This is a genomic window from Bradyrhizobium sp. CCBAU 51753 (genome assembly GCF_015291565.1).
Lineage (GTDB): Bacteria > Pseudomonadota > Alphaproteobacteria > Rhizobiales > Xanthobacteraceae > Bradyrhizobium > Bradyrhizobium ivorense.
This window is the reverse complement of sequence record NZ_CP030037.1, coordinates 4,278,297-4,732,360: the sequence shown is the minus strand read 5'-3', so window position 1 is coordinate 4,732,360 and position 454,064 is coordinate 4,278,297. Positions and strand designations below refer to the sequence as shown.

At 65.0% G+C, this 454,064-nt stretch carries 440 protein-coding genes, 2 tRNA genes and 3 pseudogenes (2 of these 445 cut by a window edge); 193 read left to right on the top strand and 252 right to left on the bottom strand.

The window, feature by feature from the left end; genetic code table 11:
* A protein-coding gene (locus XH93_RS21425) for an alpha-2-macroglobulin (RefSeq protein WP_194469056.1) crosses the window boundary here: on the bottom strand, nt 1–455 show its start. The gene continues 4,798 nt to the left of window position 1, outside the view; the window shows 455 of its 5,253 coding nt (coding positions 1–455); the start codon lies at nt 453–455; its stop codon lies off the left edge, out of view.
* Between the two features lie 300 nt (nt 456–755).
* Here XH93_RS21425 and XH93_RS21420 point away from each other — a divergent pair.
* Nucleotides 756–832, top strand: a tRNA-Arg gene (locus XH93_RS21420).
* Between the two features lie 2 nt (nt 833–834).
* Here the strand turns inward: XH93_RS21420 and XH93_RS21415 are convergent.
* The 3 genes from XH93_RS21415 to XH93_RS21405 form a co-directional block, all read right to left on the bottom strand.
* A complete protein-coding gene (locus XH93_RS21415) occupies nt 835–1,932 on the bottom strand; it encodes a tyrosine-type recombinase/integrase (RefSeq protein WP_194469055.1) in 1,098 nt (365 codons plus the stop codon).
* 704 nt (nt 1,933–2,636) lie between these two features.
* A complete protein-coding gene (locus XH93_RS21410) occupies nt 2,637–4,064 on the bottom strand; it encodes an ISNCY family transposase (RefSeq protein WP_194469054.1) in 1,428 nt (475 codons plus the stop codon).
* The gene (locus XH93_RS21405; protein ID WP_194469053.1) at nt 4,061–4,420 is read right to left on the bottom strand and encodes a DUF6788 family protein; all 360 of its coding nucleotides are present in this window, start codon (nt 4,418–4,420) and stop codon (nt 4,061–4,063) included. Before XH93_RS21405 ends, XH93_RS21410 begins: the two co-directional genes overlap by 4 nt.
* A gap of 196 nt (nt 4,421–4,616) precedes the next feature.
* On the opposite strand from XH93_RS21405, the gene XH93_RS21400 reads away from it, so the two are divergent.
* Together XH93_RS21400 and XH93_RS21395 are read left to right on the top strand one after the other, a co-directional pair.
* Nucleotides 4,617–5,171, top strand: a complete 555-nt coding sequence (locus tag XH93_RS21400; protein ID WP_194469052.1) for a hypothetical protein — start codon at nt 4,617–4,619, stop codon at nt 5,169–5,171.
* Between the two features lie 177 nt (nt 5,172–5,348).
* Nucleotides 5,349–6,815, top strand: a complete 1,467-nt coding sequence (locus XH93_RS21395) for a hypothetical protein (protein ID WP_194469051.1) — start codon at nt 5,349–5,351, stop codon at nt 6,813–6,815.
* A gap of 450 nt (nt 6,816–7,265) precedes the next feature.
* On the opposite strand, the gene XH93_RS21390 is transcribed toward XH93_RS21395, so the two are convergent.
* Entirely contained in the window at nt 7,266–8,027 is a 762-nt protein-coding gene (locus XH93_RS21390; protein ID WP_194469050.1) for a hypothetical protein, read from the bottom strand.
* A 167-nt stretch (nt 8,028–8,194) separates the two neighbouring features.
* Between XH93_RS21390 and XH93_RS21385 the strand changes: the two genes are divergently transcribed.
* Both XH93_RS21385 and XH93_RS21380 read left to right on the top strand, forming a co-directional pair.
* Entirely contained in the window at nt 8,195–8,497 is a 303-nt protein-coding gene (locus tag XH93_RS21385; protein WP_194469049.1) for a hypothetical protein, read from the top strand.
* The gene (locus tag XH93_RS21380; RefSeq protein ID WP_194469048.1) at nt 8,494–9,312 is read left to right on the top strand and encodes a hypothetical protein; all 819 of its coding nucleotides are present in this window, start codon (nt 8,494–8,496) and stop codon (nt 9,310–9,312) included. Before XH93_RS21385 ends, XH93_RS21380 begins: the two co-directional genes overlap by 4 nt.
* A 220-nt stretch (nt 9,313–9,532) precedes the next feature.
* On the opposite strand, the gene XH93_RS21375 is transcribed toward XH93_RS21380, so the two are convergent.
* On the bottom strand, nt 9,533–10,150 hold the full coding sequence (locus tag XH93_RS21375) for a recombinase family protein (RefSeq protein ID WP_194469047.1): 618 nt from the start codon (nt 10,148–10,150) through the stop codon (nt 9,533–9,535).
* Nucleotides 10,151–10,513: 363 nt separating this feature from the next.
* On the opposite strand from XH93_RS21375, the gene XH93_RS21370 reads away from it, so the two are divergent.
* The 3 genes from XH93_RS21370 to XH93_RS21360 all read left to right on the top strand — a co-directional run bounded on the left by XH93_RS21370 (nt 10,514) and on the right by XH93_RS21360 (nt 17,648).
* Entirely contained in the window at nt 10,514–12,613 is a 2,100-nt protein-coding gene (locus XH93_RS21370; protein ID WP_194469046.1) for an ATP-dependent helicase, read from the top strand.
* A gap of 43 nt (nt 12,614–12,656) precedes the next feature.
* A complete protein-coding gene (locus tag XH93_RS21365; protein ID WP_194469045.1) occupies nt 12,657–13,250 on the top strand; it encodes a hypothetical protein in 594 nt (197 codons plus the stop codon).
* Between the two features lie 174 nt (nt 13,251–13,424).
* Nucleotides 13,425–17,648, top strand: coding sequence for a HEAT repeat domain-containing protein (locus tag XH93_RS21360; RefSeq protein WP_194469044.1), 4,224 nt, complete (start codon nt 13,425–13,427; stop codon nt 17,646–17,648).
* 156 nt (nt 17,649–17,804) lie between these two features.
* Here the strand turns inward: XH93_RS21360 and XH93_RS42395 are convergent, their stop codons facing one another.
* On the bottom strand, nt 17,805–18,971 hold the full coding sequence (locus XH93_RS42395) for an HNH endonuclease signature motif containing protein (RefSeq protein ID WP_246799261.1): 1,167 nt from the start codon (nt 18,969–18,971) through the stop codon (nt 17,805–17,807).
* A 474-nt stretch (nt 18,972–19,445) separates the two neighbouring features.
* Between XH93_RS42395 and XH93_RS21350 the strand changes: the two genes are divergently transcribed.
* From XH93_RS21350 to XH93_RS21325, 6 genes are all read left to right on the top strand, one after another.
* A complete protein-coding gene (locus tag XH93_RS21350; RefSeq protein ID WP_194469043.1) occupies nt 19,446–19,967 on the top strand; it encodes a hypothetical protein in 522 nt (173 codons plus the stop codon).
* A gap of 178 nt (nt 19,968–20,145) precedes the next feature.
* Nucleotides 20,146–20,418: a hypothetical protein gene (locus XH93_RS21345; RefSeq protein WP_194469042.1), complete on the top strand. Its 273-nt coding sequence runs from the start codon at nt 20,146–20,148 to the stop codon at nt 20,416–20,418.
* 38 nt (nt 20,419–20,456) lie between these two features.
* Nucleotides 20,457–21,275 (top strand): hypothetical protein, encoded by an 819-nt coding sequence (locus XH93_RS21340; RefSeq protein WP_194469041.1) that lies wholly within the window; start codon nt 20,457–20,459, stop codon nt 21,273–21,275.
* Between the two features lie 41 nt (nt 21,276–21,316).
* Nucleotides 21,317–21,520 carry a hypothetical protein gene (locus XH93_RS21335; protein ID WP_194469040.1) on the top strand — a complete coding sequence of 68 codons (204 nt, stop codon included), beginning with the start codon at nt 21,317–21,319 and terminating at the stop codon, nt 21,518–21,520.
* A gap of 14 nt (nt 21,521–21,534) precedes the next feature.
* Complete coding sequence (locus XH93_RS21330; protein WP_246799260.1) at nt 21,535–22,113, top strand: SOS response-associated peptidase; 579 nt, start codon at nt 21,535–21,537, stop codon at nt 22,111–22,113.
* Between the two features lie 174 nt (nt 22,114–22,287).
* Complete coding sequence (locus XH93_RS21325; RefSeq protein ID WP_194469039.1) at nt 22,288–22,494, top strand: hypothetical protein; 207 nt, start codon at nt 22,288–22,290, stop codon at nt 22,492–22,494.
* Here the strand turns inward: XH93_RS21325 and XH93_RS21320 are convergent.
* Nucleotides 22,491–23,324, bottom strand: coding sequence for a WYL domain-containing protein (locus tag XH93_RS21320; RefSeq protein WP_194469038.1), 834 nt, complete (start codon nt 23,322–23,324; stop codon nt 22,491–22,493). The genes XH93_RS21325 and XH93_RS21320 overlap by 4 nt on opposite strands.
* A 175-nt stretch (nt 23,325–23,499) precedes the next feature.
* Between XH93_RS21320 and XH93_RS21315 the strand changes: the two genes are divergently transcribed.
* The 3 genes from XH93_RS21315 to XH93_RS21305 all read left to right on the top strand — a co-directional run bounded on the left by XH93_RS21315 (nt 23,500) and on the right by XH93_RS21305 (nt 25,742).
* Nucleotides 23,500–23,982, top strand: coding sequence for a hypothetical protein (locus XH93_RS21315; RefSeq protein ID WP_194469037.1), 483 nt, complete (start codon nt 23,500–23,502; stop codon nt 23,980–23,982).
* A gap of 18 nt (nt 23,983–24,000) precedes the next feature.
* On the top strand, nt 24,001–24,954 hold the full coding sequence (locus XH93_RS21310) for a hypothetical protein (RefSeq protein ID WP_194469036.1): 954 nt from the start codon (nt 24,001–24,003) through the stop codon (nt 24,952–24,954).
* Nucleotides 24,955–25,529: 575 nt separating this feature from the next.
* Nucleotides 25,530–25,742, top strand: a complete 213-nt coding sequence (locus tag XH93_RS21305) for a hypothetical protein (protein WP_194469035.1) — start codon at nt 25,530–25,532, stop codon at nt 25,740–25,742.
* A 619-nt stretch (nt 25,743–26,361) separates the two neighbouring features.
* Here XH93_RS21305 and XH93_RS43110 read toward each other — a convergent pair.
* Nucleotides 26,362–26,697: a DUF5681 domain-containing protein gene (locus XH93_RS43110; RefSeq protein ID WP_371814763.1), complete on the bottom strand. Its 336-nt coding sequence runs from the start codon at nt 26,695–26,697 to the stop codon at nt 26,362–26,364.
* Nucleotides 26,698–26,809: 112 nt separating this feature from the next.
* Here XH93_RS43110 and XH93_RS21300 point away from each other — a divergent pair, with 112 nt between their 5' ends.
* Nucleotides 26,810–27,100, top strand: coding sequence for a hypothetical protein (locus XH93_RS21300; protein WP_194469034.1), 291 nt, complete (start codon nt 26,810–26,812; stop codon nt 27,098–27,100).
* 657 nt (nt 27,101–27,757) lie between these two features.
* Here the strand turns inward: XH93_RS21300 and XH93_RS21295 are convergent.
* The gene (locus XH93_RS21295) at nt 27,758–27,901 is read right to left on the bottom strand and encodes a hypothetical protein (RefSeq protein ID WP_194469033.1); all 144 of its coding nucleotides are present in this window, start codon (nt 27,899–27,901) and stop codon (nt 27,758–27,760) included.
* 911 nt (nt 27,902–28,812) lie between these two features.
* Here XH93_RS21295 and XH93_RS21290 point away from each other — a divergent pair.
* Nucleotides 28,813–29,922: an acyltransferase gene (locus XH93_RS21290; protein WP_246799259.1), complete on the top strand. Its 1,110-nt coding sequence runs from the start codon at nt 28,813–28,815 to the stop codon at nt 29,920–29,922.
* A 409-nt stretch (nt 29,923–30,331) separates the two neighbouring features.
* Nucleotides 30,332–30,994, top strand: a complete 663-nt coding sequence (locus XH93_RS21285) for a GDSL-type esterase/lipase family protein (protein ID WP_194469032.1) — start codon at nt 30,332–30,334, stop codon at nt 30,992–30,994.
* 1 nt (nt 30,995) lies between these two features.
* Here the strand turns inward: XH93_RS21285 and XH93_RS21280 are convergent, their stop codons facing one another.
* The 4 genes from XH93_RS21280 to XH93_RS21265 all read right to left on the bottom strand — a co-directional run bounded on the left by XH93_RS21280 (nt 30,996) and on the right by XH93_RS21265 (nt 32,390).
* On the bottom strand, nt 30,996–31,226 hold the full coding sequence (locus XH93_RS21280) for a hypothetical protein (RefSeq protein WP_194469031.1): 231 nt from the start codon (nt 31,224–31,226) through the stop codon (nt 30,996–30,998).
* A gap of 89 nt (nt 31,227–31,315) precedes the next feature.
* Nucleotides 31,316–31,489 (bottom strand): hypothetical protein, encoded by a 174-nt coding sequence (locus tag XH93_RS21275; RefSeq protein ID WP_194469030.1) that lies wholly within the window; start codon nt 31,487–31,489, stop codon nt 31,316–31,318.
* A gap of 51 nt (nt 31,490–31,540) precedes the next feature.
* Nucleotides 31,541–31,861 (bottom strand): hypothetical protein, encoded by a 321-nt coding sequence (locus tag XH93_RS21270; protein ID WP_194469029.1) that lies wholly within the window; start codon nt 31,859–31,861, stop codon nt 31,541–31,543.
* A gap of 79 nt (nt 31,862–31,940) precedes the next feature.
* Nucleotides 31,941–32,390, bottom strand: a complete 450-nt coding sequence (locus tag XH93_RS21265) for an Hsp20 family protein (RefSeq protein WP_194469028.1) — start codon at nt 32,388–32,390, stop codon at nt 31,941–31,943.
* Between the two features lie 665 nt (nt 32,391–33,055).
* On the opposite strand from XH93_RS21265, the gene XH93_RS21255 reads away from it, so the two are divergent.
* Nucleotides 33,056–33,919, top strand: coding sequence for an FkbM family methyltransferase (locus XH93_RS21255; protein ID WP_194469027.1), 864 nt, complete (start codon nt 33,056–33,058; stop codon nt 33,917–33,919).
* Nucleotides 33,920–33,986: 67 nt separating this feature from the next.
* Here XH93_RS21255 and XH93_RS21250 read toward each other — a convergent pair whose 3' ends face one another.
* Nucleotides 33,987–34,133, bottom strand: a complete 147-nt coding sequence (locus XH93_RS21250; protein WP_172626929.1) for a hypothetical protein — start codon at nt 34,131–34,133, stop codon at nt 33,987–33,989.
* A gap of 431 nt (nt 34,134–34,564) precedes the next feature.
* Nucleotides 34,565–34,822 carry a hypothetical protein gene (locus tag XH93_RS21245; protein ID WP_194469026.1) on the bottom strand — a complete coding sequence of 86 codons (258 nt, stop codon included), beginning with the start codon at nt 34,820–34,822 and terminating at the stop codon, nt 34,565–34,567.
* Nucleotides 34,823–34,864: 42 nt separating this feature from the next.
* Here XH93_RS21245 and XH93_RS21240 point away from each other — a divergent pair, with 42 nt between their 5' ends.
* On the top strand, nt 34,865–35,161 hold the full coding sequence (locus tag XH93_RS21240) for a hypothetical protein (protein ID WP_194469025.1): 297 nt from the start codon (nt 34,865–34,867) through the stop codon (nt 35,159–35,161).
* Between the two features lie 26 nt (nt 35,162–35,187).
* Here XH93_RS21240 and XH93_RS42775 read toward each other — a convergent pair whose 3' ends face one another.
* Entirely contained in the window at nt 35,188–35,313 is a 126-nt protein-coding gene (locus XH93_RS42775) for a hypothetical protein (protein WP_256436471.1), read from the bottom strand.
* A 212-nt stretch (nt 35,314–35,525) separates the two neighbouring features.
* On the opposite strand from XH93_RS42775, the gene XH93_RS21230 reads away from it, so the two are divergent.
* Nucleotides 35,526–35,903, top strand: a complete 378-nt coding sequence (locus tag XH93_RS21230) for an SH3 domain-containing protein (RefSeq protein ID WP_194469024.1) — start codon at nt 35,526–35,528, stop codon at nt 35,901–35,903.
* A gap of 594 nt (nt 35,904–36,497) precedes the next feature.
* Here the strand turns inward: XH93_RS21230 and XH93_RS21225 are convergent.
* From XH93_RS21225 to XH93_RS21215, 3 genes are all read right to left on the bottom strand, one after another.
* Nucleotides 36,498–36,743, bottom strand: a complete 246-nt coding sequence (locus tag XH93_RS21225) for a hypothetical protein (protein WP_139483760.1) — start codon at nt 36,741–36,743, stop codon at nt 36,498–36,500.
* 544 nt (nt 36,744–37,287) lie between these two features.
* Nucleotides 37,288–37,527 carry a YdeI/OmpD-associated family protein gene (locus XH93_RS21220; RefSeq protein ID WP_371814761.1) on the bottom strand — a complete coding sequence of 80 codons (240 nt, stop codon included), beginning with the start codon at nt 37,525–37,527 and terminating at the stop codon, nt 37,288–37,290.
* Entirely contained in the window at nt 37,527–37,907 is a 381-nt protein-coding gene (locus XH93_RS21215) for a cupin domain-containing protein (RefSeq protein ID WP_210340392.1), read from the bottom strand. Before XH93_RS21215 ends, XH93_RS21220 begins: the two co-directional genes overlap by 1 nt.
* 225 nt (nt 37,908–38,132) lie before the next feature.
* Between XH93_RS21215 and XH93_RS21210 the strand changes: the two genes are divergently transcribed.
* Both XH93_RS21210 and XH93_RS21205 read left to right on the top strand, forming a co-directional pair.
* Complete coding sequence (locus XH93_RS21210; RefSeq protein WP_139483764.1) at nt 38,133–38,441, top strand: hypothetical protein; 309 nt, start codon at nt 38,133–38,135, stop codon at nt 38,439–38,441.
* 92 nt (nt 38,442–38,533) lie between these two features.
* Complete coding sequence (locus XH93_RS21205; protein WP_194469023.1) at nt 38,534–39,415, top strand: GyrI-like domain-containing protein; 882 nt, start codon at nt 38,534–38,536, stop codon at nt 39,413–39,415.
* Nucleotides 39,416–39,459: 44 nt separating this feature from the next.
* On the opposite strand, the gene XH93_RS21200 is transcribed toward XH93_RS21205, so the two are convergent.
* The 3 genes from XH93_RS21200 to XH93_RS21190 form a co-directional block, all read right to left on the bottom strand.
* The gene (locus XH93_RS21200; protein WP_194469022.1) at nt 39,460–40,095 is read right to left on the bottom strand and encodes a 2-dehydro-3-deoxy-6-phosphogalactonate aldolase; all 636 of its coding nucleotides are present in this window, start codon (nt 40,093–40,095) and stop codon (nt 39,460–39,462) included.
* Nucleotides 40,096–40,106: 11 nt separating this feature from the next.
* Nucleotides 40,107–41,021, bottom strand: coding sequence for a 2-dehydro-3-deoxygalactonokinase (locus tag XH93_RS21195; protein WP_194469021.1), 915 nt, complete (start codon nt 41,019–41,021; stop codon nt 40,107–40,109).
* A gap of 302 nt (nt 41,022–41,323) precedes the next feature.
* Nucleotides 41,324–41,539: a hypothetical protein gene (locus XH93_RS21190; protein ID WP_139483768.1), complete on the bottom strand. Its 216-nt coding sequence runs from the start codon at nt 41,537–41,539 to the stop codon at nt 41,324–41,326.
* Between the two features lie 195 nt (nt 41,540–41,734).
* Here XH93_RS21190 and XH93_RS21185 point away from each other — a divergent pair, with 195 nt between their 5' ends.
* Both XH93_RS21185 and XH93_RS43105 read left to right on the top strand, forming a co-directional pair.
* Complete coding sequence (locus XH93_RS21185) at nt 41,735–41,911, top strand: hypothetical protein (RefSeq protein ID WP_172626931.1); 177 nt, start codon at nt 41,735–41,737, stop codon at nt 41,909–41,911.
* 113 nt (nt 41,912–42,024) lie between these two features.
* A protein-coding gene (locus XH93_RS43105; protein WP_139860511.1) for an IS5 family transposase occupies nt 42,025–42,788 on the top strand; the annotation gives its coding sequence in 2 pieces (ribosomal slippage) (nt 42,025–42,360 and nt 42,363–42,788; 762 coding nt in all).
* Nucleotides 42,789–42,801: 13 nt separating this feature from the next.
* Here XH93_RS43105 and XH93_RS21175 read toward each other — a convergent pair.
* Both XH93_RS21175 and XH93_RS21170 read right to left on the bottom strand, forming a co-directional pair.
* Nucleotides 42,802–43,053 carry a hypothetical protein gene (locus tag XH93_RS21175; RefSeq protein ID WP_194469020.1) on the bottom strand — a complete coding sequence of 84 codons (252 nt, stop codon included), beginning with the start codon at nt 43,051–43,053 and terminating at the stop codon, nt 42,802–42,804.
* A 134-nt stretch (nt 43,054–43,187) separates the two neighbouring features.
* Nucleotides 43,188–43,397 (bottom strand): hypothetical protein, encoded by a 210-nt coding sequence (locus XH93_RS21170; RefSeq protein ID WP_229176827.1) that lies wholly within the window; start codon nt 43,395–43,397, stop codon nt 43,188–43,190.
* Between the two features lie 142 nt (nt 43,398–43,539).
* Between XH93_RS21170 and XH93_RS21165 the strand changes: the two genes are divergently transcribed.
* Both XH93_RS21165 and XH93_RS21160 read left to right on the top strand, forming a co-directional pair.
* Nucleotides 43,540–43,797 (top strand): hypothetical protein, encoded by a 258-nt coding sequence (locus XH93_RS21165; RefSeq protein ID WP_246799724.1) that lies wholly within the window; start codon nt 43,540–43,542, stop codon nt 43,795–43,797.
* A gap of 189 nt (nt 43,798–43,986) precedes the next feature.
* A complete protein-coding gene (locus tag XH93_RS21160; protein WP_139483770.1) occupies nt 43,987–44,343 on the top strand; it encodes a DUF6481 family protein in 357 nt (118 codons plus the stop codon).
* A 58-nt stretch (nt 44,344–44,401) separates the two neighbouring features.
* Here the strand turns inward: XH93_RS21160 and XH93_RS21155 are convergent, their stop codons facing one another.
* The gene (locus XH93_RS21155; protein WP_194469019.1) at nt 44,402–44,632 is read right to left on the bottom strand and encodes a pentapeptide MXKDX repeat protein; all 231 of its coding nucleotides are present in this window, start codon (nt 44,630–44,632) and stop codon (nt 44,402–44,404) included.
* A gap of 307 nt (nt 44,633–44,939) precedes the next feature.
* Between XH93_RS21155 and dctP the strand changes: the two genes are divergently transcribed.
* Genes dctP through XH93_RS21140 form a run of 3 tightly spaced genes read left to right on the top strand, consistent with a single transcriptional unit; the run spans nt 44,940 to nt 47,868 of the window.
* The gene (gene dctP, locus XH93_RS21150) at nt 44,940–45,962 is read left to right on the top strand and encodes a TRAP transporter substrate-binding protein DctP (protein ID WP_194469018.1); all 1,023 of its coding nucleotides are present in this window, start codon (nt 44,940–44,942) and stop codon (nt 45,960–45,962) included.
* Entirely contained in the window at nt 45,959–46,513 is a 555-nt protein-coding gene (locus tag XH93_RS21145; RefSeq protein ID WP_194469017.1) for a TRAP transporter small permease, read from the top strand. The genes dctP and XH93_RS21145 overlap by 4 nt, the downstream gene beginning before the upstream one ends.
* Entirely contained in the window at nt 46,510–47,868 is a 1,359-nt protein-coding gene (locus tag XH93_RS21140) for a TRAP transporter large permease (protein ID WP_194469016.1), read from the top strand. Before XH93_RS21145 ends, XH93_RS21140 begins: the two co-directional genes overlap by 4 nt.
* 2 nt (nt 47,869–47,870) lie before the next feature.
* Here the strand turns inward: XH93_RS21140 and XH93_RS21135 are convergent, their stop codons facing one another.
* Entirely contained in the window at nt 47,871–48,008 is a 138-nt protein-coding gene (locus XH93_RS21135; protein WP_172626932.1) for a hypothetical protein, read from the bottom strand.
* Between the two features lie 111 nt (nt 48,009–48,119).
* On the opposite strand from XH93_RS21135, the gene XH93_RS21130 reads away from it, so the two are divergent.
* A complete protein-coding gene (locus XH93_RS21130; protein ID WP_172626933.1) occupies nt 48,120–48,290 on the top strand; it encodes a hypothetical protein in 171 nt (56 codons plus the stop codon).
* Here XH93_RS21130 and XH93_RS21125 read toward each other — a convergent pair.
* Nucleotides 48,281–49,129: an SMP-30/gluconolactonase/LRE family protein gene (locus XH93_RS21125; protein WP_194469015.1), complete on the bottom strand. Its 849-nt coding sequence runs from the start codon at nt 49,127–49,129 to the stop codon at nt 48,281–48,283. The genes XH93_RS21130 and XH93_RS21125 overlap by 10 nt on opposite strands.
* 273 nt (nt 49,130–49,402) lie before the next feature.
* Between XH93_RS21125 and XH93_RS21120 the strand changes: the two genes are divergently transcribed.
* Nucleotides 49,403–51,604, top strand: coding sequence for a lytic transglycosylase domain-containing protein (locus XH93_RS21120; protein ID WP_194469014.1), 2,202 nt, complete (start codon nt 49,403–49,405; stop codon nt 51,602–51,604).
* Nucleotides 51,605–51,809: 205 nt separating this feature from the next.
* Here XH93_RS21120 and XH93_RS21115 read toward each other — a convergent pair whose 3' ends face one another.
* The 12 genes from XH93_RS21115 to XH93_RS21060 all read right to left on the bottom strand — a co-directional run bounded on the left by XH93_RS21115 (nt 51,810) and on the right by XH93_RS21060 (nt 62,616).
* Nucleotides 51,810–52,895 (bottom strand): IS4 family transposase, encoded by a 1,086-nt coding sequence (locus tag XH93_RS21115; RefSeq protein WP_194469013.1) that lies wholly within the window; start codon nt 52,893–52,895, stop codon nt 51,810–51,812.
* Nucleotides 52,896–52,994: 99 nt separating this feature from the next.
* Nucleotides 52,995–53,963 carry a tripartite tricarboxylate transporter substrate binding protein BugD gene (locus XH93_RS21110; RefSeq protein ID WP_194469012.1) on the bottom strand — a complete coding sequence of 323 codons (969 nt, stop codon included), beginning with the start codon at nt 53,961–53,963 and terminating at the stop codon, nt 52,995–52,997.
* 127 nt (nt 53,964–54,090) lie between these two features.
* The gene (locus XH93_RS21105; RefSeq protein WP_139483778.1) at nt 54,091–55,332 is read right to left on the bottom strand and encodes a threonine synthase; all 1,242 of its coding nucleotides are present in this window, start codon (nt 55,330–55,332) and stop codon (nt 54,091–54,093) included.
* 193 nt (nt 55,333–55,525) lie between these two features.
* A complete protein-coding gene (gene lpdA / locus XH93_RS21100) occupies nt 55,526–56,947 on the bottom strand; it encodes a dihydrolipoyl dehydrogenase (RefSeq protein WP_194469011.1) in 1,422 nt (473 codons plus the stop codon).
* A gap of 17 nt (nt 56,948–56,964) precedes the next feature.
* Nucleotides 56,965–57,207 carry a hypothetical protein gene (locus XH93_RS21095; protein WP_194469010.1) on the bottom strand — a complete coding sequence of 81 codons (243 nt, stop codon included), beginning with the start codon at nt 57,205–57,207 and terminating at the stop codon, nt 56,965–56,967.
* Nucleotides 57,207–57,383, bottom strand: a complete 177-nt coding sequence (locus tag XH93_RS21090; protein ID WP_194469009.1) for a hypothetical protein — start codon at nt 57,381–57,383, stop codon at nt 57,207–57,209. The genes XH93_RS21095 and XH93_RS21090 overlap by 1 nt, the downstream gene beginning before the upstream one ends.
* Before the next feature lie 12 nt (nt 57,384–57,395).
* Nucleotides 57,396–58,754: a pyruvate dehydrogenase complex dihydrolipoamide acetyltransferase gene (locus XH93_RS21085; protein ID WP_194469008.1), complete on the bottom strand. Its 1,359-nt coding sequence runs from the start codon at nt 58,752–58,754 to the stop codon at nt 57,396–57,398.
* 2 nt (nt 58,755–58,756) lie between these two features.
* Entirely contained in the window at nt 58,757–59,062 is a 306-nt protein-coding gene (locus XH93_RS21080) for a DUF5076 domain-containing protein (RefSeq protein ID WP_139483782.1), read from the bottom strand.
* 5 nt (nt 59,063–59,067) lie between these two features.
* Nucleotides 59,068–60,468 carry a pyruvate dehydrogenase complex E1 component subunit beta gene (locus XH93_RS21075; RefSeq protein WP_194469007.1) on the bottom strand — a complete coding sequence of 467 codons (1,401 nt, stop codon included), beginning with the start codon at nt 60,466–60,468 and terminating at the stop codon, nt 59,068–59,070.
* Between the two features lie 44 nt (nt 60,469–60,512).
* Nucleotides 60,513–61,532, bottom strand: coding sequence for a pyruvate dehydrogenase (acetyl-transferring) E1 component subunit alpha (gene pdhA, locus XH93_RS21070; protein WP_194469006.1), 1,020 nt, complete (start codon nt 61,530–61,532; stop codon nt 60,513–60,515).
* A 159-nt stretch (nt 61,533–61,691) separates the two neighbouring features.
* The gene (locus XH93_RS21065; RefSeq protein ID WP_139483785.1) at nt 61,692–62,009 is read right to left on the bottom strand and encodes a septum formation initiator family protein; all 318 of its coding nucleotides are present in this window, start codon (nt 62,007–62,009) and stop codon (nt 61,692–61,694) included.
* Between the two features lie 55 nt (nt 62,010–62,064).
* Nucleotides 62,065–62,616: an NADPH-dependent FMN reductase gene (locus XH93_RS21060; protein ID WP_194469005.1), complete on the bottom strand. Its 552-nt coding sequence runs from the start codon at nt 62,614–62,616 to the stop codon at nt 62,065–62,067.
* A 76-nt stretch (nt 62,617–62,692) separates the two neighbouring features.
* Between XH93_RS21060 and XH93_RS42770 the strand changes: the two genes are divergently transcribed.
* Both XH93_RS42770 and XH93_RS21055 read left to right on the top strand, forming a co-directional pair.
* Complete coding sequence (locus tag XH93_RS42770) at nt 62,693–62,815, top strand: hypothetical protein (RefSeq protein WP_256436469.1); 123 nt, start codon at nt 62,693–62,695, stop codon at nt 62,813–62,815.
* 79 nt (nt 62,816–62,894) lie between these two features.
* Complete coding sequence (locus tag XH93_RS21055) at nt 62,895–64,004, top strand: D-alanine--D-alanine ligase family protein (RefSeq protein ID WP_194469004.1); 1,110 nt, start codon at nt 62,895–62,897, stop codon at nt 64,002–64,004.
* Between the two features lie 168 nt (nt 64,005–64,172).
* On the opposite strand, the gene XH93_RS21050 is transcribed toward XH93_RS21055, so the two are convergent.
* On the bottom strand, nt 64,173–65,312 hold the full coding sequence (locus XH93_RS21050; RefSeq protein WP_194469003.1) for a zinc-binding dehydrogenase: 1,140 nt from the start codon (nt 65,310–65,312) through the stop codon (nt 64,173–64,175).
* Between the two features lie 45 nt (nt 65,313–65,357).
* The gene (eno, locus tag XH93_RS21045; protein WP_194469002.1) at nt 65,358–66,641 is read right to left on the bottom strand and encodes a phosphopyruvate hydratase; all 1,284 of its coding nucleotides are present in this window, start codon (nt 66,639–66,641) and stop codon (nt 65,358–65,360) included.
* A 122-nt stretch (nt 66,642–66,763) separates the two neighbouring features.
* On the opposite strand from eno, the gene queF reads away from it, so the two are divergent.
* Nucleotides 66,764–67,240, top strand: coding sequence for a preQ(1) synthase (gene queF, locus XH93_RS21040; RefSeq protein WP_194469001.1), 477 nt, complete (start codon nt 66,764–66,766; stop codon nt 67,238–67,240).
* 40 nt (nt 67,241–67,280) lie between these two features.
* Here the strand turns inward: queF and XH93_RS21035 are convergent, their stop codons facing one another.
* The 5 genes from XH93_RS21035 to kdsA form a co-directional block, all read right to left on the bottom strand.
* A complete protein-coding gene (locus tag XH93_RS21035; RefSeq protein ID WP_194469000.1) occupies nt 67,281–69,032 on the bottom strand; it encodes a SulP family inorganic anion transporter in 1,752 nt (583 codons plus the stop codon).
* Between the two features lie 212 nt (nt 69,033–69,244).
* On the bottom strand, nt 69,245–69,685 hold the full coding sequence (locus tag XH93_RS21030; RefSeq protein WP_194468999.1) for a VOC family protein: 441 nt from the start codon (nt 69,683–69,685) through the stop codon (nt 69,245–69,247).
* 117 nt (nt 69,686–69,802) lie between these two features.
* Nucleotides 69,803–70,063 carry a hypothetical protein gene (locus tag XH93_RS21025; RefSeq protein WP_194475543.1) on the bottom strand — a complete coding sequence of 87 codons (261 nt, stop codon included), beginning with the start codon at nt 70,061–70,063 and terminating at the stop codon, nt 69,803–69,805.
* A 107-nt stretch (nt 70,064–70,170) separates the two neighbouring features.
* Nucleotides 70,171–71,379: an MFS transporter gene (locus tag XH93_RS21020; RefSeq protein WP_194468998.1), complete on the bottom strand. Its 1,209-nt coding sequence runs from the start codon at nt 71,377–71,379 to the stop codon at nt 70,171–70,173.
* A 16-nt stretch (nt 71,380–71,395) separates the two neighbouring features.
* Nucleotides 71,396–72,253, bottom strand: coding sequence for a 3-deoxy-8-phosphooctulonate synthase (gene kdsA, locus XH93_RS21015; RefSeq protein WP_194468997.1), 858 nt, complete (start codon nt 72,251–72,253; stop codon nt 71,396–71,398).
* Nucleotides 72,254–72,417: 164 nt separating this feature from the next.
* Here kdsA and XH93_RS21010 point away from each other — a divergent pair, with 164 nt between their 5' ends.
* Nucleotides 72,418–72,756, top strand: a complete 339-nt coding sequence (locus XH93_RS21010; RefSeq protein WP_194468996.1) for a PAAR domain-containing protein — start codon at nt 72,418–72,420, stop codon at nt 72,754–72,756.
* Nucleotides 72,757–72,892: 136 nt separating this feature from the next.
* On the opposite strand, the gene XH93_RS21005 is transcribed toward XH93_RS21010, so the two are convergent.
* Complete coding sequence (locus tag XH93_RS21005; RefSeq protein ID WP_018271819.1) at nt 72,893–73,219, bottom strand: NIPSNAP family protein; 327 nt, start codon at nt 73,217–73,219, stop codon at nt 72,893–72,895.
* Nucleotides 73,220–73,399: 180 nt separating this feature from the next.
* Here XH93_RS21005 and XH93_RS21000 point away from each other — a divergent pair, with 180 nt between their 5' ends.
* The 3 genes from XH93_RS21000 (at nt 73,400) to XH93_RS20990 (ending at nt 76,244) form a co-directional block, all read left to right on the top strand.
* Nucleotides 73,400–74,074: a response regulator transcription factor gene (locus XH93_RS21000; protein ID WP_194468995.1), complete on the top strand. Its 675-nt coding sequence runs from the start codon at nt 73,400–73,402 to the stop codon at nt 74,072–74,074.
* Between the two features lie 19 nt (nt 74,075–74,093).
* Complete coding sequence (locus tag XH93_RS20995; RefSeq protein WP_194468994.1) at nt 74,094–75,473, top strand: HAMP domain-containing sensor histidine kinase; 1,380 nt, start codon at nt 74,094–74,096, stop codon at nt 75,471–75,473.
* A gap of 102 nt (nt 75,474–75,575) precedes the next feature.
* Nucleotides 75,576–76,244, top strand: coding sequence for a class I SAM-dependent methyltransferase (locus XH93_RS20990; protein WP_194468993.1), 669 nt, complete (start codon nt 75,576–75,578; stop codon nt 76,242–76,244).
* Nucleotides 76,245–76,252: 8 nt separating this feature from the next.
* Here the strand turns inward: XH93_RS20990 and XH93_RS20985 are convergent, their stop codons facing one another.
* Both XH93_RS20985 and secG read right to left on the bottom strand, forming a co-directional pair.
* Nucleotides 76,253–77,884 (bottom strand): CTP synthase, encoded by a 1,632-nt coding sequence (locus tag XH93_RS20985; RefSeq protein WP_139483800.1) that lies wholly within the window; start codon nt 77,882–77,884, stop codon nt 76,253–76,255.
* 167 nt (nt 77,885–78,051) lie between these two features.
* Nucleotides 78,052–78,444: a preprotein translocase subunit SecG gene (secG, locus tag XH93_RS20980; RefSeq protein ID WP_194468992.1), complete on the bottom strand. Its 393-nt coding sequence runs from the start codon at nt 78,442–78,444 to the stop codon at nt 78,052–78,054.
* Nucleotides 78,445–78,649: 205 nt separating this feature from the next.
* On the opposite strand from secG, the gene XH93_RS20975 reads away from it, so the two are divergent.
* Nucleotides 78,650–79,216, top strand: a complete 567-nt coding sequence (locus XH93_RS20975) for an XRE family transcriptional regulator (protein ID WP_194468991.1) — start codon at nt 78,650–78,652, stop codon at nt 79,214–79,216.
* Between the two features lie 3 nt (nt 79,217–79,219).
* On the top strand, nt 79,220–79,750 hold the full coding sequence (locus XH93_RS20970; RefSeq protein ID WP_194468990.1) for a GNAT family N-acetyltransferase: 531 nt from the start codon (nt 79,220–79,222) through the stop codon (nt 79,748–79,750).
* Between the two features lie 114 nt (nt 79,751–79,864).
* Here the strand turns inward: XH93_RS20970 and tpiA are convergent, their stop codons facing one another.
* Nucleotides 79,865–80,617 (bottom strand): triose-phosphate isomerase, encoded by a 753-nt coding sequence (gene tpiA, locus XH93_RS20965; protein ID WP_194468989.1) that lies wholly within the window; start codon nt 80,615–80,617, stop codon nt 79,865–79,867.
* A 218-nt stretch (nt 80,618–80,835) separates the two neighbouring features.
* Between tpiA and XH93_RS20960 the strand changes: the two genes are divergently transcribed.
* The 5 genes from XH93_RS20960 (at nt 80,836) to XH93_RS20940 (ending at nt 88,158) form a co-directional block, all read left to right on the top strand.
* Complete coding sequence (locus tag XH93_RS20960; RefSeq protein WP_194468988.1) at nt 80,836–82,737, top strand: peptidylprolyl isomerase; 1,902 nt, start codon at nt 80,836–80,838, stop codon at nt 82,735–82,737.
* Between the two features lie 115 nt (nt 82,738–82,852).
* Nucleotides 82,853–83,866 carry an anthranilate phosphoribosyltransferase gene (gene trpD, locus XH93_RS20955; RefSeq protein ID WP_194468987.1) on the top strand — a complete coding sequence of 338 codons (1,014 nt, stop codon included), beginning with the start codon at nt 82,853–82,855 and terminating at the stop codon, nt 83,864–83,866.
* A 57-nt stretch (nt 83,867–83,923) separates the two neighbouring features.
* Nucleotides 83,924–84,745: an indole-3-glycerol phosphate synthase TrpC gene (trpC, locus tag XH93_RS20950; RefSeq protein WP_194468986.1), complete on the top strand. Its 822-nt coding sequence runs from the start codon at nt 83,924–83,926 to the stop codon at nt 84,743–84,745.
* A gap of 4 nt (nt 84,746–84,749) precedes the next feature.
* On the top strand, nt 84,750–85,256 hold the full coding sequence (moaC, locus tag XH93_RS20945) for a cyclic pyranopterin monophosphate synthase MoaC (RefSeq protein ID WP_194468985.1): 507 nt from the start codon (nt 84,750–84,752) through the stop codon (nt 85,254–85,256).
* Nucleotides 85,257–85,422: 166 nt separating this feature from the next.
* Nucleotides 85,423–88,158 (top strand): EAL domain-containing protein, encoded by a 2,736-nt coding sequence (locus tag XH93_RS20940; protein ID WP_194468984.1) that lies wholly within the window; start codon nt 85,423–85,425, stop codon nt 88,156–88,158.
* Between the two features lie 169 nt (nt 88,159–88,327).
* Here the strand turns inward: XH93_RS20940 and XH93_RS20935 are convergent, their stop codons facing one another.
* From XH93_RS20935 to XH93_RS20915, 5 genes are all read right to left on the bottom strand, one after another.
* Nucleotides 88,328–89,692 carry a S41 family peptidase gene (locus XH93_RS20935; protein WP_194468983.1) on the bottom strand — a complete coding sequence of 455 codons (1,365 nt, stop codon included), beginning with the start codon at nt 89,690–89,692 and terminating at the stop codon, nt 88,328–88,330.
* A gap of 125 nt (nt 89,693–89,817) precedes the next feature.
* Entirely contained in the window at nt 89,818–91,002 is a 1,185-nt protein-coding gene (locus tag XH93_RS20930) for an NADH:flavin oxidoreductase/NADH oxidase (protein ID WP_194468982.1), read from the bottom strand.
* Between the two features lie 482 nt (nt 91,003–91,484).
* Nucleotides 91,485–92,501 (bottom strand): ABC transporter substrate-binding protein, encoded by a 1,017-nt coding sequence (locus XH93_RS20925; RefSeq protein WP_246799257.1) that lies wholly within the window; start codon nt 92,499–92,501, stop codon nt 91,485–91,487.
* A gap of 177 nt (nt 92,502–92,678) precedes the next feature.
* A complete protein-coding gene (locus XH93_RS20920) occupies nt 92,679–92,909 on the bottom strand; it encodes a transcriptional regulator (protein WP_194468981.1) in 231 nt (76 codons plus the stop codon).
* Between the two features lie 97 nt (nt 92,910–93,006).
* Entirely contained in the window at nt 93,007–93,219 is a 213-nt protein-coding gene (locus XH93_RS20915; protein WP_139483815.1) for a cold-shock protein, read from the bottom strand.
* A 263-nt stretch (nt 93,220–93,482) separates the two neighbouring features.
* On the opposite strand from XH93_RS20915, the gene XH93_RS20910 reads away from it, so the two are divergent.
* Nucleotides 93,483–93,719, top strand: a complete 237-nt coding sequence (locus XH93_RS20910) for a hypothetical protein (RefSeq protein WP_194468980.1) — start codon at nt 93,483–93,485, stop codon at nt 93,717–93,719.
* Between the two features lie 40 nt (nt 93,720–93,759).
* Here XH93_RS20910 and XH93_RS20905 read toward each other — a convergent pair whose 3' ends face one another.
* From XH93_RS20905 to XH93_RS20890, 4 genes are all read right to left on the bottom strand, one after another.
* Nucleotides 93,760–94,683 (bottom strand): amino acid ABC transporter substrate-binding protein, encoded by a 924-nt coding sequence (locus tag XH93_RS20905; RefSeq protein WP_194468979.1) that lies wholly within the window; start codon nt 94,681–94,683, stop codon nt 93,760–93,762.
* Nucleotides 94,684–94,807: 124 nt separating this feature from the next.
* Nucleotides 94,808–95,986, bottom strand: coding sequence for an MFS transporter (locus tag XH93_RS20900; protein WP_194468978.1), 1,179 nt, complete (start codon nt 95,984–95,986; stop codon nt 94,808–94,810).
* Nucleotides 95,987–96,013: 27 nt separating this feature from the next.
* A complete protein-coding gene (locus XH93_RS20895) occupies nt 96,014–97,198 on the bottom strand; it encodes an MFS transporter (protein ID WP_194468977.1) in 1,185 nt (394 codons plus the stop codon).
* A gap of 142 nt (nt 97,199–97,340) precedes the next feature.
* Nucleotides 97,341–97,658: a helix-turn-helix transcriptional regulator gene (locus tag XH93_RS20890; RefSeq protein WP_194468976.1), complete on the bottom strand. Its 318-nt coding sequence runs from the start codon at nt 97,656–97,658 to the stop codon at nt 97,341–97,343.
* Nucleotides 97,659–97,862: 204 nt separating this feature from the next.
* Here XH93_RS20890 and XH93_RS20885 point away from each other — a divergent pair, with 204 nt between their 5' ends.
* From XH93_RS20885 to XH93_RS20865, 5 genes are all read left to right on the top strand, one after another.
* Nucleotides 97,863–98,501, top strand: a complete 639-nt coding sequence (locus tag XH93_RS20885; RefSeq protein WP_194475255.1) for an HAD family phosphatase — start codon at nt 97,863–97,865, stop codon at nt 98,499–98,501.
* A gap of 12 nt (nt 98,502–98,513) precedes the next feature.
* Complete coding sequence (gene glp / locus XH93_RS20880) at nt 98,514–99,725, top strand: gephyrin-like molybdotransferase Glp (RefSeq protein WP_194468975.1); 1,212 nt, start codon at nt 98,514–98,516, stop codon at nt 99,723–99,725.
* A gap of 207 nt (nt 99,726–99,932) precedes the next feature.
* Nucleotides 99,933–100,637: a transcriptional repressor LexA gene (gene lexA, locus XH93_RS20875; RefSeq protein WP_139483821.1), complete on the top strand. Its 705-nt coding sequence runs from the start codon at nt 99,933–99,935 to the stop codon at nt 100,635–100,637.
* Between the two features lie 328 nt (nt 100,638–100,965).
* Nucleotides 100,966–101,394: a hypothetical protein gene (locus tag XH93_RS20870; RefSeq protein ID WP_139483822.1), complete on the top strand. Its 429-nt coding sequence runs from the start codon at nt 100,966–100,968 to the stop codon at nt 101,392–101,394.
* Between the two features lie 186 nt (nt 101,395–101,580).
* On the top strand, nt 101,581–101,808 hold the full coding sequence (locus XH93_RS20865) for a hypothetical protein (RefSeq protein WP_139483823.1): 228 nt from the start codon (nt 101,581–101,583) through the stop codon (nt 101,806–101,808).
* Here the strand turns inward: XH93_RS20865 and XH93_RS20860 are convergent.
* Nucleotides 101,805–104,090, bottom strand: a complete 2,286-nt coding sequence (locus tag XH93_RS20860; RefSeq protein WP_194468974.1) for a ComEC/Rec2 family competence protein — start codon at nt 104,088–104,090, stop codon at nt 101,805–101,807. The two genes, XH93_RS20865 and XH93_RS20860, sit on opposite strands and share 4 nt — an antisense overlap.
* A 420-nt stretch (nt 104,091–104,510) precedes the next feature.
* On the opposite strand from XH93_RS20860, the gene XH93_RS20855 reads away from it, so the two are divergent.
* Nucleotides 104,511–105,839: an MFS transporter gene (locus XH93_RS20855; RefSeq protein WP_194468973.1), complete on the top strand. Its 1,329-nt coding sequence runs from the start codon at nt 104,511–104,513 to the stop codon at nt 105,837–105,839.
* A gap of 227 nt (nt 105,840–106,066) precedes the next feature.
* Here XH93_RS20855 and XH93_RS20850 read toward each other — a convergent pair whose 3' ends face one another.
* Nucleotides 106,067–106,429: an SPW repeat protein gene (locus XH93_RS20850; RefSeq protein WP_194468972.1), complete on the bottom strand. Its 363-nt coding sequence runs from the start codon at nt 106,427–106,429 to the stop codon at nt 106,067–106,069.
* A gap of 250 nt (nt 106,430–106,679) precedes the next feature.
* Here XH93_RS20850 and XH93_RS20845 point away from each other — a divergent pair, with 250 nt between their 5' ends.
* Together XH93_RS20845 and glnA are read left to right on the top strand one after the other, a co-directional pair.
* Nucleotides 106,680–106,862, top strand: coding sequence for a hypothetical protein (locus XH93_RS20845; protein ID WP_139483827.1), 183 nt, complete (start codon nt 106,680–106,682; stop codon nt 106,860–106,862).
* 116 nt (nt 106,863–106,978) lie between these two features.
* Nucleotides 106,979–108,409 carry a type I glutamate--ammonia ligase gene (gene glnA, locus XH93_RS20840; protein ID WP_194468971.1) on the top strand — a complete coding sequence of 477 codons (1,431 nt, stop codon included), beginning with the start codon at nt 106,979–106,981 and terminating at the stop codon, nt 108,407–108,409.
* On the opposite strand, the gene XH93_RS20835 is transcribed toward glnA, so the two are convergent.
* The 3 genes from XH93_RS20835 to XH93_RS20825 all read right to left on the bottom strand — a co-directional run bounded on the left by XH93_RS20835 (nt 108,406) and on the right by XH93_RS20825 (nt 111,165).
* Nucleotides 108,406–108,786 carry a nuclear transport factor 2 family protein gene (locus tag XH93_RS20835; RefSeq protein WP_194468970.1) on the bottom strand — a complete coding sequence of 127 codons (381 nt, stop codon included), beginning with the start codon at nt 108,784–108,786 and terminating at the stop codon, nt 108,406–108,408. The two genes, glnA and XH93_RS20835, sit on opposite strands and share 4 nt — an antisense overlap.
* 35 nt (nt 108,787–108,821) lie before the next feature.
* Nucleotides 108,822–110,504: a glutamine--tRNA ligase/YqeY domain fusion protein gene (locus XH93_RS20830; RefSeq protein WP_194468969.1), complete on the bottom strand. Its 1,683-nt coding sequence runs from the start codon at nt 110,502–110,504 to the stop codon at nt 108,822–108,824.
* Nucleotides 110,505–110,577: 73 nt separating this feature from the next.
* Nucleotides 110,578–111,165 carry an NAD(P)H-dependent oxidoreductase gene (locus XH93_RS20825; protein ID WP_194468968.1) on the bottom strand — a complete coding sequence of 196 codons (588 nt, stop codon included), beginning with the start codon at nt 111,163–111,165 and terminating at the stop codon, nt 110,578–110,580.
* A 67-nt stretch (nt 111,166–111,232) separates the two neighbouring features.
* Between XH93_RS20825 and gltX the strand changes: the two genes are divergently transcribed.
* Together gltX and gltA are read left to right on the top strand one after the other, a co-directional pair.
* Nucleotides 111,233–112,657 carry a glutamate--tRNA ligase gene (gltX, locus tag XH93_RS20820; RefSeq protein WP_194468967.1) on the top strand — a complete coding sequence of 475 codons (1,425 nt, stop codon included), beginning with the start codon at nt 111,233–111,235 and terminating at the stop codon, nt 112,655–112,657.
* Nucleotides 112,658–112,816: 159 nt separating this feature from the next.
* Nucleotides 112,817–114,118: a citrate synthase gene (gene gltA / locus XH93_RS20815; protein WP_139483832.1), complete on the top strand. Its 1,302-nt coding sequence runs from the start codon at nt 112,817–112,819 to the stop codon at nt 114,116–114,118.
* Nucleotides 114,119–114,151: 33 nt separating this feature from the next.
* Here gltA and XH93_RS20810 read toward each other — a convergent pair whose 3' ends face one another.
* The 5 genes from XH93_RS20810 to lpxA form a co-directional block, all read right to left on the bottom strand.
* Nucleotides 114,152–114,514: a helix-turn-helix transcriptional regulator gene (locus tag XH93_RS20810; protein WP_246799256.1), complete on the bottom strand. Its 363-nt coding sequence runs from the start codon at nt 114,512–114,514 to the stop codon at nt 114,152–114,154.
* Between the two features lie 68 nt (nt 114,515–114,582).
* Nucleotides 114,583–115,239 (bottom strand): SRPBCC family protein, encoded by a 657-nt coding sequence (locus XH93_RS20805; protein ID WP_194468966.1) that lies wholly within the window; start codon nt 115,237–115,239, stop codon nt 114,583–114,585.
* A gap of 297 nt (nt 115,240–115,536) precedes the next feature.
* Nucleotides 115,537–116,715, bottom strand: a complete 1,179-nt coding sequence (lpxB, locus tag XH93_RS20800; protein WP_194468965.1) for a lipid-A-disaccharide synthase — start codon at nt 116,713–116,715, stop codon at nt 115,537–115,539.
* A complete protein-coding gene (locus XH93_RS20795) occupies nt 116,715–117,572 on the bottom strand; it encodes an LpxI family protein (RefSeq protein ID WP_194475253.1) in 858 nt (285 codons plus the stop codon). Before XH93_RS20795 ends, lpxB begins: the two co-directional genes overlap by 1 nt.
* A gap of 19 nt (nt 117,573–117,591) precedes the next feature.
* Entirely contained in the window at nt 117,592–118,386 is a 795-nt protein-coding gene (lpxA, locus tag XH93_RS20790) for an acyl-ACP--UDP-N-acetylglucosamine O-acyltransferase (RefSeq protein ID WP_194468964.1), read from the bottom strand.
* Between the two features lie 149 nt (nt 118,387–118,535).
* Between lpxA and XH93_RS20785 the strand changes: the two genes are divergently transcribed.
* The gene (locus tag XH93_RS20785) at nt 118,536–118,859 is read left to right on the top strand and encodes a KTSC domain-containing protein (protein ID WP_139483838.1); all 324 of its coding nucleotides are present in this window, start codon (nt 118,536–118,538) and stop codon (nt 118,857–118,859) included.
* 57 nt (nt 118,860–118,916) lie between these two features.
* Here the strand turns inward: XH93_RS20785 and fabZ are convergent, their stop codons facing one another.
* From fabZ to XH93_RS20720, 13 genes are all read right to left on the bottom strand, one after another.
* Nucleotides 118,917–119,375, bottom strand: a complete 459-nt coding sequence (fabZ, locus tag XH93_RS20780) for a 3-hydroxyacyl-ACP dehydratase FabZ (RefSeq protein ID WP_139483839.1) — start codon at nt 119,373–119,375, stop codon at nt 118,917–118,919.
* Nucleotides 119,375–120,436 carry a UDP-3-O-(3-hydroxymyristoyl)glucosamine N-acyltransferase gene (lpxD, locus tag XH93_RS20775; RefSeq protein WP_194468963.1) on the bottom strand — a complete coding sequence of 354 codons (1,062 nt, stop codon included), beginning with the start codon at nt 120,434–120,436 and terminating at the stop codon, nt 119,375–119,377. Before lpxD ends, fabZ begins: the two co-directional genes overlap by 1 nt.
* Before the next feature lie 32 nt (nt 120,437–120,468).
* Nucleotides 120,469–123,009: an outer membrane protein assembly factor BamA gene (bamA, locus tag XH93_RS20770; protein ID WP_139483841.1), complete on the bottom strand. Its 2,541-nt coding sequence runs from the start codon at nt 123,007–123,009 to the stop codon at nt 120,469–120,471.
* A gap of 175 nt (nt 123,010–123,184) precedes the next feature.
* Nucleotides 123,185–124,336 carry an RIP metalloprotease RseP gene (gene rseP / locus XH93_RS20765; protein WP_139483842.1) on the bottom strand — a complete coding sequence of 384 codons (1,152 nt, stop codon included), beginning with the start codon at nt 124,334–124,336 and terminating at the stop codon, nt 123,185–123,187.
* Between the two features lie 43 nt (nt 124,337–124,379).
* The gene (gene dxr / locus XH93_RS20760) at nt 124,380–125,603 is read right to left on the bottom strand and encodes a 1-deoxy-D-xylulose-5-phosphate reductoisomerase (protein ID WP_194468962.1); all 1,224 of its coding nucleotides are present in this window, start codon (nt 125,601–125,603) and stop codon (nt 124,380–124,382) included.
* A gap of 4 nt (nt 125,604–125,607) precedes the next feature.
* On the bottom strand, nt 125,608–126,498 hold the full coding sequence (locus XH93_RS20755; RefSeq protein ID WP_194468961.1) for a phosphatidate cytidylyltransferase: 891 nt from the start codon (nt 126,496–126,498) through the stop codon (nt 125,608–125,610).
* Entirely contained in the window at nt 126,495–127,253 is a 759-nt protein-coding gene (locus XH93_RS20750) for an isoprenyl transferase (protein ID WP_139483844.1), read from the bottom strand. Before XH93_RS20750 ends, XH93_RS20755 begins: the two co-directional genes overlap by 4 nt.
* A 70-nt stretch (nt 127,254–127,323) precedes the next feature.
* Nucleotides 127,324–127,887, bottom strand: coding sequence for a ribosome recycling factor (frr, locus tag XH93_RS20745; RefSeq protein ID WP_194468960.1), 564 nt, complete (start codon nt 127,885–127,887; stop codon nt 127,324–127,326).
* 51 nt (nt 127,888–127,938) lie between these two features.
* Entirely contained in the window at nt 127,939–128,655 is a 717-nt protein-coding gene (pyrH, locus tag XH93_RS20740) for a UMP kinase (RefSeq protein WP_194468959.1), read from the bottom strand.
* Between the two features lie 71 nt (nt 128,656–128,726).
* Nucleotides 128,727–129,650: a translation elongation factor Ts gene (gene tsf, locus XH93_RS20735; protein ID WP_194468958.1), complete on the bottom strand. Its 924-nt coding sequence runs from the start codon at nt 129,648–129,650 to the stop codon at nt 128,727–128,729.
* 127 nt (nt 129,651–129,777) lie between these two features.
* Complete coding sequence (locus tag XH93_RS20730; protein ID WP_139483848.1) at nt 129,778–130,770, bottom strand: 30S ribosomal protein S2; 993 nt, start codon at nt 130,768–130,770, stop codon at nt 129,778–129,780.
* A 211-nt stretch (nt 130,771–130,981) separates the two neighbouring features.
* Nucleotides 130,982–134,512: a DNA polymerase III subunit alpha gene (dnaE, locus tag XH93_RS20725; protein WP_194468957.1), complete on the bottom strand. Its 3,531-nt coding sequence runs from the start codon at nt 134,510–134,512 to the stop codon at nt 130,982–130,984.
* A 482-nt stretch (nt 134,513–134,994) separates the two neighbouring features.
* Nucleotides 134,995–135,741 carry an outer membrane protein gene (locus XH93_RS20720; RefSeq protein ID WP_139483850.1) on the bottom strand — a complete coding sequence of 249 codons (747 nt, stop codon included), beginning with the start codon at nt 135,739–135,741 and terminating at the stop codon, nt 134,995–134,997.
* Between the two features lie 290 nt (nt 135,742–136,031).
* Between XH93_RS20720 and XH93_RS20715 the strand changes: the two genes are divergently transcribed.
* On the top strand, nt 136,032–136,340 hold the full coding sequence (locus XH93_RS20715; protein ID WP_172626938.1) for a DUF3551 domain-containing protein: 309 nt from the start codon (nt 136,032–136,034) through the stop codon (nt 136,338–136,340).
* Between the two features lie 73 nt (nt 136,341–136,413).
* Nucleotides 136,414–136,680, top strand: coding sequence for a DUF3551 domain-containing protein (locus XH93_RS20710; protein ID WP_139862537.1), 267 nt, complete (start codon nt 136,414–136,416; stop codon nt 136,678–136,680).
* 55 nt (nt 136,681–136,735) lie between these two features.
* Here XH93_RS20710 and XH93_RS20705 read toward each other — a convergent pair whose 3' ends face one another.
* From XH93_RS20705 to XH93_RS20660, 10 genes are all read right to left on the bottom strand, one after another.
* On the bottom strand, nt 136,736–137,437 hold the full coding sequence (locus XH93_RS20705; RefSeq protein ID WP_139483852.1) for an ABC transporter ATP-binding protein: 702 nt from the start codon (nt 137,435–137,437) through the stop codon (nt 136,736–136,738).
* Nucleotides 137,438–137,446: 9 nt separating this feature from the next.
* A complete protein-coding gene (locus XH93_RS20700; protein WP_139483853.1) occupies nt 137,447–138,727 on the bottom strand; it encodes a lipoprotein-releasing ABC transporter permease subunit in 1,281 nt (426 codons plus the stop codon).
* Between the two features lie 72 nt (nt 138,728–138,799).
* Nucleotides 138,800–140,119, bottom strand: coding sequence for a proline--tRNA ligase (gene proS / locus XH93_RS20695; RefSeq protein WP_194468955.1), 1,320 nt, complete (start codon nt 140,117–140,119; stop codon nt 138,800–138,802).
* A 167-nt stretch (nt 140,120–140,286) separates the two neighbouring features.
* Nucleotides 140,287–141,849 carry a copper resistance CopC/CopD family protein gene (locus XH93_RS20690; RefSeq protein ID WP_194468954.1) on the bottom strand — a complete coding sequence of 521 codons (1,563 nt, stop codon included), beginning with the start codon at nt 141,847–141,849 and terminating at the stop codon, nt 140,287–140,289.
* Between the two features lie 4 nt (nt 141,850–141,853).
* Nucleotides 141,854–142,381 (bottom strand): YcnI family protein, encoded by a 528-nt coding sequence (locus tag XH93_RS20685; RefSeq protein ID WP_194468953.1) that lies wholly within the window; start codon nt 142,379–142,381, stop codon nt 141,854–141,856.
* A gap of 8 nt (nt 142,382–142,389) precedes the next feature.
* Nucleotides 142,390–142,884: a copper chaperone PCu(A)C gene (locus XH93_RS20680; protein ID WP_194468952.1), complete on the bottom strand. Its 495-nt coding sequence runs from the start codon at nt 142,882–142,884 to the stop codon at nt 142,390–142,392.
* Nucleotides 142,885–142,912: 28 nt separating this feature from the next.
* Nucleotides 142,913–143,407, bottom strand: coding sequence for a TlpA disulfide reductase family protein (locus XH93_RS20675; RefSeq protein WP_194468951.1), 495 nt, complete (start codon nt 143,405–143,407; stop codon nt 142,913–142,915).
* Nucleotides 143,404–144,630, bottom strand: a complete 1,227-nt coding sequence (locus XH93_RS20670; RefSeq protein WP_194468950.1) for a sialidase family protein — start codon at nt 144,628–144,630, stop codon at nt 143,404–143,406. The genes XH93_RS20675 and XH93_RS20670 overlap by 4 nt, the downstream gene beginning before the upstream one ends.
* Nucleotides 144,631–144,641: 11 nt before the next feature.
* Nucleotides 144,642–147,056, bottom strand: a complete 2,415-nt coding sequence (locus XH93_RS20665) for a TonB-dependent receptor (protein WP_194468949.1) — start codon at nt 147,054–147,056, stop codon at nt 144,642–144,644.
* Nucleotides 147,057–147,142: 86 nt separating this feature from the next.
* Nucleotides 147,143–147,514, bottom strand: coding sequence for a DUF2946 family protein (locus XH93_RS20660; RefSeq protein WP_194468948.1), 372 nt, complete (start codon nt 147,512–147,514; stop codon nt 147,143–147,145).
* A gap of 458 nt (nt 147,515–147,972) precedes the next feature.
* Between XH93_RS20660 and XH93_RS20655 the strand changes: the two genes are divergently transcribed.
* The 4 genes from XH93_RS20655 to XH93_RS20640 all read left to right on the top strand — a co-directional run bounded on the left by XH93_RS20655 (nt 147,973) and on the right by XH93_RS20640 (nt 152,154).
* Complete coding sequence (locus XH93_RS20655) at nt 147,973–148,398, top strand: globin (RefSeq protein ID WP_139483880.1); 426 nt, start codon at nt 147,973–147,975, stop codon at nt 148,396–148,398.
* Between the two features lie 99 nt (nt 148,399–148,497).
* Nucleotides 148,498–149,505, top strand: coding sequence for a sugar ABC transporter substrate-binding protein (locus XH93_RS20650; RefSeq protein WP_371815118.1), 1,008 nt, complete (start codon nt 148,498–148,500; stop codon nt 149,503–149,505).
* 9 nt (nt 149,506–149,514) lie between these two features.
* A complete protein-coding gene (locus XH93_RS20645) occupies nt 149,515–151,017 on the top strand; it encodes a sugar ABC transporter ATP-binding protein (RefSeq protein ID WP_194468947.1) in 1,503 nt (500 codons plus the stop codon).
* Nucleotides 151,018–151,119: 102 nt separating this feature from the next.
* On the top strand, nt 151,120–152,154 hold the full coding sequence (locus XH93_RS20640; protein WP_194468946.1) for an ABC transporter permease: 1,035 nt from the start codon (nt 151,120–151,122) through the stop codon (nt 152,152–152,154).
* A gap of 377 nt (nt 152,155–152,531) precedes the next feature.
* Here the strand turns inward: XH93_RS20640 and mtnK are convergent, their stop codons facing one another.
* From mtnK to XH93_RS20525, 23 genes are all read right to left on the bottom strand, one after another.
* Nucleotides 152,532–153,809, bottom strand: coding sequence for an S-methyl-5-thioribose kinase (gene mtnK, locus XH93_RS20635; RefSeq protein ID WP_246799255.1), 1,278 nt, complete (start codon nt 153,807–153,809; stop codon nt 152,532–152,534).
* 130 nt (nt 153,810–153,939) lie between these two features.
* Nucleotides 153,940–154,287: a hypothetical protein gene (locus tag XH93_RS20630; RefSeq protein ID WP_194468944.1), complete on the bottom strand. Its 348-nt coding sequence runs from the start codon at nt 154,285–154,287 to the stop codon at nt 153,940–153,942.
* Nucleotides 154,288–154,576: 289 nt separating this feature from the next.
* Nucleotides 154,577–154,855 (bottom strand): DUF1467 family protein, encoded by a 279-nt coding sequence (locus XH93_RS20625; protein ID WP_139483886.1) that lies wholly within the window; start codon nt 154,853–154,855, stop codon nt 154,577–154,579.
* Between the two features lie 5 nt (nt 154,856–154,860).
* Entirely contained in the window at nt 154,861–155,265 is a 405-nt protein-coding gene (mce, locus tag XH93_RS20620) for a methylmalonyl-CoA epimerase (protein WP_139862514.1), read from the bottom strand.
* A gap of 161 nt (nt 155,266–155,426) precedes the next feature.
* On the bottom strand, nt 155,427–157,097 hold the full coding sequence (locus XH93_RS20615) for a ribonuclease J (protein WP_194468943.1): 1,671 nt from the start codon (nt 157,095–157,097) through the stop codon (nt 155,427–155,429).
* A complete protein-coding gene (locus XH93_RS20610) occupies nt 157,097–157,903 on the bottom strand; it encodes a biotin--[acetyl-CoA-carboxylase] ligase (protein ID WP_194468942.1) in 807 nt (268 codons plus the stop codon). Before XH93_RS20610 ends, XH93_RS20615 begins: the two co-directional genes overlap by 1 nt.
* 52 nt (nt 157,904–157,955) lie before the next feature.
* Complete coding sequence (gene nuoN / locus XH93_RS20605) at nt 157,956–159,392, bottom strand: NADH-quinone oxidoreductase subunit NuoN (RefSeq protein ID WP_194468941.1); 1,437 nt, start codon at nt 159,390–159,392, stop codon at nt 157,956–157,958.
* A gap of 11 nt (nt 159,393–159,403) precedes the next feature.
* Nucleotides 159,404–160,915 (bottom strand): NADH-quinone oxidoreductase subunit M, encoded by a 1,512-nt coding sequence (locus XH93_RS20600; RefSeq protein WP_194468940.1) that lies wholly within the window; start codon nt 160,913–160,915, stop codon nt 159,404–159,406.
* Between the two features lie 4 nt (nt 160,916–160,919).
* Nucleotides 160,920–163,001 carry an NADH-quinone oxidoreductase subunit L gene (gene nuoL / locus XH93_RS20595; protein ID WP_194468939.1) on the bottom strand — a complete coding sequence of 694 codons (2,082 nt, stop codon included), beginning with the start codon at nt 162,999–163,001 and terminating at the stop codon, nt 160,920–160,922.
* Between the two features lie 7 nt (nt 163,002–163,008).
* Complete coding sequence (nuoK, locus tag XH93_RS20590; protein ID WP_027537255.1) at nt 163,009–163,317, bottom strand: NADH-quinone oxidoreductase subunit NuoK; 309 nt, start codon at nt 163,315–163,317, stop codon at nt 163,009–163,011.
* On the bottom strand, nt 163,314–163,952 hold the full coding sequence (locus XH93_RS20585; RefSeq protein WP_139862509.1) for an NADH-quinone oxidoreductase subunit J: 639 nt from the start codon (nt 163,950–163,952) through the stop codon (nt 163,314–163,316). The genes nuoK and XH93_RS20585 overlap by 4 nt, the downstream gene beginning before the upstream one ends.
* A 9-nt stretch (nt 163,953–163,961) precedes the next feature.
* Complete coding sequence (gene nuoI / locus XH93_RS20580; protein WP_139483894.1) at nt 163,962–164,456, bottom strand: NADH-quinone oxidoreductase subunit NuoI; 495 nt, start codon at nt 164,454–164,456, stop codon at nt 163,962–163,964.
* Nucleotides 164,457–164,463: 7 nt separating this feature from the next.
* A complete protein-coding gene (gene nuoH / locus XH93_RS20575; protein WP_139483895.1) occupies nt 164,464–165,534 on the bottom strand; it encodes an NADH-quinone oxidoreductase subunit NuoH in 1,071 nt (356 codons plus the stop codon).
* Between the two features lie 10 nt (nt 165,535–165,544).
* On the bottom strand, nt 165,545–167,620 hold the full coding sequence (gene nuoG / locus XH93_RS20570) for an NADH-quinone oxidoreductase subunit NuoG (protein ID WP_194468938.1): 2,076 nt from the start codon (nt 167,618–167,620) through the stop codon (nt 165,545–165,547).
* 7 nt (nt 167,621–167,627) lie between these two features.
* Nucleotides 167,628–168,116 carry a hypothetical protein gene (locus XH93_RS20565; RefSeq protein ID WP_139483897.1) on the bottom strand — a complete coding sequence of 163 codons (489 nt, stop codon included), beginning with the start codon at nt 168,114–168,116 and terminating at the stop codon, nt 167,628–167,630.
* An 8-nt stretch (nt 168,117–168,124) separates the two neighbouring features.
* Nucleotides 168,125–169,447: an NADH-quinone oxidoreductase subunit NuoF gene (gene nuoF, locus XH93_RS20560; RefSeq protein WP_194468937.1), complete on the bottom strand. Its 1,323-nt coding sequence runs from the start codon at nt 169,445–169,447 to the stop codon at nt 168,125–168,127.
* A 19-nt stretch (nt 169,448–169,466) separates the two neighbouring features.
* Nucleotides 169,467–169,673 carry a hypothetical protein gene (locus tag XH93_RS20555; protein WP_194468936.1) on the bottom strand — a complete coding sequence of 69 codons (207 nt, stop codon included), beginning with the start codon at nt 169,671–169,673 and terminating at the stop codon, nt 169,467–169,469.
* Nucleotides 169,673–170,284 (bottom strand): NADH-quinone oxidoreductase subunit NuoE, encoded by a 612-nt coding sequence (gene nuoE / locus XH93_RS20550; protein WP_139483900.1) that lies wholly within the window; start codon nt 170,282–170,284, stop codon nt 169,673–169,675. Before nuoE ends, XH93_RS20555 begins: the two co-directional genes overlap by 1 nt.
* Nucleotides 170,285–170,324: 40 nt before the next feature.
* Nucleotides 170,325–171,521 carry an NADH-quinone oxidoreductase subunit D gene (locus XH93_RS20545; protein WP_139483901.1) on the bottom strand — a complete coding sequence of 399 codons (1,197 nt, stop codon included), beginning with the start codon at nt 171,519–171,521 and terminating at the stop codon, nt 170,325–170,327.
* Nucleotides 171,518–172,135: an NADH-quinone oxidoreductase subunit C gene (locus XH93_RS20540; protein WP_139862505.1), complete on the bottom strand. Its 618-nt coding sequence runs from the start codon at nt 172,133–172,135 to the stop codon at nt 171,518–171,520. The genes XH93_RS20545 and XH93_RS20540 overlap by 4 nt, the downstream gene beginning before the upstream one ends.
* Nucleotides 172,136–172,146: 11 nt before the next feature.
* Complete coding sequence (locus XH93_RS20535; RefSeq protein ID WP_139483903.1) at nt 172,147–172,737, bottom strand: NADH-quinone oxidoreductase subunit B family protein; 591 nt, start codon at nt 172,735–172,737, stop codon at nt 172,147–172,149.
* Nucleotides 172,728–173,093: an NADH-quinone oxidoreductase subunit A gene (locus XH93_RS20530; RefSeq protein ID WP_139483904.1), complete on the bottom strand. Its 366-nt coding sequence runs from the start codon at nt 173,091–173,093 to the stop codon at nt 172,728–172,730. Before XH93_RS20530 ends, XH93_RS20535 begins: the two co-directional genes overlap by 10 nt.
* Nucleotides 173,094–173,307: 214 nt before the next feature.
* Complete coding sequence (locus XH93_RS20525; protein WP_194474943.1) at nt 173,308–173,823, bottom strand: MarR family winged helix-turn-helix transcriptional regulator; 516 nt, start codon at nt 173,821–173,823, stop codon at nt 173,308–173,310.
* A 130-nt stretch (nt 173,824–173,953) separates the two neighbouring features.
* Between XH93_RS20525 and XH93_RS20520 the strand changes: the two genes are divergently transcribed.
* Complete coding sequence (locus XH93_RS20520; RefSeq protein WP_194474942.1) at nt 173,954–175,144, top strand: aromatic ring-hydroxylating dioxygenase subunit alpha; 1,191 nt, start codon at nt 173,954–173,956, stop codon at nt 175,142–175,144.
* A 44-nt stretch (nt 175,145–175,188) separates the two neighbouring features.
* Nucleotides 175,189–176,481 carry an MFS transporter gene (locus XH93_RS20515; protein ID WP_194474941.1) on the top strand — a complete coding sequence of 431 codons (1,293 nt, stop codon included), beginning with the start codon at nt 175,189–175,191 and terminating at the stop codon, nt 176,479–176,481.
* Between the two features lie 8 nt (nt 176,482–176,489).
* On the opposite strand, the gene XH93_RS20510 is transcribed toward XH93_RS20515, so the two are convergent.
* Nucleotides 176,490–177,308 (bottom strand): alpha/beta fold hydrolase, encoded by an 819-nt coding sequence (locus tag XH93_RS20510; protein WP_194474940.1) that lies wholly within the window; start codon nt 177,306–177,308, stop codon nt 176,490–176,492.
* 466 nt (nt 177,309–177,774) lie between these two features.
* Between XH93_RS20510 and XH93_RS20505 the strand changes: the two genes are divergently transcribed.
* From XH93_RS20505 to XH93_RS20490, 4 genes are all read left to right on the top strand, one after another.
* Nucleotides 177,775–177,978: a hypothetical protein gene (locus XH93_RS20505; protein WP_139483910.1), complete on the top strand. Its 204-nt coding sequence runs from the start codon at nt 177,775–177,777 to the stop codon at nt 177,976–177,978.
* A gap of 172 nt (nt 177,979–178,150) precedes the next feature.
* Nucleotides 178,151–178,351: a hypothetical protein gene (locus XH93_RS20500; RefSeq protein ID WP_139483911.1), complete on the top strand. Its 201-nt coding sequence runs from the start codon at nt 178,151–178,153 to the stop codon at nt 178,349–178,351.
* 11 nt (nt 178,352–178,362) lie between these two features.
* Entirely contained in the window at nt 178,363–178,557 is a 195-nt protein-coding gene (locus tag XH93_RS20495; RefSeq protein ID WP_194474939.1) for a hypothetical protein, read from the top strand.
* Nucleotides 178,558–178,709: 152 nt separating this feature from the next.
* Complete coding sequence (locus XH93_RS20490; protein WP_194474938.1) at nt 178,710–180,065, top strand: hypothetical protein; 1,356 nt, start codon at nt 178,710–178,712, stop codon at nt 180,063–180,065.
* A 25-nt stretch (nt 180,066–180,090) separates the two neighbouring features.
* Here XH93_RS20490 and XH93_RS20485 read toward each other — a convergent pair whose 3' ends face one another.
* Nucleotides 180,091–181,260, bottom strand: a complete 1,170-nt coding sequence (locus XH93_RS20485) for a glycosyltransferase family 87 protein (RefSeq protein WP_194474937.1) — start codon at nt 181,258–181,260, stop codon at nt 180,091–180,093.
* Nucleotides 181,261–181,357: 97 nt separating this feature from the next.
* Nucleotides 181,358–181,434, bottom strand: a tRNA-Asp gene (locus XH93_RS20480).
* A 329-nt stretch (nt 181,435–181,763) separates the two neighbouring features.
* On the opposite strand from XH93_RS20480, the gene XH93_RS20475 reads away from it, so the two are divergent.
* Together XH93_RS20475 and pepT are read left to right on the top strand one after the other, a co-directional pair.
* A complete protein-coding gene (locus XH93_RS20475) occupies nt 181,764–182,063 on the top strand; it encodes an HU family DNA-binding protein (RefSeq protein ID WP_016847738.1) in 300 nt (99 codons plus the stop codon).
* A gap of 163 nt (nt 182,064–182,226) precedes the next feature.
* On the top strand, nt 182,227–183,483 hold the full coding sequence (pepT, locus tag XH93_RS20470; protein WP_194474936.1) for a peptidase T: 1,257 nt from the start codon (nt 182,227–182,229) through the stop codon (nt 183,481–183,483).
* Between the two features lie 434 nt (nt 183,484–183,917).
* Here the strand turns inward: pepT and XH93_RS20465 are convergent, their stop codons facing one another.
* The 3 genes from XH93_RS20465 to XH93_RS20455 form a co-directional block, all read right to left on the bottom strand.
* Nucleotides 183,918–186,815 (bottom strand): winged helix-turn-helix domain-containing protein, encoded by a 2,898-nt coding sequence (locus XH93_RS20465; protein ID WP_194474935.1) that lies wholly within the window; start codon nt 186,813–186,815, stop codon nt 183,918–183,920.
* A gap of 217 nt (nt 186,816–187,032) precedes the next feature.
* Complete coding sequence (locus XH93_RS20460; RefSeq protein ID WP_194474934.1) at nt 187,033–188,040, bottom strand: aldo/keto reductase; 1,008 nt, start codon at nt 188,038–188,040, stop codon at nt 187,033–187,035.
* A gap of 55 nt (nt 188,041–188,095) precedes the next feature.
* Complete coding sequence (locus tag XH93_RS20455) at nt 188,096–188,857, bottom strand: alpha/beta fold hydrolase (protein ID WP_371815094.1); 762 nt, start codon at nt 188,855–188,857, stop codon at nt 188,096–188,098.
* A 338-nt stretch (nt 188,858–189,195) separates the two neighbouring features.
* Between XH93_RS20455 and XH93_RS20450 the strand changes: the two genes are divergently transcribed.
* From XH93_RS20450 to XH93_RS20435, 4 genes and pseudogenes are all read left to right on the top strand, one after another.
* Nucleotides 189,196–190,131, top strand: coding sequence for a helix-turn-helix domain-containing protein (locus XH93_RS20450; protein WP_194474933.1), 936 nt, complete (start codon nt 189,196–189,198; stop codon nt 190,129–190,131).
* Between the two features lie 101 nt (nt 190,132–190,232).
* A complete protein-coding gene (locus tag XH93_RS20445; RefSeq protein ID WP_194474932.1) occupies nt 190,233–190,904 on the top strand; it encodes a type 1 glutamine amidotransferase domain-containing protein in 672 nt (223 codons plus the stop codon).
* Nucleotides 190,905–190,973: 69 nt separating this feature from the next.
* The gene (locus XH93_RS20440) at nt 190,974–191,264 is read left to right on the top strand and encodes a putative quinol monooxygenase (RefSeq protein WP_194474931.1); all 291 of its coding nucleotides are present in this window, start codon (nt 190,974–190,976) and stop codon (nt 191,262–191,264) included.
* A gap of 7 nt (nt 191,265–191,271) precedes the next feature.
* Nucleotides 191,272–191,396 (top strand): annotated as a pseudogene (locus tag XH93_RS20435) (IS5/IS1182 family transposase); the annotation flags it as partial.
* Between the two features lie 37 nt (nt 191,397–191,433).
* Here XH93_RS20435 and XH93_RS20430 read toward each other — a convergent pair.
* The 7 genes from XH93_RS20430 to XH93_RS20400 all read right to left on the bottom strand — a co-directional run bounded on the left by XH93_RS20430 (nt 191,434) and on the right by XH93_RS20400 (nt 199,282).
* Entirely contained in the window at nt 191,434–192,252 is an 819-nt protein-coding gene (locus XH93_RS20430) for a glucose 1-dehydrogenase (protein ID WP_194474930.1), read from the bottom strand.
* 19 nt (nt 192,253–192,271) lie between these two features.
* The gene (gene recJ, locus XH93_RS20425; RefSeq protein ID WP_194474929.1) at nt 192,272–194,113 is read right to left on the bottom strand and encodes a single-stranded-DNA-specific exonuclease RecJ; all 1,842 of its coding nucleotides are present in this window, start codon (nt 194,111–194,113) and stop codon (nt 192,272–192,274) included.
* A 136-nt stretch (nt 194,114–194,249) separates the two neighbouring features.
* Nucleotides 194,250–194,969, bottom strand: coding sequence for a haloacid dehalogenase type II (locus XH93_RS20420; protein WP_194474928.1), 720 nt, complete (start codon nt 194,967–194,969; stop codon nt 194,250–194,252).
* A 145-nt stretch (nt 194,970–195,114) separates the two neighbouring features.
* Complete coding sequence (gene glpX, locus XH93_RS20415; RefSeq protein ID WP_139483924.1) at nt 195,115–196,113, bottom strand: class II fructose-bisphosphatase; 999 nt, start codon at nt 196,111–196,113, stop codon at nt 195,115–195,117.
* A 90-nt stretch (nt 196,114–196,203) separates the two neighbouring features.
* Nucleotides 196,204–197,523, bottom strand: coding sequence for a homoserine dehydrogenase (locus XH93_RS20410; protein ID WP_139483925.1), 1,320 nt, complete (start codon nt 197,521–197,523; stop codon nt 196,204–196,206).
* A gap of 22 nt (nt 197,524–197,545) precedes the next feature.
* Nucleotides 197,546–198,766 (bottom strand): LL-diaminopimelate aminotransferase, encoded by a 1,221-nt coding sequence (locus tag XH93_RS20405; protein ID WP_194474927.1) that lies wholly within the window; start codon nt 198,764–198,766, stop codon nt 197,546–197,548.
* A 213-nt stretch (nt 198,767–198,979) separates the two neighbouring features.
* The gene (locus tag XH93_RS20400) at nt 198,980–199,282 is read right to left on the bottom strand and encodes a hypothetical protein (protein ID WP_246799670.1); all 303 of its coding nucleotides are present in this window, start codon (nt 199,280–199,282) and stop codon (nt 198,980–198,982) included.
* A gap of 303 nt (nt 199,283–199,585) precedes the next feature.
* Here XH93_RS20400 and XH93_RS20395 point away from each other — a divergent pair, with 303 nt between their 5' ends.
* Entirely contained in the window at nt 199,586–201,394 is a 1,809-nt protein-coding gene (locus XH93_RS20395) for an alpha/beta hydrolase (protein WP_194474925.1), read from the top strand.
* 73 nt (nt 201,395–201,467) lie between these two features.
* Nucleotides 201,468–201,866 carry an MAPEG family protein gene (locus tag XH93_RS20390; RefSeq protein WP_194474924.1) on the top strand — a complete coding sequence of 133 codons (399 nt, stop codon included), beginning with the start codon at nt 201,468–201,470 and terminating at the stop codon, nt 201,864–201,866.
* Between the two features lie 41 nt (nt 201,867–201,907).
* Here the strand turns inward: XH93_RS20390 and XH93_RS20385 are convergent, their stop codons facing one another.
* The 6 genes from XH93_RS20385 to XH93_RS20360 all read right to left on the bottom strand — a co-directional run bounded on the left by XH93_RS20385 (nt 201,908) and on the right by XH93_RS20360 (nt 208,977).
* Nucleotides 201,908–202,501, bottom strand: a complete 594-nt coding sequence (locus XH93_RS20385; RefSeq protein WP_194474923.1) for a bifunctional 2-polyprenyl-6-hydroxyphenol methylase/3-demethylubiquinol 3-O-methyltransferase UbiG — start codon at nt 202,499–202,501, stop codon at nt 201,908–201,910.
* A gap of 13 nt (nt 202,502–202,514) precedes the next feature.
* A complete protein-coding gene (gene argC / locus XH93_RS20380; protein WP_194474922.1) occupies nt 202,515–203,492 on the bottom strand; it encodes an N-acetyl-gamma-glutamyl-phosphate reductase in 978 nt (325 codons plus the stop codon).
* On the bottom strand, nt 203,489–204,154 hold the full coding sequence (locus tag XH93_RS20375; protein WP_194474921.1) for an FMN-binding negative transcriptional regulator: 666 nt from the start codon (nt 204,152–204,154) through the stop codon (nt 203,489–203,491). The genes argC and XH93_RS20375 overlap by 4 nt, the downstream gene beginning before the upstream one ends.
* A gap of 308 nt (nt 204,155–204,462) precedes the next feature.
* The gene (locus XH93_RS20370) at nt 204,463–205,452 is read right to left on the bottom strand and encodes an MBL fold metallo-hydrolase (protein WP_194474920.1); all 990 of its coding nucleotides are present in this window, start codon (nt 205,450–205,452) and stop codon (nt 204,463–204,465) included.
* Between the two features lie 151 nt (nt 205,453–205,603).
* On the bottom strand, nt 205,604–208,309 hold the full coding sequence (locus tag XH93_RS20365) for a DUF3857 domain-containing protein (RefSeq protein ID WP_194474919.1): 2,706 nt from the start codon (nt 208,307–208,309) through the stop codon (nt 205,604–205,606).
* A gap of 137 nt (nt 208,310–208,446) precedes the next feature.
* On the bottom strand, nt 208,447–208,977 hold the full coding sequence (locus tag XH93_RS20360) for a DedA family protein (protein ID WP_139483935.1): 531 nt from the start codon (nt 208,975–208,977) through the stop codon (nt 208,447–208,449).
* 191 nt (nt 208,978–209,168) lie between these two features.
* Here XH93_RS20360 and XH93_RS20355 point away from each other — a divergent pair, with 191 nt between their 5' ends.
* From XH93_RS20355 to XH93_RS20340, 4 genes are all read left to right on the top strand, one after another.
* A complete protein-coding gene (locus XH93_RS20355) occupies nt 209,169–209,537 on the top strand; it encodes a hypothetical protein (protein ID WP_139483936.1) in 369 nt (122 codons plus the stop codon).
* Nucleotides 209,538–209,660: 123 nt separating this feature from the next.
* Nucleotides 209,661–211,721, top strand: coding sequence for a DNA topoisomerase IV subunit B (gene parE, locus XH93_RS20350; RefSeq protein WP_194474918.1), 2,061 nt, complete (start codon nt 209,661–209,663; stop codon nt 211,719–211,721).
* A 234-nt stretch (nt 211,722–211,955) separates the two neighbouring features.
* The gene (locus tag XH93_RS20345) at nt 211,956–212,747 is read left to right on the top strand and encodes an outer membrane protein (protein WP_194474917.1); all 792 of its coding nucleotides are present in this window, start codon (nt 211,956–211,958) and stop codon (nt 212,745–212,747) included.
* Nucleotides 212,748–213,043: 296 nt separating this feature from the next.
* Nucleotides 213,044–213,814, top strand: a complete 771-nt coding sequence (locus XH93_RS20340) for an SDR family NAD(P)-dependent oxidoreductase (RefSeq protein ID WP_194474916.1) — start codon at nt 213,044–213,046, stop codon at nt 213,812–213,814.
* An 82-nt stretch (nt 213,815–213,896) separates the two neighbouring features.
* Here the strand turns inward: XH93_RS20340 and XH93_RS20335 are convergent, their stop codons facing one another.
* The 3 genes from XH93_RS20335 to XH93_RS20325 form a co-directional block, all read right to left on the bottom strand.
* Complete coding sequence (locus tag XH93_RS20335; protein WP_194474915.1) at nt 213,897–214,673, bottom strand: outer membrane protein; 777 nt, start codon at nt 214,671–214,673, stop codon at nt 213,897–213,899.
* Between the two features lie 203 nt (nt 214,674–214,876).
* Nucleotides 214,877–216,121 (bottom strand): FAD-dependent oxidoreductase, encoded by a 1,245-nt coding sequence (locus XH93_RS20330; RefSeq protein WP_194474914.1) that lies wholly within the window; start codon nt 216,119–216,121, stop codon nt 214,877–214,879.
* A gap of 67 nt (nt 216,122–216,188) precedes the next feature.
* Nucleotides 216,189–217,697, bottom strand: coding sequence for a caspase family protein (locus XH93_RS20325; RefSeq protein WP_194474913.1), 1,509 nt, complete (start codon nt 217,695–217,697; stop codon nt 216,189–216,191).
* A gap of 218 nt (nt 217,698–217,915) precedes the next feature.
* On the opposite strand from XH93_RS20325, the gene XH93_RS20320 reads away from it, so the two are divergent.
* From XH93_RS20320 to XH93_RS20305, 4 genes are all read left to right on the top strand, one after another.
* A complete protein-coding gene (locus tag XH93_RS20320; RefSeq protein WP_194474912.1) occupies nt 217,916–218,872 on the top strand; it encodes a helix-turn-helix domain-containing protein in 957 nt (318 codons plus the stop codon).
* 141 nt (nt 218,873–219,013) lie between these two features.
* Nucleotides 219,014–219,697: a helix-turn-helix transcriptional regulator gene (locus XH93_RS20315; protein WP_371815093.1), complete on the top strand. Its 684-nt coding sequence runs from the start codon at nt 219,014–219,016 to the stop codon at nt 219,695–219,697.
* A 253-nt stretch (nt 219,698–219,950) separates the two neighbouring features.
* Nucleotides 219,951–221,423: a DEAD/DEAH box helicase gene (locus tag XH93_RS20310; protein ID WP_194474911.1), complete on the top strand. Its 1,473-nt coding sequence runs from the start codon at nt 219,951–219,953 to the stop codon at nt 221,421–221,423.
* A 255-nt stretch (nt 221,424–221,678) separates the two neighbouring features.
* The gene (locus XH93_RS20305; RefSeq protein WP_194474910.1) at nt 221,679–222,746 is read left to right on the top strand and encodes a GGDEF domain-containing protein; all 1,068 of its coding nucleotides are present in this window, start codon (nt 221,679–221,681) and stop codon (nt 222,744–222,746) included.
* 122 nt (nt 222,747–222,868) lie between these two features.
* Here the strand turns inward: XH93_RS20305 and XH93_RS20300 are convergent, their stop codons facing one another.
* The 8 genes from XH93_RS20300 to XH93_RS20265 form a co-directional block, all read right to left on the bottom strand.
* Complete coding sequence (locus XH93_RS20300) at nt 222,869–223,339, bottom strand: TfoX/Sxy family protein (protein ID WP_194474909.1); 471 nt, start codon at nt 223,337–223,339, stop codon at nt 222,869–222,871.
* 157 nt (nt 223,340–223,496) lie between these two features.
* Complete coding sequence (locus XH93_RS20295) at nt 223,497–223,910, bottom strand: iron-sulfur cluster assembly accessory protein (RefSeq protein WP_139483945.1); 414 nt, start codon at nt 223,908–223,910, stop codon at nt 223,497–223,499.
* A gap of 67 nt (nt 223,911–223,977) precedes the next feature.
* A complete protein-coding gene (locus tag XH93_RS20290) occupies nt 223,978–224,349 on the bottom strand; it encodes an SUF system Fe-S cluster assembly protein (protein ID WP_139483946.1) in 372 nt (123 codons plus the stop codon).
* The gene (locus XH93_RS20285) at nt 224,346–225,593 is read right to left on the bottom strand and encodes a cysteine desulfurase (RefSeq protein WP_194474908.1); all 1,248 of its coding nucleotides are present in this window, start codon (nt 225,591–225,593) and stop codon (nt 224,346–224,348) included. The genes XH93_RS20290 and XH93_RS20285 overlap by 4 nt, the downstream gene beginning before the upstream one ends.
* Nucleotides 225,590–226,912 carry a Fe-S cluster assembly protein SufD gene (sufD, locus tag XH93_RS20280; protein WP_194474907.1) on the bottom strand — a complete coding sequence of 441 codons (1,323 nt, stop codon included), beginning with the start codon at nt 226,910–226,912 and terminating at the stop codon, nt 225,590–225,592. Before sufD ends, XH93_RS20285 begins: the two co-directional genes overlap by 4 nt.
* Nucleotides 226,913–226,925: 13 nt before the next feature.
* Nucleotides 226,926–227,678, bottom strand: coding sequence for a Fe-S cluster assembly ATPase SufC (gene sufC, locus XH93_RS20275; RefSeq protein WP_139862256.1), 753 nt, complete (start codon nt 227,676–227,678; stop codon nt 226,926–226,928).
* A 60-nt stretch (nt 227,679–227,738) separates the two neighbouring features.
* Complete coding sequence (gene sufB / locus XH93_RS20270) at nt 227,739–229,235, bottom strand: Fe-S cluster assembly protein SufB (protein ID WP_139483950.1); 1,497 nt, start codon at nt 229,233–229,235, stop codon at nt 227,739–227,741.
* 96 nt (nt 229,236–229,331) lie between these two features.
* Nucleotides 229,332–230,489 carry a cysteine desulfurase family protein gene (locus XH93_RS20265; RefSeq protein ID WP_194474906.1) on the bottom strand — a complete coding sequence of 386 codons (1,158 nt, stop codon included), beginning with the start codon at nt 230,487–230,489 and terminating at the stop codon, nt 229,332–229,334.
* 330 nt (nt 230,490–230,819) lie between these two features.
* Between XH93_RS20265 and XH93_RS20260 the strand changes: the two genes are divergently transcribed.
* Complete coding sequence (locus XH93_RS20260) at nt 230,820–231,467, top strand: alpha/beta hydrolase (protein ID WP_139483952.1); 648 nt, start codon at nt 230,820–230,822, stop codon at nt 231,465–231,467.
* Nucleotides 231,468–231,578: 111 nt separating this feature from the next.
* Here the strand turns inward: XH93_RS20260 and XH93_RS20255 are convergent, their stop codons facing one another.
* From XH93_RS20255 to XH93_RS20245, 3 genes are all read right to left on the bottom strand, one after another.
* Nucleotides 231,579–231,908, bottom strand: a complete 330-nt coding sequence (locus XH93_RS20255; RefSeq protein ID WP_194474905.1) for a multidrug efflux SMR transporter — start codon at nt 231,906–231,908, stop codon at nt 231,579–231,581.
* A 6-nt stretch (nt 231,909–231,914) separates the two neighbouring features.
* Nucleotides 231,915–232,592, bottom strand: coding sequence for a glutathione S-transferase family protein (locus tag XH93_RS20250; RefSeq protein WP_194474904.1), 678 nt, complete (start codon nt 232,590–232,592; stop codon nt 231,915–231,917).
* A gap of 83 nt (nt 232,593–232,675) precedes the next feature.
* Nucleotides 232,676–233,779 (bottom strand): anhydro-N-acetylmuramic acid kinase, encoded by a 1,104-nt coding sequence (locus XH93_RS20245; RefSeq protein ID WP_194474903.1) that lies wholly within the window; start codon nt 233,777–233,779, stop codon nt 232,676–232,678.
* Nucleotides 233,780–233,931: 152 nt separating this feature from the next.
* On the opposite strand from XH93_RS20245, the gene tyrS reads away from it, so the two are divergent.
* From tyrS to XH93_RS42370, 5 genes and pseudogenes are all read left to right on the top strand, one after another.
* Nucleotides 233,932–235,185, top strand: coding sequence for a tyrosine--tRNA ligase (tyrS, locus tag XH93_RS20240; protein ID WP_194474902.1), 1,254 nt, complete (start codon nt 233,932–233,934; stop codon nt 235,183–235,185).
* Between the two features lie 110 nt (nt 235,186–235,295).
* On the top strand, nt 235,296–236,543 hold the full coding sequence (locus tag XH93_RS20235; protein WP_194474901.1) for an MFS transporter: 1,248 nt from the start codon (nt 235,296–235,298) through the stop codon (nt 236,541–236,543).
* A 764-nt stretch (nt 236,544–237,307) separates the two neighbouring features.
* A pseudogene (locus XH93_RS20230) lies at nt 237,308–238,126 on the top strand (adenylate/guanylate cyclase domain-containing protein); the annotation flags it as partial.
* Between the two features lie 136 nt (nt 238,127–238,262).
* On the top strand, nt 238,263–239,672 hold the full coding sequence (locus XH93_RS43100; RefSeq protein ID WP_194474899.1) for an invasion associated locus B family protein: 1,410 nt from the start codon (nt 238,263–238,265) through the stop codon (nt 239,670–239,672).
* Between the two features lie 191 nt (nt 239,673–239,863).
* Nucleotides 239,864–240,073: pseudogene (locus XH93_RS42370) on the top strand (MFS transporter); the annotation flags it as partial.
* Nucleotides 240,074–240,249: 176 nt separating this feature from the next.
* Here the strand turns inward: XH93_RS42370 and XH93_RS20220 are convergent.
* Nucleotides 240,250–241,074: a class I SAM-dependent methyltransferase gene (locus XH93_RS20220; RefSeq protein ID WP_194474898.1), complete on the bottom strand. Its 825-nt coding sequence runs from the start codon at nt 241,072–241,074 to the stop codon at nt 240,250–240,252.
* A 134-nt stretch (nt 241,075–241,208) separates the two neighbouring features.
* On the opposite strand from XH93_RS20220, the gene XH93_RS20215 reads away from it, so the two are divergent.
* Entirely contained in the window at nt 241,209–241,985 is a 777-nt protein-coding gene (locus XH93_RS20215; RefSeq protein ID WP_194474897.1) for a helix-turn-helix domain-containing protein, read from the top strand.
* A 339-nt stretch (nt 241,986–242,324) separates the two neighbouring features.
* Here the strand turns inward: XH93_RS20215 and XH93_RS20210 are convergent, their stop codons facing one another.
* Nucleotides 242,325–243,095: an SDR family NAD(P)-dependent oxidoreductase gene (locus XH93_RS20210; RefSeq protein WP_194474896.1), complete on the bottom strand. Its 771-nt coding sequence runs from the start codon at nt 243,093–243,095 to the stop codon at nt 242,325–242,327.
* Between the two features lie 508 nt (nt 243,096–243,603).
* Nucleotides 243,604–247,299: a DUF3971 domain-containing protein gene (locus tag XH93_RS20205; protein WP_194474895.1), complete on the bottom strand. Its 3,696-nt coding sequence runs from the start codon at nt 247,297–247,299 to the stop codon at nt 243,604–243,606.
* Nucleotides 247,300–247,527: 228 nt separating this feature from the next.
* On the opposite strand from XH93_RS20205, the gene bcp reads away from it, so the two are divergent.
* Entirely contained in the window at nt 247,528–248,238 is a 711-nt protein-coding gene (gene bcp, locus XH93_RS20200; RefSeq protein ID WP_194474894.1) for a thioredoxin-dependent thiol peroxidase, read from the top strand.
* A 99-nt stretch (nt 248,239–248,337) separates the two neighbouring features.
* Entirely contained in the window at nt 248,338–249,684 is a 1,347-nt protein-coding gene (locus XH93_RS20195; RefSeq protein WP_194474893.1) for a M23 family metallopeptidase, read from the top strand.
* A 68-nt stretch (nt 249,685–249,752) separates the two neighbouring features.
* Here XH93_RS20195 and XH93_RS42845 read toward each other — a convergent pair whose 3' ends face one another.
* Both XH93_RS42845 and XH93_RS20185 read right to left on the bottom strand, forming a co-directional pair.
* Complete coding sequence (locus XH93_RS42845; RefSeq protein WP_194474892.1) at nt 249,753–250,811, bottom strand: DUF5666 domain-containing protein; 1,059 nt, start codon at nt 250,809–250,811, stop codon at nt 249,753–249,755.
* Nucleotides 250,812–250,971: 160 nt separating this feature from the next.
* Nucleotides 250,972–251,847, bottom strand: a complete 876-nt coding sequence (locus XH93_RS20185; protein ID WP_194474891.1) for a DUF6502 family protein — start codon at nt 251,845–251,847, stop codon at nt 250,972–250,974.
* Nucleotides 251,848–252,012: 165 nt separating this feature from the next.
* On the opposite strand from XH93_RS20185, the gene XH93_RS20180 reads away from it, so the two are divergent.
* The 6 genes from XH93_RS20180 to XH93_RS20155 all read left to right on the top strand — a co-directional run bounded on the left by XH93_RS20180 (nt 252,013) and on the right by XH93_RS20155 (nt 258,361).
* Complete coding sequence (locus tag XH93_RS20180; protein WP_194474890.1) at nt 252,013–252,447, top strand: hypothetical protein; 435 nt, start codon at nt 252,013–252,015, stop codon at nt 252,445–252,447.
* 314 nt (nt 252,448–252,761) lie between these two features.
* Nucleotides 252,762–252,917, top strand: a complete 156-nt coding sequence (locus XH93_RS20175) for a hypothetical protein (RefSeq protein WP_194475559.1) — start codon at nt 252,762–252,764, stop codon at nt 252,915–252,917.
* 17 nt (nt 252,918–252,934) lie between these two features.
* Nucleotides 252,935–254,875: a glycosyltransferase gene (locus tag XH93_RS20170; protein ID WP_194474889.1), complete on the top strand. Its 1,941-nt coding sequence runs from the start codon at nt 252,935–252,937 to the stop codon at nt 254,873–254,875.
* 2 nt (nt 254,876–254,877) lie between these two features.
* Entirely contained in the window at nt 254,878–255,618 is a 741-nt protein-coding gene (locus XH93_RS20165) for an ABC transporter ATP-binding protein (protein ID WP_194474888.1), read from the top strand.
* Entirely contained in the window at nt 255,615–257,036 is a 1,422-nt protein-coding gene (locus XH93_RS20160; RefSeq protein WP_194474887.1) for a glycosyltransferase family 1 protein, read from the top strand. Before XH93_RS20165 ends, XH93_RS20160 begins: the two co-directional genes overlap by 4 nt.
* An 8-nt stretch (nt 257,037–257,044) precedes the next feature.
* Nucleotides 257,045–258,361 (top strand): O-antigen ligase, encoded by a 1,317-nt coding sequence (locus tag XH93_RS20155; RefSeq protein ID WP_194474886.1) that lies wholly within the window; start codon nt 257,045–257,047, stop codon nt 258,359–258,361.
* Nucleotides 258,362–258,591: 230 nt separating this feature from the next.
* Here the strand turns inward: XH93_RS20155 and XH93_RS20150 are convergent, their stop codons facing one another.
* Complete coding sequence (locus XH93_RS20150; RefSeq protein WP_371815117.1) at nt 258,592–259,815, bottom strand: ABC transporter substrate-binding protein; 1,224 nt, start codon at nt 259,813–259,815, stop codon at nt 258,592–258,594.
* Nucleotides 259,816–259,986: 171 nt separating this feature from the next.
* Between XH93_RS20150 and XH93_RS20145 the strand changes: the two genes are divergently transcribed.
* Nucleotides 259,987–262,140, top strand: a complete 2,154-nt coding sequence (locus tag XH93_RS20145; RefSeq protein ID WP_194474884.1) for a carbamoyltransferase C-terminal domain-containing protein — start codon at nt 259,987–259,989, stop codon at nt 262,138–262,140.
* Here the strand turns inward: XH93_RS20145 and XH93_RS20140 are convergent.
* The 5 genes from XH93_RS20140 to XH93_RS20120 form a co-directional block, all read right to left on the bottom strand.
* Nucleotides 262,100–263,035 carry a DMT family transporter gene (locus tag XH93_RS20140; protein WP_194474883.1) on the bottom strand — a complete coding sequence of 312 codons (936 nt, stop codon included), beginning with the start codon at nt 263,033–263,035 and terminating at the stop codon, nt 262,100–262,102. The genes XH93_RS20145 and XH93_RS20140 overlap by 41 nt on opposite strands.
* An 81-nt stretch (nt 263,036–263,116) precedes the next feature.
* On the bottom strand, nt 263,117–263,986 hold the full coding sequence (locus XH93_RS20135) for an NAD(P)-dependent oxidoreductase (protein ID WP_194474882.1): 870 nt from the start codon (nt 263,984–263,986) through the stop codon (nt 263,117–263,119).
* 3 nt (nt 263,987–263,989) lie between these two features.
* A protein-coding gene (gene prfB / locus XH93_RS20130; protein ID WP_194474881.1) for a peptide chain release factor 2 occupies nt 263,990–265,121 on the bottom strand; the annotation gives its coding sequence in 2 pieces (ribosomal slippage) (nt 263,990–265,051 and nt 265,053–265,121; 1,131 coding nt in all).
* A gap of 204 nt (nt 265,122–265,325) precedes the next feature.
* On the bottom strand, nt 265,326–267,821 hold the full coding sequence (locus tag XH93_RS20125; protein ID WP_194474880.1) for a penicillin-binding protein 1A: 2,496 nt from the start codon (nt 267,819–267,821) through the stop codon (nt 265,326–265,328).
* 251 nt (nt 267,822–268,072) lie between these two features.
* Nucleotides 268,073–269,365 carry an N-acetylmuramoyl-L-alanine amidase gene (locus XH93_RS20120; RefSeq protein ID WP_194474879.1) on the bottom strand — a complete coding sequence of 431 codons (1,293 nt, stop codon included), beginning with the start codon at nt 269,363–269,365 and terminating at the stop codon, nt 268,073–268,075.
* A 711-nt stretch (nt 269,366–270,076) separates the two neighbouring features.
* On the opposite strand from XH93_RS20120, the gene XH93_RS20115 reads away from it, so the two are divergent.
* Both XH93_RS20115 and XH93_RS20110 read left to right on the top strand, forming a co-directional pair.
* Nucleotides 270,077–273,241 (top strand): ribonuclease E/G, encoded by a 3,165-nt coding sequence (locus tag XH93_RS20115; RefSeq protein ID WP_194474878.1) that lies wholly within the window; start codon nt 270,077–270,079, stop codon nt 273,239–273,241.
* Nucleotides 273,242–273,326: 85 nt separating this feature from the next.
* The gene (locus tag XH93_RS20110) at nt 273,327–274,559 is read left to right on the top strand and encodes an FAD-binding oxidoreductase (protein ID WP_194474877.1); all 1,233 of its coding nucleotides are present in this window, start codon (nt 273,327–273,329) and stop codon (nt 274,557–274,559) included.
* A 56-nt stretch (nt 274,560–274,615) separates the two neighbouring features.
* Here the strand turns inward: XH93_RS20110 and XH93_RS20105 are convergent, their stop codons facing one another.
* The 3 genes from XH93_RS20105 to XH93_RS20095 all read right to left on the bottom strand — a co-directional run bounded on the left by XH93_RS20105 (nt 274,616) and on the right by XH93_RS20095 (nt 277,872).
* The gene (locus XH93_RS20105; protein WP_139483980.1) at nt 274,616–275,950 is read right to left on the bottom strand and encodes a dicarboxylate/amino acid:cation symporter; all 1,335 of its coding nucleotides are present in this window, start codon (nt 275,948–275,950) and stop codon (nt 274,616–274,618) included.
* Nucleotides 275,951–276,033: 83 nt separating this feature from the next.
* On the bottom strand, nt 276,034–276,591 hold the full coding sequence (locus tag XH93_RS20100; protein WP_194475245.1) for a biotin transporter BioY: 558 nt from the start codon (nt 276,589–276,591) through the stop codon (nt 276,034–276,036).
* 93 nt (nt 276,592–276,684) lie between these two features.
* Nucleotides 276,685–277,872, bottom strand: a complete 1,188-nt coding sequence (locus XH93_RS20095; protein ID WP_194474876.1) for a pyridoxal phosphate-dependent aminotransferase — start codon at nt 277,870–277,872, stop codon at nt 276,685–276,687.
* A gap of 210 nt (nt 277,873–278,082) precedes the next feature.
* Here XH93_RS20095 and XH93_RS20090 point away from each other — a divergent pair, with 210 nt between their 5' ends.
* The 11 genes from XH93_RS20090 to XH93_RS20040 all read left to right on the top strand — a co-directional run bounded on the left by XH93_RS20090 (nt 278,083) and on the right by XH93_RS20040 (nt 289,247).
* A complete protein-coding gene (locus XH93_RS20090) occupies nt 278,083–279,501 on the top strand; it encodes a M48 family metalloprotease (protein WP_194474875.1) in 1,419 nt (472 codons plus the stop codon).
* Between the two features lie 86 nt (nt 279,502–279,587).
* Nucleotides 279,588–280,355, top strand: coding sequence for a DsbA family protein (locus tag XH93_RS20085; RefSeq protein ID WP_139483983.1), 768 nt, complete (start codon nt 279,588–279,590; stop codon nt 280,353–280,355).
* A 134-nt stretch (nt 280,356–280,489) separates the two neighbouring features.
* Complete coding sequence (locus XH93_RS20080) at nt 280,490–281,425, top strand: hypothetical protein (protein WP_194474874.1); 936 nt, start codon at nt 280,490–280,492, stop codon at nt 281,423–281,425.
* A 124-nt stretch (nt 281,426–281,549) separates the two neighbouring features.
* Nucleotides 281,550–282,476 (top strand): DUF1236 domain-containing protein, encoded by a 927-nt coding sequence (locus XH93_RS20075; protein WP_194474873.1) that lies wholly within the window; start codon nt 281,550–281,552, stop codon nt 282,474–282,476.
* 343 nt (nt 282,477–282,819) lie between these two features.
* A complete protein-coding gene (aroQ, locus tag XH93_RS20070) occupies nt 282,820–283,305 on the top strand; it encodes a type II 3-dehydroquinate dehydratase (protein ID WP_194474872.1) in 486 nt (161 codons plus the stop codon).
* A gap of 53 nt (nt 283,306–283,358) precedes the next feature.
* A complete protein-coding gene (gene accB / locus XH93_RS20065; RefSeq protein WP_139483987.1) occupies nt 283,359–283,859 on the top strand; it encodes an acetyl-CoA carboxylase biotin carboxyl carrier protein in 501 nt (166 codons plus the stop codon).
* Between the two features lie 24 nt (nt 283,860–283,883).
* Nucleotides 283,884–285,242, top strand: a complete 1,359-nt coding sequence (gene accC, locus XH93_RS20060; protein ID WP_139483988.1) for an acetyl-CoA carboxylase biotin carboxylase subunit — start codon at nt 283,884–283,886, stop codon at nt 285,240–285,242.
* A gap of 109 nt (nt 285,243–285,351) precedes the next feature.
* Nucleotides 285,352–286,872, top strand: coding sequence for a CHASE3 domain-containing protein (locus XH93_RS20055; protein WP_246799722.1), 1,521 nt, complete (start codon nt 285,352–285,354; stop codon nt 286,870–286,872).
* A complete protein-coding gene (locus XH93_RS20050) occupies nt 286,869–287,309 on the top strand; it encodes a response regulator (RefSeq protein WP_139483990.1) in 441 nt (146 codons plus the stop codon). Before XH93_RS20055 ends, XH93_RS20050 begins: the two co-directional genes overlap by 4 nt.
* Nucleotides 287,306–288,397, top strand: a complete 1,092-nt coding sequence (locus XH93_RS20045) for a sensor histidine kinase (protein WP_194474870.1) — start codon at nt 287,306–287,308, stop codon at nt 288,395–288,397. The genes XH93_RS20050 and XH93_RS20045 overlap by 4 nt, the downstream gene beginning before the upstream one ends.
* Before the next feature lie 163 nt (nt 288,398–288,560).
* Entirely contained in the window at nt 288,561–289,247 is a 687-nt protein-coding gene (locus tag XH93_RS20040; RefSeq protein WP_194474869.1) for a hypothetical protein, read from the top strand.
* A gap of 22 nt (nt 289,248–289,269) precedes the next feature.
* On the opposite strand, the gene XH93_RS20035 is transcribed toward XH93_RS20040, so the two are convergent.
* The 7 genes from XH93_RS20035 to XH93_RS20005 all read right to left on the bottom strand — a co-directional run bounded on the left by XH93_RS20035 (nt 289,270) and on the right by XH93_RS20005 (nt 300,693).
* Nucleotides 289,270–289,596 (bottom strand): BA14K family protein, encoded by a 327-nt coding sequence (locus XH93_RS20035; RefSeq protein ID WP_246799669.1) that lies wholly within the window; start codon nt 289,594–289,596, stop codon nt 289,270–289,272.
* Nucleotides 289,597–289,607: 11 nt separating this feature from the next.
* Nucleotides 289,608–289,922, bottom strand: a complete 315-nt coding sequence (locus tag XH93_RS20030; RefSeq protein ID WP_139864200.1) for a hypothetical protein — start codon at nt 289,920–289,922, stop codon at nt 289,608–289,610.
* Nucleotides 289,923–289,930: 8 nt separating this feature from the next.
* A complete protein-coding gene (locus XH93_RS20025; RefSeq protein ID WP_194474867.1) occupies nt 289,931–291,382 on the bottom strand; it encodes an efflux transporter outer membrane subunit in 1,452 nt (483 codons plus the stop codon).
* 33 nt (nt 291,383–291,415) lie between these two features.
* Nucleotides 291,416–294,703 carry an efflux RND transporter permease subunit gene (locus XH93_RS20020; protein WP_194474866.1) on the bottom strand — a complete coding sequence of 1,096 codons (3,288 nt, stop codon included), beginning with the start codon at nt 294,701–294,703 and terminating at the stop codon, nt 291,416–291,418.
* A 3-nt stretch (nt 294,704–294,706) separates the two neighbouring features.
* Nucleotides 294,707–297,814, bottom strand: coding sequence for an MdtB/MuxB family multidrug efflux RND transporter permease subunit (locus XH93_RS20015; protein WP_194474865.1), 3,108 nt, complete (start codon nt 297,812–297,814; stop codon nt 294,707–294,709).
* A complete protein-coding gene (locus XH93_RS20010; protein WP_194474864.1) occupies nt 297,811–299,070 on the bottom strand; it encodes an MdtA/MuxA family multidrug efflux RND transporter periplasmic adaptor subunit in 1,260 nt (419 codons plus the stop codon). The genes XH93_RS20015 and XH93_RS20010 overlap by 4 nt, the downstream gene beginning before the upstream one ends.
* Nucleotides 299,071–299,247: 177 nt before the next feature.
* Nucleotides 299,248–300,693 (bottom strand): DASS family sodium-coupled anion symporter, encoded by a 1,446-nt coding sequence (locus XH93_RS20005; RefSeq protein ID WP_194474863.1) that lies wholly within the window; start codon nt 300,691–300,693, stop codon nt 299,248–299,250.
* 230 nt (nt 300,694–300,923) lie between these two features.
* On the opposite strand from XH93_RS20005, the gene aat reads away from it, so the two are divergent.
* The gene (gene aat / locus XH93_RS20000) at nt 300,924–301,604 is read left to right on the top strand and encodes a leucyl/phenylalanyl-tRNA--protein transferase (protein ID WP_194474862.1); all 681 of its coding nucleotides are present in this window, start codon (nt 300,924–300,926) and stop codon (nt 301,602–301,604) included.
* A 134-nt stretch (nt 301,605–301,738) separates the two neighbouring features.
* On the opposite strand, the gene XH93_RS19995 is transcribed toward aat, so the two are convergent.
* On the bottom strand, nt 301,739–302,752 hold the full coding sequence (locus XH93_RS19995) for a DUF2155 domain-containing protein (protein WP_194474861.1): 1,014 nt from the start codon (nt 302,750–302,752) through the stop codon (nt 301,739–301,741).
* A 238-nt stretch (nt 302,753–302,990) separates the two neighbouring features.
* Between XH93_RS19995 and XH93_RS19990 the strand changes: the two genes are divergently transcribed.
* The 3 genes from XH93_RS19990 to XH93_RS19980 all read left to right on the top strand — a co-directional run bounded on the left by XH93_RS19990 (nt 302,991) and on the right by XH93_RS19980 (nt 306,067).
* Nucleotides 302,991–303,770, top strand: a complete 780-nt coding sequence (locus XH93_RS19990) for an SDR family NAD(P)-dependent oxidoreductase (protein ID WP_194474860.1) — start codon at nt 302,991–302,993, stop codon at nt 303,768–303,770.
* A gap of 123 nt (nt 303,771–303,893) precedes the next feature.
* Nucleotides 303,894–304,835 carry an alpha/beta hydrolase gene (locus XH93_RS19985; protein WP_194474859.1) on the top strand — a complete coding sequence of 314 codons (942 nt, stop codon included), beginning with the start codon at nt 303,894–303,896 and terminating at the stop codon, nt 304,833–304,835.
* A gap of 2 nt (nt 304,836–304,837) precedes the next feature.
* Nucleotides 304,838–306,067: a sodium:proton antiporter gene (locus XH93_RS19980; protein WP_210340503.1), complete on the top strand. Its 1,230-nt coding sequence runs from the start codon at nt 304,838–304,840 to the stop codon at nt 306,065–306,067.
* Here the strand turns inward: XH93_RS19980 and XH93_RS19975 are convergent.
* Nucleotides 306,064–307,002: a GlxA family transcriptional regulator gene (locus XH93_RS19975; RefSeq protein WP_194474858.1), complete on the bottom strand. Its 939-nt coding sequence runs from the start codon at nt 307,000–307,002 to the stop codon at nt 306,064–306,066. The genes XH93_RS19980 and XH93_RS19975 overlap by 4 nt on opposite strands.
* 129 nt (nt 307,003–307,131) lie before the next feature.
* Here XH93_RS19975 and XH93_RS19970 point away from each other — a divergent pair, with 129 nt between their 5' ends.
* Nucleotides 307,132–307,818 (top strand): DJ-1/PfpI family protein, encoded by a 687-nt coding sequence (locus XH93_RS19970; protein ID WP_194474857.1) that lies wholly within the window; start codon nt 307,132–307,134, stop codon nt 307,816–307,818.
* A 376-nt stretch (nt 307,819–308,194) separates the two neighbouring features.
* Here XH93_RS19970 and XH93_RS19965 read toward each other — a convergent pair whose 3' ends face one another.
* Nucleotides 308,195–308,605: an NADH:ubiquinone oxidoreductase subunit NDUFA12 gene (locus XH93_RS19965; RefSeq protein ID WP_139484007.1), complete on the bottom strand. Its 411-nt coding sequence runs from the start codon at nt 308,603–308,605 to the stop codon at nt 308,195–308,197.
* Between the two features lie 267 nt (nt 308,606–308,872).
* Here XH93_RS19965 and XH93_RS19960 point away from each other — a divergent pair, with 267 nt between their 5' ends.
* On the top strand, nt 308,873–309,517 hold the full coding sequence (locus XH93_RS19960; RefSeq protein ID WP_194474856.1) for a BA14K family protein: 645 nt from the start codon (nt 308,873–308,875) through the stop codon (nt 309,515–309,517).
* A 46-nt stretch (nt 309,518–309,563) separates the two neighbouring features.
* On the opposite strand, the gene XH93_RS19955 is transcribed toward XH93_RS19960, so the two are convergent.
* Entirely contained in the window at nt 309,564–310,463 is a 900-nt protein-coding gene (locus XH93_RS19955; protein ID WP_194474855.1) for a DMT family transporter, read from the bottom strand.
* 178 nt (nt 310,464–310,641) lie between these two features.
* Between XH93_RS19955 and XH93_RS19950 the strand changes: the two genes are divergently transcribed.
* The gene (locus XH93_RS19950) at nt 310,642–311,046 is read left to right on the top strand and encodes a response regulator (protein ID WP_139484010.1); all 405 of its coding nucleotides are present in this window, start codon (nt 310,642–310,644) and stop codon (nt 311,044–311,046) included.
* Nucleotides 311,047–311,065: 19 nt separating this feature from the next.
* Nucleotides 311,066–313,306: a CHASE3 domain-containing protein gene (locus tag XH93_RS19945; protein WP_194474854.1), complete on the top strand. Its 2,241-nt coding sequence runs from the start codon at nt 311,066–311,068 to the stop codon at nt 313,304–313,306.
* A 407-nt stretch (nt 313,307–313,713) separates the two neighbouring features.
* On the opposite strand, the gene XH93_RS19940 is transcribed toward XH93_RS19945, so the two are convergent.
* A complete protein-coding gene (locus tag XH93_RS19940) occupies nt 313,714–314,607 on the bottom strand; it encodes a DMT family transporter (RefSeq protein WP_194474853.1) in 894 nt (297 codons plus the stop codon).
* Nucleotides 314,608–315,409: 802 nt separating this feature from the next.
* On the opposite strand from XH93_RS19940, the gene XH93_RS19935 reads away from it, so the two are divergent.
* Nucleotides 315,410–319,183, top strand: coding sequence for a vitamin B12-dependent ribonucleotide reductase (locus tag XH93_RS19935; protein ID WP_194474852.1), 3,774 nt, complete (start codon nt 315,410–315,412; stop codon nt 319,181–319,183).
* Nucleotides 319,184–319,508: 325 nt separating this feature from the next.
* The gene (locus tag XH93_RS19930) at nt 319,509–320,336 is read left to right on the top strand and encodes a hypothetical protein (protein WP_194474851.1); all 828 of its coding nucleotides are present in this window, start codon (nt 319,509–319,511) and stop codon (nt 320,334–320,336) included.
* A 150-nt stretch (nt 320,337–320,486) separates the two neighbouring features.
* Here XH93_RS19930 and XH93_RS19925 read toward each other — a convergent pair whose 3' ends face one another.
* The 3 genes from XH93_RS19925 to XH93_RS19915 all read right to left on the bottom strand — a co-directional run bounded on the left by XH93_RS19925 (nt 320,487) and on the right by XH93_RS19915 (nt 322,908).
* A complete protein-coding gene (locus tag XH93_RS19925; RefSeq protein WP_194474850.1) occupies nt 320,487–320,756 on the bottom strand; it encodes a DUF2312 domain-containing protein in 270 nt (89 codons plus the stop codon).
* Between the two features lie 336 nt (nt 320,757–321,092).
* Nucleotides 321,093–322,109, bottom strand: a complete 1,017-nt coding sequence (locus XH93_RS19920) for an acyl-CoA desaturase (protein ID WP_194474849.1) — start codon at nt 322,107–322,109, stop codon at nt 321,093–321,095.
* A gap of 211 nt (nt 322,110–322,320) precedes the next feature.
* Complete coding sequence (locus XH93_RS19915) at nt 322,321–322,908, bottom strand: exopolysaccharide biosynthesis protein (protein WP_194474848.1); 588 nt, start codon at nt 322,906–322,908, stop codon at nt 322,321–322,323.
* 70 nt (nt 322,909–322,978) lie between these two features.
* Between XH93_RS19915 and XH93_RS19910 the strand changes: the two genes are divergently transcribed.
* The gene (locus XH93_RS19910; RefSeq protein ID WP_194474847.1) at nt 322,979–323,509 is read left to right on the top strand and encodes a hypothetical protein; all 531 of its coding nucleotides are present in this window, start codon (nt 322,979–322,981) and stop codon (nt 323,507–323,509) included.
* A 15-nt stretch (nt 323,510–323,524) separates the two neighbouring features.
* Here the strand turns inward: XH93_RS19910 and XH93_RS19905 are convergent, their stop codons facing one another.
* Nucleotides 323,525–323,989, bottom strand: coding sequence for a DUF6314 family protein (locus tag XH93_RS19905; protein WP_246799721.1), 465 nt, complete (start codon nt 323,987–323,989; stop codon nt 323,525–323,527).
* A 238-nt stretch (nt 323,990–324,227) separates the two neighbouring features.
* Between XH93_RS19905 and XH93_RS19900 the strand changes: the two genes are divergently transcribed.
* Nucleotides 324,228–325,214 carry an LLM class flavin-dependent oxidoreductase gene (locus tag XH93_RS19900; protein ID WP_194474845.1) on the top strand — a complete coding sequence of 329 codons (987 nt, stop codon included), beginning with the start codon at nt 324,228–324,230 and terminating at the stop codon, nt 325,212–325,214.
* 140 nt (nt 325,215–325,354) lie between these two features.
* Here XH93_RS19900 and XH93_RS19895 read toward each other — a convergent pair whose 3' ends face one another.
* Nucleotides 325,355–326,545: an adenylate/guanylate cyclase domain-containing protein gene (locus tag XH93_RS19895; RefSeq protein WP_194474844.1), complete on the bottom strand. Its 1,191-nt coding sequence runs from the start codon at nt 326,543–326,545 to the stop codon at nt 325,355–325,357.
* 218 nt (nt 326,546–326,763) lie between these two features.
* Between XH93_RS19895 and XH93_RS19890 the strand changes: the two genes are divergently transcribed.
* On the top strand, nt 326,764–327,288 hold the full coding sequence (locus tag XH93_RS19890) for a MarR family winged helix-turn-helix transcriptional regulator (RefSeq protein WP_194474843.1): 525 nt from the start codon (nt 326,764–326,766) through the stop codon (nt 327,286–327,288).
* 102 nt (nt 327,289–327,390) lie between these two features.
* Here the strand turns inward: XH93_RS19890 and XH93_RS19885 are convergent, their stop codons facing one another.
* From XH93_RS19885 to XH93_RS19855, 7 genes are all read right to left on the bottom strand, one after another.
* Complete coding sequence (locus tag XH93_RS19885; RefSeq protein WP_194474842.1) at nt 327,391–328,674, bottom strand: cystathionine gamma-synthase family protein; 1,284 nt, start codon at nt 328,672–328,674, stop codon at nt 327,391–327,393.
* A gap of 88 nt (nt 328,675–328,762) precedes the next feature.
* Nucleotides 328,763–329,494 carry an ROK family protein gene (locus tag XH93_RS19880; RefSeq protein ID WP_194474841.1) on the bottom strand — a complete coding sequence of 244 codons (732 nt, stop codon included), beginning with the start codon at nt 329,492–329,494 and terminating at the stop codon, nt 328,763–328,765.
* 143 nt (nt 329,495–329,637) lie between these two features.
* Nucleotides 329,638–329,898, bottom strand: a complete 261-nt coding sequence (locus tag XH93_RS19875; RefSeq protein ID WP_139484027.1) for a PepSY domain-containing protein — start codon at nt 329,896–329,898, stop codon at nt 329,638–329,640.
* Between the two features lie 421 nt (nt 329,899–330,319).
* A complete protein-coding gene (locus XH93_RS19870; protein ID WP_194474840.1) occupies nt 330,320–330,571 on the bottom strand; it encodes a hypothetical protein in 252 nt (83 codons plus the stop codon).
* A 918-nt stretch (nt 330,572–331,489) separates the two neighbouring features.
* Nucleotides 331,490–332,530 (bottom strand): IS110 family transposase, encoded by a 1,041-nt coding sequence (locus XH93_RS19865; protein ID WP_139862237.1) that lies wholly within the window; start codon nt 332,528–332,530, stop codon nt 331,490–331,492.
* Nucleotides 332,531–332,912: 382 nt separating this feature from the next.
* Nucleotides 332,913–333,590, bottom strand: a complete 678-nt coding sequence (locus XH93_RS19860) for an FMN-binding negative transcriptional regulator (protein ID WP_194474839.1) — start codon at nt 333,588–333,590, stop codon at nt 332,913–332,915.
* 17 nt (nt 333,591–333,607) lie between these two features.
* Complete coding sequence (locus tag XH93_RS19855; protein ID WP_194474838.1) at nt 333,608–335,014, bottom strand: adenylate/guanylate cyclase domain-containing protein; 1,407 nt, start codon at nt 335,012–335,014, stop codon at nt 333,608–333,610.
* 334 nt (nt 335,015–335,348) lie between these two features.
* Between XH93_RS19855 and XH93_RS19850 the strand changes: the two genes are divergently transcribed.
* From XH93_RS19850 to XH93_RS19820, 7 genes are all read left to right on the top strand, one after another.
* Nucleotides 335,349–335,522: a hypothetical protein gene (locus tag XH93_RS19850; RefSeq protein WP_194474837.1), complete on the top strand. Its 174-nt coding sequence runs from the start codon at nt 335,349–335,351 to the stop codon at nt 335,520–335,522.
* A gap of 10 nt (nt 335,523–335,532) precedes the next feature.
* The gene (pdxY, locus tag XH93_RS19845) at nt 335,533–336,408 is read left to right on the top strand and encodes a pyridoxal kinase PdxY (RefSeq protein WP_194474836.1); all 876 of its coding nucleotides are present in this window, start codon (nt 335,533–335,535) and stop codon (nt 336,406–336,408) included.
* Nucleotides 336,408–337,034 carry a LysE family translocator gene (locus XH93_RS19840; RefSeq protein WP_194474835.1) on the top strand — a complete coding sequence of 209 codons (627 nt, stop codon included), beginning with the start codon at nt 336,408–336,410 and terminating at the stop codon, nt 337,032–337,034. The genes pdxY and XH93_RS19840 overlap by 1 nt, the downstream gene beginning before the upstream one ends.
* Nucleotides 337,035–337,040: 6 nt before the next feature.
* Nucleotides 337,041–337,385, top strand: a complete 345-nt coding sequence (locus XH93_RS19835; RefSeq protein ID WP_194474834.1) for a tRNA-binding protein — start codon at nt 337,041–337,043, stop codon at nt 337,383–337,385.
* Nucleotides 337,386–337,528: 143 nt separating this feature from the next.
* Entirely contained in the window at nt 337,529–337,759 is a 231-nt protein-coding gene (locus XH93_RS19830; RefSeq protein ID WP_194474833.1) for a hypothetical protein, read from the top strand.
* Between the two features lie 9 nt (nt 337,760–337,768).
* The gene (locus XH93_RS19825) at nt 337,769–337,942 is read left to right on the top strand and encodes a hypothetical protein (protein WP_194474832.1); all 174 of its coding nucleotides are present in this window, start codon (nt 337,769–337,771) and stop codon (nt 337,940–337,942) included.
* A 335-nt stretch (nt 337,943–338,277) separates the two neighbouring features.
* Nucleotides 338,278–338,514: a hypothetical protein gene (locus tag XH93_RS19820; protein WP_194474831.1), complete on the top strand. Its 237-nt coding sequence runs from the start codon at nt 338,278–338,280 to the stop codon at nt 338,512–338,514.
* Nucleotides 338,515–338,561: 47 nt separating this feature from the next.
* Here XH93_RS19820 and XH93_RS19815 read toward each other — a convergent pair whose 3' ends face one another.
* From XH93_RS19815 to XH93_RS19805, 3 genes are all read right to left on the bottom strand, one after another.
* Nucleotides 338,562–340,163: a hypothetical protein gene (locus XH93_RS19815; RefSeq protein WP_246799668.1), complete on the bottom strand. Its 1,602-nt coding sequence runs from the start codon at nt 340,161–340,163 to the stop codon at nt 338,562–338,564.
* 213 nt (nt 340,164–340,376) lie between these two features.
* Nucleotides 340,377–340,898, bottom strand: coding sequence for a DUF1993 family protein (locus XH93_RS19810; RefSeq protein ID WP_194474830.1), 522 nt, complete (start codon nt 340,896–340,898; stop codon nt 340,377–340,379).
* 158 nt (nt 340,899–341,056) lie between these two features.
* Nucleotides 341,057–341,242 (bottom strand): hypothetical protein, encoded by a 186-nt coding sequence (locus XH93_RS19805; protein WP_139484038.1) that lies wholly within the window; start codon nt 341,240–341,242, stop codon nt 341,057–341,059.
* A 189-nt stretch (nt 341,243–341,431) separates the two neighbouring features.
* On the opposite strand from XH93_RS19805, the gene XH93_RS19800 reads away from it, so the two are divergent.
* Nucleotides 341,432–342,160, top strand: a complete 729-nt coding sequence (locus XH93_RS19800; protein WP_194475240.1) for a class I SAM-dependent methyltransferase — start codon at nt 341,432–341,434, stop codon at nt 342,158–342,160.
* Between the two features lie 59 nt (nt 342,161–342,219).
* Here XH93_RS19800 and XH93_RS19795 read toward each other — a convergent pair whose 3' ends face one another.
* The 3 genes from XH93_RS19795 to XH93_RS19785 all read right to left on the bottom strand — a co-directional run bounded on the left by XH93_RS19795 (nt 342,220) and on the right by XH93_RS19785 (nt 345,189).
* The gene (locus XH93_RS19795; RefSeq protein WP_139484040.1) at nt 342,220–342,399 is read right to left on the bottom strand and encodes a hypothetical protein; all 180 of its coding nucleotides are present in this window, start codon (nt 342,397–342,399) and stop codon (nt 342,220–342,222) included.
* A 131-nt stretch (nt 342,400–342,530) separates the two neighbouring features.
* Nucleotides 342,531–344,096, bottom strand: coding sequence for a serine hydrolase (locus XH93_RS19790; protein WP_194474829.1), 1,566 nt, complete (start codon nt 344,094–344,096; stop codon nt 342,531–342,533).
* Between the two features lie 508 nt (nt 344,097–344,604).
* Nucleotides 344,605–345,189 (bottom strand): septal ring lytic transglycosylase RlpA family protein, encoded by a 585-nt coding sequence (locus XH93_RS19785; RefSeq protein ID WP_194474828.1) that lies wholly within the window; start codon nt 345,187–345,189, stop codon nt 344,605–344,607.
* 608 nt (nt 345,190–345,797) lie between these two features.
* Here XH93_RS19785 and XH93_RS19780 point away from each other — a divergent pair.
* A complete protein-coding gene (locus tag XH93_RS19780) occupies nt 345,798–346,781 on the top strand; it encodes a hypothetical protein (RefSeq protein ID WP_194474827.1) in 984 nt (327 codons plus the stop codon).
* Nucleotides 346,782–346,889: 108 nt separating this feature from the next.
* On the opposite strand, the gene XH93_RS19775 is transcribed toward XH93_RS19780, so the two are convergent.
* Entirely contained in the window at nt 346,890–347,456 is a 567-nt protein-coding gene (locus XH93_RS19775) for a L,D-transpeptidase (protein WP_172628202.1), read from the bottom strand.
* 237 nt (nt 347,457–347,693) lie between these two features.
* Here XH93_RS19775 and XH93_RS19770 point away from each other — a divergent pair, with 237 nt between their 5' ends.
* Entirely contained in the window at nt 347,694–348,074 is a 381-nt protein-coding gene (locus tag XH93_RS19770; protein ID WP_139484045.1) for a hypothetical protein, read from the top strand.
* Between the two features lie 3 nt (nt 348,075–348,077).
* Here XH93_RS19770 and XH93_RS19765 read toward each other — a convergent pair whose 3' ends face one another.
* A complete protein-coding gene (locus XH93_RS19765; protein WP_194474826.1) occupies nt 348,078–348,860 on the bottom strand; it encodes an SDR family NAD(P)-dependent oxidoreductase in 783 nt (260 codons plus the stop codon).
* Between the two features lie 32 nt (nt 348,861–348,892).
* Entirely contained in the window at nt 348,893–349,483 is a 591-nt protein-coding gene (locus XH93_RS19760) for an NADPH-dependent FMN reductase (protein WP_139484047.1), read from the bottom strand.
* Between the two features lie 194 nt (nt 349,484–349,677).
* On the opposite strand from XH93_RS19760, the gene XH93_RS19755 reads away from it, so the two are divergent.
* Nucleotides 349,678–349,926, top strand: coding sequence for a hypothetical protein (locus XH93_RS19755; RefSeq protein ID WP_139862198.1), 249 nt, complete (start codon nt 349,678–349,680; stop codon nt 349,924–349,926).
* 152 nt (nt 349,927–350,078) lie between these two features.
* Nucleotides 350,079–352,160 carry a methyl-accepting chemotaxis protein gene (locus tag XH93_RS19750; protein WP_194474825.1) on the top strand — a complete coding sequence of 694 codons (2,082 nt, stop codon included), beginning with the start codon at nt 350,079–350,081 and terminating at the stop codon, nt 352,158–352,160.
* A gap of 170 nt (nt 352,161–352,330) precedes the next feature.
* Here the strand turns inward: XH93_RS19750 and XH93_RS19745 are convergent, their stop codons facing one another.
* On the bottom strand, nt 352,331–353,494 hold the full coding sequence (locus XH93_RS19745) for an acyl-CoA dehydrogenase family protein (RefSeq protein WP_194474824.1): 1,164 nt from the start codon (nt 353,492–353,494) through the stop codon (nt 352,331–352,333).
* A 176-nt stretch (nt 353,495–353,670) separates the two neighbouring features.
* Nucleotides 353,671–354,348: a nitroreductase gene (locus XH93_RS19740; RefSeq protein ID WP_194474823.1), complete on the bottom strand. Its 678-nt coding sequence runs from the start codon at nt 354,346–354,348 to the stop codon at nt 353,671–353,673.
* Nucleotides 354,349–354,500: 152 nt separating this feature from the next.
* Between XH93_RS19740 and XH93_RS19735 the strand changes: the two genes are divergently transcribed.
* Complete coding sequence (locus XH93_RS19735; RefSeq protein WP_139484052.1) at nt 354,501–354,749, top strand: hypothetical protein; 249 nt, start codon at nt 354,501–354,503, stop codon at nt 354,747–354,749.
* Between the two features lie 101 nt (nt 354,750–354,850).
* Here XH93_RS19735 and XH93_RS19730 read toward each other — a convergent pair whose 3' ends face one another.
* Entirely contained in the window at nt 354,851–355,096 is a 246-nt protein-coding gene (locus tag XH93_RS19730; protein WP_172628203.1) for a PilZ domain-containing protein, read from the bottom strand.
* A gap of 85 nt (nt 355,097–355,181) precedes the next feature.
* The gene (locus XH93_RS19725) at nt 355,182–356,057 is read right to left on the bottom strand and encodes an MBL fold metallo-hydrolase (RefSeq protein WP_194474822.1); all 876 of its coding nucleotides are present in this window, start codon (nt 356,055–356,057) and stop codon (nt 355,182–355,184) included.
* A 184-nt stretch (nt 356,058–356,241) separates the two neighbouring features.
* On the opposite strand from XH93_RS19725, the gene XH93_RS19720 reads away from it, so the two are divergent.
* Both XH93_RS19720 and XH93_RS19715 read left to right on the top strand, forming a co-directional pair.
* Entirely contained in the window at nt 356,242–356,874 is a 633-nt protein-coding gene (locus tag XH93_RS19720; RefSeq protein WP_194474821.1) for a DapH/DapD/GlmU-related protein, read from the top strand.
* 119 nt (nt 356,875–356,993) lie between these two features.
* A complete protein-coding gene (locus XH93_RS19715; RefSeq protein ID WP_194475238.1) occupies nt 356,994–357,530 on the top strand; it encodes a transposase in 537 nt (178 codons plus the stop codon).
* Nucleotides 357,531–357,577: 47 nt separating this feature from the next.
* On the opposite strand, the gene XH93_RS19710 is transcribed toward XH93_RS19715, so the two are convergent.
* Nucleotides 357,578–359,200: an ABC-F family ATP-binding cassette domain-containing protein gene (locus XH93_RS19710; protein ID WP_194474820.1), complete on the bottom strand. Its 1,623-nt coding sequence runs from the start codon at nt 359,198–359,200 to the stop codon at nt 357,578–357,580.
* A gap of 162 nt (nt 359,201–359,362) precedes the next feature.
* Here XH93_RS19710 and XH93_RS19705 point away from each other — a divergent pair, with 162 nt between their 5' ends.
* The gene (locus XH93_RS19705; protein WP_194474819.1) at nt 359,363–359,806 is read left to right on the top strand and encodes a DMT family transporter; all 444 of its coding nucleotides are present in this window, start codon (nt 359,363–359,365) and stop codon (nt 359,804–359,806) included.
* Between the two features lie 15 nt (nt 359,807–359,821).
* Here XH93_RS19705 and XH93_RS19700 read toward each other — a convergent pair whose 3' ends face one another.
* The gene (locus XH93_RS19700; protein WP_194474818.1) at nt 359,822–360,529 is read right to left on the bottom strand and encodes a hypothetical protein; all 708 of its coding nucleotides are present in this window, start codon (nt 360,527–360,529) and stop codon (nt 359,822–359,824) included.
* 267 nt (nt 360,530–360,796) lie between these two features.
* On the opposite strand from XH93_RS19700, the gene XH93_RS19695 reads away from it, so the two are divergent.
* The 4 genes from XH93_RS19695 to XH93_RS19680 all read left to right on the top strand — a co-directional run bounded on the left by XH93_RS19695 (nt 360,797) and on the right by XH93_RS19680 (nt 365,966).
* Complete coding sequence (locus tag XH93_RS19695; RefSeq protein ID WP_194474817.1) at nt 360,797–361,888, top strand: hypothetical protein; 1,092 nt, start codon at nt 360,797–360,799, stop codon at nt 361,886–361,888.
* A gap of 129 nt (nt 361,889–362,017) precedes the next feature.
* On the top strand, nt 362,018–364,816 hold the full coding sequence (locus tag XH93_RS19690; RefSeq protein WP_194474816.1) for a xanthine dehydrogenase family protein molybdopterin-binding subunit: 2,799 nt from the start codon (nt 362,018–362,020) through the stop codon (nt 364,814–364,816).
* Nucleotides 364,813–365,337, top strand: coding sequence for a (2Fe-2S)-binding protein (locus tag XH93_RS19685; protein WP_139484062.1), 525 nt, complete (start codon nt 364,813–364,815; stop codon nt 365,335–365,337). Before XH93_RS19690 ends, XH93_RS19685 begins: the two co-directional genes overlap by 4 nt.
* Nucleotides 365,338–365,351: 14 nt before the next feature.
* A complete protein-coding gene (locus tag XH93_RS19680; RefSeq protein ID WP_246799719.1) occupies nt 365,352–365,966 on the top strand; it encodes an Isoquinoline 1-oxidoreductase subunit in 615 nt (204 codons plus the stop codon).
* Between the two features lie 437 nt (nt 365,967–366,403).
* Here the strand turns inward: XH93_RS19680 and XH93_RS19675 are convergent, their stop codons facing one another.
* The 6 genes from XH93_RS19675 to XH93_RS19650 all read right to left on the bottom strand — a co-directional run bounded on the left by XH93_RS19675 (nt 366,404) and on the right by XH93_RS19650 (nt 370,838).
* Nucleotides 366,404–366,553, bottom strand: coding sequence for a hypothetical protein (locus XH93_RS19675; RefSeq protein WP_016843021.1), 150 nt, complete (start codon nt 366,551–366,553; stop codon nt 366,404–366,406).
* Between the two features lie 62 nt (nt 366,554–366,615).
* The gene (locus XH93_RS19670) at nt 366,616–367,242 is read right to left on the bottom strand and encodes an antibiotic biosynthesis monooxygenase (RefSeq protein WP_194474814.1); all 627 of its coding nucleotides are present in this window, start codon (nt 367,240–367,242) and stop codon (nt 366,616–366,618) included.
* Between the two features lie 132 nt (nt 367,243–367,374).
* Nucleotides 367,375–368,193, bottom strand: a complete 819-nt coding sequence (locus XH93_RS19665; protein WP_194474813.1) for a tetratricopeptide repeat protein — start codon at nt 368,191–368,193, stop codon at nt 367,375–367,377.
* Between the two features lie 32 nt (nt 368,194–368,225).
* Nucleotides 368,226–368,912: a substrate-binding domain-containing protein gene (locus XH93_RS19660; protein WP_194474812.1), complete on the bottom strand. Its 687-nt coding sequence runs from the start codon at nt 368,910–368,912 to the stop codon at nt 368,226–368,228.
* Nucleotides 368,912–369,616: a hypothetical protein gene (locus XH93_RS19655; protein WP_194474811.1), complete on the bottom strand. Its 705-nt coding sequence runs from the start codon at nt 369,614–369,616 to the stop codon at nt 368,912–368,914. The genes XH93_RS19660 and XH93_RS19655 overlap by 1 nt, the downstream gene beginning before the upstream one ends.
* 187 nt (nt 369,617–369,803) lie before the next feature.
* Entirely contained in the window at nt 369,804–370,838 is a 1,035-nt protein-coding gene (locus XH93_RS19650) for a glutamine synthetase beta-grasp domain-containing protein (RefSeq protein WP_139862213.1), read from the bottom strand.
* A gap of 542 nt (nt 370,839–371,380) precedes the next feature.
* Between XH93_RS19650 and XH93_RS19645 the strand changes: the two genes are divergently transcribed.
* Nucleotides 371,381–371,581 carry a DUF2735 domain-containing protein gene (locus XH93_RS19645; RefSeq protein ID WP_194474810.1) on the top strand — a complete coding sequence of 67 codons (201 nt, stop codon included), beginning with the start codon at nt 371,381–371,383 and terminating at the stop codon, nt 371,579–371,581.
* A gap of 90 nt (nt 371,582–371,671) precedes the next feature.
* Here the strand turns inward: XH93_RS19645 and XH93_RS19640 are convergent, their stop codons facing one another.
* A complete protein-coding gene (locus tag XH93_RS19640) occupies nt 371,672–371,974 on the bottom strand; it encodes an MliC family protein (RefSeq protein WP_194474809.1) in 303 nt (100 codons plus the stop codon).
* A gap of 84 nt (nt 371,975–372,058) precedes the next feature.
* Between XH93_RS19640 and XH93_RS19635 the strand changes: the two genes are divergently transcribed.
* Nucleotides 372,059–372,802 (top strand): tyrosine-protein phosphatase, encoded by a 744-nt coding sequence (locus XH93_RS19635; RefSeq protein WP_194474808.1) that lies wholly within the window; start codon nt 372,059–372,061, stop codon nt 372,800–372,802.
* Between the two features lie 9 nt (nt 372,803–372,811).
* Here XH93_RS19635 and XH93_RS19630 read toward each other — a convergent pair whose 3' ends face one another.
* Nucleotides 372,812–373,015, bottom strand: a complete 204-nt coding sequence (locus XH93_RS19630) for a hypothetical protein (RefSeq protein ID WP_139484072.1) — start codon at nt 373,013–373,015, stop codon at nt 372,812–372,814.
* 136 nt (nt 373,016–373,151) lie between these two features.
* A complete protein-coding gene (locus tag XH93_RS19625; protein ID WP_194474807.1) occupies nt 373,152–373,871 on the bottom strand; it encodes an SGNH/GDSL hydrolase family protein in 720 nt (239 codons plus the stop codon).
* Nucleotides 373,872–374,000: 129 nt separating this feature from the next.
* Between XH93_RS19625 and fabG (XH93_RS19620) the strand changes: the two genes are divergently transcribed.
* Nucleotides 374,001–374,681 (top strand): 3-oxoacyl-ACP reductase FabG, encoded by a 681-nt coding sequence (gene fabG / locus XH93_RS19620; RefSeq protein WP_139862217.1) that lies wholly within the window; start codon nt 374,001–374,003, stop codon nt 374,679–374,681.
* A 15-nt stretch (nt 374,682–374,696) separates the two neighbouring features.
* Here fabG (XH93_RS19620) and XH93_RS19615 read toward each other — a convergent pair whose 3' ends face one another.
* The 6 genes from XH93_RS19615 to XH93_RS19590 all read right to left on the bottom strand — a co-directional run bounded on the left by XH93_RS19615 (nt 374,697) and on the right by XH93_RS19590 (nt 380,326).
* Entirely contained in the window at nt 374,697–375,467 is a 771-nt protein-coding gene (locus XH93_RS19615) for an SDR family NAD(P)-dependent oxidoreductase (protein ID WP_194474806.1), read from the bottom strand.
* 9 nt (nt 375,468–375,476) lie between these two features.
* Nucleotides 375,477–377,141 carry a thiamine pyrophosphate-binding protein gene (locus tag XH93_RS19610; RefSeq protein ID WP_194474805.1) on the bottom strand — a complete coding sequence of 555 codons (1,665 nt, stop codon included), beginning with the start codon at nt 377,139–377,141 and terminating at the stop codon, nt 375,477–375,479.
* A gap of 164 nt (nt 377,142–377,305) precedes the next feature.
* Nucleotides 377,306–378,181: an alpha/beta fold hydrolase gene (locus tag XH93_RS19605; RefSeq protein ID WP_194475236.1), complete on the bottom strand. Its 876-nt coding sequence runs from the start codon at nt 378,179–378,181 to the stop codon at nt 377,306–377,308.
* Between the two features lie 74 nt (nt 378,182–378,255).
* On the bottom strand, nt 378,256–378,711 hold the full coding sequence (locus tag XH93_RS19600) for a carboxymuconolactone decarboxylase family protein (RefSeq protein WP_194474804.1): 456 nt from the start codon (nt 378,709–378,711) through the stop codon (nt 378,256–378,258).
* Between the two features lie 121 nt (nt 378,712–378,832).
* Nucleotides 378,833–379,384, bottom strand: coding sequence for a YkgB family protein (locus XH93_RS19595; RefSeq protein WP_194474803.1), 552 nt, complete (start codon nt 379,382–379,384; stop codon nt 378,833–378,835).
* A 126-nt stretch (nt 379,385–379,510) separates the two neighbouring features.
* Nucleotides 379,511–380,326 carry an SDR family oxidoreductase gene (locus XH93_RS19590; protein WP_139862222.1) on the bottom strand — a complete coding sequence of 272 codons (816 nt, stop codon included), beginning with the start codon at nt 380,324–380,326 and terminating at the stop codon, nt 379,511–379,513.
* A 144-nt stretch (nt 380,327–380,470) separates the two neighbouring features.
* Between XH93_RS19590 and XH93_RS19585 the strand changes: the two genes are divergently transcribed.
* Nucleotides 380,471–381,370 carry a LysR family transcriptional regulator gene (locus XH93_RS19585; protein ID WP_371815091.1) on the top strand — a complete coding sequence of 300 codons (900 nt, stop codon included), beginning with the start codon at nt 380,471–380,473 and terminating at the stop codon, nt 381,368–381,370.
* On the opposite strand, the gene XH93_RS19580 is transcribed toward XH93_RS19585, so the two are convergent.
* Nucleotides 381,348–382,043 carry a hypothetical protein gene (locus tag XH93_RS19580; RefSeq protein WP_194474801.1) on the bottom strand — a complete coding sequence of 232 codons (696 nt, stop codon included), beginning with the start codon at nt 382,041–382,043 and terminating at the stop codon, nt 381,348–381,350. The two genes, XH93_RS19585 and XH93_RS19580, sit on opposite strands and share 23 nt — an antisense overlap.
* Before the next feature lie 7 nt (nt 382,044–382,050).
* A complete protein-coding gene (locus XH93_RS19575) occupies nt 382,051–382,395 on the bottom strand; it encodes a hypothetical protein (protein ID WP_139484081.1) in 345 nt (114 codons plus the stop codon).
* A 151-nt stretch (nt 382,396–382,546) separates the two neighbouring features.
* On the opposite strand from XH93_RS19575, the gene XH93_RS19570 reads away from it, so the two are divergent.
* The 3 genes from XH93_RS19570 to XH93_RS19560 all read left to right on the top strand — a co-directional run bounded on the left by XH93_RS19570 (nt 382,547) and on the right by XH93_RS19560 (nt 383,959).
* Entirely contained in the window at nt 382,547–383,233 is a 687-nt protein-coding gene (locus XH93_RS19570) for a DUF2161 domain-containing phosphodiesterase (RefSeq protein ID WP_194474800.1), read from the top strand.
* A gap of 26 nt (nt 383,234–383,259) precedes the next feature.
* Nucleotides 383,260–383,559 carry a putative quinol monooxygenase gene (locus tag XH93_RS19565; RefSeq protein ID WP_139484083.1) on the top strand — a complete coding sequence of 100 codons (300 nt, stop codon included), beginning with the start codon at nt 383,260–383,262 and terminating at the stop codon, nt 383,557–383,559.
* 91 nt (nt 383,560–383,650) lie between these two features.
* Complete coding sequence (locus tag XH93_RS19560) at nt 383,651–383,959, top strand: hypothetical protein (protein WP_139484084.1); 309 nt, start codon at nt 383,651–383,653, stop codon at nt 383,957–383,959.
* Between the two features lie 139 nt (nt 383,960–384,098).
* On the opposite strand, the gene XH93_RS19555 is transcribed toward XH93_RS19560, so the two are convergent.
* Together XH93_RS19555 and XH93_RS19550 are read right to left on the bottom strand one after the other, a co-directional pair.
* A complete protein-coding gene (locus XH93_RS19555) occupies nt 384,099–384,728 on the bottom strand; it encodes a GNAT family N-acetyltransferase (protein ID WP_194474799.1) in 630 nt (209 codons plus the stop codon).
* Between the two features lie 141 nt (nt 384,729–384,869).
* Nucleotides 384,870–385,268 carry a PaaI family thioesterase gene (locus tag XH93_RS19550; RefSeq protein ID WP_194474798.1) on the bottom strand — a complete coding sequence of 133 codons (399 nt, stop codon included), beginning with the start codon at nt 385,266–385,268 and terminating at the stop codon, nt 384,870–384,872.
* A gap of 183 nt (nt 385,269–385,451) precedes the next feature.
* Between XH93_RS19550 and XH93_RS19545 the strand changes: the two genes are divergently transcribed.
* Nucleotides 385,452–386,237: a cobalamin-binding protein gene (locus XH93_RS19545; RefSeq protein WP_194474797.1), complete on the top strand. Its 786-nt coding sequence runs from the start codon at nt 385,452–385,454 to the stop codon at nt 386,235–386,237.
* A gap of 22 nt (nt 386,238–386,259) precedes the next feature.
* Here the strand turns inward: XH93_RS19545 and kynU are convergent, their stop codons facing one another.
* The 5 genes from kynU to XH93_RS19520 all read right to left on the bottom strand — a co-directional run bounded on the left by kynU (nt 386,260) and on the right by XH93_RS19520 (nt 391,365).
* Nucleotides 386,260–387,474 (bottom strand): kynureninase, encoded by a 1,215-nt coding sequence (kynU, locus tag XH93_RS19540; RefSeq protein WP_194474796.1) that lies wholly within the window; start codon nt 387,472–387,474, stop codon nt 386,260–386,262.
* A gap of 10 nt (nt 387,475–387,484) precedes the next feature.
* On the bottom strand, nt 387,485–388,321 hold the full coding sequence (gene kynA / locus XH93_RS19535; RefSeq protein WP_194474795.1) for a tryptophan 2,3-dioxygenase: 837 nt from the start codon (nt 388,319–388,321) through the stop codon (nt 387,485–387,487).
* Nucleotides 388,322–388,350: 29 nt separating this feature from the next.
* A complete protein-coding gene (locus XH93_RS19530) occupies nt 388,351–389,160 on the bottom strand; it encodes an alpha/beta hydrolase (protein WP_194474794.1) in 810 nt (269 codons plus the stop codon).
* Nucleotides 389,161–389,307: 147 nt separating this feature from the next.
* A complete protein-coding gene (locus tag XH93_RS19525) occupies nt 389,308–390,585 on the bottom strand; it encodes an ArgE/DapE family deacylase (protein ID WP_194474793.1) in 1,278 nt (425 codons plus the stop codon).
* Between the two features lie 54 nt (nt 390,586–390,639).
* Nucleotides 390,640–391,365: a pyridoxamine 5'-phosphate oxidase family protein gene (locus XH93_RS19520; RefSeq protein WP_194474792.1), complete on the bottom strand. Its 726-nt coding sequence runs from the start codon at nt 391,363–391,365 to the stop codon at nt 390,640–390,642.
* A gap of 72 nt (nt 391,366–391,437) precedes the next feature.
* On the opposite strand from XH93_RS19520, the gene XH93_RS19515 reads away from it, so the two are divergent.
* Entirely contained in the window at nt 391,438–392,940 is a 1,503-nt protein-coding gene (locus tag XH93_RS19515) for a PLP-dependent aminotransferase family protein (RefSeq protein ID WP_194474791.1), read from the top strand.
* 41 nt (nt 392,941–392,981) lie between these two features.
* Nucleotides 392,982–393,233 (top strand): DUF6719 family protein, encoded by a 252-nt coding sequence (locus XH93_RS19510; protein ID WP_194474790.1) that lies wholly within the window; start codon nt 392,982–392,984, stop codon nt 393,231–393,233.
* 68 nt (nt 393,234–393,301) lie between these two features.
* Here XH93_RS19510 and XH93_RS19505 read toward each other — a convergent pair whose 3' ends face one another.
* Both XH93_RS19505 and XH93_RS19500 read right to left on the bottom strand, forming a co-directional pair.
* Entirely contained in the window at nt 393,302–393,697 is a 396-nt protein-coding gene (locus XH93_RS19505; protein ID WP_194474789.1) for a hypothetical protein, read from the bottom strand.
* A gap of 57 nt (nt 393,698–393,754) precedes the next feature.
* A complete protein-coding gene (locus tag XH93_RS19500) occupies nt 393,755–394,024 on the bottom strand; it encodes a hypothetical protein (RefSeq protein WP_194475558.1) in 270 nt (89 codons plus the stop codon).
* A gap of 268 nt (nt 394,025–394,292) precedes the next feature.
* Between XH93_RS19500 and XH93_RS19495 the strand changes: the two genes are divergently transcribed.
* On the top strand, nt 394,293–394,508 hold the full coding sequence (locus tag XH93_RS19495; RefSeq protein WP_229178279.1) for a hypothetical protein: 216 nt from the start codon (nt 394,293–394,295) through the stop codon (nt 394,506–394,508).
* A gap of 43 nt (nt 394,509–394,551) precedes the next feature.
* On the opposite strand, the gene XH93_RS19490 is transcribed toward XH93_RS19495, so the two are convergent.
* Nucleotides 394,552–395,049 carry a CreA family protein gene (locus XH93_RS19490; RefSeq protein ID WP_139862253.1) on the bottom strand — a complete coding sequence of 166 codons (498 nt, stop codon included), beginning with the start codon at nt 395,047–395,049 and terminating at the stop codon, nt 394,552–394,554.
* Between the two features lie 319 nt (nt 395,050–395,368).
* Here XH93_RS19490 and XH93_RS19485 point away from each other — a divergent pair, with 319 nt between their 5' ends.
* The 4 genes from XH93_RS19485 to XH93_RS19470 all read left to right on the top strand — a co-directional run bounded on the left by XH93_RS19485 (nt 395,369) and on the right by XH93_RS19470 (nt 399,640).
* A complete protein-coding gene (locus tag XH93_RS19485) occupies nt 395,369–396,967 on the top strand; it encodes a L,D-transpeptidase (protein ID WP_246799667.1) in 1,599 nt (532 codons plus the stop codon).
* A gap of 318 nt (nt 396,968–397,285) precedes the next feature.
* The gene (locus tag XH93_RS19480) at nt 397,286–397,852 is read left to right on the top strand and encodes a glutathione peroxidase (RefSeq protein WP_194474787.1); all 567 of its coding nucleotides are present in this window, start codon (nt 397,286–397,288) and stop codon (nt 397,850–397,852) included.
* Nucleotides 397,853–398,024: 172 nt separating this feature from the next.
* Entirely contained in the window at nt 398,025–399,065 is a 1,041-nt protein-coding gene (locus XH93_RS19475; RefSeq protein ID WP_194474786.1) for a polysaccharide deacetylase family protein, read from the top strand.
* A 14-nt stretch (nt 399,066–399,079) separates the two neighbouring features.
* Nucleotides 399,080–399,640 carry a dihydrofolate reductase gene (locus XH93_RS19470; RefSeq protein ID WP_194474785.1) on the top strand — a complete coding sequence of 187 codons (561 nt, stop codon included), beginning with the start codon at nt 399,080–399,082 and terminating at the stop codon, nt 399,638–399,640.
* On the opposite strand, the gene XH93_RS42360 is transcribed toward XH93_RS19470, so the two are convergent.
* From XH93_RS42360 to XH93_RS19455, 4 genes are all read right to left on the bottom strand, one after another.
* Nucleotides 399,612–400,136, bottom strand: a complete 525-nt coding sequence (locus tag XH93_RS42360; RefSeq protein WP_371815090.1) for a His/Gly/Thr/Pro-type tRNA ligase C-terminal domain-containing protein — start codon at nt 400,134–400,136, stop codon at nt 399,612–399,614. The two genes, XH93_RS19470 and XH93_RS42360, sit on opposite strands and share 29 nt — an antisense overlap.
* The gene (locus XH93_RS43095) at nt 400,019–400,753 is read right to left on the bottom strand and encodes an aminoacyl--tRNA ligase-related protein (protein WP_371815089.1); all 735 of its coding nucleotides are present in this window, start codon (nt 400,751–400,753) and stop codon (nt 400,019–400,021) included. Before XH93_RS43095 ends, XH93_RS42360 begins: the two co-directional genes overlap by 118 nt.
* Before the next feature lie 326 nt (nt 400,754–401,079).
* Nucleotides 401,080–401,532, bottom strand: coding sequence for a DoxX family protein (locus XH93_RS19460; RefSeq protein WP_194474784.1), 453 nt, complete (start codon nt 401,530–401,532; stop codon nt 401,080–401,082).
* Between the two features lie 100 nt (nt 401,533–401,632).
* Nucleotides 401,633–403,942: an NADP-dependent malic enzyme gene (locus XH93_RS19455; RefSeq protein ID WP_194474783.1), complete on the bottom strand. Its 2,310-nt coding sequence runs from the start codon at nt 403,940–403,942 to the stop codon at nt 401,633–401,635.
* Between the two features lie 231 nt (nt 403,943–404,173).
* Between XH93_RS19455 and XH93_RS19450 the strand changes: the two genes are divergently transcribed.
* Complete coding sequence (locus tag XH93_RS19450; RefSeq protein WP_194474782.1) at nt 404,174–406,153, top strand: hypothetical protein; 1,980 nt, start codon at nt 404,174–404,176, stop codon at nt 406,151–406,153.
* Nucleotides 406,154–406,355: 202 nt separating this feature from the next.
* Here the strand turns inward: XH93_RS19450 and aspS are convergent, their stop codons facing one another.
* The gene (gene aspS / locus XH93_RS19445) at nt 406,356–408,131 is read right to left on the bottom strand and encodes an aspartate--tRNA ligase (protein WP_194475234.1); all 1,776 of its coding nucleotides are present in this window, start codon (nt 408,129–408,131) and stop codon (nt 406,356–406,358) included.
* 188 nt (nt 408,132–408,319) lie between these two features.
* On the opposite strand from aspS, the gene XH93_RS19440 reads away from it, so the two are divergent.
* The 6 genes from XH93_RS19440 to XH93_RS19415 all read left to right on the top strand — a co-directional run bounded on the left by XH93_RS19440 (nt 408,320) and on the right by XH93_RS19415 (nt 415,246).
* Entirely contained in the window at nt 408,320–409,792 is a 1,473-nt protein-coding gene (locus XH93_RS19440; protein ID WP_194474781.1) for a YdiU family protein, read from the top strand.
* A gap of 266 nt (nt 409,793–410,058) precedes the next feature.
* Nucleotides 410,059–410,262 carry a hypothetical protein gene (locus XH93_RS19435; RefSeq protein WP_194475557.1) on the top strand — a complete coding sequence of 68 codons (204 nt, stop codon included), beginning with the start codon at nt 410,059–410,061 and terminating at the stop codon, nt 410,260–410,262.
* A 28-nt stretch (nt 410,263–410,290) separates the two neighbouring features.
* Nucleotides 410,291–410,785 (top strand): ferritin-like domain-containing protein, encoded by a 495-nt coding sequence (locus tag XH93_RS19430; RefSeq protein WP_194474780.1) that lies wholly within the window; start codon nt 410,291–410,293, stop codon nt 410,783–410,785.
* A gap of 471 nt (nt 410,786–411,256) precedes the next feature.
* Complete coding sequence (locus tag XH93_RS19425) at nt 411,257–412,429, top strand: acyltransferase (RefSeq protein WP_194474779.1); 1,173 nt, start codon at nt 411,257–411,259, stop codon at nt 412,427–412,429.
* Between the two features lie 1,132 nt (nt 412,430–413,561).
* Nucleotides 413,562–414,710 carry a ribonuclease D gene (gene rnd, locus XH93_RS19420; protein ID WP_194474778.1) on the top strand — a complete coding sequence of 383 codons (1,149 nt, stop codon included), beginning with the start codon at nt 413,562–413,564 and terminating at the stop codon, nt 414,708–414,710.
* A gap of 332 nt (nt 414,711–415,042) precedes the next feature.
* The gene (locus tag XH93_RS19415) at nt 415,043–415,246 is read left to right on the top strand and encodes a cold-shock protein (RefSeq protein WP_139482952.1); all 204 of its coding nucleotides are present in this window, start codon (nt 415,043–415,045) and stop codon (nt 415,244–415,246) included.
* Nucleotides 415,247–415,325: 79 nt separating this feature from the next.
* Here the strand turns inward: XH93_RS19415 and purN are convergent, their stop codons facing one another.
* Nucleotides 415,326–415,976 carry a phosphoribosylglycinamide formyltransferase gene (gene purN / locus XH93_RS19410; RefSeq protein WP_194474777.1) on the bottom strand — a complete coding sequence of 217 codons (651 nt, stop codon included), beginning with the start codon at nt 415,974–415,976 and terminating at the stop codon, nt 415,326–415,328.
* Complete coding sequence (gene purM, locus XH93_RS19405; RefSeq protein WP_194474776.1) at nt 415,973–417,058, bottom strand: phosphoribosylformylglycinamidine cyclo-ligase; 1,086 nt, start codon at nt 417,056–417,058, stop codon at nt 415,973–415,975. The genes purN and purM overlap by 4 nt, the downstream gene beginning before the upstream one ends.
* Before the next feature lie 160 nt (nt 417,059–417,218).
* Here purM and XH93_RS19400 point away from each other — a divergent pair, with 160 nt between their 5' ends.
* The 4 genes from XH93_RS19400 to ppx all read left to right on the top strand — a co-directional run bounded on the left by XH93_RS19400 (nt 417,219) and on the right by ppx (nt 422,348).
* Nucleotides 417,219–417,761 (top strand): CDP-alcohol phosphatidyltransferase family protein, encoded by a 543-nt coding sequence (locus XH93_RS19400; RefSeq protein WP_194474775.1) that lies wholly within the window; start codon nt 417,219–417,221, stop codon nt 417,759–417,761.
* A gap of 51 nt (nt 417,762–417,812) precedes the next feature.
* Complete coding sequence (locus XH93_RS19395) at nt 417,813–418,490, top strand: DnaA/Hda family protein (RefSeq protein WP_139482955.1); 678 nt, start codon at nt 417,813–417,815, stop codon at nt 418,488–418,490.
* A 132-nt stretch (nt 418,491–418,622) separates the two neighbouring features.
* Nucleotides 418,623–420,833 (top strand): RNA degradosome polyphosphate kinase, encoded by a 2,211-nt coding sequence (locus XH93_RS19390; protein ID WP_194474774.1) that lies wholly within the window; start codon nt 418,623–418,625, stop codon nt 420,831–420,833.
* A 12-nt stretch (nt 420,834–420,845) separates the two neighbouring features.
* The gene (gene ppx / locus XH93_RS19385; RefSeq protein WP_139482957.1) at nt 420,846–422,348 is read left to right on the top strand and encodes an exopolyphosphatase; all 1,503 of its coding nucleotides are present in this window, start codon (nt 420,846–420,848) and stop codon (nt 422,346–422,348) included.
* 14 nt (nt 422,349–422,362) lie between these two features.
* On the opposite strand, the gene XH93_RS19380 is transcribed toward ppx, so the two are convergent.
* Nucleotides 422,363–423,202: a TerC family protein gene (locus XH93_RS19380; protein WP_194474773.1), complete on the bottom strand. Its 840-nt coding sequence runs from the start codon at nt 423,200–423,202 to the stop codon at nt 422,363–422,365.
* 65 nt (nt 423,203–423,267) lie between these two features.
* Entirely contained in the window at nt 423,268–423,690 is a 423-nt protein-coding gene (gene ndk, locus XH93_RS19375) for a nucleoside-diphosphate kinase (RefSeq protein ID WP_139862178.1), read from the bottom strand.
* Between the two features lie 349 nt (nt 423,691–424,039).
* Here ndk and XH93_RS19370 point away from each other — a divergent pair, with 349 nt between their 5' ends.
* The 3 genes from XH93_RS19370 (at nt 424,040) to XH93_RS19360 (ending at nt 426,695) form a co-directional block, all read left to right on the top strand.
* Nucleotides 424,040–424,312, top strand: coding sequence for a sulfur globule protein precursor (locus XH93_RS19370; RefSeq protein WP_139482960.1), 273 nt, complete (start codon nt 424,040–424,042; stop codon nt 424,310–424,312).
* A 234-nt stretch (nt 424,313–424,546) separates the two neighbouring features.
* Nucleotides 424,547–424,720, top strand: coding sequence for a hypothetical protein (locus XH93_RS19365; RefSeq protein ID WP_172626884.1), 174 nt, complete (start codon nt 424,547–424,549; stop codon nt 424,718–424,720).
* Nucleotides 424,721–424,829: 109 nt separating this feature from the next.
* Nucleotides 424,830–426,695 carry an ABC-F family ATP-binding cassette domain-containing protein gene (locus XH93_RS19360; RefSeq protein WP_194474772.1) on the top strand — a complete coding sequence of 622 codons (1,866 nt, stop codon included), beginning with the start codon at nt 424,830–424,832 and terminating at the stop codon, nt 426,693–426,695.
* Between the two features lie 85 nt (nt 426,696–426,780).
* On the opposite strand, the gene XH93_RS19355 is transcribed toward XH93_RS19360, so the two are convergent.
* From XH93_RS19355 to XH93_RS19345, 3 genes are all read right to left on the bottom strand, one after another.
* Complete coding sequence (locus XH93_RS19355; protein WP_233286527.1) at nt 426,781–427,338, bottom strand: hypothetical protein; 558 nt, start codon at nt 427,336–427,338, stop codon at nt 426,781–426,783.
* A 103-nt stretch (nt 427,339–427,441) separates the two neighbouring features.
* A complete protein-coding gene (locus XH93_RS19350) occupies nt 427,442–427,894 on the bottom strand; it encodes a DNA polymerase III subunit chi (protein ID WP_139482962.1) in 453 nt (150 codons plus the stop codon).
* A gap of 15 nt (nt 427,895–427,909) precedes the next feature.
* Nucleotides 427,910–429,406, bottom strand: coding sequence for a leucyl aminopeptidase (locus XH93_RS19345; RefSeq protein ID WP_194474771.1), 1,497 nt, complete (start codon nt 429,404–429,406; stop codon nt 427,910–427,912).
* 349 nt (nt 429,407–429,755) lie between these two features.
* On the opposite strand from XH93_RS19345, the gene lptF reads away from it, so the two are divergent.
* The 10 genes from lptF (at nt 429,756) to XH93_RS19295 (ending at nt 441,850) form a co-directional block, all read left to right on the top strand.
* Complete coding sequence (gene lptF, locus XH93_RS19340; protein ID WP_139483070.1) at nt 429,756–430,922, top strand: LPS export ABC transporter permease LptF; 1,167 nt, start codon at nt 429,756–429,758, stop codon at nt 430,920–430,922.
* Complete coding sequence (gene lptG / locus XH93_RS19335; RefSeq protein ID WP_139482964.1) at nt 430,919–432,016, top strand: LPS export ABC transporter permease LptG; 1,098 nt, start codon at nt 430,919–430,921, stop codon at nt 432,014–432,016. The genes lptF and lptG overlap by 4 nt, the downstream gene beginning before the upstream one ends.
* A 77-nt stretch (nt 432,017–432,093) precedes the next feature.
* Nucleotides 432,094–434,511: an LPS-assembly protein LptD gene (locus tag XH93_RS19330; RefSeq protein ID WP_244622283.1), complete on the top strand. Its 2,418-nt coding sequence runs from the start codon at nt 432,094–432,096 to the stop codon at nt 434,509–434,511.
* A 61-nt stretch (nt 434,512–434,572) separates the two neighbouring features.
* A complete protein-coding gene (locus XH93_RS19325) occupies nt 434,573–435,520 on the top strand; it encodes a SurA N-terminal domain-containing protein (RefSeq protein WP_139861214.1) in 948 nt (315 codons plus the stop codon).
* A 17-nt stretch (nt 435,521–435,537) separates the two neighbouring features.
* Nucleotides 435,538–436,536, top strand: a complete 999-nt coding sequence (gene pdxA / locus XH93_RS19320; RefSeq protein ID WP_194474770.1) for a 4-hydroxythreonine-4-phosphate dehydrogenase PdxA — start codon at nt 435,538–435,540, stop codon at nt 436,534–436,536.
* Between the two features lie 93 nt (nt 436,537–436,629).
* A complete protein-coding gene (gene rsmA, locus XH93_RS19315) occupies nt 436,630–437,484 on the top strand; it encodes a 16S rRNA (adenine(1518)-N(6)/adenine(1519)-N(6))-dimethyltransferase RsmA (protein WP_194474769.1) in 855 nt (284 codons plus the stop codon).
* Between the two features lie 20 nt (nt 437,485–437,504).
* Complete coding sequence (locus XH93_RS19310) at nt 437,505–438,563, top strand: alcohol dehydrogenase (protein ID WP_194474768.1); 1,059 nt, start codon at nt 437,505–437,507, stop codon at nt 438,561–438,563.
* A gap of 135 nt (nt 438,564–438,698) precedes the next feature.
* Nucleotides 438,699–440,063 carry a caspase family protein gene (locus XH93_RS19305; RefSeq protein ID WP_194474767.1) on the top strand — a complete coding sequence of 455 codons (1,365 nt, stop codon included), beginning with the start codon at nt 438,699–438,701 and terminating at the stop codon, nt 440,061–440,063.
* Between the two features lie 34 nt (nt 440,064–440,097).
* Nucleotides 440,098–440,607 carry a hypothetical protein gene (locus tag XH93_RS19300; RefSeq protein ID WP_194474766.1) on the top strand — a complete coding sequence of 170 codons (510 nt, stop codon included), beginning with the start codon at nt 440,098–440,100 and terminating at the stop codon, nt 440,605–440,607.
* Nucleotides 440,608–440,764: 157 nt separating this feature from the next.
* Entirely contained in the window at nt 440,765–441,850 is a 1,086-nt protein-coding gene (locus XH93_RS19295; protein WP_194474765.1) for a hypothetical protein, read from the top strand.
* Between the two features lie 4 nt (nt 441,851–441,854).
* Here XH93_RS19295 and gmk read toward each other — a convergent pair whose 3' ends face one another.
* The 9 genes from gmk to XH93_RS19250 form a co-directional block, all read right to left on the bottom strand.
* Nucleotides 441,855–442,508, bottom strand: coding sequence for a guanylate kinase (gene gmk / locus XH93_RS19290; RefSeq protein ID WP_139482973.1), 654 nt, complete (start codon nt 442,506–442,508; stop codon nt 441,855–441,857).
* 7 nt (nt 442,509–442,515) lie between these two features.
* Nucleotides 442,516–443,403: a YicC/YloC family endoribonuclease gene (locus XH93_RS19285; RefSeq protein ID WP_139861222.1), complete on the bottom strand. Its 888-nt coding sequence runs from the start codon at nt 443,401–443,403 to the stop codon at nt 442,516–442,518.
* 165 nt (nt 443,404–443,568) lie between these two features.
* Nucleotides 443,569–444,828, bottom strand: a complete 1,260-nt coding sequence (gene mltG / locus XH93_RS19280; RefSeq protein ID WP_139482975.1) for an endolytic transglycosylase MltG — start codon at nt 444,826–444,828, stop codon at nt 443,569–443,571.
* A 126-nt stretch (nt 444,829–444,954) separates the two neighbouring features.
* Nucleotides 444,955–446,220: a beta-ketoacyl-ACP synthase II gene (gene fabF, locus XH93_RS19275; RefSeq protein ID WP_139482976.1), complete on the bottom strand. Its 1,266-nt coding sequence runs from the start codon at nt 446,218–446,220 to the stop codon at nt 444,955–444,957.
* A gap of 98 nt (nt 446,221–446,318) precedes the next feature.
* Nucleotides 446,319–446,558: an acyl carrier protein gene (locus XH93_RS19270; RefSeq protein WP_139482977.1), complete on the bottom strand. Its 240-nt coding sequence runs from the start codon at nt 446,556–446,558 to the stop codon at nt 446,319–446,321.
* 288 nt (nt 446,559–446,846) lie between these two features.
* Nucleotides 446,847–447,584, bottom strand: coding sequence for a 3-oxoacyl-[acyl-carrier-protein] reductase (gene fabG, locus XH93_RS19265; protein ID WP_139861224.1), 738 nt, complete (start codon nt 447,582–447,584; stop codon nt 446,847–446,849).
* 20 nt (nt 447,585–447,604) lie between these two features.
* A complete protein-coding gene (gene fabD / locus XH93_RS19260; protein WP_194474764.1) occupies nt 447,605–448,558 on the bottom strand; it encodes an ACP S-malonyltransferase in 954 nt (317 codons plus the stop codon).
* A 207-nt stretch (nt 448,559–448,765) separates the two neighbouring features.
* Nucleotides 448,766–449,791: a fatty acid desaturase family protein gene (locus tag XH93_RS19255; protein ID WP_194474763.1), complete on the bottom strand. Its 1,026-nt coding sequence runs from the start codon at nt 449,789–449,791 to the stop codon at nt 448,766–448,768.
* Nucleotides 449,788–450,498: a TetR/AcrR family transcriptional regulator C-terminal domain-containing protein gene (locus XH93_RS19250; RefSeq protein WP_194474762.1), complete on the bottom strand. Its 711-nt coding sequence runs from the start codon at nt 450,496–450,498 to the stop codon at nt 449,788–449,790. Before XH93_RS19250 ends, XH93_RS19255 begins: the two co-directional genes overlap by 4 nt.
* Before the next feature lie 331 nt (nt 450,499–450,829).
* Between XH93_RS19250 and rpsF the strand changes: the two genes are divergently transcribed.
* The 4 genes from rpsF to rplI all read left to right on the top strand — a co-directional run bounded on the left by rpsF (nt 450,830) and on the right by rplI (nt 453,302).
* Nucleotides 450,830–451,303, top strand: coding sequence for a 30S ribosomal protein S6 (rpsF, locus tag XH93_RS19245; RefSeq protein WP_139483071.1), 474 nt, complete (start codon nt 450,830–450,832; stop codon nt 451,301–451,303).
* Nucleotides 451,304–451,309: 6 nt separating this feature from the next.
* Nucleotides 451,310–451,549, top strand: a complete 240-nt coding sequence (gene rpsR, locus XH93_RS19240) for a 30S ribosomal protein S18 (RefSeq protein ID WP_016844287.1) — start codon at nt 451,310–451,312, stop codon at nt 451,547–451,549.
* 129 nt (nt 451,550–451,678) lie between these two features.
* The gene (locus XH93_RS19235) at nt 451,679–452,647 is read left to right on the top strand and encodes a hypothetical protein (RefSeq protein ID WP_194474761.1); all 969 of its coding nucleotides are present in this window, start codon (nt 451,679–451,681) and stop codon (nt 452,645–452,647) included.
* Between the two features lie 52 nt (nt 452,648–452,699).
* On the top strand, nt 452,700–453,302 hold the full coding sequence (gene rplI / locus XH93_RS19230; RefSeq protein WP_139482983.1) for a 50S ribosomal protein L9: 603 nt from the start codon (nt 452,700–452,702) through the stop codon (nt 453,300–453,302).
* A 38-nt stretch (nt 453,303–453,340) separates the two neighbouring features.
* On the opposite strand, the gene XH93_RS19225 is transcribed toward rplI, so the two are convergent.
* Both XH93_RS19225 and XH93_RS19220 read right to left on the bottom strand, forming a co-directional pair.
* Nucleotides 453,341–453,802: a PaaI family thioesterase gene (locus XH93_RS19225; protein ID WP_194474760.1), complete on the bottom strand. Its 462-nt coding sequence runs from the start codon at nt 453,800–453,802 to the stop codon at nt 453,341–453,343.
* Nucleotides 453,799–454,064: the 3' portion of a TetR/AcrR family transcriptional regulator gene (locus XH93_RS19220; protein WP_194474759.1), read on the bottom strand. It continues 334 nt past the right edge of the window; the window shows 266 of its 600 coding nt (coding positions 335–600); its start codon lies off the right edge, out of view; the stop codon is at nt 453,799–453,801. Before XH93_RS19220 ends, XH93_RS19225 begins: the two co-directional genes overlap by 4 nt.

The window sequence follows — 454,064 nt, the reverse complement described above, 5'->3', positions numbered from 1 at the left end:
CGCCACAGTTTGCGTTCGGACAATGCCTTGCCGAGCACGGCGAGCGCATCGGCCTCCTCGCCGGCGTTGCCGGCGCGCTGATAGGCGATGTAGGCCGCGGTCGAGGCGCGCTCCATCAGAAACGTCTGCTCGCTGGACGAGACCGTGCGGATCTGGAAGATGGTTTTTGCCAGCTTGAGCCAGTTGGCGCCGTCCTCCGGCGCCACCGCCGCGATCTGGCCGAGGATGCGCAGCCCGCCTCTCGCATCGTTCTTCGCCAAGGCCGCATCCGCGTCGGTGCGCAGGCTCGCCGCCGGCTTGTTGACGGCGCCGGCCTCGGTCTTGATCTGGGTCTCCAGCTTGATCGCCGAATCGGCCAGATCGTCGCGCTTGAAGGCCTTGTCTGCGGCCGTGGCGCTCACGATGCCAAGCGCCAGCGCGGCGCAAACTGCGGCGGCCCGAACCAAACCGATCATGATGGAGCTCCCAAGAGCGCCGCGGACCTCTGCCCGCGTGCGGCTAAAACATGCGCGAAAACGTGACGGAGTGAAGGCGTCGAGATGAACGGACGAATACGTCACAGCTTCCATTGCCGGCAATCCTTCGACCAGCGCTTACCCGCCGCCGCCACATCGCGCGGCCAGCCGGACAGACGCCAGGGGAACGCCCCTGCGGCACACCCCTGCACGCCTTTGTCGCCCGACCACAAATTCCGGTTCGGACCGACTTGGCGAAAAAGCGGATTTTTCATATTGACGGTGCTACAAGGCCGCCACGGTCCCGTAGCTCAACTGGATAGAGTAGCGGATTTCTACTCCGCGGGTTGCAGGTTCGAATCCTGCCGGGATCGCCACGTCATTTTCCTGCTCCAGTCTTCTCAATGAGTTGCGATTGATTTTGGCTCACCGGGTCGGAAGGTGAGCCAATGCCTGTTCCTGAAATGAGCCGGGCGGCGTCTCTCGCCATCTTCGTTCGGTTCGCCGCCCGGGTGTACCGTTGCGCCTGTGAAATGGACGCCCAACCAAACCAGCTCATGAGCTGGTGATCGGTGGCACCATTCTCAGCTAGATAGGCTGCTGCGGCTTTGCGGAGGCCATGCGACGTGCAACGCGCAGGTAAGCCAGCAGCCCGACAAAGGTCGCGGAAGTGGTTTCCGAAACCAGCCGCCGTAAATGGCTTACCCTGCGAAGTGATCAAAAAGGTGAGATGATTTTTGACTGGCATGGCGTCGATTGCGGCCTGAAGGCGCGGCATAACCTGCACATTAAAACGAATGTCGGTCTTTTGGCGTTCCATCGCAATCATGCCGTCTCGGACATGTTGAAGACCCATCCGGACAACGTCGCAGCGAGACTGACCAGCTTGCAAGAGCAACTCGTAGGCGAGACGCGCCCTTGTGCCGAGGGGGTAGTGCTTCTCGAACTGTTCGCATTCAGACCGCTCCCACGTATGGTGGCCGCCGGTCCGCGGCATCTTGGTCAACATCACTTCGCGAAGAGGATCACTTCTAATCATCTTCAGGGCGAGACAGTGTTCCACCCATCCGCGCAGCGCTTTTACAAGGTTGCGCTGCGCTGCCGGCGTCTTGCGATTGAAGATCTTTTGGAGCGCCACCGAATGCATGCCAGCGACCTGAAAGGCTCCGCACTCCTCGCGAAATCGTTCGAGAAGTGCGCGTCGGCTTGAGCGCGTGCTCTTGCTTAGCACCTTCCAGGATGCGCTTGAATAATAGGACACGATCGCTGCGTTGACGGTGCCCGGTTTAGTCCGACCAGCACCGAGTTGGTCGGCCTGGCGACCACCTTTCGCGGCCTCGTAGGCCGCCATGAACTCGGGCGAACCGGGGTAGCCCCGAAGACGAATCTTCGGCGCCCCGGGGCGCCGGAGATAAAAGACCGCTTTCCCATGGCGGTTGAGATAGCCGTGAACGTTGGGTGGCAGCCTCGACCTCATTTCACGAGATCCCAATCGTCGACCTCGACAGGATCGCTGCTGCGCCCCGCCTGCCCCGACCTGACAACAATCTTCACGCCATCGGGCGTGATGTCGATCCGCTCCACGTCAAGACCTGCCGCCCTAGTGGCCGCGACAGCCCTTACGATCTCGCTTTTTCGGAGTCTCTGGGGTCCGCGGGGCATCACACTGCCACCCCGAACAAAGTACAACCTCTACAACTACGCACCATCGCATCCTCCCCGCCCTTAGGGCGAAACCAGCCAACAAAGGACGGAGTTGCCCCCCGCACCCTGGGGCGAGCTGCGATAGCTCTCGGGGAGTTTAGGCCCCTATTTGGAGTAATTTGGGGTCTTTCCCGCCGAAATGCAATATTCGCTGTCAAAGGGGTGTCAGCGGGCTGAAAGAAACATCATTGGCGACGTCGACCTAGACGCGGGTCAGATCGGCGTCGGCCGTCTGCCGTGACCCTCGCCGCCCATTCCGTCCCTAGTCTAGTTTCTGTCGCGAAACGCCCGGCTTGAGTGGCGCAATCTAAGTTATGCCGATGGATTGGGCACAAAATGCCCGTGGCTGCAGGGATCGGCAAGCTCCGAAGGGAGATTTTCGGGCCCTGGTTTCGGTATTGAGCAGCGGGGTTTCAGATCAAGAGGCGTTGAGCCGCGAGTGGACCTGCGGCTTCGGCGAAGGGGGCACCATGAAGGTCAAGCCGCTTTTTGCCTGCGCGGCAATCGTGCCCCCAGCATTGCCGCAATCCTCATGAGATTGTTGGCGAGCACGGCAGCGCCGACCCACAATTCGAAGCGGTCGCATCCTTCGGCAAGACAGCGCTTCATGCCGCGGCCTCGGAACAGCACCGAGATGCGTCCCTCGATGCCGGCGCGAAAGCGCTGACCATTCTTGAAGACCGCGCTCTTCTCGTACGCTTCACGTCGTCCCGTCCTCTTGCCGCCACGCTGCGGAATGCAGACCACCTTGACGCCGGCGTGCTTGCACGAGGCAAGGTTCTGCTCGCTGAAGAAGCCACGATCCGAGCCGTACAGCTGCGGGGCACGGCCAAAGGCTTGCCTGTGGCGCTGGAGGGAAGATGCCACGTGAACCTCGTCGGGCGGATTGCCTTTCAGCACCTCGTATTGCGTGATCAGGCCCTCCGCGCTTTCGGCGAGGAAGACTTTATGGCCGAACTCGACCGGCGTGCGCACCTTGCCGCGTTTGATCAGGTCGGTATGGGGCTCGAAGATGGAATAAATCTTCTCGTCGGTAGCCACCTGCTCACCAAAGAGCAGACGACGACGTGCCTGATCGATGACACGATCTCCCAGCCCGCAAAAGTGCTCGATCTGCCTGCCCAGTTCCTCAATGGCTATGTCGGCGAACATGTCCTTGCCGCGCATCGCGCGGGTCCTCTCAAGCCCCGCGCGCGCGTTTCCTACGACCTCCTCGGCGATGTCGATGAGCACCCGGTACGTTCGGGTCTGCTGCTCGTGACGCTGCCTCGTCGTCATGCGCTGGATTTCGTACATCCGGCGCCGCGCCGCGCGCGTGCGGTCGCAAAAGCCCTTGATTCTTCGCAATTCCAGCGCTTTGGCCAGACGGCGGACCAAGCGTGTGACGACGCGGACCACATCCCATAGCAACGTGTTGTCGGTCGGATGATGAATGTCGGTCTGCACCACCGTAGTGTCGACCCGCAGCTTCGCGCCGTCCTCCAATCCGAGTTCGACCGCTGCCCGAACCACCAAATCGTTGACCGCTCTCAGCGTTTGCGGGGTCAGACGGATGAAGCCACGCTGAAAGGCGTCATGCTTCGGCACCGGCGCGCAGTAGAAGTCGGTGAACTGACGAAGCGTCAATCCATCTGCGATGCGTTCACGCAACTCGCGATAGTCCCAGTTCTTGAGCCGCATCAGAACCAGCGAGCGCAGAACCTGTGTCGCCGTCAATCCGTGACGACCGCTATCGGGCTGCTTCAGGCCACGCACCAGATCCCGCCGGACGCGCTCGACGACGTCCCGCTGGTCGTCGAGAAAGCCGGATATCGCCTCCAGCAGCGGCTCCAGGCGAATGCCCTGATCACATTGCCGCATCAGCTCCCAATCGGCAAAGCTGATCTGTCGCGACGTCGCTCTCACACCGCTCGGCTCTTCTTGCTTTTGGTTGCTTCGGCCCGTTCTCGCTTCAAGGCATTCACGTAGCGCGGCGCGGCCTGCTGCAGCAGCTCCTGCAGGGCGCGTCCGTTGTCCAGACTGCGCTGAACCTCCGGCACAAGCTCTTCCGGCACATAGACCGCAGCGCGACGCCCGTTTACGCGACCGTACAGCACATAACTTTGATGCTGCTCGCCAGACTGGCACGCTGGGCAATTCTTGCGGATGCACCGACTCCGGCGCAGGCTCAGCGAACCCAAAAACGCAGGCCAAAGAGTCGCCGATTCGCTTTGCAGCCAGCGCGCGACATCAGAAGGCGATTCCGAATCAACATGCTTCATATCAAGTATGTGATACCGTGCACATGTGCGCCGCAAGAAAAAACGTACTCGAAAATCGCGCGATAACCCTTATTTTAAAGGGCGAAATGTGTTTCGCGACAGAAACTAGTCTAGCAGGTCAAATGTCCCCCACGAGCCCAGGGGATCATGTGAATAGCCGGGATTGCGCTGCGATTTCACAACGTGCGAATCCCATATGCGTCACCCTACGGTCGATCCGAATCAATTGGCTTGGGAGACTTTTTTGGCGCCATCCCGTACGCTCAGAACGTTCCGCACGCTGCTGACGACATATCGCCTGGACACGCTTCAGAAGGCCTTTGCTCGCCTGGCACCGGCGGCGGTGACGGTGGTCATGTTCGCGGTGTTGTTCCCAACGGAGTTTGCCGATCATTGGGGCAAGGTTGCATCGGCGGCGATCGCTTGGCTGATCGTTGCGCCCATTATCTACGTTTGGGCATTTCGTACGCTCCCACAGGAGCCGAGGTCCGGATACGGGCTCAGCCCGCTCTACACAGTCGCTGGCCGGCAGCAATTCCGCGCCGAGCAGACCTCCATCAAGCGACAGAGCATGCAGCTCTTGTCGCAATCTGCGCAATTGGACGCCGAAATGGCGGGACTAGATCTCACGACGGTACAGGGCCAAAAGAAATTGAGGTTACTTTCACAGAAGAAAATGGAGGTCGACGAGGCGCTAGCGAAACTTAAACCAACCTTGCGCGATGGAATCGGATTCACGACTGATCGATAGCGGCGTACCCCACTATCGAACCAACCGCAGCTTCTTTGGCTTTGCCGGGCGAGACATCCGCCCGCTGGCGCGTCCCGCATTCGAAGTTCAAAAACCGTGAGCAGGCTACGTCGCGATAGAGCTAGGAAACGGCTGAGCGAAGTTCTGTCTCTCGCTCATGACGAGCTGTTCATTGTTATGGTCTGGGCCGTTGACGCCCTGCAATCAGGTCGCGTTGAGGAGGCGAGACCATTCCTCCGCAGCTTTCCTAAGGAAGCCGCTGTTGCCAAATTCGGCGACCGCCTCTTCGTCTACAAATGGGCACTGGAAACATTGGTCAACGAGCTGCTGATCACGCCGAAAAAGGCCGCACCGCAGCATGGTCCGCTCCGTATCCTCGACTGCACCAAGTTCGAGACCGTCGCAACATGTGTCAACATCCTTCGCGAACTCGAGGATGCAGAAGATGGGATGACGCTACAACGATTCAGCGTGCTCGATGTCATGCACAAAATTGGGCATCGGCAGTTCGAGTGGCAACGAGGCTTCTTCAGCTATGCTCAGACCTATCGGGCCCTGACCGTGTACGGTGGAAAGCTAGCAACAGAGCATTTCAAATCAACCAATGAACTCTCCCTCGCGGAATTCTTTATATGCGGGTTTGCGTTCTATGCTCTTTACCAAGAGAAACCCGGCTTGGATGCGCAAGTCGATCTCTCTGAGATCGGGATATCAAGTCGAACGCGCGACGCCGCCCTTACATTACTTTCGGCGCCCCTGCCCGAGATCCGCAAGCACGCAAGCTCTATCAGGCAGGCCATAGGTCGCTCGACAGCCTATCAGCAAAGCATTCTTCGCAAAATGCCCATGGTGATCGTCGAAGGAGTTGTTCGACGCGTTGTGCTGGCTCCATTACCAACGCTGATCTGGCAACGAATGACAGCTGGTCTGTACTACGACCTGGTGGGTGGCGGTCCGCGCATTTGGCGTGAGATCGGTGACAGGTTTGAGGCTTATTGCTTCGAGTTGGTACGCGCGCTGCTCCCCAACGCCAAACCGACTGGCAGCTTCAAATACAAACTCCAGAAGACCTTCGATTCGCCTGATCTATTTCTGCATGCCCCTGACGGCTCCGCGATGGTCGTCGGCGAATGCAAAGCCAAGAAGATGTCTATCGTCGCGAAATTCTCCGATAATCCGCTAGATGACGCTCGGAGCGCGTTCTCAGAGATCATCAAGGGAGCGGTGCAGCTATGGCGCTTCTTCTCCCATTGCCGCCGCAATCCGGCAATCAAGGCGCTTCACCCTGACGCAAGCGGCGTGGTCCTTACTCTGGATCCTTGGTTGGAGGTTTCTAATCACCTTGATCGCGTATTAACAGAGGCTCATAGATGGGCCGACTTCGATCGGGACATTCTTCAGGAAGACAGGCGACCGATCCTGTTTTGCTCGATTGACGATCTCGAAAACACGCTCGAAATCGCCACTGAGGCTTCGCTTTTTGAAGCAATTCGCGCGACATCAAGGCCAGAGTTTCGGGGGTGGCACCTGATCAACGTGCATCAGAAAGTCTCGAATGTGCAGCAGCGCAACCCTTATCCTTTCAGTAATCGAATTGGGGAGATTGTCCCAACCTGGCGGTTGTTTGATCTCGATGCGGTATAGCGGATGTTAGCGCTACGCCGCTACGATCGCTGGAGCGTGGCATCGCGCGCACGTGAGAATCAATCTTGCAACTGCCGTGACGATCTGCCGTGCTTCTCGGCTTGCGTCGTACCTTCACCGAAACCAATGAGGCCCAAATGCCACGTCGCCGCGAGCGTGTTTGCCTCCAAGATGGACTTTGTCTTGATCTCCCTTGGCTGGTGCGGAATCACTTTATTCATCTCACAGTCGGTTGCCGGGGGCGTACGATCAATTGGACTAGAGAAGCTTCGTGTCGAGGCTGAAGAGTGCGAGCTAATCAGTAAGCTCGCGACCATCCAATCAAGAAAGAGCTGTTCACCAAGCTGGCGGCGCATCACTGGACGCTGGCCGATGAGGTCGAGCGGGCGATAACGGCGTCGAAGTAGGAACCCTGAAGGCAAAGAAATTAACGACCCAGCGAAACGATTTTTAGTATCTGGTTATTACGTCCCAGCGGCTTCGATCCTTCTCTTCGTTTCGATATGCTTCGACCGACGGATATGAGCGATCGGCCCCAACCACCAAAACGGAATGGTTCGGAAGAACGGCGAGTCGCACACCGGCGGCATCGTAGATTGTCGTGCCGACCGGGAAAGCTTCAGAGTCATAAACCGATGGCATTGAAGGCACCGTGGCCTTTGCCCAGGGGACCGGCTTCGGCTGAATGAAATTTGTGTGAGCCGATACTATGACCCCGTCGGGCGGCTGCTGCGGTGAAAAGTATGCAGCCACCTGGCTCCATCGAACACTCATTGCGCCTGTGTTCGTTTCGGTAGTCACAAATTCATCGCCATCATGCACGTGCCGCCGTCTCAAGCCGTCCACGTACCAAATGGTCGGATGCGGGCTATGATTATTTTTGACCTGAGCAAAATCAAACAAAGTTCCGCTTTTAGCGACCGCCTCGGACTTTATTTGCGCGGCACGGAGCACTTCCGCTGCCTGCTTCTGAGACGCGCCTGAAAGCAATGCGCTCACGATCGAGAGGGCTGCGGCCTCTCCTAGCAGGGTCCAGCTAGGCGATCCCAGAACACCTACACCAAGCGATCCGCCCCCAAGACTCTTTGCGGCCTGAGCCCGGAGTTTTGCCACCTCCTGCACGCCTTCTTCGTCATAAAGCATGACCTTGAGCAGTGTGAATTTCTCCCCAGACGACATTAGAATGACTGGGTAATTGGTCTCGTTCGACATCGCTGTCCCGTCCCCCGAGAGTGTGAATAGTCCTAAGACTAGCAAGCTCTCAACCTTTAGGAGAGGTCCTCGAGTCGAATTTCGCTGGCCAGACACCGTAGAACCCCCGGCTTGCTCTCCACCATTGGTTGCGGAACATTCTCCTTTCCTCCTGCGGGGTAAGGAAAATGGAATTAATCTTCATATGGATGATCTTCGCAATCATCGTCGCCGTTGCGGCTAACTCCCGAGGTCGAAACGGCGCAGGCTGGTTCGCACTGGCGGTGATCATCTCGCCCTTATTAGCTTTCATTCTGCTGGTCGCGATGCCGGCGCGCACGAGCAACAGCGGCCCTACGTGGATGGAAAAGCATGAGGGAAAAGTCAGGACGTGTCCGTTCTGCGCCGAATACATTCAGCCGAAGGCCATTGTCTGCAAGCACTGCGGCCGCGATCTTTTGGCTAAGGACCCAGCTGTTAGTTCATCATGACGTATTGGACCCGAATAAGCTGCCTTCCGCTGGCAGTAGTGATCGGCTGCACCTCGACCAGTGCAAATGCCGAGGTCACCGGCCTCGTATGCAAGGTCAAATCGCCCCAAGAAGACAGCCCCAGGATCTTTGAAATCACGATCGATCCACAAGAACGCCGTGTTCTCGGATGCTTTCGTGCACCATCATCTCAAATAGTCACGCAGGATTTTTCGGAGATCAATATCGCTGCGGAGTGTCCCATATCGGAGGGCGGCAAGAGAGTGTTTCGGCTCACGCGAGCTACCGGAGCTATTACGGTCTCTGAAACCTTGACCCAACCGATTGTTTCCAAACGAAACTTAAGTGGCGAATGTCAGGTTGGTCAAATACCGCCATCGATTCCAGCAGAGGCTCCTCGTGGTAGGACCGAAGTACCGGAGAACGAACAGACGCGCATCCCCTCAACGCCCGCACCCTCATCAATCCCTCAATTCAATGCGCCGCCGCTCGATCCGCCCGCCCCTCGCGCGCTACAGAGATTAAGCGACGGACGCGTAGCAGACATAATCAACGAGCAATTTGGCCGAATCTGTCGGGCGAAAACTGAAGGATGGTTTTCAAAGACCCTTCGACTGGACTGGACTTCAGAAACCAAGATATTCCACGCGATGACAGTGCTTGCTGCGATAGGGGAATCGAAAGAGAAAATCTATGAAGCAGGCATTCGCTACTTGAAGTTTCCGAATGATGCTGGCGGGTATAATGTGATTGATTGGAAGACTGGCGATAAGTCTTCCACTAGTGAGAACGCGCCATACTACTTTCCGAAGTAGCCGCACGCCGACTAAGTCGAGAATGCTTGCCGGTCACCGCTAGACTTCGCCATGCTCGTCTTGCTATTCGTAAGCCAATGTCTAATTGCAGACGGCCGAATCCGCGACCGGGGTGAGAGACAACGATCTCAAAGCTGGCCTTGCCGACGAACTCGTCGCGCGCCCAAATTTGTTCGGCCGTCTTCTGCAATGCAGGGGCGTAAGGGATCGCCGACTACGGTCATACGACCGTCTGACGCTTCGCGATCTTCGCGATGGTTGCGCGGCTGCAGCCTGTCGCATGCTGGATTGTGGTCCAGGTCTGCTTGGCCTTCAACATGCTGGCGATAGCTGTGTTGCGCTCCGTGTCTTCCTGCCTGCCCTTATACCTGCCCTCGGCCTTTGCCTTGGCTTGTCCGTCTGCCTGGCGACGGCGGCGATCATCGTAATCCTTCCGCGCGACGGCCGCGAGCATGTCGAGCAACATGGCGTTGATCGCCTCGAACATACGGCCGGTGAACTCATCGATTGTGCTGGTTGCCATGGACCAGGACGTGGGTAGATCAAGCGCGACCACGCGCAAATGCCGTGCAGCCAGCTCGGCCTTTAGGCGTTGCCAGTCGGCTGAAGTCAGACGTGACAGGCGGTCGACCTGCTCGACTAGCAGGATGTCACCATGCTGAGCATCACCGAGCAGCTTGAACAGCTCCGGACGGGCGAGTTTGGCCCCGCTCTCATTCTCGATGTACCAGGCGGCCACGGTAAGTCCGCGCTCTGCCACGAAGGCCTTGAGCTGGCCGCGAGCACGCGTTGCATCCTGTTCGTCGGTGCTAGCGCGGAGATAGGCCCGTACAAACATGAGTGATCCCACCAGTTCATTTAGAATGGTTCACATCATAGCAGTTCATTTTGGATAGTCAAAGAAGGTCATTGAACCGGCATTGAGGCTGGTTTCATTAAAGCACACCCAAAATGCACCAATGCGCGGAGAACCGGATGGCGGATGGCCCGCCGAAGTTCCCCGCTTCGCCTGGTGCGAAGGCCCGGTCGACTGCAGCAACACCACGCCGACGACATCCAACCGTTTCCCGCGGGGGCCATCGCGGCCCTTCCGTCTCGCGTCCACTTGGTTTGATAGCCCTCGACACCTCGCGCAAGCGACAACGCGTAGTTGCCCCCAGCGGACCTTTCTCCTACGCTGCAGCATTGTTTGGGAGGCCTCATGGGGGCGGTGACCAGCATCCGGCCAACGCTGTCACTCGATGATGAGTTCGCCAATTTTAATATGCGCGAAGAGCTCGAGCGTGAGCTGGAGCAACGTTTGCGCGAAGTCGACGTGGACGCCAGGCCGGCGCTGAAAGCCTTTCAGCCAGCCGCCGATGATGATCAGCTCTCGCTGATCCATGCGCCACACCAGACGATCCGCCTGATCGCGCCCGCCGGATCGGGCAAGACTCAGACGATCATCAATCGCGTGCTGCACCTGGCCAAAAAGGGCACGCGGCCTGACCGCATCCTTTGTCTGACTTTCGACAACTCAGCCGCGCACGCGCTCAGGGAGAGAATCAGCGAGCAGCTCGCCGCTCTATCGACACCCCACCAGAATTTCCACATCAGCACATTGAACGCCTTCGGCTACAAGCTGCTCCGGGATCACTTCTCCGCAGAGCACAAACAGATCATCGAAGCGCGTCGCGACTGGCGGCTGATCAAGGAAATCAAGGAAATACTAGCGTCGACGGACGAAGGCCGGAAACGCCATGACGCCCTCCCCGCCTCACTGCGATTCCGGTTCTATAGTGAATTCTTCGGCCTACTCAAGAATGCGCTGTTCGATCCACGCGCCGCGTCGCCACAAAAATTCGCAGACTTCATGCTCTCGAGCAAGGCGGCTGAGGTCTTCTTTCAGCTAGGTTCCACATCCGACGCCAAGAAGCTTGTCATCCAAGCTGTATTCTGGCTGTTCAAGGAATACGAACTCCGTTTGCAGCGTGAGCGGCGCATGGATTTCGACGACCAGAAGCTCCGGGCCGTCAGATGCCTTGAGACGTCGGCTGATGTCCTGGCTCTCGTGCAGCGCCAATTCGACGAGATCATTGTCGACGAATTCCAGGACATCAATGAGCTGGATTTCGCTTTCGTTTCCCTGATCGCTCGACGCTCCAGGCTCGTTATCACGGGAGACGACGACCAAGCCATCTACGGCTTCCGCGGTTGCACGCCTCGTTACATCATCGAACTGGAGAAGCACCTTGGCCGAACGGTCGAGAGCTTCGAGCTCAAACGCAACTACCGCTGCCCCCGGAACATCGTAGACCATGCCACCCGCCTGATCCGGCATAACCAATGGCGGATTGAGAAGAAGCCGATCGCCGATCGAACGGACGACGCCTCGATCAAGGTCATTGCCTCCACGACGGCCACTGCAGAGGCAAAAATGATCGCCACAACGATCGACCGGGTTCGTCGACGCAACACGGATCTCAGGTACGCCGACTTTGCGGTCCTCTACCGCACCAATGCACAGAGCCTTCCGATCCAATTGCAGTTCATATTGCGCGACATCCCTTACAATGTGAGAGAACAAGACAACATCTTGCACAACAATGAGCTAGAGAAACTGCTTGGTATTCTGCGCGCAAAGCTTGCCTTGAACAAAGGGCAGCGACCAAGTGGCACGGACGTGGTCCAAAGCCTGAAGTCGTATTTTCAGTTCCTGGACGAGCGCGTCGTCGTCAGGCTCGAGCACGCCTTCGAGGATGCTTCTTCCTTCAGTGACGCGCTTTCCAGCAGGCCCGTTCTGGCGCTTCTGCCCAAACTCAGAGAAAGCCGCTTCGCGGCCGCCATGCAGGAGGTCGTCAAGGCTCCTTCCCTGTTTAAGACCCTTGATATCTTAGCGAGCGACTTCCGTGGTCTACGCGGAATGGTCGGTAGCCTGGAAGACGTCGTTGATAACGAAGTACCCCTTGGTGAAGTCTACGAGCTCGCAGCGAGCTTCCGGGGACGCGTCGACGCCTTCGTCGAGACAGTCGATAGCGCGCTCAAACGCGCAAAGGAGGCTAGGTCGGGCAAGGAAAAGGACGGCGTCGCGCTCGCGACTTATTTCAAGGCAAAGGGGCTCCAATGGCACACGGTCATTTTGACCAGCTGCAACGAGGGTCTCATCCCACACAAGCGTGCGCCCGTCGAAGACGAGCGACGACTGTTTTACGTTGCACTCACCCGAGCCTCGTCGAACCTCGTCGTCAGTTACCTCAAAACCTCCTGTAAGACCCGCGTCGTTCCCAGCACATTCCTCGGGCAGGCCGGCCTGCATGTCTAGTTCCTACAGCCGTCGTTGTCGCGGCTGCGACAGGTGGATCTCCATGCGGCAGATGCCGCATGGGCAATGGGTGGCCTTTGAAAACAACGAGCCGCACAGGTGCGATAGCTTAATGCCACCCCGGCAGCAGCCCTCGTCGCCGCTGCAACTCAAACCCGTTGAGCCGCTCGAATTCCCGGACATCAATATTCCCGAAGACCATGTGCGGCACCCTGCGCCGGTACCCGGGCCAGCGCCGCGACTGTCCCCGGTTCAACCCCGTCCCACCCAGCCAAAAGATGCGCCAAGCGCGCCATTACCGCCGGATAGGCCCAGCCGTTCGCCGCCTTCTCGCCAGCTGGCGCCCGCCCCCCGGCAACCTTTGCCTCAACGCGAGGCCCCGCCCGCTGAAGCCGTCGTCGCGTCCTCGCGCAAGCCTGCCGGGGCTCAATCGGTTGGAGTGCTTCAGGCCGCGGCGACGATAATGTTCACCGGGTATGTCTTCATCGGCGTCCTGCATTCGATCGCCTTCTCACTTTTCGTCAGCCGGGTGACCTGCGTGACGACTACCAAGACCATCATCTCCATCTTCTGCAATACCGGCTTGGGAATCTCTCATCTTGTCGCGGTGCTCGGCTGGCCGTTCTATTGGCTATAGATTCCTGTGAATACGCACATTTCGCCGACCTGAAAATTGAAGAACTAGTTGCCGCGAGACTATTCGACTTCTACGTGCAGTTTTAATTTGCGGGTGCTGAACCTCGATCAGAGTATCCATGCGGCTGACGAAGCAATGCTTGGATGCCAATTATGGGGCGCCAAGGGAAGATAGATGAACACCGACATTGACACAGGGGGAGCCAATTCCTCCTACAAGGGCTACGCCTATCAGAAGCTGGTGACTGTTTGGGTCGCCCTGGAACTGATGTTCGGCCCAAACGCCAGCGCCAGCGAAATCATCGTCGAGCCCGCTTCGCACGATGACGTCAAGGCCAAGCTGATCGTACCTGAGGAAGATGCCGACGGCGAGCTGAAGATCGAGGCTGGGCACGAGCTCCACGTTCAGATCAAATTCAAAGGTGCCGGCTACTGGAGCGCTCAGAACTTCGCTGACGTGGTGAACGACAGACCGAAAACGGGCAAGCGGGGTCCAGCGCCGCGGGCTCGCGCGAAATCCCTCCTGCTCAAGGACGCGAGCCGTCGCTACGTCCTCATCACCAACACCAGCGTCGACGACGTACTCGCTAAGGGCCGCATTAAGAACCCAGGAGATCAAGCCGATCCGTCATTCTTGCCGACCAATTTGAATCTCGACGCCAAGGGGGCAGCCGCTCTGAAAGGTCGGTTTGCCTTGATCGAGCAAATGACGCCGGACGAAACGCGTCGTCAGGTTGACAAACTTCTCACCGGTTTCTTGAATGTTCCGACGCAGAACCTCGATGCTTGCGTCGGGCGGGTTGAGCGGCTGGTCGAGGATCGCTTCCTAGAAGTGCCGGATCCGCTGCGGCGGTCTGATATCGAACGCATCGCCAAGAGCCTTGGGGGCTTGCCTCATTCCGATCCTCGGTTGGCTCACTATGTCGCGCCGGGGAACCGCGCCGAGGTTGATCGGCAGTTGCAGGAGAAAGGCGCGGTCCTGCTCATCGGCCCATCGGGATACGGCAAGTCCCTAACCGCCGAGAGCCTGGCTGACGCCCGGCGCCGAGCTGACCCGCCCTACAAGGTAGTGCGCGAGACTGACGGACTAAGCGAAATTGAAGACGCCTTCAAGTCGCCAGGGCGGGTGCTCTTCCATCTCGAGGACCCTTGGGGCCAGTCCGGCTTGAAGCGCGACGATGCGGCGCGGTGGACGAGCCTCCTGGGGAACTGGCTGCGGGACGCCTCCCCGGCGAAGCAATTTGTCATCACCTCACGAAGCGAGATCTACCGTGAAGCGCTCGGGGAAGCCCCGGCTCCGATTTGGACCGATCGTGCCGTTGTGATCGACGACAGCTCTTACTCGCCGGAAGCTCGCCGCGCTATCCTGCAAGGCAATCTCGAAGCCGCTGGTTCATGGCGCCAAGATCTCGCCCATCAGCACGAGGAGCGTCTTCTTCATGACCTTCGCAGCCCATTCGAAATTGACGGCTTCGCGCGCCAAGTCCGCGCGCTGGCTAAGCCGACCGATGCCCACCTCGACGCGTTGATTGAGCGAGCGCAGAACAATGGCCGACGGCACGTGGTGATGGACCACGTCAAGGGGTTCGGCGACGGCGGCGTACGGGGCGCGGCCGTGCTTTGGGCGCTGCTGCGCTCCTCGAGGCCGATGAAGCGCGACCGATTGATTGAGCTGCGGCGTGCAGTCGAGCGCGTGATCCCTGATTACGTGGCGTTGGACGATCTCGCTGATCATCTAGCACAAACACAGCTTCAGAGAGACGCGACGGACGCACTTCTCGCCCACAGCAAGGTAGCGGAAGCGCTTGAAACCCTGGCCCGTACCCACCCTCGAGCTGCGGAAAAAGCACTGAATGCGGCCGCCCTGGGCGCCTGCACACTCGCCGCGGACGACGCTAGCTGGATCGATGAACTCCAGCGTCTCTTCGACGGCGCGCAGCAACTCGTGGACAAAAACGTCGTCCTGCGAGACGAGGTCGTCGACACCCTCGACGGCTTCCTAATCGACGGGCTCCGGAGCTCGGTCGAGAATCCGAGGCGATTCCGGGTCGCTTGGCAGGCCGCTGAGTTACGGCTGAGCACTCGCTCGGCGATAGGCAAGCTCGTTCACGGGTTGGCCCGCGGCGCACCAAGGGAGACGGACGGGTTCGGCAGTATTTCATGGCTGGCGCCGCAAATGACCGAGGAGGACCGCGCTGCCGTGCTAGCGGCTGACGCGCGGTTTCAGACCGCCCACGGCTTCGTCGCACATATTCTCCCGCACACCCATGAGGACTACGACGCCGATGAACTGCTTCCCTGGCTCAAATCCTTTGGTGTGGACCTGACGGAGGCGTTCCTAGCGGGAGGGGCGGTCGTTTGCGAACTCGCCGAATTCGTGATGAGCGCCGACGCCATTTCGGAGGGGGCCCTGGCGTGGCCTGATCCGCCGTATGACAAGGTCTGGGAACAGATTGAGAAGATGGACGACGCCGTCAAGGCGGCGCTCGAACAATCAGCGGAGGAACGCCGCCAAGCTTGGCAAGGCGAGCTCGATTTTGCCGTTCAACTCGCGATCCAGGACCGCGCCGACGCTGAGGGCCCCTCCGTCGCGCACTACGCCAAGGGATACCTACGGGCCCGTCGCCGTCAGGAAGGATTCGAGTGGATCCCTGGTCATCCCAGGCCTGAGATGATCCTCTCGATCTGGGCAGAAGCCATGCGCTACAACGAGCCGGAAACGACAGAAGCCGAACTTGATGCCTTCTTCTTCTCTGCTGGTGACGACGATTGGCTGCAGGCCATCGGACTGCAGGTGATCGGCGAACGTCGGTTGGAGTTCGCTCGCCATCGCATCGAGGCGGCGCTGCGAAGCGGAGGCCCCAACTCTGTGGACGCCGCCGTCCGAGCTCTCAGATGGCTGGAGGGTGACGACTTCGGTCAGAGCGGTAAGGCCTCGGCGGAGTCGATCCTGCTCGCTCTAATCAAGGATCTGCCGCCAGCCCGCGCGGCGCGACTCGCTCCGTTCATCGTTAGCCATGAGTTCGGCCCGAAGAAAAGGGCTCTGGCTGGCCGCGTCGTGGTGGCTGCGGGAGCTGCAAAGGCGGCCGTCCAGCTCGCCCTCGCCGATAGCCTCAAGGCGAACGACGAAACGTTGATCAAGGTATTCCGTCAACTGCCAGCGGGTGAAGCCGATGCCTTGATCGTCGACGGCCCGCGACCTCTGGCCCGGCGTCTCCTCATGATCTCCGCCGCCGAAGGCTTGGATGTCGTTTCGACCGCCACCGCCTGGACCGCATATGACGACAAGCACGATGCCCAAGCGGCCGTCCGCGCACTCAGCTTTTTACAATGCGAAGGAGCAGACGATGTGATTGAGAAGGCGCTCAAACACGAGGACTACGAGGTCAGGCGCAGTGCAATCGAGGTCCTGGCACCGCGGGCCGAGGGACCGCGCAGATTGCGCTTACTGAACATCGCCAACGACCGAAGCGCACCCGTGCGTGCTGCTCTGGCGGAGGTTATTGGCGAGCACGAGTGGACCGATGGTCTCCCAACGCTGCTAACCCTGCTCGGCGACACCCGCAACTATGCCCGCCATCCCGAGCAGCAACGGAGGGAGGAGCCGGAGTACCACGTTGCGCGGGCTGCCGCCGATGCCCTGGGTAAGCTTGAGCCCCTACCCGCCGAAATTGTCGAGCGCATTATCGCCGTTCTAGATGGGCGCCCGACCGGACCAGTCGACGTGGAGGTCGACGCACGGCTCCTGGGACTGCTGAGGCGGCCTGACGACCTTCGGATCTGGGCGACGCTTGAGCGAGGCCTGGAAGACAACCATGTCGTCGGCGAGTCCAGTGAGAACCTCTATCCAATCCGCTACGCCGCGGCGTGGAGTATCGTCTACAGGCTTAGCACTCACCGGACCCAGGTTCAGCACGCCCCTTGGACCGCGCTCGCCAAGGCGGCAGAGCACGTTGACCCACAACTTGCGGCGCCAGCCCTGCTGGCCTTGGGCGACAAGCTTGCGGCCGAGGCTGATGGGTTGGCCTTGGATACCCTCCGCGGCGAGCACGCCACGCCGGCGAGGATAGCCCTCGCACTGGCGATGATCGACGATCCCGCTCAAGCCCGTTCACTCGCTGAGAAACACGATCTGCTTCCGGCAGGTCACCCGTTGTTCGACTCTGTCGACGATACTTCGGCCGGCTCGACCGCACGCAATCACTGGCCTCTCTCTCTTAGAGGGCGATCGTGGCTAGAGCAACTGCACGGCGGCAACGATGTTGAAGACGTCCTCCTGTGGCTGATGTCTAAGCGCACCGGGTTGGATCTCGCCCCGGAGGATCTCGATCCCGAGGTCTTACGGCGGCAAAAATCGATCCCGCTGACGACGACCGCAGAATTATTCGGTATGGAGTGACCACTAGCGCTTGCGCACCATCACGGGCTATCGGCCGGCTTCACCCTGCATCGATTGTGCCTAGGGTCCAACCTTTGGCGACAGCGTCTGCGTACGCCTTGCTAAACGCTGGTCGCAATCCCAACGACCAAATTCAATCCGTGCCGCGCTAGAGGATCAGGACCTCGGCGGCCCGCCTTGCGAAGTGCTCACTCCAGGCGTCGTGTCCATCGACTGCTCAACACCAGCGAGGTACCTTTCAAGTTCATCGTTCAGTTTTGCACCATCTTTTCCGTGATGAATTAATCGGTGACAAGTCGGACAAACCGCGCCTACAGACGAGGGGTGATCCGGCCCGCCATCGGCGACTCGCTTGGTATGGTGAGGCTCAAGATATGGACTGCCATCCTTCTTCAGAAATGGCGCTTCCCGTTTGCATGCTTCACAAACGCCACTGGCCCGCCTAAGCACGTATGTCTTTACCTTTAGGCTGCGGGCGTAGTAGGTGCGCGGCGATTCCTTCGAAGGCACTTTTGGTGAGGCTGCCGCAGCGAGCGCTAGAGCACGCAATTCAGCGAGCGGCTTCTCTTGAAGCTGTATCTCCTCCTCGCTTGTTTCCGGTAAGGGCTGAGCTTCGATGATCGGTACAAGCTCGAAGACGATTGCTTTCCGCAGATTCCCTTTTCGATCCGGAGCGTTAAGCGTTTCCCACCCCGCAAACGCGAAGCACCCAATATAGCGATAGCTGCCCTTCGACGTGGTCGCTTCAAACAACAAAAGATCTTGGCCACCACCCATGTGGTCACGGATCGCTCGATTGCCACGAACGAACATCATATCGCCAGTTTGCCCCTCGCCCGTGTACGCGAATGCGCCATCAGATCGCCAACCATCAGAGTAGCCAAACTGCTCACCGGAAGCTCCTGTGAACAAAAACACGAACGGGCATCCGCTGGGAGTTGCTATCCCGCCGCGCTCCTGACCGCCGAAAACCTGATGGATATCGCGCTGACGATGATAGAGCTTGCCGACCTCGAAGGGAATGCCAGCTGGTCGCGCGTTCTCAGGATCTGGGACACTGAAATTCAGATCTCGAAGCCGCTTGGCTACTGTTCTGTCTCCGCCGCTAAAATCGCCAGGCAAGAGCGCTTCAAAACCGTTGCCGAGCTTTCCGTGCGCAGCACCGGCGATCGCCTTGCTATCGTATTGCTTCCCATCATGCTCGAGGAAATAGCTCCGAGATCTTCGGAATCCGTACTTTTTCAAAAATGCATCGCGGCCCAACTCATCAAATTCACCGATAGCACTCAGAACCGAAGTTGGCGTTAAATCAGCAAGCGGCAAAGGTTCCCCCCAATCTAAGCATGTCGGCAGAGTTGCATTATTTGCCTCACCTGCCCAATTTGCAATCGGACTGGACGGCAGCGAGTAATCGAATGCGACAAGGACTGAGCAGCGTTGGCTGGGTCGACCGTGAGCTAGTGGACACCCGGCTCGAGTTGGTGCGGAGACCGGCCGCTTCCGCCGATGCCACGCTTACGCGCCCCCCGGATAGAGCCCCTCAAGCTGCTGGGCTATCTGGACGTCCTCGAGGCTCGGCTGGCTGTTACCGCCCCGAACTTGATTTCCCGCATCACCCTCGCCCGCTGCGCGACCTATTTCGCGGATGATGTTGGCGTTGGCTCAGGCCAACACCAACATCGACGGGCTTGGCAGAAGGGGCATCCGAAACTTGGGTAGCGGCAGCTCAGGCACCACCAATTTGCGCTCGCTTTCGCTTTGTGGTTGAGTTCTCGTGGCGACGAGCGGAGGAGCGCAATGAGTTGGCTGTCAGAGGCAGCGCACGATCAAACAAAAGCGGCTGTCTTTGCCGCAATCGTTGCCTTCATTATAGGCCTAAGCAGCTCCTTCGTTGCTTTGATCATCGGTTGGCGGCAAGGAACATCTGCCCGACTCTCGGCCCAGGCGGCAAAGTCTTCGGCGGAGGCCGCAATCCTAACCGCGAGATCCGCTGGCGATCGGGCCATTGCAACAATGCGGATTCAATGGGTGCACGACTTGCGCAAGGTGCTGTCCGAGTATCATTCGATACTTGTAAGCTTTAACACTTCAGACAACGCTGATTACCGGAAGATCGCGGAGGTGGGAACGCAGCTCGATCTAATGCTGAACTTGGATGAGGAAGAGCAACGCGAGCTGTGGGAAGTCGCAGAAGAGGTCTTCAAGACCAAGGACAAGGGCGAGCGCGTTGCGCTTGATCCTAAACTCATGGCAGCCGGGAGACGCGTCCTTAAAAAGGAATGGCGGCGCATTAAGTTGGAGCTGCGCGGGACAAATTGACTTTTGAGGCAGGGCTCCGCACCACGAGCGCAGCGTCGATCTGGCCACCCTTGCCCCCCGTTGCCACCACGTGCGTGCACGACCTCGCCGCCCGCTTGCGCCGCGTGAAATGCGGCAAGGCTGGCAAGTGGCCGGCCGCCGAGCTACTGCAGTTCGCGCCCCGCGAAAGGACGTTCCCGTGACCAGCCTGACGCGGCGCCGCGAAAGGGAGACCGCCCGGGAGAAATGGCACACCCTTCATGCCGGCGTCTGTGTCGGCTCGATCGGACTGCGCTCCGGCGGGCCGAACCATGCCGATCAGTGGGAATGGAAACGCGGCTTCTATCCCAGCTGCGATCCCGGCCAGGCGACCAGCGGCCCGGCCGGGACCTTCGAGGAAGCGCGCACCGGTTTTGAGGCTGCATGGCGTCAGCTGCTGCCGACCAGGACCAGAAGGGATCTGTTCGCCTAAAGTGCTCCGTCCTCACTAGATCGCTTGGTGATTCGGTCATGATGAACTTCAGCCCTTTTGCGAGTTCCCTTGAGCTACTCGAGAACGCAAAAGCCCGTATCGACGACCTTGATCGCGCCCTGGACGAATTCTCCAGGAGTGAGCCTTACTCCAATCACATCGAGGTGCACGCGCCATCCGGATATCAGTGCGCGAAAATCCGCCAGAACAAGCCTATCCCCCAAGCTGCTAAATTTGCCGCACGCGATGCTTTCCATGATCTCCGCGGTGCCCTCGACCACGCTGGATATGCCTGTACCTGTCGCAGCAACAAACCTGACAGAAAAGGCGGGTTCCCCTTTTCGAAAACGAAAGCGCATTTCTCCGCAGCCGCGACCAACACCGGTCGAGACCTGCCCACCGAGATTCGCGAGCTCATGAAAAGCTACCGAGGGTATGGTGACGAAGACGGAGACAAGCTTCTCTACGCCCTCAATGAGGTGCGCAACATCAATGACCATCGATTCCTGGCCCCATTCGGCGTTGTCTCGGGCTCGTCCCAGTCCTCCGTGAAGATACAAATCACTCCGGAGAAAATGGCGGCGCTGCAAAACGACGGCGGGCGAAAAGTCCTCCTCAACCCACAGTTCAACCCGCTTCCAATCATGGACCCTCAAACGAATGAGATGTTACTGGCCATTTGGGATGAGCGACTTCACGACACCCCTCAGTTCGAGGTTAACCTCCATGTAGGCCTTGGCGAGATTGGCGTACTGTGGAGGCACCACCCTCTCGTAGTCTTGCGGACGCTGGTGCCCAAGGTCGCGACCATACTCTCCGAAGTCGAGACAGAGGCCAGACGAATCGGCTTGTTCTAATTCAGGGAGGGCCCAGGAAGCGGTACAGGAGGAGACCGGCAATGGCGAAAAAATCTCGCCCAAAAAAGCGGATAAGTCGCGAGATCAGCACTCGCAAAGGCGTCAACATGCTGAAGGGGCAGCAATGGACATTGATCAGCCCACACTCCCTGGAATTCACGGCAACCCTGGTTGAAACCGTCAACGAGGGAAGAGTTCGACTCGCAATTTTCCGCGTTCCGAAGGGTTGGCAAAATTCCGACTGAGGCACAGTCCGCGAATGTGCAATCTCTATTCGATCACCACGAACCAGGCCGCCATCCTGAACCTGTTCAGGGTCGTCAACCGGTACGTCGGCAACCTCGCCCCCATGCCGGGCGTCTTTCCCAACTACCCCGCCCCGGTGGTCCGCAACGCCGGCGACGATCGGGAAATGATGATGATGCGCTGGGGCATGCCGCCTCTGCCACGTACCGGGGGGGCGCCGGTCACCAACATCCGCAACACCTCGTCGCCGCACTGGCGCGGCTGGCTGCAGCCGGAGAACCGCTGCCTGGTGCCATTCAACAGCTTCGCCGAGTACGCGCCGGAGCCCAACCCGGAGACGAAGAAAAAGGACGTCGTCTGGTTTGCCCTCGGTGACGATCGGCCGCTTACGGCCTTCGCCGGCATCTGGACCGAGTTCAAAGGCGATCGCGGCACGAAGTCAAAACCGGTGCCGGGGCCTCACCTGGTGTACGGCTTCCTCACGACCTCGCCGAACGCCGTCATCGAGCCGATCCATGAGAAGGCCATGCCGGTGATCCTACCCGTACTGCGCCAGTTATGGCTACTGCGTGGCAACTGCCAGCCAGCATGAATATACTTGCTACTAGCAGCGAGCCGACCGCTGTGCCGTTTTGAGCGTTGGGGGATTGGGCTGAAGCGACGAAAGCTAGTCCTTTGGGATATCAGTTTGGACCCCACCCGCTGGTGAGGATCGAAAAACCCTCTCCGCGCGTTGGTTATTGAGGTCTAAGTGCGGAGGTCACCAATGATCAGCCACCGAGAACGACGGGTTGGCACAGCTGCAGAACGCGAAGCCCACAGGGTATTCAAAGCGGTCAAGGCGAAGGAAGCTTTGACCGACTACGCCAAAGCACAAAAAGCGCTCCACGATAATCGAGAGCGCCTGAAGGCAGAACGGCTTGCGCGGGAAGGTGAAGCGGCCAAGCGCGCTAAGGCGGATGAGGCGGGCTAAGGATATTGGAGAGGTAAACCTGTCATCGACAGCGAAAACTCGTCCAGCATTTTGACTTCTGCCGGATGGATGTTGCCATCGGCCTCCATCACTCGTGCGCATGCAGACAATGTTTCTATAATCGCCGCCGGATCAGTTTGAGCCATGCGATCCAGAGCACGATCGATCAACTCCGCCGTTGGTCGAAGTCGCCGAATATAGAGCCTCAGACGGTCATCCTCTTTCTCGCCAAATTCTAATTTCGATCGAGCACAACAGCGGTTAACAAAATCAAGTATCGCGCCCACCTCGTCCGGAACGAGCTCTCCGTCAGCCAAACCAACGGCGGTCAGAAGTACACCGCCGTTCTCGCGGCACACGGTTCTTAATCGAGTCCACCTCGCCTGAAACTCATTAGCAGCCGCGCGCTCCGCATCCGACGGAGGCCAGATTATGCCAAATGTTTCGCATAGAAATTCGCTAGTTGGCTCGATCAGCACTCCGTCGAAATCCGTAACAGCATCAATGCGATCGACTCGGAAGTAGCGCGTCGCTTTGCGAAGGTGGCACCTTGCGACCAGAACCGGCACTCCAGAATCCGTGTGACGGATACTCCACACGCTAACGGCGCGAACGCTAAGGATTCCGTTTACATCTCTATAGTGCAGCACGAAAGATTGCCCTTCTGCGTGCTCGATCGTGCCCGGCGCCTTCTGAGGTGTGACATGAATTTCGTCACCATGGTCCGCGTCAGGGACCGTTAGATGAATGGCGGGCGCCACTGGCGGCGCGCCTGCGGCATTCGCTTTGGCATGAAAGAACGACCGTACCTCCGGCACAACTGTAAGCATCAGCAGCCCCCACTTGTTGAGTTAGCCTATTTTCGTGATGCTATCCTGCGTTGCATGTCGGACCAATGCCTGATCGCGCTTCTCCCTGCCCGTAGTTTTCCGGGGCATAAACTCCATCTGCTTCCCTGCCCGCCTAGGTTGCGGTACGCTGCGCCCTTTCTTAAAGGGATATTTCATGGACCGCTCTACAAAGGCGATCGTGGCGCTTGCCTACGTGGCCGGCGCTCTCTCCGCGGTGATTGCGCTTATGCTTTTTGTCGGACTAGCGCCGTTACACTCCAAGACAGGCACTCCCGGCGTGGCACTTTGGTCGAGCGGGCCAAAATGCGACGACCCGAGCACAATGCGAACCGTCAAAGAACTTGCTAACGACAAGCTCAACGCGGTCTCACCCTCCGCGCGCGATTTCCTATTGGGGAGTGGTGGCTCATCGGCAGACAAGGTGACCATCCAAAAAATGTGTCTGGCGCGAACCCCATTCATTCTCGACGCGGATTCGTTCCGCGAGCGCGGGACCATAGGCAAGGGCGTGAGCTGCGCTGCTGTGCTCTATGTCATGCTTGGTGGGAGCCGTACTTTCGAGTTCTCGTCCGAATCCTCCGTTGAGCCCACCAGCGACGGTAAGACGATCGTTACGGCGCGGTTCATGCCTAATTGATGCGCGAGGATTGCTCCATTGATTGACATCGATTCGTTGATCGCCCGGATCGAGCAATTGCTGGCTATCGGCACTCCCGAGAGCCTCACCTATGCTGCTTTGGAAAGCCGACTGGCCATCGAAAAAGTTTGCTATGAGCGCTTGCAATTTGCTCATGACTTCATTTCGCACGACGATATCAAGCAGTATCAACCGAGGCACGTTGTTAGAACGCTGATGAGTGAGGTGGATGAGCTGATCGGCTCATCATTCACATTATCGATGGGGCGGGAGCCGTCAAAAGCCGATCCCTCCAAAGTGCTGACCCAAGAAGATTTCAAAGATGTCGATTGGATCGAACTCGGCACGCAATCAGCATTGGACCCTCAGCGGCTCTCTTCTTTGTGGAACGCACTGTCCAAAGCAGCGCTGCACGCGCACGTTCCCGAGCATTCGAGTGACCCCATTCCCGACTATGGCGATCCCAGCACTATTCGCAAGAAAGTTACCGAGACACTCCAGGAGCTCCGGAGGATATCCACTCGAAGCCTACTCACATCCGGACTTGGCCCCACCGTTTCCTTCCTGTGTCCCTGCGGCAGAACGAACAAGCGGCGAAGAGACGTTCTAACGGCCGGCAAAGTACTTCACTGCGTCGGGCACGACTGCAAAGAGAGCTTCTCCGTCTCAATGGAAGGTGAAGACGTCATCTTCACCCGACGAGTTATTGACTCAAAGTGCGAATGCGGAAAACCAATAGCGTTCGCCGTCCACTATGCGGAGGATTTGAGGCGCAACCAATATATCGGACATCGATGTGAGAAATGCGGAAGGGAGATAAGGTTTGCATGGCGCTTCGGGAAGCTGGCGAGAATGGACGGGCACAAAGGCTGGCGCCAAGCGCTCGAGAGTGTTGCGGCAGCACTCAAATCGGCGGCTCGATCAGTGAGAGGACGTTTTTTCGGAGGGCCACGGACCTTGACCAAGCGCTAGCAATTTCCGCGCTGGAATTACGAGACCTAGCGGCTTCTCAGCGCGCGCGATCGGCGCGGTCATCGTTCGATGCGCCAGCGTCGATAACGAAATGGTCCGGCCGCCATTTCCCTCCCAGCAGCCCAGCAGCCTGGATTGCCGGCGGTCACGTTACCTGCAAGATCCAATGCCATGGCGGATGCGGTCGCACGGTCGATTTCAGGCTCGACGCCCTGCCCCAGGATCAGCCTTGGTCGCGTGTCGGTTGGCCCCTGGTGTGCACCGCGTGCGGAACCGCTGGCGCTGTGCACATCGTGCCGAATTGGCATGACATGAAGAGCCGTGCGGTGCCATTCACGAGCAACTGGAAATCCTGATTCCCCGCCGATGAAGTGCACCACAGATCGTCTCTATGCCAATCCGGAGAAAGCCGCCCGCAGGCTCATGGAGCATGCGAACACGTTCTGAGAATGAGTTCAGGGTACATCGGTGGCTAGTTGCTATCTGAGCAAGCAACGTCGCTTAGCGGTCACCACCGCGAGTTGCCCTCGTCCTGGCGATTCGCAAAGCTCGCCTCAAGAGCCTATCTTCTGGGCATGCTTAAGCGAAAGCCGATCGAGATCCCGCCGGAAGCCGCGCGGCAGTTCGTTGCCGACATGCAGGCCTATCACGCCGAACCCGACGACAACCGCCGCGACGAGATCGCAGTCCGTGCACGGCACATGCTGCTCGACTACATGCCCGATGGCACCAGGCTGCGCCTTACGGAGGTAACCGAGCTGTTCGATCGGCTGCGGAAGCTGTCGTGAGCGCCCGCTGTCTGCTATGCGACGGCACGCGTTGGGTCTGCGAGAACCATCCGGATCAGCTATCGACCGGACCACACGCCTGCACCTGCGGCGGTGCCGGCTCGCCCTGCCCGCGCTGTAACCGGCCTGGCCACGGCGAACCGCCGAAGATGCAGCCTGGCTTTGAGCCAGGCGAGTACTAGGCCGTCAGGCTCCGTGCGGGCCGCTGCCCATTCCGAACACAAAGCCAGCCCAAAAGCGACAGGACGGGTCCGGACCGCCTCGCCGCTTCCATGCGGCGCTTGCCTATCCTCACTGAAGGTCGCGGCCCGACCGGTAGGACCATTTGCGATCTCCTGATCAAGGGGCTAAGCGTCAGCGAGGCCGCGTGGAGCAGAGATTTCGTTGGAGGCTAGTGGGGGCGCAGGGGCCAAATCCGGCCTACGCGGCCTCCTAACTCATCCTGGATGGGTCCAAGCAACGGTCTGCCTCTGCTTTATTGAACGACGCAGTCGGGTCGGACCGTCTGTCATCGGATAATCAAGACGCGAGTTCCCATCATGAACACCTCCGCGATAATCGACACTGAAGACAGCTTGCCGCAAATCGAGCCGGCGCCAGCTTTCGTGACCTCGCTCGCTCAAGGCGCTTTGCAGTCCCGCAGGCTACTGTCAGGCCAATCCTCCTGCCAGCTGGGCCTTCCCCTCGACTGGTCCGCGATTTCCGCTAGAAGCATTTTGATCGGATCCATGCTGGGCAGCGGTTCGATATCTAGGCCAAGGCGCGGCTTCCCGTAGCCGCGGTCTAACAACTCGCGTATCGCGGCAATCCGAGCAGTCTCACTTTTGGCCTTGAGCGCCAACCGGGCTAATTCCGCCACCACTGCGGGTGCGTGCTGGCGCGCCAGATTTTGGACTTCCGCGACGACCTTAGGGCGGCCACCGGGATTACCGCTTTGACCTGGTTGGAACTTCATTGTCGCCTCTTCTGGGCCTGTTCTCAGATAGCAAGATGATTGCACTTTACTGGGTGACTACCAAAATAACGGGAGCAACGGGTTATACTCGCATGTCAGCAAGGGCTTTCTCATGAAAAACGTTAGTGGAGCGCAACATGTGTCGCCAGTCGAGGTCATGCTCGACGCAACTGCATACTTTCACAAGCTTGCGCGCAAAGCGCTTGACGGTGAAAAGCCCGACTTGAAAGCTGCGAAGCGATATATGATCAAGGCGAAAAAGGCTGGTAAAGGCGCCGCGCCCTACATTTCCGATCCCAAATTGAGAGAGCTGATCGTTGCCGACAAACCGATGTCAGAGAAAGTTTGGGCCAACTACCGCAGCGGTTCAAACTGGCCCCCATGCGTAACGAGGCGCGATTGAACAGTCGATGCGGCCGGAGATCCACGGCCAGCTGTACCGCATGCTGTATCAGTCGAGTGGCAACACCACTGCCCGCTCGGCCAGATGCCGGACCGTGACGCCGAACATACACCTCGCCCTCGATCAATGCCGGCTACCCGTGGCTGGAGATCCGCTGCTCACGCTGCCGGACGCCGCGCGCGGTCGATCTCGCCGCTCTGTCCCACTTCGCGACCATCCTTTGCGACGACACCAGCTGAATGTGCGAAAATCAAGCTGACCAGCCTTGGCAGTCCCAAACGCCTGCAACTGCTGCGGCGCGGGCACTCCCTGCCCACTGACCTCTGGAGGAGCTGCCCGACATCCGGCGAGATGGCTACAACCTAATACTGCGTGCGAGGATGCCTCAAGGCATGGTTCATCTTCCGTTGCCCTCCCCTCCCGGCGGAGGTGAACACGGTCTGGGGCCACGACTTCCAATCGCTTTGTCCGGGCGCCGCTATAGGCGGCCAGTCTGCCCACCCACAGGGGATCGGACCCTGCAACTACGGGGGTGTAAGTAGCCTCGGTATATCGAGCGCGTATCGTGATCTGCGCCCGGGGCCGGAATCTCTGGCATGCGCCTTCGCCTCGATCGTGCGTTCCGTCAGAGCAAGAGCCCGCGATGTTGCCGGTGTCCTATACGTCAGAACCGGCTTTCTGGCCCGAGATTGAGCGGTCGGGCGCGCTGCGATCTTCATCGATGGCGCTCATCAGCACCGGCAGCAGGGACAAGATCAGGGAGAAAACCCGCTGCACTACCGCACGGGTCGTCATGTTCATGGTGGCGGCGGAAACCTTCGTGCAGACCCGCCAACACGTGCACATGCCGACCAAGCGCGGAGGTTCGGTCAGCGCACAGGCGCCGAATTTGATCTGCCGGAGTTGCTGCCGCCGTCGAGGTCTTTGGGTGCCACACGATCGTCCCCACGTTCGCCGTCCCCGCGCCCCTCATGATCGCGGTGACTTGTGGCGGCGGTCGTGCTCGAATAGATTGATGTCGCTGCAGCCGCATCCTGAGACGTAAGCGCCCTCGCATTGCCCGTGCGGGGGCGCCGTCTTGTCGGTGGTCCAGGATCTTCTGGGAGGCCAGCGGATGGGTTTGAGGCGTCCGCGGCTAAAGGGGTGGCCCTACCGGAAAAACGCACCGGCGGACTGACCGCCGACGAGGAAAAGGCCTTCCAACGAGCGAAGCACGTCCTGGTTTCATCTACCGTTAGCCTGGCGGCCTTGCCGAGAAGGGCTCTAAGCGCCCAGTTCGCCTCACCCCTCCGCCACCCCACCAGCACCACGTCAGGGTGAAAGCCGGCGGTGATCAGCACCCGGGCGGCGTCTAGGAACGGTTGTCTGCTCAAGCAGAGAACTGTGCCGTCGGCCAGCTCGGCTCGGTAGCGGCCGTGATGGTTTACCGGGACCAGGTAGATGTTGATCTCCTGGCTCAGATCGTCCGGTGAGCCAGTATTGGAAATTCCACTTAGATCGCAATTGCGCTCTTTAGGCGGGTGAGCCAGTCTAAGTGATTGATCTAGGTCGGTGTGTCCGTTCTGCCGGGATCGCCACGCCTTGCGACGTTGCCGTAGCTCGCCGATAGCGACGATCCTTCGTAACGAGAATTCCGTCTTGGCTGATCGGTGGATGGCCGAAGCCTGGTTGTGGTGGTAGGCTCGCGCCATTTCAGGAATAGGCGCCCGACTTTGAATTTTCAGCATATTGAACCGCGCCCGAATCTTAGGGCGCTAACCGGATTGCGCGGCGTAGCAGCGCTCGTCGTCATGCTAGGGCATTTTAACCCCGCGCTGCCTTATCACCTTGAGCACTTTTTCCGCTGGCATACCGCAGCAGTTGATCTCTTCTTTTACCTGAGCGGATTCACGCTTTCATACGTCTACAGCGGTACGAGCTTTCGCTTCGCGCCTTATCTGACGGCAAGGGTGGCTCGTATCTACCCTCTATACTTTCTCACGCTGGTAGTTGTCGGGGCCGCATTCACCCTACCCTCCCAGGTCCTTCGCGCGACCTATCCCGCGCACTCGGCCCTTTCCGATTTTGTCCGGCAAGTGTTGATGGTGAACGACTGGCCGATCATAGGAACGGGCGTCCATTGGAATACGCAGGCGTGGTCGGTGTCGATCGAGTGGCTGTGCTATCTTCTTTTGTTCCCGCTCTTGCTGCGTCTGACGCCACCGCGATCCGAAAACGTCAAACTTCTGCTCTTTGCGGCGCTGACAGCCGTCTCTTATGTAACCCTGCTGTTTTCCGAGACCTGGCTCGTGAACCCGGTGACTAACGCCGTGAATGCCTGGCGGCCTTGGGGCAATGCGCTGCGGGGGACTTCAGCATTTACAGCCGGGTGGATCGCGTTCTGGAGCTTCGAACAGCGCGACCAATTGCACTCGCTCTGCACTCGATTCTCACCCGCCCTTTGGTTGTGCTTTGTGGCGGTGCTGACGCTTTCGTACACGGCCTACATAGAGCCGCAGATGGTGGTATTTCTGTTCCCGTTCATCGTACTGGCTGCCTCGGATTCAAACTCTGGACCTTCCCGCTTGCTCGGCGCACGGCCGCTGCACTTCCTCGGGCTGATCTCCTATTCGATCTACATGGTGCACTTCATCGTGGCTATAGCGTTTGCGCGCATCTTCGGGCGGTGGGCCGGCTGGTCCCTGTGGATCCACGCCGCGCTGATCGCGGCGACGTTTGCCGCCTCGGTCTGCAGCTACATCCTAATCGAGCGTCCGGCGCGCGACGCTCTACGAAAGTGGCGCATCGTCCCGCAAGCTAAGGGCCAGATGAATCCGGGCTAGGCCAATCCGTGGTGATCCGTCGACCCCTCTCCCGCCAAGTCGAGGGCCCGTAAAACCACGGCCCCACCTCCTGATTGAAACACAGATGGCTCGCGGTAGATTTGGTTTCATTGTTATCAGGTGCGATTCTCCAGCCTACTGCGGATGAGGCATCCCGCCGAATTGTCACGGGGACTATTTTTTGACGAAGGAACAACTTGCTCAAGACGCAGCAGATATTTTCCGACTGCTGCGAGCATTTCGCTCGATCAAGAATCGAGCAACGCGTCAGCGCCTTATCGAGACCGTAGAGGCAATGGCCGAGGGTCGGATGTCCGACGCGCCATTCGAGGGGACGGCCGGAAAGCCGCATGGCTAAGCGGGCCGGAAAATCGAGGCTTCGATTGAACTACGTTAGGGAGCTTGCGTGATGAGCCCAACCGGAATGGTCGAGCATCTAAGTGGAGCCACCAGCGGCGCTCAGGACTGGCCCAACCTTGGTCATTACCGGGACAGCAATGCCGCGATAACGGCGCCGCCGCGCGCGGTGTTCATCGGGGATTCCCTGACCGAGGCATGGCCTCAGGTCGATCCCGAGTTGTTCTCGAATGGGATTGTCGGGCGTGGCATCGGTGGGCAGACCTCGCCTCAGATACTGCTGCGTTTCATGGCGGATGTCGTCGCACTCGGGCCCAGGGTGGTTCACATTCTCTGCGGCTGCAACGACATCGCCGGCAATACCGGCCCGACGACCTTCGGCGACTATCAGAACAACGTGCTGGCGATGCTGACACTTGCGGATGCGCATGGCCTGCGGGTGATCCTCGGCAACTACGCCGATTACGACCAATTCGCATGGGCGCCGGAAGTCGATGCCAAACCCTGGATCCGGCGCATGAATAGCTGGATCGAGGATATTGCAAGAACGCGGGGGCACGTCTTTGCCGACTATCGAACCGCATTCGGAGCGATGGATGACGCCAAAAAGGCGGCCATCATGCCTGATGGCGTCCATCCCAACGTTGCAGGTTACGCCTTGATGCGGCCCGTCGCGCTCCGGGCACTGGACCAGGCCTTCGAAAAATCCCTGTAGCTCACCAGTCGGCGCGCAAGGAGTATTTTTGCTTCAGCCGCCGGGTCGTTGTTTCGACAGCCGATCGGATCTGCTCAAAGTCGGCACCGTCCCGTGCTATGACGGCCAGCGACCAATCACCGTGCGGTCGATCGACCTCAACAAGAGCGACGTGCTCACCTCCCGGGAAGCTCTGGATTTCCCGGAGAGCGATCAGCTCCAGATCCTTCGCGCAGATCATCGTTCTGAACACCGGATACCTCCCGGCCCGGCGCCGGCCGCGCTTCTCCTGACAAGGCGAGTGCAAGGCAGTGACCCTGCACTCGGTGGGCCGCCCGGCTCTCAAGCCGCCTGCTTTTCTTCGAATGTCAGGGCATCGAGGAGTCTCTTTTCCTCCTCGATCCTGCGTCGAAAGCGCTCTCGCTCTACGCCGGAAGTCGCAGTTTCGAGCAAGAACTGGTAGTGCCCGATGACCTTTTCGCTGCTTCGGATGAGAAATTCGCGAGTATCACCCATAGCGATGCTCCTCCGTGGCCGCGGCAGTCTGACTTCGTTCATGTCCGCCCCCTAAGCCGCCAAAGCTCGATCCGTGGTTTGCAATCGCTTCGGCGTGCCGCCGGGTGGGTGGCGCGGACCCTTGTCGTCGAGCCTGGAAAGTGCCCTGAGTATCTCGTCGACCTCGATCGGCAGCTTCAACCCGAGGGGTGTTCTGAAAGAAGGCTTCGATGTAACCGCGCAGGCATCAGATGCCCAGGAGGCCAGAAGCTCCCGCTTCTCCTCCTTGGTCAGCGAGCAATCCGCCAGCACATCGTCTGGACGCGCATATTTCCCGCAAGATCGCACGCCGAATTCGATGACATTGTCGATAGGGGCGGTCGTCGGCCGCATGATTGCCTCCATTTCTGGGACGAGTTGATGGGCGCCGCGCGAGCGCGCTCGCGCGGCTTCGACCTAGTGCTGGAACCGCTCAGGCGGCTTTGGCTTCGATCTGGGTTGCCGCCGTGCTCGCGCCGTTGATCGCAATGCGACGCGGCTTCATCGCCTCCGGAATTTCGCGCTGCAAGTCGATCACGAGGAGGCCGTTCTCAAAGCGAGCGCCCTTGACCTCGACGTGGTCGGCCAGCGTGAACTGGCGCTTGAAATTGCGGGTCGAGATGCCGCGATGCAGGAAGGTCTTGCCCTCCTTCTCGTTCTTGTGGCCTTCCAGTGTCAGCACGTTCTGCTCGGCGGAAAGGACAACCTCATCCGGCGTGAATCCGGCGAGCGCCACCGAGATCTGGAAACGGTTCTCATCGAGCCGTTCGATATTGTACGGGGGATAGCTTTCCTCGGCGGTCCGCTGGGCCTCGTCGAGAACGTCAAAAAGGCGGTCGAAACCGATGGTCGACCTCCACAGGGGAGTCCAATCATACCTCATAGCCAAATCCTCCTTAGAGCAAGATGGGTACGAGCTGGCGCCGGACACCTTCCGGCGCCCGCCTTCCAGGGCCCCGAAGGCGCCCTCACCGCGTGTGCGGCGACAACAAAATTTGTCAGATCGAAAAAAGTTTCAAGGGGCACAACATTTTTTTTCGGCTAATCGGGATGGTGAACCCTCCGGCCAACCGGGCGGGCCGTAGTTGCTCCATGCTGCACCACTACCCATCCTATCTGCATCGATCCGGATGACCGCAGGCTGCGGCCTGCGCCGGCGGACGGCTTTCGTCTCGAAGGCGAACTAGAAACCACGGCACTCTGCTTTGATCTCTCCTGCGCCGTCCGGCCAGCCGCGCTCGCCAGATCGACGGCGTGACCGATCCGCAGGGCTTGATGATGTGCCCGCTCCAGCACTCCTGGTGTTCCTGGGCGTAGCTGATCGCGGCAATCACGATCAAGGCGCCTGCGATAAGACCGGCGCCGATGTTTTGCACCACGGCTGCCACTCCTGGTGCGTTGCTTCACCCGGCTCTTACCTCCCTACTTTCAGCTATCCGGGCGCCCACGGGCTTGCTCTCCACCAACGGTTCCCACCTGCGCCTCACTTAGGCCTTGCCGCTGCGCCACTATCGCTTCGAACACGATCAGCGGTTGCGAGGGGCCACGATGGCAAGAGCAGAGCCGAGCGATATGTCGCTAGCTGCAAGGGCGCATTTAGCGGCAGAGCGAAAAGTGGGTGCGAACGACCTGATATACGATGTGGGCGTAAATGACGGAACCGACTCCGCCTATTATCTCTGGCGGGGATACCGGGTACTCGGCATAGAGGCGAGCCCGGTCCTGGCTGAAAAGCTGAGGGGGAAGTTCGAACCGGAAATCCGAGAAGGTCGTTACACTCTGCTGGAGGTCGGAGTGGCGGACGACGATGGCACAGCTGAATTCTGGATGTCAGACGTTACCGAGTGGTCGTCCTTCAACAAAAGCATACCGTCGCGCGACGGGACGCCTCATCGCGCCGTGCAAATAGCAACCCGAAGATTTTCCTCGATAGTCGAAGAGTTTGGCGTTCCGCTTTATTGCAAGGTGGATATTGAAGGTAATGACCGGTGTTGCGTGAGAGGTTTCACCAGCCATACCGCGCCTCCCTATCTGTCTATCGAAATGTCACACAAGGATGGCGGGATCGATCTCGATCTGCTCGACTCGCTGGGATATCGGCAGTTCAAGATCATCAGCCAGGTGACGCGCGCGCAGCCGGTTCCATCGTTGATGAGAATTGATGGCTTGCTCACTGGTTTTCCCAAGAAGGCGTTGAGGGCAGCGATCAAACGAACGTTGGGTGTACGGTCTTTCCAAGGCCGGAAATTTCCTTTGGGCGCGTCCGGTCCATTCGCCGAGGACACGCCCGGCCGGTGGCGCTCGGTCAGCGAAGTGAGACGGCTCTGGGCATTCCTGAAGGACATCGACGAACGCGCCGGCAAGAATCGCCTCGGCGAGTGGTTTGATTTTCACGCCAAGCGGTCGTCTTGACATCAGAGACCGGGCCGCCATTCCGTGCGGCGATGCCGCCCCTCCTCCCGCCGTTCGCCCAAGCCCGCTAGATCGACGGGGTGACCGATCCGCACGGCTTCAAGGTCTTGATGATGTGCCCGCTCCAGCACTCCTGGTGCTCCTGGGCGTAGCTGATCGCGGCAATCACGATCAGGGCGACGACGACTAGTCCGGCGACGATGTTCTGTACCATGGCTGCCACTCCCGGAACCTCACCGCGCTAAGGGTCGGATGATGGACAACGGGACCCGCAGCCGTCAATGCGCCACGTGGCCATCCTCGCGGCGTTTTCGCGGCCGGTCCGGCGCCGGCACAATTTCGGAATATTGGAAGAATACCCCTGACTTGCCCGACGTGTCAAGCGGCCGTATCGGCGCCGGCAGCCGCCGGCTACTTTGCATGGGGTTGTTTTCGCTGGTTTGACCCTGGCAGGGCGCCGACCGCCGCAATGTGCGCAGGCCTGCGCCCTGGGATGGCAACGGCTACCACGGATCGATCCACACGCCGAACGCAATGATTGCGAGAGCGACCGCAATGACGATCAGATCCGTCGTCAGCCAGTCAGGAATTCCACTTGATGGCTTTGCGCTCATGTCCGCGACTCCTTCTGTTCGCGTCCAAGCTCTAATCTGCAGCGGATCGGCCGCCGATGCGCGTGAAACAGCTCACATCAGCCTGGAAAAAGGTGAAGATGCAAAATTCCTCGCGCGCCACGCGCCCGCGTTGCGCCGCGCCATTGCCGCATCCTGCAAGATAGGCCTCGACATCACGACCACGGCAGCGCGCGCGAATGGCCGCCCGTGACGGATGCATCATCCGTTTCACGATTTGTGAAGATTGATCGACAATGGTTTTCCCCTCGTTGTTTTTTCTTTTCTCCACGGTGGGTGACGCCGACCGCCGCCGCGACCGGGCAGGACCGTCATGGAAGATTCCGTCCAGATCCGCTGCACCCGCTGCAAGAACGTGTTTCGCGATCGCGCCAAGCGCCTGCAGAGCGGTTATTCGCGCCAGTGCCCGAGCTGCGAGGTGGTGCTGTTCTTCGACGAGGACTCGCCCAATCCGCACATCAAGAAGGCGATGCGCGCGGCGCGGCGGCTGCGCAAGGAGATGCGCGAGATGGAGAGCATGCAGCCGGGCCGGGCCACCGCGGTGTCGCGCCGGTTCAGCGGCCGCTCGGCCTCCAGCGCCGAGGACGAGGGGGCGGACGACGAGGGCTGAGCGGGATGGCGCGCGGCCCGCGCCGACTAGCCGCCGCCGAGACCCTCCGTGGCCTTGTCGAGCCAGCGTTGCGTCGACTCGTCGCTCCAGCCCGGCACCGCGAAGCGGGCGCCCGGCCGGGGCTGGGGCGCCTCCGCGGGTGGACGGGTCACCACGGGCTCGCGCGCGCGGGGGTGGCGGCGCGGAGCCGCATCCGCCGGCACGCACAGCATGACCAGCAGACCAAGAGCCAGAACCGAGCGCATCGCGGGTGCTCCAAACGATCGATATTGCCGGCTGCATTCCATCACGGCGGATGTTGACGCCAATTTTGCCGCTGGTCCATGCTGATCCCGCCCTCTTCACCCGCCGGTGAGCCCGTCCGATGCCAACATTGCGTGATCTGGTGGTCTGCACCGCGGTGCTGCTCGCGAGCCCGCAGGCGGCGCTGGCGCAGGCCGGCAGTAGCGGCGGCAGCGTCGGCAATGACGAGAAATCGCTGTCAGGGACCCGCGAGACGCCCGATCGGGGCCGCGGCGAGAGCACGGCCAGCACCAACTGCGTCATCGCCGATCCGACATCGACTCCGTTGAACCTGCGCACGTCCCCGAACGGCACCATCGTCGGCACCGTCGCGAACGGAACCCGCGCGCGGATCCTCGATCAGGCAAGGGACCGCGGCGGCGAGCTGTGGGTCTATATCGCCGACGCCACCGCCCGCCCGCTGGGCTGGGTGATCCGGAAATTCATCGTCTGTCGATGACGCCGCGTGGCTGCACGCCACCGGTTTCGGGGGGCCACGAAACCATTTTCCGCGCGGCGCGAAGCCGGCCCGAAACAATCCGGGTCTAGGCTGTCACCATTGAACCAAAGGGGATTGGTCATGTGGGACGTCATCAACGCATTGTACCGAGACTATTGCCTGGCTCGCCTGCAGGAGATGCGCAAGCTCGAACTCACGATGTGATCCGGCGCAAGACCGACCGGCCACTTGCCGGCGCCGTCCTGGCAGCCCTGGCCATCGCAGCAATGATATCGGTGACCATCGGCCCGCCGCCAACGCACAAGAAGGTCGGCGACCATCAGTCGATCGCCCGGCACTAGGGCATGATCCGGAAACCTGCGAGGCGGCCCGTGTGATCACGGATTGTTCGAACTCGGGCGTCCGCGTTACAGACACAGCAATGCTGGGGATTTCAGGGCCCAGCGCGGAGGCAACGCCGCTCAGCCATCATACTCGGCCGCAGCGGCGTTGTGCTCTTTGGCGCGCCGGCGAAGCCATCGACGACCCATGATACCTCGCAATCCGTACCGTCAAAAAAGAGGGCCCCGATGCTGGGGCCCTTCCGGGTACGTCTCAACGGCGCGTACGGGTACTGCTGCCGGTGGTCTGATGACCTGGAGCATATTCGGATGCACCGGGCGCCGTTGATTTGGTCGCCTTATGCATCTTGTGACCCGGCGCATATTCAGACGCGCCGGGCGCGGTTGATTTCGTTGCGTTCTGCATCTGGTGCCCAGGCGTCTTGGTGGAAACACCCTGCGCGAACGCCGACGAGGCGAATACCAATGCCGTCGCCGCAATGAACGGTTTCAGATACATGCTGTCTACCTCCTGTGCGAGGATCAACAGCGCGTGCCCACCCCGGTTCCTAGCGTCACGACCAGGTCCTGCCTGCAGTCGCATCGTTTGCACAATCTGCGCCCGCTAGCCGCGTTTTTGCCCCTCGGAATTGAGTGCGAGGAACGTGACAACGCCCAAAAGCCCGGCCCAGACTAAAAAATGTTCAGCAATCATGCCTGCCCCTAATGATTGCTGTTGCACAGGCACAAATCGGGCCAAGCGGGGACGGAATTCAGGGAGATCGGCCGCGCCCGGGTTAGCCAAGGCGCTTGTTGGAGCCTCGGCTAGCCGCCTCCGACGCAGCAGGAGGCTTGATCGAGCCACTGCCGGGTCGATTCGTCGCTCCAGCCGGGGACCGCGAAGCGGGCCGGCGGCCTCACCTCGGCGGGCGGACGGGCGGCCCCGGGCTGGCGGGCGCGAGGATGGTGCGCCGGTGCGGCGTCCACCGTCGCCCCCAGAATCAGCAGCAGGCCAACTGCCAGGGCAGCACGCATCGCCCCTGCTCGCTTCGATCGATCGCCGGTCATGTCGTCGGTTTGCTCGGCGGATGCGCCATGCCCATGTAAACCCCACCTGCCCGCAATTCATCCAGCATCTGGTCGATGCGCTTGCGCTGCGTCGCCGGACGCACGCTGCGGGCGATCCAGTGCAGATAGTCGTTGCGCTGGTACGGCGGACGCGCCTTGAACGCCTGCATCAGGCCGGCCGCGTCGAGTTCGCGACGGATGCCGGCCGGCATCACCGCGCGCGGGCGTTTTGGCATCACGCCTTGCTTTCGCGCGGGGCGGCGACCTGGCCCTGCGGGCGCTCGGCCTCCGGCACCAGCCATTCGGTGATGAAGCGGTCGGAGGCGTGGATGTCGACCTGCAGCAGGCGGCCCGGTCCGGGATTTTCGAAGGTGTGCGCCGCATGCGGCGGGGCCACCAGCACCGACCCGGCGGAGGCCTCGATCTGTCTGCCCTCGATCTTGAAGCGGGCGCGGCCCTCGAGCAGGATGAAGGTCTCCGCATAGGGATGCCGGTGCAAGGCCGGCCCCGGCCCGGGCGGCATGTCGACGACGATCACCGACGTCTCGGCGCCGGTGGTGCGTCCCTCGATCTCGTTGGCGGCGCCGAGCGGCCAGGCCTTCAATGCATCGATCACTTCGCTCTCCCCGTGACGGCGGCGATCAAGCCCACCGCTTCGCAGCGTCAGTCTAGGACGTCCGCCGCGATCTAGAAATGGCCCGGCAACGAACCGGATGGTGCGTGGCCGGTCCCGCCGTCACCCAGCACAAGAATCTCGTCAGGAAGGACTGTGTAAAGAAACGACGATGTAAGCCTGTATGGCCGGCTTCGGCTGACGAGCGCCCCCGCCCGAGAGGACATCATGCGGAACCTGAACACCGTCCTGAGCAAGCTGAACGACCGCCTGCTGCGGCTGGAGGGCGAACTGTTCGTGCTGCGCTCGATCGCGCGGGCCTCGCTCACCGCCGGCGATGAGCAGGCGACCCGAACCCGCCAGCTGCTCGAAGGCGCCAAGCTTGCGCTGTCAGACGAAGCCGAGCGGCCGCTGGATGCCGCGACCGGAAAATACGTTGCGGCGGCCATCGCCATGGTCGACGAGCTGCTCGAGCATCCCCGCGAGGCGGCGCCACTGTTTCGGGTGATAGATGGCGGCAAACGCGGAGACGACTGATCTCATCGCGCACGCGGGACCAAAACCGCAAGATCGGTCGAGCGCATCGTGTCCGCCTGCGCTTAGCTGGTGCCGCCACGGAGGACAGGACGATGAAGGCGGCGCTGCAGGACTACCATGCCCGGATGCAGCGGGTGCTGGATCACATCGACCGGCATCTTGACGACGATCTGGACCTGGATGCGCTGAGCAGCATCGCAGCCTACTCGAAATATCATTTCCACCGGCAGTTCACCGCGACCTTCGGACTGTCGGTGCATCGCTATATCCAGCTCGCCCGCATGAAGCGCGCTTCATACCGGCTGGCTTACCGGGATGCCCAAAGCGTCACGGATGTCGCGATGGATGCCGGTTACGACGCACCGGACGCCTTCGCCCGCGCCTTTCGGCAACGGTTTGGGCAATCGCCTTCGTCGTTCCAAAAATCTCCCGACTGGGAGCCGTGGCTTGCGGCCTTCGGGCCTCTCGACAACGCGAGGAGCAAGCTCATGCAGAAGACCTTTACTGCTGACGACGTGACGATACGCGATGTGCCCCCGACAGCGGTGGCGATCATGGAGCATCGCGGCGACCCGGCAATGCTCGGCGCCACCATCCAGCGCTTCATCGCGTGGCGCAAGGCCGCCGGCCTGCACCCCAGGACAAATCCGACCTTCAATGTCTGGCGTTCCGAGCGGCGTCCGGCGTCGCCCGCCAACTATAGCGTGGACCTCTGCGTCGGGACCGACCAACCCATCGAAGCGCACGGCGAGCAGATCAAGGCCGGCGAGATCCCCGGCGGACGCTGTGCGGTGCTGCGCGTCGTCGGCAACACCGACAATCTGGAGCCCGCCGCGCTCTACCTCTATCGCGACTGGCTTCCGGCCAGCGGCGAGGAAGCCCGCGGCTTCCCGATCTATTGCCAGCGGCTGAGCTTCTTCCCGGAAGTGCCGGAGCATGAGGCGGTCGCCGAACTGTTCTTGCCGCTGAAGTAGCGCCGCCGCCTCTACCATCCGATTGCAGCAAACGGCAGGCCGCTCTAACCCGCGGCTTGCACCGCTTTGTCATACGCCTCGATCGTGACCTTGGCGCGGACAGCAATGTCCGCGGGCGTCATGCCCGGCTTGTAGAGACTGCTGCCGAGGCCAAAGGCGCGAATGCCGGCCTTCACATAGTCGGCAAAATTGGCGTCGGAGACGCCGCCGACCGCGGCGACCATCAAGTCCGGCGGCAGCACGGCGCGGATCGCGGTGATGCCGGCCGGCCCCAACACGCTCGCCGGAAAGAATTTTAGGCCCGACGCGCCGGCGCGGGCCGCCAGCAGCGCTTCCGTCGGCGAGAACACGCCGGGCAGCGTGATCATGGCGTGGTCCCTGGCGCGGGACAGCACCTCGACATCGACGTTCGGCGACACCAGCAGCCGGCCGCCGGCATCATGGAGACGATCGACCTCGGCCGCCGACAGCACGGTGCCGGCGCCGATCAGCACATCGGCCGGCGCGCGCTTCACCGCGATCTCGATCGAACGAAACGGATCCGGCGAGTTGAGCGGAATCTCGATCGCGGTCATGCCGGCCTCGATCAGCGCGCTCACGATGCCGGCTGCCTCGTCCGGCTTGACGCCGCGCAGAATAGCGACCAGCGGACGCGGCATCGGCGGGAACGGAATGCTCATGCGTTGGTCCCTCAGTGTTTCCAGATCGCCGCCGCGGCCCTGGACAGGCCGCGCCGGACGGCATCATCGGCATCGATGCAATGCAGCGGAATCGAAAGCGTCTCGAGCGCCAGCTGGTACAGCAACTGCAGCCGTCCCGATGCAATCAGCGTGATCGCGCTTCCCGGCACGTGGCCGGCCAGCCCCGCCGCCAGTTCGGCGCCGATCAACGTGCCCGAGATCGTCTCGCGTGCCGCCGCCGCGCTGCCGCCGAGCAGAAGCTGCCGCGATCGCACCCGAAACAGCAGATTGGCCGCGCGCGCCGGCGCGGCAAACGCAGCTGCGACGGCCGAGCCGAACGCGTCCCGATCAATCGCCTCCGCGGCACCGGCGATGGCGTGCGCCAAAATGGTGTCGCGCGCGATGGCGCTGAACAACTCGCCGGTCATGAAGGTCGCGAAGCGCTCGACGGTCCCTGCCCGCACATGCACCCATTTGGAATGGGTTCCCGGCATGCACACGATCGCGTCGTCACGCGCATCGGCGCCGAACGCACCGAGCAGCTGGGTCTCCTCGCCCCGCATCACGTCGGGATCACCGGCATCGCGCTGCGCGATCCCGGGCAGGATCTTGATGTCGCGCGCCTGCCCGCCGACCGCTACGGCGCCGTCGAGGATATCGGAGAGGCGCGCCGGCGTGTCGACATAACCGGCCTCGACCCAGCCCTGCCTTGCGCCGGCCATGCCGCAGACCACGACCGGGAGATCCGCCGCGACATCGAGCGCATCGAGATGCGATTGCAGCACCACGGCAAAGCCGCGCTGCGCAGCCACCATCATGCCCTCGTCGCTGCGGCGCTCGCCGAGCACGCGGCCTTCAGCGTCCATCAGCCAGAGCCGAAAGCTGCTGGTACCCCAGTCGACCGCAACATAGGCCGCGTCGCTCATTCCGTCGGTCCCATGCTGCAAGGTTTTGGTGCTGCGCCGATACCGCCACCCGGATGCGATAAAGCCGTTGCCGGCATCGTGCAAGGCGCAGGTCGTCTACACTGTCATCGCCCGGCTTGACCGGGCGATCCAGTACGCCGGGACCTCACGGCTCAATAATGACTGCCTCTGGAATACTGGATCACCCGCATGCGCGGGTGATGACACTGAACAAGCAGTTTGACGCGAGCGCATAGCAAAACCGCCCGAGCAACACCGTCGGGCCGGGCCTCTCGTCGCGTCCGGGATTTTGCGGGATCGGACTACCGCGCACCCTTCAGCGTACAGGAGGTCGTGCAGGTGGTGACGTTGCCGCGGTCACACTTGATGCAGGCGTTGACGCACTGCTCCATGACCTTCGGATTATACCGGCTGTATAAATTGGCCGTGCAGCTGTTGGTCGATCCCGTCACCTCCGGTTCGGACCAGCACCCGGTCAGGCAAAATGCTGCGGCACTCCAAATGGCGACCTTGCGCATAAGGCCTCCTGCCACGCTCAAACAAGGTAACCTTGATCGGTTAGGTTAAATTCCGGTTTCAATTGCGACCTCATCCGGAAGCAGTATTGCTTATCCACCGGACATTTCCCCAAGGTCCGGGCCCACACCGGCAAAGCCGTCAGGCGATTCTGCTTGGCGGCTTTGTTGGCGAAATGAAGCGAGGATAGCAGTACCATGGCCCGGAAGCCGCGCTGGTCGTTCAAGGAGGACCGTCGATTGATGGAGCTGGCGCGCGCCTCGAAGTCGCTGGAAGAGGTCGTCCGGGCCACCGGACGCTCGCCCGAGCGAATCAAGAAGATGGCGATGCGGCTCGGTCTGTCGATCAAGTCGCGCGGAGCCGGCAAGAAGTGATTTCGGCAGCGCCCGCCCCCGCGGCCCGAGTTCCCACCCGCTAGGTGGTGTGGACTCTAGGGATTCCCTTTTAGGGGCAAATCAGATTCAAGATTGCTTTTGGGGAGGCAGTCTTGGGTGTGATGGATCGGCTGGTGTTGAGCGACGCGGCGTGGGAGCGGATGGCGCCGCTGATCATAGGCCGGCCTGACCAGAAGGGCTCGACCGGCCGCGACAATCGGATGTTCGTGGAGGGTGTGCTTTGGATCGTGCGTACGGGCGCTCCCTGGCGTGATCTTCCGGAGGCGTTCGGGGACTGGAACAGCGTGTTCCGGCGCTTCAGTCGATGGAGCGCCAAAGGCGTCTGGTGCCGCATCTTCGAGGCGATGTCCGATGACCCCGACTTCGAATATTTGATCGTCGATTCCACCATCGTCCGAGCCCATCAGCATGCTGCCGGGGCCAAAAAAGGGGGTCTGAAGATCAGGCAATTGGCCGTTCGCGCGGCGGCCTGAGCACCAAGATACATATGGCCGTTCGCGGCTTGGGATGTCCCGTACGGTTCACGATCACCGCGGGTCAGAAGGGCGATGCACCGCAAGCTGCCGAATTGATCGAGGGATTGCCTGCCGAGGTGGTCATGGGCGACACGGCCTATGACGCCGATCACTTGCGCCAAGCCATCGCAGCCAAAGGGGCGCTCGCCGTCATCCCCAACAACCCGTCACGAGCGCTCAAGCATCCGCTCGACAAGTATCTCTATGCCCAGCGCCACCTCGTCGAATGCTGCTTCTCAAAGCTCAAGCAATTCCGCCGCGTCGCAACCCGCTTCGAAAAGACCGCCCGAAATTATCGGGCGGTCGTCACCCTCGCAGCCATCATTCTCTGGCTGCGGTAAGTGTCCACACCACCTAAAGTTCCGAAGCGCAATCCGGCTGTTTTGCCCGGACCGGGATCGCGATGGCCGCGGCCGCGGCCCCCGTGGTGCGGGTGCAGGTGGTCAGCACGAAGGCCACCCGGCTGCATTGCCACTCCGGCCCGAGCGCGGCGCTGGAGATCGGCTCGGGCGACGCCATCGCGAAGGATAGCAACGCCACCAAAACGGCACCCGCCGCCACTGCGGCCGCCAGCGCCACGCCCTTTCTGGACCACATGGTCATCATGGACTTGGTTCCCGTCGATCTCTGCGAAGATAGGAACAGCCCGCCTGGCCCTATGTGGCTGAAATCACAGTTCTGGCCAAATATTTCGGACTGGGCTTTGATGTGGGACCCATACTGCACTGCCGCAAGAAGCGTCAGCGCGCCGGCTCGATCACATTACAGTTGGTCCGGCCCGACATCAGGCAGTCCTGCATCTTGCTCGCCGCGGTCAGTTCGCGGGCAAGCCAGAGGCCGACGGCGAGCATGACCACCGCCACCAGCAGTCCGATCAACGCGCCGCGGCGGCTGCCGCCGTTTTCGGATTCGCCCATGCTCGCTACGATGTCCATCATGCTAGGCGACATCATGACCGCTTTGCACGCTGGCGTGCGATCAATTCTGCAACAGTCGCGCAACAAATCGCGCCGGCCGGTCACCAGCCGTTGCACGCCAAGGCAGCTTGCGAAAAACTGGCCAAGCAGCGGAGCGCGGATGCGGGGCGTGCCAATGGGCGAACCAGAAACGAGCTACGACCATCATCGTTACCGGCGGTTGCTCGCGGAGGCCACGGACGAGACCAGCCGGCTCCGGCTGATCGACCTCTTGATCAGGGAGAAGGCCCGCGACCGGCTGGAAGCGCAGCGCGCCTCGGACCGCCGCGCGATGACCGCCGAGACGGTTGCCAAGGTCCTGGGCACCAACGTGCCGGGCAGCAAACCCTTCACCATCAAGGTCCTGAGCAGCGGACGGCGCGAACTCATTTAGCGCAACTAGACGCCGAGGCGACACGCGGTGACCATTCGCTCACCAGCAGGCATTTGCTGTGCACTCATATCTCCCCTGCTTCGCAGCGCTCGCTCGACACTGGTAATTTTCCCGCCGTTCACTTATTGAAACGCCGAACTGAATCCCCATCCCATCAACACCCGAACAGAAAGCAGCAAGGCTTCCTCTATGAGTGGCTTCAAGGAACCGGGTTTTGCCGACCGCGCGAAGGCGGCCCAGCAGGCGCGGCAAAACCTTCTCAACAAGTTTCGCACCCAGCCGGGACCTGACGATCCGGCCGTGAAGGCGCGTGCCGAGGAGCGCGCGGCGATCGCCGAACGCCGCACCAAGGCCAAGGAAGCGCGTGAAGCCGAGAAGGCCGAGCAGAAGCGCCGCGAGGAAGAAGCCGCCGCGGCTGAGGCCGCCCGGATCGCACGCGAGAAGGAAGAGCAAGAGGCGCGCGAGGCTGCTCTGCTCGCCGAGCAGAAGGCCAAGCGCGACGCCCGTTACGCCGCGCGCAAGGAGCGCGGCAAGAAGAAGCGCTGAGCCATGCGGCAGGCCCGCCGTGACGACGGGCCTGCGGACGACATCGAAGCCGACGGCGTCAGTTCTTCTTCATGCCGTCGTCTTTCTTCATCATCGCGCCGCCGTCCTTCTTCATGGCGTCGTCCTTCTTCATCATGCCGTCGTCCTTCTTCATGTGATCCTTGGACATCGTGTCCTTCTTCATCGCGTCGTCCTTGCCCATCTTGTCCTGGGCGAACGCGGCGGGCGCGAGCGCGAGGCTGAGCGAGAGGAGCGCGGCGGAGAGGCCGATAGAGGTCTTGCTGGTCATGATGGTGGTCCTTGTGTGGTCGATTGCGAGAGCGACGACTGCCGCTCTTTGCTCGACGCACCGGCCGCATCCGTTGTTACCTCCAATGACAAATTCTTGAGCCCAGGCGGTGCCGCCGCCGGTGTTTGGAACATTGACGGAGGTCTCGCGCCAAGTGTGCGGCGCAGCATCGCCGGGGCTTGCCGCAGCCTGCCCACCCGCCCTATCAGGGCGCCTCGAACTATCAGACTAGAGAAGATTCAGGCCAAGACCGGCTAAACTCAAATCCAGCATCAGCCATCCAAGAAAACTCTGCAGGGGAGAAACCATGCTCACACGCCGCCACGTCCTCGCTTCGGCCCTCGCCGCCCCCGCCATCCTGCGGATGGGCACGGGCACCGCGCATGCCGCAACCACGCTGAAGATCTCGCACCAATTCCCCGGCGGCACCATCGACAAGGGCGACTTCCGCGACCGGCTGTGCCGGATGTTCGCGGCCGAGGTGGCCAAGCGTTCGGGCGGCGAGCTGGCCGCCGAGGTCTATCCGAACTCCTCGCTGATCAAGACCAACGCGCAGTTCTCGGCGATGCGCAAGGGCGCGCTCGACCTCAGCCTCTATCCGATGCCCTATGCCGGCGGTGAATTGCCGGAGACCAATATCGGCCTGATGCCGGGCCTCGTCACCACCTACGACCAGGGCCTGCGCTGGAAGAAGGAGCCGGTCGGCAAGGCGCTCACCGACTTCCTCGCCGACAAGGGCATCCTCCTGATCTCCTGGGTCTGGCAGGCCGGCGGCGTCGCCAGCCGCTCCAAGCCGATCGTGGCGCCTGAGGATGCCAAGGGCCTCAAGGTGCGCGGCGGCTCGCGCGAGATGGACATGGTGCTGCAGACCGCCGGCGCCGCGGTGCTGTCGGTGCCGTCCAACGAGCTCTACGCCGCGATGCAGACCGGCGCCTGCGATGCCGGCATCACCTCCTCCACCAGCCTGATCTCGTTCCGCCTCGAGGAGGTCGCGAAATCGCTGACCTCGGGCGCCGGCGCCTCCTATTGGTTCATGCTGGAGCCGCTGATGATGTCGAAGGCGATCTTCGACAAGCTGCCGAAGAACCAGCAGGACGTCATCGTGGCGGTCGGCGCCGAGCTGGAAGCGTTCGGCCGCAAGGGCGCGCAGGACGACGACGTCGAGGTCGCCAAGGTCTACGAGAAGGCCGGCGCCAAGGTCAGCGTGCTCGATGCCGCCACCGTCGGCAAGTGGCGCGACATTGCGCGCGATACCGCCTGGAAGGACTACAGTGCTAAGACGGCGACCGCAGCCAATCTGCTGAAGCTCGCAACCGACGTCGCCGCATGATGCATGGTCCGGTCACGGATCAAGATGACAGCACCAGCACTGCCATGGGCAACACGCCCCTGGCGGTGCTGCAGCGCGCGCTTGGCCTCTGCAACAACGTCATCGTGGTGTTCGCCTCGATCGCCCTGATCGCGGCCTGCATCATCCTGAGCTACAGCGTGCTCGGTCGCGCCCTGTTTCACAGCCCGAACTACTGGCAGGACGAGGCGGCGGTGTTCCTGCTGGTCGGCGCCACCTTCATGACCGCGGCCTATGTCCAGAGCCAGCGCGGTCATGTCAGCATCGAGGCGTTTGTCGGCCTGCTCTCGGAGCGGACGAACCGCATCCGGCTGTGGCTGGTCGACGTCGCGAGTTTTGCGTTCTGCGCGTTCTTCGCCTGGAAATCCTGGACGCTGGCGCATGAGGCCTATGTCGACGGCCAGGTCTCCAACTCGATGTGGTCGCCGCCGCTCGCAATTCCCTACGTGCTGATGGCGCTGGGCATGAGCCTGCTCTGCATCCAGCTCCTGCTTCAGATCATCCTTCCGCTGACCGGTGGCACGCGCCGATGACCGTATTTGGTATTGGCCTCTCCTACGGGCTCGCCACCCTGTTTGCGATGTTCTCGGGCATGCCGATCGCCTTTGCGCTCGGCGCCGTCGCGGTCGTCTTCATGGCGATCTACATGCCGGCGGCCTCGCTCGATACCGTGACGCAGAACGTCTACGAGGAAATGGCCTCGATCACGCTGCTGTCGATCCCGCTGTTCATCCTGAAGGGCGCGGCGATCGGCAAATCCCGCGCCGGCCAGGATCTCTATTCGGCGCTGCATGCCTGGCTGCATCGGGTGCCCGGCGGGCTCGGCGTCGCCAACGTGTTCGCCTGCGCGCTGTTTGCGGCGATGGCCGGCTCCTCGCCGGCGACCTGCTCGGCGATCGGCTCGGCCGGCATCCCCGAGATGCGCAAGCGCGGCTATTCCGGCGGCTTCGCGGCCGGCATCATCGCCGCCGGCGGCACCCTCGGCATCCTGCTGCCGCCCTCGATCACAATGATCCTGTTCGCGGTCGCCGCCGAGAAATCGCTGGGGCGGCTGTTCCTCGCCGGCATCGGCCCCGGCCTCTTGCTGGTGACACTGTTCGGCCTCTACGCGGTGTTCCGCTTCCGCAAGGAGTACGCCACCGCCAAGGCCGCCTATGAGGCGACCGGCAAGGACGCCGCGATCCTGCAGCGCGACGAGTTCACCATGGCCGAGCGCTTCAGCGCGCTGCCGCGCGTGGTTCCGTTCGTGCTGCTGCTCACCGGCGTGATGATTGCGCTCTATGGTGGCTACGCCACGCCGTCGGAGACCGCGGGCCTCGGCGGCCTGCTGGCGCTGGGGCTGATCGCGGTGATCTACAGCGTGTGGACGCCGAACGACCTGTCGCCCATCCTGAAATCGACCATCCGGGAGTCGACCATGCTGATGATGATCATCGGCATGTCGCTGCTCTATTCCTACGTGATGAGCTACCTGCACATCTCGCAGTCGGCGGCGGAGGCAATCGTCGCGATGCATCTGCCGCGCTGGGAGCTGCTGTTTGCGATCCTGGTGATGGTGATCGTGCTCGGCTTCTTCCTGCCGCCGGTCTCGATCATCCTGATGACCGCGCCGATCATCCTGCCGCCGCTGCGGGCGGCCAATTTCGACATCATCTGGTTCGGCGTCGTCATGACCATCGTGATGGAGATGGGCCTGATCCACCCGCCGGTGGGCCTGAACATCTTCGTCATCCGCAACGTCGCGCCCGATATCCCCCTCAGCGAGGTGATCTGGGGCACGCTGCCGTTCGTGCTGCTGATGATGCTGGCGGTGCTGCTGCTCTGCGTCTTTCCGGAGATTTCCACCGGGCTGCCGAACCTGGTGATGGGGCCGGACGGCGGCAGATAACTTCAGGCCGCCTCCCGCTCCCGTTCCGCGAGCGCCTTCTCGATCCGGCGAACGATCGCCGCGCTCGGGAGTCCCTCGCGCTGCAGTCGCCGCAGCTCATGCCACAGCCGGATGATCTCGCGGTCTTTTTGAACGTCCATGGCGAATCTCCCAGACTGCGCCAATGTGAACGAAACGGGAACTGACTGCAAGCCACAAGTTGAGCGCTGCGCCTTTTGGAACCGCGACCCGCACCTTGCGATTGCCTTGTGATGAAATTGGCCAAGGCAATTCGGAAGCAGGCGCAGACCGCCGAGCGGGTCGCAGCAGCGACCGCCGACGCGATGGTTGCAAACCAGATGCGCACGCTCGCCCAAGCTTTCAGGCGCCAGGCCGAAGTCATTCAAAACAAAAAGAAAAAGAAGAAACCCCCTCAGGGGTAGCCGTCGCCGGGCACATCGACCTCGACCACATCGATCCGCGACACCGACTTGCCCTTCCGCAACTCCTCATACGAGGTCGCCGCGCTGAGGCAGAACAGCGTGCTGCGGTCGGCGCCGCCGAGCGCGCAGGCCAGCGCGCGGCGGCCGGGCACCGCGATCCGCTGCCGCTCCACGCCATCGCGGCCGATCCGCACGAAGGCGCCTTCAGTGAACGACGCGACCCAGACCGCGCCGTCCCGGTCGAGGCAGATGCCGTCAGGGTCGCTCATGCCGCCGAGCCGTCCGCGCAGGTGCAGACCACCGTCCGGCGCCATCTCGTAGTCAGCCAGGCACGCGCCATCCATCTCGGCGACGACCAGCCGGCGGTGATCCGAGGATACGGCGATGCCGTTAGGGAAGCGCAGGCTGTCGGCGACGACACGGGCGCTGCCGTCAGGCAGGACGAGGATGATCCGTCCGACGGCACCGCGGCCCTCCGGCGGCGGCAGGTCGAAGCCGAGATCGCCGACATAGGCACGGCCCTGCCCGTCGATGATCATGTCGTCGATCGTGCCGGTCGCGATGTGTGAAAGGTCGGCGTAGAGCGAGAGTTTGCCGTCGGCGAAGCGCAGCAGCCGCTTGCTGAACATCGTCAGCACCACGATGTCGCCGTCAGGCAGCACGCCGAGACCGCACGGCGTGTCGTCGGTCACCGTGGCATGCTGCTGCAATTCGCCTGATAGACTGATGCTGAGCAGCGTCCGCGCCATGCAGTCGACGAACCACAGCCGCCCGCGATGCCAGCGCGGGCCCTCGAAATAGCGGCCGCCGCCGAGCACGGTCTTCAGGTCAGCCGTCATGACGTGATCGCATCCGCGGAGCCCCCGATTCTCTCTGCGACGAGAATAATGCGCCAAGACGACTGGTAAATGCGCCCGGAGCGCGATGATGGCGGCCCGGAACTTGGGGGTTCCGCCGAGTTCCACACGCCATGTGCCTTATTTTGCCGCCTTTTCCCTGTTGAGTTGCACCAAGCGTTAATTCTGAGAATCGAGGGTAGTGGTATTCTGCGGCGGTTGTGCCGCGTGTGACGCTCCGTTTGTGCCTGATGGTTTCGCAGGGGGGACCAGGGAATGAACCGTTGCCTACGTCCGTTGGCGTGCTTCGCCACCGCCGCTTCGCTTGCGCTGCTTCCAGTCAAGGCGCCCGCCAAGCCGCACCACCAACCACAAGCCAAGAGTTCGCACGCGGCGGACAAGAAGGCGCATGGCGCCAAGACGCGTGAGGCGACATCCGGCAAGCGCCGGCACGCCAAGCGCGGCGCCGAGAAACGCAAATCTGCAAAGGCCAAATCCGCCGCGTCCAAATCCGCCGAAGCGAAACCGGCGGTGGAGAAGCCGGCGGCCCCGCAACTGTCGGGCGATCTCGCTTTGATCAAGGATGCGATCGTTGCCGCGCGCCGGGGCAAGACCGGCGAGGCAACCGAAATTCAAGGCACGATCACCGATCCCGTCGGCCAAAAACTCGTCGAGTGGTACCTGCTGCGCCATTCCGAGTCGAACGCGCCGTTCAGCCGCTATGCGGCCTTCGTTGCCGCCAATCCCGGCTGGCCGAGCGTGACGCTGCTGCGCCGCCGCGCCGAAGCGCGGATGTGGCAGGAGCGCAGCAATGCCGCCACGGTGCACGGCTTCACGCTCGATCAGCCGCTGAGCGCCAAGGGCAAGTTCGCCCTCGCCCGCGTGCTGCTTGGCGAGGGCGACCGCGACGGCGCTACGCGGCTGGTGCGCGAGGCATGGCGGTCGGAGGATCTGTCCGATCGGACCGAGAGCGACGCCTATGACGCGTTCAAGGATCTCCTGACCCGCGACGACCATCGCGCGCGCATGGACAAGCGGATCGGCGCCAAGGACCTTGCCGGCGCAAGGCGTGCCGCGCAGCGGCTCGGCAGCGACGAGCTCGCGATCGTGAAGGCCTGCGGCGCCGCCCGCGGCAAATCGAGCAAGGCCGAAGACACGCTCAACGACGTGCCGGAGGATGCCCGGCGCGATCTCGGCTACACGCTGTGCCGCATGCAGTGGCTGCTGGCGCAGAACCGCATCGACGACGCGGCGCGCGTCGTGATCGCGGCCGCGCCGGAGACGATGGCGCAGCAGGACACCGACCAATGGTGGCGGGAGCGGCGGTCGCTGGCCCGCAAGCTGCTCGATCAGGGCAAGTTCCAGACCGCCTACGACGTGATCCGCCCCGCGGCGTTGCCGGACAACCCGTACTATCGCTCCGACCTGCACTTCATGTGCGGCTGGATCGCGCTGCGTTATCTCGACGACGCCAAGACCGCCGCGGCGCATTTCGCGCGGATCGACGAAGGCCAGACCAACCCGACCGTGCTGGCGCGCGCCGCCTATTGGCGCGGCCGCGTCGCCGAGGCGCTCGGCAACCGGGCGGTGATGCGCGCCGATTACGAAGCGGCCACGCGCTACCCGACGGCCTATTACGGCCAGCTCGCGTTGGCGAAGCTCGGGCGTGACGGCCTCGACCTGCGCGCCCCCTCGCCCGCCGCAAGCACCGAGAGCGCGGCGGCCGACGAGCGGGTGCGCGCCGCCGACATGCTGTATGCGATCGGCGAGCCCGACGTCGTGCTCTATTTCGTCGCCGACCTTGCCGAGGAAAGCACCGATGTCGGGATGCTCGAAGCGCTGGGCGAGCTCACCGGCCGCCGCAACGATGCCAAAGCCATGCTGCAGATCGGCAAGATCGCGCTCGGCCGCGGCTTTGCCCTCGACCACTACGCTTTCCCGACCATCGGCATTCCAAAACACACGCCGGTCGCGCCCGATATCGGGCGCAGCATGACCTATTCGGTGGCGCGCACCGAGAGCGCCTTCGATCAGCGCGACAAATCGGCAGCGAATGCCGTCGGCCTGATGCAGGTGACGCCGGAAGCCGGCCGCGACACCGCAAAACGCTTCAAGATCAGCTACGACTGGAGCCGGATGGTCTCCGATCCCGTCTACAACACCCAGATGGGCGCGGCCGAGCTGAGCGCGCTGCTGTCGGAGTATCGCGGCAACCACATCATGACCTTCGCCGGCTACAACGCCGGCCGCGGCCGGGTCCGCGACTGGGTCAAGGCCTACGGCGACCCGCGCGATCCCAATGTCGATCCGGTCGACTGGGTGGAGCGGATTCCGCTCTCGGAGACCCGCAACTACGTGCAGCGCGTGATCGAGAATCTCGCCGTCTATCAGGCGCGCTTCGACGACGCCGGCGCGGCGATGGCCAAGGCCGGCGGGCCCGCCGCGACACAGGAGACCAACGCGGCGCCGTCACAGTAAGATGGCGTCGTCCCGGCCTTCGCCCATAGGCGCTAAGATAGTTCGATCATGGCCTGATAGCGGCGCTTGCGTCTCGGAGGCTCGCGCAGATGTCGTTGGAGAGCGACGCTGGCTCTGCGCAGACGTGCGATCGTTGGCTGGGGAATGATGGCTTGGAGCAGTGAGGCGGTGAGCTGACGGAGCAGGCGCCATGCTGCAGGTCCGGTCAGGCGGCTTCGGCCAAGCGGGGAGAGTCCTCGAGTTCGTCGACAAGCGGCTCGAGCAGAAGAATGATCAGTAGATGAGCGAGGATATGGGGTCTGGCTGACCGCTCGTCGGTTCCTGGAGGTCCCTTCAAGCCGATCAGACTCTTCAGTCGCTTGAAGCCGAGTTCAATCCGCCATCGCAGCCGGTAAAGGGCAAGCACGTCAGCCGTTGAGAAGTCCTCGGGCTTGAGCGAGGTCACCAGGATCACCCAATCTGCGGCTTCAAGCGTTTGCCTGGAGAGTTGATGGCCTCCCTTCTGGGCCGTCCTGCGTGCCTTGCGCCGTGCAATTGCGGCCGCTTGGGCCGGCTTCTTGACGGCAACCAAACGGACAGCGAGCGGCGAGCCACCAGACTTGCGTTTTATCCAGATCGGCCGGTCGATCATGCCGCGTGCCGAGGCCTTGCGCAGTTCGACGACGAGATCGATCAGATTGCCTTTGCGATCCAGCCAGCGGGCGCTCTTCCAGCCCGAGCGGATCACGAAGTCCGCACCGGCCTCGACCAGATGCGCCATGCGCTCCGGTTGCAGATAGGCGCGGTCGGCAAGACGGATCTCGCCGGCAACCACCGGAATCCGGTCCAGTGTCTCGCCGTCGCGCTGATCAGTCAGCTCGAAGTGGCCAAAACGCTCTCGCGGAAGATCGAACGCACTGTGGATGCGCCACACCGCGTTCTTCTGCCTGCCGCCGGTTCCAGCCTTGGGCACCGTCGTGGCGTCAACGATGCGGATCAGTCGACCGCGGCTTGCCTTCGGCGCAGCGCTCGCAAGTGCCCGGCCTATCAGCTGCGCCAGCCAATCCCCACTCTGACGCAAGCGATACAACAGAGCCACATTGGAAATATCGACAAGGCCCACCGAGGTTGCCCATGCCGCCGTCAACCGCAGGCCTCTCGTGCCCAGACAATACGCAAGGATCAGCCGCAGCAAATCGACCGCATTGCTGATCTCGCGCGGACGCACAAACGCCTTCGTCTCGCGCGCGCCAACCTCCAACGCCTCGGCACCACCAAGCCGAGTCACAACATGCGCCCAGTCTTCGTTCAAAAGCGATTCGTGTCCCATCTCTCCTTGGAATCACACACGAATCTAACGTGCAAATCCTATTTTAGCGCCTATGGGCCTTCGCCGGGACGACGCGTGCCTTCAATCCACCTTCACATTGGCGGCCTTGATCATCGGCCACCATTTGGCGATCTCGGCCTTCTGCCAGCTACCCAGCGCTTCGGGTGTCAGCTGATCCTTAGGCGGCATCTGCAGGCCGAGATTTTCCAGCTGCTTCTGCACCGCCGGATCGTTCAGCGCCTCGACCGCCGCCGCATTGAGCTTGGCGATGATCTCCTTCGGCGTGCCCTTCGGCACCCAGAGGCCCGACCACAGCGTCATGTGGAAGCCCGGCAGGCCGGCCTCGTCGACGGTCGGGACGTCCTTGGCGTTCTCGACGCGCTTGGAGTCGGTGACGGCATAGGCGCGGATGTTGCCGGCGCGGACCTGGTTGATCGAGTTCGAGGTTTGGTCGACGATGATGTCGATCTGCCCCGCGACGAGATCGTTCAGCGCCGGACCGGTGCCGCGATACGGCACGTATTGCAGCTTGATGCCGGAGACGTTTTCAAAGTAGAGCCCGGCGATATGGCTGCCGCTGCCGGCGCCGGCGGTGCCCGCGGTCGGCGGCTGTGGTCGCGACTTCAGCCACTCCAGCAGCTCCTTGAGCGATTTCGCCGGCACGGCGTTCTTGCTGACGATGATCATGGGATTGCTCGGCAGCAGCACCACCGGCTCCAGATCGGTGACGAGGTCGTAGCCGAGCTTGTAGATCGCACCGTTCGCGACATGGGTGCCGAGATGGCCGAACGAGACGGTGTAGCCATCGGGCGCGGAGCGCACCGCGCGGCCGACGCCGATCGAACCGCCCGCGCCGGTGACGTTCTCGATCAGCAGCACCTCGCCGAGCGACTGCTTCATGCGCTCGCCGAGCACGCGCGCCATCGCATCCGACGGCCCACCGGCCGAGAACGGCACGATGACGGTGATCGGGTGCGTCGGATAGGATTGCGCCAAACCGGCCCCGGTGAACGCCAACATCGCCAGCACGGCCAGAACCAGTCTCCGCATCGCTCACTCCCTCAAAATGACCTCGTCTTTGCGAGGAGCGAAGCGACGAAGCAATCCATGCTTCAGCATATGCGGTGAGATGGATTGCTTCGCTTCGCTCGCAATGACGACCTACAAATGATCGCGCTTAAAACTGCGAGAAATCGATCGGCTTGTGCCGGTCCAGCGTCCGCGTCACCGGCGGCAGCGGGTATTTCAGGCCACTGGCGCAGTTGAACAACATGACGCGGTCGTTCTTGCTGACCCGGCCGTCGGCGAGGCTGTCCTTGTAGGCAGCGTACGTCGCTGCGCCCTCGGGACACAGCAAGAACCCCTCCTCGCGCGCGACTTCGTTGAGCGCGGCCGAAATCTTGTCGTCGTCGACCGCGATGGCAAAGCCCTTGCTCTCGCGCACCGCGCGCAGGATCAGGAAATCGCCGATCGCTTGCGGCACGCGGATGCCCGAGGCGATGGTGTGGGCGTCCTCCCAGCGTGCCGCGTGCTCGGTGCCGGCCTCGTAGGCACGCACCATTGGCGCGCAGCCGGAGGCCTGCACCGCGACCATGCGCGGGCGCTTGCTTCCGATGAAGCCGATCTTCTCGAGCTCGTCGAACGCCTTCCACATGCCGATCAGGCCGGTGCCGCCGCCGGTCGGATAGAAGATCACGTCGGGCACGTCCCAGCCGAGCTGCTCGGCGAGCTCGAGGCCCATCGTCTTCTTGCCTTCGATCCGGTACGGCTCCTTCAGGGTCGAAGTGTCGAACCAGCCGACCTTGGCCTTGCCCTCGCCGACGATCTTGCCGCAATCGTCGATATAGCCGTTGACGCGATAGACGGTGGCGCCCTGCAGCTCGATCTCGCTGACGTTCACCTCAGGCGTATCGGCCGGACAGAAGATCGTGGTCTTGATGCCGCAGGAGGTGGCGTAGGCGGCGAGCGCCGCACCCGCATTGCCGTTGGTCGGCATCGCCATGTGCTTGATGCCGAGCGCCTTGCCCATCGACACCGCCATCACGAGGCCGCGCGCCTTGAACGAGCCGGTCGGCAGCCGTCCCTCGTCCTTGACGATGATCTCGCCGCCGCCGAGCTTTGCGGACAGCTTTGGCAGCCGGATCAGCGGCGTCGCGACCTCGCCCAGGCTGACGATGTCCTGGCATTTGCGCACCGGCAGCAGCTCGCGGTAGCGCCACAGATCGGCGGGCCGCTCGGCGAGCGCGGCCTTGGTCAGCGCCTTCTTCACGCCGGCGAGGTCGTAGCGCACCAAGAGCGGCTTGCCGGCCTTGGAGAGGTTGTGCACCTGATCGGCCGGATAATGATCGCCCTCCATCGCGCATTCGAGATGGGTGACGAAGGTCGGGCGTTCGATGGTGAGGTTGTCGTTGTCTTTCACGGTTTCCGTCTTTCTTGTTTTTCAGTTCACCACTCCAAGACCCGTCACCCTGAGGTGGCCGCTCCTTCAGCGGCCCTCGAAGGGCGACGAGCCCGGCTGCTAGATCTCGGCCGTGCATCCTTCGAGGCTCGCTTCGCGAGCGCCTCAGGATGACGGGACGGCCATTGTTGCGCGGCCTTCCGCGCTGTGTCCGTCAAATATTCAGCACCCGGCCATACGCGTCGAGCACCGCTTCCTTCATCATTTCGGATAGTGTCGGATGCGGGAACACGGTGTGCATCAGCTCCTCTTCCGTGGTCTCCAGGTTCATCGCGACGACATAGCCCTGGATCAGTTCGGTCACCTCGGCGCCGATCATGTGCGCGCCGAGCAGTTGCCCGGTCTTCTTGTCGAAGACGACCTTGACCAGGCCCTGGTCCTCGCCCAGCGCGATCGCCTTGCCGTTGCCGACGAACGGGAAGCGGCCGACGCGGATCTCGCGGCCGCCCTCTTTCGCGTTGGCTTCGGTGAGCCCGACCGAGGCGACCTGCGGGTGGCAATAGGTGCAACCCGGGATCATCAGCTTGTCCATCGGATGCGGGTGCAGCCCCTTGATCGCCTCGATGCAGATCACGCCCTCATGCTCGGCCTTGTGCGCGAGCATCGGCGGGCCGGCGACATCACCGATCGCATAGATGCCGGGGACGTTGGTCTTGCCGAGGCCGTCGATCACGATGCAGCCGCGGTCGGTCTTCACGCCGAGCTTTTCCAGCCCGAGATTTTCGATGTTGCCGACCACGCCGACCGCCGAGATGACGCGCTCGAACTCCTTGGCCTGCGGCTGCCCCTTGCCATCGTCGATGGTCGCGACCACGCTGTCGGCCTTCTTCTCGAGTTTTGTCACTTTGGTCGAGGTGAGGATCTTGATCCCCATCTTCTCGAACCGCTTGCGCGCTAGCCCCGCGATCTCGGCATCCTCGACCGGGAGGATCTGCGGCAGCACCTCGACCACGGTGACGTCGGCGCCCATGGTGTGGAAGAACGAGGCGAACTCGATGCCGATCGCGCCGGAGCCGACCACCAGCAACGATTTCGGCATCCGGTCCGGCACCATCGCCTCAAAATAGGTCCAGACCAGCTTCTTGTCGGGCTCGAGCCCGGGCAGCACGCGCGGCCGCGCGCCGGTCGCGATGATGATGTGTTTGGCCTGGTACGCCCCCTCGCCGAGCGCGCCCTTCGGCGCCTCGACCGCCGACTTTTTCACCGTGATCTTGCCGGGCGCGTCGATGCTGGCATCGCCCCAGATCACCGTCACCTTGTTCTTCTTCATCAGGAAGCCGACGCCGTCGTTGAGCCGCTTCGAGACCCCGCGCGAGCGCTGCACCACGGCCTTCGGATCGAACGAGACGTTGTCCGCCGACAGCCCATAGTCCTTGGCGTGCTGCATGTAGTGATAGATCTCGGCCGAGCGCAGCAGCGCCTTGGTCGGGATGCAGCCCCAGTTCAGGCAGATGCCGCCGAGATAGGATTTTTCGACTATCGCGGTCTTGAAACCGAGCTGCGCGGCACGGATCGCCGTGACGTAGCCGCCGGGACCGGAGCCGATGATGATGACGTCGAAAGATGTGTCGGCCATGACGGCTCCCATTCAACTCAACTTGTGACACCGCGGGCGCGGCTTCTTGTGATCAACAACCTGACCAGCCATTCGAGGGCGATGACCAGGGCCATGATGACCGCGGCGATCAGCACGACGGCCTGGCCGATGCTCCGCGCCAGCTGTTCGCCGGCAAAGAACGCGGAGCGCAGAATGTCCAGCCCGACCGGATTGAGCGCGGCGGCGGCCGACAGCAGCAGCGAGATCCAGGGCCAGCGCGTGATCCGTCTGTCGGCCATTATCCATGTTCCGGCCAAAACACGCCGAGGATCACCGTCCAGATCAGCGCGAGCACGCCCGCGCCGATGATCATGATCCTGAACTGGATCGTGGATACGAGATCGCGATTGACCGCAATGACCGACGCGGCGGCGATGGCGGCGAGCAGGACGTACGGACCGTAGATCGCGTACATGACCGATGCCCGTCAGACCATCATCATCACGGGGTTTTCGATCAGCTGCTTGAAGGCGCCGATCAGCTCGGCGCCGAGCGCGCCGTCGATCGCGCGGTGATCGCACGACAACGTCACGCTCATCATCTGCGCGATCTCGATCTTGCCGCCGCGCACCACCGGCCGCTCCTCCGAGGTGCCGACCGCAAGGATCGTCGCATGCGGCGGGTTGATGACAGCGGTAAAGTGGTTGATGCCGTACATGCCGAGGTTCGACACCGCCGTGGTGCCGCCCTGGTACTCTTCCGGCTTCAGCTTGCGGCCGCGGGCGCGGGTGGCAAAATCCTTCATCTCGTTGGAGATCGTCGACAGCGTCTTGGTCTCGGCCTTGCGGATGATCGGAGTGATCAGGCCGCCCGGCATCGCCACCGCAACGCCGACGTCGGAATGCTTGTGCTTGACCATGCCGCCGTCGGTCCAGCTCACATTGCAGTTCGGGATCTTCTGCAGCGCAACCGCCATCGCCTTGATGACGAAATCGTTGACCGAGATCTTGTAGAGCGGCTTCTTCTCGTCCTTCGGCGCAGCGGCGTTGATCTCCTCGCGCGCGGCGAGCAGCTTGCCGATGTCGCAGTCGATGGTGAGGTAGAAATGCGGGACGCTCTGCACCGACGCCGTCAGGCGCTGTGCGATGGTCCGACGCATGCCGTCATGCGGCACGACTTCGTAGCTGCCGGGCTCGAACAGCGCCAAAATCTGCTTGTCCGACATCGACGGCGCGATGCTCGGCCCGGCGGCGGGCGCGGCCGCCGGCGCCTTCAGGCCCTTGCCGGATTTTGCCTCCTCGACGTCGCGCGCGATGACGCGGCCGTGCGGCCCGGTGCCGTTGATGCGGCCGAGATCGATCCCCGCATCCTTGGCGAGACGGCGCGCCAGCGGCGAGGAGAAGATGCGGCCGTGACCATTGGCCTGCGCGGCGGCGGGTGCTGCGGCAGGCTGCGGCGCCGGTGCGGGAGCCGGCTTGGCCTCCAGCGCGGGTGCGGGCGTCGGTGCAGCAGCGGCCGGCTTCGGCGCCTCGGCGGGCTTTGGCGCCTCGGCCGGCTTCGCGGCAGGCGCGCCACCGGCGCTGGCCGCCGCCTTGACGTCCTCGCCATCGCCGGCGAGCACCGCGATGATGTCGTTGACCGGCACATCCTGCGTGCCCTCGGGCACCAGGATCTTTGCGATCGTGCCCTCGTCGACCGCCTCGACTTCCATCGTCGCCTTGTCGGTCTCGATCTCCGCGATCACGTCGCCGGACTTGACTTTGTCGCCCTCCTTCTTGAGCCACTTGGCAAGGTTGCCCTTCTCCATCGTGGGCGACAGCGCGGGCATGAGAATGTTGATCGGCATTGTCAGTGACCTTGTTGCGACCGTGGCATGGTCTTGCCCATGTCGGTCGGCCGGGCGATTTCGGCTTCGAACATCTCGACGATGCGCGCGAGCGCTTCGTCCTCGGTGAATTCGCTCTCGCGGGCATAGGCGCGCGCGGCGTGGCGGGCGATGTCGACAAGCATCAGCCCCCACATGTCCGGCTCCTCGAACGCGCGCTGGAACGCGATCGACAGGCCGCCGTCGACCACGAATGCGCGCAGCACCTCGATGGCGTCCTCGCGGCCCATCACGTCGGGCGGCAGCGGCTGCTCCTTGGGACCGGCCATGGGGCTTACCGGTAGGACACGGCCTTGGCGGCCGCGACCACCTCGGCGACAGACGGCAGGGCGAGCTTCTCGAGATTGTGGGCATAGGGCATCGGCACGTCCTTGCCGGAGACGCGCGCGACCGGCGCATCGAGGTAGTCGAAGGCGTGCTCCATGATCCGTGCTGCGACCTCGGCGCCGACGCCGCTCTGCTGCCAGCCCTCTTCCACCGTGACCGCACGGCCGGTCTTCTTCACCGAGTTGACGACGGTCTCGGTGTCCATCGGGCGGATGGTGCGGAGGTCGACGACCTCGGCCTCGATGCCCTCCTTGGCAAGCTCTTCGGCGGCCTTCAGCGCATAGGACATGCCCATCGCCCAGGAGACGAGGGTGACGTCCTTGCCGGGGCGCGCGATCTTGGCCTTGCCGATCGGCACGATGAAGTCGGCGAGCTTCGGCACTTCGCCGGTGTGGCCGTACAGCACCTCGTTCTCGAGGAAGATCACCGGATTGGGATCGCGGATCGCAGCCTTGAGCAGGCCCTTGTAGTCGGCGGCCGAATACGGCGCGATCACCTTGAGGCCGGGGATCTGCGAGTACCAGGCGGCATAGTCCTGGCTGTGCTGCGCGGCGACGCGCGCGGCGGCGCCGTTCGGGCCGCGGAACACGATCGAGCAGCCCATCTGGCCGCCGGACATGTACAGCGTCTTGCCGGCGGAATTGATGATCTGGTCCATCGCCTGCATCGCGAAATTCCAGGTCATGAACTCGACGATCGGCTTCAGGCCCGCCATCGCCGCACCGATGCCGACGCCGGCAAAGCCGTGCTCGGTGATCGGGGTGTCGATCACGCGGCGCGCGCCGAATTCCTGCAGCAGGCCCTGGGTCACCTTGTAGGCGCCCTGATATTCGGCGACTTCCTCGCCCATGATGAAGACGTCGCCGTCGCGCCGCATCTCCTCGGCCATCGCATCGCGCAGCGCTTCACGGATAGTCTGCGTGACCATCTCGGTGCCTTCGGGCACTTCCGGATCGGAAGCCGCAACCGCTGCCGGAGCGGCCGGTGCCGCCGCAGGCTTGGGTGCCGGCGCCTCGGCCTTGGCTTCCGTCTTGGCTTCCGCCGGCGCGGCTTCGGCTTTCGGCGGCGGCACGGCGGGCGCCTTGGCGAGATCGGCGGCGCTTTCGCCGTCGGCAAGGATGGTGGCGATCGGCGTGTTCACCGCGACGTCGGCGGTGCCTTCCGGAATCAGGATCTTGCCGAGCGTGCCCTCGTCGGTCGCCTCGACTTCCATCGTCGCCTTGTCGGTCTCGATCTCGGCGATGACGTCACCGGACTTGATGGTCTCGCCTTCCTTTTTCAGCCATTTGGCGAGGTTGCCCTTCTCCATGGTGGGCGACAGCGCAGGCATCAGCACTTGAATGGGCATATCGGCTCCCGAAATCGGTCTTGAAAGTTCTTCTGCGCGGGGAATCAGCGGTAGACGTCGGTGTAGAGCTCGGACGGATCGGGCTCCGGATCGTGCTGCGCAAAGTCGGCAGCGGCGTTGACGATCTCGCGAACCTCGGCGTCGATCGCCTTCAGATCCTGCTCGCTGACCTTGGCCTCCAGCAGGCGGTTACGCACCTGCTCGATCGGATCCTGGTCGTGGCGGACCTTCTCGACCTCCTCACGGGTGCGATACTTCGCGGGATCGGACATCGAGTGGCCGCGATAGCGATAGGTCTGCATCTCCAGGATGATCGGGCCGTTGCCGCCGCGGCACCAGGCCACCGCCTCGTCGGCGGCGGCCTTCACGGCGCGCACATCCATGCCGTCGACCTGCCTGCCAGGAATGTTGAAGGAGGCGCCGCGTTTGGAGAAATCCTGCTGCGCCGAGGCGCGCGACACCGAGGTGCCCATGGCGTAGCGGTTGTTCTCGATGACGTAGATCACCGGCAGCTTCCACAGCTCCGCCATGTTGAAGCTTTCGTAGACCTGGCCCTGGTTGGCCGCGCCGTCGCCGAAATAGGTCACGCTGACGGAATCGTTACCGCGATAGCGGTTGGCAAAGCCAAGCCCGGTGCCGAGCGACACCTGCGCGCCGACGATGCCGTGACCGCCATAGAAGTGCTTCTCCAGGCTGAACATGTGCATGGAGCCGCCCTTGCCCTTGGAATAGCCGCCGCGGCGCCCGGTCAACTCGGCCATCACGCCCTTGGCCTCCATGCCGCAGGCCAGCATGTGGCCGTGGTCGCGGTAGCCGGTTATGACCTGGTCGCCGAGCTTCAGCGCCATCTGCATGCCGACGACGACCGCCTCCTGGCCGATATAGAGATGGCAGAAGCCGCCGATCGCACCCATGCCGTAGAGCTGGCCGGCCTTCTCCTCGAAGCGCCGGATCAACAGCATGTCGCGCAGCGCCTTGAGTTCCTGCTCCTGGCTCAGGTCGGGCGGAGATCCCGCCTTCTCCTGCCCTGCTTCTTTTGCGGCGGATTTCTTCGGTGCGGCCATGGCAATTCCGGGTGAGAGAGGTCGGAAAGCCCTCTCTAACCCAAGTCAAATCGCCTTGGAAGCAGTGCGTTCGCTGGATGGAATTTTGCTATGCCGCAGTGCAACGCGGCGCGACACTTTTGTGATAGCACGCGAGAATTTTTGAAATTTGCGAACGCGTCAATTCGCCTTGTTGATCCGGACGAGATCGCGCGGATTGACGTAGTCGAGCTGGAAGCGCGCACGCTCGTCGAGCATGTCGGGATCGACCCGATCGGACCGCAACAGCGACACCCGCTGCTCGCCCTCGGCGCGCTCCTTCTTCAGGCGCGCCAGCTCCGAGGTCAGCGCGATGATCTCCTGATCGAGCTCCTGCCGCGCGTTCAGGCCATACTTGCCGGTATAGGCATTGACCCCGAAATAGCTGACCATCAGCGCCGCTATCGTGTAGAGCGCAAGCCCGGTCAGGATCGATTTGAGTCGTGTGCGGGAGACCATGGCCGCCACCTTGCGGCGGCCATGTTAATGGACGCTTAAGAGCGCGCGGCCCTGCTTACCTGTTGTGCGCCTCGATGTGGGCCGCGAACGCCGTAATGTACTGCTGCAGCACGGTCTTCAGCGCTTCCTTGACCAGCGCGCCCTGCTCGTCAAAAGCGTCGCCGACGCCGTTCAGATAGATTTCCGGCTGCTGCAGGATGGGGCCCGAGATGCCGGGCAGGATGTTCTGCAGGTGCTTGGCCGCGCTGACGCCGCCGAGTGGACCCGGCGAGTTGGAAATGATGCCGGTCGGCTTGCCGTTGAACGAGCTCTTGCCATAGGGGCGCGAGCCGACGTCGATCGCATTCTTCAGCACGCCCGGGATCGAACGATTGTATTCGGGGGTCACGAACAGCACGCCGTTCGACTTCTGCAGCTTGTCGCGGAACGCGAGCCAGTCCGCCGGCGGCGCGGCCTCGAGATCCTGGTTGAAGAAGGAAATGCCCTGCAGCGTCGTGACGTCGAGTTTCAGCGTGTCCGGCGCGAGCTTGGCGAGCGCATTGGCGATCTTGAGCGAAAAGCTCTGCTTGCGGATGCTGCCGACGATGGTGACGATGTTATAGGCCATAGCAAATCCCCTCGGGTTGTGCGTGAAGCGAACGGTCCGCCTTCACCTACCGGTGCGGCGAGAAAGATGCAAGTGCATGGATTGTGCAATTCCGGAAACGCAGCGTTTTGGAAATTTGGCCGAACGCCGCCGCGATGCCGCCCCACAGACCGCCGATCTCATCACCGTATCGGGGCAAATTATCGACATGTTCGTTTAAACATATTGCAGGCGGATCGCGCGCATCATCCGGCCTATCCAGAGCAGCAAGCCAGAGAACTAACCCAGAGAACTAATCCATGGCAAAGCACAAGATGAGGGTTGCCATCCTGTTCGGCGGGAGGTCCGCCGAGCACGACGTCTCGCGGGCGTCCGCAGCCAACGTGCTGCGCGCCCTCGACCCGGACCGCTACGAGGCGACCGCGATCGGGATCACGCGCGATGGCCGCTGGATCGTCGTGCCTGCAGGAAACGGCGCCGGCACCGGCAGCGGCGCGCTGACCATTCCGGACGATGGACCGCGCCTCGCTTTGCTGCCGGGCGGACAAGGCCGCGCGCTGGCGCTCGAAGGTCATGGTGTTCAGGAATTGCCGGCATTCGACGTCGTCTTCCCGGTGCTGCACGGCCCGAACGGCGAGGACGGCACGGTGCAGGGCGCGCTCGAACTGTCCGACGTCGCCTATGTCGGCTCGCGCGTGATGGGATCGGCCGCCGCGATGGACAAGGATTTTGCAAAACGGCTGATGCGCGAGGCGGGATTGCCTGTTGTCCCCTGCGTCGTTGTGTCGGCCGCAGCTCCGATCACCTACGACGCCGCGGTCGGCGCCCTCGGATCGCAGGAGGTCTTCGTCAAGCCGGCCAACATGGGCTCGTCGGTCGGCGTCTCGAAGGCCCGGACCGCTGCCGAATTCGACGACTGCTGCCGGTCGGCGTTTCGCTTCGACAGCAAGATCCTGGTCGAGCTATGCATCGCGCCGATCCGCGAGGTCGAATGTTCGGTGCTCGAGGACGCCGAAGGCCGGGTCCGCGCCTCGGAGCTCGGCGAGATCGTCCCCTCGGACAAGCACGGCTTCTATTCGTATGATGCGAAATATCTCGATGCCGAGGGCGCTCTGCTTCGCGTGCCCGCCGACGTGAAGCCTGCGATCGCCGATCAGATCCGGGAGCTCGCCATCAGGACGTTCGCTGTGCTCGGCTGCGAAGGAATGGCGCGGATCGACTTCTTCCTGCACGGCGAACAGGCCTACATCAACGAGGCCAACACGCTGCCCGGCTTCACCAATATCAGCATGTATCCGCGGCTGTGGGAGGCCAGCGGCCTGCCACAGCCCGCGCTGATGGATGTCCTGATCGGCCACGCCATGGCGCGTCAGCAGCGCTTGAGGAAACTGGCGTTCGATCGCGACTAGTTTAGGCAGGGACGACACCGAACTTGCAGCTAGCTCGGTGTCATCACCCGCGCATGCGGGTGATCCAGTATTCCAGAGGCGGCAGTGCTTGAGCCGACAAGCCGCGGCGTACTGGATCGCCCGGTCCATGTGCGCAATTGCGCACAGGCCGGGCGATGACAGTTGCGGCTACATCGCCTTGTTCGGGTTGATCAAAAATTTCTCGCCGGTGGCGCGCTTGTTGTAGACCGCGATGTTGTCGGGCTGCAGCACTTCCTGCAGCGACACCACCTTGGTGTAGTGGCTGGCGAAGGTGGTCTTCAGCTCGGCGACCACGCGCTGGCGCAGCTTGTTGCCCGCCTCCGGGCCGATCTTCATCAGGAACGGGAACAGCAGCCAGCCGCCGACGCCCCAAGCCATGCCGAAGCCGCGCGGCAGCGTGATCTCGCGGGTGTCGAGGCTGCCGTAGACATAGACCTGCTTGTGTACGTTGGAGCCGTAGCGGCTGTAGGCTTTTGCGCTTCTGTTGATCGCGGTCTCCATCGCGACCAGAATCTGGCCGGCCAGCTTGCCGCCGCCGATCGCGTCGAAGGCGATGGTCGCGCCGGTCTCGACCAGCGCATTGGTGAGATCGTCCATGAAGGTCGGCGCGGTGGAATCGACCACGTGCTTGGCGCCGATCTTGTGCAGGATGTCGGCCTGCTCCTTGTTGCGCACGATATTGACGAGGCCGATGCCGTCCTTGAGGCAGATCTTGTTGAGCATCTGGCCGAGGTTCGAGGCTGCGGCCGTGTGCACCAGCGCCTTGTGGCCCTCGCGCCGCATCGTCTCGGTCATGCCGAGCGCGGTCAGCGGATTGACGAAGCAGGATGCGCCGTCGGCCGGCGTGGTGCCCTCGGGCAGCGGCAGGCATTCGCCGATCCGCAGCGTGCGGTATTGCGCATACATCGCGCCACCGATCATCGCGACGGTTTTGCCCATCAGCGCCTTGGCGGCATCGGACGAGCCGGTTCGGATCACGACGCCGGCGCCCTCATTGCCGACCGGCATCGACTCGTCGAGCCGCGCCGCCAGCCCGGCCAGCGCCGCCTCGGGCACCCGCGCGGTCACCACCGGCAATTCCCTGGTGCCGGAGACTTTTGCCGCCGACATGTCGGCCGGGCCGATCAACAGGCCGAGGTCGGACGGATTGATCGGCGTGGCCTCGACGCGGACCACGACCTCGTCGGGTCCGGGCTCGGGGGTCGGGACATTGACCAGCGATAGCTCCAGTTCGCCATTCTTCTTGAGCAGCGAACGCAATTGTAATCCGCTCTTGCCGTCGCTCATCCCGACCTCCCTGCTTTACATTATCGGTTCCGATCAGTTGGGGCGTTAGGCCAACGCCTTCAAGGCCGCCCTGCCCGCATACTTGGCCTGGGTGCCGAGCTGCTGCTCGATCCGCAGCAGCTGGTTGTACTTGGCGGTGCGGTCGGAGCGCGCCAGCGAGCCGGTCTTGATCTGCCCGCAATTGGTGGCGACCGCGAGGTCGGCGATGGTGGAATCCTCGGTCTCGCCGGAGCGGTGCGACATGACCGCGGTATAGCCGGCCTTGTAGGCCATCTCGATCGCCGCCAGCGTCTCGGTCAGCGTACCGATCTGGTTGACCTTGACTAGGATCGAGTTGCCGCGGCCGTGCTTGATGCCGTCGGCGAGCCGGGTGACGTTGGTGACGAACAGATCGTCGCCGACCAGCTGGCACTTCTTGCCGATCGCATCGGTCAGCTCCTTCCAGCCGTCCATGTCGTCCTCGGACATGCCGTCCTCGATGGTGACGATCGGATAGCGGCTGACCAGATCGGCGAGATACTTCACCTGCTCGGAGCGCGAGCGGGTCTTCTTCTCGCCACCATAGACGTAGGAGCCTTCCTTGAAGAACTCGGTCGAGGCGCAGTCGAGGCCGAGCATGACGTTGTCGCCCGCCTTGTAGCCGGCCTTGCCGATCGCGTTCATGATGAAGTCGAGCGCCGCGTCGGCGGTCGGCAGGTTCGGTGCAAAGCCGCCCTCGTCGCCGACATTGGTGTTGTGGCCGGCCTTCTTCAGCTCGCCGCGCAGGGTGTGGAAGATTTCCGAGCCGCAGCGCAGCGCCTCGGCGAAGCTGGTCGCGCCGACCGGGAGGATCATGAATTCCTGGAAGTCGATCGGGTTATCGGCATGCACGCCGCCATTGATGATGTTCATCATCGGCACCGGCAGCGTCCTCGCCGAGGTGCCGCCGACGTAACGATACAGCGGCATGTCGAAGGATTCGGCGGCGGCCTTGGCGCAGGCCAGCGAGACGCCGAGAATGGCGTTGGCGCCCAGCCGGCTCTTGTTCGGAGTGCCGTCGAGATCGATCATGATCTGGTCGATCGCGACCTGGTCCTCGACGCTGTGATCGCTGAGCGCCTCGAAGATCTCGCCGTTGACGGCGGCGACCGCCTTCTGCACGCCCTTGCCGAGATAGCGCGCCTTGTCGCCGTCGCGCAGTTCGACCGCCTCATGCGCGCCGGTGGAGGCGCCCGACGGCACCGCCGCGCGGCCGATCGACCCGTCTTCCAGCACCACATCGACCTCGACCGTGGGGTTGCCGCGGCTGTCAAGGATTTCGCGGCCGATGATGTCGATGATGGCAGTCATGAGAACCTCTTCTGGCAGTGGTCGGGTTAGATCGCGGTGCTTCTACCGCAATGCGTCGGGGCCGAAAAGGCCGGGTGACGGGCGCCGGATCATTCGCTATGAGGGCGCCACGGAGCACCTGAATGGCGAAAAAATCCAGCAAATCTATGCCCTCGGGCGACCTGCAACTCGGCCGTGCCGTGGAATGGCCCGACACCCCCGAGAAGGCAAAGCTCGACCGTGTCCCCAATCCGCAGGCTGGTACCGACTATCTGGTGCGCTTCACGGTGCCGGAATTCACCTCGATCTGCCCGGTGACAGGACAACCCGACTTCGCGCACCTGGTGATCGACTACGTGCCGGGCCGCTTTCTGCTGGAGTCCAAGTCGCTAAAGCTGTTCGCGGCGAGTTTCCGCAACCATGGCGCGTTCCATGAGGATTGCACGGTCATGATCGGCCGGCGGATCGCGGGCGAGATCAAGCCGAAATGGCTGCGCATCGGCGGCTACTGGTACCCGCGCGGCGGCATCCCGATCGACGTGTTCTTCCAGACCGGCCGGCTGCCGAAGGGCATCTGGGTTCCCGACCAGGGCGTCGCGCCCTATCGCGGGCGAGGCTAGAGACCCATAGACCCTCGCCACCGGCGGTTCGGATTGTGAGCTAGAGGCCAGACGCGGGATTTCGGTCCGCGACTGTGACCGGGGCCGGCCCGTCCTCATCTTCCCAGTCCTCCCACTCGACACCGTTGGTTTCGAGATAGCGGGCAACCGCGACGCCGATCGTCGGGAAGAAGTAGTGTTCTCCAAGCTGCGCGTACAAGCCAAATCGTTTGAGCTTGTCTTTCACCGGATCCTTGAGCTCGGCAAAACAAAACTCTATCCCCTGCGCGTGCAGTGTCTGGTCCAACTCAGCAACCACGTCGCAGGCGGTGACGTCGACGCTGGTCACCGGTTCTGCGGCGACCACTAGCCAACGTGCCGGAGTTGGCGACGTCGCGACGGCATCCAGGACACTCTCCTTGAAGAATTCGGCGTTGGCGAAGAACAGCGGCGCATCCCACCGAAACAGCACCAGGCCGGGGATCCGACGTGCATCCGGATATCGCTTGATATCGTGATAACCCTTGACGCCATGGGCGCGCCCCAACACGGCAGAGTGCGGGCGCCAGCCGTCCCACAGGAACTCGATGATGGCGAGTGCGATTGCGAGGCCAATTCCCGGGATCACCCCGAGTACCGCTACACCGACAAAGCAGACGATCGCAAGCCAGAATTCCCAGCGCTGAATGCGATAGATGCGCTTGAGGTCGGCAACTTCAATCAGGCCGATCGCCGCCGCGATGACGACGGCGGCCAATGCAGCGTTGGGCAGATGTTGCAGGAGGCTCGGTGCGACCAACAGCAGCAAGGCGATGGCAAGCGCGCCGACGACGCTGGTGAGCTGGGTGCGGGCGCCGGCGGCTTCGGCGACGGGTGTACGCGAACTGCTGCTGCTGATCGGAAAACCCTGGAAAAAGCCTGCGGCCAGATTGGCGGCACCAAGCCCGACCATCTCCTGGTTCGGATCGACCCGGGACCCCAATCGCGCGGCGTAGGCACGTGAAAGTACGCTCGTATCGGCAAACGAAACCAGTGCGACTGCGCAACCGCCGATCAGCACCGGGACGATGTCGTCGTAGCTGATCCATGGGACAACGAACGCTGGCAAACCTTGCGGAAGCGGACCCAGGACCTTGACGCCGTACAGCGTCCCGAGATCGAGCATCCCGACGGCGATGGTCGCTCCAACGACCGCGATCAGAATGCCCGGCAGCTTGCTGTTCTTGAGAACCAGGATCACGATCAACGTAGCGGCCCCAATTCCGAACGCGACCCAATTTATCTTTCCTGCGAGGATCGCGCCGCCGATCGCCCACAAGCTCCGCAGCGGCCCCTCGCTGTCGATGGAAAACCCGAAGAACTTGGGCAATTGGCTGATCAGCACCGTGAGCGCAATTCCGTTCATGTATCCGTAGCGGATCGGCTTGGAAAGCAGCTCGGTCACAAAACCGAGGCGCGCGACACCTGCGAGAATGCAGGCCGCCCCCGAGACAATCGCCATCATGCCGGCAAGCGTCACGGTGCGCGCGGGGTCGCCGTGAGCCAGCGGAGTAATGACTCCCAGCAGGATTGCTGCAAGCGCCGAGTCGGGACCCAGCACGAGAATACGGCTAGGGCCGAACACCGCGTAGGCCAGGAGCGGCACGATCGTTGCGTACAAGCCATAGATGCCAGGCAAGCCCGATGCCGTCGCGTAGGCAATTCCAACGGGGACCAGCATCGTCGCCAGGACGAGGCCCGCGAAGATATCGTGCGGAAGCCATGCTGCTTCGTAACGACGGAGTGTCTCTAGTCCGGGCAACCAGTGCTTCATTGTGGCCAATCCCGCTGGCACGTCACGCATCCGTCGCGCGGTTCGCTGCCCGCCTCTGCTGCGCCGCAGCAACCATCCTTGGTCGAAGGGCATCGAGTTGAGCAATCGCCGCGCAGCGATGCTTGATCAGGATCAAGGCTTGCGCACCAAGGGCTGGGCAGGTTGAAGGCTTGTCCGCCATGGCAGCCGCAAGACGCACTTGCGACAAGTGTTTAAGCGTCCCGCTGCACCAGTTCGAAGGTGATGCCTTCGGGCCCCTCGAACAGCCGGAGCTTTCTCGAGATGTAGTCCATCTCGTCGCTCAGCATGGTGACACCGCTGGCCACCAGGTGCGCGGTGGCCGCTTCAATGTCATCGACGCGGAACGCGAGGTGATTGAAGCCAAGCTTTCGCAGGTTAGTAGGATGCGCACCCGCATCGATCCCTTGCGGCGGGTCGAACTCGAGCAGCTGGATTTCGAAAGGAGACTCCGCTGCTTCGAGTGCGAGGGTGATGTGCTGCGCTTTCATGTTCGGCATGCCCATGTACTTCGCGGGAATGCCACCGTCGATGGTCGCGACGTGAGTTTTTCTGAAGCCAAGGAGCGCGAAGAATTCGATCGCCCGGCCTGCGTCCGCCACTGCGATCGTCACATGATCCGGACTGAGTATCATCTCGCCGCTCCCTCACCGCGCTCGGCCGCGCCGGCTAAACCGCTGGCGCCTCCCCCTTCGCGAGTGCAAGGTTACCAGCTCGCTCCCTGGAGCGGTAGGCGGGGCATCTGATGGATGTCAGCCGTCGCTGAGGTGGTTGGGCCCGTCGCCGCCGCTGGTCTTCGGCCTGGAGATCGGAGGAATGCAGCTGCCGAAGCGTGGATCGAGCGGATCGTAGCGCGACCTTGATCTTGCCACGACATACAGCACAGCCAGCGCGAGGGATCCGAGCAGCAGCAGGATCCACGCAGGTGGCCCGCTTGCGATCAAGGTGATCAAGAGCACTGTTGCTCCGACCAGCAGCAGCGCGACAGTGCCTGAAGACGTCCTTGAAGCCATGATCGGCTCCGCGCGATAGCTCGACGGCGGAACATTAGCTCTGAATTCGAGATGTTTGGAGCGGTCGGATGCGACACACCAGCGCAGCTACGCGCGTGCGGGATCGCTTAAGGCTCCACGTCCTGCCGTGCGTCGGCATCGGCCGGACGTCGCTGCTTCAAATATTTCGCGCAGACAAAGCCGAGCACGACCATCACGGCGGCGGCCGAGATCAGCGTCGGCGTCTTGCCGGCGTGCTGCAGGCCGAAACCGTAGGCGATCGGCCCGACGGTCTGGCCCATGAAAAAGAAGAAAGAATGCAGCGACAGCGCGGTGGCGCGGGCTTCGACCGAGAGCTCGCTGGCGAACACCTGCAGGCAGCCATGGATCATGTAGAAGCCGAGGCCCATCACCAAGAGGCCCGCCATCTGCAGCTTCCAGAGCGGCCCGAACGCGACGCCGACGAGCTGGATCGCGACCAGCGTCGCGCCCGCGATCATCATGCCGCGGACGCCGAGCCACGGCAGCAGACGGGCCACCGTCAGGGTGTAGAGCAAGCCGCCGATCGCAAAGCCGGCGATGACGATGCCGGCGATCGACAGCGAGGTCTCGCCGAGCTCGAACAGGAATGAGGCGATGAACGGAAACAGTCCGAGCACGCAACAGCCTTCGACGAACACCGCCGAATAACAGATCCGCGCATTCGGATTGGTGAAGATGGTGCGGTAGCCGTGGCGCAGCGCCTTCAGGCTGGTGCGCGGCGGACGGTTCAGCGCGGCACCACGAAAGCCCGCCGCGACCGCCAGCGCGACGATGATGACGAGCGCGCCGAGCACCGCGAGCACGCCGCGCCAGCCGAGCAGATCGCCGATCAGGCCGGACGCGGTTGCCCCGAGCAGATTGCCGGTCATCGAGCCGGCCAGCGTGCGCCCGATCGCCAGTTGCCGTTTCTCCGGGCCGACCAGATCGGAGGTCAGCGATAGCGCCACCGGAAACACGCCGCCGGAGCCGATGCCGGCGAGAATCCGGGTCACGAACAGCATCGGGAACGAGGTCGAGAGCGCGCCCAAAATATTGGCGAGGCCGAGCAGCGCGAGGCAGATCGTCATCAGCCGCGCCTTGCCGAACAGGTCCGCGGCGGCGCCGATTGCCGGCTGGACCGCTGCGAAGGTGAAGGCGAACACCGCGGCAAAGCTCGCCGCGGTCGCGATGCTGACGGAAAAATCCTCGGCGACATGCGGCAGCACCGGATCGAGCGCGCGCACCGACAGGCTCGCCGCGAACGTCGCCAGCGTGATGACATTGAGGGCCGGCGGCATGCCGCTCGTTGCGGTCATGTCCGGATCCGCCGCGTCAGGCCATCGTCTTGGCGAGCGAGTCGAAATCCATCAGCCGCTTGACCAGGGATTCGAAATCACGCAGCGGCACCATGTTAGGGCCGTCGGACGGCGCATGATCGGGATCGGGATGGGTCTCGATGAACACGCCGGCAACCCCGACCGCGACCGCGGCGCGTGCCAGCACCGGCACGAACTCGCGCTCGCCGCCGGACGAGGTGCCCTTGCCGCCCGGCTGCTGCACCGAATGGGTGGCGTCGAAGATCACGGGCGCGCCGGTGGTGCGCGCCAGGATCGGCAGCGCGCGCATGTCGGAGACCAGCGTGTTGTAGCCGAACGAGGCGCCGCGCTCGGTGACCAGCACATTGGCGTTGCCGGCGCCGGTGATTTTCGTCACCACATTCGCCATGTCCCAGGGCGCCAGGAACTGGCCCTTCTTGACGTTGACGACCTTGCCGGTCGCGGCCGCCGCCAGCAGCAAATCGGTCTGCCGGCACAGGAAGGCCGGAATCTGCAGCACGTCGACCGCCTGCGCGACTTCAGCGCACTGGCTCGCCTCATGCACGTCGGTCAGAACAGGCAGCCCGAGTGAGGAGCGGATCTCGGCAAAGATCGGCAGCGCCTGCGCAAGGCCGATGCCGCGTGCCGCCGAGGCGCTAGTGCGGTTGGCCTTGTCGAACGAGGTCTTGTAGACCAGCCCGACTTTGAGCCTTCCGGCGATGTCCTTGAGCGCCGAGGCCACCTCGAGCGCATGTGCGCGGCTCTCGAGTTGGCAGGGGCCGGCGATGATCTGGAGCGGCAAATGGTTGCCGAACTGCACCGATCTAACGGCGACGACGGGCGCTGTGGCCTGCGCGGAAACGTGACTGGTCAAAATGCTGCATCCTTTCGCCGGCGACCATGCAATCCGCTGCGTGATGGATCAAGCCATCCCACCGCTTGAGGGGGTTGCGCTGACGCCGTGGGCACCCCGTGCTATCACAATCCTGCCCTATCAGCCCCTATAGACTGACCGGGAACAGATGCAATGAGGCACCCATGCGCATCCCGCTTCTGATCGGAGTTTTGGCCGGCCTGTCCACACTGCCGGGCCTGGCCTACGGACAGGCGAGCAGCCAGCAGCCCGGCGTCGTCACCAGCGGCGCCACCGGCGTCATCGTCAACGGCAAGCCGGCCGCGCGCAGCGGCGACACCACCAGCAATGGCGGCCCGCTGATCGAGGGCGTGCCCAATGTCCTGATCAACGGCAAGCCGGCCGCCGTGATCGGCGACCGCACCCATTGCGGCGGCAAGACGACCTCGGGCAGCCACGGCGTCTTCATCAACGGCAAGCCGATGGTCCGTGAAGGCGACCAGACCTCGGGCTGCCCGCAATAGCTCCGTTACCCACCTCTCGTCATCGCGAGCACAGCGAAGCAATCCATCGTGCGGCATATGAGGAAGTATGGATTGCTTCGTCGCTATCGCTCCTCGCAATGACGGGGATAGAGCCTGAGCGCTCCCTGACGTCAGCTCACTTCACCGACGAGAACGCCGTCGGCACCAGGAGCTGGTTGACGATGTTGAGCACGATCTGGCCGTCCTCCTCGGTCTTGGCGCGTGCCGTGATCCATTCCGGGTCGGTCTGGAACGCGGTCCATTTCTTCTCGCGCTCGGCGAGCGATTCCCAGGCCAGCAGATAGGTCAGTTCCTGGTTGGATTCGCCGACCAGCGTCGTGAAGAAGCCGGCCTGCCTGATGCCGTGCTTGTCCCACAGCTTCAGCGTAATGGTCTCAAAACGCTTCAGCAGCGCCGGCAGCCGGCCCGGCAGGCAGCGGTAGACGCGGGTCTCGTAGATCATTGGCGGTCCTCCCATATCGTTGGCGCGGGCGGTTATAGCGAGCGGGTTCCCCCCTGTCTTGAGGGGTGACAACATGGCACCCCTGCCCGCCCCATCAGCGCCATTCTCGCAATGTTGCTGCAATGTTGATGGCGCTAGAACCGACCGTTTGAGGCCTGCGAGGACTGGATCGCGAACAACATGCGGATTTTGCTGGTGGAAGACGAGGTCGAAATGGCGGCGGCATTGTCACAGGCGCTCAAGGGCTACGACATGGTGGTCGACCATGTGCCGACCCTTGCCGAGGCCGAGGAGGCGATTTCCGCCGACGTGCATGCCGCGGTGCTGCTCGACCGCCAGCTGCCCGACGGCGACGGGCTGGCCCTGATCCCAAAGCTGCGGGCCCGGGCCGACGGCGTGCCGATCATCGTGCTGACCGCGCGCGGCGACCTCGCCGACCGCGTCATCGGCCTCGACAGCGGCGCCGACGACTATCTGGCAAAGCCCTTCGCGGTCGAGGAATTGCTGGCGCGGCTGCGCGCCGTGCTGCGCCGCCCCGCCGGGCTGCAGCTCGAAATCATCAAGGCCGGCCGCGTCGCGTTCGATTGCAGCCATCGCGAGGTCAGCGTCGACGGCCGGCCGCTCGACCTGCCGCGGCGCGAGCTCTTGGTGCTGGAGGCACTGCTGCGCCGCATGGGCCGCACCGTGTTGCGCGCGACGCTGGAGGAAGCGGTCTATACGTTCGATGACGAGATACAGTCGAACGCGCTCGACGCCCACGTCTCGCGTCTCAGACGCAAGCTCGCCGACAATGACGCCGGGATCGAGATCCACAGCATCCGCGGCGTCGGCTATCTCCTGAAGCAGGTATCATGAGCGAAGCGGTGCTTAGTTTATGAGCGAGATCGCCGACCATTATTGCCTGCGCACCAAGCTGAGTTGGCGGCTGGTGACGCTGCAGGCCGCGCTGCTGGCCGCCATCATCGCGCTGGTGGTCGGTGCGCTGTGGACCTGCGGCCTGCCGGTCATCAACCGCGACGAGGACCGCGTGATCGACGTCGTGCAATGGTCGCTCGGGCGCGAAGCCGACGGCAGACTGGTGCTGCGCCCGACGGCGGCGCTGAAGCAGCTGCGCGAGGAAGCCCCCGACCTCTGGTTCATCGTGCGCGACCGCCAGGGCAATACGCTGTCCGAAGGCAAGGTGCCCGACGAGTTCGCCAACCTCGGCAGTGCGCTCGACAATATCAGCCAGGCGCGGCTCGGCTGGCAGATGTTCGAGGACGATCCGCGCAAGCCGCCGGCGCGCATGAAGCGCGTCAACACCGACGCCGGCAACGTGCAGATCGTGACCGCCACGCAGGGCCGGATGCTCGGCGCCAAGGCGCTGTTCACGGCCTCGCTGACCTTCCTCGCCGTCACCGTGCCTGGCCTCTTGCTGATGGCCGCCGCGACCTTCGTGGCGACGCCGATGGTGATCAAGCGCGCCTTCGCGGGCCTTGCCACCACGGCCGACCAGGCGCGCCGGATCGATTTCCGCCAGCGTGGCAGCCGGCTGTCCGCAGATCATCTGCCGCTCGAAGTGGTGCCGATGGTCACCGCCATCAACGACGCGCTGAAGCGGCTCGACGACGGTTATTCGCGGCACCAACGCTTCGTCGCCGATGCCGCGCATGAATTGCGTACGCCGATCGCGATCCTCAACACGCGGCTGGAATCGCTGCCGCCGAGCCCCGAGAAGACGCATCTGCTCGAGGACGCAGCCCGCCTTGCGACGCTCGCCGAGCAGCTGCTCGACATCCAGCGCTTCGACCAGTGCCGCAACCCGTTCGTCCGCGTCGACCTCGTCGCGGTCGCGCGCGGCGTCGCCGCCGACCTCGCGCCGCTGGCGATCGCCGCGGGTTACGAATTGTCGCTGGAGACTGCGACCGAACATGTCGAGACGACGGGTGACCGCGCCGCGCTGGAGCGCGCGCTGACCAATCTGGTGCAGAACGCGATCCAGCATGGCGGCCGCCGCGGCACCATCACCATCCATGTCGGCGCTGCCGCGACCATCGACGTCACGGACGAAGGCGACGGCATTCCGCCGGAGGCGCGCGCGCAGATCTTCGATCCGTTCTACCGGCTGAAGCCGCTCGATCGCGGCGCCGGCCTCGGCCTCAACATGGTGCGCGAGATCGCAAGACTGCATGGCGGTCACGTCTCCGTGCTCGACGGGCCGAACGGCGGCGCGTGCTTCCGCCTGACGCTGCCGCCGGCGCCGATCGTGGCGTGACACCGCGCAACGTCGCGCAATGTTGCTGCAATCCAGCTCCCGCAAAACAGCTCACGCCCCGCATTGGAATCGGGGCGCGAACTCACCTTGCTGGGAAAGCAAATGGCACACGACTTCCTCTCGTTCTTCACGGCCTGGATGGCGGCGCCCGGCCGCGTCGGCGCGATCGCGCCCTCGGGCGCAGCGCTCGCCGAATTGATCACACGCGACATCACGGCTGCGACCGGCCCGATCCTCGAGCTCGGCCCGGGCACCGGCGCGTTCACCTATCAGCTGCTGAAGCGCGGCGTGCGCCAGCAGGATCTGACGCTGATCGAATACGGCTCGGATTTCATGCGGCTGCTGCAGCTGCGCTTTCCCGGCGCGCGCGTGCTGTGGATGGATGCGGCGCGGCTGGCCTCGGAGCAGCTCTACCGCGATGCGCCGGTCGGCGCCGTGATCAGCGGCCTGCCGCTGCTCAACATGTCGCCGCGCAAGGTGATCTCGATCGTCAGCGGCGCGTTCAGCTATCTGCGTCCCGGCGGCGCGTTCTATCAGTTCACCTACGGGATGCGCTGCCCGGTGCCGCGGCCGATCCTCGACCGGCTCGGCCTGCGCGCCACGCTGGTCGATCGCGCGCTGCTCAACGTGCCGCCCGCTGCGGTCTACAAGCTGACGCGACGGCCGCAATACAAGCTGATCACGCGCGATAGCGCGCCGGCGGACGATTCATCCGTCGCGCGCATTACCGGCGAACGCCGGGCCAGCGAGGATTGCACCGTGCCGGCGTGAGCGCCGGATCAGACCAGCCGGCTCTGCTTCGCCGCCGCCTCGATGAAGGATGCAAACAGCGGATGCGGCTCGAACGGCCGCGACTTCAGCTCGGGGTGGAACTGGACGCCGATGAACCAGGGATGGTCCTCGTACTCGACGATCTCCGGCAGCACGCCGTCGGGCGACATGCCGGAGAAGCGCAGGCCGTGCTGTTCGAGCCGGTCCTTGTAGGCGGTGTTGACCTCGTAGCGATGGCGGTGCCGCTCGGAAATCTCGGTCGCGCCGCCATAGACCTGCGAGACCCGGCTGCCGCGGTTGAGCGCCGCGGGATAGGCCCCGAGCCGCATGGTGCCGCCGAGGTCGCCGCTCTGCGAGCGCCGCTCGAGCTCGTTGCCGCGCAGCCACTCCGTCATCAGGCCGACCAAGGGCTCCTTGGTCGGGCCGAACTCGGTCGAGTTGGCGTCCTCGATGCCGACCAGATTGCGCGCCGCCTCGATCACGGCCATCTGCATGCCGAAGCAGATGCCGAAATACGGCACGTCGCGTTCGCGGGCGAACTGCGCCGCCTTGATCTTGCCCTCGGCGCCGCGCTGGCCGAAGCCGCCGGGCACCAAAATGCCGTTGACGTGCTCGAGGAACGGCGCCGGATCCTCGTTCTCGAACACCTCGCTCTCGATCCAGTCGAGATTGACCTTGACCTTGTTGGCGATGCCGCCGTGCGAGAGCGCCTCGATCAGCGACTTGTAGGCGTCCTTCATGCCGGTGTACTTGCCGACGATCGCGATCGTCACCGCGCCTTCCGGGTTGCGGACCCGCTCGTTGATCACGTTCCAGCTCTGCAGCGCCGGCGGAATCTTTGCGGTGATGCCGAACGCGGCCAGCACCTCGTCGTCGAGGCCGGCGGCGTGATAGGCCTCCGGCACAGCATAGATGTTGTCGACGTCGCGCGCCTCGATCACGGCGCTTTCGCGCACGTTGCAGAACAGGCCGAGCTTGCGCCGCTCTTCCTTGGGGATTTCGCGGTCGGTGCGGCACAGCAGGATGTCCGGCTGGATGCCGATCGAGCGCAGCTCCTTCACCGAGTGCTGGGTCGGTTTTGTCTTGAGTTCACCGGCACTTGGAATGTACGGCAAAAGTGTCAGGTGAATATAGACGGCGTGGTCCCGCGGCAGCTCGTTCTTGAGCTGGCGGATCGCCTCGAAAAACGGCAGGCCCTCGATGTCGCCGACCGTGCCGCCGATCTCGACCAGCACGAAATCGTACTCGTCGTTACCATCAAGCACGAATTCCTTGATCGCGTTGGTGACGTGCGGGACCACCTGGATGGTGGCGCCGAGATAGTCGCCGCGGCGCTCCTTGGAGATGATGTCCTGGTAGATCCGACCGGTGGTGATGTTGTCGGCCTTGGTGGCCGGCCGCCCGGTGAAGCGCTCATAATGACCGAGATCGAGATCGGTCTCCGCGCCGTCGTCGGTCACGAACACTTCGCCGTGCTGATACGGCGACATCGTTCCGGGATCGAGGTTGAGATAGGGGTCGAGCTTGCGGAGACGGACCTTGTACCCGCGAGCCTGCAGCAGGGCGCCGAGCGCCGCTGAAGCCAGACCCTTGCCGAGCGATGAGACCACGCCGCCGGTGATGAATATGTACCGCGCCATGGGACTTTACCTTTAATCCGCTTCCTGTGATTCGCAAAACGAATCGGCTCTCCGCGGCAAACTACCGACCGGGCTGTGGGTGACGTTAAATTTGAAGCGATTTCAGAGTATTAATGGGGGTTCTCGAAGCAGGATGCCAGCGCGGCATCCTGCATGGCCACCCTGCTTTATTGCGACCGTGGCGCCTGCGGACCGCTCGGTGCCTGCTGGCCCTGCTGCTCGTCGGCCTTCTTCAGCGAATCGAGGATGCCGCCGGAGGTCGGCGCGGTCATCGGCGTGCCGCCGGCCGGCTGCTGTTGCTGCGCCGGCGCGCCGGTCCCGATGATCGAGCTCGGCTTGCGGTCGTAGCCCGCATACCAGGACAGGAACAGGCTGGTGATGAAGAAGCCGACCGCCAGAATCGCCGTGGTCCGTGTCAGCAAATTGGCGGTGCCGCGGCTCGACATGAAGCCGGCGCCGCCGCCCATGCCGAGGCCGCCGCCTTCGGATTTCTGCAACAGCACCGCGCCGATCAGCACGGCGACGATCATGAGATGGATGATGATAACGACAGTCTGCATCGCAAGCCTTCCGTCACAAGCCGCCAAGCGGCCAGACAAACGGCGCTATCGGCTTTACGGGTTTTCGTGAAGTCGCGCCCTGTTACACGATTGCACCGGGCATTGTCACCCCCGAGATAGTCGCAGCGGCGACGTTCACAAGCGAGGCGAACCACGGCCCACAGAGGCCCTTGAACGCCGTCTGTATTTCCATAATAATAGACAAATGGATACTTTGGTAGACGATCTGAGCCAACGCCTGGCGCAGCGCATCCGGCTCGAGCGCGACGGCCGCGGCTGGTCGCTGGCCGATCTCGCCGAGCGCTCCGGCGTCTCCAAGGCCACGATCAGCAAGATCGAGCGCGCCGAGGTGAGCCCGACCGCGGTCGTACTGGTCCGGCTCGCGGGCGCCTTCGACCTGACGCTCGCCGGGCTGATGCTGCGCGCCGAGGGCCAGGGCGAGCGGCTGTCGCGCGCCGCCACGCAGCCGGTCTGGCGCGATCCGGAAAGCGGCTATCTGCGTCGCCAGGTGTTCAGCCGCCCCGACCATCCGGTCGAGCTGGTGCGGGTCGAGCTGCCGCCGAAGCAGGCGGTCACCCTGCCCGCCTCGTCCTACGCCCATATCCGCCAGCTGGTCTGGGTGCTGAGCGGCAGCCTCGTCATCACCGAAGGGGGCACGCGCTATCCCCTCGCCGCCGGCGATTGTCTCGGCTTCGGGCCGCCGGCCGAGACCACCTTTGCCAACGAGAGCAATGCCCCCTGCACCTACGTCGTGGCGCTGGCCCGGAGTTGATGCATGTCCTCCTTTGTCATCAAGCCGCTCGTCGACACGCCCGCAATTCGCGACGCGCTCGGCGAACTGCTGGTCGAGACCGTCGCCGCCGGCGGCTCGGTCAGCTTCATGCATCCGCTGCCACTGGATGATGCCCGCGCCTTCTGGCAGGACTCGCTTCGGGCCGCCGCGCAGGGCGAGCGCCTCGTGCTCGGCGCATTCGATGGCGACGCGTTGATCGGCACCGTCACGCTGCTATTAAAACTGCCGCCGAACCAGCCGCACCGGGCGGAAATCGCAAAAATGATGACGCGCGTCGCGCACCGCAAGCGCGGCGTGGCGACCGCACTGATGCAGGCCGCCGAGCAGCTAGCGGTCGCGCATGGCCGCACGCTGCTGGTGCTCGACACTGCCGAGGAGGACGGCGCCGCTCCGCTCTACGAACGGCTGGGCTTTCAGCTCACCGGCCTGATCCCCGATTACGCGCTGAAGCCGCATGGCGGCCTCACCGGCACCCTGATCTACTGGAAGCGGATCGGCGCGGCTGCGGCCTAGCTCCGCTGCAACCCCGTCGTTGCGCGAAGCGACGAAGCAATCCATCGCTCCGCACGTGCGGCGGCATGGATTGCTTCGCTTCGCTCGCAATGACGTGGGTGGAGCTGTGGCCGCTCAACACCCCGCCGCGATCGCCAAAAAGTCCGACGCCTTCAGGCTGGCGCCGCCGACCAGTGCGCCGTTGACGTTGGCGACCGCCATCAGTTCGGCGGCGTTCGACGGCTTGACCGAGCCGCCGTAGAGGATCCGCACCTTCTCACCCTCACCCTTGAAGCGATCGGTGAGTACACCGCGGATGAAGGCGTGAACTTCCTCGACATCCTTTGCGGTCGGCGTCAGGCCGGTGCCGATCGCCCAGACCGGCTCATAGGCCACCACGAGATTCGCCGACGTCGAGCCATCGGGCAGCGAGCCCTTGAGCTGGGTGCCGCAAATATCGAGCGTCTGGCCGGCATCGCGCTGCTCGCGCGTCTCGCCGATGCAGACGATTGCGGTCAGTCCCGCTCGCCAGGCGGCCTCGGCCTTCTGCCGGATCAAGGCATCGGTCTCGCCATGATCGGCGCGCCGCTCGGAATGGCCGACGATGATGGCGACCGCGCCAAGATCCCTGAACATCTCGGCCGAGAGGTCACCGGTATGGGCGCCCGATGCCTTGGGATGGCAATCCTGGGCGCCGACCGCGACCTTGCTGCCGCGCGCCTTGGCGGCGAACGGTCCGACCAGCGTCGCAGGCGGGCAAACCAAAAGATCGGCCTTGGCCGCCACGCTGCCGGCACCCGCCAGCATGGCCTCGAACTCGGCCATCGACGATGTCAGGCCGTTCATTTTCCAGTTACCGGCGATCAGCGGCCGGATGGTGTCGGTCATGTCAGAATTCCCCATCGATCAAGCGCGCCCACGGGCTACCAGACGCGGGCGACCACTTCCAGAGCGCGGCGTCGCGGCGATTCACCGCTTCAATCCGCCCACAGCCTTAAGGTTGCGGGGGGACATCAGCCACTTTATAAGCGTTTTCAATCCGGTGACGCCCTGCGGCCTTGCTTTGGGCACGACCCGGTTCCCCACCTGCAAAACAAGTTGGACCCATGCTTCGAGGAATGCGGAAAGCCTCATCAAACTGGCTCGGCAAGACGATTATGGCCGTTGTGATGGGCGTTTTGATCATCAGTTTCGGCATTTGGGGCATTGCGGACATTTTCAGGGGATTCGGCCAGTCGTCGCTCGCCAAGATCGGCCGGACCGAGATTTCGGCCGATCAGTTCCGCCAGATCTACAACGACCGCCTGCAGCAGATCGGCCGCCAGTTCGGCCGTCCGCTGACCCCGGACCAGGCCCGCGCCTTCGGCGTCGACCGCCAAGTGCTGCAGCAGACGCTGGCGGAAGCCGCAATGGATGAAGAGGCGCGCCGGATGGGCCTCAACCAGTCCGACGCCGAGGTGCTGCGTCAGATCTACAACGATCCGAACTTCAAGGGCCTCAACGGCCAGTTCGACCCGCAGCGTTTCCAGGCGGTGATCCGCAACGCCGGCTACACCGAAGGCCGCTACATCCAGGAGCAGCGCCGGGTCGGCCTGCGCCGGCAGATCGCGGGCACCATCTCGTCCGGGATCGAGCCGTCCAAGCCGCTGATCGAGGCGCTGACGCGCTTCCAGAACGAGCAGCGCTCGATCGACTACATCACGCTCGGCGCCGCGCAGGCCGGCACCATCGATCCGCCCTCGCCTGAGACGCTCGCCGCCTATTTCGAGGACCACAAGGTCCAGTTCCGCGCCCCCGAATACCGCAAGATCTCCTTCGTCGCGGTCACGCCGGAAGAAATCGGCAAATGGACCACCGTCTCCGACGAGGACGCCAAGAAGATTTTCGAGCAGCGCAAGGACCGGCTCAGCTCGCCGGAGAAGCGCGAAGTGTCGCAGATCGTGTTTCCGAACGCCGGCGAGGCGCAGGCCGCGCGCGCCCGCATCACGTCGGGCACCTCGTTCGACGACATCGCCAAGGAGCGCAACCTCAATCTTGCCGACGTCAATCTCGGCCTGGTGGCGAAGTCGGCGATCCTCGATCCCGCGGTCGGCGATGCCGCCTTCGAGCTGCCGTCCGGCGAGGTCAGCCAACCCGTGCAGGGCCGTTTCGGCGTGGCGCTGGTCAAGGTCGGCAAGGTCGAGCCCGGCGTGACGCCGAGCTATGAGAGCCTTGCGCAACAGGTGAAGACCGAAATCGCGACCGAGCGCGCCCGCAACAAGGTCGCCGAGCTGCGCGACAAGATGGAGGACGAGCGCGGCGGCGGCTCCAGCGTCGTCGAGTCGGCGCAGAAGCTCGGATTGACGCCGGTCACCATCGATGCGGTCGATCGCTCGGGCCGGCTGCCGAACGGTCAGCCCGCGGCCAATATTCCGCGCGGGCTCGACGTGGTGTCGCCGGCCTTCTCCAGCGACGTCGGCGTCGACAACGACCCGATCCAGTTCAATGGCGGCTGGGTCTGGTACGAGGTATCAGGCATCACCCCGTCGCGCGAGCGCCCGCTCGACGAGGTCCGCGACCAGGTCGAGGCGAAATGGCGCGAGGACCAGATCTCGGCCAAGCTGCGCACCAAGGCGACCGAGCTGGTGCAGAAGCTCGACGGCGGCGGCAAGCTCGCCGACGAGGCGGCCGCGCTCGGCGTCAAGGTCGAGACCGCCGCCAACTTCCGCCGCGACGCGACCCCGCCGGGCGTGCCGGCTGCGGCGATCACCGCGGCATTCCGCACGCCGAAGGATAGTGACGGACAGACGCCGGCGGCCGGCGGCAGCCAATGGGTGGTGTTCCGCGTCACCGACGTCACGCTGCCGCAGGTCGATTTTGCCTCCAACGAGGTCAAGCAGCTCCAGGAGGCGCTGCGGCGCTCGCTCAGCGACGAGCAGGTCGCGCAATACGTCACCAAGATCGAGTCCGACATCGGCGTGACTGTCAACCAGGCTGCCTTCGCGCAGGTGACAGGCGCAAATAATTGAGCATGATATCAGCGCAAACGCCTCGCGTTTGTCGCGAGGAGACCTCCTCTCCGCGCGGCCAACGCAATGGCATCGCGCGGAGATCAAGCTCCAGCAACAGACCCTGAGCCAGCGAATGGACGACCTGAAATCGATCATCGGAAAAGTAGCCACCGGCGCCACGCTGACGCGTGAGGAGGCGGCGTCCGCGTTCGACGCCATGATGTCGGGCGAAGCCACGCCGTCGCAGATGGGTGGCCTGTTGATGGCGCTCCGGGTGCGGGGCGAGACCGTCGACGAGATCACCGGCGCGGTTGCGGCGATGCGCGGCAAGATGCTGCGGGTCACCGCGCCCGCCGAGGCCGTGGACATCGTCGGCACCGGCGGCGACGGCTCCGGCTCGGTCAACGTCTCGACCTGCGCGGCCTTCATTGTCGCCGGCGCCGGCATCCCAGTCGCCAAGCACGGCAACCGCGCGCTGTCGTCGAAGTCCGGCTCGGCCGACGTGCTGGCCTCGCTCGGCGTCAGGATCGACCTGACGCCGGATCAGGTCGGACGCTGCGTCAAGGAGGCCGGCATCGGCTTCATGTTCGCGCCCGCGCATCATCCGGCGATGAAGAACGTCGGCCCGACCCGGGTCGAGCTCGCCACCCGCACCATCTTCAATTTGCTCGGGCCGCTGTCGAACCCGGCCGGCGTCAAGCGCCAGATGGTCGGTGTGTTCTCGCGGCAATGGGTGCAGCCGTTGGCGCAGGTGCTGAAAAATCTCGGCGCCGACAAGGTCTGGGTCGTGCACGGCTCCGACGGCCTCGACGAGATCACCCTCACCGGCCCGACCTTCGTCGCCAGCCTCGAGAACGGCGAGATCAGGACCTTTGAGGTGACGCCTGACGAAGCCGGCCTCGGCCTCGTCGGTGGCGAGGCGCTGAAGGGCGGCGACGCCGATGCCAACGCGATCGCGCTCTCGAGCGTGCTGAACGGCAAGCCGAGCGCCTATCGCGATGTCGCGCTGCTCAACGCGGCGGCGGCGCTGATCGTCGCCGGACGCGCCAAGGATTTGAAGGAAGGCGTCGCGATCGGCGCGCAGTCGCTCGACAGCGGCGCCGCCGCGGCGCGGCTGAAGCACCTGGTCGCGGTTTCCAACGGTTGAGCACGATTTGAAAAAGCGTGAACCGGTTTCGACACGATCATGCTCTAGAAGGGCGCCATGTCCGACATCCTGACCAAGATCGAGACCTACAAGCGCGAGGAGATCGCCGCCGCGAAGCGCGCGCATCCGCTCGCCGAGGTCGAGGCCCAGGCGAAAGCGGCCTCGCCTTCGCGCGGCTTCGTCCGCGCCCTCAAGGACAAGCATGCGCGTGGCGACTTTGCGCTGATCGCGGAGGTGAAGAAGGCCTCGCCCTCGAAGGGACTGATCCGCGCCGATTTCGATCCGCCCGTGCTCGCCAAGGCCTATGAGGCCGGCGGCGCGGCGTGCCTGTCGGTGCTGACCGATGCGCCCTCGTTCCAGGGCCATCTCGACTTCATGGTCGCAGCGCGCGCGGCGACCAATCTGCCGGTGCTGCGCAAGGACTTCATGTTCGACACCTACCAGGTGGCGGAAGCCCGCGCCCACGGCGCCGACTGCATCCTGATCATCATGGCCGCGCTCGACGATGCCGCCGCGAAGGATATCGAGGATGCCGCGCTCGGCTACGGCATGGACGTCCTGATCGAGATCCACGACCGCGCCGAGCTCGACCGGGCGTTGAAATTGCGGTCGCCGATGATCGGGGTCAACAACCGCAATCTGCGCACCTTCGAGACCACGCTCGCCACCAGCGAGGCGCTGGCGCCGCTGATCCCGTCGGACCGCCTGATGGTCGGCGAGAGCGGCATCTTCACGCCTGATGATCTCGCCCGGCTCGAACGCGTCGGAATGTCGACCTTCCTGGTCGGCGAAAGCCTGATGCGGCAGCAGGACGTCACCGCGGCGACGCGCGCGCTGCTGACACGGCCGAACGCGCCGCGCGCCACCGGCACGCGCTGACGCGATGGCGCGCAAGAAAACCACACCGTCCGGCGCCGCCCTCACCCATATCGACGCCAAAGGCGAGGCGCGGATGGTCGACGTCTCGGCCAAGCCGGCGACCGAGCGGACCGCGGTCGCCGAAGGCCGCGTCATCATGAGCAAGGCGACGCTGGCGCTGATCTCCTCCGGTCAGGCCAAGAAGGGCGACGTGCTGGCGACGGCGCGGATCGCCGGCATCATGGCCGCGAAGCGGACCTCGGAGCTGATCCCGCTCTGTCATCCGCTGGCGCTGAGCAAGGTCACCGTCGATATCGAAACCGACGCCAAGCTGCCGGGCTGCATCGTGCGGGCCACCGTCAAGGTGACCGGGCCGACCGGCGTCGAGATGGAGGCGCTGACCGCGGTGTCGGTCGCGTGCCTGACGATCTACGACATGATCAAGGCGGTCGAGCGCGGCGTGCGCATCGAGGGCATCCACCTGATCGAAAAGATCGGCGGCAAGTCCGGGCATTTTCGCGCCGGCGACTGATCGCGGCGCCTGCGCCGCCGGTTGAAGCCCCTGTTTCGCGATCGCCGGCAACCGTTCGTTAACCAGTCTCGCTAACCGCAGCTCCATCTCGATTGGATACGACTTTCGCGGGCCGGAAGTGCACGCAAGCTACTTCCGGGTGAAATGCTGGAAGCGATCGGATCCCATGAAGTCAGACGGCAGCGCCTCGTTCAACGTCAGCTCGGTGTTTCGCAGCGGACCGATCCGCTGGCTGATCCTCGGCGGCGCCGTGCTGATGGCCGCGATCGCGATCGGCGCGACGCTGATGGCCGGAAATTTTCGCGAGCGCGCGCTGCGCAACAGCGAGCGCGAGCTGGAAAACACCGTGCTGCTGCTGGCGCGGCATTTCGACCAGCAGCTTGAGGATTTCGAGGTGGTGCAGAGCGACCTGATCGCCTTCATGCGCATCAACGGGATCGCGACGGCCGAGAACTACCGGCACCGGATGGCGAGCGCCGACATCCATGCCATGCTCAAGTCCAAGATCGACGCGCTGTCCTATGTCGGCAGCCTGAACGTGTTCGACGCCGACGGCGCGCTGATCAACAGCTCGATGGCATGGCCGCTGCCGCAGGCGAACATTGCCGATCGGGACTATTTCCGCCTGTTCAAGTCGAGCACCTCGTCGCCGGACATGCTGGTCATCCCCCTGCACAGCCGCGTCACCGGCAACTGGACCACCGTGATCCTGCGCAAGGTGACCGGACCGAACGGCGAGTTCCTCGGCGTGGTCGGCCGCGGCATCGAGCCGGCCCATTTCGAGCGGTTCTTCGCCACCGTCGCGCTCGGCGAAGGTGCCGCGATCTCGATGCACCATCGCGACGGCACGCTGCTGGCGCGCTACCCGCATGTCGAGGAGCTGATCGGCAGGAACTTTCGCGCAGGCCCGCCTAGCCAGCTCAACGTGTTCGACCTGCCGCAAAGCACCTCGCGGCTGACCAGCCCGATCGACGGCGAGGACCGCCTGGTGTCGTCGCGGGCGCTGACCACCTTCCCGATCGTCGTGGTGGCGACGACGACCACGACGGCGGCGCTCGCGATCTGGCGCGAGCAGATCGGCATTCTGATCGCGGTGACCAGCGCTTCGGTGCTGGCGATCGCGATCCTGCTGACGCTCGTGGTGCGCAAGCTGCTGCAGCAGCACCGGGCCCAGCAGCAGCGCCTGACGCTGGAAAAGCTCCGGCTCGACACTGCCGTCAACAACATGACGCAGGGGCTGCTGCTGTTCGATGCCTCGCAGCGCCTGGTGATCTGCAACAAGCGCTATATCGAGCTGTACGGCCTGTCCGCCGACGTGATCCGGCCCGGCTGCAGCTTCCACGACGTCATCGCCCATCGCCACGCCACCGGCTCGTTCCGCGGCGACGTCGAGCGCTATGTCGGGCTGGTGCTGCGCGACGTCGGCACCCGCAACACCATGGTGATCTCGACGCCGGACGGACGCTCGATCCAGGTAGTCAACGAGCCGCTCGCCGACGGCGGCTGGCTCGCCACCCACGAAGACATCACCGAGCGCCGCCGCGCCGAGGAACGCATCACCCACCTCGCCCACTACGATGCGCTCACCGACCTGCCGAACCGCACCCTGTTCCGCGAGCAGATCAGGCGCGAGCTGCCGCATGTGACGCCGGCCAGCCAGCTCGCGGTGCTCTATATCGACATCGACGAGTTCAAGGGCGTCAACGATTCGCTCGGCCACATGGTCGGCGACGAGCTTTTGAAGTCGGTGGCCAAGACCTTGAACCGCGTGATCGGCGAAGGCGATTTCGTCGCCCGTCTCGGCGGCGACGAGTTCGCCATCGTGCAGACCGGGTTGAAGAGCCCGGCCGAGGTCACCGAGCTCGTCGCGCGGATCTATGAGGCGATCCGTGCGCCCTATCAGTGCCTCGGCCACCAGCTCACCACCGACGCCAGCATCGGCATCGCCTTGGCGCCGCAGCACGGCACCGATCTCGACACGATCCTGAAGAACGCCGACCTTGCGATGTATGCGGCGAAGTCGGCCGGCCGGCGCACCTCGCGCTTCTTCGAGCCGGCGATGGACGCCGACGCCCGCGCCCGCCGCGAGCTCGAGATGGAGCTGCGCCAGGCGATCGCCGCGGGCAGCGGGCTCGAAGTCTACTATCAGCCCTGCCTCGATCTGCGCAGCAACGAGATCAACGGCTGCGAGGCGCTGGTGCGCTGGCGCCATCCGCTGCGCGGCATGATCTCGCCGGCCGATTTCGTGCCGATCGCCGAGGAGACCGGCCTGATCAACCAGCTCGGCGAATGGGTGCTGCTGACAGCGTGCAGAGAAGCGGTGAATTGGCCCGACCAGGTCAAGCTCGCGGTCAACGTCTCGCCGGTCCAGTTCCGCAGCGGCACGCTGGCGCTGAAGGTGATCGCGGCGCTCGCGGCCTCGGGCCTGCCGGCGGGCCGGCTCGAGCTCGAGATCACCGAGGCGGTGCTGATCCGCGACGACGAGACCGCGCTGTCGGCGCTGCATCAGCTGCGCGCCATCGGCATCCGCATCGCACTCGACGATTTCGGCACCGGCTATTCGTCGCTGAGCTATCTGAAGCGTTTTCCGTTCGACAAGATCAAGATCGACCGCTGCTTCGTCACCGACATCGCCGATCCGCAGGGCTCGGCCGGCATCGTCGAGGCCGTCGTCAACATCGCCACCGAGCGCTGCATGACGACGACGGCGGAGGGCGTCGAGACCGCCCAGCAGCAGCAATTGCTGCGCGAGCTCGGCTGCTCCGAGATGCAGGGCTATCTGTTCAGCGCGCCGAAACCCGCCGCGCAGATCCGCGAGCTGCTCGCCGCGCACCGCCACGGCCCGCCCGCCGCCGGTCCAACCCGCATGCGCCGGCGCAAACCGTTCGCCGGCGCGGCGTGAGCTCGTGGGCTCCCTCGCCCCGTTCTTACGGGGAGAGGGTTGGGGTGAGGGGCTGCCTCCGCGCATACGGTGGGAGCTGGATTCGCGGAGAGTCCCCCTCACCCGGATTGCATCTGCGATGCAATCCGACCTCTCCCCGCAAGCGGGGCGAGGTGAAGCAGAAGCAGGCCTAGTTCGGCACCGGCCGCTTCTGCACGGTCTTGCTGTCGGCGTTCTTGGCGTCGGCGTTGACGGTGACGCCGCGCAGCTGTTTGAAGGCCGCGGCCAGTGCCTTGTCGTTCTTCTCGTCCGGCGGCACATAGGACTGCGAGCCGGCCGACAAGCCGGCCTGGTCGGGGCCTTCGCCCGCGAGATGCCCGGGCATCGAGATCTCGCCCTTGATCTCGGCGCGGGTCTTGAACTCGTCGGGCACGTCCTGCAGCACCTCGACGTCGGGCTTGATGCCGAGCGCCTGGATCGAATGGCCCGACGGCGTGAAGTAGCGCGCCGTGGTCAGCGCCAGCGCGCCGTTGCCGGGGCCGAGCGGAATGATCGTCTGCACCGAGCCCTTGCCGAACGAGCGGGTGCCGATCAGCGTCGCGCGCTTGTGGTCGTGCAGCGCGCCGGCGACGATCTCGGAGGCCGAGGCCGAGCCGCCGTTGATCAGGACGACCAGCGGCTTGCCCTTGGTCATGTCGCCGCCATGCGCGGTGAAGCGCTGGGTTTCCTCCGGCAGCCGGCCGCGGGTCGAGACCACCTCGCCGCGCTGCATCAAGGTCGAGGTCACCGACACCGCCTGGTCGAGCAGCCCGCCCGGATTGTTGCGCAGGTCGATGACGTAGCCCACGAGCTTGTCCTGCGGGATCTGCTTCTGGATGTCGGAGATCGCCTTGCGCAGCCCCTCGGTGGTCTGCTCGTTGAACGAGGAAATCCTGATGTAGCCGATGTCGCCGCCCTCGGCGTGATACTTCACCGGGCGGACGCGGATGATCTCTCTGACGATCGCCAGATCGATCGGCTTGTCGGCGTCCTTGCGGATGATCTTCAGCCGGATCGAGCTGTCCGGCGTGCCCTTCATCTTGTTGACGGCCTGGTCCAGCGTCATGCCCTGGATCTGCTCGTCGTCGATCGCGGTGATCACGTCGCCCGACATGATGCCGGCGCGCGAAGCCGGGGTGTCGTCGATCGGCGCCACCACCTTGATGAGGCCGTCCTCCATCGTGACCTCGATGCCGAGCCCGCCGAACTCGCCATGCGTGGTCTCCTGCATCTCCGCCCAGCCCTTCTCGTTCATGTAGCGGGAGTGCGGATCGAGCGAGGAGATCATGCCGTTGATCGCGCCCTCGACCAGCTTGGCGTCATCGGGCTTCTCGACATAGTCGGACTTGACCTTCTCAAACACCTCGCCGAACAGATTGAGCTGCGAATAGGTGTTGTCGGAGCGCGCGGCGGCCTTGGCGGCGTTGACGAGATGCGCACCCTGCGGCGAGGTCACGAGCAGGGTGAGGCACGCCCCCGCAACCGAGCCGAGGAAAAAGCCAACGTTCTTGCGCATCATCGATCCCTTTTCGCTATGGCCGGACATGTTTCGCAACAATCGGCCCCACCCCGACCGGGGCACCACACAATGGCTTTTTGGTCGCATCAAGGCCGCGCCGTCGCCGGTGCGTTACGGTCTTGTCACGATGCCTTTTCGTCTCCCGCAAGCCGTTCGGCCAATCCGTTCTGCCAGGTCGATGGCGCCGTCCCGAACCCGCGCTTGGCTCTGGTGCCCAGCCAATAGCCAAACTGCGGCGGCACGTTGCGGAACGGGCCGTCGACGCCGAGCTTGAGCGCGGCATCCATCGGCCAGTTCGGGTTATTGAGGATTTCGCGGCCGACGGCGATCAAATCTGCTTGTTTATCACGCAGGATTTGTTCGGCCTGGTCGCCATGGATGATCAGCCCGACCGCCATGGTCATGATATCGGCATGGAAGCGGACATATTCCGCCAGCGGCACCTGATAGTTGTACTTGATCTCCTTGCCGAGGATCGGCGCCAGCTCGGTGATGCCGCCCGAGGAGCAGTCGATCACGTCGACGCCCTTTTGCTTCAATATCTTGGCCAGCCGGACGCTCTGCTCCGGGCCCCAGCCGGCATGGTCCTCAACCGACAGCCGCACGAACAGCGGCTTGTGATCCGGCCAGTGCGCCCGCACCGCCTCCGTCACTTCGATCAGGAAGCGCATCCGGCCGGCTTCCGAGCCGCCATAGGCGTCGCTGCGCTGGTTGGAGCGCTCGGACAGGAACTCGTGCACCAGGTAGCCGTGGGCGCCGTGCAGTTCCAGCACCTCGAACCCGGCCGCATGCGCGCGCCGGGCCGCCTGCCCCCAGGCCGCGACGAGGTCCTTCACCTCTCTCGTTTCCAGCGCCCGTGGCACCGGCCAGCGCTCGCTATGGGCAATTGCGCTCGGTGCCACCGGCGTCCAGGCGTCCCAGTCCTCGATCTCGGGTGTCCGCTGCAGCGGCCGGTCGCCTTCCCATGGCCGGCTGGCGCGCGCCTTGCGGCCGGAATGGCCGAGCTGGATGCCGGGCACCGCGTTCTGCTGCTTGATGAAGCCGGCGAGGCGCTTCAAGGGTTCGATGAACTTGTCGTCCCAGATGCCGAGATCGCCGACCGTGCCGCAGCCACGCCGCTCCACCTTGGTCGATTCGACGATGACGAGCGCGGCGCCGCCGGCGGCGAACTTGCCGGCATTCATCAGGTGCCAGTCGGTCGGAAAGCCCTGCTCCGCCGAATACTGGTGCATCGGCGGCACCACGATGCGGTTCTTCAGCGTGACACCGCGGATCGACATCGGCGAAAACAGCAGCGTATCGGACATCGGGCTTCCTCGCGTCTTGGTCGCTACCCGGCGCGGGCCGGAGCGATCTTCTGTTGGCGCCAGACGATATACGCGCCGCGTCATGGCCGATAGAGCGGCAAGGCCGGAACTGACCCGCGAGCAGGTCAACGCGATCGCCATCGACTAACGGACAGAAGACAGATCAGCCAGCAGGCGTAGCCCGGATGAGCGCAGCGACATCCGGGGCCATTCCATCAACCGATCGTGCGCCATCAAGGCTAGTTTGGAGCGTTCGGCCGCCATGATCTCTCCCACCATATGAGATGAGAGAGAATTTCGTCGAAGGTACCCTCCAGTTCGGCGATGTGCGGCTTCGAGTTTACTACGAACACTCGCTCAGCTATCTCGCGCTGGCGAGAACGAGGCGAAGCTCCGTCAGGCCGCCGCCCGTATTCAGGAGTACGTCGCCGGCTGAAACGAACGACAGCACTCTCGATTTCGCGCGTGCGGCCTTCTTGCTTTTAGAGCGTCGCCAGCTTCGCCGCGCCCTTTGCGATCGCCTCGTTGAAGCTCGCATCCCAGAACTTTCCGACCTCGGTGCGGACGTCGAGCACGCCGAGCTTGAGGAAGGTATCGGCGACCCGCTGGTGCGTCTCCGGCACATCCGGCGTCACGCCGGCCAGCGCGTAGTCCTCGCTGCGATGGGCGAACTGGTCGAGAAGGTCCTCGACCGGCAGATGGGTGTCCGCCGCCACCGCGGCGGCGTAGACCGGGAAATTCCTGTTGGCGAACGCATAGGCGCGCTGGACGCGCAGCAGGAAGTCGGTCACGGCCGCATGGCGCAGCGGGTCGTCGACCGCCTTCGGGTTGGCGTAGATCGGAAAATTCCCGGAGAGATAGCCGACGCCGGTCTTGAGCACGCGCGCGCCCTGCTTTGCGATCGCGAGCCGGCCGTTGTAGCCGTAGATCGCCCAGGCATCGAGCTTGCCGGAGGCAAACGCCGAGTAGCCGTCCGACGGCGTCAGGTTGATGGCCTCGATGTCGGCGAACGACAGGCCCGCTTCCTCGAGCTGCCGGGCGAGGAAATAGTGCGCGGTGGTCGCGCGCACATACCCGACCCGCTTTCCCCTGAGGTCGGCGATCGAACGGATTGGCGCATCCTTCGCTGCCACGGTCACTTGTGTGTTGAGGTCTTCATGCGTGACGGCGATGAAGCGCACCTTGGCGTTCTGGCGCGCCGCGAACATCGCGGGGATCTCGCTGCCAGACCCGATGTCGAGCGCATCGCCGTTCAGCGCCTCGATATGGAGCACGCCATTGTTGAGCTCCTTCCAATCGATCCGGTACGGCGTTTTGTCCTCGCCGGCAGCCTGCAGCAGCGGCCGCCAGCCGCCCTTGTAATAGGCGACGCGCAGCGTCACGCCGCCGAGATCGGCCCCCGCTCCCGCCCCGGTCTCGGCGCGCGCTGCGCCCGCAAGCAGGCTTCCGGCGAGCACGCCGAGTGCAGACCGTCGTGAAATGGAAATTGGCGCGGTCACCGGCAGCGCTCCCGATCAGCAGTCACAACGCCGCAAGCTTTGCGGAAAAACCCGCCGATGTATATGAGACGCTATTTCGTTTTTGGCATCGCGCGCGAAAGGCCGTTCCAAGAGTCGCCGTCACGCGCGGCGATCCGTTTTCCGGAGCCGGAATCCGCCGACACCCGCAGCCTGCTATCACCCGATCGTCTTGCGCTTCTTCTTGAGCGCAACGGGGGCGTCCGCTTGGGCACCAGCCTCCGCCGCCTCCTTGGCCTCCCTTAAGGTGCGCAGCCGTGCCATGTTCTTGCGGACCGCCGCGGCCTGCCGGTCGACTTCGGCCATGGCTCGCGCGCCTTCCTCTGCGGCCAGACGTTGACGCTCGGCGCGAGCGACGCTGGTCGGCGAGAGCACCTTCTTCCCGTCCATCGCTGATCCTCGTCTGCACGAAACAAGGCTCGCTCGCTCAATCGCGTGATCGAGCGAGCCGCCAGCGTTCCGCTACGTCCGTGATGTAACGGAACCGTTACTCGGACAGCGAAAGATTGTCCGCGCTGTCTTTCCCGCTCTTGCGGTCGGTTCTGATCTCGTAGTTCACGCGCTGTCCCTCGGCGAGACCGCCGAAACCGGCCCGCTCGACTGCGCTGATATGAACGAACACATCCTTGCCGCCGTCGTTCGGCTGGATGAACCCATAGCCCTTTTGGCCGTTGAACCACTTCACTGTACCGGTCGCCATTTGTCTTTCTCCAAAAACACGTTCGCTCGACCATCCTCTGGCCGGATTCAACTGGTGCGATGTCTTTGGGAAGTAGCCCGCGGGCACATTCAAAAAGGCACGGCGGCTAATCGAACCGGGCCAGCATATGGGTGTTGGCACCGCGGCGCAAGTAAGCGAAGACTCACCGGCGGTGAGCACGGGATCGCTTGGTTCCCGGTTGTTTCGTCAGGACAGGAACGGCTTTGCAAGCCTTTCGTTGTACGTTGCCCCGCGAGGTCGGCATGATGCGCTACTTCTTCGACATCAGAGACGGAAAAGACCTCTACCCCGACGAAGAAGGATTGGACTTGCCGAACCAACTCGCGGCCGAGGTCGAAGCGACCGATGCTTTGGCTGCCCTGGCCCGCGATGCGGCGGACGAGAATAAACGGCGCGACGTGGCGATTGAGGTTCGCTCCGAGACCACGCCGCTGTTTCACGCCTCACTGGTGTTCCAGTCAGACCGAGCGAAGCAGTGAGACTGCCTCATTCTGTTGATTCCGGCAGCGATCGCTCGGCCTATTTGGCGACCTGATAGACGTCAGGATCGTAACTCGAATTCGGATTCTTGAATGCGTTGCGCAGCGCCGGCGACATCGGGACGTTGTAGTTGATGCCAACCGGCGGTGTCGGCTGCTCAAGCCACCTTTTGTACATCACCTCGATCTCCGGGCTCTTGTAGAGCTCGGCGGTGGCGCGGTCGGCCAGCGCCTTGAACGGCGCGTCCTCGCGCCGCAGCATGATCCCGAACGGCTCCGCCTTCGAGAACGCCTCCTCGCTGATCATGTAGAGCGCCGGCTGCTTCGAGCGCGCGATCGCCACCGCGAGCTGCACGTCGTCGAGCGCATAGGCCTGGGCGCGGTCGGTCTCCAGCATCAGGAACGCCTCGGCCTGGTCCTTGGCCGGCAAGACATTGACGCCGAGCTTGCGCTCGGTGTTGACCTTGATGAGCTGCGTCAGGTTGACCGACCCCGCCACCGCCGTGACCGACTTGCCCTTCAGGTCGTCGATCGTGTTGATGTTGGCCGACTTCTTGGCGGCGAATTTGGTCGCACTGAGAAAGTGCGTGTTGGTGAACGTCACCTGCTTCTGGCGATCGGCGCTGTTGGTGGTCGCCGAACAATGCAGGTCGATCGTGCCGTTGACCATTAGCGGAATCCGGTTCGACGAGGTCACCGGAAGATAGTCGACCGCGATGTCGGGTGTGCCGAGCTCCTTCTTCACGGCGTCGACGATTTTGAGGCAGATATCGAGCGCAAAGCCGATCGGCCGCTGCTGGTCGTCGAGATAGCTGAAGGGAACGGAGGCCTCCTGGTAGCCGAGCGTGATCTTCTTCGTCTCCTTGACCTTCTGCAACGTGCCCGAGAGCTCTTCGGCGGCCGCGGAACTGGCGGCAAGCGCGAGCGACAGCAGAGCGGACGAGAGGACGGCAGGCAAGCGCATCAACGGCTCCTGGGCGATGCAAGGTGTGGGATTTCGTGCCCACAGGGAGACGTGAGCCGAGACATGATCATTGCGGTGATAGCTCACGCCGCGATGTGGAGGTAGACGAGGATGTGTCTACCAGCTATCGCGCTTTGCTATGTGCCGTTGCGCCAGCCGAACGCCCATGCGGCAACAGCGCCAGCGCGATCAATGCAGACAGGCTGAGCCCGGCCGACACGACGACCACCGCCCTCCCCATCGGCTCAATCAGAAGCCCGAAAGCCAGCGGCGCAAGCGCCTGACATATCCGGGAGGGCGCGCCGAGCAATCCGAGGCGGTAGGCATAATTCTCGGACCCGAAGATGGCGAGTGGCAGCGTCCCGCGCGCGATGGTCAGGATGCCATTGCCCGCGCCGTGCAACAGCGCGAAAGCTGCCGCCGCTCCGCCGCCAAAAATGCCGATCACGCAGGCGCCGATCGGATGGGTGATGCAGGCGAGCCGCGTCGACAGCAGCGGATGGAATCTGCTGAGAAAGCCGGCCTCCAGGATGCGGGCGCCGACCTGAGCCGGCCCGATCATCATGCCGGCGAACACCGCCTGCGCCGGAGTCGCGCCGAAGGTTTCGACGATCCGCGGCAGATGCGCGGCCATCGCCGAGGTCACAGTCCAGGCGGCAGCGAACGCGAATGACAGCAACACCATGGTCCGGTCGATCGGAATGGCGGGCTTGGCGGCAGCGCCATCGGAAGCGGCCGCCGGCACGGTCCGCGGCAGCAGCAGGTTGAGCGGCAACCCGATGACGAGATGCGCGATCGCCCAGGCGTAGCAGGTCTCGCGCCAGCCGATGGTCGCAAGGCCGAGCGAACTCAAGGGCCAGCCGACCGTGCTGGCGAAGCCTGCGATCAGCGTGATCCCAGTGATCGAGGCACGCGCGTCGCTGCCATAGATACGGCCCAGCGCGCCGAACGCGGCGTCATAGAGCCCGAGGCCCATGCCGATGCCGAGCAGCAGCCAGGCCGCCGACATCGTCCACACCGAGCCGGAGGCGCCGAGCAGCGCCAAGCCTGCCGCGAGCACGACGTTCGAGGCGCAGAGCACCTGCCGGCCTCCGACGCGATCGATCTGGCGGCCGACGCGCGGGCCGATCAGCCCGGAGATCACCAGCGACGCAGAGAACGCCGCAAAGAACCAGTTGCTCGAAATCCCGATGTCGCGCGCGATCGGATCGGCGAGGATCGCGGGCAGATAGTAGCTCGACCCCCAGGCCAGCGTTTGCGCGGTGCCAAGCGCCGCGATGATGCCGAGCCGTGATCGATCCACCTGCATTCTCCCTCTATCCGAGTGTTCTTATTTCGCAGGAATTGCGCTTTTCGTCTCGCCCGCGCGCGACCAGAGAAGTGCGAGCGGGCCCATCGCGATTCCGGCCGCGAGGACAATGAAGACCAGCGTCCATCCGGCGGCGCTCTGCGGACCGCCGGCGACATCGAGCGCCACCCCCGTTCCCCAGGCGCCGGCGGCAGAAAGCCCGAAGCCCACGGTTGAATGAAGCGCGAGCGTCGCACCCCGATGTTCGCGGGTTGCCGCAGCCGACATGCCGGCGGTCAGCGCTCCGGAATCGGCGGGAACGGTCAGGCCGTAGGCCAATAGCAGCAACGCGACCACCCACGCCGGCGCAGCGACGTTCAAGCCGATCAGCACCGCCACCGAGGCAGATACGATCATCACCGCCGTGATGGCGCGGTGGCGACCGAACTTCAGCGCGGCCTCGTTGCCGAGGATGCTGGCAGGCATGGAAATGACAGCGAACACGACACTCACGACGACCGGGGACATCCAGGACGGCGCGCCCTGGTGCGCGGTCACGTAGGCCCAGAACCCCACCAGCCAGGTCCTGACGCCGTAGAGCTCGAAGCAATGAGCGCCATAGCCGAAGATGTAGCCGAGCGCCTCGCGGTTCGCGAGGACCGGTTTGAAATTCAAAAGCCGCCCGGGCTTGTGCTCCGGCCGACGCTCTTCCATCGCCAGGCACACGACGGCCATCACGGCAGGCCCAATGCCGGTGACCACAAAAGCTGCCCGCCACCCCCAATGGTCGGCGACGAGTTGCGCCACCAGAAAGGAAAGCCCGACGCCCAGCGAGAAGCTGGATGTGTAGAGCGTGACAGCCCGGGAGGTGTCTCCCGCCGGCAGCCGGTCTGTCAGAGCCTTCAGCCCTGGCATGTAGGCGCCGGCGAAGCCGAGACCCGCGAGCGACCAGATGACCACGCCCGACCAGAAGCCGACTGCGAACAGACCGAACGCGATCGTGGCAAGTCCGCTGACGATCGATCCGCAGAGAAGAACGAGGCGGGCATCGATCCGATCGGTCAGCGTCGTCAGCACCGGGACCGCCAGCATGTAGCCGAAGGCATAGCCGCTGGCGAGCAGCCCGCCTTCGGCCGCACTCATACCCCAGGCAGGCATGAGGTGCTGCGCGAGATTGGCCGACAGCGCGACATGCGGAAGCAGATTGCCGATCTGTCCGAGGCACATCGCCGCTATCAGCGAACGATGTTCGAGTGCGAAAGGGCGTGTCCTCATCCTGCCGCCGGGACTAGGAACACCCGCAGCCGGCCGACCGTGGTTACGCTCATTTTTCTGTCCTTCTGGAATCATTGAAGAAAGCGCTAAAAGATCAGGCGGCCGTCTTGGCTTCCTTGCATTCCGTTTCGTCGGCGCAGCACTCGGCAGCCAGAAAATTCACCAGGCCCTGCATTGTGTCGTACTGGGCGTGACAGATCAGCGTGGTGCCCTCGCGCACCTGCGAGATCAGCCCCACGGAGACCAGCGCCTTGACGTGGTGCGACAGCGTCGACGCCGGAATCCTGAGCCGGTCCTGCAAACGCCCGACCGGCATGCCGGCATGTCCGGCGCGGACCAGCGCCCGGTAGATCCTGAGCCTGGTCGGATTGCCGAGGGCCTCCAGGCGTGCTGCGGCGTCATCGATCTTCATGACGCGACCATGCTTTGCCGTCGACGCCGCGTCAATCGATATTTCTAGAATGTTCGAAATACGGGTGTTAGGAACGACAGCGAGCATGGGCTCACTCACACGCATCCCGCTCGCAAGCATGTGAGCCGTGCGATGGCCTCCCCGCTCCCGCAGCCGATCGAATCCATTGCCGCCTGCCCGCAATTTTCGTACACCGTCGGCGCAATGACCTCAGATCTCTCCCCCAATTCCGTCGACGTGCTGCTGTTCGATATCGGCCGCGTCGTGCTCGACATCAGCTTCGACAAGGTGATGGCGTGCTGGGCCGGCCACGCCGGCTGCGCGCCCGCCGACCTCGCCGGCCGCTTCATCGTCGACGACAGCTTCAAGCATCACGAGGTCGGCCGGATCGACGACGCCGCGTTCTTCGCCAATTTGCGCGACACCCTCGGCGTCGGCCTCACCGACGCCCAGTTCCTCGAGGGCTGGAACGCGATCTTCACCGGCGAGATGCCGGGCATCGCGCCGCTGCTCGCCGGCGCCGCCAAGCGGATGCCGTTGTACGCCTTCTCCAACACCAACCCGGCCCATGTCGCGCATTTCTCGGTCGCCTATGCCGATGTGCTCAGCCATTTCCGCGCCGTGTTCCTGTCCTCGGCGATCGGGCTGCGCAAACCCGACGCCGCGGCCTATGATCATGTGGTAAAAGCCATCGGCGTGCCGGCGTCGCGGATCCTGTTCTTCGACGATACGGCGGCCAATATCGAGGGCGCGCGGGCGCGCGGCCTTCATGCCGTCCACGTGACATCGACGGATGACGTGGCAAGGGCGCTGTCCGCGCTTGGGATCGAGAGCAAAATCTGAGGAGGTCCGCGCGTGGCCTTGATGCCGGTTGCCGATGCCCTGTCCGCGATTCTCGACGGCGCCGAGCCGCTGCCTGAGGAGATGGTCGGCCTCGATGCCGCCTATCACCGCACGCTGGCGCGCGACGTCGCGGCGCTGCGCACCCAGCCGCCGCAGGCGATGTCGGCGATGGACGGCTATGCGGTGCGCGCGGCCGATGCGGCCGACCTGTCGGCGCGGCTGAAGGTGATCGGCGAAGTCGCCGCCGGCCGGCCGTTCGAGCGCACGGTCAGCGCCGGCGAAGCGGTGCGGATCTTTACCGGCGGCGTGATCCCCGACGGCGCCGACGCTGTGATCATCCAGGAAGACACCAGGGCCGATGGCGACCACATCACCATCACCGAGACGGCGGTCACCGGGCGGCATATCCGTCCCCCCGGTGTCGACTTCCGCGAAGGCGACGTGCTGCTTGCGGCCGGCAGCCGCCTCTCGGACCGCGCGCTCTCGCTTGCCGCCGCCATGAACTATCCGGAACTCGCGGTGCGCCGCCGTCCCAGGGTCGCGGTGCTGGCAACCGGCGACGAGCTGGTGATGCCGGGTTCCAAGCCGGGTCCCGGCCAGATCGTCTATTCCAACGGCTATGCGCTGCGGGCGTTGGCCCGCGCCGAGGGTGCCGAGACGATCGATCTCGGGATCGCCGCCGACACCGTGGCCGCAACGACCCCAGGCATCCGCCGAGCGCGCGATGCCGGCGCCGACGTCCTGATCACCACCGGCGGCGCCTCGGTCGGCGACCACGACCTGGTCAAGCAGTCGCTGGAGGCCGAGGGCGTCACCATGGCGTTCTGGCGGATCGCGATGCGGCCCGGCAAGCCGATGATGCACGGACGGCTCGGCGCGATGCGGGTGATCGGCCTGCCCGGCAATCCGGTGTCGTCCTATGTCTGCGCCTTCCTGTTCCTGGTGCCGCTGATTCGGGCACTGAGCGGCCGCAAGGTGATTCATCACGTCCGCGCGCGCGCATTGCTCGGCCGCGATCTCGCCGCCAACGACCAGCGTGAGGATTACTTGCGCGCCCGCCTCGAGGCGCGCGCGGACGGCACGCTGATCGCAACGCCCGTGATGAAGCAGGACTCATCGCTGCTGGGGAATCTCGCTGCGGCGCAGGCACTTCTCGTTCGTCCGCCGTTCGCGCCCGCGGCCGCGAGCGGTGCCGAATGCGAGATCCTCACGATGCCGGAGTGAGCCTCGCGCGGCCGCCACTTCGCCGATTGCCTGTCACGTTCACCTGAAATTAAGTGGTTGCGGAACACATATCGAACATATAGTGTCCGTTCATGATTTGTTTCGAGTACTGGTGTCTACAATCGGGAGTTCATCGCGGAGCGCCGTGCTCCGGGTCTTCCGAAGTCTCGGAATCGAACGACGCTATCAACCGGGGGAATACTCGAGATGCTCACGCGCAAACAGTACGAACTTCTGCGTTTCATCAATGAACGTCTGAAAGAGGCCGGCGTGCCGCCCTCCTTCGACGAGATGAAGGATGCGCTCGACCTGCGCTCGAAATCCGGTATCCACCGCCTCATCACCGCGCTGGAGGAGCGCGGCTTCATCCGCCGCCTGCCGAACCGGGCGCGCGCGATCGAGGTGATCAAGCTGCCCGAACTGGCCGCCGGCGGCGGCAATGGCCGCCGCGGCTTCACCCCGAGCGTGATCGAGGGCGCGCTCGGCAAGCGCTCCTCGACGCCGCCGGTCGCCGAGGACGACGGCAACCGTCCGGTCGCCGTGCCGGTGATGGGCCGGATCGCGGCCGGTACGCCGATCGAGGCGCTGCAGACCCGCAGCCACACCATCAGCGTGCCGCCGGACATGCTCGGCGCCGGCGAGCACTACGCGCTCGAGGTGCGTGGCGACTCCATGGTCGACGCCGGCATCCTCGACGGCGACATGGCGCTGATCCAGCGCAACGACACCGCCAACACCGGCGACATCGTGGTGGCGCTGATCGACGAGGAGGAAGCCACTCTGAAGCGCTTCCGCCGCCGCGGTGCATCGATCGCGCTCGAGCCGGCCAACACCGCCTATGAAGTGCGCATCCTGCCGCCGAACCGGGTGCGCATCCAGGGCAAGTTGATCGGCCTGTACAGGAAATACTAGGCGCCGGCGGCACTTGATGATCGTCTGCGCGGAGATCATGCTCAAGCAAAACTATCGGGCGGGATGACGATTCGAAGAAAAGTCATCCCGATCGAGGAACGGAGCGACGCATCGGACCGTTGCTTGGCGGATAGCGCGACGTGTGACTTGCACCAGATGCGCCCAGATACCGCCGACGCGCTGTAGCGTGTTTGTGATTGAGGCCGTCCGTGACCAGTCGTACAATCGCCTCGAAACGAGAAAACACTCGTTCGCTATCGTCCACTCTGGTAGAGGCCCGCGCCTCAAGGAGAGGCACGGGTCGCTACCTCGACAGAGGAGCCTTCCGATGTGTGACTATAGCCTGCATGCGGTGCAATCGCGTCCCGCCGTCGTCGGAGAGACGCTGATCAGCACGACTTTCCGCGGCACGTCGACCCGCGGTTTTGCCTCGGAGAACGATCCCAACGTCGCGGTCTGCATGCTGCCCGGCACCGAGCTCGCCTTCGTCGAGAACGTCCGCTACGACAGCCGGTGGATCTGGACCAAGACGATCGGCTATCGGGTCGGCGTGTTCAACGAGGTCGAGCCCGACGTGCCGGATCGCCATCACGACGCGGTCGAATTCCCCGACGGCAGCCATGTGCTGGTGACCCAGCTCGTCGAAGGCCAGCGCGTCACGGTGCTGCAGCTGCCGGCGCTGCATCCGACCGTCGAGCACAAGCCCAAGGTCGCAGAGCGGCGGCCCTCCGCATTCGCATCGCTGTTTTTGGGTTGAGCGCATCGTCGCCGCAGGATGAGCTGTCCCGCGGCGGGTGACCAAAGCGATTTCGAGCGACCCCGGAGTTCCGTTCCGGGGCGCATCAGTGAGGTTGCGCTGGACGCCGGCTCGGTTGCGCTGGACGCCGGCTCGGTTGCGCTGGACGGCACCTTGGCGCATCATCCCGCGCGGAGGACGTGCGCGGTGGTCGACAAGGTCACATGGCAGCGAGCTGGACGCGTCACGGAACCGGGCCGCTACATGTTCCGGTTCGGCTGGCTGACCGTGACCGCCGATGACCTCAAGGTCTGGCAGCAGTTTCCCGAAGCCGTCTTCACCCTGGTCAAGAAGCCCGACGCCGGCCCCGATGCCGACGAATACCACCTCGGCCTGTTCGAGCTGCCGACCGCCCCCTCCTCCGACCACCACTAATCATCGGCCTGCAGATCGGCCTCGGCCGGCGTCGCATCGACGGCGGGGCGTGCTGCGCCGGCGGGCGGCCGCAGCGTCGTCTCGCTGTCGGCATCGCCTGGAACCGCCGGCGACCACGGCCGGTCGATGCTGCCGGGCTTGACCGCATCGATCGCAAAGCCGTCGCCGATCCGGCGCAGCGCCAGCGCGCCGTGCCGGCGCAGCCGCTCGGCATCGATCACCGACGCCGCGCAGCCCTGGGCGACCTGTCGCGCCGTCACGATCACCGCGGCCCGCTCGCAATCGTCGGCCAGCGCCTCCGGCCGGGTCGCCAGCGCGACAAAACCGCCGCCGCGGTGCCGGGTGACGCAGCCGGCCTCGTCGCAGGAGACGCCCTCGCCCAGCGACGCATCGCCCGCGGTCCGCGCGTCGGCATCCGCCGCCAGCCATTCCTTGACCACAAAGGCGTCCCGCGCGCTGTGCATCAGATGCAGCCGACCGTCGCCGCCGCGCACCGCGACGTTGCGGCCATCGGGGGAGATCAGAATGTCCGGCAGCGGCGCCCGCACCGCCCAAACCAAGGCCGCCACCAGCAACGCCGCGCCCGACCAGCGCAGCGGCGTGCGCAACAGCCCGAGCAGAATGATCCCGGCGCTCGCCGCGATCAGCGGGGCGGTGCCGAATGCCGCCATCCGGCCGACCGCGCCCGGCAGTGCGGCGACCCATTGCGTCACCACGATCATCCAGTCGATGCCAAATCCCATGATCGCCCAGAACACGCCGTCGAAGCCGAACGGCATCGCGGCGAGCCCAAGCAGCCCCGCCGGCATCACGATCGCGGAGACCACCGGCATCGCCGCGAGATTGGCGAGCAGCCCGTAGGGCGTCACCCGATGGAAATGGAACGCGGCATAGGGCGTGGTCGCGAGCCCCGCCACCAGCGAGGCCAGCACCAGCACCGCCAGCTCGCGCCCGCCCCACAGCGCAACGCGCGCCGTCACCGAATGGTCGGGCGATGCCAACAGGCTCGGCATCCCGATCTGCACCAGCGCCACCAGCCCGAGGGTTGCGGCAAACGACATCTGAAAGCTCGGATGCACCAGCGCCTCCGGCGCGATCGCGAGCACGATCAGCGCCGCCACCGCCAGCGTGCGGAACGTGATGGCGCGGCGGTCGACCATGACAGCGATCAGCACCACCGCCGTCATGAAGAACGAGCGCTGCGTCGCGACCTCCGCCCCCGACAGCGCGAGATAGAAAGCGGCGGCGAGCAGCGCGGCCGCAGCCGCCCATTTCTTGATCGGATGCGCCGCCGTCAGCGCCGGAAACAGCGCCAGCAGCGCCCGCACCGCAAAGAACACCACGCCGGCGACGACCGCCATGTGGTAGCCGGAGATCGACAGCACGTGGCCAAGCCCGGAGATGAACATCGCATCGTTGACCCGCGGCGACATCGCATCGCGCCGGCCGGTGAGCAATGCGGTCGCGATCGCGCGCTGGTCGCCGTCGAGCGTGGTGCGGATCCGCGCATCGATGGCGTCGCGCAGGCCCTGCATGAAGGCGGCGTAGCGCAGCGCGAAGCCACCGCTCGCCGGCGCCTCCCGGGTCTTGACCGCGCCCATCACGAAGCCGGAGGCGCCGATGCCCTGAAAATACAGGTCGCGGCCGAAATCATAGGAGCCCGGCCGCTGCGGCCCGAGCGGCGGCAACAGCCGCGCCTTCAATTCGACGAAGCTGCCGACCTCCGGCGCCGCGCCCTTCTTCACCGACAGCCGCACGCGCTCAAGTTTTGTGGTCTCCCGTGGGCTCTCCATCGTGGCGACGCGCAGCACGAAGCGGTCGGTCTTCTCCCTGATGTCGCGCGTTTCGACGAAGCCGGTCAGCGCCACCGAGAACATCGGCCGCGCCAGCACGCCGTGCGCGACGCGCGCCGTCTTCCAGGTCGCGGTGGCAAATCCCGCCGCGACCGCCGCCGTCATCACGACAACCGGAAACAGTTTTTGCCGCCGCAGCAGGACGGCGAGCACGCACAGCGCAATCGCAACGGCTGCCGCGGCGGGCAGCATCGGTTCGTGCTCGGCCGCGAAATAGAAGGCGATACCGGTGCCGAACGCCACCGGCACCCAGGGCAGCAACCGCCCGGCGCCCGCCTCCGCGCGCGCCCATTGCCGCAGCGTCTCGACCAGCGGCGGCCAGATGCTTGGACGGACCGGCGCGTAGCCGCCGGCCGGCGCGGCCGCGCGCGGCGGCCACGTCCCCGCGTAGCCGCGTTTGCCGCCCGGCGTCGTGCCCTGCTCCGCCATCTCTCGCCTTGCGATCCCTGCCGGGACGCCAAGCTACCGGAAGCTGTGACCTTGCCGCTAGCGGAACGGATCCAGAATACGAACCGGCAAGGCTCGATACCGGGACCGGCCCGCGCCGGCCCTACCTGCGGCCTGCGTCAAACCGATCGAGCCGAAAGTCTCATTAGGTACCGAATCCCATTGGGATTAGACTGTCCCGATGCCTCCACTCCCGATCAGACAGGGATGAGGCAGTAACGGCTCGCGGCACGTGAAGGCCGCTGGAGCTCTTCTCAGGTGGCCCACAACTCCGCCTGAGACCAGGCGTTACGGACGAACTCGCCAATCTCGCCTGTAACGCCGTGCACCACGCGCACGCCGCGAGCGGATCGATCGCTGAAAAACGCGAGGCGTAGTGTTTGCATTTGATAGGAGCAGCACATGGCTATTCAAGTACCAAGCGATTTTCGTCGCGTGATTGTTGCTGCGTCAGTGGGAAACATCATTGAATGGTACGATTTCTACATTTTCGGCAGCCTGGCCGCAGTGCTGTCGGTCAAGTTCTTTGAGCAATCCCACCCCGTCGCAGCCCTGCTGAGCACGATCGCGCTGTTCACTGCGGGATTCCTGATCCGTCCGCTGGGGGCTTTCCTGTTCGGATGGATGGGCGATCGGATCGGCCGCAAATATACATTCCTCATTACGCTGAGCGGAATGGGCCTGGGAACGGGCGCGATCGGACTGATCCCGACCTATCAGTCGATCGGCCTGACGGCCGCTTTCGTTCTGTTCGGCTTGCGGATGATCCAGGGTCTATGCCTGGGCGGCGAATATGGCGGCGCCATCACCTATGTCGCCGAGCATGTTCCGGACGACAGCCGCGGCTACTATACCGGCTGGCTCCAAACCTCGCCGACGCTCGGGATCGTGGTGTCGCTGGCCGTGATCGTCCTGACCCGGACCTGGGCGGGCAATCAGGCCTTCGACGAATGGGCATGGCGCGTTCCATTCCTGCTCTCGTTCCTGCTGGTGGCCATCGCCATCTACATCCGCCTCCAGCTTCAGGAGACGCCGATTTTCCAGGAGATCAAGGCGCGCGGACAGATGACCAGGAATCCCTGGCGGGAAGCTTTCCTCAGCGCCAACATCAAATACATCCTGATCGCCATCGTCGTCCTGATCGGACAGGGCGTGGTCTGGTACAGCGGTCAATTCTGGGCACTGTACTTCCTGCAGCAGGTCTCCAAGGTCGATGCGATCACCTCTGCCTACATCGTGGGAACCGCGCTGCTGATCGCAACGCCGAGCCTGATCTTCTTTGGCTGGCTGTCGGATCAGATCGGCCGTAAACCCGTGATCCTCGGCGGAATGCTGCTTGCCGCGATCACCTACTATCCGCTGTATCTGTGGCTCGGCACGGTCACGCAGCCGGGACACATCAACTATCCGGTCGCCATCCTCATCGTCTTCATCCTCGTCTGCTACGTCGGGATGGTGTACGGGCCGGTCGGTGCATTCCTGGCGGAGTTCTTCCCGGCCAGGATCAGGTACACCTCGGTCTCGGTGCCGTATCACATCGGCAACGGTTGGGGCGGCGGATTGGTGCCGTTCATCACATCAGCTGCCTTCGCAGCGACCGGCAGCATCGGCTACGCGCTGATCTATCCGATCGCCGTTCCCGCGGTGTGCTTCATCATCGCGCTCTTGATCATGCCGGAGACACGCGAGACCAAAATTTGGGAGCAGATCGAGGCGCGAACCGCGCCATGACGGAGTGACCTTGCTGCGGCACAGCTAACCCCGCAGCAAGGTTCATGATCGGCCTTCCAAGTGCGGGGCGAGGCTTCCGGATCGTCCCGCACTCGCCGTCGCTCGGGCGTGATTTCCTTGCAGAACCGGCATCCAACGCAGCCGGGGGGGAATGCAGCGCCAGGCAAATTCAACCGCTCCGGCCGCCAGTCGCTGGCGGTCAGGCCAACAACCCGGTTCGATTCCCCTCAGCCAGCTCGGTGATGCCAGCGATCGTGCCACCAGGTGGCGAAATCACGATCTGTCATCAGCTCCCAGCAAGCGAGCGCGATCACCACGATTCCGCCGAGCACGCTGCTCGTGGTGACCGGTCCCTGTTCGTAGCCGAACGTCCAGGGTGCCAACACCAGAGCCGCTCCCATCAGCATCTCGCCCCACTCCTCCAGATAGGACGGAATGATGAATGCCTCCAAGGCAAACAGCACGACGCCCAATCCGAGTGCGATGGAGATCCAGAGAGCTGCCCCGGAGAAGCCCAGTGCAAACGGCGACGCAATCAGCCAGACTCCCACCAACAGGCTGGCAGCATCCTGCCAGTGTTGAATGCGCATAATCCTCACCTCCCTCTTCCCCGGATATGGTGCGGCGGGAGCAAAAAGCATCTAGCCGGACCTGCGATCTGTTGCCGCTGCTGATCCGCGAGCCCACGTCCACCCGGGCGTCCACGCGACCCGGAAAGGGCTCTTGCAATCGCGCCGCAGCAAGATGCACACTGCGTGCGCTTGACCAGGTGTCAACGTCTGCGGTTCGCGGCCCGACCGGTGTTTACGGTTGCGCTCAGGACGAGAGGAGTATGACGCCATGCGAGAAATCGACATCCACAGCTATGCGCGGCAGTTGCTCGAGGCACATGGCGCCAAGGCCATTGCGGAAGCTGCCCAAAACGCCATCGAGCTTGAAGCAAAAGGCGAGGCCGAGCTGGCCAGAACCTGGCGGCATATCGAAGACGCCATGAAGCTGATGCGCGGGCCGCACCAAAGCTGAGGCTGCCCGCGAGCTGCGCAGAACTTGGAGCGGGATCAGTCTCAAGCCGCCCTATGGCGGCTTGAGAACGGCAGCACAATCTCAACGACGCGGCTCTCCATGACAGGAGCGAAGCCATGTTTCCGACGTGCGCAACAGCCGAAGATATCGTGAAGGCGATCAAGGACGAGAAAGTGCAGATGATCGATCTGCGTTTCATCGATCTGCCGGGGGTATGGCAACATTTTTCCGTCCCGCCGAGCGCGGCGAGCGTCGATGCTCTCGGAGAGGGAATTGGCTTCGACGGCTCATCGATCCGCGGCTTTCAGGAAATCCAGGAAAGCGACATGCTGGTCGTTCCGGATCCGACCACGGCCTTTCTCGACCCGTATTCCCCTGCATCCACGCTAGTGTTGATCTGCAACATCCGCGACCCCACGACCGGTCAATCCTATAGCCGTGATGCCCGCTACATCGCCCAGAAGGCCGAAACCCACCTGAAGGCCACGGGCCACGCCGATATCAGCTACTTCGGTCCGGAGGCGGAATTCTTCGTGTTCGACAGCGTGCGCTATGGACAGGGCATCAATTACGCTTTCCACGAAATCGATTCCAGTGAGGGCAGCTGGAACACCGGCTCGGAGGAAGCGCCCAATCTGGGACACAAGCCGCGCCCGAAAGAGGGATACTTTCCGGTGCCCCCGACGGACAGCATGCAGGCGCTCCGCACCGAAATGGTGTTGACCATGGAGCAACTGGGCATCCAGATCGAAGCCCATCACCATGAAGTCGCGACCGGTGGGCAGAACGAAATCGACATGCGCTTCACCACGCTCACGCGCATGGCGGACAATCTGATGATCTACAAATACGTGGTGAAGAACACCGCTCGCCGGAACGGCATGACCGCAACGTTCATGCCGAAACCGTTGTTCGAGGACAACGCGTCTGGAATGCATGTTCATCAGTCGCTGTGGAAAGGCGAGACCAACCTGTTCTACGACAGGGGCGACTATGCCGAACTGAGCCAGCTCGCCCGCCACTATATCGGCGGCCTGCTGACCCACGCCTGGGCGTTGTGCGGGCTTTGCGCCCCGACCACGAACTCCTATCGACGTCTGGTGCCGGGCTATGAGGCTCCGATCAACCTGGTCTATTCCCAGCGCAACCGGTCAGCCTGCTGCCGCATTCCGATGTATTCGCCGAACCCGAAGGCCAAGCGTGTCGAATTTCGCTCGCCGGATCCTTCCTGCAATCCCTATCTGGCTTTTGCCGCAATGCTGATGGCCGGTCTCGACGGCATCCGCAACAAGATCGACCCGGGTAGCCCGATCGACAAGAACCTCTACGACCTGCCGCCGGCCGAGGCGAAGGAGGTGAAGTCGACGCCGGGGTCACTGGACCAGGCGCTGGACGCGCTCGAACGCGATCACGCATTCCTGCTGCGCAACGATGTCTTCACCGCCGACGTGATCGAAACATGGCTCGACTACAAGCGGAAGAAGGAGGTCGATCCCATCAGATTGCGACCTCATCCCTACGAGTTCCATTTGTACTACGACATCTAGATCAGCGGCGTCTGCGAGGAGACGTGATGGCAGACGATCTTCCAGTCGCCGTCCTCGCGCGCGATCACCCACGTGATCTTGACGGTGAGCGTATCGCCGTCGAGGGAGAACGATGCGATGGCGGCCATGTTGAGAAGATCGGGGTTTACCCGTCCGGTGCTGACATTGCTGAACTGGACGCGCGGTGCGCGCCAGCGCGGCAGGCCGTTGAAATAGGCCTTCACGCCGTCGCGGCCGCGATAGAGGGTCGGGTTCGAGCCGAAGAAGAACGCGCTCCTCGAATAGAGCGCGGCGAGCGTCTCCGCATCGAGCTTGCTGAACGCAGCCGACCATCTGGCGATGATGGCGGAGGCGATCTCGTCGGTCTCGCTTGGCATCGATCGCCTCCGCTTCGAAACGCTTGCCGGACGGCCTAACCCTTGCCGCCGACTTCCTTGGCAAAGGTGTCGCGCAGGCCGATAGTGCGGTTGAACACCAGCCTGTCCGGCGTCGAGTCCGGATCGCGCACAAAGTAGCCCTGCCGCTCGAACTGCATCGCATCCGGCGAATTGCTCTCGGCAATCGCAGGCTCGACGCGCGCGTCCGTCAGCACCTCCAGCGACTGCGGATTGAGGTCGCCGGCGAAATTGCCTGCGTCCGGGCTCGGGTTGGCGAACAGCTGGTTGTAGATGCGGATCTCGGCCGGCTTGGACTGCGCCGCGGAAAGCCAGTGCATCGTCGCCTTCACCTTGCGGCCGTCGGGCGCGTTGCCGCCCTTGGTCGCGGGGTCATAGGTGCAGCGCAGCTCGACGATTTCGCCGGCGTCGTTCTTCACCACACTCGTGCACTTGACGAAGTAGGCATAGCGCAGCCGCACCTCGTTGCCCGGCGACAGGCGGAAGAACTTTTTCGGCGGGTTCTCCATGAAGTCGTCTTGCTCGATATAGAGCTCGCGGCCGAACGCGATCTTGCGGGTGCCGGCCTCCGGATTGTCCGGATGGTTGATCGCTTCGAGTTCCTCGACCTGGCCCTCCGGATAGTTCTCGATCACGACCTTGAGCGGCCGCAGCACCGCCATGCGGCGCAGCGCGGTGCGGTTCAGCTCCTCACGGATGCAGAATTCGAGCATGCCGACGTCGACCACGCTGTTGGCCTTGGCGACGCCGATGCGCCTGATGAATTCACGCACCGCCGCCGGCGGCACGCCGCGCCGCTTCAGCCCGGCGATGGTCGGCATCCGCGGGTCGTCCCAGCCCGAGACGTGGCCGTCGCGCACGAGCTGGGTCAGCACCCGCTTCGACAGCAGCGTGTAGGTCAGGTTGAGCCGCGCCATTTCATACTGGTGCGGCTTCGACGGCACCGGCAGCTTGTCGAGCAGCCACTCATAGAGCGGCCGGTGATCCTCGAACTCCAGCGTGCAGATCGAATGGGTGATGCCCTCGATCGCGTCCGACTGGCCGTGGGCATAGTCGTAGCTCGGATAGATCGACCATTTATCGCCGGTGCGCGGATGATGGGCGTGCAGGATGCGGTACAGCACGGGGTCGCGCAGATTGATGTTGCCGGACGCCATGTCGATCTTGGCGCGCAGCACGCGGGCACCGTTCGGAAACTCGCCGGCCTTCATGCGGCGGAACAAATCGAGGTTCTCCTCGACCGGGCGGTCGCGGAACGGCGAGTTCTTGCCCGGCTCGGTCAGGGTGCCGCGGGAGGTGCGGATCTCCTCCTGCGACTGGTCGTCGACATAGGCATGGCCGGCCTTGATCAGGCCCTCGGCCCAGTCATAGAGGCGCTCGAAATAGTCCGAGGCAAAAAAGAGATTCTTGCCCCAGTCGTAGCCGAGCCAGTGCACGTCGGCCTGGATGGAGTCGATATACTCCTGCTCCTCCTTGGTCGGATTGGTGTCGTCGAAGCGCAGATTGCACTGGCCGCCGAACTCCTGGGCGATGCCGAAGTTGAGCGCGATCGACTTGGCGTGGCCGATATGCAGGTAGCCGTTCGGCTCCGGCGGGAAGCGCGTCACGATCCGGCTGTGCTTGTGGGAGGAGAGATCGGCCTGGACGATGTCGCGGATGAAATCGCGCCCTGCCTCTGCCGTCGCCGTGTCAGTCGTCATCAAAGGGTTCCCATTGGATTGACCTGCCTTCTGCCAAATTCGCGCGGTCCGGCCAAGCCCTGCGCGGCGCCAATCATAGCGCGGAGACCCTCGCCCGTACCCGCTCGATGAACGCCGTCCGGGAGGCCGGCGTGGAGCGGTCCATGTCGTAATGGGCCATATAGAACGATTGGGCGCTCGCGCCACACATCGGCTTCAGGGCGCGGAACAGCACCTTGCGGCCGGGATCCTGCATCACGATCCGGGTCAGCCACCAGGGCGAGCCATAAGTCGTCACCACCCCGAACAGGCGGATGTTGGTCAGCAGCGGCCTGATGCGCCCGCCGGCCAGATCATGGGCAAACGCGGTTCCCGGCGCCCAGACCCGGTCGAAGTACCCCTTGAGCATCGCCGGCATGGAAAACCACCAGTGCGGAAAGCAGAAGATGATGCCGTCCGCCCGGCGGAGGTCGCCGATCAGGCGCGACACCGCCTCCTCCGCATAGGGGCCCTGAAAATAGCTCCGCCGCTCCGCCTCGGTCATGACCGGCGAGAACCGCTCGCGGTCGAGATCGGTCGCGATCACCTCATGCCGGCGCCGCAATGTCCCGACGATGGTCTGAAACAGCGTGTGGTTATAGCTGTCCTCGAGCGGATGGCTATGAACGACCTGGATAAGCATTGGCTAAGTCTCCCCCGGCTATGATACACGGTCGCCCGGCTCACTCATTGGGTACCCCATTCTCGAAATGACCTCGTCTTCGATCGTCACGCGCTTCGCTCCGTCGCCGACCGGCTTCCTCCATATCGGAGGCGGCCGCACCGCCCTGTTCAACTGGCTCTATGCCAAGAAGCACGGCGGCAAGATGCTGCTGCGGATCGAAGACACCGACCGCGAGCGCTCCACCAAGGAGGCGATCGACGCCATCCTGGACGGCTTGCGCTGGCTGGAGCTCGATTGGGACGGCGACGTGATCTACCAGTTCAGCCGCGCCGCCCGCCATCGCGAGGTCGCCGAGAGCCTGCTCGCCGCGGGCCGCGCCTATTACTGCTACGCGTCGCCGGAGGAGCTCACCGCGATGCGCGAGAAGGCGCGCGCCGAGGGCCGCACCCGCCTCTATGACGGCATGTGGCGCGACCGCGATCCGTCGACCGCGCCCGCCGGCATCAAGCCGACCATCCGCCTGAGGGCGCCGCAGACCGGCGAGACCGTGATCGAGGACCAGGTCCAGGGCCGCGTGGTCTGGCAGAACGAGAACCTCGACGACCTCGTCCTGCTGCGCGGCGACGGTACCCCGACCTACATGCTCGCGGTCGTGGTCGACGACCACGACATGGGTGTCACCCACATCATCCGCGGCGACGATCACCTGATCAACGCCGCGCGGCAGAAGCAGATCTACGACGCGCTGGAGTGGGAGCTGCCCAGCATGTCCCACATTCCGCTGATCCATGGTCCCGACGGCTCGAAACTGTCGAAGCGCCATGGCGCGCTCGGCGTCGACGCCTATCGCGCGCTGGGATACCTGCCGGCGGCGCTGCGCAACTATCTGGTCCGGCTCGGCTGGAGCCATGGCGATCAGGAGATCTTCTCGACCGAGGAGATGATCGCCGCGTTCGACCTCTCCGGCGTCGGCCGCTCGGCTGCACGGTTCGACTTCGCCAAGCTGGAGAACCTCAACGGCCACTATATCCGCCAGAGCGACGATCAATCCCTCGTGACCCAGTTCGAGAACGTGCTGGATTATGTTCCTGAATGCGCGGCCCTGAAGCCGAAGCTCAACGACACCACGCGGGCGCAATTGCTGCGCGCGATGCCGAGCCTGAAGGAGCGCGCCAAGACGCTGATCGAGCTGATCGCCGGCGCCTACTTCATCTTCGCCGACCGCCCGCTCGAGCTCGATCCAAAGGCGGCGGCGCTGCTGACGCCGGAAACCCGCGCGCTGATCGGCCGGCTGCGCACGGCGCTCGAAGCCGTCAACGACTGGACCGCGGAGACGACGGAGTCCGCGATGCGGAATTTCGCCGAGCAGAACAATTTGAAGCTCGGCGCCGTCGCCCAGCCGCTGCGGGTGGCGCTGACGGGCCGCACCACATCGCCGGGCATCTTCGACGTGCTGGCGGTCCTGGGACGCCAGGAGTGTCTTGCCCGTCTCGCCGATCAGGCGGCGTGATCCTGCATGGACCCTGCCAGGGTCCATCTTGCAGCGCACATGGCAATGAGCTACCCATCCTCGGACGCTTTCTCCACAAGCCGTCCCACCCCGCCACGGGTCGTCAATTAGCGACTGGGCAAGGGCGGTTTTCGCAACGATTTCATCGGGGATATCACGATGGACGCAAAATCCAGCAAGACAGCCACACTCACCATCGGCAACAAGACCTACGATTTCCCGATCCTCAGCGGCACGGTTGGGCCTGATGTCATCGACATCGCCAAGCTCTACGGCCAGGCCGGGGTGTTCACCTACGATCCCGGTTTCACCTCGACCGGCAGCTGCCAGTCCAAGATCACCTACATCGACGGCGACGCCGGCGTGCTCGAATACCGTGGCTACCCGATCGAGCAGCTCGCCGAGCAGGGCGACTTCCTCGAGACCTGCTACCTGCTGCTCTACGGGGAGCTTCCGACCCCGAAGCAGAAGCAGGACTTCGACTACACCGTCACGCACCACACCATGGTGCATGAGCAGATGGCCCGCTTCTTCCAGGGCTTCCGCCGCGACGCCCATCCGATGGCGATCATGGTTGCGGCCGTCGGCGCGCTCGCCGCGTTCTATCACGACTCCACCGACATCAATGACCCGAAGCAGCGGATGATCGCCTCGATCCGGATGATCGCGAAGATCCCGACGCTGGCGGCGATGGCCTACAAGTACACGGTCGGCCAGCCCTTCGTGTATCCGAAGAACTCGCTGTCGTTTGCCGAGAACTTCCTCAACATGTGCTTCGCGGTGCCCTGCGAGGAGTACAAGATCAATCCGGTGCTTGCCGACGCGCTGGACAAGATCCTGATCCTGCACGCCGACCACGAGCAGAACGCCTCGACCTCGACGGTGCGCATCGCCGGCTCCTCGGGCGCCAACCCGTTCGCCTGCATCGCGGCCGGCATCGCCTGCCTGTGGGGCCCGGCGCATGGCGGCGCCAACGAGGCCGCGCTCAACATGCTCTACGGCATCGGCAAGGTCGAAAACATTCCGGACTTCATCGCCAAGGTGAAGGACAAGAACAGCGAAGTCCGCCTGATGGGCTTCGGCCACCGCGTCTACAAGAACTACGACCCGCGCGCCAAGATCATGCAGAAGATGTGTCACGCGGTGCTCAAGGAGACCGGCCACGGCGACGATCCGATGCTCAAAGTGGCGCTGGAGCTCGAGAAGATCGCGCTCAACGACCCCTACTTCATCGACCGCAAGCTCTACCCGAACGTCGACTTCTATTCGGGCATCACGCTGAAGGCGATGGGCCTGCCGGTCTCGATGTTCACCGTGCTGTTCGCGGTCGCCCGCACCGTCGGCTGGATCAGCCAGTGGAGCGAGATGATCGAGGATCCGCAGCAGAAGATCGGCCGTCCGCGCCAGCTCTACACCGGCGTCGCCCGCCGCGACTACGTGCCGATCGACAAGCGCAAGTAAGCGGCACGCATCAAGCGATCCGGAACGGCGCCATCACTCCTGATGGCGCCGTTTTCGTTTGCCGCGGGCGACTTCGGTGGCGAGTGCATCCAGCTTCGGCAGCCAGAACGCCCGGAAGCGGTCGAGCCAGTCATCGACCTCGCGCAGCCGCTTGGGTTCCACCGCATAGATGCGGCGCGTGCCGTCGGCGCGCACCGAGGCAAACCCGGCGTCGCGCAGGATCCGCAGCTGCTGCGACACCGCCGACTGGGTGATGCCGAATTCGCGCTGCACGACGGTGACGATGTCGCCTGAACTGTGCTCGCCGGTCGCGAGCAGTTCCAGGATGCGGCGCCGGACCGGATCGCCGAGGATGTCGAAGGCGTGCACGGCCGCTAAAGCGCGATGAATCGTCATCGCCCTTTAGCTCCTCGTTTGAGCATGATCTCTTCGGAAAACCGCTTCACACTTTTCCGGATCATGCTTTAGCCTCCGTCCGGCTCCGGCTCGCCGCAATAGAACGCCGTGGTGTTCGCCGCTGCCCTGCGCGCCGCCGCCTCCTCCGTCCCCGCTGCAATCGAGGCGCGGCACCAGTCCGCGCTGCTGCGGCGGATGAAGTCCTTGCCGTCGTCGGAGGCGGGCCATGCCGTGGCGGTAGCGCGGTCGAATTCCTGGCCCGCGGGCGTGGCGAGATAGAGGGCGAGCCCGAGCAACGCGAGATCCCAGCCGACGCCGACCGCGCCGGGTCCGAAGCGATCCCAGAAGTCGCCCTCGACGATCGCCACATGCTCCAGTTCCAGGTGCGTGCCGCCGGCGCGATCCTCCGCCAGCGTCACGGTCACCCAGCTGACGGCGCCCATCGCCTCCCACGTCACGGCGAGCCGGCGCGGCGGCTCGCAGGTCGTGATCTCACCGCCGGCCTGGCCCTCGAACTTGTAGCGGCCGCCAAGCCTCAGCTCGCCGGAGATCGGCAGGAACCAGCGCGGAATCCGCTCCGGATTGGTCAGCGCATCCCAGAGATCGTCGATGTCGGTGTCATAGCGGCGGGTCGCAATCACCGCCCGCGCCGGCTTGCCGTCGCGTTCCCGGAACGCGACCTCGCGAATGACGGCGCCGACATAGGCAATGGGATCGATCTTCATCGGGTGGCTTCCATAATATTAGAGATAGCTAATATTAGTACCAGCTAATCATCCGTTGCAAGCGGAACCGCTGCGGCCGGATGCCGCTCGCGGCATGCCGCATCCAGCCAGCTGGTTGCGGGCGCGGGATGCACGGTTTTCGGAATAATGGAAGAATACGGCTGACTTGCCCGACGTGTCAAGGCTGCCGTCGAACGCCGCCTTTGTCGAGTGCCGGCGGCCGCCGGCTACCGCTGGGCTACTTTGCATGGGGTTGTTTTCGCCATATTGGCAACGCGCCCCTGCGACACGGGGAGTCTAGCCGGGTCGACCCGCCATCGTTGCCAGCACGATGTCGGCGGCGCGCACGCTCGGCGGCTGGTCGCCGGTCGACATCTTCGCATCCATCGTCGAAAACGCCACGAGCTGCCGCAGACGCTCGGGCGTGTCGGCGATCACCTCGCCGAGCGCCTGCGCGAGCTTGTCCGGCGTGCAGTCCTCCTGCAGGAACTCGGGAATGATGTCGGCGCCGATCACGAGATTGGCGAGGATCACCGACGACACCCGGATCGCGCGGCGCAGGATGAACGCCTCCGCGGCGCCGACCCGATAGGCCGTCACCATCGGAATGCCCGACAGCGCGAGCTCGAGCGTCACGGTGCCCGACTTCGCCAGCGCGGCACGCGCGATGCGGAACGCGGCGCGCTTCTCGGCGTCGCCGACCGCGATCCGCGGCACGATCGGCCACGACGCCACGCCCTCGCGCACCATCGCCTCGAGATGCGGCATGGTCGGCAGCACGAGCTCGAACTTCATGCGCTCGCCGAGCGCGCCGAGCGCTGCGCCGAACAATGCCAGATGATGCCGGATCTCACTGCGCCGGCTGCCCGGCAGCACCAGCAACACCGGCGGCGCGCCGTCGCGGCGCTGCCGTTCGTCAGGATTCGGCCGCAGCGAAGCGAGCTGCTCGATCAGGGGGTGGCCGACATAGCTGCACGGCGGCCCCTGCAGCTTCTGATATTCCTCGGGCTCGAACGGCAGCAGCGCCAGCACGTGATCGACATAGCGGCGCATCGCGCGCGCCCTGCCCGGCCGCCACGCCCAGACCGACGGCGACACGTAGTCGACGATCGGAATCTCCGGATTGCGCGCACGGACGCGGCGGGCGACGCGATGGGTGAAATCGGGGCTGTCGATGATCACCAGCATATCGGGCGCATCATCGAGCACGGCATCGGCGGTGCGGCGGATCAATCGCAGGATTTTCGGCAGTTGCTTCACCACCGCGGCAAAGCCCACGATCGACAGCTCCTCGATCGGAAACAGCGGGTCGATGCCCTCTTGCGTCATGGCGCGGCCGCCGACGCCGGAGAACTGAACGGCATCGCCGAGACGCTGGCGCAGCACCTTCATCAGCGCGGCGCCGAGCCGATCGCCGGACTCCTCCGTCGCGATGAGGAAGATCTTGCGGCCGGCGGTGGGGCTGCGCGCCGCCATCAGCTCTCGAGCCCGATGACAAAGAGGCCCTTTGCGTCGGCGGTCTCGATCAGCGCCTGCGGCTCGGCGGCAAGAGTGTTGCCGGCGATCACGGCGATGCCGGCGATCCCTGCCGCCGCCGCGCCTTCGACCGTCCGCGGGCCGATGGTCGGCAGATCGAAGCGCAGATCCTGGCGGCTCTTCGGCGCCTTCACCAGCACGCCTCTCCCGGCCTTGGCGCGGATCCGGCCCTCGGCGCGCAGCCGCGCCACCCGCGCCAGCAGCCCGTCGGTGCCCTCGATATCCTCGACCGCAACCACATGACCGTCGATCACGACGGCCGCCTGCCCGATGTCGAACGGACCGAGCGCGTCGAGCACGGCGCGGCCGCGCGCGATGTCGGCGAGCGCGTCGCCATCGGGGGCCGTGCGCGTGACCGCGCCTTCCGGCATCAGGAGATCGGGCGCGACGTCCTTGATCCCGACCATGCGAAAACCCTGCTGCTCCAGGATGCGGCCGACGCTCGACAGCAGATGATCGTCGCCGCCGCGGAACGCTCGCAGGACGTGGCCGAGCACGCGCAGCGTGCCCCAGTCGAGCCTGATCTCGGAGAGCGCCGGACGCACCAGGGTGCCGATGAAGATCAGGTCGCGGCAGCCTTCGTCGCGGAACAGCCGCGTCGCCCGCCCGAGCTGGCCGACCGAGATCCAGCGATGGCGAAACCGCTGCGCCCGCGCCGGATCACAGGCGCCGCGCAGCGCGAACAGCACCGGCGTGATGCCGCGCGCGGCCAGCGAGTCCGCGACCGCAAACGGCATGGCGCCGCCACCGGCGATGACGCCGACCGGTGAGGAAAGCGAGGGCGCCGCTGACGTCATGCTGGCGGCCATCCCCTGCTCAGTTGGTGTTGGCGGGAAGACAGAGCGCGCGGTGCTTGGCGCCGTCGATGAAGGCCAGAATATCCGCGATCGCGGGATCCTCGCCGGCCAGCGGCTGCACCGACGCCAGCCGCTCAGCAAAGACGCCGGGGCCGTGGAACAGCTTTTGATAGAACGCGCGCACCACAGCCAGCCGCTGCTTGGTGAACTGGCGGCGCCGCATGCCGATGATGTTGAGCCCTTCGAGCACGGCATACTGGCCGTTGGCGAGCCCGAACGGGATGATGTCGCCGCGCACGCCGCAGACGCCGCCGATCATGACCTGCGGGCCGACGCGGGTGAACTGGTGCACCGCCGACAGGCCGCCGATATAGACGAAGTCGCCGATCTCGCAATGGCCGCCGAGCGTCGCCGAGGTGGCGAAGATCACGTTGTTGCCGACCGTGCAGTCGTGGCCGACATGGCTGTTGTTCATGAAGAAGCCGCGATCGCCGACGCGGGTCAGCCCGCCACCCTTGACGGTGCCGATGTTCATCGTCACGCCCTCGCGGATCGTGCAGGCCTCGCCGATCTCGAGCCGGGTCGGCTCGCCGCGATAGCTCAGATCCTGCGGCGCGCCGCCGAGCGCGGCAAACGGCGAGATGACGCAGCCGGCGCCAACAGTGGTGTGGCCGCCGACCGTGACGTGTGCCAGGAGCTTGCAGTTCTCGCCGAGCACGACATTGGGGCCGATGATGCAGTACGGGCCGATCTCGGTGCCCGCTCCGATCACGGCGCCATCGGCAATGCGCGCAGTGGGATCGATCATGGTCATGGAATTGCGGTCCGGAATTCGTTAACGGCGCCAACGCGCTAGTTGAGGCGCCAGACTGTCGGTTGGGGCGGTCGTTAGCGCGACTTTGCCCGCCCTGTCCAGTGACGTATCATGACCGCCCATTGCAACGAAACGGGTCGCAACCGACCATGGTCCGGGCCGCCACGCTGATCCTCAGCCTGCTCTCTGCGCCTGTCGGCCCGGAGACGGTCGATCTCGGGCGCGGCGGCCGCGTCGATCTGTCGACCTTCGACTGTCGCGACATCAATCGCAGCTCGATCGTGCAGCGCGTCTGCTACGACGCCAGCCAGCGCGCGCTGCTGGTCACGGTCAGGGGCAGCTACCAGCACTATTGCAGCGTCCCGGTTGAGACCTTCGATGCGCTGATGAACGCGCCGTCGATGGGCATCTTCGTCAATCGCGTACTGCGGATCGCGGGCGCCGACGGCCGCTACGCCTGCCGCACGTCGTGAGCTCTTATTCGAGCATGATCTTTTCGGAAAACCGCTTCACACTTTTCCGGATCACGCTCAGTCCGTCAGCATGGCTCCGACATCGGCCTCGGCCACGACCTGGCCGTTGACCTTTGCATCGCCGTGAAACCACCACATCGTCTTGCGCCGGCCGAGCGAACGCATGTGGTATTCGATGGTGTCGCCGGGCATGACCGGCTTCCTGAACTTGCACTTGTCGATGGTGAGGAAATACACCGCGCGCGGCTTCTCGGTGCCCTCGACCGATTTGATGCCGATCACGCCGGCGGTCTGGGCCATCGCCTCGATCATCATCACGCCGGGATACACCGGGCGCTCCGGAAAATGTCCCTGGAACGGCGGCTCGTTGAAGGTGACGTTCTTGATGCCGATGCCGCTGTAGTCGGCGCGGATCTTGATGACCCGGTCGATCAGCAGCATCGGAAAGCGGTGCGGCAGCGTCTTCAGGATATCGTTGATATCCACGAGCTCGAACCTGACCGGCGACTCCTCCATCACTCCTCGTCCTTACCCTTCGCTTCGTTGTCGCGCACCAGGCGCTCCACGGCGATGATTTCCCTGAACCACTGCTTGGTCGGCTTGGCGAAGTGCCCGCCCCAGCGACCGTTCGGCGGGATGTCGTCCTTGACTGCGCTCATCGCGGTGACCTGGGCGCCGTCGCCGATGTTGAGGTGGTTGTTGATGCCCACCTTGGCACCGAGCGCGACATTGTCGCCGATCGTCAGGCTGCCCGCGAGCCCGATCTGGGCCGCGAGCAGGCAGTGCCTGCCGATGGTCACATTGTGGCCAATCTGGACCTGGTTGTCGACTTTGGTGCCTTCGCCGATCACGGTGTCGCGCAGCGAGCCGCGGTCGATGGTCGACCCGGCGCCGACCTCGACATTGTTCTGGATCAGCACCCGGCCGGTCTGCGGCACCTTCAGGTGGCCCGAAGGCCCGAAGAAGATGAAGCCGTAGCCGTCCTGGCCGATGTTGCAGCCGGGATGGATCAGCACGTTGTTGCCGATCAGGGCGAACTGGATGGTGGTCTTAGCGCCGACATTGCAGTCGCGGCCGATCTTGACGTCGGCCCCGATCACCGCGCCGGCGCCGATGATGGTGCCGGCGCCGATCTCGACCCTGGGCCCGATCACCACCAGCGGATCGACGATGACGCCGTCCTCCAGCCGCGCGGTGGGGTCGATGATCGCCGACGGCGCGATGCCCTCGGTATCGAACCAGGACTGCGGCCGCAGCGCGTCGGCATGCCATTCGCGGGCGAGCTGGACGAAGGCGTGGAACGGCTTGGTCGCCCGCAGCACCGCGGTGCCCTTGGGCACCTGCGCCTCGAAGCGCGGGCTGACCAGGCAGGCCCCGGCCCGAGTCGCGGCGAGCCGGTCGGCGTATTTGAGATTGTCGAAGAAGGCGAGCTGCATCGGGCCGGCTTCGTCGAGCGAAGCCAGTCCCCTGATCTGCTGCGCGCCCCTCGCGGGGTCGACCAGATGCGCCTTCGTCAGCGCGGCGATCTCAGCCAGCGTTGACGAAGGAGGCTTCTTGAAGAAGATCGGCTGCGCCATTCTTTCCGTCGCAGTCCGGCCGGCAACCGGTCTTAGAACGAAGTACCGCCGCCAAACCGGAACTCTTGTGTGCGGTCAAACTGGCCCTTGGTCAGCGGGATCGCATAGTCGAAGCGCAGCGGTCCGAACGGCGACTGCCAGATCAGGCCGACACCGACCGAGGTACGGACCACCTTGCTGTCGTCGAAGTTCAGCCCGAGGCAGGTGCCCGGCGTCGGCGGGTTGTTGGTCGGCCTGACGCAGCCCGGCACGTTGACTTCGCCGGTCGCCGCCCACGACGTCGGTCCCTGGTAGTCGTACAGACCACCGGCGTCCGCGTAGACCGCGCCCTTGAGGCCGACTTCCTTCGGCAGGAACCAGAACGGCATCTGCAGTTCCGCCGACACGCCCCAGTACTTGGTACCGCCGATCGCGTCCTGCGTGCTGTAGGGGTTGATGTCACGCGGACCGATGCCGTTCGGCGCGAAGCCGCGGACCAGGTTCGGGCCCATCTGGAAGTGATCCAGCATGCGCAGCTCGGTGCTGCCCAGCTTGTTCAGGATACCGCCCTGGGCGTGGATCACGCCGACGAGGTCGGAAACCAGCGGGGTGTAGTACTTCGCATCGATCGCGGTCTTGATGTAGCTGACGTCGCCGCCGACACCCGCGAAGTCCTGCCGGAAGTCGACCAAGAGGCCGTCGGTCGGGTTCTTGTTGTTGTCGAGGGTGTTGTAGTTCAGCGTATAGCCGAGCGCCGAGGTCAGCGTCTTGCCATTCGCCAGCTCCTTGCGCACCGGCAGCGAGGCTTCGCCGTCGAAGAAGCAGCCGAGACCGTTGGTCGAGGTCAGATCGATGCCGTTCAAATTCGCATAGGCCGGGCTCGGGAAGAACGCGGTATTGGGCGTTCCATCCGCGTTGAGCGGGATGTTGTTACAGTTCCTGAACGTCGCCGGCAGCGAAATTTCCTGCTGATAGATCGAGTAGCGCAGCTGCAGCGAGAGGTCTTCCCGCAGGCTGAAGCCGAGCCGCGGGCTGAAGCCGAGCGTCTTGGTGCCGTAGGAGATGTAGCTGTTGGACAGCTGCTGGCGCTGGTAGAGGTCGAGGCCGAGCGCGACGCGGTAGTCGAGCAGATAGGGCTCGACGAACGACAGCGAATAGCCGCGGGCGTACTGGCCGTAAGTCACCGACGCCTTGGCGAACAGGCCCCGCCCGAGCAGGTTGCGCTCGGAGACCGAGACTTCGGCCAGCGCGCCGTCGGTGGTCGAATAGCCGCCCGACACCGAGAAGTCGCCGGTCGACTTCTCCTCGAGATCGACGATCAGGATGACCCGGTCGCTCGAGGAGCCCGGCTCGGTGGTGATCTTGACGGTCTTGAAGAAGTCGAGGTTCTTCAGCCGGCGCTCGGCGCGGTCGACCAGCGCGCGGTTGTAGGCGTCGCCCTCGGAGATGTCGAACTCGCGGCGGATGACGTAATCGCGGGTGCGGGTGTTGCCCCGGACGTTGATGCGCTCGATGTAGGTGCGCGGGCCTTCGTCGATCGCGAAGGTGATCGACACCGTGTGATTCTCGAAATTGCGGTCGCCGCGCGGCCGCACCACCGCGAAGGCGTAGCCGCGGCGCGAGGCCTCGATCTGCATCTCTTCGACGGACTTCTCCAGCGCCTCGGCGTTGTAGAGCGAGCCGACATTGACGCGCGACCACGAGCGCAGCGCGTTCGGATCCAGCGTCGAGATCGACGACGTGAAGTTGACGGCGGCGACGCGGTACTGCTGGCCTTCCTCGATCTTGAAGGTGACCAGGAAGCCCTTCTTGTCCGGATCGTATTCGGTCAGCGCGGCCACGACCTGGACGTCGGCATAACCGTTCTTGAGGTAGAAGCGGCGAATCAGGTCGCGGTCGGCCTCGACGCGATCGGGATCGTAGACGTCGTTGCCGCCGAGGAAGCTCAGGATGTTCGATTCACGGGTCTTGATGACGTCGCGCAGGCGGGACGCCGAATAGGCGTTGTTGCCGATGAATTCGATCGAGCGGACACCAGTCTTCACGCCTTCATTGATCTCGAAGATCAGGTCGACGCGGTTGTTCGGCTGCTCGATGATCTGCGGATTGACCCGCACGTCGTAGCGGCCGGACCGGCGGTAGATTTCGGCGATTCGCAGCGCATCCGACTGCACCATTGGGCGCGAGAAGGTGCCGCGCGGCTTGGACTGGACCTCGGCCGTCAGCTGCTCGTCCTTGATCTTCTTGTTGCCCTCGAAGGCGACGCGGCCGATCACCGGGTTCTCGACCACGATCACGACCAGGCGCCCGCCGCGCGTTTCGATATGGACGTCCTGGAACAGGCCGGTCTCGATCAGCGCCTTCAGGCCGTCGTCGATCTGGGCCTGCCCGAGCCGACCGCCCGGACCGGGGCGGAAGTAGGAGCGGATGGTTTCGAGCTCGACACGCCGGTTGCCCTCGACGGTGATCGAATCGACGGTCTGGGCAAGCGCAGGCGCAGACACACTCACGGCCGCCAAGGTGGCAGCCACCGGCACGGCGAACATGACCAGGGCAGCGAACAAGCCCCCCCTCACTCGCATTCCAAACATCATGCGCAACGCGCCCTTATCCTTCCGATGCCGGATCGTTCCCCAACGCCCCGACAGATTCCCAACCTTATGCTCAGCTTGTAACCAAATTTGCCATGGGGGCAAACTTTCTACGGGAGCGTATTTCCAATTCGTTCCAAGACGTTGCCCATTAGCAACGTCACAAAAAAGCCGCGTTTCACGACCCAGCCAATTTGAGGATGTCGTTATAGGTTGCAAACACCATCAGCATCAGGACCAGACCAAGGCCGATTCGGAACCCGACCTCCTGCGTGCGCTCCGAGAGCGGGCGTCCGCGCAGCACTTCCGCCCCGTAAAACATGAGGTGCCCGCCATCCAGCAGCGGGATCGGGAACAGGTTCAGCAGGCCGATCGAGACCGACAGGATCGCGCAGAGGTTCACGACGAACTGGAACCCGGCGCTCGCCGCCTGGCCGGAGAGTTTCGCGATCCCCAGGACCCCGCTCACCTCGCCCGGATTGCCGGTTCCAACGAACAGCGACCCCAGGAACTTGAAGGTGCTGGAAATGATGTACCAGACCTGCTCAACGCCGATTCGGAGCGATTCCACAACGCCAACGGGCACACTGGTCGCCTCGCCGGTCTGGGCCTTGTGCTCGATCCCGAGCACGCCGATGCGATGCGCGTTGCCGAAGGGATCCTTGACCTCCTTGAGCGCCGGCGTGGCATTGAATGAAACGACCTCGCCGTCGCGCTTGACCCGGAATGCAAGCTTTGAACCTGCGCTCGATCCTACGACGCGCTGCATGTCGGCGAAGCTTTGAATCGGGCTGCCGTCGATTTCGAGGATGACGTCGCCCACCTTGAAGCCCGCCGCGGCGGCCGCACTGTCGGCGACAATGCCGTCGACCCGGGCGATCGTGCTGGGCTTGCCGTAATAGAGCGCCATGCCGGCAAAGATCAGCGCACCCAGGATGAAATTGGCGACCGGGCCGGCGACGACGATCGCGGCGCGCTTCCCGACGGTCTTGTGGTGGAAGCTGCCTTCGCGCTCCTCCGCCGTCATCGTTGCGAGCTTTTCCGTCGAAGGCGTCGACGCCTCTGAGTCATCGCCGAAGAACTTGACGTAGCCGCCGAGCGGAATCGCGGAGATCTTCCAGCGCGTGCCATGGCGGTCGTTGAAGCCCGCGAGCTCCGGCCCGAACCCGAGCGAGAAGGTCAGCACCTTCACCCCGGCCCAGCGCGCGACCAGGAAATGACCGAGCTCGTGGAAGAAGACGACAATCGTCAGGACGAATAAAAATGGGACAATGTAACCGACGAGCCCATGACTCAACGTACTGAAAGTATGAAGAAAAAATTCGGGCATCCGTGTTCCCTCGACAAGAGCCAAAGGCTCCGTCCCCAACCCTCTAGGTTGCCTTTAAGGCAATTTGAGGCAATAGGGCGGCAGCCTTATTTCGCGCAACATGGTCAACGGAAATCGCATCATCCGCCGAGACCAGCGGTGCCCGATTCCCGGTCCGGATCCAATCGTTCATCGTCGCTTCGACCAGGCGAGCGATCGCGCCGAACTTGATCTTGCCAGCGATAAACGCGGCGACCGCAACTTCGTTCGCGGCGTTGTAGACGGTGGTCGCGCCCTTCCCGGTCCGCAGCGCCTCATAGGCCAGCCGCAGCCCCGGGAAGCGCGCGAAATCCGGCGCCTCGAAGGTGAGCTGACCGATCTTGGCGAGATCGAGCCGCGCCGACGGGCCGACGATTCGGTCGGGCCAGCCGAGGCAATGCGCGATCGGGATCCGCATGTCGGGCGCGCCGAGCTGTGCCATCACCGAGCGGTCGGAGAATTCGACCATGCCGTGGATGATCGACTGCGGGTGCACCAGCACGTCGATCTCGTCCGGCGTCAATGCGAACAGATAGGACGCCTCGATCACCTCGAGGCCCTTGTTCATCATCGACGCGGAATCGATCGTGATCTTCTGGCCCATGCTCCAGTTCGGATGCTTCAGCGCCTGCTCCAGCGTCGCCTGCTCGATGTCGGCCGGAGCCCAGGTGCGGAACGGGCCGCCGGAAGCGGTGATGATCACGCGGACCAATTCGGCGCGGTCGCCTGAGGCCAGCGCCTGGAACAGCGCGTTATGCTCCGAATCCGCCGGCAGGATGCAGGCGCCGGCCTTGGCGGCGCGCTCCATGAAGAAATCGCCGGCGCAGACCAGGCACTCCTTGTTGGCGAGCGCGACCGACGCGCCGCGATCGACCGCGGCGAGCGCGGGCTTGAGCCCGGCGGCGCCGCTGACCGCCGCCATCACCCAGTCCGCAGGCCGCGCCGCGGCCTCGATGATGGCGCTCTCGCCCGCCCCGCACTCGGTGCGGGTGCCGGCCAGCGCATCCTTCAGCGCGGACAATTTCGTGGGGTCGGCGATCGCGGCAAACCGCGCGCCGAATTCCCTGGCGAGCTTGGCCAGCGCCTCGACATTGCCGTTCGCGGTCAGCGCCTCGACCCGGTAGCGATCCCGCGCGCCGCGCAGGAGATCCATGGTGCTGTCACCGATCGAGCCGGTGGCGCCCAGGACAGTTACCGACCGCACCGCGGATGCCGCGGCCTTGTTGTTACGCAATGGAACTGCGCTCATCACATCACCAAACCATAAGACCGCGCCCGACGCCATCGGCGCCGCCGCGAACGAAACCTAAAATCGCCGCAACAATCACGGCCGCGACAAACCCGTCCAGGCGGTCCAGGACCCCGCCATGGCCGGGAATGATATGACTCGAATCCTTCACCCCGAACCGCCGCTTCACGGCGGATTCGAAGAGGTCGCCGAGCTGCGACACCACCGACAGCACCGCGCCGAGCACCAATAGCGGCGCGGTGGAGCCGATCTCGAAGGCGGCAAAGCCGGCCGCCACCAGCAGGCTCGCCGCGAAGCCGCCGATCGCGCCGGCCCAGGTCTTCTTCGGGCTGATCCGCACCCAGAGCTTTGGTCCGCCGATGCTGCGACCGGCAAAATAGCCGCCGATGTCGGTGACCCACACCACCAGCAGCACGAACATCAGCGCGCCAAACCCCTTGGCCGTATCGAGGCGCACCAGCACCGACGCGACCTCGGCGGCCGCTGCATAGAGCAGTCCGACGGTCGCCCAGTTGCGCCGCTCGCCCGAGGTCAGCGCCACCGCGACCGCGCCGATCGCGAGCACGATCAGCGCCGCATCGATCCGGCCGGCGATCAGGCCGAGGCCGGCAAGCAGCAGCGCGGCAACGCCGGGGCCCACAACACGGAGCTCGCGGCCGACGTCCGTGACCATCAGCCATTCCACGAACAGTCCGATCGCGGCCAGCGTCACCAACAAGGTCCAGGCAATGCCGCCGACATAGGCCAGCATGATCGCGACCGGCGCCAGCACCAGGGCCGCGACAACGCGCATCACGAGATTGCGCGAGCCCTGGTCGCTCGCGGCTTCGGAAGCGTGTTTCGCAGGCTCCGGTGCGGCTTCCGCTGCCGCGCGCGCGGCTTCGCCCTCGCTCACGAGCCGGTTTTCGCAGCGAGGCCGCCGAAGCGGCGCTCGCGCCTGCCGTATTCCGCAATCGCGCTCTCCAGCGCCGCCTTGTCGAAATCGGGCCAGAGCACCGGCACGAACACCAGCTCGCTATAGGCGGCCTGCCACATCAGGAAATTCGATAGGCGCTGCTCGCCGCTGGTGCGGATGATCAGATCGGGATCGGGAATGTCGGGCGCATCGAGATATTGCCCGAGCGTGTCGGCGTCGATCGACGCGGCATCGCGCTTGCCTTCGGCGACCTCGCGCGCGAGCCGCCGCGCGGCAGCAGCGATTTCGGCGCGCGAGCCGTAGTTGAAGGCGACGACGAGGTTGAGCTTCACATTGCCCTTGGTCAGCTCCTCGGCCTCGTTGAGCAGCGCGCAGATGTCGGGGTCGAGCCCGTCGCGCTCACCGATCACACGCACCCGCACGCCATCGCGATGCAGGCTCGCCAGATCGTTGCGGATGAAGCGGCGGAGCAGACCGAACAGATCGCCGATCTCGGTCGCCGGCCGCGACCAGTTCTCCGAGCTGAACGAGAAAATCGTGAGGTAGTGCACGCCGAGTTCATGGGCCGCGCGCACCGTGCGGCGCAACGCCTCGACGCCGCGGCGATGGCCTTCGGCGCGCGGCAGGCCGCGCGCGGCGGCCCAGCGCCCGTTGCCGTCCATGATGATCGCCACGTGCAACGGACTGCCGGAGCGATCCGGTCCGTCGGTTGCAGGGGCTACGGCGTTCGACATGGCGTGTTCCCGTGGCGCTTTCACGCGGACAAGCCGGCGTGAAGAAAGCGCGTCAAAGCGAAAGGTCGCGTCAGACCGTCAGGATTTCCTTTTCCTTGGCGGCCAGCAGCTGGTCGATCTCATGGATCACCCCGTCGGTCGCCTTCTGCACCTCGTTGGACAGGCGCTCCTGATCGTCCTCGGAGATCTCGTGATTCTTTTCCATCTTCTTGATGATATCGAGGCCGTCGCGGCGCACGTGGCGGACCGCGACCTTGGCCTGCTCGGCGTATTTGTGCGCGACTTTGACCAGCTCCTTGCGGCGCTCCTGGTTGAGCTCGGGAATGCGCAGCCGCAGCACCTGGCCTTCCGTGGCCGGCGACAGGCCGAGATTGGAATCGACGATCGCCTTTTCCACGGCCTTGACCATCGACTTGTCCCAGACCTGAACGGACAGCAGACGCGGCTCGGGCACGCTGATGGTCGCAACCTGGTTGAGCGGCATGTGCGAGCCGTAGGCCTCGACCTGGACCGGCTCCAGCATGGAGGCCGCGGCGCGGCCGGTGCGCAGGCCACCAAGCTCGTGCTTGAGCGACTGCGTGGCGCCCTGCATCCGGCGCTTCACTTCGTTGATGTCAAAACCAGGTGCGGCCATGACGTTCTCCCTTTTCAAGAAACCGGTTGACGCGGCCCGTAGGTGCCAGCGTCAGCCGGCGACGACGGTGCCGTGTCCGGACCCGCGCAGAATCCCACCGATCGAACCGGGCTCCGCGATCGAAAACACGATGATAGGCAGCGACGTCTCGCGGGCAAGCGCGAAAGCGGTCGCATCCATGACCTTGTAGCCGCCCTCGATCGCCTGCGAATGGGTCAGGCGGTCGAAGCGCTTGGCCTTGGGGTCCTTCTTCGGGTCGGCGCTGTAGACGCCGTCGACGTTGGTGGCCTTCAGCACCGCCTGCGCGCCGATCTCGGCCGCGCGCAGCACCGCGGTGGTGTCGGTGGTGAAGAACGGATTGCCGGTTCCGCCGCCGAGCAGGACGATCCGTCCCTCGGCGAGATATTTGTGCGCTGCACTGCGGGTGAACAGCTCGGAAATCTCCGGCATCACGAATGCCGACAGCGTCCGCGCCGCGGTCCCCTTGCGCTCGATCGCCGCCTCCAGCGCCAGGCAGTTCATCATGGTGGCGAGCATACCCATGGTGTCGCCGGTCGGCCGGGACACGCCGCGCGCGGAGACCTCGACGCCGCGGACGATGTTGCCGCCGCCAATCACGACCGCGACCTCGATGCCGAGCTTTTGCGCCGCGATCAGGTCGTCGGCGATGCGATCAACGGTCGGCTGGTCGATCCCGAAGGCGTGGGAGCCGGCCAGATATTCGCCGGACAGCTTGATCACCACGCGACGATAGATCGGCTCAGCCATGATGCGATCGCTTTCTTATCCCGCGCAGGCAGGCTTCCGGCGCGTGCGCCGGAGGCCTCGATGTCAGCGGCTTACTTCTTGCCGCTGGCGGCCGCGACTTCGGCGGCGAAGTCGCTTTCCTGCTTCTCGATTCCCTCACCGAGAGCATAGTTCACAAAGCCGGCAATTTTGATCGGCGCGCCGACCTTACCCTCAGCTTCCTTCACGGCCTGGGCAACGGACTTGCCGCTGTCGTGGATAAAGGCCTGATCCAGGAGGCAGACTTCCTTGAAATAGGTCTTCAGGCCGGAATCGACGATCTTCTCGATGATGTTCTCCGGCCTGCCCTGCTGGCGGTATTTGTCGGCCAGCACGTCCTTCTCGCGCTTGACGGTCTCCGGATCGAGCCCGGTCGAGTCGAGCGCCAGCGGCTTCGCGGCGGCGACGTGCATGGCGAGCTGGCGGCCGAGGGTCGCGAGTTCGTCGGTCTTGCCGGCGGATTCCAGCGCCACGATCACACCGATCTTGCCGGCGCCGTCGATCACGGCGTTGTGGACATAGCTCGACACCACGCCCTTGCTCACCTCGAGCGAGGCGGCGCGGCGCAGCGTCATGTTCTCGCCGATGGTCGCAATGGCGTCCGAGATCGCGGTCTCGACGGTGACGTCGCCGACCTTGGCGGCCTTGATGGTCTCGATATCGGCGCCGTTGTGCAGCGCGACCTGGGCGATCATCTTGACCAGGCCCTGGAACTGCTCGTTGCGCGCGACGAAGTCGGTCTCAGAGTTGACCTCGACCAGCACGCCTTTGGTGCCGGAAGTCACCGCACCGATCAGGCCTTCAGCCGCGACGCGGCCGGACTTCTTGGCGGCCTTGGTGATACCCTTCTTGCGCAGCCAATCCTGCGCGGCCTGCATGTCGCCGTTGTTCTCGGTCAGCGCCGCCTTGCAATCCATCATGCCCGCGCCGGTCGACTCGCGGAGATCCTTGACCATCGCTGCTGTGATCGTCGCCATCGTTCAATGTCCTTCTTGCCTGTGATGAAGCCGCGGCGCCGGGTGGCGCCGCTTTCAGCAACAGGGAAACCGTTGTTCGTGGAACAGGAGCGGCGGCCGGGACAGGCCCGGCCACGCCGCGTAACGTTTATTCCGCTTCGGCGAGCGTCTTGGCCTGGGCGACCCAGGCGTCGGCACGGCTCGGCAGACCGACTTCTTCGCCGATCTTGTGCGCGGTGTCGTGGTCGAGCTCGGCAAGCTGCCAATAGTGGAAGATGCCGAGATCGTTGAGCTTCTTCTCGATCGCACCGGACACACCGGTGAGCTTCTTGAGGTTGTCGGCGGTGCCGCGGGGACCCGCGAGGCCCTGGAAGCCGGACGGCGCGGCCGCCGGCAGCTCTTCCTGTACCGGGTCCGCCGACGCGCCGACGTCGATGCCGGACTCACCCTGGGCGCGCGAGATGCCGTCGATGGCGGCGCGCGCCACGAGGTCGCAGTAGAGCGAGATCGCACGGCCGGCGTCGTCATTGCCCGGCACCACATAGGTGATGCCCTTCGGATCCGAGTTGGTGTCGACGATCGCGGCGACCGGAATGTTGAGGCGCTGGGCCTCCTGGATCGCGATGTCTTCCTTGTTGGTGTCGATCACGAAGATCATGTCGGGCAGACCGCCCATGTCCTTGATGCCGCCGAGCGAACGGTCGAGCTTGTCGCGCTCGCGCTGCAAGGTCAGCCGCTCCTTCTTGGTGTAGGAGTTGGCTTCGCCCGAGGCGAGCACCTCGTCGAGGTGACGCAGCCGCTTGATCGAGGCCGAGATCGTCTTCCAGTTGGTCAGCGTGCCGCCGAGCCAGCGCGAATTGACGAAGTACTGCGCCGAACGCTTGGCAGCCTCGGCGACGCCGTCCTGCGCCGAACGCTTGGTGCCGACGAACAGGATGCGGCCGCCCTTGGCGACGGTATCGCTGACCGCCTTCAGGGCGGTGTGCAGCATCGGCACGGTCTGCGCGAGGTCGATGATGTGAATGTTGTTGCGGGCGCCGAAGATGTAATCCTGCATCTTCGGGTTCCAGCGGTGGGCCTGGTGGCCAAAGTGAACGCCAGCTTCGAGGAGCTGACGCATGTTGAAATCGGGTAGCGCCATAGGTTTTGATTCTCCGGTTGGTTCCTCCGGAAACGTGTGAGCAAACGCGCCTTGACAGGCCCGGTTGCCACCGGACGGCCTTTGAGAGCCATGTTTCCGTGTGAGATGGCGCGCTGTATAGCGCGATTTGCGCCAGAAGCAAGGAAATACGGCCGGTTACGCCGGCCGGAAACGCCGGATTCCGGCCGAAACGGCCGGTTTCGGCCCGGCTTTACAGCGTCTGGACGTCGACGACCCCGGCCACGGCCTTGATCGCGCCGGCAATCTGCGGCGAGACCTTGTAGCGGCCGGGCAGCTTCATCTCCACCTCGGTCTCGAGGTCGAGCATCATCACCAGCGAGACGTCGCCGTCGGCCCCCGCGGGCGGCGGTGCAGGCGCGGCGGCCGGCTTGAGCACCGGCGGCTTTGGCGCACCGCCTGCGCCGGCGGCAGGCGCCGCGTCCGGCATATTGAGCCGGCGGGCGATCGAGTCGAGCGGCCTGGTGTCGCGCACGAAGATGCGCAGGCCCTTCTGGGTCTTGGCCGCGGCGTGATCGAGCGGCTCGGCGTGCAGCACCCTCGCCCGCACGTCCTCGCCCTGCAGCTCGGCGCCGAGCTGCAGCAGCACCGCGGCGCCCGGCTCGAGCACGTCGCGATATTGCGCGAGCCCTTCGGAGAACAGCACCGCCTCGAAATGGCCGGTCGGATCCGACAGGCCCATGATGCCCATCTTGTTGCCGGTCTTGGTGCGCCGCTCCATGCGCGACACCACGGTGGCCGCGACCTTGCCCGCGGTCGCGCCGGTTTTCACCGCGCGGGAGAACTCCGCCCAGGATTGCACGCGCAGCCGCTTCAGCGCGGTCGCGTAATCGTCGAGCGGATGACCCGACAAGAAGAAGCCGATCGCGTCATATTCGCGGCGCAGCCGGTCCGCGGGCAGCCACGGCTCGACCTGCGGCAGCATGATGCTGGGCGCGTCCGCCGCGCCGCCGAACATGTCGTTCTGCCCCGACGTCGCGGCCTCGTGGCTGCGCTGGCAGGCGGCGAGGATCGAATCCGCGCCGGCGAACACCCGCGCGCGATTCGGCTCGAGCGTGTCGAAGGCGCCGGCCGCAGCCAAGCTCTCAATGATGCGCTTGTTGATGGCGCGCGGGCTGACGCGCGAGGCGAAATCGGCGAGCGAGGTGAAGGCGCCCTTGTTGTTGCGCTCCGCGATGATCTGCTCGACGGCCTGGATGCCGACGCCCTTCAGCGCGGCGAGCGCGTAGTAGATCGTCTTGTCGCCGACCTCGAAGGTCGCGCCGGAGCGGTTGATGTTGGGCGCTTCGACCTTGATGCCGAGCCGCTGCGCCTCGGAGCGGAATTCGGAGAGCTTGTCGGTGTTGTTGAGTTCGAGCGTCATCGACGCCGCCAAGAACTCCACCGGGTAATGCGCCTTCATGTAGGCGGTGTGGTACGACACCAGCGCGTAGGCGGCGGCGTGGCTCTTGTTGAAGCCGTAGTCGGCGAATTTTGCCAAAAGCTCGAAGATGGTCTCGGCCTGGCCCTTCGTGACGCCGTTCTTGGTCGCGCCGGCGACGAAGACGTCGCGCTGCTTGTCCATCTCGGCGCGGATCTTCTTGCCCATCGCGCGGCGCAGCAGGTCGGCCTGACCGAGCGAATAGCCGGCCATCTGCTGCGCGATCTGCATCACCTGTTCCTGATAGATGATGACGCCGAAGGTTTCCTTGAGGATCGGCTCCAGGATCGGATGCAGATATTCCGGCTCCTCGTCGCCGTGCTTGCGCGCGCAATAGGTCGGAATGTTCGCCATCGGACCCGGGCGATACAGCGCCACCAGCGCGATGATGTCCTCGAAGCGGTCCGGCCGCATGTCGATCAGCGCGCGCCGCATGCCCTGGCTTTCGACCTGGAACACGCCGACCACATCGCCCCGCGCCAGCATCTGGTAACTCGGCGCGTCGTCGATCGGCAGCGTCGCGAGATCGACATGGATGTCGCGCTGCTTGAGCAGCTTGACCGCGACGTCGAGCACGGTCAGCGTCTTGAGGCCGAGGAAGTCGAATTTGACGAGGCCGGCGGGCTCGACCCATTTCATGTTGAACTGGGTGACCGGCATGTCGGATTTCGGATCGCGATACATCGGCACCAGCTCGCTCAGCGGCCGGTCGCCGATCACGATGCCGGCGGCGTGGGTCGAGGCGTGGCGGGTCAGGCCCTCCAGGCGCTGCGCGATGTCGAAGGCGCGCGCCACCACCGGATCCTCGTCGCGGAACGCCTGTAGCTTCGGCTCGCCCTCGATCGCCTGCGCCAGCGTCACGGGAGCCGCCGGATTTTGCGGCACCAGTTTTGTCAGCTTGTCGACCTGGCCGTAGGGCATCTGCAGCACGCGGCCGACGTCGCGCAGCACGCCGCGCGCCTGCAGCGTACCGAAGGTGATGATCTGCGCCACCTGGTCGCGGCCGTAGCGCTCCTGCACATACTGGATCACCTCGCCGCGGCGATCCTGGCAGAAGTCGATGTCGAAGTCCGGCATCGAGACGCGTTCCGGGTTGAGGAAGCGCTCGAACAGCAGCGCAAACCGCATCGGATCGAGGTCGGTGATGGTCAGCACCCACGCCACCAGCGAGCCGGCGCCGGAGCCGCGGCCCGGTCCGACCGGAATGCCCTGCGCCTTGGCCCATTTGATGAAGTCGGACACGATCAGGAAGTAGCCCGCATATTTCATGCGGGTGATGACGTCGAGCTCGAAGGCGAGCCGCTTGCTGTAGTCCTCCTCGGTCATGCCCGGCGACAGCCCGTGCACGCGCAGGCGGTTGGCAAGCCCCTCCTCGGCCTGACGCTTCAGCTCGGCGGCCTCGTCGGCGGCGGCGTCCACGCTCGATTCGGCGCCGACGGTGAAGAACGGCAGGATCGGCTTGCGCGTCTTCGGCCGGAACGAGCAGCGCTCGGCGATCTCGACCGTCGAGGCCAGCGCTTCCGGAATGTCGGCGAACAGCACCGCCATTTCGGCGCGGGTCTTGAAGCGGTGATCGGGCGTCAGCTGCTCGCGATTGGTCTCGGCGATCAGATGGCCGCCGGCGATGCAGAGCAGCGCGTCATGCGATTCATAGTCGTCGTTGGTCGCGAAATACGGCTCGTTGGTCGCGACCAGCGGCAGGCCCTTGGCGTAGGCGAGATCGATCAGGCCGGTCTCGGTGCGCCGTTCCTTGTCGACGCCGTGGCGCTGCAATTCGATGTAGAGACGGTCGCCAAACCGGCTGGCGAGACGCTCGCAGCGCGCGGCCGCCAGCTGCGCCTGATCGGCGCGCAGCGCCATCGCGATCGGCCCGTCGGGCCCGCCGGTCAGCGCGATCAGATCCTCTGCGTTGTCGGCGAGCCAGTCGAACTTGATGTGCGGGGTCTGGTTCACCGGCGTCTCCAGAAACGCCCGCGAGTTCAGCCGCATCAGGTTCTGGTAGCCGCGCTCGCGCGCCGCCAGCAGCACGATGCGCGTCGGCCCCGCCGCCAGAATGCTGCGCGACGTCGGATCGACGTCGCCGAAATCCACCGCGATCTCGCAGCCGACGATCGGCTGGATGCCATAACCGGCCATCTTGTCGGAGAATTCCAGCGCCCCGAACATGTTGTCGGTGTCGGTGAGCGCCAGCGCCGGCTGGCGGTCGGCCTTCGCAAGCTCTCCGAGCTTTGCGATCTTGATCGAGCCCTTCAGCAGCGAATAGGCCGAATGAACGTGAAGATGAACGAATCCGGCATTCGACATGGCTGCTCGAAGGTGTCTGCGTCAGGGATGAGCGAGCGCCGGGCCTCGGAGAATGACAGACCCGACTCGCCCTCGCATCGTGAGGCTTGAGCACTGTCGAGTCCACGCGGAACGCTGTGGATTGATCGCTTTAACCGCTTATCCCCGAAGCTCCACAAGGCGCACTATATCCCTGTTCCTGCTCACACATTCTCAGAATTGCGGGATCAGCTGAGCCCACACCGCGATCATCCCGACGAACAGCGTGATCGACGCCAGCGCCGCCGCTTCTTCCACGAAAACCTTCAGCATGTTTGCCTCCCGTGAACTGGAACGTATGCAGAACATTGTTCCTTTTTTGTTCTAGGAGTCAAGCGCGCCCGGCAAGGGTCTCTCTCGCGATCGCGACCGATGGTTAATCCGCGCGTCTCAGCCAACCCGCCAAAGAAAAAAGCCCCGGGCAGAGCCCGGGGCTTTCTGTGTCGCTTGAATTAAGCGAGCGATCAGTAGCGCGCCACGACCGGGCCGCCGAACTTGTAGTTCAGGCGGACGGTGACGAGGTCGACGTCCTGATTGATGCGGTCGCTGGCGACAAGCGCGCCGGCCGGCGAGGTGAAGTTGACGGTACGATCCTGCATGAACAGATGGTCGTACTCGACGCCAGCCGACCAGCCCGGAGCGAACGCCCATTCGAGACCAACACCGACGGTGCCACCCCAGTTGGTGTCATCGTTCGAGCTCGCAAACAGCGCGCCAGTGGCAGCCGAGTTGATGCGATGCTTGTCCGAGGTCACAGCAGCACCACCCTTGAAGTAGAGCAAGGTGGTGTTCCAGGCGTAACCGATCTGACCGGTGAACAGGCCGAACGCTTCAGTCTTCGACGTATTCACGAAGCCGGGGAACAGCAGGCTGTTGTTGCTGCCCTTGAAGTCAGCCCAGTTGCCCTGAGCTTCGAGGCCGAACACCCAGCCGCCGGACTGCCAGCGATAGCCGATCTGACCACCGACCGTGCCGCCGTCCGCATCGTGGCTGCCTTCGCCGCCCACCAGGAACGGCGCAACCGAGTTCCAGCTGCTGCGGCTGGAGCCCCAACCGCCGTTGACGCCGATGTAGAAGCCCGTCCAGTCATACACGGCGGCAACCATCGGCGGTGCCTTGGTGTAAGGGCGAGCCGCGAGATCGGCCGCGGAGGCCGGAGTGACCGCAGCGAGCGCGATCAGGCTGGCCGTGACAAGCAAAACCTTTTTCATTTTTCCCGTTCCAACTTTTTCTACTGGCCCCCAAGGCCGCGAGACATCGTCATAGCAGTCTCGATCCAAATTGCTGTAACTTCGCTGCAACAGGCACTCCCAAACGTGTCCGTTCAAATTGTAAGTTAATGCTATGTTACAGGCACTTCTTGCACATTTCGCCACATCGTCGCCGCACATTTTTCACAATTCAAATCCGCATGTGCAATTGCGCGTGAGACCGTGTTGACGGGAACCCGGTTGTCCGGTTTGGATCGTCGCGACAGAGTCTTCGCGGCAGGGAAATGAAAATGCGAACAATGCTTCTCGCTGCGGCGTCCGTGGTCACGCTCGCAACGCTTGGAACCGGACTTGGAACCGGCCCCGCGCATGCCGTCGGTGTGCGCTACCCGTTCTGCATTCAGGGCGACCGCTACGAGGGTCTCAGCAACTGCAGCTACGAGACGTATGAGCAGTGCCTGGCCACCGCTTCGGGAATTGGACAGAACTGCATCGCCAATCCCTACTATGCCGGCGACCGCGATCCCCGCTCCTATCTCAACGTTCCTCCGCGCGAGCGCCGCGACGACGGAAATTTCTTCAACCTGTTTTTCCGCTAAAGCGCGTTGAGATTGGGTTGAATCGTCATCGCGCTTGAGCGTTGCGGACGCCACGATCGACAGGAGATTTGTGATGCGCGGCCTGGTTCTGGCACTGTTGGCGCTGGGCGCTGTCGCATCCACGCCGGCGAGCGCGCAGAAGTACGATACGACCTCGCCGGTCTGCAAAACCAACTACCGCTTTGGCGGCGAGGACACCGACTGCAGCTATACCTCGCTGGCGCAGTGCAAGGCGGTATCGTCCGGCCTTGGCGCTATCTGCTTCGACAATCCCTATTACGCCGGAGCTGCCGCCGGTCGGCCGCGGGGCGCAGCCAGACGGCCCCGCCCAGCCTATTGAGGCGCTCCGGCCTTTCGTGAGGGCACGATCGTTTCGGAATGTTTCCGGATCATGCCTATTCCAGCTCGATGACCTGCCCGTCCGCCAGCGACACCCGGCGATCCATCCGCGCGGCGAGATCCATGTTGTGGGTTGCGATCAGCATCGCGACCCGGGTCGCCTTCACGAGTTGCATCAGCGCGTTGAAGACGTGGTCGGCCGTACCAGGATCGAGGTTGCCGGTCGGCTCGTCCGCGAGCAGCGCCCGCGGCGCGTTGGCCACCGCACGAGCGATCGCCACGCGCTGCTGCTCGCCGCCCGAGAGCTCGGCCGGACGATGGGTGACGCGGTCGCCGAGCCCGAGATAGGACAGGATCTCGGTCGAGCGCTTCACGGTCTCGGAGCGCTTCAGGCCGCGGATCATCTGCGGCAGCATGACGTTTTCGAGCGCCGAGAATTCCGGCAGCAGCCGGTGCGACTGGTAGACGAAGCCGATATCGGTGCGGCGAATCTGGGTGCGGTCCATGTCCGACAATTGCGAGGTCGGCGTGCCCGCGACATAGACCTCGCCGTCATCGGGGCTCTCCAGGAGGCCGGCGATGTGCAGCAGCGTCGATTTGCCCGATCCCGAAGGCGCCACCAGTGCCACCGATTGGCCCGGCCACAGCGCCAGCTTGGCGCCGTTGAGGACCGTCAGCGTGGCCTCGCCCTGCCTGTATTCCCGCTTGATATCATGAAGATAGATGACCGGTGCATCTTCCGCCGCCCCCTCCGCCATGTGCGCGCCTCACTCGTACCGGAGCGCGTCGACCGGATCGAGGCGCGCGGCGCGCCACGACGGGTAGAGCGTCGCGAGGAAAGACAGCGTCAGCGCCATGATCACGACCGCCAGCGTTTCGCCGAAATCGACTTCCGCCGGCAGCTTTGAGAGGAAATACAATTCCGGCGAGAACAGCTCGGTATTGGTGAGCCATGACAGGAACTGCCTGATCGATTCGATGTTCAGGCAGATCAGCATGCCGACGAAGAAGCCGGTCAGCGTGCCGACCACGCCGATCGAGGCGCCGGTTATCAGGAAGATCCGCATGATCGAGCCCTGCGAGGCCCCCATGGTGCGCAGGATCGCGATGTCCTGCCCTTTGTCCTTCACCAGCATGATCAGCCCGGAGACGATGTTGAGCGCCGCAACCAGCACGATCATGGTCAGGATCAGGAACATCACGTTGCGCTCGACCTGCAGCGCGTTGAAGAAGGTCGAGTTGCGTTGCCGCCAGTCGACCAGAAACACCGGCCGCCCGGCCGCTTCCGTCACCAGCTTGCGATAGGTGTCGATGCGGTCGGGGTTGGTGGTGAACACCTCGATCGAGGACACGTCGTTGTTGCGGTTGAAATAGGCCTGCGCCTCGGTCAGCGGCATGAACACGAAGGTCGAATCGTATTCCGACATGCCGATCTCGAACACCGCCGTGATCTTGTAGGGCTTGATCCGCGGCGTGGTGCCCATCGGCGTCACCGCTCCCTTCGGCGCCACCAACGTGATCATGTCGCCGGCATGCAGCGAGAGCTGGTCGGCAAGCCGGCGGCCGATCGCGACCCCCTGCCCCTCGTCAAATCCCTCGAGCGAGCCCTGCTTGATGTTCTTGGCGATCGAGGTGAGGTTGTTGAGGTCATCGGAGCGGATGCCGCGGATGAAGACGCCGGCCGCGTTGAACGGCGACGATCCGAGCCCCTGCCCGTCGACGACGGGCGCGGCGAGGCGGATGCCGGGGACCTGGCTGATGCGGTCGGCGACGTCCTTCCAGTCGGTGAGCGGCGACTCCAGCGGCTGCACCAGCAGATGGCCGTTGAGGCCGAGGATCTTGTCCAAGAGCTCCTTGCGAAAGCCGTTCATGACCGCCATCACCACGATCAGCGTGGCGACGCCGAGCATGATGCCCAGGAAGGAAAAGCCGGCGATGACCGAGATGAAGCCTTCCTTGCGACGCGCGCGCAGATAGCGTCCGGACAGCAGCCATTCGAATGGCGCAAACGGCGGGGTGCGGACTGGCTCGGTCATGGTCTCATCCATCTGTCGATAATCCCATGATTCGGGGCAAATGTGGCCGCATTACCCCGCGGATAACTGCGTAGTGGAATAATCTTAGCCCGCGAGCTTTGCGACCACGTCCGCCGGGCTCATGTTGTCGCGTGAGCCATCGCTGCGTCGCTTCACCTCGACCTTGCCGTCGGCAAGTCCCTTCGGCCCGACCAGAATCTGCCAGGGAATGCCGATCAGATCGGCCGCCGCGAATTTTGCGCCGGCGCGCTGATCGGTGTCGTCATAGAGCACGTCGACGCCCTTCGCGGTGAGGTCGCGGTAGAGCTGCTCGCAGGCGGCATCGACCGCGCTGTCGCCCTGCTTGAGGTTGAGAATCGCAACGCGGAACGGCGCGACGGCCTCGGGCCATTTGATGCCGGCGTCATCGTGACAGGCCTCGATGATCGCACCAACCAGGCGCGAGACGCCGACGCCGTAGGAGCCGCCGTGGATCGGCACGTCGACGCCGTCGGGACCGGCGACCAGCGCCTTCATGGTGTCGGAATATTTGGTGCCGAAGTAAAAGATCTGGCCGACCTCGATGCCGCGCGTGTTCAGACGCTTGGCCTCGGGCACTTCCTGCTCGAAGCGCGCCGCCTCGTGCACGTCTTCGGTCGCCGCATAGACCGAGGTCCATTGCTTGATGATCGGGGTCAGGTCGCCGTCATAGTCGACGTCCGCGCCCGGCACCGGCAGATCCAGCACGTCGCGATTGATGAAGACGCCGGACTCGCCGGTCTCGGCGAGCACGATGAATTCATGGCTGAGGTCGCCGCCGATCGGGCCGGTCTCGGCGCGCATCGGGATCGCCTTCAGGCCCATCCGCGCAAAGGTGCGCAGATAGGCGACGAACATCTTGTTGTAGGAGCGCCGCGCGCCGGCTTCGTCGAGGTCGAACGAATAGGCGTCCTTCATCAGGAATTCGCGGCCGCGCATCACGCCGAACCGCGGACGCTGCTCGTCGCGGAATTTCCACTGGATATGGTAGAGGTTGAGCGGCAGGTTCCGGTACGACTTGATGTAGGCGCGGAAGATCTCGGTGATCATTTCCTCGTTGGTCGGCCCGTACAGCAGTTCGCGCTTGTTGCGGTCGGCGATGCGCAGCATCTCCGGGCCATAGGCGTCGTAGCGGCCGCTTTCGCGCCAGAGATCGGCGAGTTGCAGCGTCGGCATCAGCAGCTCCAGCGCGCCGGCGCGGTCCTGCTCCTCGCGGACGATCTGCTCGATCTTCTTCAGCACCCGGAAGCCGAGCGGCAGCCATGCATAGATGCCGGCCGCCTCCTGCCGCATCATGCCCGCGCGCAGCATCAGCCGATGCGAGACGATCTCCGCCTCTTTCGGGTTCTCTTTCAGGATGGGCAGGAAAAACCGCGACAATCGCATGGGGTTACTCGGAGAATCAGAGGTGGCTCAGAGGAGCTGCAGTGAAACCGGATCGGGTGCGAAAACACAAGGCCGCTTCAGGTCAAAAACCCTTCAAATCAGGCGATTTTCGGCCATTTGAGCGTGTTGCGCTCCGCCTGGACGGCCCGGCACGCAAGCCGCAGCCATTAGCGGATATCGACGTCGTCTTCCAGTGTCACTTTCTTGAAGTCGCTCACCAGGGCGCCGATCTGCATGTGCCAGCGGCCCGGGAACGGCAGCGGCACCTTGTTCACATGCCAGTAGCCGTCGGGACCAAGCGTGGCGCTGCGTTCCATCGGCTCGATGCCGCGCTCCGGCAGGCTCAAGGTCAGCGCCGCCTCCTTGGTGGCAAACGGGCTGGCGTCGCCGTTCATCAGCTGCAGCACGAAGTCGTTCTGCCCGACCTTGCCGGGCGTGATCAGCACCTGGAACATTGCGGCATCGGTGTGAATGTGGACGGCGAGCGGAACATCTGATGACATCGCCAGCGCGCGCGGCGGCGGCGTGAAGCGCCATAGCGCCACCAGCGAGAGGATGGCGATCATCAGCACGAATTCGAGCGCGATCGAGCGCTGCAGCGGCCGTGTCCGGTGGAATTCGCGCGCGATCGCCGGTGTGAAGACCAGCCGGTTCAGCGCGGCGAACACCAGCAGCAGCGACACCAGCACAAGCTTCAGCAAGAGGATGTTGCCGTACCTGGTGCTGAGCAACGCGCCAAAACTTTCGAGCTGAACGATTGCGAGCACCAGGCCCGACACTGCGATCAGCGCGACGATCGGCACCGCGAGCGTCGAGAAATACCTGAGCACCCGGAGCAGCGAATCCTTGCGCTGCCAGGCCAGCACGGCCAGCGGCGCCAGCGCGCCCATCCAATAGGCCAGGCCGACGCCATGGATGAACAGCGCGGTCCGCGTCAGCCATTGCGGCGAGGCGGTGGCGGCATGGCCGCTGATCGCAAATGACAGCCCGACGCAGATCATTGCGATCGCGGTGCGCCGCCATGACGCGCCGATCGACGGGCTGCGCCAGGCAATCGCCGCGATCAGCATGGCGGCGATCGCGAGCAGCAAGGTGGGAAACAGGCTGGTATTGATGGCGGCGGCCCATGCCGCCCATGTCAGGATCCCCGTGAGCGGCAGGTTCAGAAGATCGACGCCCTGCAAGCCGAGCGAGGCGATCGCGCCGACCAGGCCGATCTTCAGCGCCCACATGATCAGGCGTTCACCGGCAGGCCCATGCGAGATCCAGGCCGCGAAGAACACGCCGCCGACGCCGGCGAGCAGGCCGAAATAGAGCGCGAGCCGCGCCAGCCAGATCAGCGCGTGCAGCACGCCGCCGCCGAACGGCGCTGCCGCGCCGGTGACGGTTCCGATCGAGAACAGCAGCGAGCCGGCGACGGGATGGCCGTCCTGCGACACCACGCGATAGCTGATCGCCTGGGTGCCCCTCGGCAGGTCGGACGGCAGCGACACCAGCACCGACTGATCGACGGCGCGGATCGCGACGTCGCGCGGCCGGCCTGCGGCATCGAGCAGGCTGACCGCGGTCGGAGCCACCGCCTCGTTGAAGCGCAGCACCAGCATCTTCGGCGCTTCCGCCAGCACGCTGCCGTCGGCCGGCTCGGCGGCGATCAGCAACGCATGCGCTTGCGCCGCGGTCGCAAGACACAGCGCCACCAGCAGCGCGGCGAGGCTTGCGGCCAGCCGCATCGCGCTACGGCTTCGGCAGCAGCCTGACGCCCGGCGCCGGCGTCTTGCTGCCATGACCGTGGCCACCGTCCTGCCCGGCCGAGGGGATGTCGATCCAGCGGCTGACGCCCTGCTCGCATTCCTGCACGACCGGAAAATACAGCACACTGTTCGGCTTCAGCGTATCGGTGAGGAAGGTCTGCATCACGAACTCGTCGTAGTTCTGGTCGGAGAGCTTGCCGCCGCTCCACGCCACCTCCGTCACCCCCTCGGAGATTTTCGCCCCGTGGTAGTCGTACTGGCTGGCGTATTTGCCGGTGACGGTATCGAGCGTCCAGCCGGCCTTCGGCATCGGCTTCACCCCGATCACGCCTTCCGGAATCTGCACGCGGACCTTGACGGTGGGTGATCCCGCGCAGCCATGCGGCACGGCGAACACGGCCTTGTAGTACGAGCCGACGGCCGCCTGCTTGGCCTCGAGCGTGATGTGCGCCACCGCCGGCGACGCGGCGAGCGCCGCGGCGGCAACGGCGAAGAGCGCATATGTCCGCATGATCAGCCTCACATCTTGTGACCGGAATGGCCGCCGCCGGGCGACTGCGCGCCGACCGACTGCACATCCAGCGACACCGTCACCTTGCCGGCCTTCTCGAACTGCAGCGTGACCGGCACCTTGTCGCCCTGCTTGAGCGGGTTCTTCAGGTCGAACATCATCAGATGAAAGCCGCCGGGCGCGAGTTTCAAGGTCTTGCCGGGCTCGATGGTCACGCCCTTGTCGAGCGGGCGCATCTTCATCACGCCGTTGTCCATCGCCATCTCGTGGATTTCCATCCGGCCGGCGACGTCGCCGGAGCCCGAGACCAGGCGATCGGGCGTCGTGCCCTTGTTCTCGATGGTGAGATAGCCGCCGCCGATCTTGGCGCCGCTCGGCGTGGCGCGCGCCCAGGCCTGGGTGATCAAGAGATCGCCGGCCTTGACGTCCTCGGCGCGCGCGGATGCGGACACGAGTGCGGTGGCGAGCGCGGTGAGCGCGAGGATGCGGGAGAACGTGTTCATGGCAACGGAGTCCTTTCCAGTTATCGTATCATCGTAGCGCAGCAGCCTGCGCCTCGGACCATTTGTTCAGATCGGCGATCTCCGCCGATCCTTCGATCGTCGTGACGGTTCCGTCGCGGGCGACCAGCATGGTGCGCGGGATATCGCCTTGCCATGCCGGATCGATCTCGAACCGCAGCCGCTCGGCAAAACCGTCGCCAAAGATCCAGTTTTCGGCCGACGCCAGCCCGGCACGATCCAGCATCGCTCGGGTCGCCTCCGGCAGGTTGGGCACCAGATCCGCGCTGATCGTCACGACGTCGATGCCGGGGTGATCCTTCATGAACCGGCCGAGCTCCGGTAGCTCGACCTTGCATGGTCCGCAGGTCACGCCCCAGAAATGCACCAGAGTCGGATGGCCGGCATGCGCGCGCAGCAGTTTTTGCCAGCTGCCGCGCTCGAACGGCTTTAGCATGCCCTGCTCCGCCGCTGCGGGCGACAGCACGACGAACAGCATCAGCGCAGCGAGCAAGTGACGTTTCATGGTTCGCCTCCGATCGCCTGGAAATGATAGCCGTCGGCCTTGGTCATCCAGGACAAATAAACCTGGTGGTTGTCAGACACGAGCAGCGGATGGTCGGAGCTGTCGGCGGTGTCGGCAATCACCGACGGCTTCGACCAGGTCGCGCCATCGTCGCGCGATGTCATCAGATTGACCGACGTCTTCTGCCCGTCGAACTCCTTCCAGACCATCGCGAGCCCCTGCGGTCCTGCGATGATCTGCGGCCGTGACGGGCTGCGGTTCGGTTGGCCGATCGGAAGCGGATCGGTGAAGGTTTTCCCGCCGTCGCGCGACTGCGCGTAGAACAATCCCTTGCGCGCCTTGCCGTTGGTGTACCAGGTCACATGGTAGGTGCCGGCAGCCGAGATGGTCAGGCTCGGGCCGTGATGCGGACAGGCCGCGATCTGCCAGTCGTCGCGGCTCACCCGGTGCACCTCGCCAGGCTTGGCGAGATCGCTGAACGTCACGATCGCATGATCGCGCACGCCGCCCTCAAATATGTTGCGGAACACGACCACGGGATGCCCTGCGCCGTCGAACGCAAGTCCGAGCCGACAGCATTCGCAGGTGTTGTCGGCGACCAGTTGCGCATCGGAATACGTCGCGCCGCCGTCCTTCGAGGTCGCAAAGAATAGTGCGGCGCCGTCGTATTTCTTGCCGCATTGCTGCGCCGGCAGGCGGTTGCGCTTGTCGAGCCAGGCCGCGAACACGGCGCCGGTGGGATCGAAGCCGATCGCCTCGAACCGCTGGCTTTCATTGCTCACGGTGATCGGTTTCGGCGGATCGAACGTGCGCCCGCCATCACTCGAGCGCGTGGTCAGCACCTGACCGTTGAAGGCCTGATCGCGGAAGATCGAGAACGCCAGCGCGATGCCGCCCTTGGCATCGATCGCAAGCTTCGGCCGTGCGTCCGGGCCCCAATCCAGATTGAGCCCTTTCTGGGTGACCTGCACCGGCTTGGAGAAGCTCTTGCCCTGATCCTTCGATCTCGCGACCGAAATCTGGCCGCCCGCCATCCAGGCGAGCCACAACGTTCCGTCCGGACCGAACGCGGGCGTGACCTTGGTCGCGCAGTGCAGATCGGCTTCCTCGCACGCCGCTTCGGAGGCGTGCTGATGGCTCATCTGCGCGGACGCCACGCCCGGCAACGCCGCGAGCATGATCGCCGTCAGCAAGGTCGAGGCCGCAAGTCTGCGATATCCCATCGATGCGGTCCTCATTTGAATGCGATCTTCATGCCGGCGACGAAGGCGCGCGGCGATCCGGCATAGATCGAGCCGGTGGTGTTGGCCAGTACGCTCGCAGGATTTTGAACGCCTGCCGCCGTGACCGAATTCGCGATGTTGTTCGCCGACGCCACGTAGGTGCGGTCGAACACGTTCCGCACCTCGAGGAACAGGTTCAGGCTCCGGAAATAATCGGAAACGAGATCGGTCTTGTAGTGCAGGTTGAGATTGACGAGCTCGTAGCCCGGCGCCTTCAGAAGGTTGGCGTTGTCCATGTAGAAGGAATCCTTCCACTGCACCTCGACGAATCCGCCGAGGCCCTGCAACGGACCCGACAGTTGGTCGTAGCCCAGCCGTGCGGTGAGCTCGTTCGGCGAGATGCCGGGGATCTTGTTGCCGGCGCGATTGAAGCTGAACACCGCGCCGTTGGTGATGTTCTCGGTGTACTCGGTGTAGACCTCGTCGAGATAGGTATAGGCGGCGGAGAACCGCCAGCCCGGCAGGAACTTCCAGTCGGCGGCCAGCTCGACGCCACGATGCTCCGACCGCGGCGCATTGAAGGTGTAGCTGATGCCCTGGATCGGCGTGGCCTGCGAAACCAGCTCGTCCTTGAAGAACTCGTAGAAGCCGGTGACGCTGACCTTGAGCGCATTGTTCGGCGTCCAGTCGGCGCCGATGTCGTAGCCGAGATTGGTTTGCGGCTGCAGGCCGGTGTTGTTGCCCGAGAGGCCGGTCGGCAGCACGAACAAGTTGCTGACCTGCGGGGTGCCGTAACCGGTCGCGACCCGGCCGCGCAATTGCCATTCGCCGTTGAGCCGGTAGAGCAGCGCAAGCTCGGGCGCGGTGTTCTGGAATTGCCGGTCCGCCGTGGTGATGGCCGTGGTCGTCGTCCCGGCCGCGCCCGTGTAGGTGTAGGCGGTGTTGCGGCCGCTCAGATTGGTGGTCTCCCAGCCGATGCCGGCAATCGCCGTCAGCGCGGGCGTGAGCTTCAACTCCTCGCGCGCACGAATGCCATAGTTCGTGGTGTCGCTGAACAAATTGCTCTGGAGCCGGCCCAGCGTCGCGTTGCCCCCCGGCATCACATTGCGGGTATCGCTCGACGCGGTCAGCGTGTTGTACCAGGCCCCCACGAACGTCGTGGAATCCATCCCGAGGATTTCGCCACGCTTGGTGACATCGCTCATGAAATTGTAGGACGGAAAATCGCCGATCGCGCTGGTCGATCCGGTCGGCTGGTTGATGTTGCGGTCGTCGAACACGAACTGATTGCGCCAGGTGGTCTGGTTGTCGAAATCGTGCTCCCAGCGCCCCCCGACGATGGTGCGGCGGTCGTCGCGTCCGAGGCCCGCCTGCAGCGCGGTCTCCTTGTCGGTCCCGGCGGCGGTGTTGAAGCCGTTGTTGAACAAGGTCACAGTGCCGCATCCCGGCGCCGCGGTCGCTCCCGTCGTGCAGCCGCGCTGGAACGGATTTAGGTAGAATTGATTCAGGGAGGCGCGGATCGGCAGCCGCGCTGTCAGGTCGTTGTTGATCAGTTTGACCGTGAAGCGGTCGTCCGGCGTCGCCTGCAGGGTGCCGAGGAAGTTGACGGTCTGGGTATTAAACCAGCTGTTGCCGAGATAGCCGTCACCGCGCGCATCGCTGGCGAACAGCGAGCCCTCGAAATTGCCGACTTTCTTGCCGGCGGCGAGATAGTTGTTGAGATAGCCAAAGCCGCCGCCGTCGACGCCGTACTCGATGCCGTCGATCGTGCCGCCCGGCCGGGTCCGGAAATTCAGCGCGCCGCCGGTCGCATAATTGCCGTACAGCGCCGATGACGGCCCGCGCACCACGTCGATCGCGCCATAGGCGTGCGGATCGATCAGGTCGCTGCGCGACAGGCCGTCGGGCTGGGTGACCGGGAAGCCGTCGTCGAAGATCACGAGGTTGCGGATGCCAAAACCGTTGCGGGCGTTGGAGCCGCGGATCGAGATACCGAAGTCGCGCGGGCCGTTGCCCTGCTTGATCGAGATGCCCGGGCTGTCGCGCAGCACGTCGGCGACCGAGAACGCGGGCCGGTTGTCGAACTGGCGGCGGTCGATGGTGGTCGCCGTTTGGCCGGCGGGTGCCCGGTTCAGGCTGTCGCGCGCGGCGCCTGCCGTCTCTGATGGCGTCGCGCCCCGCGCGGCGGCCGCCGTCGCCACGGTCGGCGCCGCTCGCGCCCGCGCCGGCCGACGGACGGACGCGGTCCGCGCGCGCGGCTTCGCTGCCGCCGGCTTGGCGCGCGCGGCCTGCGGCGCCTCGACGGTGACGGGCGGCAAGGCCGTGCTCTGGGCCTTCGCCCAAGATGGAATCATGGACGGGATCGCGCAAAGCGCGGCGCCCAGCAGCAACGCGCTTGCCCCGCCCGGCGGATGATAACGGAACATGGATGAATCCTGACACCGGCTCTTCGGCCGGTTTGCTCAAAGGCACTTGCCGGCGCACCAAAGTGACGCCGGCCGCGAGAACGTGGTCAGGAGAACGAAGGTGGCGCGCGGGCTTGCGCGGGAGAGCCGGCGCGTGAATGGGCGAGATCGCGTGCGAAATCGTGCCAGGCGACCTGGGTCGGCGCTCGGTCGACGGCGACATCGGCGATTTCGGGTGTATCAACCGGCGCACCGGTCTGCAGCACGCTACAGGCGGAGCAGCAGCCGTCATGGGCACGCTGCCCGGTCTGGTCGCCTTGCCCGGTTCCGGCGCCGCCATCGCCATGGCAGATCGTGGCCGCCGCGAGTGGGTCGGACGCGGCAAGGCTCGCCGCCCAGCAGGCCCCGATTGGCGCAAAAATTTGCACCAGCAAGGCAACCAGGACGATCGGCAAGAAATTCTTGAGCCGCCGGCGCATCGCAAAACCCATCCTGCGAGGAACTAATCACCGCCATCGCTGGAAGTCGAGACAAAGCAGCACGCGGTTTATTCCAGCAAGCGGAAATGACCGGGCGTGGCACGTGCGTCACAGCCACTCCAACAACCTGCCGTATCCCCTTACCCCGTCGCGCGTTTTCCTCCTGCTGCTGCAACCGTCAGTGGCGTCATGCCGATCATTTCGCAAACTGCTGGAAATTTGAACAATCGTTGCCGAAAATGGTGACAAGCCTGGAAAGATGGTCTACCAATCCGGGCTCAGGCCAGCCGCGAGGCGTGTCCTGGTGGTCCAAGTCTCGGGAGGAGCCCGACGCGCACAAGCAGCGTCACCCCAATAATCAAGATCAAATCTCATTTTTGGGGCAAATAGGGTCGACACAATTTTTGGAGCAGGGCTTTCAGCCCTGCTCTTTTTTTGTGTGATGATCGCAATCCGCCATGACGTCATCGCCGAATCCTATCGAACACAGTTTTGAACTCGCCGCCGCGCGCTGCGATGACCTGACGCCGCAGGTCTATCGGCGTCTGTTCCGCGAGCATCCCGAAGCACAGGCGATGTTTCGCAGCGAAGGCAGCGAATCGGTGAAAGGTTCGATGTTGTCGCTGACCATCGAGGCCATCATTGACTTCGCCGGCGAACGCCGCGGACATTTCCGCATGATCGAATGCGAGGTGTCGTCGCACGATGCATACGGCACGCCACGCGATTTGTTCGTCGCGTTCTTTGCCGTGATTGCCGACGAACTGCGCGAGATGCTCGGTGCGCAATGGTCCGACGAGATCGATGCTGCGTGGCACAAGCTGTTGCGCGACATCGATGCTGTCGTGCTGCAGCAGAAGCATCTTGCCGGTGAGACACCGTAGCGTCGCCGTTCCGATTGTGACACACTCCCATGATCCGCGGCGCGTGCAACTGACGCCGTCGGTCAAAAAATGAAGAGGGAGCAAACAACCATGCCAGGGATGGACAAATCGTCGACGACGAGGCGCGACCTTCTGCAAATCGCGGCAGCCGGCGGCGCCGCCGCAGCGATGTTCGGCGCCATGGGCCCGGCGCTCGCCGCCGAAATGGGCCGCTCGGAAAAGCCGCTCAAGGCCGCCTTCTCCAACGCCGGACTGCAGGCGACCTGGTGCGCGCAGGGCAAGCAGGCCGCCGAGTTCTGGGGCAAGCTGTTCAACGTCGAGGTCACCTGGTTCGACGGTCAGCTCGACGCCGTCAAGCAGCGCGCCGCGATCGACAACATGGCGTCGCAGAAGTGGGACTTCGTCGCGATCCAGGCGTTCGGCATCGGCACCCTCACCCAGCCGGTGCAAAAGATGATCGACGCCGGCACGCCGGTGATCGACATGGACACGCTGATCGCGCCGCTCGATCAGATCAACGTCCACTCGTTCCTCGCACCCGACAACGAGTTCATGGGCGCTTCGGTGACGCAGGCGCTGTGCAACGCGATGGGCGGCAAGGGCAAGATCATCATGACCCAGGGTGCGCTCGGCCACACCGGCGCGCAGGGCCGCGCCAAGGGTTTCAACAGCGTGGTAAAACAGTTCCCGAACATCGAGGTGCTGGATACCCAGCCCGCCGACTGGGACGTCTCCAAGACCGCCCGGCTCTGGGAAACCTATCTGACAAAATATCCGCAGATCGACGCGGCGTTCTTCCACAATGACGACATGGCGCTCGCCGCCTACAACATCATGAAGGCGCGCAACCGCACCAACATCCTGATCGGCGGCGTCGACGCCATGCCGCCGGCAATCCAGGCCGTCGCGGAAGGCCGCATGTTCGCAACCGTGCGCAATCCGTCCTGCCGCATCCATGGCGGTGCGATCGTCGCGGGCGTCGCCGCGGTGGCCGGCGGCGAGAAGAGCGGACAGGGCATCCCCAAGCACGTCATCACCGACGGTCCGGTCGTGACCAAGGCCAACGCGCCGGGCATGCAGTGGATGGAGGATCACTTCCTGATCTGAGCGGTCCTCATGCAGCAAGGACGCTCCCCGATCCTCGAATTGAAGGAGATCACGAAGGCCTTCGGCGGTGTCGAAGCTCTTCGTGGCGTCGACTTCGCGCTGCGCGCCGGCGAGATCCACGGTCTCGTCGGCGAGAACGGCGCGGGGAAAAGCACGCTGATGAAGATCATCGCCGGCGTGCACCCGGAATTCTCCGGCCGCTTCATGCTGGACGGCAAGGAAACCCGCTTCCGCTCGACCCGCGACGCCCATGCCGCCGGGATCGGCATGGTGCATCAGGAGCTCAGCGTCGCGCCTGATCTGTCGGTGGCCGAGAATGTGTTCCTCGGCAACCAGCCGACCAATCGCCTTGGCCTCGTGCAATGGCGGCGGATGGCGCGCGAGGCCGGCGAGCAGTTGTCCCGGTTTGGCATCGACGTCGACCCGACGACGCGGCTCGGCGACCTGCCGATCGGCCTGCAGCAGCTGATCGAGATCGCGCGAGTGCTGTTCTCCGGCGCCCGCATCATCATCCTGGACGAGCCGACCTCCGCGCTGTCCCCGCCGGAGGTCGAGCGCCTGTTCACGACGCTGCGCAGGCTGCGGGACGAGGGCACCAGCATCGTCTTCATCTCGCATTTCATCGAAGATATCCTGCGCGTCTCCGATGTGGTCACCGTGTTCCGCAACGGCCGCAAAGTCGCCGAGACCGCCTCCAGCGCCACCAGCAAGGGCGCGCTGATCGAGGCCATGATCGGCCGCGGCGGCGAGGCGCTGGAGCACAGCTACACCGACGACCTGATGTTGCCGGCGCCGAACGGCGGCGCGGTGGTGCTGAAGGCCGATCAGCTCTCGCTCGGCCGCAGCCTGCAGGACGTCTCGTTCGAGGCACGCGCCGGCGAGGTGCTCGGCGTCTACGGCTTCATGGGCTGCGGGCAGCTCGAGCTGTCGCGCATCCTGTTCGGCAAGCTGAAGCCCGACGGCGGCACGCTCGCGGTCGACGGCGCCGCGAAGACATTTCGCAGCACCGCGGCCGCGCGGCGCGCCGGCATCGCGCTGGTGCCCGAGAGCCGGCGCGCGATGCTGTTCCACCAGGAGCCGGTCTACAAGAACATCTCGATCAGCGTTCTGGAGCGGATCTCCGCCCTGCTGCTGAAGCCGATGACCGAGCGCGCGATTGCCAAACGCCAGGTCGAGCAGCTGCAGATCAGGCCGCCGGTGGTCGGGCTCGACCTCGGTATGCTCTCCGGCGGCAACCAGCAGAAGGTGGCGCTGGCGAAATGGCTGACCTATCCGCCGCGCCTGTTGGTGCTGTGCGAGCCGACCCGCGGCATGGACGTCGGGGCCAAGAACGACGTCATCAACATCGTCCGCGATCTCCGCGCCAGAGGGCTCGCGATCATCGTGCTGTCGACCGAGCCGGAGACGGTGCTGTCGCTGGCCGACCGGATCCTGGTGCTGAAGCGCGGCGCGGTGGTGCGTGAATTTGCCGGCGAGGCGGTCAGCAAGGACCGCCTGCTGGAGGCGGCTTAGAGCATGATCCGGAAAAGTGCGAAGCGGTTTTCCGAAGAGATCATGCGCAAACAAGCGAACAAGGCCCGATGACCTGCGCATCGGGCCTGATGGAGAGACGTAATGGCGAGCAGTGACAGCGCGACGAGGCCGGCGGAACATCAGCGGCCGCGCGGGCTGGCGCCGTTCCTGCGCTCGCAGATGCGCAACATCGCGCCGTTCCTGACGCTGATCCTGCTCAGCGGCTTCTTCGCGATCGCGAGCCCCTCCTTCGCGACGCTCGACAATGTCGGCAACATTTTGACCCAGGTGTCGGTCACCGGCATCATCGCCGTCGGCCTCACCTTCGTGATCCTGTGCGCCGAGATCGATCTTTCGATTGCCAGCATCGCCAACGTCACCGGCATCGCGGTGGCGTATTTCACGCTGCAGGAATCCTACGTTAACATCGCCAATGTCCCGATGCCGGGCTGGGCCGCGATCCTGCTGGCGCTGGCGCTGTGCGCCCTGCTCGGCCTCGTCAACGCGCTGGGGCTGACCGTGATCGGCATCCCCTCCTTCATCATGACGCTGGCGATGATGCAGATCGCCGCCGGCGTCTCCGCACTCCTGGTGCGCGGCCAGATCGCCTACAAGGTACCGCCGCTGATCACGACGCTCGGCTCCGGCTCGGTCAGTGGCATCCCCTGGATCGTGATCGTCGCCGCCGTGATGCTGCTCGGCGGCCATCTGGTGCTGACCTACACGCGGTTCGGCCGCTACGTCTACATGGTCGGCGGCAACCGCGAGGCCGCCGAATTTGCCGGCCTCAACGTCAAGCTGATCCTCGGCGCCGTGATGGTGATCTCGGCGGTGTGCTCCGGCATCGGCGGCATGCTCGGCGTCGCGCATTTCGGCAGCGCGCAGCAGAACGAGTTCGACACCTATCTCTTGGATTCCATTGCGGCCGTGGTGGTCGGCGGCACCAGCCTGTTCGGCGGCCGCGGCGGCATCGGCAACACCATCGTCGGCCTGTTCGTGCTCGGCGTGCTCAACAACGGCCTCGACCACGTCAACATCGACAGCTTTTTGAAAATCCTGATCCGCGGCCTGATCCTGCTCGCGGCGCTGATCATCAACGTCTACGCCCAACGGCTGCGCGAACAGGCGGCGGATTGAGCTGATCAAGGGGGCATTGTTGGACCCGTCATCCTGAGAAGGTGTGAAGCTTTGTCCTCACCCACCGCTGTCGTCGCCCGGCTTGACGGGCGATCCAGTACGCCGCGGCCTCTCGGTTCATTCACCACCGCCTCTGGAATACTGGATCACCCGCATGCGCGGGTGATGACACCGAGTAAGTTGAGCAAATTAACCCGTCATCCTGAGGTGCGAGCCTCTTCGGCGAGCCTCGAAGGATCGACGGCCACCAGCCGGGCCGATTCATCCTTCGAGGCTCGCCCAGCGGCGCAAGCGCGCCGCAAGGCTCGCACCTCAGGATGACGGAGCGGGTGGTTCACATGTCAAACGCCGCGCTTTGCCCCCTACGACTACGTTCCCTACCTCGCGAAGTGCGGCTGCCAGCGGCGCAGTTCGCGAGCGGCGTAGGTGACGGTGGCGATCGTGGTGAACGACGGGGCCTCCAGCATCAGGCTGCGCGCCAGCTTGAGGGCGCGCGCCTCGCAGATCGCGCGCTGCTTCTCGTCGGTGATCCACTCGAAGTCGATGTTGTGCGCGAGGCCGAGGATGCGGCGGATGGTCTTGGCGGCGGCGAAGCCGACCGTGTCCTGGAACAGGCGCGCCATGTAGGCCTGCCGCTCGGCCTCGAGCCGGGCAGCGCCCGCCTCGCCCGTGAACAACGACGCCGGATAGCCGTCGCCGCTTGCCTCACTGCGCCACAGCGCCAAAAATTTCCGGGCGAACTCGGTCCAGACGCCTTCGACCACGTCCAGCAGCCAGGCCTCGAATGCGGCCCGCTCGCCCGGCGTGCGTTCGTGCCCTGCGGAGGCCAGATAGGCCATCAGCAAATTGCCGATGACGGCGCCGATATCAAAACCCATCGGGCCGTAGAAGGCGAATTCGGGATCGATCACCCTGGTCTCGCTGTCGGTGACCATGATCGAGCCGGTGTGCAGGTCGCCGTGAATCAGCGCTTCCGGGCTCGCCATGAATTTCAGCTTCAGCCGCGAGATGGCAACATGCAGGTCGAGGTCATCGCGGAATGCAGCGGCGGTGGCGTCGAGATATGGCGCGGTCCAGCGGTTCTGCTCGGCGATCCGGTAGGGATCGGTGAAGATTAGGTCCTCGGTGATCTTGCAGAGCGCGTGGTTGCCGGCGAAGGCCGCGATGCCCTCTTTCCGCTCCGCCGCCGTCAGCGCGAGGTCGGAGGAGAAGAACAGCGTCCGCGCCAGGAAGGTCGAGATGTCATTGACGAAGCGCGGATAGCTGGTCGCGCCGATCAGTCCCTTGCGCATGATAATGTGCGGCTCGAGCAGCTGCATCGCAGTCAGCGCCAGCGGGCCGTCATGATGCAGCACCGCCGGCACCAGCTCCGGCGCCAATCGCGCCTGATGCACCAGCGCCATGTGCTCGTAATGGGCGCGCGACAGCGGCAGCGGCCAGCTCTCGCCGACCAGCCGCACATAGGGCAGCGCCTGCTTCACGGCTACGCCGCCGCTCCTGCCCTTGACGATGAAAACGAGGTTGAGATTGCCGTCGCCGACCTCGCTGATCGACCAGTCGGCGGGATCGCCGCCGAGCTGGGTGACGATGGCAGGATGCCCGGCGAGATAGTCCCGCAGATCGGCCTCCCGCAGGATCCGATATGGGCTCTTCATGCGACTCCTCCCCATGTTCCGTCGTCATTGCGAGCGAAGCGAAGCAACCCATCCGTCCGCGGAGGTGGTGAAATGGATTGCTTCGCTTCGCTCGCAATGACAGTTGGATGCCTCGGGGTGAGGTTGATCCTCACTCCCGTTCCAGGAAGTTCGAACCGATATCGGCCTTCTTCCTGATCGGATCATAGTCGCAATAGACGCTGTCGGCGAACAGCGTGTAGCTCGCGCTGACGGCGCTCTTGTCGACCTTGACCGAATGCAGTCCGATCACCGCGGTGCGCTGGCCGCCGTTCCACTTGAACGGCGTCGTGCTCTGCGCCCGTTCACAGGCCGCGACCGCGTCGGCAAACACCGAGCTCTCGACAAAAGCCTGCACGGTGCGCAGCCGCGTCAGCGTCTTCCAGGAGAAATAGAACGATCCGGCAAGGCCGGCGGCGAGCAGCACGAACAGAACGATCGCGATCCGCTGGAAATTCATTCCTCTCCCCCAAGACCAGTATCGAATTGTAAAGGTGCGCGAAGACTAGATCAAATGCCCCCGCGACGGAGAATGTGCTCCCTCGCCCCGTTCTTACAGGGAGAGGGTTGGGGTGAGGGGCCGCTTCCGCATATTCGGTGGCAGACAGACTCGCGGAGACTCCCCCTCACCCGGAACGCATCTGACGATACGTCACAGCCGAGGCTCTGCCTCGGCGTTCTTGAGAATGGCCGCCGAAGGCGGCCTATGCCTCTCCCGCAAGCGGGGCGAGGTGAAGCGGAGCTCGGTGCTAGAACGGCATCCCCATCAGTTTCGACAGCCGCTCGATCGAAAGATAGCCGGCGTAATAGGCCCACATCCCGATCGCGAAGATGATGGCCGAGATGATCGTGGTCCAGAGCAGCTTGCGGCCCATCCGCGCCAGCACGGGCGCGCCGGGGTCGGTGCCGGGCGCGCCGACGCCGTCCTCGTGCTGGCTGCGCACCCCGAACGGCAGCGTCAGGAACAGCGTGAGCCACCAAAGCACGAAGTAGATCGCGAGCCCGGTGGAGATCTGGTACGCGGTCATCGGCCTCAGGCCTGCTCGATCTCGACCAGCGCGCCCGAAAAATCCTTCGGATGGAAGAACAGCACCGGCTTGCCGTGGGCGCCGATCTTCGGCTGGCCGTCGCCGAGCACCCGCGCGCCGTCGGCGATCAGGCGGTCGCGCGCGGCGATGATGTCGGGCACATCGTAGCAGATGTGATGAATGCCGCCGTCGGCATTGCGCTCGACGAACTTTGCGATCGGCGAGGCCTCGCCGAGCGGCTCGATGAACTCGATCTTGGTGTTCGGCAGGGTCACGAACACGGTGATGACGCCATGCTCCGGCAGCGGCACGGCGTCGGAAATCTCGGCGTTGAACGCGGTGCCGTAGATCTTCGCGGCGCTCTTGGCATCCTTGACCGCGATCGCGACGTGATTGAGCCGGCCCAGCATGTTCCTCTCCCTTATTCGCTTCACCTCTCCCCGACGGGGAGAGGTCGATTTGCGCAGCAAATCGGGTGAGGGGCCGCAGCCCTATGAGAGACCGTAATCCCTCACCCGGCGCTTCGCGCCGATCTCTCCCAAGGGAGAGGTAAACCACCGTCGCCGCGGCGTCAGACCGTCAGCACATGCACGAAGCAGATCGGCTTCTTGCCCCAGTGCTCGTTGATCACCGCCCGCACCGCACGGCGCACCGATTCCGCCAGCGCGTCCGGATCGCGCCGCCGCGGCTTCGGCAGGCCCTCGATGGTCGATACCACCACATCGAACACGATGTCGTCGAGCAGCTCGCCCGCGGCATTGTTCTCCGGCATGCCGGCGAGATCAACCTCGGGATCGTCGGCCAGCTCGCCCTGCTCGGTCATGGCGACGGCGACGAAGGCGCAGCCGGCAAAGGCCATCCGCCGCCGCTCCACCACCGCGCGCGACTTGGAATCTTCCAGGATGGTTCCGTCCTTGTAGAGCCGGCCGGCCGGGACCTCGCCGATAATGCCGGGCTCGCCGGGGCCGAGCTTGACCAGGTCGCCGTTGCGGCAGGTCAGCACGTTCGGCACGCCGGCGTGGCGCGCCAGCCTGGCGTGCTCGGCGAGGTGCAGCGCCTCGCCGTGGACGGGGATCAAAAGCTGCGGCCGCACCCAGGAGATCATGTCGCGCAGCTCGTCGCGGCGCGGATGGCCGGAGACGTGCACCAGATGCTCGCGGTCGGTGATGATCTCCACGCCCTGCATCACCAGATTGTTGATGATGCTGCCGACCGCCTTCTCATTGCCGGGAATGGTGCGGGAGGAGAAGATCACGGTGTCGCCCTTGTTCAGGGTGACCTGCGGATGGTCGTCATTGGCGATCCGCGCCAGCGCCGCACGGGGTTCGCCCTGGCTGCCGGTACACAGCGCCAGGACCTTGTCGGCCGGGAAATGGCCGTAGACGTCGATGCTGCGGAACTTGTGCGAGCTGTCGAGATAGCCGCATTCGCGCGCCACCTGCACCACGCGCTCCATGGCGCGGCCGACCACGACGACCTCGCGATCGGCGGCGTTGGCGGCGTCCGCCACCGCCCTGACGCGGGCGACGTTGGACGCGAAGGTGGTAACGGCGACGCGGCCCTTGGCCGCCATCACCAGCTTCTTGATGGTGGCGGCCACCTCGGTCTCCGAGGGCGAACGGCCGTCGCGCACGGCATTGGTGGAATCGCCGATCAGCGCCAGCACGCCCTCGTCGCCGAGCTCGCGCAGCCGCCGCTCGTCGGTCGGCGGGCCGATGATCGGCGTCGGGTCGATCTTCCAGTCGCCGGTGTGCAAGACGGTGCCGACATCGGTCCTGATCGCCAGCGCATGGGATTCCGGAATCGAATGCGCCACCGGAATGAACTCGACATTGAACGGGCCGATGTCGACCCGGCCGCCGGACGGGATCACGGTGACCGGGATCTTTGGCGGATTGCGCTCGGCGGCGCATTTGGCCTCGAACAGCGCGGCGCTGAATTGGGTCGCGTAGATCTTGCAGCCGAGTTTCGGCCAGAGATCGATGATGGCACCGAAATGGTCCTCATGGGCGTGCGTCAGCACCAGGCCCATCAGATTGTTGCGCTCCTTCTCGAGGAAGCGGATGTCCGGCATGATCAGATCGATGCCGGGCAAATGCTCCTCGTCGCCGAAGGAGACGCCGAGATCGACCGCGAGGAACGAGCGCTGGTGGCGGTTGCCGAGCCCGTAGATCGACAGGTTCATGCCGATCTCGCCGACGCCGCCGAGCGGCGCGAAGGTCAGTTCGTCCGGCCGCGCCATCAGGTTGCCCTCGCCGAGGCTGCGTCGCCAAAATAGACCTCGCCGGCGGTGACCGGCATGCGGCGGCCGTCGGCGGCCCGCACGATCAGGCAGCCGGTGTCGTCGATGGTATCGAAGGTGCCTTCAAGCGTCGCGGTGCCGGTCCGGATCGCGACCTGCTCGCCGAGGCCGGCGGCGCGCGCCAGCCACAGCCTTCGGATCTCGGCAAAACCGCGGCCGTTGTCCCAGATGCCGCGGAAATCGACCCAGGCGTCCGACAGCGCGGCAAACAGCTCCTCGGCGGCGATCTGCACCCCCAGCGCCGACAGCGACACCGCGGGTGTCGGCGTGCCCTCGGGCGCGGCCACGACGTTGGTGCCGATGCCGACCACGACGGCGAGCCGGCCGGCGATGGCCTCGGCCTCCAGCAGGATGCCCGAGAGTTTCTTGCCGTTGGCCAGCACGTCGTTGGGCCATTTCAGGGCGTAGCGCGGCCCCTGCGGCCCGAGCCGCAGCGCCGCCTCGACGCTGACCTTTTGCAGCGCGGCTTCGAGCGCCAGCCCGGCGGCAAAGCCGAGCGTTGCCGCGACCGCGGGCTGGACGTCCATCACCTCGAGGATGCTGCAGGCGAGATTCCCGCGCGGCGCGATCCAGGCCCGCTGCCGCCGGCCGCGCCCCGCGGTCTGCTCCGCCGTCACGAACCAGATCGGGCCGCCCTCGCCGCCACGCGCGCGCAACATCGCCTCGACGTTGGTCGAGCCGAGCTGGTCGAAGGCGGCGAGCTTGCAGCCGGCCGATATGGCCCGGGGACCGAGCGCGAACGTCATGCTGGCATTCTGCGCATGATCTGCCCCGAAAGCCAGTGGTCTTGCCGTGGGGTCAGAACAGCGACTTCGCCGCCGCCGTGGCCACGCTGACCAGCGGGCCCGGATAGGCGAAGAAGAACACGTTGAAGATGCCGGCGACCGCCAGCACGGTGCGCAACTCGAGGCGCATCGGATCCAGCTTGCCGAGCGGTTGGTCGAAATACATCACCTTGACGATCGACAGATAGTAGAACGCGCCCACCACGCTGGTCAGCACGCCGATCACCGCGAGCGTGAACAGGTTGGCCTTGATCGCCGCGACGAACACGTACCACTTGGCGAAGAAGCCGGCGAGCGGCGGGATGCCTGCGAGCGAGAACAGGATCATCGCGAAGAAGAAGGCAAGCAGCGGGTTGGTGCGCGACAGGCCGGCGAAATCGCTGATCTGCTCCACCGCCTGGCCGTTGCGCTTCATCGCCAGGATGATGGCGAAGGAGCCGAGCGTCATCGCGACATAGATCGCGATGTAGATCAGCACGCCCTGGGCGCCCTCGACCGTGCCGGAGGCAAGGCCGACCAGCGCAAAGCCCATATGGCCGATCGAGGAGTAGGCCATCAGCCGCTTGATGTTGGTCTGGCCGATCGCCGCGAATGAGCCCAGCGCCATCGAGGCGATCGACACGAACACCAGGATCTGCTGCCACTCGGTGACGATGCCGGGGAATGCGGTCAGCGTCGCGCGGGTGAACACTGCGAGCGCGGCGACCTTCGGCGCCGAGGCGAAGAACGCGGTGACCGGGGTCGGCGCGCCTTCATAGACGTCGGGCGTCCACATGTGGAACGGCACCGCCGAGACCTTGAAGCAGAGGCCGGCGAGCAGGAACACCAGGCCGAACACGATGCCGACGCTGCCCTTGGTCGCCGCCGCGGCGATGCCGGCGAAGCTCACCGTGCCGGTGAAGCCGTAGATCAGCGAGGCGCCGTACAGCAGCATGCCGGACGACAGCGCACCGAGCACGAAATATTTCAGGCCGGCCTCGCTGGACTTGGCGTTGTCGCGCTGGCTCGCGGCGACGACGTAGAGCGCAAGGCTCATCAGCTCGAGGCCGAGATAGAGCGCGATCAGATCGCCGGCCGAGATCAGCACCATCATGCCGAGCGTCGACAGCAGCACCAGGATCGAGAACTCGAAGGTCCGTTGCGACGGAACGGAGAGGAACTCGGTCGCCAGGATCAAGGTCGCGGCCGAGCCGATCAGCGCCAGGATCTTCAGGAAGCGGGCGAAATCGTCGACGATGAAGCTGCCGCCGAAGGTGACGAGCTTGCCGCCCGGCAGCCACAGCTCGAGCACGCCGGTCAGCACCAACAGACACACCGCAAGCGCGGTGACGAGCCGCGTCGTGCCCTGCCCGCGATAGGCCCCGATCATCAACAGCACCATGGCGCCGACCGCGAGCACCAGCTCGGGCAGCACCGGCTGCAACTGATAACCTGCACTGGAAAAGCTCATGGACCCGGGCCTTATTGAACGACCAGCGCAGCGGCCTTCACGGCCGTCACGGCGGTATTGTAATTATTGACGAGCTGCTGCACCGAGGCCGCCGACATGTCGAGCACCGGCTTCGGATAGACGCCGAACAGGATGGTCAGCGCGATCAGCGGAAACAACGTCACGCATTCGCGCAAGGTGAGATCCTTCATGCTCGTCAGCGCCGGCTTGACCAGCGCCCCGAACACGATCTTGCGGTAGAGCCAGAGCGCGTAGCCCGCCGACAGGATCACGCCCGTGGTGGCGAGCACCACCGTCGGCAGCGACACCTTGAAGGTGCCGAGCAGCGTCATGAACTCGCCGATGAAGCCGGAGGTGCCCGGCAGGCCGACATTGGCCATGGTGAACACCATGAAGGTCAGCGCATAGAGCGGCATCCGGTTGACCAGGCCGCCATAGGCCGCGATCTCGCGGGTGTGCATGCGGTCGTAGACCACGCCGACGCAGAGGAACAGCGCGCCGGAGACGATGCCGTGCGAGATCATCTGGAACATGCCGCCGGCGACGCCCTGCGTCGTCACCGCGAAGATGCCCATGGTGACGAAGCCCATATGCGCGACCGAGGAGTACGCGATCAGCTTCTTCATGTCCTCCTGCATCAGCGCCACCAGCGAGGTGTAGATGATGGCGATGACCGAGAGCGTGAACACGAACGGCGCGAAGTCGTGCGAGGCCAGCGGGAACATCGGCAGCGAGAAGCGCAGGAAGCCGTAGCCGCCCATCTTCAGCAGGATCGCCGCCAGGATCACCGAGCCGGCGGTCGGCGCCTCGACGTGGGCGTCCGGCAGCCAGGTGTGCACCGGCCACATCGGCATCTTCACCGCGAACGAGGCGAAGAAGGCGAGCCAGGCCCAGGTCTGCAGGCCGCGCGGCACCGCGGTGTGCATCAACGTCGGGATGTCGGTGGTGCCGGCGTTCCAGTACAGCGCCATGATGGCAAGCAGCATCAGCACCGAGCCGAGCAGCGTGTAGAGGAAGAACTTGAACGAGGCATAGACCCGGCGCGGACCGCCCCAGACGCCGATGATCAGGAACATCGGGATCAGGCCGCCCTCGAAGAACAAATAGAACAGTACGAGGTCGAGCGCCGAGAAGGTGCCGACCATCAGCGTTTCCAGGATCAGGAACGCCATCATGTATTCGCTGACCCTGGTGGTGATCGCGTTCCAGCTCGCGATGATGCAGAGCGGCATGATCGCGGTGGTCAGGATGATCAGCGGCAGCGAGATGCCGTCGATGCCCATGTGGTAGGTGATGCCGGTGGCGAGCCAGGACGCCTTCTCGACGAACTGGAAGTCGGACTGTGCCGGATCGAACCGCGCGACCAGGATCAGGGAGATCACGAAGGTGATCAGCGTGGTCCACAGCGCGATCCAGCGCGCGGTGCGGTCAGCGGTCGCGTCGCCGCCCCTCGCGAGCAGATAGACCAGGATCGCGCCGACCGCCGGCAGAAAGGTCGTGACCGATAGGATTGGCCAGGTCATCGCTTTACTGGCCTCCCAAGCCGAACATGAACCAGGTGATCAATCCGGCGGCCCCGATCAGCATCGCGAAGGCGTAGTGATAGAGGTAGCCGGTCTGCAGTTTGACGACGTTGCGGGTGACGTCGAGCACGCGGGCCGAGACGCCGTCCGGCCCAAAACCGTCGATGACGAAGCCGTCGCCCTTCTTCCAGAGCTGGTAGCCGATCCACTTCGCAGGTCGCACGAAGATCAGCTCGTACAGCTCGTCGAAGTACCATTTGTTGAGCAGGAACTGGTACAGCATCGGCTGCTGTTGCGCGAGCTCGACCGGCAGGTAAGGCCTGGTGATGTAGAAGATGTAGGCGACGAACAGGCCAAGCAGCATCATCACGGTCGGCAGATAGCCAAGCAGCGCCGGCATATGCTCCATGTCCTCGAGGATGTGCGGGTTCATCGTCACGGAGTGGCGGAAGAACTCCTCGACGCCGTGCGGGGTGGCGAACACCTCCTTGAACAGGAAGCCGGCGGCGAACGAGCCCACGGCGAGCACGCCGATCGGGACCAGCATCCACAGCGGAGCCTCATGCGCCGCCTCGTAGTGCTTCTGGTCGTGCGGCTCGCCGCAGAAGGTCTTGAAGATCAGGCGCCACGAATAGAACGAGGTAAGGCCGGCGGCCATGACCGTCAGCAGATAGGCGTAGATCGCGAACGGGTTGTGCGCCGCATAGGCCGCCTCGATGATGGCGTCCTTCGAATAGAAGCCGGCGAACACCGGAAAACCGGTCAGCGCCAGGGTGCCGATGCACATCACGTAAAACGTGTACGGGATCCGGTGCCGGAGGCCGCCCATGTTGCGGATGTCCTGCTCGTGGTGCATCGCGTAGATCACCGAGCCGGAGCCCAGGAACAGCAGCGCCTTGAAGAAGGCGTGGGTGAACAGGTGGAACATGCCGACCGAATAGGCGCCCGCGCCCATCGCCACGAACATGTAGCCGAGTTGCGAGCAGGTCGAGTAAGCAACGATGCGCTTGATGTCGTTCTGGACGAGGCCGATGGTGGCGGCGAAGAACGCCGTGGTGGCGCCGAAGAACATCACGACGGCCTGCGCGGTCGGCGCCAGTTCGAACAGCGGCGACAGCCGCGCCACCATGAAGACGCCGGCGGTGACCATGGTCGCGGCGTGGATCAGCGCCGACACCGGGGTCGGGCCCTCCATCGCGTCCGGCAGCCAGGTGTGCAGCAGGAACTGCGCCGACTTGCCCATCGCGCCCATGAACAGGAAGATGCAGGTCAGGGTCAGGGCGTCGGCGTGCCAGCCGAAGAAGTCGATGGTCTTGCCGGTCAACCCGGGCGCGGCGTGGAAGATGGTCTCGAGGTCGACCGAGCCGACCAGCATGAAGACCGCGAAGATGCCGAGCAGGAAGCCGAAATCGCCGACCCGGTTGACCACGAAGGCCTTGATCGCCGCGGCGTTCGCCGACGGCTTCTGGTACCAGAAGCCGATCAGCAGATAGCTTGCGAGACCGACGCCCTCCCAGCCGAAGAACAGCTGCACGAGGTTGTCGGCGGTCACCAGCATCAGCATCGCGAAGGTGAACAGCGAGAGATAGCCGAAGAAGCGCGGCCGGTACGGGTCCTCGTCCATGTAGCCGATGGAGTAGAGGTGGACCAGCGCGGAGACCGTGTTGACCACGACCAGCATCACCGCGGTCAGCGTGTCGATCCGCAGCCCCCAGCTAACCTGCAGCTCGCCCGAGGTGATCCACGGCAGCAGCACGACGTGCCGCACCTCCTCGTGCAAATAGCCGACATTGACCAGGGCAAACCAGGACAGCGCCGCGGAAACGAACAATAGGCCGGTGGTGATCAGCTCGGCCGCCCGCGAGCCCGCGGCCGGCGGCTCGGCGACGTGGTGGTCGTCGTGGCCATGGTCGTCGTGCGCGTGATCGTCATGCGCCGCCGACGCATGAGCATGGGCGTCGCCATGCGCATCGTCGTGGTGATCGACGGTGTCGCCACTCGGGTTGCGCGCATGCGCGCCGACCAGCGAGATGATCCCCGCGAGGATGGCGCCCAGCAGAGGCAGGAATACGATTGCCTGGTACATCGGCGCGCTAGCCCTTCATCAGATTGACGTCTTCAACCGCGATCGAACCGCGGTTGCGGAAATACACCACCAGCACGGCAAGGCCGATCGCGGCCTCGGCGGCCGCCACAGTCAGCACCAAGAGCGCGAACACCTGGCCGACGATGTCGCCGAGGAAGGTCGAGAACGCCACCAGGTTGATGTTGACCGAGAGCAGGATCAGCTCGATCGACATCAGGATGACGATGATGTTCTTGCGGTTGAGGAAGATGCCGAGGATCCCGAGCGTGAACAGGATCGCGCCGACCGCCAGATAGTGCCCGAGCCCGATCGTCATTTCACCCACTCCGCCGCATCGGCGTCCGAAAGCCCCTGCCCCGACGCCACCTTGCGCAGCGCCATCGCCATGTCGGGCGTGCGCGCGTTCTGCACGTTGATGTTCTGGCGCTTGACGTTGGCCTTGTGGCGCAGCGTCAGCACGATGGCGCCGATCATCGCGACCAGCAGCACCATGCCGGCGAGCTGGAAGTAATGGATATACTTGGTGTACAGCACGAGGCCGAGCGCCTCGGTGTTGCTGACATTGGTCGGGATCGCCGCCGTGATCGTCTTGGTGACCTGTGGGTTGATCACCCAGGCGCCGACCACCAGCAGCAGCTCGAACATGAAGATGCCGCCGATCACGATGCCGATCGGCAGGTACTGGATGAAGCCCTCGCGCAGCTCGACGAAGTCGACGTCGAGCATCATGATCACGAACAGAAACAGCACCGCGACCGCGCCGACATAGACCACGATCAGCATCATCCCGAGGAACTCGGCGCCCATCAGGATAAACAGCCCGGCCGCGTTGACGAAGGCCAGGATCAGGAACAGCACGGAGTGCACGGGATTGCGCGAGACAATCACCATCACCGCCGAGGCCACGCAGACCGCGGCAAACAGATAGAAGAACAGCGCCGGAAGGATCATGCCCTCACCTCACCGGTACGGCGCGTCGAGCGCGATCGACTTCGCAATATCGCGCTCCCAGCGGTCGCCATTGGCGAGCAGCTTGGCCTTGTCATAATACAGTTCCTCGCGGGTCTCGGTCGCGAACTCGAAATTCGGCCCCTCGACGATGGCGTCGACCGGGCAGGCCTCCTGGCACAGGCCGCAATAGATGCACTTCACCATGTCGATGTCGTAGCGCACCGTGCGGCGGGTGCCGTCGTTGCGGCGCGGGCCGGCCTCGATGGTGATCGCCTGCGCCGGGCAGATCGCCTCGCACAGCTTGCAGGCGATGCAGCGCTCCTCGCCATTCGGATAACGGCGCAGCGCGTGCTCGCCGCGGAAGCGCGGTGAGATCGGGCCCTTCTCGAAGGGATAGTTCAGCGTCGGCTTCGGCTTGAAGAAATAGCGCATGGCGAGCATGAACGCCGAGACGAATTCCGAAAGCAGAAGCGAGCGGGCAGTTGCGTTGACGTTGACACTCATGACGGCCTCACTTCGGCGCGATGCCGGCGAACTGCAGCACGCCGGCCACAATCACCACCATTGCCAGCGACAGCGGCAGGAACACCTTCCAGCCGAGCCGCATCAGTTGATCGTAGCGGTAGCGCGGCACGATCGCCTTCGCCATCGCGAACATGAAGAACATGAAGAACAGCTTTAGCGCGAACCAGACGATGCCCGGGATCCAGGTGAACGGCGGCAGGTTCACCGGCGGCAGCCAGCCGCCGAGGAACAGCAGCGTCGCCAGCGCGCACATCGTGGTGATCGCGACATACTCGCCGAGCATGAACAAGAGATACGGGGTCGAGCCGTATTCGGTCATGAAGCCGGCGACCAGCTCGGATTCCGCTTCGACGAGGTCGAACGGCGGGCGGTTGGTCTCCGCCAGCGCCGAAACGTAGAACACCACGAACATCGGGAACAGCGGCCACACATACCAGTTCAGGATGGTGAGCTGCGGCAGGCCGATCAGGTGCGCAAGCCCGCGGCTGTTCTGCGCTTCCACCACCGCCGACAGGTTCAGCGAACCGGCGCACAGCAGCACGGTGATGATGACGAAGCCGATCGAGACCTCGTAGGACACCATCTGCGCCGCCGAGCGCAGCGCCGCCAGGAACGGATATTTCGAGTTCGACGACCAGCCGGCCATGATGATGCCGTAGATCGACAGCGACGAGATCGCAAAGATGTAGAGCACGCCGACATTGATGTCGGAGATCACCCAGCCGAGATCCATCGGGATCACGGCCCAGGCGGCCAGCGCCAGCACGCAGGAGACCAGCGGCGCCAGCAGGAACACGCCCTTGTTGGAGCCGTCGGGAATCACCGGCTCCTTGAGCACGAATTTCAACAGGTCGGCGAACGACTGCAGCAGTCCGAACGGGCCGACCACGTTGGGGCCGCGGCGGATCTGCACCGCCGCCCAGATCTTGCGGTCGGCAAGCAGGATGTAGGCGATCGCGATCAGCAGCACGACCAGCAGCAACAGGCTCTCCGCGACCATGATGATCAGCGGCCAGAGGAAGCCGGTCCAGAACGAGCTTGCGAAGAAATCAGCCATCAGGTCACGCTCACTCCGCTGCCGTCAGCAATTTGCCCGATGCCAGCCGCGAGCATTCCGCCATCACGGCTGAGGCCCGTGCGATCGGGTTGGTCAAATAGAAATCCTCGACGGTCGGCTTGAATGCCGCCTTGTCGACGGTGCCGCCCTTGCCCGCCAGCGCCTTGACGTCGTCGGCCTTGCCGGCCTCGATCTGGTCGAGCCGCATCAGGTGCGGAGTGGCCTTGAACAGCGCCTGGCGCAGCGCCTGCAGCGAGTCGAACGGCAGCTTCTTGCCGAGCACATCCGACAGCGCGCGGATGATCGCCCAATCCTCGCGGGCTTCGCCCGGCGGGAACGCGGCGCGGTTGGCGATCTGCGCCCGGCCTTCGGTGTTGACATAGATGCCGGACTTCTCGGTGTAGGCCGCGCCCGGCAGGATGACGTCGGCGCGATGCGCGCCGCGGTCGCCATGGGTGCCGATATAGACCACGAAGGTGCCGTCCGGCACCGTGACCTCGTCGGCGCCGAGCAGGAACAGCACGTCGAGCGTGCCGAAGGTGGTCATCTGCGCCGTGGTCAGGCCGCCGGCCGCCGGCGAGAAGCCGATATCGAGCGCGCCGGCGCGCGAAGCCGTATCCTGCAGCACGGCAAAGCCGTTCCAGCCGTCCTTGATCGCGCCGACGTCGAGCGCGAGCTTGGCGGCCTGCGCCAGCACCGCCGCGCCGTCATGCCGCGTATAGGCGCCGGCGCCGACCAGGATGATCGGGTTTTTGGCGTTCTTCAGCACGTCGGCGAAGGAATGCTTGCCGGCGGCGAGATCGGCCAGCGTCTCGGTGCCCGCGCCGAGATAGTCGTGCGGATAGGTGAACTCGGCCTTGCTGCCGATCAGGCCGACCTTGAGCCCGCCATGGCGCCAGCGCTTGCGGATCCGCGCGTTCAGCACCGCGGCTTCCTTGCGCGGATGCGAGCCGATCATCAGGAGCGCATCGGCCTGGTCGATGCCTGATATGGTCGGGTTGAAGATGTAGGAGCCGCGACCCGCCTTGGCGTCGAAGGCGTCGCCGCCCTGCACCGCCAGATTGACCGAGCCGAACTTCGCCAGCAGCTCCTTGAGCGCGTACATCTCCTCGACCGCCGCGAGATCGCCGGCGATGGCGCCGATCCGCTTGCCGTCGGTGCGGCCGGCCTTGGCGGCGATCGCGGCAAAAGCCTCTTGCCACGAGGTCGGGCGGAGCTGGCCGTTCTGGCGCACATAAGGCCGGTCGAGGCGCTGGGTGCGCAAGCCGTCGACGACGTGGCGGGTTTTGTCGGAAATCCACTCCTCGTTCACCGCTTCGTTGATGCGCGGCAGGATGCGCATCACCTCGCGGCCGCGGGTGTCGACGCGGATCGCCGATCCGACGCCGTCCATGACGTCGACCGACTGGGTCTTGCCGAGCTCCCAGGGCCGCGCCGCGAACGCGTAGGGCTTCGAGGTCAGCGCGCCGACCGGGCAGATGTCGACCAAATTGCCCTGCAGCTCAGAGCTCAGCGCCTGTTCCAGATAGGTCGTGATCTCCATGTCCTCGCCGCGTCCGGTCGCGCCCATTTCCGGCGCGCCGCAGACCTCGGCGGAGAAGCGGACGCAGCGCGTGCACTGGATGCAGCGGTTCATCGAGGTCTTGACCAGCGCGCCGAGATACTTGTCCTCGACCGCGCGCTTGTTCTCGGCGAAGCGGCTGGTGTCGACGCCGTAACCCATCGCCTGGTCCTGCAGGTCGCATTCGCCGCCCTGGTCGCAGATCGGGCAGTCCAGCGGATGGTTGATCAGCAAAAACTCCATCACGCCTTCGCGCGCCTTCTTGACCATCGGCGAACGGGTCGAAATCTCCGGCGGCTCGCCCTTCGGACCCGGGCGGCAGTCGCGCACGGCCCAGGCGCAGCTTGCGACCGGCTTCGGGCCGCCCTTCACTTCGACGAGGCACATCCGGCAATTGCCGGCGATCGACAGCCGCTCGTGATAGCAGAAGCGCGGAATCTCGGCGCCGGCCTCCTCGCACGCCTGCAGCAGCGTGTATTCCGGCGGCACATCGATCTCTTTGCCATCGATGATGATCTTGCTCATGTCTGTCTCAGGTCTTTCCGAGCTTGCAGTCGGGCGGTGCGACGCCGGCGGTTTTCAGTGAGGTCTTCACCCATTGCTGGGTCTCGGCGCCGTAGGTCGCGAGATACGCAGGCTGCGCCTGGTTCTTCTCGCAGAGGAACGCCAAATGCGGTTTCAGCTCGTAGTCACAGGATGCTTGCCATTCGCGCTTGTCCGCAAACGCGGCAAAGGTCTCCTCGCAGGCATAGAGGAAATACGAGACGAAGCTCTCATATTGCGACCGCTCTTCGCGGCTGCCGGCCTTGATGGCCTCGTAATCGGGCTGTGCGAATTTCGGGTTCTTGAAGGCGAGATCGGTGTAGCCGAGATACGCCGTGCGCGCCGCGGAGGCGCGGTTCGACCAACGGATCTCGTTGATCTGCAGCAGGACGGCGCCAAAGCCGAGCAGCGCCACGGTCGCGTGCGCCATCTGCGCCAGCGTCCCGTATCTCTGCCACCATGCGGCCTGTTGCGCCATCGCCGTCATTACTCCGCCGCCATGTGCATGGGATCGCGCACGCCCTGATCGTCGAGGTCGGCCTTGTGCGAATACTGGTCGATGCGTTCTTCAATCTCGTGACGGAAATGCGCGATCAGGCCCTGGATCGGCCAGGCCGCGGCATCGCCGAGCGCGCAGATGGTGTGACCCTCGACCTGCTTGGTGACCTCCAGCAGCATGTCGATCTCGCGCTTGTGGGCGCGGCCCTCGGCCATGCGGGTCAGCACCCGCCACATCCAGCCGGTGCCCTCGCGGCACGGCGTGCACTGACCGCAGCTCTCATGCTTGTAGAAATAGGAGATGCGGGCGATCGCCCGGATCAGGTCGGTCGACTTGTCCATCACGATGACGGCCGCGGTGCCGAGGCCGGAGCGCAGCTTGCTGAGCGAGTCGAAATCCATCGGCGTGTCGATGATCTGCTCGGCCGGCACCATGCGCACCGACGAGCCGCCGGGGATCACGGCCTTCAGATTGTCCCAGCCGCCGCGGATGCCACCGCAATGCTTCTCGATCAGCTCGCGGAACGGAATCCCCATCGCCTCTTCGACGTTGCAGGGCCGCTCGACATGGCCGGAGACGCAGAACAGCTTGGTGCCGACATTGTTCGGCCGGCCGATCGCGGCGAACCAGGCGGCGCCGCGGCGCAGGATGTCGGGCGCGACCGCGATCGACTCGACGTTGTTGACGGTGGTCGGGCAGCCGTAGAGGCCGACATTGGCCGGGAACGGTGGCTTCAGCCGCGGCTGGCCCTTCTTGCCCTCGAGGCTCTCGAGCAGCGCGGTCTCCTCGCCGCAGATATAGGCGCCGGCGCCGTGGGCGACGTAGAGGTCGAACGGCCAGCCGTTGACGTTGTCCTTGCCGATCAGCCGCGCGTCATAGGCCTGGTCGATCGCGGCCTGCAGGTGTTCGCGCTCGCGAATGAACTCGCCGCGGACATAGATGTAGCAGGCATGCGCGCCCATCGCGAAGCTCGCGAGCAGGCAGCCTTCGATCAGCAGATGCGGATCGTGCCGCATGATCTCGCGGTCCTTGCAGGTGCCGGGCTCGGACTCGTCGGCGTTGACGACGAGATAGCTCGGACGGCCGTCCTTGGACTCCTTGGGCATGAACGACCACTTCATGCCGGTCGGGAAACCCGCGCCGCCGCGGCCGCGCAGGCCGGACGCCTTCATCTCGTTGATGATCCAGTCGCGGCCCTTGTCGATGATCGCCTTGGTGCCATCCCAGGCGCCCCTGCGGCGCGCGCCCTCGAGGCCCCAGTCATGCAGGCCGTAGAGGTTCTTGAAGATGCGGTCCTTGTCGTCGAGCATGCTCAAAACTTTCCGAACATCACCGATTGGCTTGGGAATAAGCGAGCCCGGCGGCGCAGCCGCCGAACACGATGGCCCACAACAGGCTGGATTCCAGCGTGGCGCTCAGGCCGTAGCGCTGCAGCAGGAACATGAAGCCGGCCGCCAGCGCGGTGTGCAGGGCGACATTGCGCCAGTTCTTCATCGCAACGCCCGTCCCCGTCCCGCTGACCTGAAAGCCTTGCATCAGGTGACCTCCTTCAGCGTGGTCGGCCCGCCGGCGGGAGCCGAGAACTGACGGTCGACCTGCGGACCCGGCTTCGGCGGATTGCCGGCGGCAAAGCCGTCCAGCACCTTGCCAAAGCTTTCCTTGGTCAGATCCTCATAGGTGTCCTTCCAGATCAGCACCATCGGCGCGTTCACGCAGGCGCCCAGGCACTCGACCTCCTCCCAGGAGAAGTTGCCGTCCTTCGACAGCTGGAACGGATCGTGATGGATGCGATGCTGGCACACCTCGATCAGATCGGCGGCGCCGCGCAGCCGGCATGGCGTGGTGCCGCAGACCTGGACATGCGCCTTCTTGCCGACCGGCGAGAGCTGGAACATCGTATAGAAGGTCGCGATCTCCAGCATGCGGATATGCGGCATCTCGAGCAGGTCGGCGACCGCGCGGATCGCCGCCTCCGACACCCAACCCTCGTGCTGCTCCTGCACGCGCCACAAGATCGCGATCGCGGCCGAGGCCTGACGACCCGGCGGATACTTTGCGATCTCCTTCTTGGCCCAGGCGAGATTCTCGTCGGTGAACGTGAAGCTCGCGGGCTGCAATTCCTTCGGGGCAAGGCGGCGGACGGACATCGATCAAACTCTCAATTCAGCGGTGCGGATGCGGCCATCATCACCGGTCGACCTCGCCGAACACGATGTCCAGCGAGCCGAGGATGGCGGAAACGTCGGCCAGCAGATGGCCCTTGCAAATGTGATCCATCGCCTGCAGGTGAGCAAAACCCGGCGCGCGGATCTTGCACTTGTAGGGCTTGTTGGTGCCGTCGGCGACGAGATAGACGCCGAACTCGCCCTTCGGCGCCTCGACCGCGGCGTAGACCTCGCCGGCCGGCACGTGGACGCCTTCGGTGTAGAGCTTGAAGTGGTGGATCAGCGCTTCCATCGAGCGCTTCATCTCGCCGCGGCGCGGCGGCGCGATCTTGTTGTCCTCGACCACGACCGGGCCCTGCCCGTCCGGCGCTTTGAGCTTCTGAATGCACTGTTTCATGATGCGCACCGACTGGCGCATCTCTTCCATGCGGATCAGGTAGCGGTCGAAGCAGTCGCCGTTCTTGCCGATCGGGATGTCGAACTCCATTTCGGCGTAGCACTCATAGGGCTGCGACTTGCGCAGATCCCAGGCCGCGCCGGAGCCTCGCACCATCACGCCCGAAAAACCCCACTCCCAGGCTTCCTTCAGCGGCACCACGCCGATGTCGACGTTGCGCTGCTTGAAGATGCGGTTGCCGGTGAGCAGCGTGTCGAGGTCGTCGACCACCTTGAGGAACGGATCGCACCACGCCTCGATGTCGTCGATCAGCTTCGGCGGCAGGTCCTGGTGCACGCCACCGACGCGGAAGAACGCCGCGTGCATGCGCGAGCCGGAGGCGCGCTCGTAAAACACCATCAGCTTCTCGCGCTCTTCAAAGCCCCACAGCGGCGGGGTCAGCGCGCCGACGTCCATCGCCTGCGTCGTGACGTTGAGCAGATGCGAGAGGATGCGGCCGATCTCGCAATAGAGCACGCGGATCAGCTGGCCGCGGCGCGGCACCGTGATGCCGAGCAGTTTTTCGGCCGCGAGGCAGAACGCATGCTCCTGGTTCATCGGCGCGACGTAGTCGAGCCGGTCGAAATAGGGAATCGCCTGCAGATAGGTCTTGTGCTCGATCAGCTTTTCGGTGCCGCGATGCAAGAGACCGATGTGCGGATCGACACGCTCGACGACTTCACCGTCGAGCTCCAGCACTAGGCGCAGCACGCCGTGCGCCGCCGGATGCTGCGGCCCGAAATTGATGGTGAAGTTGCGAAGATTCTGCGGTTGCTCGTTCATGCCTTCGGCTCCGCCTTGGCCTTCTCGTCGCCGGGCAGCGGATAGTCAGCGCCTTCCCAGGGCGAGAGGAAATCGAACTTGCGGAATTCCTGGTTGAGCCGGACCGGCTCGTACAGCACCCGCTTCTCCTGGTCGTCGTAGCGGACCTCGACGAAGCCGGTGAGCGGAAAGTCCTTGCGCAGCGGATGGCCGTCGAAGCCGTAATCGGTCAAGAGCCGCCGCATGTCGGGATGGCCGATGAAGATCACGCCGTAGAGGTCGTAGGTCTCGCGCTCGAACCAGTCGGCGCCCGGGAACACGCCGATGATCGACGGCACCTGCGTGGTCTCATCGGCCTGCCCGCGCAGCCGGATCCGCGCGTTCAGCGTCGGCGACAGCAGATGGTAGACGACGTCGAAGCGCTTTTCGCGCGACGGATAATCCACCGCGGTGACGTCGGTGATGTTGACGAAACGGCAGTTCGGATCGTCACGCAAAAACGTAACGACCTCCACGATTCTGCCAATCTCGACATCGATAGTGAGCTGGTTGAACGCGACCGAGTGCGAGGTGGCCGCGCCCGGAAGCGCGCTCACGATCGTCTGCCCAAGGGCGTCGAGCTTGCCGTCGTCCATGACGTAAAACCTTAGCGTTCGATAGTGCCGATACGGCGGATCTTCTTCTGCAGCAGCAGGACGCCGTAGAGCAGAGCTTCCGCCGTGGGCGGGCAGCCCGGCACGTAGATGTCGATCGGCACGATGCGATCGCAGCCGCGCACCACCGAATAGGAATAGTGATAGTAGCCGCCGCCGTTGGCGCAGGAGCCCATCGAGATGACGTAGCGCGGCTCCGGCATCTGGTCGTAGACCTTGCGCAGCGCCGGCGCCATCTTGTTGGTCAGCGTGCCGGCAACGATCATCACGTCGGACTGCCGCGGCGAGGCGCGCGGCGCGAAGCCGAAGCGCTCGACGTCGTAACGCGGCATCGAGACCTGCATCATCTCGACCGCGCAGCAGGCAAGACCGAAGGTCATCCACATCAGCGAGCCGGTGCGGGCCCAGGTGATGAGGTCGTCGGCCGCGGCGACGAAGAAGCCCTTGTCGGACAGCTCGTGATTGACCTCGAGGAAAAACGGGTCATTGGCGCCGACCGGCTTGCCGGTCGACGGATCGAGAATGCCCTTCGGAGCTTGCGCGATCGCAGGCTGCGAGGTTGCGGCGGTGGGGCTCAATCCCATTCGAGCGCGCCTTTCTTCCATTCATACGCAAACCCGACCGTCAGCACGGCCAGGAACACCATCATCGACCAGAACCCGGTTGCGCCGAGCTTGCCGAACGCCACCGCCCACGGGAACAGGAACGCCACTTCGAGGTCGAAGATGATGAAGAGGATCGCCACCAGATAGAAGCGGACGTCGAACTTCATGCGGGCGTCATCAAAAGCGTTGAATCCGCATTCATAGGCGGACAGCTTTTCCGGATCCGGCTGCTGGAACGCGACCAGGAACGGCGCCACCAGGAGCGCCAGGCCGATCAGGCTGGCGACCCCGACAAAGACCACAAGTGGAAGATAATTCTGCAGGATGCCGGTCATCGGCGATGGCCTTCTTGCTGCGGTTTCGGACGTGCCGCAGATTCGTTGATTGGAATTATTCTGAGGCTTTAGCGCAGCGCAACAGAGGGCGCAAGACAAGCTATTTTGACGCTTTTACCGTCGTCTCCGCGGGCTCGCGGCCTTGTGAGGCGGATGCGCTTGCTTCACGGGGCAACGCCGCGCAGGCCATCCGGTGCCCTGCCCCGCCGCCATATCAGCCCAGCTCTTTCTCGTCGACGAGCATTTCCGCGGCGGTCGCGGTCAGCCGGTCAATATGTCCAAGCAGGACCTCAAGATCCTGGGGATCGAGCTGTTCCAGCAAACGCCGGTTGCGCTCCTGCGCGCCGGCCACAATTGCGTCGTGGGCGGCAAGGCCTGCCTTGGTCAGGGAGACCAGCGTTTCCCGGTTGTCGCGCGGGTTGATCGCCTTGGCGACCAGCTTGCGCGCCACGAGCTCGGCCAGTGCCCGGCTGATCTGGCCCTTGTCCATGCCGACGGCTTCCGCCAGCCGCACCACGCTCATCGGCGGTCGCCGGCCAAGCGAGGCCACCAGGCCGAACTCCACCGAGGACAGCCCGGCGAGCCGCTTGTAGCGCAGGATGGCGCCGCGCTTGAGCAGATTGGCCACCACCATCAGCCGCGACGACAGCATCGCGGTGATCGGCGCCAGCTCGGCGTCGACGGCGATCGCCGGCGGCAAAGCCTTCGCAGTCTTCAGCTTCTCGGTCATCGCTAACCTCTGCCAACAAAGCAGCCCGCTGCCAAGCTAAGCGAGATCGTTGACATTGTCATCGATCTATCGTTGACTTTATCAACGACAGACGATCGCTGGCAGCAGTCCGGCGGCGGGAGGAAACGACATGACCATTACCGAGCGGGACCGCGACCTCGGCACGGCCTACGCCATGAAGCCGGCCGCGAGGCGAACCGAGCTGACCTCGGTGGTTCGCGGCACGCCGATGGGCGAATTGCTCCGCCGCTACTGGCACCCGATCGGCCTCGCCGGCGACGCCACCGATATCCCCAGGAAAGTCCGTGCGCTGGCTGAGGACCTGATCCTGTTCCGCGACAAGCATAACCGGATCGGACTGCTGCATGCCCGGTGCTGCCACCGCGGCACGACCCTTTACTATGGCAAGGTCGAGGACGACGGCATCCGCTGCTGCTATCACGGCTGGAAATTCGACACCGAGGGCCGTTGCCTCGAGCAGCCCTGCGAGCCCGAGGGCGGCCTGTTCAAGGATAAGGTCCGGCAGCCCTGGTATCCGGTGCAGGAGCGCTACGGCCTGATCTTCGCCTACATGGGTCCGGCCGAGAAACAACCGGTGCTGCCGCGCTACGAGTGTCTGGAGACCATGGACGACGGCGAGTTCGTCGAGGCCGACGATTCCTCGATCGGCGGCGGGGGACCTGCCGTGATCCCCTGCAACTGGCTGCAGCATTTCGAGAACGTGGTCGATCCCTACCACGTGCCGGTGCTGCACGGCTCGTTCTCGGGGCCGCAGTTCACCACCATGATGGCCTCGATGCCCGAGGTGAAGTTCGAGATGACGCCGCGCGGCGTCGCGGTGCGCTCGATCCGCAACCAGGACGACGGCCGGGTGTTTTACCGCGTCACCGAAGCCGCCCTGCCCACGCTGCGCGTGGTGCCCAACCCGCGGGTCGCGCAATTCGCCCGCGTCGAATCGATCGGCTGGACCCTGCCGATCGACGACACCTCATTCCGGATCTACGTCGCCGGCCGCGTCAAGAATGCGGGCGACATCGGCCGCATGCGCTCGAAGTTCAACGGCAAGTTCTGGTGGGACATGACCGAGCGGGAGCACCAGCAATTCCCCGGCGACTACGAGGCGCAGGTCGGCCAGGGCCCGGTGACGGTTCATTCCGAGGAGCATTTTGGCCAGAGCGACCGCGGCATCCTGATGATCCGCCGCATGCTCACGGACCAGCTCGAGGCGCTGGCCGCCGGGCGCGACCCGATCGGGGTGTCGTTCGACGCCGCGGCCGAGCCGGTCAAATTCGAGGCGGGGAATTACATTCGCGAGGTCTGACGGCCCGCCTCACAAACAACAATAAAGACATCGGGGGGAATGCCATGGTCGATCTCGCACCGCAGGCAGCCGCGCCGGCCGAGGCCACAGCCCGGCCCTCGGCCCGGCGCTATTACGTGCTTGGGCTGCTCACCATCGTCTACGCCCTGAACTTCCTCGACCGCACGATCTTCAACGTGCTGATCGAGCCGATCAAGAAGGAGTTCGTGCTCAGCGACACCACGATGGGCCTGCTCGCCGGCTTCGGCTTCGTGCTGTTCTATTCGCTGCTCGGCATTCCCATTGCGCGAATGGCCGACCGCCTCAACCGCCGCAACATCGTTGCGATCGCCTTCGCGTTCTGGAGCGCCATGACCTATCTCTGCGGCCTCGCCACCAGCGTCACCACGCTGGCGCTGGCGCGGATCGGCGTCGGCATCGGGGAATCCGCCGGCACCCCGGCGTCGCAATCGATGATCGCCGATCTCTTCAGCAAGAACGAACGGCCGCGCGCGCTCGGCATCTACGCCATCGGCACCTATCTCGGCGTCTTCCTCGGCTATTTCATCGGCGGCTATGTCAACCAGCATTACGGCTGGCGCACCGCCTTCTTCACCGCCGGCCTGCCCGGCATCGCACTCGCCGCGGTGCTGTGGCTCACGATCTCCGAGCCGAAGCGCGGCGCGATGGCCGAGACTTTTAAGGCCGAGCCGATCGGGCCGACGCTGCGCTTCCTCGTCTCGCAGCCGAGTTTTGTGATCGTGCTGATCGGGTTCTGCCTGACGACCTACACCAACTACGCCACCGCGGTGTGGATCCCGCCGTTCCTGGCGCGCATCCATCACCTCACGAGCGCCGAGATCGGCACCTATGCCGGCACCTTCAAGGGCCTCGCCGGCATGGCCGGCACGCTGGTCGGCGGCCTCGTCGTGGCGCAGATCAGCCGCCGCGACGACCGCTGGAAATTATGGGCGCCGGCGATCATGTCCGGCCTCGCCGGCCCGGTGTTCGCGCTCTGCATGCTGACGCCGAGCTTTGCGCTGATGGTCGCAACCCTGGCGCTGACCTCGTTCATGGTCGGCTTCCATCTCGGCCCGATCTTCGCGATCGCCCAGACCGTGGCAAAGCCGAGCATGCGGGCGCTGGCCTCGGCGATCGTGCTGCTCACCGCGACCTGCTTCGGCCAGGGCGTCGGCCCGCTCGCCGTCGGTATCATCAACGACGCGCTGAAGGGCGCTTACGGCGTCGACGCGGTGCGCTACTCGCTGCTGTCGGCCGCGGTGACCACCACGCTCGGCGCCCTGCTCTTTGTCTGGGCCGCGCGCTGGATCCGCTCGGACATCGCGCGCGCGAGTTAGCCGCCGTCTCAGCTCGCCATGAACGCGAGCATGTCGGACAGCAGGCGCTCGCTGTGCGTCAGCGGCAACGCGTGCGGGGCACCGGCGTAGACGGTGAGCCTGCTGCCTTTGATCAGCTTGGCCGTTCTCGCACTGGTCAACGGCAACGGCGCGCTGGCATCGCTGTCGCCGTGCACGATCAAGGTCGGACGATCGATGCCGGCGGCCGCGGCGCGAAGATCGGCGTGCGCAATGGTCTTGCGGCACGCCAGCACCACCGGCAGCGGCACGCGCAGCATCATCTGCCGGATCCAGGCGCGCGTGATCTCCGGCGTCTCGGGCACGAAGAACGGCGGCTCGTTGGCCGTGATCCAGGCCGGAAAATCCCGCGCAATCGCGGCGAGGTCAGCCTCGATCATTGCCTTCGGGATCGCGTCCGGATTGTCGTCAGTCGCAACCAGACACGGTGTCGTCGGCGCCACCAGCACCAGCTGCGCAATCCGCTTCGATCCGTAACGCGCCAGATAGTTCACGGCCTCGGCGGTTCCCATCGAGAAGCCGACCAGGGTCACGTCGTGCAAATCGCGCTGCTCGAGCACATCGGCGACGTCGTCGGTCAGCGTATCCAGATCATAGCCATGCGACGGCATCTCGGATCGGCCGTGCCCGCGCCGGTCAGGCGCTATGCAGCGAAAGCCCCTGCCGTTGAGCGCTGCGATTTGGCCGCCCCAGGTGCTCGCATCGAACGTCCACGCCGATAGCAGCCGCACCGGGCGGCCGGCACCCCAGTCCTGCACGAACAGTTTTGTGCCATCCCTCGCGGTCGCGTAGAGCGGTCGGCCGTTCATCGCGTATCTCCCTTGCAGATCGATCGGCGCCGTCGCTGCCGATGAGCCGACCATCGCAAAGGGAGATCACCGGTGCGATTACGCGTCAGGTAACACGCCGATGTGCCTCGGCGGCCTCGGTGAGGCGGAACGTTGGCGGATAGGTTTCCCGCCTGTTGACGCCGAGCTTGAAATCGAACTCGGCCGCGGCAAGGACAGGTTTACCAAGCATTGCGGCGGCGACCGTCGCGGAGCCCGTTCCCAGCACACCCTGCGGGTCATGACCATTGTTTTCATTACTGTTTTTCTCCCAGACCCGGTTTGGGCCTGGGCCAGCTGGCGGGCCGCCGGCCGCGCCGGCGAGCCGCCCGCGAAACCAAACCGCCGGCGGGATGAAACCATTTCGGGGAACCCACGAAACGATCCGGAAACAGATGGGCCTTACGAATCCATGCAACAGACGGCGCGTAGACGCCCGGAGGCGATCATGAACCACTCGATCCATTCAGCGGACCGCTCGACCCACCTCAAGATTGTGGTCGTCGCGCTCGTGGCCGGCATCGCGGTTGCAGCTCTTGGCATTTCGGCCCGCAACAACGCGGACTTCACCCAGACCGCGCAGTCCACCCAGGTCATCAAGGCCGGCAAGCCGGTCGCGATCACCTCGTCGGGGACCTCGACCGTCCGCTAAACGTTTTCCAGGCATCGGCAGCAAGACGGCCGCCCCCTGGGCGGCCTTTCGCGTTTCGCCGGGCGCGACTCTTAACTGCCTCCTAATGCGGTCGCTCGATTGCGATCCACTCCGCGACCCCAGTCTTAAAAGTTGTTCCGTAAGGTTGGCGTCAACAGGGGCTCAGGCCACGATGAATTTGCAGCAGCAAACCATTTCATCCGGTTTCAAGATTGTCTGTACCGATTGCGGCGGCTTGTCGATCAAGGCGACCGATCCGGCGCATACGTCCGACGACACCATCATCGAATGCCGCCGTTGCAGCGCAGTCCGCGGCACGATGGCGGACCTGCATGTGCTGGCGCAGCGCAGCAGCGACCTGTTCGAATTCTAGGACGCCGGCCGATGCTGTCAGATCCGAAAGCAGCCCAGCTCAGCGACAGCGTGCCGATCGACACGATCTGGTCGATCCTCGATGCTGCCAACGAGCTCGGTGACGCGCACACGGTCGAAGCCTGCCGCCGCGCCATCGACGCCAACCTGCGCGGCGATGCCGCGGTGGAAGCCGACCTCGCAGCGATCGCCGCGTTCTTCGCCTGAACTTGTGCAACGATGCGCCGCGATCGCTGCGCGTCGCGCTTCAGTCAGAAACAAATCAACACAGAACGAGACCTAGCTTAACCTGGTTTAACTTGCCCGGTTCCGAGCTTTGCTGACTAGCTGTCACGCAGCTTTCGGAATCGGACCGGCCGATGAACCTGACGCAAGACGACCTGATGGTCGGAAGTTCAATTCTCGGATTTTTCGTCGTCAGCATCGTGTCGATGATCGCCTGCGGGCACGCGTTTCCCGCGATGCATTTCTGGCGCTCCGACCATTTCACCGCACAGGCCGTGCTCGGCACGGCGATCATGCTCGCCTTCATTCCGGCGTTTGTCGCAGGACGATTCAGCTTCGGCTACATGGTCGCCTTCGCGCTGCTGTCGGCGGTGTTCGGCTTCGTTTGGCTCAGCCATTTCAGCGCGTTCGACTATCCCCATGCCATCGCGCGCTGGGCCATGATCGCCGCGCTGGCCGCGGTGATCATCCCGCTCCTGTTCCAGGATATCCCGATCTGGCGACCCGAGCTGTCGGAAGCCGTGTTGCGCCGCATCGTGATGTTGCTGCTCGGGATGGCGTTCGCCGTGCTGATTGCCGACCTGTCCTATGGGGCCAGCCTTGGCGATCCCTACGGCGCAGCCCGCAACATCGTGACGCGACCGGCGCTGCTGAACTATCTGACCGGGATCATCATCGGAGCCGTGCTGCCGTATCTGTTCGCGCATTTTGCCACGCGCAGGCAGTCGATGGCCGCGGTCGGCGTGCTGCTGTTTGCGATCTGCTTCTATCCAGTCGTCAACAACAAGACCATTCTGCTGTTGCCGATCTGGCTGCCGTTCCTGTTCTGGCTGTTCGGCCGCTTCGACCCGCGGCTCGCGACCGTGCTGGCGTTTCTGGTGCCGATCATGATCGGTCTCGCCGCCTTCTTCGTCCTCCCGGACAAGAGCTACGTCGTATTCAGCGCCATCAACCTGCGCTTCATCGCGATCCCCTCGCTGGCGCTTGATCACTATGCCGACTTCTTCGCGCGCCGCGAGCTGACGCATTTCTGCCAGGTATCCGTCCTGCGACATCTGCACGGCTGCGGCTATGGCGAGCTCGGACCGACGCTTGCGGCGGTCTATCGCGACGGCAATTTCAACGCCTCCTTCCTTGCCACCGAAGGCATCGCCTCGGTCGGTCTTGCCTTCGCACCGGTTGCAGCGTTCGTCTGCGGCCTGGTTCTGTCGGTCGGCTCGATCGCCTCGCGCCATCTGTCGCCGCGCTTCGTCGCGGTCTCGTCCGGCATCGCGGTCCAGGCGATCCTGAACGTGCCGCTGACGACCAGCATGCTGTCGAACGGAGTGGCCGTGCTGTTCCTGCTGTGGTGGCTGACGCCCGAATGGCGTCCGGAGTTTTCCCACAGTCCCGAACCGATCGCCCGGCCGATCAGTGCTGTTGGTCTTGCGCCATCCTGGACGTCGCAGACGGCGCAGCAGAGTTCTCAGGGAACCCGGATCGGAGCTTGAGTCGACAGAGCTTGGGCTTCAGTGGTCACCGGCTGGCGTTGTGAGTTAGCACCGGCCGACGGTGAAGCACGAGCACAATCAGCGCGACCGTCAGCAGCGGCGCGGGCCTGCTCACCGGAATGAGAACGGGCGGGCTGACCAATGGCACCAGCCAGACCAACAGCGCCAATGTCCAGCACCACAGCGGCGGGCGCGGCGCATCCAACACCGTCAGCCAAAGGACTGCGGCTAGCATGAGCAGTTCTTGATCGTAGGGTCCGGAATGCGGCGCCGCGAGCAGCGTCGCGGCGAGAAAGACCGCCATCCTCTCTCTCACGCCCAGCTGTGACCGGAACGCGATCACAACGGAGGCCGCAGCAAACAAGGCTGCGAGCAGCTGGAGCCCGGACGCCAGGCCCTGCGGCGCGCCAAGCAGCATCGCGCAGGTGTAGACACTGTTGCCCCAAATCCTGCCGACCTCGATCCATTTGGTGTTGGAGCCGGTCAGATTCTCGACCATGAGGGGAAACCAGCGCAGCCAGAGCTCCCATCCGAATATCGCCCCGCTCGCCGCCGCCAGGGCCAACGCGGACAGGCCGGCGGCCCAGAAGGCGCGCCATTGCCCGGCGGCGATCAGGGCCAGCGGCACCAGAATGCAGAACTGCGGCTTGAAGGTCAGCAATCCGAGGATCAATCCCCCCAGCACGGGACGAGACTTGAGCAGGCGCAGACCGCCGACAACCAACGCGGCCACCAGAAAGACCGCTTGGCCATCGATCACATTGATGAAGGCCGCAGGACAGAGCAGAACGATCGCAAGCAGGACTTCGGATGTCGCCCGGTCATCCGCTCTGAACCGCAGCGCGACGGCCAGCAGGCCGGCGGTCGCGAGCTGGAACGCAACATAGGAGGCAAAGAAGCCCAGCGGGGCAAATGGCAGCAACAGCAGAAGGAAGCTCGGCGGATAGGCCCATGGCCGCAGGTCGAGTGGCTTGGAGAGCCAACCGGCAAAAGCCGTGTTGAGGAAATCGGTGAAGCGCTCGGCGTCGAAAATCAGCGATGCGTGGCCATCCAGCACCGAGCGGATGGCACCGTAGAACACCATCCAGTCGGTGCCGAGGGTATTGTAGTTGACCCCGATCTTGCCGGGATAGGGAATGGTCGTGAGCAGAACCGTCAGCGCATAGATCGACGTGATCAGTCCGCCGACCAGCACGCCCCTCGGCGGACGCAACACTGTCTGCCTGGCGTCGGAGTGCCCATCCCTTATGACACTTCTCAAAGCTGGAACTTGGGCTAAGCCGTTGAAAATATGGCGCGAGAGACGGGACTCGAACCCGCGGCCTCCGCCGTGACAGGGCGGCGCTCTAACCAACTGAGCTACTCCCGCGGATGCCGATCATCGGATTGATCCGCGCAGGACCGACGGCATAATGGTCCTCATCTCGTTAGTCAAGGACGTTGCGGAAGTCCGCACGGGACAGGCGTTTTTGCGCCGGCGATGCAAGTTGCGCCCAATTTTCGGGCAAAACAGCGGTGTCGGCAAAGCCCCGAATCAAATAAGGCCTGATACGTCTTGGTTTCCTGAACCGGCCTAGGCGCTGACCCTGTTCATAACTGGTGGTTTCAGGACTCTTGCAGACGGATTTTGCTGACGCGAACGGGTTTGCCATTCGCGCGAAAACACCAATCCAGCCATTCAGCAACGAGGAGGGACACATGGCGAAGAAAGCAGCGACCCCGGCGACGATCACGCTGAAGCATCTGGCGGCGGCCATCGCCGAAGAGCAGGAGCTGTCCAAGAAGCAGGCCGAGGCGATCCTGACCGACATGGTCACGCGGATCACCAAGCACCTGAAGAAGGGCGAGCGGATCAGGATCGTCGGCCTCGGCATCCTCCAGGTCCGCAAGCGCGCCGCCCGCATGGGCCGCAATCCGGCGACCGGCGAGCAGATCCACATCAAGGCCAGCAAGAAGGTCGCCTTCCGGGCCGCCAAGGAGCTGAAGGAAGCCGTCTAGGCCTCCCTGCAGATCCCGTTAAACAAAGCGTCATTCCGGCTCGCGACGCGGCCCCGGAATGGCGCTTTTCTGTTAGAGAGCCGGTATATTCCTGGCTTCGACACGTTTGACGCGAACCGCCTTCGCTCGAAAACGTTACCCCCTCATCCTTTGCGCGGTTTTCATGCTGGCACCGGCTCTCGACTTCAAGCACACCGTCACCGAGCGCTTCCTGCGCTACGTCGTGATCGACACCCAGTCCGATCCCGATTCGCCGACCTGCCCCTCGACCGAGAAGCAGAAGAATCTCGGCCGCCAGCTGGTCGCCGAGTTGCAGGCGATGGGACTGGTGGACGCCCATCTCGACGAGCACGGCTATGTCTACGCCACGATCCCGGCCAACACCGACAAGACGGTGCCGGTGATCTGCTTCTGCTCGCACATGGACACCTCGCCCGACTGCACCGGCAAGGACGTCAGGCCGCAGATCGTGAAAAACTACCGCGGCGGCGACATCGTGCTGCCGGCCGATTCCACCCAGGTGATCCGCGCCGCCGAGCATGCGGCGTTGGCCGAGCAGATCGGCAACGACATCATCACCACCGACGGCACCACCCTGCTCGGCGCCGACAACAAGGCCGGCCTCGCCGAGATCATGGATGCCGCGCATTTCCTCGTCAGCAACCCGCAGGTCAAGCACGGCACCATCAAGATCCTGTTCACGCCGGACGAGGAGATCGGCCGCGGCGTCGACAAGGTCGACATCAAAAAGCTCGGCGCCGACTTCGGCTACACCATGGACGGTGAAAGCGCCGGCCATATCGAGGACGAGACCTTCTCCGCCGACGGCGCCAGCATCATGATCGAGGGCGTCGCCACCCATCCGGGCTTTGCCAAGGGCAAGATGGAGCACGCGATCAAGATCGCGGCCGCGATCGTCGACCGCCTGCCGAAGGACACCTGCTCGCCCGAGACCACCGAGGGCAAGGAGGGCTTTCTGCATCCGGTCGCGATCTCGGGCGCGCTGGAGAAGGCGCGGATCGACTTCATCGTGCGCGACTTCACCGAGGCCGGCCTGAAGCAGAAGGAGGCGCTGCTCGAGGCCATCGTGAAGGACGTCATGACGGCCTATCCGCGCTCGAGCTATCGCATGGAGGTCAAGCAGCAATACCGCAACATGAAAGAGGTGATCGACCGCCATCCGGAGGTCGTCGCCAACGCGATCGAGGCGATCAAGCGCGCCGGCCTGACCCCGGTGAAGACCTCAATCCGCGGCGGCACCGACGGCTCGCGGCTGTCGTTCATGGGACTGCCCTGCCCCAACATTTTCGCCGGCGAGCACGCCTTCCATTCCCGGCTCGAATGGGTCAGCCGCCAGGACATGGAGAAGGCGGTGCAGACCATCGTCCACCTGGCCATGATTTGGGAAGAACGGGCCTAGGTCGCGACGAAGTCAGGTTGGAACCGGGGCTGACCGCCACACGCGCTCGCCGTCGCAGGGCGCACCGCCAAACCAGCGAAAACAACCCCATGCAAAGTAGCCGTTCGGGCAAAACAGCGGTATTATTCTACTATTCCGAACCCAGGCTCGCCCCGCTTCCCGCAACCGGGAGCGGCGAAGCAAGTCTGCGGTCCGACTAGGCCGTGTATCCATAAACCCAGCGGCGTGATGCAACGAACGCAATGTCCGCTTTGCCCTATAGCGGCTGAGTTCGTGCGGCGGCGCAATATGTCGCGATGCCATGAGCGGAAGTATCCGCGAGAGCAGCGGATGCCGGAGGCACTTGCCGCCCTCCAGAAGTCCGAGATCGAAAAATGGTGGCCGTGATCCTTCTGAAGAATAGCTTGCCAATTGCATCAACTTCATTCCGGGGGTCATTTTTTTAAGAGTCCCACACCACTTGTCCTGTCCGCTATCTGAGTCAACAATCGAGAGGCACGAACAAGGTCTTGCGTACCAAACCCTTCGGTAAATTCATCAAGAATCGGAGCAAGCAATCGAACCGCTTTTATCTCGCGGTCTGTCGCCGCCCATTGAACGGCGAGGTCGGTGGCGATCCGAAGCGCGAAGGTCAACGCGCCGATGGCGCGAGCTTCAGCCAGCGCCTGTTGTAACAGCTTTTCGGCATGCATCGTTTCGCCGGCGTGGACAAGGATCGATGCATCGACCCGCTGAAGTTCCGAGCGGCACCAGCGCTCGCCCTGTCGTTCATGATGGTCGATCGCTCGCGTGATGGCATCACGCGCTTCCGCGATCCGCCCTTGCCGCAGATAAGCGCGAGCGAGGAAAGCCAGATAGCTGCCGATCCGCATCAGGAAGCGGCATTCGATCAGTTCGTCAATCGCGGCTCGAACATCCTCCACCGCGCGCGGATCGCCACGCAAGTCGCGCAGGCAGGCGGAGAAATAGCGCTCGACCGGAACCCAGCGCGAGATGCGCTCGCGTTCCAGGTTGCGACGCAGCCGTTCTGTGAAGATCTCAAGCGCGCCAAGATCGCCGGTTTCGAGCGAGATAGGAAGTGCGGCGAGCCCGAGTGCGTTCGACTGCGACACCCAATGGCCCCCGCGGTCCGCAGCATCAACGGCATCGCGCGCCAGCCTGGTGGCGTAGTCGGCTTGCCCCTGCATCCACGCTACAAAGGGCAGGTTGAAGCGGACGGTGATGAAGCGGTAGACCTCGTTCGCGTCCTTGCGCGAACGGCCCTCCGCCAGCGAATGGGTTGCCGCGAGCCGATCGAGAACCGGGCGGCTCTTGCTTAATTCGCCTGCGAAGGCGCGGGCCCAGGCCAGGGCCCTGTCGGCTTCGGATGTCGCCGTCAAATCGCGGTCCCGGTCGGCCAGCGAGGTGGCCTCCTCAAGATAGGTTATGGCACGCGCGACTTCGCCGATCTGCAGCAGGTAGAACGCAAAACCCACCAGCGCGCGCTGCTGATAGTCGATGCTGCCGGCGCGCCTTGCGAAGGCGATCGCATCAAGCCAGGCGACCTCGTTCTCATTCGAAATCTTGCGGGCGTAGAACAGGCTCCATCCGAGGGCACAGGCGAGCTTTGCCTTCGACAGATCGTCGCACCCGACGCTCTTGGCCAAGGCGAGTGCGCCCTCTAGCCGCGCCTGCGCCTCCGATAAGATGGAGGTTTCCGACCACAGGGTGATCGCCGCAACCGCAAGCCTGATGCCGAGGATGGCATCGCCCTGCTCGCCGAACGACCATGACAGCGCGGTTCTCAGATCGGCTATGCGGCCGAGGTAGCGCTCGGTCCAATCAGCCGGCTCGCGCCAGTTCCACTCCTCCTCGGACTGCTCGAACAGCGCAAGCATGCGCTCCGCATGGCGGCGCAGCGCCCGGCCGCATGCCGGATCGCCCTCACGCCGCTCGGCGGCATAGCGGCGGGTGCTGTCGAGCAGCCGGTAGCGCAGGCTCGCGCCCCGGACCTGCGCGCTCAACAGTGATTTGGCGACGAGGCTGCCGAGTCCGGTCACGACGTCCACTGGCGTGAGCCCTGCCGCTTCCGCGACGAAGACCGCATCCTCGATCTCGAACCCGTCGCTGAACACGGACAGCAGGGCGAACAGCCTGGCTTCCTTCTGCGGCAGCAGCCGGAAGCTCCACTCAATCGTCGCCATCAGGGTCTCATGGCGCGGCGGCGCGCCGTCGGTCCTGGCAGCCCTAAAACCGAGCTTCTGATCGAGGATGACCAACAACTCCCGCGGAGTGAACCTGCCGATCTGAGCCGCAGCCAATTCGATGGCCAGTGGAAGTCCGTCCAGCGAATGGCAGACCGCGGCGATGGCTTCGCAATCATCGTCGACGAACTCGTAGTCCGACCATTCGGCGGCGCGGCGGACGAACAACTCCACCGCCGGGAACCTGACAGCCTGATCAACCGACAGCCCCTGGCCAGATCTCGGAGAAGCTAGAGCGCCAAGCCGCACGACATGCTCAGTGGTGGTGCCGAGCGGCTCGCGACTGGTCGCAAGCAGCCGGGATGGCGATGTGTCCGTCATGAACTTGCTGGCAAAGATTGTGGCGGCGGGCAGCACATGCTCGCAATTGTCGAGGACGAGCAGCATCTGCCGCGGCCTTAGAAAGTCGAGGACAGCAGCCAGACCAATGTCCGTATTGCCTCTGATACCGAGTGCAGTCACCAGCGCCGCGCCGAACAGAGTAGGATCGGAGATCGTAGCGAGATCGACGAAGCAGACGCCGTCGCGATACCTTGACGCAAATCCCTGGGCGACGGCCACGGCTACGGTCGTCTTACCGATCCCTCCTGCTCCGGCCAGGGTCACGTGCCTGTCCCCAGCGAGCAGATCGGCGATTTCGGCGATGTCGGCTTCGCGGCCGACGATGCCGCGCGGCAATGGCGGGTGCGAAAGGGGGAGCGGATCGGCCGGCGTAGGCTCCTCCTCGATCTCGCCTATGCCGACCCGGACATCGGCGATGAATTTGTACCCGCGCCGCGCCACGGTGGCGATGTAGATGGGCTCGATCTGGGTGTCTCCCAGCGAGCGCCGCAAGCTCCACATATTGACCTTAAGATTGCTGTCGTGGACGAACGTGCCCGGCCAGGCTGCCGCCATCAGCTCGTTCTTGCTGACTAGCTCGCCACGGCGCTGCACCAGCAGCCGCAAGAGCTCAAACGCGCGTCCGCCCAGTTTGACGGGACGCTCGTCGAGAAGGAGCAACTGACGGCCGGGCACCAGTCGAAACGGGCCGAAGCTGAATGTCAGCTCCTGTCGAGGTGCGCCCCGTTGCCGTGCAGCAGTCCGCATTTAGCATTGCCAATCGATCGAGGAGATCGCCTGGTATTATCATGCGCTGCAAACTTGTTGAAGTGAGCCATCTTGAAATTACATGACTACCGCGCAAAACGGCTCGTGTAGGGGCTTCTGACCAATTTTTAGGCTTGTCGAGACCCGCCATGCACACAACCTCGACGCTGTCATCGGCGAGTTTCGGAAGCTTGGCGAACTATTCTTTCACATGCACTCAGCCGGGGAGCGGAGCCGCGGGGTTGACGAGCGCCTCCGAACGGAGCTCGCGCCAGAAATCGGCGGGAATGACTTCCTCGAGCGCCGCGCGATCCTCAGCGATGCGGCCTGGACGGCTCGCTCCGGGAATGACGGCAGCCACCACCGGGTTTGCCAGCGCGAACTGCAGGCCTGCCGCCTTCATGCTGATGCCGTAGCGGTCGGCGATCGCCTTGATCCGCGCCACCTTGTTGAGGATTTCCGCAGGCGCCGGAGCATATTCGAAGTTCGGACCGCCGACGAGTGCGCCGGAGCTGTAGGGTCCGCCGACGACGATCGCGAGCTCATGCTCCGCAACCATCGGGATCACCTGCTGAAGCGCCCTTGCATGATCGAGCAGCGTGTAGCGGCCCGCGAGCAGGAAGCCGTCGGGGCGCGGCTCTTCGAGCGCGAGCAGCAGTTCGATCGGCTCGACCCGGTTGACGCCGAGGCCCCATGCCTTGATCACGCCTTCGTCGCGCAACTGGTCGAGCGCCGTGAACGCGCCCTTGCGTGCGCTTTCGAAGACCGAAAGCCATTCGTCGCCGTAGAAGTCCTGCGCCACGTCATGCACGAAGGCGATGTCAATATGGGAGATAGCGAGCCGCTTCAGACTGTCCTCGATCGAGCGCAGCGTCGCGTCCCGGGAATAGTCGTTCACAATCTTGTTCGGACGCCCGTATTTGAACACGCCCCCTTTTTCGCCGAGGTCACGGGCGCCGACATCTTCGATCTCGTCCAGGATCAATCTTCCGACCTTGGTGCTGACGACATAGTCGCTTCGCGGCCGGTCGGCGAGCGCGGCGCCCATGCGGATCTCGGCAAGACCCGCGCCATAGAAGGGCGCGGTGTCGAAGTAGCGGATGCCGTCGTCCCAGGCCGCATTCACCGTTGCGAGCGCTTCTTGCTCCGGGATGTCGCGAAACATGTTGCCGAGCGGCGCCGCGCCGAACCCCAATCTTCCCGGCAGAATATCCTTGAGGGCCATATTGCGAGTCCTTGTGTGCGACAGACAAGTCCGTCCGTGCGCGGTGCCGCCGGTCTCACTCGGTCGCGGATGTATCCGCGCTTCTGATGAAGGCCGCGACTTCGCGCGGATGCGACAGCATTACCGCGTGGCTGCTTTTGATCTCAGTCACCTTCGCGCCCGAGCGCTTGGCCATGGTGCGCAGTAAGCTCGGGGGGATAATGTGATCCTCCATCGTCACCATGTAATAGGTCGGCTTCGTCTTCCAGGCCACGCGCTCGACCTTGGTCTGCACCGCCTGCAATCCAAACGGCAATTGCGCCGCAGCCATGAAGCGGGTCGTGGCCGGGTCGACACCGGCGGCGAAGGAGGTCGGGAATTTATCGCGCTCGACGAAGAGATAATTGCCTTCAGTGACCAAGGGACCCTTGTGCTCGCCGGGCGGCACGGGTGCTTCCGACAGCGTGCTGACCGACTCCCCGACATCGGGAGCATATGCCGCGAGATAGACCAGGCTGCGAACTTTCGGATTGTCGCCGGCCTCGGTGATGACCATTCCACCATAGGAATGCCCGACGAGGATCACCGGATGCCGCGCCTTGGCGATCACGCGTTCGGTCTCCGCGACATCGTCACGAAGCGAGATTGTCGGCTGCTGCACGACGAGCACTTCATAGCCTGCACCCGAGAGAATGTCGTAGGTGTCCTTCCAGCCCGAGCCATCGACGAAGGCGCCATGGACGAGGACGATGGATACGGTCTTCTCGGCCGCGACGGCGGTGGCGCCTTGGGCTGTTGCAATCGACATCGCAGCAAGCGCGGTGATAAGCGGCTTCATACCTGGCTCCAATCATTTGATACGGCGGCATTGCCGTTGATGGGCCCACCACTAGCTCACGCCGGCACTGCGGTATTTCCTATTCCTGCGCGATGACCGACGCATCTTGCTCATCGCGGCGAGATCAGTTCTCCAAGTCATCGAATGCATGATCCCAAGTCTTTGGCTCGCCTGGCTTTTACCTCTTTTAACCGCGCCGCCTATGGACTTCGCCATCGCCGCTTGTGAGTAATTCGCGATCGGCGTGGCAGCGGCCGGGGCTGCAACTCACCACCGGATGGAATGATCGCTCGCTCGCGATACGGGGCCGGGATTCGCCGCAACCAGCGGAGGTCGTCATGGTGCTCGTGACGCATGGAGATCAGAAATATCAGAACAGCGAAAAGCTGGCCGCGGCCAACGACTGGCCGGGCTTGAGCATCGAGCATCGCAAGTTCGAGGCAGGGCGCCAGGCAACACCCGTTCCGATCTGTACCGAGCTCGTCATGCTGCTATCGGGCGGCGGGATGGTGTGCCGCGCCGGCAATGGCGAAGTCCAGAAGAGCCTCGCACGCCCGGGCATGAGCTACCTCGTCCCGGTGGGGACGCAGGAGAGTCATCTCGAGCTTTCGGACCGGATGGAATGTCTTCATCTCTACCTCCCGCCAGCGTTGCTGGACCAGAGCGCGCTCGCGGACTTCAATATCGATCCGGCAAAGATCGAGATCGCCTACGCCCACGGTCTGACGGACCAGGTGCTCTTCCACATCTGCTCGCCGCTTCGGGATCTGCTTCATCGTCCCCGCCAGTCGACTGACGCGCTGTTCGTGGAGGGAATTCAAGTGGCGCTCGCAGCGCATCTTCTGGGCAATTATACGATCGACCGCTGGCGCGCGCCCGACAGGTTGCCGTCGCTCGATCCACGGCGCCTGCAGCGCGTACTGGACTATATCGAGGCTTCTCTGGGAGACGAAATCAGACTCGAGGATCTGGCGGCTCAGGCCTGCCTCAGCCCCTACCATTTTTCCCGGCTGTTTCGCGAGGCAACCGGATTGTCACCGCACCGTTACGTGATCGATCGCCGCATACAGGCTGCGCGGCACGAACTAGCGCGCAACCGTCTGTCCTTGGTCGAAATTGCCCTGGAGTTCGGTTTTGGCTCGCAAGCGAACTTCACGCGCGTCTTCCGGAAGGCCGCAAGCCTCACTCCGGGGCAGTATCGCGAATTGTGCTGCGGCCAGGTCGAGGTGAATGCCGATCGTTACGATCCGGGGTACCGCAGGGATTGCTCATGATCCCGCAGGATTCGGAAATACGGTTCTTGGCTGCCCGGGTAGTGTCGTAGCGACGACAGATTTAGCGCTCGTCCTTTATGGACTCCTCTAGGAAACGCACCATGACTCAACATGTCCTGTTTATCGTCAGCAACGCAGCGGTGATCGGTCCGCAAAATCGTAAGACGGGCTTTTTCTTCGCTGAGGTCGCGCATCCGTTCGATGTTCTTGACAAGGCAGGCATCGCTGTTGAGTTCGCTTCTTTAAGAGGTGGATGGACGCCGTATGATGCTTACGACGAGAAAGATCCTGCGGAGAAAGCCTTCCTTGAAAGCAAGGCGTTTCGCCGCCTCAATCGCAGCCGCAAACTTGCCGAGGTGGATGCTGCCGATTTTGATGCCATTTTCGTGCCTGGCGGCCTTGGGCCTATGGTCGATATCCAGCGTAACCCTATCGTTCAGAATGCAGTCGTGCGTGCCTGGAGTACGGGCAAGTTTGTGACTGCAGTTTGTCATGGTCCGTGTGCGCTTCTCGGGGTGGACCTGGGCGATGGCAAGCCGTTCGTGCAGGGCAAGAAGCTGACTTCGTTCTCGAAGAAGGAAGAATATGACTACGCGCGCGAAGACGTTCCCTACGAACTGGAAGATGCGCTGCGGGCAGAGGGCGCCGAATATACGTCCGTAGCAAACTGGCAACCTCACGTCGTCGTCGATGGACGCCTCATCACTGGGCAGAATCCGGCCTCAGCTGGGCTCCTGGCAAAAGAGCTGCTGGCAGCAATGAGAAAATTGTAAGATAGGCAGCCGAACATCGCTTGGCTGAAGTAAGCCAGCCGTCACTCTGAAAAGTTTTGGTCGATCGCGATGCCGTCGAAGATTACTGCTCTTCTGGTTGCTCACCCGGGCAAAAGCGATGAGCTGAGAGAACTTCTGGTCGGCCTTGCGCCGCATTGCAGGGCAGAGCCCGGTAATCTGCGTTGGGACGTTTGGCGCGACAATTCGATCGATCATCGTTACGTCATTGATGAGCTCTACCGAGATGTGACTGCGGTCGATGCACATCGCGCCTCGCAACATTACCAAGCCTACTTGGCCAGGGTTCCCGAACTGGCCGAACGTACGGCAGTAGTCGCGGAACCCGTAGACGTGAAATGATCGATGTCGCAACCGGGTCGAGCGGTTCTTCAACAGGATCAAATATGTCGTCGGGTGGCGACGCGCTACGACAGGCTCGCCGCCAACTATCTTGCCGTCGTTCAACTCGCGTCGATTAGGCCATGGCTGCGTCTTAATGAGTCCGCAGTCCGACTAATTCAGCCTTGTCTCATCGCGCCGGCGGCGTCCGCACCACGCCGCCCGCATTCATGCCGCCGTCGATCACGAGCTCGGTGCCGGTCACGTAGCGCGAGGCGTCCGAGGCGAGATAGAGCACGCCTTGGGCGATCTCGATCGCCTGGCCGGCGCGGCCGAGCGGCGTTGCGAATCTGGCGCGCTCCTCGGGGTCGATCGGCGCGTTCTGGCCGGCGCCGGTAGCCGCGGTCGGGATCTTGCCCCAGATCGGCGTGTCGATGATGCCGGGATGCACAGAGTTGACGCGGATGCCGTCGCCGATCTGCGCGCATTCCATCGCGATCGATTTTGCAAACAGCCGCACCGCGCCCTTGGTTGCGCTGTAGCCGGCGAGGTTCGCCGCGCCGCGCAGGCCGGCCAGCGAGGACATCATGATGATCGAGCCGCCGCCATGCTTGCGCATCAGCGGCAGCGAATGTTTCACCGACAGGAACACGCCGTCGAGATTGATCGCGGTCTGCCGGCGCCAGTCCGCCAGCGTCATGTCGACGATCGAGGGCGCGCCGACGCCGATGCCGGCGTTGGAGACCATTATGTCGAGCCGGCCGTAGCGCTTGCCGACCTCGCCGACCACCTCGACCCAGCGCTCCTCGCTGGTGACGTCCTGCGGCAAGAAGATCACCTTGCCCCCGGCCTTGGCGAGCCGCGCTGCGAGTTCGGGTCCGTTCAGTTCGTCGATATCGGTCGCGACGACGGTCGCGCCTTCCTGTGTCAGCAATTCCACGATGGCCGCGCCGATCCCCGAGGCGCCGCCGGTCACCAGCGCGACCTTGCCTTCAACCTGTCCTGCCATGTCCACTCCCGCTCGTTTCTTATCGGATCACCGCCGGGCCCTGATCCGGGACCGCGACGTCGTGGACACGGAATTGCACACGTTCGGTGCCTTGCCAACGGTCGACTGCGAGCGAGCCGGCCACATGCAATTGCTGACCGCGATTTTGCGTCAAGGCGCTGCCGAGCTTTTGTCCCACCGCACGGAATGCGATCCCGTTGACGATGGAGCCGTCGCCTGACTTGAAGCGCAGCCGCAAATGCGCCTGCCCGACCTCGTCGGCATAGACCAGTTGATGCGACGGCAGCGCGATCACCGGCTCCGGATTGGCGCTGCCGAACGGACCTGCGCGATTGAGGATCGCGGCAAATTCCGGCGTCACCGCACGCGCGGTCACCGCACCGTCGATGAACAGCTCGTTCTCGTGGCGCGAGTTGGCGACATCTGCGGCGAGCGCGCTCTCCATATAGGCGCGGAATTCGGCGAGCTTCTCCTTGCGTAGCGTCACGCCGGCGGCCATGGCGTGGCCGCCGCCTTTCATCAGCAAGCCGTCGTGCACCGCCTGCCGCACCGCCCGGCCGAGATCGACGCCGCCGATCGAGCGGCCCGATCCGGTGCCGATGCCGCCGGGCTCGAGGGCGATCGCAAACGCCGGCCGCGCGAATTTCTCCTTCAGCCGCGCGGCGACCAGCCCGACCACGCCGGGATGCCAGCCCTCGGCGGCGGTGACGATCACCGCGCCCTTGTCCTCGAGCCCGAGCGAGGCCAGCGCCTCGGCTTCGGCCTGTGCCTCGGCCGCCTGCTCGATCACGCGGCGCTCGGTGTTGAGGCGGTCGAGCTCGGCTGCGATCCGCGCCGCCTCCGAGACGTCGCCCTCGAGCAGCAGCCGCACGCCGAGATCAGCGCGGCCGATACGGCCGCCGGCATTGATGCGCGGCCCCAGCATGAAGCCGAGATGCCAGGCCTCCGGCGGGCCATTGAGCCGCGCCACATCCATCAGCGCGGTGTGCCCGACATGGTCGCGGCGGCGCATCGCGATCAGCCCTTTGGCCACGAAGGCGCGGTTGAGCCCGATCAGCGGCGCGACGTCGGCGACGGTGCCGAGCGCAACGTGATGCAGCATGCCGAGCAGGTCCGGCTCCGGCATCTCGGCGGTCCAGAAGCCGCGCTGGCGCAGGTCGCGATTGACGGCCACCAATGTCACCAGCACGAGGCCGACGGCGGCGAGATGGCCGAGCCCCGACAGATCGTCGGGCCGGTTCGGATTGACCAGCGCGTCGACCACGGGCAGTTCGTCGCCGGTCTGGTGATGATCGATCACGACCACCGACATGCCGAGCCGCTTCGCTTCTGCCAAAGGCTCGATGCTGGTGGTGCCGCAATCGACGGTGACGAGCAGCGTCGCGCCCTTCGCCGCGAGTGCGCGGACCGCCTCGGTGTTCGGGCCGTAGCCCTCGAACAGGCGGTCGGGAATGTGGATCAACGGATCGAGCCCGCAGTGCCGCAAATGCCAGGCGAGCAGCGCCGCCGAGGTTGCGCCGTCGACGTCATAGTCGCCGAAGATCGCGACCTTCTCGCCGCGCACCGCGGCGTCCGCGATGCGTTTGGCGGCAGCCTCCATTTCGGTGACCGTATGCGGATCCGGCATCAGCTTGCGGATGGTCGGATCGAGGAAGTCGGCGACCGCGTCGATCTCGACGTCGCGCCCGGCGAGCACCCGCGCCAGCATTTCCGGCAGATTGTGGCGCTGGACGATCGCGAGCGCCCGCGCCGCCCCGCGCGCATCCAGCCGGTCGCGCCAGAGTTTTCCGGTCAGCGACCGCGTCACGCCGAGGAACGCCTGGGGCGCCTCGACGGGCAATGCGGATGCGTGCAGCGTCATGATTCCTTCCACAGCATGATCCGGAAAAGTGTGAAGCGGATTTCCGAGAAGATCATGCTCAAACGAAAAGCCAAGGCGGTGACGAGTCATCGCCCTGGGAAGGAATCGTAACGCTTCGATGAATCGCAGGCCAGCGCTAGCAGCCCATCCGGTCGGCTATTTCCCCGAAATCCTTGGCCACGATGTCCCACTGCCCGGTGGCCTCGAAATCGTATTTCTGCAGCGGACCGTATTCCTGCGGGCGCGCCACGAAGGCGGTCTTCAGGCCGTGCTTCTGCGCGTGCTTGAGATCGTAATTGTGCGCGGCGACCATCATCACCTGCTCCGGCGGCAGGCAGAGCAGCTTTGCCGCGCCGAGATAGGTTTCCGGGTCGGGCTTGTAATGCTCGAACAATTCCGCCGACATCACGAGGTCCCACGGCAGTCCTGCGAACTTCGCCATGTTGGTGAGCAGCGCGACGTTGCCGTTCGACAGCGGCGAGATGATGTACTTTGTCTTCAGCCGGGTCAGGCCGGCGACGCTGTCCGGCCAGCCATGCAGGCGGTGCCAGCCGGTGGTCAGATGCTGCAGATCGGCCTCGGTGAGGCCCTTGATGTCGAACTGTGCGACCAGCTTCTCCAGCGAGCGGCGGTGCAGCACGTCGAGGATGACATAGCCGTTCTGCGGGTTCTTGCGCACCTCGTCCATCGAGGCGGCATAGACCGCGCGCCAGCCGTCGACCAGCGCGGTCCAGTCGGCCTTGATGCCGCGCGTCTCGCCCCATTTCGAGAAATCGTTGATCAGGCTGGTGCGCCAGTCGACCACCGTTCCGAACACGTCGAACACCAGCGCCTTGACTGCGGAAAGATCGGACATGCTCGGACTCCCTTTTTTGTTGTTGGTTGCTTCCGTCATTCCGGGGCGCTCGAGAGCGCGAACCCGGAATCTCGAGGTTCCCCGATGCCGCAATTGCGCATCTGTGGTTCGATGCTGTCGCATCGCCCCGGAACGACGTAGGGCCTCAATCCAGATAAAACTTGTCGAGCTGCCGGTGCTCCGCCTTGATGTAGCGCACGGTGCCGGTGACCGAGCGCATCACCACGGTCTCGGTCTCGATCACGTCCTTTTTGAACTTCACGCCCGACAGCAGCGAGCCGGTGGTGACGCCGGTGGCGGCGAACAGGCAGTCGCCCTTGGCCATGTCCTCGATGCCGTAGATCATCTTCGGATCGGTGACGCCCATCTTGTGCGCGCGCTCGCGCTTCTCCTCGCTGTCGAGGATCAGCCGGCACTGCATCTGGCCGCCGATGCAGCGCAGCGCCACCGCGGCCAGCACGCCCTCGGGCGCGCCGCCGGTGCCGATATACATGTCGACGCCGGTCTCATCGGGCTTGGCGCAGTGAATGACGCCGGCGACGTCGCCGTCGGTGATCAGTTGCACGGCTGCTCCGGTCGAGCGCACGCTGTTGATGATGTCGGCGTGGCGCGGACGGTCGAGCACCAGCACGTTGATCGCGGTGGGGTCGACGCCCTTCGCCTTGGCGAGGCGGCGGACGTTGTCGGCGGGCGGCGCATCGAGCTCGATCACGTTCTTGTCGAAGCCCGGACCGATCGCGATCTTCTGCATGTAGACGTCGGGCGCGTGCAGCAGCGTGCCGCCATCGGCCATCGCCATGGTGGCGATCGAGCCCGGCATGTTCTTGGCGCACAGCGTGGTGCCTTCGAGCGGATCGACGGCGATGTCGACCTTGGGACCGGCATTGAGCCCGACCTTCTCGCCGATGAACAGCATCGGCGCCTCGTCGCGCTCGCCCTCGCCGATCACGATGGTGCCTTCGATCGGCAGGCGATTGAGCTCGCGGCGCATCGCGTCGACCGCGGCCTTGTCGGCCGCCTTCTCCTGGCCATGGCCGCGCAGCCGCGCGGCCGACACCGCCGCACGCTCCGTCACCCGCACGATTTCGAGCGTCAGGATGCGCTCGAGCAACATCTGGGGCGGAACGGAAATATGGGTCGACATCGGCGTACTCCTTAGGCCTCTAGGCGCGGGCGAACTTGCCCGCCTCAATCGTCTTCACGCGAACCGGTACCCACTTCGCTCGAAAACGCGCTAGTTCTTCTCGATCCGGATCACCTGCGGCCGGCCGCTGATGACCTTGTCACGCTGCACTGCAGCCAGCGCGCGATGCACGGCATCCTCACTGGTCGCATAGGTAATCAGAATGACCGGGACCGGTGAAGGTTTTTTGGCCGAACCGTTCACATCAACGCCATCCGGATGCCGCTGCACAATCGATTCCAGGGATATCTTCTGTTCCGCCAGCCGGGTGGCGATTGTTGCAGCAGTGCCTGCCAGATCGCGCGCCATCAGGCGAATATAATAGCCACCTTCGTGGCGTTCCATCGGCGCTTTGGTGGTATCGCCCAGCCGCTCCACCGGACGGCCGAACGGCCTGGCGCGGATGCCGCGCGCGACGTCGGCGATGTCGGCGACCACGGCGGAGGCCGTCGCGCCGCCGCCGGCGCCGGGACCGACCAGCGTGATCGGCGGCATGCCCTCGCCGTCGATCGTCACGGCATTGGTAACGCCCATCACCTGCGCGATCGAGGATGATTTCGGCACCATGGTCGGGTGCACGCGCTGCTCAATGCCCTTTGCAGTGCGTACGGCGACGCCGAGCAGCTTGACGCGGTAGCCAAGCTCGGCGGCGGCCTTGAGGTCTTCCGGCGTGATCGAGGAGATGCCCTCGACATAGACCGCGCTCTCCGCAACCTTGGTTCCGAAGGCGAGGCTCGCCAGGATCGCGAGTTTTTGCGCGGTGTCGTAGCCGTCGACGTCGAACGACGGATCGGCCTCGGCATAGCCGAGGCGCTGGGCGTCCTTCAGACATTCCTCGAACGAGATGCCCTCCTGCTCCATCCGGGTCAGGATGTAGTTGCAGGTGCCGTTGAGGATGCCATAGACGCGGTTGACGCTGGTGCCGGCGAGGCCCTCGCGCAGCGTCTTGATGACCGGGATCGCGGCGCCGACCGCGGCCTCGAAATTCAGCGCGCCGCCATGCTTCTCGGCGGCGGCGGCGAGACGCAGGCCGTGCTTGGCGATCAGCGCCTTGTTGGCGGTGACGACGGACTTGCCGGACTTCAGCGCGGCCTCGATGGCGGAGAGCGCGGGATCGCCGGCGCCGCCCATCAGTTCGACGAAGCAATCGACGTCGGGATCCTCGGCCAGCGCCTGCGGGCTCTTCGCCCATTCGATGCCGCGCAGATCGACGCCGCGCTTCTTGGCCTTGGAGCGCGCGGTGACGGCGACGACGCGCACGCCGCGGCCGGAGCGCTCGGACAGCAGGCGCTGCTGCGTTTCGATCAGGCGGACGACGTCGGCACCGACGGTGCCGAGCCCCGCTATGCCCACTCTGAGGGGTGCGACCATGATAATTGGGAACCTGGAAGGATTAGCGTCGGTTGGCGAGAGGAATCACGTTGTGCAACGTTTCGATGCCGCTTTCAAGGAAGCGGCGCACGCCGCGCGCGGCCTGCCGGATCCGTTGCTCGTTCTCCACCATCGCGATGCGGACATAGCCTTCGCCATGCTCGCCGAAGGCAACGCCGGGCGACACCACGACGCCGGACTTCTCCACCATCAGGGTTGCGAACTCCATGCTGCCGACCGCCTCGAACGCCTTGGGCAGCGGCGCCCAGGCGAACATCGAGGCTTGCGGCGGCGGAATGTCCCAGCCGGCGCGGCCGAATGACTCGACCAGCGCGTCGCGGCGCTTGCGGTAGGTGTCGCGCATCTCGCGGATGCAGTCGTCGGGCCCGTTCAGCGCGGCGGTCGCCGCCACCTGTACCGGCGTGAAGGCGCCGTAATCGAGATAGGATTTCACCCGCGCCAGCGCCGCGATGATCCGCTCATTGCCGACCGCAAAGCCCATCCGCCAGCCGGCCATCGAGAACGTCTTCGACATCGAGGTGAACTCGACGGTGACGTCGATCGCCCCGTTCACCTGCAGCACCGACGGCGGTGGATTGTTCTCGTCGAAATAGACCTCGGCATAGGCGAGGTCCGACAGGATGAAGATCTCGTGCTTCTTCGCGAAGGCGACGAGGTCCTTGTAGAAATCGAGGTCCGCGACATAGGCGGTCGGGTTCGACGGATAGCAGACGATCAGCGCGATCGGCTTCGGGATCGAATGGACGATCGCCCGCTCGACCGCCTCGAAGAATTGCGGCGTCGGCTCCGACGGCACCGAGCGGATCACGCCGCCCGCCATCAGGAAGCCGAAAGCGTGGATCGGGTAGCTGGGGTTGGGACACAGCACGACGTCGCCCGGCGCGGTGATCGCCTGCGCGACGTTGGCAAAGCCCTCCTTGGAGCCGAGGGTCGCGACCACCTGGGTGTCCGGGTTGAGCTTCACCCCGAAGCGGCGGGCGTAATAGCCGGCCTGGGCCTTGCGCAGGCCGTTGATGCCGCGCGAGGCCGAGTAGCGGTCGGTGCGCGGCTTGCCGAGGGTCTCCTTGAGCTTCTCGATCACATGCGGCGGGGTCGGCAGGTCCGGGTTGCCCATGCCCATGTCGATGATGTCGGCCCCGGCGTTGCGCGCGGCCGCCTTGGCCTGGTTGACCTTCTCAAAGACGTAAGGCGGCAGACGGCGAATGCGGTAGAAATCTTCCATGGGACCCTTGCTCCGACAACCGGCATGCCAGAATCGACCACCCCGTCGGGTTGCCGAAGCCGGAACAGGCCTCATCCGGAAATCGCACTAGATCAATGACTTAGGGCGAATTCAGGCGCGCAATCTGGGGCGACGGCCGGATCTGCGGTTGAATTGAAGTTCTTTTACCACGGACGCTCCGTAGCGCCAGCGCAGATCGGCCCCGTCCGGCGGCTACTTCCCGGCCGCGGCGTTCGCCGCAGCCACGTCGCCCGCCGCAGCCGCGTTCTGGGCCGCCGCCGTCGCCTGGCGCTCCCGCGCCGCCTTGAGCTCGGCTTCCATCTTGGCCTGATCCGCCGGCTTCATGGTCTGCTCGCTGCGGTCGGGCGGCAAGTCATGGACCGGCAGGTAGCCGCTCGAATCCCTGGCCCGCGCCGGCGCATCGGCCGGCACGGTGTAGTCCGCGATCATGCTCGAACAGCCGCCCAGCGCCGCAATCGACGCAAACAGCACTGCGGCCGCGAGGCCCCTTTTCATTCGATCGATCGGCATGTGCCGAAATGTCCCCAACAAGCTAGCGCGCAGGTCGCACGTTGCCGACACGGGTCGCACTGGTACGAGCCTTGCAGCCTCCGCTGCGTCAATTCTCGCCTTGACCGTTCAAACCATTGTCGCCCGAAACGGTTAAAGCGGGAACAGGAAATGCGAGCCGTAAGGCTTCAATATGTCAGAACGAAGATTTTTATCGCGGTGCAACAGAAGGAAACATTGGAATTTGACTGATTATCGTTACCGCACCGCGCGATGACGCCCACCAAACGACGCGATATTGTCCATCAGATGAGCAACGTGACTACCGAACCCGAGACCGCCCCCAAATTCAACGCCGAAGCCTTTGCCATGAACATCGCGCGCGCGATGGAGAGCAGCGGCCAGGCCCTTGCCGCCTACCTCAAGCCGCGCCAGAGCGGCGAGCTGCGCGACAAGACCCCGAACGAGCTCGGCGAGGTCATCAAGACCTTCAGCGTGGTTGCAGAGTACTGGCTGTCCGACAAGGAGCGCGCCTCCGAGCTGCAGATGAAGCTCGGTAAGGACTACCTCGATTTGTGGGGCGCGGCAGCACGCCGCATGGCCGGCGAAGCCGACGCCAAGCCCACGATCGAGCCGGCACCGCGCGACAAGCGGTTCCAGGATCCGGAGTGGAAGTCGAATCAGTTCTTCGATTTCATCCTGCAGCTCTACCTGCTGACCTCGAAATGGGCGCAGGAACTGGTCCGCAACGCCGACGGGCTCGATCCGCACACCCGCAAGAAGGCCGAGTTCTACGTCCAGCAGATCACCAACGCGCTGGCGCCGTCGAATTTCATCCTGACCAATCCGGAGGTGCTGCGCGCCACCGTCGACAGCAACGGCGACAATCTGGTGCGCGGCATGAAGATGCTGGCCGAGGATATCGAGGCCGGCCACGGCACGCTGCGGATCCGCCAGTCCGACCCGACCAACCTCGAGGTCGGCGTCAACATGGCGACGACGCCGGGCAAGGTGATCTTCCAGAACGATCTGATGCAGCTGATCCAGTACTCGCCGGCAACCGAGACCGTGCTGCGCACGCCGCTCTTGATCGTGCCGCCGTGGATCAACAAGTTCTACATCCTCGATCTGCGGCCCGAGAAATCCTTCATCAAATGGTGCGTCGACCAGGGCATCACGGTGTTCGTGATCTCCTGGGTCAATCCGGACAAGGAGCTCGGCAAGAAGACCTGGGCCGACTACATGACCGAAGGCCCGCTCACCGCGATGGACGTGATCGAAAAGGCCACCGGCGAGATGAAGGTGCATACCGCCGGCTACTGCGTCGGCGGCACCCTGCTCGCCTCGACGCTGGCCTATCTCGCGGAGAAGCGCCGCCAGCGCGTGACCTCGGCGACGTTCTTTGCCGCGCAGGTCGACTTCACCCATGCCGGCGACCTCCTGGTGTTCGTCGACGAGGACCAGATCTCGGCGCTGGAACGCGACATGTACGAATCCGGCGTGCTCGACGGCGGCAAGATGGCGATGGCCTTCAACATGCTGCGCTCGAACGACCTGATCTGGTCCTATGTCGTGAACAACTATCTGAAGGGCCAGTCGCCGTCCGCGTTCGACCTGCTGCACTGGAATTCGGACGCCACGCGGATGCCGGCGTCCAACCATTCCTACTATTTGCGCAACTGCTATTTGGAGAACCGGCTGTCGACCGGCACCATGGTGCTCGACAACACGCTGCTCGATCTGTCGAAGGTCAAGGTCCCGATCTACAACCTCGCGGCCCGCGAGGACCACATCGCGCCGGCGGAATCGGTGCTGTACGGCTCGCAATTCTTCGGCGGTCCTGTCAGATACGTGCTGGCGGGCTCCGGCCACATCGCCGGCGTGGTCAATCCGCCGGCGTCGAACAAGTATCAGTACTGGACCAACGACAACATCAAGGACGTCAAGCTCGCGGACTGGCTGAAGGGCGCCGAGGAGCACAAGGGCTCGTGGTGGCCCGACTGGCGCGAATGGCTGGCGAGCCACGATCCGGAGACGGTGCCGGCGCGCGATGTCGGCTCGGTCGCGACGCCGCCGCTGGAGGACGCTCCGGGCAGCTATGTCCGCGTCCGCGCGTAGCGAAAGGCCTCCCGCTCAGCTATAAACAGGCCATCCCGGCGGTCGGGAATCGAAATCATTTGAGGGGGATACGATGACGCGCGAACTGTTCTGGCTGTCGCTGACGGTAATCCTGACCGGGCTGCTGTGGATCCCCTACATCATCAACCGCTGTCAGGTGCGCGGCCTCTCCGGCGCCATGGCCAACCCCTCGCGCAACGACAAGCCGCATGCCGAATGGGCCAACCGGCTGATGTTCGCGCACGACAACGCGGTCGAGAATCTCGTGATCTTCGCGCCGCTGGTGCTGATCCTCAACGCCGCCGACTATTCGACCAAATGGACCGTGCTCGCCTGCGCAGTCTATTTCTGGGCCCGTGTCGCGCATCTGATCGTCTATACGCTCGGCCTGCCGGTGTTCCGCACGCTGGCGTTCACGATCGGCTTCCTCGCCCAGGCCGTGCTGGCGCTCGCGATCTTCAAGGTGCTCTGAGCCTCCCATTGCGCCGGTTGCGGCAAGGGCCCGACCGGCGGCTATCTCTCCCCCTTGCGCACGACGATATGCAGCATCGTCGCCGGTGCCTCGTCAAAGCTCTTGATCTCGCTGGTGTCGGCGGAGACCTGCGTCCAGGCTCCTGACGCGGCGTAGGTCGAGGCGAGCCAGTCCGGCGAGGGATAATTGTAGTAGCGGCCGATGCTGTCGCGGCCGTCGTCGTGGCCGATCTTGTAGCTCGCGTAGAACAGCCCGCCCGGCTTCAGCGCGCGGTGGATGCGGCCGAGAATGCCGGCGAGTTCGTCGCGCGGCACGTGCAGCAGGCAGGCGCTGGCCCAGACGCCGTCATAGGCCTCTTGGTCCTCGAGCTCGTCGAACCGCATCGCTTCAACGGGATGATTGATGCGACGCGATGCGACCTCCGCCATCTCGGGCGAGCCGTCGGTCGCGCGCAGCGCAAAACCGTCGGCAAGCATCACCGCGGCATGGTTGCCGGCGCCGCAGCCGAGTTCGAGGATCGCGCCGCCGGCCGGCAGCAAGGCCAGAAAGCCCTTGAGCCGGGTGGACGGGGCTTTCGCCCACCCGGCATAGGCCTCGGCATTGCGCCGGTAGAATTGCAGCGTGTCCTCGTCCACGATGCGCGCGGCGTCAGGCGTCGGCCAGCCCGAGCATCAGCCGCATGTTCTGCACGGCCGCGCCCGAGGCGCCCTTGCCCAGATTGTCGAGCCGGGCCACCAGCACCGCCTGATGGTGCTTGTCGCTGGCAAAGACATAGAGCTCGAGCTGGTTGGTCTCGTTGAGCGCCTCCGGCTCGAGCTTGCCGCCCTTGCTTGGCTCGTTCAGCGGCATCGCCGTGACGTACTTGCTGCCGGCGTAGCGCTTCGCCAGCGCCGCCTGCAGGTCCGCGCCGCTTGGCTTGCCCGGCAGCGTGTCGAGCTGCAGCGGCACCGAGACCAGCATGCCCTGCCGGTAGTTGCCGACCGACGGGATGAAGATCGGCCGCCGCGTCAGCCGCGAATAGAGCTGCAGCTCCGGCACGTGCTTGTGCTCGAAGCCGAGACCGTAGAGCTCGAAGGCCGGCGCCGAGCCGTCCTCGAAACTCGCGATCATCGACTTGCCGCCGCCCGAATAGCCGCTCACCGCGTTCAGCGTGACCGGATAGTCCGGCGGCAGCAGCCCGGCGTCGACCAGCGGCCGCAGCAGCGCGATGCCGCCGGTCGGATAGCAGCCCGGGTTGGAAACCTTCGCCGCGGTCCGAATCTTGTCGGCCTGGTCGGGCGCGAGCTCGGCGAAGCCGTAGGCCCAGTCGGGTGCGACCCGATAGGCGGTCGAGGCGTCGAGCACTTTTGGTGCTGCGTTGCCCATGGTGTCGATCAGCGCCACGGTCTCCTTCGCGGCCGCGTCGGGCAGGCAGAGGATGACGAGATCGACCTCCTCCATCAGCGCCCGCTTTGCGCCGGCATCCTTCCGCTTGTCCTCGGCGATGTGCTTGACCTCGACATTATCGAGCAGGCGCAGCCGCTCCTGAATGCCGAGCCCGGTGGTGCCGGACGCACCATCGACGAACACGGTCGCCTTGGTCGCAGCGTTTTTGGTCTTCGGCTGGTTGGTGTCGGTGAGGGTCATGGCACGCTCCTTTCGAGTTCGTTCGCTTGGTTTGCAAAGACGTCCGGCCGCGCCTGCCGCATCAGCTGCGCGATCGCTTGCGCGCCGGCATCGGCCTGCGCGGCAAGGTTGCCCGCGACCGCGGCAAAGTCGGTCTCGGATTTGTGCTGGTTCAGCTTGAAGCTGCCCTCCACCTCTTCCACCGTCATCTCGAAGCCGACGATGGCCTTCTTCATGGCATCGAGCCGCGCGGCTGTCATCTTGGCGGCCGTCCACGGCCTCTTCGGCACCAGCCGGCTCTCGAACTTGGCGCTCAGCGCCTCGATCTGAGCGGCGAGTTCCTCACCCGACAGGGTCCGCACCGGCCCGGTCAGATGCACGGCCTGATAGAGCCAGGTCGGCACCTGGTCGGGCGACACGTACCAGTCCGCCGACACATAGGCATCGGCACCGGTGACGGCCAGCAGCCAGGGGCCGGCGTCGGCCAGCTTTACCAGCGGATTGTGACGGGCGACATGAAACAGCGCCTGCGGCGTGCCGTCGGCGGCATAGGTCAGGTAGAACGGCAGCGCGGAGGCGATCGGCCGCGCGCCGTCCCACGCGCAGGCAAGGCCGAAGCCGCGCGCTTCCGCGAAGCCGAGGCTTGCGGCGCGGTCAGGCTTGAATACCGGTGGCGTATACATGGTCGAAACTCCTGCATGACGTAGGAGCCGCCAGATCGTACCGCGTGTCTTTTTTCAGGAGAGCGCCGCGGGACAAGATCCGGCGGCAGAGGCGATGATCGTTAAACGCGAACGACCGCCCGTACCGCAGAGGTACGGCGGCGGCGAGCGATGATGATGGTCGCGGCGTTGATCATGGGCGCGGCTATAAGGCCGCGCCCGCTCCACGTCAAGATGCTGTCTCGTCATTCCGGGGCGATGCGCCAGCATCGAACCCGGAATCTCGAGATTCCGGGTTCGTCCTTCGGGCGCCCCGGAATGACGGGCGGCTAGATGGTCGGATTCCACGCCGCCGGGACGACGCGGTAGCCGTCGCCGTCCTTGACGATGTTGCCGACGCCCGGGAACGGATAGTGGAAGCCCTGCACCTGCAGCTTCTCGGCGACCAGCATGTCGTAGACGCGGCGACGGGTCTTTTCCGCCACGCCCGCGTCCTGGTCGAAGAAGGCGTGCCAGCCGGGATTGGCGGCGAACAGGTTCGGATGGTTGGTGACGTCGGACTGGATGAAGACCTTCGCCGAGCCTGACGCCAGCACATAGGAGGTGTGGCCCGGGGTGTGGCCGACGGTCTCGACCGAGGTCAGGCCCGGCGCGATTTCCTTGCCCCATTCATAGGGTGTGACCTTCTTCTTCAGGCCGGCCTCGAAGATGTTGCGGTTGTTCTTGAACAGGCCCTGCATGCGGCCGGCCGGCGCGCGGCTCATCTCGCCGTCGTCCATCCAGAACTTCCATTCGGTGGCCGGCACCAGCACCTCGGCATTCGGGAAGGCCGGCGTGCCCTCGGCGGTCAGCAGGCCGTTCACGTGGTCGCCGTGGAAATGCGAGATCACGACCATGTCGACAGCCTTGGGATCGAAGCCGGCGGCGACGAAATTCTCCGCGAACAGGCCGTTGGCGCCCTTGCTGTTGACCTTCGACGTCGCGCCGTTGCCGGTGTCGATCACGACCAGCTTGCCGCCGGTGTTGAGCACGAGCGGCGCGAAATAGATCGTCATCATGTCAGGCGGCATGAAAGCCTTTTCCAGTGCCGCGTTGACATCCTCGCGCTTCGCATTGGTGATAAAGGAGTCTTCCAGCTTGAAGACGTTCTTGCCGTCGGAGACCACGGTGACCTGGATGTCACCGACCTTGTAGCGATAGAAGCTCGGCGCCTGCTTGTCGGCGATCGGCGCCGCCGCCTTGGCAGAAACGGACGGCAACAATGGCGCAGCGGCGAGGCCGGCCGCGCCGGCGAGAGCGTGACGACGTGTCAATTCCATGTCATGTCCTTCCAGTGAGCGGTAATGGCGCGTGGTGATGTCAGCGCCTGTTGGGCGAGATCTTGGCAGGGTTCGATGGTTCCGCGATGACAGCGACGCAGCCCGCTGTCATCCCGCGTAACCCCTGCATCGTAGTCTTATTCCAAGCCCCCTACACGATCCGCCGCATCCTTTCGATGGCCTGGGCGACGATATCGCGACAGTACCCGATACCTTGTTCGATATAGCGGACCGCAACGCCAAGGAGCGTGTCCCCGCCGGTCAAACCGTCGAGATGGGTGCGGGCCAGCATGCTGCCGCCCTGGACCGCCTTGCGATACCATTTGATCGCTTCTTGGTGATCCTGGGGAACGCCGGTGCCGCTCTCATACGCCCAGCCGAGATTGTACTGGGCATTGGGTTCATTCTGATCGGCCGCCTGGCGAAGCAAGAGGATGGCTTTCGCGGTATCCTGCGGAACGCCCTGGCCGTTGATGTAAAGCAACGCGAGATTGCCCCGCGCCCAGGCAATGCCCTGGTCGGCCGCCTTCGTGTACCAACGCACCGCCTGCTCATAATCTCGCGCCACGCCGCGACCGTCCCGGTACATCGTTGCCAGCCGAGCCATGCTGTCGGTGTTGTTGTGGTTGGCTGCCTTGGCGTACCACTCGGCCGCGAGCTTTTCGTCGTGAGCGATGCCTTGTCCGCTCTCGTACAGGACCCCCACCTGAGACTGGCTGTAGGAGTCGTCCTGCTCGGCCGCCATCAGAAACCAGCGCAGCGCCTCGCCGAGGTTGCGCTCGACGCCACGACCGCTTTCATACATGTGTCCCACATAGGATTGCGCCTTGGCGTCTCCGCCCTCGGCAAGCGGTTTGAAACGCGTCATGGCAAGCTTGTACTGCTTGGCCGCAAACGCCTTGACGCCTTCGTCAAAGCCGGCACGAACCTCCGTGACGCTGGCAGGCGCCTGAGGCGCCAGGCCGATCGGCCCGTATTTGAATTCCGTAAACCTGTCCAAGGCGATCTTGATCGCCGTGGCGAACTCCGCCGGACAGACCGCCGCGTCGAGGATCAGGCGGACGACGGCATTGGAGCGGACGATCCGGCCATCGAGTTCGGCGGCAGCGCTCACTTCGATGCGGCCATTGGCAACGCCATACGCCGTCGTGCCGCTGAAGCTTTTGCTATAGGCGACCGGCGCCGGCTTCTCCTTGAGATTGGTGCCCTCCGGAAGCGTGAGCGAGCTGGTCTCGCGGTACTCCAGCGAGCGGCAAAGGAATGGCCGATCGGTCGCACCGCCAATGCTCAACAGCTGCAGCGAGGGCCGCAAATCGGTCAGGGGCAGCATCCTGACCCGCGTCCATTCGCCGAGTTCGACAGGCTTGCTGATCTGAAATGTGGCCGTAATGGCGTAGCTGTCGGACAGCTCGCGCGGGTTCGGAAAACTGTAATCGCCGGTGCCGCTCAGCTGGGCCTGTTCGATCAGCCGCCTGGCCGTCGCTGCGCGATCCACTCCTTCGAGGCCTTGTGCGACCGAGCGGCCCAGCAGCGCGCCGACACCGGTGCCCGACAGGATCGAGCGGGCTTGCCGCGTACCGTCCTTTGCCAGCGTGTAGTCGGTATCCGCCGCCAGCGAGAAGCGGTCCGGCTTCGGCACCGGGATGCGGACCACCGTGCCCTTGTCGATGTTGAGCGCCGGCTTGCCGCCGAGGCCAAGCGGCAACGCGCCGAAGCCCAGCAGCGAGACGGTCGGGTCGAGATACTGGTCGATCGCCGGCACGTAAACGATGGCGTGGTTGAAATTCGGAGTGGCGACCTCCGTGAGTGTGAATTGCGCGCCGGCGTTCACCGCGACCAGATTGGCCTCGATTCCCTGAGCCGCCAGCAGCGCCTTGAGAACCGTCGCATGCGCCTTGCAGTCGCCGTAGCGGGCGGCGAGCACGGCCGATGCCGGCTGCGAGGTCCAGCCGCCGTCCTCGAAACCGATCCCGACGTAGCGGATATTCCGAGCCACCCAGTTGTGGATTCGCTCAACCTTGCCGTTGATGTCGGCGGCATCGCCGACGATTTCGGTCGACAGCGTTCGCAGCCGCGCATCGGGCACCGCCATGGGCGCATTGCGGGCATTCAGCATCGTTGCAAAGGCGGCATAATCGGCGAACGTGCTGACCTCGAAACGCCTGGCGTCGTCGAACGAGTCAGCATCGATCTGGCGCGGCTTCGGCGTTTCCTGCCTGAAACCGACGTGGTGGATGACCCGGTCGCCCAATCTCTGTTCGCTGTGCTCGACGTCTCTGAGCGCGACGTGCAGCGGCCTGGAGGCCGGCCCGTCGATCGTGAGCTCCATCAACTCGGGCGGCTGGTCCGCCGGTTGGGCCCAGTATTGCGCGAACTCGCCGGGAAATCTGGCGGTCTTCGCTTTGTAGACCAGACGCCCCCTGATCCTGTCGCCGGCGGCAACATGCGGATACGCGATGATCCTGTGCCGCAGCTCATCGAAGTAGGGTGAGGACAGGTCCGTGGATGCCGGCTGATCGCGGATCGCGCGCTCGTCGACTGCAATCTCGCTGCCGTCCGCCTTCAAGGTCGCAAGATCGCTGGCGGATAGTTCGCTGAAGTAACTGTTGTAGGGGATGGTCTGCTGCGCAATGCTCTGGGCACCCTTCTCATCGAGCGCCCGGATCTCAAACTCAACCACCGTTGTGCTCAGGCCCTGTTCGTCGAACGTGACGTTGTAGCGGGCGACTGTCCGCCGCCAACCCGGATCGACCCAGGTCGGGCCCTGCTCCGCATTCGTCGGACCGGCAGCATTGGCACCGGTAAGGTTCAGTGAGATCAGCAATAGCAGCAGAGCTGAAACGATACGCGCTGTCATGTCGCCGAAAACCCCGCAGCCACTGTCACGACGGCTGCTGAGCTAACACCGGGACATTACTGCCGCGTCGCGGAGATAGAACGAATTTTAATTTCCCTCACAGGGTGTGAGAACAGAAAATTGGGTGGGGCCCGCCGTCACACCGCCCGCCACATCCATTCGGCGGCATGGGCGATGATGTCGCCGAACAGCAGCAGCGCGGCCGACCAGACCAGCGCGGAGACGAAATTGGCGATCTGGAATTGCCAGTACGCCATCTCGAAGATGCCGGCGGCGAGCGGCACCGAGGCGCGCAGCGGACCGAAGAAGCGGCCGATGAAGATGCTGGGCACGCCCCATTTCCTGACGAATTCCTCGCCGCGCGGCAGCAACTCAGGGTAGCGCGACAGCGGCCACATCTGCGCGACATGCTCCTTGTAGCGATAGCCGAACCAGTAGGAGACCCAGTCGCCGAGCGCAGCCCCGATGCCGCCGGCGATCCACACCGGCCAGAAGCTGATGCCGCTGACCCCGATGAGTGCGCCGATCGCGATCAGCGCCCCCCAAGCCGGCACCAGCAATGAGATGAAGGCGAGCGATTCGGCGAACGCCAGCAGCATGACGATTGGAGCGGCCCAGACCTGGTGGTGGCGCACGAACTCGGCCAGGGCGCGCGCAAAATCTTCCATCTCGTCGAGTGCCTTCCCGCTCCGTTGAACGTCCGTGAATGAACCTTTCTAGCGGCCTTCCGCCTAAGAAGAGGTAAGCCAGCCCTCCGCGTGACATCAAGTCACAAAGGCGGGGGATCGCACGTGATTTCCCGAAAGACCGCCTCGGTTCAGGCTGGCTGGCATCTCCCCCACAAGAAAAGGAAATACGGATGATCGGATCACTGATGATGTGCGTCAGCGTCGTCGTCTTGCTGTTCGGAATGCTCGCGGGCATCGCCATGGGTATCCAGCACGACTTCACGCTCGGGCCCGCACACGCGCATCTCAACCTCGTCGGCGGCGTACTGCTGTTCCTGTTCGGCCTCTACTACCGCATGGTGCCGGCGGCCGGCACCATGCTGCTGGCGAAGATCCAGGGCTGGCTGCACATCGTGGGCGGCATCCTGTTTCCCGCCGGCGTGGCGGTGGTGCTGCTGAAGGGCCCCTCGCTCGAGGCCGCCCCGATCGCCGGATCGCTGCTGGTGGTTCTCGCCATGATCCTGTTTGCGATTGTTGTCTTCCGCACCTCGCGGGCGTAAGCGGACTTACTATCTGTGGGGTCGGCCCGGCGCTGCCCTCGGCCGTCCCCATTTTCAGCCCATCCGTGGCATAGTCAGAAGCAACCGATTCGCGGCGCGGTTTCGCGCCATACTTGAAGAAACATGTCCAAGCCTCAGAAATCAAACACTAAAACGAAGTCAGCCGACGATCTGTTCGGAGCCCCGGAGTCGAAGGGTCGCGCGCCGTTGAAGGTCGCCGCCCGGTCCGGCGGCAGTGCCGAGGACGGCTATACGGCGGCTGACATCGAGGTGCTGGAGGGGCTGGAGCCGGTCCGCAAGCGGCCCGGAATGTATATCGGCGGCACCGACGAGAAGGCGCTGCACCATCTGTTCGCCGAGGTGATCGACAACTCGATGGACGAGGCGCTGGCCGGCCACGCCACCTTCATCGAGGTGGAGCTGACCGCCGACGGCTTCCTCACCGTCACCGACAATGGCCGCGGCATTCCGGTCGATCCGCACCCGAAATTCCCGAAGAAGTCGGCGCTCGAAGTCATCATGTGCATGCTGCACTCCGGCGGCAAGTTCGGCTCCAAGGCCTACGAGACCTCGGGCGGTCTGCACGGCGTCGGCGTCTCCGTGGTCAACGCCCTCTCCTCACGGCTCGAGGTCGAGGTCGCGCGCAGCCAGAAACTCTACCGCATGACCTTCGAGCGCGGCATTCCCAAGGGCAAGCTCGAGGAGCTCGGCAAGATCAACAACCGCCGCGGCACACGCACCCGCTTCAAGCCGGACACCGACATCTTCGGTGCCAAGGCCGCCTTCAAGCCGCAGCGCCTGTTCAAGATGACGCGCTCGAAGGCCTATCTATTCGGCGGCGTCGAGATCCGCTGGCGCTGCGATCAGGAGCTGCTCAAGGGCGTCGAGGATGTGCCGCCGGAGGCGACCTTCCATTTCCCCGGCGGCCTGAAGGATTATCTGACGGCGGCGATCCACGCCGACACGCTGGTGCATCAGGATATCTTCTCCGGCAAGTCCGGCCGCAGCGGCTCGCACGGCGCCTGCGAATGGGCGGTGGCCTGGACCGCCGATGCCGACGGCTTCCTGTCGTCCTACACCAACACGGTGCCGACGCCCGACGGCGGCACCCATGAATCGGGCCTGCGCAGCGCGCTGCTGCGCGGTTTGAAGGACCATGCCGAGCGCGCCGGGCAAGGCAAGCGCGCGGCCTCGATCACCTCGGAAGACGTGATGGTCGGCGCCGCCGTGATGCTCTCGGTGTTCGTGCGCGAACCTGAATTCCAGGGGCAGACCAAGGACCGCCTCGCCACCGCCGAAGCGCAGCGCATCGTCGAACAGGCGATGAAGGACCCGTTCGATCACTGGCTGTCGGGCAATCCGAACCAGGCCAACCGCCTGCTGGATTTCGTGATCGATCGCGCCGAGGAGCGGCTGCGCCGCCGCCAGGAAAAGGAGACCGCGCGCAAGTCCGCCGGCAAGAAGCTGCGCCTCCCCGGCAAGTTGACCGACTGCTCCAACGCCGGCACGGAAGGGTCGGAGCTCTTCATCGTCGAGGGCGACTCGGCCGGTGGCACGGCCAAGCAGGCGCGTAACCGCGAGACCCAGGCCATCCTGCCGTTGCGCGGCAAGATCCTCAACGTCGCGTCCGCCGGCAAGGACAAGCTCACCGCCAATGCACAGATCGCCGACCTGGTTCTGGCGCTCGGTTGCGGTACGCTGACGCATTACCGCGAAGAGGATCTGCGCTATTCGCGCATCATCATCATGACCGACGCCGACGTCGACGGCGCGCATATCGCTTCGCTGCTGATCACCTTCTTCTACCGGCAGATGCAGCCGCTGATCGATCAGGGCCATCTCTATCTGGCGGTGCCGCCGCTCTACAAGCTGACCCACGGCACCAAGACGGTGTACGCCCGCGACGACATCCACAAGGAAGAGCTGATCAAGGCCGAGTTCCACGCCAACGCCAAGGTCGAGATCGGCCGCTTCAAGGGCCTCGGTGAAATGAACCCGACGCAGCTCAAGGAGACCACCATGGATCCGGCCACGCGCACCTTGCTGCGCGTGAAACTCTTGACCGAAGACCGCGAGGGCACCGCCGATTCCGTGGAGCGGCTGATGGGCACCAAGGCGGAAGCGCGATTTGCCTTCATCTCCGACAAGGCGGAATTCGCCAGCGACGACCTGCTGGACGTCTGAACAGGCCCGTAGCCGATTGATTTCGAAGGCTTTTCCGGCCGCCTCCGATCGGGGGCGGCCGTTTTCATTCGCCTTTTCGGAGCACCCCGCCGACTTCGTTTTCGGCTGGTTGTGTCTCACCCGCAACAGCATTTCCGGCGGAACTGCGTATAGTCCGACCATGAGTTTCGGGAATCGGTGCCAGCGCGCCCCCGTCAAGCGACCCGATCGAACGCTAAAGTCGAGGATTTGGATATGAAGAAGTTTCTGCTCGCTCTGACCGCGGTTGCTGCGATGACGGCATCGGCGTCGGCGGCTGACCTCGCCGCCCGCCCCTACACCAAGGCTCCGGCCCCGCTCCCGGTGGCGCCGAGCTGGACCGGCTTCTACATCTTCGGCGGTGGCGGCGGCGGCATCTGGGACGCTGACACCCACACCCAGACGACCATCGGCGGCCTGCCGCTCGTCGGCATCAATCAGCGCCAGGGCGGCGATGGCTGGTTCGGCACCGTGGGCGCCGGTTACGACTGGCAGGTCTCCCCGACCTGGGTGTTCGGCGTGTTCGCTGACGGCCAGTTCGGCAGCCTGAAGGGCACCATTCAGGATCAGGCCATCTTCGTCGCGGGCAACATCAAGAACGACTACTCTTGGGCCGCCGGCGCACGCCTCGGCTATCTGGTTGCGCCGAACGTGCTGTCCTACGTCAACGCCGGCTACACCAACTCGCACTGGAAGGGCACCGGCCTGTTCAGCACGATCAGCGGTCTGGACGCTGGCCTGCACACCAACGATTTCGACCGTGGCGGCTGGTTCGTCGGCGGCGGCGTCGAGAACAACCTAAACATCTTCGGCATCACCGCGCCGGGCTGGTTCATGAAGACCGAGTACCGTGCCGCCTACTACGACCGGAAGAACATCTCCGAGCTGATCAACGGCACCAACGTCTCGAACGGCACCGACATCTCCTTCAAGCCCTTCGTGCAGACCATCAGCACGTCGCTGGTCTACCGCTTCAACTGGAGCGGCCCGGTTGTCGCCAAGTACTGAGCAAAGTACTGATCTCTGCTGATATCGCAGACCAAAGCCCCGGGCATCGCCCGGGGCTTTTTCGTTGGGGCTAACGGCCGGAGATTGCCGCCTTGAGCAGCCCGTAGGCGCGGCCTGGCTGCCGGCGCATTTTTCCGGTCCTCCATGCGCGATTCCGGCCTTGCCGATCGCGGCGGCATCGTATCCGATCAGGAGGTACGGGCGCTCCCTGGAACGGTTTCCGGTGGCCCGCGCCGGCGCGCGAGGCTCACGCGTCCAGGCTCGCGCGCCCTTCCCTCACACAGCGGACAACAACAATGAAAAACCAACTGTTTGATCTCTCCGGCAAGGTCGCTGTCGTCACCGGCGGCAATGGCGGCATCGGGCTCGGCATGGCCCAGGGCATGGCGGATGCCGGCGCCGCGATTGCGGTGGTCGGCCGCAACGAGGCGAAATCGAAAACAGCGGTCGACGATCTGCGGCAGCGCGGCGTCAAGGCGATCGCGGTGGCAACCGACGTGACCGATTCGTCGGCGGTGACGGCCATGGTCGAGCGCGTCGCCAATGAGCTCGGGCGGATCGACATCCTCGTCAACAATGCCGGCATGAGCATCCGCAAGCCGCCGCATGAGCTCGAGCTCGACGAGTGGAGCAAGGTGATCGACACCAACCTGACCAGCGCCTTCATGTGCTCGAAGGCGGCCTATCCGGCGCTGAAGGCCTCCGGCCGCGGCAAGATCATCAATATCGGTTCGATGATGTCGATCTTCGGCGCCAGCTTTGCCGCCGCCTATGCCGCGAGCAAGGGCGGCATCGTGCAGTACACCCGCGCCTGCGCCAACGCCTGGGCGCCCGACAACATCCAGGTCAACGCCATCCTGCCCGGCTGGATCGACACCGACCTGACGCGCGGCGCGCGCCAGCAGGTTTCAGGCCTGCACGATCGCGTGCTGGCGCGCACGCCGGCCGGACGCTGGGGTGCGATCGACGATTTCGCGGGGATCGCCGTGTTCCTGGCCTCGCCGGCCTCCGACTTCGTCACCGGCACCGCGATTCCGGTCGACGGCGGCTACTCGGTGATGGTCTGAACTCTCCGAAGAGATCGTGCGCAAACAAGAAAGCCCCGGCGCATTGCCGGGGCTTTCGCAACTCTGTGGGTGCGAACGAGACTCAGTAGCGCGCGATCGCCGGCGCGTCGAACTTGTAGTTCAGCCGAACCACCGCCCACTGGATGTCGCGCGGCTTGGCGTCGAACGTATAGGTGCCGCCCGAGGTGCCCGCGAGCTGATAGGTCGCGCGCTCGAAGGCGGCGTAGTTGTACTCGACGCCGACGGTCCAGTTGCGGGTGATGCCGTATTCCCAGCCGCCGCCGACGGTCCAGCCGCTGGCCCAATGGGTCTGGCTGCCCGAACCGGTTGCCGGGTTGGCGACGTTGTCGACCACCGACAGGCGGTTGTTCACGCCGGCATAGCCGCCCTTGAAGTACAGCAGGTTGTTGTTGATCGCGAGGCCGGCGCGGCCGACGATGGTCGCCATGAAGTTGGCGCGCCAGCTGAACTGATCATCGAGACCGCCGAACACCGCGTTGTTGAGCCGGCCGGAATTATCGAGGCCGGAGAACGTGCCCTCGACACCGAACACGAAATTATTGGCTTGCCAGTTGTAGCCGATCTGGCCGCCGCCCATGAAGCCCGAGCCGCGCTGACGGAAGCCCTGGCCCGGCGTGAGATCGCCGAACGCCGTGGTGTTGGCGCTGTTGACCCACTGCTCGTTGGTCCAGGCGCCGCCGAGATGGCCGCCGATGTAGAAGCCGGACCAGTTGTAGACCGACTCAACGTAAGCCGGCGCCTTGGTGTAGGGACGCGCGCCGAGGTCGGCCGCGGATGCGACGCTGACGCCGAGGGCGGTCGTGACAGTCAGCGCGGCAATGAATTTGGTACGAAACATGGTGGCACCCCAGGTTGTCTGATGGGCGTTGTCTGATGGGCGCCAGCTTTCCCAGAGAGACCCTTACCAAAAGAAAACCCGAGCGCCGGGCGACGCCGAATCCGCGCGCGGCGGATTCGAATCCTGCTGCGCTGTTGCAACCGCGCAACTTTTCATGGTTAATTTAAGCCGCTGTTATCCTTGACGAATTCCTACTCGCCCGATCAGCTTCGGGCCGGCGAATGGACGTGCTCGGGCCGCACGCCGAGGCCGAGCGCGCGCGCCGTGAGCCCCTGCAGCCACGGGACCGCGGTGATGAGCCGCAACGCCAACGGCATCGGCTGATCGCCCGGCTTGAGCGCGGCGGTGATGATGTTGTTCTGCGCGACCACCTGGATGCGCTGGGTCGCCCGCACCGGAAATTCACGCCGCCGCCGGACCGCATCGAGCTCATCCTCCGACGGGCAACCATCGGCAAGCTTCGCCGCCAGGATGTTGGCGGTCGCCACCGCGTCCTGCACCGCCAGATTGACGCCGACGCCGCCGATCGGCGACATCGCATGCGCGGCATCGCCGATGCAAAGCAGGCCCGGACGGGTCCAGCGCGTCAGGCGGTTGATCGCCACCGTGAGCAGCTTGAAGTCGTCAAAGCTCTTCACGTCGGCCATGCCCGCATTCAGGATCGGCGCAAGCTGCAGAATGTCGTTGATCAACGCCGGCAATCCCCTCGCCTTCACCGCTTCATACTGTCCCTTGGGGATCACATAGGCGCATTGCCAATAGTCGCCGCGATCGAACGTCACCATCATCTTGCCGCGCTCGACGCGGGCGAACAGGTTCTCGGTCTCGTCCGGCCGCCGCGGGACGCGAAACCACAGCACGTCCATCGGCACGCCGATATCCTCCACCACGAGGCCGGCGCGCTCGCGCACGTTGGAATGACGGCCGTCGCAGGCAACGGTCAGGTCAGCCGCGATCTCGATCGGGCCGTCGGGCGTCGTTGCACGGACACCGGCGATGGCGTCGCCGCGCCGGAGCAGATCGGTGGCTTCGGTGTTCATCAGCACCTTCAGCGACGCAAAGCGCTTGCCGCTCTCGCGCAGGAAATTGAGGAAGTCCCACTGCGGCATCATCGCGATGAATGGATATTTCACGTTGAGGCGGCTGAGATCGGCGACCCGTACCGATTGGCCGCCGAAGATGCCGTCCATCTTCTGGATCCGCTGGTGCGGCAGCTTCAGGAAGCCGTCGATCAATCCGAGCTCGTCCATCACCTGCAGGGTCGAGGGATGCACGGTGTCGCCGCGAAAATCACGGAAGAAATCGGCGTGCTTCTCGAGCACCACCACGTCGACCCCGGCGCGCCCGAGCAGGTAGCCGAGCATCATGCCGGCCGGTCCGCCGCCGACCACGCAGCAGCGCCTCTTCATCGTCCGCGCATCCGGTTGTTGCAGATCGCCAGCATTCATGGCGTCATCCCTCCGCTCGACCTCACGTCCGCATTGTAACGCGGATCGAACAGGAACGCTGCAAGGGCTAGCGCCTGAAGGTCTTGATCTCCGACACGCTGCCGTCGCGATAGGTCAGCTCCACCGAGACCGACTTGGTCTGCGGCGCGAGCTTCAGATAGGGCTGCGCGTCGGACGGAATAGCGCTCGGGTCGCGCGAATTGCAGGCCGGCATCTTCAGGACCTTGTCCGGCACCGCGCTGTCGATGCCGATCCGCACCTCGCGGATCGCGCAGCGGTACGACATCAGATGCGTGTAGTAGACCAGCAGGCCGTTGAACTCGCGGAACGACAGCCAGCTCGTCGCGGTCATGTCGAGGATCTTGCGCTGGTCGCGGATCAGCGCGGCGTCGGGATCGAACCTGATCGGAAACGGCCCCTGCATCTCGCCCAGCGTATCGACATAGCGCAGCTGGATGGTGCCGGCGGGCGCATCGGCCGGCAGCTCGATCGACGGATTGGGCATCCGCTTGCGGGTGCGCGGATCGAGCGTGTCGATGAAGCCGGTCTCGCGGAAATCGCCGGCATCGCCCATCCGCCAGGAAATCCCGAGCGTCGGGTCGGCGATCGAGAACACCACGGTCCAGCCGCCATTGTGCCGCGAGAAGCTCGCGATCGGCGCGTTGACGGAATCCTCCTTCGGCAGCTTCGGCACCGACACCGGCGGCAGCGCCGCGACCTGCTGCGGCGGCGCCGAAGGCTTTGTCGCATCCTTCACAGCGTCGGCGAGCTCCTTCACCGCGCCGTTGAGGAAGACGTCGTCGACCATCTGGTCGAAATACACCGGGATCTGCTTGTGCTTGACGGTCTCGGCCGCCTCGCTGACCAGGCGCCGCGTGCGCTGCGCGACCTGCACCAGGTTTTCGCCGGGCTGCAGCAATTCCCTGGCGAAGGTCCGCGTGAACACCGAATTGGGATTGGTGTCGTCGTTCGACAGACGGTCGAGCGCGGTCTGCCGCGGTCCCGCCGAAAACACCGAGAAAACGCCTTCCGGCAGCTGCGTCATCGGCGCGAGCCCGCCGCCGCCCGCCACCGCGCGGGTGCCGGCGCGTTCGAACGGGTTGTTGCGGCAGGCGTCGAACACCAGGATCGAGGTGCGCGCCTTCTTGTTCTGCAGCCGCTCGACGATGCGGTCGGCCAGCACCGAGGCGTCGCGCACCAGTTCCTCCTGCCCTTCGGTCGCGGCCGGCACGTCGGTCGGCAGCAGGAAGTTCTGGCCCATGATCTCGAAGCCGTGGCCGGCATAGAAGAAGAACGCGGTGTCGCCGGGCTCAACCGTGCGGTCGAACGCCAGCAGCGTTTCGGAGAACGCCTGGCGGTTCAGGTTCTCGGCCACCATCACGGAAAAACCGAGCTGTTTCAGCGTGTCGCCCATGGTACGGGCGTCGTTGACCGCCTTCTGCAGCTTCGGCACGTTCCGGTAATCATTGTTGCCGATGACCAGCGCAACGCGCCTGGCGGCGTGCGCCGGCACCGCAAAGGCCAACAGGGCCGCCGCGACGAGTGTTGCCGATAGTCCCGAAAGCCAGCTCTTCATCCTCGTTCCCGCATGCACGGCGCGCCGGCGACCCGCGACCGCCGCATAATAGTCGGACGAGCCGTTTGCCCGGTTCAAGCCCCGACGGTGATACCGGCGCATCGTTCTGACCGGCGATCATCCGCCAAAATGAGCAGGCCGCGCAGCCGCCGGTCACGTTCCCTTTTCGCATCTGCATGATAGATTCTGCGTCTCCGCGAGTCCAAGGGCTGCCTCCCGTGTACACATGGTCTACCGAACAAATCGATCCGCGCGATCGCTTTGACTATTGGCGTGAAGTGCGCGCCAAGGGATTGTTCGGCGTCACCGCGGAGCTCGAGCCCGAGCATCGGCAGGATTTCTTCGGCAGGTTCTCGCTGCGCAAGCTCGGCAATGCCGGGCTCGTCGAGCTGCGCGCCTCGCCCTACCGCGTCGAGCGGCGCGACGGCGACATCGCCGATGCGCGCAGCGACAGTCTTTGCATCTACCAGCAGCTGGGCGGCGGCGGCTGGTTCAGCGGCGGCCGGCTCGAAGACTTTGCGGTGCGCGACGGCATGTTCGCGACCAGCTATGCCGACCTGCCGTACCGGACGGTGCCGCTCCGCGACGACGGCTTCAACTTGCGCATCATCAAGGTCCCGGTCGCCGACATCCCCCTGCCGCGCCGCGCCACGCTCGACGAGCTCGTCCCCAAGCCGGTGCAGGATCAGGCCGCGCTGCGGCCGCTGCTGGAATCCTGCTTCCACGACCTCGTCGAAGGCGGCGATGCCGCGGCTGCGGATACCGCGCCGCTGGTGCAGGCGCTGGCCCATATCGCGCTGATCGAGCGCGGCGTGCTCCGCTCGGCCAGCCGGCTCGGGCAACAGGCACTGCGAACCGGCCGCCTGTCGCTGGCGCGCCGCCTGATCGCGCGGCAGCTCGCGCAGCCGACGCTGTCACCGACCCTGGTTGCCTACACGCTCGGCATCTCGGTTCGTCATCTGCATGTGCTGTTCGAGGACGCGGAGATGAGCTTCTCGGAGACGCTGACGCGGCTTCGGCTCGACCGCAGCCGCCGCCTGCTGCGCGAGCGGCCGGACTGGACCATCGCCGACGTCGCCTTTGCCTGCGGCTTCGAGAGCCTTGCGACGTTCTACCGGCTGTTCAACGCGGCCGAGCAGATGACGCCGGGCGACTACCGGGCTCGATCCGCCTGAAGCCGGCAAAGCGCCGGCACCTGCCGAATTGATCAGCGTGCGCGCAATGAGAAGACGCCCCGCGACCGCTGCGCCAAGACTACGCCGGCGACGTGCAGGGCGAGATCATGGCGGTGATTGGCGGCAGGCGGGGAATGAGGCGTGACGCGCCGTGCGATGCGCAGCGCGCCGAACCTGGCAACGGCATGGTGCGCCATGCGTGCTGATGCTGGACCGCCACCTACCGCTGCCGGCTCAGCCGCGGCCCAGGTTCGTTTCGATCAGCGCCTCGACCAGAGCTGGCGCGGATGGGCGCCGTTGAAGGAGGCCTGCGCGGCCGATCTCAAGGACGCGATGGAAGCCGACGATGCGGCGAGGATTCCGCCGCTGGTCAGGGCCGTGGCCGACTTCACGCTGATCGAACGCGGCGCGATCGGCCCGGGCAGCCGGCGCGCGCAGCGGACGCTGCGGATCGCCCGGCTCAGCCTGGCGCGCCGCCTGATCGCGCGGCACCTGTCGAAATCATCGCTGTCGCCGACCTTCGTGGCCGACCTGCTCGGCGTCTCGGTGCGCTACCTGCACGTGCTGTTCGAAACCACCGGCACGAGCTTCTCGCAGACCGTGGCCATCAGGCGCATGCAGGAGAGCCGCCGGCTGCTCCGCGAGACGCCGCCGCGGCCGATCGCCGAGATCGCCCATGCGTGCGGGTTCGGCAGCCTTGCGACGTTCTACCGGATCTTCAACGCCTGCGAAGGCCTGACGCCCGGCGAGTTCAGGGCTCGCGCCAGCGGCGCCGACGCCTCGTCCTCCGCCACCGAGGCCGCGGGCCATTTGACCGTAAAATGACGGAAAAGCCGCCCATTTAGGCGAAAACATTAAGCTTTTTCGGCCATCGGACCGGTTCCCCGATTGACTTTGCCGGTTTGGCCCCTATGTTGCGGGGCAACGCGGCCTCGGATCGAAGCACGATTCGTCAGGTTTGCCGCCCGTCAGCGTCCTTTAGCAGCCCCCGAGCTTTTTTGAGAAGCGAGCCGTTTCGGGGCCGAACGCGACAGCCTTTTACTTTCGATTCCGAACGGCGGTATCGACCAGAGGCTCAATGTCCTTTTCCAATCTCGGCCTGTCCGACAAGGTCCTCGCCGCAGTCGCGGCCACCGGCTACACCCAGCCCACTCCCATCCAGGAACAGGCAATCCCGCACGTCCTTGCCCGCCGCGACGTCCTCGGCATTGCCCAGACCGGCACCGGCAAGACCGCTGCCTTCGTTCTCCCGATGCTCACCATCCTCGAAAAGGGCCGCGCCCGGGCACGCATGCCGCGCACCCTGATCCTCGAGCCGACCCGCGAGCTCGCCGCCCAGGTCAAAGAGAATTTTGACAAATACGGCGCCGGCCAGAAGCTCAATGTCGCGCTCCTGATCGGCGGCGTCTCGTTCGGCGACCAGGACTCCAAGCTGACCCGCGGCGTCGACGTCCTGATCGCAACCCCCGGCCGCCTGCTCGACCATACCGAACGCGGCGGACTGCTGCTCACCGGCGTCGAGCTCTTGGTGATCGACGAAGCCGACCGCATGCTCGACATGGGCTTCATCCCCGACATCGAACGCATCTGCAAGCTCGTCCCGTTCACGCGGCAGACCCTGTTCTTCACCGCGACGATGCCGCCGGAAATCAGCCGCATCACCGAGCAGTTCCTGCACAACCCGGCCAAGATCGAGGTCTCCAGGCCCGCCACCACGGCGGTGACCGTGACCCAGTCGCAGGTGCCCGCCGGCCGCGAGGCGCACGAGAAGCGCGAAATCCTGCGCCGCCTGCTGCGCGAGGCCAAGGACCTCAACAACGCGATTATCTTCTGCAATCGCAAGCGTGAAGTCGCAGTGCTTCACAAATCGCTGCAGAAGCACGGCTTCAGCGTCGGCGCCCTCCACGGCGACATGGATCAGAGCGCGCGCATGGCCGCGCTGGATCAATTCCGCAAGGGTGAGCTGCCGCTGCTGGTCGCCTCCGACGTCGCTGCGCGCGGCCTCGACATTCCCGCCGTCAGCCACGTCTTCAATTTCGACGTGCCGCATCATCCCGACGATTACGTCCATCGCATCGGCCGCACCGGCCGCGCCGGGCGCACCGGCACTGCGATCTCCATCGTCACCCCGCTCGACAACAAGTCGATGGCCGCGATCGAAAAGCTGATCGGCCAGCAGATCCCGCGCGCCGAGGGCGACTACACCGTGCACAGCGACGCCTCCGACGAGGCAGACGCGCCGCGCCGCTCGCGCGGCCGCGATGGATCACGCGAGGGCGGCCGTGGCGGCCGCAAGCCGCGCCGCGAGCGCGAGCCGCGCCACGACAGGGAGCCGCGCCAGGAGCGGACGCAAGAGCGGGCTCAGGAGCGTGAGCCGCGCCAGGAGCGCGAACCGCGTCACCGCCGCAATGGACCGCCGCAGGAGCCGTCGCACGTGCCGTCGATCGGCCGCGCCGAGCCGCGGCGGCAACAGCGCGAGGCGGACCACGAGCCCGCCGATCATTCGCATCTGCCGGCCTTCCTGCTGCGCCCGGTGCGCGCACGCGCATAAGCCCCGGCCGGCTTCAAGCGGACGCGCACGGCGAGCTGTGTTGCTGCTGTCTTGCGACGGATGCGCGCGGTGCTGCGTGTTTGAAGCAAATGCGCGCAGAATTCGACGGGATCCGGCACGCTGCGGCGACCGCGGCCGGCTCCCGTAGTTCTACTGTTTACCTCGCCTTCACTCTCGTCCCGTACCCTCGCCCCAATAGTTTAGTTATTGCTGCCGGGCGATGACCCGGCGTTGCTGCGCATTGGGGACGTGACAGTGGTCAAACTGCTGGACGAGCACGAACGTACATTGGCCTTTGCCGACGTCGCACTTGGTCAGATCCGCTCGCTTCGCCAGACCGCCGTGCCGCGCAACTACGAAATCTGGTACGTCTACGCGACCGGCTACAACGCTCCGCTCAACAAGGTCATCAACGAGACGCTGGCGCGCAGCGGCAAGCTCAGCGAATCCGATCTCGAGCAGATCTACGAGACCTATCTTTCGCACATCAAGACCTCGGACAGAATCGACAAGGTCGGCGCCCGCGTCATCGGCGAGATCGACGATGTCATGAAGCTGATCACCGACGCGCTCGGCGTGTCGGCGACCTATGATGCGAGCCTGATCGGCGCCCGCGACAAGCTGGCGACCGCCACCTCGCGCGACCAGATCAAGGCGATCGTCGAGAGCCTGGTGAAATCGACCCGCGAGATGCGCGACACCAACATGGCGCTGGAGAACCGGCTGGCGCTGTCGAAATCCGAGATCAGCGACCTGCAGCACAGCCTGGAAGCGATCCGCGCCGAGAGCCTGACCGATCCGCTGACCGGACTCGGCAACCGCAAATATTTCGATCGCTCGATCGACATGGCGGTGCAGACCGCGCTCGCCAGTAACGAGCCGCTGTCGCTGCTGATGTTCGACATCGATCACTTCAAGTCGTTCAACGACTCCTACGGCCATCTCACCGGCGACCAGGTGCTGCGGCTGGTGGCGCAGTCGCTGAAGCAGACCATCAAGGGCCAGGACATCACCGCCCGCTACGGCGGCGAGGAGTTTGCGGTGGTGCTACCCAACACCGCGCTGCGCCAGGCGCTGACCGTTGCCGACCACATCCGTCGCGCCGTGATGGCCAAGGAATTGAAGAAGAAGTCGACCGGCGAGATCCTCGGCCGCGTCACCATCTCGGTCGGCGTCTCGATGCTGAAACCCACCGACGACACCGATTCGCTGATCGAGCGCGCCGATGCCTGCCTCTACGCCGCCAAGCGCGCCGGCCGCAACCGCGTGATCTGCGAGGCCGACCCCGAATACAGCAGCGAGACGCAGACCCGCGTGGCGTGATCCGTTCGCCACTCTCCGCCGTCATTGCGAGCGAAGCGAAGCAATCCATAGTCCCGCATGTGCGGAGCTATGGATTGCTTCGTAGCTACGCTCCTCGCAATGACGTGGATGTAGTCGGACGCTCAGGATGAGGATCTTTTCCTCGGCGCGCGCTTCTTTTTAGCCGCAGGTTTCCTCGCAGCCGCCTTCTTCACGGCCACCTTCTTGCCCACTGTCTTCTTGCTCGCAGCCTTCTTCGCAGGCGTCTTCGCCTTCGCCTTTCGCGGCCGCTTGCGCAGCGCGGCGCGTTGCGCAGCTGCGAGCGCCGAACGGGCCCACGTTGCAAGCTCCTCGGTATCGTCGAACAGCCGCGCCGGCAGTTGCCAGTACGAGTTGACCAGCACGGTCTTCGAACGGGTCTGATACTGGAAGGGTTTTGAACCCTCCGCCTCGAATTGCGGAATGGTCTCTTCGTCGGCGCGGAAGTAGAGCCCGGCCCGCAGCGCCAGCGCGAAATTGGTGCCGTCAGCGGAGATGCCGTAGCCGGAAAACATCCGGCGCAAGGTCACTGGGCCGAAGTCGGCAAACAGGTCTGTCAGGAATTCGCGGTCCATGTCCCGTCGCCCCCATGCACTGCCCTATCCACGTCATTGCGAGCGAAGCGAAGCAATCCATCGATCCGCATATGCGGTCCCATGGATTGCTTCGCTTCGCTCGCAATGACGGGGGAAGCTTGGACGCTCCCCCTCGATATGCCGCTTGTGGTGACCGCTAAACCGTCGCCGGCTTGAGCTGCACCGACTCGCCGCAGCCGCAGGCGGAGACCTGATTCGGATTGTTGAACACGAACTGGGCCTGCATCTTGTCGGCCACATAGTCCATCTCGGTGCCGAGCAGGAACAGCACGGCCTTCGGATCGACCAGGATCTTGACGCCCTTGTCCTCGACCACTTCGTCGGTCGGGCGGATCTCGTGGGCGTATTCGACGGTGTAGGACTGCCCGGCGCAGCCGCCGTTCTTGATGCCGACGCGCAGGCCGACGATCTCCGAATCGGCGCGGTTGGTCAGCTCAGTGATGCGCTCCGCCGCGGCATCGGTCAGCTTCATGACCTGCGGGCGCGGCCGCTTCGGCTTGGCGGGCGCAGCCTTCTCTGGATTTGATGCAGCGTGTGTCATGTCACTCATGTGGTCAGTCCCAGCGGCAAATCAATTGCCGATCTTTGCTAGAGCCTAAGCCGTGTTCCCTAACGCATCACCACATATTCAGGACGAGGCGCGCCTCGTCCGACATGCGATCCGGCGACCAGGCCGGATCCCACACCAGATTGACGTTGACGACACCGACGCCGGGCACGCTCGCCACCGCGTTCTCGACCATGGTCGGCAGCTCGCCGGCGGCCGGGCAGTTCGGGGTGGTCAGCGTCATCAGGATATCGACCGCGCGATCGTCCTTGAGGTCGACCTTGTAGATCAGGCCGAGCTCATAGATGTCGGCGGGGATTTCCGGGTCGAACACCGTCTTCAGCGCCGCGACGATCTCGCCGCTCAGACGCTCGGTTTCCTCCGCCGGCAGCGCCGAGGTGGTTTCCATGGTGGCCGGTTTGACTTCGACAGTATCCGTCATGCGAACAATTCCCGCGCCTTGAGCAGCGCCTGCGCCAGATGGTCGACTTCTTCCCGCGTATTATACATCCCGAACGAGGCGCGGCAGGTGGCCGTGACGTTGAACCGCTCTAAAAGCGGCATCACGCAATGGGTGCCGGCGCGCACCGCGATGCCCTGGCGGTCGATCACGGTCGCGACGTCGTGGGCGTGCGCGCCCTTCAGCTCGAACGAAATGATCGGGCCCTTGTTGCGCGCTGTGCCGATCAGCCGCAGCGAGTTGATCTCGCGCAACCGCTCCTGGGCGTAGGTGACGAGCTCGTGCTCATGCGCAGCGATGCGTTCCTTGCCGATCGAGGTGACGTAATCGATCGCGGCGCCGAGCCCGATCGCCTCGACGATCGGTGGCGTGCCGGCCTCGAACTTGTGCGGCGGATCGCCATAGGTAACCCAGTCCTTGGCGACCTCGCGGATCATCTCGCCGCCGCCGTTGAACGGCCGCATCGCCACCAGGTGCTCATGCTTGGCATAGAGCGCGCCGATGCCGGTCGGCCCGTAAACCTTGTGCCCGGTAAAGGCATAGAAATCGCAATCGAGGTCCTGCACGTCGACCGGCAGATGCACCGCGCCCTGCGCACCGTCGACCAGCACCGGAATGCCGCGGGCATGGGCGATCCGGATGACCTCCTTGACCGGCACCATGGTGCCGAGCGCGTTGGACATCTGCGTAATCGCGACGATCTTGGTGCGCGGCGACAGGAGCTTTTCGAACTCCTCGATCAGGAAGTTGCCCTCGTCGTCGACCGGCGCCCATTTCAGCACGGCGCCCTGTCGTTCGCGCAGGAAGTGCCACGGCACGATGTTGGAGTGGTGCTCCATGATCGAGAGCACGATCTCGTCGCCCTCGCCGATGTTCACGCCGCCCCAGGACGAAGCCACGAGGTTGATCGCCTCGGTGACGTTACGGGTGAAGACGATCTCTTCGCTGCGGCGCGCGTTGATGAAGTTCGCGACCTTGCCGCGGGCGCCCTCATAGGCCTCGGTCGCGGCATTGGCGAGGTAATGCAGGCCGCGATGCACGTTGGCGTATTCGCGCTTGTAGGCCTCGGTCATGCGGTCGAGCACCGCATTCGGCTTCTGCGCCGAGGCGGCGTTGTCGAGATAGACCAGCGGCTTGCCGTAGACCTGCATGGCGAGCGCCGGAAAATCCTGCCGCACGCGGGCGACGTCGTAGGCGCCGTTCATGACTGCCGGATGCGTGCTCATGCCCTCGCCTCCAGCCAGCGCTGCGCGGCCGCGATCGCGACCTCGCGCAGAGCGTCACTTGCAATGGTTTCGATCGCCTCGCCGACGAAGGCCTGGATCAGCAGCGCCTGGGCTTCCTTCTCCGGCAGGCCGCGGGCGCGCATGTAGAACAACAGGCTCTGGTCGAGCGCGCCGGTGGTCGCGCCATGGCCGCAGGTGACGTCGTCGGCAAAAATCTCGAGCTCCGGCTTGTTGTCGGCCTCGGCCTCGTCGGACAGCAGCAGCGCCCGGGTCATCATCTTGGCATCGGTCTTCTGCGCGTCCGGACGAACGATGATGCGGCCCTGGAACACCGAATGCGCGCGGTCGTCGACGACGGCGCGGAACAGCTCGCGGCTGGCGCAGTTCGGCACCGCGTGGTCCATGAACAGCGTGGTGTCGGCGTGCTGCTTGCCGTTGATCAGATTGACGCCGTTGGTCTCGACCTTGGAGCCCTCGCCGGCGCAGGCCACCGCCAGCTGGTAGCGGCTGACATGACCGCCCGACGTCATCGCGAAGGTATTGAAATGTGCGTGGGCGCCGAGCGAGACGGTCGCCGAGGAAATGTTGAAGGCGTCCACGGCGTCTTCGACGAACCTGACATGATCGAGCCGCGCGTTGTCGCCGATCGAGACAACGATCCCGTCATGCGCCTGGTAGGCCTTGGCGCCCTCGGCGGCGAGATAGCTCTCGACCAGCGTCGCGCCGGTATCGCGGCCGAGCCGCAGCAACGAACGGGTGAAGATCGCGGCCGGCGCCGTGCCCGACGCGACATGGACGATGTGCAGCGGCTGCGACAGCACCGTGCCGTCGGCGAGCTCGATGACGACGCCGTCGGTCGCCATCGCGCCGTTCAGCGCGACCATCGGATTGGAATTGTCGGAGGCAAAGGCCTGCGCGGCCAGCGCGCCGTCGCCTGTCTCCAGCACCTCGCGCAGCGCGCGGATGCCGAGCCCCTTTTCGAGCTTGCCGAGATCGGACAGCTCAGGCGAGAACGCGCCATCGACCAGCACCAGGCGGCGCACGCCCTTGATCGCGCGCAGCTTTGCCGCGGCGGCGGCGCGCTTCAGCGCGGCGGCGTCCGGCAGCGGCGCCAGCGGCAGCACCTCGCGCATCAGCGCGCGCAGATCGGTGTATTTCCAGTCCTCGATCCGGCGATGCGGCAGGCCTGATCGTTCATAGGCCTCGAACGCCTGGCGGCGCTGGTCGGCGATCTGGCCCTTGCCCGGCAGACGGTCGCACACCACGGCGAATGCATCGCCCAGCGCGCGCCCGGTCTCGGTCTTTGCAACTACGTTCATCTCAAACCACCTGTCAGGCAGCGTCCTCGAATTGCGCGTAGCCGGACTCTTCCAGCTCCAGCGCCAGTTCCTTGCCGCCGCTCTTCACGACGCGGCCCTTCGACATCACGTGCACCACGTCGGGCACGATGTAGTTGAGCAGCCGCTGATAGTGCGTGATCACGACCATCGCGCGCTCCGGCGAGCGCAGCGCGTTGACGCCGTCGGCGGCGATCCTGAGCGCGTCGATGTCGAGGCCGGAATCCATCTCGTCGAGGATACAGACGGCCGGCTCGAACAGCGCCATCTGCAGAATCTCGTTGCGCTTCTTCTCGCCGCCGGAGAAGCCGACATTGACGCCGCGCTTCAGCATGTCCTGCGGGATGTTGAGCGACTTTGCGACTTCGCGGACCTTCTTCAAAAACGCCGGCGACGAAATCTCTTCCTCGCCGCGCGCCTTGCGCTGCGCGTTGAGCGCGGCATGCAGGAAATTCCAGGTGGTGACGCCGGGAATCTCGACCGGATACTGGAACGCCAGGAACAGGCCCTTGGCGGCGCGCTCGTTCGGCTCCATCTCCAGCACGTCCTCGCCGCGGAACAGGATCTGTCCGCCGGTCACCTCATAGCCCGGCTTGCCGGCGATCACATGGGACAGCGTCGATTTGCCGGAGCCGTTCGGCCCCATGATCGCGTGCACCTGGCCCGGGTTCACCGTGAGCGACAGCCCATGAAGGATCTCGCGATCCTCGACACGAACCTTCAGATCCTTCACTTCAAGCAGAGACATCGCATTCTTTCCTGAGCGTCATCCCGAGGCGCGTCATTCGCAACCATGCGGGATGGGGGTTTAGCCAACCGAACCTTCGAGGCTGATCGAGATCAGCTTCTGCGCTTCCACCGCGAACTCCATCGGCAGCTGCTGCAGCACGTCCTTGACAAAACCGTTGACCACGAGGCCGACGGCTTCCTCCTGGCTGAGCCCGCGCTGGACGCAGTAGAACAGCACGTCCTCGGAGATCTTTGACGTCGTCGCCTCATGCTCGAACGTCGCCGAGGAATTCTTGGCCTCGACATACGGCACGGTGTGCGCGCCGCATTTGTCGCCGATCAGAAGCGAATCGCAGGCGGTGTAGTTGCGCGCGCCGGTGGCCTTGCGATGGGCACTGACCAGGCCGCGATAGGTGTTCTGCGACTTGCCGGCGGCGATGCCCTTGGAGATGATGCGGCTCGACGTGTTCTTGCCGAGATGGATCATCTTGGTGCCGCTGTCGACCTGCTGGAAACCGTTCGAGATCGCGATCGAATAGAATTCCCCACTGGAATTATCGCCGCGCAGGATGCAGCTCGGATACTTCCAGGTGATCGCGGAGCCGGTCTCGACCTGGGTCCACGAGATCTTGGAATTCTTGCCGCGGCAGTCGCCACGCTTGGTGACGAAATTGTAGATGCCGCCCTTACCTTCCGAATTGCCGGGGTACCAGTTCTGCACCGTCGAATACTTGATCTCGGCGTCGTCGAGCGCGACCAGCTCGACCACGGCGGCGTGCAGCTGATTCTCATCGCGCTGCGGCGCGGTGCAGCCTTCGAGATAGGAGACGTAGGAGCCCTTGTCGGCGATGATCAGCGTGCGCTCGAACTGGCCGGTGTTGCGCTCGTTGATGCGGAAATAGGTCGACAGCTCCATCGGGCAGCGCACGCCCGGCGGCACGTAGACGAACGAGCCGTCGGAGAACACTGCCGAGTTCAGCGTCGCGAAGTAATTGTCCGAGGTCGGCACCACGCTGCCGAGATACTTCTGCACCAGCTCGGGATGCTCGCGGATCGCCTCCGAGATCGGCATGAAGATCACGCCGGCCTTCTTCAGCTCCGCCTTGAAGGTGGTGGCGACCGAAACCGAATCGAACACCGCGTCGACCGCGATCTTGCGGTTCGGCGTCTGTTCGCCGCCCGGAGCCGGCTCGACGCCCTCGAGGATCGCAACCTCGCGCAGCGGAATGCCGAGCTTCTCGTAGGTCTTGAGAATCTCCGGATCGATCTCGTCGATCGAGGTCAGCGCCTTCTTCGGCTTCGGCGCCGCGTAATAGTAGATGTCCTGGTAGTCGATCTTCGGATAGTTGACGCGCGCCCAGGTCGGCTCGGTCATGGTCAGCCAGCGGCGGAACGCCTCCAGACGCCATTCCAGCATCCAGGCCGGCTCATCCTTCTTGGCGGAGATGAAGCGGACGGTGTCTTCCGACAGCCCCTTGGGGGCCTTCTCGGACTCGATCTCCGTCTCAAACCCATATCGATACTGGTCGACGTCGATGCGCCGGACGCGCTCGACCGTCTCTTGTACAGCAGGCATTCAATCCTCCGCTCGCGGTTTCAAGGACCGCGGTGGATCTCAGTTCCGAAAGTCTCTTACGATGCTTTGAAGACGAAATCACCCGCTTAGAACAGTTCAAGCTGTGTTTCGTCGCTCTCCCTTAACTAGGGTATCCGCGAGCTTTCGCCAAGCCTTGAGGGCCAAATCCACGTCTGTCTCCGTGGTAGACCAGCCAAGACTGAGCCGCACCGCTCCCTGCGCCAGCTCCGGACGGTATCCCATTGCCGCCAACACATGCGACGGCTGGACCTTGCCCGATGAACAGGCGGAACCCGAGGACACCGCGACACCGGCGAGGTCGAATCCGATGACCGCCGTCTCGGCCTTCATTCCCGGCACCGTGAACAGAACGGTATTCGGCAACCGCTTGACACCGTCCGCATAGACCAGCAGGCTTGGCGTCTCCCGCAATCCGTGTTCCAGCCGGTCCCGCAGCCCCCGGACCCGCGCCGCATCGGCCTTCAGCGCCGCCATGGCCGCCTTGGCGGCGGCACCGAATCCGGCAATCCCGGCGACGTTCTCGGTGCCTGCCCGGCGCCCGAACTCCTGGCCGCCGCCACGCAGCCACGCCTCCAGTCCCTCGATGCCCTCGGCGAGGACCAGCGCGCCGGCGCCTTTCGGGCCGCCGATCTTGTGCGCGGAGAGCGTCAGAAGGTCGGCCTGGGTCGCGGTGAAATCGAACGGGATCTTTCCAAAAGCCTGGATCGCGTCGACATGCAGCAGGCCGCCGGCCGCATGGACGATCTCGGCCACTTCGGCCACCGGTTGAATCGCGCCGGTCTCGTTGTTGGCCAGCATCACCGACACCAGTGCTGGCGGACCGTCTGCCAGCAGCGCGCGCAGATGCGCCAGATCGACCACGCCGGCCGGCGTGACATTGATCGAGCCGATCGCATCGGCCGAAAACCGTCCGCCTGCGAGCACCGAGGCATGCTCGACCGCCGACACCAGGAGCCATTCCGCCGGTCCGTTGACGCCGCGCCGAAGCCCCGGCGTCAGCGCGAGCGCGTTGGCCTCGGTGCCGCCGGACAGAAACACGACGTCCTGCGGCCGGCCGCCAACCGCCTTCGCCACGGCATCGCGGGCGTCCTCGACGAGCCGCCGCGCCGAGCGGCCCTCGCTGTGCACCGATGACGGATTGCCGCTTAGCTCCCACGCCGTCAGCATCGCCGCTTTCGCCTCAGGGCGAAGCGGTGTAGTGGCATTCCAGTCCAGATAAACGCGCCCAGCCATTGCTTACAATATTACCTTTTTAGCAGACACGCGGTTTCCGCTCCGGATCGCCGCTTCTTCGAACGACTTTGCTTCAAGTGGGGATCGCAGCGCCGCGTGCAATCGCATCCCGGCGTGGACTCCGCTTCGGGATGCTCAAGATGCTTGCTTTTTGCCCCACGGCTCATGTTAGAAGCGGGCCACACAAAATTCACCGAAGCGTCGTCCGCGCGCACGCCAGCGATGCCGATCACCCTTTCAATGCGCTGCTTTGTCTGCTGGAGCCGATGAAGCCAGCCCGTGTCCGGCTGATGCGTATGGGTCACTCGAGGGATCAAGCAAGAGATCACGATGCCTGAAGTCATTTTCACCGGCCCTGCTGGCCGCCTCGAGGGCCGCTATCATCCGGCCAAGCAGAAGAACGCGCCGATTGCGATGATCCTGCATCCGCATCCGCAGTTCCACGGCACGATGAATCACCAGATCGTCTACCAGTGCTACTACGCGTTCGCGCATCGCGGCTTCTCGGTGCTGCGCTTCAACTTCCGCGGCGTCGGCCGCAGCCAGGGCTCGTTCGATCACGGCACCGGTGAATTGTCGGATGCGGCGAGCGCGCTCGACTGGGCGCAGGCGATCAATCCCGAAGCGCGCGCCTGCTGGGTCGCGGGCTTCTCGTTCGGCGCCTGGATCGGCATGCAGCTTCTGATGCGCCGGCCGGAGATCGAGGGATTCATCTCGATCGCGCCGCCCGCCAACCTCTACGACTTCTCGTTCCTGGCGCCCTGCCCGTCATCGGGCCTGATCGTGCACGGCGACAAGGACGCCGTGGTGCCGGCCAAGGACGTCAACACGCTGGTCGAGAAGCTGAAGACGCAGAAGGGCATCGTGATCGACCAGCAGGTCATCCCCGGCGCCAACCACTTCTTCGACGGCAAGCTCGAGCCGCTGATGGAGACGGTGACCGGCTATCTCGACATGCGCCTCGCCAACGTGCGGTAACGCGCGAAGTCCCGTAGCCCGGATGAAGCGCAGCGCAATCCGGGAGCGGTGCCAACCGCGGTGAGAGTTACCCCGGATTGCGCTCCGCTCCATCCGGGCTACGGATCTTCCTTATTCCGGCGCGATCTTCAGCGCGGCGATGCCGAAGAGCACCAGTGCGATCCCCGCAATCTTCATCGGGTTCAGGGCCTCGTTGAACAGCAGCACGCCCATGGTCAGCGTGCCGACGGCGCCGATCCCGGTCCACACCGTGTAGGCGACACCGACGCCGAGCACCTGCAGCGCGCGCCCGAGCAGGAACACGAACGCCGCGAGCAGCAGCAGCGAGACCAGGGTCCAGCCGAGCCGCGTATAGCCCTCGGCATATTTCATCGAGATCGCCCAGCCGACGTCGAGCAGGCCGGCGACCACGAGCGCAATCCAGGCGATCGAGTGCGACATGGCGCGTTACGCCGCCAGCTTCAGCATGTGCGCGCGGTGGTTAACCAGGAACGCATGCAGCAGCGCCGGATAATCCGGCGAAACCGCCCTGCGCACGCTCGGCCGCTGCGCCAGCGCGCTGCGCCATGCGCGCAGTTTTGGCGTATGGGTGAACACGCTGAGCTCGGTCAGCTGGTCGAACAGGTCGAAATAGCGGAAGATCGGCGCGAACACCGCGTCGACCAGGCTGAAGCTTTCGCCGGCGAAGTACGGACCCGCACCGAGCGCCGCCTCGACACGCGCGAATTTCGCCGCGACCGCCTGCCGCTTGCTCTCGAAGATCGCGGCATCGGTCGCAGTCTCGAGCCCCCAGAGATCGCCGAGGATCGCCGAGCCGAACTCCATCCAGGCGCGATGCTCGGCGCGAACCAGCGCGTCCTGCGGATGCAACTTCGCGCCGGCTTGCGTCTCCTCGATATACTCGCAGATCACATTGCTCTCGAACAGCGCGACCTCGCTGCCGTCGTCGCGGGTCACGACCAGCACCGGCACCTTGCCGAGCGGCGAGATCTTCAAAAACCAGTCCGGCTTGTTGGCAAGATCGATGTCGATCCGCTCGAACGGGACGCCCTTTTCGGCGAGCGCGATCACCGCGCGTTGCACATAGGGGCAGAGCTTGTGGCTGATGAGCTTCAGGGCGGCCATGGAGGATCCTCGCGTTCAATGCATCTGCATCCAATTAAATGCAGCTGCATGGAACTGTCAAGGTAGATGCATTTGCATCTAAATCACGGACGCGCGATGATGCCCCCGGTCATCGGGATCGGCACCCCCGTGGTGGCGGGATAGCTCAGCGGCAGGCCCTTGAGGCCGCGGGCCGCCAGGAAGCCGAACGCCTGGGCCTCGATCGCATCCGACGCCCAGCCGACGCTCTCGGCGGCCTCTACCGTCGCCGGCGCCAGCCGCTCGCGCAGCATTCTGAGCATCGTCAGGTTGGAGGCGCCGCCGCCGGCGACGATCCAGCACTTCGGCCGCCTTGGCAGCAGCGGCACGATCCGGGCAATCGCGGCCGCGGTGAACGCGGTCAGCGTCGCCGCACCGTCGGCCGGCGCCACCGCGCCGAGCTTGAGCGTCGCAAAATCGTTGCGGTCGAGTGATTTCGGCGGCCGCGCCGAGAAGAACGGCAGCCGCAAGGCCTGCGCGATCCAGGTCTCGTCCGGCTTGCCCTGTGCGGCAAAGCGGCCTTCGGTGTCGAATGCCTGATGCATGTGGCGATACATGAAATCGTCGATCAGCGCGTTGCCCGGCCCCGTGTCGCAGGCGATCAGCGTGTCCGCGCCGTCGATATAGGTGATGTTGGAGACGCCGCCGATATTGACGACCACGATCGGCCCCTCGCGATTGAGCGATTGCGCCAGCGCGCGATGGTAGACCGGCACGAACGGCGCGCCCTGCCCGCCGGCCTCGACGTCGGCGGCGCGGAAGTCGTGCATCACGGGGATGTGGATCGTCTTGGCCAGCGCGCCGGCGTCGCCGATCTGCACCGTCAGCCGCCGCTCCGGGCGATGCAGCACGGTCTGGCCGTGGAACCCAACGATGTCGATGTCCTGGCAGGAGATCCGGTGCTGCGCGGTGAAGCTCGCGACCGCCTCGGCATGGGCGATGGTCACCGCCTGCTCGGCGTGGCGCAGGATGCCCGGCCGGGCATCGCGCTGCGGCAGATGCGCCGCCTCGGTCAGCGCCTGCCGGAGCAGGCTGCGCTCGCCTTCAGTGTAGGGCCGGTAACCGGAGGGTCCGAACGCCTTGATCTGGCGTCCATCGGTCTCGATCAAAGCCACATCGACCCCGTCGAGCGAAGTCCCGCTCATCAGACCGAGTGCCGTCAGCATCATCTTAGGTCGCGCCCCAACCGGGAACCCCCGGCTTGTCTCAAATATCTACATCCTATAATGCCACAGCGCGTCCGGCTGCGGCGGCCTCTGGGTCAAGGTTCCGCAAATAGATGCAAAAACCGTAAAACAAGAATGATCCAGGTCGCAGACACATGACTGCATTTAAATCGGATTTCCTGAACACTTTACAGGAACGCGGCTTTATCCACCAGTGCTCCGATTTCGAGGGCCTCGACGCGCTTGCCGCGCAGGGCCAGGCGACCGCCTATGTCGGCTACGACTGCACCGCCCCGTCGCTGCATATCGGCAACTACCTCACCATGATGATGCTGTACTGGCTGCAGCAGAGCGGCAACAAGCCGATCACGCTGATGGGCGGCGGCACCACCATGGTCGGCGATCCCTCCGGCAAGGACGAGACGCGCGCGATGCGCACCGTCGCCGAGATCGAAGCCAACAAGGCCTCGATCCGCGGCGTGTTCGCCAAGGTGCTGCGCTATGGCGACGGCCATGCCGACGCCGTGATGCTCGACAACGCCGAGTGGCTGACGAAATTGAACTGGATCGAGATGCTGCGCGACATCGGCCGGCACTTTTCAGTCAACCGCATGCTGACGATGGACTCGGTGCGGCTGCGGCTCGAGCGCGAGCAGGAGATGAGCTTCATCGAGTTCAACTACATGGTCTGCCAGGCCTACGACTTCGTCGAGCTGTCGCGCCGCGTCGGCTGCCGGCTGCAGATGGGCGGCTCCGACCAGTGGGGCAACATCGTCAACGGCGTCGATCTCGGCCGCCGCATGGGCACGCCGCAACTGTTCGCGCTGACCACGCCGCTGCTGACCACCGCCTCCGGCGACAAGATGGGCAAGACCGCCAAGGGCGCGGTGTGGCTCAATGCCGACCAGTTCTCGCCCTACGACTTCTGGCAGTACTGGCGCAATGTCGAGGACGCCGACGTCGTCAAGTTCCTCAAACTCTTCACCATCCTGCCGATGAGCGAGATCGCAAAGCTTGCAGCGCTCGGCGGCAGCGAGATCAACGAGGCCAAGAAGGTGCTGGCGACCGAAGCGACCGCGCTGCTGCACGGCCGCGACGCGGCCGTCGAGGCCGCCGAAACCGCGCGCCGCACTTTTGAAGAAGGCGCGCTGGCGGAAACCTTGCCGACGGTGGAAATTCCGCGCGGCGAATTCGACGGCGGACTCGGCGTGCTCGCCGCTTTCGTCAAGGCCGAGCTCGTCGCCTCCAACGGTGAAGCGCGTCGGCAGATCAAGGGCGGCGGCTTGCGCGTCAACGATGCCGCCGTCACCGACGAAAAGATGCAGATAACGTCGGCCAATCTCACGCCTGAAGGCGTGGTGAAACTATCGCTCGGCAAGAAGCGGCACGTTCTGCTCAGGCCCGCATAAGGCGCATTCGCTTTTGTCGGTTGCGGGGGGCGCTGAAAGCGCGCTCCCTGCTAGCGCGATCAGCAAAAGTGGCCTTCCGGTTTTGCGTCCGATCGCGCGCGGAAAAGCGGATGGATCAGCACACGCATCGGGATGAAACGCGCACGACGTCGGCGAAATCGGCTGGCGTCGCGTTGAACGTGCTCGCGCTCTGCTTCGTTCTGATGGTGCTCGGGCGCGGCCTCAGCGACAGTTTTAGCGTCTTCCTGAAACCGATCTCGGAAAGTTTTGGCTGGGACCGCGCCGAGGTGGTGTCGGTCTATTCGCTGACCTGGCTCGCCGCCGGATTGACGGCGCCCGTAGTCGGTCGGCTGTTCGACCGCCTCGGACCGCGCGCGGTCTATGCGCTCGGATTGCTGCTGCTCGGCGGCGCCTTCCTGGTCGCAGCACACGCGCGGCAGCTCTGGCAGTTCCAGCTCAGTGTCGGACTGTGCGTCGGCTTCGGCGCGGCGCTGATCGGCATCGTGCCGCACTCGATCATGCTCGGCCGCTGGTTCGGGCCGCGGCTGCCGACCGCCATGGCGGTGCTGTACTCGGCGCCCGGCGCCGGCCTGCTGCTGCTGTTGCCGCTGTCGCAAATCCTGATCGATCGCATCGGCTGGCGCGGCGCCTATCAGCTTTATGGCGTCGTCATGCTTTGCCTGCTGCTGCCGCTGGTGTTGCTGCCGTGGCAGCGGTTCGCAGGCGGAGCGCCGCATGTGGTGAAGCCGGCCGAGACCTCGCTCGCCGCAGAGGGTTGGACGCTCGCAAGCGCGATGCGTCACCACGCCTTCTGGGCGCTGTTCTCGACCTTCTTCTTCACCTCGATCGCGATGTTCGGACTGACCGCGCAGATCGTCGCCTACCTGATCGACGTCGGCTTTCCGCCGTTGCAGGCGGCCACCGCCTGGGGCTTTTCCGGCGTCACGCTGTTCGTCGGCATGCTCGGCGTCTCGACGCTCGATGGCATCATCGGCCGCCGGCCCTCGATCCTGTTCAGCTACGGCGTCTCGATCCTCGGCATCATCCTGCTCTGGCTGTTGCGGTGGTATCCGAACTACTGGCTGCTCACCGGCTTCGTCGTGACCTTCGGCAGCATGATCGGCTCACGCGGTCCGCTGATCACCGCGACCGCGCTAAAGATTTTTCGCGGCGAGCGTGTCGGCACCATCTTCGGCGCGATCTCGATCGGCAGCGGCCTCGGCTCGGCGTTCGGCTCCTGGAGCGGCGGCCTGATCCATGACTGGACCCACAGCTACAACCCGCTGATCGCCTTCGCGCTGGTCAGCGTAGTGCTCGGCATGATCCCGTTTTTGGTGGTGCCGGCGCTTCGGCGGTGACGAAGGTTTGATGCAAGCAAAGGGACTTGTTCGAGGACGTTATGGATCGGGCCGAACTGATACGGCGGGCAGACGCGATTGCGGCCGCAGAGCCGTGGCCGGGCTTCATCACGCGAAGCCAAATGATGGCGCTATTACGAGAAGCAAATTGGATCAAGACGCCGCCGCTCGAGCCCCCCCGATCCAAGCGTTGGTGACGACGTGGTATCGGTCTTGGGCGAATTGCACGCGAAAGGTATCACTATTCTAAAAGACTAATGTCGCTTATTGGCCCGAGCCGGAACACATCCAGTCACGGCATGCAGGGATTGGCGTAGGAACAAGCGTACGCCAGCCTGATGAAGGCTCCGATCAAGATCATCGGAAGGCATGGGATAAAGAATCGGAACACGCCGACGCCCTCGTCGTACAAGCCGCAGTCAAGAAATGCGAGCCAGCCCAAAAGAGCTACCGGGCCCAATAGAAACGCCGCGTCGCTTGCGACCCGCCATGTAGGGTGCGACTGCGCGACCCAAAGCAAAATCGACGGTCCGAACAGTCCGACTGCACCGATGATGACCGAAATGATTAGGTAGTCTCTCACGGGCCGCAACCATGGCACTAGCAATCCGCACGCTATTGCAAGGTAAAGTAATTGCCCCGGGCAGCGCGATGGCACGTTCGTGCTATCGCGGGCGATGTCCACACATGGGCCTCAGCTGACGTTTTCTCAGAATGCCGTAATGCCCCTGTCAGGAGGGAAGCCGACCAAGATCGTGCGGGATGCGACTGAGGGCCAACGCCGGTTGATGACCGTGATGTTCTGCGACATGAAGGGATTCACCTCGATGAGCGAGGGTATGCCCCCTCAGGGGCTCGTCAAGGTCATGAACTGCTATCTGACCATGATGTCAGAGCCGGTTCGTGAACATCGAGGCGTGATCGACAAGTATAATGGCGATGCCATCATGGCATATTGGGGTGCCCCATTCATTGATGAGGGGGACCAGGCGCGGCCCGCATGCCTGGCCGCGGCCGACATGGTTGAGCGAGTGCCTACCTTGCGGCAGGAATTGCCGGAACTCTTGGGCGTTCGTGTCATCCCCGCCGAGTGCGACGTCCGAATAGGCATTGCGACCGGCGAAGTTCTGGCGGGAAGCATCGGCTCGGATCTGATGATGAGCTTCATCGTAATGGGGGACACCGTGAATCTTGCTTCGCGGCTCGAGGCCGTCAACAAGGTCTATGGATGCCGAATCCTGATCTCCCAAGCAACTGCCGCCGCCCTCGGAAACGCGCTTGAGCTGCGAGAGATCGATTATCTGGCGGTGGTCGGACAAAGCGTCTCACAGGCCGTCTTCGAAGTGATGGCAAAACGTGGAGAAATCACCGAGCAGCAGGAAATGCTGCGGTCCCACTATAGAGACGGGCTGGCAGCTTATAGAGATTGCCGCTGGGACAAAGCGGAATCGCACTTCAGGGAAGCCCTGAAGGTTTCTCTGGAAGACGGCCCATCGCTGCTCCTGTTGCAGCGGATCGACCAATTTCGATCTAGCCCGCCTCCCGCAGATTGGGACGGTTCTTGGCAGATGGAGCACAAGTAGCAGCGTCGGCTTTCGATCTGCGGACGATCCAGACGGGCTCTGAGAGAGAAGCCATCCTTGCGACGGAAGCTTGATCCAGATCAATAGATCGGCGTCCAGCCAGCAAAGGCTTCGCGTAAGCCATGGAGGTATGAAGATGGTAAAGCGCCTTCTGCTTGCACTTCTCCTGCTCGCATTTCCGCCGGGCGGGCGGCCATCGGCAGTGGCTGATCAAGCCGCTGCAGCTCCAGTAATTCAGGAAGAGATTTGGGCCCTACCCTTTCCATTGCCGGTCCTTGCCTATCTGGTCAGGCCCGTCGGTGACGGGCCTTTCCCTTTGGTGATTATGAACCACGGCATTTCTCTCGGTGCTCAAGAGCGGACGATGTTTCCGATGATCGAGTACCCGGAAGCCGCACGCTGGTTCGCGCGCCGAGGCTATGTAGTCATCTCGCCGATCAGGTACGGAGCCAGCAGCCTCGATGATAAGGACAAGGGACTTTACGGGGCGGTGTTTGCGCACGTCGGCAGCTGCGACAATCCAAATTTCCGTGGGCCCGGATTGGCGATCGCGACCCTAAATGAATGGGTCATTGACTATATGAGCAAGAAGAAGATGGTCCAGCCCGGTAAGGTCGTCGTCGTTGGCCAATCGGGGGGCGGATGGGGATCCATTGCTCTTGCCAGCCTTAATCCTGCGTCAGTCAAGGCGGTGATCACCTTTGCAGCTGGGCGCGGAGGCAGGGTCGATGGCAAGCCAAACAACAATTGCGCTCCCGACAAACTCGTCGCTGCTACAGGCGAATTTGGCCGCACGGCGCGAGTACCGATGTTATGGATATACGCCGAGAACGATAGCTATTTCGGCCCGGCACTTACGAAGCGCATGCATGATGCGTTCGTAGAGGCGGGAGGGAACGCAGAATATAAAATGCTGCCCCCGTTCGGAAGCGACGGCCATTTCATGATCGATTCTCCAGACGCTGTGCCGATATGGTCACCCCTTGTGGCGCAGTTTTTGGAGACCCATTCAGCAACCGGCAGCCCGCCACAGCAGCAAGTCAACAAGCGCGATGACCCAGAGCAGCAGCCCACATTGCAGCCGCCTAAACTGAGTCTGCCTCAGAATATTTATTACTCTAGCTGGCAAAAACTTTGTTTCGATTCATCCGACAAGACTGAAATATGCCGGACCACATCGACCGGCACGGACGATCTAGATCAGGTGATTGTACGGGTAGACCTCATCGAGCGCGCCGATGGTCGGGGTCGCCTACAGCTTTTCGTTCCGCAAGGAGCGAATTTGCAGCAGGGGGTCAATGTGAGGATAGATCAGGGCCGATCAACGCAAATCCCCTTCAATTGGTGCCTCACAAACATCTGCATCGCAGCAGACGCGGTCGACCCTGCGCTCATTGCTGAATTGGAAAACGGACAGAACCTCAAGCTGGAGCTAACCAGTTTCAACTCATCCTCGGTTTCGGTAAATTTGCCGATTAGGCCATTTGGTGAAGTGCGCAAGGCTGCGCCGTCGCAGACCTTTAACTTCGGCCTGAATGCCGAATGAGCGCTATGGCGTGCGTGAGGCTCAGAAAGCTTGCCCGCCAGCGCGCGCAACTTGATCGAACCGCTCTCTAACAAAATCAAGCAATGCTGGCGCTTGCAAGTCGATATGATAAGCTCGCGGCTAACTACTTGGCGTCCGTCAAACTCGCATCAATCTGAATTTGGCTACGAGCTGATAAGTCCGCGCCCTAGACCGCGCTGAAGATCTTTCGCGGCGAGCGCGTCGGCACCATCTTTGGCGCGATCTCGATCGGCAGCGGCCTCGGCTCGGCGTTCGGCTCCTGGAGCGGCGGCCTGATCCACGACTCGACCCACAGCTACAATCCGCTGATCGCCTTCGCCCTGGTCAGCGTCGTGCTCGGCATGATCCCGTTCCTGGTGGTGCCGGCGCTGCGGCGCTGAAGGAGAGCGTTTTCGGCTTCGCTACAGCCTGCGCTGCGCAAAGCAGCTGGGGCGCGCACCATAAATCGGGGATGACCGCTTTTGACAGGCAATGCGGGAGACGCCGCCCGGCCGCAGGGATGTCGCCTTGTGACCCCAAGCCGACATCCAAAATGGCGTTTCGTAAGTCCAGCAATCTAGCGGGTAGCTGTCAGCACGAAAGCCTCTTGCGGGAACGTAAGCTTGCCATCGGCCAGCATCGAAGGGGCCAAGCGCGAGGTGGCCTCCTCGGCAATGGCCAGGATCAGGCGCTCACGCTCCTCCGCTTCTCTCTCCTTCAAGAGCCCGGCCATCGGCGTTGCCGTGAGTTGAATGCGGACATAATCCAGCATCGAGGGAAAGGTGAACCGCTTGTTGACGGTAGCCACATCGACAACGTCGAAGCCGGCTTGTTTCGCCCAAGCTCCGACCTCGCGGGCATCGCACGACAGATGTTCGGAACGCTTTGTTCGTGAAGAGGCTGCGCCGAGATATCTGTCGAGCGCCTGAACCAACGCGTGCGCTGCCGGTGTTCTTTCAATAGCGCTAAAGACGCTCAAGCCGGCGCGGCCTCCCGGCTTGAGCACTCTCACCATTTCCTTGAGCGCCAGCGGCCGATCCGGGAAGAACTGGAGCCCGAGTTGGCAAAGCACAACGTCGAAGCTGTTTTCATCGAACGGTAGTTCCAGTGCGCTCCCTTGCAACCATTCGATGTCAGCCGATCTTGTCCGTGCTGTCGCAAGCATCGCCGTGTTGAGGTCGATGCCAACCAGGCGCCCAGCGTGCCCGCGCTGCGCAGCCAGCCGCCCCACGACGCCGGTACCGCAGGCGATATCGAGGACGCTCTCCCCGCGTCTTAGCGCGACGCGGTCAAGCAGATCGCCGGCCCAGTGGGACGTGATTGCAGGCACCAGGTAACGCTCGTAAAGCTCCGGTGCAGTCCCGTCCATTTGCCAATGTTCATCGGCGTTCGCGCGCGTCATGAATGGACCTCGGCGTGGGAAGACTTCGTATGCTGCCAAGTCTGCGCGAACCGGGGGACCTTGGATACTCTATAAAGTGTAGTAAGCTTCGCCTCGGGGTTTTGCAGACGCCGCCAGCAGCAGGGAGGAGGTCCGTGAGAACCTATGGGCAGTTTTGTCCAATTTCGAAAGCGGCCGAAGTGTTCTGCGAGCGCTGGACGCCGCTGATCCTGCGCGATCTGGGAAAGGGCGTTTCACGCTTTTCCGAGCTTCAGCGCGGTGTGGCGCGAGCGTCTCCAACCATGCTGTCACGTCGCCTCAGGGAACTCGAACTTGAGGGATTGGTCGAGCGGCATCGGTCGGACGCCGGACGCGGCTGGACATATCACCTGACCGCTCCGGGACGAGATCTGATGCCGTTAGTGCACGCGCTTGGCGTTTGGGGTCAGAGATGGTCGCGCCGCGAGCTGATGGATCATGAACTCGATGCTGGGCTCTTGCTTTGGGCAATGGAAAGAGGCTCGTGCCCTGATGCATTCGGGACTGACCGGTCGGTTGTGCAGTTGACGTTCCGGGAGCGACCATCTCGCTGGCGGCACTATTGGTTTGTGGGCGAGAATGGCGCGACACAATTGTGCATCAAAGATCCAGGTTTGGAGATCGACCTCCATCTGACCACGACGCTGCGGGACATGATCTACATCTGGCGGGGTGATCTTCCGCTGGCAACCGCGCTCAGGGAAGAGCGGCTCGAAGCGATTGGTAAGCCAGCCGCTCGATCTGCGCTGCCACGGTGGTTGGCCAGATCGAAACTCGCTACCGTGAAATCAGAAAGGCCGCCCCGAGGCGTTGCAAGTGCTGACGGCCGGCGCAAATCGAAGCCGCGCGGTAGGAGGCAGAGCGTGGCCAATGAACCGGTGTCTGCCAGATAGTGTTCGGGCGCGGCAAGTCGGCTGCGACGGTTTACGCTTTGAGCGGCTGCCAGCACAGGGTCCGCTCACAAAGGCAAGCGAACCGGATGTAGGGCGGCCTACCACCCGCTGATCGCCTTCGCGCTGGTCAGCGTGGTGCTCGGCATGATCCCCTTCTTGGCGGTGCCGGCGCTGCGGCGGTGAATTTAAGCGTCTCCCAGCGAAGGCGGGTCTTCCGCCGAAGTCCGCTGGTCCCCAGTGAGCAGACGTTCGTAGCCCGCGCGGTGAGGTCCGAATGGGACCAGAAGGAGACACGGCCCAGCCGAGCAGCGCCGGCGTAGGAATTCAGCTCGCCGGCCGTCAGCGTTCGTCCGACGGATCGAACAGCACACCGGCAGCCGCAAACCCGCCATCGACATTGAGCACGTGGCCGGTGATGTGAGCGGCATCGGGAGATGCGAGGAATGCAGCTGCGGCCGCGATGTCGGCCGGCTGCGCGTACTGCTTTAGGGCCATGCGCGAGAGGAAGGCCTCCCGCTGGCGAGGACCATGAGCCAAACGCGCTACCTGCGTCGGGCCGGGCGCGATGGCGTTGACGGTTATGCCATACGTCCCCAGTTCCATCGCCATAGCCTGAGTGAGACTAATTATCCCTGCTTTCGACGCACCATAGGCGACACGCCCGGTGCCGCCGAACTGACCAGACACCGACGCAATGTTGATGATGCTTCCGCGGCCCGCTTCCGCCATCGCACGGGCCGAGGCTTGGCCGCAGATGAACGCCCCGGTCAAGTTGACGTTGAGCACGGTGCGCCAAGCATGGAGGTCGTACTCAAGAAATGGCGCACGGTTCACGATACCGGCGTTGTTCACGTGAATGTCGAGGCGGCCGAAGCGCGCAAGAGTAGCTGCCACCGCTGCATCCGCCGACGATTTGTCGGTAACGTCCAGACGCTGGAAAACGGCTTTCTCGCTCCCAATCGCCTCGGCGACTTCACGCCCATCCTTCTCGTTGATGTCAGCGACAACGACGGTAGCACCGTCATCGGCTAGCCGTTCGACTATCGCGCGTCCGATCCCCGCTGCGCCCCCCGTAACTATTGCGACCTGATCCTCAAACCGTGCAAGCATACCCAACCCTCCTCCCACAATGCCACGGAGAGCATAAAAGGGCGCTGACAGTCGCGCTACCAAGACCGCCACCGTCGCCGCCAGGACGTGATCCACGGCCTTAAGGAGGCAAGCCTGCTATTTTTGCGGGCCAAGCAGGTGACGTAGCTGAGGACCGCTTCGGGTCACAAGCCGATCTCCCTGACGTCAGGTTCGCGTGTCCGCTTGCCCCCCAAAAGCGGTCGGCCACGCCCCAATGCTCGCCCTGCCTGGGCTTTCGACGCTTGAGTTTTAGGTATAAAAATACCTCGACGGCTACTTTGCATGGGGTTGTTTTTCGACATTTTAGCAAAGGTCGGGACAAGCCCGGTCACGACGACGTGGTCATATCAGTCGCAGCAGCGCAAATGCCGGATGCGGTATCCTGCACGCCGCAAGGAGATGAGGGGCTGCGACGAATCCGCGCCGGTCACGTGAGCCTCGTCGAGCGTCTCTGATCGGGCCGGCATGCGATGGATCAATCGCCGCGCTAGTTGTTGGTCTGCGGCAGCTCGTTCGGACTGTACTGCTTGAACTCGAAGATCTTGCGCGTCAGGCCGGGCGCCAGCGCCGAGATCGGGTTGACGCGCAGCACCGGCGCGCTCGGTGTGCCCACCACCTCATAGGTGACGCCGATCAGGCCCTCGTTGCTGCCGGCGCCGAGGAAGATGCCGAAGAACGGGATCTGGCCGAACATGTTGTTCAGCCCGTACATCGGAATGAAGGTGCCGTTCATCCGCACCTGGTTGCCGACATAGTCGATGCTGCCTTCGATGGTGGCGCCGATGCTCGGTCCCTTGACGACGCCGTTGCTGATCGAGAGCTTGCCGCTCTGGCGCGTGAACTCGGCGCGTAGCGCGTCGAAGGCGATGCCGTTCTGGGTGTTGACCGGGCCGCCTGCGACGGCGCGGTCGAGCTGGGTCTCGCCCTTCACCGAGAAGTCGCGCAGATTGATCAGGCCTTCCTTGGACCCCTGATCGGGCGTCGGCGGCTCCATCGCCAATGTCAGCTGACCGCCGGCCACCTTCGAATAGGTATCGATGAAGCGGAGGAAGGCGCCGGCGTCGGCGGTTTGCAGATAGATCACCTCGCGGGCCTGCAGACGGCGGATGTCGGCCGTAACAGGGGTATCGCGTCCGACCTTGCCGTTCAGCGTGAACGCCTTGAAGAAGCCGTTGCGGCGCGAGATCTTGGCATCGACGCCGCGCACCGCCTCGCCGTTGAATCCCATCACCGCGCCGAGCTTGAGATCGACGTCGAAATCGATGCCCTTGCTCTTGTTCTTGGTGTCGGAATCGCGGCCCGAGATCGCCGACTTCAGGAAGCCGCGGCCGTCGAACACGTCGCCGCGCATCGTCACCTTCATCACGCCGTCGGGGCCGCGATCGGCCCGCAGCGAGGTCTTGTCGCCGTCCGATGGCGCATAGGTCGGGAAGTTCGCATTGACGAGGTCGCCGTTCTGGTCGACCTCGAGCGAGCCCTTGATCGAGACGCCGCCGCCGTCGACCACGATATCCTCGAACCGGGTCGACTTGTCCTTCGGCACCACGTTGAAGGTCGCCTTGCTCGACCGGCCCGATGCCTTGACCCAGCCCGGCAGGATGTTGTCGAGCTTCAAGCGCGTGAGATCGGCCTCGATGCCCATCTTGGTGTTGTTGTCACCGCTGCCGATCTTGCCGGACAGCTTGATCGGGATGTCGCCGGTGACTGCCGGGCCGAGATCCATGCCGAACCGCGCGCGGGCAGCGTCATCCAGCGTCGCCTGCAGCTTGACGTCGGCGTCGCCATCGGCCGGCTTGCGGTAGTCGAGCGACGCCGCCTGACCGTTGATCTTGACGTCGCCCTTGACCTGGAAGCCGGCATTGCTGGCGATCACCTTGAGCGTATTGGCCTCGAGCTTCTGGTTCATCACCAGTTTGTCGACGGCGACGCCGGCGACATCGGCGGTGACCGAATAGGTCGTGTCGGCCTTGGTCAGTTCGCCCTTCACCGGCATGCCGAGATTGATGATGGCGGTAACGTTGCCCTTGCTGGAATTGGGATCGATTGGCGGGCCGGAGAGATCGCTGAGCCGTTCGGAGGCAAGCATCTCGGCGGCCGCCGGCACCGAAGCATCGACCCGGAACTTGACCTTCGACGGCGACGGCTTGGGCGCCATGTCGGGAATCTCGAAGGTGAAGTCCGAAAAATTGATCTTGCGGCCTGCCGGCGTGTCGGCGACGCCCTGCGCGATGGTGACGGTCGCGGTGCGGCCGGTCACCCTCGCCTTCAGGTCGGCGTCATGCACCGCGGGCATCTTGTCGACCGGGCGCACCGTGACGCCGGATGCGACGATGTTGACGGAGAGGCCGTCGTCCGGGATCGGCGGTCCCTTGCGCGACAGATTATGCACCGGCGAGTTGACGCCGACATCGATGCGCTGGAGCGTGCCGCGGTCGATCCGCTCCAGCACCCATTCGCGCACCTCGGGCACGATGATGGTCGGCCACATCCGCTTCAGCGCCGACGCCGACATCGGCGTGCCGGCGAAACCGAGTTGCAGCCGCGGCTCGCCGGAATAGTCGACGCTGCCGGTGCCGGCGACGCCGATCTCGCCGTTGGAGATGTCGGCCTGGGTCAACAGCACGCGCTTCTTGTCGGTGTCGAAGCGGAAGCCGATGTTGATGCGGTTGAAGATCAGCGGCGGTTCGGTCTTGTCGCTGCCGGCCAAGACAATGGTGCCGCCCGACAGGCCCGCCTGCCAGTCGGTGACGTTGTCGTTCGGCGGCTCGAGGTGGCCGAGCAGCGTGATCCGGTTGGCGCCCGAGAGGATCTTGATCGGCGCCAGCAGCACGCGCCGCCCGGAATCCCATTCGAGGCTCATCTCGGCGGAATCGATCGCCATCGGATAGTCGGGCGTGTCGGTGTCGATGACGTTGCCGGCGCCGGCGGCGATCTTGCCGCGGAAATAGGTCGGCAGGCCGTCGCGGCCGATCTCGCCCTTCAGTTCGCCCGACAGCGGCAGGTCGGCGGTATAGGTGAGATCCTTGGTCCGCAGCGCGAGCAGGATGTCGCTGGTGGAGACCTTGTCGGCCTTGATGTCGACCGAGCGCACGCCGTCGACCTGCGGCCCGATCACGACCCGCACCGACCAGGGCTTTGCGCCCTCCTCGCCGAAGCTCAGCGCCACGCCGCCATTGTGCGGGCGGCGCAGGCTGAGGCTGATATTCTCAAAGCTCCATTTGTTGCCGCGCTGCTGGTCGTCGACGACGAGATTGCCGTTCTTCAGGCCGATCTCGTTGAGGTTCTGGCCGTCGAGGCCGGTCAGGCTGAGGCTGTCGAGCCAGTCGAGCCCGGCAAGCAGACCGCTTTGCGTCGTATCGGGTGCGGGCGCCGGTGTCGCCGGCTCCGGGACGGCCGGCTGCTGCTGCGCGCTGGGCCCGAGCCCCGGGCGCGGGAATGTCGGCGGCAGGCCGGCCTCTTTCTTGGAGGCGACGCCGGTGGCGAGCGGTTTGGCGGTTTCGCCGGCGGACACCGTCACATAGCCGTCGGGCGTGATCCGCACCGACAGTTCCGCGTCGACCAGGTTGAGGCTTTCCGCGCGCAGCTGTCCCATCAGCAGCGCCGTTCCCGACAGCCGCACCTCGGCCTTCGGCGCGCTTGCGACGATCGCATGGTCGCGATCGCGGACGATGATGTCGCGGATACGCACAGCGACCCTGATCCGGCCGGCGCGCTCGATCTGGGTGCCGCCGACCTCGACGGTATTGCCGTGGCCGATATTCTCCTCGATCGCGGCGGCAAGCCACGGCGTTGCGATGTCGAGATTGATCGGGCCGGCGCCGAGCCGCCACCACAGGGCGGCGAAGCAGGTCGTGAAGATGACGACCAGCACCACGAGCACGAGCCCGATCCGGCGCAGCCAGCGCTCGCGGTTCATCCAGCGCTGCATGCCGGCGCAGTAATCCGTGAAGCGGTGCAGGCTGGTGTTGGAACGCGACAGCAATTGGCGCGCACGGTCTCCCGCCGCCTCATCCTGCTCGTCCCACGCGACGTGATCATCCCATTGCGAGAGATCAGCCTCGGCGCGCGGATTTGGCCCCTGCGGCGACGTATTCCTAGCCATTTCCTCTCGGTGCTGGCGTTGAAGCTGATCGCCGCCACCGGCGCGCCCGTCGAACCGTATCGAGCGCTCCAGTGCCGGCATCGCTGCCAATCCTCGACTAATACCGCTACTCGGTGATGGCCCCAAGAAAGGACGAAAGCACCCAAACAAAAGCCGGTTCAACAAACGGACGGGTAACGCGTCGAATTCCTTGTCACCATACTCCCTGGCCATCAAACTTGCCCAGCGGCCGGTGCGAATCCGGCCGCCGCGAATGAGACCCGCAATACCCCAATGGTTGAGCTTCGGAAAGCGACGAAAGGAAGGCGTATGTCCAAGAAAACGCGCAAGAAATCCTCCAACACAACCGGAAAGCGGGCGGCAACGAAGATTGCGCGCGGTGCAGGCACCAGCACGAGGAAGTCCGCGGCGAAATCCCGCACAGCGGTTGCGAAGGCCAAGAAGGCCAAGCAGCCGGTCAAGACGAGGAGCGCCGCGGCCGTTCGAAGCAAAGCCTCGCACACGGCCACCTCGAAACCGTTAAGCGCGAAGCCGGCCGCCGCGAAGTCTGCCGGGGCCATCCTCGCCGAAGGGGCCATGGCCCCCGCCTTCACCCTGCCCCGCGACGGCGGCGAGAGCGTCTCGCTGTCGGATTTCGCCGGCAAGAAGCTGGTGCTGTTCTTCTACCCCCGCGCCGACACCCCCGGCTGCACCAAGGAGGCGATCGATTTCACCCGGTTGAAAAACGCGTTCGCCGCTGCAGGTACCGAGGTGCTGGGCATTTCCGCCGATACGGTTAAGGCGCAGGAGTCATTCCGCAACAAGCACCAGCTGTCGGTTCCTCTGATCTCGGATGAGCAGCATCAGATGCTGGAGACGTATGGCGTCTGGGGCGAAAAGTCTTTGTATGGCAGGACCTTCATGGGGATTATTCGCACCACGGTTCTGGTCGATTCAGACGGCAAGGTGGCGCGCGTCTGGCGCCATGTGAAGGTCGACGGCCATGCCGAGGCGGTGCTGGAGGCGGCCCGGTCGCTCTGATTGAAGCGGTTCCGTTTCCTGAAAATTAACCATGCCGGGCTCAAATCGTCCCCGCAAACAAGCCGTACGGAGTGTTTCCGACCGGCCGCGGGAGTACCGATGTCGAGCCGGTCCGGTCATCACCACCACAAGCCCCACCATCATCCGCATGACCATGGCCGGACGCCGGCGCGCCGCCCAGCCGCCGCCGCTGCGATGCCCGCCTCCGGTGCGGGCTACACCATCGTTCATGCCGGCAAGCAGGTCCGCTTCGGGCCGGTGGTATTCTGGATCGCGGTCGGCACGGTCGTCCTGCTCGGCATGTGGTCGGCCGCGACCGCCACCTATTTCGCCTTCCGTGACGACGTCCTGACCCGGCTGATCGCCCGGCAGGCCGAGATGCAATATGCCTATGAGGACCGCATCTCCGACCTGCGCGCCAAGGTCGATCGCACCACCAGCCGCCAGCTCCTCGACCAGGAGCAGTTCGACCAGAAGCTCGACCAGATCATGAAGCGCCAGTCGGCGCTGGAATCGCGCGCCACGGCGCTCGGCTCGCTGCCCGACGTCAACGTCACCGGATCGGTCAAGCCGCAGGGCCGCGCCGAGGCCGCCCCCGCCTCCGGCACCGCAAAACCGTCGCCGATCAGCGACACCGTGATCTTCGTCGCACCGCCGGACCGCGAAGCGCGGCTGGAATCGCGCACCCCGGCGGCCGCCAAGGCGGTGCCGAGCCAGTTCGCCAAGGTTCAAGGCGTCGACAGCGCGCTGGTCCGCCTGCAGACCTCGCTTGACCAGGTCGAGCGGCGCCAGATGGCGGCGCTCGCCTCCGCCGAGGACAGCGTCGAATCCCGGCTGCGCCGGATGCGCGGCGTGATCTCCGACCTCGGCCTCAACATGGCGCAGCTCGAAGCGGCAACGCCGCGCTCGGGCATGGGCGGCCCGTTCGTCCCGGTCAAACTCTCGGCCGACGCCGGCGCGTTCGAGCGCCAGCTCTACCGCATCAACATCAATCGCGCGCAGATGCAGCGGCTGAACCAGACGCTTGCGCTGGTGCCCTATCGCAAGCCTGTCATCGGCGAGGTCGAGTTCACCAGCGGCTTCGGCGTCCGTACCGATCCGTTCCTCGGCCGGCCCGCGATGCACACCGGCCTCGACTTCCGCGCTGCGCAGGGCGATCCGGTGCGCGTCACCGCCAACGGCAAGGTGGTGTCGGCCGGCTGGGCCGGCGGCTATGGCCGCATGGTCGAGGTCGACCATGGCAACGGGCTGTCGACCCGCTACGGCCATCTCTCCGAGATCGGCGTCAAGGTCGGGGAATACGTGAGGATCGGCCAGGTGATCGGCGCGGTCGGCTCGACCGGCCGCTCCACCGGCCCGCATCTGCATTACGAAACCCGCATCGATGGCGAAGCGGTCGATCCGCAGAAATTTTTGCGCGCCGGCGTGCGGCTCAGCGCGGGCTAGCTCTCCACTGTAGCGATCTGAAGATCGGCGCAAGCGAACCGCTTGCGCCGATTTTGTTTGGCGCATGATCAGCGGCGGCCGCCGCCCATGCCGCCACCGGGACCGCCGCCGCCGAATCCACCGCCGGGCCCACCGGGTCCGAACGGACCTCCGCCGCCGCCACCAGGGCCGAACGGTCCGCCGCCACCACCGGGCGAACCGAAGCCACCGGGACCCGATGGACCGCTGTTGCCGGGATCAAGCGTCGGCGCGCCACCATGGCTCATTGGCGGATTGGATGGCGCACCACCGGGACCACCAGGCGCTGAGCCGCCGCGGGGGCCGGACGCCCCGCCAGGCCCCATGCCGCCGGGCCGCTGCCCCGGCGCGCCGGGACTGCGCACCGACGAGCCGGGGAATTTGCCGACCGACTGCACCGATTCGACCCGCAGGCTCCGCGCCCCCTCGAGCGCGGCGTTGACCACCACCCTCGTGTCGGCAGCGGGCGCAAAGCGTGAATTATCGCGCGCGACGAAGCCGGAGCCGAGCTGCAGGTTGCTGCCAACCCGCCGCACATAGGCCTCGATCAGCAGCCGGTTAGCGCCGGCAAGGTCGGAGAAGTCGTCAGCGCGGCCCTTCGCGACCTGCATCACGCCCTGCGCGACGCGGCCCTCGGCCTGCACCCGCTGCCCGGCCAGCGCCGCATCGACACCGGTGAGCCGGAGATCGCCGATCCGCAGCGCGCCAGTTCGGTCGCGCTCGAGCGGCCCGGTGACGCGCATCGCGGTGTCGTGGCGCTGCTGCACCAGGCTCGCGACGATGACGCCGTCGGTGCGGCGCAGTCCGAACACCGCGACCTGCGTGCCCGGCTTCAGCCAGCTCTCGCGGCCGGTCCAGGCGACCTTCTGGCCGAGCACCGTCAGCTCGCCGGATTTCGCCTGCTCGATCGGCCCGGTGACCTCGCTCGCCACGTCGATCCGTCCGGTCGACAGCGTGCCGTCGGCGCCGCGCCGTGCCACGACGCGCGCGACCTGGCCGATGTGCAGCGCTTTCGCCGTCGACGGCTCACCATCGATCCTGACCGGCACATCCGCCGCATAGGCGATGCGCTCGCCATTGACGTAGATCGAGCCGAAGCGCTGAATCACGCCGACAATGCCGGTGCCGCCGATGCCCTGATCGGATCCTGTGATCCCGGTGCCGCCGATGCCCTGATCGTTACCGCGCTTTTGACTTGCGCGCCGGCCAGCGAGGTTCCGGCAAGCCAGAACGCAGCGAGCAGCGCGCGGCGCGAAATAATGGGACCACTCACGACGCACCGCTGTCGTCGTCGGAATCATCAGCGGGGCCGTCGGGTCCCTCGCGATAGATGTAGATACCGAAATTCCAGCGATGATCGCCGCCCTTGTCCTTGGCCAGCGCGCGGTTGGCCTCGCGGTTGGCGACCTTGAGCGCGTCCATCGCGAGCTCGCGCGAACGGCCCTCGAGCCGCTTGGCCAGCTTCGCCGACAGCCCGTCATAATGCACGGCGCGCTCGAGGAAGCGCGGGGACGCCGATGACACGTTGACCTCGGCGGCCGCGACATGGTCATGCAGATTGCGGCCGAGATAGTGCCATTTGCGATCGTCGTCGCCGTGCGGCACGAAGGCCTCCTCGACCAGCACGATCTCGTCGTCGTCATTGATGGTGACGAGCTTGCGGTCGAGCCATTCGTCGAGCACCGCGCGCGGCCGCACGTCCTTGGTGATCGATTCCACCAGCGCCTCGAACGACGGCGCCGTGCCCTCGGCGGTGCGCGGCAGCGGCAGCGGATCGCCCTTGGCGTCGGTGAACTCAGGCGCGGCGAGCCAGCGCGCGATGATCGCGCTGGTGCGCGACAATGTCGCCGGCACCGCGTTGACCGGCGCGCCGGCGCCGCGCAGCCGCGCCACCTCCTTGCGATGGATGCCGGTCAACAGGCTGACGCGGCTGTCGGTCTGCTCCTTGCCTTCGAGCGCGAAATCGTGCTCGGCGACGTTGACATAGAGCTCGCGCAACAGCTGGGTCAGCGCCGGAAACGTCATGCCGCCGCGGATGCAAAGCCGGACCAGCGGCCGCAGCAGCCGCGCCAGCGGCGTGTGCAGCTTCGCCGCGGCGATCGACGGAGGCGATCCCGCTTTCGGTTTCGGGGCTTTGGCAACCATTGCGCCGTTCTACTACGGGCGCGGCGTGGGATACAATCCCACTCCCTCTTGACGTGTGATTTTTTCCCACTTATGGGAAACACTGTCACCGCCGGAAACACAGCGCCATCAAGCGATGCTGCTTGCCGGTTCCCGGCGGCGGTGGGCACCGGCACGGAAAGTCACATGACCTCCATCCGATTCGACGTTGCGATCGCAGAAGCCTGCAGCCGCGCCCAGGTTCCCTACGAGGATTTCGTGTCGACGGTGATGGCGGGCGGCTACCCCTGCCTGCCCGGCGTGGTCCCCGGTTCGCCCCGCCGCTTCGACGACACCGACCTGGTGGCGCTGTACATCTACGGGCGGCTGCTCGCCTTCGGTTTCGGCGCGCTGCGCTCCGGCGAATATGCCTGCCGCGCCCATGCCGGGCTCCGCACGGAGCCGCAGGCGAAATCGATCTCGATCGCGCTGACGCCGGACGGCGGCAAGCGCGTCGTGATCGAGCGGGACCTGCAGCGGCCGGCGGCGGCAATGCTGCCCGAGCGAATTCACTTCGACATCGCCGCGATCAGGCAATTGCTGCTGCAGCCCGCCGAGCGCACGCCCGCCGAGCCGGCCTGACACCATCAGAAACCCCTCTCGTCGTCATGCCCGGGCTTGTCCCGGGCATCCACGTCTTTGACTGTGACGTGAAGGCAGACGTCGATGGCCGGGACAAGCCTGGCCATGACGACGTGGGGTTACGCCAATCCACCCCGCCGCATGCGCGGAGCGATGGATTGCTTCGTCGCTATCGCTCCTCGCGATGACGATCGAGATCACAAAATTCTTCAGCCCCGCCACACGTGGGACATAATCCCACTTTTTAGTCCGGCCCCGTTGACGTGTGAAATTTTCCCACGTATCCAGAATTCACAAGCAGGGAATCCGACGCAATGTCTCCTCGTTCGGCCCGCGGCCGGCTCGCCGCACCCACGTTCCGTTTCACGCCGCAAGGCCCGATCGAGCCGGTGCTGCCGGTGGTGCTGCGCTCGCTGCTGTTCCTGGCGACGCTGGCGCTGCCGTTCGTCGTTGCCCTGTTCGCCGCCTGACGCGGAGCCGCCTCACCATGACCGTTGTCAACGAGCCGGCCCGCCGCCCGTCGGTGCTCCACATCTTCAAGGTCTACTACCCCGATCTGTTCGGCGGCACGCTGTCGGTGATCCGCGACATCTGCGCCGGGCTGAAGGATACGTTTGCCGCCGCCGTGCTGGTGTGCTCGCGCGCACCCGGCGAGCGGCGGATCGTGGTCAACAACGTCGCGGTCGAGCGCGTGCGCTCGTTCGGCGACGTGCTGTCGCTGCCCGCCGCGCCGGCCTATCCGTGGCGGCTGTGGCGCCGCATCGCCGAGCACGATCTGCTGGCGCTGCATGCGCCCTTCCCGCTCGCCGACCTGGTGTTCGCGCTCGGGCTCGGCCGCTCGCGTCCGCTGGTGGTGCACTGGCACGCCGACATCGTCTCGCACGCGGCGCTGCGCTTCCTCGTCGAACCCTTGATGCGACGAACCTTGCGGCGCGCCTCGGCGATCATCGTCTCCGATCCGGTGCTGGTCGAGACCACGCCGCTGCTGCAGGAATTTGCCGCCAAGTGCCACGCGGTGCCGTTCGGCATCGATGTCGCGAAATACGACCGGCCGGCCGCACCGCCCACCGAGGTCAATGCGCGCGGCCGCCTGGTGCTCGCCTGCGGACGCCTCGTGCCCTACAAGGGTTTTGACGTGCTGGTCCGCGCCGCGCATAGCCGCAATTTCGAGGTCTGGATCGTCGGCGAGGGCCGCGAGCGCGAGCACCTCGAGCAGTTGATCCGCGACTACGGCCTGCAGGACCGCGTCCGCCTGCTCGGCTCGATCGCGGAGAGCGAGCGCGTCAAGCTGATGCGGATCGCTGACGTCTTCGTGCTGCCCTCGGTGACCAATGCCGAGACTTTTGGGCTGGTGCAGCTCGAGGCGATGGCGGCGGGCCGCCCGGTGGTCAACACCGCGCTCGACACCGGCGTGCCGCATGTCGCGCGCAACGGACTCGAGGCGATCACGGTGCCGCCCGGCGATCCCGCAGCGCTCGCCGATGCCATCGAGACCTTGATCAACGATCCCGACCGCCGCCGCCGCATGGGTCAGGCCGCGCGCCACCGCGCCGTGACCAAATACTCGACCACGGCCTTCAAGGACGCAATCGAGACGGTGTACCGCACGGCGGTCGCCGAACACGCTGCCGCAAAGGACGCCGGCTCATCCGCCCCAGGCCTGCGTCCCCAAACGGCCGGCCTCGCCGCCGCGATCCAGATCGCGGCGGCGCTGGCCTGGTCGGACATGCGGCACCGCTACGTCCGCTCGCTGCTCGGCCCGTTCTGGATGTCGATCCAGATGGCGATCATGGTCGCGGTGCTCGGCTCCGTCATCGGCCATCTCTCCAATGCCAGCGCGGTGGCGCGGCTGCCGATGCTGGCGGCGAGCCTCACCGCCTGGACCTTCCTCAACGGCGTCGTGCTCGACGCCACCACGGCGCTGCAGAACTCCGCCAGCCTGATCAAGGACCGCGCGCTGCCGCCGGTGATCTTCCTGCTGCAATGTACCTTCCGCCAGGCGCTGTTCGCGCTCCACAACGCCACGGTGCCGCTCGCGCTCTGGCTCGCGCTGACGCCGAGGGATTTCGGCGGCGCGCTCGCCGCCCTTCCGGGCCTCGCACTGTTCATCGTCTGCACGCTGGCCCTCAGTCTCGTCCTCGGCGCGCTGGCGACGCGCTACCGCGACATCAAGCCGATCATCGAGTCATCGCTGACGCTGGCCTTCCTGGCCTCGCCGATCATCTGGACGCCAGAGATGATCGACCGCAACGCGACGGTGATGCGGCTCAATCCGCTGACCCACCTGTTCGCGATCTGGCGCGATCCGCTCGCCACCGGCCAGGTCGCGACGACGAGCCTGATCTATGTGCTGGGCTGCCTCGCCGCGCTCGCGGTCGCGGCAACCGTGACCATCGCCCGCCTGCGCAAGGCCGCGTTCTGGATCTAGGCATGGTCAGCATAAACCTTCGCGACGTCTGTCTCGACTATCCGCTATACGGCGCCTACGACTTCTCGCTGAAACGCCGCCTGCTCGGCCGCCTGATGCGCGAGGCGAGCGAGACGCGCACCATCCGCGCCATCGACCGCATCTCGCTCGAGGCCAGGGCCGGCGCACGGATCGGGCTCGCCGGGCCGAACGGCTCCGGCAAGTCGACCTTGCTGCGGCTGATCGCCGGCGTGTTCCCGCCGACCGGCGGCCAGCGCGAGGTCAGCGGCAACATCGTGCCGCTGCTCGGCCTCGGCGCCGGCGTCAATCTCGACTTCGTCGCTGCCGACAATATCAGCCTGCTGCTCAGAATCAGCGGCCGCAAGCCGACGCCCAAACTCCTGGACGAGATCTGGGCTTTCACCGAGCTCGAGGAGCGGATGCAGCGGCTGCCGCTGCGAATGTTCTCCTCGGGCATGCTGATGCGCGTGCTGTTCGCGACCGCGACCGCCTTCCCGGCCGACATCCTGCTGCTCGACGAATGGCTCAGCGTGGTCGACGAGAATTTTTCCGCCAAGGCCGAACAGCGGCTGCTCAAGATGGTCGAGACCGCGGCGATCGTGATCATCGCCTCGCACGACCACGCACTGCTGCGCCGCACCTGCAGCAGCATCATCAATCTCGACCACGGCCGCATCGCCAGCACCGCCCAACTGGATACGCCGGTCCCGCATCACCTCGAGCTCAGAGAGAAACGCGCATGAAGAAGATTTTGGTCGTCAGCGAGGCGCTCGGCGAGCCCAACCACAAGCGCGGCATCTTCCATTTCACCCGCGAATTGATCCGCTCATTGGCGGCCGAAGGCCATGCCCTGACGCTCGTGGTCGAGACCACGCGCCGCTATCGCAAGCTGCGCCGCCGCCAGCACAAGACCCCGCTGCTGCCGCGGGATTCGCGGCTGATCGAGCTGCTCGCGCTGTACCGTTTTCTCGACCAGACCGACATGAATTCACCGGTCATGCGCGGCGGGCTGCGCCGCACCGCCGACTGGTTCCGTCACAAGCTCAACGCCGCGACCTCGCTGGAGTTCATCATCGCATTCCTGCGCTCGCTCGGCCTGCTGCCTTCAGCCGTCAAGCTGATCGAGAACCGCACCGCGGGCCTCGAATACATTCCGACCGACCTGCGCCATCTCGAACTGTTCGGCGACTTCCGGCTCGAGCCCGGCTTCTACAGCTATCAAGACACCTCGGCCCTGACCCGGCTGCCGCCGCCGCGCATCGACGCGCGCGGCTACGACGTCATTCTCGTCGACACGCCGACGCGGGTCGCGATCCGGCGCGACCTTGGCGCCAAGGTGATCTGCGTGATCCACGATCTGTTGCCGATCACCGATCTCAAGCTCGACGACATCGCGACGCGGCTGTTCCTGTCGCGCCTGTTCACCAGCGTGCGGCAGGCCGACGAGCTCGCCTTCGTCTCGAACTACAGCATGAGCCGTTTCCGCGCCCTGCTGCCGCAATATGCGCAGATTCCGGCCCGCGTCGTCTATCCGCGCACCCGCTTCGATCTTAAGCCCGCCGTCGCGCCAACTCCCGCCGCCCCGCCGCGGCCGAGTTTTGTGGTGATCGTCTCGAACGAACCGCGCAAGAACCTTGCGATCGTGATCCGCGCCTTCCGCAAGCTGCCGCAGGCCGATCTCGTCGTGATCGGCTATGCCGGCGACATGAGCAAGATGCCTGACCTGCCGAAAAACGTCCGCTTCTTCGGCTATGTCGAGGAGCACGAGAAGGCGGCCCTGATCGCGTCCGCGCATGGCCTGATCATGCCGAGCCTCGCCGAAGGTTTTGGGGTCCCGATCATCGAGGCGTTCGCGGCCAACACGCCGGTGCTGTGCTCGGATATCGCCGTGTTCCGCGAGGTCGCGGGCGAGCTCGCCGACTATTTCGATCCGTTCTCGACCGAGGCGATCTGCGCATCCGTGAGGCGCGTACTGGCGCAGCAGGACGAATGGCGTGCGCGGATCCGCGCATGCCGCCCCAAACTCGCCGCGCGCTTCGGCCACGAGAGCCAGGCGCGCGACCTGCTCGCGCCGCGCGCGCCGGCGGAAGGCCCGGCGCCAGTCCGGCCGGCGGCGGCCGCGGTCTCCGCCTTCGACAGCCTCGCCACGCAAGGCATGTGACGTAGGATATGTCCGCAACCGCCGACGTCACCGCCCGCCCGGCGCCGCGATGGCGCGACCGGATCAGGACCTGGTCCGGTTCGGCCGCCTACCTCGGCGTCACCGACACGCTGATCGTGCTCGCCGCGGCCGCGCTGCCGTGGTCCACCACGGCGTTGACCGTGTTCCTGCTGCTCTGGCTGATCGCCGTGATCCCGACCATCGACTGGGAGCAGTTCGTGCTCGATCTCGCCACGCCGGCCTGCGCGCTGCCGGTGGCGCTGGTCGCCCTCGCGCTGCTCGGCCTCTTGTGGTCGGAGGCGAGCTGGGCGGAGCGGTTCTACGGCCTCAAGCCGCTCGGCAAATTGCTGCTGCTGCCGTTCCTGCTCGGCTACTTCAAGCGCTCGCAACGCGGGCCGCAGGTGTTTTGGGCGTTCCTGATCTCGTGCACGTTGATGATGATCCTGTCCTGGATCGTGCTGGCGCAGCCGGAGTTGAAGCTCACCCACACCGCCTCCGACGGCGTGCCGGTGAAGAACTACATCGACCAGAGCCAGGAGTTTGCGCTGTGTGCCTTCGCGCTGGCGCTGCCGGCATGGACCGCGCTGCGGGCGCGCCGCTGTGCTGCCGCTGCCGGCTGTCTCGCGCTGATCGCACTGTTCGTCGCCAACATGCTCTACGTCGCTTCGGCGCGCACCGCGCTGGTCTATATGCCGGTGCTCTTGATGCTGTTTGCGTTCCTGCATCTCGGCCGGCGCGCCACGCGGGCGCTGTTCGCGGCGGTCGCGGTGGCGAGCCTGCTGGCCTGGGCCACCTCGCCCTATCTGCGCCAGCGCATCGCCTATATCGGCATCGAGTATCGCGCCCAGGACACGTCCACCATCGCCTCGACCGCGCAGCGGCTGACCTACTGGCGCAAATCGCTAAAATTCTTTGCCGAGGCCCCGCTGCTCGGCCACGGCACCGGCGCGATCAGGCATCTGTTCGCCCAGGATGCCGTCGGCCAGACCGGCCTGCAGGCCGAGGTGGTCAACAACCCGCACAATCAAACACTCAACGTCGCGATCCAGTGGGGCCTCGCCGGCATCGTCCTGCTCTACGCCCTCTGGTACAGCCACCTCCGCCTGTTCGACGGCTGCGACGTCGCGAGCTGGATCGGGCTTGCCGTCGTGGTCCAGAACATCACCAGCTCGCTGTTCAACTCGCATCTCGCCGATTTCCACGAGGGCTGGATCTACGTGATCGGCGTCGGCGTCGCCGGCGGCATGGCGCTGCGCGCGCGGAAGCCGGAGAAGCTGCTGGTCGAACATCCTCCGTCGTCATTCCGGGGCAGCCCGAAGGGCTGAGCACCGCGTCCCCACCCCACAACTGTCATCGCCCGGCTCGACCGGGCGATCCAGTACGCCGCGGCCCCTCGGCTGAATAACAACTGCCTCTGGAATATTGGATCACCCGCCTTCGCGGGTGATGACACCGAGCCAGCTGTTTGACAATTCAATCAGACCGACCACCGTCGTCCCCGCGCAAAGACGAAGCCTTCGCGGGATGACGGGATCGACGGCGGCGCCAACGTTCCCTACCTTGTCGCGTCGTGCCCCACTTCGCCGGTGATCACATCGCCGAACAGCTCCCACGCCTCGCCGTTGAAGCGCATCAGCTGCATCTGCTCGATCGGGTAGTAGTCGTCGGCCGAGGTGTTGACCATGATGCCGGGCAGCATCAGGTCGGAGTGAAAATTCTTCAGGCTGGCGGCCTGCTTCATCACGTTGTCGCGGGTGAGATTGTCGCCGCACTGCTTCAAGACCTGCGCCATCGCCTCGGCCTGCACGTAGCCGTAGATATTGTTGGCGTTGGCCTTGTCGCCGTCGGGATAGTACTTGTCCATGAAGGCGCGCCACTTCACTACGGCCGGATCCTTGTCCCAGGTCGGATCAGTCGGGTCCTTGAGATACGCCGTCGAGATGATGCCCTTGGAATATTCGAGCCCGGCCGGCTTCAGCACCGAGGCGACCGAGGTCGCGGTGTTGGCCAGAAAGAATTTCGGTTTCCAGCCGAGCTCGCCGACCTTGCGAATCGCCTGCGCCGAGCCCTTCGGCGCCGCCCAGGAGAAGAAGATGTCGGCGCCGGAATCGTGCAGCGCGACGATCTGGGAATCGATCGAGGGATCGCTGACCTCATACGACTTGTCGGCGATGATCATGCTGACCTTGTCGCCGAGCCCGTCCTTCAGGCCCTTGAACTGGTCCTTGCCGGCATCGTCGTTCTGCCAGAACACCGCGATCTTGCTGTTGGGGAATTTGTCGCGGATGTATTTGGCGTAGATCCGCCCCTCGCTCTGGTAGTTGGGCTGAAAGCCCATCGTCCACGGAAAATTCTTCGGATCGCCGAACTTGGTGCCGCCGGAGGCGACGAACAATTGCGGCACCTTCTTGGCGTTCATGTATTTCATGATCGCCGAATTCGAGGGCGTGCCGAGCGGCTGGAAGATCAACAGCACCTCGTCGCTCTCGACCAGCTTGCGCGCCTGCTCGATCGCCTTCGGCGGCGAATAGGCGTCGTCATAGCTGATGAAGTCGATCTTGCGGCCGCCGATGCCGCCCTGATCATTGATCATCTTGAAGAACGCGGCCTCGGTCTTGCCGATCACGCCGTAGGACGAGGCCGGGCCGCTGTAGGGCATGATATTGCCGATCTTGATTTCGCTATCGGTCGCGCCGGGATCGTATTTCTTCTGCGCGAAAGCGCTGCTCGCGATCAGCGCGGCACTTGCGAACGCCACCGCTGCGCCAATATATCCCATACGAGCCGGCATCGTTTTCTCCCGATTTTTGTCGTTGATTTGGCGGCAAGTCTCGCAAGTCACCGACGCGCTGGCAAGCATCGGCTTTTTCCGCTGCGCGAAACGGCATTGTTGCCTGGCGCGATTTGTGTTTGAAGGCCCGGTGGGGGATCTTAAGTCGAGGCGTTCTGTTTGCTTAAGCCGGAAATCCGTATCGGTCCGCGCCATCCGCGATTGGCGGCGTGGGGCTATGAACTCACGCGCCGCCTCGGCGAGGCACAGCTGGCGCGCCGCGGCCTGCACAAGGTCAGCGGCGATTTCGCGCAGGCGAAGGTCGCCGAGATCCGCGCGCGGCTGCAGCGCGGCGAGACCATCTACATCGCCGGCCTCGCCTGCCCCGGCACCCACAACACCGGCGTCGCGCTGGTCGAGGTGTCGCAGCAGCACGGGCCGCGCCTGATCGTCAACAACGAGGAAGAGCGCTTCTCCGGCAACAAGCACACCAACGAGTTTCCGCGGCACGCGCTCGACGACATGCGCAAGGTGTTGCAGCGGATGGGCCGCGACATCGGCGACATCTCGGCCTTCGTCACCACCTGGGATTACCCGGCGCTGCTGGCGATGCTGATCCGCACCTCGCTCGAGGAGGCGCCGCCCAGCCTCAAGCTGCTGCGCGCACCGATCGCCCCCGCGATCAATCTGCGCCAGCTGGATCAGGTGCGGCGGCTGTCGCGCAAGCTCGGGCGGATGTACGGGCTCGGCGAGCAACTGCCGCTGATCTGCATGCCGCATCACGACAATCACGCCTGGTACTCGTTCACCGCATCGCCGTTCGCGGAAAGCCGCGAGAAGGTCGCGATCGCAGTGCTCGACGGCACCGGCGACGTCGGCTCGATCTCGCTCTACGTCGCCGAGAACGGCGAGATGAAGCAGCTCTATTGCAACGAGAGCCTGTTCGATTCGCTCGGCGCCTTCTACACCGTAGTGTCGTCGAGCCAGGGCGGCTGGACCTGGCTGTCCAGCGAGGGCCGCTACATGGGCGCCGCGGCCTGGGGCGACATGAACCGCGCCACCAATCCATACTATGTGCGGCTGAAGGCGGTGCTGCAGCTCGGCCCCAACGGCACCGTGCGGCTCAACCGCGCGATGGCCAACTGGTATGCCGATCCCGGCGACAATCCCTACAAGCAGCCGCTGATCGATATTCTCGGCCCGCCGCTGCGGCCCGACCAGCTGTGGAATCCCGATGCGGTGCTGCGCGTCGAGGACATCGAGCATCGCCCCGACACCAAGGACCGGCTCGACAAGGCGGCGGCGACGCAGCTGGTGTTCGAGGACGCGATGATCCATGTCATCGATCATCTGCTGCGCCTCACCGGCACTGATCGCCTGGTGCTGACCGGCGGCGTCGCGCTGAACGCCCTCGGCAACATGCGGCTGCTCGAGCATTTCGACGAGGCGTGGTTCGAACGCGCGCAGCAGCGCAAGACCCGGCTGCACATGTGGATCCCGCCGGTGCCCGGCGATCCCGGCGTGCCGATCGGCGCCGCCTGGCTGTTCGCGCACATGGCCGGCGCCCCGCGCGGCGCGCCGCTGTCGCACGCCTTCTATTGCGGCCTGCCGCCGACGCATGCCGACATCAGTGCGGCGCTTCGCGCCGACGATGTCGCGTCGACTGCGATCGGCTATGTCTCGACGCCAGAGGGCCGCGATGCGATCGCGGACCTGATGGCCTTCGCGGTGGCGCAGGGCGGCGTGATCGCGATCTACCAGGGCGCGGCGGAGACCGGACCGCGCGCGCTCGGGCATCGCTCGATCCTCGCCAATCCCTGCGATCCCCATGTGCGCGAACGGCTCAACGAACGGGTCAAGTACCGCGAGGCGATCCGCCCGCTGGCACCGATGGCGACCCTTGAATCCGCGCGCGACTATTTTGAGCTCGAGGACGGCGCCTCTGACGGCGACTACAATGCCTATAACTACATGGTGCTGACCGCGCATTCGAAGCCGGAGGCGCGCGAGAAGATTCCCGCCGTGGTGCATGCCGACGGCACCGGCCGCATCCAGATCGTGCGCGAGGCCGACGATCCCCTCACCTATGCCTACCTCAAGGCGCTCGGCCGCCGCATCGGCGTCGAGATGTCGGTCAACACCTCGTTCAATGTCGCAGGGCCGATCGCGCAGACGCCGGCGCAGGCGATCGACACCCTGCGCCGCTCCAAGGGGCTCGATGCGGTGTTGCTGGTCGCCGACGACGGCACGGTGTATGCCGCCTGGCACGGCGGCGAGCGCGACAGCGGCCGCTTCACCGGCTGGTATGCGGCGTGGAAGCAGGCGCGCGGCTAAACCCCGCCAGCACGCGGCCGTCGATTACGAGCAGCGCACCGGCGATCACCAGCGCCCCGATCACCTCGCGCAGCGCGACCGGCTCGCCGAGCACCAGCGTGCCGAGCAGCATCGCGGTGACCGGAATCAGCAGCGTCACCAGCATCACATTGGTCGCTCCGGAGCGCTGCAGGATTTGAAAGAACACGATATAGGCCAGCGCCGTCGACAGCGCCGCCAGCCCGAGCACCGCGAGCCACGTCGTCGCGTGCGGCATCGGCAGCAGCCAGGGCCGGTCGACGACAGCCGCGACCACCGCCATCATCACGCTAGAAGCCATCATCTGGAACGCCGCCGTGCCCAGCGGCGGCACATGCACCGGCAGCCGCCGCCCGACCAGCGCAGCGATGCCGTAGCTGAAAGCGCCGGCGAGACAGAGCAGGATGCCGAGGCCCTGCCGGCTCTCGAAACCCAGCGCATCGCCGTGCAGGATCGCAACCCCGATCACGCCGACGATCACGCCCGCAACGCGGCGCGCCTGCAGCCGCTCCTCGCCGGCTGCCGCCATGATGATGACGGCGAACAGCGGCGTCGTCGCATTGAGGATCGAGGCGAGCCCGCTCGGAATATAGGTCTGCCCGAACACGATCAGCGAGAACGGCAGTACGTTGTTGAACAGGCCCATCGCGAAGAACGGCGCCCATCCCGACGCGCCCTTCGGGAACGCGATGTTACGAGCCCGCAGCAGCGGCAGCAGGAGGCCGGCGCCGAGCGCCACGCGCAGCAGCACCAGCGTCAGCGGCGGCAGTTCGCGCAGGATCACGCCGTTGAAGAAGAACGAGCCGCCCCAGAGCACCGAGAGCAGCCCGAGCAGCGCCCAGTCGCGGCGATCGATCCTGTTGTCGGCGGAAGGCATGGCGGGCTCTCAACTGCGCGGGCGCAGATGACTAGCCGGCCACTGCGGCGGTGGCCACCCGATTTCCGAGAGCAGCGCGCCCTATTTCGGCCGGGAGATGATCTCGATCATCTGGCCTTCGTCGGCGTCGGGCGCATGCGCCTTCGCCTTGCCATAGGCCGTGAGCGCGGCGCGGCTGACGGGCACGCCGGGCAGCAGCGTCTCGGCGAGCCGGACGGCGTATTCGGCATCCTTGTGGCGCAGTGCCGCGGTGAAGGAGGCGCCGGCGAAATCGCGGTCGATCATCCGCCTGCTGTGGCGGATCACCTGCGGGCTCGCGACCGCACCGGTCGCCAGCGCTTCGGCGACCAACTGCATGTCGAGGCCGGCCTGCTCGGCGATCGCGACGCCCTCGGCGAGGCTGGCGATCTGCACCGCACCGATCAGATTGTTGATCAGCTTGAACACGGTGCCGGTGCCGACCGCGCCGAAATGCCGGATCGTGCTGCCGATCGGCGCCAGATATGGCTGCGCGCGTTCGAGATCGGCCGGATCGGCGCCCACCAGCAGCGTCAGCTTGCCCGCGGCCGCCGCCTCCGGCAGCCCGGTGACGGGGCAATCGATGTAGACCAGGCCGCGGCTGCGCAACTCCTGCGCCATCGCGAGCGCATGCTGATAGGAAACCGTCGAGCATTCGATCGCCAGCGTGCCCGCCTTCATGGTGGCGGCGGCGCCATCCCTGGTCAGCCAGACCGAGCGCGACGCTTCATCGTCGGCGACCATGGTGACAACGGCATCGGCGTCGATCGCGGCGTCCTCCGGCGAGGTCGCCCATTGCGCGCCGCGCGCGATCAGATCGGCGGCCTTGGCCTTGCTGCGATTCCACACCGTGACCGTGAAGCCGGCATCGAGGTAGCGGCCGGCCATCCCGTGGCCCATCCGTCCCAGTCCGATGAAGGCCACACGCTGCATGGGCTAATCCACATCCTCGACCGCGCCGGGCCCAGTGCCGAAGGCACGCTGCGCCAGGGTCGCGGCCATGAACTCGTCGAGGTCGCCGTCCAGCACACCGGACGTATCGGAGGTCTGCACGCCAGTGCGCAAATCCTTCACCATCTGATAAGGCTGCAGCACGTAGGAGCGGATCTGGTGGCCCCAGCCGATGTCGGTCTTGGCGGCCTGATCGGCGGCGGCCTGCTCCTCGCGCTTCTTCAGCTCGATCTCGTAGAGCCGCGCGCGCAGCATGTCCCAGGCCTGCGCCCGGTTCTTGTGCTGGGAGCGGCCGGCCTGGCAGACCACCGCGATGCCGGTCGGAATGTGCGTCAGGCGCACCGCCGACTCGGTCTTGTTGACGTGCTGGCCGCCGGCGCCGCCCGACCGCATCGTGTCGGTGCGGACGTCGCTCTCCTTGATCTCGATCTTGATCGAGTCGTCGATCACGGGGAAAATCTGCACCGACGAGAACGAGGTGTGGCGCCGCGCGTTGGAATCGAACGGCGAGATCCGCACCAGGCGGTGCACGCCGGCCTCGGTCTTCAGCCAGCCATAGGCATTGTGGCCGGAGATCTGGATCGTCGCGGACTTGATGCCCGCCTCTTCACCCTGGGATTCTTCGAGATACTCGATCTTAAAGCCGTGCTTCTCGGCCCAGCGCGTGTACATGCGAAGCAGCATCTGGGCCCAGTCCTGGCTCTCGGTGCCGCCGGCGCCGGCATGGACCTCGAGATAGGAATCGAACTTGTCGGCCTCGCCCGACAGCAGCGCTTCGAGCTCGCGCCGGGCGACTTCCTTCTTCAGGTCCTTCAGCGCCTTCTCGGCGTCAGCGACCACGCCCGCGTCGTTCTCGGCCTCGCCGAGCTCGATCATGCCGATCTGGTCCTCGAGCTCGCGCTCGACCTTGCCGATGCCGGAGAGCGCGTCCTCCAATGAGGTGCGCTCCTGCATCAGCCGCTGGGCCTTCTGGGGATCGTTCCAGAGATTGGAGTCTTCAGCGAGCTTGTTCAGCTCAGCGAGGCGTGCCGTCGATTGTTCGACGTCAAAGATGCCTCCTCAGCAGCCCGACTGACTGCTTGATCTCTTCAACAAGGCGTTCGATTTCGGCGCGCATGATCTTTCAGGAGTTGGGGAAACAGGTTCCGAGGGATGTAGCGACGGGCGCGGCAAAGCGCAATCGGATTGACAGCGCTGTCCCGGGCATTGGGCGGAACAATTACCAGAGCGTTTTGCAGCGAAGTGGATGCCGGTTTTGCGTGAAGAAAACGCGTCCAAACAACAATCTAGAGCTCCCTTCCGATGGCATCGGAACGGAGCTCTAGTACAAACCGAAAGGCCGCAGGAAAACGTTGCTGCCTTCAGGCTGCTGGCTTTGCGACGGCTGCGGACCCGGGCTCGGGCTGCGGCCATCGGCATCGGCGACCCCGATCACCGAGTAGTTCTCCGGCGGCGCGGTGCCCGGCTTGAAGGCCTCGAGGATGGTGTTGCCGCCCTCGCCCGGTCCTGCGCGCATGCCGGACTTGGCATCGACGCGGATCAGCTTGATGCCAGCCGGAACCTTGAACGGGGTCGGCGGCTTGTCGGCCAGCGCCAGCTTGAGGAAGTCGCGCGCGATCGGCGCCGCAATGTGACCGCCGGTCGCGGCGCGCCCCATGTTGCGCGGCTTGTCGAAGCCCATGTAGACGCCGACGGCAATGTCAGGCGAGAAGCCGATGAACCAGACGTCTTTCTCGTCGTTGGTGGTGCCGGTCTTGCCGGCGATCGGCTTGCCGACCTCCTTGACGACGGTGGCGGTGCCGCGCTGGACCACGCCTTCCATCATCTCGGTGATCTGGTAGGCGGTCATCGGGTCGAGCACCTGTTCGCGGCGGTCGACGAGCTGCGGCTCGGACTGGTTCTTCCAGCCGCCGGGCGCGTCGCAGCCGCGGCATTCGCGCTGGTCGTGCTTGAAGATGGTGTGGCCGTAGCGGTCTTGGATGCGGTCGATCAGCGTCGGCTTCACCCGGCGGCCGCCATTGGCGAACATCGAATAGGCCGTCACCATGCGCATGACCGTGGTTTCGCCGGCGCCGAGCGCATAGGACAGGTAGTTCGGCAACTCGTCATAGACGCCGAACCGCTTGGCGTATTCGCCGACCAAGGGCATGCCGATGTCCTGCGCGAGCCGCACCGTCACCGTGTTGAGCGAACGCTGCAGCGCGTTGCGCAGCGTGGTCGGGCCGTAATATTTGCCGGTCGAATAGTTTTCCGGACGCCACACACCGGCGCCCTGCCCCTGATCGATCTCGATCGGCGCGTCGATCACGGTGGTCGACGGCGTGTAACCGTTGTCCAGCGCCGACGAATAGACGATCGGCTTGAACGACGAACCGGGCTGCCGGTAGGCCTGCGTCGCGCGGTTGAACTGGCTCTGGTCGAACGAGAAGCCGCCGACCATCGCGAGCACGCGGCCGGTCCATGGATCCATCACCACCATCGCGCCGGACACTTCCGGCAATTGCCGCAGCCGATACTGACCTTCGACCGCGCTGCCGTCCTTGTTCACCAGCGGGTCGGCGTAGATCACGTCGCCCGGCTGCAGCACCTGCGCGACCGCCGTCGGCGCCTTGCCCTTGGATTTGGCCCAGCGCACGCCGTCCATGGTGATGATGCCGGTCTGCCGTTCCTTGCTGACCGCACCGCCGAGTTCGCGGCCCGGCTGGAAGCCGATCCGCGCCGACTGGTCGCTGGTCTCCAGCACCACCGCCATCCGCCACGGCGAGATGTCGGAGAGCGACTTCACGTCGGCGAGCTTGACGCCCCAGTCGCCGGCGATGGCAAGCTTCTGCACCGGCCCGCGCCAGCCCTGCGCCTCGTCATAGTTGACGAGACCGGCCGCCATGGTCTTGCGCGCCATCACCTGGATCTTCGGGTCGAGCGTGGTGCGGACCGACAGGCCGCCCTCATAGAGCTTCTTCTCGCCGTAGCGCTCAAAAATGTCGCGGCGGACTTCCTCGGCGAAATATTCGCCGGCGAAGATGTGCGCGCCATTCGAACGGCTGGTGACGTTGAGCGCTTCCTTGCGCGCCTTGTCGGCGTCGGCCTGCTTGATCCAGCCGTTCTCCAGCAGGCGGTCGATCACGTAGTTGCGGCGCTCGATCGCGCGATCGCGGTTGCGCACCGGATGCAGCGCGGCCGGCGCCTTCGGCAGCGCGGCGAGATAGGAGGCTTCCGCGATGGTGAGCTCGTTCACCGACTTGTCGAAATAGACCAGCGACGCGGCGGCGATGCCGTAGGCGCCGAGGCCGAGATAGATCTCGTTGAGGTAGAGCTCGAGGATGCGGTCCTTGGAGTAGGCGCGCTCGATGCGCATCGCCAGCAAGGCTTCCTTGATCTTGCGCGAGAACGAGACCTCGTTGGTCAGCAGAAAATTCTTCGCGACCTGCTGGGTGATGGTCGACGCGCCCTGCGGGCGGCGGTTGGAGCCGTAGTTCTGCGCGTAGAGGATCGCAGCGCGCGCCATGCCCTGATAGTCGATGCCGCCATGCTCGTAGAAGTTCTTGTCCTCGGCGGCGAGGAAGGCGTTGATCACGAGCTTCGGCACCGCCTGGATCGGCAGGTAGAGCCGGCGTTCCTTGGAGTACTCGCCGAGCAGCGCGCCGTCGGAGGCGTGCACGCGGGTCATCACCGGCGGCTCATAGTCCTGAAGCTGCGAGTAGTCCGGCAGATCCTTGGAGAAATGCCAGATCGCGCCGGCAACCCCGGCGACGCCAACCAGAAACACCACGGTTCCGGCGGCGAACAAGAAACCCATGAACCGCACGAGCAGGCGCATCGAAGTCCCGTCCCTACCCCTCCGGCGCTCAATCTTCTGCGAAGCGCCTGTCCAAAAGTGCGAAAGCCAACCAACCCCCACGGCCCCGGCGGAGCCATTATTGCGCACGCTCAAAATACAAGGGCCCGAACCAGGGGCCCGAACAATGTGGGTGATTCCGAAGAACCCTGTCGCCCCTTTTCTATACCGTTGCCGCTGTGGCCAAACTAGGGCTTCCTGGCAACGCCGGCGGGCTTTTCAGCCGGCCAATTTCATTTGGCCGATCCGGCAGTTGCCAGCCGCTTGGCGAAGAACGCGTCGATCGCCTGGACCATCGAGCCGACCGTCTTGTTCCGCCAGTTCTCGGAAACGAGGTGCTCGAGGTCGCCCTTGTTGGAGACGTAGCCGAGCTCCACCAAGACCGAGGGCACGTCGGGCGCCTTCAGCACCCGGAAGCCCGCCGATTTCAGCGGATGCTTGTGCATCCGCGCCGTGGTCTTCATCTCGTCCACGAGCAGCCGGGCGAAGCGGTTGGAAAAGGTCTTGGTCTCGCGCTGCGCCAGGTCGATCAGGATGTCGGCGACCTCGGTCGGCTCGTCGGTCAGGTTCACGCCGCCGATGGCGTCGGCCTTGTTTTCGGTGTCGGCCAGCCGCTCGGCTTCGGCGTCGGAGGCCTTGTCCGACAGCGTGTAGATGGTGGCGCCCTGGGCATCGCCCTCGCGGCGCGGCAGCGCGTCGGCGTGGATCGAGACGAACAGCGCCGCCGACTGGTTGCGCGCCAGCTTCACCCGGTCGTTCAGCGGGATGAAGGTGTCGTCGGTCCGCGTCATGACCACGCGGTATTTGCCGGATTTCTCGATCCGGTCGCGCAAAGCGAGACCGAATCCGAGCACCAGGTTCTTCTCCAGCTCGCCGCCGGACTGGGTGCCGTTGTCGATGCCGCCATGACCGGGATCGATCACGATCAGCGGGCGGGGATCGGTAACCGGCGGCCGCGCCGCCGTCGTGACCGGCGGGACGACGACATTGCCCTCGGCAAGCGCGGGCTTCAGTTCGGGCCGGGCCTCAGGCGCAAGCGACTGCGTGAAGCTGGTGCGATCGACCTCCTCGAATTCCAGCACCAGCCGCGGCGGCTGGCCGTTGGCGGCGTCGAGCACATAGGAGCTGGCGATCTTTGCCGGTCCGGTCAGATCGAACACGATTCTGGAGCCGCCAGGCATCACGAGGCCGTAGCGGAATGCCTTCACCAGCCCTCGCCCGTTCGAGCCGGTGCCGGAAGCGAGCTGGAAATTGACCTGCGGGATATCGACCACGACGCGATACGGGTCGGCCAGCGGAAAGGCGCGGAACTCGATCTTACGGTCCAGATCGAGGATGAATCGGGTCTGTTTGCCGTCACCGGCGAGACGCGCGTCGGATGCGACCGGGAAATTCGAGGCCGGGGCCGGCTGAGCGTTCTGCTGCCCCTCGGCGGCGGTCAGGCGACCTGCTTCGGCAAACACCAATGCTGCAGCGCACAATAGCGCGCTCCCCAGCAAAACACGGCGATTTGCGCGAATTGCCACCGATTCGAGCCTCCTTGGCAGCCTCTTACCGCATTAAAACCACACGGTTAATCGCACGCTAATGACGGACGCACGAAAAGGATCGAGTGTTGCCGCCCCGCGACGCTCCCGACGCTTCCCTTGCACGCGGCAGCCAATCAACGTATGTACGGGATGCTGACGGCTAGTACTCCCGGTTGTGTCGCGTTCAGCCTCCCGGTGCAGCGGTGGAACCTTCGATCCAGAAGATCCCGCCGTGTTTTTCCGGCCCCTCCACAGCCAGCGCCGCGCGCGGCTGACATGGAGTGGCGGTTTCGAGCCCGAGCGGCGTCCGGTCCCAGGCACTCTCGCCCGAGGGACGGTTTGAGAACCGGCACAAACGATTATCCGGACCCCTTGGGGCCTCGATATGCGATGGCCGGCAGGCGCTTCGGCGCCGCGCCGAAGCTTTCAGCAAAAGATACGGCGGTATTTCTCGCCGCCACCATGTTTAGACGGGCCGACGCTTAATGCGCCAGACTGTATTGCCGACCAGGATCGCCGAGACGATCGCGCTGACGCGAGGTGAAAGCTTCGCCCGTCGCATCATCCCGGTGGGTTCCCGCCCGGCTCTGCGCCGCCAGACGCGTTTTGGCCTTCCCCTCACCCCCGAATCAGGTGGACCGTCGCGTCACCGGGCGGCGCAGTTTGCGCGCGCCATGAACCGCGCCCGCCGCCGTCAAGAGCTGCAAAATGCCCAACAAGATGTTGATCGATGCCACCCACCCGGAAGAGACCCGGGTCGTCGTGGTCCGTGGCAATCGAGTCGAAGAGTTTGATTTCGAGACCGCCCAGCGCAAGCAACTGCGCGGCAACATTTATCTCGCCAAGGTCACGCGCGTAGAGCCGTCGCTGCAGGCCGCCTTCATCGAATATGGCGGCAATCGCCACGGCTTCCTGGCCTTCAGCGAAATTCATCCCGACTACTATCAGATCCCGGTCGCCGACCGTCAGGCGCTGATTGAGGCCGACGAGCGCGCGCATCGCGAGGCCGAGGAAGAGCACGAGAACCGCGGTCATCGCCGCCGCTCCCGCCATCGCAATGCCCGCCGCCGCGGCCATGGCGACCGCGTCCAGAGCGAGGTGGTCGAGGCTGCCACCGACCCGCAGGCGCAAGCTCACGAGGCGCTCGAGCAGCCGATCGCGGCCGAGCCCCACGATCACGACGTGGCCGCCCACGAGGGTCATGAGCATGAGGCGCACGAACATGCGCAAGCCCAAGATCCTGCCCAAGACCATGAGCATCACGACGACCACCATCATCATCACCATGACGATGATCATGAACACGATCACGAGCACGCCCACGAAGTGAGCGCGGCGCCGGATACCGACGTCCAGCCCGACCCGGTCGTCGCGGTGATCGAGGCCTCCGCTGCGTCGGCCGCGCCGGAGCCGGCCGAGCCCGTCGAGGTCAATCATGAGCCCGAGCGGGTTTATGAGGAACAGGCCGAGGAAAACGCTGCGCACGCCGACGACGTGCAGCTTGCTGCCACGGATGAACATCACGCTGCCAGCGACGACGGCCTCGCCGTCGCCGAGCCCGCCGGATCTGCCGAAGCCGCCTCCGCGGATGCCGGCGCGGCGCCGAGCGAAAACGGCGACGAAGCCGACGACGAAGATGAGGACGACGGCGAAGAGGCCGAGGAAGACGTCGTCGAGTCCGTCGGCGGCGACGACGTGCTGGAGGAGGTTCCTGAGCGTCCGTTCCGCCCGCGCCGCCAGTACAAGATCCAGGAAGTGATCAAGCGCCGGCAGGTCATGCTGGTGCAGGTCGTCAAGGAAGAGCGCGGCAACAAGGGCGCTGCGCTGACCACCTATCTGTCGCTCGCCGGCCGCTACGCGGTGCTGATGCCCAACACCGCGCGCGGCGGCGGCATCAGCCGCAAGATCACCTCCGCCCAGGACCGTTCGCGGCTCAAGGAAGTGGTGCAGGACCTCGACGTGCCCGAGGGCATGGGCATCATCCTGCGCACCGCCGGCGCCTCCCGCAGCAAGCCGGAGATCAAGCGCGACTTCGAGTACCTGATCCGGATGTGGGAGACGGTGCGCGACCTGACGCTGAAGTCGCAGGCGCCGACCCTGGTCTACGAGGAAGGCTCGCTGATCAAGCGCTCGCTGCGCGACCTCTATAACAAGGAGATCGACGAGATCCAGGTGGCGGGCGATGCCGGCTACCGCGAAGCCCGCGACTTCATGAAGATGCTGATGCCGGCGAATGTGCGCGCGGTAAAGCTCTACGGCGACGGCCAGCCGCTGTTCTCGCGGATGGGCGTCGAAAGCCAGCTCGACGCGATGTTCTCGCCGACCGTGCAGTTGCGCTCCGGCGGCTACATCGTGATCAACCAGACCGAGGCGCTGGTCTCGATCGACGTCAACTCGGGGCGCGCCACCCGCGAGCACCATATCGAGGACACTGCGCTCAAGACCAATCTGGAGGCGGCCGAGGAAGTCGCCCGCCAGCTCCGCCTGCGCGACCTCGCCGGCCTGATCGTCATCGACTTCATCGACATGGACGAGAAGCGCAACAACCGCGCGGTCGAGCGCAAGCTGTCCGACTGCCTGCGCCAGGACCGCGCGCGGATCCAGGTCGGCCGCATCTCGCATTTCGGCCTGTTGGAAATGTCGCGCCAGCGCATCCGCGCCAGCGTGCTGGAGAGCTCGACCGAGCCCTGCCCGCAGTGCGGCGGCTCGGGTCACGTCCGCTCGGTCTCGTCGGTGGCGCTGCAGCTCTTGCGCGGCATCGAGGAAATCCTGATGAAGGGCGCGACCCACAATCTGGTGGTGCGCACCCGCACCGACGTCGCGCTCTATGTGCTCAATCACAAGCGCGGCCATCTGCGCGACCTCGAGGACTCCTTCAAGGTGCAGCTCTCGATCGTCGCCGATGCCACCGTGCACGGCACGCAGTCCTACATCATCGACCGCGGTGAGCAGGTGCATACGCTCGAGGCCGCGAAAGCGCTGCTGGCGGCGCAGGCCGCAGCCGCGCCGGCGCAGGCCGAAGAGGCCGACGACGACGAGGAATCGTTCGAGTACGAGGCCGAGGTCGAGACCGATGAGACCGAGGGCCTCGCCGACGACCAGGCGGCCGGCGAGGAAGCCGCTGCCGAGGGCGAAGGCGACGGTCAGCGCCGCAAGCGGCGGCGCCGGCGGCGCGGCCGCGGCGGTGACCGCGAGGCGCGCGAGTCCGCCCAGCCGCCGCGCGAGGACGGCGACCTCATGCATGTGCTGCCCGAGGGCGGCGAGGCAGTCGCGACCGAGGACAGCGAAGGCGACGATGAAGAGGGCGACGAGCAGCAAGGCTTTGCGGGCGGCGACCAGGCCGCCAATGGCGAGCGTCGCCCGCGCCGCCGCGGACGTCGTGGCGGCCGCCGCCGGCGTGGCGGTGGCGGAGCCGATGAAGGTCTTGCGGGATCGATCTCCGACGAGCTGAGCCCGGCCCCGACGCCGGAGGCTGCCGATGCGGTCGCCGACTTCGAGGGCATGTTGCAGCCGGCCCCCGTGCTGGTGGTGCCCGAGGAAGTTGCCGTGCCGGTCGAGCTGCGGCCGGCCGAGATCGAGCCGGCCGAGGCTGTCGCCGCGCCTGCGCCCGAGGTCGTTGAAGCGGCCGCGGCCGTGACCGAGGACGCGCCGGCGGAAACCGACCGCGCCGCCCGGCGTCGGTCAACCGTGCGCGAGAAGGTCAGCTTCAGCTCGAGCCCACAGGCGGAGACGCCGGCGCCCGCGCTGGTGCAGAGCCCGGCCGAGGAGCCGCCCCCGGCCCCCGCCCCGCGCGCCGAGCCCGAGCCGGCCGCCGCGACCGAGGCTCCCACCCGCAAGGGCTGGTGGTCGCGCCGCTTCGGCGGCGGCAACTGACCCTTCCATGAGTTAAAAGCGCCCGGTGCAAGCCGGGCGTTTTTATTGGTGAACCGCGCATCAGACGCCGGAGAGAACAGCTTCAATGCAAAGCGCAATCGTACTTGGCGGCGGCATGGTGGGCGTCGGCACGGCGCTACACCTGCAGCGCCGCGGCTGGTCGGTGACCTTGGTCGACCGAAGGGAGCCTGGCCGGGAAACCAGCTACGGCAACGCCGGGATCATTCAGAGCGAGGCCGTGCGGCCCTATCCGATGCCGCGCGATTTTGCCACGCTGGCGCGGATCGCGATGGGCCGCACCAACGACGTCCGCTATCGGCTGGCATCGCTGCCGCAGCATGCCGGTCCGCTGCTGCGCTATTGGTGGCACTCGACACCCGAGCGGCACCGCGAAGCCACGCTTGCCTGGGCACGCCTGATCGCCCACGCCACGGCGGAGCACGACACGCTGATCCGCGAGGCCCATGCCGACAACCTGATCCGCCGCGCCGGCTTTCGCATCCTGTACCGCGATCCGGCCACGCTGGCGGCGGCGACTGCGATCGCTGAAGAGAACCAGCGCGACTTCGGCGTGAAGTTTCGCGTGCTTGACGGCAGCGAGCTTGCAAAGGCCGAACCGATCCTGCGCGACGACCTGCCCGGCGCCATTCACTGGCTCGAGCCCTGGACTGTGTCGGATCCCGGCGGTCTCGTCTCGGCCTATGCCGGATTGTTCGAACGTCTCGGCGGCACGCTGCTGCGCGGCGATGCGCAGACGCTGACCGAAACCACATCGGGCTGGTCCGTCGACACCGCCTCCGGGCGGATCGACGCCGCGCATGTCGTGGTCACGCTCGGGCCGTGGTCACCCGATCTGCTGCAAAAATTCGGCTACCGGATTCCGCTGGTGCGCAAGCGCGGCTACCACATGCACTATCAAGGCGGCCGCTCGCTCGACCTGCCGCTGGTGGATACCGCGATGGGTTACGCGATGGCGCCGATGGCAAAGGGAATCCGCATCACCACCGGCGCGGAGCTGACCAGTCCGGACGCTCCTGCGACGCCGATTCAGCTCGGCCACGCCGAAGCCGCCGCGCGCGGCCTGCTCGACATCGGGAGCCGCGTCGAGCCCGAGCCGTGGTTCGGCACCCGCCCCTGCTCGATCGACATGCTGCCGGTGCTCGGGCCGGTCCCGACGCATCGCGGCCTGTGGGTGAATTTCGGCCACGGTCACCAGGGCTTTACGCTCGGCCCCGCCACTGGGAAACTGCTCGCTGAAATGATGAACGGCGAGGCCCCCGCAGTGGACACCTCGCCGTATCGCATCGATCGGTTCTAACCTCTATTGAGCATGATCTTTTCGGAAAACCGCTTCACACTTTTCCGGATCATGCTCTAATCCGTCGTGAGCGCCGTCTCCATGTCGGTCGGATCGATCTGCCTGGCGAGATTGGCGTTGAGCTTGCCGCGGTCGAGCTCGCCCTCCCACCAGGCGACGATCACGCAGGCGACGCCGTTACCGCACAGATTGGTCAGCGCGCGGCACTCGCTCATGAACTTGTCGATGCCGAGCACGATCGCCATGCCCGGCACCAGCCGCGGATCGACCACCGCAAGCGTCGCCGCCAGCGTGATGAAGCCCGCGCCGGTGATGCCGGACGCCCCTTTCGAGGTCAGCATCGCCACCACCAGGATCGTGAGCTGCTGGCTGAACGAGAGGTCGTAGCCGAGCGCCTGGGCGATGAACAGCGTCGCCAAGGTCATGTAGATGTTGGTGCCGTCGAGGTTGAACGAATAGCCCGTCGGCACCACGAGGCCGACCACCGATTTGGAGCAGCCGAGCCGCTCGAGCTTCTCCATCAGCGATGGCAGCGCGCTTTCGGAGGACGAGGTGCCGAGCACGATCAAGAGCTCGTCCTTGATGTAGGCCAGGAACTTGAAGATCGAGAACCCGGCCATCCGCGCGATGATGCCGAGCACCACGAACACGAACAGCGCGGCGGTCAAATAGAAGGTCGCGATCAAGCCGACCAGATTGAGGATCGCGCCGGTGCCGAACTTGCCGATGGTGTAGGCCATCGCGCCGAACGCGCCAATCGGCGCGGCGCGCATCACGATCGAGATCACGCCGAATACGGCATGCGCCGCATCGTCGATAAACGAACGGATGGTGTGGCCGCGTTCGCCGAGGCTCATGATGGCGAAGCCGAACAGCACAGAGAACAGCAGCACCTGCAGGATCTCGCCTTGCGCGAATGCGCCGACCACGGTATCGGGGATGATGTGCAGCACGAAGTCGACGCTCTTCTGCGCCTCGGCCTGCTTGGCGTAGCCGGCGACCGCCTGGGCATTCGCCGCCGCGTTGCCGAAGCCCGCGCCGGGCTTGATCAGATTGCCGACGATCAGCCCGATCACCAGCGCGAAGGTCGAGACGACCTCGAAATAGACCAGCGCCTTGACGCCGATGCGGCCGACCTTCTTGGCGTCCTGGATATGCGCGATGCCGGACACGACGGTGCAGAAGATGATCGGCGCGATCACCATCTTGATCAACTTGATGAAGCCGTCGCCGAGCGCCTTGATCCATTCGTTGGTGGCAAGGTTCGGCCACAGCCAGCCGACCAATGCGCCGAGCACGATGGCGATCAGGACCTGGACGTAGAGAACTTTATACCACGGCTTGGCGGCGGCAGCCGCCGGCGCGCCCGTGGCAACTGACGTCGTTGCCATGTGTCACTCCCCCTCAGAAATGATGGGAACAGCCAAGATCAACTTGGCTGCGCAAGTCAAATGGAACTGTGGATGCCTGCCGCTTAGCCGCGGCGATCCGCCAGCCGCCGGGCGGCCCGCACCAGCGCGGCACCCAGCGCATTCTTGACCAGGGTCGCGGCCATGAACGGCACGACGCCGACCAGCCAGGCCTTCCCGACGCCGAGCCCGGTGCCGAAGGCGAGCCAGCCGAAGCCCGCCGCGAAGATGACGGCGTGGCCGATCGCCATCGCCACAAACAGCCAGGTCGCGCTGCGGTCCCAGCTGCGTTCGGCGAGAAAGCCGGTGACGAACGCGGCCAGAACGAATCCAAACAGATAGCCTGCGGTCGGCCCGAGCAGCGGTGCGAGACCCCCGACCGGACCGGCAAACACGGGCATGCCGAGTGCGCCCTCGGCGAGATAGGCGATCATGGTCGCGCTACCAAGCCGCCAGCCGTAGGTGGCGCCGATCATCAGCACCGCCAGCGTCTGCAGCGTGATCGGCACATAGGGCAGCGGCAGGTTGACCTTCGCCGACAAGGTCATCAGCGCAGTGCCGAGCACGACCAGCACGAGCGCGCGCAGGGCGCCGGAGGCCTCGCCGGCCTGTTCGGGCCACAGCACGGACGCGAGAGGAAAATGCCGCGCGGCGGCGGGCTGCGAAACCGATTGCACTGACAAGATGAACTCCGGGATGGCTCGTGAAGATGGCGGCTATTTAAGCCAATGCGCGATCCGCGCAACCGCTTCCTGCATCTCCGCGGCCGAGCGCGCGTAGGAGAAGCGGATGAAGGCGCGGCCGTGGATCGGATCGAAATCGACGCCCGGCGTCGCCGCGACATGCGCCTTCTCCAGCATCTCGTTGGCGAACGCGAAGCTGTCGGAGGTGAAGGCGGAGACGTCGGCATAGAGATAGAACGCGCCGTCAGCCGGTAAAAATTTCGTCAGGCCTGCCTTCGGCAGGCCTTCGATAAGGATGCGGCGGTTCTCCTGATAACCGCGCTTGATCGCTTCCATCTCCTCACGGCCCTCGAACGCGGCCTCGGCCGCGATCTGCGACAGCGTCGGCACCGAGATGGAGAGGTTCTGCTGCAACCGCTCGATCGGCCGCACCAGGACCTCGGGCACCACCATCCAGCCGACGCGCCAGCCGGTCATGCAGAAGTATTTCGAGAACGAGTTGATCACCAGCGCCTGCGGCGACAATTCGGCCGCGGTCACCGCGGGGAATGCGTAGTCGAGCCCGTGATAGATCTCGTCGGAGATGAAGCGGATGCCGGCGCTGTCGGCGGCGGCCATCAGGCTCGACAGCGCCTCGCGCGACATCATGGTGCCGGTCGGGTTGGCGGGACTGCCGACCAGCACGCCCTTCAGCAGCGCCTTGCGGTGCGCCGCAAGCAGCGCCTCGCCGGTCAGCGCATGGCGGGTGTCGCCAGAAGTCTCGATCAGCACCGGCTCGCAGCCGAGCGCGGTCAGGATGTGCCGGTACGGCGGATAGCCCGGCACGGTCACCGCGACCCGATCGCCCGGTTCGAACATCGCAAGGAACGCCAGGATGAAGCCGCCCGACGAACCCGTGGTGACGACGATCGTGTCGGACGCGACCGTGCAGCCATAGGTCTCGCGATAATGCCGCGCGATGCGCTCACGCAGCGAGGGAATGCCGAGCGCCGAGGTGTAGTCGATCCGCCCGTCCTGCAGCGCGGCCTGCGCCGCCGCGATCGCCGGCTGCGGCGCGCCTGCGGCAGGTTGGCCGACCTCCATGTGGATGACGTGACCGCCGGCGGCCTCGATTCGCGCCGCGGCCGCCATCACGTCCATTACCATGAACGGGGGAACATCGCTCCGCCCGGACGCGGTCAAAAGGCTGGTCACACGCTCTCTCAGTGTCGCATCAGGCATGGATTTCTGCTATTGGCACGGCGTCTCGCCGAATTCAGGTTCCGCACCGGTTACCGCCCCAGACTGGCCGCATTCGGTGGCTCCTTATAACGCTTTCAGGCCCAGTGAATACCCCGGTTCGCGTGAAGAACAATTGCAAAAACAAGACGCTGCGTCAGGCCCTCGTCAGGGCCGGAATCGGCGCGGCCAGCCAGCGCCGGTAGATCGCCCATGCTGTTCCGCCACGCGCTTCGCACCAAGACCTTCAAGCTGACTGCGTTCAAGCTGACCGCGCTTGTTACGGCGGTCGCGCTCGCGCTTGGCCCCACCGCCACCGCGCAGGCCCAGCAGAAGGGACCTCCGGTGCTGCGCGACACCGAGTCCGAGCAGCTGTTGCGCGAATATACCCGCCCGATCCTGCGCGCTGCCGGGCTCGAGAAGCAGAACATCCAGATCGTGATCATCAACGACGGCGCGTTCAACGCCTTCGTTGCCGACGGCCGCCGCATCTTCGTCAACTATGGCGCGCTGCTGCAGTCGGAGACGCCGAACCAGATCATCGGCGTGCTGGCGCATGAAACCGGCCATCTGGCCGGCGGCCATCTCGCCAAGATGCGCGAGCAGCTGGCGCAGGCGCAGACCCAGATGATCATCGCCATGCTGCTCGGGGCCGGCGCGATGGCCGCAGGCGCGCGCGGCGGCGCCGGCAACGGCCTTTCCAGCGCGGGCGCGGCAGCGATCTCGGCGCCGCAGTCGATGGTGCTGCGCACGCTGTTGTCCTATCAGCGCGCGCAGGAGGAAAACGCCGACCGCGCCGGCGTCCGGTTCCTCACCGCGACCGGCCAGTCCCCGAGGGGCATGTACGAGACCTTCAAGCGCTTCAGCGACGAGGGCCTGTTCGCGGCGCGCGGCGCCGACCCCTATATGCAATCGCACCCGATGCCGGTCGACCGCGTCGCTGCGCTGGAGGGACTGGCGCGCTCCAGCCCCTATTGGGACAAGAAGGACGATCCGGCGCTGCAGCTGCGTCACGACATGATGCGCGCCAAGATCTCCGGCTTCATGGAGCGGCAGGACACCGTGTTCCGCCGCTATCCACTGTCGAACACCAGCCTGCCGGCGCGCTATGCGCGCGCCATCACCACCTATCTGCACGGCGATCTGCGGTCGGCGATCGCGCAGATCGACGGCCTGATCCAGGTGCAGCCGAACAATGCCTATTTCTACGAGTTGCGCGGCCAGGCGCTGCTCGAAGGCGGCCGGCCCACGGAGGCCATCGCGCCGCTACGCCGCGCGGTGCAGCTCTCCGGCAACTCGCCGCTGATCGAGATGCTGCTCGGCCAGGCGCTGGTCGCCTCCGACAACAAGGCCTTGACCGACGAGGCGATCAACATGCTGCGCGCGGCCGTGGCCCGCGAGCCGGAGGCGCCGATCGGCTATACCCAGCTCGCGATGGCCTATGGCCGCAAGGGCGACTACGCCCAGGCCGATCTCGCCTCCGCCCAGGCCGCCTTTCTGCGCGGCGACACCAAGACTGCCCGCGACCTTGCGTCGCGCGCCAAGACGCGGTTCGCCGTCGGCACGCCGGGCTGGGTCAAAGCTGACGACATTGTGAGCGCCAAGCCCATGCCGGGCCAGAAAAACAACTAGAAATTATTAGAAGTTCCATACAACGATCACCGCAACCGGCTCATAGCATTGCCGTCTTTCGAGCCACGCCGAACAAGGATTTTGTCATGCCAGCGCTTCGTTTTCTCGCCCCCGCCTTGCTTGCGCTCGGCGTCTGCGCCGCGCCGCTGTCGGCGTCCGCGCAAAGCTTCACCGACACCCAGCGCGGCGACATCGAGAGCATCGTCCGCAACTACCTGATCGCGCATCCCGAGGTGCTCGAGGAGGCGATGAACGAGCTGAGCAAGCGGCAGGCTGCCGCCGAAGCCGAGAAGCATGAGCAGAGCGTCGCCAAGAACGCCGACACCATCTTCAACTCGCCGCGCGGCGTCACCATCGGCAACAAGGACGGCGATGTCGCCTTCGTCGAGTTCTTCGATTACAACTGCGGCTACTGCAAGCGCGCCATGGGCGACATGCTCGAGCTGATGAAGGCCGATCCCAAGCTGAAGGTCGTGCTGAAGGAATTCCCGGTGCTGAGCCAGGGCTCGGTCGAGGCCGCGCAGGTCGCGGTCGCGGTGCGGATGCAGGACCCGACGGGCAAGAAATATCTCGACTTCCATCAGAAGCTTTTGGGCGGCCGCGGCGCCGCCGACAAGGCGCGCGCGCTGGCGGTCGCCAAGGAAATCGGCCTCGACATGACCAAGCTCGAAAAGGACATGGCGAGCCCGGAAGTGAAGGCGACGATCGAGGAGAACTTCCGTCTCGCCGAATCCATGGGCATGAACGGCACGCCGAGCTATGTGATCGGCAAGCAGGTGGTGATCGGCGCGGTCGGCGTCGACAATCTCAAGGAGAAGATCGGCATCGCCCGCTGCGGCAAGGCAACCTGCTGATCGACCCGCCAACAGATTCGTTTCACTCCACGAAGTCCGGCTGCCACGCAGCCGGATTTTTTGTTGTGCGATCACCGAACCACATCCGCGCACATTGCAACAAAGGGCCATTGCCAATCACGAAAAGCTGCGCCATGACCCTGCCGGCTCCGCCGACCCTTGCCTACGATCTCACCCTCCTGCAGACGCCGCCGCAGCGCGGCACCGAACACGACCACGGCTGGTGCTACGGCTTGCCGCCCGGCATCCGCCCCGAGCAGTGGCCGCTCAGCCCGCATGACGGCTTTCCGATGCAGCACTGCTTCACGCTGCGTCTGCCGGCACAATATCGCGCCAGGGGCGAGGCCTATGTCGCGCTCGCGATGTTCGCCGATCAGCAATATGACGAGCCGGTCGAGGTCGACGCCGTCGCGCGATATCTCGCGGCGGAGACCATCGAGTGCCCGGCCGACGGCCGTCTGCTGCCGTACTGGACCTACGCGCAGAACCGGCATCCGATGGAATGCCGGATGAAGGACATCATCGACCACAATTTCGTGGCGATCTGGCTGACGGAAGCCGAGTTCGCCGGCCCGTTTTGCGCGCCGCCGGAGCTTGCCGGTGATCCGCTGCTGCAGGTCAATCCGCCTCCGCGCTGGATCGAGAAGGGCGCGGCGCGCACGGTGTTCGAGGCCCAGGTCGGCCGCATCACGCGCGCCGAAGAGCTGAAGCAGAAATACTGGTACCGCCTGTTCGGTCATGTCCCCGAGATCGGGCACCACGCTTACGGCATCGCGCTTGCGCTGCGCGAGGGCGATCCCAATGTCGGCAAGTCGCCGCGCGATCATCTGCTGCACAAGGCCGAGCTCGGCGGCTATGTCGCGCCCTATTCGCTCGACGGCAAGGCACGCGGGCTCGAACGGCTGCATGGCCGCAACCATCTCGGCGGCACGATGTTCCCCAATCAATGGACGCCGAAATACAGCCCGACCTATCTCGAGATCGAGGAGCATTTCGGCGGCTTCAACTTTGGTGGGGGCAATGGCCAGCTTGATCTCGCGGACATGGAGTTCGATCGGGCCTGCGGCTGAAGCGTTTTCGCATTCATCGCGCATTCACCGAACAGGTTAGAGCGGAACCACAAATCGTCAGGAACATCGCGCACTTTCCTCCGTTGTCGGCGCGGGCAATGCAGAGACGTGAGGAGGAATATCAATGTCGAAACGCTTTCTGATTTCGGTCGCCACGGCAGCGCTGATTGCTGGTGCAGGCTTCGCCAACGCGCAAGGCACCGGCGGCGCCGGCAAGGAATCGCCGGGTGCCGGCGGCGGCGCGGCCACCCAGCAGGGCGGCTCGTCCGGCGGCGCGTCGTCCGGCACGATGCAGCACGATTCCGGTGGCATGAAGGGTTCCGATCATTCCACCACCGGACAGTCCAAGTCCGGCCAGAGCGAATCCGGCATGAAGCCGGACTCCGACAAGTCCGGCGCCTCCAAGGGCGCGCAGGACAGCACGCAGCATTCGAAGGGCACCAGCTCGGAGAATGAGACGACCAAGGGCTCCAAGGACATGAAGGCCGAAGGCCGCGACAAGAGCGGTAACATGAAGGCCGAGGAGCGCGACAAGTCGGGTAACATGAAGGCCGAGCAGCGTGACAAGAGCGGCAACATGAATGCCGAGCAGCGCGACAAGAGCGGCACCACGACCAACCAGAACGCTCAGGGCAAGAGCTCGACCGACACCAATCGCGCGCAGACCAACGAGCCGAGCGGTTCGCAGACCAACCAAAACGCGCAGGGCAAGAGCGGGACGGACACCAACCGCGCACAGACCAACGACTCCAGCCGCACCCAGACCACGACCGGCAACGCGGCGACGTCGGCCACCGCGGCTCCGCCGGCCGAGAAGCGGTCGCAGATTACGACCGCGATCAAGTCGGAGAAGGTCAGCGAAGTCACCAACGTGAACTTCAATGTGGCGGTCGGCACGCGGGTTCCGGCCAATGTGCACTTCTATCCGGTGCCGGAGCGCGTCGTGACGATCTATCCGCAGTGGCGCGGCTACGAGTTCATCCTGGTCAAGGGTCGCTACGTGATCGTGCAGCCGGAGACCCATGAGATCGTCTACATCATCGAGGGCTAAGACGAGAGCCTCGATGCGAGGGCGGCATGATGCACCCTCGCCGCCTTGCGAACCCCGCCCCTTGGGCCCCTGGGCCTCTCGGGGCGGGTTTTGCGTTGGGCCCAAGGCCGGCCCAAGGCCCGGCTCAAGTCCCGGCTCGCGGCAGTGGATGGCGGCGGGGACCGCACGCCGAGAGCGCCTTCCACCAAATTTGGTTAATCAGCGTTTTCCGTGGGTTACAACGGCTACCTGCCAAGGGAGACGAAGCTGTTGAAGACGTTCAGATCTCACCTAAAGGCTTCCCCTGCGGCCGGTTGTTACCTATAACCCGGCCCACTTCACCCCCGCGCCGGAACCCTCGGAAATGGCTGCTGCCGGAACGATCTATGTGCTGAACGGCCCGAACCTCAATCTGCTGGGGACGCGCGAGCCCGAGACCTACGGCCACGCCAACCTGGCCGACGTCGAGAAGCTGTGCGCGGATACCGCGCGGCAGTTCGGCCTGACCGCCGACTGCCGACAATCCAACCGCGAAGGCGAGTTGATCGATTTCATCCACGAGGCCCACGCCAAGAAGGCCGCCGGGATCATCATCAACGCCGGCGGCTATTCCCATACCTCGATCGCGCTGCACGATGCGCTGGTTGCGGTGAAAATTCCCGCGGTCGAGGTTCACATCAGCAACATCCACGCCCGCGAGAGCTTCCGGCATCACTCGTTCACTGCTAAAGCCGCCTACGCGTCGCTGTGCGGCTTCGGCATCGATGGCTATCGGCTCGCGATCATCGGGCTCGCCGCCAAGATCGGTGCCAAGCCCGATAGCAAGACAGACGCCAAGCCAAAGGCTTAATCGTCAATCCTGACGTTCCCCGTCACCAGACAGAGATTTTGGATCGAAGAATCATGGCGCGCCAGCCAGACGACAAATCAGCCGCAAAATCCAAGAGCGAGAAGAGCGACGACAGCGCGCTCATCCGCGAGCTCGCGCTGCTGCTTGCCGAGACCAATCTGACCGAGATCGAGATCGAGCGCGCCGGCCTGCGCGTCCGTGTCGCGCGCAACGTCAGCATTGCCGCCTCGGTCCCCACAGCCATGCCGACGGTCGCCGTGCCGGCCGCGGCGGTCGCGACCGCGGCAGCCGCCGCTGCGGCGACCGACTTTGCCAAGCACCCGGGCGTCGTCCCCTCGCCGATGGTCGGCACCGCCTATTGGTCGCCGGAGCCCGGCGCCAAGCCGTTCATCGAAGTCGGCTCCAAGGTGACCGCCGGCCAGACGCTTCTGATCATCGAGGCGATGAAGACGATGAACCAGATCCCGTCGCCGCGCGCGGGCACGGTGACGCAAATCCTCGTCGAGGACGGCCAGCCCGTCGAATTCGGCGAGCCGCTGGTCATCATTGAATAGCTTTCGTCAACGTCAGGCGCTGCGATGTTCGACAAGATCCTCATAGCCAATCGCGGCGAGATTGCGCTTCGGGTGCTGCGCGCCTGCAAGGAGCTCGGCATCTCCACCGTCGCCGTGCATTCCACCGCCGATGCCGACGCCATGCATGTGCGGCTCGCCGACGAAAGCGTGTGCATCGGCCCGCCGCCGTCGAAGGATTCCTATCTCAACGTGCCGGCGCTGCTCGCGGCCTGCGAGATCACCGGCGCGGACGCCGTGCATCCCGGCTACGGCTTCCTGTCCGAGAACGCCCGCTTCGCCGAGATCCTCGCCGATCACAACCTCGACTTCATCGGCCCGAAGGCCGAGCACATCCGCCTGATGGGCGACAAGATCGAAGCCAAGAAGACCGCCAAGCGCCTCGGCATTCCGGTGGTGCCCGGCTCCGACGGCGCGGTGACCTCGGATGAGGACGCCATGGCGATCGCCAGGGAGATCGGCTTCCCGGTGCTGGTCAAGGCTGCGGCCGGCGGCGGCGGGCGCGGCATGAAGGTCGCGCACAGCGAGGCCGACCTCGCGCTGGCGCTGTCGACCGCGGCCAACGAGGCCAAGTCGGCGTTCGGCGACGCCTCGGTCTATCTGGAAAAATACCTGCAGAAGCCGCGCCACATCGAGATCCAGATCCTCGGCGACGGCCGCGGCGGCGCCATCCATCTCGGCGAGCGCGACTGCTCGCTGCAGCGCCGTCACCAGAAGGTCTGGGAAGAAGGCCCCTCGCCGGTGCTGGCGGCGGCCGCGCGCGCCAAAATCGGCGAGACCTGCGCCAAGGCGATGCGGGACATGAAGTATCTCGGCGTCGGCACCATCGAATTCCTCTACGAGGACGGCGAGTTCTACTTCATCGAAATGAACACGCGGATCCAGGTCGAGCATCCCGTCACCGAAAGCATCACCGATATCGACCTCGTACTGGAGCAGATCCGGATCGCGGCCGGCGGCGACCTGCCGGCGCGGCAGGACGACATCGCGATCATCGGCCACGCCATCGAATGCCGCATCAACGCGGAAAACCCGCAGACCTTCCGGCCCTCGCCCGGGCGGATCACGCAATTCCATCCGCCGGGCGGTCTCGGCGTGCGGATCGATTCGGCGGTCTACCAGGGCTACGTGATCCCGCCCTATTACGACTCGCTGGTCGGCAAGCTGATCGTGCACGGCAAGACCCGCGGCGAGTGCCTGATGCGGCTGCGCCGCGCGCTGGACGAGATGGTGGTCGACGGCATCGAAACCACGCTGCCGCTGTTCCGCGCGCTGGTCCGCGAGCCCGCCATCATCGATGGCGACTACCATATCCACTGGCTGGAGCAGTATCTGGCCGGCCAGGGCGCCGACGCCGGGAAATAATTCGCTCCTCCCGTGGAACCCGGCCCCGCGCTTCGGCGTAGTCTAGGGTTGTCAGATTTCACGGGGACGCATTGTACGCCATTCATTTGACGAGACGCGCGTGACGGCAATCTCACGACGGCGCGCTGTGCTGCAAATCCTGCTGCTGTCGGTAGGCTTTGCCGTGCTGGTGGCGATCAGCGTGGCGTCGGTCGTGCTGGTCAACAAGGCGCGCGACGACAATGCCAAGGTCGTCCACACCGTCGAGGTCGAGAGCCAGCTTGCCAACCTGCTGCTCGAAATCCGCCGCGCCGAGAGCGCGACCCGCGCCTATCTCTTGACCTCGGCACCGTCATACCTCGCGGAGTATCAGCAGGCGGCGGCAGGCATTCCGGCCGCGCTCGACCATCTCGCGCGGATCACCACCGACAATCCGGCTCAGGTCGCCAACGGCGCCTGGCTGAAGGCCGCGGTCGACAAGCGGCTGGCCGAATTTGCCCTCGGCATCGAGCGCGTCCAGAACAATGACACGGCCACCAGCATCGCCTTGCTGCGCAACAGCCCCTCGACCGACGCGATGGAGACGATCGAAAGGATCGGCCGCGACATGCGCGCCGAGGAGGACCGCCAGTTTGCGATGCGCAGGGCGACCGCGGACCAGACCCAGGTGCTGGCCTCCTCGGTCACCATCGCGGGCTCGTGCATGGTGCTGGCGCTCGCCGCCTTCTCGCTCGTGCTGCTGCGGCGATCGTCGCGGGTCCGCGACGAGGCCGCGGCGCAGCTCCGCGACATCAACATCACGCTGGAAACCACCGTCGACGAACGCACCGCCGATTTGCGCGAGGCCAACGAGGAGATCCAGCGCTTCGCCTATATCGTCAGCCACGACCTGCGCTCGCCGCTGGTCAACATCATGGGCTTCACCAGCGAGCTGGAGGAATTGCGCGGCGACATCTTCAAGCGCATCGCCACGCTGAACCGCTCGGCGTCGCTGGCGCCGGCGATGCCGGATGACGCCACCGACACGGCGGAGCCCACGCTCGAAGGCGCCGACAAGCAGCTATCCGACGACTTCACCGAGTCGCTCGGCTTCATCAAATCCTCGATCGCCAAGATGGACCGGCTGATCAGCGCGATCCTCAATCTCACCCGCGAGGGCCGCCGCGAGTTCAAGCCGGAGCGCATCGACGTCCACGAGCTGATCGACGGCATCGTCAAGACGGTTGCGCATCAGGCGACCGAAGCCAATGCGACCATCGCGGTCGGCGCGATGCCCGATCTGGTCAGCGACCGCCTGGCGCTGGAACAGATCTTCTCCAACCTGATCGACAACGCGCTGAAATACCTCAGGGACGGCGTCCCCGGCGAGATCTCGATCAGCGGCCGCATCAAGCTCGGCTTTGCCATCTTCGAGGTCACGGACAATGGCCGCGGCATCGATCCGAAGGACCATCAGCGCATCTTCGATTTGTTCCGTCGTGCGGGAACCCAGGACAAACCCGGCCAGGGCATCGGTCTTGCCCATGTCCGCGCACTTGTGCGCAGACTAGGCGGCACCATGTCGGTAGCATCGGAACTTAACAGCGGCAGCACCTTCACGATAACGCTGCCTATGAAATGGACAGGCAAGAACCGGGATAAAGCGGCATGAGCGATCCAGTTACCATCATCATGATCGAGGACGATGAGGGCCATGCCCGGCTGATTGAGCGGAATATCCGGCGCTCGGGTGTCAACAATGAGATCGTTCCGTTCACCAACGGTACAGCGGCGGTCGACTATCTGTTCGGCAAGGATGGCACCGCCGTCGAGCGCAAGGGCCAGGCCCTGCTCATCCTGCTCGATCTCAATCTCCCCGACATGACCGGCATCGATATTCTGAAGCGGGTCAAGGAAAACAAGTTCCTCAAGTCGACGCCAGTGGTGGTGCTGACCACGACCGACGACTCCCAGGAGATCAAGCGCTGCTACGAGCTCGGCTGCAACGTCTACATCACCAAGCCGGTGAACTACGAAAGCTTCGCCAACGCCATTCGCCAGCTTGGCCTGTTCTTCTCCGTGATTCAGGTTCCGCCAGCCGCCATATGACCAGCCCCCCGCCGACCCTGCTCTATATCGACGACGATGCGACCTTGGCGCGCCTGGTCGAACGCGGCCTGACGCGCGCCGGCTTCAAGGTCGTGCACGCTGCAAGCGGTCAGGAAGGTCTCGACCGGCTGGTCCAGGGCGGCATCGACGTCGTTGCGCTCGATCAGTACATGCCCGGTCTCGACGGGCTGGAAACGCTGGAGCAGATCCTGAAAATTCCGGACGCGCCGCCGGTGGTGTTCGTCACGGCATCGCAGGACTCCGCGATCGCGGTCACCGCGCTGAAAGCCGGCGCGGCGGATTACCTGGTCAAGGATGTCAGGGGCGAGTTCATTCCCCTGCTCCAGGTCGCGGTCAACGGCGCGATCCGCCAGGCCGCGATCCAGAAGGCGCGCGACGAGGCGGAGGCCGAAGTGCACGCCTCGCGCGACCGCTATGCGGCGCTCGCCGCGGAGCGCGAGGTGCTGCTCCGCGAGGTCAACCACCGCGTCGGCAACTCGTTGCAGATCATCGCCTCGCTGCTGCACCTGCAGGCCAATTCGGCCACCCAGGACGACGTCAAGGCGGCGCTGACCAACGCGATGGGCCGCGTCGCCGCGGTCGCGCAGGTGCACCGCCGCCTCTATACCTCGCAAGATTTCAAGACCGTGATGCTGAACCAGTATCTCGAGGCGCTGCTCGAGGATCTCAGGCGGTCGGCCGAGGGCAACAAGATGTCGCGGCTGACGCTGAAGGCCGTCCCGATCGAGATCGATCCCGACCGCGCGGTCGCGATCGGCATCATCGTCAACGAGCTGGTGATGAATGCGGTCAAATACGCCTATCCCGACGGCTCCGGCCCGATCGATATCGAGCTGAAGCCGCAGGGCGACGATGTCGTGCTGGCGATCAGCGATGACGGCGTCGGCTACGACGACAAGGCCGATCCGCGCGGCACCGGCATGGGCCAGCGCATCGTCACGGCAATGGCCGCCAAGCTCGACGCCAGCGTCGAGCGCGATCCCGCCCGCAAGGGCACCCGCTTCGTGGTGCGCTTTGCCCGTGTCAGCCCGGCGGTGGCGAAGGCGACGAGCGTCGCCGCCAAATAGGCTGTCGCCTGGATCGGCGGCAGATTGGATCGATTTGTCGCGTTCGTCTTAACGGCTGCGTCATCCTGTTCCGCAATCGGACACGCAACGCCGCGGTCGGTTAAGAAATATCTGGACATCCCTTGCCACACTCTCGCCACCAGCTTTGCAGGAGGCGGTCCCGATGTTTGGGCAAAAGGCAACATTCGGAAAGCGGCAGCACAGCTTCGCCGAGCTCAAGGAGATGATGCGTCCGACCCCGGATGCCGATGGCGTGACCCGCGTCTTCTCCAAGGAGCTCTGGGACGACCCGAAGGTCGGTCCGATGCTGCGCGAGCTCGGCTTCAATCCCGACGATCCCCGCAACATCAGCAAGACCGCCGAGGATTACATCGCGATGTTCGCCGCGGCGAAGAAGCGGCTCGAGGAGCGTGCTGCGGCGTTCAACCGCGACATGACCAACCGCTATGGCTACTGCAACGCCGTCCCCTTCCTGGTGATCGATCACACGATCTGGGACGGCGAGCACGGCGCCTTCCTCTATGCCTCCCTGAACCTGATCGGCTTCGACGACTGGAACGTGCTGATGCTCGCGGGTGACGAGCGCACCAAGGAGCTGTGCGGCATCGCCGGCCATCCCGGCACGGTGCCTGCCGTCAGCAAGGCTGTGCACGAGTTCGTGGTCGCCTGGAAGGAGCGCTATGAGCGCGCATTGGAGGCCTACGGCGTCACCGCCGCCGGCGGTCAGGGCCGCGGCATCTCGCGCGAACAGTACGAGATGGAAAAGGACGAGCTGCGCCAGGAGATCATCGACAAGGTCGGCTGGATGAAGCCGCGCATCATCAACGAGCTGCTGCGCATCCAGGGGTGAGCGCGCCCGCGCTCCGCCCTGCTCAATCGCGCCTGTCGCGCGCCCGCCGCGCTTTGGGCGGCGTGCAATCCCGGCACGGTGCGCCGAAGATCACCTGCGACGGATACGGCCGCGCCGAATGCTGCGGCGTCCAGCCGAACAGGCCTGCCGCACCAAACCCGGCGCTCAAGGGATCGGCGGCGAAATTACCGGGAAAATAGCCGTTGCTGCGGAAATCGCGGTGGTCGTCCCGGCCATCAAAGCCCCAGCCGCCGGTGCTGCCGTAACGCAGCGGGCGATCCTGCGCCGACGCCGCGCTCGCACAGAGCACGATGGCGGCGCAGGCGATGAGTGCTCGCATGACGGTCATGGCGTTCGTCCTCATGGTGGCGTGGTGCCCCAGTCGCCCTTCCAGGCGAGCAGGCGCCCCTTGCCGAACTGCAGATAGAGCGCATCGCTGCGCCGCGACAGGATGCTGCCCCTGACATTGGGCAACGCCACCAGCAATTCATTGCCGGGTGTGCCACGAACATATTGCAGGGGCACGCCGAGCGACTGGCTCGCCTGATCGGGCGTCATCCCGAAGGTCAGCGGCACGCTGTTGGGCGCAGGCTGCTGCGCGCGGGCGGCGAACGGCAGGCCAAGGACCAAGACAAGCGCGACGACCAGGGCGACGACAGGAATGAACCGCTGCATGACCGACCTCATTGCGCCGCCGCCAGCGTGCCGGCGGGTGTCCAGCCGCCGCCGAGCGCCTGGAACAGGCTGCTCGCCGCGAGCAGCTTGTTGAGCCGCACCGTGACCAGATTGTTCTCCGCCGTGAACAGCGTCTGCTGCGCCTGCAGCACCGTGATCAGATTGACGGTGCCACCGCGCAACTGCGTTTCGGCGACCTCGAACGCCTTGCGAGAGCTCGCCACCGCGTCGGACTGCAGGCGTTCTTGCAGCGTAAATTTCTGGAGGGCGATCAGCGCGTTCTCGACGTCGGCAAACGCTGACAGCACGGCCTTGCGATAGGTCTGCAGGAACTGCAGCTGCTGGCCCTTGGCGAGCTTGAGCTGGCCCTCCAGCTGAAAACCGTCGAACAGCGGCTGGGTCAGGCTGGCGGAGAGCGTGTAGAACCACGCGCCCGGCCCGAACAGCGAGGCCAGCGCCGCGCTCTGGAAGCCGTTGGTCGCGGTTAGCTGGATCTGCGGGAAGAACGCCGCGCGCGCCGCATCGACGCTGAAATTGGCCGACGTCAGCTGCGCCTCAGCCTGGCGGATGTCGGGCCGCTGGTAGAGCAGTTCCGACGGCAGCCCCGGGGTTACGCGCGGGACCGAGATCTGCGTGGTGCTGCCGCCGCGCACCGTGAAATTGGCGGGCGCGCGCGCCACCAGCACCGCGAGTGCGGTGATGTTCTGTCCCACCGTCACTTCGAGCGGCGGGATTGCCGCGCGCTGGGTCGCGACCAGCGCCTCCTGCTGCGACACGTCGAGCTGCGAGGCGGTGCCGCCGGAAAATTGCGATTTGATCAGCGCGAGGATGCGTTCGGCGGCGGCGAGGTTGCGGCGCGTCACTTTGATCTGGTCCTGAGCCGCAAGCACCTGGAAATAGGTGTTGGCGACGGTCGCCATCGTGGTCAGCGCGACCACCTCGCGATTGTAGCGCGAGGCGGTGGCGCTCTCCTCCGAGGCCGCCAGCGTCGCGCGGTTCTTGCCCCAGAAATCCACGATATAGCTCGCGGTCAGTCCCGCATTGTATTGCGAGAACGTTCCGCCCGCCCCGCTCAAGGCACCCGACCCCTGGCGCTGGGCGGTCGCCGACCCGGACAGCGACGGCAGCAGCGCGGCGCCGGAGACGCCGGTCTGCGCGTCGGCCTGCACCACCTGGGCGATCGCGACCGCGATGTCCAAATTGTAGAGCTGCGCGGATTCCATCAGCCCGGTCAGCTCCGCGGAGCGGAAGCCGCGCCACCAGGCGAGCGCCGGAACGGCGGCATCGGCATCGCCCTTCGCCGCGGTTCGATAGCTCGCCGGCACTTCGAGACTGAGCTCGGGCCGCTCCGCGCCGGGAACGCAGCCCGACAGGCCGAGGCCGACCACGATGGCGAGCGCGGGCCGCCGGCGGAGCCAAAACGCCGGTGCACGCAGCAGCCGGACCGGCTTCCGCAACATCTCAACACGTCGCAACGCTGCAGCTATCGGCATTTACTCGCCCAATCGGAAGGAAGACCCCGGGAGCCGCGGCGCGGCGCCGCGCCGCGCGCGCCGGGCCCAGAGGCGGAACCGGTCGAGATAGAGGTAGATCACCGGCGTCGTGTAGAGCGTCAGAACCTGGCTCAGGATCAGGCCGCCGACAATGGCGATGCCGAGCGGCTGGCGCAGCTCGCCGCCGTCGCCCATGCCGACCGCGAGCGGCACTGCGCTGAGCAGCGCCGCCATCGTCGTCATCATGATCGGACGGAAGCGCAGCAGGCAGGCCTCCCGGATCGCCTCGAGCGGCGGCAGCCCGAGCCGGCGTTCCGCATCGAGGGCGAAATCGATCATCATGATGGCGTTCTTCTTCACAATGCCGATCAGCAGGATGACGCCGATCAGCGCCATGATACTGAACTCGGTCTTGAATGCCATCAGCGCCAGCAGCGCGCCCACACCTGCGGACGGCAGCGTCGACAGGATGGTCAGCGGATGGATGAAGCTCTCGTAGAGCACGCCGAGCACGATGTAGATCGTCACCAGCGCCGCCAGGATCAGGAACGGCTGGTTGCTCAGCGAATCCTGAAACGCCTTGGCGGAGCCCTGGAAGGTGCCGCGGATCGTAGCGGGGACGCCGATCCGGTTCATGGTGGCCTCGATGCTGGCGACCGCGGTGCTGAGCGAGACGTTCGGCGGCAGGTTGAACGAGATGGTGTTGGCGACCAAGAGGCCCTGGTGATTGACCGCCAAAGGCGTCGCGCCCTGGTCGAAACTCGCCACCGCCGACAGCGGGATCATGGTCTCGCCGGTGGTGCTGACCGCCGATCCGGTCGAGCCGGCGCCGTTCCCGGTCAGGCCAATCGAGTTGGTGGCGAGATTGCGCGCCGCCTGGGCATTGGCGGTGCTGGCCGCGCTCGGAGTTCCCTGCGTCGCCACCGTGCCCGCCACGGCGTTGGTCGACTGCGAGCCGCCGACCGATCCGCCCGACGTGCTGACATAGACGTCCTTGAGCGTCTCCGGGTTCTGCCAGTAGCGCGGCGCGACCTCCATCACGACGTGATACTGGTTGCGCGCGACATAGATGGTCGAGACCTGGCGCTGGCCGAACGCGTCATAGAGCGTGTTGTCGATCTGGCTCACGGTGATGCCGAGCCGCGCCGCGTCGTCGCGGTCGATCACCAGGTTGGATTCCAGTCCCTTGTTCTGCTGGTCGCTGTTGACGTCGGTCAGGTCGGGATCGCGCTGCAACGCCGCGGTGATCTTCGGCGTCCATTCATTGAGCTCCTCCAAGGTCGAGCCCTGCAGCGTGTACTGGTACTGCGCGTTGGAGGCCCTGCCGCCGACCCGGATGTCCTGCACCGCCTGCAGGAACAGGGTCGCGCCGGGCACCACCGACATTTCGCGCCGCAGCCGCGCGATCACGCCGTCGGCGCTGATCTTGCGCTCCGCCAGCGGCCGCAGCGAGACGAAGACGAATCCGGAATTGGTCTGTCCGCTGCCGGTGAAGCCGACCACGCTCTCCACCGCCGGGTCGCGTTTGATGATATCGACGAACCGCCCGAGCTTCTGCTGCATCAGCTGGAACGAGACGCTCTGGTCGGCCTGGATCGAGCCGGTGAGCCGTCCGGTATCCTGCTGCGGGAAGAAGCCTTTCGGAATAGCGCTGTAGAGATAAAAATTGAGGCCGAGCACCGCCGCCAGGATCACCATCACCGACACCGGGTGCTCCAGGGCCGCCGTAAGCGTCCTGCGGTAGAAATTCAGCATCGCCTCAAAGCAGCGCTCGCTGGCCCAATACAGCCGCCCATGGCCCTGCCCGGCGTCGCGCTTGAGCAGCACCGCGCACATCATCGGCGTGGTCGCCAGCGACACCGCGAGCGAGATCAGGATCGCGATCGAGATCGTCATGGCGAATTCGCGGAACAGCCGGCCGACGATGCCGCCCATCATCAGGATCGGAATGAACACCGCGATCAGAGACACGCTCATCGACAGCACCGTGAAGCCGACCTCGCTGGCGCCGGTGAGCGCCGCCTGCAGCGGGCTCAAGCCGTCCTCGATGTGGCGGGTGATGTTCTCCAGCACCACGATGGCGTCGTCGACCACGAAACCGGTCGCCACCGTCAGCGCCATCAGCGACAGATTGTCGAGGCTGTAGCCGACCAGGTACATCGCTCCGAAGGTCGCGACCAGCGACACCGACACCGCGACCACAGGAATGAAGGTAGCGCGGGCGCTGCGCAGGAACACGAACACCACGACGATGACCAGCAGCACGGCGAGGATCAGGGTTCGTTCGACGTCATGAAGCGAGGTGCGGATGGTGGTCGAGCGGTCGACCGCGAAATCGATGTCGATCGCCGGCGACACCGAGGCCTTGAGCTGCGGCAGCAGCCCCTTCACCAGGTCGACCGTGGAGATGATGTTGGCGTTGGGCTGCCGGTACAGGATGATCAGCACCGCCGGCTTGCCGTTGGCGAGGCCGGCATTGCGCAGGTTCTCGACGCCGTCGGTGACCTCGCCGACGTCGGTGAGGCGAACCGGCGCGCCGTTGCGGTAGGCCACGATCAGCGGCTTGTAGTCGTCCGCCTTGTTGGCCTGGTCGTTGGCATAGATCTGGTAGCGCTGCGGGCCGACGTCGATGGCGCCCTTCGGGCTGTGCGCATTGGCGCTCGACAGCGCGGCGCGGATGTCCTCCAGCCCAATGCCGTATTTGTAGAGCGCCTGCGGCGTCAGGTCGACGCGCACCGCCGGCAGCGAGCTGCCGCCGACCACCACCTCGCCGACCCCCTCGACCTGCGAAAGCTTTTGCGCCAGCACGCTCGAAGCCGCGTCATAGAGCGCGCCGCGGGTCAGCGTATCCGATGTCAGCGCCAGGATCAGGATCGGTGCGTCAGCCGGATTGACCTTCCGGTAGGTCGGATTGGCGCGCAGGCTGATCGGCAGGTCGGCGCGCGCGGCGTTGATCGCCGCCTGCACGTCGCGCGCCGCGCCGTTGATGTCGCGGTCGAGCCCGAACTGCAGCGTGATGCGGGTCGAGCCGACCGAGCTCGACGACGTCATTTCGGTGACGTCGGCGATCTGGCCGAGATGCCGCTCCAGCGGGCTCGCCACCGTCGTCGCAACGTCCTGCGGACTGGCGCCGGGCAGCGTCGCCTGCACCGAGATGGTCGGAAAATCGACCTGCGGCAGCGGCGCCACCGGCAGCTTGAAGAAGGCGACGGCGCCGGCCGCCGCAAGCCCGATGGTCAACAGCGTGGTCGCCACCGGCCGGCGGATGAAGGGGGTTGACGGCTCCATGGCTCACCCCGACCCGCTGGCCTCGCCGACCTCGCCCGGCCGTCCGGCAAAGCGCTGCGCCAGCCGATCGAACCAGAGATAGATCACCGGTGTCGTGAACAGCGTGAGCAGCTGGCTGACCAGGAGGCCGCCGACGATCGAGATGCCGAGCGGGTGCCGCAGCTCGGAGCCCGCGCCGGTGCCGATCATCAGCGGCAGCGCACCGAGCACGGCGGCCATCGTCGTCATGATGATCGGGCGGAAGCGCAGCAGGCAGGCCTGATAGATCGCCTCGCGCGGCGGCTTGCCCTCGTTGCGCTCGGCATCGAGCGCGAAGTCGATCATCATGATCGCGTTTTTCTTGACGATGCCGATCAACAGGATGATGCCGATGATCGCGATGATGGTGAGATCCTGCTTGGCCAGCATCAGCGCCAGCAGTGCGCCGATGCCGGCCGAAGGCAGCGTCGAGAGGATCGTCAGCGGATGGATGAAGCTCTCATAGAGCACGCCGAGCACGATGTAGACGGTGACGATCGCCGCCAGGATCAGGAACAGCTGGTTGGACAGCGAGGCCTGGAACGCCAGCGCCGCGCCCTGGAAGCTCGTGATCATGCCGAGCGGCTGGTTGATCTCGGCCTGGGCCTGCTTGATCGCGGTGACCGCCTCGCCGAGCGAGGCGCCGGGCGCCAGGTTGAACGAGACGGTTGCCGACGGGAACTGGCCGAGATGCGAAATCTGCAGCGGCGCGGTCTCGATCCGCATCTTCGCCATCACCGACAGCCGCACCGGCGTCGTGCTGACCGATGACGGCAGATAGATCGAGTCCAGCGAATCCAGCGATTTCTGCAGCGACGGATCGGCCTCCAGGATCACGCGGTACTGGTTCGAATTGGTGAAGACGGTCGAGACGATGCGCTGGCCGTAGGAATCGTAGAGCGCGTTGTCGATCGTCGCCGGCGTGATGCCGAACCGCGCCGCCTGGTCGCGGTCGATATCGACGAACACCGAAAGCCCCTGCGCGGAGATATCGCTGGTGACGTCGCTGAGCTCGTGCAGTGCCTGCAGCTTCTCCACCAGCTTCGGCGTCCATTCCGCCAGCTCGGCCGGATCGGCGTCCTGCAGGATGAACTGGTACTGGGTCCGGCTCACCGTGCCCTCGATGGTGAGGTCCTGCACCGGCTGCATGTAGAGCGTGATCCCGGTCAGCGCTGATGTGCTCGCCTTGATCCGCTCCATGATGGTGGCGACGCCGGCCTTGCGCTGCGCGTGCGGCTTCAGATTGATCAGGATGCGGCCGCTGTTGAGCGTCGTGTTGGTGCCGTCGACGCCGATGAAGGACGACAGGCTCTGCACATCGGGATCCTTCAGGATCGCACTGGCGAGCCGTTGCTGGCGCTCGGCCATCGCGGCATAGGAGACCGACTGCGGCGCCTCCGAGATCGCCTGGATCACGCCGGTGTCCTGCAGCGGAAAGAAGCCCTTCGGGATGATGATGTAGAGCCACGCGGTCAGGCCGAAGGTGGCGAGCGCGATCATCAGCACCAGCGGCTGCCGGTCCAGCACCCAGTCGAGCATCCGGCCGTACAGCGCGATGACGGCGTCGAACCCTTGCCGGCTCAGCCGCTGCAGGGTGTTCTCGCGCGCGGTCGCGTCCCGCCTCAAGAGCTTGGCGCAGGCCATCGGCACCAGCGTCAGCGACACCACCGCGGAGATCAGGATCGTGACCGACAGCGTGATCGCGAATTCGCGGAACAGCCGGCCGACCACGTCGCCCATGAACAATAGCGGGATCAGCACCGCGATCAGCGACACCGTCAGCGAGATGATGGTGAAGCCGATCTGCTCGGAGCCGCGCAACGCCGCCTCCAGCGGCGTCTCGCCCTCCTCGATGTAGCGCGAGATGTTCTCGATCACGACGATGGCGTCGTCGACCACGAAGCCGGTCGCGATCGTCAGCGCCATCAGCGACAGATTGTTGAGGCTGAAGCCGAACAGATACATCGCCCCCAGCGTGCCGACCAGCGACAGCGGCACCGACAGGCTCGGGATCAGCGTCGCGCGGGTCGAGCGCAGGAACACGAAGATCACCAGCACGACGAGGATCACCGCCAGCGACAATTCGTATTCGACGTCGCGCACCGAGGCCCGGATCGTCACGGTGCGGTCGGTCAGGATGTTGAGGTCGATCGCGGCCGGCAGCGTCGCCTGCAGCTGCGGCAGCAGCGCCTTGATGCCCTCGACCACCGAGATCACGTTGGCGCCGGGCTGGCGCTGGATGTTGAGGATGATCGCCGGCGTCTCGTTCATCCAGGCGCCGAGCTTGTCGTTCTGCGCGCCGTCGACGACGGTGCCGACGTCGCTGAGGCGGACCGGCGAGCCGTTCTTGTAGGCGATGATCAACGACCGATAGTCGCTGGCCTTGCGGATCTGGTCGTTGGCGTTGATGGTGTAGGCCCGCATCGGGCCGTCGAAATTGCCCTTCGGCGTGTTGACGTTAGCGTTGCCGAGCGTGGTGCGGAGATCGTCGATGTTGAGGCCGTAGGCGGCGAGCTTGCGGATGTCGGCCTGGATGCGCACCGCGGGCCGCTGGCCGCCGCTGATGCTGACGAGGCCGACGCCGGGCAGTTGCGAGATCTTCTGCGCCAACCGCGTGTCGACGAAATCCTGCACCTGGGTCAGCGGCATGGTCTTCGAGGTCAGGCCGAGGGTCAGGATCGGCGCGTCGGCCGGATTGACCTTGGCGTAGATCGGCGGTGCCGGCAGGTCCGACGGCAGCAGATTGCCGGCGGCGTTGATCGCGGCCTGCACCTCCTGCTCGGCGACATCGAGCGAGATCGACAGGCCGAATTGCAGCGTGATCACGGAGGACCCGGCCGAACTCACCGAGCTCATCTGGTTCAAATTCGGCATCTGGCCGAACTGCACCTCGAGCGGCGCCGTCACCGACGACGTCATCACGTCGGGGCTGGCGCCGGGATAGAAGGTCTGCACCTGGATGGTCGGATAATCGACCTCGGGCAGCGCGGCGACCGGGAGGTATCTGAACGCCAGCATGCCCGACAGCATGATGGCGATCATCAGCAGGGTCGTCGCCACCGGCCGCAGGATGAATGGCCGTGACGGGTTCATTGCTTCGGCCCGTCCCCGTGCTTGGCGGCGCCGCTTGCGGCGCCCTTGGCCGCGCCGGCCGGAGTTGTCGCATCCGCCGCGCTGCGCACGATCACCTTGGTGCCCTCGCGCAGCTTGTCGGCGCCGTCGATCACGACGCGATCGCCCACCTCGAGCCCCGACATCACCTCGACGCGATCGCCGTCGGTGACGCCGAGCTTGACCGGCCGCACCGAGACGGTGCTGTCGGCGCTGACGAGATAGACGAAGGTGCCGGGGACGCCGCGCTGCACGCCGGCCATCGGCATCGTCATGACATCCTTGTGGGTGTCGAGCAGCAGGCGGATGTTGACGAACTGGTTCGGATACAGCGTGCGCTTGTCGTTCTCGAACTGGGCGCGCAGCTTGATCGTGCCGGTGGTCGGATCGATCTGGCTGTCGAAGGTCTGCAGCGAGCCCTCGGCGAGCTTGTTGGCGCCGCTACGGTCATAGGCCGTGGCTGGCAGCACCGCGCCTTCCCTCAGCCGTTTCGCGACCGCCTGCAGATTGTCCTCGGGCAGCGTGAACAGCACGCTGATCGGCTCGAGCTGGGTGATGACGACGAGGCCGGTGCTATCGCCCGCAGTGACGTAATTGCCGAGATCGACCTGACGCAACCCGACGCGCCCGTTGATCGGCGACACGATGCGGCAATACGCCAGATTTACCTCGGCCGACTGCACCGAGGCGCGGTCGGCCTCGACGGTGCCCTGATTTTGCGCGACCAGCGCGATCTGGGTGTCGAGGGTCTGGTGCGGCACCGCGTTCTGCTTGGCGAGATTCTGGTAGCGGGCGAGATCGACCTGGGCGCCCTTCAGCTGCGCTTCGTCGCGCGCGAGCTGCCCCCTCGCCTGCGCCAGCGTCGCCTCATAGGGACGCGGATCGATCTGGGCGATCAGGTCGCCCTTCTTGACCTCGTCGCCTTCCTTGAAATCGATCCGCTGCAGATAGCCGCTGATCTGACTCTTGATCGTCACCGTGGCGAGCGACGTCACGGTGCCGAGCGCATTCAGCGTCACGCCGATGTCGCCCTTGCCGATGGTCGCCGGCACGATCGACATCGGTGCGGCATTACGCCCACCGCCGGCCGGTTGCGGCGCGGCCTGTTGCCGCGTCCACCACACGATGCCGGCAAGCAACGACAGCACTACAAGCGTCGTGAGGATGACGCCGATGCGCGACGACCGCCTGGTCTGTTCGGGCGCGACAATCGACGGGTCTTTTACCTGCTGGTCCATAACCTGCCCACGGAGAACACGAATGAGCTCGCGCGGTCTTATATCCCCTGCGCCCGCGCGCGCCACACCCATGCGGCATTTTGAACGCTTCCGCCGGACAATACGCGTTAAGATTCGGAAAGAATCATGTCGATCCCGCGCCGATCGGTTGCCGTTCACGCCGGATTGTTCGGCAGCTTACCCGATGGTCTGCAACCAGGGCAATACAATCAGCAACAATCCGGCAAAGTAGGTCACGCCGAAGATCAGGCCGAACTTCCAGAAGTCGCCTTTGCCGATATAGCCGCTGCCGTAATACATCGGCGCTGGCCCGGTGGCGTAAGGCGAGATCACGCCCATCAGCCCGAGCGAGTAGACGCACAGCAGCATCAGGGTCTGCACCGACAGGCCGGGAATGCTGGAGCCGACCGCGAGCACCACCGGCAGCACCGCTGCGGTGTGCGAGGTGATGCTCGAGAAGAAATAGTGGATCCAGAAAAAGAACGTGACGAGCAGAATCATTCCGACGAACGGCGAGGTCCCGGCGAGCGGCTTGGCGTAGCCCTCGGCCACCCATTTGATGAAGCCGATCTCGTTGAGGCCGGACGACAACGTCAGCAGCGAGGTGAAGTAGAAGAACACCTCCCAGGCGCCCTTCTCCGCGACGATGTCCTCGAAACCGATCACGCCGCAGATCAGCATCAGCGAGATCACCACGAACACGACGGTGGTGGCGTTGATGAAGTTGGAGCCGAGCAGCGGTACGCTGATGTTGGGATTGGAGCCGCAGATCCAGAAGAACATCGCCAGCAGCACCAGCGCCGCCATGATCCATTCATGGCGCGACGGCGGGCCCATCTTGGCGAGTTCGCCCTGGCTCCAGGTCACGATCTCCGGGCTCGCCTTGATCTCGGGACGGCAGACCAGATAGCTGAGCAGCGGCACCAGCAGCAGCAGCAGGATGCCGAGCGGCGCGAAGCCGATGAACCATTGCGACCAGCCGACCTCGACATTGACGAGCTTCTTGGCGATCGAGAGCGCGGCGGCGTTCGGCGCCAGCGCGGTGAGGAACATCGAGCTGGTGACCGCGGTGGTCGCAAACGCTGTCCACATCACGAAGGTGCCGATCTTGCCCGCAGTCGGACCGGGTTCGGAGCCATAGATGCGCGGGATGTTGCTGACGATCGGATAGATCGTGCCGCCGGAGCGCGCGGTGTTGGAGGGCGTCGCCGGCGCCAGCACGAGGTCGGACAGCGCCACCGCATAGCCGAGGCCGATGGTGCGACGGCCGAGCCCGCGCACCAGCAGCAGCGCGAGGCGGCGGCCGAGCCCGCTCTTGCGATAGCCGATTGAGAACACGAAGGCGCCGACGATCAGCCACACCGTGCTCTCGGAAAAGCCGCCGAGCATCCAGCGCAGCGACTTGTTCGGATCGGACTCGACATAGCCGCCGACGCCGGCGACGGTCAGACCGATCAGGCCGACCGCGCCGACCGGCATCGATTCAAGGATCAGTCCGGTGATCACAGCGGCGAACACTGCAAAATAATGCCACTGGTTGGCGTTCAGGCCCGTTGGCACCGGCACCAGATAGATCACCAGCCAGACCGCCAGCGGCGCAAACGTCCTCCATGACAGCTTCATGCAGCGTCCCCCTCATGCGACTTGATTGTCGGGCGCGCCATCGCCATGTCCCGGCGGCGCCACTTTTTCGTTGCAATGTAGCACGGCCTCGCGGCCTGGCTCGAAAAACTGCCGAAATACTGCAACATGGCGGCGCTGGCTTGTGGAGGAACCGACGTGTCCCGTCAACAGCGCGCGACCGCAGCGGCAGCCCATCGCGGGGCGGGCCGCCGTTTGCTAATCTCGACGACATGACAGCACGCGACTCCGCCTCGTCCGAGATCACGCCCGAAGTGCTGCTGCGCGCCTATGCCTGCGGCATCTTCCCGATGGCCGAGAGTGCCGACGATCCGACCCTGTTCTGGGTCGAGCCGGAACTGCGCGGCGTGATTCCGCTCGAGGGTTTTCGCGTCGCCTCGCGGCTGGCGCGCACCGTGCGCTCGGATGCGTTCACGGTTACTGTCGACACCGCATTCAAGGCGGTGATCGCCGGCTGCGCGGCGCCGCAGCCGGGCCGCGACGACACCTGGATCAACAAGCGCATCCGCGATCTCTATGTCGGACTGCACACGCTCGGCCATTGCCACAGCGTCGAGGTCTGGCAGGACGGCGATCTGGTCGGCGGACTCTATGGCGTCAGCCTCGGCCGCGCCTTCTTCGGCGAAAGCATGTTCCACACCACGCGCGACGCCTCGAAGGTCGCGCTAGTGCATCTGGTGGCGCGGCTGATCGCCGGCGGCTTCGAGCTGCTCGACACGCAATATGTCACCGAGCATCTGAAGACGTTCGGCGCGGTCGAGATCGCGCGCCGCCGCTACCGCGCCTTGCTCGACAAGGCGATCACGGGCGCGCCGGCGGATTTTTGCAAGCTCGATGTCACCCAGCCGGTGAAAGGCGCTGAGGCGCTCGCGATCATCGCAGCCCGTAACTGATCTTGTAGCCCGCTAATCCTGTAGCCCGGATGAAGCGCAGCGCAATCCGGGACAGTGCGAGCCGCAGGGGAGAATCCCGGATTACGCTTCGCTCCATCCGGGCTACGAAGTTTCTTTCGGGCTACGAGCTCCAGCTAATTCCCGAACAACCCGCCGAACAGCCCGCCCGGCCGCTGCTGTTGCTGCGGCGGCGGAGGTGGCGGCGGCTGCTGGAATTGCGGCTGCGGGGGCGGCGCCGGACGCGGCGCGGCCTGCTTGGCCGGACGCTTCTGGGCCACCGGCGGCGGTGGCGGCGTCGGCGCCTTTGGCGGATCGGGCGCCGCCGTCACGATGGTCTGGTCCGGGCCTTTGCAGTCGGTCAGCCAGATATCGTAGATCGGATGCTCGACGCCGTGCAGGCCAGGGCTGGCCGCAAACATCCAGCCGGAGAAGATCCGCTTCACCTCGCCCTGCAGCGTGATCTCGTCGACCTCGACAAAAGCGTCGGTGTTGGCGGCTTCGGTCGACGGCCGTGTGTAGCAGGCATCGGTCTTCACCCGCAGCGCGCCGAACTGCACGGTCTCGCCGATATCCTCGTCGAAATTGATGATGCGCCCGGTGATCTTGTCGAGGCCCGAGAAGCTCGCCTTCTTGTTGGTGATCTTGGTCGACGGCGGCTCCTGGACCACCTCGTCGCCCGGCTGCAGCGCGGCCGGCTGCTGCGGCTGTTGCGGCGCGCCCTTGGCCGGCGGCGGCCGCTGTCCCGGCGGCTGGCCGGGCACCGGGTTCTGGCCGGGCGGTGTGTTGGCGACCGCAGGACCACCGGGCTGCGGCGGCTGCACGGCGACGCCGCCGGGCGGCGCCGCCTGGGAGCCGGGCGGCGGCGGCAAGGGTTGCGACTGCACGCCGCCGGGGGGCGGCACCCCGGGCTGGGTCGGCGGCGCCAGACGGCTCGGCATCGGCAACAGGCGGCCGCGCGGCAATTCCGGCACTTCCTCATCGTCATCGGCAGGCGGCGGGACAGGCTGGCCGCGCGGAACATTGCCCGGCGGCCGCGGCGGCGGATCGGAGAAAATCGTTCCGATCTGCGCACGCGCAGGCGGCGCCAGCGCGACGGTTGAGGCGGCGACCAAGGCCGCAAAGCCAGTCAGGACAATGGTTCGAAACATCTCGCGCGGCTTAACAGGCGAATCGGGCTCGCGACAGTTTACCTTGAGATCGGCCGCTCGCAGGACAACCGGTTAACACGGCGAATACGGCGGGGAAAGGGCGGCTAACCGCCCCTGCCCGGCCACTGGTCAGCCGGGGGAACACATGGAATAGTCGGTCGCGCTGAAGGCGCGCGGCTGCCCGCGCGAAAACCAGGAAAATCCGGATAGAACCGGACCAGCCAGAGGAAACCCCAACATGCCCGATCGTATCAGGCTCGATGGCCGGGTCGCCGTCGTCACCGGCGCGGCCGGTGTCATCGGAACCGCCACGCTCCATTTGCTCGCCGAGCGGGGGGCGCGGATTGTCGCAGTTGACCGCCAGGGGGCCGACCTTGCGGCCGCCGTCAAGGACCTGCCGGCCTCGGCCGAGGCGCTCGCGATCACAGCCGACGTCACCCAGGAGGACGAGGTCAAGGACTATGTCCGTGCCGCGGTCGACCGCTTCGGCAGCATCGACGCCTTCTACAACAACGCCGGCATCGAGGGCGACATCAAGCCGATCCCGGACTATCCGCTGGAGAGCTTTCGCCAGGTGCTCGACGTCAATGTGGTCGGCGTCTTCCTCGGCATGAAATACGTGCTGCCGGTGATGCTGAAGCAGAACAAGGGCAGCATCATCAACACCGCCTCGATCGCCGGCCTGATGGGCTCGCCGCTGATCGCGGTCTACAGCGCGAGCAAGCACGCGGTGATCGGCCTCACCAAGAGCGCGGCATGGGAGTGCACCGGCACCGGCGTGCGCGTCAACTGCGTCTGCCCCGGCATGATCGACAGCCGGATGCTGAGCACCATTCTGCAGGGCCGTGCCGGCGGCAACGCGCCGCCGCCGGTCGAGAAGATCGTCGACCGCATCCCCGCGCGCCGGCTCGGGCTCGCCACCGAGGTCGCTTCCATCGTCGCCTTCCTCGCCTCGGACGAGGCGAGCTACGTCACCGGCTCCGCCTATACCGTCGACGGCGGTCGCACCGCCGCGTAGGCTTCCGCCGTCATTCCGGGGCGGTCCGTCAGGACCGAACCCGGAATCTCGAGATTCCGGGTCTGGTGCTTGCGCACCATCCCGGAATGACGTCACCAGGTTTCATTCAGAAGGTTTGCTCGAATGCCCGTCGTTCTCGATCCCGATGCCGCCGCCGTCTACAAGGCGTTTCAGGAAGCCGGCCGTCCCGCCTATGAGACGCTGACCGCGCCGGAGGCGCGCGAATATTACCGGGCCGCCCGCGTCGTCAGCAATCCCGAGCCGCCGGCGCTGGAATCGAGCAAGCCGGTTGCGATCCCGGCGCCGCACGGCGCCATCCCGGCACGCATCTACACGCCGAAGACGTTGCGCAAATCGAACGGCCTCGCGCCGTGCCTGGTGTTCCTCCATGGCGGCGGCTGGGTGATCGGCGACCTCGATACCCATGAGGTGGCCTGCCAGAAGCTTGCGCATGAGGGCGAGTTGATCGTGATCTCGGTCGACTATCGGCTGGCGCCCGAGCATCGCTTCCCCGCGGCGGTCGATGACGCCGTGACCGCGACGCAATGGGTCGCCGCCAACGCAAAGCAGCTCGGCATCGATGCATCGCGCATCGTGGTCGGCGGCGACAGCGCCGGCGGTAACCTCGCCGCGGTCGTTGCGCTCACCGCACGCGACAGCGGATTGAAGCTCGCCGGCCAGTTGCTGATCTATCCGGCGACAGAATTCGCGCGGACCCATGCCTCGCATCGCGAGCCGGAGACCAGTGTGCTGTTGACGCATTCGGTGATCCCCTGGTTCGCCGCGCAATATCTCGGCGACGCCGACGGCAGCGACTGGCGCGCCTCGCCCGCGCGCGCGAAAAGCTTCGCCGGCCTGCCGCCGGCCTATGTGCTGACCGCTGGCGCCGATCCGCTGCGCGACGAAGGCGACGAGTATGCGAAATTCCTCAAGGATGCCGGCGTTGCCGTGACCTACCGGCACTTCCCCGGCCAGTTCCACGGCTTCTTCACCATGGGCAAGCTGCTCAACCAGGCCAATGTCGCTGTCACCGAAATCAGCGCCTGGCTGAAGACGTTGGATTAGACGTGTCATCGTCAATTGAGATCGCCAGGCACACGCTGCTGTCGTGCGGCCTGATCCTGGCGATCGGAACAGTCGCCGCGTTCGTCGCGCAACGGATCCGGATTCCCGATGTCGCGATCTTCCTGATCACGGGGATTGCGATCGGTCCGCATGCGCTCGGGCTCGTGCATATTGCCGCGGACTCCGCGCTGAACCAGGTGATCCTGCTGTTCGGCGCGAGCTACATCCTGTTCGACGGCGGCGCGACGCTGCGGCTTGCTGTGCTGAAGCAGGTCTGGATCACCATCCTGGTGATCGCGACCATCGGCGTCGTGATCACCGCTGTCATCACCGGGATCGCGGCGCAGTTCGTGTTCGGCATTCCGCTGATCGTGGCGCTGCTGCTCGCGGCAACATTGGCGTCGACCGATCCGGCAACGCTGGTGCCGATCTTCCGCCAGATCCGGATCCGCGACCGCGTCGCGCAGACCGTGATGAGCGAGTCCGCGTTCAACGACGCGATGGGCGCGATCATCACGTTCAGCATCCTCGCCGTGGCGCAGGGCGGCACATTCTCGCTCTCCGCTTCGCTGCTTGGACTGATCGAGCATTCCCTGCTCGGCATCGTCGCCGGCGTCGTGCTCGGCTATCTCGCCGCGCTGCTGATTGCGCACGAGAAATGGGCTTTCCTTGCCGAATATGCCCCGGTCGTCACCATGATCGCGGTGATCGGCGCCTATTTTGCCGCCGAAGGCATGCACGCCTCCGGCTTCATGGCGGTGTTCGTGTTCGGCGTCGTACTCGGCAACAAGGAAGCGTTCGGCTTCACCATGGAGCCCGGCGAGGCGCAGAAGCTCGACGAGTTCGTGCTGACCACGGCCTTCATCCTGCGCCTGTTCATCTTCATCCTGCTCGGAGCGCAGGTCGATTTTGCGCTGATGCAGCAATACTGGCTCGGCGGCGTCGCGGTCACGTTGGTGCTGATGTTCGTGGCGCGCCCCGCGACGGTCTTCCTCTGTGCGCTGCCGGACCGCCGCGCGCGCTGGAGCTTGGCCGAGATGCTGTTCATGTGCTGGACCCGCGAGACCGGCGTAATCCCCGCGGCGCTCGCCGGGCTGCTGCTCGGCATGAAGGCGCCGGGCGCCGAGATGATCGCCTCGGTCACCTTCGTCGCCATTCTGATGACGATCCTGATCCAGGCCTCGACGACGCGTTGGCTGGCCGCGAAGCTCGGCCTCTTGGAAAGAGACTAGCCCGCCCGCGCTGCGCGGCGCAGCGATTGCGGCGGCTGGCCGAAGGCGCGGATAAAGGCGCGGCGCATCCGCTCGGGATCGCGGAAGCCGGTAATCTCGGCGACACGCTCGATCGCTTCGCCCGACGACTGCACACGCTGCCGCGCCACCTCGATCCGCAACCGCTCCACCGCTTTCGACGGCGTGGTGCCGGTCTCCGCGATGAAGGCGCGGGTGAAATGCCGCGAGCTCATGCCGGCCTTCTCGGCGAGGTCCTCGACCGTGAGCGGTGAATCGAGATGCTCGCGCGCCCAGGCCAGCAGCGGCCCGAACCGGCCGTTCGGCGTCTTCAATTCCAGCAGCGAGGAAAACTGCGACTGCCCGCCGCTGCGTCGATGGTACAGCACGAGCTGCCGCGCGGTGTTCTGCGCGATCTCGTCGCCATAGTCCTCGGTGATCATCGCCAGCGCGAGGTCGATGCCGGCGGTGATGCCGGCCGAGCTCCAGATGTTGCCGTCGCGGACGAAGATCTGGTCCGGCTCGAGCTTGATCTTCGGATAGCTCTTCACGAAATGCGGCGTGCGCTGCCAATGCGTGGTGGCGCGGCGGCCGTCGAGCAGGCCGGCCTCGGCCAGCACATAGGCGCCGGAGCAGACGCTGGCGACGCGGATGCCGCGGCCGGCCATCCGCCGCACGAACGCAAGCGTCGCCGGACAGGTCGCAGGCCCGCGCACGCCGTTGCCGCCCGCGATGATCAGTGTCGTGATCGCGGCCGACGGCTTGAAGCCGCGCGCGAGCATCTCGACGCCGGACGAGCTGCGCACCGGGCCGGCCTTCGCCGCCAGCGTCCGGATCGCCGGCGCGTTGCTGGCAAAGCGCGCGGCGATCTCGAATGCCGCGATCGGGCCGGCCGCGTCGAGCAGTTGGAAGTCGGGAAAGATCAGGATGCCGATCATCGTCAAATCCTCGCCTGTGATCCCAGGTCCTCAAATGACCTCATGTCCGTAAATGAGGGAAATACGGCATTTTGGACGGGAGGCCATCATGCCATTGATGCGCCGTCAAGCAATTTTTGGAGGCTTCCGATGTCCACCGCCCTGCAGATTGGCCTGCTCGTGTTCCCGAAGGTGACGCAGCTCGACCTCACCGGTCCGCTGCAGGTGTTCTCCTCGGTTCCCGGCGCCAAGGTGCATCTGATCTGGAAACGCATCGAACCGGTTGCGACCGATTCCGTCATGGTGCTGACGCCGACCACGACCTTTGCCGACTGCCCGCAGCTCGACGTGATCTGCGTGCCCGGCGGGCTCGGCACCGACGACATGGTCGGCGACGAGGAGATGTTGGCCTTCCTGCGCAAGCAGGCCGCTGCCGCCAAATACGTCACCTCGGTGTGCACTGGATCGCTGGTGCTCGGCGCTGCCGGACTGCTCAAGGGTTATCGCGCCACGACGCATTGGAGCGCGATCGATTTCCTCGCCGGCTTCGGCGCGATCCCGACCAAGACGCGGGTCTGCGTCGACCGCAACCGCTTCACCGGCGGCGGCGTCACCGCGGGCATCGACTTCGCGCTGACACTGGTGTCCGAGCTCGTCGACCGCAAGACCGCGGAAGCGATCCAGCTCAGGCTCGAATACAACCCGGCACCGCCGTTCAATGCGGGCTCACCCGACACCGCGCCGGCCGACATCCTCGCTTTCATGAAGGAGCGCATCGCACCCTCGCAACTGCGGCGCACCGAGCTGATGGGCCACGCGGCGGCGCGGCTGGCCTGACCCGCTGAGCCCACAACAGAAAAAGGCCGCCTGGTTGCCCGGGCGGCCTCTCCTGTCTCACGGTGGCTTCACATTAGCGGGCGATTTCAGGGCGTCTGCACCGGGGGCCTATGTCCCGGCCGCGTCCTACTCGGAAGCCGCTGCACATCGGGTCAGTCGCGATCTGGAGCCCGATCCGACGCGATGGTTTCCCATCTCCGTAAGATGGCTCTATTGAGCCGCGAGACCGCGCATTGCGCAAGCGGCAAGCAGCGTTCGACCCGCGCCTGTCCCCGCTGTTACCGTTGTCCACAGGCGGGCTGACGCTGTCGCAGGAGTGCGTGCACTGCACGCGCGGCGCAACTCGCGCGCGTCATCGCACTCGGGGCGATAAAAGTTAGCTTCCCGGTGTCCAGGCCTGGTAGTCGCCGGTCGCCTTGGGCCGGCGGCCGCTTGCCAGCGTCGAGCCGGACGGGCGGTAGGCCTGCGCGGTGCCGGTCATGTTCGGCACGTGCGGCTTCTGCCATTCCCGCGGCGTGTACTTCTGTTCGGTCGGGGGCACGTCGGTGGTGTGGTGCATCCAGCCGTGCCAGCCCGGAGGAATCCGCGACGCCTCGGCGTAGCCGTTATAGACCACCCAGCGCCGCTCGAAATGCAGCGTCGGATCGACCTCGCCGCCCTTGGTGCGATAATAGCGATTGCCCTGCTCGTCCTCGCCGACCAGCTCGCCATAGCGCGAGGTCCACAATTGCGTGCCAAAGGTCTGGCTGTTCCACCAGGTGAAGAATTTCAGCAGGAATTGTTTCATGCGCGTCGGGCCACAGGTTCGGGGCAGTCGGGCTCTGATGCCACCTGAATCCGCAAATGTCCAGCCGCCGCCCGGGCGGCTGCCGGCGTCGGCGAACCGGAGCTAGGTACCTCTGTTTGGCGACCAAATGACGCGGCTGCGGGCGCCCGCGTTCACCCGCCATACATGCGCCGCTTGGCAAGCAGACATGACGCACAATCAGCGTGCGGCGCGGGAACGTCCAACCCCAGAAATGGTTAGACATGACCCGTCTTGATGGAGTCGAAAATGGTCAATCTGAAGGTTTTGAGCACTGCTGCGGCGCTGGCGCTTGCGCTGCCGTTGGTGGTGCCGACTGGGTCGTTCGCGCAGGCACCCCAGGGTCGAGCCGGCGGTGGTGGCGCCGGGGTCCGCGCCGGCGGCGGTGCGATGGGTGGTGGAATGAATGTTGGCGGCGGCGGAATGCGCGGCGGCATGGCCGTCGGCGGTGGCGGCGGGATGCGTAGCGGCATGGCTGTCGGCGGTGCCGGCCCGCGCGTCGCCGCCCCAGGCGTCGCTGCCCCAGGCGTCGCTGCTGGCCCGCGGGTCGGCGGCGGCGGCAATTGGAGCGGCGGCGGTGCGCGCTGGGCCGGCGGCGGCGGACGCTGGCACGGTGGCTATCATCGCCACGGCGGCGGGTTCTGGCCTGGTGCGGTGGCCGGCGGTGTGATCGGCGCCGGGATCGCCTCGGGTGCGTATTATGGCTCCGGCTATTATGGCTATGGCCCGGGCTATTACGACGACAGCTACGGCTACTATGACGACAGCGCGCCTGTCGCCGTCGAAACAGTGCCGGCTGGCGATCCGGATTCGTGTGCGCAGCGCTACCGGTCCTACGATCCGGCCTCGGGCACCTATCTCGGCTATGACGGCCTGCGGCACCCCTGCCCGTAATCGCGGAATTTCTGCTTCAAAAGGGCGGCCAACGTGCCGCCCTTTTTTATGCGCGCAAGGCGATGGCGACGGCAACGAGCGTCACCGCCAGCGCAGCGAGGTCGCTCGCGCTGAGCGGCTCGCGCAGCATGGCGGCCGCCCCGAGCACGCCGACGACAGGCACCAGCAGCGTTCCGATCGACGCGGTCGCCGCCGGCAACCGCTCGAGCGCCGCGAACCAGCAGACGTAGCACAGGCAGAACTGGATCAGCGTCATGTAGAGCATCGACGCCCAGCCGAGCGACGACAGCGCAGCCAGCTGAGGCTGCTCGATCGCGACGCCGATGATTGCGATCGGCACGCAGCCGATCGCAAGCTGCCAGGCCGCGAGCGACAATGGCGGCATCGCCGCCAGCTTGAAGTGCTTGGTCAGCACCGTGCCGAGCCCGACACAGATCGCGCCCGCAAGCGCGAACAGGATGCCCGGCAATTTGCCGAGACTGGCGTCGAGACCGCCACCGCCGAGCAGCGCCGCGATGCCAGCGAGCGCCACCGCAAGCGCGAGCGCACGCGTGAGCGACACCCGTTCGCCGAGCAGCGGCCAGGCGACCAGTGCGACCCACACCGGGATCGAGATCCCAAGCACCGCCGCCTCGCTGGCGCGGAGCCAGATCAGCGCCAGCCCCATGCACGCGACCCAGCCGCCGATCGCCAGCGTCGACACCAGTGCGAGCCGCGGCCAGATGCCGGGCGGCACGCGCAGCGTCTGCCCGCGCGCGATCGCCGCAAGACCGAGCCCGATTGCACCGGTCACGCCGCACAGCCCGCGCGACGACAGCGGCGGCCATTCCGTGAGCAGGAACTTCATGATCGGAAAGTTGAGACCCCAGCCGATCGAGGCCACGACGAGGAACAGGAGGCCGAGCGGTGACATCGGGGCGCGGCGGGCGGCGGGAACTGCGGTCATTGGCCTGTCGTGAAGAGGATGGACAAATAGCGGTGATGTGTCAGAGCTAGCTGGAAATCTGCTTGTCAGCGAACAGCATATGCATTCTATGATACAGACTTTCTGTCTCGGTTCCGCCTTAATTGCCTAGTGGCCAAGCGAGTCGCCGGCACGCAAGGCCGTACAAAGAGGATGCATCGTGCCGCGCGTTCTCGTGGTCGACGACGACCCGATGGTGTGTGTTGCCATTGAGGTCTGTCTGCAGCGCCAGGGCTTTGAGGTCACCGTCGCCGATGGCGGTGAATCAGGCATGCGCGCGCTCGACAATGACATCTTCGATGTCATGCTGGTGGATGTCTTCATGCCGCATATGCGCGGCTTCGAGGCGATCCGCGTCTTCCACGAGCGCGCCCCCGATATCCCTGTCATCGCGATGTCGGGCTATGCTTTCGCCAATGCCGACCGCGCGCCGGATTTCCTGCGGATGACGATCGAGCTCGGTGCATCCGCCTGCCTGCGCAAGCCGTTCACGCCGCAGGCGCTGATTGCGGCGGTCAACGAGTGCATCGCCAAGTCCGCACCATCCGCTCGTCTTTCGAAGTAATTTCCCTTACCAATCGGCTATGGCTTCCCAGCGTCTCATCCTCGGCAGTGGCCTTGCGATCCTCCTCATCATCAGCGCGGCGTCGATCGGGCTCGACGTCAAGTCGCGCAGCGAGGTCGAATCGGTCGACCGCACGCTCAGCATCCTGAAGCGGATTTCGGACGCGCGGCCGCTGCCGCGCGGCGTCGAGAGTGCGGCGCGCGCATTCGCGCTGACCGGCGATCCGTCCTTTGCCGACGAATTCCGCGACCAGAGCGCCGCCCTCACCTCGGCTGTCGACGGCCTGCTTGCGGCGGTGAAGAGCGCGCCCGGCGAGGCGGAGCTGCTGTCCGGCGTCAAGGCGCAGGCCGACCGCGGCGTTGCGCTCGGCGCCGAGCTGATCCAGTTGCGCAACAACGGCGACACCGCCGGCGCGTCGGCGCTGATCTCGGCCGGCGAGAGCCGCACGGTGATGGACAACGTCGCCGCGGCGCTCGAGCGTCTGGTCACCGAAGAGCGCCGGCAACTCGGCATCCGCACCGCGCAGTCGAAGGCCAACGGCCGCATGCTGCTCGCCATCGACCTCGCCGGCGTCATCCTGATCCTGGTGCTGGCGATCGTGCTGACGGTGGCGGCCCGCCGCTCGCGCCGCGTCCTGCAGGATTCGCTGAGCGCGACCCAGGCCGCCAACCTCTCGCTCGAGGCCAAGGTGGCCGAGCGCACCAAGGACCTCGCCGCCGCGCTGGAGGAGGTTCGCCGCTCCACCTCGGTGATGGAGACCACCTTCCGCAGCATGGCCGAAGCGGTGCTGGTGATCGACACCGCCGGCACCGTGCTGCTGTCCAACCCGGCCGCCGAGAAGATGCTGCGCTACAAGCCGGGCATGTCGGTGGTGCAGTTGCGCGCGATGAGCAACGTGTTCCACGCCGACGGCGTGGCGCCGATGCAGGTCGAGGAAATGCCGTCGGCGCGGGCGTTGCGCGGCGAGGAATTCGACGGCCTGGAATTCGTCGCCCGCCCGGTGCGCGGCGCGCCGCAGATCCACCTCGTGGTGTCGGGCCGGCCGCTGCGCGACGCCGAAGGCAGCATCGCCGGCGCGGCGCTGATCTATCACGACATCACCGCCTCGCGCGAAACCGAGCACCAGCTGCAGCAGGCGCAGAAGCTCGACGCCATCGGCAAGCTGACCGGCGGCGTCGCGCATGACTTCAACAACATGCTCACGGTAATCACCGGCACCGCCGACACGCTGGTCGACGGCCTGCAAGACCAGCCACAGCTTGCCAGGACCGCCGAGCTGATCGACCGCGCCGCCGAGCGCTGCCGCGAGCTGATCCAGCACCTGCTCGCCTTCGCCCGCCGCCAGCCGCTGGAGCCGACCGTCGTCGACATCAACGGCACCGTGGTCGACATCGCAAAACTGCTGCGCCCGACGCTCGGCGAGCAGATCGAGATCAATTCGGTGCTCGCGCCCGATGTCGCCGCGGTCCACATCGATCCGTCGCAACTGTCGAACTCGCTGCTCAACATGGCGATCAACGCCCGCGACGCGATGCCGAACGGCGGCAAGCTGCTGTTCGAGACCAGCAACGTCGTGCTCGACGAGGCCTATGCCGAGACCAATCCCGACATCACGCCGGGCCGCTACGTCCTGATCGCGGTCAGCGACACCGGCACCGGCATGTCGCAGGCGGTGCAGGACAAGGTGTTCGACCCGTTCTTCACCACCAAGGAGGTCGGCAAGGGCTCCGGCCTCGGCATGAGTATGGTCTACGGCTTCGTCAAGCAGTCCGGCGGCCACATCAAGATCTACAGCGAGCAGGATCACGGCACCACGATCAAGCTCTATCTGCCGCCGGCCCGCGGCGAGGTGGCCGCGCCCGCACCGGCACCGGCGCCGGCGCCGCGCGGCAGCGAGGTCATCCTGGTGGTGGAGGACGATCCGCTGGTGCGCAACTACGTCACCGCGCAGCTCGCGAGCCTCGGCTACAAGACCATCGCCGTGCCCGATGGCCGCGCCGCGCTGGCGCTGGTCGACAAGGGCGAGACGTTCGACCTGCTGTTCACCGACGTCATCATGCCCGGCGGCCTCAACGGCCGGCAGCTCGCCGACGAGGTCAAGAAGCGCCGGCCCGGCACCAAGGTGCTCTACACCTCGGGCTACACCGAGAACGCGATCGTGCATCACGGCCGCCTCGACGAGGGCGTGCTGCTGCTGACAAAGCCCTACCGCAAGGCCCAGCTCGCCACCATGCTGCAGCAGGCGCTGGGCCACGGCTGATGCGAGGCCGGCGTGGCCTCCTTCCCCACTCCCCGCCTGCGGCCGCCGCAGGGGCGCGCTGCCAATATGTGAAAAACAACCCCATGCAAAGTAGCCTGCGGCAGGTTCAGCGGTATTATTCTACTATTCCGAAGCCGTGCCGTAGCCCGGATGAAGCGAAGCGAAATCCGGGGGCGGTCTCGCGTGTGGCCGGCACCGTTCCCGGATTGCGCTTCGCTGCATCCGGGCTACGCAACTTCACCTCTCCCCGCTTGCGGGGAGAGGTCGGATCGCCCTTGCGATCCGGGTGAGGGGGTACAGGTCTCACGACGAGCGTCACTCGTGGAGGCAGCCCCTCACCCCTGCCCTCTCAGCGCGAGCGAAGCTCGTCGCGCCCCCGTGAAGAACGGGGAGAGGGAGAAGCGCGGCTACCTCGTCGCCAGCACGACGCCGGCGAGGGTGAACAGCAGCGCGGCGATCTGGGTCGGCCCGAGCGGCTCGTGCAGCGCGACCGCGGAGGCCACGACGCCGATCACCGGCACCGCCATGGTGCCGATCGCGGCCACCGAGGCCGGCAGGCGCGCGAGCGCGGCGAACCACGCGACATAGGCGATGCAGAACTGCACCACGGTCGAATAGACCAGCAGCCACCAGCCGATGGTGGTGACGTGCTCCCAATGCGTGGTCTCGACGAGAAGACCCACGATCGTGATCGGCACGCAGCCGAGCCCGATCTGCCAGGCCGCGGCCGGGATCGGCGGCAGCAGCACCGGATATTTCTTCGCCAGCACGGTGCCGAGCGCAAAGCCGAACGCGCCGCCGAGCGCCATGATGATGCCGGGCAGCTTCGCCTGGCTCGCGGAGATGCCGTTGCCACCCATGATCGCGGCAAGCCCCGCGAACGCCATCACCAGCGCGATGGTCCGGAGCAGCGTCGGCCGCTCGCCGAGCACCGGCAAGGCCAGCAGCGAGGCCCACACCGGCATGGTGTAGGCGATCAGCGCCGCCTCGCTCGCCGACAGCCACAGCAGCGCAAGGCCCATCAGCACCATCCAGCCGGTGACGTTGAGCAGCGCGTAGAGCACCAGCCGCGGCCACAGCCGCCGCTCGACGACAAGGCTCTGCGCGCGGACCAGCGCGAGCAGCGCCAGCACCGCGGCGCCGATCACGCCGGTGGTGCCGCGCAAGGTCAGCGGCGGCAGCTCGCCGATCAGGAATTTGGTGGCGGGCCAGTTGAAGCCCCAGCCCACCGAGGTGATGGCGAGGAACAACAGGCCGGCCGGCGCCATGCGCGGTCGCGCAGTCGGTTTCGAATCTGTCATGGGACCCGGCAGGGAGGTGAGTCGGCGGCAGCTTGCCCGCGATTTTGTCGCCCAGCCATCATGGCGCCGACATGCCTGACCCGTAGTTTGCCCGTAGGCCTACGTGAGTCCCCGGAACGCAATCCTTCACGGGGAAAAATTCCTTGGCCTGTGAACAGCGGGGCGAAGACGTGATCCACAGCCAGCCGACAATTTTTTGGCTTGGGAATCCCTGAGGACTCACTGATACTTGGCCCGATCACAGGCGCGGCACCGCCCCCTGTTATCCCCCAATCTCCACCATATTTAGTGTTTGATTCAGAAACTCGTACTAGTCCTTGACGGACGTGACGGACTTGGCCTAGCTTCGAGCCTGTTCGGCGCGAGTGTGTTTGGGTCCCGCCGGTCGCTCCCACAAGGGTTCCAAAATGACCACTCCGCCAGGCCTCTTGGCCGCGGGTTGAGGGCGTGTCTGCCCTGATTTTGGACCATGTCCGGGGCGCCAAACGGGCCGAAACAGGCCTGGATCAGAGGCCGGAAACCGGCCCGAAAAGCGTATCGCGTGACGTGTCGCGTGGAGCGTTGGGGCGTTGAATGCATGACCCGGGAAGACCCGACATCGGTCGGATCGGCTTGAGGGGCGTGCCGCCGCAGGACCGGCCAAAGGCCGGACCCGCCTGCGACGAGAGAAACAGGCCGGAGACCACCGGCTGAGCTGCGAATGACGGGAGGCGTGGAAATGCGTGTTCCTGATTTCGCAAGGGATAATCATTCCGGCACCGCAAACATGTGGGCCGGTCAGAAGAAGTGACGGGGCTCGACCATGCGAATCGAACGACGCAACACCACCAGCGGACAATCACCCTACGCCGGGATCAATTTCCGGCTGACGACATCCGAGATCCGCAATCCCGACGGTTCCGTCGTGTTCCGGGCCGAGAATGTCGAAGTGCCGGAGTTCTGGTCGCAGGTCGCCTCCGACGTGCTGGCGCAGAAGTATTTTCGTAAGGCCGGCGTCGCCGCGCGGCTGAAGAAGGTCGAGGAAGAGACCGTGCCGTCCTGGCTGTGGCGCTCGGTGCCCGACACCGAGGCCCTTAGCGCGCTTCCCGAGAACGAGCGCATCGTCGGCGAAACCAGCGCCAAGCAGGTGTTCGATCGCCTCGCCGGCTGCTGGACCTATTGGGGCTGGAAGGGCGGCTACTTCTCCTCCGAGGAAGACGCCCTCGCCTTCTTCGACGAGCTGCGCTTCCAGCTGGCAAAACAGATGGTCGCGCCGAACTCGCCGCAGTGGTTCAACACCGGGCTGCATTGGGCCTACGGCGTCGACGGCCCGGGCCAGGGCCACTATTACGTCGACTGGAAGACCGGCAAGCTGACGAAGTCGAAGTCGGCCTATGAGCATCCGCAGCCGCATGCCTGCTTCATCCAGGGCGTCGGCGACGACCTCGTCAACGAGGGCGGCATCATGGACCTCTGGGTGCGCGAGGCGCGCCTGTTCAAATACGGCTCCGGCACCGGCTCCAACTTCTCCAGCCTGCGCGGCGAAGGCGAACGGCTCTCCGGCGGCGGCCGCTCAAGCGGCCTGATGAGCTTCCTGAAAATCGGCGACCGCGCTGCGGGCGCGATCAAGTCCGGCGGCACCACCCGCCGCGCCGCCAAGATGGTCGTGGTCGACGTCGATCACCCCGATATCGAGACCTATATCGACTGGAAGGTGAAGGAGGAGCAGAAGGTCGCGGCGCTGGTCACCGGCTCCAAGATCAACCAGAAGCACCTCAAGGCCGTGATGAAGGCCTGCGTGAACTGCGAAGGTTCTGGCGACGACTGCTTCGACGCCGAGAAGAACCCTGCCCTGCGCCGCGAGATCAAGCTCGCGCGCCGCAACCTCGTGCCCGACAACTACATCAAGCGCGTCATCCAGTTCGCCAAGCAGGGCTACAAGGACATCTCGTTCGACACCTACGACACCGACTGGGATTCCGAGGCGTACCTAACCGTCTCCGGCCAGAACTCCAACAACTCGGTGTCGCTGAAGGACGATTTTCTGCGCGCGGTCGAGACCGACGGCGACTGGAATCTGAACGCCCGCACCTCCAAGAAGGTGACGAAGACGCTGAAGGCCCGCGACCTCTGGGAGAAGATCGGCTACGCCGCCTGGGCCTCGGCCGATCCCGGCCTGCACTTCAACACCACGATGAACGACTGGCACACCTGCAAGGCGTCCGGCGACATCCGCGCCTCCAATCCGTGCTCGGAATACATGTTCCTGGACGACACGGCGTGCAACCTCGCCTCCGCCAATTTGCTGACATTCTACAACACGACGACCAAGCGCTTCGACGTCGAGTCCTACGAGCACCTCTGCCGGCTCTGGACCATCGTGCTGGAAATCTCCGTCATGATGGCCCAGTTCCCGTCGAAGGCGATCGCCGAACTGTCCTACGAGTTCCGCACCCTCGGCCTCGGCTTCGCCAATATCGGCGGCCTCTTGATGACCATGGGCCTGCCCTATGACTCGAAGGAAGGCCGCTCGCTCTGCGGCGCGCTGACTGCTGTCATGACCGGCATCGCCTACAAGACCTCGGCGGAGATGGCGGCCGAGCTCGGCACCTTCCCCGGCTACAAGAAGAACGCCGCGCACATGCTGCGCGTGATCCGCAACCACCGCCGCGCCGCCCATGGCAACGCCGGTGGTTACGAGGCGCTCTCGGTCAACCCGGTGCCGCTCGATCATGCCTCGTGCCCGCAGGCCGACATCGTCACCCACGCCGTGCACGCCTGGGACGACGCGCTGGCGCTCGGCGAGCAGAACGGTTTTCGCAACGCCCAGACCACGGTGGTGGCGCCGACCGGCACCATCGGCCTCGTCATGGATTGCGACACCACCGGCATCGAGCCCGACTTCGCGCTGGTGAAGTTCAAGAAGCTCGCCGGCGGCGGCTACTTCAAGATCATCAACCAGGCGGTGCCGGCCGCGCTGCGCGCGCTCGGCTATCGCGAGAGCGAGATCGCGGAGATCGAAGCCTACGCCGTCGGCCACGGCTCGCTGTCGAATGCCCCCGGCATCAACGCTTCCACGCTGAAGGCCAAGGGCTTTACCGACGAAGCCATCGCCAAGGTGGAGAAGGCGCTGCCGACCGCGTTCGACATCAAGTTCGCCTTCAACAAGTGGACCTTTGGCGAAGACTTCATCCGCGATCAGCTCGGCATCGGCGCCGAGACGATCGCGGCCCCTGGCTTCGACCTGCTCGCTGCGGTGGGCTTCACCAAGCGCGAGATTGAGGCCGCCAACGTGCACATCTGCGGCGCGATGACGGTCGAAGGCGCTCCGCACCTGAAGGCCGAGCACTATCCGGTGTTCGACTGCGCCAACCCCTGTGGCAAGATCGGCAAGCGGTACCTTTCGGTCGAGAGCCACATCCGGATGATGGCGGCCTCGCAGCCGTTCATCTCGGGCGCGATCTCGAAAACCATCAACATGCCGAACGACGCCACGGTGGAGGACTGCAAGTCCGCCTATCTGTTGTCGTGGAAGCTGGCGCTGAAGGCCAACGCGCTCTACCGCGACGGCTCGAAGCTGAGCCAGCCGCTGAACTCGCAGCTCATCAGTGACGATGAGGACGAGGACGATGCGGTGGAGGCGCTCTATGAGAAGCCGATGGCGGCGCGCGCCGCCCAGGTTTCCGAGAAGATCGTCGAGAAGCTGGTCGAGCGCATCGTCGTGATGCGCGAGCGCGAGAAGATGCCTGACCGACGCAAGGGCTATACCCAGAAGGCGGTGGTCGGCGGCCACAAGGTGTACTTGCGCACCGGCGAATATGACGACGGCCGGCTCGGCGAGATCTTCATCGACATGCACAAGGAAGGCGCCGCGCTGCGCTCCTTCATCAACAACTTTGCCATCGCGGTCTCGCTGGGTCTGCAGTACGGCGTGCCGCTGGAGGAGTATGTCGACGCCTTCACCTTCACCCGCTTCGAGCCTGCGGGTCCCGTGCAGGGCAACGACTCGATCAAGTACGCGACCTCGATCCTCGACTACGTCTTCCGCGAGCTCGCGGTCAGCTACATGAGCCGCTTCGACCTGGCGCATGTCGATCCGAACGAGAGTGGCTTCGACGCGCTCGGCAAGGGCGTCGAGGAAGGCAAGGAGCCGGATGAGGCCCCGACCCAGCAGGCGACGAAGTACCTGTCGAAGGGCCTGACCCGCTCGCGCACCGACAACCTCGTCATCATGCGCGGCGGCTCCGCCGCGGTGAGCGCGAACTCGGATGCCGCCCCTGCCGGCGGCAACCGCGTCACGTCCCTCGCCTCGCACGGCGCAAACGCCCGCGGCGTCTCCGACACCATCGAAGGCGCGGTTGCCTTAAAGCAGGAAGTCAGCCACGACCTCTCGCCGACGGAAAAGCTCGAGGCGATGAAGTGGAGCAAGCCCGGCACCGCCGCCGCCGTCGCCCCGAGCAAGGCCGAACGCCGCGCCGAAGCCAAGGCCAAGGGCTACGAGGGCGAGATGTGCTCGGAGTGCGGCAACTTCACGCTGGTGCGGAACGGGACCTGCATGAAGTGCGATACTTGCGGCAGCACGACGGGGTGTTCGTGAGATCGTTTGCCGGGATGAAGCACCGGGCACCATCAAGGAAAAGGGCGGCCGAAAGGCCGCCTTTTTTCAACTAAGTCAAATCTTCCAGAACACGTTGAATCCGATTCCGTGAGAAAACTCTAAACTCTCCCCTCTCCGATATATTTTTCCCTTGGGTATTAGCCGCAGGAATCTCTCCGTACTGCTCTCTAAACTGCAAGAGCAACGCACGCTCCAAAATTCGCCAAGTCATTAGATTACGTCTCGGCTGACACGTAATGATCCGCACTTCAAATTCCCTTACACCTCGCAGCGCGAAGATATCGTCTGCCCAAGCCGCAGCGCTTTGCGCTACTCTGCTGAATCCGTTTTTTGTAGTGCCAATATAGACTATCCGAGAACGTCCTTTCTCGTATTCGTATTTCTTGTCGATCAAGATTACATATCCGGCCTCATCAGTGTATTTGATGCGGGGGTGCTGACCGCCCAAGGGCAAGAGGGTGGTCCCTTTTTCGACTTCAATCGAAACAAGTCCGGTTTCGCCCCCGATGTTCAGGTCGGCTATATGCATCCGTTTGCCGGGGGCGACTGGGTGGCGGGGCTCAAGTTCAATTACAAATACGCAAACATCGACTCGAAGCAGAACGTGATCATTCCGCAGAACGGGACCGGCACCGTCGTGAGCGGACCGAACGCCGGAATCTCCGGACCCATCACCGGGTTCCTGGCGATCAGCCCAGCGGAAATCAATCTCAGGCATCAGCTTTCGCTGATCGGCACCATCGGCCGGGCATTCGGCGACGTTACGATATACGCCGGTGGCGGTCCGGCGCTGTTCGGCGTGGAGTCCAATTTCATCAATGGGATTCCCTTTGCCACCCAGTCGTTGCGAGGAACTTTTCGCCACCAGCCTGCCGATCACCGTATTCAATCAAAATTGGGTGTGGGGCGGCGCGGCGCAAATTGGTACGACCTATTCCTTTGCCGGCGGCTGGTTCCTGGATTTTGCCTACACCTATGCGCGTTCCGCGGACTTCGCCATCTCCAACACGGTCACCGTATTCAACCAGAACGGGACGTTGTCGACCTCCGGGTCTGCCGTCTTGAACGCCCAAGAGCGGGTCACCAACCAGTCCGTGACGCTAACACTCAATTATCAATTCCATTGATCTGATTAGACGGCGATATCGCTGATGCACCTCGCGTACATCGGATCAAGCGTAGCGTAGGGCGGATTAGCCGAAGGCGTAATCCGCCACTACTTCCGAGTCCAACCGGCGGGTTACGCTGCGCTAACCCGCCCTACCTGCAGCGTGTACAAGCCTCACGCCGCTTTCGCAGCCTTCTCCTCCGGCGCCGTCTCCATCGCGCGCATGTAGAGGTCGAGCAGGCTTTCCCGCTCGTCGCGCTCGTCCTGGTCTTGCTTGCGGAGCTTGACGATCTCCTTGAGGATTTTGACGTCGAAGCCCTCGCCCTTGGCTTCGGAAAACACTTCCTTCTTCTGCTCGTTCAGTTCCTGCAGTTCGCCGTCGATGTTCTCGATCCGCTCGACGAAGGCACGAATTTTTCCGCCGGGAATGGTGATGTCAGACATGGGACCTCTTTGCTGAATGCGCGGTGAAAATGAAAGCAAAGAGATGACCAATGTCTTAAGCGAGGCGGCCGCGGCAGCGACTAATCTTACGGCGTCACAAGGCTTCGTAGCGGACTTGATGTTGTCCGCCGTCATTGCGAGGAGCCCAGCGCAAATTGCAACGCAATTTTGCGCTGGAGCGACGAAGCAATCCATCGGTCCGCATATGCGGTGCGATGGATTGCTTCGCTTCGCTCGCAATGACGGGGGTCTAAACTGTCGCGGTCGAAGCGATACCTATCCGTCTGCTTTGTGGGAAATGATGGGTATCGCAACGCGCTCCACCCATCCTCGGCGCTACCTTACGCCGGACGCGTCAAGGTCCTCGGCAACGACGTCGATCGGGTTCTGGCCGGCGACCGCACCGGCAGCAGATACGGGGCTGAGGAAAATGTCGTGCACGAGCCCGAGTTTGCCGAGCCCGAGAATGATCAGGCCGTTGATGTCGATCTCGTACCAGGCGTGCGACAAATAGGCGTCGCGCGGAAAGCGGTGATGGTTGTTGTGCAGCCCTTCACCGAAGGTGAGGAACGTGGTCACCAGCTCGTTGGTGGTGCCGTCATTGAGCTCATAGCGACGATAGCCGTAGCGGCCGTCGCTGTGGCAGACCGAGTTGACCAGCGAGGTGGCCATGGTCATGAGGTAACTGCGCAACAGGCCGGAGAACAAGATGCAGCCGATCATCGTGTGCACGCCGCCGAACGCGTAGCCGATGGCGCCCGGGATCAGCACCGCCGACGCTGCGACCCAGTACCAGCGTGTCCTGGTGAAGAACATCGCGATCGGGTCGGCCAGAATGTCCTTGGCGTAGACTTCGGGATCGGTGGTCTGTTTGTCCCACACCCAGCCGCCCTGCGCATGCAGCATCCCCTTGAGGAAGCTGACATGCTGGTTGCCGGCGCCGTCATAGTAAGGGCTGTGGACATCGCCGGGCTTGTCGGCGTGCAGATGGTGCCGGCGATGATTGGAGACCCATTTGAGGATCGAACCCTGCACCGCCATCGTCGCGATCATCGCGCACAGCGTCCGCATCACCGGACCGCAGCGAAAACTGCGGTGGACGAAGTAGCGATGCATGAAGCCGATGCCGACCGTGCTCAGCGCGAACGTGCCGAGGAAGACGGAAATCTCCACCCAGCCGATGCCTTGCGTGAACGCCCAGACCAGCGCCGCGATCGAACCCGTGACCATGATGACGAACGCGATCCGGGAATCGAGGAACTTGGCGTCGACCAGCGGGCCTTCGACAACCACGCCCCGTGGCATTTTCGGGTCCGCGCCTTGCTCCGGCGCCACGCCCTCACCTGCGGTCATTCCAGCGGTCCATTCACGAAAAATTAACCCTTGCGCAGCGCACCGTACAGCCATGGGTTGTTCCGGGCAAGGACTTAAGCGGGAGCGCGGGCCGGACCTGAAGGACGCGGTTAACGCGCGGGAGTAGCGTCGCGCGATTTCAATGGTTTGCCGATGCGTTGCGGAACCCGGCGCCGCCTTCGTCGCACGCTTGCGGCGATGCGGCCGCGCTTCAGTGCGCCATCCACTCCATCACCGCGCTGGCCGACGCCCACAGCGTGAAGCCGAGCCCGAGCAGGCAGAGCAGCGCGGCCGCCATCGCAACCGCGAGCAAGAGACCGTCCTCCTGCAAATAGGCGACCGCGATCAGCACCACCACCATGCCCGGAATGACGTTGACCAGCGGCAGCGGCCAGCCGGCCGAAAACGCCAGCAGAAAGACGACGAGGCCGACGAGGCGATCGATCACGTCGTGACGGGCATCCCACCGCGGCCGGCTGATGCGCTCGATCGCCTGCAGCATCGGGCTGACCGCGATGGTGAATCGCTTGAAGCGCTTGAAGTCGAACTGCCGCTTGGAGATGACGCGTGGAAACGACGGCGCCCTGCGGCCGAGCATCATCTCGACCGCCGGGAACAGCAGCGCCAGCGTCGCGATGGTTGCGATGCCGGGGATGATCACCAAGAGGCCGAGCAACAGCAGGAGAAGCCCGAACGAACGCTTGTCGAGATTGCCGAGAAGCCATTCGAGGTCGACGGGACCGTCAGGCGCTTTCGCAACGAGGTCGGCCAGGATTTGGGAGGTTTGCGGCGGCGCCAAGGGGTCTCCGGACGAAGGGGCATGCCAGCCCCGATTTGCAACGCCCGCCAAGGCGGACTACGAAAGGTTGATGAACAGCGATTCCGATCAGGCGTGGCACAGCGCCGCGCCGTCCAGCTCCATTACCGCCACCCGCCGCCGCTGGCCATGGCTTCTCCTGATCGTGATCCTGATGGTCGCAGGCGCGGGCGGCGTCTACGCCTGGCCGCAGATCGAGCCGCTGGTTCCCGCCTTGAGCAACTCGTTCTCCGGCGAAAAGGTGGCCGCAGCCGACAAGGAGGCGCTGCCGGACCTGCTCGCCGCCCATCAGAAGGTCGAGGATGATTTGGCCGCGCTCGGCAAATCGGTCGCCGCGCAGCAGGAGCAGTTGAAGACCGTCGCCGACCAACTGGCCGCGCTGACCGCGAAGGTCGACGCGCTGGAGCGCCCCGCTCCGCCTCCCGCACCAGCGCCGCCGCCGGCCGTGGCTGAAGCGCCAGCTGCTGCGCCGGCGCCACATGCTGCTCCGAAGCCGAGACGCCCGTCGGTTCGCGCGCCGAAGCCGTCGGGCCCGATCTCGGTCGGCGGCGCGCCGCTCAATGCGGCCGCAAGCGGCCGTTAAGCCGCGAGCCGATGCTCATCGTGCAAACATCGTCGATAGCAAATAGCTTTTCTTCGGTCCCGACACCTCGTGGTCGATCGTGAATCGTCCATCCGGCAAGAACGCATAGCGGCTGCGGTAGAGATCGGCGGCGCAGAGGTGCGTCGACTGCCCGCTGAGCGTGCCGTCCGCGCGCGTCAGCTTGACCTCGTGAAACAGCCGCAGCGGGATTTCGGCGAAATAGACGGCGAAGCCGGCTGGCCTTGCCGCGAACACGTATTTGCGCTCGGCCTCGAACTCCTGCGCGTCGAGCTTGATACGTCCGCGCTCGTGATAGGCGAGGTTTCCGTCAACGCCGTCGCTGAAGGTGGCGGTGCCCTGCATCCAGCCGCGGCCGTCGAGACGGCGCAGCAGCTTCCACTCGCCCCTCAGGCAGGCAAAGACGTCGCCCGGCGATCGCCACGCGCTGACAACAGCCGCCTGAGGTCCGTCAGCGATCATGGCCACACCGCAATCGCATAGGGGCTCATCCCTCTCCGCTTGGCTCGCTGCCTCGACCGCGCCGTGGTGGCACACATGTCGGCGGCGGTCCATGGCCTTGTCGTAGCCGCGGATTGACCCGCATCGGCAGCATATCCATATGGGACGGGCCGACCGGCCAAACCTGCCGCTTCGGATCAGCCTGGACACAGCCGACCGCTGGCGGGGTCCTTCATGCACTCTTCGTTCGGGAGTTTTCGTGGCGGCACTGTCCATTCTCGATCTCGTCCGCGTCACCCAGGACACCGATGCGCGGGGCGCGCTGTACAATGCGCGCGATGTCGCGGTTCATGCCGAGGCCTGGGGCTATCGCCGCATCTGGGTGGCGGAGCACCACAACATGGCGGGCATCGCCAGCGCCGCGACGTCGGTGGTGATCGGGCATATCGCGGCGGGGACCAAGACCATCCGGGTCGGCGCCGGCGGCATCATGCTGCCGAACCACGCGCCCTACGTGATTGCCGAGCAGTTCGGCACGCTGGCGCGGCTGTTTCCGGATCGGATCGACCTCGGGCTCGGCCGCGCGCCGGGAACGGATCAGCTGACGCTGCGGGCGCTACGCCGCACGCCGGAGGCCGCCGAGAATTTTCCGCAGGACGTGCTCGAGGTGCAGGCCTTCCTGGCCGAGGCCGGTCCCAACCAGCGCATCCAGGCGGTGCCGGCCGCAGGCACCGACGTGCCGCTGTGGATTTTGGGATCGAGCAATTTTGGCGCGATGCTGGCCGGCGAGCTCGGCCTGCCCTACGCCTTCGCCTCGCATTTCGCGCCTGAACTTCTGATCCAGGCGCTGCAGATTTACCGTGCGCGTTTCAAGCCGTCGGAGCAGCTCGACCGGCCCTACACCATGGTCGGCGTCAACATCATCGCCGCCGAGACCGACGACGAGGCACGGCGCCTCGCGACCACGCAGCAGATGTCGTTCACCAACATCTTTCGCGGCGCGCGCGGCCTGAGCCAGCCGCCGATCGACGACATCGAGAGCTACTGGTCGCCGTCGGAAAAGGCGCAGGCGATGCGGATGCTGACCCGCTCCATCGTCGGCTCGCCCGAGACGGTGCGCGCCGGCATCGACGCACTGGTCGCCGAGACCGGCGCCGACGAGCTGATGATCGTGTCGGATGTCTACGATCACCAGAAGCGGCTGCGCTCGTTCGAGTTGATCGCGAAGGCCGGCGGGATCGTGTAGGGCGGATTAGACGGTCGGTCGGCATTATCCCCGTCATTGCGAGCGAAGCGAAGCAATCCATTTGACCGCGTACGCGGAGGGATGGATTGCTTCGTCGCCAACGCTCCTCGCAATGACGGCCGAAGGCAATAGCGTGGCCCTCACCCGTGATAGGCGAACAGCTCGATCGGCTCGGCAAAGCCGCGCACCGAATGCTCGCCGACATGTTCGAGCTTGAACTCGCTGGCGACGAGGTCGGCGAATTCGCGCGACAGCAGCACCGGCTTGCCGAGCTGTTTTGTCAGGGCCTCGAGCCGCGAGGCCATGTTGACGGCGGGACCGATCACGGTGAAGTCGAGCCGGGCCTTCGATCCGATATTGCCGTACATGACGTCGCCGACGTGGACGCCGATGCCGTAGCGCAGCGGCGCGCTGCCGGCAGTGCGCTTCTCGTTCAGCGCCGCCATCGCCTGGCGCGCCTCGGTCACGGCGCGCAGCAAATTGGCGCAGGCCTTTGGCTCGTCGAGCGGAAAGATCGCGAGCAGGCCGTCGCCCATGAATTTGAGGATCTCGCCGCCGTGCCGCGCAATCGGCTCCGACATCGCGTCAAAGTAGTCGTTGAGCAGGTCGATCACGTCGTCGCGCGGCCAGGAGTCCGAGATTCGGGTGAAATCGCGCAGGTCGCAGATCAGGATGGCGGCGCGCACGGTTGCGCCGCTGCCGCGCCTTGTGGCGCCGGCCAAAATCATTTCGCCGGCGTGGGCGCCGACATAGGTTTCCAGCAGCGTGCGCGCCAGCCGGTTCTTCATGCGGATTTCGCTGACCAGCGCGAGCAGCGGCAGCAGGCGCTGCAGCGTTGCGATATGCGCGTCGTCGAAGCCGCCGACCCGGTCGGTCGAGAACGCCACCATATGCTTCTTGCCGAGCGTATGGAGCATCGGCCACGCCACATAGTCGGTCAGCCCCTGCGCCCGCAGCTCGTCGTAGACGCCATGCTTGCGGCCCTTCTCCGGACCGTCCGCCAGCCGCTCGCGGATCTCGGTGACGCCGCCCTGGATCTCCTCGACCGGGCTGCCGATAAATTCGGGGCGCTGCGTGACGTCGTAATCGACCCGCGTGATCGTCGCCTCCTGCGCGCCGTTGATCCACAGGATCCGGGCGCCGAGCCATTGCGGGTGCTGGATCAACAGATGCAGCGACGCCCGCTTCAGCGGAATGCCCGCGCGCTGCAGCCGCAGGCACAGCTCGGCGAACAGATTGTCGATGAAGCGCTGGTCGCGCGTCTCGGTGGTCAGCCAGCGCACGACGTCGCTTTCGGTCAGCGCGGTGGCGGGATCGATGTCTGGGGGCATGGCGTGGTCCTCGCCGGTCAGGTGCACCGGCGAACCACCATATGTGCGTCGCGTCGCACCGCGTCAATGACCGCCCTGCACGCCCCCCGTGCCGCGGCCGGTTCGGGCACCCGTGGGGCGACGCGGAATCGTTTGGCTTTCGATCCAATCGTATTATTGTTGCATTCAACAACAATTGATGCGCCGTCCGGCGCGAGGATCGAACCGGAGAGATCGCCGTGCCAGCGCGCGCCGCCAAGGCCGAAGCGAAGTCCGAAGCGAAGTCTGCCGCATCGGGGAAGCGAAAGCCGAAGGCCGAGGCCCAGGATATCGATGCGAGCGCCGATGTCGGCCTCGACGGCCTCGCCTTGCACGTCGGATACGCGGTGCGGCGCTTTCAGCTCTGGATCTTCCAGGACTTCATCAAGACGCTCGCAGCGGTCGACATCACGCCGACGCAGTATTCCGTGCTGACGGTGATATCGGCCAATCCGGGCCTGACCCAGATGGCGGTGGCAAAGCGCCTCGGCATCGAGCGCGCGCGGCTGGTCCATCTCTTGAACGCGCTGGAGCAGCGCAACCTGGTCAAGCGCGCGGCGTCCAAGGTCGACCGGCGCAGCCATGCCCTGCATCTCACCGCGTCAGGCGAGGCATCGCTGCGCCAGTTCAAGCTGCTCGCCGCCGAGCACGAGCGGCATGTCATCGAGAAGATCGGCAAGGACAACCGCGAGCGGCTGCTCGAGATCCTCGCGTCGTTCCGCTAGCCGAGTTTGTGCAGCGAGTTTGCGGAGACTCCCCCTCACCCGGATTGCTTCGCAATCCGACCTCTCCCCGCACGCGGGGCGAGGTGAAGCGGAGTCCGTTGCTCACGCCGCGTTCAGCGCCTGGGCGATGTCGGCGATCAGGTCGGAGGGATGCTCGATGCCGATCGAGAGGCGGATGGTCGAATCGAGCACGCCGATCCTGTGGCGGATCGCGGCCGGCACGCCGGAATGGGTCATGGTGGCCGGCAGGCTCGCCAGCGATTCAGTGCCACCGAGGCTGACCGCGAGCTTGAAGATCTGCAGGCTGTTGAGGAATTTTTCCGCGGCAGCCTGCCCGCCGGCGATGTCGAACGAGAAGGTCGAGCCGGCGCCGGAGCACTGGCTGGCGAACACCTGGCCCGCGGGCGAGCCGGCGTCGTGGTGACCGAGATAATGCACGGCGGCGACCTTGGGATGGTCGCGCAGATAGTCGGCGACCAGGCGCGCGTTGCGGTCGGCCTTCTCCATGCGCAGGCTGAGCGTTTCCAGCGAGCGGCTGATCATCCAGCAGGAATGCGGGTCGAGCTGGGTGCCGATGGCGCCGCGCAGCGCCTTGACGTCCTTCATCAGCGCCTTGGAGCCGAGCGCCGCGCCTGCGATCAGGTCGGAATGGCCGCCGACATATTTTGTCAGCGAATACAGCGACAGATCGGCGCCATGCTCGATCGGCCGCTGAAACACCGGCCCGAGCAGCGTGTTGTCGCAGGCGATGACAGGCGTATGGCCCTGCGCCTTGCCGATCATGTCGGCGATCCGCCGCGTCAGCGCGACGTCGACCAGACCGTTGGTCGGATTGGCCGGCGTCTCGATGAAGATCATCGACACCCGCCCTTTCTTCATCGCCTCTTCCGCCGCAGCGCGGACGGTCGCCTCGTCGAGGCCGTCGGCAAAACCCACCGCGCCGATCGAGAGCCCGGCCAGCGTCTTGGTGAACAGCGTCTCGGTGCCGCCATAGAGCGGTTGCGAATGCAGGATCACGTCGCCCGGCCGCGCGAACGCCAGCACCGTGGTCGAGATCGCCGCCATGCCCGACGAGAACAGCGCGCAGCTCTCGGTGCGCTCATAGATCGCCAGCCGATCCTCGACGATCTCGCTGTTCGGATGGTTGAAACGCGAATAGACCAGCCCCGCGCCCATCCCCTCCGGCGGCTCGCGCCGGCCGGCGACAAAGTCGAAAAAGTCCTTGCCGTCCTCGGCGGTGCGAAACACGAAGGTCGAGGTCAGAAACACCGGCGGTTTGACCGCGCCCTCCGACAGCTGCGGATCATAGCCGTAGTTCAGCATCAGCGTTTCCGGATGCAGCGTGTGATTGCCGATGTGGGTTCTGGATGGAAACGGTTTTGTCATGGCCGGTCTCCTTGACTTGCGGACACGCCGAACGGGCGGCGATTGCCGGAATCGTCCGTCGAAGGGTAATCCATCCCTGTGAAATCCGCTAAGGCCGCGCTGCGTGATTTCGGTGCACACGGGACGATTTGCCTCGCCCCTTCCTCCACAGCCGGAATCCGCCCTCGAACGCATTGGCGTTGTCGCCGAACCGCACATTGCGCGGCGGGTGATCGACGTGCTCGGCATTGCCGCCGCCGAGCACGACGTAGTCGGGCTCCAGCGCGGCGGCGAGCAGCGCGATGACGTCGTCGACGGTCTTGCGCCACTTCTTCTTGCCGCGGCGTTGCAGGCCCGCCGCGCCGACATAGTCCTCGAAGGTCTTTCCGTGGCGGTACGGCAGATGCCCGAGCTCCATCGGCTCGAAGGTGCCGTCCACGATCATCGCCGAGCCGAGGCCCGTGCCGAGGCCAAGGAACAGCATCCGGCCGCCCTGATAGCTGCCGATCGCCTGCATCAGGGCATCGTTGACGACTTTGGTCGGGCGCGCGAACGCCTTCTGGAAGTTGAAGCCGGCCCAGCCGCGGCCGAGATTGTAGGGCTCCCGCAGCGGCCGGTTGTTCACAACCGGCCCGGGATAGCCGATCGAGATGACGTCATAGGACCAGTCCTTGGTCAGCGCCTTGACCTTGCGCACCATTTCTTTGGCCGAGAGGCGGGGACCGGATTCGAACTCGCGCCTGACGCGCTCCCGGTCGGTCATGACCTTGACGTGGGTCCCGCCGATGTCGATCACCAGGATCGATCGCCGCGATGTCAGCTTCCTTGCCTTCTTTGCCATGCAAGAGGCATAGCACAAAATCGTAGCCCGGATGAGTGAAGCGACATCCGGGGTTTTCCCGCATGTCGCTCCGCTCATGCGGGCTACGCACTACTACGCGCGACTACATCACGTCGGCGGGGTCAGATCACGCGGTGTAATGACTACCAGCCACGCTCCAGGTTGCGCACCGCGCCGCTGCGCGCGTCGACGTCGACCTTCATCCAGCGGCCGGCGCCATCGCGGCCTTCGATCTCCCACTCGTCGCCGAGGAACTGGGTCTCGGAGACCGTCACGATGCCGAGATCGGTTGCGACGTCGAGCGCAGCCTGCATCGAAATCTGGCTACCGGAATCGTAGGCCATCGCCGGCGTCGCTGCGCCGAGCGCGAGGGCCGCGATGATCGGAACAATGACTTTTCGCATGGTGCACTCCTGTCGAACGGTTGAACAATCATCCCGCAATAGAACGAGCGGCAGGGGCACCCGGTTCCGAAATTGGAAAGCACGAAACCGCACGAAACTTCGGCAGTTGCGGCGATTTGGTGACGGTTCCCGCCGCGCTGACGTCACAGCTTCGTTCTCCATCCGACTCCATTTTGTTCGCAAGGAACGAATCGGAATCGAACAAATCGGCGCGAGGCGTTTCTTAACAAGGGGTTTGCGCAAACTTGTAGCCCGGATGCAGCGAAGCGAAATCCGGGAGCATCTCCGCAGAGACACTGTCCCCGGATTACGCTTCGCTCCATGCTTGCATCATCATCGGGCCGCGCGATCGCGCGTCCGATGACGATGTCAGCGATAGCGCGCGCGTCGCGGCCAATTCGGCAGCGTCACTGCGCAAGGCTCAGCAGATCATGGGATCGTCGCCCTGGTCGCAAACACCGCCGGGCATATTCTGAGGCGACGCATGGGATCCGACGGAGAACAGCGGCCGGGTCAAGGCATAGCTGTCTGTCCATTGCCCGGGCTGGGATACGCTCACCCTGCTCGTCACCATCTCGTGTCGCCCGGATGCGGGCATCGCCTGCGCCGCGGCTGACGCAGTGAGCATAACGATCGCGAGCAATCCCGCGGACAGGCACTTGACCGACGTCATCGAACTTCTCCTTTGGTGGCTTCAGCACGATCGAGGCACCTTGCCTCTGCTGAATTCAGTTCGTGCACCGGTCATGACGGCCCGCGCCGCGCTTTATTCCGACGCGGCCGGGCCGACGGTCCCGATCAAACTGTTTGTGATGTCTCGTGAGAAATCGAGAAGCAGGCCGCAATGCCGCCTTGTTCTGCCTCTGACTCCATTTTGTTCGCAAAGAACGAATCGGAATCGAAGAAATCGGCACGAATCGATTCTTAACAAGACGTTTGCGCCAATTCGTAGCCCGGATGCAGCGAAGCGAAATCCGGGACAGCCTCTCCGCGGAGACCGTCCCCGGATTGCGCTCCGCTCCATCCGGGCTACGCGGCCGATCGTGCAGGCAAGCACCCATCCACGTCATTGCGAGCCAACGGGTCGGCCCGAAGGGCCGCCCGATGACAGGCTCCGCGAAGCAATCCATGGTCCCGCATCTGCGGAGCGATGGATTGCTTCGTCGCTTCGCGCCTCGCAATGACGGATTATCCACGGTCGGGTTCGCGAAGTAATCCGCCATCGGTGACGACACGGCACCAATTCGTAGCCCGGATGCAGCGAAGCGAAATCCGGGACAGCCTCCGCGGAGACACCGTCCCCGGATTGCGCTCCGCTCCATCCGGGCTTCTGTAACGGGCCTTGGTTAGTCAATCCCTTTTTGCATCATCCGCTCGCCGGGAACCTGCTTCTGTACGGGATCGGCGCGGTGGCCGTCGCCTGATGGGGTTCTAAGAGGAGCAGGTCGGCCAATCTACGGAAGCGTGATCGCATCGTGGGATGCGTCGACAACCCGGATGACGGCCTGACCTGATCCATCGTCCCGGCGAAGGGACTTCGCTTCGGGAAGGCTGGTGTGGTGACCCGCCCGAAAACTTGTTTGCTCCTGTTTTAAGCCGCCATGGCGGTTGCCTTGGCAGTCGCGTTGAAGGGGACGTTGTCCTTGAGCATGCGCAGCATGATCACGGCGAGCTTGCGCGCCAGCGCCACCTTGGCCTTGCTGATGCCGGCGCGGCGGGCGATCCGCATCGCCCAGCTCTTGAGCTGCGCGCAGCCCTTGATCGGCTTGCTCAGGATGCTGTGGGCGGCCTCATAGAGCGCCTCGCGCACCGCGGCGTCGCCGTTTTTGCTGATGCGGCCGGAATAGTCGGTCTCGCCCGACTGATACTTCTTCGGCGTCAGCCCGAACAGCGGCCCCGCCCGCTTCGACGAAATGAAGCGGGAGGTGTCGTCGATGGCGCTGGCATAGGTCAGCGAGGTGACCGGTCCTACGCCCGGCGTCGACATCAGCAGCCTGGCCTTGGCATCCAACCGCGACATCGCCCGCACCCGCTTCTCAAATCCGTTGAACTCGCGCACCAGCACCGTGTGGGCCGCGAGCAGCGCCTCGGCGATCGTCTCGAGCGCCGGATGGCCGGTCACCAGCTCGCGGATCCGTGGCGCAAAGCTGCGCTTGGTTGTCTTGCCGACCTTCAAGCCGAAGCCACGCAAGATCCCGCGCAGGCTGTTCTCGACGTCCTGGAGCTTGTTCTGGACCAGCTTGCGCGCCGTCAGCATTGCGCGGGTCTCCTGCGCGCTCATCGACTTGCAGTGGACCGGCCGGAACCAGCCGAGCCGGATCAATTGTGCGATATTGCGGGCATCGTTGCGGTCAGACTTCACCGGCATCGCCTTGAACGCGTCGCTCACATGGCGCGTCTCCAGAAGCTCGACCGCCAGACAGGCCTTCTTCATCGCCGCATAGAGCCATTGCGACAGCGGTCCGGCTTCAAGTCCGATCCTGGCCAGATCGAACCCGAGCGAGCGGAACCAGTCGATCAGCGCCTCCGGCTCGCTCGCCACCTTGGCCTCGCGAACGATCTTGCCGTTCGCATCGACAACGCACACGCTGGAGCATTCCAATGACACGTCGATTCCGGCATAATGGTCCATGGTCGTCTCTCCTCGATGCTTGGAGCGGGCTCAAGCCCCGACTCCGTTACACCATCAATGTGAGGGACGACCGCCTCCCTTCCAAGCAAGCCGCGCGACGCGCGCATCAAAACAGCGCCGTAGCTAGCGCGGCTTGCTTGGAAGGGAGGACCGCGGGCCCGTTACCCCATCTACGCGGCCGATCGTGCAGGCACCATCCACGTCATTGCGAGCCAACGGGTCGGCCCGAAGGGCCGCCCGATGACAGGCTCCGCGAAGCAATCCGTCGTCCCGCATCTGCGGAGCGATGGATTGCTTCGTCGCTTCGCGCCTCGCAATGACGGCTGATCCACGGTCGGGTTCGCGAAGTGGCGGATTACGCGGAGCCTGTCATCGGGCCGCCCTACGGGCGGACCCGTTGGCTAACCCGCCCTACGCTTTCTACGTCATCGTAGTCGAGCTCCGGCCGCAGCGCCCGCATCTTCTCGGCAAGCCGGCGGCTCCCCGTCTCCGTCGCGCGCGCCAACTGGTTGGCGACCGCGACATGGTCGGCATCGCTCTTGTGCTGATTGAGCTTTGACTGGCCCTCGATCTCGTCGACGACGAGATCGATCACCCGGATCGCCGCCAGCATCGTTTCGCGCTTTGTCGGCTCCATCTGCGCGAGATCCCAGGGCTGCTTCGGCAGCCGCGCCTCGGCGGCCGCAAGCAGCGCATCGCCGTGGCCGCGGTTGTCGCCGGTCGCACGCAGATGCGCGACGCCGGACAGATGCACCGCCTCGTAGAGCCAGGTCGAGACGTTGTCGCGCGAGGCGTACCAGTCGTTGGAGACGTAGGCGTCGTCGCCGGAGACGATCAGCAGGAAGCGCCGTTTGCCGTCGGCGAGCTCGACCAGCGGGTTCTTCGCCGTGAAGTGCACTTGCACGGTGACGCCGCCATCGCGCTGTTCGATCACGAACGGCACGTGGGATGCGCGCGGCCCGTTCGCGTCCGCGGCGACGATGACGCCAAAGCCACGCGCGGCGGCAAACTCCAGCGCGCGCTGCTGTTCGATCCGGAACTGGGGACGGAGGATGTGCATGACGAGCGGCGATGCGTTCAGGTGATCTCGTACACCGACACCTTGTCGGCGATGCCGCTCAAGGTCACGGTTTTCTGCGTCGGCCGCAAGCCGTTGGCCTCGAGCAGGGCCCGCGTCTCGGCGTTCTCCAGCACCGCCTCCGTCACCACGATCGAGCGCGAGGCGGCTAGTCCCTGGACCCGCGAAGCGATGTTCACGGTCTGGCCGAAATAATCCTGCTGGCCGTTGAGGGTGACGGCAAGGCACGATCCTTCATGAATGCCCATCTTCAGGCGCAGGCTTTGATGCTGCCGCTCGGCGCCGAGATCGCTCATCGCCTCCTGCATGCGGATCGCGGCGGCGATCGCCCGGTCCGGGGTCTCGAAGGTCGCCATCACGGCGTCGCCGATGGTTTTCACCACCGCGCCCCGCTCCGCCGCGATGATCTCCTGCAGCAGGCGGAAATGCTCGTTGACGAGATCGAAGGCGACGAGGTCGCCGACGCGATCATACAGCGCGGTGGAATCCTTGAGGTCGCTGAACAGGAAGGTCAGGCTCAGGATCTTGAGGCGCTGGCCGATCGCCAGCGTCTCGGTGCGGTAGAGGTCGCGAAAGGTCTGGTTGGTGAGCAGGCGCTTTGCGGTCAAATACGGCTTGCGCCGCCCCAGGAGATCGTCGAGCGCCTGGCTCGCCACCCACACCGCCGGCAGCACGCGGGCGTCGGTGCGGTTTTCCAAAGTCAGCCGCAGCGGCCCGGGACGCAGCACGGTGGTGTCGACCGGCACCTGGATCTTGTTGAAGACAACGGTGAGATTCTGCCGCTCGCGCGCCTCCTCGCCCCTGACGTCGAGGAATTGCGCCGCATGCGTCACCGGATCGAACACGATCAGCGTGCCCGCCGGCACGTTCATGGACAGGATCGCGCGTTCCCCCGCCGGCAGATCGACGGTTTCGAGCGTGGCCTCGCGCAGCGGCTGCTCAAGATCGTCGGGCAGATCGATCGCCGAACTCCAGAAGATCTGGCGGTAGTACTCGGCCACCGACAATTCGTCGGGATTATGCGCTGCGATCTTGCGCAGCCGCGGGCTGACCGTGAAGGTGACCTCGACTAGATTGTCGAGCGTCGTCTCGTACCCCACGGCGCAGAATCCGCAATTGTATTGCGCGCTGGTCAGGGTCTTCAGGCTCTTGTTGGCGGACAGCACCCCGGCGCAGCTCGGGCACATCACGGCCCAGGTCATCTCGAGCATGCCGAGCGACACCGCATGCAGCAGCCCGGCGATCACCTGCTCCTCGGCCAGACCGCTGCTGGCCGCAAGGTCGAGCGGGTTCATCCGGTTCAGCGCAAGGTCCGGTGCATCCCGCACCATGCGCTCGAGCATGTCGACGACCGCCTCGTCGGCCGACTGACGTAGCACAGCAAACAGGGTCTCCGCTTCACTCATGCGGCAAATGTCGCATGAATGCCGACCCGGCGGAAGCCCGCGGGCAAATCAATTGCGCGTATCGAATACCGCTGACAAACCCGTCATCCTGAGGTGCGAGCCTCTTCGGCGAGCCTCGAAGGATGAATCGGCCACTAGCCGGGCCGTCGACCCTTCGAGGGCCGCTGAAGAAGCGGCCACCTCAGGGTGACGGTGATAGGATTGTGCGCACAGTCTCTCCACCGTCGTCCCGCCTTTCGCCGGGACGACGACTGAATGTGGCCTGCCATTCCACCGTTGAATTGACAGCAGGTGGCAGTTACCCTTCCCCACCTCGCGCGACGGAAGGAACATCATGAACGGCAATCGGCATTACGGGGTTCGCGTCGAGGGCGCGAAATATGGCGTGGGGTTCGGCTCGGCGCTGGCGATCGCGATCTCCTACACCAAGAACCACTCGATCCTGTGGGCGATCATCCACGGCATTTTGGGCTGGTTCTACGTGATCTATGCCGCGCTGTTCGGGTGACGCGCAAGCGATGAGCGTGATCTCCATTCAGTCGCAGGTGGCCTGGGGCCATGTCGGCAACAGCGCCGCGGTGTTTCCGATCCAGCTCGCCGGCATCGACGTCATCTCGGTGCCGACCACGCTGCTCAGCAACCGGCCGGGCTATCCGACCATCCGCGGCCGGGTGCTCGACGTGCAGCTGGTCGCGGACCTCCTGCAAGGCATCGAGGAGCGCGGCGCGATCGCGGGCGCGACCATGATCCTGTCGGGCTATCTCGGCTCGGCCGACATCGCCCACGAGGTCGCCGAGTTCGTCGCCCGCGCCAAGGCGCAAAACCCTGCGCTGCTGTATTGCTGCGATCCCGTGCTCGGCGATCGCGACCGCGGCATGTTCGTCCGCCCGGACATCCCGCCGCTGGTGCGCGACACCCTGTGCCCGCTCGCCGACATCATCACGCCCAATCATTTCGAGTTCGAATTTCTCTGCGGCGCGCGCGTGACCACGGCCGATGCCGTGATCGCGCAGGCCGGTGCCGTGATGGCCCGCGGCCCCTTGACCATCGTCGTCACCAGCGCCGAGCTCGCCGATACGCCCGACGGCGAGATCGAGACGCTGGCGATCGAACGCAACGGCGGCTGGCGCGTGCGCACGCCGCGTGTGCCGATCAGCCCGTCCGGCACCGGCGACCTGTTCGCGGCGCTGTTCGCGTCGGCCCGCGTGCGCGGCGCGGCAACGCCGGATGCGCTGAGCGATGCGGCATCCGCGATCCACGGCGTGCTCGAGCGCACGGCGCAGCGAGGCACCGAGGAAATGCGCATTGTCGCGAGCGCGGACGTGATGCTTGATCCGAAGCACCGCTTTGCGGCCGTCGCCATTGCCGCACCTCACCATCCGGGACCCGTCTGATGATCGACCTCACCACCCTTCTCACCTACGCGGCCGTCGTGCTCGGCCTGTTCCTGATCCCCGGCCCGGCCGTGCTGCTGGTGCTGGCGCGCTCCGTGACCGGCGGCCCGCGGGTCGGCGTCGCCACCGGCTTCGGCATTGCGCTCGGCGATCTCGTCCACACCGCGATGGCGACGTTCGGCCTGTCGGCGGTGCTGATGACCTCGGCGCTGGCGTTCTCGATCGTGAAGTATGCCGGCGTGATCTATCTGATCGTGCTCGGCATCCGCGCGCTGTTCGAGAGGAACGACGACCTGCATCTGCCGGCGTCGCAGCCGGTCGATGCGCAGCGCGCGTTCCGCCAGGCGATCTGGGCCGAAATGCTCAACCCGAAGACCGCGCTGTTCTTCCTCGCCTTCCTGCCGCAGTTCGTGCATCCCGGTCACGGCTCCGCGGTCGCGCAGTTCGCCACCCTCGGCCTGATCTTCGTCGCGATGAGCGCGGCCTACACCTCGCTGCTGGCGCTCGCGGCCGGCCAGATCAGCCCGTGGATCCGGCGCAACAAGAGCATCGGGCGCTGGCAGGGCCGCGTGGTCGGCACCATCTACATCGCGCTCGGCGTCCGCCTCGCCTTCCAGGAGCGGTGAGCGATAATGTCTCCCCTGAAGCCGCAAGCCAGCTACGATGACTTCGCTCGACTCGATATCCGAATCGGAAAGGTCGTCGAGGTGCAGCCGTTTCCGCGCGCCCGCAACCCCTCTTACAAGGTCGGCGTCGACGTCGGCGCGGAGCGAATCATGTGGTCGAGCGCGCAGATCACCAATTATGAACCGGCGGCGCTGCTCGGCTCGCTGGTGGTGTGCGTCTGCAATTTCGGCGCCAAGAACATCGCGGGCTTCATCTCGGAACTTTTGATTCTCGGCGCCAAGGACGCCGCGGGCAACGTCATCGTGCTCGGCCCGCGCAGCGAGGTTAACGTGGGCGAAGCGGTCTTCTGACCTCGCTGATCACGGCCGCGTGATTCAAATCGTCAGCAATTCCCGTAGTTTCCCGATGGGGGATCATCCGGATTCTCCGAAACGATCCCGACTGCTATCACAGGGTGCGAGATGAGACTCGCCATGGGAATGGGAATCCGGAAATGCCCGCAGTCTACTTCCACTGCTCCGACGACAAGCACGTGATTCTGGATCGCGCCGGCGCCGCGATGAACCTCGGCGAAGCGCGCGAGCATGCGGAATGCCTGGTGCGCAGCTATCTGATGACGCCGAGCGTGGAGGACTGGCGGAACTGGGTGCTGCACGTCACCGACGATCTCGGCGACGAGATCTTCGATCTGCCGTTCGTCGACGTCCTCGGCCAGATGCACTGAGAGGGCGCCATGCACACGATGGAACTCACCCTGCGATCGCTGCGCCGCCGCCTCGCCGCCCTGGTCGCGCGCGGTCTGGCGCTGATCGAAGGCGTCTCGCACCCCTATCGCCCCGAATTGCATTACATGCGCGGCCCCGGCCCGAAATGGCGCGCCCGGCATCAGGCCGCGCTGCGCGACTAAAGTCGAAGGCGGCGCGGCGGCGCCCTCAACGAGAAAAGGCCGGCGGGCGTTACGCCACCGGCCCTCTCCTGCAGCTGCCGGCTCGAACAGTCCGGTTCCGCCGCAATTCCAGCCTGGCTCAAGCTTGCCGTGAGACTTTTAATCAAATCTTAACGCCATGGCGGTGAGCTGGGTCACACGGACTCCATCATTGTGCCGCGCATCTGCTCGGTTGCTGATCAAGCGTGATGTTCTGCACATGGTTTTGCGCCGATCGCTCGACGAACAAGCGCAACGCACGCAGGAAACACGCGACTCAGTGTTACCCTGTGCTGCATACCGAAGGAGACATCGGAATGCCGTACTACACCTTCGATCTTGTGGTGGGAGACGAGTTCCGTGATCAGGGAACCATCATCCTCGAAAACCTTCTCGTGGCCTCCGATCGCGCCGACCAGCTCGCCTGCGAGCTGTCGCAGGTCAAGCCGGAGCTGAAGGCGCGCGGCTGCGCGGTCCGCGTCACCGACGCCGATCGCAGCGAGCTGTATCGCACGCCGCTCGATCCGGTGCCGCAATGGCGCAAGGCGGGCTAGCGTCCGCCACTGCGCTCGGACTTGCCGCTCGCGTCAGGTGACCGCCCTCACCGCGCGGTCTTGATCTTGGCGCGCGTGGCGACCGGGTCGACCAGGCCCGGCAGGAAGCTGAAATTGGCCGACGTCTTGCCGTCGACCAGCGTCGCGAAGTTGTGGCAGCTGATGCACGAGCCCGGACCCGGCAGGCTCGGATCGCTGCCGGTGTAGTTCTGGATGTAGGTCTCGAGCGTGATGTTCGAGAGCATGCCCGGCACTGCGTTTGATGGCACCGGATTCGGCGGCGTCGGCGGTTCGAGCTGGCCTCCCCATTGCGTGCCGATCAGCATGTAGTTCTGAAACACGCTCTTCGTCGAGGCCAGCGCCATCCGCCACTGCTCGTTCAGATTGGTGGTGGTCGGATAGATCTGCCAGCAGCGCACCGCCTGCGGCAGCGCGGTGGCCTTGCTGGTGCCGCCCTGCGCGTAAGGCGGCCGGGGATTCCACGGGAAGCGCGTCTTGGTGCCGAGCAGGTTCTGCGGCGCGATGTTGGTGCCGAGGCCCGACTGCGCCGGATCGTAGTACGAGTAATGCGCGCCGGGCGCGCTCGCCGCCGGCCCGCAGCTCGGCTGGTTGATCCAGTAGGTCGGGCTCTTGGCATCGCCGCAGCCGTTGGAGACGTTGCACGGCGTCTGCGCCTGCGGCGCGTTGTTGACGTGCTCGAAGGTCGCCCAGATCCATTGCGGCCGCAGCGCCTTGTTCTTCTCGACGAACGGGTTGCGCTGCAGGATGTGCATCCCGACCAGGCCAACCTTCTCGCTGCGGCAGAACGGCTGGCCGTTGCTGACGAGATCGCCGGAGACCGCGAGCAGGATGTTCTGCGTATAATATTTCGAGACGTCGTCCTTGCTGGGATCGAGCACACGCCACGCCGCCTTGATCTCGATCGAGCCGTTCTTGCCGTCGGGCATCGAGGCCGACGCGGTGAATTCGGCGCCCTTCGGATTGTTCTTGATGAAATTGAGCTGGCCGTCGCGCGTCGTCAGCTTCTGCGACGACAGGCCCTGGGGCGCGCGCAAATACGACGCCTCGATCGCGTTGACGCGGCGCTCGAACAGCGTCCAGTTGCCGTTGACGTCGATCAGCGGCAAATTGGTCGAGGCCTGCAGATATTCTTCATTGTTCGGCGCCGGCGCGCCGTTGCCGTCGGAGCCGATGTAGAACGTCGGCAGCGCGAGTGCCTGGCGGCAGCCGGCGCGGTTCTTCGAATTGCCGAACAGCGCGCTGACCTTGGGATAGCCCTGCCAGACCCGCGGCCCCGGCATCGTCAGCCCTTGCGCCGCCGGCTGGTCGACGCCGCTGAGCGCCCAGTTCAGCGCCACGAACATCTGCCAGGCCATGTTGTCGAACGGGGTCTGCAAATCCTCCGACGCCTTTTGCGGCGGCTGGCCGTAGAGGCCGTTGTAGCCGTCGGTGAGCGCGAGCAGCGGATCCGGCCCGATATAGGCCGGCAGCTTTGCGCACAGCGCGCCCTTGCCGTCGACGCAGAACTGCGCCTGGGGCTGATAGGAGGACTGCGTCTGCGCGACCAGCGGCGACGCCGCGATCGCCACCGCTATCACAAACGGCAGCAGGATTGCAGATAGCCATGTCTTCATGGTCTTCGTCTTCATGGAAGCCCCCGAACCCACCGACCAAAGCCGTCAAACGCCCGCAATCGGGCGCTGGCGGCCATCGCCCGGCACCAGAACAAAGTTGAAATATAGCTAGCTCACTACTTGAGATTAATAACATCGCCGGTGCTGCTGCACAACCGCGATTTATATTCACTATTTAAGATTGTAGTTGCAGCCGAGCGACGATAACGGCGTCTGCACGTGACGCCGTTACTTCTTCAAGGTGAGCCGGCCGATGAAGTCACGCTTGCCGAGCGGGGCGCCCTTGTGGCGCAGGATGTCGTAGGCCGTGGTCGAGTGGAAAAAGAAGTTCGGCAGCGAGAACGACATCAGAAAGCCTTCCGCCGTGAACGGCATCGTGCGGTCGCCGACCTTGAAGGTGACGTCGCGTCCGACCAGCGCGTTGACGCTATCAGGCGTCAGGCCCGAGAGCTCGCTATGCGCATCCTTCACCAGCGCCTGCAACGCGGCATAGTCCAGGTCGGGCTTGGCTGAAGGCGGCACGAATACGCCGTTCTTCGCCGCGTCCATCGCGCCGCGCGAATGATGCGCGAGCGAGACCACCTGGAAGCGGAGCGGCAGCATGTCGGGAAACAGCCGGGTCTCGACGATCTCGGCGGGATCGACGCCCGCCTCCTTGAAGTGCGCGAGGCTCTTGTCGAGGAAGCTGGTGACGGCGCCGAGGATCTGCAGGTAATTGGCGACGGTCGCGTCGTAGAGTGAAAAGGCCATGGCGAATTCCCCCAGATGAAATTGTGCTGTTTTGCAATTATAGAGGCCCCGGAATTTCCGGCCAAGGCAAGTAATTAGAGCAGCGCCGGGGCATCGCAAGCCGCACGATCCGGCGCAGATCGCCGGATCATGTGCTCAAGCATCGTCTTGCCGGGTCGTCAGCCCTGGCTCGGGCCGCGCATGATCTTCATGGCCTGCTCGACATGACGCCAGTCGCGGGCCTCGTCGGTGTCGCCCTTGCTCTCGCACGCGATGGCGTTCTGCGCGGCCTGGGCGATCGCCTGCGGGCCGTGCTTCTGCAGCATTTGACGTGCGATGGTGTGGATTTCGGTCTCGGCAATCATGGCGCTCTCCTCCGCTGTCCGATCTCGCAGGGACCGGCCTGGCGCTGTCCCGCGGGGCTGGGATCAAAACCGCCGAATGCGATGTCTGGTTCCAGGCGACGGCCCGACTCGCCGCAATGACGGGTTCCCACGCGCCACGGCAGCGGGTTACAGAGAGAGACTGCCGAGTCTTTCGAAGCGACCGTGACCATGGCCCAGAACATCTATGACGACCCCGGCTTCTTTGCCGGCTACAGCCGGTTGCCGCGGCAGGTCCGCGGCCTCGTCGGCGCGCCCGAATGGCCGGCGATCCGCGCCATGCTGCCCGACGTCGCGGGCAAGCGCGTGGTCGATCTCGGCTGCGGCTTCGGCTGGGCCGCGCGCTGGATGCGCGAGCAAGGCGCTGCGGGCGTGCTCGGCATCGACCTGTCGCAGAACATGATCGCGCGGGCGAAAGAGATGACGCAGGATCCGGCCATCGCATACGAGATCGCCGATCTCGAAACGCTCGACTTGCCGGAGGGCGCGTTCGATCTCGCCTACAGCGCGCTCGCCTTCCACTACATCAGGGATTTTGATCGGCTGGCGCGCATGCTGCATCGCGCGCTGCCCCCGGAGTCGCATTTGGTTTTCACCATCGAACATCCGGTCTACATGGCGGCCGCGCATCCGCGCTGGGGAGCCGATGAGGACGGCCGCAAGACCTGGCCGGTCAACCGCTATTTTATCGAAGGCGAACGCCGCACCGAATGGTACGTGCAAGGCGTGCTGAAATATCATCGCACCATCGGGACCACGCTCAACACGCTGATGAGCGCGGGCTTTGCGCTCCGTCATATCGAGGAGTTCTCACCGACGCCGGAGCAGATCGCGGCGATACCTGAACTCGCCGACGAGCTCGAACGCCCGATGATGCTGCTGGTGTCAGCGCAGCGCTAGATTCTCGTTTGACGCGTTTTCTTCACGCGAACCGGCATCCACTTCGCTGGAAAACGCTCTCACGCCGCCGCGAGCTTGTCGAAATCCTCCGGCGGGTAGGATTTTCCATCCTTGTCGGTGATGACGACCTGCCATCCCTCGCTGGCCCAGACCCGGGCCTTGGCCACGATGAGCCAGGTGCTCTCGCGTTCGATTCTGACCGTTTCGTTCTCGCGTTCTGCGATCATCTTGTAGGCCAACGCTTGTCCCTCACCGACGCATTCTGCTCGGCCGTCTGTTGGCAGCGGCTTTGGGCCGGAATTCGCCGGGAGCGTGACAATTTGGTGAAAGCGCTTGCGCACCTACGCAAACGCGCAACGTGCGGTCGCGGCTACGCCAGCTTTCCCATCAAGGTCGGCATGTCCAGCGCCGACGAGTTGACATTGACGCTGCGCGCGAACCGCATCTGCGGCCCTTCGAACGTGCAGGTCACGGTGTCGCGGAACGCCGATTCGACGAAGGTCCAGGTCATCACGAAGGTGCGCAGGTCGCGCCAGCTGCCGCTCGCGACCACGCGCATCAGATCGGGCTGGTACTCGTGGTGCAGCTTGTTGCCGGTCATCGTCGTCGTGCCCTCGCGCGGCGCGTCGAGCCCGACCTCGATTCTGTGCGTGCCCCTGCCGTCCTCGAGCGTGAAGATGCAGGTCTTGTCGGCGAAGCTGAGAGTCACCGACTTGATGGCGTCGGCGTTCTCCGGCATCTGCCACGTCTTGCCCGAAATTCCGGCGGCGACCGGCGACGAAGCCGGCACCAGCGGCGGCAGCAATTGCAGCGCTGCGGTGCGCGCCTTCAGCCTGGCTGCATCGGCATCGTTGTTCGCCGCCGCGCCGGAGAACATCGCGGGGAAATGGCGGAACACGAGCTTGTTGAAGCCGCTGCGCTGCGGAATGCCGGCCGTGATCGCCAGCACCGCATTGTGCTTCGGGAAGACGAAGCTGAGCTGGTCGAACAGGCCGTCGGCGTAGAACGTGCCTTCCGGCCCGATCCACCATTGATAGCCGTAGGTATCCTTGACGTGCGGCTGCTGTACGGCGGCGACCCAGTCGGCCGGCAGCACCTGCTTGCCGTTCCACATCCCGTTCTGTGCGTGCAGGATGCCGAGCTTGAGGGCGTCGACCGTCTTCCAGCTCAGGCCGTTGGCGCCCGGCGAGATGCCCTCCGGCCCGACCGGCCATTCATGGCCTGAAATTTCAAGCGGATCAAAAAGGCGCGGCTTCAGATAATCGGCCACCGCCTCTCCGGTCGTCCTGGTCACGATCGCGGACAGCAGATGGGTCGCGGCCGAGGTATAGACCCATTTGGTGCCGGGCTGGTGGACCACCGGGATCTTGAAGAACTCGGCGACCCAGCTGGTCTTGATCGGCCGCCATGCCGAGCCCGACGTCATCGACGCATGGCCGGTGCGCATGGTCAACAGATCCTCCACCGTCATCGCGGCGAGCTTGTCGTCGACGACCGGCGGCAGCTTGTCCTTGAAGAACGACACCGCCTTGTCCTGCAGGCCGAAGCGCTTGTCGGCGATCGCAAGGCCCACCGCGCAGGCGGTGACGCTCTTGGTCAGCGAATGCATCATGTGGTTGAGATCGGCGCGGTACGGCGACCACCAGCCCTCGGCGACCACCCGGCCGTTGCGCCAGAGCATGAAGCTGTGCAGCTCGTAGCCCTGGCGATCAACCTCGTCGAGGAAATCTGTGATCGCCGACGGCGCGATGCCCTGCTCGTCGGGCCGGCCGCGCACGAGCCCATCGGCAGAGGCGGTCTCGGCTCGTGCCGGCGTAACGATACGCCCATCCGGCGCAAACATCATGGCCGCGCCGCCCATGAACAGCTGCAACGCACCGCGTCGCGAGGGCTGCCCCAATGAAATGCCGTCGGATTTTTCGTTGTTATCTGGCATGGCGCGCTCCTCGGGAAGAGGAGCGGAGGTTATGGCGCCGGCCGGCCCTGTCAACGCAGGGCAATCGCATATGTGGCGCACAAGCTTATCAGCTGGCTCACTTCGCCTCTCCCGCGTGCGGGGGAGGCCGACGCGCATCGTGAGATGCGTGGCGGGTGGGGGGTGTCTCCACGGTGGGATTCGTGCGTGACACCCCCACCCCGCCCTCCCCGCAAGCAGGAGAGGGAGCCCACCGCCAATGCCAACATCACTCTAACCCCCCATATGCGATTGCCCTGCCTGTCAACGCGTTGAGGCTGCATGCCAGCCAAAGAAAAACCCCGCCTTCAGGAAGCGAAGGCGGGGAAGGTTCATTGGGTTGAAATCCACGCGCCTGGAAATCGAGAGCACGGGAAGTAGCGGCGATGATTCTAGCCGGACTGGTTGCGCGGACAACGGGATTAAAGCGGCAACGCGACCGGGACTTTTTCCCGGTCAGACCGGCAAAAATCCCGCCCTCGCCTCCGCCTCACTGCACCACGTCCAGCCTGACATTCGCGACGCCCTTGCCGATCATGCCGAGCGATTGCGCGGCCGAATAGGAGACGTCGACGACGCGCCCGGGCACATAGGGTCCGCGGTCGTTGACCCGCACCGTGACCGAGCGGCCGCTCTTGACGTCGGTGACGCGCAGCCTGGTGCCGAACGGCAATGTCGGATGCGCCGCGGTCAGGTCGCGGCCGTCAAATTTCTCACCGCTCGCGGTCTGCTGCGCCTCGCTGTAGAAGCTCGCGACTCCCTGCGACGCGGTCCTGGTCGCGCCGGGCTTCTTGCGCGACGCGTAAGGCGTATGCCGGCGCATGGCCGCGACGCGGGTGCGGGCCGGAGCTGCCGTGGTTCGAACTGGCTCGCTCGACGCAGGCCGGCTTGCGAGCGCCTGCGAGCGCTCGCTGACGACGGAGGATTGCACGCAGGCCGCAAGCGAGGCGGCGCCGATCACGGCGGCGAACAGATGCAGCGCGCGTCGCGCAGGAGCCAATGAGACCGGGCGCACGGCGCCGGGTGGGCCGCGGTTGACGTCGACGTACGAACTGACTGCACCGTCGCCTGACATGTTGCACCCCCAACTCGCGCTCCCCAGCCCAAGCCGAAAATCCAACGTCGCCCAATGGCCGAATCCAATCGGGGCGGAACGGAGGCGGAATGCGGCAAGGTGTGGCCTGCGTGGCACGATTTCCGCGTGGGTGTGGTGGATGGGCCACACAACTCGGAGCACCGCTGATGCTGACGGCGCCGGCCGATCCGTGCACCGCTCGTCCACGGGATGTTCCCGAAACACCCCAACCTCTCCACCCTCTTGCCTTGCTTTGGTCAAACCGGACTGGAGTCGTGGCGCAGGGCTAGGGTTTTGAGACGGAGCGTAAATTCGCCAGCCGCCATTTGCGGTTTGACCTTGGGCTGAAACGGGGACCGCCAATGCAATCGACACTTAAAGACGCTGATCCGCACGATATTTTCGCGATTGAATCTGACCTCAGACCGGCACGCGCAGAGCATGCCGCCGCCCCGACGCTGGCACCGGCAGGTGCTGTCACGGCGGCGCATCGCGAGCCGTATTTTGGGCCGAGCCCGACACCGTCGCCTGCGTCACCCATGCCTGCGTCACCGCTGACATCAGCGCCACCGTCTGCGCCGGTACCTCCGGCCGCAGCAGCGCCCTCGGTGCCGCCGGTCAGCGCTGCGCCATCGGTCGCGGCAGCGCCAGCGTTCGCGACCGCACCAGCGTTCGCTGCAGCGCCAGCGTTCGCGACTGCGCCGGCGTTCGCGGCGGCGCCACCGGTCTCGCCGTATCACCCGGCCGCGACCAGCGACATCAGGCTCGATGACATCAAGCTCGGCCGCCCGCCGGTTGCCGGCAACAGATGGGCGATCCGTGCCTTCTGGTTCATGTTCGCGATCGTCAGCGCCATGGGTGCTGCGGCGTGGCAGCACTATGGCGACCGCGCCAGGCAGCTCACCGCGGAGTGGATGCCGCAGGTCGCGCAGCTGACGTCGCTGATTCCCGGCATGACGACGCCGGCTCCGGCCGATCAGCCGAACGCGCCCGCCGCGCAAGCGGCGGCGGATCAACCGGCAACGACAGACACGGCAGCGGCGGCTCCGCCGCAAAGCGTTGCCGCAGCCCCAGCCGCACCCGCCTCCTCCGCTGCCCCTGCGGCACCGGCACCGGCACCGGCGCCGGCAGCGCTTGCGGCGGCACCGGCCACGACAGCCGGCGCGCCGGATCAAACCCAGTTGCTGCAGTCGATGGCGCGCGATCTCGCCGCGATGGGACAGCAGGTCGAGCAGCTCAAGGCGAGCATCGATCAGCTCAAGGCCGGCCAGGATCAATTGGCCCAGCGCGTCGCGAAGGCAACCGAGACCAGGGCCGCCGAGCCGCGTCCGGTGGCGCCACGTCCGCGCGCCGCAACGCCGCCGCCGGCGGCCGTGCCGCATGCAGCCGCCGTTCCGCCGCCGGCCGTCCGCCGGCCGGTGCAGGCCTACATCCCGCCGCCTCCGCCGGCCGCGGCGCAGCCGCCACGCACGTCATCCGCGCTGCCGCCGAGCGCCGCGCCGCTGCCGCTGCAATCGCAGCAGCAGTCCAGCGTTGTTGAGGCGGATGATGAGAACGGCCCCGTGGTCCGGCCGCCAATGCCGGTGCGCTGAGAGCAAAAAACAAGGCGGATTAGCACAAGCCTAATCCGCCTCTCTTTCCTTCGCGCGGTCGGCGGATGCGGACCCGGTGGGCTAATCCGCCCTACGCGCTATGCACGCCTACGCGCTCTGCCCCGGCGGCAGCACCACGACCACGGCGCCCGGCTTGACCCGCTGATAGAGGTCGATGACGTCGGCGTTGGTCATGCGGATGCAGCCCGACGAGATCGCCTGCCCGATATATTCCGGCTGGTTGGTGCCGTGGATGCGGTACAGCGTGTCCTTGTTGCCCTGGTAGAGATAGATGCCGCGGGCGCCGAGCGGATTGGCCGGTCCGCCGGCGACGCGCGCCGGATACGGCCCGAGCCGCTCCTGGATGTCCTTGGTCGGAACCCAGTCCGGCCACTCGGCCAGGCGGCCGACGGTGGCGACACCGGAGAACGCCATCGCCTCCTCGCCGACGGCGACACCGTAACGGATCGCCTTGCCGCCGGGCAGCACGTAGTAGAGATAGCGCTTATCGGTATCGACCAGGATGGAACCCGGCTGCTCCCGGCGCGTGTACTCGACAATGTGGCGCTGGAACTGCTCGGGGACTTTGACTTCCGTGTAAGGCGTGTGCGCCAGCAGTTGTTTGTCGCGCAGCGTCATCGCGGCATCGTTCACCGGCGACAGCGTCGCCTGCATGCAGCCGCCAAGCGCGAGCGATCCCACCAGCACCGCCGCAAGCCCCAACTTCGACACGATCGTTCTCCCCTGCGTTAACCCGTCGCAGAAGCTGCCCAAATCGTGCTGAAATCGTGGCAAGGCCGGTTGGAACACGTCTGTTTGATCGGTTCTTTCGGCAAGTGTGTCCTGGCGGTTGCAGTCGGTTCCGGCCGACGCTAGCTTGGCCAAAAATCGGAAGTACTCGGGAGGAATTCGATGCGTTCTGCTCTCTTGGTCGCGGGCCTGATCGTGGCCGCGTCGCCGGCCCATGCCGACCCGCGCTCGGCCTATGTCACGATGGTGCTGCAGGCCTTCGCCGCCAAGGTCGAGTGCCCCGGCACCGATGTGGTCTATCAGGACCTCGTCACCAAGGCGCAGGAGATGCACCTGCCCGACGGCACCACCGAGCAGGTGCGCAAGGCGATCGCCTTCATGCACACCGGCGGCAAGATGGGCGAGAAGCAGGCCGACGATCTGATGCTGGAAGTCGCGGTTGCAACCCAGTCCATCGACCTCGACCAGCGCCGCGCCGGCATGACCACCTGGTGCCAGGACCAGAAGACGCGGCTCGCCGGCTACATCAGGACGAAGGAATAACCTTCATTCGAGTTCGGGCGGCGCGAACCAGTTGGTCAGCGACAGACCGCCGTCGATCACGATCGACGCGCCGGTGACGTAGCCGGAGAGCTTGTGCGACAGCACGGCGAGCGCCATCGGCGCGAGATCGTCGGCTTGCCCAAGCCGCCCAAGCGGGATGTGCCGTGCCAGCGCGGGATCGGCGACGAAGCCGCCGGCCGCGATCGCGCCCGGCACCAGCGCGTTGACGCGGATGCCGTAGCGGCCCCAGCTCTTGGCAAGCTCCTTGACCAGCATCGCCATGCCGGCCTTCGCCGTCGAGTAATGCGGCAAATTGCGCGGCGTACCGGCATGTAGCGAGGTCAGCAGCAGGAACGAGCCCGGCGTCTTCGCTGCGATCAGCCGGCGTGCCAGCTCGCGCGACAGATGAAATCCGGCATCGAGATTGACCGCGTGCATCTGCCGCCAGGTGTCGTCGTCCACCGCCATCGCGTGATCGGCCTCGCGCCGCGGCGGCGAGGCCGAGTGGACGAAATGCGTCACCTGCCCGATCGATGATTGCGCATGCGCCAGCAGCGCGTCGCAGGCGTCACGGGATACGAGATCGCTGACCCAGGGCACCGCGAGTTCGGGGCGCGGCGCGGCGTTGATGGCGGCCCGCACCCGGTCCTCGTGCAGGTCGGCAAACACGGTGCGCACGCCCTCACCGACCAGCGCCTGCGCAATGGCGCGGCCAATGCCGTTGCCGGCGCCGGTCACCAGTGCCGCCTCGCGCGCGGGATCGAAAGCTGAATTGAACAGGCTCATCGTCTCCGGCCTCCCACCGCGCAACGCGGCGCTCAGTATGGCGGCGCCTTGCGCGCCCGCTGCGCCTTGGCGGCTTCCATCCACCAGGCAAGATCGTCGGCAAAGCGCGGAAAGGCGCGCTCGAGCGATTTGCCGGCGTCGCCGATCGGCTTGCCGTCCTCCGACAGGGTCTGCCCGATCGGGCCTGCGCCGATCGTGCTCGACACCACCACCATGCCCATCTCCGAGAGCGTGCCGTGCCAGGCGGTCGCGGCGCGCGCGCCGGCCAAGCGCCCGGCCGAGTAGCTGGCGATCGCGGCCGGCCGCCAGAACCACTCCTCGAGGAAATGATCGGTGAGGTTCTTGAGCCCGGGCTGGACGCCCCAATTGTATTCGCCGGTTACGAACAGAAAACCATCGGCGGCGCGGATTTTTCCCGCGAGCGTCTCGAGCGCAGCCGGCGCCTGCCCCTTGGGATATTCCTTGTACATGCGGTCGAGCATCGGCAGGCCGATTGCCTTGGCATCGATCAACTCGACATCGTCGCCGCGGCCGCGAAAGCCGTCGACGACGAAATGGGCGAGCCGGATCCCCATCCGGTCGGAGCGATAGGAGCCGTAGAGAACGAGAATGCGGTGGGCCATGGGTGCCGATCCTATCATCGTGCGGCGATACTGTGCTGCGACGAAGCGCGCGCTCCGCCGCGGTCACAGGCGTTAACCGCCCTTTTCGCAGATTTTCCTGCCATTAAGCAATTCGTCGCAAGCGCGCCGCCGTGGCGCAAAATCGCCCAATTCCTTTTCTGGATACGTAACCGCTTCGAGAAGGAGAACCCGACATGCGGATCGCAAGGCTGGTTTTCGCAAGCTCGCTCGCGGCCATCGCAGCCATTGCCACCCCTGCGCTGGCGAAGAGTTCCGAGCGGCAGAAAGCCGACGACAAATCTACCGTCACATCGACCGGCTGCCAGGCCTATCAGCAGGCTGCCGACGGCAGCTGGACCCAGTTGCCCTGCGGCGAGGCCGGCACCAACGGCGCGACGCAGCATCGCGGCGCCGCCAAGGGCGCCGATGACAACGAGCACTGAGCGGCGCGGCGGCGCTGGCCCGGCACGGCCGCTTCGACTTTGGGTCGATGCCGGCGGCAAAAGGCTCGCTCCGCGCGCATCGTAAACCCCTGCTTAATGCGCACCCGGTACGCTTGAGGCTCTCCCCTCTCTCGTCAAGAAATGGCGCGCACATGAAAATCGGTACCCTCCTGACGGCCGCGATCGTCTCCCTCTCCGCGGTCGGCGGCGGACTCGCGGCCTATGTCGCGGTGACCAAGTACCAGACCATGGACAAGATCTCGACCGCGCAGAGCCGGCTCGACATCGTCCGCGCCGTCGGCGACATCCCGCGCTACATGAACTCCGAACGCGGCATGGCCACCAATCTGCTGTTCAGCAGCGGTGCGATCGAGCAGAAGCAGATCGCCGACCTCGACAAGCTTCGTGCGCTGACGGATGGCGCGCTCGCCAGGGTCAACCAGGTTCGCGCCAGCCTGCCGGGATCGCTCGACGACGGCGAGGCGGTGGCCAGCGCGATCGATGCGCTGAAGGCGAAATTCGCCGCGCTCCGCGATGCGATTGCGACGGCGATCGCGGGTCCCGTCGACGGCCGCCGCCCGGCCGCGACCAAGATCGTCGCCGACAACTCGGTGTTCAACGCCGGCGTCACCGCACTGCTCGACGAGCAGGTGCGCCGGCTCGCCGGCCTCGACGGCAATGCCTACCGCCAGGCCAGCTACGCCAACGTCGCCTGGACGCTGCGCGACATCGGCGGCCACAATGCCAGCCTGCACAAGGCCCTGGTCGGCGCCAAGCGGGTTGCGGCCGAGCAGGAGAAGCAGGACCTGTTCCGCAGCACCGGCAAGACCGAGCAGATCCTCTCGACGCTGCAGGACCTGCGCAACAATCCGGCGACGTCGGCCAACGTCCTCTCCGCCCTCGGCAAGATGCAGGCCGACTATGTCGAGCGCTTCGGCAAGGCGCTGAAGCTCGGCAAGGAAGGCGCTGTCTCGGGCAAATACGACATGGACGTCGAGACCTACTACGCGGAATCGCAAGTCGGCCTCGCCTCGATCATCGGCGTGCGCGACGCCTTCTACGAAAATGCCGAGCAAGGGCTCGCTGCCGCGTACTCGTCGGCGCGCTTCAGCTTCGTGGTGGCATCGATCGGCCTGCTCGCCGTCATTGCGGTGAGCGCCGGCCTGATCGTGCTGGTCCGCCGCCGCATCCTCAACCCGATCGCGGCCCTCACCGGCCGGATGTCGCGCCTTGCCGCCGGCGAGGTCGCCGAGGAGATCCCGGGCGCCGCGCGCCATGACGAGATCGGCGCGATGGCCGCCGCCGTGCAGGTGTTCAAGGACAATAAGATCGAGGCCGACCGCCTCGCCGCCGAGAAGGAGGCCGAGAACGACGTCAAGATGCGCCGCGCCCGCGTGCTCGACGATCTCACCCGCAGCTTCGAGACCAAGGTCACCGAGCTGGTCGGCGGACTGTCGTCGGCTTCCTCGGTGATGGAACAGACCGCGCAGTCGATGTCGGCCACCGCGGCCGCCACCAACCGCCAGGCCGCCGTCGTCGCCGCCGCTTCCGACCAGACCTCGACCAACGTGCAGACGGTGGCTAGCGCGACCGAGGAGCTGACCTCCTCGATCTCGGAGATCGCCCGCCAGGTCACGACCTCGACCGAGATCGCCGCGCGCGCGGTCGATCACGCCCGCCGCACCGGCGATACCGCCCGCTCGCTGGCCGAGGGCGCGCAGAAGATCGGCGACGTCGTGACGCTGATCCAGTCGATCGCGGCGCAGACCAATCTGCTCGCGCTCAACGCCACCATCGAGGCGGCGCGCGCCGGCGAGGCCGGCCGCGGCTTTGCCGTGGTCGCCTCCGAGGTGAAGTCGCTCGCCGGCCAGACCGCGAAGGCGACGACGGAAATTGCCGAGCAGATCACCGCGATCCAGACCGCCAGCGACGAGACCGTCACCGCGATCAAGAACGTCGTCGAGGTCATCACCGAGATCGACCAGATCGGCACCGCGATCGCGGCGGCGATCGAGGAGCAGGGCTCGGCGACCAAGGAGATTTCGCGCAGCGTGCAGGAGGCCGCGCGCGGCACCCAGGAGGTCAATTCCAACATCTCCGGCGTCCAGCACGCCGCCGACGACACCGGCGCCGCGGCAACCCAGGTGCTCGGCGCGGCCGAGCAGCTCTCCACCCAGTCGAAGGACCTCGCCGGCCAGGTCAACCGCTTCCTGTCCGACGTGCGCGCGGCCTAACCGCGCGCGGCGATAGGCGGCAAGCTCCATCCGCGTCATTGCGAGCGCAAGCGAAGCAATCCACCGCGCCGCAAGCGGAGGAATGGATTGCTTCGCGGAGCCTGTCATCGGGCGCGCGTTCGCGCGACCCGTTGGCTCGCAATGACGGGGTTCGAGGCAACGGCGGTTTGCTATCCCCCGCGCAACCCAAGCACGCGGCGGGCGATCGACTGGCGATGGACCTCGCTCGGGCCCTCATACATCCGCATCAGGCGGGCCTTCTGCCACAGCGCGTTGAGCGGTAGTTCCAGGGTCATGCCGAGCGCGCCGAGCGTCTGCATGGCGTGGTCGCAGGCTTCATAGGCCATCTCGGTCGCGAACACCTTGATCATCGAGGCCTCGTGGCGGATGTCCTCGCCGCGGTCGGTCTTGTCGGCAGCCTCGCGCACCATCAGCCGGCAGGCATGCATGCGGGTTGCGATGTCGGCGATCCACCACTGGATCGCCTGGCGCTCGGCAAGCTTGACGCCAAAAGTCTCGCGCTGCTTGGCGTGCTCGCACAGCATGTCGAGCGCGCGTTTTGTAATGCCGATGCAGGTCGATCCCATCTCGAGCCGGCGGGTGCGCAGGCGCAGCTGCATCGGCGCGTAGCCCTTGCCGACCTCGCCGAGCACGGACTCCTTCGGGATACGGCAGTCCTCGAACACGATCTCAAAGGTCGAGCCGCCGCCGAGCATCGGGATCTCGCGCTCGATGATGAAGCCCGGCGTGCCCTTCTCGACGATGAACGAGGTGATGCCGCCCTGGCGCTGGTCGGTGCCGACGCGCGCCATCACGATGATGAAGTCGGCGGCGCGCGCGTTGCTGATCCAGATCTTGCGGCCGTTCAAGACCCACTGCTCGCCCTCGAGCACGGCGCGGGTCTTCATCGCGGCGGGATCGCCGCCGGCGCCGGGCTCGGAGATCGCGATCGCCGACGCCATCCGGCCCTCGATGTAGGGCTGCAGATACTTTTTCTTCTGCGCCTCGGTGCCGACCGCCTGCAGCATGCGCAGGTTCGGCGAGTCCGGCGGCAGCACGAACGGCACCGCGCTGCGGCCGAGCTCCTCGTGCACCGCCGCCATCGTGCGCGTCGGCAGATCGTGGCCGCCGAGATCCTCCGGTGCGTCGAGGCCCCACAGGCCGAGCTCCTTGGAGACGTCGCGCAGCCGCTTGCGCTGCTCGGCGCTCAGCTCGGGATGCTCGCTGCCGGGCAGTTTCGATTTCAGATAATGCGGCTCGAGCGGGATCAGTTCGCGATCGACGAATTTCGCCACCGTCTCGCGGATCATTGCCGTTTGTTCGTCATCGCTCATCTTTCGTCCTCGCCGGTGCTGTTGTTGTTTTCAACAAAGCAGTAGCGCATTTTGCAGCGGCGGGAATAGCGCAAACGCAGTTTCACCTCGGGCGGTGCGCCGAGGTTTCATCGCGCGGAATTCGATATCCCGCAACGCGGTCAGCGCCTGGGCAATCGCGCCGAACGCGCGCTGCCTCAATCGGCAAAACCGACATAGCGAACGAAATCGCTGTTGGCCTCGCGATCCGACTGCACCGCGTTGGCGGCAAAGCTGTCGTCGGGATAGCCCATCGCGACGCAGGTCATGATCGCGTGCTCGTCGGGGATGCTCGCCACCTCGCGCACGATGTCGGAGCGCATGATGCCCTGGCCGTTGATCACGCTGCCGAGCCCGCGATCCCAGGCCGCCAGCACGATGCCGTAGCACAGCGCGCCGAGATCGAAATGGCAGACCGCGCCGGGATCGAGTACCCGGTCATAGGCCAGCACCAGCGACACCGGCGCGTCGAACTGGCGAAAGCCGCGCAGCACCCAGTCCTGCCGCATCGGCTTGTCGTCGCGGGCAATGCCCATCGCGCCGAACAGTTTCTTGGCGATGTCGACCTGGCGCATGCGGTGCACGCCCTGGTACTCGCCATGGCTGACGATGTCGCGCTTCGGCTTGGCGCCGGCGATCATCTCCGCCATGTTGCGGCGGCGCACTTCCTCGAGCGGCTCCCCGGTCACGACGTGGACGTGCCAGGGCTGGGTGTTCATCGAGGACGGCGCCCGCTTGGCGACCTCGATGATCTCCTCGATGACGGCACGCGACACCGGCTGCTTCTTGAACCCGCGCACGCTTCGGCGTGTCTTGACCAGCGTCTCGAAATCCATTGTCGGCTTCCCCCAATTTGTTCCGCGCTGCACGCGGAAATTTTCTTGATCCTGCTTCCGCATTTTATCGGCAAAATCCGCCAAGGGAACTTGATCGGGCACAGAATCCGATATCCAATCCGCAGCACTGGTTTGCTTTAGGGAGAACCCAGATGAAGCGGATTTTCTTGGCTGCCGTGATCGCGACCTTTGCGGCCGGCTCGGCGTTTGCGCAGGACGCCTCCTGCGAGACCAAGGCGGTCGGCAAGGACGGCAAGCCGCTGGCCGGCGCGGCAAAGACCTCGTTCATGAAGAAGTGCACGACGGATGCCTGCGCGGCCAAGGCGGTCGGCTCGGACGGCAAGAAGCTCGCCGGCGCAGCCAAGACGTCCTTCATGAAGAAGTGCCAGAGCGGCGCCTGAGCGCCCTCGCCGCGGTTTCCCGCACCGACGATCGTACATAGGGCCGCCCAAGCGCGGCCCAATCGGCGTTGACGGCTGGATGAGCGCGGCCGGGCCGCCGCTCAGAACGAAACGCCGACCCGCACGCCCTTGCTCCAGACCCGCCGGCAACGTTTGCGGGTGTTGCCGTGAAGCATTTCGAAACGTTCGGGCAGTTGCACCGGCTTTGAAAACTCCAGGCAGGCGCCGCCGGCGGAATAGTCCACCAGGCGGCATTCGAGCAGCGGCGCCTTGGGCTCGAGCAGCAGCTTGACCACGCTCGAGACGCAACCGGACGGACGCACACGCACAAATCGCCGGGGATGCATCGCCGAGGCCTTGTTGTTGGATCGCAAGCCCTTTGTCCGAACAGGCCGTTAAGAATCCGTTCAGGCCTATGGTTACGAGATCCTGCTACTCCCGCTTGAAGCGGTAGTCGAAGCGGTGGCCGTCCGCCTTGATCAGGCCGACCGTCGGGGCCGGGAAATGGATCGGCAGGATCAGCGTGTCGGTCTCGGCCACCGAGGCAAAGAACTTTCGCCGCGACACTGCCGACTGCTTCGGATCCCAATCCGGCTTGGCCGACCAATCCACCTCGCGGCACTGGATCACGTGATGCATCAGATCGCCGGCGACCACGGCGCGCTGGCCCTTCGAGACGATATTGACGCAGCAATGACAGGGCGAATGGCCCGGCGTCGGCGTCAGCGTGACGGTGTCGTCGAGCGCGTAGTCGTCGTCGACCAAAAGCGCCTGTCCGGCCTCGACGATCGGCAGGCAGTTGTCGCGAAACACCGTGCCGGGCGGGTTGGCGCCCTTGACGTGCTCGGCCTCCCAGGCGGCGTATTCGCGCTTGTGGAAGACGTATTTCGCGTTCGGGAAGGTCGGCACCCAGCGCCCGTCGCGCAGGGTCGTGTTCCAGCCGGTGTGGTCGATATGCAGATGGGTGCAGAACACGTAGTCGATCTGCTCGAAGGAGATGCCGAGCGCGAACAGTTCGTTGCGCCAGCGCTCCTTGCCCGGAAAGTCGAACGGCGGCGGATGGCCCTTGTCCTCGCCGGTGCAGGTATCGACCAAAATGGTGTAGCGTGGCGTGCGCACCACAAAGGTCTGGTAGGTGATCATCATCAAGCCGCTGGTGGCATCGAACACCTCGGGCTCCATGGTCTTGAGATGATGCTTGAACACGGCGTCGTCATAGGCCGGGAAGAAATCCTGCGGCCGCCGCCATGGCCCCTCGCGCTCGATCACTGCATCGATCGTGATGTCGCCGATCCTGATTTGCTTCATCGCTTCGCTCCCGCTTTTTTGCAAAGCGTAGCGGCCGGCCCGGCGCCCCACAAGGCGAGCGCCGCACGGCGTGCCATGCGCCATTGCATTGCTGCTGCGGTGCGCAGCCGCCGCGGTTCATCCGAATGCTGTGCGTGCTATACGCACAGCGGCCGCAACCGGCCGCCCGACCAAGGACATTCACATGACTGACACCAAGCCGCCGCGCCCAAAACTCGCCGAAACCGTCATCGCGCCGACGGTCAAGCTGCGCGAGGTGACGGTCGGCCGCTGCTGCGAGATCCTCGGCGACACCGCGATCGAGTACACCGAGCTCGGCGACTTCTCCTATCTCGGTCCCGGCTGCATCGTCGCCGACGCGCAGATCGGAAAATTCTGCGCGATCGCGGCGCAGGTGCGGATCGGCGCGCCCAACCATCCGCTCGAGCGCCCGTCGCAACACCGCTTCACCTATTGCCCGGAATACTACACGGCGTCGGCGCAGCGCGATCATGGCTTCTTCAGGGATCGGCGCGCCGATCGCGTCGTGATCGGCAACGACGTCTGGATCGGCCATGGCGTCATCGTGCTGCCCGGCGTCAGCGTCGGCGACGGCGCCGTGCTGGCGGCGGGCGCCGTGGTCTCACGCGACGTCGCGCCCTACACCATCGTCGGCGGCGTGCCGTCGCGGCAGATCAGGGAGCGCTTCAGCCGCACCATCGCGGCGCAGCTTGCGCAGATCGCGTGGTGGGACTGGCCGGCGGAAACCATCTGGGAGCGGCTGCCGGAATTCCAGTCCGGCGACGTGGAGGCCTTTTGCGCGCGATGGAGTGCGTGAACGCGGCTCGCTTGGGTTGCGCGGATAGACTCTCCCGGATTACGCTTCGCTCCATCCGCGCTACGCAGGACCTTGTAGCCCGGATGGAGCGAAGCGTAATCCGGGGTAAGCCTCTCCGCATGGTGCACTATCGACGCAATTTCATGCCGGGCGGCACATTCTTCTTCACGCTCACGCTGGAGGATCGAAGATCGTCGCTCCTGGTCGAGCACGTCGGATTGTTGCGCGCCGCATTTCGTGCGGCGCGTGCCAAGAAGCCGTTTACCCTAGACGCCATCGTAATCCTGCCGGAGCACCTGCACGCGGTGATGACGCTTCCACTCGAAGACGCCGACTTCTCGGATCGATGGCGGCAAATCAAGAGCCATTTTACGCGGGCGGTCGTTGCTGCCGGCGTGCCAGTCTCAGCCAACCATCGCGGCGAATATGGGCTCTGGCAGAGGCGGTTTTGGGAGCACACCGTCCGTAACGAACGCGACTTTGAGCGTTGCGTCGACTACATCCACTACAATCCGGCCAAACACCGCCTCGTTTCGTCGCCGGCCGACTGGAAGCACTCGTCACTCCATCGATACATTCGCCAGGGAATCCTGCCGTCGGATTGGGGCGGCAGCGGTGCCGCCGACAATGGCGATTTTGGCGAGCGGAAAGACTGATCCCGGATTTCGCTTCGCTGCATCCGGGCTACGAAGGCGGAGCAGTCCTAACTCCGCAACCCCGGCGCTTCTTGCCCGGTGCGGGCGACGTATTCGGTGTAGCCGCCGCCGTATTGGTGGATGCCGTCGGGGGTCAGCTCCAGCACGCGGTTGGAGAGTGCGGCGAGGAAATGCCGGTCGTGCGAGACGAACAGCATGGTGCCCTCGAACTCTGAGAGCGCATTGATCAGCATCTCCTTGGTGGCGAGATCGAGATGGTTGGTCGGCTCGTCCAGCACCAGAAAGTTCGGCGGGTCGAACAGCATCTTGGCCATCACGAGGCGCGCCTTCTCGCCGCCTGACAGCACCCGGCACCGCTTCTCGACATCGTCGCCGGAGAAGCCGAAGCAGCCGGCGAGCGCACGCAAGCTACCCTGCCCGGCTTGCGGAAACGCATCCTCCAGCGACTGGAACACGGTGCGCTCGCCGTCGAGCAGGTCCATCGCGTGCTGGGCGAAATAGCCCATCTTGACGCTGCCGCCGATCGCGACCGACCCGTCATCCGGTTCTGCCGAGCCGGCGACCAGCTTCAACAGCGTCGACTTGCCGGCGCCGTTGACGCCCATCACGCACCAGCGCTCCCTGCGGCGGATCATGAAGTCGAGCCCGTCATAGATCCGCTTGCTGCCATAGGCCTTGTGCACGTTCTTCAGGCTGGCGACGTCTTCGCCGGAGCGCGGCGCCGGCTGGAATTCGAACGCCACCGTCTGCCGCCGCCGCGGCGGCTCGACCCGCTCGATCTTGTCGAGCTTCTTCACCCGGCTCTGCACCTGCGCCGCGTGCGAGGCGCGCGCCTTGAAGCGCTCGATGAACTTGATCTCCTTGGCGAGCATCGCCTGCTGGCGCTCGAACTGCGCCTGCTGTTGCTTGTCGGACAGCGCGCGCTGCTGCTCGTAGAACTCGTAGTCGCCGGAATAGGTGGTGAGCTGGCCGGCGTCGATCTCGACCACCTTGTTGATGATGCGGTTGATGAACTCGCGGTCGTGCGAGGTCATCAGCAGCGCGCCCTCGTAGCCCTTCAAGAACTGCTCGAGCCAGATCAGGCTTTCGAGATCGAGATGGTTGCTCGGCTCGTCGAGCAACATCACGTCCGGTCGCATCAGAAGGATGCGCGCCAGCGCCACCCGCATCTTCCAGCCGCCGGAGAGCTTGCCGACGTCGCCGTCCATCATCTCCTGGCTGAAGCCGAGACCCGACAGCGCCTCGCGCGCACGGCCGTCGAGCGCGTAGCCGTCCAGTTCCTCGAAACGGTGCTGCACCTCGCCATAGCGCGCGATGATGTCGTCCATCTCGTCGGCCTTGCCGGGGTCGGCCATCGCGGCCTCGAGTTCCCGGAGCTCGGCCGCGACCACGCTGACCGGCCCTGCCCCGTCCATCACCTCGGCGACCGCGCTGCGGCCACTCATTTCGCCGACGTCCTGGCTGAAATAGCCGATCGAGATGCCGCGATCGACCGAGACCTGGCCCTCGTCGGGGATTTCCTGGCCGGAGATCATCCGGAACAGCGTGGTTTTGCCGGCGCCGTTGGGGCCGACAAGGCCGATCTTCTCGCCCTTCTGGAGCGCCGCGGAGGCTTCGATGAAGAGGATCTGGTGGCCGACTTGCTTGGAGACGTTATCGAGGCGGATCATGCGAATGCTTGAGCAAAACAGGGATTTGCGGGCCTCTTAGTCGATCCCGAGCGCGGGTGGAAGGGTATTCCCTGCGTTTCGCGTCATGCCCGCATGCAGGCGTCTTATTGCCAAGCGAATGTGACGGGGAATACTTCGCAAATCGATCTTCTGGGGTATTCCATGCAAACCTGGCTTCTTTATCTGCTCGCGCTCGGCGCAGGCATCAGCGTCGCCGTTCAGCAGGTCCTGAACGGCAATCTGCGCTCCGCCCTGAACTCGCCGGCCTGGGCCGGCTTCGTCAGCTATCTCGGCGGGCTCGCGACGATGGCCGTCGTGCTGGTGGCATCGCGCGAGCCGGTGCCGTCATGGAAGCTGGTGACGGCTGTGCCGTGGTGGGCCTGGAGCGGCGGCATTCTGGGCGGCGTGTTCATCCTGCTGATGATCCTGCTGCTGCCATCGCTGGGCGCCGCGACCCTGCTGGCGCTGGTGGTCGGCGGCCAGATGCTGGCCGGCATCACCATGGATCATTTCGGCGTCTTCGGGCTGCCGGCGCATCCTGTGTCGGTTTCACGACTGGCCGGCATCGCGCTGGTGATCGGCGGTGTTCTCCTGATCAAGGACTGAGGACTTCGGGCCGCCTCAGACGGTCCGCATCAGCCTGAGCGTTGCGCCGAGGCGGAGGCTGCGCTTGCCGGCCAGCGCGATGCCCTCGAGTTCCGCGCGGTCGCCCGCGCAGGCGCCGCTGAAGCCGATGCCGACCTCATGGCCGCCGAACACCGGGTTCTCGCCCTTGGCCGGGGTGTGCTCCTGATTGAGGATCTCGCCCTTCCAGCGGCCGTCCGCGGAGGAATACGAGCCGAGATAGTAGAAGAACGCGTCGCCGCCGAGGATGCGGCCGTCCAGCAGCAGCATGACGCCGGAGAGGCCGGCATCGACACCGTCGAGCACGCGGAGGTGGATCGAATAGAGGCCGTTGACGATGCCGCCAGGACCTACCGTGCCGCGCGGCGGCAGGGCCTCGTCGTCGAGCGGCGCCAGATTGGCCCAGAACACGCCGCCCGGCATCGCATCCGACGCGCCCTCGAACAGGATGGTCGAGCCCTCGGTCCGGCCGCGCACCTTGATGACGGTGACGTCGGCGCCCATCAGCGGCTTGTAATGGGGATCGTCATTGTGACGCTCGGTGATCACCTCGGCGGTAAGTTGGCCGCCGCCGGTTTCCTGATAGGTGCCGAGATGGGCGAAGGCCGAATTGCCACCCAGCAACCTGCCGTCATGCATGCACATGATGCTGCGGCCGAACGCCCCGTTGATGCCGTACTCGACCTTGTAAAGTCCGTTCAGCAACGCATGAAATCCAAAAATAAAATGTGTCCCCGAGCGACATAGCATCGGCGCCATGCCTCGGCCATTAGGTCTTTTGGCGCAGTCATCTCCGCAATCTCCGGGAGTGGACACCGGCCGATTCGTCGCTTAGCTGTAGGCCCCGCCCGCACCTCGTGCTGCGTCATGCGGGACCGACCATCCTGTGCAATTTGCGTCAAATGCTCGCGCGCCCGCTAACGCCACGGCGATGCGCGTCCGGCTCTCATGACAGGCTTCGAGGAGCACCACATGACCACTCGTTTTCGCCTGGCAGTTGCCGCGACCCTGCTGCTCGGCAGCAGCGGCGCCGCACTGGCGCAGGCCTTGCCCGATTACATGGCGCCGATCTCAGGCAAGACCTCATCGACGCCGGCCGACGTCGCCACCAAGGACGTGCTCGCGCTCAACACCGGCATGTTCGAGCTGTATGGCGACGCGGCCAGGATTTTCCAGAAGAACGTCCTCGACAAGCATCCGGTGATCCTCGGCCTGTTCTCCGGCGCCGGCGGCCGCCTGATCCTGTACCGGCCGGGCAAGCCGCCGACCGAGGCGCCGCAGGTGCCGATCGTCTATCAGCTGCTCAAGTCGGTCGGCCACAGCACGATGGCACTGGCCGAGGTGGTCGGCCCTTACGTCGACAATGCCGACGACAAGGCGTGGCGCGGCTCGATGGCGGCCTACCGCAGCCGGATGCAGTCGGCGCTCGACGGGCTCGACAAGACGCCGATGCAGGCCGACTGGCGCGACAACAACCGCGCCATCCTGCAGAACAACCTCGCCTTCATGGATGAATGCCTGTCCGCCGGCGCGATACCGTTCGCCAAGCTGCAGGCGTTCGGCAAGAAGCAGGCGCCGCTGCTCGCCAAGAACGTCGCCTGGGCGGCGCAGACCCAGGTCGCGCACTGGATGACCGTGATGGCCGACTGGAAGGCGCAGCTCGGCGCCGACTGGGACAAGACCTATGGCGCGAGCAACACCATCTATGTGGCGCGGCAGAACAACGTGATCTTCAGCGTGCTGGCGCAGTTCTTCGGGCCCGACGCCATGAACGACCGCCTGATGCTGATCGAGACCATCAACTTCACCACCACGCCGCAGGACATGCTGGAGTCGCTGACGCGGATCATCGCCGACCGCTCGGTCGGCGCGCTGTTCTTCGGCAGCTACCATCTGATGGATTACGAACTGATGGGCGGCGACGCGCGCGAGGCGATCATCGCCGAGACCAAGAAGCGCGGCATGGCCACGTTCCTGCCGCCAATGGTGCCGTTCGGCTCCAAGCAGTGGCCGGCGTTGATCACGCCCGGTCCCGGGCCGGCGACGATCGCCGATCTGCAGTGAGGCGGCGGATTCCGCCTATCGTAGCGTTGCGAATCATGGCGGCTTGACCGCTAGCTTGCGGCGTGTGTCGCGCCTCCCGGTAAACCCGGGCGCGACATGCGACTGAGAGCGTTGATGAGGGATCTGGGCATGCGGCCTTCGCGACGCGAATTCGTGAAGTGGTTGTCGGCGGGCGGCATCTCGGTCAGCCTGTCGCAGCTCGCCGTTGCCAAGGACTTGGCCAAGGACCTCGCCAAGCAGCCGGCGTTCGCGACCCGGGAGACGCTGCCCGGGCGCGGCCAGTTCAATCCGGCCGCAGCCGGCGCCGGCCGCGTCGATGGCGTCGCAAAAGTCACCGGCGCAAAGCTCTACGTCTCAGATTTCCGTGCCGCCGACATGCCGGGCTGGCCGGCGACCACCTCGCACGCCATCCTGGTACGCGCCAACGACGCGACGCATGTCTATGCCGGCATGGACCTCGCCCGGCTCGACGACGTGGCGAAACCGTCGGTGATCGTCACGGCTGATGATCTCGACTGGATCGGCGCGCGGGTGCCGGAGTTCTACACCGGCGACCTGTTCTGCCCGATCGGCAAGACCCCGATCTATCTCGGCCAGCCGGTCGCGCTGTTGATCTTCGAGACCTTCGACGCCTACGACCGGGCGCGCTTCGCGCTGCGCGACGGCACCTTCGTCAAGGTCGGCGACGAGACCGGCCCGGTCACCCTGCCGAACTACGGGGCCTACCGCTTCACCCGCGTGGCCGGCGCCACGCTAGAGGCGCCCGACGTCTACTCTCCGATCATGGCCGGCTGGGTGTCGCCGAGCCGGATCCAGAACGCGCCGCTGCCGGTCTGGCTGCCGCTCGCCAAGGACACCAAGCCCGACTACGCCAAGGCGGCCACCTATGGCGAAGCGATCCGCGCCCAGCTTGCAAAGGACGATCCGTCGCAGCTCGTGCTCGACCGCGAGTTCGAGACCCAGTCGGTCGATCCGATGTTCCTCGAGCCGGAAAGCGGGCTCGCCTGGTACGACGGCAAAAGCGGCAATCTCGAGCTGGTGCTCGGTGTGCAGTCGCCCTATGAGGCGATCGAGTCGATCGCGCATCTGCTCGGTAAGGCGCGCGCGCCGTTCAGGCCCACGCATATCAACGCGCAGTTCGCCCATGTCGGCGGCGGCTTTGGCGGCCGCGACCATACCCCGTTCATCCTCTATGTCGCGCTGTGCGCGATGTTCTTGCCGGGGAAGCCGGTGCGGCTGGCGCACGACCGCTACCAGCAGTTCCAGGCCGGCATCAAGCGCCACCCGTTCAAGATGCGCTCGCGGATCGGGATCGATCGCAAGAGCGGCAAGATCACCGCGTTCGCCGCCGACCATGTGCTCGACGGCGGCGGGCTTGCCAATTTCTCCGCCAATGTCGCGACCGTCGGCGCAACCGCCGCGATCGGCATCTACGACGTCCCGAAGGTCGACGTCACCACGGTTGCCTTGCACTCGCGCGGCGTCACTGCGGGTTCGATGCGCGGCTACGGCACGCTGCAGACCATGACCGCGCTCGAGGTGCTGATCGACGAAGCATGCGATGAGCTCAAGGCCGATCCGATCGCGTTCCGCCGCAACAACGCACTGAAGCAAAACGGCCGGACCATGACCGGCAATCCCTACATCGTGTCAGTGCGCACGCCGGAAATCCTCGACAAGCTCGAGCAGCATCCGATCTGGCAGCAGCGCGGCAAATTCAAGCAGAGCGCATCCGCCGAGCGGCTGATCGGCACCGGGGTCGCCTGCGTCACCAAGGATTATGGCGCCGGCGCGGATTGCTCGCTCGGCCGCGTCGAGCTCGATCCCGAGGGGCGGATCGCGATCTATTGCGATCATGTCGAGATGGGCAACGGCATCGGCACCGCGCTCGCCAACCGCGTCGCCGGCCATCTCGGCGCCATCGCCGACGAGGTCGCGGTCTCCCGCGTCGACAGCTACGACGCGCTCGGGCTGGTCAGCTCGGGCGATCCCTACACGATGGACCAGAAGACCCAGGATCTCGCCGAGAAGAATCCGCGCTGGGTGCCGGCGATCAGCTCGCCGACCAGCGCCTCGATCGGCGCCCATGTCGGCACCCATTCGTCGGCCGAGGCGGCCCGCATCATCTACCGTTTCGGCCTGTGGCCGGCGGCTCTTGAGCTCTGGCGCATTGCAAAGACTGATCCTCGTGCCAAGCAATGGGACAAGGCGCGCTGGAAGGACGGCCAGCTCACACTCGACGATCTCGCCCCGCTGCCGCTCGCCAAACTCGCCGCGACCGCGCATGCCCGCAACCTCGTCACCGGCGCGATCGCACACAGTTTTTCACGCTGGGCCTGGTCGCGGGCGCGCTTCCCGCTGTTCGGCGAGCAGTACCGCGCCGAGATCGACGCGCTGGCGATCCGCCGCGGCCGCAGCGCGTTCGAGCGGATCGACCGGGTCAGCGTGAAATTTCCGCCGACCGACAACAACCGGATTGGCACCGCCTATACCTCGATGTGCGGCACGCTGGTCCGCGTCGAGATCGAGCGCGCCAGTGGAACGTTGCGCATCGCAAAGGCCTACAGCGTGTTCGAATGCGGCCAGGCGCTGGTGCCCGAGGTGGTGCTGGGGCAGTCGCATGGCGGCTTTGCCATGGGCGTCGGCTACGCGCTGCTGGAAACGCTGCCGCCGTACGAAGGCGGCCCCGGCAACGGGCAATGGAATCTCGGCCAGTATCTGGTCGCGCGCGGCTCCGACCTGCCGCTGCGCGATCTCGAGATCGAGATGCTGCCGCCGCTGACGCCGGACGAGCCGCCCAAGGGCATGGCCGAGGTGGTGATGATCCCGATCGTGCCGGCGCTGCTCAACGCCATCTATGACGCCACCGGCCACCGATTCCGCTCGCTGCCAGTGACCTCAAGCCTGCTCAAGGGAGCGCTGACGTGACGACGCTCAGCCTGACCATCAATGGCCGCAAGCACGGCCCGTTCGAGGTCCGCGACGACCTCACCATGAACGATTTCCTGCGCGAGATGCTCGGCATGACCGGCACCAAGTTCGGCTGCGGCGCCGCGCAGTGCCTGAGCTGCGCCATCATCGTCGATAACCCCGACGGCACCAGCTACACCAGCCCGACCTGCATCGTCTCCGCCGTGACCTTTCACGACAAGACGATCCGCACCGTCGAGGGACACGCCAAGGACGGCGAGCTCTCCACCCTGCAAAAGGCCTTCATCGCCCACTTCGCCTTCCAGTGCGGCTACTGCACGGCGGGCTTCCTCAACGAGGGCCAGGTGCTGCTCGAACGGCTGGCGCGCACGCCGGTGCCGCGCGACGAGCTCGAGCAGACCATCGCGGATGCGCTCGATGGCCATCTCTGCCGCTGCACCGGCTACATCAAGTACCACGAGGCGGTGCGCGACGTGATCCTCGCCGACGCCCAGCGCTATCTGATCGCCAACAAATGAGCGCGCGCGTGACGATGTCGGAAACCACGTCTCGGATCATCGCGGTGGTGACGGCGCTCATGACCAGCCTGTGCGCGGGCTACGCGGCGTCGCAGACCGCAAGCCACGCCCTCGCCTCACCGGACAGCTTTGCGTCGATCGAGAACGTCGAGAAGCGGTCGGCGGCGATCTTCACCGAGCTCGGCAGGGTGCTGACCCATCCGCGCTGCACCAACTGCCATCCCGCCGGCGACAGCCCGCGGCAGGGCGATGTCAGCCGCATCCACCAGCCGCCGGTGACGCGCGGCGCCGACGGCCACGGCATCGAGGCGATGCGCTGCGCGACTTGCCACCAGCACGGCAATTTCGAACCCGGCCGCGTCCCCGGCCATCCGGAATGGCATCTGGCGCCGCGCGAGATGGCGTGGGGCGGCAAGTCGATCGGCGAGATCTGCGAGCAGATCAAGGATCCCGCGCGCAACGGCGGCCGCAAGGTCGAGGCTCTGATCGAGCATATCGGCAAGGATACGCTGGTGGGCTGGGCCTGGCATCCCGGCTTCGGCCGCGCCCCCGCGCCCGGCACTCAGGACCAAGCCGGCGCGCTGGTCGAGGCCTGGGTCAAGACCGGCGCGGCCTGCCCTGCACCGTAAGCGCGGCCGCTCAGGTTTTGCACATTTCGGAATATTGGAAGAATACCCCTGACTTGCCCGACGTGTCAAGCGGCCTGGTCGACAGCGGCCTGGTCGAACGCCGGCCGCAGGCTACTTTGCATGGGGTTGTTTTTCGGCATTTTGGTAGCGCCCCTTGCGACGGCCTGCAAGCGGGCCAATTCCCCATGCGCCATGCACTGTCTGGTGCGAGGGCGTACAGGTCAGGAAGGCACCACCGGATGGGTTCCCTCCCCCCTTGCGGGGTCCGAGGCGAGCGGAGCTCGCTCTCGAGGTTAGGGAGAGGGGTAAGCCGCGCGGGCGGTGTTTGTGGCTTACCCCTCTCTCCAACTCTCCCCGCAAGGGGGAGCGAGCCCTCCCACCTCCCGTGCAGCCTCAAGCAAGATCGGCTGAGTGATGAGTGAGATGTGTGCATGCGCCTAATGCCGCTTGAAATACTGCACGTCGCGCTCGTGCTTCTCGGCCGCGGCGCGCGATTTGAAGGTGCCGAGATTACGGCGCTTGCCGGTCTTCGGATTGACCTTGCGGGAATACAGCCGGTACTCGCCGGAACGCAGCTTGCGGATCATGACATCGCCTCGCCTTGCCTTTCGCGAGGTCAACGGCGTGCCGCGGCGAGCGTTCCTCTCGGCTAGGCGCGATGCACCGGCGGATAATATTGCGGCGCCTCGCGGCGATCGTACATTCCGTAGTCGCGCATGACCTCGAAAACGCGAAAATATTCGGTGGTCGGATCGGCGAACAGCTTGGCACCGAAGTCCAGACCGGATTGAACATCCGGCACGTCGACGAGATGCGCGAAACGGCCGTCGCGATACATGCTCGCGAAGGAATCGCGACGCCATTGCGTGGCGACCGGCGGATCGGGATTCGTCGACTCCGATGCAACGACGTATGTCGCCGGACGCCTCGTGGGGTCGTTGTAGGGCGTGCGCCGTTCGGGTTGCCAGATCGGGCCGCCCGGCCTTGCTTCATGGATCACCTGGGCGATCCGGATGCGATAGTCGGAGAAGACTTTCTCGCGACCGATCGTCTGCACCGCATGATGGCCCTCATCGACGCGCCACGCGGTCATGGATCCCTCGTCCTGCCAGATCTGATAGGACAGCAGCAGGTTCTTGCGGGTCAGGCTCCGGAAGCGCTCGATGAAGAGGCAGCCGCCCATGGCGTCCAGCGCCGGCTTCAGCGAGGCCGCAAGGCTCATGTAGCGGTCGATGTGGCCGTCCTTTATCTCGACTTCGAAGAACTGGGAGATCATCAAGGTTGCCCCGATGTTGCGACCGTCGCTTGCGCTTGGCGTGAAAGGTCGAAGCTAGAACCGGAGTGTCCCGAAGGAAAGGGCCAGTTTCTTCCAGTTCAGGGAGACATGCTCGCCGGCAGTTCCGGAACTCTAGAAGCAGAGATTGGTCACCGGGTTGCCGCGCTTGTCCTTGATGACATAGGGACAGCGGGCGCGCTCCAGCGCCTTCTTGGCGTCCTCGTCGCCGAGCGCGGCGGCGCGCTCGTAATAGGCTTTTGCGGCATCGCTGTCCTTCGGTCCGCCGCGGCCGGCCTGGGCGAAGGCGCCCATCCGCTCCAGCGCGGCGGGATGGTTTTGCGCCGCGGCCTTCTCGAACAGCGCCCGCGCGGCGACGTCGTCCTGCGCACCGCCCTTGCCTTCCGCCAGCATCATGCCGAGCTGATATTGCGCCTCGGCGTTGGTCTCCGCGGCCTTGGCAAGCAGGTCGCGCGAGCGCGCCGGATCGGCCGCTGTGCTGCCGCCGAGCGCCGCCAGATTGCTGACGCCGCGCGGATTGCCGGCCTGCGCCGCACGCTCCAGCAGTTTTCGCGCCTGCGCCTCGTCCTTCGCCACGCCGCTGCCGGTGCCGTAGAGCACGCCGAGCTCGACCATCGCCGAAGTTGAGCCCTTGTCGGCCGCCTTGCGCCAGGCGGCGACCGCCTCCGCGGTCTGCTTGTTCGCGGCATAGGCGCGGCCGAGCTGGTACATCGCACGGCGCGACGATTTTGCGGCGACCGCGCAGTATTTGATCGCGGTCGCGATATCCGACGCCGCGATCTCGGCGACGCCCTTCACGTCGGCCGGCCGGTCGGGATCGGAGGGATCGGCCGCAACGCGATCGCACAAGACGAGGTCGGCCGATTGCGCGTGCGCAAGCGCCGGCGCGGCAAGTGCCGCGGCAACGATGATGACATGAAGGGCTCTGAACATGGGCGGCAGGTTGCGTCGTGCTGCGGGCAAATTCAAGACTCGAGCCCGGTCTCGCGCAGCACCGGCGCGACCGCTGATGATGCGAGATAGCGCAGCAGATGGTCCGCGGCGTCGGCGCGCTGCGAGCCGGTCATCCGGCCGGCGGAAAACACCGCCGGCGTCTGCAATTGCAGCGGAATCGGGCCGATCACCTCGATGCCGTCGACCTGCTTCAGCTCGCTGATCTGCTGAACCGCAAGATCGGCCTCGCCGCTGACGAGTTTTTCCGCGGTAAAGCCCTGCGGAATGATCACCGCGCGGGCGTTGATCGCGGCCGCAATCCCGAGCCGTTCAATCAGCTGCGCGAACAGGATGCCGCTGGCCCCGAGCCGCGAATAGGCGACTGCGCGCGCACCAAGCAGTGTCGCACGCAGCGCGGCCTCGGTCGCGATGTCCGGGTGCGCCGCCCCCGCCTTGACGGCAAGACCGACATAGGAGCGCGCGAGATCGACGGCGCCCTCGGGCGCAACGCGGCCTTCGCGGATCATCTCGTCCAGCCCCTCGCGGGTCAGGATCACGAGATCGGGCGCCTCGCCGCCGCGCAGGCGCTCGAGCAGCGCCAGCGTCGGCGCGAAATCGGCATCGATCCGGATGCCGCTCACGGCGTGATAGGCCGCGGCCAGCCGCGCGACCGCGCCCTTCAGCGCCAATGTCGAGAGCACGCGCACCGAATTGCCCATTACGCTCGCCGCATCAGCTTGAGCACAGCCGTGAGGCGGAGGCTGCGCTTGCCGGCGAACGCGGTGGCGTCGAGCACGGCTCCATCTTCGTCGTAGGTGCCGGCAAAACCGATGCCGACCTCGTGGCCGCCGAAGATCGGGTTCTCGCCCACCGCCGAGGTGTGCTCCTGGTTCAGGATCTGCCCCTTCCAGCGGCCGTTCGCCGAGGTGTAGCTGCCGAGATAGTAGAAGAACGCATCGCCGCCGAGGATGCGGCCGTTGTTGAGCAGCATCACGCCGGTGAGGCCGCCGTCGACCCCGTCGAGCATGCGGATGTGGATCGAATACAGCCCGTCGACGATGCCACCCTCGCCGACGCCGCGGGCGGCCGGGATCTCGTCTTCGGTGATCGGCGTCATCACCGACTGGAACGGCACGCCGGGCAATTCCTTCAGCTCGCCCTTGAAGCGCAGCAGCACGCCGTCCGGCCGTCCCTTCGCGATCAGGGTCGCGTCATCGGTGCCGGCCATCGCGCGGTAGTTCGGATCGGGGTTGTGACGGACGGTCTTGATCTCGGCCGCGACCCCGCCGCCCTCGATCTCATAGCTGCCGATATGGGCAAAGGCGGAGTTGCCGCCGAGCATCTTGCCGTTGCCGACATACATCACGCTGCGGCCGACATTGCCGCCCAGTTCGAACCGGACCTTGTAAAATCCCTCAAACAAGCGCCGTGTCCCCGCGGCAGCCAAAGATACCACCGTTGTCTAGCGCGGTTCATAACGCGGCGAAACCGCTTTCGGTGCGCCGGCACCGGCCAACGCTGTCATGAAAATGCAAGGGTCCGCCAAGGCGTGCTGCCCTGGCGGACCCGTTTTGCGTGAGCGAACGCCCGTCAGGGCATCCGGTGATGGCTTAGGCCGCGGCCTTCGCGCCGGTCGGGACCTCGGCGATGGTCTTCAGGATCTGCGAGGCGATCTGGTAGGGGTCGCCTTGCGAGTTCGGACGGCGGTCTTCCAGATAGCCCTTGTAGCCGTTGTTCATGAACGAGTGCGGCACGCGGATCGAGGCGCCGCGATCGGCCAGACCGTAGCTGAACTTGTTCCACGGCGCGGTCTCGTGCTTGCCGGTCAGACGCTTGTCGTTGTCCGGGCCGTAGACGGCGATGTGGTCCATGAGGTTCTTCTCGAAGGCCGCCATCAGCTTCTCGAAATATTCCTTGCCGCCGACTTCGCGCATGTACTTGGTCGAGAAGTTGGCGTGCATGCCCGAGCCGTTCCAGTCGGTGTCGCCGAGCGGCTTGCAGTGGAATTCGATGTCGATGCCATAGCTCTCGGTGAGGCGCAGCATCAGGTAGCGGGCCATCCACATCTGGTCGGCCGCGGTCTTGGAGCCCTTGCCGAAGATCTGGAATTCCCACTGGCCCTTGGCCACTTCGGCGTTGATGCCTTCGTGGTTGATGCCGGCGGCGAGGCAGAGGTTGAGGTGCTCTTCCACGATCTTGCGGGCGACGCTGCCGACGTTCTTGTAGCCGACGCCGGTGTAGTACGGGCCCTGCGGCGCCGGATAACCCTCCCCCGGGAAGCCGAGCGGACGGCCGTCCTTGTAGAAGAAGTATTCCTGCTCGAAGCCGAACCAAGCGCCGTCGTCATCCAGGATGGTGGCGCGCTTGTTGGACGAATGCGGCGTCTTGCCATCGGGCATCATGACTTCGCACATCACCAGCACGCCGTTCTCGCGCGCGGCGTCGGGATAGCAGGCGACCGGCTTCAGCACGCAGTCAGAGCTGTGGCCTTCAGCCTGCTGGGTGGACGAGCCGTCAAAGCCCCACAGCGGAAGCTGTTCGAGGGTCGGGAACGACGCGAATTCCTTGATCTGCGTCTTGCCGCGCAGGTTCGGCGTCGGCGTATATCCGTCGAGCCAGATATACTCGAGCTTGTACTTGGTCATTGAGCCTCTCTGTTGATGATGCAAAAAACCGCGAGGAAACCGAAAGCCAGTCGGTCGCCGCACGTACCCGGCCACCATCGGCCGGTTCCTATTAAGCAATTTGAATGCCAGTCGCTGCACTGCGGGACGCAGGCCGGCCGGAATGTCCACAGCTGCTTTTGAACTTTTTGCTGCGACATAGGCGCGCGGCTGGCATGCGCCGGCGCCGGCCAGAATCCGCTCACCGAGCGGTCCGCCGCCCGATTCTCCAGCAAATCCGGCGGCCAGCGCCCTCGCCGATTAAAGCTGCGGCAGCGCCATGTGACAGTTTGCGACTAGTCGGGCCGGGACCGGCAACCATCGTGGCAGCTCAAGCGTTGGTCAGCTGCATCCTGCCCCGCAGGATGCAAACCGGGATTTGCCTACGAATTAGACAGGTCGTGACTACTTATTGATCAACTTGCACCCCGTCGGAGCTCGGCCGATATCCAAACTCCGGTAACCACACGCGAAGGAGTCGGGCGCAGCATGGAGGCTCGCATTCCGGCCAAGGAGACTTTCAGATGATCACCACGGGCCAAAACCAGGGATCTGCCAAGATCTATCAATTCCCGGCCGGGGGCCGTGCGGCTCTCGGGGGACGGCGTTACGGCGATGCGCGCGCGGCGCTCGAGCTCGCAGCACAGGTCGAAACCAGCATCTGCAGCGAGAGCTGGTATCATCAGGCCGCGATCGACGACGCCAAGCCGGGCCGCGACCACTGATGCCGCAGCAACAGAGTCGCGCGACGCGGCGACATCAAACAGCGTCAGAATGGTAAGGAAGGGTCGGAACGCAACGTTTCGGCCCTTTTTTCATGTCAGCTCGCAGGCCGTGACCGGCTGCTTGCCGTGCTTCAGCCGGGCCTGACCGGTCCGGGTGATATCGAGGGTAACGCCGCTCCCGCTATAGCGCGTCCCCGTCAGCGACAGCCGCTTCCGCAGCGCCACCGCCTTGCCGTCGAGTTGCAGATGCGCGCGCGAATCCGCCCCCAGCAGCGCCACGAACTGCGTGCCGTCGGCGCAGCGATAATTCCGGAAGGCGGACTGCGCCGCCGCAACCGAGGAACCGGCGAAAAGAATTGCGCCGGCAACAATGGCGATCCCGCGATAAGTCATATTCTCCCCCTGACGCGCCCATTATAGACCTGTCTGCACGAGACTCCTGCGCCAAGACAGCATCCACAGCAACAGGTCTGCCCGATGTCCAAAACCCTCGCGCGTCATCTCAATCTCTCCGGCGCCAGCAATTTTCGCGACCTGGGGGGATACGTGACGCATGACGGCCGGACCGTGCGGTGGCGGCAGATCTTCCGCTCCAACCATCTGGCCCACCTCACCGAGCAGGACATCGCGGTCGTGCGCGGGCTCGGGGTCAAAAGCGCGTTCGATTTCCGCGGCGTCGCCGAGCGCGCCGAGGCGCTGTGCGGCATGACCGACGTCACCGTGCATTCGCTCCCCGTCGAGCCGACGGTCGTCGCCGCGCTGCGCGCGATCGCCGAGACCCGGCCGCTGTCGAAGGACGACGCGGTCGACGTGATGCGGGACTCCTATCGCGGCTATGTTCAGGACAACACCGAGCGCTACCGCACGCTGTTTGCCCATCTGCTGGAAGATCGCGCGCCGCTGGTGATCCACTGCACCGCCGGCAAGGACCGCACCGGCTTTGCCTGCGCGCTGATCCTGCACGCGCTCGGCGTGCCCGACGAGGTGATCGCGGACGACTATCTGCTCACCAACCAGTTCTACAAGCGCGATCCGTCCGCGACCTCCGAGCTTCCCGACCACGTCAGGCAGGTGCTCGGCACCGTGCAGGCCGCGTTTCTCAATGCTGCGTTCGAAGCGGTCGATGCCGACTACGGCAGCCTTGACGGCTATTTCCGTGATGGCCTCGGGCTCGGACAGGCCGAGCGCAAGGCGCTTGAAGGCCGCTATCTGCAAGCCTGATCAATTGGATTACGCCGCAGCCTCGAGCTCGAGCTCGGCATCAAGATCGGCAATGACGTCCTCGAAGGCGGAAATCGCCTGCTGGATCGCCGCGATCTGCATCAATTCCCAGCTGCTCACCGGTCCTTTGCGGTTCTGCAACGCCACCACGAGATCGCGCCGCTGCTCCTTAAGCTGAACGAGCGGTAAACCGTGATCCGGAAGATTTCCCATTCGCAAACCCCCTGCTTGGTCGAGGTTCCGCTTCTACGAAAAGGGTTCTGCAAACGACTTACAGAACTGCCGCGAATTTTAGCGATCACGCCATACCCCGTAGTCTTACGTAGTCAAGCGCGTTGGTGTGACGCGATCAGGATCCGGCGGACCTTGCTGCCTTCAGGATGGTGTCGCACAGACCGCGAGAGAGCCGCTGCGTGCTTGCATCGCTCTGGTGCAGCTTGGCTGAATCGGTCGGATCCAGCATCCGCTCAAACGAGATGTCGTTATGAACGTGCCAATGCCGCATCAGCGCCCAGCGGTGAAAAACGTTGACCTTCGCAAGCTCGGCCTTCTCCGAGATCAGCGCGACCATGCGTTCCGAAAGCTCTGCCTTGTCGTCGAGAAGCATGGCCGTGACATATTGCGGATCGATCAGCATGACATCCATCTTGGTCCGATCGGCACATAGAAGATCGAGCCCGGCCGCGATCTTTTGCGCCACGACGTCAATATCGTAGTCCTCCCGGTGAAAGACCGCGTTGGTGCCGACCTGCCAGATCACCAGCGTCGGCTCCAACGCAAAGATATCCTCCCGGAAGCGATCCAGTTCCTTGTCGGCTTCCTCGCCCCCGCGGCCGCGGTTGATGACATCGATCCGCGAATTGCCATCGGGCGCAGCATCACGCCTCAGATACATTTCCAGCCAATACGGATAAGGCAGAACATCCTCCCTGCCGGCCGTCGAGGACGATCCCATTGCGACGATCCTGATCGGACCGCCTTTGCCGATCGCCTCGGCGAGACAGGGAAAGGGATATTTGAAGCCGATCACATCGGCCGGCAGGTCTGCAGAGGCAAAACTATCAACCATTTGAAATACTCGCTCGTTGATACGATCTCTCGTTGTACCGGCCTATCTGGCCGTAAAACCCGCCGGCATTGCAAATGAATTCCGCCTGATCATAGTGGTCCCCTGCCATTTGCGGTTACGGAGACCACCATGAACGGAAAAGCCATCGTCATCACCGGCGCCCTCGGCGCGCTCGGCAAGGTGGTCGCCGACGAAGCTCTGGCGCGGGGCGCGCGCGTCGCCGGCCTCGACCATACCGCATCGACCGCGGCAGCAACGCCCGACCGCATCGAGCTCGGTAACGTCGATCTCACCGACGCGGCGCAGGCCAAGGCGGCGATCGACAAGGCAGCGGCGCATTTCGGCCGGCTCGACGCGCTGATCAACATCGCCGGCGGCTTCGTGTTCGAGGCTGTTACCGATGGCGATCCGAGAACCTGGCAGCGCATGTACGCCATGAACGTGATGACCGCGCTGAACACATCACAGGCCGCCATTCCCTATCTGGTCAAGTCCCGCGCCGGACGCATCATCAATATCGGCGCGCTGGGCGCGCTGCAGGCCGCCTCCGGCATGGGCCCCTACGCGGCGTCGAAGGCCGGCGTGCATCGCCTGACCGAGTCGCTCGCCGCCGAATTGAAGGGCAAGGTCACGGTGAACGCCGTGCTGCCCTCGATCATCGACACCGCGGCCAACCGTGCGGCGATGCCGAAAGCCGATATCTCCAAATGGGTGACGCCGAAAGAACTCGCCGACGTCATCCTGTTCCTCGCCTCCGACGCCGCCAGCGCCGTCACCGGCGCCCTGCTGCCGGTCAACGGACGGGTTTAGCTTCGCCGATGCATGTCAGGCGGCAGTGTAGCCGCCGTCGACCACATGCGAGGCGCCGGTCATGAAGGACGCCTTGTCCGAGCACATCCAGACCACGGCCTCCGCGATCTCCTCCGGTACGCCCAAACGGCGTACGGGCACCTTGGCCATGATCTCGTCGTAACGCTCGTCCATCGTCTCCTTGGTCATGGGCGTCTTGATGTAGCCGGGATTGACGCAATTCACCCGGATGCCGTCCTGGGCATATTCGACCGCCGCTGATTTGGTCAGCCCGACGACGCCGTGCTTGGTCGCGACATAGTGAGCCGAGGTGGCAAGGCCGATCAGCCCGGCGATCGAGGCCGTGTTGACGATCGCGCCGCCGCCGCCCTGCTTGAGCATCTGCGCGATCTCGTACTTCAGGCACAGGAACACGCCCATCAGGTTCACCGAGAACATTTTTGCCACGGTGGGCTGCGTCAGTTCGTGAATGCGCTGCCCGGGCGGGCCGACGGAACGCCCGGCGACACCGGCATTGTTGAATGCACAATCGATACGCCCGAACGCCGAGACCGTGCGCGCCACCATATTCGCGACAGCAGCCTCATCGGTGACATCGCCCTGGATCGCGATCGATTGGCCGCCGGCGGCGTTGACGAGAGCGACCGTCTCTTCGATTCCATCCTTCGAAAGGTCGGACACCGCCACGCGCGCGCCTTCGCGCGCCATCGCGATCGCGGTTGCCCGGCCGATGCCGGAGCCGCCGCCTGTCACTAGTGCCGCCTTTCCGTCCAGAATGCCTGTCATGAGAAACTCCTAGCGCTTTCCTTCGATTGCGACCTCGACCAAGTACGGCCGCTGGCTTGCAACAGCCGTTGCAACGGCGCCGGCGATGTCATCGGCCTTCTCGACCCTGACGGCCTCGACGCCCATGCCGGCTGCGAGATGCACGAAGTCGAGCGCCGGGCCGGCGATATCCATGTTCTGATAGGGATGCTGGGTGCCGGCTTCGAAATTCTGCCGCCAGAGATCCACATTGTGCTTGAGAATGCGGTACTCGCGGTTCGCAAGTACCACGAACACAATGGCAAGCTTGTGGTGCCCAGCCGTCCACAGCGCCTGGATCGCATACATCGCCGAGCCGTCGCCGGAGACGGCGACAACCGGACGGTCCGGCATCGCGACCTTGACGCCGATCGCGCCGGCCAGGCCCTGGCCGATGCCGCCACCACGGCCGCCGAAATAATCGCCGAAGCCGCGATAGTCGAACGCGCGCGCGAGATCGAGGCTCGCCGTGATGCTTTCATCGACGATGACGACATTGTCTGGCAAAGCGCGGCGAAGTTCCGCGGTGACGCGCGGCATCGAGCTGGGCTGCCTGTTCCAGCTCTTCTCGACCCGCGCGCGATAGGCGTTCTTTTCCTTCGCCTGCAATTCGGCGAGCGCGGCATTGCGGTTTTGCGCGGCCTGCTTGAACTCCGCACCCGCCTTGGCGCGCAACGCGTCGGTCAATGCACCGAGACTGACGGCGATGTCTCCGACGACGCCGGCATCGAGCCGGTTGTTGAGCGCGAGGCGCTCGGTCGAGGCTTCGATCTGCAGCAATGCCGCGCCATCGGGAATGTGGCCGCCGGGCGCAAACCAGATGTCCTCGAAGAACGGACCGCCGACGAGGAGCACGAGATCGGTATCGCCAAGCGCCTTGCGCACCTGCCGGGCGTCACCGGGCAGCGACTGACGATAGCTCGGATGGCCGGTCGGGAACGGCGCGTGATGCCGCAGCCCTTCGAACCACACCGTGGCGCCGATCGCTTCCGTGAGCGCCACCAGCGCCTGCACGCCGTCCGATCGCGCCACGTCGTCGCCGGCGATGATCGTTGGATTTTTCGACTTCAGCAGCAGCGCAGCCAGCGCCTCGATGCCTTCAGGATCGGGGCGCGTCGCGCGCCACAGATGATCCGGCGCCAGCACATCGACCGCTGTTTCCTGTTCCATGACGTCGATCGGCAGCGCCACGAACACCGGCCCCTGCGGCGCATCGGTCGCCACCTTGAACGCGCGTCGCATGATCGGTGCGATCTCGTCGGCGCGCTCGATCTGCACGCTCCACTTCGTGACTGGTGCTGCCATCGCAACGAGGTCGTGGCCGAGCAGTGGATTGTTCAGCCGCATCCGCGTGTCCTGCTGGCCGGCCGTCACGACCACGGGCGAATTCGCCTTCAGCGCGCCATAGAGCGAACCGATGCCGTTGCCGAGGCCCGGCGCGACATGCAGATTGGCGACGGTGACGCGCCCCGACGCCTGCGCGTAGAAACTCGCGGCGCTGACCGCGACGCCTTCATGCAGCGCCATGATGTATGCGAGTTGCGGAAATGCCGGCAGGCTGTCGAGCAGCGGCGTTTCGGTGGTGCCGGGGTTGCCGAAGATGTGACGCACACCGTGCGCCACGAACGATTCCATCAGCACGCGACGTCCACGCATTCGCTTCCTCTCGATTGTTTCTGATCCGTTTTCTGCATCATCTGCCGGGGAGCGACCCATGGCAACCGCGCGAGACGGTTCGCGCCCGCGCGGCCGGTTGCGTCTGCCGCATGGCTTTGGGCGAAGCCGAGCATTGGGCCGTGCCGGTCAATGGGCTGGGCGGCTCACCGGAATGCGGCCCGGACCTCGGCGATCGTCAGCGCCGGGGCCTGCAAATGGGGGAAATGCCCGACGCCCGCAAGAACCGTCAGTTCCGCGTGCAGTCTTTCGGCGAGCTCAACTCCCATCTGCTTGTTGATGTAGAGGTCCTGCTCGCCCCAGACCACCTTCACGGGTGTCTTGAGCCGGGTCAGTTGCGCTTCGAAGTGATCCTGGTCTCGGGTAAAGTGCGAGTAGTAATGCGCGAACGCGTCTGCCGTCGTCATCGCGCCCTGCATCCATCCGCGGGACATGTCGTCCTTGAATTCGCGCGCGACGTCGAAATGAGCTTCCTTGGGCAAGCCCCTTGTGAAAGTGTTTTCAAGGATCTCGTCGCGATTGCTGTTCAGGCTGGCGCGGACCTGGTCCATCGCAGGTCCCGCCTTCAGGCTTTGCAGGCTCGGATACATGAACTGCGGCCTGTTGAACGGGGCGAAATCGCCCACGATGATCGTTCTTGCGATATCGGGTTTTTCCACGGCCAGCAGCAGCGCCGGCAGCGCCCCGATATCGGTGGCGTAGATCGTCAGTTTCGATGTGTCGATGCCCGCCTTCTCGATATATCGATCCAGAACCCGCGCGTAGTCCCTGGGTGCATAGGAGAAGCGGTCGAGCGCTGGCCGTGACGAGAGGCCGTAGCCCGGCCAGTCGAAAGCGTGGACCTCGAAGTCACCAGCCAGCGCCGTGGCAATATCCTGCCAGGCGTACAGGGTTTCCGGAAACCCGTGCAGGAACAGCACGATCCCCTTGGGGTTCGCGTTGTGCAGAACCATTCGCCTGAGCGTGACGTCGTCGTCGATCTTGAAGACGTCGATCGCGTTGTCGATGACTGGCTGTGACATGATGCATATCCTTTCGACGTTGTTGCGCCCCTGCTCTGGTCGGCGTCCTGCTGCGCTCAAACGCGCGTCCGGTTCTACTTCTCGATTGCAGCTTTCGGCGTGTTCCGAAAGCTGATGGCCATGCGGTTGTAGGCGTTCATCAGACTGACCGCGATCGTGAGATCCACGAGCTCGCGCTCGTCGAACACCTCGCGGGCTGCCTGATACGCTTCATCCGGCACGTTGGTCGCGGCGACATGCGTCACCGTTTCGGCCCAGGCGAGCGCGGCGCGCTCGCGCGCATCGAAGAGATTGCCGGCCTCCCGCCACGCCTGCAGCAACGCGAGCTTTTCGATCTTCTCGCCCTTCTTGAGCAGATCGCGCGTGTGCATATCGAGGCAGTAGGCGCAGTTGTTGATCTGCGACACCCGCAGATAGACCAGATCGACCAGCACCGCAGGAAGTTTGCTCTGCATGATGTAGCCGTAGACGCCGCCCAGCGCTTTCATGCCCGCCGGCGCAACCTGATCGTAGTCGAGACGCTTGCTCATTTCGTGCTCCTTGAGGATGGATCCTGCTCGACTGTGGTCGTCGGCCTCTTTTCGTCGCTATCGACGACGAACACAGCGAGCAGCTTTGCGGGTTTCATGCGGTGCTGATGCGCACGCCGGTTCACTTGCGAACCACGGTTTTTAGCGAGTCGACGAACACCCAGAACGAGGCGGCGAACAGACCGATATCTTTCAGCAGGAACTGACCCGGCGCGACCGTGATCGCGGGAGCTCCGAGCTCCGGCACGATGACACCCGGCGTCGAGATCATGAAGCTGACGGTCGTGACGAACAGTCCGGCCGACAAAAGGCCGCCGGCTGCGGAGAACAGCGGGCTCGCCAATCGGAGCGCGATGAGCAGCCCGATGCTGAGCTCGACGAAGCCGAGGAAGGTCGAGAAGCCGCGCACCGAGAACACCGCGTAGAACCAGCTCAGTAGCGGGCTGTTCTCCACCAGCGGCACCAGGCCGTTGGCCTCGTAAGCGGTGAACTTCATGCCGCCGAACCAGGCGTAGATGATCGCGAGCGACACGTAGAGGCCGACCCGGCTGACCGGCTCGGCGGAAGCGAGCAGGCGTTCAGCGTGAAGGCGCCAGGGAATGGTTGCGTTCAGAGCCAGGACCGCTGGCGGAACCTGGGTGGCGGTACGAGCAATGGCAATTTCCGTTTTCATGGTACGTCTCCTTTGTTCAACCGGACGTGTGAGGGATTGCCGTCGCGCATCGGCGCGGCGGTCTCGGCATGTCCGGCTGGATGCCGAGGAGTACGTGTGTAACTCCGGGAGAGGCGTTGGCGTCGGCTAGACGCCTGCGCCCGCACGTCTGTGCAAATTGTAGCGAGGCGCCGGGATCGCGCTCGAGAGCCTGTCCGTCATGGCAAGGCGAGCCGCCTCATGACGATCCCACTCGGCCTTGTCGGGCAGCGACGGGATGGTGACGGTCTCGCCAAGGTCGAGACCCGCGAGCGCGGCATCGACCATGTCGCTGGCCGTCATCACGATCTGCGCCGGAAGCTGGTGAACCGGCGTGCCGGCGACATCCCAGAATTCGGTGGCCGTGGCGCCCGGCAGCACCGCCTGCACGCGCACGCCCTTGTCGGCGAGCTCATGACGCAGCGAATGGCTGAACGCGAGCACGAAGGCTTTGGTGCCGCCATAGACCCCGTTAAGCACCTCCGGCGCGATCGCAACGATCGATGCGATGTTGATGATCGTTCCGTTGCCGCGGGCGACAAATCCCGGGACGGCCGCATAGGTCAGCCGCGTCAGCGCCGTGACGTTGAGGCGGATCATGTGGTCCATCTTGTCGATGTCGGAGCCGAGCAGCGGGCCCGAGGCGCCGACGCCGGCGTTGTTGACCAGCACCGAGATGCCGGCATTGCTGCGAAGGATGTCCTGAACGCGCTGCAGGTCGGCCGCCGACGTGAGATCGGCCTCGACCGTCTCCACTTTCCGGCCGGTCTCATTGGCGAGCCGGCGCGCGAGCGATCCCAGCCGCCGCCGGTTGCGCGCGACAAGAATGAGGTCGTGGCCGCGCCTTGCCAGACGATCAGCGTAGATCGCGCCGATGCCGGCGGATGCACCGGTGATAAGGGCGGTGCCGGGGGCCTGGGTCATGTTCCATCTCCATTGAGCGGGTTTCTGCCGTCGCGGTGATGGATAGGCCATTCCGAAACTGATCGGTATCTGGCAATATTGGGAGACATTCTTCCAAGAAATGGAAGTAACAGAATGGATCGGTTCGAGGGAATGTCGATCGTCGTGGCGGTGGCCGAAGCCGGAAGCCTGACCGCTGCGGCACGTCGGCAGAACATGCCGCTGGCGACCGTGAGCCGCAAAGTGTCGGAGCTGGAAGCGCATCTGCGCACCAAGCTGTTCAATCGGACGACCCGCGCCTTTGTCCCGACGGACGCAGGGCTCTCCTACATTGCCGCGGCCAAGCGAATCCTTGCCGACGTCTCGGAAGCCGAGCGCATCGTTTCCGGCGAGTACACGACGCCACGAGGAGAGCTGAGTGTCTCGACGCTCGTCGCGCTCGGGCGGTTGTGTCTGCAGCCGATCCTGTCGGATTTTTTGAAGACGTTCCCGGAAGTGGACGTCCATCTCAATCTGCAGGACCGGACCGTCAATCTTCTGGAAGAGCACATCGACGTCGCGCTACGCGTGGGCCATCTCGCCGACAGCAGCCTGATCGCGGTCCGCGTCGGGGAAATCCACCGCGTGGTGTGCGCCAGCGCGGCCTATCTGGAAGCGCGCGGAACGCCCAAAACGCCTGATGACCTGCTGGCGCACGACTGCATCAGCTATCCGCCGATGCAGTCGCCATCGACCTGGCGATTCAAGCGAGGCCGGACCGACTATGTAGTCCCGGTTCGGTCGCGCTTCGTTGCGAGCAATCTCGAGTCGGCCTGCGATGCCGTGCGCGCAGGCCTCGGGATCACCGAGGGCTTCTCCTATCTCCTGGCACGCTCGGTCGATTCGAAGGAGCTCGTTCCGCTGCTGCAGGATTTTCAGCCGCCGCCGCAACCGGTCAACTTCGTGTACTCGCCCAATCGGTTCATGCCGGCCAAATTGCGCGCGTTTCTCGACTTCGCGGTGCCCCGTCTCAGGGAGCGCCTCGCCGTGCCAAAAGACGTGGTCAGATCGCCACAAGCTTCCTGAGCACCGCGCCAAAGCGGATGCTGCGCTTGCCGGCGAGCGCGGTGGCTTCGCCGACCGCGCCACCGGCGTCGTAGGTGCCGGAGAAACCGATGCCGACTTCCTTGCCGCCGAACACCGGACGCTCGCCCTGGCTCGGCGTGTGCTCGTGGTTGATGAGTTCGCCCTTCCAGCGGCCGCCGGCGCTCTGATAGGCGCCGAGATAGGCGAAGAACGCGTCGCCGCCGCGGATGCTGCCGTCGTGCAGCAGCATCAGGCCGGTGTTGCCGGCGTTGATGCCGTCGAGCATGCGGATGGTCAGGGAATAGAATCCGTTGACGATGCCGTCGGCGCCGCCGGGGCGCGCCGGTGGCGCCGACGCCTCGCTCAGCGCGGTCATGATCGCCGTGACCTCGCCGCCGAGCAGCGGCGTGCGTCCGGCGAGGCGATAACCCTCTCCGTCGCGCGCTCCCTGCAACACAAAGGGCGCCACGCCGTCGAGCGGCCGGTAGTCGCCGGTGGTATTGCGCAACACGCCGGTGATCTCGAAGCCAGGTGCTTGATCCGCTCCAAGGGCGCGCCCGGTGAAGGCATAGCCGCCATTGCCGCCGAAGATCCTGCCGTCGCGCGCGATCACGACGCCGCGGCCGAAACCGCGCGCACTGGTCACCTCGACCTTGTAGAGCCCATCCTGCATGGCGCGATCAGTCGGGTATCAGCAGCCGCAGCTTCGACCTGAAGCGGATGCTCTGCTTGCCGGCGAGCGCGATGCCCTCGCTTTCAGCGGTCTCGTCGGTATAGGTGCCGGTAAATCCGATGGTGACGATCTTGCGTTCCCACACCGGGCGCTCGCCATAGGTCGGCGAGTGCTCCTGGTTGGTGACCTCCCCCTTCCACTTGCCGTTGTCGGCCGTGTAGCTGCCATAGGCGAAAAAGAACGAGTCGCCGCCGCGCAGCTGGCCGTCACGCACCACCATGACGCCCTGGTTGCCGCCCGTGACGCCATCGAGGAATTCGACGGTGATGTGATAGAGCCCGTTCCGGATCATGGAGTGACGCGCCTTGTCCCGGCCGGACAATAGCCGTTTGGCCGTGACTTGAGCAATTCGGGGTGGGCAAATTCCGGAGGGGTCGGGAGCCCCCATTCCGGGCTATGCTGCTGCGATGAGTCGCGGCCGAAGGCGCCGCCGGAGCCTGCCGTTGGAAACCGCGCTTTATCTGCCCGTCAAACGCTTTCTCGAAAAGCTCGGCTTCACGGTCAAGGGCGAGATCGGCGGCTGCGATCTGGTGGCGCTGAGCGACGGCGATCCGCCGGTGGTCGTGGTCGGGGAACTCAAGCTTGCCTTCAATCTCGAACTGATTCTGCAGGCGGTCGACCGCGCCGCCGCCGCCGACGAGGTCTGGATCGCGGCAAAAATCTCCGCCCGCGGCAAGGGCCGCGAGAGCGATGCGCGCTATCGCAATCTGTGCCGCCGGCTCGGCTTCGGCATGCTCGGCGTTACCGCCACCGGCGATGTCGCGGTGCTGGTGAAGCCGCCGACCGCAGCGATCAGGCGCAATCCCAAGAAGCGCTCACGGCTGATCGCCGAGCACCAGAAGCGCAAGGGCGATCCGGTAGAGGGCGGCTCGACCCGCGCGCCGATCATGACCGCGTACCGGCAGCAGGCGCTGGCCTGCGCCTCGGCGCTGTCGGATGGTCCGCGGCCGGTGCGCGAGCTGCGCGCCGCCATTCCCGACGCGGGCAAGATCCTGCTGCACAATGTCTATGGCTGGTTCGATCGGGCCGAGCGCGGCATCTATGTGCTGACTGACGCCGGCCGCGCCGCGCTGAAACGCTGGCCGCAGCAGCCGGTCGAGCTGAGAGACGCGGCGGCAGCCACACCGTAATCCACAACACGCATTGGGGGACCGTCATGATCGTCGTCACCGGAAGCGTCACCGCCCGCCCCGACAGCTTCGACGAAGTCCGCCGGCTCAGCCTCGAGCACGTCCATCGCTCGCGCGGCGAGCCCGGCTGCATCTCGCACGCGGTCCATGTCGATTGCGAGAACCCGCTCAGGCTGGTGTTTTTCGAGCAATGGGCCGACCGCGCCGCGCTGGCTGCCCATTTTGCAGTCCCCGCCTCGCGCGAATTCGTCCGCTCCTTGCAATCACTCGCGGCAAGCGCCGCCGCCATCGAACTTTATGACGCTCACAAGATTGAGAGACTTTAGCTTGCATGGCTGGATTGCCATCCCACATTCATATTGCAATGCAACATTGGGCACCTTACGTATCTCCCCGCGATTCAAAGATGAGGCTGCGATGAGCGGAGACTGGAACACCAAGTACGGCACACGGCGCGTGCGGCACGATCCGCCGACGCTGGAAGAGGCAATCTTCGCGGCCGTCGGCATCACCGAGGACGTGGAAGCCCAGGCTGAGATCGCTTCGGCGCTGATGGGTCTGCCCTATGACGAGGTGCTGGCCGAGGTGAAGAAGACCGCGCGCGTCAGCGCCCGTACCGGCACCGCGACCCGCGTGATCGCCGGCGAACAGGGCGCGCAGCGCTCCGTCGTGGTCGAGCGCCGCGTGGTCCGCCGCATCCTGCCCGCCAAGCGCACCGGCACCTGAAGTTTGAGCGTGATCTTGGTCGGAAAACCGCCTCGCACTTTTCCGGATCATGCATGAAGCAAACCAACCGATCGTTGAAAAAGAAAGGGCAACTCGCTGAGCGAGTTGCCCTTTTTGTTTTCTGTGCTCAACAATCCGCTCAGGCCGCGCGGCCCCAGCCGGACATCTGCATCACCATCCGCCAATAGGCGCGGTTCATGTCGACGATCGCGCGCGCGGCCTCGACCGGCGTGACCGCGGCCGGAGCCGCAGCCGGCGCCGGTTCGGGCTGGCTCTGCTCGGTCAGGTCGATGCTGCCGGTCGATTCGCCGTGACGGAACGTCAGCTGCGCACCGAACTTGGTGGCGAGCGCCCGCATCGCGTCGTTCTGCGCACCGGTGGTGATGCGCAAATTGGTGTAGCCCTTGGCATGCGCCTCCGCGATCAGCTTGCGGAACAGGATGCTGCCGACGCCCTTGCGCCGGACCGAGCGTTCCACGCTGAAGGCGATCTCGGGCTGGGCGTCCGGCGACTGCTCCGGCGGATGCAGCTCGGCCGCGCCGCGGACCACGCCGTCCTCGAAATAGGCGATGATGACGGTGCCGTCATTGGCGCACCGCTCGGCATAACGGCCGATGAAACTGTCATCGATGAAGCCATGAAAGCGGTCATGCCGGCTGGTCTTGTCCAGCCTCAGCAGATGATCGCGCAGCAGAGGAAGTTCCTCCTGCTGGCTCAACGTCCGGACCGTACCCTTGAGGGAGGTCGAACGGATGGAATTGCGGTTCATTTCATAACTCCTCTTGGTAGCCCTCGAGGAGGCGTCGAGTCCCTAGCAGGCTCTATATTGTGCGTCGCACCATATAATTCAAGTATTCAGATTCATTTAAGTACACCATAAGGTGATCGGGAACTCAGATTGAATGCCTCACTATAATACCATTTGCGTTTGAGTCACGAGCGCAACCAGCTTGCCATCCTCGGTTTCCAGCCGGGTCTGCCAGACTTGGGTCCGCCGCCCGCGGTGGACCGGGGTGGCGGTGGCGATGACCGTGGTTCCCTCCTTGGCGCCGCCAATGAAGTTGGTCTTGCTCTCCAGGGTCGTGGTGCCCTTGGCGTCCTCCGGCAGGTTGATCACGGTGGCGGCGGCGCCGACCGAGTCGGCCAGCGCCATCACGGCGCCGCCGTGAATGGTGTGATGGAGGGTGCAGAGATCCGGCCGAACCAGCATTCTGGCGACCACGCGATCCTTATCGGCCTCGGTGAAGGTGATGCCCTTCAGTTCCGCAAACGGCATCTTCATCGACTGGATCTTTTCGAGCGGCGTCATCAGGTCCTCCGGTTTTCTCCGGGCGTCGTACGTGGGCTTGACCCGCATATCCATCACCCTTCGCAAGAGCTTTCTTGGCATGATGGATTGCCGGGTCGAGCCCGGCAATGACGTGTGAGGTAATGGCGGCCATAACCTTATCGCCCCCATGACAACGCGCCGCCAAGTCTGCATATGGACTCGATGCGCGACTTCCCTCCCCGCCGGATCGTCTGCCTGACCGAGGAGACGGTCGAGACGCTGTACCTGCTCGGCGAGCAGGACCGCATCGTCGGCGTCTCCGGCTATGCGGTGCGACCGCCACAGGTGCGACGCGAGAAGCCGCGCGTCTCGGCCTTCATCTCCGCCGATATTCCAAAGATCCTCGCGCTCGATCCCGACCTCGTGCTCGCCTTCTCCGACCTGCAGGCGGACATCGTCGCCGACCTCATCCGTGCCGGCGTCGCCGTCCACGTCTTCAACCAGCGCGACCTCGCCGGCATTTTTGCGATGATCCGCACCCTCGGTGCGATGGTCGGCGCCGCCGACCGCGCCGACCAGCTGGCGCAACGGTTCGAGCTCCGGCTGGCCGAGATCGCGGCGACGCCGCGGCCCGGGCCGCGCCCAAAAGTCTATTTCGAGGAATGGGACGATCCCCTGATCAGCGGCATCGGCTGGGTGTCCGAGCTGATCGAGATCGCCGGCGGCGAGGACGTGCTGCCGCATCTGCGGGCGCAGAAGGCGGCCAGGGATCGCATCATCGCGCCGGATGTCGTGCGCGCGGCGGCGCCCGACGTGATCCTGGCATCCTGGTGCGGCAAGAAGGTCGTGCCCGACCGCATCAGGGCGCGCGACGGCTGGAGCGATATTCCGGCGGTGCGCAACAACCGTATCGTCGAGATCAAGTCGCCGATCATCCTGCAGCCCGGCCCGGCCGCGCTGACCGTCGGGCTCGACGCGATCGTGCAGGCGTTGTGGCCGCAGCAGTGACTGCTCCAAGCCGCCTGGCTGCTCACGTCACCGCATTCACGACCTGATGTTCCGGCCGGCGCCACAGCTCGCCATTGATCACCTCCTCGATGATCTCGGCGGCCCTCATCACCTCGGCTTCACCGATATAGAGCGGCGTGATGCCGAAGCGCATGATATCGGGCGCCCGGAAATCGCCGATCACGCCGCGCGCGATCAGCGCCTGCATCGCGGCATAGCCGCCTGCGAAGGCAAATGAAACTTGCGACCCGCGCTGCTCATGCGGGCGCGGCGTCACCAGCTTGAGCGACGGGCAGCGCCGGGCGAGCTCATCGATCAGCAAGTCGCCGAGCGCCAGCGAGCGCGCGCGGACTTCGCCGATGTCGACGCGGTCCCAGATGTCGAGCGATGCCTCGAGCGCAGCCATCGCCAGCACCGGCGGCGTGCCGACGCGCATGCGCTCGACGCCGCCGGCAGGCTGATAACCGAGATCGAAGGCGAACGGCTTTGCGTGCCCCATCCAGCCCGACAGCGCGGCACGCGCCTGATCGGCATGGCGCGGCGCGACGTAGAGGAAGGCCGGCGCGCCGGGGCCGCCATTGAGATATTTGTAGGTGCAGCCGGCGGCGAAATCGGCGCCGACTCCGGCGAGGTCGACCGGCAATGCGCCGGCCGAATGCGCGAGATCCCAGACCGTGACGATGCCGAGCGCATGCGCCTTCGCGGTCAGCGCCTTCATGTCGTGGCGGCGTCCGCTGCGGTAGTCCACCTCGGTCAAATAGAGCACCGCAACGTCGTCGGACAGCGCGGCCTCGACCTGCTCCGGCTCCGCCAGCCGCAATTGATGGCCGCGCCCGAGCGTCGCGATCAGCCCCTCCGCCATATAGAGATCGGTCGGGAAGTTGCCGCTGTCGGAGAGGATGACCTTGCGCTCGCGGTTCATGTCGAGCGCGGAGGCAAGCGCCTGATAGACCTTGAGCGACAGCGTGTCGCCCATCATCACCGTGCCAGGCTCGGCGCCGATCAGGCGCGCGATGCGATCGCCGACGCGGCGTGGCTGCACGTACCAGCCGGCGGTGTTCCAGGCGCGAATCAGTTCATCGCCCCACTCCGCCGTGATGACATGCGCCACCCGGCCGGCAGCGCCGAGCGGCAGCGCACCGAGCGAGTTGCCGTCGAGATAGACCACACCAGCGGGCAGATGGAACATGGCCCTGGTGTCGTGGTAGACCCGCAGTTGCGATGTCGCTTCGGTCATGGCTCCTCGCTCAAAGGATGGTGCGGACGCGCCACAACTCGGGAAACAGCTCGACCTCCAGCATCCGCTTGAGATAGCTGACCCCACCGGTGCCGCCGGTGCCGCGCTTAAAGCCGATGACGCGTTCCACCGTCGTCACGTGATTGAAGCGCCAGCGGCGAAAATAATCCTCGAAGTCGACCAGCTTCTCGGCGAGCTCGTAGAGCATCCAGTTCGGTTCGGGAGCCTCATAGACGCGGCGCCAGGCCTGCAGCACGCCCTCGTCGAAGCGATGGGTTTCGCGCACGTCGCGTGACAGCACGGCCGCGGGCATCGTCAGCCCCTTGCGGTCGGCCAGCCGCAGCACCTCGTCATAAAGGCTCGGCGTGGCGAGCTCGGCCTCGAGCAACGCCATCACCTCGGCATCGTGCGCGTGCGGCTTCAGCATCGCTTCGTTGCGATTGCCGAGCAGATATTCGATCAGCCGGTACTGAAACGACTGGAAGCCCGAGGACTGCCCGAGCCGCGAACGGAAACGGGTGTATTCGCTGGGCGTCATGGTGCGCAGCACGTCCCAGGCGTTGTTCAACTGCTCGAAAATGCGCGAGACGCGCGCCAGCATCTTCATCGCCGGCGCCACCTCGTCGCTCGCAATGGCATGCCTGGCGGCGCGCAGCTCGTGGATGGCGAGCCGCATCCACAATTCGGAGGTCTGATGCTGGATGATGAACAGCATCTCGTCATGCGAATCCGACAGCGGATGCTGGGCGCCGAGCAGCGCGTCGAGGTGCAGATAGTCGCCATACGACATCTTGCGGGCAAACTCGGTCTCGGCGCCCTCGCTCGCGGGATCGTAGTTGCTGCTCATGAGACCTCCTTCCAAACGGATCGCGGCGCTCAATCAAGGCCGACAAGGCATCTTGTAATGGCGGAGGATGGATCCTTCAGCCCGTCGACAACGGTAAAATGGTTATGCCCGGCCTCGACGACGAGGCGGGTGTCGACGTCGAAGCCGGTCCAGATGTTGGCCATCAACTCTGCCTGGCGGATGAACTCCGGACGCTCGTTGCCGCCGACCCAGGCGGTGAGCGGCGATTGCCCGCGCGGCAGCCGCAAGGCGGCGCTTTCGCGCGTTGCCTCGTCGATGCTCATCCCGAGCGTGTCGTTCATTTTTGTCTTCAGCAGCGGCCGCAGATCATGCAGACCGCTGATCGACAGCGTCGCCGCGATCCTGTCGTAGACCGCAGCCTCGAGCCGATCGTCATCACACAGCATGCGGGTGACGAGATGGCCGCCTGCGGAATGGCCTGCGAGCCTGATCGGACCGGAGACCTGCGCCGCAGCCGAGGCAATCGCCGCGGCGATCTCGGCTGTCATCTCGGAGATGCGGGCGGCCGGTGCCAGCGTGTAACTCGGCAGCGCCACCGTCCAGCCATGGCTTCGCGCGCCTTCCGCGAGATCGGTCCATGACGATTTGTCGAACCGCATCCAGTAGCCGCCGTGGACGAACACGACCAGGCCCTTGCTGGCGCCGTCCGGCAGGATCAGATCGAGACGCTGCCGCTCGCCCGGTCCGTAGGCGATATCGGGCTTGAATGATTTGAGGCGAGCGCGATAGGCGGCCGCGCGCTCCGCCCACCACGCCGGCAGCTTGTCCGATCCCGGTATGTGCGCCGAGTTGGCGTAGCTATCATCCCAATCGCGCATGGTGGCTCCCCGAGGACTCGACGGTGCTCGGGCAGCACATTGCCACGGGCCGGGCTCACCGCCCAGCCTTTATTTTAAACCTAAAGCATCGACGCACGCCACTCGGGCGAAGCACCCGTGGAACACCGCGCCCGCGGGACGACGACGCTACGCCTTCTCCACCCCGCACCATTCCGCGATGAACAGCGCGGTGGCCTTGGTCGACTGCCGCAGCGAGTCGAGCTCGACATATTCGTTGAAGCCGTGCATCGCGGCACCCGTGGCGCCGAAGCACAGGCTCGGGATGTTGTAGTTCAGCCCGTAGAAGCGGGTATCCGTCAGCGCCGTGAAGGCGCGGTCTTCCACCGCGCCGCCATAGACCGCCTGATGCGCCCTGGCGAACGCCGCCTCCGGCGCTTCGGAATTCACCAGTTCATAGCCCTCGGACAGAAAGCCCGACCATTCCACCTGCGGCGGGTTGTTGGAGAGGAAGCGGTGGTCGCGCGCCGCGGCCGAGACGCAGGCCAGAATCTCCTTCTGGCACTCGGCGATCGACCAGCCCGGCAGCACCGCGATGCGGCAGTCGACATCGCACCAGGCCGGCACGCTGGAGGCCCAGTCGCCGCCCTTGATGATGCCGGGATTGAAGTTGATCGGATGATTGACGTCCTTGAAGTGACGATCGGCCTTGGCGCGCTCGTTCCAGGCGATCTCGAGCTTCTCCAGCGCGTGCACCAGATGATAGGCGGCCATGATGGCGTTGGAGCCGGCGCCGGCCTCGAACACATGCACCGGAAAACCGCGCACTTTCAGGCGAAACCAGATCACGCCGACCTGTGAGCGGATCATCGTGCCGCTGGTCGGCTCCGGGATGAAGCAGGCATCGGCGCGATAGCCGCGTTGCAGGGTCGAGAGCGCGCCGACGCCGGTGCTCTCCTCCTCGATCACCGACTGGAAATGGATCCGCGCCGTCGGCTTCAGGCCGGCCTTCCTGATCGCGTCCAGCGCATAGAGCGCGCCGATGGTGCCCGACTTCATGTCGCAGGCGCCGCGGCCGTACATCTTGCCGTCCTTGATGGCGGCCGCAAAGGGCGGCGTCTCCCACATGTCGAGCGGCCCGGTCGGCACCACGTCGCAGTGGCCCTGCAGGATCAGCGACTTTCCGGCGTTGGTGGCCGGCCGGTAGGTGCCGACCACGGTGCGCGCCTTGGAGAAATCGTGCTCGATCGGCCCAAAGCCGCGCAGGCCCTTCAGCTCGTCGAGATTGATGTGCCAGTCGTCGACCTCGTAGCCGCGCTCGCGCAAGAGGTCGCCGATCATGTCCTGGCACGGACCCTCGGCGCCGCGGGTCGAGGGGATCGCGACAAACGCCTGCGTGGTCGCAAGCTGCGCATCGAACCCTTCGTCAACGGCGGCAAGGATTCGTTGTTGGACGTCGGCAGTCATGCGGCAGCTCCATCGCGGATTTCAGAAAGGCGGGAGCCGCAGCGTAACCCGATTTCACTCGGCGGGGTAATGCGCAAAATAGGCTTCCCGCAATGCATCGTCGAGCAGGCGGCCCTCCGAGTAGCCATCGAGCGTTTTCGGCCGCGTCACGCCGTCGAGCAGCCGCGGACACGGCTCCGGCGCGCCGAGCACGGTGCGCACCGGGATGCGCTCGGCATAGATCGGCAACTCGTAATCCTCGTCATCATCGGCGACGCCCTTGGCGCGAATTTTTGCCGAGGCTTCCTCGATCTCCATCGCGATGAACGAGGTCGCCTTGACTTCCTGCTTGTTGCTCGGCCGCAAGCTCGCGGTGCGCTCGGGAAAGAAGCGGTCGACCATCGCGACGATCGCACGTTCCTTCTCCTCGGAGTCGGTGACGAGATACGCCGTGCCGAACGCCATCACCGCGCGGTAGTCGGCGGAATGGTTGAAGCCGCAGCGCGCCAGCACCAGGCTGTCGAGATGCGCGACCGTGAGGCAGACGCGCTGCCCCTCCGACTGGTTCTCCAGCATCCGGCTGGCGCTGGAGCCGTGCCAGTACAGTTTCGTGCCCTCGCGCCAGAAGAAGGTCGGCGTGCAATAGGGTTGGCCGTCGATCACGTAGGAGACGTGGCACAGCATCGAGGCGTCCAGAATTCTGTGCACGGTGGTGTGGTCATAGAAGCCGCGGTCGTGGCGGCGCTTCACCCGGTTGCGGGACGAGGTCGGGTAGGACGGAGTGGATGCGCCTTCGGTCACGGCAATGCCTCGCGAAATTGGAATCTGTCGAGAGTTGTAGCGGCCCATTTGGTCTGCGATAGTGCCAATTCCATGCGAAAAATTCCGACCAATTCTGCAAGGCCCTCGCCGCGCAAGGCCGAGCTGCCGCTCGACCTCTCAGGGCCCCACGTCGCGCCAGGCGCGGCCTCGCAGCAGCGGCTCTATCAGGCGCTGTGCCACGCCATCGTCGGCGGCCTGGTCAAGCCGGGCGAACCGCTGCCGCCGTCGCGCATGCTGGCCAAACAGACCGGCTTCCGCCGCAACGCCGTCACCACGGCCTATGAGCGCCTGATCGCCGACGGTTTTGCCGAGGCGACGGTCGGCTCGGGCACCTTCGTCGCCGCGCGCATCCCGGCGCAGGCCGGCGCGCCGCGCCAAGCGAAGATCGCGATCGAGCCGCCGCAGCACGACGCGCTGTCGCTCGGCTGCACCCATATCGACGAGCGCGCGCTGCAGCGGTTTCGCGCCTTTGCCGGAAGGCGCCTGCGCGCCTTCGGGCCGGAGCATCTCCATTACGGCGATCCGCGCGGCAGCAGCGAGTTGCGCGCCGCGATCGCCGATCATTTGCTGTCGGCGCGCGGGCTGCGCTGCGATCCCGACCAGATCATGCTGGCGTCGGGCACGTTGCACGCGCTGCGCATCGTGTTAGGGGCGATCCTCAAGCCCGGCGACCAGGTCTGGTGCGAGGATCCCGGCTATCCGGCGGCACGGCGCGCGATCGAGCATTGCGGCTACCGCCCGGTGTCAGTGCCGGTCGATGCGTCGGGCATGCGCGTCGACAAGGGCCGCGCATCGGCAGCGGCCGCTCGCGCCGCCTATGTCACGCCGTCGCACCAGTTTCCGCTCGGCGTGCAGATGTCGATGCCGCGCCGGCTCGAGCTGCTGGACTGGGCCCGCGACGCCGACGCCTTCGTGTTCGAGGACGATTACGACAGCGAGTTCCGCTATGATGGCGCGCCGCTGCTGTCGCTCGCCGGCATCGATCATCTGCGCCGCGTGATCTACATGGGCACCTTTGCCAAGACGCTGTTCCCGGGATTGCGGATCGGCTACTGCGCCCTGCCCGAAGCGCTCATCGGACCCGTGACGGCGGCGCGTGCCGCGCTCGACCGCTTTCCGGCGACGCTGATGGAAGGCGCGGTCGCCGACATGCTGAACTCCGGCGCCTTCGCCGCCAATCTGCGCCAGGCGCGCAAGCGCTACCGCGAGGCGCGTGACGTGCTGGCGTCGACGCTCAGCAGTGCATCCAACGGCGAGCTCACGGTTCCGGTCCCCTCGCAGGGCCTGCACCTCGTCGCGCGGCTCGATCCATCGACCGATCCGCGCGTTGCAGCCGAGGCTAAGGCAAGAGCCGGCGTCGGCGGCTGGCTGCTCGCCGAGACCTATCATCGCGCCCGGCCGCTGCCGGGATTCGTGCTCGGCTTTTCCGGCCATCCGGTTCCGCAACTCGTCGCGTCGGCGGAACAATTGGCGAAGGCGTCGCTGGCCGCCTTGCGCGCGGCGCGCAAGACCTCAGCGAGATCGCGGCACCCTATGAGAATCGCGACCAGCTGACTAAGGTCGCCGCGTCCATCGGTGCGCCACGGAGATGCTGGATGCCCGCCCCTCGCAACGTCCCGTATCCCGTTATCGCCGCGCTCGCACTTTTCGTAACGAGTGCGCCCGCCTTCGCGCAGCATGCCGTGATGCGCGAGGCCGACATTGTGGATCTACGCGTCGGCCAGCGCGTGCTGGTCGATGACGGGTCCTGCCCCGCCGGACAGATCAAGCAGGTCGTCGGCGCCAAGCTCAGCCAGATCGGCGTCGAGCGCGCCCGCAGCTGCGTGCCGCGTCTCGCCAAAAAGTAAATCTCGCCAAAAAGTAAAACGCCCCGCTTTCGCGAGGCGCCGGTCAGCATCGCAATCGGGAGCCGCGATCAGTTCGAGGCCATCGGCTCGAACATGCATTGCAGCGTCGGCTTGGCGATCTTGGTGAAGGTCGGGCCGATCTCGCCCTGTTTCGACGCCGGCACCCAGGCGGTCTCGATCGTCGGCACGCCGGTCTCGCTGATGCCGCGCAGCAGCGCCTGGCGCAGATCCGGGTCTTCGACCGAGGCCGCGGCATGATCATGCAGGCAGCCGCACACCGCCTCGGGATGCGCCCAGCGGCCGAGCATGTGGGGCGCGCACTGGCGCACGAATTCGTCGCGCGGCTCGGGCATCCTGAACAGCGAGCGGATCTGCATCGACTCCAGCGGAAGCTGCGCCTGGGCCTGTGCGTTGGTTGCGAAGGGGAGCGCGAAGATCGCTGCGGAGCAAATTCGGAACAACATGCGGGGCCTTTTTCGACAGGTCTCTTATCGGCAAGTCGGTTGGATCGGTTGTGGCGGTCAGTTGGCCGCAGCCACCACCATCGGCGCCGGGGTCGCGATCGGCGTGCCGTTGTAGGAGAAGGTGCCGATGCCGGGCAGACCATTTTCCGGGGAGCCTGCCATGGACGAACCAGCCATCACGAAGGCGAAGGCGAGGATGAAGCTGATCGTCCGCATTTTGACTGTCTCCGCGATTGTGACGGGCGTTGCCGCCGTCTTGTTGGCGGTTTGATAACGATTGGCCGTTTCCGGAGTTCTGCACCAAAAGTGGAAAATGGTTTCATCCACCCGAGAATTGTTTCGTCCGATGTTGCCGGATGAAACATTGGCCGAAAAACACCAATGTTTTCAGTGATCGCTCCCGCACTGCCGATCGGTCCCTGGGGACCGAGGCAAAGCCGGCTTTGGTTAACCCCGGCCGGCGCGGAGAGGTCTTGGGGTACGGCGCGCAGGCGATGAAACGTGCCACGCGGCCGCCGACTCACTTCGGCATCGTGCAACCATCGCCGCCGTGCTACGTTGTGGAGGTCCACCAATCCAACGAAGGATGTCAGGTATGGGCAATGGCAGCACCGGTGTTGGTCAGCAATCCGCAACCCGCAAGCCCGGCCAGCAGCAGATGGCCGCAGCGATGCCGCAGCAAGGCACGCTTGTGATGGGCGACAATGAGTGCGCGCCGCAGAAGCTGGTCCGCCTCGTCGGCTGCCGCGACAACGGCGTCCGGCCTGACTTCAACATCCGTGCGAAGCAGTTCGGCGAGACCAAAAGCTAACTCGCCCGCCGCTTCAGCTTCACAGCCCAAGCCGCTGTAATAGCTACTGAATGAACTCGCCGCACTTCTGTACGGCGGCGTCGCTCGTGCCCCACGGCATGATCGGCACCGACGAGGTCGAGTTCTTCGGCGAGCCCTCGATCAGTCGGTCCGAATAGACCATGTAGACCAGCACGTTGCGCTTGGCGTCGCAGCCACGGACAATCTGCATCTTCTTGAAGAATAGCGAGCGGCGCTTGCTGAACATGTCGTCGCCCTGGCCCATCTTGTCCTTGAAGCGGATCGGCCCGATCTGCCGGCAAGCCAGCGAGATATCAGAGACTTCCTCGGCCAGGCCAAGCCAGCCCTTGAAGCCGCCCTTCTCCGGCACCGTGAAATGACAGGCCACGCCCTCGACCTCGGGGTCGTCGACGGCATAGGTCGCAAGCTTGTCGTTGGGACTCAGCCATTTGAACACCGTCGAGCGGCGGAAGATCAGATCAGGTTCGTCCGCTGCCGCGGCGGGACCGGCCGGCGCCAGTGCCAGCAGCGCCACGACCAGGACCAGCACCGCGCATCCGCATCGAGACAACACGTCACACAAGCTCACATTTCGTAGTCCCGATGTCATGAAGGTCTCCGTGGATGGGTCGCCGCCTATTTAGTTGCGCAAACGCTGCACAGGAAGGCGCTGACAGGTCGGCGATCGCGGCCTGCGCTTTAACCTTATGTGAGGCTTTTTTGTTACGCTTTTCCTGAAAAAATCTCCCTCACGGAAGGGTTAGATCGCTGGCGCTGGTGAACGCAATCCGCGTCTGCGACAACCAAGAGATAGTTGGACTGGGATTGGGAATATGAGCGCGCGCGGACGTCGGATTTCGATGCTTGATTTCGCCAATCAGCGGTTTTGGCAATTTGCGATTCTGACGGCGGCGGGCACCATCGCCGTCTCCTCGCCGGCCGATGCGGCGGCCTATTACTGGAACGGCTACGACAACGTCTACTACGCGCAGCCCGAGCCGATGCCGCGGCCGCACCGGCAGAAGGTACGGCGCAATCCGGCCAAAAAGGATGCGCTGGTCGAGAAGGAGGCCGGCAGCAAGCCGCAGGGCCCGCTGGTGATCGCGATCTCGATCGACCAGCAGAGGGTGCGGGTCTACGACAGCAAAGGCCTGTATGCCGAGAGCCCGGTGTCGACCGGCATGAAGGGCCACTCGACCCCGATGGGCATCTTCAGCGTCATCCAGAAACAGAAATTCCACCGCTCCAACATCTATAGCGGCGCGCCGATGCCGTTCATGCAGCGCATCACCTGGTCGGGCGTGGCGATGCATGCCGGCGTGCTGCCCGGCTATCCCGCCTCGCATGGCTGCATCCGGATGCCCAATGCATTCGCGATCAAGATGTACAATTGGACGCGGATGGGCGCCCGCGTGATCATCACGCCCGGCGAGCTCTCGCCCGAGAGTTTTTCGCATCCGCTGCTGGCGACGCAGAAGGTCGTGCCGGTCGCCGTCGAAGTCCTGAAGATGGATGCGCCGCTCGGGGTGAAGAGCGACAAGGGCGTGGAGAAGCCCGAGACCCGGCTCGACCTGCGCACCAGCATCGATCACGCCGTCCCCGCCTCGCTGCGCGACAACACCCACACCGCCGATGCCAGCAACGCACGCGCGTCGGCGACGATGTCGGATGCCTCCTCCGCCGCCACCGAGAAGCCGATCTCCAACGCTGACGACAGGACGGTCGGCGAATCCTCGATCACGGCCACGACCAATGCCGCCAAGCCCGAGGTCTCGGCGAACGATCACGTCCAGGCTGAGGCGAAAGCCGACGCGCCGAAGGCGGACGCCGCCAAGCCTGCTGTCGCCGAAGCCCCGAAGGTCGATGCTGCCAAGACCGATGCAGTGAAAGCTGATGCAAAGGCTGATGCGGCCAAGCCGGCCGACCAGCCCGCGGCCGCCGCGGCAGATGCCGCCGACGCCAAGAAGGATACGGCACGGCTGCCGGGCCTCGCGCGGGCCGACACGTCGAAGCGCGCCGGTCAGATCGCTGTGTTCATCAGCCGCAAGGATTCCAAGCTCTATGTGCGGCAGAACTTTGCGCCGCTGTTCGAGGTGCCGGTGACGATCGCGCCGAGCGACCGGCCGCTGGGCACCCATGTGTTCACGGCGGAGGCCGACAAGACCGACGCCAATGCGCTGCGCTGGAGCGTGGTCACGCTGCCGACCCGGCATGTCGCGCGGCTCGACGAGGAGGAGCACTCGTCGCGCCGCCGCAAGGTCGCGGCCGCCGCAGTTGTGGAAGCGAAGCCGCAGCCGGACAGCCCCGCCGCGGCGCTCGACCGCATCACCATTCCCGCCGACGCAATGGCGCGGATCACCGAAGCGCTCGGCACCGGCGGATCGATCATCGTCTCCGACCTCGGCGTGAATTCCGGCGAGACCGGCGAAGGCACCGACTTCATCGTCCCGCTGCGCTAATTGCGCACAGCGCGTAGCCCGTAGCCCGGATGCAGCGCAGCGAAATCCGGGGCCCGCTCTCCACGGACCGACCGATCCCGGATTACGCTACGCTCCATCCGGGCTACACAGCGGCGCTAAATTACCTCACCGTCATTGCGAGCGGAGCGAAGCAATCCATCGCACCGCATATGCGGAACGATGGATTGCTTCGTCGCTTCGCGCCTCGCAATGACGGCGGGGGCAATGAGATCCGTCCCGCCATAACGGCTTCTTGAAGTCCTTCGCCCCGTCCCCTGGATTATGATCCCTCGCAAAATCCGTCCGGGGACATGGATCATGATCGACCGCAGGACACTGATCATTGCGGGGCTCGCCGCGGCCGCCGGCTCCCGTGTACATGCACAGCAGCCCGCGATCAGCCGGATCACGGCCTACGCCTTCTCATTCCCGGCCCTGTCGGGCGGCGATATCAGGCTCGCCGACTATGCCGGCCGTCCGATGATGATCGTCAACACCGCCTCGCTCTGTGGCTTCACGCCGCAATATGCCGGCCTGCAGCAAGTGTGGAGCGAATTCCGCGACCGCGGTTTTGTCATGATCGGCGTGCCGTCGAACGACTTTGGCGGCCAGGAACCGGGCGGTCCGACCGAGATCGCCGAGACCGCGCAGCATCAGTACGGCGTCACCTTCCCGATCGCAGCCAAAGCCGTGGTCAAGGGCGCCAATGCGCATCCGTTCTACAAATGGGCGGCGGAGGCGCGGCCGAAGGATGTTCCGCGATGGAACTTCCACAAATACCTGATCGGCCGCGACGGCTATATCGCCGACGTGTTCTCTGAACAGGTTGCGCCCGAAGACACCCGCATCAAGACCGGAATCGCACGGGCCCTCGCGGTCGCCTGAGGAGCGCCGACAATCCCCGGAATTAACTGATCCACCGAGGATTTTGGACATGAGCCCGCCACCTTCATTGCCTTGGCGCGGCCGCTCCGACTAGGGTACGATCGGTTGGGGGCAGAAGCGTCCCGGTCGCGGCGATGCCGGCGCCGGGCGCGCGATCAGCAGGGAACACGCCATGCGCATTACGGCAGGTCTGATTTTCGCGGGGACAGTGTCGTTGCTCGCATCAAGTGCAGCCTGGTCGCAGACGCCGCCTGCCAAAGGCGCCGCGCCCGCGCCGGCCGCCGCGGCCCCAGCAGCTGCAGCCAAGGGCGGCACCGCCGCACCGGCGGCCGCGCCGGCAGCTGCCGCCCCCGCTCCTGCTGCCGCTGCTCCAGCCGCCGCAGCAGCCCCGATCCCGCCGAAGCAACCGCCGCAGCCGGCGCGCGCCGCCTGCAACAATCCGAACGCGCTTGGCGTCGGCCGCACCGTCGAGATCGACACCACGGGTGGTCCGGGCTTCGGCTTCGAGCATTTCAAGCAACTCGACTTCCTGCGCGACAAGGAGGTCGTGCTGACCTTCGACGACGGTCCGTGGCCGAACAACACGCCGGCGGTGCTGAAGGCGCTGGCGGATGAATGCACCACGGGCATCTTCTTCCCGATCGGCAAGCACGCGACCTATCACCCCGAAATCCTGCGCCAGGTGTATGCCGCCGGCCACACCGTCGGCGCCCACACCTGGTCGCACGCCAATCTGAACAACAAGAAGCTGACAGAGGAGCAGAAGAAGGACGAGATCGAGCGCGGCTACGCCGCGGTGAAATGGGCGCTCGAGGTCTCGCCGTCGCCGTTCTTCCGCTTCCCGGCGCTGCAGCATCCGCCGGAGATGGTGACCTATCTCGGCAACCGCAACATCGCGATCTTCTCCTGCGATCTCGACTCCTTCGACTTCAAGGCGAGCAAGCCGCAGCAGGTGATCGACACCGTGATGAAGAAGCTGAACAAGCTCGGCAAGGGCATCGTCCTGATGCACGACTTCCAGAAGCATACCGCCGAGGCGCTACCCGAGCTGCTGAAGCAGCTGAAGGCCGGCGGCTACAAGGTGGTGGCGATGCGCGCCAAATTCCCGGTGACCGTGATGCCGCAGTACGAGCAGGAGCTCGCCAAGGACGTCAAGCTGCCGACCGTGACCTCGCGTCCCGTGAACAGCGTCGTCACCACGGTCGATCAGTAAGCCGCACCGTTTCAGTGGCCGCGTTGCGTATCGAGGGGTTCGTCATCGTCTCGGCCGACGGCCGGCTGGCGAACGCCGCGAACGTGATGCCCGACGATCTCAAGATCGAGGGCGACAAGCGGTTCTTCACCGCGGCGCTCGACCGCGCCGATCTCGTCGTGCATGGCCGCCACTCGGGCGAGGAGCAGCCGAACGCGCCGAAGCGGCGGCGCATCATCCTGACCCGCAAGGTCGCGGCCACCGCGCCCGATCCGTCCAATCCAAAAGCGCTGTTGTGGAATCCCGCCGGCTGTTCGTTCGATGAGGCCAGCCGCGTGGCCGGCGTTACCTCGGGCATGGCCGCGATCATCGGCGGCCCGGCCGTGTTCGGCATGTTCATGGGCCGCTACGACGTCTTCTGGCTGTCGGTCGCGCCGCGCGTGCGCATCCCCGACGGCGAGCCGTGCTTCCCCGGCGTCCCTGCCCACACCCCGCAAGACATACTCGCCGCCCACGGCCTCGTCGCCGGCGCGCCCGAGCTGATCGACGCCGCGCAGGACGTCAGCGTCACGCCGTGGCGGCGCGCGGGTCGATAGCGCCGGGCCGCGCCCGCGCCTGCAGGCGGGACACCGCCTCGGCGAGCGGAACGTCGGCCTGCGCGCCGTCGCGCTCGCGCAGGCTCACCCTTCGGTCCCGCATCTCGCGTCCGCCGACGACGGCCATCACCGGCACCGCCATCTCGCGCGCCGCCACGATACGCCGCGACAGCGTGTCGGCGCCGTCATAGGCGACAGCCCTGATCCCGGCGTCCTCGAACGCGGCCAGCACCTCGGCACCGTATCCGGCCTGCTCCTTCGAGATCGGCGCCACCGCGACCTGCTCCGGCGACAGCCAGAACGGCAGCACGCCTCCATGGTGCTCGAGCAGGATCGCGATCATGCGGCCGAGCGATCCGAAGGTGGCGTGGTGGATCATCAGCGGCCGCGCGCGGCTGCCGTCAGGCGCGATGTAAGACGCATCGAGCCGCTCCGGCAGCACCCCGTCGAGCTGCACCGTGCCGCACTGCCAGGATCGGCCGAGCCGGTCGCGCAATGCGAATTCCAGCTTCGGTCCGTAGAACGCGCCTTCGCCGGGATTGATTTTTGGCTCCAGGCCGCATTGCCGCGCGGCATCGGCAAGCTTCGCCTCCGACCAGTCCCACGTCGCGTCGTCGCCGGCGCGATGAAGCTTGCGACTTCGCGTTCCACGTCCTCCTTGCGGCAGAACACATGGGCGTCGTCCTGCTCGAAGGCGCGCGTCCGCATGATGCCGTGCAGCGAGCCCGATGGCTCGTTGCGGTGGCAGGCGCCGAACTCGGCATAGCGGATCGGTAGCTCGCGCCACGAGCGCAGTCCTTTGTTGAAGATCTGCACATGGCACGGGCACGACATCGGCTTCAGCGCCATCGCCGCGTCGCCGTCGTCGAGGCGGAACATGTGCTCGCCGAACTTGTCCCAGTGGCCGCTGCGCGCCCAGAGCGCCTGCGGCAGCAGCTGCGGCGTGCGGACCTCGGCATAGCCGGCGCGGCGCATCTTGCGCCTGAGATAGTCCTCCAGCACCCGGTAAATCGCGTGGCCGCGCGGATGCCAGAACACCATGCCCGGCGCATCCTCCTGGAGGTGCCAGAGCTTGAGTTGCACGCCGAGATGTCTGTGGTCGCGATCGTCCATGGCTCGAGTTCCTTGTGATGGGACCAAGCGCGGACGGGATCATCAAACATAGAAAAGGCCCCGTCCGTCGCCGGCGGGGCCTTTTCTGGGTGAAGGACGCTTGTCTCTAGCGCGCGCAACCAGCAGGCGATCCGCCGTAAGCGGTCGCGGTGGTGGTCGAAGCGGCTGAGCGAAGCATGTTCATGGGCGGTATATGGCGGCAAAACGCTCGGGCGTCAATCCAGCCGTCATTGCGAGCGAAGCGAAGCAATCCATCGGCCCGCACGCGCGGATAGATGGATTGCTTCGTCGCTGTCGCTCCTCGCAATGACGATGGAGAGCAGATCTTAAACGTCCCCATAGGCCGGCTCGTCGCGGCGCGGGCCGCGGCCGTAGCCGGCGATGACGAACAGCGCGCCGATCAGGGAGAGGTTCTTCAACGCATCCATCAGGGTGTTGTAGTTGCCGGGCGCCGGCTGATTCCAGAAATCGTGGAAGTAGAAGGTCACAAAGCAGACGAAGATGATCAGCAGGATGGCGAAGAACCGCGTCAGCACGTTCACCGCGATCATCAGGCCGGCGATGATCTCGAAGGCGCCGATCGCAATCGCCAGCAGCTGCATGAACGGCATGCCGACGAAGCTTTCGATCTGCTGGGTATAGGGCGCGACGACGGCCGGAATGGTCACCTTGGCCGCGAGCAGGCCCGCGGTCGCCTGGATGCCGAACAGCTTGTAGGCCCCCGAATAGAGGAACAGCACGGCAAACAGGATTCGCCCGAAGGTGATGAACGCTGGCATGGGTCGGCCTCACTGGGTGGCAGAAATCGGACGAAGCAGGCACAGCGATTATGGTCGCTCCGCCTGCTTCGATCAAATCGAATGCGTCCGGCCTCTCCGCTCAGCCGAACAGCGTCGGCTGGGCGCGACCCGCCCGCTCCTGGGCCTCGACCGCGGCGACCGCGGTCATGTTGAGGATGCCGCGCGCCGTCACCGACGGCGTGAGAATGTGCGCCGGACGCGCCGGCCCGATCAGGATCGGCCCGACCGGCAGCGCGTCGGCCAGCGACTTGATCATCTGGTAGGCAATGTTGGCGGCATCAAGGTTCGGCATGATCAGTACGTTGGCCTCACCCTCCAGCCGCGATTGCGGCAACACCAGCCGGCGCGCCACCGCCGACAGCGCGGTGTCGCCCTGCATCTCGCCGTCGGCCTCGATCTCCGGATGCCGCTCCTTCAGGAGCTGGGTGGCCCGGCGCATCTTGCGCGAGGAGTCGGTATCATAGCTGCCGAAGTCGGAGTGTGACACGAACGCGATCCGCGGCTTGAAGGCGAAACGCTGGACGTGGATCGCTGCCAGCGACGCCACCTCGGCAAGCTCCTCCGCGCTCGGGTTCGGCCGCACCTGGGTGTCGGCCAGGAAATGCGCGCCCTTGGTGGTGATCATCAGCGACAACGCGGCGTAGTCGGAGATCCCCGGCAGGAAGCCGATGATCTCGCGGACATGCCGCAGATGGCTCATGTAGCGGCCCTCGACGCCGCACAGCATCGCGTCGGCCTCGCCGCGCGACACCGCGAGCGCCGCGATCACCGTGTTGTTGGTGCGGACCACGGTCCGCGCCGCCTCCGGCGTCACGCCGCGCCGGCCGGCGACGTCGATATAGGACTGCACATAGGAGCGGTAGCGCGGATCGTCCTCCGGATTGACCAGGTCGAAATCGCGCCCGGCCTTGATCGACAGGCCGAAGCGCTTGATCCGGGTCTCGACCACGGACGGACGGCCGACCAGGATCGGCCGCGCCAGCTTCTCTTCCAGCACCACCTGCGTGGCGCGAAGCACGCGCTCGTCCTCGCCCTCGGCGTAGATCACCCGCACCGGCTGGGTCTTGGCCTTGGCGAACACCGGCTTCATGGTGAGACCGGAGCGGAACGCGAAGCGCTCGAGGTTGGCGGCATATTCGTCGAAATTGCCGATCGGCCGGGTCGCGACACCGGACTCCATCGCGGCCTTCGCCACCGCCGGCGCAATGCGCAGGATCAGCCGCGGATCGAACGGGCTCGGGATCAGCGAGCCCGGGCCGAACCCTTGGGTCTCGCCGGTCTCGAAGCCATGGGCCACCGCGTCCGACGGCGGATCGCGCGCGAGCTGCGCGATCGCGTCGACCGCGGCGTGCTTCATCGCCTCGTTGATCGCGGTGGCGCCGACGTCGAGCGCGCCGCGGAAGATGAACGGGAAGCACAAGACGTTGTTGACCTGGTTCGGGAAGTCCGACCGTCCGGTGCAGATCATCGCGTCCGGCCGCGCCTGGCGCGCTTCATCCGGCATGATCTCCGGCACCGGATTGGCGAGCGCCATCACCAGCGGCTGGTCGGCCATCTGCTTGACCATCTCGGGCTTCAGCACGCCCGGCGCCGACAGGCCGATGAAGATGTCCGCGCCCGGGATGACGTCGCCGAGCACGCGCGCGTCGGTCTTCTGGGTGTAGACCGCCTTCCAGCGATCCATCGTGGTGTTGCGGCCGTCGTAGACGACGCCGTCGATGTCGCAGACCCAGATGTTCTTGCGCTGCGCGCCCATCGAGACCAACAGATTGAGGGTCGCGATCGCCGCAGCCCCGGCGCCGGAGCAGACGATCTTCACGTCAGCCAGCTTCTTGCCGTTGAGCAGCAGCCCGTTGACGATCGCAGCCGCAACGATGATCGCGGTGCCGTGCTGGTCGTCATGGAAGACCGGGATCTTCATGCGCTCTTTGAGCTGGGCCTCGATCTCGAAGCACTCCGGACCGCGGATGTCCTCAAGGTTGATGCCGCCGAAGGTCGGCTCCAGCGCCGCCACCGTCTCGACCACGCGCTCGATGGTGTCGGCCTTGATCTCGATATCGAACACATCGATGCCGGCGAACTTCTTGAACAGCACCGCCTTGCCTTCCATCACCGGCTTGGAGGCCAGCGGGCCGATATTGCCGAGCCCGAGCACCGCGGTGCCGTTCGAGACCACCGCCACCAGGTTGGCGCGGGCGGTCAGCGCGGCCGCCTCGGCCGGGTTCTTGGCGATCTCGGTGCAGGCGGCGGCGACGCCGGGCGAATAGGCCAGCGCGAGGTCGCGCTGGTTGGCGAGCGGCTTGATCGCCTGGATCTCGAGTTTGCCCGGCCGCGGCAGCCGGTGGTAGGCGAGCGCCGCATTGTGGAGTTCTTCAGACGATGACGACATGCGTGCTCCCCGCGTTTCCAACCCGATTGTCTTTTTTGTATGCTAAATCCAAGCGATAGTCAGTTGTCCGGCAGATCGAACCGGATGTGAAGCACGCCCGGCCGCTTGGATGCAACATCCGATCACACCCCCGTCAACAGGCCCGGGCCGGGCGCAGGCCGACGCTGCCGTTTCCGAGTCACCCACCGAAGATTGGCAAATTTTTTCTCTTGATGCGCCGGAGTTGACCGAATGAAGAAAATCCTGCTCGGCCTGCTCGTCATTGTGATCGTGGCCGCCGGCCTGTTCGGCTTCGACCGCTGCACGCAGCATCGGGCGACCGCCGGCGTCGAGGCAATGTTCGAGCAGGTTCGCGCACACGGCGGCAAGGCGAGCCATGGCCCGGTTTCGTTCGACGTGCTCAAGCGCAGCCTGACCATCATCGACATGAGCTTCGAGACCGCGACGCAGCCACCGATCACCGTCAAGGCGGCCAACGTCGTGGCCCACGGCGTCAGCCAGTCGGATGCATCGCGGTTCGCGGCGGAAAGCATCGACGTCAACGACATAGAGGTCAGTGTGGCGATGGAGGGCAAGCAGCCGCTCAAGATCGCCTACAAGGCGCCGCTGGTCACGTTGAAGGATTACGCCGGCCCGGCCGGCGCACCGCGGCAGCCGGCATCATCGTCCCTGCTCGATCTGTACCGGTTCGGCCTCGACCAGTTGGCCGGCATCAGCGCCACATCGATCAGCGTTCCCGATATGACCGGAACGGTCCAGGTCACCCCAGCCTTCGGCGACGGCGCGGCGGGCGAGTTCAGCTACTCGGGCCTTGCGATCGAGAACATCAAGGACGGCAAGATCGCCTCCAGCAAGGCCGCCAAGGCTGCCTTCACGTTCAACTCGCAGGCGGCCGGCAAGCCGGTCAAGGTCACCGGCAGTCTTGCCGACCTCGTCGCTGACGACATCGATGTCGGTGCGATGGCCGCAGCCTTCGATCCCGCCAAGGCCGATGACGACCGGGAATACCGGGTCTATCGGCACGTCGCGGCCGGTCCCTACGTCATCACCTCATCGCAAGGCGTGAACATGCGGTTCGACGGCATCACCATGGACGACGTCGCGCTGCGGCCATCACGGATGCAATTGCCGAAGCTGATGGCGGTGATGACGCCCCTCGGTGGCGCGCCGCCGACCCCGGCGCAGGCGCGCGAGATGATGGAACGGGTGGCGGCGCTCTATGACGGCATCCGGATCGGCAACTACGAGATGCGCGGGCTCTCGATCGAGACGCCGCAGGGTCCGGTGAAGCTCGCCTCGACGCGGCTCGATTTCGTCAACGGCAAGATCGGCGAATTTGCCATCGAGGGTTTTGACGGCCGCGGGCCGCAGGGACCGATCAAGCTCGGACGCTTCGCGCTGAAATCCGTCGACGTCGCCAATCTGATGCGGTTGACGGCGCAATTTGCGCCGCAGAAGGCGGTCCCCGAGCAGGCGCTCGCGCTGCTGCCGCTGATCGAAGGTGCGGAGGTCAAGGGACTGGTGGCGCCCTACAAGACCACCGGAAAGCCGGTCAACATCGACGTGCTCAGCCTGGACTGGGGCCAGTTCGTCGGTTCGATCCCGAGCAAGCTGCGGCTTGTCGCAAAGCTGTCCGGGCCGCTCGACCGCACCGACCCGGCGCAGCAGCAGCTCGTCGCCGCCGGGATCGACCGGATGACTATCGATGCCGATCTCGGCGCTGTCTGGACCGAGGCGTCGCGCGCCTTCGCGCTCGAGCCTGTGAGGCTCGACCTTGGCGGGCTGTTGAATGCATCGGCCCGCGCCTCGCTCGGCAACGTGCCGCGGGAGGCGTTCGCGCTGAGCTCGCAATCGATCGCCGCGGCAAGCCAGATCGAGGCCGGCCCGATCGAGCTCACGCTGCGCGATCTCGGCAGCGTCGATCTTGCGGTCGGCGCCTATGCGCGCAGCCATGACGTCGGCCGCGACGAGGCGCGGCGCGCCATGCTCGACGGCATCAAGGCGCAAAGCGAGGCGCTCGGCGGATCGAACCCGGAGGCCACCGCCCTCTTCGGCGCCATCAGCCGCTTCGTCGAGACGCCGGGTCAGACCCTGGTGATCAAGCTGACCCCGCGCGCCAAGGCGCCGGTGCAGCAGCTGATCGAGCTGGTCAGGATCGATCTTCAATCCGCGCTGGCGCAATTCAAGATCGAGGCGTCGACGGGGCTATGACGCTCCCGTAGCCCGGATGCAGCGCAGCGCAATCCGGGAACGGTGCCGCCGCGGAGAGACTGCCCCGGATTGCGCTTCGCTGCATCCGGGCTACGGACTTCCGCAAACTGTTGGCAGGCGGACGCGCGGAGGCTCCCCCTCACCCGGATCGCATCTTACGATGCGATCCGACCTCTCCCCGCAAGCGGGGCGAGGTGAAGTCTCAGCCCTTCGCCGGCAAGTTCGTCCTGATGTGCAGCTCCTTGAGCTGCTTCGGCGTCGCTTCCGACGGCGCGCCCATCAGCAAATCCATCGCCTGCTGGTTCATCGGGAACAGCGAGATCTCGCGCAGGTTCGTGGTGCCGCAGAGCAACATCACGATACGGTCGAGGCCGGCCGCCATGCCGCCATGCGGCGGCGCGCCGTACTGAAATGCGCGGTACATGCCGCCGAACCGGTCGATCACCTCCTGCTCGCCATAGCCCGCAATCTCGAACGCCTTCACCATCGCTTCCGGCTTGTGGTTGCGGATGCCGCCGGAGGCGATCTCGTAGCCGTTGCAGGCGATGTCGTACTGGAACGCTTTGATGGTCAGCGGGTCCTGCGACTTGAGCGCATCGAGGCCGCCCTGCGGCATCGAGAACGGGTTGTGCGAGAAGTCGACCTTCTTGTTCTCCTCGTCATACTCGTACATCGGGAAGTCGACGATCCAGGCCAGCTCGAAGCGGTCCTTGTCGATCAGGTTCAGCTCCTCGCCGAGCTTGGTGCGCGCAAGGCCGGCGAACTTCCAGAACTTTTCCGGATCGCCGGCGACGAAGAATGCCGCATCACCTTCCTTCAGCCCGAGCTGATCGCGGATCGCAGCCGTGCGCTCCGGACCGATGTTGTTCGCCAAGGGACCGGCGCCCTCGCCGCCCTCGCGCCACATGATGTAGCCGAGGCCGGGTTGGCCCTCGCCCTGCGCCCACGAGTTCATGCGATCGCAGAACGCGCGCGAACCGCCACCGGTGCCGGGGATTGCCCAGACCCGGTTCTTCGGATCCTCCAGCATTCGCGCGAACACCTTGAAGCCGGAGCCGCGGAAATGTTCCGAAACCTCCTGCATCACGATCTTGTTGCGCAGGTCCGGCTTGTCGGAGCCGTATTTGCGCACCGCCTCGGCGAACGGGATCCGCGGCCAGTTCTTCGTGACCGGCTTGCCCTTCGCGAAGTCCTCGAACACGCCGGTGATGACAGGCTCCATCGCCGCGAACACGTCGTCTTGGGTCACAAAACTCATCTCGACGTCGAGCTGGTAAAACTCGCCCGGCAGGCGGTCGGCGCGCGGGTCCTCGTCGCGGAAGCACGGCGCGATCTGGAAGTAGCGGTCGAAGCCCGACATCATCAGCAGCTGCTTGTACTGCTGCGGCGCCTGCGGCAGCGCGTAGAATTTTCCCGGATGGATGCGCGAGGGCACCAAAAAGTCCCGCGCCCCCTCCGGCGAGGACGCCGTCAGGATCGGGGTCTGGAATTCGAAGAAGCCCTGCTCCTTCATCCGCTTGCGCATGGAATCGACGATCGCGCCGCGGGTCATGATGTTCTGGTGCAGCTTCTCGCGACGCAGGTCGAGGAAGCGGTACTTCAGCCTGATGTCTTCAGGATATTCCTGCTCGCCGAACACCGGCAGCGGCAGCTCGGCCGCCGGGCCCAGCACCTCGATCTCCTTGATGTAGACCTCGACCATGCCGGTCGGCAGTTCAGGATTGTCGGTGCCGGCGGGACGGCGGCGCACCTTGCCGTCGATCCGCACCACCCACTCCGAGCGGAACTTCTCGACCTCGGCGAATGCCGGCGAGTCCGGGTCGGCCACGCACTGCGTGATGCCGTAATGGTCGCGCAAATCGACGAACAACACGCCGCCATGGTCGCGGACCCGATGCACCCAGCCGGACAGCCGGGCCGTCTGGTCGATATCGCTCTCACGGAGCGCGCCGCATGTATGTGACCGGTAGCGATGCATAGTCATCCCAAAATCGATGTCGGAGGAGAATCGCGGTAGGAAATTTCCTATCCGAAGGCGCTGGGTTTACCCGAGCCCGCCCGGGGCGGCAACCAAGGGAACGCCCGGTTTTGGCCCGAAACCGCACAATTTGCGGCGATCCGGCACCAATCGTTTGCCTATTCGCCCCACCGGCCTATCTTCAGCACATGACCATCCATTTCCCGTTCCAGAACACCTATTCGGCGCTGCCGGCGAACTTTTTCGCCCGCGTCGCGCCGACCCCGGTGGCCGCGCCCCGACTGATCAAGCTGAACCGGCCGCTGGCGGTCCAGCTCGGGCTCGACCCGGACCTGCTGTCGACGCCGGAAGGTGCCGAAATCCTCGCCGGAAAACGGCTGCCCGACGGCGCCGATCCGATCGCGATGGCCTATGCCGGCCACCAGTTCGGCCACTTTGTTCCGCAGCTCGGCGACGGCCGCGCCATCCTGCTCGGCGAGGTCATCGACAGGGACGGCGTCCGCCGCGACATCCAGCTCAAGGGAAGTGGCCCGACCCCGTTCTCCCGTCGCGGCGACGGCCGCGCCGCGCTCGGTCCGGTGCTGCGCGAATACATCGTCAGCGAGGCGATGCACGCGATGGGCATCCCGACCACCCGCTCGCTCGCCGCCGTCGTCACCGGCGAGGCCGTGATGCGCGAGACCGCGCTGCCCGGCGCGGTGCTGACCCGGATCGCCGCGAGCCACATCCGCGTCGGCACCTTTCAGTTCTTCGCTGCCCGCGGCGACACCGATGGCGTCCGCGCGCTAGCCGACCACGTCATCGCCAGGCACTATCCCGAGCTGAAGACCGCCGATCAGCCCTACCGCGCCCTGCTCGCCGCCGTCGTGGCGCGGCAGGCCGCGCTGATCGCGCGCTGGCTGCTGGTCGGCTTCATCCACGGCGTGATGAACACCGACAACACCTCGATCTCGGGCGAGACCATCGATTACGGCCCCTGCGCCTTCCTCGACGCCTACAATCCGGGCCAGGTGTTTTCCTCGATCGACGAGATGGGCCGCTACGCCTACGCCAACCAGCCGCGCATCGGCCTGTGGAATCTGACCCGGCTCGCCGAATGCCTATTGCCGCTGTATTCCGACGATCAGGAGAAGGCGATCGAACAGGCGCAAGAGATCCTCGGCGAATTCCCGGAAAAATTCACCACGGCCTACAATGCCGGCCTGCGCGCGAAGGTCGGCCTGTTCACCGCGCGCGACGGCGACGAGGCGCTGATCCAGGACCTGCTCGACGCCATGGCGAAAAATGCCGCCGACTTCACGCTGACCTTCCGCCATCTCGGCAACGCCGCGGCCGATGACGCCGCCGACGTCCGCGCGCAGTTCACCGATCCTGCCGCGTTCGACGAATGGGCCGCCCGCTGGCGCGAGCGCCTCGCGCTGGAGCCGCAGTCGCCCGCCGAGCGCAAGGCCGCGATGCATGCGGTCAACCCGGCCTTCATCCCGCGCAACCATCGCATCGAGGCGGTGATTGCGGCAGCCGTCAACAATGACGACTACGCGCCGTTCGAGGAACTGCTGACGGTTTTGGCAAAACCGTTCGAGGACCAGCCGCACTACGCGGCCTACACCGAGCCGCCGCTGCCCGAGCAGCGCGTGACGCAGACCTTCTGCGGGACGTGAGGCCGCTCCCCACCGCCATTGCGAGCCAACGGGTCGGCCCGAAGGGCCGCCCGATGACAGGCTCAGCGAAGCAATCCATCTCTCAGTTCGGGGATCAATGGATTGCTTCGCTGCGCTCGCAATGACGTGGAGGGTTGTTTCGTTGGGCGGCTAATCCGCCCTACGCCGCCACAGATTCCTTGCAACGATCTTCCGCGCTCATCGTTGGCCCGGCATAGCGGAACGCGTGCCTTGGGTTCCGTTCCGCCTCGCTGATGGAGTGCGACATGAACCAGCGCGATGACGATCTCGAAACCGCGATGAAACGCAGCAATCCGAACGGCGTCGAGCCGCCGTTCTCCGAGGACGATCTGCAGCGGCAGCAATTCGGGCCGCGCGGCGTGCCCGGACAGCCGGATCCCGCGGTGATGACGCCGCAGCGGGCGAAGAAGACGCCGATCGATTCCGGTTCCGGCGGCCACACCGCCTGAGCGCAACCCAGAACAAGCAAGGTGCCGCATGAAGATCACGAGCTTCAAGGACATGTACATCGCCGAGCTGCAGGAACTGGTCAGCGTCGAGAGCCAGCTCGCGACCGCGCTGTCGCGCATGGCGGAGGTCGCGGCGCATCCGTCGCTGAAGGACGCGTTCGGCCGCCACCAGCGCGAGACCATCGTGCAGGGCGAGCGGCTGAAATCGCTCCTGCGCATGCATGGCGCCGATCCGGACGAGCATACCGACCAGGCCATGCAGGCGCTGATCCACGAGACCGCCAAGATGGTGTCGCTGTTGCCCGACGACAATCTCCGCGATGCCGCCCTGATCGCCTCGGCGCAAAAACTCGAGCATTACGAGATCGCCGCCTATGGCAGCGCCGCCGCACTCGCCGGCCAGCTCGACCTGCGCGACGACCAGCTGCTGCTGCACGACAGCCTCGACGAGGAACGCCACAGCGACGCGCTGCTGACCACGCTCGCGAAGGGCGAGATCAACCAGGACGCACTGGCGGCGTGATGCACGGTGCGATCCCGTAGGATGGGTAGAGCGCAGCGAAACCCATCGACTTCGATGCGCGGTGGGGATGATGGGTTTCGCTTCGCTCTACCCATCCTACGGACTACGGACGACGCATTTCATGCCCGTCGTGAGCATTAACTCACCTTGCACCATGCTTTGCGCCCTGCCGCGGTAACCATAAGGTTTAACAGCGCGTCAACGCACCCCGAACAAGTCTAACGGTTTCGTTAAGGGGGAGAATGACCCGTGGACGCATTTGCATTCGAATTCGTTGGAATGGCGATGATTGCGCTTTGCCTGATCGTGCTGGCCATGCCGGCGGCGCGCCGGCCCTCCAAGCACGCGCGCTACGAGTAGGATTTGCAGGGATTGGCGCAACCGTAATCCGCCTTTCTCGCCGACGGCGTCCTTAAGCGCGCCTTTACTCCGCAGTCTCAAGGTGCCGGCTGATTTACTGGAGCCGCGCCGATGCCGGACACCAAAGCGCAGCCGGACACCACCAGGGTCCCGGCACTGGACCTGATGCGGGTGGCGGCCGTCGGCGCCGTCATCCTCTATCACTACGGCTTCTGGGGTCCCGCGGCGCATGGCGTGCCGCAGGTCGCGATGCCGTTGCTGGCGCCGGTCGCGCAGTATGGCTTCCTCGGCGTGCCGGTGTTTTTCGCGATCAGCGGCTTCGTCATCGCCTACTCGGCCGAAGGCCGGACGCCGGTCGGTTTTGCGATCGCCCGCTTCAGCCGGATCTATCCGACCTTCGTGATCTGCATGACGCTCACCTTCGCGACCACGCTGGCGCTTGGTGGCGCCCATTTCGATGTGACGTGGCGTCAATGGTTCGCCAACCTGTTCATCGCCGCACCCGCGCTCGGGCAGCCCTACATGGACGACGCGTACTGGTCGCTGGTGATCGAGGTGATGTTCTATGTCTGGGTCACGGCATTGCTTGCCTTGCGCATCTTCCCGCAACGGATCGACGCCATCATCGTGGCGTGGATCGCGATCACCTTCGCCAACGAGCTGACGATCGACGCGCCGATCTTCGAAAAACTGTTCATGGCCGACGACAGCGGCTTCTTCGCCGTGGGTCTGCTGATCTACGAGCACTACCGGGGACGGCGCGACGCGCGGCTCTACGGCCTGATGTCGCTGGCGATGGGAACGGCGGCGTTCCAGGCAGTGCACAAGATCGAGCGGCTCGGTGTCCACACCCATGGCAGCTTCGATGCCGGCATCGTCGTCGCCATCTGCATCGTCTCGCTCGGCATGGTATTTTTGGCGACGCGCATCAGATCGCTGCCGTTGCCGGCGCGCGTGGTGCTGGCGGCGGGCGGCATCACCTATCCGCTCTATCTGCTGCACCTGCAGCTAGGCTACACGATCCTGCTCGCGGCAACCTCAGGCCAGCCGGGCATCCTGTCGACCACGGCCGTGATCATAGGCGTGGTGTGGCTGGCGTGGTTCGTCTGGCGCGTGCTCGAACGGCCCGCGCATAGCTGGACCAAGGATCGGCTGACGATGCTGGCATCGCGGCTCGGCTGGCCATCGCGTATTCACGCCGGGGCACAGCTTGCGCTGCAGGACGCCTCGATTGGCGGCGTCTCGCTGCAAAATAGAAAAGACCCCAGCGCGGGAAGGCGCTGAGGTTAGTTCTACACTTTGGTCGTCAGACACCGTGGTTAGCGGTGCCCCGCGGCACAACGTGATGCGCCGCGTTGTCAGCGTTACCATCAGGAAGCGCGATGACAACATCGCGCTTTGCAACTCACATGTGTCCAGTTTCACTGCAGTGATAGCCCGTTTGGGGGATGCCTCCAGGTGCATTCCGCACCTACGATTCCCTCCGCCAGGAGTCCCAACGGACATTGCACTGTCCGCCTCCTGCGCAAAGCCGTTCGGGCCCGGACGGATTTGTTGTTTCTGTGCTCTCAATTCTGTCCGGCGGAATGCTTTGACCAAGGCCTGCGCCGAGCTGCGCATGCAAGCTACGGAGCACCGGGCACTGATTTGCCACTAGGGGTAGGTCAAGTCCCCACGGCAAAAATATTTCGCTTTTTCGGAAGGGCAAGTCAGATGTATGGTCCGCCCGTCTCACCCGATCGAGGGGCGCTGGCCATCGTCATAGTGTTGCGGTGAGATGCGGTGGACGTTTCGTATGTCAGTGACGACAGCATGCGAGGCGGACGGCGAAGTCGTGCAGGCCTGACGCCCTAGTGGCAGGTGTCCTCTCGCAAAACGCGAAAGCGTTTTTGCGAAAGCGGTGACAAAAAAGCCCAGTCTCGCCGGGGAGAGCACGTATAAGCCGTAACCCATCGCGCAGGGAAAGCCGGGTTGTTTCCGGTTACACCTGTGGTCCTACCCCGGTGCTTTTTTGTTGCACCGGGCCCATGGGTGCAATCGGCACCCGGCTTTCCCTGCGCCCTCTGCTCAAGCGAGGGCGAATCGAACAGCAAGACTCGGACAATTCATGTCGCGAGATGGCAAAACTGCGCCCCACCCACCACTGTCATCGCCCGGCTCGACCGGGCGATCCAGTACGCCGCGGCCTCTCGGCTCAATCACCACTGTCTCTGGAATACTGGATCACCCGCATGCACGGGTGATGACATCGAGCTAGCTGTTTGAGATGCCATATGAGGCCAAATTTCCCTTGAATCCCTCTCGATCCCGGCGAAAATCCCCTGCCCTCACCTTGTGCAGGGCCAAAATCCCAGCAAGACCCTTGACATAGCTGCCCTTTCGGCAGAACGCGTGTGTTGAGCGTCATGGACACTTCATGGATCTGATTACCACTACCTCCGAACTTGCGGCCGCCTGCGGCCGGCTCGCCCGACACAAGGTCATCACAGTCGATACCGAGTTCCTGCGGGAGACGACCTACTACCCGCTGCTTTGCGTCGTGCAGATGGCGAGCGCGGACGAGGCCGTCGTGGTCGACGCGCTGGCGCCCGGCATCGACCTCAAGCCGTTCTTCGAACTGATGTCGGACGAAGCCGTGCTGAAGGTGTTTCACGCCGCGCGGCAGGACATCGAGATCGTCTGGCATCTCTCCGGCACCATTCCGCATCCGATCTTCGACACCCAGGTCGCCGCCATGGTGCTCGGCTATGGCGACAGCATCGCCTACGACGCGCTGGTCGATCGCGTCACCGGGCACCGGCCCGACAAGACTCACCGCTTCACCGACTGGTCGCGCCGCCCGCTGACCGAAGAGCAGATCGTGTATGCCGTCTCCGACGTCACCCATCTGCGCGAAGTGTTCGCCGCGCTCGACGCCGATCTGAAGAAGCGCGGCCGCAGCGACTGGGTCAGCGAGGAGATGGAGGTTCTGACCTCGCCGAAGACCTACGACTTCCACCCCGAACGCGCCTGGGAGCGGCTCAAGACCCGGGTGCGCAAGCCGCGCGAGCTCGCCGTCCTGATCGAGGTCGCGGCCTGGCGCGAGCAGGAAGCGCAGAGCCGCGACGTGCCACGCTCGCGCGTGCTCAAGGACGACGCGGTCGGCGATATCGCCACCCACGCGCCGACCTCGCTGGACAAGCTCGGCAATCTGCGCTCGCTGCCGAAAGGCTTTGAGCGCTCCAAATGGGGCACCGACATCATCGCCGCCGTGCAGCGCGGGCTGGCGCGCGATCAGGCCTCGCTGCCGAAGCTGGAGAAGCCGCGCAACAATGCCAATGGTGCGGCGACCGTCGAGCTCTTGAAGGTGCTGCTGCGCATGACCTCGGAGCGCCACGGCGTCGCAAGCAAGGTGATCGCGACCGTCGACGATCTCGAGCAGATCGCGGCCAGCGACCAGGCCGATGTCGGCGCCCTGCACGGCTGGCGCCGCGAATTGTTCGGCGAGGCCGCGCTCAAGCTGAAGCACGGCCAGCTGGCGCTGGCGATCGACAAGGGCCGCGTGGTTCGGGTCGACCGGGGCTAGCGCCATGTCGGCCAGTGGCCGAGCGTCGCGCGGGACGGTTCGGCAGGATCGGGCCGCGGTTGCGTCCTGCGAAACATGCACGGCCGGCGCAAGGCTTACCAACCAGCGGCCTACGAACCAGCGGCTTGCGAACTGGCAATTTTCATGTTGCAATCCCGTCGCAATCGGATTGCGGCGGTTCGACCGTGCGTTTCGCGACGTTGAGAACTTCGGACTTGAAGACTTCGCAGTTGAAGACTCGGCACCTGAACAGACACCCGGAAGCCCGTTTGTGGCGTGGCACGTGCAAAACGTGGCCGCGTCTTTTTTATGTCTAGCGTGGGAGAGAGACGATGCCGAAGGGTACCGTCAAGTGGTTCAACGCCACCAAGGGCTACGGGTTCATCAAGCCGGCAGCGGGAGACAAGGACGTGTTCGTCCACATTTCGGCAGTCGAGCGCGCCGGGCTCTCGACGCTCAACGAAAACCAGACCGTCGAGTACGAGCTGGTCGAGAACCGCGGCAAGACGTCGGCGGAAAATCTCAAGGTGAACTGAACGCCGGGGCGATCCGCGCTGATCGTCCTGACGCCTCCCCCGGCCGCATCACCCCCCGGGGGCTTTGCTGATGTGCGGCTCAAGGCGCCGGCGCGATCAGCGTGGCGTCGGTCGCGCCGCTGCCGAGCGTCCTGCAGAGATCGCCGTCAAGCTTCAGCCGGCCGCTCGCCAGCAGCCGCAGCGCCTCCGGGTAGATGCGATGCTCGATCTTGATGACGCGCGCCGCGAGCGTCTCGGGCGTGTCGTCGTCGGCCACGGTCACCGCCCCCTGCATCACGATCGGTCCCGCGTCGGTCTCCGGGATCACGAAATGCACGGTCGCCCCGGACAGTTTGACGCCGGCGCGCAACGCCTGGCCGTGCGGGTCGAGGCCGGGGAAGCAGGGCAGCAGCGAGGGGTGGATGTTGAGCATCTTGCCGTACCAGCGCCGGGCAAACTCCGCGGTGAACAGCCGCATGAAGCCGCCGAGGCAAATCAGCTCGACCTGCTTCTCGTCCAGCACCCGCTGCATCATCGCCTCGAAGCCGGCGCGATCCTTGCCGAACGGCTTGCTCTCGATGATTGCGGTCGGGATGCCGTTTGCGGCCGCCCGCTCCAGCCCGGCGGCATCGGCGCGGTTGGAGATCACGACCACGATCTCGGCGGGAAAATCCTCAGCCTTCGCAGCCTCGATCAGCGCGGCCATGTTGGAGCCGCGGCCGGAGATCAGGATGGCGACCCGGCGCTTCATGCGGAGAGGTCGAGATGGCCGTTATAGACCACGCGATGCTCGCCGGTGTGCGCCCCCTTGGCCTCGATCACCTCGCCGAGCAAGGTCGCGGTCTCGCCGGCTTCGGTGAAGACCTCGATGACCTGTTCCACCGCCTCAGGCTTGACGATCGCGATCATGCCGATGCCGCAGTTGAACGTGCGCAGCAGCTCGAGCTCGGCGATGCCGCCCTGCTCGGCCAGCCATTTGAACACCGGCAGCACCGGCAGCCGGGCCAGATCGATGCCGACGCCGAGATGCTTGGGCAGCACGCGCGGGATGTTGTCGGTGAAGCCGCCGCCGGTGATGTGGGCAAGCCCCTTCACCGCGCCGGTCTCGCGGATCGCGCGCAGGCAGGATTTCACATAGAGCCGGGTCGGCGTCAGCAGCGCCGCGCCGAGCGTCATCACCGGCGCGAACGGCGCCGGCGCGTCGTAGCCGAGGCCGGACTGCTCGACGATCTTGCGCACCAGCGAATAGCCGTTGGAGTGCACGCCGGACGACGCCAGGCCAATCACGGCATCGCCCGCCGCGATGTCGCCGCTCGGCAGCAGCGTGCCGCGCTCGGCGGCGCCGACCGCAAAGCCGCCGAGGTCGTAGTCGCCATCCTTGTAGAGGCCGGGCATCTCGGCGGTCTCGCCGCCGATCAGCGCGCAGCCCGATTCGCGGCAGCCTTCGGCAATCCCTGCGACGATGGCGGCGGTCGCTTCCGGATGCAGCTTGCCGCAGGCGAAATAGTCGAGGAAGAACAGCGGTTCCGCGCCCTGAACGACAAGGTCGTTGACCGACATTGCGACGAGGTCGATGCCGATACCGCTGTGAATGCCGGTCTCGATCGCGATCTTGAGCTTGGTGCCGACGCCGTCGGTCGCCGCCACCAGGACCGGATCCTTGAAGCCGGCGGCCTTGAGGTCGAACAGCCCGCCGAAGCCGCCGATCTCGGCGTCCGCGCCGGGGCGTGCGGTCGCCCGCACCATCGGCTTGATCAGATCGACAAGGCGGTTGCCGGCGTCGATGTCGACGCCCGAATCCGCGTAAGTGAGCCCGTTTTTGCGCTCGGTCATGCCCAATTCCAGATGATGGGGGGCTGGTTACGAGGAATTCCGGCCCCGCGCAATGGCTCGCGGCGCCAGTGCCGCGATACTATGTAGATAACACGCGGCCGCTGCTGAAAAGAGCCGGATATCGAGTAAAATCAGGATTCTAGCCGGGAAACGTCCCAACTTGAGTATTCCGAATATCATCACCCTCGGCCGCATCATCCTGGTGCCGATCATCGTCTGGGCCATCGTGTCCAGCCAGATGGAGATTGCGTTCGCGATCTTCGTGATCGCCGGCGTCTCCGACGCGGTCGATGGTTTCCTCGCCAAGCGCTTCAACATGACGAGCGAGCTCGGCGCCCTACTCGACCCGCTCGCCGACAAGGCGCTGCTGGTGTCGATCTACATCGCACTCGGGATCTGGGGCGCGGTGCCGCGCTGGATCGTGATCCTGGTGGTGTCGCGCGACATCATGATCGTGTCTGCCGTGATAGTGTCATGGTTGTTCGACAAGCCGGTCGAGATGAAGCCGCTGATGGTGTCGAAGCTGAACACGGTGGCGCAGGTCGCGTTCGCGGCGCTGGTGCTGGCCTCGCTCGGCTTCGGCTTTCAGCCGTATCCCTACGATCTGATCCTGATGGCGCTGGTCACGATCTTTACTTTGGTTTCGGTGTCCCTCTATCTCGTCGAGTGGGTGCGGCACATGGGCACGATCGAAGCCCGGTAGAGTGACGATCTGACAAGATCGATGCTCAGACAAAGCGTTTTGGAGACTTGCGTGGCAGGCAGCGTTCAACCTCGTCAACTGGCCCTGGCGCTGCCGCACGAGGAAAAGCTGACCCGCGACGATTTCCTCGAAGGCCCGGCCAACGAAGCGGCGCTGGCGCTGATCGATGGCTGGCCGGACTGGCCGAACCGCATCATGCTGCTGGTCGGGCCGGAAGGCTCCGGCAAGAGCCACCTCGCCGCGATCTGGTCCGAGCATGCCGGTGCGCGGTCGACCGCGGCGCATGCGCTGACGGCGGAGGCGGTGCCGACCGCGCTTGCTACCGGCGCGCTGGTGGTCGAGGACCTGCGGCCGGCGGATTTCGACGAGCGCGCGATGTTTCATCTTCTGAACCTCGCGCGCCAGGACGATGCCTTCGTGCTGATCACGGCGCGTGTTCCGCCGTCGGCGTTCGAGATCGAGCTGCGCGACTTGAGGTCGCGGCTTCGCGCGGTGCCGACGGTGACGCTGCTGCCGCCCGACGACCTGCTGTTCCGCGGCCTGATCCTAAAATTCTGCGCCGACCGCCAGATGAGCGTGGACGAGTCGATTGTCAGCTATCTGACCAGCCGGATCGAGCGTTCCTATGTCGCCGTCCGGCAGGCGGTCGAGTTGCTCGACACCGAGGCGCTGCGGCTCGGCCGGCCGGTCACACGGGCGCTGGCGGCGGAGCTGTTGCGGGATGCGTGACCACCTGACCGGCTTGACGGCGGAAGCGGTGGGAACATGAATGTCATCGAAACGTCATCGCAATATCACATGGTTTGCGTGGCCCTCGGATAGACCGCCCAGGCCGCCCTCCTCGAATTGGACCAACACTTGATGGACTCGGCACAAGCTACTGAAATCAAAGAGAAAGAGGCGGAAGCTCCCGCCCTCCCCGCGATCGCGACCAGCCCCGAGCGGTTCATCAATCGCGAGCTCTCATGGCTCCACTTCAATCGCCGGGTGCTCGAGGAATCGGTCAACCAGGGCCATCCCGTGCTGGAGCGCGTCCGCTTCCTGTCGATTTCGGCCAACAACCTCGACGAGTTCTTCATGGTCCGCGTCGCCGGCATCAAGGCGCAGGTCCGCGAGGGCATCGCCGAGCGCAGCCCGGACGGCCTGCTGCCGGCCGAGCAGCTGGTGATGATCAACAAGACCGTGTCGCAGCTCGCCTCCGACCAGCAGGCGATCTGGAGCGACCTGCGCGCCATCCTGTCCGACGTCGGCATCCAGCTGGTCGACGGGCGCGATGTGACAAAATCCGAGCGCGGCTGGATCGAGGATCACTTCCTCCACAGCATTTTCCCGCTGCTGACGCCGCTGGCAATCGACCCGGCGCATCCGTTCCCGTTCATCCCGAACCTCGGCTTCACCGTGGCGCTGCAGCTGGCGCGGATCTCCGACGGCAAGGCGATGAATGCCTTGATCCGCATGCCCGGCAAGATCGACCGCTTCATCCGCCTGCCCTCGTCGAAGGACGGCGCGCCGGTGCGGCTGATCACGCTGGAACAGGCGACCGGCCTGTTCATCGGCCGTCTGTTCCCCGGCTACACCGTCAAGGGCCAGGGCGCGTTCCGCATCATCAGAGACTCCGAACTGGAGATCGAGGAAGAGGCCGAAGACCTCGTCCGCCTGTTCGAGACCGCGCTCAAGCGCCGCCGCCGCGGATCGGTGATCCGGCTCGAGATCGAGGCCAAGATGCCGGAGGAGCTGCGCATCTTCGTGCAGCACGCGCTGTCGGCAGCGGATGACGAGGTGTTTCTGGTCGACGGCGTGCTCGCCATGAACGAGCTGTCGCAGCTCACCCGGCTCGATCGCCCCGACCTCGAATTCCCGCCCTATGTGCCGCGCCATCCCGAGCGCGTCCGCGACCATGGCGGCGACATCTTCGCGGCGATCCGCCAGAAGGACCTCGTGGTCCATCACCCCTATGAATCCTTCGACGTCGTCGTCCAGTTCCTGCAGCAGGCGGCGCGCGACCCCGACGTCGTCGCGATCAAGCAGACGCTGTATCGCACCTCGAACAACTCGCCGATCGTGCGCGCGCTGGCCGAGGCCGCCGAGGCCGGCAAGTCGGTGACCGCGCTGATCGAACTGAAGGCGCGCTTCGACGAGGAAGCCAACATCCGCTGGGCGCGCGACCTCGAGCGCGCCGGCGTCCAGGTGGTCTACGGCTTCATCGAGCTGAAGACCCACGCCAAACTGTCGATGGTGGTGCGCCGCGAGGGCGGCAATCTCACCACCTACGTACACACGGGCACCGGCAACTATCATCCGGTCACCGCGCGCATCTACACTGACCTGTCCTACTTCACGTCGGATCCGATCATCGGCCGCGATACCGTGCGGGTGTTCAACTACATCACGGGCTATGCCGAGCCGAGCGACATCGAGAAGATGGCGGTGTCGCCGCTGACGCTGCGCAAGCGCATCATCGAGCACATCCATGACGAGGCCGTTCATGTACGCAACGGCCGCCCGGGCGCGGTCTGGATGAAGATGAACGCGCTGGTCGACCCCGACATCATCGACGCACTTTATGGAGCGTCACAGGCCGGCGTCTCGATCGAGCTCGTGGTGCGCGGCATCTGCTGCCTGCGGCCCGGCCTGCCCGGATTGTCGGAGAACATCCGCGTCAAATCGGTGATCGGCCGGTTCCTGGAACATGGCCGAATCTATTGCTTCGGCATGGGGCAAGGCCTGCCGAGCACCAAAGCTGCTGTGTATATCTCGTCCGCCGACATGATGCCGCGGAACCTGGACCGCCGCGTCGAGGTGCTCTGTCCGCTGCAAAATCCCACGGTGCATCAGCAGGTTCTCGAACAGATCATGGTCGCGAATCTGAAGGACAATGAGCAGAGCTGGCAATTGTTGCCGGATGGGTCGTCTACGCGTATGAAGGCCGCGAAAGGCGAAGAGCCTTTCAACCTGCACAACTATTTCATGACAAATCCGAGTCTGTCCGGCCGTGGTAAGTCTCTCAAGGAATCTTCGCCACGCCGGCTCACGCGTCGCAACGAGCGGCAGCAGCATCAGCCATCGTCTTAAGGGGGCTTTACGGTGAAGCGGCCGCGGAAGCGCGCTTCCAGCGTCGCTGTCATCGATATCGGTTCGAACTCGGTTCGTCTCGTCGTTTACGAGACGATGTCGCGCAACCTCATCACAATCTTCAACGAGAAGGCGCTGTGTGGGCTCGGCCGCGAGGTGCAGACCACCGGCCTGCTCGCGACCGACGCCGTCAACAAGGCGCTCACCGCGCTGCGCCGGTTTCGCGCGCTGTGCAGGATCCAGCAGGTCGGCCGCGTCTTCGCGATCGCGACCGCGGCCTGCCGCGACGCCAAGAACGGTCCGGACTTCATCGCCAAGGCCGAGCGCATCTGCGGCGCCAAGATCGAGATCCTCTCAGGCCCGCGTGAAGCGAAGCTGTCCGCGCTCGGCGTCGTCTCGGGCGTGCACAATCCCAACGGCATCGTCGGCGATCTCGGCGGCGGCTCGCTCGAATTGATCGACGTCAAGGGCAACCGCGTACGCAGCGGCGTGACATTGCCGCTCGGCAGCCTCGCGCTGCAGGACCTCTCGCACAAATCGCTGAAGCGCGCCGAGCGCATCGTCAAGAACGAGTTGCTCGGCGTGCCGCAGCTCAAGGCCGGCCGCGGCCGCACCTTCTATGCGGTCGGCGGCACCTGGCGCGCGCTGGCGCGGATCCACATCATCCAGAGCGGCTATCCGCTCAAGGTGATGCACGGCTATTCGATCCCGGCGGTCGAAGCGCTCGACTTCGCGCAGCGGCTGCGGCGGCTCGCGGCCACCAACATGCTGGCCAATATCGAGGCGGTCGCCGACGCGCGGCGGCCGCTCCTGACCTATGCCGCGCTGGTGCTCGAATACATCATCCGCGTCGCGCAGCCGAAGACCATCGTGTTCTCGACCTTCGGCGTGCGCGAGGGCCTCTTGTACGAAATGCTGCCGCCGGCCGAGCGCGCCAAGGACGGCCTGGTCTGCGCCGCGCAGAACCTCAACGAATTGCTGTCACGCTCGGCGCGCCACGCCCAGGAGCTGATCTCGTGGACCGACCGCCTGGTGCGGGTGGTGCGGCTGCGCGAGACCGAGGAGGACCGCAGGCTGCGTCACGTCGCCTGCCTGCTCTCCGACATCGGCTGGCGCGTGCATCCGGATCATCGCGGCGAGGAAACCCTCAGCCTGATCATGAACGGCAATTTCGGCTCGATCACGCACCAGGGGCGCGCCTTCGTCGCGCTGTCGGTGTTCTATCGCTATGCGGGCCTCAGCGAGGAGAATGAGCCGCCGCTGCAGATTCGCGCGCTGGTGCCGCCGGCGATGGACGAGCGCGCCCGCGTGCTCGGCGCCGCGTTCCGCGTCGCGCATCTGATCACCGCGGCGCGCACCGGCGTGCTGCCGGCGACGCATTTCCGCACCCAGGGCCGCAAGCTGATGCTGGTGTTCGAGCACCGGATGGTCGATTTGGTCGCCGACCGCGTCGGCAGCCGCTTCCGCCAACTGGCGCGCCTGGTCGGACGCGCCGGTTCGATCGTCCGGCGGTAATCCAAAAGCCGCGACTACGCGGCTTTGGCGGAATGCTTGGCCTTGCGGAGCGCGTGGCGCCGCCAGAGCGAGCCCGCGATCAGCACCACGATGATGCCGAGCACGGCGAGCAGGATCTCGCCGCCGTTGCCGCCATGGCCGAACTGCGGCGACATCCCGATTGCGGCGAGCCACGAATCGAGCTTCGCACCGAGCGGGCCGGCGAACAGCGCATCCAGCCGCGGATGCACCGCCGGATCGGTCGCGATGACGTCGCCCGCGATCCAGCCGAGCAGCGCGGCGCCGGCCCAGACCAGGATCGGCAGCTTGTTGAGCAGCGCCATGATCAGCGCCGCACCGGCCACGATCAAGGGAACGCTGATCGCAAGGCCGAGCACCAGCAGCGGTACGCTGCCATTTGCGGCGGCGGCCACCGCGATCACGTTGTCGAGGCTCATCACGATGTCGGCGACGACGACGATCTGCACCGCGGCCCACAGATGCGCGGCGGCATCGACGCTGTCCTCGTCATCGTGCTCCGGCACCAGGAGCTTGGCCGCGATCACGATCAGCGCCAGCCCGCCGACGAGTTTGAGGTAGGGCAGCTCCATCAGGCTGGCGACGATGCCGGTGAAGATGACGCGCAGGATCACCGCGGCGGCGGCGCCGAGGATCATGCCCCACAGCCGCTGCCGCGGCGCAAGCCCGCGGCAGGCGAGCGCGATCACCAGCGCGTTGTCGCCGGACAACAGCACGTTGATCCAGATGATCTTGCCGACGGCGACCCAGAAGGTCGGGGTCGCCATCTCCTCCCTGAACTGGGTGAAGAACGCGCCGATGTGCGCGGGATCAAAGATCTGCCACAGCCAATCCACAGCGAGTCCTATTCGGCCTTACGGCCGCCCCTTTGCGGCAGAGGTCCGCCGCTACCCCAGTTGAGTTAGCCGACGATCTCGTTGCCGGCGAAGAACTGCGCGATCTCGACCACCGCGGTCTCCGGCGCGTCGGAACCGTGCACCGAATTCTCGCCGATCGACTTCGCATAGAGCTTGCGGATCGTGCCCTCGGCGGCCTTCGACGGATCGGTCGCGCCCATCACGTCGCGATACTTCAGGATGGCGCCCTCGCCTTCCAGCACCTGGACCACCACCGGGCCCGAGGTCATGAACTCGACCAGCTCGCCGAAGAACGGGCGCGCCTTGTGGACCGCATAGAAGGTCTCGGCCTGACCGCGGGTCATGCGGATGCGCTTCTGCGCCACGATCCGCAGGCCTGCCTTCTCGATCACCGCGTTGACCGCACCGGTCAGGTTGCGCTCGGTGGCGTCGGGCTTGATGATCGAAAAGGTGCGTTCAATCGCCATGATTTCGTCCTTGCAAAGGCTGGTTGGGAGTTGCCGGGGCTTATATCGGCGCGATGGGGTGACGGCAAGCGACCCTGTGACGCGTTAGCCATTAGTTTCGATGGATTTTCGCGACAAAACCGGCGTGGCCGCGATTGCCGGCCGGGACCGCCAAACCGCCCAAATTACGACGATTTCACGAAGGTGAACCCATTCTGTCGACGCCGTGCCGCTGCCGTTCAGCTGCCATCGCCTAGGCTCTTCACCGATCGGACGCCTTGCTGACCTATCCGCAAGCCTCACCAGGACGTCTCGGGAAACGATGTCATCGCGGGCGCCTGATGCGCGCCCAAACCTCGAGGAGACGATCATGTTACGCAAAATCTCGCTTGCTGCGATTGCCGCTGTTTCGCTCGGCGCGGCCGCGCTGGCTCCGACCTCGGCCTCGGCCTGGGGTGGCTGGCATGGCGGCTGGCACGGTGGTGGATGGCACGGCGGCTGGGGACCGCGCTTCGTCGTCGGTGGCCCTGTCGTGGTCGGCGGCCCCGCCTATTACGCCGGCGGCTACGGCGGCTGCTATGTGCGCCGCGTCGTTCCGACCCCGTGGGGTCCCCGCTGGCGCGTGGTCAACCGCTGCTATTGATCCGACCAACACCTCCCCTGACTTGCTCCGCCCCGGCCTTACGCCGGGGCTTTTTTGCACCCGCTGGAACCCGATCGCTGTCAGCCGCTACCAGAAGGCGAGGGCAAGGCCGAGCCGGCGAAACCAAAATCGGGGTTGCGACTTGTTGTGGCAAGAACTTGCTCATACCCGCGAGGTGGAACTCGCCGAAGGACATCCCGGAGACATGCAAAAAGACTTATCAAGAGACCTGCTATGACAACTCAGATCGAGAACGATCCGGACCAGATGGATCACAAGACCTGCCGCTACATCTGCGATGCCGTAGGTGAACGGCTTCAGCAAAACATGCGCCCGGAGCCGACGCTTTCGTCCCGCCTGCAACAGCTTCTCGATGAGATGCGCCGACGGGAAACCGATCACCATTAGATGTTGCGGGCTGGCCGACAGCCCAAACACCTATTTGCAAGAGGCACCCGGACAGATTTTTGCAAACTGACGGGTTGCGTTTGGCGGCGGGTCCGGTGACAAACGCCGCATGCTTTCCATCACCGACATCTCGATCCGGATCGCCGGACGGCTGCTGATTGATCACAGTTCCGTGCAAATTACGCCCGGCGCGCGGGTCGGATTCGTCGGCCGCAACGGCGTCGGCAAGTCGACCCTGTTTCAAGCCATCCGCGGCGAGGTCCCGACCGAGAATGGCAGCATTGCGCTGCCGCCGCGCTGGCGCATCGGCAGCCTCGCGCAGGAAGCGCCCGACGGGCCGGAGAGCCTGCTCACCGTCGTGCTGAAAGCCGATCTCGAGCGCGATGCGCTGTTGCGTGAGGCCGAGACCGCGCAGGACCCGCACCGGATCGCCGAGATCCAGACCCGGCTGGTCGACATCGACGCCCACGCGGCGCCGGCCCGCGCCGCTGCGATCCTCTCCGGTCTCGGCTTCTCGACCGCAGACCAGGCACGCCCGTGTGCGGAATTCTCCGGCGGCTGGCGGATGCGCGTCGCGCTGGCGGCCACGCTGTTTGCGGCGCCCGATCTCTTGCTGCTCGACGAGCCAACCAACTATCTCGATCTCGAAGGCACGCTGTGGCTCGAGAATCACCTCGCCAACTATCCGCGCACGGTGATCGTGATCAGCCATGACCGCGACTTGCTCGACACTTCGGTCGACCAGATCCTGCATCTCGATCGCGGCAAGCTGACGCTCTACAAGGGCACCTACTCCTCGTTCGAGGAACAGCGCTCTGCCCGCGAACTGCTCGACGCCAAGCACGCCAAGCGCCAGGCCGACGAGCGCAAGCGGCTGCAGGCGTTCGTCGACCGCTTCAAGGCAAAAGCCTCGAAGGCGCGGCAGGCGCAGTCACGCGTGAAAATGCTGGAGCGGATGAAGCCGGTCACCGCATTGGTGACCCAGGACGTCCACGAGATCACGTTCCCCGCGCCCGAAAAATTGCTGTCGCCGCCGATCATCGCGGTCGACGACGTTTCGGTCGGCTACGAGCCGGGCAAGGCGGTGCTCAACCGCGTGACGCTGCGCCTCGATCCCGACGACCGCATCGCGCTGCTCGGGGCCAACGGCAACGGCAAGTCGACGCTGGTCAAGCTGCTGGCCGGCAAGCTCACGCCGTTCTCGGGACGCATCACGCGCGCGGACAAATTGTCGGTCGGCTACTTCGCGCAGCATCAGGTCGACGAGCTCAACCTCGACGGCTCGCCCTACGACCATGTCCGCAAGCTGATGCCCGATATGCCCGAGAGCAAGGTGCGCGGCCGGGTCGGCGCGATCGGCTTTTCCGGCAAGGCCGGCGACACGCTGGTGAGGAGCCTGTCGGGCGGCGAGAAGGCGCGGCTGCTGCTCGGGCTCGCCACCTTCTACGGCCCCAACATGATCATCCTGGACGAGCCGACCAACCATCTCGACATCGACAGCCGTGCCGCACTCGCGGAAGCGATCAACGACTTTCCCGGCGCCGTCATGATGGTCTCGCACGATCGCTATCTGATCGAAGCCTGCGCCGATCGGCTGTGGATCGTCGCCAACCAGACCGTGACCGCCTATGACGGCGATCTCGACGAGTATCGCAGGCTGATCCTGTCGGCCAATGACGGCGACCGGGCACCGGCGCGCGAGCGGGCGAAAGAGCCTGCGCGTCCAGAGCGCAGCCGCAATGAAAAGCGCGTTTCACCCAAGCAGCGGATCGCGCAGGCGGAAGCTGAGATCGAGCGCATCAACGGCATCATCGCCAAGATCGACACAGCGCTGGCGCTGCCGGATATCTTCACCCGCGATCCCAAGCAGGCAGCGCAGCTGACAAAAGCCCGCGCCGGTGCCGAAAGCGCATTGCAGCGCGCGGAGGAAGAGTGGCTGGACGCCAGCAGCGAGCTCGACGAAGCCGCAAGCTAGAGCATGATGAGATCAGGTTGAATCATTGGCGCGTTGGTTGAGCGTGATCGTTTCGGAAACCGCTTCGTAGTTTCCGGATCATGCTCTAGCCGTGCGAGGTCGCGGACTTTTTCTTCTTCGGCTTTGCCGCCTTCGGCTCCGGCACGGGATCCGGCCCGCGCTCGACCGACGTCAACCGGCCCGCGGTGAAGGTGTAGATGCCGGCACGCGCGCCGCGCGACCAGGTGACGACGGCGACGCGGTCGCCGCCCGGACCATTGGACAGGTTGACGCTGTCGGGAGCGCCGATGCCGCGGACGACGTCGCATTCGGTGTGGCCGAGCGCGACGCTGCCGCCCGACGGCTGCGGCGGCGGTGCGCCGTCGGCCAATGCGTTGGCGCCGGCGGCACCCGCGGGCGGCGCCATGCCCGGGCAGCCGCCGTCGGCGCTGACGAGATCTTCGCTGGTCACCGGCTTGTCCGGCGTCAGCGGCGGCGATTCGATCGAGATGTTGCGGATGAACAGCCGTCCGGGGCGCGAGAACCATTCCGCGTCGCGCGAAAACATGTCGGACGCGCTCGAGCAACCGGCAAGGCCCGGCGCCAGCACCAGCAGCGCCAGCAGCGACTTTCGACTGAATGTTCCGTCCCGCACGATCGACAAAGGCTCCTTGTCCCCACACAAGGGGTTTGTCCGAACATCACTTTGCGGCATGACCGTGGCTCGCCGCAAGAAACCTCGAATTATCATTAATTGCTTGGAATCGCTATTGGCGCCGCTGCCAGCGTCCCCGCTCGTCGGCCTGCCAGTAGGTGACCTCGAAGCCGCGGGCCTTGCAGGCGGTCCAGCTTTCCCGCGCCGCCGCCACCGCGTCCGGGTCGTCGCCGTTGAACACCAGAACCAACCGCTCGTAGCTGTCGCAGTCGGCCGGCAGCGCCGCATTGTCGACCAGAAAGCGGACATTGGCCCGGTTCGGGTTGCCCTCCTCGATCGACAGGATGATCGGCTGGTCCTGCGCGTCGCCGACCCGCCAGGTCGCATGCGGCAGAAACGAATCGTCGCTGTAGGTCCAGAGATGTGCATCGAGCGCCTCGGCGCGCTCCGGCGACGTCGACTGCACGACCACGCGCCAGCCGCGCTCGAGCGATTTCTCGAGCAGCGGCGGCAGCACGCTCTCCAGCGTCATGTTCTGCAAATGGTAGAACAGAACCTCGGTCATGCGCCGATTGCCGTCTCACTTCTTCTCATAATACTCCGAGACCAGGCGTTCGAGCAGGCGAACGCCGTAACCCGAGCCCCAGCTCTGGTTGGTGTCGCTCTTCGGCGCGCCCATCGCGGTGCCGGCGATGTCGAGATGCGCCCACGGCGTGCCGTCGACGAAGCGTTGCAGAAACTGCGCCGCGGTGATCGAGCCGCCGTTGCGGCCACCGGTGTTCTTCATGTCGGCGAACTGCGAATCGATCTGCTTGTCGTATTCGGGGCCGAGCGGCATGCGCCAGACCTTCTCTCCGGTCTGAAGTCCCACCTTGGCGAGGCGCTCGGCGAGTTCGTCATTATTGGAGAACATGCCGGCATGATCGGTGCCGAGCGCGACCATGATCGCGCCGGTCAGCGTCGCAAGATCGACCATGAATTTCGGTTTGAACTTCTTCGCGACGTACCAGAGCACGTCGGCGAGCACGAGGCGCCCCTCGGCGTCGGTGTTGATGATCTCGATGGTCTGGCCGGACATCGAGGTGACGATGTCGCCGGGACGCTGCGCATTGCCGTCGGGCATGTTCTCGACGAGGCCGATGGCGCCGACCGCGTTGACGCGGGCCTTGCGCGCCGCGAGCGCATGCATCAGCCCGACCACGCAGGCCGCGCCGCCCATGTCGCCCTTCATGTCCTCCATGCCGCCGGCCGACTTGATCGAGATGCCGCCGGTGTCGAAGCAGACGCCCTTGCCGACGAAGGCGACCGGCGTCTCGTTCTTCTTGCCGCCGTTCCAGCGCATGATCACGGTGCGGCCGGGCCGTGCCGATCCCTGCGCGACGCCGAGCAGTGCGCCCATGCCGAGCTTGGTCATCGCCTTGACGTCGAGCACCTCGACACTGACGCCGAGCTTACGCAGCTGGCTGGCGCGGCGCGCGAACTCCTCGGGATAGAGCACGTTCGGCGGCTCGTTGACGAGCTCACGCGCCAGGTTCACGCCATCGACGGTGAAGGAGCTCGGCGCAAACGCCCTCTTGGCGGCAGCGGCGTCGGCGACGGCGATCGAGACGTCGGCCCGCACCGCGCCGTCCTCGTCTTTCTTCTTGGTCTTGTAGCGGTCGAACTTATAGGCGCGCAGCCGGATACCGGTGGCGATCGCGGCCGCCTGCTCCGCCGTCATGGCCCCCTCCGGCAGTTCGGCGATCACAGTCATGGAACGGTTGGCCGAGGTGAGCTTGCCCGCCGCGACGCCGCCGAACTTGAGAAAATCCTTCTCCTTGAGCTCCGACGGCTTGCCGGCGCCGATCACAATCAGCCGTTCCGCCTTGAGTCCTTCCGGCGCCAGGATGTCCAGCGCCGCACCGCTCTTGCCCTTGAACTGGTTCGCGGCGGCGGCCCGCTTGACCGTCTCGGTGGCGGCCCCCAGCGCCTTCACGGTCGCGGCGCCGAGCTTCAATTGTTCGTCGCAAAAGGCGACCACAATGCCGCGCGGAGACACAGCGAATGGGGCAAAGCCGACCTTGACGGCGTCGGACATAGGAAAATCCTCCAGATTTCAGGGTGTTGGTCGGACCTGAAGCGGCCCTCTGCGGCACACGGATGAGCGATGCGATAGCGGACCGGAGCGCACCCGATCAAGCTTGCGCCACACTATGACCTGTCGGCCGCGCCGCTGCCAAGCGCCGGAGTGGCCGGAAGGTCACAAAAGCGAATAATTAACCATAAATTAAGCGCGCCTTGGCGCGGCCATTTTGTTGACGGATCAAAGGGATGGTACAAAGCGAGTGAGCCGGACGGATCCGCGGCTCGACCATAGGGGAACCCGGGTTGACGGGGGTGGTCGAAATGCCGTGCGTTTTGGCGCGCCAAGGGGTCGTGCGGGTGTGATGGGGTCCATCGACAAGTACATTTTCAAGACGACCCTGGCGTCGTTTGCGCTTGTCCTGGTCAGCCTCACCGGCGTGATCTGGATTACGCAGGCGCTGCGCGGCATCGACCTGATGACCAGCCAGGGCCAGACCATCCTGACCTTCCTCGGCATCACCGGCCTCGTGATTCCCGCTCTGGTCCTGATCATCGCGCCGATCGCGCTGATGATCGCGATCTCGCACACGCTGAACAAGCTCGCGACCGATTCCGAGATCATCGTGATGAACGCAGCCGGCTTCTCGCCGTTTCGGCTGTTCCGGCCCTTCTTCTATGCGACCTGCGTGGTGGCGGCGCTGGTGGCCTTCATCGGCGCCTATCTCGCGCCTGACGGCATGCGCCGAATCAAGCAGTGGGACGCCGAGATCACCGCCGACGTGCTGACCAACATCCTGCAGCCCGGGCGGTTCGCCCAGCTCGACCAGAACCTGACGATCCGAATCCGCGAACGGCTGCCCGGCGGCGTGCTCGGCGGCATCTTCGTCGATGACCGGCGCGATCCGCAGGAGCGCGTCACCATCATCGCCGATCACGGCACGGTGCTGAAGAACGAGAGCGGCTCCTATCTCGTGCTGGAGGACGGCAATCTCGAGCGATTCCAGGTCGGCAAGCGCGATCCGGCGCTGGTCGCCTTCGGCCGCTATGCCTTCGACATGTCGAAATTCTCGCAGAACCGCGACGTCACGCTCGGCATCCGCGAACGCTATATGTGGGAGCTGATGTGGCCGAAGGAGGACGATCCGATCTATCAGCAGCTGTCTGGCCAGTTCCGCGCCGAGCTGCATGACCGCTTCATGGCGCCGCTCTATCCGTTCGCGTTCGCCGCGCTCACCTTTGCCTTCCTCGGCGCGCCGCGCACCACGCGCCAGAGCCGCAATTTCTCGATCGGCGGCTCGGTCTTCGCCGTGTTCGGCCTGCGCATGATCGGCTTCGCCTGCTCCGTCGTCACGGTGAAGAACCCGCTGGCCGCGGTGGTGCAGTACCTGATGCTGTTCGGCGGCATCGGCGTCGGTATCTGGATGATCGTCGGCGGCGTGGTTGTCGAGCCGCCGGCCGCGCTGATGGAGCAGATCAACCGCAACAACGAGCGCATCGCGCGCTTCTTCCGCAGGCCCGCCACCGCATGAGCATGGTGACAAACACGCTCGGGCGCTATTTCGCCGGCCGATTCGTGGTCGCGGCGGTGGGCGTGTTCGCCAGCATCTTCGTGCTGCTGGTGCTGGTCGACTACATCGAGATGGTGCGCAAGACGTCGGGGCTGGTCTCGGCGTCCGCGATCACGGTCGCGGAGACCTCGCTGTTCCGGGTGCCGCAGCTGCTCGAGAAGCTGATGCCGTTCTGCGTGCTGATCGGCGCGATGACCTGCTACCTCGCGTTGTCGCGCAGGCTCGAGCTCGTCGTGGCGCGCGCCGCCGGCGTCTCGGCCTGGCAGTTCATCTCGCCGGCGCTGGCCAGCGCGCTGCTGCTCGGCTTCATCGCGACCACTGCCTACAATCCGATCTCGGCCAATCTGCGCGAGCTTTCCAAGCGGATGGAAGCCGAGCTGTTCGGCTCGACGCCGGGCGGCGGCATCCAGGATGCCTCCGGGTTCTGGCTCAATCAGGTCAACGATGAAGGTCAGGCGATCATCAACGCGGCGCGCAGCGAGCAGCAGGGCGTGCGGCTGACCGGGCTGACGGTGTTCCGATTCGACACGGCGTTGCAGTTCAGGGACCGAATCGAGGCCCGCGAGGCAACCCTCGAAGAGGGGCGCTGGGTGTTCAAAGGGGTACGCCGATACACCCTGGACAAGGCGCCGGTGGACCAGGACACCTTCTATCTGACCACCACCCTCACCCCGGCCCAGGTGCGCAACAGTTTCTCCACCCCAGAAACTGTGTCGTTTTGGCAACTACCGAGCTACATCCGTTCGTCGGAAAGCTCGGGGTTCGCGACCGCCGGCTATCGTTTGCAGTATCACAAGCTCATCGCGCAGCCATTTTTGTTGGCTGCGATGGTGATGTTGGCGGCTTCTGTGAGCCTCCGCTTCTTCCGGATGGGCGGCGTGCAGAAGATGGTTTTGAGTGGCGTGGGTGCAGGCTTTCTGCTCTACGTTCTGTCGAAAGTAACTGAGGATTTGAGCAAGGCTGAGTTGATGCATCCCATCGCTGCGGCGTGGTTGCCTGTCGTTGTGGGCGGCCTCACCGGTTTTATGGCCTTGCTGTATCAGGAGGACGGGTAGTGGCAGACGTCGCCGCCCGCCAGATGAGCACGCCTGCGTTCAGGCGGCGCAATCCCCTGCGCCGTCAACGTAGCCGCATGGCCGCCTTCGGCGCCTCGCTCTCCGCCCTGATTGCCGCGTTTGTCGTGGTGAGCGCGCTCGGCATTGCCACGCCGACGCCGGCCGCCGCGCAGGGCTTCACCTACAACCCGCGTCCGCCGAAACCGCCCCGGCCGCCAGCCAAGAACGACGGGCAGATGCTCGTTCAGGCCACCGAGGTCGATTACGACTACAACAACAGCCGCATCTCGGCGGTCGGCAACGTGCAGATGTTCTACAACGGCACCAGCGTCGAGGCCGACAAGGTCATCTACGACCAGAAGACCAAGCGTCTTCATGCCGAGGGCAACATCCGCATGACCGATGCGGAAGGCAAGATCACCTACGCCAACATCATGGATCTCAGCGACGACTACCGTGACGGTTTCGTCGATTCGCTGCGCGTCGACACCGAAGACCAGACCCGCATGGCGGCGACCCGCGCCGACCGCTCCAGCGGCAATTACACCGTGTTCGACAACGGCGTTTATACCGCCTGCGCGCCCTGTAAGGACGATCCGAAGAAGCCGCCGCTCTGGCAGGTCAAGGGCGCGCGCATCATCCACAACCAGCAGGAGAAGATGCTCTATTTCGAGAACGCCCAGATCGAGTTCTTCGGCGTTCCGATGGCGTATCTGCCCTACTTCTCGACGCCCGACCCGACCGTGAAGCGCAAGAGCGGCTTCCTGATGCCGGGCTTCACCTCGTACACGGCGTTCGGGTACGGCGTCGAAGTCCCCTATTATTTCGCGCTCGCGCCCGACTTCGACGCGACCTTCAACCCGCGCTTCACCACGAAGCAGGGCGTGCTGCTGCAGGGCGAATTCCGCCAGCGCCTGCAGGACGGCGCCTATCAGGTCCGCCTCTACGGCATAGATCAGACCGATCCCGGCGCGTTCAAGGGCCTGCCCGGCGACCGCCAATTCCGCGGCGGCATCGAGACCAAGGGCCAGTTCGCGCTCAACGACAAATGGACCTGGGGCTGGGACGGCGTGCTGCTGTCCGACTACTACTTCATGTCCGACTACCGGCTCGCCCAGTACAAGGATCCGTTCGGCTCGTTCATGTCGCTGCCGACGGAAGCGATCTCGCAGCTCTATCTGACCGGCGTCGGCAACCGCAGCTTCTTCGACGCGCGCACGATCTATTACCTCAGCTTCTCCGGTAACCAGAACCAGGTCCCGGTGGTCGCTCCGGTGATCGACTACAACAACGTGATCAACAGTCCGGTGCTCGGCGGCGAGTTCAGCTACAGGTTCAACTTCACCAACCTGACCCGTGAAACCGCGGTGTTCGATCCGATCACGACGCTCGCCAGCACCAGCGCGCTGTGCAGCCTCACGTCCGCCGATCCGCTGGCGCGGACGCCGTCGCAGTGCCTGCTGCGCGGCATGCCGGGCACCTACACCCGCCTGACGGCGGAGGCGCAGTGGCGCAAGTCGTTCACCGACCCGTTCGGCCAGATCTGGACGCCGTTCGCCAGCGTGCGCGCCGACGCCATCAACGCCGATATTTCGAATCAGCCGGGCGTGTCCAACTTCCTGCCGGTCGGCGACACCCAGACGGTGCGCTTCATGCCGACCGTCGGCCTCGAATACCGCTACCCCTTCATCAACGTGCAGCCGTGGGGCACGACCACCGTCGAGCCGATCGCCCAGGTCATCATCCGGCCTAACGAGCCCAACGCCGGCAGGCTGCCGAACGAAGACGCGCAGAGCCTGGTGTTCGACACCAGCAACCTGTTTGCGGTCGACAAGTTCTCCGGCTACGACCGCGTCGAGGGCGGCAGCCGCGCCAATGTCGGCGTGCAGGCGACGACGCAGTTCGATCGCGGCGGCAGCATCAAGGCGATGTTCGGCCAGTCCTACCAGCTGTTCGGGCTGAACTCGTTCGCGGTTGCCGACGTCACCAATACCGGCGTCGACTCCGGCCTGCAGAACCCGCGCTCGGACTATGTCGCAAGTCTCGCCTATTCGCCCAACAGGACCTTCACGTTCAGCGTGCGCTCGCGCATGGATGAGGCGACCTGGAACGTCAACCGGTTCGAGGCTCAAGGGACCGCCAACTTCGATCGCTGGTCGGTCAGCATGATGTACGGCAACTATGCGGCCCAGCCGGAACTCGGATACCTGACGCGCCGCGAGGGCATTCTCACCAGCGGGTCGGTCAAGGTGGCGTCGAACTGGGTGCTCCAAGGCGCCGCGCGCTGGGACCTTGAAGCGAACAAGATCAACCAGTATGTGGTCGGCGCAGGCTACGTGGACGACTGTTTCGTGCTGGCTGCCAACTATGTCACGTCCTATACTTACGTGGCCGGGACCGCGCCGCCCACGCTTAGCCATGCTTTCATGTTCCAGATTGGCCTGCGGACCATCGCGCAGTCGTCGCTGACGAACAGCGCGACCGGCGTCCAGTAGCGCGGAGCCTGCGATGCCCGCGGCTCCGGGCTTGAATAGGGTTTAGACCGCTGAAATGACCATGACGACCGCTTGGCTGCCAACTCGCCGCACGTCGCTCCTGCCGAGTTCGCTGCTCGCCCTCGTCCTCCTGCTCGGAGGCGGCGTCCCGCTCTACGCCCAGACCATTGCCGTGATGGTCAACGGCGAACCGATCACCAATTTCGACATCGAGCAGCGCGTCAAGCTGAATACGCTCTCCGGCGCCAAGGCTCCGGATCGAAAAGCCATTCTCGACGAGCTGATCGACGAGAAGGTGAAGATCAAGGAAGCCAAGAAATTCGGCGTCGATCCCTCCGCCAGCGACGTCGATCAGTCGTTCAACGGAATGGCGCAGCGGATGCGGCTGTCGGGCGACCAGCTCACCAAGGTGCTGGAGAGCAAAGGCATCCGGCCGGACACGCTGAGGCAGCGCATCAAGGCCGACATGGTCTGGAGCAACCTGGTACGCGGCCGCTTCAAGGAGAGCCTGCAGGTCGGCGAAAAGGACGTCGCCGCCGCGGTCAAGGAGGCCGGCGGGTCCGCCGAAGCCGAAGCCTTCGAGTACCGGATGCAACCGGTGGTCCTGATCGTGCCGCGCGGCGCGCCGCAGTCCGAATACGACGCACGGCGCAAGGAAGCCGAGAGCCTGCGCGAACGCGTGACCAGTTGCGAGGAAGCCAACTCCTACTTCAAGTCGATGCGCAACGCCGCGATCCGCGAAATCGTCGTCAAGACCTCGGCCGACCTGCCGCAGGCGCTGCGCGACATCCTCGACAAGACCGCGATCGGCCATCTCACCGCGCCCGAGGTCACCAAGCAGGGCGTCGAAATGGTCGCCCTGTGCGGCCGCAAGGCGACCACCGTGGACACGCCCAAGAAGCGTGAGGTGCGCGACAAGATGTACGTGCAGAAGTACGAGGCGAAGTCGAAGGCCTATCTCGCGGAAGTCCGCAAGGCCGCGATGATCGAATATCCAGGCGGGAAATAATCGACTATCGTTCCCGCATGGCAAGACCTCTCGCGCTGACATCCGGCGAGCCCGCAGGCATCGGACCCGACATCACCCTCGCCGCCTGGCAGCGCCGCAACGAACTCGATCTGCCGCCGTTCTATCTGCTTGGCGACCGCGCCGCGCTTGCCGAGCGCGCCAAAGCGCTCGGGCTCGCGGTCGAGTTCGCCGATGTCGGCCCCGACGAGGCAGCCTCGGCGTTTTCGCGCGCCCTGCCCGTCGTTGCGACCGGCAAGGCGGCGACGGCGCGGCCGGGCGCGCCTGATGACACCAGCGCCGCCGCTGCGCTCGCCTCGATCCGCCAGGCGGTCGCCGACGTCAGGTCCGGCAGGGCCGCCGCCGTGGTCACCAATCCGATCGCCAAGAACGTGCTGTACCGCGCCGGCTTCCGCCATCCCGGTCACACCGAATTTCTCGCCGAGCTTGCGGCCTCCGGCGGAGCGACGCCGCAGCCGGTGATGATGCTGTGGTCGCCGGCGCTCGCGGTGGTGCCGGTGACGATCCATGTTTCGGTGCGCGAGGCGCTGGCGCAACTGTCGACCGATCTGATCGTGTCGACCGCGCGCATCGTGGTCGCGGACATGACGGCGCATTTCGGCCTCAAGGCGCCGCGGCTGGCGATCGCGGGCCTCAACCCGCATGCCGGCGAGGATGGCACGCTCGGCATGGAGGACATCGAGATCATCGCGCCGGCGGTCGAGATCCTGCGCCGCGGCGGCGTCGACGCCAGAGGCCCGCTGCCGCCGGACACCATGTTCCACGCCGCCGCGCGCAAGACCTATGACTGCGCGATCTGTCCGCTTCACGACCAGGCGCTGATCCCGATCAAGACCGTGGCGTTCGAGGACGCGGTCAACGTCACGCTCGGGCTGCCCTTCATCCGGACCTCGCCGGATCACGGCACCGCGTTCGACATCGCCGGCACCGGCAAGGCCAATCCCTCGAGCCTCGTCGCCGCGCTGCGGCTCGCCGCGCGCATGGCGTCGAGCTCATGATGCGATCGCACGGAATCGCATCATGAGCTCGACTCTTCTCTTGAGCATGATCTTCTCGGAAAACCGGTTTCCACTTTTCCGGATCATGCTCTCGTGAGCGCGATCGACGATCTGCCGCCGCTGCGCGACATCATTCGCGAACATCAGCTGTCGGCGCGCAAATCGCTCGGCCAGAACTTCCTGCTCGATCTCAACCTCACCGCGCGGATCGCCCGCGCCGCCGGGCCGCTCGACGACGCGACGGTGATCGAGGTCGGCCCCGGCCCCGGCGGATTGACGCGCGCGCTGCTCGCGCTCGGCGCCAAACGTGTGATCGCGATCGAGCGCGACGAGCGGGCGATTGCCGCGCTCGACTACATCGTGAAGCGCTATCCCGGCCGCATCGAGATCGTGCATGGGGACGCGCAGCATTTCGATCCTCGCCCGTTGCTTGATGGCGGCAAGGCCAAGATCGTCGCCAATTTGCCCTACAACATCGCGACCCAGCTGCTGGTCGACTGGCTGTCGATCGAGCCGTGGCCGCCCTGGTACGACACGATGGTGCTGATGTTTCAGCGCGAGGTCGCCGAACGCATCACGGCGCACGAGGACGAGGAGGCCTATGGCCGCCTCGCGGTGCTCGCCAATTGGCGCGCCGAGACCAAGATCCTGTTCGACATTTCGCCCGCGGCCTTCGTGCCGCCGCCGCAGGTCACCTCGTCGGTGGTGCGCTTGATCCCGCGCGCCGCGCCCGAGCCGTGCGACCGCCGCATGCTCGAGCAGGTCGCGGCGGCCGCGTTCGGCCAGCGCCGCAAGATGCTGCGCCAGAGCCTGAAATCGCTGTCCGCCGATCCTGCCCGGCTCGCCGCCGCCGCCCGGATCGACGCGACGCGGCGCGCCGAAACCATTCCGGTGACGGGCTTTGTTGCCATGGCCCGTGAATTGGCCGATATACGGTCGACAAAATAGAAAACATCAGGAGAAACGTAATGGCGCGCATGGTTCGCCAATCCCTCGTCAAGTTCGATGCGCCGCTGTGCGAGACCATCGTCGACACGCCCAAACCGCAGGGCCGCGAGGTGCTCGTCCGCATCGAGCGCTGCGGGCTGTGCCATTCCGATCTCCATATCCAGGACGGCTACGCCGATCTCGGCGGCGGCAAGAAGCTCGACACCACCCGCGGCATGACCCTGCCCTTCACGCTCGGCCATGAGATCGCCGGCGTCGTCGACGAGGTCGGCCCCGATGCGCCAACGGGCCTGATCGGGACCAAGAAGGCGGTCTTCCCGTGGATCGGCTGCGGCCAGTGCCGCGACTGCCTCGCCGGCGATGAGAACCTCTGCGTCAAGCAGCGCTTCCTCGGTGTCTCCATCGACGGCGGCTTTGCCACCCACGTGCTGGTGCCCGACGCAAAATACCTGCTCGACTATGATCCGCTGCCGGTCAATCAGGCCGCGACGCTGATGTGCTCCGGCGTCACCGCCTATGGCGCGCTGAAGCGCCTGGTCGACCGTCCGCGCCAGCGCAACCTGCTGCTGATCGGCCTTGGCGGCGTCGGCATGATGGGCCTGTCGTTCGCGCAGGCGATGTTCAAGCAGAACATTGCGGTCGCCGATCTCAGCCCCGCGGCGCGCGAGACCGCGCTCAAGAACGGCGCCGCGGTTGCCTACGACCCGGCCGAGCCCGACGTGGTCAAGCGCATGCTGAAGGAGAGCGACGGCGGCTTCGACGGCGTGGTCGACTTCGCCGGCAATGAGAAGTCGATGGCGTTCGCGGTCTCGACGGTGGCGCGCGGCGGCAAGGTCGTGGTGTCCGGCCTGATGGGCGGCCAGTTCACGCTGCCGATGGTGCAGTGGGTCTACAAGCGCATGACCATCGAGGGCTTCATGGTCGGCACGCTGGCCGAGGGCCAGGAATTGATGGCGCTCGCGCGCGCCGGCAAGATCAAGCCGACGCCGATGAAGGAAGAGCCGATGGCCGACGTCCAGAAATGGATCGATGAGTTGCGCGCCGGCAAGGTGGTCGGCCGCATTGTCCTGAAGAACTAGCCGCGGGTCACGTCGCACGTACTGTGTGCGGTCGTGTGACGTGCGCAATTGGTCGCGCCTCCCGGCATCTGACACCTGCTTTTTTCTGCTCGGACTCGCTGGTATTCTACCGGCGAGGCTGAGAGGTACCGGGGCATGCGCGGGGCTGCGCGACGCAGGAGCCTGGCCGTGGCGGCGCTGCTTGCGCTGCTGTTGCCGGCGTTGATTGGCGCGGCTCACGCGGCCGCGGAAAAGCGCATTGCGCTGGTGATCGGCAACTCCGCCTACCAGAACGTCACCCGGCTCGATAACCCCCGCAACGACGCCGTCCTGATGGCCGAGACGCTGGCCGGCCTCGGCTTCACCCTGATCGGTGGACGCGCCCAGCTCGATCTCGACAAACCGTCGATGGATATCGCGGTCCAGAGTTTTGGCCGCCAGGTCCAGGGCGCCGACGTCGCGCTGTTCTATTACGCCGGCCACGGCGTGCAGGTCGCCGGCTCGAACTACCTGGTGCCGATCGGCGCCAACGCCACCCGCGAGGCCGACGTCGATTTCCAGATGCTGGATGTCAACCTCGTGCTCAGGCAGATGCAGGGTGCCGGAACGCGGCTCAACATGGTGATCCTCGACGCCTGCCGCAACAACCCGTTCGGCGGCCGCGGACTGCGCGCCGCCGACGGCGGCCTCGCCCAGATGCGCGCGCCCGAGGGCACGCTGATCTCCTATGCGACGCAGCCCGGCAACGTCGCGCAGGACGGCACCGACGGTCACAGCCCCTACACAAAGGCGCTGGCGGCGACGATCAAGCAGGCCGGCCTCGACATCTTCCAGACCTTCAACCAGGTCGGGCTCGCGGTGAAACGCGCCACCGGCGGCTCGCAACAGCCCTGGGTGTCGTCCTCGCCGATCGACGGTACCTTCTACTTCGTGCCGCCGAGCGCACCGGCCGCGCCGCAGGTCGCCGTCGCGCCGCCGCCGGATCCGCAATTGCCGAGCACGCTGCGGCCTGATCCCGACCGCGTTCCGATCAACGACGCGGCGCTGCTGCGCGAGCTGAGCGACCGGCTCTACGAGCACAATTTCGATCCCGACCCGTCCGACAGCAAGAACGGCATGCGCGCCGCGATCAGCAAATTCCAGGAGAAGGTCGCGATGACGCCGACCGGCGAGGCCACCGAGGGCGTACTGACGCGGCTGCGCAAGATGGAGGACCTCAGCCCGTGGGGCTCGATCGTCTACGGTCCCGACATCGACAAATTCGGCATCTCCTGGAAGCATTCGTCGCGCCGCGCCGCGGTCGAGGACGCGCGCAGCAAATGCGGCGGCGCCAAATGCACCCTCGAACTTTCCTTTTACGGCTCGCGCTGCGGCGCGTTCGCGGCCTCGAGCAAGTCCTGGTCGCTGATCCAGCGCGACACGCTCGATCGCGCCAAGACCGCCGCGCTTGACGAATGCGGCCGAGCCGGGAAATCTTGCCGCATTATCGATGCCGTCTGCGCCAACGGCTTTGGACATTGAATTTTGCTCGCAATGACATTGGACACAGCCAACAATGCAAAACATGGTTCGACACGGATTTAGGACTGCCCTGTTTTCCAGCCTGCTGCTTTCCGCCCTCGGTTCAACGGTCGCGCTGGCGCAATCCGGCAGCAGCGGCGGCAGCGTCGGCAATGACGAGAAATCGCTCTCCGGCTCGCGCGAGACGCCGCGCGCGGTCGAACCCAGCCGCCCGGCGCGCCGTAGCCGGCACGAGGCGGAGGCGCCGCGCCGCGCCCCGCGCAAGAGCGGAGGTGGTGGCGGCGGCGGCAGTGTCGACGGCGCCTGGGTCGTGACCTCGGTGGGCTGCGGCGGCACCTCCACCGGCGCGGTCGTGATCACCAGCGGCCGGATCATCGGCGAAGGCCTCACCGGATCCGTCAGCGCCAGTGGCGCGGCGCGGTCGGTGTTCCAGGCGAACGGCTTGACCTCGATCGGTTCGGGCCGCGTGTCCGGCCGCAGCGGCGCGGGAACGTTCCGCCGCTCCGACGGCTGCAGCGGAACCTGGTCTGCGATCAAGCAATAACGACAGCCAATTTTGGCCGCCGGCGTGCCGCAATTGCGGCGCGCCGCGAGCCCCAATTAAGCCCTATGCCTTCCGGATTTGCGGCGCATTGCGACCCAACTCTTTACCGAGATTGAGGTCACCAGCGTTTGCGTAAAGAAATTACCGGGGGACGCATATGTCACAACGTTCAGCAAAATTTGCTGCGGCGCTCGTCGCCAGCATCCTGGCCGGCGCCAATTTTACCGCCGTGGCGCAGAATGCCGCCAAGCCTTCCGACGCCAAGCCTTCCGACGCCAGGCCGACCGACATCAAGCCGGCAGCCGCCCAGACGGCCGACAATTGCCTTTCCGCGCCCAAGGGAAGCGCCCCCGCGGGCAGCCACTGGCGCTACCATCTCGACCGCAAGACCAAGAGCAAGTGCTGGTATCTCGGCGAGGCCAAGGATAGCGCCGCCAAGGATGGCGCAGCCAAGACCGCAACCGCGCAGCAGCAGCCCGCACCGGCGGCCACGCCGGACGCTGTGGCTGCCGATGCCGCGCCGCCGCAGGCTCAGCCGCAACCGCAGCCGGCAATGAGCAAGTCGATTGCCGATGCGCATGCCGAGTGGCCCTCGCCGCAGGCCACGACGGCCGTGCCGGCCCCCGCCGCCCCCAACGCGCAGACCAGTGGCCCGGCTGCCACCTCCGACGTGCCGGCGGCGCCCGGCGACGCCAACGGCCAGTCCTCGTCGGTCAACACGCGATGGCTGGATTCGTCGAGCATGGCTGGCAGCAATGGAACGCGCCGTTCGGCACCCCAGCCGCAGGTCGTCGCCCAATCCGACGCACAGCAGCAGCAGGCGGCCCCCGCACCGGCCGCCCCCGTGGCCGCCGAAGCGCCCCCGGAGAAAACCTCGTCATCCACGCAGATGCTGCTGATCGTGATGATCGGCGCACTGGCGCTGGCGGGGCTGGTGACCGCCCTGGTCTTCCGGCAGACCCGCACCCGCACGCCGCCCTACGACACCACCGACGAGTGGCGCGCCCCGTGGGATTCCACCGAGCCTGCGCCGCCGATGGGCATGACCTGGGAACGCCCCTTGCGCCTGTCGGAAATGCCGCCGCGCCGTGCCGAGCCGCCGATTGCCCGTCGCGAGACTCCGCGCGATCTGGACCGCAAGCCGGACCGGACCTCGGACCGTGACCAGGACCAGACATTGGCGGACAGCCGGCAAATCGCGGCGATGCTGCAGCGGCTGGCGCGCAGCACCGCAACAAACTGAGGCGTTACGTCTCGAGCTGGCGCTGCAGGCCGCGCACGAACTCGGTGAGGCCGGTGCGGCGCTCGCGCTTGAGCCGCTCGGCCTTCAGGATCGACTGCACCTCGGCAAAGGCGTCGTCGACGTTCTGGTTGACGACGATGTAGTCGTACTCGGCCCAGTGGCTGAGCTCATGGGTGGCGCGATTCATCCGCCCGCGGATCACCTCTTCGGAATCCTGCGCGCGGGTGTGCAGCCGCTTCTCGAGGTCGGCCGCCGACGGCGGCAGGATGAAGACGCTGACCACGTCGGCGCGGGCCTTCTCGCGCAACTGCTGGGTGCCCTGCCAGTCGATGTCGAACAGCACGTCCTGCCCGGCCGCCAGCGCGGCCTCGACCGGCGCCCGCGGTGTGCCGTAGCGGTTGTCGAACACGGTGGCCCATTCCAACAGGTCGCCCTGCTTGGCCATCTGCTCGAACTTCGCCTTGGCGACGAAGAAGTAGTCGCGGCCCTCGACCTCGCCCGGCCGCTTCGCCCGCGTGGTCGCCGACACCGACATCTTCAGCCCCGGCATGCGGTCGATCAGCATGCGCGACAGCGTGCTCTTGCCGGCGCCCGAGGGCGACGACAGGACGAACATCAGTCCGCGCCGCTCAACGCCGTCAAAACCCTGCGCCGTCATGGTTCATTCACTCCAGGTTCTGGACCTGCTCGCGGAATTGCTCGACCACGTTCTTCATCGCGAGCCCGGTATTGGTCAGTTCGACGTCGTTGGATTTCGAGCAGCAGGTGTTGACCTCGCGGTTGAACTCCTGGGCGAGGAAGTCGAGCCGCCGCCCGACCGGGCCGCCCTTGCCGATCATCTCGCGCGCCTGCGCGATGTGCGAGGCGATGCGGTCGAGCTCCTCGCGGATGTCGGCCTTGGTGGCGATCAGGATCGCCTCCTGGCTGAGCCGGTCGGCATCGAAGCGATCGGAGGTCTCGAGCAGCGCCGCGATCTGCTCGGCAAGCCGCGCCTTGATCGCCTCGGGCTTGCGGCCGGGCGCCGCCTCCGCGCGCCGGGCGAGCCCCTCGATCTCGTCCATCCGCTGCATCAGAATCTGGCCGAGCGCATCGCCCTCGCGGCGGCGCATCTCGACGAGACTGTCGAGCGCCTGTTCGAACGCCTTGGCCGCCGCCTCGCGCGCCGCCTTGTCCTCGTCCTCGTTGCTCTCGGGCTCGACCACCTCGATGACGCCCTTGATGCCGAGCAGGCCGTCGATGCTCGGCGCCACCGCGTCGATGCGCTGCGCGAGCGTGCCGGCGACCTTCACCACGGCGGCCAGCACGTCCTCGTTGATGCGGATGGTCTGCGCCGCATCGGCGCGCTTGACGCTGAGATTTGCGTAGACCGTGCCGCGCGACAGCAGCTCGCCGGCGCGCTTCTTGGCGAACGCCTCCAGCTCGTCCCAGCCGGACGGCAGCCGCAACCGCAGGTCATAGCCCTTGGCATTGACCGATTTCAGCTCCCACTCGAACGTGTAGGGACCGCTCGCGCCATGGCTTCGGGCAAAGCCAGTCATGCTCGACAGCGCCATCGCGTAAAATTCTCCAGCAGAAGGATATGGACTCAACCGGGCCGACGGGACTCGTCCAGAGTCGGACCTTAAAACGGATTCCGTGAAGGTGGAATTACGTTCCCACCCTCGCTGTTTGAGCATGATCTGTTCGGAAAACCGCTTCACACTTTTCCGGATCATGCTCTAGCGCTGCACCACCGGCGGCGACGTAGTCTGCTGCGCCGCGCCCTGACGGCCGCCGCGCGGCGGCTTCTTCTGATTGGTCGGCTTCGGCGGCGTCGCCGCCGTAGGATTGGTGTCGGCCGATCCGGGCACTGCTGCCGCCGGCGGCGGATCATCCGCCGGCTCGACGGTGTCGTTCTGGATCTGCTTTTCCGACGCGCGCAGCTTGGCGACGTTCTTGGCGTGCTGATCGTAGGTTTCGGTGAAGGCGTGGCCGCCGGTTCCGTCGGCGACGAAGAACAGGTCGCGCGTGCGCGCCGGGTTGGCGGTCGCCTCCAGCGAGGCGCGGCCGGGATTGGCGATCGGCCCGGGCGGCAGGCCTTCGATCACATAGGTGTTGTAGGGCGAGGGCTGCGTGATCTCGCTGCGCTTGATCGGCCGCCCCAGCGTGCCCTTGCCGCCGACCAGGCCGTAGATGATCGTCGGATCCGACTGCAGCTTCATCTTCTGACGCAGGCGGTTGACGAACACGGCGGCGACGCGGCTGCGCTCGTCGGCGCGGCCGGTTTCCTTCTCGACGATCGAGGCCAGCGTCACCAGCTGGTCCGGCGATCGCAGCGGCGTGTCCGGATTGCGGCGTTCCCAGATTTCGGCAAGCACGCGCTTCTGCGCCTGCTGCATGCGCTGGATCACCTGGTCGCGCGTGGTGCCGCGCGGGAATTTGTAGGTCTCCGGCAGCAGCGTTCCCTCGCGCGGGATCTCGCGCACCGAGCCGGAGAAGATGTCGTTGTCGGACAGCCGCGTCACGATCTGCTCGGAGGTCAGGCCTTCCGGAATGGTGACGGCGTGCTGCACCACCTTGCCTTCGACCATAGTCGCGATGACGTCGCGCAGGCTCGCATTCTTCTGGAACGAATATTCGCCGGGCTTGAGATCCGAGCTGGCCTTCAGCGCGAACACGCTGCCGATGAAGACCCAGGGATTGACGTTGATGACGCCCTCGCGCGACAGCGCGTCGGCGATGTCGCGCTTGGTGGCGCGGGCCGGGATGTTGACGATCTTGTCTTCCTGCAGCGGTCCCGGCGCTTCCAGCGTCTGCTTGCCGTAGTAATACACGGCTCCCGCGCCGATCATCAGGATGATCAGCAGCGTGAAGATGGCATTGCCGACGATCACGAAAGGATTGCGGGCACGGTCCGAACGTTTCGGCGGCGGCGGAACCTGTTCGGGCTCCAGCGCGGCACGCGGGCTCCTCGGTGAAATGGGCGGCCTCTCACTCATCGATGCAAACCAATCCTGCCGGTTTCAATCGTGGCCGGACAAACCCCTGCCCTGCCAATAGCATACGCCCGCTCTTAGGAGTCGCCGCCGAATACGGCAAAACGGTGGACTAGGTCTAAAGCACTACTAATTGGTCACGCGCTGCACGATCACGGAGGCGTTGGTGCCCCCGAAACCGAACGAATTCGACAACGCCACATTCACATCGCGCTTGCGCGAGGTGTGCGGCACAAGATCGATTGCCGTTTGCACCGACGGATTATCGAGATTGATGGTCGGCGGCACCACATTATCGCGAATCGCGAGAATCGCGAAGATCGCCTCGATCGCGCCGGCCGCACCGAGCAGATGTCCGGTCGCCGACTTGGTCGACGACATCGACACCTTCGAGGCGGCGTTGCCGAGCAGACGCTCGACCGCGGCAAGCTCGATCTCGTCGCCGACCTGCGTCGAAGTGCCGTGTGCGTTGATGTAGTCGAGGTCGGAGGCGGTGAGCCCGGCGCGCTTCAACGCCATGCTCATGCTGCGGAAGCCGCCATTGCCATCCGGAGGCGGCGAGGTGATGTGAAAGGCGTCGCCCGACAGGCCATAGCCGGTCACCTCGGCGTAGATCTTGGCGCCGCGCCGCTTGGCGTGCTCGTATTCCTCCAGCACGAGGACGCCGGCGCCCTCGCCCATCACGAAGCCGTCGCGATCCTTGTCGTAGGGCCGCGAGGCCTTTTCCGGCGTGTCGTTGAAGCCGGTGGACAGCGCGCGCGCCGCGCAGAAGCCGGCGATGCCGATCCGCGAGATCGGCGATTCGGCGCCGCCCGCCACCATCACTTCGGCATCGCCAAGCGCGATCAGCCGCGCGGCGTCGCCGACTGCATGCGCACCGGTGGAGCACGCCGTGACGACGGAATGATTGGGACCCTTGAGGCCATGCTCGATCGAGACATAGCCGGACGCCAGGTTGATCAGGCGGCCCGGAATGAAGAACGGCGAGACCCGGCGCGGTCCGCGCTCCTTCAACAGGATCGCGGTTTCGGCGATGCCGGTAAGGCCGCCGATGCCGGAGCCGATCATCGTGCCGGTCGCAAACTGGTCCTCATCGGACTGCGGATGCCAGTCGGCGTCGTCGAGCGCCTGCTTGGCCGCGCACATCGCGAACAGGATGAACTCGTCGACCTTGCGCTGGTCCTTCGGCTCCATCCACTGATCGGGATTGAAGGTGCCGTTCGAGCCGTCGCCGCGCGGGATGAAGCAGGCGACCTGGCTCGGCAGGTCGGACACGTCGAACGTGTCGATCTTCTTGCCGCCGCTCTGTCCGGCGAGAATGCGCGTCCAAGTTGCGTCTACCCCGCAGCCGAGTGGCGTAACCATGCCCAGCCCCGTGACGACAACTCGTCTCATATCAAAGTCTCCGGCCCGCAATCAGCGGGCAATAATAAGAAACCGGGGGACCGTTCGACCACAGTCCGTCCGGCTCCGTCAATTTGACGCGAATGGCGTCAGCTCTTCGCGTTCTTCTCGAGAAACTTGGTCGCGTCGCCGACGGTCAGAATCGTTTCCGCCGCATCGTCGGGAATCTCGCAACCGAACTCTTCTTCAAAAGCCATCACGAGCTCGACGGTGTCGAGGCTGTCGGCGCCGAGGTCATCGATGAAGCTGGCGCTATCGACCACCTTGTCGGGCTCGACACCAAGGTGTTCGACCACAATCTTCTTAACCCGCTCGCCAATCTCACTCATCGTTCAACCTCGTTGTTCCATTGGACCCGACCCCAAGACGATACGAGCCATCGTGGTCGTCTCGATTCCTCAATCGCGCATAGTCTTGATTCGGCCCGGTCGTAGCCGACTAAGCCCCGGCGAACGGCAGGCGTCGCCACGCCAATATACAGGGTTTCAAAATCCTGCAATGGCGTTCTTAAGCCCATCCGTGGGGGTTCAGCTATCATACTTCCAAAGCCTTGACTACACGCCTGAACTGGCTCCGGAAAACGGCTTTTCGCCGCATTGCAAGAGCCAGTAAGCAGCTCAGATCATGGCCATTCCGCCATTGACGTGAATCGTCTGTCCGGTGACGTACCCGGCCTCGTTGGAGGCCAGATAGACCGCCGCCGCCGCGATATCCTCGGGCGTTCCGAGCCGCGCCGCAGGAACCTTCGCCAGGATGGATTCGCGCTGCTTGTCGTTGAGCGCGTCGGTCATCGGCGTCTTGATGAAGCCCGGCGCGATGCAATTGGCGGTCACGCCGCGCTTGGCATATTCGGCGCCGAGCGTCTTGATCAGGCCGATGATGCCGGCCTTCGACGCAGTGTAGTTGCCCTGCCCCGGATTGCCGGTGACGCCGACGATCGAGGTGATGGCGATGATGCGGCCGAAGCGCTTGCGCATCATCAGCTTGGTCGCGGCGCGCGCGAGGCGAAACGTTGCGGTGAGGTTGACGGCGATGACGTCGTCCCAATCCTCGTCGCGCAGCTGCACGAACAGATTGTCGCGGGTGATGCCGGCATTGGCGACGAGAATGTCGACCTGCCCCATCGCCGCTTCCGCCGCGGGCACCAGCGCCTCGACGTCGTCCTTGCTGGAAAGATTGCACGGCAGCACATGCACGCGCTCGCCGAGCTTGGCGGCAAAGCCGTCCAGCACCTCGCGCCGCGTGCCCGAAATCGCCACCGTTGCACCTTGGGCATGCAGCGCCTGCGCGATCGCGCCGCCGATCCCTCCGGTCGCGCCGGTGACCAGCGCCGTCCTGCCTGTCAGATCAAACATCGAACTCTCCTTCCGGCTGCTTACGCCGAAGCGGCCAGCGCTTCCTTGGCCGCAGCAATATCGTTGGGGCCGCCGACCGACACGCCGACCGCGCCGTCCGCGATGCGCTTGACCAGCCCGCTCAGCACCTTGCCGGCGCCGATCTCGAAGAACCGGGTCACGCCCTGCCCTGCCATATAAGCAACCGACTCGCGCCAGCGAACGGTGCCGGTGACCTGCTCGATCAGGCGGCGGCGGATCTCGTCAGGATCAGTGATCGCGGACGCCAGCACGTTGGCGACCAGCGGCGATGCCGGCGCCTTGATGGTAACGCCGGCCAGCGCCTCGGCCATCGCATCGGCCGCCGGCTGCATCAGCTTGCAGTGGAACGGCGCCGACACCGGCAGCAGCATCGCGCGCTTGGCGCCTTTGGCTTTCGCGATCTCGACGGCGCGATCGACGGCGGCCTTGTCGCCGGACACCACGACCTGCCCGCCGCCATTGTCGTTGGCGGCCTGGCACACCCCGCCCTGCGCCGCCTCGCTGGCGACCGCCACCGCGGTCTCGTAGTCGAGGCCGAGCAGCGCCGCCATCGCACCGGCGCCGACCGGCACCGCCTTCTGCATGGCACGGCCGCGGGTGCGCAGCAGCCGCGCCGCATCGCTGACGCTCAGGCTGCCAGCCGCGGCCAGCGCCGAATACTCGCCGAGCGAGTGGCCGGCGACGAACGCCGCATCACGGCCGACCGAGAAGCCGGCCTCGCTCTCCAGCACACGCATGGTCGCGATCGAGACCGCCATCAGGGCCGGCTGGGCATTTTCGGTGAGTTGCAGCGTCTCGCCGGGACCATCCCAGATGATCGCGGTCAGCTTCTCGCCGAGCGCCGCATCGACCTCGTCGAACACCGCCTTCGCCGCCGGAAAGGCGTCGGCCAGGGCCTTGCCCATCCCGACCGCCTGCGAGCCCTGCCCGGGAAACGTGAATGCTGCCGTCATCGGCGGCTCCCTACCTTGTTGAGCGTGATCTGCCCGCAAGCGCCGCGCGCTTGGCGGGAGGGCAACGGTACCCGCCTCGCGCAGTCGCGCCCCCGGCGGATCCGGATCATGCCCTGGACCGGGGCCGTAAGACACTGGTGAAGGCTATGTCAAGCCGCGCCGGCGGAACCCCTGGGGATGCCGGGCCGGCCGGAGAGAGAACCTGGGCTAGAACCCGCCGGCATTCTGGTCGGCATTAACCTTGGCGCCGGCCCGGCTCCGACGCGCGCTGTTGACCAGTTGCCCGGGCCGGTCCTCGCGGTCCGGCCGCGCGGTGGCCAGCCGCAGCACGGCGGAGTAGCCCGGCTGCACCTCCATCCGCTCGGCATAGCGGCTCCGGCTCAGGATGCGGTGGACGCGCGGCAGGTTGTAGCAGGGCACGTAGAACAGCAAATGATGCTCGAGATGGTAGTTCACGTAATAGGGCGCGATGAACAGCCGCTCGAGGAAGTTGGCGCGCGTGGTGCGGGTGTTGCGCAGCGGATCGGACGAGTCCGGCACCACCGCATGTTCGGCGATGTTGCGGATGCGGGTGATCACCATCATCCAGGTCAGCAGCGGCACCAGCCACAACAGCGGATAGGCCCACCACACGCCGGCCGCGGCGAGGCCCGCGAACAGAATTGCATTGGCCACGCATTGCGGCCCGAGCTTTGCCCAAAAATGTTCGGCGCGCCGCGACAGCGGCCATTCACTCGGTCCGAGCGCGTTGAGCAGTTGCGCCTTGCGCTGCTGGTAGCCGGTCTGTCCGGTGATATCGCGGAAGAACTTTCGGCGATAGCTCAGCCGCGTGATCGGGAACGGTGCCGACAGCACGAGGTCGGGATCGTCCTCCTGCTGCGTCCGCGCATGATGCTGCAAGTGATAGCGGCGATAGCTGCGGGTCTCGGCGAAGGTCGGATAGGCGCAGAACCACTGGCTCAGAAACAGGTTGGTCTTTTCGTCCGCCGACAGGCAGCCATGCGCGCCGTCATGCATCAGGATCGCGAGCCCGAGCTGCCGCGAGCCGATGATCGCGACCGCGAGCAGATAGGTCAGCGGATTGGGCCACCACGCCACCAGCGCGATCGCGCCCAGGATCAGCGCCCAGGCATGCGCGATCAGCGCGATGCCCTTCCAGGTCATGCGTTGGCGGACCGCAATCAGTTCATCGTCGGTGAGGAAATCGCGAGCACGCATGCGCAGTGCGGTCATGAGCCTGTCTCCCCGTCCGTTGCGGATGAAGTGTTGCGATCAGCGACCACGCGCAAACGTGTCGCGTCATTGGCCGCTGTTGCTGTTGCCTGCTCGCCAAGCGCGCGCAGCAACTCGCCGCACATTTCCTCAGCCGCGCGGCCCATCGCAAAACCTTCGACGATCACGCCGATCGCGACCGCCCAGAACCGCCGCGAGCTCTCCTCGGGCGCGCGCAGCGTGCGCCAGCCGTGGCGCTCGACCTGAGCGGCATAGGCGCGCGTGCCCTCGCTGTGCAGCCGCTCGATGGTGCGCTCGACCAGCGGCGCGAGATCCTGCCGGCGCCGCGTCAGCGTCAGCGCCTCGGCGAAGAAGGCAACCGAATCCGTGGCCGTCACCGTCTCGGCCAGCGCGTGCGTGTAGTCGCGCGGCGTGTGCGCCTTGAGCGCAGCCTGCTCGGTCGCGCGGGCGAGATAGAGCATGTCGCGGCAGGCGGCTTCGACGAACAGCGCCTCCTTGGTGCGGAAGTAATAGGTGATCTGGCTCGGGAAGGCGTCGGCGGCGGCAGCGATGTCGGAGATCGACGTGCCGGACAGCCCGCGCTCCTTGAACAGCCGGCTTGCGGCGTCGAGCAGAAGAGAGCGCATCTTGCGCCCTGCCGACCGCGTCGCGCGGACGGTGTGCTTTGGATCGGGCGCAGGCATGCCGGTTGCGGTCTCCGAACCCATCGATCGTCCTCCCGGAGATATTTGTATGATATACAAACAAAGAAATCAACCACGAAATGCGCGTTAGATGGGCAAGACGAGCCGCCTTCGGTGCAAATCGCCGGGCCGAGAACCCTTGCCTTCGCGGCCAAAATCCGTATAACGCGCCCCATTCGTGGGCTCCGGCCGGGAGCTGAACGGACGGTCTCAGCAAATTCACCCGTTGATTTTGATGTGGCAGGGCCAGTCGGCCCGTCGTCCCGTGCTCCCGCCTTCTGAGCAGCTCGAGTCCTTTCCGAAGGTCTCGAAGGGCTTGTCGCCGGAAACCGCGCCAACACAGGAAAGGACACCCATGCCTCTTTACGAGCATGTTTTTCTCGCGCGTCAGGACGCGAGCACCCAGCAGGTGGATGAACTGACCGCCCAGATGACGGGTATCGTCGAACAGGGCGGCGGCAAGGTCACCAAGACCGAGAATTGGGGCGTGCGCTCCCTCACCTACCGCATGAACAAGAACCGCAAGGCGCATTTTGTGCTGATGAACATCGACGCGCCGTCGGCCGTCGTCAGCGAGATCGAACGCCAGGAGCGGATCAACGAAGACGTCATCCGCTATCTGACCGTGCGCGTCGAAGAGCACGAGGAAGGCCCGTCGGCGATGATGCGCAAGGCCGACCGCGATCGCGAGCGCGATGACCGCGGCGGTGGTTTCCGTGGCGACCGCGAGGGCGGCTTCCGTGGCGACCGTGATCGCGACGGCGGCGGCTTCCGCGGCGACCGTGGCCCGCGCCGTCCGCGCGACGAAGACGCAGCGACCGAGGAGTAAAGAATCATGGCTGACGCTGGTGCCCGCCGTCCGTTTTTCCGTCGCCGCAAGTCCTGCCCGTTCACGGGCGCGAATGCGCCGAAGATCGACTACAAGGATTCCAAGCTGTTGATGCGTTACGTCTCGGAGCGCGGCAAGATCGTGCCGAGCCGCATCACGGCGGTGTCCGCCAAGAAGCAGCGTGAACTCGCCCGCGCCATCAAGCGCGCCCGGTTCCTCGGCCTCTTGCCCTACGTGATCAGGTAAACGTCTTCGGCCGGCGGCGCCGCACGCCGCCGGCCGCTTAACTTCATAAGGCTTCCGGGTCGTCCGGTCGCCGATGGTTGGGGTTCTCGCAAGGGCACCTCTAACCGCTCGAAAGGAGCGGGACAGCTGATGATCGCGATGCTCATGATTGCAGTTGCTGCCGGCGCCGCGTCGGCGCTGATGTTCGCCTCGATCATCTCGGGCGCGCTGGTCTCGCTGCTGCTGTTCTATCTCGCACCGCTGCCGCTCATGGTCACCGCGCTCGGCTGGGGACCGCTCGCCGCTGCCGTCGGCGGCATCGCCGCGTCCGCGACCCTTGGCGTGATTTTCGGGATTCCCTATTCGATCGCCTTCGCCGTGATGGTCGCCCTGCCCGGCTGGTGGCTCGGCCATCTCGCGCTGCTCGGACGGCCGGTCGACCCCATGCCTGCCGGCAACCCCGCAGCGCAGGCGCCGCCGGCGATCGAATGGTATCCGGTTGGTCGCATCCTGGTCTGGATCGCGGTCTTCGCCTTCATCACCACCACCGGCGCGCTGCTGACGCTCGGCGCCGATGCCGAGACGATTACCGCCGCGCTGCGTCGCGGACTGATCAAGGTCCTCAGTGCCAGCTCGCAGCCGATCGGCGATGTCGAGCGGTTCGCCGACATGCTGGTGATCGTCGCACCGATCGCGGCGACCATCATCGCGATGGTCACGCTGACGCTGAACCTGTGGCTCGCCGCCAAGGTCACGCTGACCTCGGGCCGGCTCAACCGGCCGTGGCCGGAGCTGCGCGCGACCGTGCTGCCGCCGATGACGCTGGTCGCGCTGCTGGTGGCGATCGCGCTCAGCTTCGTGGGCGGCATCGTCGCCATCCTGGCGCAGATCGTCACCACCGCGCTGATGATCGCCTACGCGCTGATCGGCTTCGCCGTCCTGCACACGCTGACGCTGTCGATGGCGAGCCGCGGCTTCTTGCTGGCCGGCGCCTACACCGTCGTCGCCGCGTTCGGCTGGCCGATCATCGCGATGGTCGCGCTCGGCATCGCCGACGCCCTGTTCGGACTGCGGCAGCGCTTCCTGCAAACCAGGCCGCCGCCGCTGCCGGCGTCCTGACATCGGATCAACCAGTGAAACTTGATACTTAGCATCTAAAGGAGAGACGAAAATGGAAGTCATTCTGCTGGAACGTGTCGCCAAGCTTGGCCAGATGGGCGAAGTCGTGCGCGTCCGTGACGGGTTCGCCCGCAATTTCCTCTTGAAGCGCGGCAAGGCGCTGCGCGCCACCGAAGCCAACCGCGCCAAGTATGACGGCATGAAGGCCGAGCTCGAGGCCAACAACATCAAGGCCAAGGGTGAGGCCGCCAAGGTCGCCGAGAAGATCGACGGCCGCGACATCGTCATCATCCGCCAGGCCTCCGAATCCGGCCAGCTGTTCGGCTCGGTGTCGGTGCGCGACATTGTCGCTGCGCTGGCCGCCGACGGCGTCACCGTCTCGCGCCCGCAAGTCTGGCTCGACACCCCGATCAAGGCGATCGGCCAGCAGAAGGTCACCATCGCGGTGCACCCCGAGGTCGAGGCCAACGTCACCGTGACGGTGGCGCGCTCCGCCGACGAGGCCGAGCGGATCAAGCGCGGCGAGGACATCTCGACCCGCCAGGAAGACCAGGACGCCGCCGCCGAGGCGCTCGCCGCCGCCGGCGAGTTCTTCGATCCGGAAGCCCAGCACGGCGACGAGGCCGAGCCGGCCCCGGCCGCCGAAGAGAAGTAAGCGCCTCTTCATCTCGCCACGAATTCAAGCTCGGCCGATCAGGCCGGGCTTTTGATTCGTGCCGCCTGCGTGTCGTCGAGCATCGCGATCGACGCCAGCGCGGTCGCCGTGTGCTTCTCCTTGCCGTCGATCACGCAGAACACATCGGCCGCGACCACCGCGACCTGGCGTCCCGGCTTGATCACGCGCGCCCGACAGATCAGGCGGTCGCCCGACGCCGGCGACAGCAGGTTCAACTTGTATTCCGCGGTCAGCGCCGGCTGGCCGCGCGAGGTCGCCGCCGCAATCGTGGTGGCGTTGTCGACCAGGAACGCGGTCACCCCGCCGTGAAACAGGCCGTGCTGCTGCAACAGCTCGGGCCGCCGGTCGACCGCGAGCGTGCAGGCGCCGCGCGACAGCTCGGCCAATTCCGCGCCGACATGGCCCATGAACCCCTGGCGGCCGACATTGTCGCGGATCCGTGTCGCGATCGGCGCAAAGTCCGGATCGGTCTCGCTCATGAGGTCCCTCCTGCCTGGTCCTGCGCTGCCACCACCGCGCGGATCGCGCAGGCGATCAACGTCTCCATTTGCTCGCGCGGATCGCTGCGGTCGCGGCCCGACAGATAGGCGCGGCAGAAGATCTGCGCCGGCCCGATGATCTGGCTGAAGAACAAGACTGCGCTCATCGGCAGCAATTCGCCGCGGGCGAGCAGCGGCGCACGCCAGCGCTCGATGCCCTCGGCAAGCCGCGAGTTCTGGGCGCGCTGCTCGCCGCGCACTT

Coding starts and splice junctions, on each gene's coding strand:
- XH93_RS21365 (WP_194469045.1), top strand. CDS start 12,657: ATGCGGCAGATGCCGCATGGGCAATGGGTGGCCTTTGAAAACAACGAG.
- XH93_RS20810 (WP_246799256.1), bottom strand. CDS start 114,514: ATGACGATTCATCGCGCTTTAGCGGCCGTGCACGCCTTCGACATCCTC.
- nuoG (WP_194468938.1), bottom strand. CDS start 167,620: ATGAGCAAGATCATCATCGATGGCAAAGAGATCGATGTGCCGCCGGAA.
- proS (WP_194468955.1), bottom strand. CDS start 140,119: ATGCGATTGTCGCGGTTTTTCCTGCCCATCCTGAAAGAGAACCCGAAA.
- XH93_RS20170 (WP_194474889.1), top strand. CDS start 252,935: ATGACCGTTGTCAACGAGCCGGCCCGCCGCCCGTCGGTGCTCCACATC.
- XH93_RS21275 (WP_194469030.1), bottom strand. CDS start 31,489: ATGGGTGATACTCGCGAATTTCTCATCCGAAGCAGCGAAAAGGTCATC.
- XH93_RS20405 (WP_194474927.1), bottom strand. CDS start 198,766: ATGGAAGATTTCTACCGCATTCGCCGTCTGCCGCCTTACGTCTTTGAG.
- XH93_RS19885 (WP_194474842.1), bottom strand. CDS start 328,674: ATGACAAAACCGTTTCCATCCAGAACCCACATCGGCAATCACACGCTG.
- rseP (WP_139483842.1), bottom strand. CDS start 124,336: ATGCCCGAATTTTTTCTTCATACTTTCAGTACGTTGAGTCATGGGCTC.
- XH93_RS20710 (WP_139862537.1), top strand. CDS start 136,414: ATGCGCGGCCTGGTTCTGGCACTGTTGGCGCTGGGCGCTGTCGCATCC.
- XH93_RS19330 (WP_244622283.1), top strand. CDS start 432,094: ATGGCCGCCTTCGGCGCCTCGCTCTCCGCCCTGATTGCCGCGTTTGTC.
- XH93_RS20890 (WP_194468976.1), bottom strand. CDS start 97,658: ATGAAGATCGATGACGCCGCAGCACGCCTGGAGGCCCTCGGCAATCCG.
- sufC (WP_139862256.1), bottom strand. CDS start 227,678: ATGTCTCTGCTTGAAGTGAAGGATCTGAAGGTTCGTGTCGAGGATCGC.
- XH93_RS19940 (WP_194474853.1), bottom strand. CDS start 314,607: ATGACAGATTCGAAACCGACTGCGCGACCGCGCATGGCGCCGGCCGGC.
- XH93_RS20475 (WP_016847738.1), top strand. CDS start 181,764: ATGGCGAAGAAAGCAGCGACCCCGGCGACGATCACGCTGAAGCATCTG.
- XH93_RS21120 (WP_194469014.1), top strand. CDS start 49,403: ATGAACCGTTGCCTACGTCCGTTGGCGTGCTTCGCCACCGCCGCTTCG.
- XH93_RS19485 (WP_246799667.1), top strand. CDS start 395,369: ATGCTTGATTTCGCCAATCAGCGGTTTTGGCAATTTGCGATTCTGACG.
- XH93_RS20615 (WP_194468943.1), bottom strand. CDS start 157,097: ATGGCGCGGCCGGACGAACTGACCTTCGCGCCGCTCGGCGGCGTCGGC.
- XH93_RS20375 (WP_194474921.1), bottom strand. CDS start 204,154: ATGTATACGCCACCGGTATTCAAGCCTGACCGCGCCGCAAGCCTCGGC.
- XH93_RS20365 (WP_194474919.1), bottom strand. CDS start 208,309: ATGACAGCGCGTATCGTTTCAGCTCTGCTGCTATTGCTGATCTCACTG.
- XH93_RS20490 (WP_194474938.1), top strand. CDS start 178,710: ATGAACCTGACGCAAGACGACCTGATGGTCGGAAGTTCAATTCTCGGA.
- XH93_RS21395 (WP_194469051.1), top strand. CDS start 5,349: ATGGTCTGGGCCGTTGACGCCCTGCAATCAGGTCGCGTTGAGGAGGCG.
- XH93_RS19755 (WP_139862198.1), top strand. CDS start 349,678: ATGCGGATCGCAAGGCTGGTTTTCGCAAGCTCGCTCGCGGCCATCGCA.
- XH93_RS19440 (WP_194474781.1), top strand. CDS start 408,320: ATGACCATCCATTTCCCGTTCCAGAACACCTATTCGGCGCTGCCGGCG.
- XH93_RS19350 (WP_139482962.1), bottom strand. CDS start 427,894: ATGACCGAGGTTCTGTTCTACCATTTGCAGAACATGACGCTGGAGAGC.
- mce (WP_139862514.1), bottom strand. CDS start 155,265: ATGCTGGGCCGGCTCAATCACGTCGCGATCGCGGTCAAGGATGCCAAG.
- XH93_RS21160 (WP_139483770.1), top strand. CDS start 43,987: ATGAGTGGCTTCAAGGAACCGGGTTTTGCCGACCGCGCGAAGGCGGCC.
- XH93_RS21085 (WP_194469008.1), bottom strand. CDS start 58,754: ATGCCGATCAACATTCTCATGCCCGCGCTGTCGCCCACGATGGAGAAG.
- XH93_RS20430 (WP_194474930.1), bottom strand. CDS start 192,252: ATGGCAGGACAGGTTGAAGGCAAGGTCGCGCTGGTGACCGGCGGCGCC.
- XH93_RS20165 (WP_194474888.1), top strand. CDS start 254,878: ATGGTCAGCATAAACCTTCGCGACGTCTGTCTCGACTATCCGCTATAC.
- XH93_RS20530 (WP_139483904.1), bottom strand. CDS start 173,093: ATGACCGGCATCCTGCAGAATTATCTTCCACTTGTGGTCTTTGTCGGG.
- XH93_RS19835 (WP_194474834.1), top strand. CDS start 337,041: ATGTCTCCCCTGAAGCCGCAAGCCAGCTACGATGACTTCGCTCGACTC.
- XH93_RS20650 (WP_371815118.1), top strand. CDS start 148,498: ATGGACAAATCGTCGACGACGAGGCGCGACCTTCTGCAAATCGCGGCA.
- XH93_RS19710 (WP_194474820.1), bottom strand. CDS start 359,200: ATGATCCGCCTCGATAACGTCTCCAAGCAAGTCGGCCACCAGATCCTC.
- XH93_RS20545 (WP_139483901.1), bottom strand. CDS start 171,521: ATGAACGAGCAACCGCAGAATCTTCGCAACTTCACCATCAATTTCGGG.
- XH93_RS21135 (WP_172626932.1), bottom strand. CDS start 48,008: ATGGACGTTCAAAAAGACCGCGAGATCATCCGGCTGTGGCATGAGCTG.
- XH93_RS21140 (WP_194469016.1), top strand. CDS start 46,510: ATGACCGTATTTGGTATTGGCCTCTCCTACGGGCTCGCCACCCTGTTT.
- lpxA (WP_194468964.1), bottom strand. CDS start 118,386: ATGACCATGATCGATCCCACTGCGCGCATTGCCGATGGCGCCGTGATC.
- lpdA (WP_194469011.1), bottom strand. CDS start 56,947: ATGGCCGACACATCTTTCGACGTCATCATCATCGGCTCCGGTCCCGGC.
- XH93_RS20830 (WP_194468969.1), bottom strand. CDS start 110,504: ATGACGACTGACACGGCGACGGCAGAGGCAGGGCGCGATTTCATCCGC.
- sufD (WP_194474907.1), bottom strand. CDS start 226,912: ATGAACGTAGTTGCAAAGACCGAGACCGGGCGCGCGCTGGGCGATGCA.
- XH93_RS19480 (WP_194474787.1), top strand. CDS start 397,286: ATGATCGACCGCAGGACACTGATCATTGCGGGGCTCGCCGCGGCCGCC.
- XH93_RS20785 (WP_139483838.1), top strand. CDS start 118,536: ATGGTCCGGGCCGCCACGCTGATCCTCAGCCTGCTCTCTGCGCCTGTC.
- XH93_RS19985 (WP_194474859.1), top strand. CDS start 303,894: ATGCCCGTCGTTCTCGATCCCGATGCCGCCGCCGTCTACAAGGCGTTT.
- XH93_RS20935 (WP_194468983.1), bottom strand. CDS start 89,692: ATGCGCAAGAACGTTGGCTTTTTCCTCGGCTCGGTTGCGGGGGCGTGC.
- XH93_RS19715 (WP_194475238.1), top strand. CDS start 356,994: ATGGTGCACTATCGACGCAATTTCATGCCGGGCGGCACATTCTTCTTC.
- XH93_RS20445 (WP_194474932.1), top strand. CDS start 190,233: ATGACTCAACATGTCCTGTTTATCGTCAGCAACGCAGCGGTGATCGGT.
- XH93_RS21305 (WP_194469035.1), top strand. CDS start 25,530: ATGCTTAAGCGAAAGCCGATCGAGATCCCGCCGGAAGCCGCGCGGCAG.
- XH93_RS19785 (WP_194474828.1), bottom strand. CDS start 345,189: ATGTCAGGCGACGGTGCAGTCAGTTCGTACGTCGACGTCAACCGCGGC.
- XH93_RS20150 (WP_371815117.1), bottom strand. CDS start 259,815: ATGGGATATATTGGCGCAGCGGTGGCGTTCGCAAGTGCCGCGCTGATC.
- XH93_RS20495 (WP_194474939.1), top strand. CDS start 178,363: ATGCTGTCAGATCCGAAAGCAGCCCAGCTCAGCGACAGCGTGCCGATC.
- XH93_RS20610 (WP_194468942.1), bottom strand. CDS start 157,903: ATGACGTTCGCGCTCGGTCCCCGGGCCATATCGGCCGGCTGCAAGCTC.
- XH93_RS19880 (WP_194474841.1), bottom strand. CDS start 329,494: ATGGCAAAGAAGGCAAGGAAGCTGACATCGCGGCGATCGATCCTGGTG.
- XH93_RS20205 (WP_194474895.1), bottom strand. CDS start 247,299: ATGCCGGCACTGGAGCGCTCGATACGGTTCGACGGGCGCGCCGGTGGC.
- XH93_RS20535 (WP_139483903.1), bottom strand. CDS start 172,737: ATGGGATTGAGCCCCACCGCCGCAACCTCGCAGCCTGCGATCGCGCAA.
- purM (WP_194474776.1), bottom strand. CDS start 417,058: ATGACCGAGCGCAAAAACGGGCTCACTTACGCGGATTCGGGCGTCGAC.
- XH93_RS21165 (WP_246799724.1), top strand. CDS start 43,540: ATGGGCGAACCAGAAACGAGCTACGACCATCATCGTTACCGGCGGTTG.
- XH93_RS20465 (WP_194474935.1), bottom strand. CDS start 186,815: ATGCGGACTGCTGCACGGCAACGGGGCGCACCTCGACAGGAGCTGACA.
- XH93_RS19495 (WP_229178279.1), top strand. CDS start 394,293: ATGGGCAATGGCAGCACCGGTGTTGGTCAGCAATCCGCAACCCGCAAG.
- XH93_RS20390 (WP_194474924.1), top strand. CDS start 201,468: ATGACGCGCGAACTGTTCTGGCTGTCGCTGACGGTAATCCTGACCGGG.
- XH93_RS20005 (WP_194474863.1), bottom strand. CDS start 300,693: ATGAAGCTGTCATGGAGGACGTTTGCGCCGCTGGCGGTCTGGCTGGTG.
- XH93_RS20910 (WP_194468980.1), top strand. CDS start 93,483: ATGATGCGCTACTTCTTCGACATCAGAGACGGAAAAGACCTCTACCCC.
- nuoE (WP_139483900.1), bottom strand. CDS start 170,284: ATGTCCGTCCGCCGCCTTGCCCCGAAGGAATTGCAGCCCGCGAGCTTC.
- XH93_RS20040 (WP_194474869.1), top strand. CDS start 288,561: ATGTTTGGGCAAAAGGCAACATTCGGAAAGCGGCAGCACAGCTTCGCC.
- pdhA (WP_194469006.1), bottom strand. CDS start 61,532: ATGGCCGCACCGAAGAAATCCGCCGCAAAAGAAGCAGGGCAGGAGAAG.
- XH93_RS19435 (WP_194475557.1), top strand. CDS start 410,059: ATGAACCAGCGCGATGACGATCTCGAAACCGCGATGAAACGCAGCAAT.
- XH93_RS20050 (WP_139483990.1), top strand. CDS start 286,869: ATGAGCGATCCAGTTACCATCATCATGATCGAGGACGATGAGGGCCAT.
- XH93_RS19560 (WP_139484084.1), top strand. CDS start 383,651: ATGAGCGGAGACTGGAACACCAAGTACGGCACACGGCGCGTGCGGCAC.
- XH93_RS20300 (WP_194474909.1), bottom strand. CDS start 223,339: ATGGACCGCGAATTCCTGACAGACCTGTTTGCCGACTTCGGCCCAGTG.
- XH93_RS19510 (WP_194474790.1), top strand. CDS start 392,982: ATGCCCGCCCCTCGCAACGTCCCGTATCCCGTTATCGCCGCGCTCGCA.
- XH93_RS20510 (WP_194474940.1), bottom strand. CDS start 177,308: ATGAACGGCCGACCGCTCTACGCGACCGCGAGGGATGGCACAAAACTG.
- aroQ (WP_194474872.1), top strand. CDS start 282,820: ATGGCTGCTGCCGGAACGATCTATGTGCTGAACGGCCCGAACCTCAAT.
- XH93_RS19675 (WP_016843021.1), bottom strand. CDS start 366,553: ATGATCCGCAAGCTGCGTTCCGGCGAGTACCGGCTGTATTCCCGCAAG.
- XH93_RS21295 (WP_194469033.1), bottom strand. CDS start 27,901: ATGAACATGACGACCCGTGCGGTAGTGCAGCGGGTTTTCTCCCTGATC.
- XH93_RS21400 (WP_194469052.1), top strand. CDS start 4,617: ATGCGTCACCCTACGGTCGATCCGAATCAATTGGCTTGGGAGACTTTT.
- kynU (WP_194474796.1), bottom strand. CDS start 387,474: ATGACCGAAGCGACATCGCAACTGCGGGTCTACCACGACACCAGGGCC.
- XH93_RS19360 (WP_194474772.1), top strand. CDS start 424,830: ATGCTTTCCATCACCGACATCTCGATCCGGATCGCCGGACGGCTGCTG.
- fabG (WP_139862217.1), top strand. CDS start 374,001: ATGAACGGAAAAGCCATCGTCATCACCGGCGCCCTCGGCGCGCTCGGC.
- XH93_RS20025 (WP_194474867.1), bottom strand. CDS start 291,382: ATGTTGCGGAAGCCGGTCCGGCTGCTGCGTGCACCGGCGTTTTGGCTC.
- XH93_RS20540 (WP_139862505.1), bottom strand. CDS start 172,135: ATGGACGACGGCAAGCTCGACGCCCTTGGGCAGACGATCGTGAGCGCG.
- eno (WP_194469002.1), bottom strand. CDS start 66,641: ATGACTGCCATCATCGACATCATCGGCCGCGAAATCCTTGACAGCCGC.
- XH93_RS19895 (WP_194474844.1), bottom strand. CDS start 326,545: ATGCCCCCAGACATCGATCCCGCCACCGCGCTGACCGAAAGCGACGTC.
- XH93_RS19255 (WP_194474763.1), bottom strand. CDS start 449,791: ATGACCGCACTGCGCATGCGTGCTCGCGATTTCCTCACCGACGATGAA.
- XH93_RS19325 (WP_139861214.1), top strand. CDS start 434,573: ATGACGACCGCTTGGCTGCCAACTCGCCGCACGTCGCTCCTGCCGAGT.
- XH93_RS20010 (WP_194474864.1), bottom strand. CDS start 299,070: ATGGACCAGCAGGTAAAAGACCCGTCGATTGTCGCGCCCGAACAGACC.
- XH93_RS20160 (WP_194474887.1), top strand. CDS start 255,615: ATGAAGAAGATTTTGGTCGTCAGCGAGGCGCTCGGCGAGCCCAACCAC.
- pepT (WP_194474936.1), top strand. CDS start 182,227: ATGCTGGCACCGGCTCTCGACTTCAAGCACACCGTCACCGAGCGCTTC.
- XH93_RS19810 (WP_194474830.1), bottom strand. CDS start 340,898: ATGGCCTTTTCACTCTACGACGCGACCGTCGCCAATTACCTGCAGATC.
- XH93_RS19635 (WP_194474808.1), top strand. CDS start 372,059: ATGTCCAAAACCCTCGCGCGTCATCTCAATCTCTCCGGCGCCAGCAAT.
- XH93_RS19525 (WP_194474793.1), bottom strand. CDS start 390,585: ATGACTGCCGACGTCCAACAACGAATCCTTGCCGCCGTTGACGAAGGG.
- pdxA (WP_194474770.1), top strand. CDS start 435,538: ATGGCAAGACCTCTCGCGCTGACATCCGGCGAGCCCGCAGGCATCGGA.
- XH93_RS19605 (WP_194475236.1), bottom strand. CDS start 378,181: ATGTCACAGCCAGTCATCGACAACGCGATCGACGTCTTCAAGATCGAC.
- XH93_RS20855 (WP_194468973.1), top strand. CDS start 104,511: ATGGCTATTCAAGTACCAAGCGATTTTCGTCGCGTGATTGTTGCTGCG.
- XH93_RS21255 (WP_194469027.1), top strand. CDS start 33,056: ATGGCAAGAGCAGAGCCGAGCGATATGTCGCTAGCTGCAAGGGCGCAT.
- XH93_RS20295 (WP_139483945.1), bottom strand. CDS start 223,910: ATGAGTGACATGACACACGCTGCATCAAATCCAGAGAAGGCTGCGCCC.
- XH93_RS21055 (WP_194469004.1), top strand. CDS start 62,895: ATGGCAAAGCACAAGATGAGGGTTGCCATCCTGTTCGGCGGGAGGTCC.
- XH93_RS20370 (WP_194474920.1), bottom strand. CDS start 205,452: ATGGAATTGACACGTCGTCACGCTCTCGCCGGCGCGGCCGGCCTCGCC.
- argC (WP_194474922.1), bottom strand. CDS start 203,492: ATGACCCTCACCGACACCAACCAGCCGAAGACCAAAAACGCTGCGACC.
- accC (WP_139483988.1), top strand. CDS start 283,884: ATGTTCGACAAGATCCTCATAGCCAATCGCGGCGAGATTGCGCTTCGG.
- XH93_RS19250 (WP_194474762.1), bottom strand. CDS start 450,498: ATGGGTTCGGAGACCGCAACCGGCATGCCTGCGCCCGATCCAAAGCAC.
- XH93_RS20020 (WP_194474866.1), bottom strand. CDS start 294,703: ATGGAGCCGTCAACCCCCTTCATCCGCCGGCCGGTGGCGACCACGCTG.
- XH93_RS20310 (WP_194474911.1), top strand. CDS start 219,951: ATGTCCTTTTCCAATCTCGGCCTGTCCGACAAGGTCCTCGCCGCAGTC.
- XH93_RS21145 (WP_194469017.1), top strand. CDS start 45,959: ATGATGCATGGTCCGGTCACGGATCAAGATGACAGCACCAGCACTGCC.
- XH93_RS19640 (WP_194474809.1), bottom strand. CDS start 371,974: ATGACTTATCGCGGGATCGCCATTGTTGCCGGCGCAATTCTTTTCGCC.
- XH93_RS19555 (WP_194474799.1), bottom strand. CDS start 384,728: ATGAACCGCAATTCCATCCGTTCGACCTCCCTCAAGGGTACGGTCCGG.
- XH93_RS21270 (WP_194469029.1), bottom strand. CDS start 31,861: ATGCGGCCGACGACCGCCCCTATCGACAATGTCATCGAATTCGGCGTG.
- XH93_RS20220 (WP_194474898.1), bottom strand. CDS start 241,074: ATGACGCGCGCGAACGCCGATGAACATTGGCAAATGGACGGGACTGCA.
- XH93_RS19645 (WP_194474810.1), top strand. CDS start 371,381: ATGATCACCACGGGCCAAAACCAGGGATCTGCCAAGATCTATCAATTC.
- XH93_RS21340 (WP_194469041.1), top strand. CDS start 20,457: ATGATGAACTTCAGCCCTTTTGCGAGTTCCCTTGAGCTACTCGAGAAC.
- XH93_RS19790 (WP_194474829.1), bottom strand. CDS start 344,096: ATGCCAGATAACAACGAAAAATCCGACGGCATTTCATTGGGGCAGCCC.
- XH93_RS19745 (WP_194474824.1), bottom strand. CDS start 353,494: ATGAGCGATGACGAACAAACGGCAATGATCCGCGAGACGGTGGCGAAA.
- XH93_RS19960 (WP_194474856.1), top strand. CDS start 308,873: ATGGTCAATCTGAAGGTTTTGAGCACTGCTGCGGCGCTGGCGCTTGCG.
- XH93_RS21110 (WP_194469012.1), bottom strand. CDS start 53,963: ATGCGGAGACTGGTTCTGGCCGTGCTGGCGATGTTGGCGTTCACCGGG.
- XH93_RS20085 (WP_139483983.1), top strand. CDS start 279,588: ATGCCAGCGCTTCGTTTTCTCGCCCCCGCCTTGCTTGCGCTCGGCGTC.
- XH93_RS19765 (WP_194474826.1), bottom strand. CDS start 348,860: ATGAGCCTGTTCAATTCAGCTTTCGATCCCGCGCGCGAGGCGGCACTG.
- tyrS (WP_194474902.1), top strand. CDS start 233,932: ATGACTGCATTTAAATCGGATTTCCTGAACACTTTACAGGAACGCGGC.
- XH93_RS19310 (WP_194474768.1), top strand. CDS start 437,505: ATGGCGCGCATGGTTCGCCAATCCCTCGTCAAGTTCGATGCGCCGCTG.
- XH93_RS19345 (WP_194474771.1), bottom strand. CDS start 429,406: ATGTCCGACGCCGTCAAGGTCGGCTTTGCCCCATTCGCTGTGTCTCCG.
- XH93_RS19390 (WP_194474774.1), top strand. CDS start 418,623: ATGGACTCGGCACAAGCTACTGAAATCAAAGAGAAAGAGGCGGAAGCT.
- fabF (WP_139482976.1), bottom strand. CDS start 446,220: ATGAGACGAGTTGTCGTCACGGGGCTGGGCATGGTTACGCCACTCGGC.
- secG (WP_194468992.1), bottom strand. CDS start 78,444: ATGCAGACTGTCGTTATCATCATCCATCTCATGATCGTCGCCGTGCTG.
- XH93_RS19875 (WP_139484027.1), bottom strand. CDS start 329,898: ATGCGAAAAGTCATTGTTCCGATCATCGCGGCCCTCGCGCTCGGCGCA.
- purN (WP_194474777.1), bottom strand. CDS start 415,976: ATGAAGCGCCGGGTCGCCATCCTGATCTCCGGCCGCGGCTCCAACATG.
- glnA (WP_194468971.1), top strand. CDS start 106,979: ATGTTTCCGACGTGCGCAACAGCCGAAGATATCGTGAAGGCGATCAAG.
- XH93_RS20905 (WP_194468979.1), bottom strand. CDS start 94,683: ATGCGCTTGCCTGCCGTCCTCTCGTCCGCTCTGCTGTCGCTCGCGCTT.
- trpC (WP_194468986.1), top strand. CDS start 83,924: ATGTCCGACATCCTGACCAAGATCGAGACCTACAAGCGCGAGGAGATC.
- XH93_RS21405 (WP_194469053.1), bottom strand. CDS start 4,420: ATGAAGCATGTTGATTCGGAATCGCCTTCTGATGTCGCGCGCTGGCTG.
- XH93_RS21385 (WP_194469049.1), top strand. CDS start 8,195: ATGGAATTAATCTTCATATGGATGATCTTCGCAATCATCGTCGCCGTT.
- XH93_RS20930 (WP_194468982.1), bottom strand. CDS start 91,002: ATGTCCGATACGCTGCTGTTTTCGCCGATGTCGATCCGCGGTGTCACG.
- XH93_RS20265 (WP_194474906.1), bottom strand. CDS start 230,489: ATGGCTGGGCGCGTTTATCTGGACTGGAATGCCACTACACCGCTTCGC.
- XH93_RS20355 (WP_139483936.1), top strand. CDS start 209,169: ATGATCGGATCACTGATGATGTGCGTCAGCGTCGTCGTCTTGCTGTTC.
- XH93_RS20505 (WP_139483910.1), top strand. CDS start 177,775: ATGAACCACTCGATCCATTCAGCGGACCGCTCGACCCACCTCAAGATT.
- XH93_RS20940 (WP_194468984.1), top strand. CDS start 85,423: ATGAAGTCAGACGGCAGCGCCTCGTTCAACGTCAGCTCGGTGTTTCGC.
- XH93_RS21360 (WP_194469044.1), top strand. CDS start 13,425: ATGAACACCGACATTGACACAGGGGGAGCCAATTCCTCCTACAAGGGC.
- XH93_RS19815 (WP_246799668.1), bottom strand. CDS start 340,163: ATGAAGACGAAGACCATGAAGACATGGCTATCTGCAATCCTGCTGCCG.
- XH93_RS19920 (WP_194474849.1), bottom strand. CDS start 322,109: ATGACCGCAGGTGAGGGCGTGGCGCCGGAGCAAGGCGCGGACCCGAAA.
- XH93_RS19590 (WP_139862222.1), bottom strand. CDS start 380,326: ATGACCCAGGCCCCCGGCACCGCCCTTATCACCGGTGCATCCGCCGGC.
- XH93_RS19830 (WP_194474833.1), top strand. CDS start 337,529: ATGCCCGCAGTCTACTTCCACTGCTCCGACGACAAGCACGTGATTCTG.
- XH93_RS19735 (WP_139484052.1), top strand. CDS start 354,501: ATGAAGCGGATTTTCTTGGCTGCCGTGATCGCGACCTTTGCGGCCGGC.
- bamA (WP_139483841.1), bottom strand. CDS start 123,009: ATGATGTTTGGAATGCGAGTGAGGGGGGGCTTGTTCGCTGCCCTGGTC.
- XH93_RS21240 (WP_194469025.1), top strand. CDS start 34,865: ATGGAAGATTCCGTCCAGATCCGCTGCACCCGCTGCAAGAACGTGTTT.
- XH93_RS21380 (WP_194469048.1), top strand. CDS start 8,494: ATGACGTATTGGACCCGAATAAGCTGCCTTCCGCTGGCAGTAGTGATC.
- XH93_RS20335 (WP_194474915.1), bottom strand. CDS start 214,673: ATGTTTCGTACCAAATTCATTGCCGCGCTGACTGTCACGACCGCCCTC.
- XH93_RS21175 (WP_194469020.1), bottom strand. CDS start 43,053: ATGATGACCATGTGGTCCAGAAAGGGCGTGGCGCTGGCGGCCGCAGTG.
- XH93_RS20195 (WP_194474893.1), top strand. CDS start 248,338: ATGTCGAGCCGGTCCGGTCATCACCACCACAAGCCCCACCATCATCCG.
- XH93_RS19990 (WP_194474860.1), top strand. CDS start 302,991: ATGCCCGATCGTATCAGGCTCGATGGCCGGGTCGCCGTCGTCACCGGC.
- lptG (WP_139482964.1), top strand. CDS start 430,919: ATGAGCATGGTGACAAACACGCTCGGGCGCTATTTCGCCGGCCGATTC.
- XH93_RS19800 (WP_194475240.1), top strand. CDS start 341,432: ATGGCCCAGAACATCTATGACGACCCCGGCTTCTTTGCCGGCTACAGC.
- sufB (WP_139483950.1), bottom strand. CDS start 229,235: ATGCCTGCTGTACAAGAGACGGTCGAGCGCGTCCGGCGCATCGACGTC.
- lpxD (WP_194468963.1), bottom strand. CDS start 120,436: ATGGCGCAGCCGATCTTCTTCAAGAAGCCTCCTTCGTCAACGCTGGCT.
- XH93_RS19740 (WP_194474823.1), bottom strand. CDS start 354,348: ATGGATTTCGAGACGCTGGTCAAGACACGCCGAAGCGTGCGCGGGTTC.
- trpD (WP_194468987.1), top strand. CDS start 82,853: ATGGACGACCTGAAATCGATCATCGGAAAAGTAGCCACCGGCGCCACG.
- XH93_RS21195 (WP_194469021.1), bottom strand. CDS start 41,021: ATGAGCGACGCGGCCTATGTTGCGGTCGACTGGGGTACCAGCAGCTTT.
- XH93_RS20030 (WP_139864200.1), bottom strand. CDS start 289,922: ATGCAGCGGTTCATTCCTGTCGTCGCCCTGGTCGTCGCGCTTGTCTTG.
- XH93_RS20640 (WP_194468946.1), top strand. CDS start 151,120: ATGGCGAGCAGTGACAGCGCGACGAGGCCGGCGGAACATCAGCGGCCG.
- XH93_RS19720 (WP_194474821.1), top strand. CDS start 356,242: ATGACTGACACCAAGCCGCCGCGCCCAAAACTCGCCGAAACCGTCATC.
- XH93_RS20835 (WP_194468970.1), bottom strand. CDS start 108,786: ATGCCAAGCGAGACCGACGAGATCGCCTCCGCCATCATCGCCAGATGG.
- XH93_RS19225 (WP_194474760.1), bottom strand. CDS start 453,802: ATGAGCGAGACCGATCCGGACTTTGCGCCGATCGCGACACGGATCCGC.
- moaC (WP_194468985.1), top strand. CDS start 84,750: ATGGCGCGCAAGAAAACCACACCGTCCGGCGCCGCCCTCACCCATATC.
- XH93_RS20850 (WP_194468972.1), bottom strand. CDS start 106,429: ATGCGCATTCAACACTGGCAGGATGCTGCCAGCCTGTTGGTGGGAGTC.
- XH93_RS19300 (WP_194474766.1), top strand. CDS start 440,098: ATGCAAAACATGGTTCGACACGGATTTAGGACTGCCCTGTTTTCCAGC.
- XH93_RS20720 (WP_139483850.1), bottom strand. CDS start 135,741: ATGAAAAAGGTTTTGCTTGTCACGGCCAGCCTGATCGCGCTCGCTGCG.
- XH93_RS19365 (WP_172626884.1), top strand. CDS start 424,547: ATGACAACTCAGATCGAGAACGATCCGGACCAGATGGATCACAAGACC.
- nuoF (WP_194468937.1), bottom strand. CDS start 169,447: ATGCTCGACGACAAGGACCGCATCTTCAAGAACCTCTACGGCCTGCAT.
- XH93_RS20245 (WP_194474903.1), bottom strand. CDS start 233,779: ATGATGCTGACGGCACTCGGTCTGATGAGCGGGACTTCGCTCGACGGG.
- XH93_RS19850 (WP_194474837.1), top strand. CDS start 335,349: ATGAACGGCAATCGGCATTACGGGGTTCGCGTCGAGGGCGCGAAATAT.
- XH93_RS21065 (WP_139483785.1), bottom strand. CDS start 62,009: ATGGTCTCCCGCACACGACTCAAATCGATCCTGACCGGGCTTGCGCTC.
- XH93_RS21060 (WP_194469005.1), bottom strand. CDS start 62,616: ATGGCCTATAACATCGTCACCATCGTCGGCAGCATCCGCAAGCAGAGC.
- XH93_RS19860 (WP_194474839.1), bottom strand. CDS start 333,590: ATGCACATCCTCCGTCCCCAGTTCCGGATCGAACAGCAGCGCGCGCTG.
- XH93_RS21375 (WP_194469047.1), bottom strand. CDS start 10,150: ATGTTTGTACGGGCCTATCTCCGCGCTAGCACCGACGAACAGGATGCA.
- XH93_RS20035 (WP_246799669.1), bottom strand. CDS start 289,596: ATGACCGTCATGCGAGCACTCATCGCCTGCGCCGCCATCGTGCTCTGT.
- XH93_RS20110 (WP_194474877.1), top strand. CDS start 273,327: ATGCAAAGCGCAATCGTACTTGGCGGCGGCATGGTGGGCGTCGGCACG.
- XH93_RS19690 (WP_194474816.1), top strand. CDS start 362,018: ATGCGGCCTTCGCGACGCGAATTCGTGAAGTGGTTGTCGGCGGGCGGC.
- XH93_RS21210 (WP_139483764.1), top strand. CDS start 38,133: ATGCGGAACCTGAACACCGTCCTGAGCAAGCTGAACGACCGCCTGCTG.
- XH93_RS20795 (WP_194475253.1), bottom strand. CDS start 117,572: ATGACGTCAGCGGCGCCCTCGCTTTCCTCACCGGTCGGCGTCATCGCC.
- XH93_RS21005 (WP_018271819.1), bottom strand. CDS start 73,219: ATGATCTACGAGACCCGCGTCTACCGCTGCCTGCCGGGCCGGCTGCCG.
- XH93_RS21030 (WP_194468999.1), bottom strand. CDS start 69,685: ATGATACTCAGTCCGGATCATGTGACGATCGCAGTGGCGGACGCAGGC.
- XH93_RS20450 (WP_194474933.1), top strand. CDS start 189,196: ATGGTGCTCGTGACGCATGGAGATCAGAAATATCAGAACAGCGAAAAG.
- bcp (WP_194474894.1), top strand. CDS start 247,528: ATGTCCAAGAAAACGCGCAAGAAATCCTCCAACACAACCGGAAAGCGG.
- XH93_RS20095 (WP_194474876.1), bottom strand. CDS start 277,872: ATGCCTGATGCGACACTGAGAGAGCGTGTGACCAGCCTTTTGACCGCG.
- XH93_RS21370 (WP_194469046.1), top strand. CDS start 10,514: ATGGGGGCGGTGACCAGCATCCGGCCAACGCTGTCACTCGATGATGAG.
- XH93_RS19730 (WP_172628203.1), bottom strand. CDS start 355,096: ATGCATCCCCGGCGATTTGTGCGTGTGCGTCCGTCCGGTTGCGTCTCG.
- XH93_RS19925 (WP_194474850.1), bottom strand. CDS start 320,756: ATGTCTGACATCACCATTCCCGGCGGAAAAATTCGTGCCTTCGTCGAG.
- mtnK (WP_246799255.1), bottom strand. CDS start 153,809: ATGAAGAGCCCATATCGGATCCTGCGGGAGGCCGATCTGCGGGACTAT.
- aspS (WP_194475234.1), bottom strand. CDS start 408,131: ATGCATCGCTACCGGTCACATACATGCGGCGCGCTCCGTGAGAGCGAT.
- XH93_RS20715 (WP_172626938.1), top strand. CDS start 136,032: ATGCGAACAATGCTTCTCGCTGCGGCGTCCGTGGTCACGCTCGCAACG.
- XH93_RS19565 (WP_139484083.1), top strand. CDS start 383,260: ATGATCGTCGTCACCGGAAGCGTCACCGCCCGCCCCGACAGCTTCGAC.
- XH93_RS20520 (WP_194474942.1), top strand. CDS start 173,954: ATGACCATTACCGAGCGGGACCGCGACCTCGGCACGGCCTACGCCATG.
- XH93_RS21320 (WP_194469038.1), bottom strand. CDS start 23,324: ATGCTTACAGTTGTGCCGGAGGTACGGTCGTTCTTTCATGCCAAAGCG.
- XH93_RS20985 (WP_139483800.1), bottom strand. CDS start 77,884: ATGGCGCGGTACATATTCATCACCGGCGGCGTGGTCTCATCGCTCGGC.
- accB (WP_139483987.1), top strand. CDS start 283,359: ATGGCGCGCCAGCCAGACGACAAATCAGCCGCAAAATCCAAGAGCGAG.
- XH93_RS19995 (WP_194474861.1), bottom strand. CDS start 302,752: ATGTTTCGAACCATTGTCCTGACTGGCTTTGCGGCCTTGGTCGCCGCC.
- XH93_RS21080 (WP_139483782.1), bottom strand. CDS start 59,062: ATGGCCGGTCCCAAGGAGCAGCCGCTGCCGCCCGACGTGATGGGCCGC.
- XH93_RS19970 (WP_194474857.1), top strand. CDS start 307,132: ATGTCCACCGCCCTGCAGATTGGCCTGCTCGTGTTCCCGAAGGTGACG.
- XH93_RS19820 (WP_194474831.1), top strand. CDS start 338,278: ATGCCGTACTACACCTTCGATCTTGTGGTGGGAGACGAGTTCCGTGAT.
- XH93_RS20395 (WP_194474925.1), top strand. CDS start 199,586: ATGAGCAACGTGACTACCGAACCCGAGACCGCCCCCAAATTCAACGCC.
- XH93_RS20630 (WP_194468944.1), bottom strand. CDS start 154,287: ATGAATTTCCAGCGGATCGCGATCGTTCTGTTCGTGCTGCTCGCCGCC.
- XH93_RS20330 (WP_194474914.1), bottom strand. CDS start 216,121: ATGAATGCTGGCGATCTGCAACAACCGGATGCGCGGACGATGAAGAGG.
- XH93_RS20845 (WP_139483827.1), top strand. CDS start 106,680: ATGCGAGAAATCGACATCCACAGCTATGCGCGGCAGTTGCTCGAGGCA.
- XH93_RS20015 (WP_194474865.1), bottom strand. CDS start 297,814: ATGAACCCGTCACGGCCATTCATCCTGCGGCCGGTGGCGACGACCCTG.
- tsf (WP_194468958.1), bottom strand. CDS start 129,650: ATGGCGACGATCACAGCAGCGATGGTCAAGGATCTCCGCGAGTCGACC.
- XH93_RS19935 (WP_194474852.1), top strand. CDS start 315,410: ATGCGAATCGAACGACGCAACACCACCAGCGGACAATCACCCTACGCC.
- XH93_RS20500 (WP_139483911.1), top strand. CDS start 178,151: ATGAATTTGCAGCAGCAAACCATTTCATCCGGTTTCAAGATTGTCTGT.
- XH93_RS19235 (WP_194474761.1), top strand. CDS start 451,679: ATGATCGCGATGCTCATGATTGCAGTTGCTGCCGGCGCCGCGTCGGCG.
- gmk (WP_139482973.1), bottom strand. CDS start 442,508: ATGACGGCGCAGGGTTTTGACGGCGTTGAGCGGCGCGGACTGATGTTC.
- XH93_RS21025 (WP_194475543.1), bottom strand. CDS start 70,063: ATGGCTTCAAGGACGTCTTCAGGCACTGTCGCGCTGCTGCTGGTCGGA.
- XH93_RS19945 (WP_194474854.1), top strand. CDS start 311,066: ATGGCTTCCCAGCGTCTCATCCTCGGCAGTGGCCTTGCGATCCTCCTC.
- XH93_RS21225 (WP_139483760.1), bottom strand. CDS start 36,743: ATGTATCTGAAACCGTTCATTGCGGCGACGGCATTGGTATTCGCCTCG.
- XH93_RS19270 (WP_139482977.1), bottom strand. CDS start 446,558: ATGAGTGAGATTGGCGAGCGGGTTAAGAAGATTGTGGTCGAACACCTT.
- XH93_RS20990 (WP_194468993.1), top strand. CDS start 75,576: ATGGCACACGACTTCCTCTCGTTCTTCACGGCCTGGATGGCGGCGCCC.
- XH93_RS21170 (WP_229176827.1), bottom strand. CDS start 43,397: ATGTCGCCTAGCATGATGGACATCGTAGCGAGCATGGGCGAATCCGAA.
- nuoN (WP_194468941.1), bottom strand. CDS start 159,392: ATGAGCTTTTCCAGTGCAGGTTATCAGTTGCAGCCGGTGCTGCCCGAG.
- XH93_RS20675 (WP_194468951.1), bottom strand. CDS start 143,407: ATGAAACGTCACTTGCTCGCTGCGCTGATGCTGTTCGTCGTGCTGTCG.
- XH93_RS20105 (WP_139483980.1), bottom strand. CDS start 275,950: ATGGCAACGACGTCAGTTGCCACGGGCGCGCCGGCGGCTGCCGCCGCC.
- XH93_RS21050 (WP_194469003.1), bottom strand. CDS start 65,312: ATGAGCGACGGCAAGAGCGGATTACAATTGCGTTCGCTGCTCAAGAAG.
- pyrH (WP_194468959.1), bottom strand. CDS start 128,655: ATGGCTGAGCCGATCTATCGTCGCGTGGTGATCAAGCTGTCCGGCGAA.
- XH93_RS19905 (WP_246799721.1), bottom strand. CDS start 323,989: ATGATCGCTGACGGACCTCAGGCGGCTGTTGTCAGCGCGTGGCGATCG.
- XH93_RS19975 (WP_194474858.1), bottom strand. CDS start 307,002: ATGATCGGCATCCTGATCTTTCCCGACTTCCAACTGCTCGACGCGGCC.
- XH93_RS21300 (WP_194469034.1), top strand. CDS start 26,810: ATGAAAAACGTTAGTGGAGCGCAACATGTGTCGCCAGTCGAGGTCATG.
- XH93_RS20685 (WP_194468953.1), bottom strand. CDS start 142,381: ATGCGGACATATGCGCTCTTCGCCGTTGCCGCCGCGGCGCTCGCCGCG.
- XH93_RS20970 (WP_194468990.1), top strand. CDS start 79,220: ATGTCCTCCTTTGTCATCAAGCCGCTCGTCGACACGCCCGCAATTCGC.
- nuoK (WP_027537255.1), bottom strand. CDS start 163,317: ATGACGATCGGGCTCGGGCACTATCTGGCGGTCGGCGCGATCCTGTTC.
- XH93_RS19770 (WP_139484045.1), top strand. CDS start 347,694: ATGCGTTCTGCTCTCTTGGTCGCGGGCCTGATCGTGGCCGCGTCGCCG.
- XH93_RS20180 (WP_194474890.1), top strand. CDS start 252,013: ATGACCTCCATCCGATTCGACGTTGCGATCGCAGAAGCCTGCAGCCGC.
- XH93_RS19840 (WP_194474835.1), top strand. CDS start 336,408: ATGATCGACCTCACCACCCTTCTCACCTACGCGGCCGTCGTGCTCGGC.
- XH93_RS19670 (WP_194474814.1), bottom strand. CDS start 367,242: ATGATCTCCCAGTTCTTCGAAGTCGAGATAAAGGACGGCCACATCGAC.
- XH93_RS19955 (WP_194474855.1), bottom strand. CDS start 310,463: ATGACCGCAGTTCCCGCCGCCCGCCGCGCCCCGATGTCACCGCTCGGC.
- XH93_RS19665 (WP_194474813.1), bottom strand. CDS start 368,193: ATGTTCAGAGCCCTTCATGTCATCATCGTTGCCGCGGCACTTGCCGCG.
- XH93_RS20655 (WP_139483880.1), top strand. CDS start 147,973: ATGACGTCATCGCCGAATCCTATCGAACACAGTTTTGAACTCGCCGCC.
- XH93_RS20645 (WP_194468947.1), top strand. CDS start 149,515: ATGCAGCAAGGACGCTCCCCGATCCTCGAATTGAAGGAGATCACGAAG.
- XH93_RS20995 (WP_194468994.1), top strand. CDS start 74,094: ATGAGCGAGATCGCCGACCATTATTGCCTGCGCACCAAGCTGAGTTGG.
- XH93_RS19615 (WP_194474806.1), bottom strand. CDS start 375,467: ATGACAGGCATTCTGGACGGAAAGGCGGCACTAGTGACAGGCGGCGGC.
- XH93_RS21010 (WP_194468996.1), top strand. CDS start 72,418: ATGCGCATCCCGCTTCTGATCGGAGTTTTGGCCGGCCTGTCCACACTG.
- rpsF (WP_139483071.1), top strand. CDS start 450,830: ATGCCTCTTTACGAGCATGTTTTTCTCGCGCGTCAGGACGCGAGCACC.
- XH93_RS19575 (WP_139484081.1), bottom strand. CDS start 382,395: ATGATCCGGAACGGGCTCTATCACATCACCGTCGAATTCCTCGATGGC.
- XH93_RS20360 (WP_139483935.1), bottom strand. CDS start 208,977: ATGGAAGATTTTGCGCGCGCCCTGGCCGAGTTCGTGCGCCACCACCAG.
- XH93_RS20460 (WP_194474934.1), bottom strand. CDS start 188,040: ATGGCCCTCAAGGATATTCTGCCGGGAAGATTGGGGTTCGGCGCGGCG.
- XH93_RS20805 (WP_194468966.1), bottom strand. CDS start 115,239: ATGAAGATCGATCCCATTGCCTATGTCGGCGCCGTCATTCGCGAGGTC.
- XH93_RS21090 (WP_194469009.1), bottom strand. CDS start 57,383: ATGTACGCGATCTACGGTCCGTACGTCCTGCTCGCCGCCATCGCCGCC.
- XH93_RS20455 (WP_371815094.1), bottom strand. CDS start 188,857: ATGAAGCCGCTTATCACCGCGCTTGCTGCGATGTCGATTGCAACAGCC.
- XH93_RS20585 (WP_139862509.1), bottom strand. CDS start 163,952: ATGATCCTTCCGGCGCTGTTCTTCTATCTGTTTGCCGCGGTCTGCGTG.
- XH93_RS20730 (WP_139483848.1), bottom strand. CDS start 130,770: ATGGCGCTACCCGATTTCAACATGCGTCAGCTCCTCGAAGCTGGCGTT.
- fabG (WP_139861224.1), bottom strand. CDS start 447,584: ATGTTTGATCTGACAGGCAGGACGGCGCTGGTCACCGGCGCGACCGGA.
- XH93_RS20115 (WP_194474878.1), top strand. CDS start 270,077: ATGCCCAACAAGATGTTGATCGATGCCACCCACCCGGAAGAGACCCGG.
- XH93_RS19805 (WP_139484038.1), bottom strand. CDS start 341,242: ATGATTGCCGAGACCGAAATCCACACCATCGCACGTCAAATGCTGCAG.
- XH93_RS19415 (WP_139482952.1), top strand. CDS start 415,043: ATGCCGAAGGGTACCGTCAAGTGGTTCAACGCCACCAAGGGCTACGGG.
- XH93_RS21095 (WP_194469010.1), bottom strand. CDS start 57,207: ATGGCCGACAGACGGATCACGCGCTGGCCCTGGATCTCGCTGCTGCTG.
- lexA (WP_139483821.1), top strand. CDS start 99,933: ATGCTCACGCGCAAACAGTACGAACTTCTGCGTTTCATCAATGAACGT.
- XH93_RS19705 (WP_194474819.1), top strand. CDS start 359,363: ATGCAAACCTGGCTTCTTTATCTGCTCGCGCTCGGCGCAGGCATCAGC.
- XH93_RS20340 (WP_194474916.1), top strand. CDS start 213,044: ATGAAAAACCAACTGTTTGATCTCTCCGGCAAGGTCGCTGTCGTCACC.
- fabD (WP_194474764.1), bottom strand. CDS start 448,558: ATGACGGCAGCATTCACGTTTCCCGGGCAGGGCTCGCAGGCGGTCGGG.
- XH93_RS20420 (WP_194474928.1), bottom strand. CDS start 194,969: ATGTCCGATCTTTCCGCAGTCAAGGCGCTGGTGTTCGACGTGTTCGGA.
- ndk (WP_139862178.1), bottom strand. CDS start 423,690: ATGGCGATTGAACGCACCTTTTCGATCATCAAGCCCGACGCCACCGAG.
- XH93_RS19370 (WP_139482960.1), top strand. CDS start 424,040: ATGTTACGCAAAATCTCGCTTGCTGCGATTGCCGCTGTTTCGCTCGGC.
- XH93_RS19285 (WP_139861222.1), bottom strand. CDS start 443,403: ATGGCGCTGTCGAGCATGACTGGCTTTGCCCGAAGCCATGGCGCGAGC.
- XH93_RS20665 (WP_194468949.1), bottom strand. CDS start 147,056: ATGTTCCGTTATCATCCGCCGGGCGGGGCAAGCGCGTTGCTGCTGGGC.
- XH93_RS19825 (WP_194474832.1), top strand. CDS start 337,769: ATGCACACGATGGAACTCACCCTGCGATCGCTGCGCCGCCGCCTCGCC.
- XH93_RS21155 (WP_194469019.1), bottom strand. CDS start 44,632: ATGACCAGCAAGACCTCTATCGGCCTCTCCGCCGCGCTCCTCTCGCTC.
- XH93_RS19625 (WP_194474807.1), bottom strand. CDS start 373,871: ATGGTTGATAGTTTTGCCTCTGCAGACCTGCCGGCCGATGTGATCGGC.
- XH93_RS19775 (WP_172628202.1), bottom strand. CDS start 347,456: ATGCAGGCGACGCTGTCGCCGGTGAACGATGCCGCGATGACGCTGCGC.
- XH93_RS21000 (WP_194468995.1), top strand. CDS start 73,400: ATGCGGATTTTGCTGGTGGAAGACGAGGTCGAAATGGCGGCGGCATTG.
- XH93_RS19630 (WP_139484072.1), bottom strand. CDS start 373,015: ATGGGAAATCTTCCGGATCACGGTTTACCGCTCGTTCAGCTTAAGGAG.
- XH93_RS20250 (WP_194474904.1), bottom strand. CDS start 232,592: ATGGCCGCCCTGAAGCTCATCAGCCACAAGCTCTGCCCCTATGTGCAA.
- XH93_RS19430 (WP_194474780.1), top strand. CDS start 410,291: ATGAAGATCACGAGCTTCAAGGACATGTACATCGCCGAGCTGCAGGAA.
- XH93_RS20125 (WP_194474880.1), bottom strand. CDS start 267,821: ATGCGCCTGCTCGTGCGGTTCATGGGTTTCTTGTTCGCCGCCGGAACC.
- XH93_RS19580 (WP_194474801.1), bottom strand. CDS start 382,043: ATGCAGGATGGGCTCTACAAGGTCGAGGTGACCAGTGCGCGCGGTTTC.
- XH93_RS20705 (WP_139483852.1), bottom strand. CDS start 137,437: ATGGCGGAGGGGGCGGCGGAAGATGCACCGGTCATCTATCTTCATGAT.
- XH93_RS21335 (WP_194469040.1), top strand. CDS start 21,317: ATGGCGAAAAAATCTCGCCCAAAAAAGCGGATAAGTCGCGAGATCAGC.
- XH93_RS20555 (WP_194468936.1), bottom strand. CDS start 169,673: ATGCAAGGCTTTCAGGTCAGCGGGACGGGGACGGGCGTTGCGATGAAG.
- XH93_RS21220 (WP_371814761.1), bottom strand. CDS start 37,527: ATGCCAAAACGCCCGCGCGCGGTGATGCCGGCCGGCATCCGTCGCGAA.
- XH93_RS19660 (WP_194474812.1), bottom strand. CDS start 368,912: ATGGGCAATTCGGTGCGCGTGCTCTCGACATTGGCGCTGAAGGGCGCG.
- XH93_RS20915 (WP_139483815.1), bottom strand. CDS start 93,219: ATGGCGACCGGTACAGTGAAGTGGTTCAACGGCCAAAAGGGCTATGGG.
- XH93_RS43110 (WP_371814763.1), bottom strand. CDS start 26,697: ATGAAGTTCCAACCAGGTCAAAGCGGTAATCCCGGTGGCCGCCCTAAG.
- XH93_RS19870 (WP_194474840.1), bottom strand. CDS start 330,571: ATGACGTCGGTCAAGTGCCTGTCCGCGGGATTGCTCGCGATCGTTATG.
- XH93_RS20440 (WP_194474931.1), top strand. CDS start 190,974: ATGCCGTCGAAGATTACTGCTCTTCTGGTTGCTCACCCGGGCAAAAGC.
- rplI (WP_139482983.1), top strand. CDS start 452,700: ATGGAAGTCATTCTGCTGGAACGTGTCGCCAAGCTTGGCCAGATGGGC.
- XH93_RS19910 (WP_194474847.1), top strand. CDS start 322,979: ATGAACAGCGATTCCGATCAGGCGTGGCACAGCGCCGCGCCGTCCAGC.
- XH93_RS20260 (WP_139483952.1), top strand. CDS start 230,820: ATGCCTGAAGTCATTTTCACCGGCCCTGCTGGCCGCCTCGAGGGCCGC.
- XH93_RS19855 (WP_194474838.1), bottom strand. CDS start 335,014: ATGAGTGAAGCGGAGACCCTGTTTGCTGTGCTACGTCAGTCGGCCGAC.
- XH93_RS20325 (WP_194474913.1), bottom strand. CDS start 217,697: ATGAAGAGCTGGCTTTCGGGACTATCGGCAACACTCGTCGCGGCGGCC.
- fabZ (WP_139483839.1), bottom strand. CDS start 119,375: ATGGAGGAGTCGCCGGTCAGGTTCGAGCTCGTGGATATCAACGATATC.
- XH93_RS20290 (WP_139483946.1), bottom strand. CDS start 224,349: ATGACGGATACTGTCGAAGTCAAACCGGCCACCATGGAAACCACCTCG.
- XH93_RS21330 (WP_246799260.1), top strand. CDS start 21,535: ATGTGCAATCTCTATTCGATCACCACGAACCAGGCCGCCATCCTGAAC.
- XH93_RS19505 (WP_194474789.1), bottom strand. CDS start 393,697: ATGTTGTTCCGAATTTGCTCCGCAGCGATCTTCGCGCTCCCCTTCGCA.
- XH93_RS19725 (WP_194474822.1), bottom strand. CDS start 356,057: ATGAAGCAAATCAGGATCGGCGACATCACGATCGATGCAGTGATCGAG.
- XH93_RS19750 (WP_194474825.1), top strand. CDS start 350,079: ATGAAAATCGGTACCCTCCTGACGGCCGCGATCGTCTCCCTCTCCGCG.
- XH93_RS19305 (WP_194474767.1), top strand. CDS start 438,699: ATGCGCGGGGCTGCGCGACGCAGGAGCCTGGCCGTGGCGGCGCTGCTT.
- XH93_RS20660 (WP_194468948.1), bottom strand. CDS start 147,514: ATGCGCCGGCGGCTCAAGAATTTCTTGCCGATCGTCCTGGTTGCCTTG.
- gltX (WP_194468967.1), top strand. CDS start 111,233: ATGACCTCGTCTTCGATCGTCACGCGCTTCGCTCCGTCGCCGACCGGC.
- XH93_RS20750 (WP_139483844.1), bottom strand. CDS start 127,253: ATGTCGAACGCCGTAGCCCCTGCAACCGACGGACCGGATCGCTCCGGC.
- XH93_RS20155 (WP_194474886.1), top strand. CDS start 257,045: ATGTCCGCAACCGCCGACGTCACCGCCCGCCCGGCGCCGCGATGGCGC.
- XH93_RS20625 (WP_139483886.1), bottom strand. CDS start 154,855: ATGACCGCGTACCAGATCTCCACCGGGCTCGCGATCTACTTCGTGCTT.
- nuoL (WP_194468939.1), bottom strand. CDS start 163,001: ATGTACCAGGCAATCGTATTCCTGCCTCTGCTGGGCGCCATCCTCGCG.
- XH93_RS19600 (WP_194474804.1), bottom strand. CDS start 378,711: ATGAGCAAGCGTCTCGACTACGATCAGGTTGCGCCGGCGGGCATGAAA.
- XH93_RS19530 (WP_194474794.1), bottom strand. CDS start 389,160: ATGCGCGATTGGGATGATAGCTACGCCAACTCGGCGCACATACCGGGA.
- XH93_RS21250 (WP_172626929.1), bottom strand. CDS start 34,133: ATGGTACAGAACATCGTCGCCGGACTAGTCGTCGTCGCCCTGATCGTG.
- XH93_RS20075 (WP_194474873.1), top strand. CDS start 281,550: ATGTCGAAACGCTTTCTGATTTCGGTCGCCACGGCAGCGCTGATTGCT.
- XH93_RS20515 (WP_194474941.1), top strand. CDS start 175,189: ATGGTCGATCTCGCACCGCAGGCAGCCGCGCCGGCCGAGGCCACAGCC.
- XH93_RS20670 (WP_194468950.1), bottom strand. CDS start 144,630: ATGGGATATCGCAGACTTGCGGCCTCGACCTTGCTGACGGCGATCATG.
- XH93_RS21200 (WP_194469022.1), bottom strand. CDS start 40,095: ATGAGCATTCCGTTCCCGCCGATGCCGCGTCCGCTGGTCGCTATTCTG.
- XH93_RS20285 (WP_194474908.1), bottom strand. CDS start 225,593: ATGAGCACGCATCCGGCAGTCATGAACGGCGCCTACGACGTCGCCCGC.
- XH93_RS20345 (WP_194474917.1), top strand. CDS start 211,956: ATGAAGAAGTTTCTGCTCGCTCTGACCGCGGTTGCTGCGATGACGGCA.
- XH93_RS21390 (WP_194469050.1), bottom strand. CDS start 8,027: ATGTCGAACGAGACCAATTACCCAGTCATTCTAATGTCGTCTGGGGAG.
- XH93_RS19295 (WP_194474765.1), top strand. CDS start 440,765: ATGTCACAACGTTCAGCAAAATTTGCTGCGGCGCTCGTCGCCAGCATC.
- XH93_RS19455 (WP_194474783.1), bottom strand. CDS start 403,942: ATGTCGTCATCGTCTGAAGAACTCCACAATGCGGCGCTCGCCTACCAC.
- mltG (WP_139482975.1), bottom strand. CDS start 444,828: ATGAGTGAGAGGCCGCCCATTTCACCGAGGAGCCCGCGTGCCGCGCTG.
- XH93_RS20600 (WP_194468940.1), bottom strand. CDS start 160,915: ATGACCTGGCCAATCCTATCGGTCACGACCTTTCTGCCGGCGGTCGGC.
- XH93_RS19475 (WP_194474786.1), top strand. CDS start 398,025: ATGCGCATTACGGCAGGTCTGATTTTCGCGGGGACAGTGTCGTTGCTC.
- XH93_RS19425 (WP_194474779.1), top strand. CDS start 411,257: ATGCCGGACACCAAAGCGCAGCCGGACACCACCAGGGTCCCGGCACTG.
- XH93_RS19760 (WP_139484047.1), bottom strand. CDS start 349,483: ATGGCCCACCGCATTCTCGTTCTCTACGGCTCCTATCGCTCCGACCGG.
- XH93_RS20185 (WP_194474891.1), bottom strand. CDS start 251,847: ATGGTTGCCAAAGCCCCGAAACCGAAAGCGGGATCGCCTCCGTCGATC.
- XH93_RS19515 (WP_194474791.1), top strand. CDS start 391,438: ATGCGAAAAATTCCGACCAATTCTGCAAGGCCCTCGCCGCGCAAGGCC.
- XH93_RS20565 (WP_139483897.1), bottom strand. CDS start 168,116: ATGGCGCAACAGGCCGCATGGTGGCAGAGATACGGGACGCTGGCGCAG.
- XH93_RS20235 (WP_194474901.1), top strand. CDS start 235,296: ATGGATCAGCACACGCATCGGGATGAAACGCGCACGACGTCGGCGAAA.
- tpiA (WP_194468989.1), bottom strand. CDS start 80,617: ATGACCGACACCATCCGGCCGCTGATCGCCGGTAACTGGAAAATGAAC.
- XH93_RS20920 (WP_194468981.1), bottom strand. CDS start 92,909: ATGGACGGGAAGAAGGTGCTCTCGCCGACCAGCGTCGCTCGCGCCGAG.
- XH93_RS21315 (WP_194469037.1), top strand. CDS start 23,500: ATGGACCGCTCTACAAAGGCGATCGTGGCGCTTGCCTACGTGGCCGGC.
- XH93_RS21205 (WP_194469023.1), top strand. CDS start 38,534: ATGAAGGCGGCGCTGCAGGACTACCATGCCCGGATGCAGCGGGTGCTG.
- XH93_RS20885 (WP_194475255.1), top strand. CDS start 97,863: ATGACCTCAGATCTCTCCCCCAATTCCGTCGACGTGCTGCTGTTCGAT.
- XH93_RS20690 (WP_194468954.1), bottom strand. CDS start 141,849: ATGCGGCTGGCCGCAAGCCTCGCCGCGCTGCTGGTGGCGCTGTGTCTT.
- glpX (WP_139483924.1), bottom strand. CDS start 196,113: ATGTCGACCCATATTTCCGTTCCGCCCCAGATGTTGCTCGAGCGCATC.
- aat (WP_194474862.1), top strand. CDS start 300,924: ATGACAGCACGCGACTCCGCCTCGTCCGAGATCACGCCCGAAGTGCTG.
- dxr (WP_194468962.1), bottom strand. CDS start 125,603: ATGAGCGCAGTTCCATTGCGTAACAACAAGGCCGCGGCATCCGCGGTG.
- XH93_RS21185 (WP_172626931.1), top strand. CDS start 41,735: ATGGCCCGGAAGCCGCGCTGGTCGTTCAAGGAGGACCGTCGATTGATG.
- XH93_RS21125 (WP_194469015.1), bottom strand. CDS start 49,129: ATGACGGCTGACCTGAAGACCGTGCTCGGCGGCGGCCGCTATTTCGAG.
- XH93_RS19460 (WP_194474784.1), bottom strand. CDS start 401,532: ATGCCAGCGTTCATCACCTTCGGGCGAATCCTGTTTGCCGTGCTGTTC.
- XH93_RS21035 (WP_194469000.1), bottom strand. CDS start 69,032: ATGAAGCACTGGTTGCCCGGACTAGAGACACTCCGTCGTTACGAAGCA.
- frr (WP_194468960.1), bottom strand. CDS start 127,887: ATGGCCGCACCTGGTTTTGACATCAACGAAGTGAAGCGCCGGATGCAG.
- dctP (WP_194469018.1), top strand. CDS start 44,940: ATGCTCACACGCCGCCACGTCCTCGCTTCGGCCCTCGCCGCCCCCGCC.
- XH93_RS20700 (WP_139483853.1), bottom strand. CDS start 138,727: ATGGATGAGACCATGACCGAGCCAGTCCGCACCCCGCCGTTTGCGCCA.
- XH93_RS20680 (WP_194468952.1), bottom strand. CDS start 142,884: ATGAACACGTTCTCCCGCATCCTCGCGCTCACCGCGCTCGCCACCGCA.
- XH93_RS43095 (WP_371815089.1), bottom strand. CDS start 400,753: ATGGACGATCGCGACCACAGACATCTCGGCGTGCAACTCAAGCTCTGG.
- XH93_RS20860 (WP_194468974.1), bottom strand. CDS start 104,090: ATGGCGGAGCAGGGCACGACGCCGGGCGGCAAACGCGGCTACGCGGGG.
- XH93_RS20825 (WP_194468968.1), bottom strand. CDS start 111,165: ATGCTTATCCAGGTCGTTCATAGCCATCCGCTCGAGGACAGCTATAAC.
- XH93_RS21230 (WP_194469024.1), top strand. CDS start 35,526: ATGCCAACATTGCGTGATCTGGTGGTCTGCACCGCGGTGCTGCTCGCG.
- XH93_RS21190 (WP_139483768.1), bottom strand. CDS start 41,539: ATGCGCAAGGTCGCCATTTGGAGTGCCGCAGCATTTTGCCTGACCGGG.
- XH93_RS19450 (WP_194474782.1), top strand. CDS start 404,174: ATGAAGAAAATCCTGCTCGGCCTGCTCGTCATTGTGATCGTGGCCGCC.
- XH93_RS19545 (WP_194474797.1), top strand. CDS start 385,452: ATGCGCGACTTCCCTCCCCGCCGGATCGTCTGCCTGACCGAGGAGACG.
- XH93_RS21265 (WP_194469028.1), bottom strand. CDS start 32,390: ATGAGGTATGATTGGACTCCCCTGTGGAGGTCGACCATCGGTTTCGAC.
- XH93_RS20090 (WP_194474875.1), top strand. CDS start 278,083: ATGCTGTTCCGCCACGCGCTTCGCACCAAGACCTTCAAGCTGACTGCG.
- XH93_RS19680 (WP_246799719.1), top strand. CDS start 365,352: ATGTCGGAAACCACGTCTCGGATCATCGCGGTGGTGACGGCGCTCATG.
- rnd (WP_194474778.1), top strand. CDS start 413,562: ATGGATCTGATTACCACTACCTCCGAACTTGCGGCCGCCTGCGGCCGG.
- kynA (WP_194474795.1), bottom strand. CDS start 388,321: ATGAGCAGCAACTACGATCCCGCGAGCGAGGGCGCCGAGACCGAGTTT.
- pdxY (WP_194474836.1), top strand. CDS start 335,533: ATGAGCGTGATCTCCATTCAGTCGCAGGTGGCCTGGGGCCATGTCGGC.
- XH93_RS20525 (WP_194474943.1), bottom strand. CDS start 173,823: ATGACCGAGAAGCTGAAGACTGCGAAGGCTTTGCCGCCGGCGATCGCC.
- lptF (WP_139483070.1), top strand. CDS start 429,756: ATGGGGTCCATCGACAAGTACATTTTCAAGACGACCCTGGCGTCGTTT.
- XH93_RS19595 (WP_194474803.1), bottom strand. CDS start 379,384: ATGAAAACGGAAATTGCCATTGCTCGTACCGCCACCCAGGTTCCGCCA.
- queF (WP_194469001.1), top strand. CDS start 66,764: ATGGCGAAAAAATCCAGCAAATCTATGCCCTCGGGCGACCTGCAACTC.
- rpsR (WP_016844287.1), top strand. CDS start 451,310: ATGGCTGACGCTGGTGCCCGCCGTCCGTTTTTCCGTCGCCGCAAGTCC.
- XH93_RS19610 (WP_194474805.1), bottom strand. CDS start 377,141: ATGCGTGGACGTCGCGTGCTGATGGAATCGTTCGTGGCGCACGGTGTG.
- XH93_RS20255 (WP_194474905.1), bottom strand. CDS start 231,908: ATGTCGCACTCGATCGCCTGGATTGCGCTCGTGGTCGCCGGCCTGCTC.
- recJ (WP_194474929.1), bottom strand. CDS start 194,113: ATGACGCTGCACGCATCCGCATTGCCCGTCGAGGCGCCCCAGGCGTTC.
- XH93_RS20895 (WP_194468977.1), bottom strand. CDS start 97,198: ATGTGCCTCGGACAGATCGGCAATCTGCTTCCGCATGTCGCGCTGTCG.
- dnaE (WP_194468957.1), bottom strand. CDS start 134,512: ATGTCGAATGCCGGATTCGTTCATCTTCACGTTCATTCGGCCTATTCG.
- XH93_RS19865 (WP_139862237.1), bottom strand. CDS start 332,530: ATGGACCATTATGCCGGAATCGACGTGTCATTGGAATGCTCCAGCGTG.
- XH93_RS20210 (WP_194474896.1), bottom strand. CDS start 243,095: ATGCTTGCACGGTTTGAGGATCAGGTCGCAATAGTTACGGGGGGCGCA.
- XH93_RS21075 (WP_194469007.1), bottom strand. CDS start 60,468: ATGCCCATTCAAGTGCTGATGCCTGCGCTGTCGCCCACCATGGAGAAG.
- gltA (WP_139483832.1), top strand. CDS start 112,817: ATGGACGCAAAATCCAGCAAGACAGCCACACTCACCATCGGCAACAAG.
- XH93_RS20410 (WP_139483925.1), bottom strand. CDS start 197,523: ATGGTCGCACCCCTCAGAGTGGGCATAGCGGGGCTCGGCACCGTCGGT.
- XH93_RS19695 (WP_194474817.1), top strand. CDS start 360,797: ATGACCACTCGTTTTCGCCTGGCAGTTGCCGCGACCCTGCTGCTCGGC.
- XH93_RS21020 (WP_194468998.1), bottom strand. CDS start 71,379: ATGACCGCAACGAGCGGCATGCCGCCGGCCCTCAATGTCATCACGCTG.
- XH93_RS20960 (WP_194468988.1), top strand. CDS start 80,836: ATGCTTCGAGGAATGCGGAAAGCCTCATCAAACTGGCTCGGCAAGACG.
- XH93_RS43100 (WP_194474899.1), top strand. CDS start 238,263: ATGGTAAAGCGCCTTCTGCTTGCACTTCTCCTGCTCGCATTTCCGCCG.
- XH93_RS20175 (WP_194475559.1), top strand. CDS start 252,762: ATGTCTCCTCGTTCGGCCCGCGGCCGGCTCGCCGCACCCACGTTCCGT.
- XH93_RS20870 (WP_139483822.1), top strand. CDS start 100,966: ATGTGTGACTATAGCCTGCATGCGGTGCAATCGCGTCCCGCCGTCGTC.
- XH93_RS21325 (WP_194469039.1), top strand. CDS start 22,288: ATGATCAGCCACCGAGAACGACGGGTTGGCACAGCTGCAGAACGCGAA.
- XH93_RS20975 (WP_194468991.1), top strand. CDS start 78,650: ATGGATACTTTGGTAGACGATCTGAGCCAACGCCTGGCGCAGCGCATC.
- XH93_RS19965 (WP_139484007.1), bottom strand. CDS start 308,605: ATGAAACAATTCCTGCTGAAATTCTTCACCTGGTGGAACAGCCAGACC.
- parE (WP_194474918.1), top strand. CDS start 209,661: ATGTCCAAGCCTCAGAAATCAAACACTAAAACGAAGTCAGCCGACGAT.
- XH93_RS20045 (WP_194474870.1), top strand. CDS start 287,306: ATGACCAGCCCCCCGCCGACCCTGCTCTATATCGACGACGATGCGACC.
- XH93_RS20135 (WP_194474882.1), bottom strand. CDS start 263,986: ATGCAGCGTGTGGCCTTCATCGGACTGGGACGGATGGGCCACGGGATG.
- XH93_RS19550 (WP_194474798.1), bottom strand. CDS start 385,268: ATGACGCCGCTCGAAAAGATCCAGTCGATGAAGATGCCGTTTGCGGAA.
- XH93_RS20140 (WP_194474883.1), bottom strand. CDS start 263,035: ATGCCTTCCGCCGACAACAGGATCGATCGCCGCGACTGGGCGCTGCTC.
- XH93_RS21350 (WP_194469043.1), top strand. CDS start 19,446: ATGAGTTGGCTGTCAGAGGCAGCGCACGATCAAACAAAAGCGGCTGTC.
- XH93_RS20080 (WP_194474874.1), top strand. CDS start 280,490: ATGACCCTGCCGGCTCCGCCGACCCTTGCCTACGATCTCACCCTCCTG.
- nuoH (WP_139483895.1), bottom strand. CDS start 165,534: ATGGCTGATTTCTTCGCAAGCTCGTTCTGGACCGGCTTCCTCTGGCCG.
- XH93_RS21285 (WP_194469032.1), top strand. CDS start 30,332: ATGAGCCCAACCGGAATGGTCGAGCATCTAAGTGGAGCCACCAGCGGC.
- nuoI (WP_139483894.1), bottom strand. CDS start 164,456: ATGAGTGTCAACGTCAACGCAACTGCCCGCTCGCTTCTGCTTTCGGAA.
- XH93_RS42770 (WP_256436469.1), top strand. CDS start 62,693: ATGGATTGTGCAATTCCGGAAACGCAGCGTTTTGGAAATTTGGCCGAA.
- XH93_RS19650 (WP_139862213.1), bottom strand. CDS start 370,838: ATGACCAAGTACAAGCTCGAGTATATCTGGCTCGACGGATATACGCCG.
- lpxB (WP_194468965.1), bottom strand. CDS start 116,715: ATGGCGGCGCGCAGCCCCACCGCCGGCCGCAAGATCTTCCTCATCGCG.
- XH93_RS21415 (WP_194469055.1), bottom strand. CDS start 1,932: ATGAGGTCGAGGCTGCCACCCAACGTTCACGGCTATCTCAACCGCCAT.
- XH93_RS20400 (WP_246799670.1), bottom strand. CDS start 199,282: ATGAAAAGGGGCCTCGCGGCCGCAGTGCTGTTTGCGTCGATTGCGGCG.
- XH93_RS21130 (WP_172626933.1), top strand. CDS start 48,120: ATGAAATTGGCCAAGGCAATTCGGAAGCAGGCGCAGACCGCCGAGCGG.